The following is a 461,373-nucleotide window of genomic DNA, read 5'->3' as shown; positions in this document are numbered from 1 at the left end:
CGAGAGCCAGTAGAGCCAGATGATGCGCTGTTCGAAGTCGGCGAAGCGAATCTGCAACAGACGCAGAACGCCGTAATCAAACAGCAGGGTGACGCAGGCGAAGCCGATATGGGTGAACAGCCCTTCGACGCCAAACAGAGCGTCGAGTCCGGCGCCCATGGCCACTCCTGGCAGGTAGGCGGCGAACATCACCGGACCGTAGGGGAAGGAGAGCGCATCGCCCCCGGCGCTCAGATGGGCGCTCCAGGGATCCAACGTCGGGTGGCCCAACCAGCCCTGTAGAAAGGGCAGAAACCACGCCACCTGCGCCCACGGACGCGCCAGCGCAATGAGCAGAACGCGCGCCGCCAGTCCGCCGAGAAAAGCCGGATGCCGCCACAGCGCGGGCGGCGCTATTTCCATCGTTCGGGGTTCTTGGTGCACACCGCGTCCACGGTGATGCCGCGCTCGCCCAGCAGGGCGCGCATGTCATCGATCTCGCGGGTTTCGATGCGCCCCTGCAGCTCCGGCGACACCAGGCAGAGTTTGAACCCGGCGTCCTTCAACTGCATGGCGTCCTCATGCTCCAGCGGAAAACGGGTAAAGCAGTCCACCCACACCCAGTCGACCTTGCCGCCCAGCACCAGCGCAGTTTCGATGCTCTCATACTCGGAGACGCGCACCGCACAGCGGCTCTCGCCGCTACACACCGTCTTGATCAAAAACGGAAAGCTCTGGTCGAGGAAGAAGTAGTTGTCGATCTCACGCTCATCCATGATCTCGATCAGCCGCTCCTCCAGCCCCTCCTCCTTCACATTGAGGATGAGTCCAGCGTGGCGATACTGGTCGATCCACGACTCAAAGGCGGGGCCTTTGCGCCCGGCGTCGTGGTGGATGATGAGCTGATCGCCCCAGGTGCGGATATCCACCTCCACCCCATACTCCTGGGGGGTGACGCGCAGCTTTTCGATGTGGTTGACCCGATGTTGAAACAGAATCACGATGGTTCTCTCTTCACCATTGAAGACCTAACGCTTATGGCGTAAGGCGCGCCGCAGACGAAAGCTGAATTCCAAAGTGCGCAAAATGAACTTCTTCTTGCCGCGCCAATCGACGTTCCAGTGGGAAACGCCGTGGGCGCGCTCGCCAAAGAACACCGGAAACCGCTCCACCGCAAGCCCGCCGACCCGCGCCTGATGGTAGGCGTACAGATCCAGGGAGAAGTCGTGGGGCGGATCTTCCCACGTGGCGAAAAACGCTTTGGGAAACAGTGTAGGTTGTGCGTTGATATCCCACAACCGTTTGCCCAGCAACAATGACTCAAAAAAACTCATGCCCATGGTGAACAGCACATCCGCCGGGGGACGGCCAAAACGGCGCCCTTTGACAAACAACCGCTCGGGATCGGCGCTGTTCTCAAACGCCGCCAGCCCCACCAGCACATCCATGGGATCGGTCTGCATATCGGCGTGAGTCCAGCCCATAAAGCGCCCCTGCGCCTGCTGCAAGCCGTAAAGAATGCCGTAGCCGTAGCCCTGATTCACCTCCACCCGCACGCTGCGCAGGCCACGATGCTCGGCCACGCCCGCCGCCAGCACCGCCGGGGAGTCGTCGGTGGAGCCGTTGTCCACCAGCAGGAATTCGATCTCCTCACGCCCGGCGCACACCTCGGCGCAGCGGGCCATGAGCAGCGGTAGATTGGCGGCCTCGTTGTAGCAGGGAATCACCACCGTCAGCGTCGGCTCGGTCGGCATGGCGCCCTCTTCTCTCACCCGCGCGGCGCGGGAATCTGCGGCGCAGTGGCGGCAAAGCGCTGCGCCAGCTCCTGCACGGCGCTCGGGGCGATGCGCCCATCGCGCTCCAACTGGTATGGGTGGCCGGGCCATTTGTGGAAACAGCCCTGCCAATACTCAAAACTTTGCAGATCGCCCGGCGTGCCCCAGCACAGGTAGTGGTCCACTTCGAACAGTTTGACCCGCAGCCCCATCTCCACCGCATCATTGATGAGCATATCCACGTAGTACTCACCGTTGACCCGCTTATCGCGGAACAGAGCGAACATATGCTCGGCGGCGTCGACGAAGCGCTGCGCCTTCTTGAAAGTGAACGTCCCCACAATGATGGGATCGCTGGCGGGATCCTCCAACGGCTGTTTGACCGCCACGCGGGACACATTGCCCGCCTCATCAGCGCCGATCCAGCCATACATCTGCGGATTGAGCCGCGCGCCGGGGTGACCGCGCATGCCCCATACGATGATGTCGATTGCGGGATCATCCAACAGGGTTTGCAAAGCGGCGTGGTCGTACAGCGCGCCATTATCGCAGGCGCCGATGGTGAGCGGCTGCTCCCAATCCACTTCGCTCACGCCATACATGCAGGTGCGCGCCTGACCGTCGGTGGGGCCCGCCAGACGCACATGCTTGACCGCGCCAAACGCGTCGCGCAGCGCCTGCTCCACCTGCGCCAAACCGGGCATGTCGGCGCGGTGGATGAACACCCGCTGCGGGGCGTCGGGCAGATCCTCAGTGGCCTGCACCGCCATGGGCTTGCCATTGACGGCGATGAGCGGCTTGGGGGTGGCGTAACCGGCCTCGGCAAAACGGCTGCCCAATCCGGCCATGGGCACCATCACCGCGCCATCGTGCTGCGCAACGGGCTGCGGCGGCGCCAGCAGATCGCGGAACATCGCCGACCAGCGCTGATACTCGGCCAGATCCTGGGGCGTGCCCCACTGCATGAAGTGCTGCAACGGATAGACGGCGATATTGCGGCCATCGGCAAACAGCGGCTTGTAGGTGAGGCTGACGTAGAACTCGCCGCCGATGGTCAGATCCTCGGCCACGCAGCGGTCGAACGCCTGTTTGAGCAGCGCGCCGGAGCGGAAATAGTAGGTTCCGCTGGAGGCGAACTCCTCAGTCGGCGTGTCGGTATAGGGCTGCTTCTCCTGGATATCCTCCCCCCACAGGGAGCCGGGCGGCGTTTTCACGTAGGCGTAGGAGGTGGAGCCCAGCATGTGCGGGTGGAAGCCGGTGTAGCAGGGAATCGCGCCATCGCAGCGGGACTCGGCCACAAAGCGCGCGAAGTGGTCAAAATCCCAGTAGCAGGTGAAATCGCAGTAGTTGACCACGCATTGCGCGGCGTCGTCGATCAGGTCAAACGCCTGCCGCACCGCATGCACCGGACCCAGCTTGTGCGGCGCGATGCCGAGGATGCGACCATCGGGCGCCAGATCTTGCAGGATCTCCCGCATGCGGTATTCCGGCGCATCCAGGTGGTCCTGGTTGCAGATAAACAGAAACTCGTGATCCCCCGGGAACAGGTCGACCACATGGGCGATGATGGGTTTGCCATCCACCTCGATGAGCGGTTTGGGAACCGAATACCCGGCGCGGCGGAAGCGCTCGCCAAAACCGGACATGGGGATGATGATCTGCATGAAACCTCCCGGCCTGCCGCCGGTTACGCGTCCAGGGATTGGCGAAACTTCTCGGCGTCCCAATCCAGCAGGTCGGCCACTTCGCGGTCATTGAGGGTGGCCAGTTCGGCGCGCGGCTCCAGACGATTGGCCAGCAGCGCCAGGGCGCGCAGCATCTCCTCGCCGCCGGGTTTGAGCTCCTCGCGCACCCAGGTTCCGCGCCCCTCCCAGATGATAAACGCCGGATCGACGCCATAGGTCACCTTGTAAGCGTCGCGCGCCGGGTGCCACCCCTGTTCGCCCATGGCCACACAGCAGCCCGGACCCAGATAGACCGCATGGTCCGGGTAGAGCACAGAATCATTCAGTTTCGGCAACAGCAGCGGGTCCATGGCCAGCGTCTGCGCCACAGCGTGTGTCGGCAGGCGGTAGTCGGCGTCCGGCGCGACCTCGGAGACATGGCTCAGGTCGCTCTCGTCATAGTGCTTGTACGGCTGATCCAGCCTGCGCTCCACCTCCGCCAGCAGCGCTTCGGCGGCGGCGCAATCGGCGCCGCCCACCACCAGACCGTGATTGGCCAGAATCAGCACATCCGGCGACTCGCCCATGGCCGCGCGCACCGCTTGGGTAAGCGGCGCGCCGGGGCGGCGATAGGGAATCCACGCCCAGCGCAAGCCGTCGAGCCGCTCGGCCACGCGCTCGGGGCCGTCGGCGCGCACCGCCCAGGCCAGCGTGCGAATGGAGTGCATATGCAACACCACCGCATGCGGCATCAACGCATGCAGCGTGGTCTCAATGGAGGGGCGCAACGGCGCATCGGGGTCAAACAGACCCGCCATGGGGTCATCGGCATCGCTGTCGATGGCGGCGCGCGCGGCGTTCAGATCCACGGCGGTAAAGATCGGCTTCTCCTGGGCGCGCGACAGCCATGTGCCTGAGCCTTTCACCCACAACCGACCGTCGGGGGCCTTGCAGGAGGTATTGCCGCCGCCGCCCTGCACCAGCATGGGATCGGCGCCAATTTGCGCGGAGAGTCGGGTCAAAGCATCGAGCATCAGCGGGCGCCCAAGAGGGAGTGTCGACAACAGACGTCGCGCCAGTATGCGCCATCTGGAATACCCCTTGCAACGCATTCCGCCACCCCCCTCAGAACGCCCGTTTCCGCTCTGAGAAGGGGTCAAATGTGCCCAACCGCACACTCTGGCGCGGCAAAAGTCGCCGTCAGTCACGCGCCGAGCCGCTGCTTTGCGCCGCCGCATAAGGCCGCGTTTCAGACAAGGATCGCTCCATGCAAGACTCCCCCAACCTCTTAATTCTTTATGGACACCACCACGGCGTCACCGCCAGCCACATCGCCTCGGCGCTGGGCTCCATGGCGTCGGTGATGTGCGCTGGACCCGGCATGGCGGAGGATGAGACCCACATGCCGTGCGACGTCTCCGAATCCGTGTTGACCATTTTGCGCGCCCTGCGCGGACGCTTTTCGCCAGACGCGGTGCTGGTGATCGAATCGGGCGAAAAGTTCTTCCCCATGGATCTGGAGAAGCTGGAGATCCCCTGCTTCTACTACTCCATCGACGCCCATTTCAACCTGACCTGGCAGAGCGAGTACGCCAAGCTGTTCGACGCCCTGTTCGTCACCTTCCGCCAGTACGCCGCCACCTTCCGCAACACCGGCCATCCGGCGGTCTACTGGCTGCCCCACGGCTATAACGACGCCCATTATCACGACTTCAACGCCCCCGAGCGCGATATCGACATCGCCTTTGTGGGCGATATGGATCCCAACCGCCGCCCCGAGCGCATGGCCATGCTGCAAGCGTTGCAGGATGCGGGACTCAAGACCGTGTTCACCCGCGGCATCTGGAACGAAGAGGTGGGCAAGGTCTATTCGCGCGCCAAGCTGGCGTTCAACGATAACGACCACAAAGTGCTTAATCCGCGTAATTTTGAAGCCGCCGCCTGCGGCGCGGTGGTGCTGAGTAACGACGCCGAGTCGCTGAGTGAATTCTTCGTCGACGGACAGAACATTCTGCTGCATCAAAACGCCCCGCAGATGCTGGACCACGCCCAAACGCTGTTGGCCGACCCCGATCGCTGGCGTCAGCTCTCCGAAGCTGGCAAAGCCAACGCCGGACTGCACACCTGGAAGCACCGCAGCATCGTGCTGCTGGACCTGATCGCGCCGTTCCTGCGCCAGAAGCGCCGCCACTTTCCGCACCAGGAGATCATCAAGGCCAGCGCCTTTGTGTATCAGAATCGCGGCCTGCCCGGCCGCGCGGTGCAGATGCTCAACGAGCTGCAGAAGCAGTATCCCCATGACGTTGAGTTGACCTTGCAAAAGGCTCTGGTCTATCTGTCGAACAATTTCCATCAACAGGCGGCGGAGGTGTTGATGGAGCTGTTTGAACTGAACCCGCCGCCGCCCGGCCCCTTCTTCCAGCAGATCGCCAGCGCGCTGATCAACGCTTTCCACTTGGCCAACCACGCCGAAGGGGCGGTGCGCGCGGCCATGGCGATCCCCAATCTGAGCGCCGAGCAGCGCGCCATACTGGCGCAGACCGCCGCGCGCCATACGGGCGAGATTCCCGATGCGGCGCGGGCCAAGCTCTGTCTGCCCCCGGCGGCCAAGCAGCAGGCGCGCTAAACTTGTATTATCGAGGGCGCGCGCCTGCGCGCCCTCGACTCTCTCTCAGCAACGCCCCCCGCAGCCCTTTTCCCGCCTGTTTTTGCAGTTGGGGTCGCCATGGCCAACTGTTATGGCGTACTCTGGCCCCGTTACTCTGCGTTGCCGCGCGGCGCCGTCGCGCCCCAACCCAGGAGCGGACTGACCATGCCTGAGCAATCGTCTCTGTTGGCGCGCGCCGCCCGCGCGCTCCTGCGACCAACCCTCAAGCCCCTGCCCGGCGTCAGCGCCGACTCCCTCGATCTGACCCACGGGGTGCTGGCCTGCAATCACGCCACCCCATGGGACGCCGCGTTGATTCTGTGGGCGCTGCCTGCGGCCCCCACCACCATTGTTCATGCGCCGGAGCGCCCGCCCTCAGCGCGGCTGAAACAGCTGTGTCACCCGACGCGCTGGAGCGCCTTGGAGGACGCGGCGCCGGAGTCGGCGCGCGCGCCGCTGGCGCAAGCGCTGAACGCAGGCGAACGCATCATCTGGCTCACCAGCAACCAACCCCAGCCCGACAACGCCCTCACCGACCTGCCCGGCTGGCTCCCCGCGCTCCTTGCCGCCTGCGATGCGCCGCTCATCCCGCTGTATCTGCGTGGGGCGCGCCTGCATCGCATGGTGTCGCCCTGGGGGCTGACGGGCGCCACGCTGCGCGCCCCCATTGAACTGCTGGCGGACACACCCATTACGTCGTCGCAGTGGGCGCCAAACGCGCCTGACGCTCCCATCGATCCGGCGCTGCGCCTGTTGCAGCGCCTGGCGGCGCGTCGGTTGCAGGGGGAGCTGGCGGGACGCGCCGACCTGTGGACGGAGATCTGCCTGGCCGCGCGCCGCTTTGGCCGCAATCGCATTGCGGTGGAGGACGCCACCGGCGCCCAGGCCAGCTATGGTCAGTTGATTTTGCGCGCGCTGGTGCTGGAGCAGCTGTTGCGACCACATGCCAGAAAGGGCGACGCCGTGGGGGTGCTGCTGCCCGGTTCGGTGGGATGCGTCACGGTGCTGCTGGCGCTGCAAGCGGGCGCGCGGGTTCCGGCCATGCTCAACTTCTCCGCCGGGCCCCACGCCATGGCCGCCGCCTGCCGCACGGCGGATATCGGCCTAATCCTCACCTCACGCCTGTTTCTCGCCAAGGCGGGATTGCAGGAGGCCGCCACGCAACTGACCGAGAACGCCCGCGTCCTCTACCTGGAGGATCTGCGCCCCGCCGCCACCCTGGCGGTGAAGCTCAACGGTCTGCGCCGGGCGCGCCGCCCGCTGGCCGCCGGGGCCAAACCCGACCCCCACCAACCGGCGCTGATTCTGTTCACCTCCGGCTCCGAGGGCGCCTCCAAAGGGGTGATGCTCTCGCATCAGAACCTGCTGGCCAATATCGCGCAGATGCGCGTGGCCACCGACGTGGGTTTTGGCGACCGCTACCTGAACGCCCTGCCGCTGTTCCACTCCTTTGGTCTGACCGTGGGAACTCTCAAACCGCTGCTCTCCGGCCTGCGGCTGTTCCTCTGCCCCAATCCGTTGGAGTATCGCCGCATCAGCGAGATCGCGCGCCACTGGCGACCCACGGTAATGGCGGGGGCCGACACCTTCCTGTTCGGCTACGCCCGCGCCGCGCGCACGGGGGATTTCCACACCGTGCGCTACCTGTTCGCTGGCGCCGAGCCGCTGCGCGAGGCCACGCGACTGTTGTGGTTTGAGAAGTTTGGCGTGCGCGTGCTGCAGGGGTATGGCGCCACCGAGGCGGCTCCGGCGGTGGCGGTCAATCTGCCCCACGCCGACCGTCCGGCCAGCGTGGGACGCCCACTGCCGGGGATTGAGACCCGCTTGGAGCCGGTGACCGGTTGGCCGCCGGAACAGGGCGGGCGCTTGTGGATTCGCGGGCCCAATGTGATGTTGGGCTATCTGCTGCCGCAGGAGTACAAACCAGGACAGGCGCCCCAGTGTCGCCCGCCCCAGGCGCCATGGGGCGCGGGTTGGTATGACACCGGCGATCTGGCGCACATCGACGATGCGGGCTTTGTCACCCTGCGCGGACGGCTCAAGCGCTTCGCCAAAATCGGCGGCGAGATGGTCTCCCTGGAGATCTCTGAGGCGGTGGCGCGCACGCTGTGGCCCGACCACGCCCACGGCGTCATTCGCGCCCCGGGCGATAAACGCGGCGAGCGTCTGATTCTGCTCACCACCCGGCCCGATGCTGACGCCGTCGCCCTGTTCGCCGCCTTGCGCGAAGCCGGACATGGCGAGATCTACGCCCCCAAGCGCATCATCCACATCGACGCCATGCCGCTGCTGGGCTCGGGAAAAGTCGACTACCCGGCGCTGGAGGAGATCGCCGCCAAAGCGCTCAGCGAAAGTTGAGCTATGGTGAGTCAAAACCAAAACGACACAGAGCGTCCAATGTTTGCGTGACGCAGGCCTAGCTTGCGCTAACTATTGGCCGTCGGCTGGCCGACGGCGGGGTCTGGGGCCTGCGCTCCCAGCGCCAATGGCGTGCAATCCAGGGCGGCGCCCACGATTTGGCAGGAACGCCAAATCGGACTCGCGCAGCGAGCCCGTAGGGTGAGGGACAGGGATGGCCCGAATCACGATTTGGCTGTTGATCTTGGGAGCTCGAGGGCAAAGCCCTCGATATCTTCCATTCTCAAAATCGCCAATGTCCAATTTTGAATTCGACTAAGTATACATCAGCGAAACACCTTACTCACCGCCTCGGCGTTGCGATAGCCGCGATTCTGTTTGATGGCGGGCAGATAGCGCGGCGCGCGCTCTTCACTCACATTCACGCTCCACCCCAACATGCCGTTGGCGTCATCGGAGGCGCTCCAGTACATCAAGGGGTTCCACGCCACCCAGGATTTACCATTGGCGTGGGGGTAGAGCGCCGCGCGCTCACGCCCCAGGGCCAGGTCATACCAGCGGATGGTCCCATCGCTCAGGGCAACCGCCACCCAGCGCGAATTGCCGCTGATATTGACCGCCTGCGCTTCCGCGGGCAGCGCCGTGCGCCAGATTTGCGCGCCATTGCTGCGGAACAGATAGAGGTGCACGTCGGTGGCCAAAGCCACAAACCGGCTGTCGGCGGAGAGCGCCACCGCCCGGCCTCGCTCAGAGCCATTGAGCGTGAGCGGAATCCGCCTGTTCACCTTGGGCTTGTCGCCATTTTGCCAACCGCTCACCTCGACCAAACGGGTTTGCGTCAGCGGATCGCGCAGCACCCTCCCGGCCAGTTCAGCGTCGCTCATGGGGTGCAGATCACGCATGGAAAAGGCGCTCATATCCCCGGCGCCCGCCGCGCTGCTGCGGCCAAACCGGGCCACTGCGCCGTCGGCGGAGAGACGCAGGGTCGCCCCGGGCGCGTGATAGTCGCGGCTGGGCGAATCATGCCGAAAATAGGCGATGCCGTAAGCGTCCAACGCGCCCATGGAGCCGCTCTCGGTCACATAGGCCAGCCCGCCGCCCGGCAGCGGCGTCAGATCGCTCACCAAGCCCGCTCCCAGGTGCAGATCAACCCACTGGCCATTGCGCTTCAGATCCCATTTGCGCGCCATGGCCGCGCGATTGGAGTCGCGCCGTCCGCCGCCTGCAAACAGGTAGCGTCCATCTTCAGACCACGCCACCAGCGGCATGCCGCCGTCAAAACGCGCACTGCTGGGCTGAAAGCTGATGCTCAAATCACGACTGTTGAGCGCCAGCGGCGCGCCCTCGGTCCGCCCCACAGCGAGATATCCGCCATCGGGGGAAAAGCGCGCGCTAAAGGGCGTCGCCCCCGCATGGCCCAGCATCTTCTCCCCCGCTTTGCGCAAATCCGCGTCATACAGGCGCAGGCGGCCATCGGCGCTGGCGCTAACCATGCGTCCATCCGGGGCGAAGTCGAGCCAGGTCACCGGTTTCCCATACTCGGCGTCGCCCCCCGCCAGCCGCCCGCTGGCCACATCAAACACACGCACCCCACCCGAGGCCAGCCCCGCCGCCAGATAGCGGCCATTGGCGGAGAAGGCCAGATGGTTGACCACATCCGGCAGTCCGCTCAACCGCTTAACCAGGGCGCTATTTTGCCAATTGAACAGATAGACGGAGACCTCGGGACGCCACTCCTTGCCAGTATAACCGGCCACGGCGATCAAACCGGTTTTGGGCTGCGCAGCCACCGCATAGAGTTTGCCATCGCCATCCAACCCCAACGGCGGGCGCAGCACGCGTTTGAGCACGCCGTCGCGCAGACGCCACACCCGCGCGCTGCGATCATCGGAGACCGTGACCCAGCGTTCGCCATCGGGCAGCAGCGCCGCGCGCCGAATGGGGCCACGGTGTAGCCAGGTCTCCACCAGCATGATGGGCGTTTGCGAAAACTCCGCCGCCCGCACCACAGTGGGCGCGATCAGCGCGAGCAGGGCCATGCTCAACGCCAAGCCGATCAGCACAGCGACCTGCGCGCCCTGCTGATGCGCCGCAAACGCCCGTCGCCACGCGCAATTCGCCATCTTCCCATACTCCCGCCAGGACATTTTATTTGACCCTTCCCCTGCGCCGTCCGACAATAGAACCATCCAATACAGTCTCACCACCCGCCTGCAGAGCAAAAAAAGCGGGGTCTTGCGGAGCCAAACCATGGCCAAACCAGACGTCAATTGGGATTTCACAGAGTTGGACCACGGCCAGCTGGAAAAGATCGCCTGGATCGCCGAACGCACCAAGTTTGCCCTGACCACTGGCATGAGCGCGCTGCAGCGCCTGAATCAGATCACCGATGACGCCACGCAATTGGACGCCATCTCGCCGGAGTTGGACGGCGCGCTCAACGCCTCGTTGCAGGAGATTCGCGCCATGCTGGGCGAGAATTCATCGACTGCCAACGCACTGGAGCCCGAGGCGCGGGCGCAGTTGGTGCGGGAAAAGCTGGGCCAGTTGATCCTGGCCTGGGATGATATTCAGCGCCGCGTCAATGCGCTGCTGCGCGAACGCGACCCGGAAGTCTCGCTCTGCGCGCAGGCCAAAGAGCTGCCCAATTGACCGCCACGCCCACGTAGATTACGCGTGGGAACAACGCATTGATCACGAATCCAGGAGCACCGCGTCCAATTGAGGATCCACCAACGCCAACGGCTGCATCGCCAGATAGATCTCGCGACTGATCCACGCATCGGTGGCCGCATAGCGGATCTGATACGCTTCGAGCACATCGTTGGCCCAGTTGGAACACTGCGCGCGTTTGGAGATGCGCACGCCAAAAAACGCCGCCGCCATACTGCGCAATCCTCTGCTGGCCACTTCGTTGCGCGCCGCCGCCTCGCCCACATCGACAAACCCGCCTGGGGTGAACGGCGCCACCTCCTGCAACTGCTTCACATCTTGAATCAGCCCCACCCCGGTTTTTAACACCGCAGCGTCGCTGAGCAGCGCCTGCAGCGGGCGAAGATCCTCAATCTGCGACAATTGAAACAGGTATACCGCATTGGCCCCGGCCAACTGAATCAGCGCTGGAGGGTAACTCACCCCTTTGCGGAATGCGGGCCGCGTCTCGGTATCAAACCCCAACACGGTTTCCCGACTCAGAACCTCCACCGCTTCGGCGGTTTCATCGCTATCGCGCGCCACATGGACATCGCCCATCCAGGCGCACACCGGCAGGTCATTGATCTCCTGCTTGGGCACCTTGCGGGCGTAATCATCCAGTAAACGAAGCGACGAAACAGGCATCAAGCATCCCAAATTCGGACCAGCGGGAGGGCAAGGGCGGCGTCATTGCGCCACGCCACAAAAAAAGAACCGACTTTTCCTAACATAAAACCCTCGGCAAGCCAAGCCGCCACGCCGCTTAGTGGGTCCAATGGGCGCTGGCGTCACCCACACGGCAAAAAACTTTCATACTTGACATTAAACACTGTAACGCCCTATATCTTCGAAGGAGTACGCACGGGATTTTTGCAGCAAATTGTGGCTGCGCCGATTGCGCTCCCCCTTGCGCCATATTGCCCACTGCGCAACAACGACTTCAAATCTTAAAGGATGCGCCCGCTCATGGCTGATGCTTCATCGCGCCCGCCACGACGTTATAAAATCGGCGACGTCGCCAAGATGTTGGGCGTGACGGCCCGAACCCTGCGGTTTTATCAAGAGCAGGGGTTGATCGAACCCCAGCGCAGCGCGGGGGGCATGCGACAATTCTCCGAGGCGGATCTTAAGCGCATTCGCATCATCCTGGAGTTCTCCAAACTGGGGGTCACCCTCAAGCAGATCGGCGAGTTGATCGACTCCCGCGCCAACGCCAAAACCGGCGAACAGGCCAGTGAACAGGTGTTTGACGCGCTCAACCGCCTCTACCAGGAACTCAGCAGCAAGCGTACGCTGCTTGACCAAATGAATGAACAGGTCAAATTGGCTATGGAGCAGATCTCCCTGTGCCACGGCTGTCAGGAACCTCCTGGCGAACGCGGCTGCAGCGTCTGCCCGCTTCTCAAAGAGCTGCCTGCGGAGTTTCGCTCCTATATCTTTGATCTGATCTGGGAATCCTGACGCCTGCACCCTGTTGCTGATCTGGGGGGAGCGCGTCATCCACGCGCTCCCCCTTTTTCATACTGGAATCAGCTTGGCGCCAATGAGCGCGCCAACGCGATCAACCCCGCGTCGTTGACCTCCCCCTGCCGCTCCGCCATCTGTTTGAAGTGATCAAACGCCCAGCGCCACTCGTCAGCGGAGGGAAAGTTGATCCCCAACGCCGCCATGCGCGCATGGAATGCATGGCGACCCGAGTGTTTGCCCAACGCCATCTGATGCGCTTCGCGCCCGACGCTCTGCGGCGTAAACGCCTCATACGTCCGCGCATCGCACATCACCCCGTGTTGATGGATGCCCGACTCATGGGCGAAGGCGTTGCCGCCCACCACCGCCTTGTTGGGCGGAATGGGCGCGCCAAACGCTGCGTAGGCGCGTTGGGAGAGCGTATAGATTCCCGCCATTTGCACACCATGCGTCACGCCAAAGCGCTCGGCGCGGGCGCTGATAGCCACCCCCACCTCCTCCAACGCCGCATTGCCGGCGCGCTCGCCAAAACCATTGATAGCCACCTCCACCTGCCGCGCGCCGCCGCGCACCCCCGCCAACGTGTTGGCCGTGGCCAAGCCCATGTCGTTGTGACAGTGGGTGGAGAAGCGCACATGCGAACCATGGGGAACCGTAGCGATGAGGGTTTCCATCATCGCCTGATACTCCCACGGCTCCGTGTAGCCCACGGTATCGGGGATATTGATGGTGGTCGCCCCCGCGTCGATGGCGGCGGCGCAGATCTGTTGTAAAAACGGCGTCTCCGCACGGGTGGCGTCTTCGGCGGAGAACTGCACATCGTCGCAGTGAGCCCGCGCCTGGGTGACGGCGGCCACCGCCCGTTGCATGACCTGTTCAGGCGTCATGCGCAATTTGGCCTGGCGATGGATGGGCGAAACGCCGATGAAAACATGAATCCGGCGCCGCTTGGCCCCCTGCGTCGCGGCGAGCGCCGCCGCCACATCACTCTCCACACAACGGGCCAAGGCGCAGATTGTCGCCCCCTCCACACTCCGCGACACCGCCTGTACGGCGGCGAACTCCGCAGGCGACGCGGCGGGGAAACCCGCCTCGATCACATCCACCCCCACCGCCGCCAAGTTGCGCGCGATCTCCACCTTCTGCTCGGCGCTCAACGCCACCCCGGGCATCTGCTCGCCATCGCGCAAAGTGGTGTCGAACATGATTACGCGGTCCGCTTCTGAATCGGACGCCACCTGTTGGTTCTCAAACATGATTCTCACTCCTCATAGGGGTCTTGCCGCTGACGCAAGGGCGCCGCGACGCGCGCGATGATCCTGGGGACCGACGCAACGCAGGCATTTTCTTCAATGCAACGCCAACAGGCGTGCGGAATTGCTCAAGGAAAGTCCGTCCACAAGGGGACGCGGGCCGGATGGCCGCAATGCGGGGCTTAGCCCGCTAGGAGGGATAGTTCTAGGCGGGCGGCGCGATAGGTGCGGGCAATAGCGGACCGCGGCTTAACCGGGATGGCGCATGGCCATGGTCTGTGATGTACGCAACACATAAGAGTGCTCCTAACGCTGTGCGCGCGCAAAGGCGGCGCAATTGGCGGGCTATCGCCACAAAGCAGCACGACACGAAGTCGCAATGCTAGCCAAAACTCAAACGGGAAAATCGCTCAAAAACATCTGGAGAGAACAGGAAACGAAAAGCTGGCCCGACGCGAAACGGCGTTCAGCGTAGGGGTAGTCGTAGCGCTTCGGGCAGGCGCCCAAAGGCCAGGGGAGAGGCGGAGAAGCGGGTCTCCGTATGGATCGAGTAGATGACCATAGTGGGATTAGATTAAAAGAGCGGCGCAAAATTGCAAGCAGAAAATTGCGCCGCTCAATCTCTTTCCGTCATGGGGCGGATCGAACGCAACCGCACAACGACGCTGGATCGATCAGCTCTCCAGACGACGCCCAGCCTGCAGCAGTTCGGTGAATTTCTCCGCAGGCAACGGCGCGCTGAACAGGAAGCCCTGCATCTCGTTGCAGTGCAGACCGCGCATGATGTTGAGCTGCTGCTCGGTCTCCAGCCCCTCCACAATCACTGATTGATTGAGGCTGTGGGCCATGGCGATGATGGCGCTGACGATGGCGGCGTCGCCGTCGTTGTTATCGATATCCAGCACGAAGGAGCGGTCGATCTTCAGCGTCTTGAAGGGGAACTGACGCAACTGGCTCAAAGAAGAGTAGCCGGTGCCGAAGTCGTCAATGGAGAGCTTGACGCCCAGCGCGCTGATGCGGTTGAGCATGGCCACGGCGCGATCCACATCGTCCATGATGGCGCTCTCGGTGATCTCCAGATCCAGCATGCTGGGGTCGATGGAGAACTCCTTGAGCAGCCCCTCCACCTGGGCGGCCAGATCCTGCCGCTTGAACTGCAGCGCCGAAAGGTTGACCCCCACGCGCACCGGTTTGAGGCCCATCTGGCCCCATTCGTAGATCTGCTTGCAGGCGGTGCGCAGCACCCACGAGCCCATGGGCACGATCAAGCCGGTCTCTTCGGCCACGGGGATAAAATCACCCGGCGGCACCAGACCGCGCTCCGGGTGCATCCAACGCACCAGCGCCTCGGCGCCGATCACCTCGCCGCTGTCCAGGTCCACCTGCGGCTGATAGAACAGGCGCAGCTCGCCGCGATCGATGCCCAGACGCAGACTGGTCTCCAGCTCAAAGCGCTTGCGCGCGGTCTCGGTCATCTCCGCCGAGAAGAATTCGTAATTGTTCCAACCGCGGGATTTGGCGTGGTTGAGGGCGGTCTCGGCGTTGATCAGCAGCTCAGAGGGTGTGCGCCCATCCTGCGGGAACAGAGTGATGCCCATGGCCGCCTTCAGTTCCACCGGCTGGCCATTGACGTCCAGCGGGTGCATCAGCGACTCATACACCTTGCGCGCCACCACGCTGGCGTTGCGCACCGCTTCGAGGGGATCTTTCAAGTCCGACAACAGCAGAGCGAAGCCCACTTCGGACAGACGCGCCACCGAGTCGGAGGTGCGCAGGCAGTTATCCAGACGCACCGCCACTTCGCGCAACATATCGTCCGCCGCCGTCTGTCCCAGGGAGTCCCGAATCAGCTTCAAGCGGTCGGCGTCCAGCTCCAGGAACATGGCGCCCACGCAGACATTATGCCGCGACGCCTGCGACAGCGACTGCTGCAAGCGGTCTTCAAACAGCAAGCGCAACGGCAGACCGGTTAGGGGATCGCGAGATTGGCTGCGATTGTTTTCGGCGTTTGCTTGCACCACCGCTTCCGGGCGCGCCTGCACCAGGTAGTTGCGCACCGCGCCGTCATGATGCGGCAGAATAGCGTTGATCTTCAGATCGACCTTGAACGCCGCGCCATGGGCCAGGATCCGGTTGATATTGCCCTGCCACAGGCCGCTCTGCCAAATCTCTTCGCCGATGGCCTCCAGCAGATCGTCATCGCCGGGTTGGTCCAACCAACGCAGCACATGATGCCCCACCAGATCGCTGCGACTGAGGCCGCTGAGATTCATAAACGCTTGGTTAACCTGACGTAAACAGCCCCGATGATCGATGAGCGCGATCCCCTCGTGACTGTTCTCCAGCAGCACCCGCACCAGATTGTCCGAAGCCGGCATAGCCTTGGCGCGCCCTTGCGCTTGAGAGGCTCCTGTCTGTGTGCTCATGCCCGACTGTCTCCAATGCCCTGGGTTGCGACGTGTGCTGGCGGTTGCGCTTGCGCGCTGCGCGCAGAATGCGACTCCATCGCGTCAATGGCGGCCAAGCGCGCATGCAACGGCGGATGTGAGTAACTCAGAATAACATATAACGGCGCCGGAGTCAGATGGGAAAGATTTTCCGTTGAGAGGCGCACTAAAGCCCGCGCCAGCGCGCCGGGATCTTCCACGCTCTGGGCGGCGAAACGATCGGCCTCGAACTCATGTTTGCGCGACAGCGCCGCAAACGCCGCCCCCACCGCCATCTCCAGCGGCGAGAACAGGATGGCGAAGAAGACCAATCCGGCGGAAACCGGCATGCTCTCCAGGCCAAACGCGGCGAACAGCGCCGGGCTCTGCAGCGCCAGCCCCAGCAGATAGAGCATCAATCCGGTATGGGCGATGCCGATGGCCACGCCCTTATGGATATGACGCCGCTTGTAGTGACCGATCTCATGGGCCAAAACCGCTTCCAGCTCCGCTTCATCATGCCCTTCAATGAGGGTGTCGAACAGGGCGATGCGGCGATTCTTGCCAAACCCGGTGAAGAAGGCGTTGGCTTTGCTGGAGCGCTTGGAGCCATCGATGACGAAGAGCCCGGCGATATCGAAGCCCACCCGCTGACACAACGCCTGCAGACGGCTTTTGAGGGGGCCGTCGGCCAGCGGTTCAAAGCGGTTGAACAGAGGCATAATCCAGGTGGGGGCGATATACTGCAGCGCCAACGAAAACGCAATGACCGCCGCCCAGGCGTAGAACCACGCCAGATCCCCCGCCCACAAGAAGAAAGCGAGCAGCGCCGACAGCAGCGGCGCCCCGAGCAGAACGCCCAGCAACGCGCCTTTGAGGCGGTCCGACACAAAGGTGCGCCAGTCGGAACGGTTGAAGCCGAAGCGCTGCTCGATCACAAACGTGCTGTAGAGGGAAAACGGCAGCCCCAGCAGCGCGTCCGCCGCCAGCAGCGCGCCGATAAACAGCAGACCGACCACAATCGGTCCGCTGCTCGCCGCCGCCACCCCGTGCAGCCAGACAAATCCCCCCAGCAGCCAAAACAGCAGCAGCGCCGCCAGATGCACAGCGCTTGAGATCGCCCCCAAGCGCTCGCGCGCCGCCAGATAGTCGCGTCCCTTGCGGTGGGTGGGCAGGTCCCGCGTCTGATCAAACGGCGGCGGCGGCGCGTCGGTCCAGGCGCGCAGATTGCGCCAGGCGGCAAGGCGCTCCAACGCGAACTGCGCCAGCAGCAGCGCCAGAATAATTCCCCCCAGCGGGGTTATGGAGATGATATCGCTCATAGCCGGATATTTGCAGGAGCCGACGGCGCGCGCAAGCCGCAACCGCGCCCCCTGCTGCGTTAGAAGCTCTGAATCACCAGGCCGTCGCGCAGCTTGGGCTCGAACCAGGTGGATTTGGGCGGCATCACCTCACCGGCGTCGGCCACCGCCATCAGGTCGGCCATGCTGGTGGGGTACATGGAGAACGCCACCGTCATCTCGCCGGAGTCCACCCGCCGAGAGAGCCCCGCCATGCCGCGAATACCGCCGACAAAGTCGATACGCTTGTCGCGGCGTGGATCGGTGATGCCCAGAATCGGCCCCAACAGGTGGTCACTGAGCAGGCTCACATCCAGCCGCTTGACCGGATCCTCCAGCGCCCCCACGCCCGGCTTGAGCCGCAACAGACGCCACTGGCCGTTGAGATACATGCCGAAACTCTGCGGCTGGCTGGGCGAAATCGCCTCGGATTGCGGCGCGCCCACCTCAAAATCCGTCTCCAGCGCCGTCACGAACGCCTCCGCGCTCAGACCATTGAGATCCGCCACCACGCGATTGTAGTCGAGAATGCGCATCTGATCGTCGGGGAACAGCACCGAGAGAAAACGGTTCACCGGCGCTTCGGCCTCTGGTTCGCCATGCTCATTGATCCAACGCTCACGACAGCGAGACGCCGCCGCCGAACGGTGGTGGCCGTCGGCCACATAGACATGGGGCAGCGCGTCAAAGGCGTCGGTGACCGCATCAATCAGCTCCGCATCGGACACCACCCACAGGGTGTGTTGCACGCCGTCAGCGGCGGTAAAGTCGTAGGTGGGCTCGCCACTGGCGCCGCGCTCCAGCAGCGCGCTCAACGCTGGCGTATTGCGGTAGGTCAGGAACACCGGCCCCGAGTGCGCCTTGAGCCGCCAGGCGAACTCGGTGCGATCGTTCTCTTTATCGGGCCGGGTGAACTCATGCTTTTTGATGCGATCGCCGTCATAGGCAATCACCGAGGCGGCGGCCACCAGCCCGGTCTGCGCGCGCCCATCCATGATCAGACGGTAGAAGTAGTAGCAGGGCGTCGGATCCTGCGCCAACGCGCCGTCGGCCTTCAAGCGCGCATAGTTCTCGGCGGCAGCCAGATAGACGCGCTCATCGGCGGTGGGAACCTCATCATCGAACGCCAAGTCCGCCCGTGAAACGTGCAGAAAGGAGCGCGCGTTCTGATGCGCCATCTGCGCCGCCTCGGCGCGATTCATCACGTCATAGGGCGGCGCGCTGATCTGTTCAACCTGGTCGCTGGGCGGACGCCAGCCGGGAAAGGGACGCACCAAAGCATGCTGGGACATGACGGATTCCAACCTAAGATTCAATGAAGTGGCGTCGCCGCGCGGAGCGGCGACAAAAAACGCGGTTAAGCGGATCTCTCATCGTCGAGCAGAGCGGATTGAATGCTGGCGCACATGGTCTCCAACGCAGACTCCAGCGCCGCAAACACGGGTTTGGAGCCGCCGAGCGCGCCATTGTTGGCCATCGCCTCCAACGCCAAAGCCAGTCGCCGCACCGGCGTCTGCCCAAAAGCGCCCGCCGCGCCCTTGAGCGCATGGGCGGCGTTGCGGGCTTGCTCCACATCGCCATCACGCAAGGCGTCACGCAGGGCGTTGAGCATGGCCGACGCATCATCCAGGAACATCTGCCCCACTTCGCGCGCCAAGGTCCAATCCTGCTCGACGGTCTGCAACAACTGCTGGATGTCGGCGATCTGCTCGCCAGGGCGGGGCTCCTGCAACGGCGCCTGATCGCTCTCCTGGGAACGGCGACTCTCCAACACGCGTTCGATTTCGGCAAACAGGCGCCCGGCGTCCACCGGTTTGGCGTGGAAGCCATCGACGCCGGCGATGCGCGCCTGCTCCTGGTGATCGCTATCAGTCAGCGCGGTGACCGCCACGATGGGCGTGTGCGGCAGCGCGCTCTCACGCTCATGACGGCGAATCTCCGTCGTGGCTTCCAGGCCATTCATATTGGGCATGCTCAGATCCATCAGGATCAGATCGTAGGCATGCTCCCCCAAGCGCTGCAAACAGGCCATGCCGTTGGGCGCCACATCCACATCGTGGCCGCGCAAACTCAGCAGACGACTGAGCATCTTACTGGTGAAGTCATTATCCTCCACCAACAGCACCCGCAACGGCGCAAGCGTTTCGGTCTGATCGCCCTGGGCCAGAAAGCCCACATCCACGCGTTGACCATCGCGTTTGAGCCCCAACACGCCAAACAGGGAGGCCACCAGATGGCGTTGACGATCATCCAGCGGGGTGGCTAACAGCTGCGTGAGCAGTTGCCGCGCTTGCTCGCTGACCAGGGGGGGAAGGGAATTCTCAACAGGATCCTGTTGATGCATTCGGAGCGCTCCTGTGAAACCAACGGCATAGACGTTGATCCAGAATATCTGCGCATGATGGCGTAAGAGGACGCCGGGAGCAACCCGGCTTGTGGCCAAACGCGGACGGGACAGGAGGTCCCGCCCGCGTTGCAGCGAATCAGAAGATCAGGTTCATCATGAAGATCATCACCACCAGGAACAGGATGGTCATGACCGAACCAGCGCGGATGAAGTCCGGCACGCGGTAGCCCGCAGGACCCATGATCAGCGCGTTCACCTGGTGGGTGGGGATCAGGAAGCTGTTGGAGGTGGCGATGGCCACGGTGAGCGCAAACACCGCCGGGTTGGCCCCGGCGGCGATGGCGATATTCACCGCCAACGGCACCAACAACACGGTGGCGCCCACATTGGACATCACCAGGGTGAAGAAGGTGGCCAGAATCGCCAACGCGGTCTGCAGCACCCACGCCGGGGGCGTGCCCAGCGCGGCCAGCACCTGCTGCGCAATCCACGCCGCCGCGCCGGAGTTCTCAACCGCCGCGCCCAGAGGGATCAGGCTGGCCAGCAGGAACACCGTCTTCCAGCTCACCGCCTCGTAGGCCTCTTCGATCTTGAGCACGCCGGAGAGCACCATGCCCATGGCGCCGGTGAGCAGCGCCACCGACAGACGCAGATCGGTGAACAACACCATGAACAGGGCGATGCCAAAGAAGGTCAGCGCCCAGGTCACCTTCTGCGGACGCAGCTCCTCATGGGGATACTCGGTGGTCACCACCACGAAGTTGCGGTCCTTCTCCAAACGCGACAGCACATCCCAAGCGGTGTGCACCACCAGGGTGTCGCCCGCCGCCAGCGGCATGGCGCGAATCCCCTCGCCTTCGCCCAGGGTTGCGCCCTGACGGTGCAGGCCCACCATGGAGACGCCGTAGGTCTTACGCATCCACACGTCGCGGGCGCTTTTGCCAATCAGGGTGGAGCCGGGGGGGATAACCAATTCGGCGATGCCCACTTTGGTCGGCGCCAGGGACTCGGTGAAGGTCTCCAGGTCCTTACGCACATTCAGATTATACTTCTCGGCAAAGTTGGAGAGCTTATCCTGGTTGGCCAGCACGCCGAGCACGAAACCGGCTTGAATCTGGGTGTCGCGATCCAGCGCGTTGGGGCCGATCAGCACCTCGTTGGCCGAACGGCTGGCGGCGATCACGCGCACGCCGTAGTCATGTTCGACTTCATCAAGAGTCTTGCCGATCACGCTGCTGCCCGAGGGCACCACCACTTCGTTAAGCACGTAGTCCAGGCCGTAGATGCGACGGAAGTAGTCCATCACATTGTCGGGCGCGCCGCCGCTGGTCTTGGTCACCGGCAGCACGAAGCGTCCGGCGATGATGAAGTAGAGGATGCCGACGCTGACCAGCACCAGACCCACCGGGGTCACCGAGAACAGCGACCAGGTTTTCATCTGCTGCTCGGGGGGCAACGCGGCGTTGGAGGTGAGCATCAGGTCGTTGAGCAGAATCAGCGGGCTGGAGCCGACCATGGTGACGGTGCCGCCAAGGATGGCGCAGAAGCCCATGGGCATGAGCAGACGCGACATGGGCAGACCGGTGCGCGCGGAGATGCGGCTGACCACCGGTAGGAACAGGGCGGCGGCGCCCACGTTCTGCATGAAGCTGGAGATGATGCCCACGGTGCCGGAGATGATGGGAATGATGCGCGTCTCGGTGGTTCCGCCCACTTTGAGGATGAAACCGGCCACCTTGCTCATCAAGCCAGTCTTGTCCAGACCCGCGCCGATGATCATCACCGCGATGATGGAGATCACCGCGTTACTGGAGAAGCCGACGAACAGCTTCTGAGTGTCCACCAACCCCGCTTTAAGGCCCATGATCGGGGCCAGCAACGAACTGAGGCCCAACAGCACCATCACTGTGACGGCGGCCACGTCCACATCCACCACCTCAAAGGCGAACAGGTAGATGGTGAAGAACAGGAAACCCATCACCCAGGCCACTTCCACGTTGGGGGTGACGGTCGCCATCAGCAGAGCGGCGATGAAGAAAATGACTCCGGCGATGGTTTTACTATTGATAAAACGGGATGGGGTCGACGACTCCAAAGCGGCCTCCTGTGGCGGTGAGGTTGGTAGAAGTTTGCGCGCATTCCGAAATTTCGTCAGGAAACGTCGGGTATTGGCAAAAACGCACAAACGCTAACAGCCAAAATCCACACAGGATAATCAGCTTTTCCTAATAGTCAAGCCATCTTGTTAACTTTAGCGTGCAGGGCGTTCGCTCCTGCGAACATCTCAGTGGGCGAGATTCTCTTTGCCCCAAAGGGTTTCCAGGCGTTGCGCGCGGCCACAGCGGAACTTGTAGTAATTGTAGCGAATGGGATTCTTTTGGTAGTAGTCCTGATGATACTCTTCCGCCGGATAGAACGGCCCGGCAGGGAGAATCTGGGTGACGATTTCGCCGGGGAACGGCTTGTCATCCTCCAGCGCCATGCGCGACTTCTTGGCCTCACGCTCCTGCTCGGGAGTGTGGGTGAAGATCACGCTGCGGTAGGTGGGGCCGTGGTCGCAGAACTGACCATTGGCTTGCAGCGGGTCGATATTGCGCCAGTAGTGGTTAAGCAGCGCATAGTAGGTAAGTTGGGTAGGGTCATAGCGCACCTGCACCACCTCCACATGGCCGGTGCCGCCTGCGGAGACCTGCTTGTATGAGGGGTCGGCCACATGCCCGCCCATGAACCCGGAAGCGGTGGAGAGCACCCCGGGCAGCTTGTCCATGGCCTGCTCCAGGCACCAGAAACAGCCGCCGCCAAAAGTGGCTGTCGCCTCTTTACCCGCCGCCTGCGCCGAACCACACCACAGCGCAACAAACAGCGCTCCCAACGCCAACCAGCGCACGCCTCGATCACTCTTCATGGCCCGACTCCCGCTCACCTGTACGCGTCACTGCGCACAGTTATGGGGTCAGACCGACGCCACAACCAAAGGTTGCGCAGCGCAGGAGATTCAGGCGATCTGCAAACGCCCCACACGAGCCTCGGCAAAGGCGACAAAAGCCTCTGGATCCAACGGCCTGGCCACCCCATACCCTTGCGCCCGATGGCACTTCAGATCGGCTAGAAAATCCATCTGCGCGTCGGTCTCCACCCCTTCGGCCACCACCCCCAGCCCCATGCCCAGAGCCATATTGACCACGGCGGTGACCATGGCGCGGTTCTGACTGTTCTCCGGCAGACCGGCCAGGAAGCTGCGGTCCAGCTTGAGCGCTTGAATCTGCAAGCGGTTCAGACGCGCCAATGACGAATACCCAGTGCCGAAGTCATCCAGCTCGATATCCACCCCCAGATTGCGCAGCGACTGCAGCAGATTGCCGCTGTTGGCGGGATCGGCCATGAGGCTGTTTTCGGTGATCTCCACCACCAGCCGCTTGGGCTCAATCCCCACCTCGCCGCAGACCACGCGCAGCATCTCCGCCAGACCGCCGCCCTCCAGATTGAACTGGCGCGCCGAGGCGTTGATGCTGATGGGCGGCGCGGTGAAGCCTGCATCGCTCCAGGCGCGAATCTGCGCGCTGGCCATGCGCGCCACCTCTTCGCCCAACGGTAGGATAAGACCGGTCTCCTCGGCCAGGGGGATAAAGCGGTCCGGCGGCACCACCGAGCCGTCGGCGCGACGCCAGCGCACCAGCGCCTCGGCCCCCACCAACGCGCCGCTGGCGATATCCACCTGCGGCTGATACTGCAAAAACAGCTCATGGTTCTCCAGCGCCAGACGCAGCCCGCGCTCCAGTTCGGCGCGCTCGCGAATGCGGCTGTTGAGGGATTCGGTGAAGAATTGCTTATTGTTGCGTCCGCTCTCTTTGGCTTGATAGAGGGCGGCGTCGGCGGCGCGCAGCAGCTCGTCGGCGTTGCGCGCATCGTCGGGATAGACAGCGATGCCGATACTGGTGGAGATGTTGGCCTGCCCCGCCTCCAGCTCGAAGGTGCGATCCAATGCGCTGATGGCGTTATCGGCGATGCGCGCCAACAGAGTCGAATCGTGCACGTTTTGCACAATGATGGTGAACTCGTCGCCGCCCAGACGCGACACGGTGTCGCTGTGGCGCACGCAACGCTCCAAACGCCGCGCGGTGAGCTGCAACAGCTCGTCGCCAGCCTGGTGGCCGAGGGTGTCATTGATCGGTTTGAAGCGGTCCAGGTCGAGGAAGAACAGCCCCACCTTGCCGTGATTGCGCTGCGACTGCTGCAGCGCCTGGGTCAGACGATCCTGGAACAGACGGCGATTGGGCAGTTCGGTGAGCTGGTCGAAGTTGGCGTGACGCCACACCGCCTCCTCCTGCTCCTTGCGCTCAGTCCAGTCGGTGAGCACGGCGATGATGTTCTGAATCGCGCCATCGGGCTGGCGCACCACTGACAGCGATAGCCACTCGGGGGCCAGATCGCCATTCTTGCGCCGCCCCTTCACCTCACCCTGCCAGTGATCGCGTTCGCGCAACTGCTTATTGACCCCTTCGAAGAAATCGCGGTCGTAGCTGGCCGAGAGCAGATGCTTCAGCTCCAAGCCGCGGGTTTCGCGCGGGGCGTAACCGGTGATGCGACAGAACGCCTGATTGACCTGCTCCACCGCGCCCAGATGGTTGAAGATCACCACCGATTCATTGGCGCCCTCAAACACCGCCGCCGCCAAGCGCACGCTCTCCTGGGCGCGGCGCTGGGTGGTGATGTCCTCGAACATGGCCACCGCACGCATTTTGTCGGCATCCATAAAGTGCGCCGGGCTGAACGCCACGCGGGTCCAGATCATCAAACCGGAGGCGCACACAAAGCGCGCCTCGCAGGTCACCTCGCCGCTGTCGCCCGCCAGCACCTGCTCGAGCAGCGCGCCGACCAGCTCCACATCGTCAGGGTGCGCCAGATCCGCCAACGTCAACACAGCCAACTCCTCCGCATCGCGCTCGAACATGCGGGTCATGGCGCCATTGACATCCTCCAACCGCCGATCCTCGCCGATGAGCGCCATCCCCAGCGCGGCGTTTTCAAACAGGGAGCGGAAACGGGTTTCGCTCTCTTTAAGCGCCTCTTCGGCGACTTTGCGGGCGCTGATATCGCGGAACGCGCCGATCAGGATACCCGTATCGCCGCCCTCCGAGCGGGTCATGGTGATCTCCATGGGGAAGCGCTGTCCGTCCGAACGCACGCCGACCCCCTCCACACACTCGCCCATGCCGGACATGTGCGCATTCTCAAAGCGGGCGATATCGTTGAGTGTGACCTCCCTCATGGCGTCGGCATCGTAGCCGAACATGCTCTCGGCCATCGGGTTGTGCGAGGTGACCCGCCAAGTGGCGGGATCAAAGGTGAGGATGGCGTCGGAGGCGGTGCGCACGATGGCGCGGGTCTTATAGATCGCCTCTTCCAGGGCGTCCATCACGCGGTTGTAGCGATGGGCGATGAGCCCCACTTCGCTAAACGGGTCCACTGGCGCGCGCAGGGCGGTATCGCCGCTCTGCTCCTGATTTTGCAAGTGGCCGATAAAGTCGCCCAGCTCGGTGCGCGCGCCATGCTCGGAGATATTCAGCCCCATGCGCTCATGCTCGGGCGGCACCCGCAGCGGCATGATTTTGTTGAGCAACCACAACAGGATCAGCGGACCGACAAAGGCGATAGCGAAGGCCGCGCCCACGCCGGTGAGTTGCGCTTTCATCTGTTCCAGGCGCGACAGACCCGTTCCCAGCGCCTCGGCGTTGCCCCACAGCGCCACCGCCAGCGTGCCCCACACGCCGCCACCCAGATGCACCGGCACCGCGCCGACGGCGTCATCAATGCGCAAACGCAGCAGCGCATGCTCCAAAAGCCAGGAGATCGGTCCGCCGATAGCCCCCACCAGCAGCGCGCTGGAGGCGTCAAATGCATGGGCTCCTGCGGTAACCGACACCAATCCGGCCAACGCGCCATTCACCACCCCCACAAAGGAGGCAGAGCCATCGAACATGCGCGCCCAGGCCAGTCCAGCCACGCCGCCGCCCGCCGCGCCCAAACAGGTATTCACCACAATGCCGGGAATACGCTCATCCAGCGCCAGGGTGGAGCCGCCATTAAAGCCGATCCAGCCGAACCAGAGGATCAACGCCCCTAGAGCCGTCAACGGCAGGTTGGAGCCGGTGACCGGGTTGATGGAGCCGTCTTCGTTGAAGCGATCGATGCGCGCCCCCACCACCAGCAGCAGCGCCAGGGAGAACCAGCCGCCCACCGAGTGCACCACGGTGGAGCCGGCCCAGTCCACAAATCCCAGTTTACCCAGCCAGCCGGTCAGCGCCTCGCCATCCAACCCGCCCCAGGCCCAGTGGCCGAACACCGGGTAGATGGTCATGGCGATGATGGCGCTGATCAGTACATAGGCTTTGAAGTCCAGGCGTTCCGCTACGGCCCCGGATACGATGGTCACCGCAGTGGAGCAGAACATGGCTTGGAACAGGAAGAAGATCAGTGTGCGCGGGGATTCGTCGCCGAGCCAGAAGAAGTGTACGGAGCTGAGCCAGCCGCTGGCGCTGGGTCCGAACATCAGGCCGTAGCCCACCGCGAGGAACGCCACCAATGAGACTGAGAAGTCCATGGCGTTCTTCATGGCGACGTTGATGCTGTTCTTTGAGCGTGTGAGGCCTGTCTCCAAACAGAGGAAACCGGCCTGCATCAGCAGCACCAAACTGGCGGACAGGGTAATCCAGAGGATGTCGAGCAAAGATTTTTGATCCATCGATATATCCCAAGGCGTCTGGTCTGTCCCCCCGACTGCGCAAGAGCAAGTCCCACACCAGCCGTGACAAACTGGATACAAAGCTGATTTTACATGGGAAAGCGCATTTGACACCACCCCCTGCGCCATAATGCAGAGCGGTTATATATTAATCTTTATGATCTATTTTTCATCATTTCATGGCGAATCAGGGCGTTTTTTGTGCGTTGGCGCGCCAACACAGAATCCAAAACAGGGTTTTGCCGCCGTCCCGTGCGCCCTAAGGATTGGATCGGCTATAGTGATTGGATGGACAAATCCTGACAATACGCTCCAAAAACGGGGCGTCAGCGCAAGGAGCAGCGGGTGAACGGCGATTTGACACAGAACGCGCGCATCGGAGTCATTGGCTTAGGCTATGTGGGTTTGCCGCTGGCGGTGGCGTTTGGGGAAAAATTCGACACCGTCGGCTTTGACGTCAAATCCGCGCGGGTGGCCGAGTTGCGCGCAGGCGCCGACAGCACCCGCGAGTGCTCCGCCGAGGAGCTGGCCAGCGCCACACGCTTGACCTACTCCGACACCATTGAAGAGCTGCGCGCGTGCAACATCTTTGTGGTCGCCGTGCCCACCCCCATCGATGACAATAAGCGCCCAGACCTGACGCCGCTGATCAAATCGTCAGAATCCGTCGCCAAAGTGTTGAGCCGCGGCGACATCGTCATCTATGAATCCACCGTCTATCCCGGCGCTACCGAAGAGGTGTGCGTGCCGATTCTGGAGCGCGATTCAGGGCTGACCTTCAATGTGGACTTCTTCGCCGGGTACTCCCCCGAGCGCATCAATCCCGGCGACAAGACCCACCGCCTGACTGATATCGTCAAAGTCACCTCGGGCTCCACCCCGGAGATTGCGCAGAAAGTGGATGCGTTGTATCGGTCCATCGTGCGCGCCGGGACGCATCTGGCCTCCAGCATTCGCGTGGCCGAGGCGGCCAAGGTGATTGAGAACACTCAGCGCGACGTCAACATTGCGCTGATCAACGAACTGGCGCTAATTTTCAACCGTCTGGGCATCGACACCGAAGAGGTGTTGTTGGCGGCGGGCACCAAGTGGAATTTCCTCCCCTACCGTCCCGGCCTGGTGGGCGGTCACTGCATCGGCGTGGACCCCTATTATCTGACCCACAAGGCGCAGGAGATCGGCTACCACCCGGAGATCATTTTGGCGGGACGGCGCATCAATGACGGCATGGGACTGTATGTCTCTGCGCAGGTGGTCAAGCTGATGTCGCTGAAGGGCTTCTGCGTTTCGGCCTCGCCGATTCTGGTGATGGGGCTCACCTTCAAGGAGAACTGCCCGGATCTGCGCAACACGCGGGTGGTGGACATCATCAGCGAGCTGAACGGTTACGGCGCGCAGGTGGATGTGTATGACCCGTGGGTGGACGCTGAAGAGGCGCAGGAGGAGTATGGGATTGCGCCGATCTCCGAGCCCAAGAAAGGCGTGTATGCGGCGATTATTCTGGCGGTGGCGCACAGCCAGTTCCGCGAGATGGGGGTGGAGGCGATTCGGGCGCTGGGCCGACCGGATGCGGTGGTGTATGACTTGAAATACCTGCTCAGCCCGGAGGAGTCCGACGCCAGACTGTGAGAAAAAGTGTTTGCGGGAAGGAGTCCGAGCCAGCGTTATCTAATTGGCCGCCGACCAGTCGGCGGCGGGGTCTGGGGGCCGCTGCCCCCAGCGGGTGTGGGCGGCGCCCACGGTTTGGCAGTGGCATTTGTCTTTAGCCGTTTCCCCATTGAACAAGCTCGGAGCCAGTAAAAAGCGCGGCAACAAGCTCTGCGCAAAAAGCCTGCAAGGAGGCCGTCGGGGAAACGGCAGTGAGCAGGCGCGCAGCGCCGTCGCCCGCAGGGCGGCGAATGCAGTCGGGCTTGAAACCCAGGAAAGCTTAAAAGCGTTTACAGGAAAGCTGTTTAATTAAGTGACTGTCCCCGGAATTCCCCCAGTCCCCGGAATTCCCCCAGGACACCGATTGGTTAGCTGCCTCCTCTGAGCAATGGGGTGTCCAGAGCTTCGCCATAGCGAGGGGCACTGCGCTCACTCGGAACTCATTGATATGCAGTGACTGAAGGTACTTTGCACGGAAGTAAGCACAGATCCAGGCTGTCAACAGATTCCACCGATCTGTGCCCACCCATACAGACTGATTTGAAATTGCACGACCCCAGATCGGTGAGGCGTTTGAATCACTATCACCTGTACCCCAAACTGATTGTGTTTACTCTGTGACCGGCAATTCAAGTTGACTCGACCCATGAGATAGAGATTGCATAACTGTTTCTGGTTTGCACAAGAGGTGCTGATTATTCTCTAGATATATCAGTTCTTTCGTGGATAGCGTTCTTACCTGAAGGCATGGACCACTATTCCCATCCGTAGTTTTAACTAACAGAATTGACCCGGCTTGAATGGCAACATTTGGAATATCCTTTGTTGCGGCTGTTAGCGCAGCGATGGCCTCTGCCTGCGCTTTGTCAACTTCAGATTGCGGCTTGTGCAACCCTTTTAACTCCAGCGCACGTTCTATCTTTTCCAACCTATCTGTAACTTCTGGCTGAGTAGCAACTTCTGTGGATTTTGCAAACCATTTCTTCCACCACGAGCCTTTCTCCGCAGGGAAATCATCGGAAAACTCGAATCCAAATGCACCTAGTAATTTATCAATGGCACTGGATACTTTACGAACATCTGCTTCATTATCATCTGAAAGGTATACGCGAACGGGTATGAACCGGTCAAGTTTTACACTGTTCAAAACATCGCCAAGATGTTGATAAATAAGATAGTTGTGCAACACTTTGTTGGTTGAATTCTGTCTTTCTTCAATTCTGTCAATGCTATCAGAAAGAGATAGCATTCTTTCCTTAGAAAGATCGTGTTGACGTCTGGCGTCATTTTGTGTTTCACCCACTCTTTGTTCTAGGTTGTGAACAAATTCCCGTAAGCCACTTCCCATTTTCCGTGAATCATACAGAAAATGTTCAAAGAATCTAAAAAAATCCTTTTCGTTGCGAAACTCTTCTCTGTCGCGAAAATACCGTCTAAACAAATAAAACATCTCTTCTGGATCATCATTAAATCCGATTCCATCTGACGCCACCAGAGCCATAACCAAAAGCTCAAGTCTCTTTAGTTTTCTATTTAGCTCTGAAATAGTTGGTTCTTTTGGTATGTTTACCATCGCTTTTTCCTGTTTGTTTTGGATCTAACAATGATTATGTGGTTTCTTCACAATGGCCTTCCCAGCGATGGCATGAGCACATCGCTCGCCAGCTGATATGTCTTTTTCTGAAAGCCAAGCTTCAACATACTGTAGAACCATTGGCAACCAACCACGCAATACAACACCAACGCCTTGCTGCGCTCACCGCTCCAACTGAGGAAAACTTTAAACGGAATTCCGGGTACGGAATTCCGGGGACACTCACTTAATTCCCGGGATTTTGTCTTGTCTCTATCCATTTGTGCCTTCTTTGGGTTTCGGGCCAGGCTTGGCGCGGGCCAGTTTGCGTCCCGTCAAGCGCTCCAGATGCGCCACAAACCCTGCATCGCCCAAAGGTCTTCCCGTCCGTTCATGCAGCCGTAACTTCTCCGCTGTCTCATCACTCACCCCCTCCGCCAAAAACCTCGCCCACTCGTCGATGCTAGCCACATCCTGAGTTATTGACAACATGGCATCGTCGCGCAAACCCAAATGCCCTGCGGCGCTGCTCCAGGGATAATCCCCCGCCCACTCAACCATTTTCGCGCGCATTGGGTTCAGCTCAACATATCGGATCGCTTGCAACGTGTGCGCTGCATCCATCGGCGTCGAGGCAAATCGCCCCTGCCACAAATGGCCCCGCCACTGCTGCTGAAAATTGATCCGCCGGAGGGAATTCCGGGGACAGTCACTTAATTGGGGGAATTCCGGCAATACGCACCTAATTAAACTCTTTCCTACAAACACTTTTTGACTTTCCCTGACATTAAGCCTCAAGACATTCGCCGCCCTACGGGCGACGGCCCTTCAGGCCTGCTCACTGCCGTTTCCCGTTTTCCCTCTGTGCTGGCTTTACGCTCTCCGCTTCTTTCCCAACTGCTTGCTGGCTCGACCTATCTGCTAGGGGAAACGGCAAAAGACTACAACCACGGCCACACCGTGGGCGCTGCCCACACCCGCTGGGGGCAGCGGCCCCCAGACCCCGACGCCGACCAGTCGGCGTCCACCTTTTCGTCCTTGCTGGCTCGGCTCTTCTACGTCAGCGGCTTGGCCGGCGGCGTGGTGATGTACGCATAGAGCAACTTCGCCAACGCCGCCAACGAATCCGCATGCACCCGCTCATGCCCGTGAGAAGCATCCAGTCCAAAACAGACCAGCGCCGTGCGAATGTCGTTGCCCGCCTCCAACGCCGCCGCCGCATCGGACCGGTAGTAGCGAAACACGTCGCGACTGTGCTCAATGGCGAACTCCCGGCACAACGTCGCCATATGCCGCGACAGGTGATAGTCGAACGGGCCGGATGAATCCATCATGGCGATGGTGACGCCAAACTCGCAGGTGTTCTGCCCCGGCGCCATGGTGCCGTTGTCCACGCTCACCAGCTCAGAAGCGTCGCCATGCAACACATGGCTGGCCCCCACCCCCACCTCTTCGGAGATGGTGAACAATAAATAGATGGTGGTGGGCGGCTTGCGCCCGCTCTGCGCCACCGCACGCGCCGCCGTCAACATCGCCGCCACCGCCGCCTTATCATCCAAGTGACGAGCGCAGATATAGCCGCTGTCGGTTATCTCCGGCGCGCTGTCCACCGCCACGTGATCGCCCACATGAATGCCCAACGCCATCAGGTCGCCCGGAGAGTGCACCCGCTCGTCCAAGCGCAGCTCCACATAGCCCCACCCCACCGGCATCTGGTCGATCTCTTCATTATAGACGTGCCCGGACGCCTTCAGCGGCACAATGGTCCCGCGATAGCTGCGCCCGGTGTCCGCCAACAACGTCACCCGCGCCCCCTCGGCAAATCGCGCCGACCAGAAGCCGATGGGCAGCAACTCAATGCGGCCATTCTCCTTGAGGGACTTGACGATGCAGCCCAGGGTGTCCAGATGCCCCACCACCGCCCGTTGAATCGTCTCATCACGTCCACGCAGCACCGCGCGAATGGCGCCGCGCCGGGTCAACTCCACCTCCAGACCCAGTTCATCCAACTGCGACTTCACATAGGTCACCACCTGATCGGTGTAGCCGCTGGGGGATGGAATGCGCAGCAGTTCCTGGAGCTGTTCCAATAGGTAATCGCGTTCAATGGGAGCGTCTTGAGCGTTCAGGGCTTCTCTCCGGCTTAATCGTGGCGTCAATATGCGGTTCCAACTCTTACAGTCTTCCATCATGCGGGAAACGGGCGCCTGTGACCAACGGTTTCTGACCCAGGATTTGGAAAATTCACCCAGTCGACTTGACCACAGACACAGACCTGTTAGAGTTGGAACCACTTTCTAATTGATATTCTTGTCTTGACGCCCCCACCACCCACTCTGAACAGATCGAGCCAACTCCATGTGCGGACTCTGCGGCATTGTCGACTTCTCCGGCGCGGCGCCGGATCTGGCCCCCATTGAGGCGATGAAAGCGCGTCTGGCCCCGCGCGGCCCCGACGCCGAAGGCAGCTACCAAAAGAACCACGTCGCCCTGGGGCACCGTCGCCTGCGCGTCATTGACCTGACCGACGCCGGCGCCCAACCCATGGTGGACGACGCCCTGGGCATGAGCCTGGTGTTCAACGGCTGCATCTATAATCACAAGGAGTTGCGCGCCGAGCTGGAAGAGCATGGTTACAGCTTCCGCTCCCACAGCGACACCGAGGTGATCCTCAAGAGCTATCACCGCTGGGGCTTGGCCTGCGTGGAGCGTTTCAACGGCATGTTCGCCTTCGCCATCCACGAACACGCCAGCGGACGGGTGATCCTGGGCCGCGATCGCCTCGGCATCAAGCCGCTCTACGTGGCGCGCCAGGGCAGCCAGCTGCGCTTCGCCTCCACCCTCCCCGCCCTGCTGGCGGCGGGCGGCGTGGATACCGAACTGGATCCCGAAGCGCTGCACCACTACATGACCTTCCACAGCGTAGTGCCTGCGCCGCTAACCCTGTTCAAAGGGGTGCGCAAACTGCCCCCCGCCACCCTGTGGGTGATCGACCGCGACGGCTCGCAGAGCGACACCACCTACTGGCGCTTGAGCTTCCCCGAGGATCCCGCCGACGCTGGACGCAGCTTCGCAGAGTGGCAGGAGATGACCCTGGACGTGCTGCGCCGGGCGGTCAAACGGCGTCTGGTGGCCGACGTGCCGGTGGGGCTGCTGCTCTCCGGCGGGTTGGATTCCAGCCTCATGGCCGGACTGCTGCGCGAAGCCGGGCAACAGGATCTGGCCACCTTCTCCATCGGCTTTGAGGATGCGGGCGGCGAATCGGGCAACGAGTTTGAGTACTCCGACATCGTCGCCCAACGCTTTGACACCCGCCACCACAAGATCACCGTGGATGGCCACAATCTGCTCAAATGGCTCGGCCCCACCATCGCCGCCCAGTCCGAACCCATGGTCAGTCATGACAACATCGGCTTCTATCTGCTCAGTCGCGAAGTGGCCAAGCAGATCAAGGTGGTGCAGAGCGGCCAGGGCGCCGACGAGGTATTCGGCGGCTACCACTGGTACCCGCCCATGTTGGGCAGTCAAAACCCGGTGGCCGACTACAGCCGCGCCTTCTTCGACCGCGACCATGATGAGTACAGCCGCATCATGCACCCGCGCCTGGTGGGCGACGACTACAGCACCCAGTTCGTCACCGCCCGCTTCGCCCAGGACCCCAAGGCCGACCCGGCCAACCGCGCGCTCAAAATCGACGCCACCGTGATGCTCACCGATGACCCGGTCAAACGGGTGGACAACATGACCATGGCGTGGGGCCTGGAGGCGCGGGTGCCGTTCCTGGACCACGAAGTGGTGGAGCTGGCCGCGCGCATTCCACCGCGCTTCAAAATCGACAACGGCGGCAAGTACGTGCTCAAGGAGGCGGCGCGGCGGGTGATTCCCCATGAGGTGATCGACCGTCCCAAAGGCTACTTCCCGGTGCCGATGCTGAAATATCTGCAAGGGGAGACTCTGGAGCGGGTGCGCGGCGTGCTGACCGACCAGACCGCGCGCCAGCGGGAGCTGTTCGACCCGGCCTACGTGGAGACGCTGTTGGCTGCGCCGCACGATCACATCACCCCGCTGCGCGGCTCCAAACTGTGGCAACTGGCGCTGCTGGAGTTCTGGCTGCGCGAGCAGGAAGCCGCCTGAGCCGGACACTCTCTCCATCCGGCCCAGCCGCAGCCCGACGCAAATCAGCCCCGTCCCCTCAAGGAGCGGCGTTATGAGCGAACCAAAGAACGAACAGGATCTGGTGATCCAAACCGAGATGACCTCGCTCAAAAGCTGGGGCGATCCGCTGGACGCCGACGCCTCGGTGATGAAGCCCAACGCCTTCATGGATTGCGGCTGGGGCAAGCTGGTGTTCGGCCAGACCTTCACCCGTCACGACGCACTGGCCGACTCCATGCGCTCGGAGGATCCGGGCGAGCGGCACATCGCGCTCTACCTGCGCAACCCCCATGTGGCGTTGTCCAAATTCCCCCAGGAGCTGTTCCTGGACCCCTCGCACACCTTCCGCCTGCCGCTGGAGTCGTTCGACACATCGGCCTCGCATCCGCACAATCTGGCGGTGCGTCCGGTGCGCGCGCGCGAAATGAAAGCGGTGCGCGATCTCTACATCGCCCGCCACATGGTGCCGCCGCGCTTGGGTTTTACGCCGTCGGAGAACCCGGTGGAGAGCCCGCTCTATCTGGTGGCCGAGGATCTCATCAGCCACCGTATCGTCGGTGTGGTGGTGGGGGTGGACCATCGCCACGCCTTCAACGACCCCGACAACGGCTCGTCCCTGTGGGCGCTGTGCGTGGATCTGAAAACCAGCATTCGCGGCGTGGGCGAAGCGCTCACCCGACGCTTGGCCGAACACTTCCGCCGCACCGGCCGCGCGTTCATGGATCTCTCTGTGCTGCACGACAACATCGCCGCCATCAAGCTCTATCAAAAGCTCGGCTTCCGCCAGATCCCGGTCTACTGCCTGAAGAATCGCAACCCCATCAACGAGCCGCTGTTCACCGGCCCGGACCCCGCCGCCAACCTCTCCATCTACTCGCGCATCATCATCGACGAGGCGCGCCGACGCGGCATCGCGGTGGAGGTGGTGGACGCCCACAAGGAGCTGTTTACCCTGCACTGGGGCGGACGCGAGGTGCTGTGCCGGGAGTCGCTGACCGAATTGACCAGCTCCCTGGCCATGACCGTGAGCGATGACAAGGCGCTGACCCAACGCCTGCTGCGCCAGACCGGCCTACGGGTTCCCACGCAGATAGAGTGCGGCGACGACGGCGCCAACCATCAATTCCTCGCCCAGCATCAACGGGTGGTGGTCAAGCCCGCACGCGGCGAACAGGGGCGCGGCATCAGCGTGGACGTGCGCGAAACCGCCGAGCTGGATGACGCCATCGAGCGCGCCCGCGCCGAGTGTGATCAGGTGATCCTGGAGCCCTACATTCCGGGCAAGGATCTGCGCATCATCGTCATCAACTATGAGGTGGTGGCGGCGGCGGTGCGCACCCCGCCCACCATTCGCGGCGACGGCTACAGCAGCATCGTCGATCTGATCGAAGCGCAGAGCCGCCGACGCGCCTCCGCCACCGCAGGCGAAAGCCGCATTCCCATCGACGGCGAGACCGAACGCTGTGTGATGCAGGCGGGATTCCAGATGGACAGCATTCCGCCCTCGGGGCAGGAGCTGACCGTGCGCAAAACCGCCAACCTGCACACCGGCGGCGAGATTCACGATGTGACGCCGCAGTTGCACCCGGTGCTGGCCGATGCCGCGGTGCGCGCCGCCATGACCCTGCGCATGCCGGTGGTGGGGCTGGACTTTCTGGTCCCCGACCCTGCCGAATCAGAGTATGTGATCATTGAAGCCAACGAGCGCCCGGGGCTGGCCAACCATGAGCCGCAACCCACCGCCGAACGCTTCATCGATCTGCTGTTTCCGCAGACCAAGGCGCAGCCCATGGAGCCGCGCCACGCGCCGTAATCTCAACTGGAAGCCACAGGCGCTTGCGCCGCCGCGCTGGCGTCCACAGGGTCGGAGGCCGGGGCGCAAGCAGGCTCCCGCCGCGTCAGCAAGCCGGCGCACAACGCCAATAGCAGCAGCGCAACGCCCGCCCCCAGCACACTGACCAGATCGTTCATCCATTTTACCGGGCCTGCGCCATAGGTCATGGTCACCTCATGCGCGCCTGGAGGAACCCGCACCGCCATAAAGGCGCCGTAGGCGATCCGCATCGGCGCCTCTTCGCCGCCGATGGTCGCGCGCCACCCCGGGAAGTAGGACTCCGCCGCCACCAGCCACACCGGCTCCGCCTCCTCCACGCGGATATTCAAGGTAAACGCGCCTCCGGTCGCCGCTGCCATATGAACGGAGCCCGTAACCGTTGCCTCTCCTGATGCGGCTTGCGCCTGCGTCAGCAGGGCTTGCGGGAGACTCTGCGCAGCGACTTCCCGCTGGCTTGGCGGCGCCTGCTCGGGATCCCCCAGCGGGACCACAGCGGCGGGATTGGCCACCGCGGCGGTCAACGCGATGGCCTGCGCCCGCGACGCGGTTTCAACTCCCTGCCGCACCAGCCGGAATTTGGATTCGCCGCAACCCAGCAGCGTTTTCGCCCCAGGACGGTCCAATGGAACATGGGTGGCGTACGCGCGGGCGTTTATCTGGCCGCCCAAGGCTTCCATCAGCACTTTGACGGCTTGGGGAAATTTCACCAGTTTCAGAATCGGCGCGCACAGATCGGTCTGCACAAAGTAAAGCTCATCATTATATTGCACCGCCGGGCCCTGCTTCTTGCCGACAATGCTCCAGATGCGCTGCGAGCGCTCATCCTTGCCCAGCGCCTCTTGACGCACCGCAGCAAATGCAGGCGGAGCGGCGGCGAGCAGCGAGAGGCTCTCTTGTGCGCCGCTCTCCACTCGAGGGCGCTCATAGGCGATGCTCGCCTGATAGCTCAACCCGTCCAGAATGGCGGCGACCAGCAACCAGAAGAACCCCCGCCGGGCCAGACGCTCAAACCGTCCTCGGGCCACCATTGTGATAAACAACAAGACCACGCCAAACCACAACACCAGCCGAAAACCAAACGGAACCAACAGCAGCGCCTCGAATGTGGCCGGATAGGGTTGATCCCAATGGGCGAACTTCGCGTAGGTCCCCACCGTGGCGGCGTCCCACAGCAGCAGGAAGAACAGCAGCGCCACCGGCGCCATGCCGAGCCCCAACCACTGTTTCGCCCGCTGCGCATCAGTCAGCCCATCGAGGATGCGCTTGATCCCATAAGCGGACAGCAACAGCAGCAGCGCAGAGATCATGGGCAACAGCAGCGCCAAATGGCGATAGACGCCGATGGGCGGCAACAGATGATAGGCCAGAAAGGCGGTCAAGCCGCTGAGGAACAGCGCGGCGATCACGCCAACAGCAAGAAACAGCGCGCGTTTGACCACGCTCCAGGGGCTAATCAGCAGCCCAGGAAGCAACGCCACGGCGGGCAACAAGCCAAAGTAGGCGGGATTGTCGATATTCACCGGAAAACCGCGCAGCATTTGCGCGATGTGATCCGTTCCCGGTTTCAAAGCGTTGAAGGTCATGAAGGCGTCCAGCGTCACGCGGCCGCTGCCCGGCTCGCGGTCATCGGTCATGAACGCCATCTCTGCGATGCCGTGTTGCGCCAACTTGAGAATCACCACGACGACGCCGACCAGCCCCAGCAAAGCCAGAGCGTCCCACAGAGTGAAGCGACGCAGCCGCGCCCATAGCCGCCGACCGCCCACAGGCAGCAGCGCCAGCCCCCAGACCAGGCTGCACACCGCCACCATCACATAGAGGTAGCCCCACGAGAGCACCGCGCTCAGAAACGTCAAACTGAACAGATAGAACCAGCGCAGTTGCCCCGAATCCGCCAGTCGCAGCAGAAAATAGAGCAGAATTGGCGTCAGATAGAGCAGAAAATAGGCGAAATTGATCTGCCAGTGCCACACCACCATGGACGCTGCATAGACGCCGACCAGAGTGGTGACGCGCACATCGTTCACCAGGCGGCGCGTCATTAACATCGCCCCCATGACGAACACGGCCTGCCCCAGGAACAGGGAGATTTTAAACATCAACAGCACATTGGCGACGCCCAACGCCGCTCCTACCCAAGCAGTGAGGATGGCGAACGGGTGCATCATCTGAATCAGTTTGACGCCATACACGCCATAGGGCATCCACAGCGGCCACTCGCCGTAATAGAGCAAATGGCTGTAGGTATAATGAAAATTAGCCAGCGCCAGTTGCGTATCATGGGCGGGGAAAAAATCCTGCGGGTAGAACAGCGCGTAAATCGCCGCCAACAGCAGCAAAGGAATCGCCGTTAACAACACAGATCTGATGCGCGACTCGCCTCCTGCCGAAGCGGCGGCCGCATAGGTCTCTACAGGCTCAGTCATCGTCATGGCAATCAGATAAAAATAGGTGGAGCGCGGCCAAACCACGCGCAAAGAGAGACCGCGCAACGTCCTCCCGGACTGAAAACAGAGACCTCAAACAGCGTAAACACGTCGCCGAAGTATCCCATAGCGGATTTCCTGCGTCCACTTCGCCCAGCGCCATAACGCCGATGCTTTGGCGGTTTCGCCAACCCTCCACAGAGTCGGATTGCGCGCATTCCGAAGCGCTTGCGCTTACCGCCGCCCCTTGCGTTCACAATGACGAGTGCGACATTCTTTGGAAAACCGCTCTCCCGGAATATCAATGAGGCCAAATGGCATGTTTGCGCACCCCCTGCCCCACCCGGAGTTCTGGCGCGGAAAACGGGTTTTTCTCACCGGCCACACCGGTTTTGTCGGCGGCTGGATGGCGCTGTGGCTGCACCATCTGGGCGCCCGCGTCGTCGGTTACGCCCTGGAGCCGGAGACCGAACCCAACCTCTACGACCTCACCGGTCTGGGCGAGCTCATCGAACGCTCCCACATCGCCGACATTACCGACGGCCCCGCTCTGATCAACGCCATGCGCGAAGCGGCGCCGGAAATCGCCATCCACATGGCCGCACAGCCGCTGGTGCGGCGCTCCTATCGCCAGCCGGTGGAGACCTTCGCCAGCAATGTGATGGGTACGGTGCACTTCATGGAGGCGCTGCGGCAAACCCCCAGCCTGGGCGCTGCGGTGATCATCACCTCAGATAAATGCTACGCCCCCTCCAGTGAGATTTGGGGCCATCGCGAAACCGACCCCATGGGCGGCCACGACCCCTATAGCGCGTCCAAGGGCTGCGCGGAACTGGTGGTCTCCTCCTGGCGCGACAGCTACGTCGACCAGAGCGCCGCCATCGCCTCGGCGCGGGCGGGCAACATCATCGGCGGCGGCGATTGGTCCGAGGACCGCCTGCTGCCGGACCTGATCCGCGCCGCTGTCGCAGGCGCGCAACTGGAGATCCGCAGCCCCAACGCCATCCGCCCCTGGCAGCATGTGCTGGACGCCAATCGCGGCTATCTGCTGCTGGCGGAGAAACTCTATAACGACCCCAACGGCGGCTGGGATTGCGGCTGGAACATGGGGCCTGGCCCGGAGCACGCCTGGACCGTGGAGAAAGTGATGGCCGAGGCGCGTCCCCACTGGGAGAGCCCCATCGACGTCGCCTTCTCCGCAGGGCCGCACCCCCATGAGAATCCGCGCCTGGGATTGGACAGCACCAAAGCGCAATCGCTGCTGCATTGGCGTCCGGCCTTCTCCATCCCCGAGTCCATTGAGGCCACCATGGCGTGGTATCGCGCCTGGGCCACCGACGAGGAGGCGGACATGCGCGCCTTCTCCTTGGAACAGATCGAACTCTACGCCCAACACTGTGCGCCCCATAGGGAGGATGGCGGTGAGGCGTAACCCCGCTTGCGCCCGACCGGCGCGCCGTTTACCCTGTGTTCATCCCTTCTCGCCACACAAGTGAGCCATGAGCGACTCTACCCCCACTCGACAGGATGTCTTGGCGGCCGCGCAAGCGTTTCACGCGGCGCAGCCCCGTGCGGAGTTTGTCCCCGGACAGACCTACGTGCCCGCCTCCGGCAAGGTGGTGGAGGGCGAGGATCTGGCGCAACTGGTGGACGCGTCGCTGGATCTGTGGCTCACCGCCGGACGCTTCGACGCTGAATTCAGTGAGAAACTGGCCGCCTTCTGTGGCCTGAAACGGGCGCGCACCACAGTGTCGGGCTCGGCGGCCAATCTATTGGCGCTGACCGCGCTCACCTCGACCAGCCTGGAGCGTCCGCTGCAAGCGGGCGACGAGGTGCTCACCGTGGCGGCGGGCTTCCCCACCACCGTGGCGCCGATCATTCAAAACGGCTGCGTGCCGGTGTTCGTGGATGTGGACCCGCACACCCACAATGTGGATGTGGCCAAACTGGCCGAGGCGGTCACCCCCAAAACCCGCGCCATCATGCTGGCCCACACCCTGGGCAATCCGTTCGACCTGGCGGCGGTCTCGGCCATCGCCAAGCAGCACGATCTCTATCTGATCGAAGATTGCTGCGACGCCCTGGGCGCGCGCTTCGATGACAAACCGGTGGGGACCTTCGGCGATCTGGCCACCTTGAGCTTCTACCCGGCGCACCACATCACCACCGGCGAAGGCGGCGCGGTATTGAGCGACTCAGCGCAGCTCATCAAGCTGGTGGAGTCGTTCCGCGACTGGGGCCGCGACTGCTGGTGCCCGCCCGGGCGCGACAACACCTGCAAAAAGCGCTTTGCGCAGAAGCTGGGCGATCTGCCTGAAGGCTACGACCACAAATACACCTATGCGCATTTGGGCTACAATCTGAAGATGACCGACATGCAGGCGGCCATCGGCATTTCGCAACTGGCCAAAGCGCCGCGCTTCATCAAAGCGCGCAACGCCAATTTCGACGCCCTGACCACAGCTTTCAAACAAGCGGGGCTGGATGAATATTTCCACCTGCCCCAGGCCACCCCGGGCTCCCAGCCCAGTTGGTTTGGCTACCTGCTCACCCGGCGCGAAAGCGCCCCTTTCAGCCGCGAGGATTTGACCACCTATCTGGAGCAGCGCCGGGTGGGCACGCGTCTGCTGTTTGCGGGCAACCTGGTGCGGCAACCGGCGTTTGCGGGGGTCAACTACCGCGTGCACGGTGATCTGACCAACGCCGATCGCGCCATGCGCGACAGTTTCTGGATCGGCGTCTGGCCCGGCATTGATGAACAACGCCGCGCCTACATGCTGGAAACCTTCGTCAACTTCATTCGGGAGCGCGTCTGATGAGAGCGGTGATTCTGGCCGGCGGTCTGGGCACGCGACTGTCCGAAGAGACCCATCTGATCCCCAAGCCCATGGTGCGCATCGGCGAGCGCCCCATGCTGTGGCACATCATGAAGCTCTACAGCGCCTTCGGCGTCAACGACTTCATCATCTGCCTGGGCTATAAGGGCTATGCGGTCAAAGACTTCTTCAAGAACTACCAACACCACGTTTCGGACATCACCTACGACTTCCGCACCAACGAAACCGTGGTGCATCAGGATCGTCAGGAGCCTTGGCGCGTCACATTAGTTGAGACCGGATTGAACACCCAGACCGGCGGACGCATCAAAGCCATAGGGGAGTACCTGGAGCCGGGCGAAACCTTCTGCATGACCTACGGCGACGGCCTGTGCAACGCCGACATCGCCGCTGAGATCGAATTCCACAAGGCCCACGGCAAGTTGGCCACGGTGTTGGCGGTCAACCCGCCGGGCCGCTTCGGCGTACTGGGGCTGCGCGAAGGCGATGGCGACGACGTGGTGGACCATCTGCAGGAGAAGCCCAAGCGCGGCGGCGCGTGGATCAACGGCGGCTTCTTCGTGCTCAACCAGAAGGTGGTGGAGTACATCGATGGTCCGGCCAACTCCTGGGAGGACGTGCCGCTTAACCGGTTGGCCAATGAGGGGCAGTTGATGGCCTATCGCCACGACGGCTACTGGCAGGCCATGGACACCCTGCGCGAAAAGCATCTGCTCGAACAGCTATGGGAGAGCGGTAACGCGCCCTGGAAATTGTGGAAATAAGCGCGTTACCGACGCAAACGCAATTCAACTCATCGCGGCCTGCGCCGCTTAAGACACTGGTGGAGCCAAACCATGCCCAACGCCATCCCGGAGACCATGTTCACCCTGGAGCTGGCCAACAACCACATGGGCGATATCGCCCACGGCATCCACGTGATCCAGCGCTTTGCCGAAGTGTGCAAGCCGTTCCCCTACCGCTTCTCCTTCAAAATGCAGTACCGCCAGCTCGACAGCTTCATCCACCCCGACTACCAGGGGCGGATGGACATCAAGTACATTAAGCGCTTCTCCGAAACGCGCCTGTCGCGGGAGAACACGCAACTGCTGGTGCGCGAGATCAGCAAGCAGGGGTTCATCCCCATGTGCACCCCGTTCGACCCCGAATCGGTTCCGCTGATCGTCGAGGACGGCTTTGAGATCCTCAAAATCGCCAGCTGCTCGTTCACCGACTGGCCGCTGCTGGAGGCCATCGCCAACACCGATCTGCCCATCATCGCCTCCACCGCCGGCGTGGCCACCGAGGATATCGACCGCGTGGTCAGCTTCATGCGCCATCGCGGCAAGGATTTCGCCTTGATGTCGTGCGTGGCCGAATACCCCACCCCAGACCCCAACATGCAGATGAACCAGATCGACTATCTGCAACAGCGCTATCCGGATGTGCGCATCGGCTTCTCCACCCACGAGAATCCCGCCTCCATCCTGCCGGTGGCCATGGCGGTGGCCAAAGGGGTGACCCTGTTCGAAAAGCACGTGGCCGTGGCCACCGAGAAGTACCCCATCAACGCCTACTCCTCTACGCCTGAGCAGATTCAGACCTGGTTGGAGACGGCGCAGAAGGCGTTTGAACTCTGTGGTCAGCCCGGCGATACGCGCATTGAGCCCACCCCCGGCGAGGCGGCGGCGCTGATCTCCCTGCGGCGCGGCGTGTTCGCCAACCGCGACATCGCGGTGGGCGAACGCATCACCGACGCCGACGTGTTCATGGCCATCCCCACCCAGGAGGGCAGCATCACCGGCAACGACTGGGGCAAGTACAACCACTATTACGCCACCGAAGCGATCCCCGCCAAAGGGGCGGTGCTGGCGACCAACACCCGCATGGAGGATACCCGCGGCGCAGTGCTGGACGTGGTCAAGCGCGTGCGCAAACTGGTGGCCGAGTCCGGCGTGGTGATCCCCGCCGGCGCGCAGTTGGAGATCTCCCACCACTACGGCATGGAGCGCTTCAACGAAGTGGGCATCTGCATGCTCACTGTGGTCAATCGCGCCTACTGCAAGAAGCTGATCATCGTCCTGCCCGGTCAGAACCACCCGGAGCAGTACCACAAGATGAAGGAGGAGACCTTCCATGTCCTCCACGGCACGCTCAATCTGGTCCTCGACGGCGAAGCCAGCGGGTGCGAACCCGGTTCGGTGATCACCGTGGAGCCCAAGGTCAAACACGCCTTCAGCAGCGACGACGGCGCCATCCTGGAGGAGATCTCCTCCACCCACTACAAGGATGACTCCTTCTATACCGACGAAGCCATCAGCCAGAATCCCAATCGCAAGACCTTCATCGATTTCTGGATGGAATAATCTGAATAAACGCAGAGCCGTTTTGGGGAAGATGAAAGATATTGGGGCTTCGCCCCAAACCCCATGAGGGCTCCGCCCTCAACCCGGCAGGGCGCCGCCCTGCACCCGCCAGGAGGCCCGCCTCCTGGACCTCGACAAATCGCCTCTGGCGATTTGTCACCTGTCGAGTTCTGCGCGGTCACGCGCTGCATACCTTTTTGGAGACTTTATGAGCGCGCCTTCCGTGCGAGTTGCCGACTACATCTTCTCCTTCATCGCCGCCCAAGGCGTCGATAGCGTGTTTCTGGTCCCCGGCGGCGGCGCCATGTATCTGGTGGACGCCTTGGGACAAAATCCCGACATCACAGCGATCCCCAACCACCACGAACAGGCCTCCTCCATCGCCGCCGAAGCCTATGCGCGCATCCATGGCCGTCTGGGCGCCTGCCTGGTCACCACCGGCCCCGGCGCCACCAACGCCATCACCGGCGTCACCGGCGCCTGGATCGAGTCGGTCCCCATGATCGTCATCTCCGGCCAAGTCAAACGCGCCGACCTCATCGGCGACACCGGCGTGCGCCAGATGGGTCCGCAGGAGGTGGATATCGTCTCCATGGTCAAACCGGTGACCAAATACGCCGTCACCGTGATGGACTCGCAACAGATCCGCATCCATCTCGAAGAAGCCCTGCACGCCGCCACTTCGGGCCGACGCGGCCCGGTGTGGATTGATGTGCCGCTGGACATCCAGGCCTCTAAGATCGACCCGGAGACACTGCCCGGCATGACCCCGCCCCCGGTCAGCGATGCGGGCGCCGACGACGCCATCATGGCCGCCGCCAAGCAGACCGCCGACCTCATTGCCCAGGCCGAGCGCCCCATCATCCTGGCCGGGCATGGCATCCGTCTCGCCGAAGCCGCCGAGAGCTTCGCTGCGCTCTATGAGCATCTCAATATTCCAGTGGTGTGCACCTGGAACGCCATGGACCTGATCCCCCACAGCCACCCGCTGAGCGTGGGCAAGCCGGGCACGGTGGCGGTGCGCGCGCCCAACTTCGCGGTGCAGAACAGCGATCTGCTCATCAGCATCGGCGCGCGGCTGGATAACGTGGTCACCGCCTTCAACCCCGCCGGATTTGGCCGCGAAGCCAAGAAGGTGGTGGTGGACGCGGACCCTAACGAATTGGCCAAGCATGCGTTCCCCATCGAAGTCTCCTTGTGCTCCGACGCCGCCGCCTTCATCACCGCGCTGCGCCATGAGACCCGCGAACAGCCGCCCAAGGATCGTTCGCCGTGGCTGCAACGCTGTCAGGAGTGGAAGGCGCGTTACGGCTCCTGTGACGGCCAGACATTCCCCCAAGCGGGCGAGATCAGCCACTACCACCTGATGGACGCCTTGAGCGACGCCATCCCCGAAGACACCCTCATCGTCACTGGCAGTTCCGGCCTCGGCGTGGAGGTGTTCTACGCCACCTTCCGCAACAAGCCGGGTCAGCGGGTGTTCCTCACCTCCGGCCTGGGGGCCATGGGCTACGGCCTGCCCGCCGCCATCGGCGCGGGCGCGGCGTTCAAGAAGCGCTACATCGCTATTGAGAGCGATGGCTCATTGCAGATGAACATTCAGGAGTTCCAGACCCTGGCGGCGCAGAAGCTGCCGGTCACCCTGTTCATCATCAACAACAACGGCTACGCCTCCATCCGCAACACCCAGCGCAACTACTTCGATGGCCGCTATGTGGGCACTGGCCCGGAAGCGGGTCTGTTCATCGCCGACATCCCCGGCATGGCGGAATCCATGGGCGTGCCCGCCATGCGCATCACCGATGCCAAGGACTTAAAGTCAGGCATCCAAGAGGCGCTGGCCCACCCGGGACCATTTGTGTGCAACGTGCGGGTGACGCCCAACGAAGCGCTGTGGCCCAAGTCCGCCGCCATTCCGCAGCCGGACGGCTCCATGATCTCCATGCCGCTGGAGGATATGTCGCCGTTGCTGCCGCGCGCCGAGCTGAAAGAGAACATGTTGATTCCGCTTGCAGAGGCATCGCTAAAGATCCAGGATTAACCTGTACGATGTAAAAATGTGTGCGGGAAAGCGTGCGATCTGGCGCTATCTATTGGCCTCCGGCTGGCCGGAGGCGGGGTCTGGGGCCTGCGGCCCCAGCGGGTGTGGGCGGCCCACGATTCGGCAGGATTGCCGAATCGGACTCGCGCAGCGAGCCCGAAGGGTGAAGGCCATGGATGGCCTGAATCACGGTTTGGCGGTTGGGGAGTTTGAGGGCGCTGCCCTCAATATCTTTCATCCTCCCCATCCGCTCCCCCACAGAGGGAGAACCAGCATGAGCGCCGAATCAGAAAACGGTCTGCTGCCGGAGGATTTCCGCCACGCGCTGGAGAGCCATCCGCTGTTCTCAGAGAACTTGGTCTCCCCCAGCGACCTCTACGCCATGTATAAGGAGGCGCAGCGGCATGCGCTGTTGCGACGCATGGAGAACGTGCGCGCAGCCGACATCATGACCCGCGACGTGATCACCTTCAGCGAAACCAACCGGTTAGTGGACGTGGCTCAGACTTTCCTCACCCGCCATGCACACAACTTCCCCGTCATCGACGCCGCCGGTTGCGTGGTGGGCGTCATCGCTGTGGCTGACCTGCTGCAAGTGTTCGGCGTGCCGCACCACCACCCGCGCGTCTCTTTGTGGGAGTCGCTGATTGCCCATTTTCGCTGGCAGCCGGGATCGGCGGATCTGCACGATCCGGTCAGCACGCTGATGTCGCGCAACGTGGTCTCCATCGGCGCCGATGCGCGCATTGGCGACGTGCTGGAGCGCATGCGCGAACGCGAAGTCAAACGCCTGCTGGTGGTGGATGAGCAGGAGCGCCTGCAAGGGGTGATCTCCCCCTCTGACATGATTCGCACCCTGTTGCAGGGGGCGCTGGCGCAGCATGAGCGCGCTGAATAACATGACTGGAATTTGGAAGCGGCCTCTTTAGATTTTTGGATATTGTAAGATATCGAGGGCGTTGCCCTCGAGCTCCCAAGATCAAAAGCCAGACCGTGGGGCGCCGCCCCACGCCCCGCTTAAGGGTCACAGACCCTTAAGAATCCCGACAAATTTTCTGCGAAAATTTGTCAAATAGTCAGCGCAAGCTCCACCAGCGTCACGCAAACAATAAACGCTCCGTACAATCTTGCCGAGAGACCATGAGCCACCTGCCCGTTCCGCAACAAGATATTGACCTGATCCTCGACGCCACCGAGCCTCTATTTAGGAATTTGCGCGGATCGCGCATATTTCTGACTGGCGCCACCGGCTACACCGGCGCCTGGATGTTCTCGGCGCTGGTGGCGGCCAATGCGCGTTGGAACCTGGATATCCGCATCGACGCCCTGTCGCGCACGCCGCAACGCTTCATCGACAAGTGCCCCGCCCTGGGCCACGCCCCCGGCGTCACCTGGCACGCGGGCGATGTGCGCTTCTTCAACTACCCCAAGGGGCAGGTGGATCGCACCATCCACATCGCCCTGGACGCCATCGACCAGGCCGCCATGGGAGTGAAGAAGATCCACGAAACCGTGGTGGGCGGTCTGGAGCGGGTGCTGGACTTCTGCGAATCGGCGCGGGTGGAGCGCATGCTCTATCTCAGTTCCGGCGCAGTCTACGGTCCGCAACCGGCGGGGATGGAGTTCATGCCCGAGAGCTATCCCGGCGCGCCCCACCCCGAAGTGCTGGGCTCCACCTACGCCCACGCCAAGCGCTATGCGGAGCATCTGTGCGCCCATGCGAGCCGCTCGGAATCGTTCGATGCGCCCATTGCGCGCTGCTTCTCCTTCGTCGGTCCGCTGCTGGCCATGCGCGAACACTTCGCCGTGGGCAACTTTATCGCCGACGCCCTCACCGAGGAGAGAATCCGCGTCAATGGCGACGGCTCGCCCATTCGCGCCTTTCAATACGCCGCCGACACCACCATCTGGTTCTTGACCATTTTGGAAAAGGGCGTGGGCGGACGCCCCTACAACATCGGCGGCGATGAGCCGGTCAGCATGGCGCAGCTGGCCGAACGCACCCGCGACATCCTCGCTCCGGGCAAACCCATCGAGATTCAGAAGCGCGACGGCGCGGGCGCGGGAGGCAACCGCTATGCGCCGGACCTGACCCGCGCCCGTGAGGAGTTGGGGCTGGTCAATCGGGTGAGCTTGGATGAGTCGATCCGCCGCACCGGGGCCTACTGCCGCGAACAGGGGCTGGAGCGCTGGCACACCCCCGCCACCCCCACTTATGCGGCGCCCAAGCGATTGGTGGTGGATATCGACGGCGTCATCGCCTCTTTGGTGCCGGATCTAGACTACGCCAAGGCCGAGCCGCTCACCGACACCATCGACGCCATCAACGCCCTGTATGACGCCGGAACAGAGATCGTGCTGTTCACCGCGCGCGGCTCAGCGTCGGGCATCGACTGGCGCCCGGTGACCGAAGCGCAGATGCAGCGTTGGGGGGTCAAGCACCACGAACTGCGCCTGGGCAAACCCCACGCCGATTACTACATTGATGACAAGTTGATCACCCCCACGCAGATGCAGAATATGGCGGCGGAAGCGCGCAAGGCCAAGGAGCGGGGAGCGATCTAGTCGAGAGCGAAACACGCGTTGGGCGCGCCGAGTCTGGCGCAATGCGGGGGAAGGCGCGTCAGGAGGCGGGATCGCCCTGTTTGGGCTGCTCTTCCTTGCCCACGCGGAAAGAGAAGTGCTTGTGACCCAGATAACTGGCGGCCACAGTGATGGCGATAACGATTCCCTGCGCCGCAATGGGGTGAAGTTCGGCGAAGTTCACCAGCACCCACAGCATCCACAGGCTGTTGGCGAAAGCTGCGGCATAGACCACATGAAAGCGCCAATATTCACTGACCCAGTGACCTGTGGATTTAAACACAAAGATCCGGTGCACCACATAGGCGTTGGTCACCGCCAGCAGATGGTTGACCACCGCCAATGGCAGATAGTGATCCTCGCCAAACGCCAGAATCAACGCCGCATAACAGCCCATGCCGAACAGCGTGTTATACGCGCCGCCGATAAGGTAGCGAATTTTGCGCGCATGTCGCTCAAGCTGGGAACGCCAATCTTGCATGAATATCCCGGGGCTTGTCTGAAGTAGGGGGAATAAAAAAAGCGGCCTTGACAGAGACGTCCAAGCCGCCGGGGATTGATCCTACTCTTGCGCAGCCCATGCGTCAATCACAGGATCTATCGCGCCCGCCCGCCTAGAAGTAGCCGCGATAGCCCGCCTGCACCGCCAGCAGATCATCCGGGCAGCCATCATGCCAGCGCCACTGGCCATCCTGCGGAGCATCCGCATCGAACGCCATGGTTGGATCGGGCTCGGAGGTAAGGCGACAACGTATCAACAGCGAGAGGAAATGGCCGCGCACATCGCGGTTGGGCGTCATCAACTGCTGGGTGAGAATGGGCTCGGCATCAAACGCCACCGTAGCGCCCAACTCCGCCATGGCGACTTTTTCGATGCGCTGCTCCATGTACTCCTTGAAGCGGATAATGCCGCCAGGGATATGCCACCCTCGGGGGTAGAACCCATCATCGCGCCATGTCAGCAACGTGTGCCCCGCTGGATTCTGAATCAGCAGATCCACATTGATCATGGGCGTTAAGCGGCTCACCAACAGGAACACATCCTCCGGCAGGCCGCTCTTGGCGTCATCCACCGCCGCATCAATGACCGCAATGGCCGCCTTGAGCGCTTCGGACATGCGTTACACCGACTCCAAACCATCCTCACGCAGGATGGCCACGGTCAGATTGGGGTCGTATTCGGCGCGCAGAATCCGCGCCACCTCGTCGGAGTAGCTGGCGCACATCACCAACACCGCATCCACGGGGTCTTCACGCAACTGGCTGGGCGCAAAGATCTCCAGGTGGCTGGCGGGGGTAAATCTACCCTGCTTGAACGGCGCCGAGTCCACCACGTAATCGCAGCGTTTGCCCAACCCCAGAAGACTCATCACCGCCAGCGCCTGATGCCCGGCGCCCCAGACCGCCACGCGGCCTCTGCCTGGAGCGGCGTCGAGCCACGCATGCACATCGGCATGGATCTTTTGTCGATAGGCGCCCAGTTCACTTAAATCCGTACGCTGACGTTTGCGTACATGGGCGGTGAGGATGTAGTCATGCCAAGTCTGCTCGCAGCGAATCACCTCAAAACCACACATGCCCAACATCTGCGTGAAGCTCTGTTCGGTGAAGTAGAGCAGATGATCGCCGATGAACTCCGAGAACAGCTTATCGCGTAGGATCATGTCGAAATTGGGGACTTCCAGCAGACCCACGCCGTCGTCGGTGAGGTTCAGGCAAGCGGCGCGCAGGGCTTTGACCGGATCGGGCATGTGTTCGATGAAGTTGAAGCTGAACACCGCCTGAAACGGCCCGGCGGCAAGCTGCTGATCGGGGCGTTGCAGATAGCCTTCGGAGGCCGTCAAACCCTCCTCGATACAGGCCGCTACGGAGCCCGGATTAAACTCCAGGCCATGGGGATTGAGACCGGCCTCTTTGAGCAGGCTGAGATATTCGCCGCGCCCGCAGCCAATCTCCAGCGCCGCAGCGTCTTGCAAACCATATTCGGCCACAAAAGCGGCGAATTGCTCGCGTCGATACACCGCCATCTCCGGCGAGTACGCCGCCGCCCGCACCACTTCGCGATAGTAGCGCACCGGCGGGTCGGAGAGCTGAATCGCGCCGCAGCCGGAACACTGACGCACGCGCAGATTGACGCCCATATCATCACCAACGGAGTCGGCATCGGGCATAAACTGCGCCGCCCCAGGCATATTCTCCAAGGTCAGCAGCGGTTCGGCGTAGAGCGCGCCGCCACACACGCGACAAGGGTAGGCGCTGATAGCAGTTGACATAGGGTACACATCGCTTTGCTGAAATGGTTCGTTGCCATTTAAAACAGGAATTCACGGCGCCAGTATAACCAGACTCCACGTAAAATGCGCCAAAGCAATGGCAAAACAGCCTGTTTTTGCCATGATCAACGACGAAATTCAATCTTTGTCGACATCCCGAATGGCCCGCGCCGGGCAGCCGACCGCCACTTTGCCGGGCGCCACATCGCCGATGACAGTCGCGCCCAAACCCACCAGAGCGCCGGTTCCAATCCGCACCCCCTCGCGCAGTTTGACGCCACTGCCGATGTAACTCCACGGCTCCACATGGCAGGCGCCGGAAATGGTCACATGGGAGCCCATCACCACCCCCTCGCCGATGTCGGCGTCGTGCGCCGCCACCGTTTGCGGCAGGATAATGCTATGCCGTGCAATGCGCGCCCCGGCGGTGAGCACCACACCGGCCTGAATCAGCACATTGTCGCCGATCATGCACTCTGGCCCCACCACCGCAGCGGGGTGAATCAGCGTTGCCCAGCGCTCTGATTTGAGATTCAGCGCCTCGATGATGGCGCGCCGTTTGTGGAAGTTATCCGGCCTTCCAGGAACCGCCAGCACCGCCGCGTCGGGGCGCTCGGCCAGCACCTCACGCCCGCCCAGCACCGGATAGCCGCCAAACGCCGAGCCCTTCTTGTCCGGGTCGTCATCGACGAACCCCAGCACGCTCCAGGTCTGGCGCTGGGCGTTGATCGCCTCCACCACTCCCACCGCTTCGCGGGCGTTGCCATTAAACGGAAACAGAATCAGCGGACGCATGGGCGATCCTTATGAGATTTGCGATGGAAACGGCGCGCCGCGCGCACGACTATGCGCCGGAGGATGAGCGGAGTCCGCCTCCACAAAATAACTGGGGCGTTTGCGCGACTCATCCAGCGTGCGCCACACATACTCGCCCAACAGCCCCAACATGATCATCTGCACCCCGCCCAGCACCAGCACGGTGGTCATCAGAGAGGGAAAGCCCGGCACCATCTCGCCGGTAATCAGCGTCACCGCGATCACCACGGCAGCATACAGCAGGCCCAGGGTCGCCATGCCCACGCCCACCCGGGTCATCATCTGCAATGGCAGACCGGAGAAGGCGAACACCCAATCCTTGGCCAGACGCACTTTGGCCTGGAAGCTCCACTTGGAGTGGCCCGAGGCGCGCAGTCGCCGATGATAGCTGATCGCCTCCTGGCGGAACCCCGCCCACGCCAACAGCCCGAACAGCGAGCTATTGCGCTCCGGGCAGGCATTGACGGCATCGGCCACACGGCGATCCATGAGAAAGAAGTCGGCTTTGGAGAGGTCTACGCCATCGGTGGGCGCGGCCCCGGCGGCAGTGAGCAGCAGATAGAACGCCCGCGCCATGGTTTTGTTGAGGAGGGCTTCGTCATTGCGGTCGGTGCGCAGCGCCCACACCACGTCGGCGCCGCCCTCCCAACGGGCGATCATCGCCTCAATGGCCTCAGGGTTATCCTGGCCATCGGCGGAGATGCACAGCACCGCATCGCCGCGCGCCTGCCGCAATCCAGCGCGCAAGGCGATATGGCTGCCGCTATTGCGGCTCAAGCGGATGGCGCGGACCTGGGGGTCGTTCAACGCGCGCACGGCATCAAAAGTGCCATCGCTGGAGTGGTCGTCCATTACCAGGATTTCGAATGTCGCGCCCAGACGGGTCAGATGACCGCTGATTTCACCGATGGTGGCGGCGATATTGTCGGCCTCGTTATAGGCGGGGATGACAACGCTCAGGCTCATATCCAACAACGACCCAAAAGAGTGGAGAGAATCCATTTTTCGACGCCGGTTTCCCAGCGTCCGCCGCAATACGCCAAATCACTTGAGCATAGCCGCCTGGATTTGTCCAGGCGAGGCGGCTTGACTTGGCTCCTATGGGGCGGGAAACTATCCGCTTTGCCTCTGCGTCGCCAGTTTGGAGCCTGCATGTCGTCAGCCCCCGCCATCGCCCTGTTTGCGCAGCGTCGCCGTCCGTGGGACTGGGCATTGGCGCTGCTGCTGCTGGCGTTTGCCTGGCTACAGGCGTTCCAGGCGCTGGATAACAACGGCAAACCGCGCAACTTCTTCAGCTACTACCATCCGCAGTTCTCCGCTGCGGTGATGGTGGGGTGCGGACGCGGCCTGCATGCGGTGGACCGCCACGTCAGCCCGGAGCTGGAACGCTTCCTCGCCTTCTCCGCCAGCCACCGCGCGCAGAGCTTTGACTGCGCCAACCTACCCGCCGACGCCGTCGCCGAGCCTCTCACCGGCTTCCAATCGGGCTACCGCAATCTGATGCTGATGCTGGGCTACATCTGGCAATGGAGCGGCGTCTCCTGGCCTGCGCTGTTTCCGTTTCTGGCGCTGTTCCATGGCGTCGCCGTAGTCCTGGCCTATGGCCTGTTCCGGTTGGTGAGCGCGCCGCTCATCGCCGCGCCCGCCGCCCTGTTTATCGCCATTGCGCCGCCGATTCTGTGGACTATCAAAACCTTCCGCGACTACTCGAAAATTCCGTTCTTCTTCGCCCTGTTCCTGATTTTGGGACTGCTGGCGCGGCGCGCGTTGAGTCCGTGGCGTCTGCGTGGATTGGCGCTGCTGGCGGGCGCCATCGCTGGGGTGGCGGTGGGCTTTCGCCCCGACGTGTATATCTTCCTGCCCGGCTTCATCCTCACCCTGGCGCTGTTTCTGCCGCCAATCCCCACGCCGCGCCCCTGGCTGCTCAAAGCGCAACTGATCGGCCTGCTGCTGCTGGGGTTCGTCCTGCTGGGACTGCCCACCCTCAAAGCCCACACCGGCGAGTCCGGCAGCGGCATCATGCCGGTGATGGGGCTGGGCAAAGGTTTCTCCCATCGGCTCAACGTCACCCACTCGGTGGCGGAGGTGAGCTACATCCACGCCGACCGCTACGCCCACGCCTTTGTGTTCGACTATCTGGAGCGCATCGACGGGCTGCATCTGACCTACGCGCCGGAGAATTCGGTGGATCTGCTCACCGCCGACTACTCCCGCGCCGGTCAGGCCTATTGGAACGCGCTGCTGGAGCTGATGCCCGGCGATCACATCACCCGCGCCATCGCCGCCGCGTGGCGGGTGCTGGAGATGGGGCCGCTGGGTCGCTACGGACCGCTGCTGTTCGCCCTGCTGCTGCTGCTGATCGCGCGCCGCTCGCCGCGACTGGCCATCTTCCTGGCCCTGGCCACGCTGTTCTTTGCCGGTTACAGCAGTCTGGTGTTCCTCGACCGCCATATCGGCCATCTGCTCATCATCCCCATGCTGTTCACCCTGTGGGCCCTGCAGGGGGGGCTCTCCTGGGCGCTGCAGCGACGCCCCGCGCTGGCCCAACAGGGTTGGATTGCGCCTCTGTGCATCCCCCCCGCCCTGGCCCCTGCGCCGCCATGGCGCGCGCAAATGCGCAATATGGCGCTCACGCTGATGGCCCTGGGCGCCCTCACCGCCGCGCCGCTGTGGGCCGCCCGCGCCTGGCAACAGCATGCTCTCTCGGGCTATATCCAGGAGATCTTAGACGCCCCGACTGAACCTATCGCCGCGCTGGAAACCCACTCCCTCACCGATGGCTGGGTGCGCCTGACCCACGAATCCCTCAGCCGTCCGCGCCGCACGCTGGACGCCACCGCCCAGGCCCACTATCTGCGCCTGCGCTGGAACGGCCCTGCCTGTGGGCTGACCGAGACGCCGCTGCGCATGCTCTACCGCGCCTCGCGGGAGGATTTCAGCCGCGCCACCGTGCTGCATCTGGGTGATCAACCGCTGACGCTGTTCTGGCCCATCTATCAGGCCGACTGGTCGCGCTTTGTGGGCATCGAACTGCCCGCCAAGGCGCGCAACTGTCTGGTCTCCGCCCAGCGTTTGCGCGATCCCCTGCCCTTTCCGGCGCTGCTGCTGCTGAGTCTGCCCGACGATTGGCGCGCCCGCCCGCTGTATCAGACCCTGGCGCCGCCGCAGTCGCCGGAACTGTTTGAACCTTCGCCTTTCTTTACCCATGACCGCGTGCGCGGCTTTAACGTGCCCGCCGGTGAAGGGTGATTGCTGGAGCCCTGGCCATGTTGAATATTCCCCTTCCGCCCCTGTTGGGCATCGCCGCGCAGAGCGGCGTGGGCAAAACCTCCCTGCTGGCCGGAGTGATTCCGCTGCTCAAAGCCGAAGGACTGCGCGTGGCGGTGGTCAAACACACCCACCACGACTTCGAGCTGGATCAGCCGGGCAAGGATAGCCACCGCCTGCGCCAAGCGGGCGCCGAACCGGTGATTCTGGCGGGAGATTCGCGCCTCTCCACCCCCGACGTGGCGGTGAGCGAGGAGGATGACCCGCTGCGCATCGCCTTGACGCAGTTGGCGCTGGACGCGCCGGACCTGATTCTGGTGGAGGGCTTTCGCGACCACCCCGATATCGCCGCCCGCCTGGAGGTGCATCGCGCCGCCGCAGGCAAGGCGCTGCGTTACCCCAATGACCCCAGCATCATCGCCATTGCCGCTGACCGGGAGCCCGACGGCGCGCCAATCCCGGTGCTGGAGTTGAACGACCCCGCCGCCGTCGCCGGTTTCATTCTGGAGTGGCGCAGCGCGCAGTGGAGCTTTCAGGATGACGGCCCGCTACTGGACCTGGACGCCGCGCGCGATCACATCCTGGAGCTGGTGCGTCCGGTCACCCGCGCCGAATCGCTGCCGTTGTGCGAAGCCCTCGGGCGCGTGCTGGCCGATGACGCCCGCTCCCCCATCGACGTGCCCACGGCGGACAACTCCGCCATGGACGGCTTCGCATTTCGTTTTGACGATCTGAATCCCGATGGCGGCGGCGTGTTGCAGGAGGTGGGAACCGCCGTTGCCGGGCATCCATTCACGGGCACCACGCCTGCTGGCGGCTGCGTGCGCATCATGACCGGCGCGGCCATGCCTGCCGATTGCGATAGCGTGGTCCCGGTGGAGAACACCCGCCGCGACGGCATGACCATCCACATCCAGCCCGGCCCGCGACGCGGCGGTCATGTGCGTCGCGCCGGCGAGGATATTGCCCAAGGCGCAGCCGCGCTTCACCAGGGCGAGCGCATCGGACCGGCGGGACTGGGCGTGCTGGCCTCCATGGGACTGGCGCGGATTTCGGTGTTGCGTCGCGTGCGGGTGGCGCTGTTCTCCACTGGCGACGAACTGCGCTCGGCCGGACAACCCATTGAGCCGGGTCTGATCTATGATAGCAATCGCTACGCCCTGATGGGTCTGCTGCAGCAGTTGGGCGCGGAAGTGGGCGATCTGGGGATTCTGCCCGATGATGAAGAGACCCTGCGGCTGGCCCTGCGCGGCGCCAGCGAAAACGCCGATGTGATCATCACCTCCGGCGGCGTCTCCATCGGCGATATGGATCTGGTGAAAACCGTACTCAAGGAGTTGGGCCAGCTGGATTTCTGGAAACTGGCCATCAAACCGGGCAAGCCGCTGGCGTTTGGCCGCCTGGGCGACGCCCTGCTGTTTGGCCTGCCGGGCAACCCGGTGGCGGCCATGGTGACCTTTCTGCAACTGGCGCGCCCGGCGCTCATGCGCATGGCGGGCGTCCCCAACTGGCGCGCGCCGCGCTACCGCATGCGCTGCCTGAGCGACATCGCCAAAAAGCCGGGCCGCGCCGAGTTCATTCGCGGCTACTATCAGCGCGACGCCATCGGCAACCTCACCGTCAGCAAAACCGGTCCCCAAGGCAGCGGCCTGCTCACCTCCATGGCCCGCGCCGACTGCCTCATCACACTACCGCGCGCCTCTGCGGGGGTGCGGGCGGGCGACTGGGTGGAGGTGGAGCCGCTGGGCGCGACGTAAACCCGACGCGGATTCCCGTCGCGCCGACGCACGGTTTAGCGGCTTGAAGCCTCCAGGAACAGCCCATCCAACTGCTGGAACAGCTGTTTGCGCTTCTCGTTAAGCGTCTGAATCCCCTGGCGCGCCTTGGATTCGTCGCCCTTGCCGCACGCCTCCTTCACCTGCCCGGTGAGCGCGTGGAGCTGTTGGTGCGCCTGCACCGCGCTCTGGAACTTGGGATTCTCGCCAAACAGGCTCTTGCCCTGGTTTTGCCACCAGTCGCCAAAGCCGCAGGCGACATCCTCGCCCATCTCCACCTCACGGCCGCGACTGACGTTCTCCATCTGATTCAGACAGCGCAGGTGCGACTCTTTGAGCTTGCGCACATCGAACAGTACGTTGGCCTGGTCGGCGGATTTACGCGTCGCCTGCAGACTGGTGACCGCTTGATGGATCTCCTCTGTGAGTACGCCGACATATTGAATGGAGCCGTCCAGATAGTGCACCCGACGCATGGTCTGCTGCATGCTGCCTTCAGTATTGCCCAACACCTTGGCTATCTCCTCGGAGGCTTGATCGGCCACCCGGGCGGATTGACTGGCGCTCTGCGCCTGTTGGGTGATGGCGCTGGCCATATCGGCGGCCTGGGAGGCGGCGTCGGCGATGCCCTCAATCCCCTCCACGGTGGTCTGCACCGAAGTGGAGACCTCATTGGCGGCGCTGGCCAGCTCATTGGCGTTGAGACTCACCGACTCCGCCGCAGTGGAGACCTGCCCCATGGTCTGGCTGATCTCCAGCACCGCGCGCTCCTGCTCATCGACGGTTTGAGAAATCTCCTTATTGGCTTCATACACCTTGAGCATCATCTCCGAGACCGACTTCGTCACCATCTCCGCCTGCCGACTCTCCTGCTGAATGGAGGTGGTGAGCTTGTCGATCAGCTTGGTCGCTTCGCCGGTTTGACTGGCCAACTCCTTAACCTCATTGGCCACCACGGCAAAGCCCTTGCCCGCCTCGCCAGCGCCCGCCGCTTCAATGGAGGCGTTGAGCGCCAGCATGTTGGTTTGCGAGGCGATGCTCTTGATGGCCTCAACCACTTTGGAAATCTCCAGGGTGGAGCCGATCAGGCGGTTCATCACCGTGGCGGTCTCCTGCGCCTGATTGTTGGCGTCGCCGCTGAGTTCATCGGCCAGACGGCAGCGATTGCGCACTTCGCCCAGAGAGGCGCTCATCTGCTCCATGGCCGCCGCCACTGTGCTCACGGATGTGGTGACCTCCCTGAGATTGGCGTTGACCGCGCTGATATTGCTGCTCATCTCTTCGGCGGCGCTGGCCATGGTGTTGGTGTCCTGGCGACTATGCTCCGTGGTTTGGGCGATGAGCCCCACCTGATCGGAGAGCGCTTTGACCTCGCGGCTGATGCTGTTCATGCTGTCATTGGCCGCATGGATGCTCTCTCTGAGCGCTTTGGCCTGCCCCAGCACCGCGCTGCTCTCTTTGGCCACCTGACTGGCCAGCGTGTGGGCCTTGTTGGAATCTTGATCCAACGGCGCTTTGAGCCGCACCAGTTCATTGCCGATGGCCGCCAGGCTCTCCGCCTGCAGGGTCACCTGATGATCCATGCGGGTGGCCTCCTGATGCGCTTGCGTGGCGCTGGTAATGGCCGCATGATTATTCCGGAACTGGTAGAAGAAGTACCAGGAGAGCCACAGCGCGGCGCCGGAGTTGAGCAGCACCAGCAGCACATGGTTGAGCAGATGCAGCCAGATATAGTCGGTGGTGGGCCAGATCGCCAGCGGATCGAAAATGGTCAGCAGCGTATGGTGGACGGCGGGGATCAGCGTGGCGATCAGCAGCGAGCGCCAGCAGAAGTAGATGGTCAGGATCACCACGGTGACGAAGTAGACCATGTGGCCTTCGAGGATGAAGCCGTCAGGCGAGCCGGTGGTTTGATGCACGAAAACCACCCATTGGTAGATCAAGGCCAGCGCAATTACATGCCGGGTCATCTGCCCGGTGGGACGCAGGTACCAAAAGATGGTGGTTGGCAGCGCGCCAACCAGCCCTGCAATCAGTCCAAAGGTAACGCGGCTGACGCCATCCACGGGGACCAGACCGCAGAAGCGGGTGACCACATTGGCGTAGTTGGCGTGGTTCTCCGCGCCATAGCCAATGAGCATAAACAGGGGAATGTAGGCCCACAGCACAATGATAAACGCCTTGCTGGCGTTTTGCCGCACCCGTTCCAGGGTGGGCGCAACCTCCCGCACATCCTCCCACACGGTTAATGTGCTGACCCAGGACTGCTTGGTTTGCGCCGTATTTTCCACAAGCCCGCCTCTCGTTACCCAACCGGTTAAGGGATCCTGACGATGTCGCCTGAACCCAACACAAAGCCTGTTCGTCTCAAAACGCTGATGATCACCATCAGCCTTGTTCTGCTGGGCTCGGTAGCGCTGATGGTCGGACTCAATCAGGCGCTGGAGCAGAACCGCCCGCCAGAGCAGGATCCTGCGCCCACATGGCTCCCCGTCTCGCCCGCCCGCGCCATTCAGCCCCTCGCCCTGGAAGGAGCCAGCGGCGTGGTCGACGCCACCGCCTTACAAGGAAAGTGGACGCTGTTGGCGGTGGGCTTTACCCACTGCGCCGATAGCTGCCCCATGGCGCTGCACACCATCTGGAGTCTGCTACAAGAGCAGAGGCTCCACCACCCCAGCAGCGCCCCGTTGCAAGTGTGGTTTGTCTCCATCGACCCCCAGCGGGACACCCTGGACCGCCTGAACGACTATGTGCAGGACTACGCCATTCCACCCCATGCGCCCGCCATCACACCGCTGCGCGGAGAGCTGCCCCAACTCCGCCGCCTCAGCGCGCTGTTGGGGGCGCAATTCAACTATCCGCAATGGCGCGACAAGGCGGAGTATCCGGTGTTGCACACGCCGGACATCTACCTGATCAACCCGGCTGGAGAGTTGACTGCGCGCTTCCCCATGCCGTTTTCCGTCGCGGCCTTGGTTGAAGGTCTCCAGGCCCATGGGTGGATGGCTTCCCCGCATCCGCACAAGGAAGACAATCCACATATGTCGCATACAATGGGTGACAAACATTGATAGCATGTCATCGCGCCGTCATGTTAGTGAAAATCCATTTAACCCCATCGCCACCCGACTGAATTCCCTAAACTGCGGAAAGTGCTGGGCAACGCCGTGCCAGCCGGATACCTTTGACGGAGCAATCCTGGTGGAAGACGCCGACTACATCCTGTGCAAGAGGCAAGGTCACTGCCCCCCAACGAGTGAGAACGCGCCATGATCACCCTTTTCAAGCGTCTACGACATCACCGAGTCACACTCCTGTGCGCATTGGCTCTGTGGGCGGCGCCCGCTCCCCAGGCAAGGGCGGAAACCTTGGAGATCGTCGGCACCGGCGACGGCATGATCGTGCTGCACGCCCTGGCCAAGGCGTTCTCCGTCAACCACCCCCAAGATGAGATTGTCGTGCCCGACAGCATCGGCTCGTCAGGGGGCTACAAAGCGGTGGGCAATGACAAGGCGTTGCTGGGCAGAGTGGCGCGCAAGATCAAACCCCGTGAGGAGCCTTACGGCTTAACCTATCTGCCCATCGCCAAGTTCCCGGTGGTCTTTTTTGTCAACAAAAGCGTCACGGTGAGCAACCTGAGCGCGGCGCAGATCAACGACATCTATCGTGGTAAAATCGTCAACTGGAGCGAGGTGGGCGGCGCAGAAGGGAAAATTCGCGTGGTGCGCCGTGAAGAGGGCGACAGCTCGCTCGGCAACCTGCGCGCAACCTTCCCCGGTTTTGATGAGGTGACCATCACCCCATACTCCAAAACCGCCACTCTGAATCAACATAACTTTGAAATCGTTACCCAGAAGGAAGGGACCATCGGCTTTGGCCCCTATGCCGATGCGCTCAAAGAGAACGTCACCATCCTCAACATCGATGGCTTGGCCCCAACGGATGAAAACTATCCCAGCTTTGGAACCCTGGCGCTGATATTCAAAGCCGCCAACCGCCAAGGTCTGGTTGAGGCATTCCTCAAATTCGTTGAGACCTCACCGGCCATGCAGGCCATTCGCAGCGCCCACGCGACGCCCTACAAATAACTCCCAGGCGCCGACCTATGATGAGCTTGCGCAAACGTCTGCTGCTGACCTTTCTGCCATTGGGGGTGATCCCCATTGCGCTGGTCAGCATGAGTCTATGGCTGGTGATGAGCGCCAATAGCGCCCAGCATATCCAGCAACTGTCTGAAGTGATCAACCAGCAGATCCGCAAGAGCAATCAGGAGGACTTCTTCCTGATGGATGAGCTATTCAGCGGACTGGTGCAGAAAATCGATCAGCACCTGACGTTTTTGAGCAATCGTGAGGACTTACAGACCTACCTGGAGAAGAGCCAGCCCGATCCCATCGCTACGGTGCTATTCGGCTTTGTGCAGAGTGCGGACTTGGATTTCGTCACCGTGTTCGACCTACAAGGAGACATCCTGGCCTCCAGCCCCCCCAACATCGACCACATCGAAGCGGCCAAGCGCTTTAAACACACGCTTCTGCATAACAAAATTCGACGGGAGATCGAACATCTGGACCGCAACCACCGCCATCTGCTCGGCGGATTCACTCAGATTGGCCCCGGTTATGCCGAACTGGCCGAGCAGGAGCCCTCTTCAGACCTCTCTTATGGCCCTGTGCTGGCAAAAGTTGTCGTCGACCCATTTGGCGACCCGCTTGGCTATGTGGTAGCGGGCATGCAGATCAACCATCTGCACCCTTCGTTAATGAAGATGGTGCGCTTAACCCGACTCTCGTTTGTCAGTTATATCGATGGCCGTCCGCATATGACGGCGGGCTTCAAAGCGCAACCCGGGCCGCTGCAACCCGCCGAACAACAGCGGATCATTCACACGGGCTCCGGCGCGCTCATGCAATCCCTCGACGGCGAAGAGCACCTGCTGGAGTGCCGCCCATTTGACGATTATTCTCACAACCTCATCGCCATCCACTGTGTGGGCATCGCCTTGACGCAGGCGCAGGAGACCATCGCCCAGATGCGGGACTCCGGTGACGATGCGCTGCACACCATGCAATTTGTTTTGGTCCTCATTGCCGTGATCTCCATGGCCGTGGTGGCGCTGGTCTCCGTGGTCCTTTCCCAGCGCATCGTACGCCCCATTCAGGCCATGACCTACGCGCTTGCGCGGTTGTCCGATGATGATCTGGATGCGCCGATCCCCCATACGCACAACACCCAGGAGATCAATCGATTGGCGGAGACCATGCGCGTTTTCAAAGCGCGCATGGTGGAGCGTAGAGAGGCGCTGGAGGAGAAAAACCAGGAGGTGACGCGGCGCATGGCGCTGGAGCAATCCCTGGCGCACACACGCAAGCTCGAAGCGCTTGGCACTCTGGCCGGCGGCGTCGCCCATGAGCTGAACAATCAGCTGCTGCCTATCATGAGCATGACCGAACTGGTGCGCGACGATCTGGCCCCGGACGATCCCAACCGCCGCCTGCTGCAACTGGTGTTCGACAGCTCCGTGGGGGCCAAGAGCACCGTGTCGAAAATTCTGGCGTTCTCGCGCTTTGATCAAGAGCATGTTGGCCAGTGTGATGTGGCGCAAGCGTGCCTGGTGACTGTGGAGTTCCTCCGCGCAGCCTGCCCAAACAACGTGCAAATGCAATTTGAAATTCCAGATTTCATCGGCTTTGCGCCGATGAATCAAGATGATCTGCAAGGCGTTCTGGCCAATCTGTTCTCCAACGCCCTTGACGCCATGCAGGAGACCTCTGGCCGGTTCCGCATCACGCTCTCCTCGCAAACAGTCAACCAAGCTATTGGCCCGGCGCAGTTGCAATCGGGCGAGTATGCGCTGATCCGCGTCAGCGATAACGGCTCGGGCATGGATGAGATCACTCGACAGCGTCTGTTCGACCCCTTCTACACCACCAAGGCGCCCGGCAAAGGCGTCGGCCTGGGCATGTCCATCGTCCACTCGGCCATCTCCCAGGCGGGAGGGACCATCAGCGTGGAATCAAAAATTGGCGAAGGGTCGACTTTCCGCATCTATCTGCCCATTGTAGAGCAGACGCGACAGACGACTGATAACGAGTAAGACGGACAGGTTACATGGCGCAGATATTGGTGATAGATGACGACATCGCAGTGCTGGAGTCCCTGCGGGTGATCCTGGAGAAAAAGGGCCATGCGGTGATAGCCGTCGACCGCGCGCACAAAGGTTTGGCGTTGATCGCCCAACAGAGCTTCGACTTGCTGATTCTGGATTTGATCATGCCCGAACAGGAGGGGCTGGAGACGCTAATGCAGCTGGGCCAGGACTACCCCGGGTTGCGCGTCATCGTCATCTCCGGCGGCGGGCGCATGCATGGCGGCGGCGTTCGTCCCGGGGCCATGCTGGAGATTGCGCAGGATCTGGGCGCCATGATGACGCTGGCGAAACCGTTTAGCGCAACCGAGTTGATTCAAGCCGTGGAGCGGGCGCTCCTGACGGAGAGCAACGGCTAACGCGTGGACTGCGCAGTGCGGGCCGCCGCTGCGCCACACACGGGACAGTCGGCGCGGCGCGGCAGTCGGAAGCTGTGAAACTCCAGATTCCAGGCATCCAGCAACAGGGTGCGACCGGCCAGGGTCTCGCCCCCGCCCAGCAAAATTTTTAACGCCTCATTGGCCATGATCGAGCCGATGATCCCCACCAGCGGGGTGAACACCCCCAGCGTGTTGCACGGCGTATCCGGCGCGCCATTATCGGGCTGAAAACAGCGATAACATCCCGCCTCCGGATGGCGTCTATCCACCACCCCCGCCTGCCCTTGCAACCGCTCCGCAGCGCCCCACACCAGCGGCGTGGCGCTCTGCACACAGACGCGATTGTGCTCGTGGCGCGCAGCGAAATTATCGCAGGCGTCCACCACCACATCGGCGCTGGCGCACGCGGCGCGCAACTCCGCGCCGCTCAACCGACAGGGAACCAGCTCCAGCGCCACATCGGGATTGATCGCCGTCAACGCATCACGGGCGGATTCGGTCTTGGCGCGCCCCACATCCGCCGTGCGGTGGAGAATCTGCCGTTGCAGATTGCTCAGGGAGACCACGTCATCATCCACCAGAGTCAGGCGTCCCACCCCTGCGCTGGCCAGATAGAGCGCCACCGGCGAGCCCAACCCGCCCAACCCCAGAATCAGCGCATGGGCGCCCAGCAGCCGCTCCTGCCCGGCGATATCCACCTGCGGCAGCAGGATCTGCCGCGCATAGCGCTGCAACTGGGCGTCATCCATGCTCGGCCTCTTCGCCGGGGATCAGCCCTTCGCTCTGCCGGGTGAGCGCCACCGCTTTGATCAGGGCGTGCACCTCTTCACCGATGTTCAGATCCAGCGCATCCCACGATTTGCGCGTGATGCGCGCCAGCAGAGAGGCGCCCGCCGCCCCTTCGGCGTCATCGCTCCCCTCCAGCGAGAGGAACAGGTTGACCTGATGGAACGAATAGGGCTCCACATGCTGAATCACCGCGCGCAGAGCGTTGAGGATGCTCGAGCCTGTGGGCGCGCGCTCGCGCGCCACCGCCACATCGGAGGCGGCGATGCGCACCCGCTTGCGCTGTCCCACCAGAGCGGCGTCACCGGGAACCAGCAGTGTTCCGCCCGGCACCGACACCTGCGCCAAACCATAATGGGCGTCGAACGCCGCCACCGGCCCCTCCAGCAGAGTGGCCGCTTCGGGCATCGCCGCCAACGGCAGCGCCGGATCAGCCAATAACGTCGACAACGGCCCGGCGGCCTGCACGCGACCGTTTTTCATCAACACCATGCGGTCGGCCAGCCGCTCCACTTCGGTGATGTCGTGGCTCACATAGAGCGCGGGGATATCCAGCGTCTCATGCAGCCGCTCCAGATAGGGTAGGATCTCATTCTTGCTGATGCGATCCAGCGCCGCCATGGGTTCGTCCATGAGCAGAATCTGCGGGTCGGTGAGCAGCGCCCGGGCGATGGCCACGCGCTGGCGCTCGCCGCCGGACAGACGCACCGGCGAGCGCTCCAACAGGTGTGTCAGTCCCAGCAGATTGGCCACCTCGTCGAAGTCCAGACGCGGCGTCTGGCCTTTGGGCGCGGCGCGCTTGCGTCCGAACAGCATATTCTCGCGCACCGACAGATGCGGGAACAGGCTGGCCTCCTGGAACACATAGCCGATGGGGCGTTTGTGGGTCGGCACAAAGCGTTTGCCATCCTGCCACACCTGCCCGCGCACGCTCAGTTTGCCTTCCAGACGGCGATTGAGCCCGGCCACACAGCGCAGCACGGTGGTTTTGCCGCAGCCGGAGGGGCCAAACAGCGCGGTCACGCCGCGCGCGGGCACGCTGAAGGCGGCGTCCAAGGAGAACTCGCCCTGACTGCCATAAAAGTGGGCTTCGATGGCGCTCATTTGAGGCGGCTCCGCAGACGTTTTTCGATGGTCATGGTGGCCAGAATCACCAGAAAGGAGAACGCCAGCATGCCCGCCGCCAACACATGGGCTTTATCCCACTCCAGGGTTTCAACATAGTCGTAGATGGCCACCGACAGCACTTTGGTCTCGCCAGGAATGTTGCCGCCGATCATCAGCACCACGCCGAACTCACCGACGGTATGGGCGAACCCCAATACCGCGCCAGTGAGCAGACCCGGACGCGCCAACGGCAGCGCCACCGAGAAGAAGCTATCCCACGGCGAGGCGCGCAGGGTGGCGGCCACCTCCAGCGGGCGGTCGCCCATGGCTTCGAAGGCGTTGCGCACCGGCTGCACCACAAACGGCAGAGAGTAGATCACCGAGCCCACCACCAACCCTTCGAAGGTGAACGGCAACGATTGGCCAAACAGATTCACCGCCAGTTTGCCAATGGGGCTATCAGGCCCCAGCGCCACCAGCAGATAGAACCCCAGCACGGTGGGCGGCAGCACCAGCGGCAACGACACCACGGCGCCCACGGCCTCTTTCCACACCGCGCGCGAACGCGCCAGCCACCAAGCCAGAGGCGAGCCGACAACAAGCAGAATAAGCGTGCTAATCGCAGCCAGTTTGAGCGTCAGAACGACCGGTTCCCACATGCGGACGGCTCCGGTTTTTTAGGAGGTAAACGACGAAACTGCGCGTGAGGGGGAATACGGCGCAGCAGGTCGAATCATAGCGCCCCTTCCCCACGCGCCACAAGGCGCGGCACAATGGCCCTCCATGCATCACGCCGTCACCGCACCGGAACAGACCGCCATGACCGCCGCCTCAGACCAATTACACAAACATGCGCCTTGGCTGCTCCTGGCCATCTTCGCCTACTGCGTGGTGGTGAGCGCGGTCTGCCGTCCAGCGGTTCCGTTCTATCTGGACGATGTGATGATGCGCGACACCAATCTGCTGCTCAGTTCGTTGCAGCCCACCATTGCCGACCTCAAACGCTTCTACTGGGGCATGCTCAGTTTTCGCTACGGCGCGCTCCCCTATGTGGCGCAGAACGTCTACTACGCCATTGTCGGCGAATTCCTGCCGCTCTCCGGGGCGAGCATATCCGCCTTCAATGGCGTATTGACCGGCTTGGCCGCCATCGCCGCATTTGGCGTCGGGCGACTGCTGGGCGGCGTGCGACTGGGGCTGATGATGGCGCTGGCGTTGGCGCTGTTTCCATGGATGGCGGCGGTTTCACGCGGCATGGCGTTCAACGGCACTTTGATGATTCTGCTACAGATCACCCTGCTCTACCTGGCGCTAAAACTCGCCCGCGAACCGCAGCGCGCAGTGTGGCCTGCGCTGCTCTCCTGCGTGTTGGGGCTCTACCTGTTCGTTGCGCTGGACGCCATCATCTTTCTCTTCTTTCTGTTTCTGATTCTGCTCTTCACGGGCGGCCTTAAGCGCGCCCTGTTCACGCCGTTTGTCCTCATTCCCCTCGGGGCTTTGGCGCTGTCGTTCTATTGGACGGCGTTTCAATATGGGCAAGGCGGATCGCTGAACATTCTGTTTCTGCCGCTGATCAAATTGGCGCCGGGCCTGTTTGGCGTCTCGCCATCCGACGCTGCGCCGCCGCCTTTTGCCGCAGAAAAAGTCGTGCGCTTTCTGAGTTGGTCGTTTGGTCCGCCGCTGCTGCTGATGGCCTATGGGGCCTACTCGGCGATGCGCGGCGGGCGCAATCTGCCCATCACTGCGCCGGACGGCCACGCGCTGCTCAAACGCGTGGCGCCCATCCTTCTGCTGTGGAGTCTACTGCTGCTGACCATGATGATTCTCAAGGCCGGACAGCGCCCCGACCACAAGGAGCTGCCGGTGGTTTACGCCTTCATCGGCGGCGCGCCGTTCGCGTTTATCGCCGCGCTGGGTTATGCGGCCCTGCCGCGTCGCGCTCTGATCGCCATTGCCGTACTGATGTCGGCTATGCAGTTTACCGTGCTGCAGACCGACCTCTACGCCAAGTTGTGGTGGCGGCAATCGCCGGATGATCAGCGGGTGTTCGCCATGGCGGCCTATCTCATCGAAAAGCGGCCTGACCTTCTCACGGAAGACAAAATTGCGTTTCTGCCGCGCAATCAACCGGCCAATGTGGGGGTGCATGCGCGCGGGCGTATGACGCGTATTGTGATGCCCGACTATCTGCCCGCCACCCATGAACTGGCTACGGCCAGTCGCGGCGATACGCTGGGATTTTTGCAGGCGGTGGAGCGGCGCGACGTGATTCCCGCCCACTGGCTGGTGTTTACTCCGGAGCTGTTTGGGAGCGAGGGCGGTGCGTTTTTCGCGCGACTGCGGGATGATCCGCGTGTGGTGTGGAAGGTGCGCCTGCGCGATCCTGCGGGGCGGGAGATCTGGTTGGCGGAGGTAGAGCCCGAGCGCACAGAAGCCGCGCCGATACCAGCCTATGCGGACGCCGAACCGTGGGCGACGTCCTATCGGGAGCGCTATAATCGGAAAGATTTCCTGGTGCGCAATCTGGACCTGAGCAAGACGTATTGAAGCCGCAAGAAAGTCAAAGTGTGTGCGTGACGCAGCCGGGGCCCACGCTGCCTAATGGGCCGCCGACTGGTCGGCGGCGGGGTCTGGGGGCCGCTGCCCCCAGCGGGTGTGGGCAGCGCCCACGGTGTGGCAGTGGCAGTGGATCTTGCCGTTTCCCGCAGCAAAAAACCTGAAGCCAGAAGAGGCTGCGAGAGAAGCTCAAAACGCAGAGCCCGTAGGAAGGGAAAACGGGAAACGGCAGTGAGCAGGCCCCAACGGGGCCGTCGTCCGCAGGACGGCAAATGCCGTAGGACTCGATGCCTGGGAAAGTCAGAAGGTGTTTTGGGGACAAAAGCTTAATTGAGTGCGCGTCCCCGGAATCCCGGAATTCACACCAGTTCGCACCACAAATTCAGTGACCGCCCCCGGAATTCCTCCCCGGAACTCGCACCAGTTCTTCTTTCAGTTATCGGATACTGACCATGGGTTAGCGGGATTTAACCCCCCGCCAGGGCCGTAGCTTTGCCCCCCACCCGGACCGTAGCTTTGCCCCCCACCCGGACCGTAGCTTTGCCCCCCACCAGGGCCGTAGCTTAGACTGCCGCCGGGGCCATACGGATTAGTTTCAATACCCCCGTAAGTATAACCCGCCTGGGGTTTTTCATAGACTTTCCAACCATGCTGATATCCTTGTGCATTGACTGTATTGCTTATTAGAAATGCACCTAAGGCTGACCCAATAAACACGATGAAAAAAGATTTTGGCATGGCGTTTTCTCCTGTGCGCTGGATAAATGATAACCTTGCACTGCGCATAAGTAGAACCTTGAACGTCATAAAGCTTACTCCAGTCATCCTTAAGATCGCAAGCAGAACTCCTGTCACACAAGACCCCTCATCGGCACAAACTTAACCCACTCGCCGCTGCATAGATACGGACTTAGGGGAAAGTCACTCAATTGATTCGCTATATTCTTCCCTGACAGGTTATGCGTAAACTACTATACACAAACAGTTTTTGGCTTTCTCTGGCGGTGGCTTCTACTGCATTCGCCGTCCTTCGGACGACGGCGCTGCGCGCCTGCTCACCGCCGTTTCCCCGACGGCCCCTTGCTGGCTCGTCGTTTCGCCCTCCTCTGACGCCCTGTGCTAGCTCGCCCTCTGTTCAATGGGGAAACGGCTGAAAGACGAAAGATATTGGGGCGCTGCCCCAAACCCCGGTCGGGCTCTGCCCGACACCCGGCAGGGCGCCGCCCTGCACCCGCTGGGGGCAGCGGCCCCCAGACCCCGCCGCCGACCAGTCGGCGGCCCATTAGACATCGTGAGCGCTGACTGTGTCACGCAGAGACTTGTTCGCTTTTGCTGGGCTCACTCCTGCGGCTTGATCGCATGCACGCCGAACGAGCCGCTGGTCTTCATCCGGTGCCAATGGGGCGCCGACACCCCCTGCCGCCGCGTCAACCACCAGTCATACGCGCTCTGCAACCGATAGGTGAACGGGCGCCAACTGTGCGGAACCCGCAACGCATGCCGCATCACCGCCGGAATAAAGCCCCACCCCGACCAGATATCGTCCAGCGCCAACCCCGCATGCTGACAGAGCTGATGCAACCCCTCCGGGGTGAAGTGGAAGCACGATCCCCCATGCCAGCTCTCCCAGAAACTCCCCGTGGCGATGATCCGCCCTCCCGGCTTGAGCACCCGCGACATCTCATAAAACGCCAGGAAGGGGTTCTGCAAATGCTCGATCACCGCCGTGGTCAAAATGGCGTCAAAACTGGCGTCGGCAAACGGCAGTCGGTGGGCATCCAGCAACAGATGCGCCCGCGCCGCCGGGTCGAAATCCCCCCGCAGCACATGGGTAAGGCCCTGCGCCGCCAAATAGTCCGCGTTGCCGCCGCCGCCGCAGCCCAGATCCAGAATCGGCGCATCTGACGGGAAATCCCGACGGAACTGCTCAATGTAGTAGAGGATCTCTTTGTGCAACTTGCTGGCGTAGACCTTGCGCAGCGCCCAGGTCTGCGGCGCATCGAATTCCGCCCGCGTGGCCCGACCCAGCGCTGCGATACGGGCGTTATCCAAAATATTCATCGGGTAGTGGAACGTCACCGCATGCGAACTGGGCTGCCCCAACGCGCGCAGATCGGCAATGGTTTGACCATCGCCATTGCTGGCCAGAGGGAACGCTTGAGCACACTGCGGGCAATGCAATGCCGCCACATCCGAGCCGCTCAACGCCTGCTCCGGGTGCAGTGGACAGCGCAATAGCGGAATCATCCAATCAGCCAACGTCGCTTCGCTCACGCGCTCACATCTCCGTGTAGTGGGGCCCGCTGCCCCCTTCGGGCGGCGTCCACACGATAGTGCCAGTGGGATCCTTGATGTCGCAACACTTGCAGTGCAGGCAGTTGGCCGCCTGAATGCGCAACTGCGCGTCACCCTCGCCCTCCTCCCACACATAGACGCCCGCCGGGCAGTAGCGCGTCTCCGCCCGGGCGAATGCAGCGCCATGGGTGGTCAGCGCCGCATCGCCATGGGGTCGGGTCAGATGGATCGGCTGGTCATCGCGGTGGGCCAGATTGGCCAGATAGACCGAGTCGGCGCGGCTGAATGTGAGCTTGCCATCGGGCTGGGGATAGTCGATAGGCGCACAGGACGCCGCCGGGCGCAGCGCGGCGCGGTCCTCCCCCGCCATGCGCAGAGTCCAGGGCGCGCGCCCGCGCAATACGCGATCCTCCAGCGCGGCGTTGAGCATCCCCGACCAGCGCCCCCAGCGGAATCCCGGGCGGATATTCCGCCCGCGCCACAACTCCGCCCACAGCGCGCTGTGACGGAGTTTCTGCGGATACCCCAACGCCTCTTCGCCCGGCTCTGGCGCCCCATCGCGCCACAGCTCCGCCACCGCCTCGGCGGCCATCTTGCCAGAGAGAATCGCGGCGTGAATCCCCTTTAGGCGCGCCGGGTTGAGGAAACCGGCGGCATCGCCAATCAGCGCCCCGCCCGGGAAGGTGAGTTTGGGCAACGCCACCGGACCGCCCTCCACCAACACCCGCGCGCCATAGCCGATGCGGGTCGCCCCCTTCAGCACGCCGGCTATGCGCGGATGGGTTTTCCAACGCTGCATCTCGGCGAAGGGGTCCAGATAGGGGTTGGCGTAGTCGAGCCCGCTCACCAGCCCCAGACTGACGCGGTCATCGCCCCAGTGATAGAGGAATCCGCCGCCATAAACGGCGCTATCCAGTGGCCACCCCAGGGAGTGCAGAATCTCCCCCGCCTGATGCCGCCCCGGCTCCACCCGCCACACCTCTTTGACGCCCAAGCAATAACTCTGCGGCGCGGAGTCGGCGCGCAGATCATAGCGGGCGATAATCCGCTCGCTCAAAGATCCGCGCGCCCCTTCCGCCAGCAACGTCTGTTTGGCGATTATCTCTGTGCCCGGCTCAAATCTTGGCCCGGGCGCGCCATCCTGCATGCGCCCCATGTCGCCGCTGACCACGCCCGCAACCACACCTTCGTGTTCATAGAGCTGATCTGCGTTCTCAACATCATAGAGCGGCTCTGCACCAACAAATCCGGGGAAGATATCCACCCCCAGCGCTTCGGCCTGCTGGGCCAGCCAACGGCATAACTGTCCTATAGAGAGGATAAAGCAGCCCGCATCGTCCAACGAACGGGGCTGAGCCAGGGAGAGATCGCCATCCGCACTGAGATAGCGCAATGCGCTGCTGCGCACCGGGGTCAAATTGGGCGGCGGCGCGTCTCGCCAATGCGGCAACAGCGCATCCAGCCCCGCTGGATCCATCACCGCGCCCGAGAGCAGGTGCGCGCCGATGTCGGCGCCCTTCTCCAGCACGCAGACGGCCAACTCCCGACCCGACTCCGTCCCTACCTGCGCCAAGCGGATCGCCGCCGCCAGCCCCGCTGGTCCGGCGCCAATAATGGCCACATCATAGGTCAAACTCTCGCGTTCCGATCCCGCCACAATCGTTTCCAACCCCTTTTACTCGCCAAAACTCAGAATGGGAGAATTCTCTGGATGATCAAAGAGGCTGGGGCTTCGCCCCAGCCCCCAGCAGGGCGCTGCCCTGCACCCGCGCGGGCTCTGCCCACGACCCGCCAGGAGGGACGCCCTCCTGGACCTCGGTGAGTTGACTTCTGCGCTCTCTTTTCGATATCCGCGCATGTTCAGTTTTCAGTTCAAATGACTATAGCGAGTCAAAACCAAAACGGCACAGAACAGCCAATGTTTGCGTGACGTAGATTGAGCTTGCGCTGACGATTGGCCTCCGACTGGTCGGCGGCGGAGTCTGGGGCTGCGCCCCCAGCGGCCACAGGCGAAGCCGTACCTCACAAATTGGGCAGCGCCCACGATTCGGCAGGATTGCCGAATCACGGTTTGGCTTTTGATCTTGGGAGCTCGAGGGCAAAGCCCTCGATATCTTCCATTCTTAAAATCGCCAATGTCCAACTTTGAATTCGACTAAGTATATATCTCACCGCTGCTGGCTATCTCTACGCCGCAACAGCACACTGCGCGCTCAACAAAAAACCCCCGGCCAGGGCCGGGGGTTCGTTGTCAGGCGCATTTTCCCATGCGCGTTTGGCTCCCTTTTGCAACGCTGTCCGCTTCTGCGTCGTTAGCCGCCGCGATTCTTAAAACGATGCGCAGCGCGCCCGTTTCATCCGTGACGTAATCTGCGCGCCCTGCGCGTACGTCGTTTTGCGTCAGTCCGGTCTCTTCGTCAGCAAGGAGAAGACCCGGAACCAGATGTTGCGTCCAGGCGTTCATTTTGGCCTCCTGTTGGCGTTGAGGCCGTTTCGGCGCCCCGATGGCGACCGACAACGGACCACGTGAGCGCAGTTGCGCCCATACCTCTTAGAGACCTAAATAGCACAGTTTGTTGCTGAGAAAAATAAAATAATTATACAGCATAAAAAAGACTAATCAAAAACCCCGTCCATAACTCACCAACCGGGCATAAAGTGGTTCATCAAGGTGCGCAGCCCTTCCGGCAGGTCGTCGTGCACCACCCGGAACATCCAACCCTGCTCATCACGGGCAAGATTGCCCACCACCCAGCCGAAGCTCTCCTCATCGCCCTGCGCGGTGATCTCATAGGTCAGAAGCGGTTCGGCGTAGTGGTTCACATCAAACAGTTTGACCTGCGCCTTTTTAATCCGCTGCATGGTCTTGTGAGGGATATCTTCATCGGGCACGGTCACCGAGAAGATCAGGTTCTCAATATCGGCAGGCACGGCGCTCAAACGCACCCGCATCACCTCTTCGGCGGCCTCGCCGTCATGCGCCTGATCATCGCCCAGATGCCGCACGCCGCCACAGGGAGAGGCTAGATTGTTGTAATAGATCAGTTGTTCATCCACACCCATCTTGCCGCGCGCGGTGAGCATCATGGCGGAAAGGTCCAGATCCAGATCCCCCCCTTCGGCGTCATCGCTCTCCCAAGAGAACCACAGATCGAACTCATCCGCGTTCGGGGCAATATCCTGCAAGAGCAACTCATCATGAAGTTTCGCCGCCACGCTCATCGCCAAACTCTCTCCTCTGCTGCACAACCTTGCCACGCCATATGTGGTGAGAATTATTCTGATCCCATTACCCGGCTCGATCAATACTTCTCTGGCGTCAGACAACAAAAAACCCGGTCGTATGACCGGGTTTTCAGCAGATTCCGCGCCACATAGCGGCGGCGCAGGAGCACTGAGCGCGATCAGCCGTTGAAGTTGTCGGCAACGAACGCCCAGTTGACCACATTCCAGAACGCCTCAACGTACTTGGGCCGCGCATTGCGGTAATCCACATAGTAGGCGTGCTCCCACACGTCACAGGTCAGCAGCGGCTTGGCGTCGCCGGTGAGCGGGCAACAGGCGTTGCTGGTGGAGAGCAGATCCAGCGTACCGTCTGGTTTTTTCACCAACCACGCCCAGCCGGAGCCAAAGGTGGTTACCGCACACTTGGTAAAAGCCTCTTTAAACGCGTCGAAAGAGCCCCATTTGGCGTTGATGGCGTCCGCCAGCGCGCCGCCCGGCGCGCCGCCGCCATGGGGACTCAAGCAGTTCCAGTAAAACGTGTGGTTCCACACTTGCGCTGCGTTATTGAATAATCCGCCTTGGGCGCTGTGAATGATCTCCTCCAGCGATTTGTCGGCATCGGGGCCGCCTTCGATCAGACCGTTGAGGTTGGTCACATAGGTTTGATGATGCTTGCCGTAGTGATACTCCAGCGTTTCCTTGGAGATATGCGGCTCCAGCGCATCTTTGGCATAGGGTAATGCCGGAAGTTCGAAAGCCATTGACCGCTCCTTTCAGATTTTGCCGTCAGGACACGCGCCGAAGCGCATGTCAGGGCTATCTGAAGATATAAGGCTGGGCCAGACGCCTGGCCCAGCTCTCAGTGTAGGAGACCATAGCGGCTGTGGCTTTGTTCCACCCCACGCCATCTGCCGCCGACCTCACAGGGGCGGCGCGCAGTTTCCGGCGCGTCTCTCTCCATCAACTTGCCCCGTTTACGCCGCTTCAAGAGCTTGGGGCCAAACATAAAAAAAACCGGCTCCCCTCGCGGAGAGCCGGCTTCCCATACCGTCGCGCAGAGCGCAAATTATTCAGCAACGTTCACTTCAACAGGGTCGCACTCCCACAGACCATGCTTGGTGCAGTAGGACAGAGCGGTCAGACGCAGGGTCCCCGCGCTGGGCACGACGTTGAAGGTGACTTCGGCCTGGCCCTTGGCGCCGGTTCCACCCAGCATGCCGGAGACGAAGTTGGCTTCGCCCAGCAGAGTGGTCCCGCTGTAGAGCTGGATCGACTTGATGTAGTGGTCGGTGTCGTCGGGGTGGGCGTACTCTTTACCCATGCGCACCGTCACCGGGAACTTCTCGCCCGCTTTGGCGGAATCGGCGCACTCGATGAACGGCGAGTGGCGATCGATGTAATCTTTCTTGGCTTCTTTCTCGACTTCCGAGATATCAACATACCGATTGATCTTAGGCATGAGAGCTCCTATAGGGTACTCAATATTGAAAGAGCGCTGCGCCGCCTCGGCGAGGCGGCGCGTACGCGATTCTTACAGCTCTTCCGAGTGTTCGGCCAAGTACTTGGCCACGCCTTCGGTGGAGGCGCCCATACCGGCTTTGCCTTTGTTCCAACCGGCGGGGCACACTTCGCCGTGCTCTTCGGTGAACTGCAGAGCGTCGACCATGCGGATCATCTCATCGATGTTGCGACCCAGGGGCAGGTTGTTGATCACCTGGTGCTGTACGATGCCGTCTTTGTCGATGAGGAAGGAGCCGCGCAGAGCGATGCCGGGGCCGGTGGAGACGTCATAGGCGTTGATGATGGACTTGTCCATATCGGCCACCAGCGGATACTGCACGTTGCCGATACCGCCGTTGTTGATCTCAGTGTTCTTCCAAGCCAGGTGGGTGAAGTGGCTGTCCATGGAGACGCCGATCACTTCCACGTTGCGCTCTTTGAACTCCTTCAAGCGGTGATCGAAGGCGATGATCTCAGAGGGGCACACAAAGGTGAAGTCCAGCGGATAGAAGAACAGCACCACGTATTTGCCCTTGAACTGGGACATGGTAAAGGCGTCGTTGAAGCTGTTATCGGGCATCACGGCAGTGGCTTTGAAATCGGGGGCGGGCTTGCCAACCAAAACGCTCATTCTTCCATCTCCTGAATATCGTGAATTTGACCTTGAAGAGTAATAGCGCAACCCAGCGCCGGTGCGTTACAGTAGACCCGTTTGGGCCACCCTTGCCGACTTGAGCGGGGCGCCGAACTGACTTCCAGAAGGCCGCCCCGTGCTGCGTGAGTGACAATATACGAACAAAAATGTTGGCGTGTCAACACAGAAATTTTCCCTTTCTCACTCTTTATTCTTGCCCCTTAAACAATACCCCCCTTGATCACAGAAGAAATACAAAATCCACATTTTTTCAGTACTCCTTCAGACCAGATGCTTACTTTTCACTTCAAAACATGACACGTCTATGACACCATGAATCTCTCCATTTGAACACGATCGCGGAATCTCCTGCTGCAACCGGCGTTTGTGCAAAGCGAGGCGCGTATGCTCACGCACTCCCACCACACAGTGCTGATCATCGATGACGATGAGAGCATCCATGTGCTCATCTCGCACAAACTACGGAAATTCGGCTATTCCGCCCATAGCGTCCTGAGCATCCAGGACGCCGAAAGTTATCTCCAAGAGTACAGCCCGGACCTGATCTTTCTGGATTATCACATGCCCGGCGGCAGCGGCCTGCTGTTTCTGGAGCATTTCCGCCTGCACGACAAATTCACCCCTGTGGTGATGATCACCGCCGACTCCTCCCGTGAACTGCCCATTCAGGGTCTGCGGGAAGGGCTGAACGATTTTCTGCGCAAACCGTTCGATACCGAAACGCTTTTGCTCACCGCTGAACGCGCCCTGGCGCAGGCGGCGGTCAATCGGCAACATGTGGCGCGGCTGGCCGCTGAGCGCTCCAATCAACTCAAAAGCATCTTCTTTGCCGCCTTCTCCCACGACATCCGCACGCCGCTGCAATCCATCATGGGCTTTGCCGACATGATCATGCGCGATGTAGGCAATACGCCCAAGGAGCATGCCCGCCGCATTCACGAAGCGGGCAAATCTCTGATCGAGATCGTCAATAACATCCTCGACTTCAGCAAGCTGGAGTCCGGTCGGCTGGACTATGAACCCGAAATGCAGCCGCTCATTGACACCCTGTTGATCGTGCAGGATCACCTGGAGCCCCTATTGCAGGAGAAGAATCTCCATTTTGAAATGAGCTGCTCCGACGCCATTGAAGCGGAGTATGACGACGGCGCCATCCGCCGGGTCATCGTCAACCTCCTGGGCAACGCCATCAAATTCTCCCCCAGCGGCGGAATAATCCAGATAGCTTGCCAGCAGACAGTCGAAGGGGTGCGGCTGGAGGTGCGTGACCAGGGCCCGGGCGTGGCTGAAGAGAATCACAAGCTGATTTTTGACCTCTACGGCCAGGTACAACAGAGCATTGCCGCAGGCGGCAATAGCAGCGGCCTGGGCTTGGCCATCTGTAAAAAGATTGTCGAGGATCACGGCGGCGCCATCTGGGTGAAAAATCGCGCCAATGGCCCTGGATCCATCTTCGCGTTGGAGATTCCCTATCGGTTTTCCCCGCCGGAGAATCATCCGTCGGAGTGGGGATTATGAGCGTCACAACAAAAAAATCGTTTTGCACACAGTAAAATTGTAGTGACTTCCTCACAAACTACATGTCACAATTTGTTTCAATCCTTCAAATCTGTAACATTTCATACTCTCAGCTCTCGTCATCGGATAGGAGATTGACCCATGGTCAACCAAAAGCAGATCAGTATGGATCGCGCTGCATTGATTGAGCGCGTTCGCGCCGCTCTGCCCGGCTCCATTCGGATTCTTTACGTGGATGACAACAGCGCGTACCAGAAGATCGTGGAGAACGAATTACTGGCCCCGTTGGGCGCCACGGTGAAAAAGCTATCAGACGGCCAAGCGGCCTTCTCCACCCTCAAGGCGCGCAATGATGCGTTTGATCTGCTGATTACGGACTTGGATATGCCCTTGATGGGCGGCATTGAGTTGGTCAACCGTCTACGCGAGATCAATATCGCCATTCCGGCCATCATTATGACCTCCTATGAGGGGTTGGCCATGGTCAAGACCACTGTGGAGCAACACAAAAACGTGTGGTCTTTGCACAAGAAGATATTCAACGCCGTACAAACCCATGGCAACACCGGCGGCGGACCCGAAAGCTGGAATGAGGAGCTGGAGATTTTCTGGAAGCCCATCGTTTCCGCTCTGTCGGCGGCGTGTAAAAAAGACATCAGCGGCGCCCTCACCGGCCAACAGAGCAACGCGACAGCGCTTGGCGGTGGACAAAAGAGCGCCGCCAAGCTCGCGGCGGATTGCGGCGGCATTAGCGAAAACATTCGCTGGAGCCCGGAGATCTACGGCCTGGATATCCCCGAAGTGGATGAGGATCACCGCAATATCGTGATGGCTGCCGCCAACCTACAGCGCCTCATCGCCGACCAGGCGTACAACCGCTTGAACATCGTCATCATGGCGCTGCTCAAGGTGACGCGGGACCACCTGGCGTGGGAGGAGGAGCTGCAGCGCATCAACGGCTACCCCGGACGCGAGGGGCACGCCAAGCTACACAAGCAACTACTGGCGCAACTGGATAACAAAACCGCCTCCTACAAGTACGCCAAATCCGACGACGAGATTAAGTGCTCGGCCAACCAACTCACCGAGTTCGTCTACAACTGGCTCAAGCAGCACATTCAGGGCGAGGACAGCGGCTACGCCAAGTTCCTGCACAAAAAGCCCGACGGCTACCTAGTGCCGGACAAAGCCGCTTTCAAGAGCTGATCACGCGTCCGCGAAAAATCAAACAAAAAGCCGCCCCAGGATTTGAGGCGGCTTTTTGTTTGATACAAAACCTGCGCGGCTGATGGCTGACTTCGGCCTCAGACTCTTACAGCGTCTGCTCTTTGGTCTTCAAAAATCGCACGTTGGGATAGTTCTCCTGCACTGTGTCCAAACGCCACTTGTTGCGCGCCAGAAACACCGGCGCGCCGTCGTGGTCTTCCGCCATGTCCGCCTGCTCGCGATCGGTGAAAGCTTTCAGTTGCCCGTGATCATCCGCCTCCACCCAGCGCGCGGTGTAGAGACTGGTGGCCTCAAAACGCACCGGGATATTGAACTCGGTGCGGATGCGGTCGGCCAACACCTCGAACTGCAGCGCGCCCAACACCCCCATGATCCATTCGCCGCCCAGATGCGCCTTGAACACCCGCGCGGCGCCCTCCTCGCCCAACTGCACCAGGGTGCGCCCCAGATGCTTGGCCTTCATGGGATCCTCCGGACGCACCTTGCGCAGCATCTCCGGGGCGAAGCTGGGCACGCCGGTGTAGTGCAGGGTTTCGCCTTCGGTCAGCGTATCGCCAATGCGCAGATTGCCGTGGTTGGGAATGCCAATGATATCGCCCGCAAACGCCTCTTCGGCCAGCTCGCGATCCTGCGCCAAAAACAGCACCGGATTGTGCAGGGCGATGGTTTTATCCGTGCGGGTGTGGCGCATCTTCAAGCCGCGTTTGAAGTGGCCGGAGCTGATGCGGAAAAAGGCGATGCGGTCGCGGTGTTTGGGATCCATATTCGCCTGAATCTTGAACACGAAGCCGCTGACCTTCTCCTCGTCGGGGGCCACGTCACGCTCGGCGGCCTTCTGCATGCGCGGCGAAGGCGCGTGTTGACCGATGCCGCCCAGCAGTTCGCGCACGCCAAAGTTGTTGATGGCGCTGCCGAAGAAGACCGGCGTGAGGGTGCCCTCACGATAGGCTTGCAGATCGAACGCCGGACACAGCTCCCGCGCCATGGCCACATCCTCACGCAGCTTGGCGGCGGCCTCGGCAGGCAGCAGTTCATCGATTTTGGGATCATCCAGACCGTTGCAGGAGATCCCCGCATCCCCCGCCGTCTGTCCCTTGCTGCGCTCCATGAACAGCAGTTGATCGTTGATCAGATCATAGCAGCCAAGGAAGTCGCGCCCCATGCCGATGGGCCAGGTGGCGGGGGTGACGTCCAGGGCCAGGGTCTGTTCCACCTCGTCGAGCAGGTCGAAGGGATCACGCGCCTCGCGGTCCATCTTGTTGACGAAGGTGATGATGGGCATATCGCGCAAACGGCACACCTCAAACAGCTTCAAAGTCTGCGCCTCGATGCCCTTGGCCGCGTCCAGCACCATCACCGCGCTGTCCACCGCGGTGAGGGTGCGGTAGGTGTCTTCGGAGAAGTCGGCGTGGCCCGGGGTATCGAGCAGATTGAAGATCTCGGCGCCATACTCGAAGGTCATCACCGAGGCGGTCACCGAGATGCCGCGCTCCTGCTCCACCTTCATCCAGTCCGAGTGGGCGCGTCGCGCATCGCCGCGCGCTTTCACCGCCCCGGCCATCTGAATGGCGCCGCCGAACAGCAGCAGCTTTTCGGTGAGGGTGGTCTTACCGGCGTCGGGGTGGGAGATGATGGCGAAGGTGCGGCGCTTGGCCACCGCTTCGGATAACGCGGATGGGGCGTGACTCACAAAAACTCTCCGGGGCAGTGCTGCGGGACAATCAAATCGTCATTTATACGATTTGGCGCGGCAAAAGGCAATATCCCGCCCCAGCCCCCCAGCGCGCCGGAAGAGCATCCGCTCTCCCAGCGCGCCAACGGGCGTTACTCCGCCTTATCGGCGTTGTAGGCCATCAACTCCTCCTGCACCGCATCACGGTCGACCCACCAGCCATCGTCGCCCACCATCAGCTCCAGCATGGTCATAATGGGCGGGATGAAGGTATCGGGGTCGTCCAGGCCATGCTCGGCGACCCACGCATTGAACGCCTCGGTGGTGTCGATGCCCGCCGCTTCGCCCGCCGCCTGCAGCATGAGCTGGGCGTGATGCTGCGCCAGCGGCAGCTCCGGGTCGCGCTCGTCGCGGTGCTGACACAGCAGATTGGCCAGCGAGGCCAGATTGCCGGAGAGTTCATGTTTGGCGCCCAGCAGCGCCTGCAGGGCGGTGAGCGCCAGGGTGACATCGCCGATGGGGGTGGCGCACTTGAGCGACAGCCACACCCGTTGCGCCATGGCCCGAGGCGCCTCGGGGTTGTTCTCGCGGGTGGAGAGATAGGTCAGCGCGTTCAGGCACTCCTCCCAGGCGCGCGCCTTGGAGTACTGCTTGACCGCATTGACGTTGATGGCCCAATCCTCTTCGGCGCTGCGCTCGGGGGCCTCGTCGCTGGTCTGACCGGTCTGCTGCGCGAACTCCTTGCCGCGCGCCACCTCGATATTGATCACTCCGGGTTTGTTCTGCGTGTCGCTCATGGACGCAATTCCTTTCAGCCGTCCGCTGCTGCGGCGGTGTGTGACGATGAAAGCGATTATCCGGCGATAGGCGCGCGCAATCGGCGCCTCGCCCTCCCCTTCAGGATGAAGAGTGTGATAGGGTGTTAACCCATGAAGTTCAATTCGCGCAACGGGCTACGCGCCAAAGAGTGCGAATTGCGCCCCATCAACGCACCTTTTGCGGACAGATTACGGCCAATATGAAAGAACGCCTGCAAAGCGCCTACCGACTCCTCTCCAAAGGCCGTTTGGCCCAAGCGGAGCAGATCCGCTTCAACCTGTTGGCGCCGCTGCTGGGCGAACTGGGCTGGGCGGTGGAGGATCCCGATCAGGTCGATCCCGCGTTTGCGCCCAATGGCCAACCCGCCGCCGCGCCGTTGTTGGCGCTCACGCCGCCCGGCGCTGAGCAACCCGCCATGCTGATTGAGGCGCGCGATCGCGGCGCCATCGGCAAGGAGGATCGTCCGCCGAGCCATTCGGGCACGCGCTTCGGCCTGCTCACCGATGGCCGCTACTGGCGCTTCTTTCACCACGCCGAGGGGCAGGCCGTGATGGCCCCGTTCAAGACCGCCGAGCTGAAGATGGAGAGCATCGGCGACATTGAGAATCTGCTATTGCAGTACGTCAGCCCCGATGCGCTGGCCTCGGGCAAGGCGGCTGAAAGGGTGCAGCGCAATCAGGGCGCCCAAGGGCAGAAGCGACTGCAGGCGCTGCGCAATCTAGTGCCGCGCGCCGAGCAGATCGCCGCCAAACCGCCGCACCCGTCGCTGGAGCAGGCGATGATCCACCTGATCAAGCGCTCGGGCATCACCGGCGTCACCCGCGCCGATCTGCAGGGAGTGCTGGATGAGGCGCAGAGCGCCGCAGCCGAGGAGATCGATCCGATCCTGGGCGAAGCCGTCAGCGAAGGCGGCGGCGCGCAAGCGGGCGAAGCCAAAACCTGGACCGAACCGGTCACCGGCATGGAGTTCGTGTGGATTCCGCCCGGAACCTATCTGCGCGGCAGCCCCGACAACGAAGCGGGACGCCAGAACAACGAGGGTCCCCAACATGAAGTCACCCTTAGCAAAGGCTTCTGGCTCTCCAAATGCCCGGTCACAGTGGGGCAGTGGGAGCGCGTCATGGACCCCTCCACCCGCCGCAACCACGCCGATGACGCCGAACCGTCGCCCTCCTCGCTCTATCCGGTGGATAAAGTGATGTGGGAGGAGACCCAGGAGTTTATTGAAAAGGTGGCGATGCAGGGCGGCGGCGCCTCGCGGTTGCGCCTGCCCACCGAGGCGGAGTGGGAGTACGCCTGCCGCGCCGGCACCCAGGGCAAATTCTTTTTTGATGAAAAAGACCGCAAGCAGCGGCTGGAGGATTACGCCTGGCTGATGACCAACGCCAAGGGCCACCTGCAACCAGTGGGCAAGCTCAAGCCCAACCCGTGGGGCTTGCACGACATGCTGGGCAATGTGTGGGAGTGGACCGAGGACGTCTACTCCCTCTACAGCGCCAACCCACAGGAGGATCCCATCGGCGCGGGCCAGAGCGATGTGCATATGCGCCGGGGCGGCAGCTTCCGCAGCAACGCCAAAGCATGCCGCATCGCGCGGCGTCAGAACGCCAAAGTGGATTCGCTGGAGCTGGAGAACAGCGGCGGGGTGGGCTTCCGTCTGGCCAAATCCGCCGACGACGCCGAATAAGCGGGGATAGAGCCCCTGCGATCTAACGTTGCAAGGGGGCGGATGCGGCGGTGGGGGGGCCGTGCGGCGTCAGATCAGACGCCCTGCTCCTTGGAGCGCATGCGGTCAAGGAAAGTCTCAAAGCGACCCAGCCCCAGGTGCACCCGGTCCACAGTGGCCAGATCCAGCCCCTCTTCCCAGTTCTCGCCAGAGCCCCCTTTGGAGCCGCCATCGCCATAACCGAGCTTCTCCACCGTCAAGCGCACGCGGTGGGAGAGGAACTGCGCCATCGCCTTGTACAGATTGCGCGCAAAGTAGACATCCATCTCCATGCGCTCGCGGATGTCATCGGTGGCCAACGCCAGCAGCCAGGCGTCGCGCTTGACCACCACGTTGACCGTCGGCGGCGTCGACTCGATGAACGACATCTCGCCCACCACTTCGCCCGCCTCCAGCTCCGCCACTTCAACGCCCTCCTCGGTCTGCACCGAGAGCGCGCCATCAAGCAGAATGTACATGTGCTCCATAATGCGGCCATGGCGAATCAACAACTCGCCGCTGCTGACATGAATCTGCCCGCCGTAATCGGCAATCCAGTCGATATCATCCTCATCGAGTTCGTTGAAAAGAAAGGCCACTTTGCGCATTGCTGCGAAACTCCCTGAATGATCCGACGCACAATTTTTGGCATGCCACCAAATAATCGCACAAACGCCAATGGAATGATTGTATCGTCTTCGCCGCGCAGGCGAAACCATCTGTGCCAATCAGACAGATTCCTCCTGCGCCAACTGCAGCGCATGCCGCAATCCCTGCATACGGATCGGATGGCGGTTGTGCAGAGGAATCATCTCCATCACCCCCCACTGCTCCAACGTTTGCGCCAACTGATTGCGCGCGCAGTCGCCGCCACAGATGAAGATGACGTGTTGGCCGTTGTCGCGACACTGGCGGATCATCTGTTTGAGCGCCATGGCGATGGAGCCGTCGATCATGGTGGCGTCATCCATATCCAGCGCCACCACTTTGGGTTCGCTGCCGATCCCGCCCAGACGCCGCACCATCTCCTTGGCCGAACCAAACGAGAATGGACCGGACAGATGCAGCAGGAGAATTTTCCCATTGGCCTGACGCAGGATATCCCGCCCCGCTTCGGGAATGGGGGAGTAGTCGGCGTCGCTGGCCACCAGATTCATATTGCGCAACTGCTCTTCGCTCATCTGCTGGGCGGAGATCAGCGACACCATCACCACCCCCACCCCCACGGCGGTGACCAGATCGGCGACCACAGTGAGCAGCAGCACGGTGAGCATCACCACCACATCGGCGCGCGGCGCGGTGTGGACCTGACGCAGATACTCCCAATCGATGATGTCCCAACCCACTTTGAGCAGAATACCCGCCAACGCCGCGTGGGGAATATGTTCCGCCAACGGGGCCAGCCCCAGCACCATGCCCAGCAGGATCAACGCATGCACGATGCCGCTGGCCGGGGTGCGCCCGCCAGCGCGGATGTTGACCACCGTGCGCATGGTGGCCCCCGCCCCCGGGATGGCGCCGAACAATCCGGCGATGGCGTTGCCGATGCCTTGACCAATCAACTCGCGATTGGCGCTGTGCTGGGTGCGGGTAAAGTTGTCCGCCACCAGGGAGGTAAGCAGGGAGTCGATGGAGCCCAGCAGCGCCAGCACCAGCGCCCACTGGATCATATTGGGCAGCTCGCCCCACTGGAATTGCGGCCACACCCAGGCGGGCAGCGCTTGCGGAATCTCCCCCACCACCGGCGCGCCCACCGCCCAGAAGGCCGCCAACGGCGCACAGACCACCAGCGCCAGCAGCGGCGGCGGAACCAGGCGTCGCAGCGCCCCCGGGGTAAACAGCATAATCGCCAGGGAGAGCGCGCCCAACGCGGCGGCGGAGCCCTGCATGCGGGTCGCCAGATCAGGCAGCCCGCTGAGTGCGCCCAGCACCCCTTTGCCCAAATTCTCGGTTCCCAGCAGAGGCGCCAGTTGCAGAAGAATGATGATCGCCCCCACCCCGCTCATGAAGCCGGAGATCACCGGGAACGGAATAAAGGTGATGTAGCGGCCAATGCGGCCCACGCCAAGGAGGATCTGGATCACGCCGCTCATGGCGACGATGGTGAAGGCCATGGCGGGCGCATCATGGTATTGCGTGAGCAGCGCCGCCATCACCACGGTCATGGGACCGGTGGGACCGGAGACCTGGGTTGGCGTGCCACCCAAAAATGCGGCGAAGAACCCGATAATGATGGCGCTGTACAGTCCGGCGGAAGCGCCCGCTCCGGAGGCCACGCCAAACGCCAGCGACAGCGGCAACGCCACCACCGCCGCCGTTACGCCGCCGTAGAGGTCGCCCTTCCAGTGCCGCGCGCTCCAACTCTGACTCCATGAAATGCCGCCGCCCATTCCCGTCTGATCCTTTCCGTCCAAAATTAGCGCGTCCCCACCAGCGCGTTTGGGACGCCCGCCGCCGTTCGTTATGACGACGCCCTGTTCGTTTTTCTGAAAACATTTAAAATGCCCCATTTCCCGGGCCTTGGCCAGACTTGATAAAAGGAGTGCTTGGCGTTGTCTGCGGAAGCTGATATGAAGAGAAGATGATAATGCTGGGAACTTTCATTCATACTTTTATTTTGCCGCGCCGTCATACCCGATTGAGCGCGCCGCTGAAGGGCGAAGCATGAGCGACGCGCCGCTGAACACCCCCTCTCGCGTTCTATTGGTGGATAGTCAGCCTTCGGTCTTTGAACTGCTGCACACGGAACTAAGCGAAGCCCACGATCTGGCTCTACACCACTGCCCCAGCGGCGCCAAGGCGCTGGAGATGGCCGAGTCGCTGCGCCCCTGCGCCATTCTGCTGGAAGCGGACCTGGCCGATATGAGCGGCATTGAGACGCTTAAACAGCTGCGCCGGGCGCGCGCCACCTGCGAAACCCCGGTGCTGATGCTCTCGCATCAGGACGACCCCCAGGTCAAAGCCGACGCCTTCGCTGAAGGCGCCAGCGACTATCTGATTAAAATGCCCAACCGGGTTGAGTTAACCGCCCGCCTGCGCAGCCGTATCCGCGCATTTCATCAGCAGACCCGCAACAGCGCCCCGACAACGCCGCTGCCGCAGTTGATGCCCACCTCGCCGCAGGATGCGCCGTTCAAATTCTCCGTCGACGTCAACACCAAGCGCATCCTCACCATCAGCCCGCAGATGCTGGAGCTGTTGGGGGTGAGCGATCCGCGCACCTATATCGGCGCGCTGCCCGACACCCTGGCGCGCACACCCAACCGGCGCGCCATCACCTCCGCCCTGGAGTGGCTGCCCAAACCCGACAAACGCCTCTACGAAACCAGCTTCTGTGACGCCAACGGCGAAGAGATCCCCTGCTGTTTCCGCGTGCTGCCAGTGGTAGGCGAAAATGGCGAACAAGCGCGCGTAGCGTGGTTTGTGGTCTCCCGCGCGCAGGATCTGGAGCAGGCCCAGGGCAGCCGCGAAAGCCAGGCGCGCATTGAAGCGGTGTCGGAGATGGCCCCCAGCCCCATGTGGCTGTGCGATGAGTATGGGCGACGCACCTATTTCAACCAGGCGTGGCGCCACTTCTGTGGTCGTGACAACGACGCCGAACTCAACGCCATCCAGTGGCCGTTGACGGTGCATCCAGAAGATCTGCCCGGCTATCGCACCGCCTTCATGCGCGCGTTGGAGGGTCGCGACCCATTCTCGGCCGAATACCGCCTGCGGCGCTTCGATGGCGAATTCCGCTGGATGCTGGAGTCGGCAAAACCGCGCTACACCCGCGGCGGCGCCTTCCTCGGCTTCTGCTCCAGCGCGCTGGATATCACCTTCCGTAAGCGCCATGAAGAGGAGATCGCGCAACTCAACGCACAGTTGGAGGAGCAGGTGCGCATCCGCACCAGCGAACTGGAGGCGGAGGTGCGCGAACGCCGCGCCGCCGAACAGGCGGCGCGTGAATCGGAGCGCGAAGCCAAATTGGCGCACCAGGCGCAAAAGCTCATCAGCCGCCTGCTCTCCATCGCCCTGAGCGATGATCCGCTGGATGTGCAGATGCGCAGCTCACTGCAAGCGGTTCTCTCCAGCGAGTGGCTGCCGCTCACCGGCGCCGGCTGCATCTATCTGCCGGTGTTCAATGAGGATGACGCCTACTTCCCCATCACCCGGGAGAAACAACAGGACGCCAATCTGCCGCGCCTGTCGCTGGATGAATTGCGCGCTGTATGGGACTTTGACCGCACTGCGTTGGCTTTCCTGCCGCCAACCGAGCAGGCGCGCCCCATGTGTGATTTAAACGACAACAGCAGCGCCCCCATCTGCGCCCTGGCCATTGGCGAAACCGACGCCCCACAAGCGCTGATGTTCCTCATGCTCGAAGACCGAGACGACGTGGTTTCCGACGAACTGCGCGCGCTGTTCACTGACATCTCCGCCACCCTGCATACGCTGATTGCGCGGCGCAAAACCCGGGAGCTGGAAGCGGCGCGGGTGCGCGCCGAGCAGGCCAATCAGGCCAAGAGCCAGTTCCTGGCCACCATGAGCCATGAGATCCGCACCCCGCTCAACGCCATCATGGGCGCGGCCGACCTGCTGCTGGATACTGCGCTGGATGACAATCAGTCGCGGGTGCTGGATATGTCGCTCAATGCGGGCAACACCCTGTTGGAGATTATCGACGACATTCTCGATCTGTCGCGCATTGAATCGGGACGCCTACAACTGCAGCGCGCGCCCATGAACCTGCATGAGTTGTCCCATAACACGCTGGACATCCTCTCCTTGCGCGCTAAAGAGCGCGGATTGACGCTGGATCTGGAGATCTCCCCGGAGATTCCACAACGTGTATTCGGCGACGCCCAGCGCTTGCGTCAGATTCTGTTCAATCTTCTGGGCAACGCTATCAAGTTCACCCATGCAGGCAGCGTCAAACTCAGCGTCGCCGCCCAAGAGGGCGTGCGCATCCTATTCGCTGTCAGCGACTCGGGCATCGGCATCCCGGAGAACCGTTTGGAGGCGATCTTCCACCCCTTTAGTCAAGTGGGCGAACAGACCTCCCACGACTATGGCGGCACCGGCCTGGGTCTCTCCATCTGTCGCGGCTTGGCGCGCGCCATGGGGGGTGAGATCAGCGTGGAGAGTCAATTGGGTCAGGGCTCCACATTTACGCTCACCCTGCCGCTGCCCGCCGCTCTTGAGCGAGAAGACGCTCCAGACTCCGCACAACCGGAAGAAGCGTCATCTGAACATCTCGAAAGCGACCCGTCATGCAACTGCCCATCCGGGGTGCGCGTGCTGGTGGTGGACGACTCGGAGGACAATCGATTTTTGGTCAAAGCATTTCTGGGGAGCTGCGGCTGCGACCTGACCATGGCGGTCAATGGGCGTGAAGCGGTCAGCCTGTACCAGCAGCAACATTTCGACCTGGTGCTGATGGATGTGCAGATGCCGGAGATGAACGGTCTGGACGCCACCCGCGCCATCCGCCGCTGGGAGCAAAAACAGGAGCGCGCCCCCACCCCGATTGTGGCGCTCACCGCCCATGCGCTCAAAGAAGAGGCGGCGCTCGCCCTGCAGGCTGGATGCACGGAACATGTGGCCAAGCCCATCCGCAAGAACCAGTTACGCGCATTGGTGGGACATTATTTCACCTCTATGTCATAATACGCCCTCTCCCATATCGTTTTTCCCAACGACTGACCCCTGAGTTCGTCTGATTATTTTTTGATCGCCTGATTAAAAAATAATCAGACGACACATCACAATTTCGGCGCCTCCGACAATCGTTCCCCCGCAACCCCTCTCAAAGCATTGATTAATCACAGAATGATAGTTTGGCATGTGGATTGTACTAAAGGCGACAAAGTCGAACTTCCGACAACGGCCTCACATTGAGGTGGAACCCAATCGCACATTGTGACGTCTGAGAATGAGACACACTCCTGCGACCGGAAATTCGCGCGCGCCCATCATCCATTGTCGGCGCCCCCTATAATAAAATGAGGCAACGTCACGCCATGACCCCTAATCCGGCCACGCCTATGAGCACCCTGTCGAACCAGATCATGCACATGACCCGTTCAGCGATGATCTCTTCCCAGCTGGACGCTCTCAACCAAGTCAGTCGCATTCTGGCTGAAGAACCGGACCTCAACACCGCATTGCACGGCGCCCTGCGCGCCATCAGCCACACCACCGGCATGGGCCGCGGCATGGTCTCCTTGATCGACCCCGCCACCGGCCGCCTGTCTGTGCAAGCCACCTATGAAGCCGATGACAAGGCGCCGCCATTCACCGATGGCGTCACCTATTTTCCCGGCGAAGGCGTGGTGGGCTCCATCGTCCTCTCCGGCGACACCTTCATCTGTGAACAGCCCAGCCAGGAGAGCCGCTTTGTTAATCGCATCGGCCTGCTGGATCCCACCCTACCCTTCATCGGCGCGCCCATTCCGTATGAAGAGGGGCGCTACATGGGCGTGCTGGCGGCGCAGCCCATGTTTGGCAACCGCGCCTTTCTTCAAGAACAGGCCAAGTTTCTCGAAACCCTGGCCAGCCTGATTTCACAAAAGGCGCGCTCCACCCTCTACTGCCCGCAGACCCAAGCCGCCATCGCCGAACGCAATGGGCAAGCGCCGGTGCGCCGCATTCCCGGCTCCGAAGATCTGGAGCCGCAAAAACTGATCATCAGCCAGTCGCGCCGCATGGACCCGGTCTATCAAGCCATCAAACAGGCGGCCAAATGGGACTGCACGGTGCTGGTGCACGGCGAGTCGGGCACCGGTAAAGAGTTGGTGGCCAACGCCATTCACTATAGCTCGCGCCGCTCTGGCGCGCCGTTTGTGAGCGTCAACTGCGCCGCATTGTCGGACAATCTGCTGGAGTCTGAACTGTTCGGCCACGAAAAGGGCGCCTTCACCGGCGCCGCCAATGCGCGCAAGGGCCGCTTTGAACTGGCCCACGGCGGCACCCTGTTCCTGGATGAGATTGGCGAGATCTCCCCAGCGTTCCAGAGCAAGCTACTGCGGGTGCTGCAAGAGGGTGAGTTTGAGCGCGTGGGCGGAACCCGCACCATGCGCGTGAATGTGCGCATCATCGCCGCCACCAACCGTGATCTGTATCAGCGCGTGCAGACCGGCGAGTTCCGCGCTGACCTGTTCTACCGCCTGTTCGTGATGCCCATTGCGCTGCCGCCGCTGCGTGAGCGCAAAGAGGATATTCCGCTATTGACGGAAAAGCTGCTGGCGCGCATCGCCCGCAAGCAGGGGCGCAATAAACTCACCCTCTCCGACGAAGCGCTGCGCCGTCTGTGCAACAACCCCTGGCCCGGCAACGTGCGGGAGTTGGAGAACTGCCTGGAGCGCGCCGCCGTGATGAGCGACGAAGGGCATATCGACGCCGCCCACGTCTTCTTCCCCGATCTGGCGGGCTGGAATGCGGGGACCATCTCCGCCCCCAGCGCCCCCTTGGCCCCGGCCCCCGCCGCGACCACGCCCAGCAGCGCCCCCAGCGGCTCCGGCGGCATCATGGATGAAGACCTCGACGAACGCGAACGGGTGCTCATGGCCCTGGAGCAAGCGGGCTGGGTACAGGCCAAGGCGGCGCGCCTGTTGGGCATGACGCCGCGCCAGGTGGCCTATCGCATCAAGATTCTCAATATCCCCATGCGCTCACTGTAACAATCGCCGCAAACCAACGAAAAACCCCGCTTCCAGCGGGGTTTTTTTATGCCCGCCATTGTCGCAAAAGCGACAGAACAAATTCGCCCTTGTTACAGAGGCGACAACCAAACACACAAACTATTTAACTTTATTTTCAGATGTTTATTGAATTTTTAAAATTGGCCCACGGCTTGCGCTAGATCTACCCAAGTCTCAGCGCCCCGTCACCCGGGGCCCCACGCCAGGAGGGATTCCATGAGCGCCTCGTGTTCTTCATCCGCTAATAGCCACGGCCCGTCCGTGGATACCCACCCTTGCTTCTCTAAAGAAGCCCATCACAAATACGCCCGCATGCATGTCGCCGTGGCGCCCGCCTGCAATATCCAATGCAACTACTGCAATCGAAAATACGATTGCGCCAATGAATCCCGTCCTGGCGTGGTATCCGAACTGCTCTCCCCGGAGCAGGCGGCGTTGAAGGTGAGCGCGGTCAAAGAGAAGATTCCGCAGATGACCGTGTTGGGCATCGCCGGTCCTGGCGACCCGCTGGCCAACCCGGCGCGCACGTTTGAAACCTGCCGCCAAGTGGCCGCCAGCCACCCGGATCTGCAACTCTGCCTCTCCACCAACGGGCTCAACCTGCCCGACGTGGTGGATGAGATCGCCGAACTCAAAGTGCACCACGTCACCATCACCATCAACGCCACCGACCCGGAAGTGGGCGCCAAGATCTATCCCTGGATCTACTGGAACAACCGCCGCATCACCGGCAAGAAGGCCGCCCAAATCCTCATCGAGCGCCAGTTCAAAGGGCTGGAGATGCTGGTGGAGCGCGGCATCCTGGTGAAGGTCAACTCGGTGATGATCCCCGGCGTGAACGACGAGCACCTGAAGGAAGTCAACAAGAAGGTCAGCGACATGGGCGCCTTCCTGCACAATATCATGCCGCTGCTCTCCGAGCCCGAGCATGGCACCTATTATGGCCTGATGGGCCAGCGCAACCCCACCGACGAAGAGCTGCGCGATCTGCGTGAATCGTGCGAAGGGGACGTTGAGCAGATGACCCACTGCCGCCAGTGCCGCGCCGATGCGGTGGGCATGCTGGGCGAAGATCGCGGCGAGGAGTTCACCCTGGACAAAATCCAGCCGCCCAATCCAGTGTTCAATGGCGGCGTCGGCAAGATCATCCCCATCGCCATGAGCGGAGCCCCGTCGGCGCCCGCCGCCAACGAAGAGGCCCCCAAGGCCGCTCCCGCCGTGCCCGCCGGTCCCAAGCGTCGTCTGGCGGTGACCAGCGAAGGCGGCATCCGCATCGACCAGCACTTCGGCCACGCCAAGCGCTTCTTGGTGTATGACGCCGACGCCCATGGCCTGACCCTGGTGGAAGAGCGCGCCATCGACAACTACTGCACCGGCGACAACGAGTGCGGCGACAAGGAGAGCGCGCTGGACTTCGCCCTCAAGTCGCTGGGCGACTGCGAAGCGGTGCTGTGTCAGCGCATCGGCTTCGCCCCCTGGGAGCGTCTGGAAGAGGCGGGCGTCAAGCCGGTCAACGCCCACGCCGGGGAGATCATCGAATTCGCTCTGCCCGCCTTCTGCCGCACGCAGAACGGCCTGGAGAGCGACGCCGAGGCGAGCCAACAGGCCGCAGGCTAACGCACAGGACACCGACCGGAGAGCCGTATCATGAGCTTGTCGATTACCGAAAAATGCGTCAACTGCTGGGCTTGCGAACTGGTCTGCCCCAGCGAGGCGATCATCGCCGCCGAGCCCTATTTCCGCATTGAGCCCAACCTCTGCACCGAGTGTGAAGGCGATTTCGCCGATCCTCAGTGCGCCTCCATCTGCCCGGTGGAAGAGGCGATCCTGAGCGCCGAAGGCGAGCCTATCAATCCCGTCGGCAGCCTCACCGGCGTGCCGCCGGAGGTGCGCTTGGCCTACGAGCAGAGTGAAGCGGCCCGCGCCGAATAATCCTTCGATCCGCCGCATTCCGCACACCCGCACAGGAGGGCGCACGACAGATGGCCACCGTGATCTTTTATGAGAAGCCGGGCTGCATCAACAACACGTTGCAGAAGAGCATGCTGGAGGCCTCCGGCCACACTGTGGACGCCCGCAGCCTGCTGACCGCAGCGTGGACCCCCGATGCGCTGCGCCCCTTCTTTGGCGAGTTGCCGGTGGATCAGTGGTTCAATCGCAGCGCGCCGCAGGTCAAATCCGGCGCGGTGATCCCTGAGCGCATGAGCGCCGCGCAGGCGTTGGACGCCATGTGCGCCGAACCGCTGCTGATTCGCCGTCCGTTGATGCAGGTGGACGCTGACAAACGCTGCGGCTTTCACCCGCTGGATGTGGACGCCTGGATTGGCCTCACCAAGACCGAGCAGACCAACGCCGATGTCGAAAGCTGCCCCAAAACCCACGATGCGGCCCCCTGCCCCACCCCTGCTGGAGCCTGACGCCATGTATGTTCACACCAGCGCTTCGGACTATCTGCACACGCCCCAATCCAGCGGCGCCCATGAACCGCTGGCCACGCGCCTGACGGTGTATCAGGCCGGTCTGCCCAACACCCGCTTCATCCATCAGATTCTGGCCAGCTCCTGGCATGGCGACAGCGCCATGTCCGAGCGCTTGGGGCTGTCCGAAGAGGCGTTTGAGAGCCTCATGGCCACGCACTTTCCCGGCATGCGCCTGCCGCCGCCCAGCGCGGTGCTGCCCGTCGCCGACGCCCAACGCGAAGAGGAGCGCGCCGAGCTGCTGGACCTGCTGATGCGCAATCGCAACGAGTCGGTGGCCGATAGCGACCTGATGGCGCAGATCGTCACTGACGGCTGCCTGGGGCCGGATCATCTGTGGAGCGATTTGGGTCTGCGCGCCCGCGCCGAGCTGTCGGCGCTGATCACCCTCAACTTCCCCGATCTGAGCGCCAAGAACCCCAATAGCCGCATGAAGTGGAAACGCTTCTTCTACAAACAACTGTGCGAGCAGGAGGGCATTTATGTGTGCCGCTCCCCCTCCTGTGAAGCCTGTCAGGACTATGCCAAGTGCTTTGGCCCCGATCAGTAACCGGAGAGCTCAAACACGCCTCGGCGCTGGAGCAGCGCGCGGTGGCCGCCTATTGGGGCATGGCCATCGGCGACGCCCTGGGCGCTACGGTGGAGTTTCTACTGCCCAATGAGATCCAAGCCAAACATGGCGTGCACGACAAGATCATTGGCGGCGGCTGGCTGCACCTGAAAAAGGGTGAAGTCACCGACGACACCACCATGGCCCTGGCCCTGGGCGACGCCATTCTCGAAGCGGGCGGCATTGAAGGCCACACCATCGGTCGCCACTTTGATAATTGGATGAAGGCCAAGCCGGTGGATATCGGCAACACCGTGCGTCACGGCATTCTGCGCTTCCGCAACAAAGGGGTGCTGGAAGCCGAACTCAACGAGTATGACGGCGGCAACGGCGCCTGCATGCGCACCCTGCCCCTGGCGCTGGCCACCTTTGGCGGCTCCAAGGAAGAGATGATCGCCGCCTCGCGGGTGCAAGGGCGTCTGACCCATAACAACCCGCAGTCGGACAGCGGAACCGAGTGCGTCAATGAGATGCTCTGGATCGCCCTGGATGGCGGGCGGCTGGACTGTCTGATCAAACCGGTGGAGGCGCTCATCGCCGCCGATGGCGACTTCCGCTATCGGCGCAAACGGCAACCGAGCAACCCGTCGGGCTACATCGTCGACACCCTGCGCGTGGTGTTCTGGAGTCTGTTCAATACCGATTCGTTTGAAGCCTGCCTGATCGACTGCGTCAATCGCGGCGGCGACGCCGACACCACCGGCGCCATTGTCGGCGCCATCGCCGGCGCCCTTTATGGTTTGGAAGGCATTCCCAGCAAGTGGCTGCGCGCGCTCAACTCCGATGTAAAAATCCAGTGCCGCGATCAAGCCCTGGCGCTGATTAACGCCGCGCCGCTGGGCCGCGTCGAACCGCGCGAAGCGGACGCTGACGCCGAAACCGAAGTCTCTGCATAAACACAGAAGCCCTGCTCAACGTCTTGCCAATCTTCGCTGCGGCCACGACGGCGAATCCCGTCGTGGCCGCACTCGATTACGCCGCCCGCAACGCCTCGGCGCAAGAGACAAATCCTGCCGCCTCCAGTATCTTGGCCTGCCCCTCCGTGGGCAGAGCCAGAAAACCATCCCAGCTCATGCCCGCATCGCGGCACAGGTTATAGGCCTCTTCATAGCCGATAATCAGCAGCGGCACGTCATATTCGCCGTCATAGTCGAAATCGTTGGCCAGAATGCGCGTCGCCGACAGCAGAGCCGGTTGATTGAGCGCATGCAGATCGCCATCCAGATTCAACGCCACCACCGGCCCGGCGCTCCACCCATTGGCCATGAGGGACTGCCGCGCCTGTTCAATCTCCTCATCGGTGGCGGACAACACGCAGGCGGATTGCAATTCGTCGTAGGCGATAGCGATGGATTCCATGGAGGCTCTTCCAGAGTAGGGCCACAGGGCGCGGCGTGAAAAATTGGGCACAGTGTGCGGGGGACAGAATACGCGATTCGGCTTGGCGGGGACAGGGCGGGGCTCAAAGCAGCGACGCCGCGTCGCTGTATGAACAGCGACGCGGCGCGCAACCTCAGGAGCAGTCAACGACCTGCGGCGTTACACCGGGCCGTAGCCCTCTTCCAATTCCACAGTCTCGCCTTTGAGGTCGTGGAACAGCACGGTCTCGTACTTGCTGACCTTCAAATCCTTGGCGCCGTCGTACATGGTGATCATCTTGTCGCCGCTGGATTGGCCTTTGAAGTCGGCCTTTTCCAGGTAGTACAGCTCCATCAGGTCGTTCCACACCATCGCTTTGTCGGCGCCCAGCAGAAGGTATTTCTTGCCTTCGAGCTCCACCACGCACTCTTTACGGATGTTCATCACGTAGAACACGGGGGTGCACTCTTCGGCCAGATACTCGCCATACTTTTTCACGAACAACGGCAGCAGTTCCAGTTCGCGCAAGCAGCCGCTCATCAGCTTGATCTTGCTGTCATCAGTCAGCATCACCGCTTGATACAACACGGCCTTGGCGGCGAGTTTTTTGCCGGACAGCTCATGGTACTCGCCCTCCTCCAGCACCAGATCGCCGCGAAAAGCCATCTGGTCGCCGTCGGAGGTCTTCGCCAGCACGTTGGTGTTGAACAGCAATTGATCTTCGTTAAAGGTGTCGAGCAGCATGGTATCTCCTTTGCCATCCGGATAAGTGGTGGTTACGCCTCGCTGCACTGCGCAAGCGCCGCGCCACCCTGAACGCACAGCATAAGCTTTTATTTTACATGGATAAACTGAGAATGCGAGCATTCTGAACCGATTGTGCGCAACCCGACAAGACGGCCCGATTGTCGCAACTGCGACAACATCAACAAATGGAGAGAGCCCATGGCTCCGCAACAACGCATTGCCCTGGATGTGGCGCGTATGGATGACGCCCACAACGCCCTGTTCGACCTGCTGGACTCCCTGCAGGGCGCCGACGACGCCCAACTGACGGCGCAGTTTGAAAGCATCCGCACCCACCTGGCCGAACACTTCGCCGATGAGGAGGCGCTGATGACCGAAGTGCGTTTTTCGGCGTTTGCCGAGCACCATGGCGAACATCAGCGCCTGCTCGGCGAAACCGCGATGCTGGCGCGCTTCGCCAAACGCGGCGGTCAGGGCGCTATCGGCGACTTTGTGCGCAATCGCCTGCCCGGGTGGTTGACCCTGCACATTCAAACCATGGATGCAGCCCTGGCGGCGCAGGCGCGCGCCTCATGAGCAGCGTCAGACCAACGGCTGTGGCGCGCATTCTGCCGGAGCACGACCCCAACTGGGAGAGCAAATGGCGACAGGCGCGCGAGCGCTATGACGAACTGATGCGCAAACCGCCGCCGTTCACCCAAGAGGAGAGTGATGAGCTGGTGGCCACCATGAAGCGCATGGAGGAGATGCAGAATCGGCGCTTTCGCACCACCGCAGACTATCGCGACCACCACTTTGCGCGGGCGCAGGAGGCGTTGGATCGCGTCGGCGTCTCCTTTGAGCTGCCGGAGCTGCCCGACCACGCCACCTTGGAGGAGATCGACTCCTGGCTCAATCGTGCCTGGCGCGCCATTGACGTGACCATGACAGAGAATTTTTAGCCCCGCTCGCCGCAGGTTGGCATCCGCAAGGTGAAGCGCAGGGCCCATGGGATCAGAGACTCTTTTCCGCCTCATCCCGCTCCTGGTCCACAAGCCACTGCTCCAAGTGGAGCACACCATCAGTGACTGCGCGCTCCAAGGAGTGGAAGTAGTCGGCGCCGCACATCTGGCGCGCGGCCAGGGTCTGCACATCCTGCGCTCGCGCCGCCGCCAGGGAGAGCCCCATGCTGCGACAGGCGCCCTCCAGACGTTGCACCTGCTGCGACAGCTCTTCCCAGTGGGCGCGTTGACACGCCTCGGCGCTGGAGTCGAGCAAAACATGGCTGTTGACGCGAAACATCTCCAGCAGTTCACGTCGCTGCTCACTATTAACGGGCGCCAGGGTTGCGCGCAAATACTCCAGATTCAATACGCCGGGCGCAGCGGCCTCAATCCGCGCCTCAGCGTCCGGCTCGTCACGGCGTTCAGGCGCGTCCGCCGACAAAGGCATGCGCGTGTTGTCCAAAGCCGTCAAAACCGCATTCAAACGGGGAATCTGAATCGGTTTGGTGAGCACCTCGTTCATGCCCGCCTGACGACACTGCTCCACGGTCTGTTTGAGCACATCCGCAGTCAACGCCACCACCGGAACAGAGGCGTTAAGCGGATCGCCCAGCGCGCGAATGCGCCGCGTGGCCTCCAGACCATCCATGTCGGGCATGCGCAGATCCATCAGGATCAGGTCGAACAGTTGCGCGCGCGCCGCCGCCACCGCCTCCGCGCCGTTGGCCGCCAGCGTCACATGGTGCCCGGCGTCGGCCAGCAACCCCTGTCCCACTTCGCTGTTGATGGGGTCATCCTCGGCCAGCAAGATGTTCAAACCGCCTTTGGGGCTACGGACCATCTCGCGGTCGGCTTGGCGCGCAGCGCCATCGGCTTCGCGCCAGATTGGCAAGGTCACGCGAAACGAGAATAGACTGCCCCCCTCCGGCAGCGGCTGCGCGGTCAAGCCGCCGCCCATCTGCTCGGCGATGCCTTTGCAGATGGCCAAACCCAAGCCGCTGCCGCCGAAGCGTCGCGTAATGGTCTCATCCATCTGCTGGAAGGGTTGGAACAGCTGCTCCATGCGCTGTGGATCGATGCCGATGCCGGTATCACGCACGCACAGAGTCAGCGTCGCCGCATCCGCCCCGACAGGTTGCGCGCTACACTCCACCACCACATAGCCGCGTTCGGTGAATTTAATGGCGTTGCTGACCAGATTGCTGATGATCTGCCGCAGGCGCGCCGGATCGCCTGTGAGCCCGCGCGGAGTGGAGTCGTCGATCAGCAAGCGCAGATCGATCCCCTTCTCCTCGGCGCGATTGCGGAACAGATCGCGCACCGAGCGCAACAGCTCGCGCATTTCAAACGGACGCGCCTCCAACTCCATCTGCCGCGCTTCAATTTTGGAGAAGTCCAGCACATCACTGATGATCTCCAGCAGCGCCGCCGAAGAGCCTGCGATCACCTCCACCATACGCCGCTCTTCCGCTTGCAGACTGCGCGCGCGCAGCCGCGCCACCATGCCGATCATGCCATTGAGCGGGGTGCGGATTTCGTGACTCATGGTGGCCAGAAACAGACTCTTGGCGCGATTGGCCTCCTGCGCGCGCTCCACCGCGCGGGAGAGTTTGGCCTCGGCCTGGGCGCGTTTGTCCACAAACAGCGCAAAGGCGCGCGACATCGCCGCAATCTCATCCTGACCCGCCATTGTCGATGGCGGGCCACCGCCGCGCGCCTGCCCTACAACGATCTGATAGAGCTGCTCGAAGCGCCCCAACAGGCGCTGCTTGAGAAAGCCGCCCAGCAGAATGACGATGAGAATCGCCGCCAGGGAGAGCGCGCGAATGGCCCACTCATTATCGGCGATCAGTTGTTGCTGCTCGCGCACCCCCGTCTCCCAGCGGCGCTGAGCGATCAGATGAAACTGATGCGCCAGCTCCGCCACCTGCATCACGCGACTATCGATACGACGCATCAGGCCGGTCACGCGGTTTTTTGCATGCTGCAATCTTGCCCGCACCCGATAGGGCGCCTCTTCACCGGCAAACAGCGCGCGCAGCTGTGTGGCGATCCGCACCGGCTCCGCCTGCGCATCCGCCGCCGCAATCCAAACAGACAGCTCCGCCAGCAAACGCTCCACTCGCGCCGCATTGCGCTTGAGCGCCCCCGGCCCCATGCCCGACTGCAACGCCGCCTGCCCGGCGCTTACCAGCGCCATAACTCGCAGAGAGGCCGCCTCCTCCACACCCTCAGCATGTTGGGTAAAACGCACCCCCTGCGCATTGAGTTGGCGCCCCAACAGTTCGGCGCGTTCACGCAACACCGCGCGCTCCGTAAGCGCCGCCATCATCACCCGCGCATCGCCATCGAGCAGATCGATCAGGCCAAAGATGCGCTCGATATAGATATCCTTATGCGCCTGCGGGCGCAAAGTAGCGCCCAGGTGACGCAGCATGCCCAGCTGGTCGGCCAGATGCGCGCTCTGACTCTGCACAACCTCCTTGTGATCCGCCAGACTCAACCGCGCCACCGCCGCACGCACGCTCTCGGTGCGCCGCACCATCTCACCGGCGCTGCGCACCGCATCCATCTCTTCCGAGAGGAAACGGTTAAAGCGTTCGTCGATCTGTTTCAAGGAGAGCAGCGTCAAGCCGCTCATGATCAGAGCGATGACAATCACCAGCGCCACGCCCGACAACAGACGCGGCATCAGACGCTTATCTGCGCGCGGGAAACGCCCGGAATCGTCTGGGGCGCGGGGTGAGGCGGGAGAGGACATCAGCGAAAGGCGATGGGATAGAGCAGACCGCCATCACGCCACAGAGCGTTGTGCCCTCGCGACAGCGCCAACGCGGATTCGCGCCCCAGGTGGCGTTCGAAGATCTCGCCATAGTTGCCCACAGCGGCAATCACCCGCGCCGCCCACTGCGGATGCAACCCCAACCCGGCGCCCACATCGCCCTCCAAGCCCAACAGACGCCGCTCCTCCCCCACCTGCGCCTGCTGCAGGCGCTCGGCGACATTGGATTTGGTCACCCCATACTCCTCGGCCAGCATCAGCGCATGCACCACCGCGCGCACCACCCGCGCCCACTGGGGGTCATCCTGGCGCACCATGGGCGAGAGCGGCTCACGGGAGAAGATGTTGTCGAAGATCACATACGCCCCCGACTGCGCCGACAGGGCGTTGAGGTTGCCCGCCAACGAGAAGCGGTCATCGGTGGTCAGATCACAGCGCCCCTCCATCAGCCCATTGAGGATGCTCTGCCGACGCAGGGTCACCACGTTGAAATGCAGACCGCGCACCCGCGCCCAATCCAGCAAATTCAGATGCGAGGTGGTGTTGGGGCCGACGCAGATCACCGCCCCTTCGGCCTGCTCCAACTTGCGCCACCCTTTGGCGGCGCGGGCGGCCGCAGCCTGTCCATCGTAGAGGTAGATGGCGGGAAAGTTGACGCCGTAGTCGCGCTCGCGCCCCAGCGTCCAGGTGACATTGCTCATCACCACATCCACGCCGCCTGACTGCAACAGCGAAAAACGGCTCACCCCATCCACTTCATGGAAGATCACCGCATTGGGATCACCCAGGGCGGCCGCCGCCAGCGCCCGACACATATCTACAAAAAAGCCGCGCCATTGACCATTGGCCTGTAACGCGGAAAAATGTGGCGCGCCCATGGTCACGCCACACAGCAGATCACCACGCTCAGGGGCGCGCATCGCGGTCAGCGTGGGCACAACGACCATGGGCTCCGAGGACGTTGATTGCGGGATCTGGGATAGCGAAGCGGACGCAGCGGCCTGCTCCCCGTTGATGGGTATGGGAGCATCGCCCAAGGAGTCGGCGGATACTGAAGGAGAAAGCGCCGCCAACAGCAGTCCAACCCCCAAAGCCATGCCACTCTTGCGCACTCCGCTCCCCATCGACGCCTCCTGTTGATGCCGCCCCACTGCGCGCCAAACGCAAAACCGTTCCGCGTTTAGCCCGTCACAGTGTACGGCGCCGCGCCGGATTTGTGAAACGCCCTCATGGTTTAGAGCCCCTTCACGTACTCCGCCACCGCCACACGCTGTTTCTCGGGGATATTGGGGAACGACGGCATGATGGCGCCGCCCTTGGCGATCTTCAGCGCAATCGCCTCTGCATCATCGTCATCACCGGCGATCTTCAACAAAAACCCCATCTTGCCCTGCCCCTTGTCGCCATGGCATCCGGCGCAGGTCTGCGCGAAGATCTCCTGCGCCGTGGCGCTCTGCGTTGGCGTAAAATCATTGGCGCCGCCACAAGCGGTGAGCAGAAACATGGCCGAACCCGCAGCCGCAACCCAAGTCAAACGAGACATATCCAGCTCCTCAAAGAAATTCAACCCCATCAAAACGCCTCAGCGCCCATACAGGGAACAGTCGCCCAGCGCCGCCTTGGCGGGCGGCGCCAAACTCAATGACGGCGCGCTGCCCGCACGCCAGATCAACAGCGCCGTAAGCGCCAACAAAACGCCCACTGTCCAGAGCATCACCCGTCGCCGACGGCGCGGCGCAGCCGGGTCAGTATGAGCGTGTGGGGATCGCGCCCCCTTTACCGATTCGACTGACATATTACAATCCCACTGCAGCCAAACGCGCGCCGCGCGCAACCAAAAGGAGCCGACCCATGCTCAACGCCCGCAGCATCATGATGGTGGCCGGGGACAAAGCCCGCCACCTGGAGAAGATCCCCCACCTGGCCGCCGACTGGGCCATGGTCAATCTGGAGGATGGCGTGGGCGACAAAGAGGCCGCGCGCCATCTGGTCGCCGAAAAACTCGCCGCCCTGGACCCCGCCGTGCTGGCCGAACGGGTGGTGATCCGCCTCAACCCCTGGGACGCCGGGGCGCTGGACGACCTGGCCATCCTCGGCCATCTGACCCCGCGCGCCTGGCGCCTGCCCAAGGTGGAGAGCGCCGAGACGCTGCGCGCCGCCCTGGCGAAACTTCCCGCCAGCAGCGAACTGCACTTTACCGTGGAGACCCGCGCCGCGCTGGCCGATCTGCGTCATCTGCGCGTGGACGGGCGTGTGACCACCGCCTATCTGGGCATGCTCGACCTGTTGGCCGACTTGGGGCTGCCGCAATCCCTGCTCACCCCGGACAACCCCACCATCAACTACCTGCTGGCGCAGTTCCTGGTGGAGTGCCGCATGAGCGGCCTCAACCCGGTGGGGTTCGTCTACCAGAACCACCGTGATATCGCCGGGCTGGAGCAGTGGGCAGACAAGCTCAAGCGGATGGGCTACACCGCCATGGGCTGCATCGCCCCGGCCCAGGCCGAAGCGCTCAACCGCGCCTTCGCACCCGATGCCGACGCGATTGCCCGCGCCCAGCGGATTCTCGAACTGTTCGAAACCAGTCAAGCCAACGGCGTTACCGGCTTTGACGACCCCGAATTCGGCTTCATCGACGAACCCATCGCCCGCGATGCGCGTCTGCTGCTCAGTCGCGCCAAGCAGTAAACATCACGACGGGAGACGCTGGGCGTCTCCCATCGCATAATCCCAGAACGCTCCTGCTCAAAGCATCAGGCGCAGGCTTTGCGGCAACGTCCCGCCCACACGCCATCGTCACCGGTCTCACGCAGACGCGGCAGTTGCCGGTCCAGGCTGAACAGGGTGAGGATGGTCTTCACCTGCAACCACGCCAGCGGCGCCAACAGCACGAAAAAGAGCGGCGAGAACGGCGTCACTACGCCATTTTTCACCAGCCCGGCGAACAGGAAGAACATGCCGAAGATGAACAGCGCCACCCCCGGGCACACCAGGGCGTAGTCGCTCACATGGCAGCGGCATTTGCGCTCGGCGAAGAAGCCGTTGCGCTGCATGGTGATCCAGCCGATCAGGCCGAACAGCAACTGCCCGGAGAGCAGCGTGGTGGTGAGCAGAAACAGCCCCGCCGGCGACATCGGCCCGCCCAGGTGGTGATGCACGCCGTGCAACACGCGGATGATGGTGATGCCCACCAGGGTCAGAATCGGGATCACGATCCACAGCGTCACGCTGGTATCCTTATCCACCCCCTTGGCCATCACCGCGCGGAAGCTGGTCATGAACTTCATCAGCGCAATGGCCACCGCCACGTTGAGGAAGAAGATCGCCCCCACCGCCGCCAGCATCGACACCCCTTTGACGTGGCTCATGGCGGCGGGCGCGGCGAACCCCACCGCCACCATGGCGAAAGCAAACGCAGGCATCAATTGGGCGAAGTTGTTGTTCTTTTCGCAGTCGATGCCGCCGCTGGTCAGGGCCCGCGACAGGTAGCCCACATAGCGATGCAGCCCCGCCGCGCCAATCAGAGCAAACGCTCCCATGGCGAAGGGGAACAGCGTCTCACGCATCTCCCACAGCCCCGGGACCAGCGCCGCCCCCGCCGCCAGAACGACATTCACCGACATCGCCAGAGTCAGCGGAATCACCATCAGCGACGCCTCGGCGTTGCCGCCGATGAGATTGGCGTAGGCTTCGGTGCGCTTGAAGCGACGATACTGGATCAGATTCCAGATCAGCCGTTGAAAGTGGCGCAGGGTGAACAGGATCAAGCCGGTCAAGGCGATGGCCAGCAGCGCGCGCACATCCCAACCGGAACGCTCCCACAACGCTTGGATGTGGGCCTGAGAGATGATGATGGAGCCCTTGTGCGGCGCCACGAAAGTGAGCCACACAAAAAAGGAGACGGCTAAGCCGCCATTGCCCAGCGCGCCCAGAAACATCAACGGCGCATAGGCCACACTATTTTGCTTGGTCGCATTCATCGGATCCTCCATTAGTGAATGCTAATATTTAACTAGACACTCAGAGTCGCCGATGCGCACATCCGTTCCCCCGCAGAGGAACCATTTCTTGTAAAATCCTTTCAACATGTTACGGATTTGTTATCTCTTCTCCCGCCAACTGCTCCAAGCCCAGAAGCCACTCCACATGGGTGAGCAGATAGATCACCTCCCGACTCAACTCCAGCATCCGGCCATAGGCTTCACGGGAGTTTTGAAAGCGACGATTGCGCAGCGCGTCCAGCGAACTGGCCGCCTGTTCATGGAAGGCGTGATGCACCGTTTGCAACTTCTGCATGGGCTCCAAGTCACCGTAATCCGGCAGCCCGACCCGCGCGATCCAGTCCCCCAACTCACAGGTGTTTTGAGATTGTGCAGACCCCGGCGCGGCATGCATGTGTAGCGCCATCTCCATCTCCTCCTGCACCCATAACAGATGCAGCAGGCGCGCATTGGAGAGATTCAATTGCAAGCGCGCATGCAAAGGGTCCTGACGCCCACTCTCCCGCCCGGCGGCAAAGAGCTGCTTGAGTATCTCCATGGGAGAAAATTTGGAGGCTTCGGGGATCAAGCTGCGTCGATACTCCAGCTCCAACAGGGTGATCAGATAGAGGATCTCACGGCTATGACGACGCAGTTGCGACCGCTGCACGGTAAAGATGGCGCCATCGCCATGCTGCGCCGCACGGTGGCAGGAGTCGGCCACGTTGTGGAAATCCGTGTGCAGCTCTTGAATACGGAGGATATCGGGAAAGTTCTGGTACTTGCGCAAACCGTCAGCTTGCAGCCACTGACCCAACGCGCACTGTCCGGCGCTGGGCCAGTCCGGCGCGCCCTGGGCGCTCTCCAGAGCGTTGTCCAGGCTCATCTCCCAGCCCAGGTGGAGCAGACGCGCATGACGCAGATCCAAGCCGTCACAATCGTCAATACGATGCGCAAAGGATCCGAATGTGGTCATGGCGCTCTCCTGGAACGACCGGGTGACACGACGCTATAACATTATATACTAATATATAACATCCCGTCACCCGGCGCAATTTCCCCATGTGCTGACGCAACTTGTGTCGAGGTTAGAAGACCCAGCCCAGGGTCATCCAGAGACTGCGTCCCGCCTCGTTCACTTGTGTCTGGGTCACGTCAAACGCGCTGCTGCGATTCATATGCTCAGCGTAGGTTTGATCCAGCAGATTGTCCACACCGAGTTTGAGCTTTAGGCCATTATCCCAACGATAGGAGCCATAGAGATCAAGCGTTTGGAATCCAGCCGTCTGCCCGCTATCGAGACCGGTCCCGGTGGCGGCGTCGTCATCCACGCGATTCTGCTGCGCCGCCAGACGGGCGCGGGCGCCCACGCTCCAGGCGCTGCGGGCGTAGTCCACGGTCAGCGCCGCCTCCAGCGGCGGAATCTGCGGCAGCGGACGATTATCGGTACGATCCTCGCCATACACGTAGCTCAGGTTGATCCCGCTGCGCAGTTGCGGATTCCAACGCCAGTTGAAGGCGGCTTCGCCACCGGTCAGAGAGGCGTTGATGTTGCGATAGATAGTGGCGTTGCCCGCGCCGCTGGCGCCGTGGTCTCGATCGCGCAGAATGAAGTCGCTGACGCGGTCATGATAGAGGCTCACGTCCAGATCCCACGGACCGCGCTGAATCTGTGCGCCAATCTCCACCTGATGGTGCTTCTCCGGCTCGATGGCGGGGTTGCCTACCCAGCGCGAGTCGGTGCTCATGTTGTTATTGGAGGCCATGTAGCGCTCATTGGCGTCGCCGGTGCGCACGGTGCGGCTGGCCACCGCATAGAACACGCCGTCACCGCCCAGAATGTCGTGCTCAAACCGGGCCAATCCACTGATATTGTTCTCTGAGAAAGAGGTCTCGGTGGTCCCATAGTAGATGGCGTAGAGACCGGCGGCGCTGAGCTTGGCCACGCCGCCCAGGGGATCGTTGGGGGTAAGATCCGCTTTGCCCGCGCTGGCGCTGACGTGGTCGTAACGCAGCCCCAACTTAAGCCGCCGCGCGCCATCAATAGCCCACTCATCCTCGCCATACAGGCCGATCTGCTCAATGCGCACGTCGGGCCATAGGTAGGATTGGGTGAACTCGGCGCTGGTGGTGGATTTGCGAAAACGCTCGGCGTCGCGATCATTGCGCAGGTAGTCCACCCCCACGCGCACCATGTGATCGCCCGCCGCCAGATCCACCCCCAACGCGGCGGTAAGGGTGTCGGAGTCCGACGGCGCGCGCATCAGCATCATGGCGCTGGGGTAGTCGCGCAGGGTGTAGTTGTCCATCAGGTGATCCACCGCGGCGTGGGAGAGTTTGAAATCCACCCCCTGCAGCCAGTCTGTGGCGAACTGATGCGACGCCTTCAAGCGCCAGGTATCCATATCGGTATAGGGCGTATCCATGCCGGCGCCGGCATAGGTCAAATCCCGCGCCCGCACCCCTTCAAAACCCGCTTCCAGATGGGTTTTGCCATCGGGACGCCAACCGAGAATCAGATTGCCGGTGCTCTCACGATACTGCGCGCGCACCGCATTGCCGTCGCCATCGTCGTAGTCGGAGCCGCGTCCGTGGGCGCCGATGACGCGCACATACGCCTTCTCGGAGCTGGCCGCCGCATCCAGATACCCCTCCACCGCATCGCTGTTGCCGCGATAACCGCCGCCCACACGCCCGCTCACGGGATGCTGGGCGTCCGCTTGCGGCGCATTGCGGGTGAACAGCACCGTACCGCCGCCGCCGCCGGGACCATATTGCAACGATTGCGCGCCCTTGATCACGCGCATGGCGTCATAGGTCTCCGAGGTGGCGTAGGCAGTGGGCGGATCCATGCGGTTGGGGCAACCGCCGAACAGATAGGCGCCGTCCACCAGCACGTTGATGCGATTTTGCGCCTGCCCGCGAATAGCCGGGTCCATGCCGTGGCCGCCCAAACGACTGCCCGCCACCCCCGGGGTGGTTTTGAGCAGCTCGCCGCCATCACTCACCGGTCCCTTGGCGCGCTCCTCCAGGGTCAACTCCGCCACACCGGGCTCGGAGAGACGGCTATCCTCCACCACGATGCCGGGGAGCTGCGCCACAGGCTCGGTCACTGACTGGGCAAACGCGCTCGCCGCCCCCAAATGCGCCCCGATCAGGGCGACAACACTCACTGTTCTTTTCATTTTCTCTCCGGGTTTCAGGCAGTGGTCAGAGCCCCCCCAAGCCCAGAAAAATCCCATTAAAAACATTTATTTTCAATATGTTATTTGACACATCTTAGCGCGTCAAACAGGTCATTTCACACACTGGACTCCGAGAATTAACAGGTTGCCCACTGCAGCATCATGGATCGCTATATAAGAAAATGGTAACGTGTACAGTGCGCGGAAGGTCTGCAACTTCCCCTTTCTTTTTGTAGGAATCTCCCCATGCGCGTGCGCCACCTGCTGATCATCATGATGCTGCTCACCTGGCCGCTGCCCACATGGGCGCAAGAGGCCGACGCCGAGCACTACTTTTTCATCTCTCACGCAGGCGTAACCGATCCCTTCTGGCGGGTCCCCTTCAAAGGCGCCGCCGACGCCGCCGCCATGCAGGGCGTCAAACTGACCATCCTGGCGCCGGAACGGGTGAATGATCATGTGCGCCAGATGGAGCTGTTTGAAAGCGCCTTGGGGCAACAGCCTGCGGGCGTTGCAATCACGGTGTCCGATCGCCATGACTTTAGCCGCTTGCTCAAGCAGGCGCGTAAACAAGGCGTCCCCGTCATTGCCGTCAACACCCGCCCTGCCGATGATGATCGCGCGCGCAACCCCTATCTGGCCTATGTCGGCATGGATGACCATGCCGCGGGACGCGCCATGGCAAAACGGATGCTTGAGCGCGGCAAACTCCATGGGCGCGTAGTGGTGGTCACCCAACAAGCGGGCCATGCAGGATTGGAATCGCGCTTTGCCGGCATCTCCGAAGTGCTGGGCGGAAGCGGCTGCATTGTTGAGCGCCTGAACCTGGCCATGGGCGAACAGACATTGGATGAACAGTTCGCCGCCTACTGGCGGATGCGCCCGGATCTGGCCGCCGTCATTTCGCTGGGGCCAGAGGCCACCCACCCCATCGGCCGCGTCATCAAACAGCGCGGCGCGCCCCTCTATTTCGCCAGTTTTGATCTCAGCCCATTCACCGCCGCCCTAATCCGGGATGGACTGCTGGATTTCACGGTCGATCAACAGCCCTACATGCAGGGTCGTTTCGCCGTGGAGCTTCTGGTGCTGGCGCATCGCTATAAGCTCTCGCCGCCCGATATCAACACCGGCATCGGCATCATCGACAACACGAATCTGGGCGCCGTTGAAAATCTGTCCAAACAGCATATTCGTTAACCCCGCTCGCCTTATGCGCTCTCTTCAACACAAACTGTTATTGGTCACGCTCTCCACCGTGTTCCTGGTGGCGCTGTTCGCCGGGGCCTCAGCGGTGTGGATCACCTATGTGGACCACCGCGACCGCGCGCGTGAAAAGCTCGACAGCGCTCTGGCCCTGTTGGTCAAAGAGTTAAGCGCCAGCGCGCGGGCGTTGGACACCACTCTGGAAGCGGAAGCCAGCACGCCAGAGGTCCGCCGCATGGTCACGGCGTTGCACAACCTGACCGCACAGGGAGAACAGGCCGCCACTCAGGAGTTGGCCTATACCCTACGCATTCGCCTGATTCAGCATCTGCGGCAAACATTGCAGACTCAACCGGGCGATCTGGCGGCGCTGTGGGAGGATGGCCGCCTCAGCGCGATTGGCAGACAGCATCAGATTCTGCTGCTCAAGGAGGAGGGTAACGGCCTCTCCGTCTTCACCCCACGTGATGACGCGGGATTGGTGCGCTTTTCCGATGAACTGTGGCGCAAAGCCCCCGCGGAACAGTCGCTGATGGCGGAGATGTCCTCGCCGCCACAGATCGGCGCCACCGCAGTACGCCGTGAACAGCAACTCTATCTGCAAGATGCGCAGCCCGTGCGCATCCAGGTGGAAGATCCGGATAACGCCTACCAGCTCAAAACCCTCCCCGGGGCCGTTATCCAATATCGCCGCCCCATCGATAACCAGCGCTTACATCGCTTTTTTGAACGCACCCATGTCGAAATTGAAATTCTGACCGAAGATGGCGTCGCGCTGGTTTCCAGCCATCCCCAGCACGCAGCCAGCCGCCAGGCCATATTCGCCGCCCTGAGTCGCCATAATCGCGCCGCCATGCAAAGCGTCACCCGCGCGGATGTCTCCTACCTGGCGCGGTTTAGCAGCTATTCTCTCATCGAAGGCGCGCCGCTGACGCTGGCCGCCTACATCCCCCATGCCCAGGTCATTGCCCAAACCGGCCACATTCTGTGGTTGCAAGGGGCGGGGCTTGGGATCGGTTTGCTCATCACCGTGTTGGTCACATTGTGGTTGGGGCGTTTCATCACCCAGCCCATCATCCGCATGACCGAGCGCATGCGCGCGGTGGCCAACACCCAAGACCTCTCCAAGCGCGTGGCCATTGAAAGCACCGACGAGATTGGAGAATTAGCCCGCTCATTCAATGAGATGACAGAACGATTGCAACAGGCGGACTTCGCCATGCGGTTGGCGGAGCAGAAGTATCGCAGCATCTTTGAAAATTCCGTGGAAGGGATCTTTCAGATCTCCTCCAGCGGCGTGCTGATCACCGCCAATCCGGCATTGGCGCAAATGCTCGGCTATGGCGCGCCGCGCAACCTCATCGCCAGCGAAGACTGGATGAAGCGGGTGTTCCCCCGGCAGTCCGAACGCAAACGCCTGATGCTCCGCTTGATGCGCAACCACGCCATCATCAACTACGACATCACTCTGCGCCGTCGCGACGGTTCTACGTTCGCGGCCATGGTCAACGCCTATCCGGTGGTCACCAGCGGCAAAGGCCGCCTCATTGAAGGCGCGGTGCAGGATATGACCGAACGCAGACAGCAGGAGCGCGCCGAGCAGGCGCGTCATGCCGCCGAGCAGGCCAACGCCGCCAAGACCCAGTTCCTGGCCGCCATGAGCCATGAAATCCGCACCCCCATGAACGTCATCATGGGCATCAGCGAACTGCTGCTTGAACAGGAGAGCGATGCGGCCAAACGAGATTATCTGGCCACCTCGGTGAGCGCGGGGGAAGGCCTGCTGAGCCTGATCAACGATATTCTGGATCTGTCTAAAATCGAAGCCGGTGAGATGACCCTGGGGCAAGAGCCGTTTGAGTTGAACGCGCTCATGGCCGATGTGACGCGGATTTTCCAGCAGAAGGCGACGCAAAAGGGGCTGGAGCTGAGCGCCGTGTGTGATGTTGGTCCCGCGCCGTGGCGCCTGGGCGACGCCTCTCGCCTGCGGCAGGTGCTGATCAATCTGGTGGGCAACGCCATTAAATTCACCCAAAAGGGTTCGGTGCGTCTGCGCGGCGCCCCGCTCTCCCCCACGCACTATGGCTTTGAAGTGGCCGACTCCGGCATTGGCGTCGCGCCCAAGCATCAGCAGTCCATTTTCCAGCCCTTCTCCCAAGCCGATAGCGGCATTTCCCGGCAGTACGGCGGCACAGGCCTGGGCTTGAGCATCTGCAAGCGCCTGATCGAGCGCATGGAGGGAGAGATTACGCTGGAGAGCGCGCCAGGGCGCGGCAGTCTGTTTCGTGTGGAGCTTCCTCTGCCCCCCACCAGCGCGCCAACCACAGCGGCTCACGAGGCGCAGACAGATGAGCAGACGCCCGCGGCAAACGGGCTGAAAATTCTGATTGCCGAGGACTCGGAAGACAACATCATGCTGCTCAAAGCCTATTTGAGCAAAACGCCGCACAGCCTCACGTTTGCCCGCAATGGCGAGGAGGCGGTCAAGCAGTATGCGCTACGACGATTTGACTTGGTGCTGATGGATGTGCAGATGCCGCGCATGGACGGCTATGCCGCAACCCGCCACATCCGCCAATGGGAACGCCGCAATGGCCGCGCGCGCGCGCCAATCTGGGCGCTCTCAGCCCACGCCTTTGACGACGCGCACCGCCACTCCGAAGAGGCTGGCTGCGATGGGCACCTGACCAAGCCCATCCGCAAAAAAGAGCTGCTGGCCTTCCTCGAGCGGTTCCACAGCGCCCAGCACGCCGCCGACGACGCCCCGGAGCCCCCCGCCTCGCAGCCTAGCGTCTTCCCATAGCGCAGACGACAAACGCGCCGCTTGTGGGGTCAATGGGGACCCCGTTTCACAAAGCGGATGCGTCGGGCGCTCCAGAAGCGTTCAACTCTTCACCGCGCCTTTTCCCAGGCTGAATCGCTCGCTGTTTTGCAACTCTTCGCGATCCCACTCCTGTTTGATCTGGGTCACCTCTTCCGTCAGGTCACAAAACAGGCGCGCCAACTCCGGGTCAAAATGTAAGCCTGAGCCCTCGCGAATCGCATCCATCGCCTTGTCGATGGGCCACGGCTCTTTATAGGGACGTTTCATGGTCAACGCATCGAACACATCCGCGATGGCGACGATGCGCGCCTCCAGCGGAATCGCCTCCCCCGCCAGCTTATCGGGATAGCCCGCCCCATCCCAGCGTTCGTGGTGATGCAGCGCCACGCTGGCCGCCAGCTTGAATAAGGGCGCATCGCTCTTGCTCAAAATACGCGCGCCGATCAGGGTGTGGGTTTTGATCACCTCAAACTCTTCTGCGGTTAATTTGCGCGGCGCTTTGAGAATCTCATCGCCAATGCCGATCTTGCCCATGTCGTGCATGGGCGCCGCCAGCTCCAGCAGCTTGGCCTCCTCCACGCTCATCCCCGCCGCCTGCGCCAGGGCGCGCGAATAGGAGGCCATGCGCCAGATGTGGGCGCCGGTATCAGTATCGTTGTAGTGACCGGCCTCTCCCAGCATGTCGATGGCGGCGCGATAGCTCACCTCCAACTCCTGCGTGCGCTGGCGCACCAACGCTTCACATGCGCGCTGCTGATCGGCCAACGCCATATGGGTGCGCACGCGCGCCTCCAGCAGAGCGGGCTGCACCGGTTTGGTGACATAGTCCACCGCGCCGGCCTCCAGCCCACGATGCTCATCCATCACATCGCTCATGGCGGTAACGAAGATCACCGGAATGCTCGCCGTGTGCGGATCGGATTTCAGGTGACGGCACACCTCATACCCGTCCATCCCCGGCATCATGATATCCAGCAGAATCAGGTCGGGGCGTTGAGTGGCGGAGATCTTCAGCGCCGTCACCCCGTTGGTGGCCACCTGCACGCGATAATCAGCCGACAGAAGCTCCTTGAACACATGGAGATTCTCCGGCGTGTCATCCACCGCCAACACGGTCCGGCGACGACTGTTCTGCTCGCTGTTGGGCGTCATCTCTGCGCTCATCCGGCCAACTCCACTAGCGTCATGTCATCCTGGAACGGCTCGCCCTGGCCGACAAAGCGTCGCAGGTCGTCAAACAGGCGCATCAATTGATGCCCCTCCTTGGCGATGTGCGACAGCTTTTCCACCAGGCGCGCCTGTCCATACGGCTCGTCGGCGGCGTTCTCCAGTTCGATCAACCCATCCGAGTAGAGATAGAGCCTGTCCTGCGGACTCCACTCCAGCAGATCGCCTTCAGGGAACGCCTCGCGGTCGTCAATGCCCAGCGGCGGGCGCACCGACTCCATGGTGGTCAACGCGCCCTGGGGGTCAAACCGCACCAGGGGCGGCAACCCCATGCTCCACACCCGCGCCTGGGTGCGATCGGCGGAGATCTCCACCGCGCCGCAGGCCATGAACACCTGCACCGGCAACTGTTCGATCAGCATCTGATCGATCTGCTCAAGGGCCTCCTGAAAGGGGCGCCCTTCCCGCGCGGAGCGATAGAAAATGTAGGTCACCAGAGGGCCGCCCACCGCCGCAGGCAATCCATGTCCGGTGAAGTCGCCCACCAACAACTGCTGTGAACCATCGGCGCGAAACGCCGACAGCACGATATCGCCATTGGTGGCCTCCACCGGCGCCACCTGATAGCGCAGATAACGGTCATCGAAATCCCGCGAACGCCGCATGCGTTTGACGATATTCTCCACCACCATACGCTCTTCGCGCAGCAGGTGGTACTGCCGCCGCACCGCCTGCTGCGCGCGTTTGAGAGCCATTTGGGTGTTGACCCGCGCCAGCAGAATCGGCGCGGAGACGGGCTTGATGATGTAGTCGACGGCGCCCAACTCCAACCCTTTGACCTCGTCTCTGACCTCGCCCATGGCGCTGACAAAGATGATGGGAATATCGCGGGTCAGCGGATTCTCCCGCAACTGTTTGCAGACCTGATAGCCATCCATGCCGGGCATCATGATATCCAGCAGCACCAGATCCGGCAGCGGCTCTTTTTGCGCCACTTTCAGCGCCACCTGACCATTGGTGGCGACTTTGACCAGATAGTGCTCCTGCAGAATATCCTTGATGATGGAGATATTTTGCGGCATGTCGTCGACCACAAGCACGACGCCTTGTCCCTCCGGGTGCGCTGTGCGATTCACCATCTCGCCGCCTCCCCTAAGGAGGGATGGATCGTGATCGCCAAACGGTTTGCAGCGTGGCGGACTACATTCCTCATCTGTCCTGATGTCATCATTCACTCACTTCCGGCGGCGGCTCGCGCCCCTCTTCGACAGACTCGCCATCCTCGTCGATCAAATCATCCAATACTGGCTTCAACTGCGCAATAGCCTGATCAAAATCGAATCGCCCAATCATCAGCCGCAACTCTTGATTCAACTCCTGGTAGCCACAGGTTGCAAACAACGGCTCCATGGTTTCAAACAGATCCACGGCATCGGAGTTGTACTCCTCAAGCATCGCCAGCAACGCCCGCCCATTGCGCGCCAACTCTTTGCTGGAGATCGCACGGACTTGAGGACGCCCCTGCGCGTGCAGTCCGGCGAAGGCCTGATCAATGCCTTGGCACACCTGGATGAGCAGTTGTTCGATGGGAGCGACCTGCGGCGCCGTCACCGACTCCGGCTCATGGCGCAATCCCATCTCCAGCGTAGCCGCCGCCTCCTGCAACTCGATGGCGCCGATATGACCCGCCGCGCCTTTTAGCCCATGGCTCAACTGGAGCGCTTGCTGGGTCCGACCTTGTGTCAGCGCCTCTTCTATCTGCACTGCGCTGTCGCGCTGCCGGTCTGCAAACAGGAGCAACAGACGTCTATAGGCGCGGGCGTTGCCGCCAAGGCGAGCCAAACCATCGTCCACATGGATCCCGGGAAGCTGTTGCGGAATCAGCGTTTCGTCCAGCTCATTCGGACTCTTGCGCTGCGCAAGAGGGCTTTCATAGAGCGTTTCCACAAGGGGGATCCATGCCCGCAGCTTCTCCCCCAACTCAATGACGTTGACGGGTTTGGAAATATAGTCCGACATCCCGGCCGCCAGATAACGCTCACGGTCGCCTGGCATGGCGTTGGCCGTCATCGCGATAATGGGCGGCGAACTCTCTTTGAGGCCGCTGCGGATCTGCTTGGTCGCTTCCAGCCCATCCATGATCGGCATCTGGATATCCATCAGAATACCATCGAATGGCGACGAAAACGCCTTCTCGACGCCGTCATGACCATCCTTGGCCAATGTCACTTCGGCCCCCGCCATAGTCAAAATCTCTTTGGCGACCTGCTGATTGACCAGGTTATCCTCCACCACCAACAGACGCACTCCCGTGAGAACGGGCAATCCGCTGGGCGCATGACGCTCCTCGGCAACCCCAGCGGATCGGGCAATCTCTCCGCTGCTAAACAGCGCCTGCACCGATTCGCTGAGCGAGAAGGCGGTCAACGGTTTGAGCGCCACGCCATCCACCTGCCTGCCATCCAGGTCGTTGAGATCACGCTCGGCGGTATCGGATGAGACGAAGATCACACGGGGTTTGTGCAATAGATGCTCATCGGCGCGCAGCCGCTTGACCAGCGCCTCGCCGCCCTGAGGCGGCGTGCGCCAATCGATAATCACCAAGTCAAACGGCTCTTCGTCCTGCTCTTTCCGGCTCAATCGCAACAGAGCGGCGTCGGCGTCGGCCACACACTCCACCCGCGCAAACAGCGGCGCGGCCATGCGCCCCAGAATTTCCCGCGCGCTCTCCGATCCATCGACGATCAAAGCGGCGCATTTTTTCAACAGTGGGTTGACTGGCTGCTCATCCGGCTGCTCAGGCAGACCGAACTCCGCCTCCAGCGTGAACACGCTGCCCTCGCCCACTTGACTGCGCACATGGATCTCCCCCCCCATCAGACGCGCCAACTGGCGACTGATGGCCAAGCCCAACCCCGTGCCGCCATAACGCCGGGTGGTGGAGACGTCCGCTTGGCTGAATGATTGGAATAGCTGCGCCACCTGAGCGGGCTCCATGCCGATTCCGGTATCGCTCACAGACAGATGCAGGCGCACATGGTCCTCTCCCGCCTCATCGACGCGCACGCACAGCGTCACCTCCCCCACTTCGGTGAATTTCACTGCGTTGTTGGCCAGATTGAGCAAAATCTGCTGCAGGCGCAATGCGTCCCCAGACAGCAACTGCGGCGCGTGTGAGGGGATATCCACCAACAGATCCAGCGCTTTTTCCCGCGCCGATTGCGCCACCAGGCCGGTCACCTGGTCAATCACTCCACGCAGCTCAAACGGCGCTTTTTCAATCCGCATACGGCCCGCCTCGATCTTGGAGAAATCGAGGATGTCGTTGATGATGCCCAGCAGATTATTCGCCGACGAATGAATTTTGCTCACATAGTCGTGCTGTTTGGGCGTGAGCTGGGTATGCAGCGCCAGGTGGCTCAAACCGATCACCGCGTTCATGGGGGTGCGAATCTCATGGCTCATATTGGCCAGAAAGGCGCTCTTGGCGCGCGCGGCGTCCTCGGCGGCGTCTTTCGCCTCCAGCAGCGCCCGCTCGCTCTCCTTGCGCGAGGAGATATCCTTGATGAAGGCGACCAGGATCTCCTGCTCTTCAAACCGCGCCAGGGTGGCGTTGACCTCCACGGGAATGCGCGCGCCGCTGGCGGCCACGAGTTCAGTCTCCAACTCCACGCCGCCTTCGGCCTGGAAACGCGCCATCCACATGTCCCAACTGGCGTCGTTGATTTCGGGATTCAGATCGCCCACCGCCAACTGCGCCAGCGCCTCAGCCGAATACCCCAGCATCTCCTGCATCGCCTTGTTGGCGTAGAGCACGGAACGCTCTTGCGGATGGATCCACAACACCCCTTCGGCGGCGTTGTCCACCGCGTACTGGGTCATCTGCAGCGCCTTTTCCGCGGCGCTGCGCGCCTCTTCGCTGCGCAGGGCCAAAATCGCGTGGGCGACGTTATCGGTCAAACGCTGCAGGGTATGGATATTCTCCGGTTCAAAACCATCCGGTTGGGCGGAGTAGACCATAATCACGCCAAACGCACGGTTCTGTCGCATCATCGGCAGCCCCAGCACCGAGCGGTATCCCCGTCCACGCGCCGCCTCACGCCACGGCGCAAAATTGGGGTCGGTCTCGGTGTCATGGGTCAGCACCCAACACCCGGAGCGGATGGTTTCCCCCGCCGGCCCATGGCCCTCTGCGCGGGCCGCGTCCCAGGAGAAGTCACTATGCTGCAAATAGCCCTCTTCGTAGCCCGCATGGGCCACCACATCGATGGACTTCCGCTCATCATCGCGCGCCAGGCCCGCCCACACCATCAGCTTGCCGTTGAACTCCACCAGAATGCGGCAGATGGTCTGCAACAGCTCCTCTTCCGTGCGCGCCTGCAACACCGCTTCGTTGGCGTTGCTCAGAGCGCCCAAATCGCGGTTGGACTGCATGATCGCTTGTTCAATCTGCTTGCGGCGCGTGATCTCCGCGCCAATACAGCAGATCAGCGGCGCGCGTTCGCCGCCCAGACTGACCGGGAACATCACAATATCGAAATAGCGCGTATGCCGTTCACCCTCCACCGCAATCTCCAGGTCCACCGGCGCGCCGCGCCGCCAGGCGGTCTGATTGGCGGTGGCCAGACGCGCGCCAACCAATCCGGGAAACAGGGTTTCATAGGTCTCGCCGAGCACCGTATCGAGATCGCGGGAAAGCAGGTCCGCAAACCGCGCATTGCAATACACCACCCCCTTTTCGTAGTGGTGCAACAGCACGATGTTCTGCATGTTGGTGAGGATGGCGTCCATCTGCGCCTGCAGGGCGTGCTGCTTCTCCTGCGCCAGCGCGCGCTCCTCCTGTGCGCGCACTTGCGCGGTAATGTCGCGGATGGCGCCCACCATGCGCTCGGGCCGACCATGTTTATCCCGGCTCACGATCACGCCGTTGGAGACAAACCACTTGAGATTGCCGCTGGGGGTAATGGCGCGGTAACGGATTTCGTAATCACTGCGCAGCCCCGCTTTGTATTCGGCGCCGATGCGCTCCACTTCCGACAGATCGTCCGGGTGGATGGTTTGATACCACGATTCACGGGTCAGCATATCGCCGTGGGCGAGTTCAAACATCTCCCGATAGCGGTCATCCACCAGCGTATCGCCGGTCATCAGATCCACGTCCCAATAACCGATATTGCCCGCTTTGAGCGCCAGGTCCAGGCGTTCGGAGCTCTCCATCAACGCCTTTTCCGAGGCCTTTTTCTCGGTGATGTCGCGCACCACGCCGGTGAAGTAGCGGCCATCGGCGCGGGCGCCTTCGGAGATCGACAAACCGATGGGGAAGCTCTCGCCATTCTTGCGCAGCCCCACCGACTCCATGCCTCCGGTCTCCAGAGCGCGCTTGCGGCCGGTGGTCAGATAGCGCGCCAGATAACCATCGTGCTGCGAGCGGAAAGGCTCAGCCATGAGCAGACTGACATTGCGACCAATCACCTCTTCGGCGGAGTAGCCGAAAATGCGCTCGGCGGCGGGGCTGAATCGCTCGACCATCCCCTTGTCATCGATCACGATGATGCCGTCCGGCACCGAGTTGATGACCCGTTGCAACGCTTCGGAGCCTTCGCGCATACGGGATTCCAACTCCTCACGGCGCTGTTGAAGCACCTTGTGCGCGCTCTGCGCCAACAACACCGCCGTCCACATCATCACCAGCGCCGAGAGCAGCGTAGCGCCCGCTACCAGGATCAGGTTGGATTGATGCACATAGTACTGCCCCAGCGCTTCATCACGATCGATCTTCGCCAGTAAGCCAAGCCCCCAGCGCTCGCTCCACATCCAGGCGCAGATCACCACACGCCCCCGATAGTCGCGCGCAGTCAGGAGATTAATCCGCGTTTCCTGCGGCTCGTCCTCCTTGAGAACAGCGGTCAAATCACGGCTCTGCGCGACAATCTGCTGCGCTGCCTCGGTCAACGGCCACTGCGCAAAGACACGCTCGGTTTTGCCTCCCGCGAGCAGATCCACGCCGGGATCGCGAAGCAGCTGGTTGATGCGTCCGACCAACACGCCATCAACAGAGCGCACGCCGGACAAGGATTGCACAAAGCGGCTTTGACTCAACATCACGCCATCGCCGCGCACCGCCAGACTCTCGCCGCTATCGCCCATGCGTCCAGGCTCCAGCAGGCGACTCAGATCAAGTGCTGGCGCCAGTCGGCGCGCAAGCAGAGCGATGACGCGTCCTTTTTCATCCCGAATCGGCGCCAGCAGAACAACGGCCCGCCAGCGCTCCAGCAGATGCTCCGCCTCGGCGCTCATGGAGGTGTTTGACGCGACTTTTTCATTCAGGAGACTGATCGCCAGCGGCAGACCGGAAAAGGCCTGTTTCACCGATTTGCTGTGCCGCATCAGACCCGGCAAGAGTTCACCCACCTCCAACTCTTTGCGCGAGGCCAGGATCACGCCCTGTCGATTGATGATGGCGAAATCCCGGCTCTGCAACACCTCTTCATGGCTATCGAACAGAATCCGTAGCCAGCCCTGCGCCGGAGAGGCGCGCAAATGCTTAGGCGAGAGATGGGAATGCAGACTCAATTCGGAGACCAATCCCGCCAGCGCGCTGTTTTCGCCAAACACCCGCATCAGGCGCAGGCGCTCCTGCACCCAGGTTTCCAAGCGGGTTAAATCGCCGCGTAGGACATGCGTGAGATTCTGGTGCGCCATATCCACCGCATGTTCACGGTGGCTAAAAGAGCTTTGCTGAATCATGGCCAACACCAGCGCCATGGCCGCCAGACTGCCCAACACCGCCGCGATGCGCATGCGGCGTCCGCCCAAATGGCGCACCACCCACTCTTCCGGCGCCAAACGGATCAGCAAAGGCGCGGCGCTAATGAGCAACAGCGCCACCGCCACCACCGCCACCGCCAATACGCCGCCGCGGTCGATAAAGTCGATCCAGACGTGAAACCATTGAAAGCTCGGGGGGCGAAAATCGACCAGGACATCATTGGTGATTTGCGCCATGGATGACGAAGAGAGAGGGGGAGCGTCAACAGAAGAGGAGAGCCCCGAGGAGAGCGTCGTTTCGCTCAAACTGAGCCCATGATCAGACGTGGCGGCGGGCGCACGCTCTGCGGACAAGGCGTGTGAGGAGTGGGCGTCGGCTTGCCGTAACGGTTGTTGCGTGTCGCGTTGCGCATGCGCCGTCGACGCACACGACAAACACAATAGACACAGAGCCAAAAACAGTCGCCGCATCGACTCCAACCTGACCATCACTTGGGAAAAAGGCGTTTTGCATGGAAGTTTATCGTGAAGATTCAAACTACCATGAGCGATACGGAAAGGTCATCAAGACTTACGCCGATGCACAGAGAAAAACTGCGTCCGCTTGCCATTGTGAAACAGGTCAGATTCAAGACTAACAACGATAAAAGAACTCTTGGGCGCTAATATACTCGCCCATTTTGCGCAGCGTCATCCGCGGGTTTTGCGCGCGGAACTGATTCAGTTGCCGCTGCAGGTTGGACTTCTGCTCCGGCTGCAATTGAAAGTGATACACAAACGGCGTCCCGTTCATTTTTGCAGGCGCGCCCTCAAAGCCCGCTTTGCGCCAGCTGAGGAAGTCATAGCGGGACTCAAAATCGCACTGCTCCACCCACTCCAGCGCATCGGTAAGGCGCACCCGCAGCGCCGCGCCAAAGCGGATCGCCTCGGCCAGTTGCTCCAACGCCTCGGCCGGGGCCGCGATGTGGCGCAACAGCGCCTGGCCAACCTCCTGCACCAATGCGTTAAACGGCTCAAATGCGTCCAACAGAATCCGCTGCGAGAAGGCGTAGTTGAGCTTGCCGTAATCGCCTCGGCGCAAGCGATCAAACGGCTCATCGGCGGTCCAGTACTCCGCCAACGCCTGCATGGTGGCGAAATTCTCCAGGTCATGATCGCGATTGAAGTCGGCCATCACGCCGCCCAGATCGCCCTCGGCGCCGCGCATGGCCGCGTCAATGGCCAGGATCGCGTCCAGCGGATGCACGCCATGCACTTGCAGCAGCTTCAGAACATCGAAGTAGTAGCGTTTGGACCACAGGAATTGGATCAAAAAGTGGGTAAAGCGGAACGCGCGCAGCGCCTCGCGGGACATGCTGGCGGTCTCCAGTACGATCTCCTGCCCCTCCACCACGCGCTGGCCGGCATACTCGCCATAGCCGCCATCCTGCAAGCGCCAGCCGGTCTGCTTGAAGTACTGCGCGCGCTGCTCGGGGCTCTCCATCTCGGTGCCTTCGAGCAGGTAGAGGTTGTAGTTGGTCACCTCCACCCCGGCGTCCATGAGGTCGCGAATGGCCGCCAGATGACTCTCTCGGGTCTCCTCGGGCAGACCCAGGATCAACTCGGAGAAGACGATGCTGGAGACCCCTTCCCGCTCCAGAGTCTTGACCACGTCGCCGATGGTCTCCAGGGAGAGATTCTTACGCTTGATGGCCGCCAGAGTTTTTTCGTTACTGCTCTGCAGGGTGGCGGTAATATCGGCCAGCCCCTTGAGCGCCTTGGCGGTTTCAATCACCCGCTGGGGCGCGCCCTTGTTCCACTGAATGCTGCAGAACCCCGGATAGCCGTGGGCGTCGTGGGCGGCGCGCAGACGCTCGGCGATCTGCGTATCGCGGGGCAGGATGCTGAAGTTGGCGTCGCCCAGGAACAGATTCATCGATTTGGGCCGGTGTGCGGCGATGTAGTCGATCTCGGCGAACACCCGCTCCAGACTGTACTGGGAGAGCTTGCCCGCGCCGATGCCCCAGGCGCAGAAGGTGCAGCGATAGGGGCAGGAGCGGTTGGTTTCGATAATGGGGGTCATGGTCTCGGCGAAGAAGTCGTCGAGCATGCCGGTCAAGTAGGGCGACGGAATCTCATCCAGATCCATAAACGCGGGCAGTCCGCCGCGCACATGCACCGCCTGACCATCGCCGGAGGCGTTGATCAGCGCGCCCTCCAGCGGATCGCGCCGCAGCGCGGCAAGATCACACCCCAGCCCCAGCCAACGCTCCAGCAGCGCGGCAAAGCCCGCCTCGCCCTGATTGAGGACGAACACGTCGCACGCCTGTTGCCTTTGGAAGAAACGTTTGGCGTGGGTTTCGTTGGCGTTGATATCGGTGAAGTTGGGGCCGCCGCCCACGGTGAGGCACTGGGGGTTGGCCGCTTTGGCGATCTGATACACCAGCTTGTCGAGCTGGGCGTTCCACACGTAGTGGGAGAGCCCCACCACATCCGGGCGTTCGGCTTGGATGGCGGCGATCATCAGCTCGGGGCGCTTGAACAGCCGCACCTCCACATCGTGGGGAAATTTTTTCAGCGCATAGGCGCCCACGTAGCCGATGTTGAGTGGAAACGTCCACTGCGCCACCTTGCCCCAGGTGTGGACAAGATCACCGAGAAAAATCTTCAATTTCCGTGTGTTCATTCGTTGCCACCCAGATCGCATGTCAGCACGCCGTTCGCGCTTGCTGAAACCTCCATGCAACCCTTATGACAATCCTGTCTCCACGAACGCACAAAAGCCCTTGTCGATCCGCTTCATAAAAGCCCTTGTCGATCCGCTTCATAATAGACAAATGGGGAGTGTTCTTGAAAATACGGGCGGGAAACCTTGTGGCTGAGGTATTCGTCATAATGCTTCACGCGCATACGGCGACAATCGGCGTCATCCAGCCCCAACGCAGAGATGGTTGTGAGCGCCAGTTGCAACACAGGCCTTAACAGCTGGGGGTTAGGATAGATCTCTCCAGTCATCAGGTTCAGGTGAAATGTCCCTGCCTGCATGGTGAATGGATCGAGAATGGTCCGCGCATTTTTCCGGCGATTGGGAGCAAGAGACGACAGGCGGTAGTTATCCCATTCATAAGCCAACCCGGCGCTCAGGGATTTCGGGATGAAATGATCTGTGGAGCTGGCTCCTGTCGCAAATTCAAAGTAGATTGCCAGATAGGCGCATGTACCTGAATAGGTGTCCCAAAGCACTCGATTCCATATCCCCTGCCAAGTCGCCTTGAACTTGTAATTCTTGGGCGGCGGCCCATTTGCAGGCACATTGTCTCTAACCAGTTGCGCCAACCCAGGCTGACGCACCTGTGCGTCAAACTCGGCAGGTTCCGGTTGCGCGACCACCGGAATCACTGCGGTTCGCCTTCTGCGCTCCGCGACGCGCCTTCGGCTCCAGTCACCCAGCCTTTTTTCTGCGCGATATAACGCCAACGCATCAAAAAGGCGTCTTTGGGGTCCAGCGCATTGATCAGGCGCTGAGACATTTCTTGAATCTGAGACGCATCGACATCGGGATTGCGTTCATCCACCAGCCAAGACGCTTCCGCCATCAGCGCCTCATACTCTGGCGCCCGGCTGCTTTTCTGGTCAAACGCCTCGCTGGTCAACCACCCTTCCGCATCGCCATGCTTGACAAACGCCATGCGACGCAACTGAGGCTTCCCATCCACCAAATCCAGATCGAACCAGCGATCTGTTTTCTCATGAAACTGCGGCTCTATGGAGGCCATGATCAACGGCGAATGGGTTGCCGCGATCAATTGCGTGCGCGCCTGTGGCGACAGCTTCTCCACCACATGGCGCAACGCCTGGACGATGCGCCGTTGCCATTTGGGGTGCAAGTGCGCCTCGATTTCATCGATCAGGAAAACAATGCGATCACTCTGCTGCTCGCCGCGCAAATCCGCAGCGATGCGGTGTTCTTGCCAAGCCCAGACCAACATATAGGCCAGAGCCAGAATACGACGGACCCCCGCAGAGGCGTAGAGCACCGGCGTCTCCACACCATCGGCCATTCGGATGCTTGGAATATCCCGCACATCGTCCAGACTGATCCGCTTGAGCCCCCCTGTTTGAAGAGTCTGCCCCTCAGGAGGTGAGAGCGACGCTAAAACAGTATTGAGCAACTTGAAAGATTCCCCACGCTCGCGGATCCAGCCAGACCAGTCCGCGATCAACCCATTACACAGAGTCTTTCCATCCGCGCTTTTCAACCCATCCCAGACCTGACCCGGAGTGAAAACATAACCGGGAACACGAGCGGAAGACGTTTCACCATCTTTCGTGTCCGTCCAATAGTTGCGCGCCGGATCCCACACGCAAAAGCCGCCATCGGCCATTGCGTACAACACTAACCCGGGAATCGAGGGACGCCCACGCTTGGCCGTCCAAATTTGCTCCTTGGGTTGAAACTCACTCGTGAACTGAATGCGCTTGGAACGCGCCTTCAGAGCGATTTCTATCTTGGGTTTTTGGGACCCCCCCCTGGCAACGCCATACCACCCGCCGTCAAACCTGGATTCAGCTCCTGAGGCCAACGCCGGGTCAACGCCCACCAAGCGATATCCAGCAAGAAACTCTTGCCCAACCCATTATCGCCTGTGAGGATATTCAACCCCTCACCAAAATCGGCTTCCGCAAAGGGGACGTGCCCAACGTTGGTCAAGCTCAGACTGGTCAACATGACGCATCCCTGTTTTCAGCGTTGTGGATTTTTCAAAATCCCACCGATTACCCGTGGGGAGCCCTGCTCGCACAAAACCGCGCCCAGTCATCCGGGGTATCCACATCCCATAGCGGCGCGGACTCCGCCCAGCTCCAGCCCAGCGCTTGAATCCGCGCGCGGGTCTGCGCCGCGACTTGATCCCCGCCCCACTCCATGTCGGTAAACAGCGCCGCCTCGGCGCGCTTGAGCCCTAGCAATGTATAACCGCCATCTTCGGCCGGAATCAGCGCCGCATCGCGCCGGGCGAGCATCTCCACGGCCCACGCCAACCACGAGGGGTCCACCGCCGGGGCGTCGGCGCCCAAAAGCAGCACCGCATCGGCCTCGGCCAACTCCTGGCGCGCCGCATGAGCCAAGCGCGCGCCCAGATCCCCTGCGCACTGAATCGCGCGAGATTGCTGATCGGTAAAGAGCTGCTGAAACAGCGGGTCGTCATCATTGGGCGCGCACCACAGCCGCACGCTGCGGCGCTCCGGGTCGCCCGCCATCCACTGGCGCGCGTTGTCGCACACCGCAGCCAGCAGCTCCGCTGCAGCGCGCGCCGCGCCCTCCGCGCCCAACGTGGGAATCAATCGAGTTTTGGCTTGGCCGGGCGTCGGCGCTTTGGCCAGTATCGCCAGTGCGGTGCGCATGACGACCTCAGCAGCAGCCCGAGCCGTGGCTGGATTTGGGCGCGCAACAAGAGCCGCCCGCCTCGGCGGCGCTCATGCTCGCGCCGCCGCCGCGATTGACCCCCGGCTCGCGCAGAGTCCCCGGCTCCAGCAGGAACGGCTCGTCATCAGGCCACGGCTCCGAGGGCTCCAGGCGAATGAAGTGTTCCGCATAGGGCGCTTCGCCCAGCCGCTCGTAGACTTCCCGCGCCACCGCCACGCGCTTGCCCACGCTGAACACATTGCCCAGCTCATCGGAAACATGCACGAACGGGCCTTTGTAAATCACCGCATGGCCGCCGTCGGTGAGGCTCTCCAGCGGCGCCTTGATGGCGGTGAGGGTCACCGAGCGGAACTCGATCCCCTCCACCACCCGCCACGGCTCCAGGTCCCATTTGTCATAGCCCACGGCGGCGAACCCGGCGTCCTGGAACGCCTCGACAAACGCGCTCTCTTCAAACGCGCCGGAGATGCAGCCGGACCACAGTTCGGGGTCGTCACGCATGTCGTCGGGGACTTCGATATCGCTGACGATGTCGGAGATGGCCACCCGCCCGCCCGGCTTGAGCACGCGATAGATCTCTTCGATCATCTGCTGCTTGTCGCGATCATCCACCAGATTGAGCACGCAGTTGGAGATCACCAGATCCACCGAGTCGTCGGGGATCAGCGGATTCTCATCGCGCATCTCCTCCTCCCACTGGCGGAACGCCTCGGCGCTCTCCAGATCCTTCACCGGGTTGGCCGCCAGATACTCGGCCACGTCGTCCAGCCCCAGAGTCAGATCCTGAATCCGCCCTTTGAGGAAGGTGACCCGGTGTCCGCCCAGCTTCTCCGCCATCTCATCCTGATGACGGCGCGCCAGATCCAGCATGGCGTCGTTCATATCCACGCCGATGACATGGCCATCCTCGCCCACCAGTTGCGCGGCCATATAGCAGATCTTGCCGCCGCCGGAGCCCAGATCCAGCACGATGTCATTCTCGCGCACATAGCGGGAGGGATCGCCGCAGCCGTAGTCGCGCTCGACGATCTCATCGGGCAGCAGCTTGAGCAGATCGGCGTCGTAATCCACCGGGCAGCACAGCTCCGCCTCCACCGCCTGCGCCCCCTGGGCGTACCGGGCTTTGACGTGGCTCTCCATGCTCATGGCCTTACTCCCCTTCGAATCGGTTCATCAATTTGAGCGCCCGCTTCATGAAGTCGGGCAGTTTGCGCAGCGCCGTCACTTGCGCCAAATTCTCACGGTGGGGAATCGCCCACCAGCCGGAGACGGTCTGTCCGGCGGGCACATCGTTGGCGATGCCGCTGCCCGCCGCCACCCGCGCCCCCTGGCCAAGCCGGGTGTGCGGCGCCATGCCCGCCTGACCGGCGAGTATGGCGTAGTCCTCCAGCACGCAGGAGCCGGCGACGCCCGCCTGACTGATGATCAGGCAGTGGCGTCCCACCTGCACGTTATGACCGATCTGCACCAGATTGTCGATGCGCGTTCCCGCGCCGATGCGGGTGGGGCCGAAGCGACCGCGATCGATGGTGGTCCCGGCGCCGATCTCCACATCGTCGGCGATCTCCACTGTGCCGAAGTGGGGGATGCGCAGATGCCGCCCGTCAACAAACTCATAGCCGAAGCCGTCGGCGCCGATCACCGCGTTGCTGTGGATGATGCAGTCGGCGCCGATCACCGTATCGGCGTGGATCACCGCCCCGGCGTGAATGACGGAATTATCGCCGATGACCACCCGCGCGCCGATCACCGCGCCGGGGCCCACGCGCACGTTGGCGCCCAGTTGCGCCGACGGGTCGATAGCGCCCGCCGGGGAGATGTCGGCGGGAGACTGAAACGGGACCATTCCCAGCAGTTCGCCAGCGCGCGCCAGATCCAACGCCGGAACCGGCGTAATCAGCGCGCTGCGCCCGGCCAGATGGGGTTTGAGCTTGTCGGGAATCGCCACCACGGCGTCGGCGGGCAACGGCGTAAGCCAGCGCTTCTCTTGGGCGAAGGTGAGCGCGTCCGGGGCGGGATCCTGCGCCGGGGTGATGCGCGTAATCTCGCGATCCTCCCCCTCCCACGCCAGCGACAGCGCCTCGGCGATGTGTGACAGCTTCATGCTCTCCCCTTCCCCGCGCCCATGGCGCTAGACGCCGCCCCCGCTCATGGGTTTGGCGTGGATATTAATATGCGCCAGAAGCCCCATGGCGATCATAATGGTCAACATGGAGCTGCCGCCGTAGCTGACCAGCGGCAATGGAATGCCCACCACCGGCAGCAATCCAATCACCATGCCGATATTGATCACCACCTGCAACCCCACCATGGCGGTTAAACCGGTGGCCGCCAGCATGCCGAAGCGATTGCGCGCATTCAAGGCGATATGCAGCCCACGCGCGATAATCAGACCATACAACCCCAGCAGCCCCAGCGCGCCGATAAAGCCCCACTCCTCGGCCAACACCGAGAAGATGAAGTCGGTATGACGCTCGGGTAGAAAGTCCAAGCGATTCTGACTCCCCGCCAGAAAACCCTTGCCCACAATGCCGCCAGAGCCCACGGCGATTTTGGATTGAATGATATGGTAGCCCGCCCCCAGCGGATCCTCCTCCGGCGAAAACAGGGTCATCACCCGGCGGCGCTGGTAGTCGTGCAGCCCCTGCCACAGCAGCGGCGCGGCGGCGGCGGCGGCCAGCGCGCCGCCAATGAGGATGCGCCACGGCAGTCCGGCAACAAAGATCACCACCCCGCCCGCCGCCGCCACCGCCAGCGCGGTGCCCAGGTCGGGCTGTTTGAGGATCAGCGCCATGGGCAGCGCCAGCATCAGCAGCGGCGGCCAGATTTCGCGCCAGCCGAAACGCTTGATGGCGCCGCGATCATGGAAGTAGCGCGCCAACGCCAGCACCAGCGCCACCTTCATCAACTCCGACGGCTGCAGGCGCACCACCCCCAGATCGAGCCAGCGCCGCGCGCCCATGCCGATCACCCCGGAGAGGAACACCACCACCAGCAGCACCACCACCAGCAGATAGAGGGTATAGGCGTGGCGGCGATAGAACTTCTCGCCGGAGAAGGCGATAAGCAGCATCAGGACAAACGCCACCGCCACCCGCACGCCCTGTTTGATCAACATCTGACTGCTCTCGCCGCCGCCCACCGCCGAATAGAGCACCAGCAGCCCGACGGCGACGATGAGCAGCAGCGTAATCAACAAGCCCCAGGGAAAGCGATAGAGGCGCTCCTGCAAGCTGCTGGTTGGCTCGGCCTGGGTCAAAGGCGCGCTGCGTTTACCGCTGTTTGCGCTCATACCCCGCCCCTCCCCAGCTGTTGCGCACAGGTCGTATTCATAACGCGCGCCGCTCCCACCACTGCTTGCGGCGGGCGAAGTGGCCATCCATCACCTGTTTCACCACCGGCGCCGCCACCGAGCCGCCGCCGCCGCCATGCTCCACCACCGCCGCGATGGCCAGCACCGGATCGTCCGCCGGGGCGTAAGAGACATACAGGGCGTGATCGCGCAGGGTCGGGTCGTCATCCTTGATGATCTTGCCTGAGGCCTCGCGCTTGTGCCGCACCACCTGAGAGGTGCCGGTCTTGCCGCCTGCGCGCACCAGCTCCGGGCGTCCGTTATGGGCGGTGCCGCGGGCGCCGTGCACCACCTCCTCCAAGGCCTCCTTGACGAACGCCAGATCCTCGGGCCGCAAGCGGGTGTGGCGCAGCACCTGCGGCTCGCGCCCACGCGCCGGACGCACCAGCGTCGGCTTGTAGAGCACGCCGCCATTGGCCACCGCCGCCATCATGTTGGCCAGTTGCAGCGGCGTGGCCAGATTATAGCCCTGACCAATGGCGCTGATCAGCGTTTCGCCGGGGAACCAGATCTTACCCAGATTGGCCTTTTTCCACTCCCGCGACGGGTTGATGCCGCGCCGCTCGCCGCCCAGCGCAATGCCGCTTTGGCGACCGAATCCCAGGCGGTCGGCCATATCGTGAATGGTGTCGATGCCAAGCTTTTCGGCCACCCGATAGAAGTAGACGTCACACGATTGCGCCATGGCCTGCTTGAGATTGACTGAACCATGGCCGCCGCGCCGCCAGCAGTGAAAACGGTGATCATGGCGCGTCAGATGGCCGCCGCAGAAGAGTTTCTCATGGGGCGAAATTTTGCCCGACTCCAGCGCCGCCAGCGCCACCACGATCTTGAAGGTGGAGCCAGGCGGGTAGCGCCCCTGCACCGCCTTGTTGGAGAGCGGGCGGAATGGGTCGGTGATCAGCTCGCGCCACTCGTCGCTGCGAAACCCTTCGATGAAGCGGTTGGGGTCGTACGAGGGCGAACTGGCCATGGCCAGCACCTCGCCATTGCGCGGGTCCAGCGCCACCACCGCGCCGGAGTTCTCCCCCAACGCCGCTTCGGCGTCTCGCTGCAGATCCAGATCGATGGTGAGGGTCAGATCGCGCCCCTGATCGGGCTCGCGCCGGGCCAGCTCGCGCACCCGCCGACCGATGGCGTTGACCTCCATTTCGCGCACCCCTTCGTGGCCGCGCAACTGGGTCTCAAATGCGCGCTCGATGCCGGTCTTGCCGATCAAATCGCCTGCGCGATAGCGAAAGTTGGGGAAGCGCTTGCGGTCGCGTTCGGTCACTTCGCCCAGGTAGCCCAGCACGTGGGCCAGCAGCGCGCCATGGGGATAGTGGCGCCGCGCTTGGGCCTGAATCTCCACTCCGGGCAATTCATGAATGCGGGTTTCAATGCGGCTGAGTTCGGACCATGACAGGTGGGATTTGATCTTCAGCGGCAGAAAGGCGCGTTGACGTTTGGCCTGTTTGAGGACCTGTTCGATCTGCTCGTCACTGAGTTCCGTGATCTGACGGATACGCCCCACCAGCTCGCTCACCGGCCCGCTGATTTCGGGAATCGCCACCAAGCGGTAGTTGGGGCTGTTCTCCACCAGCATGCGCTCAAAGCGATCGAATACGCGTCCGCGCGGGGCCGGCAGCGGCTGCAGGCTGATGCGGTTGTTCTCGGCCAGATCGCGATAGGCGCCGCCGCGCAACACCTGCAAATTGAACAGGCGTCCGATCAACACGGCGAACAAACCGGCGGCGCCGACCCCCAAGGTCAACACCCGGCGGCGCGCATCCACGCGGAAGCGTTCATGATCGTCTTCCAGCACCCGGCGTCTCCTCCAACCATGTGCGGTGCAGATGAATCAGCCCCGCCACCACCAGCGGCGCGCACAGCGCCGTGCTGATCACCCGACCGGCCACCAGATCCCAGCGCGCCCAGCCCTGTTGCAGCGGCAGCAGCGTGACCCACTGCACCAACTGCTCACCGGCGCCCAGCAGCGCCACCACCGGTAGCAAAAACAGAAAATCGGTGGCCCGCAGACGCGCGCCAAAGTAGCTGATGGGCAGAATGAACAGCGTCTTGCTGAACGCGTTGAGCCCCAGCGGCGCGCCGCTGACCATATCGATGAGCAGACCGATCAGAAACGCCAGCAGAGGACCGCACAGGTCGGGACGATAGAGCCGCCAGTAGAAGAGACACAACAGCGCCAGATCGGGCCGGAACACCGACCATGCGCGCCACGGCAGGGCAAGCTCCTGAATGGCCACCGCCAGAATCAGCGTCAACGCCGGGATCCAGCGGCTGAGAGAAGCCAGAATCACCGCCTCACCCCGGCCTACTGGGCCGCCAGGCGGTCATCAGGCAGCGTGGCGGGGGTGAGCAGACGCACCTCTTCCAGACGGTCGAAATCCGCAATGGGTTTGACCCAGGCGGTTTGGAACAGCCCCGCCTTGACGCTCTGCAGCGACACCACATGGCCCACCGCCAACTCCTTGGGAAACACGCCGCCGCTGCCGGAGGTGATGATCAGATCGCCCGCCTCCAGGTCCGCCTCGCGGGCGACGAACTCCAGCCGCAGCAGACGATCATTGGCCCCCGCGGCCATGGCCTTGATGCGCGAACGCTGCGCCATCACCGGCACCCGCGAGTTGACGTCCAGAATCGACAGCACCAGGCTGTGTTTCTCGCCCAACTGGATCACGCGCCCCACCAGGCCGCGCGCGCCCATCACCACGCTATCGAGAGCGGCGCCGCTGTCGCGACCGGCGTTGATCATCAGGGAGTGGGCGAAGGCCGAGGAGGAGTCGCCGATCACCCGCGCGGCCAGTTTGCCATACAGCGGGTCGGCTGGCATGCTCAGCAGCTCTTTGAGGCGCTGGTTCTCGCGCCGCAACTCCTCGGCGCGCAGCTGCAGCGGCGCCATGCGCGCCAGTTCGCGCTTGAGGCGGCGATTCTCGGCGTCCAGCGCCATCAGGTCATCGATGCGCTCGCCCGCCGCGCGGGTCGCCTCCACCGGCGACAGGATCAGCCGTTGCAGACCGCCCATAATATCCAAAACCAGGGATTGTGCGGAGTTCATGCCCTGCTGATCGCCCGGACGCACCGACAGCATCAGGAACAGCGCCACCAGCATCAGCACAAAGGCGGCGAGACCTTGGCGATACTCTTTGATGAGGGTGAGCAGGGGCAGCATGGTTCACTCCCCAACCGGGGGTGACGCAACATGTGGGGCGCCCATGAGCGGACGCTCCGTCAGCGGTCCATGAGGATATCGGACATGGCGTCCAACTCCTCCAGGGCGCGCCCGGAGCCCATCACCACGCAGGAGAGCGGGTCTTCGGCGATGATCACCGGCAGGCCGGTCTCCTCGGCCAACAACTTGTCCAGACCGCGCAACAGCGCGCCGCCGCCGGTGAGCACGATGCCGCGATCGACGATATCGGCGGCCAGTTCCGGCGGGGTGCGCTCCAGCGCCATGCGCACGCCCTCAACGATGGCGTTGATGGGCTCGGCCAAGGCGTCCATAATCTCCGGGTCGGAGATCACCTGATGCTTGGGCACGCCATTGACCAGATCGCGCCCCTTGACCTCCACTTCGATGCGCTCCTCCATGGGGAACGCCGAGCCGACGTTGATTTTGATCATCTCGGCGGTGCCTTCGCCGATGAGCAGGGAGTACTTGCGGCGCACGTGGGCCACGATGGCCTCGTCCATTTTGTCGCCGCCCACGCGGATGGAGCGCGAATAGACGATGCCGCCCAGGGAGATGATGGCCACCTCGGTGGTGCCGCCGCCCACGTCCACCACCATGCAGCCGGTGGCGTCGGTCACCGGCAGGCCCGCGCCGATGGCCGCCGCCATGGGCTCTTCGATCAGGAACACCTCGCGCGCGCCGGCGCGGTCCGCCGAATCGCGAATGGCGCGGCGCTCCACCGGCGTGGCCCCGTAGGGCACGCAGACGATGATGCGCGGCGAGGAGAGAAACTTGCGTTTGTGAACTTTATCAATAAAGTGCTTGAGCATCGCCTCGGTGACGACGAAGTCGGCGATCACGCCGTCGCGCATGGGGCGCGTGGCGACGATATTGCCGGGAGTGCGCCCCAACATGCGCTTGGCTTCGTTGCCCACCGCCAGCACTTTGCGCCCGTTGCGGGAACTATCGTGGATCGCAACAACCGAAGGCTCTGACAGCACCACGCCCTGGCCGCGCACATAGACCAGGGTGTTGGCCGTGCCCAGATCGACGGCCATATCAGAGGAGAACAACCCCAGAAGCTTGCTGAACATGCGTTATGACCCTTGGTCCAGGTAGTATCGATCACGCCGTTGCGGCCTGCAGGCCGCGTGCGATCCATTTGCTCACATTGGGGCATCCGTCACAGGTGGCGATCCGCCTCAAAAAAAGGCACTCTACACGCTGTTTGAGCCCCCATCAACCGTTGTCGCCACGCCCTTTGCGGCGGGCTTTCAGGAATCCGCTCCGTGCCCTTGACCCACACCGACCCCTGCGCTGAAGACATCGACGTGAGCGCCTTCGATCGCGCTCTGGAGCCCTACTTGGCCGATGCCGCCGCCGACCCGTTCACCGGGCCTGCGCGTCAAGAACTCGTCACGCTGTTCCAAACCGCGCTCACCGAAGGGCGCGAGGAGCTGCATCAACAGCATCTGGACGGAGCCAAAGGGCGCCATATCATCAAGAGCCACACCCTGTTGATGGACGCCGTGCTGCAGCGTCTGCACCGACTGCTCAACCACGCCGATGGCGCCGACCCGGACAAACCCGGCTTTGCGCTGATGGCCACCGGCGGCTACGGCCGCGCCGAGTTGGCCCCCTTCTCCGATGTCGACCTGCTGTTTCTGCTGGGGGAAACCGAGAGCGAATCCCTCAATAAACGGATTGAACGCGCCCTCTACTTCCTGTGGGACCTGGGGCTCGACCTGGGCCATGCGGTGCGCTCACTGGATGAATGCATGGAGCAGGCCAGCCGCGAGGTGGAGATCCGCACCTCCCTGCTTGAATCGCGGTTTCTGGCCGGGGATCAGTCTCTTTTCAAGACCTTCCTCGACCACTTCGCCGGCGCCGTGCTGGAGAACCCCGAGGTGTTCCTGGAGGATAAGATCACCGAACAGCGTCAACGTCATGAACGCTTCGGCAATTCGCTGTTCTATCTGGAGCCCAATATCAAGGAGAACCCCGGCGGCCTGCGCGACATCCACACCTTCTTCTGGATCGCCAAGTACCGCTACCGGGTGGAGTTGGTCAAGGAGCTGCTGCCGCGTGGATTGATCACCGAGGAGGAGTATCGCGCCTTCAACCGCTGCCGCGAGTTCTTCTGGCGCGTGCGCAACGCCCTGCACTACCGCGCCGGTCGCCGCGACGACCGCCTCACCTTCAACCATCAGGTGGAGATCGCCAAAGAGTTCGGCTACAAGGATCGCCCCGGCATGGCTGCGGTGGAGCAGTTCATGCGCCGCTACTATCAGGCCGCCAAGCAGGTGAGCAACCTCTCCCAGGTGTTCCTGCAGATCTACCAGGAGGAGCACGTCACCAACACCCTGGATGGCGATCCGGTGGAGGATTGCTTCGTCCTCAAGGGCGGCAAAATGACCATCACCCACCCCACCGCGTTCCTGGAGAAACCGGCGCGCCTGATGGGGCTGTTCGAGATCTCCCAACGCATGGAGAAGAGCGTCCACCCCGACGCCATGCGCCTGGTGACGCAGAACCTGGGGTTGGTGGACCAGAATTTCCGCCGCGACGCGGAGGTCGCCGCACTGTTTTTGCAACTGCTCAACGGCCACCACGCGGTGGCCTGGGTGCTGCGCAAAATGAACATCTGCGGTCTGTTGGGGCGCTACCTGCCGGAGTTCGGCCGCATCATCGGCCAGACTCAGCACGACCTGTTCCACGTCTACACCGTGGATGAACACACCATCCTGGCGGTGGAGGAGCTGCGCAACATCAAAGCGGGCAAGCTGGAGAATGAACTGCCCATCAGCACGGTGCTGATGACCGATCTGCGCCGCCCGGTGATCCTCTACCTGGGGGTGCTGTTCCACGATGTGGCCAAAGGGCGCGGCGGCCAGCATGAGATCAAGGGCGCCGCCATCGCCCGCGAGGTGTGCCCGCGCCTGGGACTGGATGCGCGCGACACCGAACAGGTGGCGTGGCTGGTGGAGAAGCATCTGATCTTTTCGCGCACCGCCTTCCAGCGCGACCTCAACGATCCGCAAACGGTGCTCAGCTTCGCCCGCGAGATGGGCAACATCCGCAATCTGGATCTGCTGCTGCTGCTCACCGTGGCCGATATCCGCGCGGTGGGGCCCAATGTGTGGAACGGCTGGAAGGCCAATCTGCTGCGCCGCCTCTACAACGTCGCCGCCAAGGTGATCAACCGCGGCCTGTTCACCCCCGAGGATATCGCCACCCTGGCCGAGGAGCAGCGCCAGACCGCCCTGGTCCTCTTCTCCAAACACGATGTCAGCGAAGAAGACGCGCGAGCCTACATGGCGCGCTTCTACAACGACTATTTCCTCGGCTTCGACGCCGAGGACATCCTGGAGCACTATCTGGCCCTGCGCGAGACTGCTGGCGAACCGCTCACGGTGAGCTTCCGCGACAATCCGGAAACCGGCGCCACCGATGTGCTGATCCACACCCAGGACCACCCGGGTCTGATTGAGCGCATCTCCGGCGGGCTGGCGGCGGCCTCGGCCAGCATTCTGTCGGTCAACGCCAACACCACCAAGGATGGCATGGCGCTGGACATCTTCATCATCCAGGACGCCATGGACCGCCCCATCAAGAACGAGGAGAAGCGCCAGAACATCAAGCGCACCCTCGAACGCATTCTCTTTGGCCATACCCTGCCTGAAGAGGAGATCGGCATTCCCAAGCACAAAGAGCCCAAAGCCGACAGCTTCGTGGTGCCCACCCACATTGAGTGGGACAACGACTACTCCGACCTCTACACGGTGCTGGAGATCGGCACGAAAAACCGTTTCGGCCTGCTCTACACCATCACCCATGAGTTGATGCTGCAGGGCGCGCAGATCAGCAGCGCCAAGTGCGCCACCTACGGCGAACGGGTGATCGACGTGTTCTATATCAAGGACATGTTCGGCTTGAAATTGGGGCATGAGAAACTGCGCCGTCTGCGCGCGGGCATTCTGGAGAGCATCGAGCGCCTGGAGCAGCAGGCCCATGATGAGGGCGGCGGCGCGCTGGGCGGGAGCCTGCCCCACGCGCCCCACGCGAAAACGCCGCAAGAGAACTGGAGCGATTGAGGGGGTAGCGAAAATCGCCCATTCCGGGCTATAATCCCCGGCTCAACGCAATTTGACCCACGCCCTGCGCGCAATCATCGCACGCCGGGACGTGTCAACTCGCCTCCCGCAGAGGCGCGCAATAAGGAAGTCCGCCGTGGCCGATTCCAAACCCTGGAGCCCCGACTCCTGGAAACAGCGCACCGCCCACCAGCAACCCGACTGGCCCGATCGCGGCGCGTTGGATCAAACCTTCCGCAATCTCAGCAGCTATCCGCCGCTGGTGTTTGCCGGCGAAGTGCGCGCGCTCTCCGACCATTTGGCCAAAGTGGCCCAGGGCAAGGCGTTCCTGCTGCAGGGCGGCGACTGCGCCGAATCCTTCAGCGACTTCCGCGCCGACGCCATCCGCGACAAACTCAAAGTGCTGCTGCAGATGGCGGTGATCCTCACCTATGGCGGCGGTCGTCCGGTGGTCAAAGTGGGCCGCATCGCCGGTCAGTTCGCCAAACCGCGCTCCAGCCCCACCGAGACGCAGAACGGCGAGACCCTGCCCAGCTTCCGCGGCGAAGCGGTCAACGACCCCTACTTCACCGAAGAGGCGCGCAAGCCCGATCCGGGCCGTTTGGAGCGGGTCTACTTCCAGTCCGCCAGCACCCTGAACTTGCTCCGCGCCTTCACCAGCGGCGGTTACGCCGACCTGCACCGGGTGCAGAGCTGGAACCAGGATTTCGTCGCCAACAGCCCCCAGGGCAAGCGCTACGCCGACATCGCCGACCGTTTGAGCCAAGCGCTGCGCTTCATGGAGACCATCGGCATCGACTCGGCCAACACCCCGGTGCTGCATGAAGTGGAGTACTTCACCAGCCACGAGGCGCTGATTCTGGAGTACGAACAGGCGCTGACCCGGCGCGACTCGCTGACCGGCGATTTCTACTGCTGCTCGGCGCACATGCTGTGGATCGGCGAGCGCACCCGCCAATTGGACGGCGCCCATGTGGAGTTCCTGCGCGGGGTGAAGAATCCCATCGGCTGCAAGGTTGGTCCCAAAGCCACCGTGGACGACGTGTTGGGTCTGTGCGATGCGCTCAACCCCGACAACGTTCCGGGCCGCCTGACCCTGATCACCCGCTTCGGCCACAATGCGGTGGCCGATCAGCTGCCCAAGTTTGTCGAAGCGCTCAAGCGCGAAGGGCGCTCGGTGATCTGGAGCTGCGACCCCATGCACGGCAACACTTTCAGCGCCAAGAGCGGTCACAAAACCCGCGATGTGGCGCACATTCTCGACGAGATCCGCAACTTCTTCGCCGTGCACAAGGCCCAGGGCACCTGCCCCGGCGGCGTGCATTTCGAACTCACCGGCGATGCGGTGACCGAGTGCGTGGGCGGCTCCCAGGGGCTCACCGAGGAGCATCTGCAGGAGCGCTACGACACCACCTGCGATCCGCGTTTGAACGCCAAGCAATCCCTGGATCTGGCCTTCCTCATCGCCGAGGCGATCCAGGAGCTGCAACAGAAGCCCTGAAGCGCATTCCCGGGGAGCGGCGTGCCGCTCCCCGGCTCCCCCCTGCTGTTCTTCGACTGACCAATGCTCGCTGACGATACGCTTGCGGAATGGGGCCATGCCCCGCTCCGCAGCCTCCCCTTGCCGCAATCCCAGCAGGAGTCCGCGCCATGTCTGTTTCGAAGATTCCCTACTCGTCCAAAGCCTTTGCGCTCACCGAACTGCTCAACGACGCCGAGCGCCGCGCCATCATCCGGCGCGGCGCTGCCGAGGGCTATCACAAAGCCCTGATGCAAACCGAGGATGGCGCAGTCTATGCGGAGGAGACCCGCAACAACGACCGCGTGATTTTCGTGGATGCGGATCTGGCGCAGACGCTGTATGCGCGCATTGAGCCCTTTCTTCCGTCGCTGATCGCCATCTACCGCCCGCTCTGTCTCAACGACCATTTTCGTCTGCTGCGCTATGCGCCGGGTCACTATTTCACGTGGCATGGCGATGGCCAGTTTCGCTATAGCGCCGCGCAGAGAAGTCTGCTCACCCTGCTGATCTATCTGAATGACGATTTTACTGGCGGTGAAACCGAGTTTGAACAGTTCTGAGTGCGCCCCCAGGCCGGTGCGGGGGTGATCTTCCAGCATGAGTTGCTACACCAGGGCAAGCGCGTGCTGGAGGGAGTCAAATACGCCCTGCGCACCGACATCATCTACGCCGCCAACCTGCACTTGAGTGGACAGAACGGTAAAATCCGATAAGATATCACGCACAAACATCTGAAGTGTTCGACGGGCGGCGCGCGCCGCCTGTCGGAACCCGCTCAACTCCGCCAATTGATTTGACTGAGAAGTCTTAACAGAGCAACGCCATGACCCCGGAAGTTATCCACGCCGAGAGCCAATCGTTCGCCCTGCGCAATCTGTTCAGCGCCGAGGAGTGTCGCCACATCATCGCGCGCGGCGACGCCGCAGGGTATGACAAGGCGCTGATCCAGACCGGCCGTGGCGAGGTCTACTCCGACGAGGTGCGCAACAACGATCGCGTCATCTTTGAGGATACCGAATTGGCGCAGACGCTGTATGCCCGCGTGCGGCCCTTCCTGCCGCCACAGATCTATATCTATCGACCCGTGGGTCTGAACGACCACTTCCGCCTGTTGCGCTATACCGGCGCGCAATATTTCAAGTGGCATCAGGACGGCCATTTCCGCAAGAGTCCGTCCGAGGTCAGCATGCTCACCCTGCTCATCTACCTCAATGACGACTTCGCAGGGGGCGAGACAGAGTTTGAAGACTTCCGTGTGGTCGCGGAAGCGGGCATGGGGGTGGTGTTCCGCCATGAGCTGCGCCACCAGGGGCGCACTCTGCGCCAAGGGACCAAGTACGCCCTGCGCACCGACGTGATGTACGCCTCGGATCTAAGCTTGATGAATCAAGAGATGTGAGTGTGGGCGCGGGGCGTCCGCTTAGACGGTGATGATCGCGGTTAATGACTCTTCATAGGCGCGCACAGAGGCCGCCACATCGCCCAGCGGCGAAGCCAGAAAATGCTGACGCAACGCCGCGCCACGCAGCCCGTCGGGGGCATTCAGCGCCGTCAGCAACGCCGCCCCCGTGCGCCCAGCGGGCGTCGCGCCGCTGCGCGTGATCACCGGAACGCCCATATAGAGCGCCTCACAAGTGGAGGTCCCGCCGTTCATGGGCAGGGTGTCCAGCAACGCATCCAAGCGCTGATGCGCCGCCAGGTGCGCCATCTGGTCGGTGGCGGGCAGAATGCGCACCCGCTCCGGCTCCACCCCCACGCTCTGCAACCCACTCAGCACCCGCTCGCCATTGGCCTCAGGGTTCAGATTCGGCCCTTTGATCAGCAGTCGTGCAGAAGGCTCGCGGCGCAACACCTCGCCCCACCACGCCAGAGTGGCGTCGCTGATCTTCTCGCCCCGGGTGAAGGCGCCATAGGTCAGATGACCATTGATTCCCCGTGGCGCCACCACAGAAGGCGGAGGCGTCCGCTCTGGCGGCGTATAGACAAACGGCGCAGGCAGCGTCACCACCCGTTCCGGCAGCGCCTGGATCTCTTCTCGGGTAAAAATACCGGGACCGCTGAAAATCAGATCATAGCAGTCCAGCCCCATGCCCACGCCATAGCCCCAACCGCTGGCTTGCCACGGCGCCGGACGCTGCGCAAACACCCCCAATCGATTGCCCGCCGAGTAACCCGACAGATCCACCAGCAGATCGATACGATCCTCTCGCACCCACTGCGCCACCGTGGCGTCGTCGCCCCCCAGGATCTCCCGCCATCCGCTGGCGGCGGCGCGAAAGCGCGCAGTCAGATCATCGCTCTGAGTCTGATTGGCGTAACCGACCCACTGCACCCGCTGCGGATCGTGATTCCACAGGATGGGGCCGAATAGCCACGCGGCGGAGTGGCGCCGAAAGTCCGCCGACACATAGCCGATGCGCAGCGGCCCAGCGGAATCGGAGACGCGCTTGGCGGGTGAGGTCCAGACGGGCTTCAGCGGCTCGACAAAACGCGCATTGAAGGCGCGCCGCTCCGCCAACAGCTCCGCAAAGGGGATTCCAGGGGATTGATCCAACGTAAAAATGAGGTTGGCGTGCAGTTCCAGATTATCCGGCTGCGCGGCCAGCGCCTCACGCAGCGCCGCCAACGCGCCCTCAAACCGCCCCTGGACGCGCAGCGCGCCAGCCAGATTGCCCAGCAGCGCCGGACGCCCGCCGCTGAGTTTCACCGCCATGCGCAGCGCCTGTTCGGCCACCTCCAGATTGCCGATGGCCTGCAGCGCCACACCCAGATTGTTCCACGTGTCCGGGTCGTCGGAGTTGCGCGCCAACGCCTGCTGATAGCCGCTGATGGCGCCGCCCCAATCGCCCAGCGTTTGACGGCACAGCGCCGCGCCATACCAGGAGGGCGCATGGGTGGGATCCGCTGCGCATGCTTGCTCAAACAGCATCAATGCGGCGTCGAATCGCCCCTGCGCATAGGCGGCGCGCCCCGCCGTCATCAGCGCGGAGAAGGAGTCACTCATCGTTGTGCGCCGCCTGTTTCAGCCGCCGCCACTCCAGTAATAGGCTGGTGGCGTGCCAGTCGGAGGCGCAACCGGGACGCCGCATGCGACACAGGCCGCCATCAGCGTTGACCTGTGATTCGATATAGGCGTCGTAGCGCCGCCACATGGGCAGCGGCGTGCGCATCCAGTTCAGGAACACCAACAGCTCTGTCAGCGCATCCAGGGCGCCGCGCTGCATCAGGAGAGGCGCCAGGTGCGCCAGATGCGCCTGCGCCCGCTGCCGCACCGCCTGAGGGGCGGCGCACAAATGCAGCGCCAATGTGGCGTGGGAGTCCAGATAGAACCCCTCCAGCGGATCCGCCGACGAGAAGCCGCCATGGAAATGCATCTTCTGGATCAACGCCTGCAGGAACCCTGGGTGCGCGCGCCCGGGTTTGCGTGGGTCAAATCCGCACTGGGCGTTGAGTTGATTGGCCAGCGTGAAGGGATCATCGGCTGGAGCGTGGGACACAACAGGGGGCGCGGCGGAGTCAGGGGGCGTTGTCATCACCCCGGCGTCAGCCAGAAAACCGCGCATCAGATCATAGTCGGCGCGGGCATCATCGCTGAGCAGCGCAAGATCGATGGCGCTCAGGAACACCGCCGCATCGGCCAAAGCCGCGTCCACCGCCGCGTCATCCCCGACGTGATACCCCCGTGTGAGGGGAAACAGCAGCGAAGCGGCGCGATTCCAATGGGGCGCGTCAGGATTGAGCGACTCGGCCAGCGCGGCGACCACCCAGTGGCGGGTGGCGTCGGTCTCGGCGGCGCTGGCGCATCGAGCCGCCAGCGTCAGCAGCGCCACAATCAGCGCCACGACCCCGAGAGATCGGGAGCTGTGGCGCACAACAGGCATTAGCCGATCACACGGTGGGACAGACAGGGGATCTGCTGGCGGCGCTTGAGCACGGCGGCGGGATCGATCTGAGTGAGGACGAATCCGGCGCCGTCGGGACAGCGCGCGGTCACCGTGCCCCACGGCTCCACCGTCAGCGAGTGACCATAGGTGCGGCGCCCGCCGGGATGTTTGCCCCACTGCCCCGGCGCGAGCACATAGCCGAAGTTCTCCACCGCGCGGGCGCGCAGCAGCAGCTCCCAGTGCGCCTGACCGGTCTCCTGGGTAAACGCCGAGGGCACGGTGAAGATGGTCGCGCCCATTTGGGCCAGACGGCGATACAGCTCCGGGAAGCGCAGGTCATAGCAGATGGTCAGCCCCACCACGCCAAACGGGGTGGCGACCACAACCGGGTCGACCCCGGCGCGAATGATGTCCGACTCGCGGTAGGCGCCGCTGCGCCCCAGATTGACATCAAACAGATGGATCTTGTCGTAGCGCGCCGCCACCTGCCCGGCGTCATCCACCACATAACAGGTGTTGCCCACACGGTCGGCTTCGCCCACGTCCACGGCGATGGAGCCGCCCACGATCCACACCCGATGCTTCTGTGCAAAACCGCGCAGCATCGCCAACGAAGGACCATTCTCCGGGTCTTCGCGGTGCGCCAGCTTGTCGGCTTCACTGGCGCCGAAGAAGGAGAAGTTCTCCGGCAACACCAGCAGCTCGGCGCCCGCGCGAACCGCCTCTGTCATCAGGCTCTCGGCCTTGTCCAGATTGGCCTGACGATCATCCTGGGCGTTCATCTGGATCACTGCCGCGGTGGTCGTCCGCGCCTGCTCCTGCTGCATCACGTCTCTCCCTTAGTCGGCCAACAGGCCGTCCAACTCGCCATCGAGCTCCAGTTCATACAGATCGTCACACCCGCCCACGTGCTTGTCGCCAATGAAGATCTGCGGCACGGTGCGCTTGCCGCCGCTCTTGCTCAGCATTTCGTCGCGGCGGCCCGGTTCCTTATCAAGGTTGACCTCTTCATAGGAGGCGCCCTTCTTCTGCAGCAGCATTTTGGCGCGCACGCAGTAGGGGCAGACGGTGGTGGTGTAGACAGTCACTTGCGGCATTCTCGCTCTCCTGGATTAACTTTCCCACAACATCATCACATTCACTTGCAGCACGACGCGCTATTTCTGCGTGCGCGCCATACACGCCACCGCCACCTGCGCCGCGCCGGCGCGTTTGAGAACCCGCGCGGCTTCAAAGGTGGTGGCGCCGGTGGTCATCACATCATCAATCAACAACACGCGACGCCCCATAAAGCGGTCATCACGCACCGCAAACGCACCGCGCACATTGCGCAATCGCGCCCGTCGCGACAGACCGGTCTGGGGCGGCGTGGCGCGCGCCCGGCGCAAGCCCCGGGTGTCCAATGGAACGCCCAGCCGTTTGGCCAGCACCCGCGCCAGCAGCGCCGACTGGTTATAGCCGCGCTTGAACAGCAGCCGACGCCAGTGCAACGGCATGGGCGTGATGCAGTCCGGCGCAAACGCCCGCACAGGGGCCTCCAACCGCGTTGCGGCCCAAGCCCCCAATAGATGCGCCCAGCGCGTGCGATCATGATACTTCAAACCGGTGGCCAGGGTGCGGATCGGCTCTTCATAAGGGAACGCGCGCCAGGTTGCATCCTGAATATCGACCTGATCGTGACACGCCCCGCACACATCCAGCGGCGCGCCGGTCTGGGCGCCGCAGCGCGCGCAACCGGGCGGCGGCATGGGCGGCAATTGCGCCAAACAGACAGCGCAGGCGCCGTCAGTTAACGGCGCGGCGTCCTCGCCGCAGAGCGCGCAACGCTCGGGCAGCGCCCAATTGAGCAACGTTCGGGCCAATGGCTTGCCAATCCCGCTCATGCATCGCACAATGCCTGTAGCCCGGCGTGCGCGCAAGGCTCTATTTTCCCCGCTAAACAGGCTATTGTCCATGTCCGAGCCCAACGCTCCCATGATCCCCATCGCGCCGCCGCCGTTCGATCGCGCCGCCCCCCGTCGCGCCTGGAGCCGCGCGGCGCGCGACTTCCCCTTCGACGACGGCCCACTGTATCAAACCGGCCTGCTGCTGGGCGACAAACTCGACGGCATCAAAATCGCGCCGCGCCGCATTCTCAACCTGGGCGACCGCACCAGCGCCACCGCCGCCGCCATCGCCCAACGCTGGCCCAAAGCGCAGGTGATCACCCTCAGCCTGTCGCAGACCGCCGCCCGGGCGCTGCGCCCGCGCCGCAAGCTGCTGCGCGCCGCGCCGCCGTTTGTGGCCGCCGACCTGCTGGCGCTACCCTTTGCCAGCAATAGTTTTGACCTGATTTTGGCCAATTTGTCCCTGCACTGGAGCGGCGATCTGCCTGCGGCGCTGGAGCAGTGCCGCCGCGTGCTGACTGGCGATGGCCTACTGCTCTTCTCCGTGCCCGGACGCGAGGCGTTTCACGAACTGGCCGCCTGCGCTCGCCAGATGGATCAAACCCATGGACATCCCCATCGCCCGCGCATTCCGCAATACCCGGACGTGCGCGAGTTGGGCGACGCCCTGGCCGCCGCAGGCTTCACCCTGCCGGTGGCCGACCGCGAGTTCGCCTGCGTGGAGGTCCCCACCCTGGCGGACCTGCTGGGCATGCTGCGCGACGGCGGCGCGGTCAGCCCCTATCGGGCCGCACAAAAGGGGCTGCTCGGGCGCGGCCATCTGCGCGCGCTGGAGGAGCTCTATCGCCAACGCTTTTGCGCCGCCGATGGCTCTTTGCTGGTGACGCTGGACTTCCTGTTCGGCCATGGGTGGAAAAATCCCGACCCTGGCGCGTAACCGTATTGCGCATCAACGCGCCTAAGATTTGCAGGGAAGATCCTGAAATTGTTAACCGCCGCACGGAAAGCGTGCGTTTTACCGTTTTTTTGTGGTATTTTTCCGAGCCCGCTGGGCGTTGAACCCAATGCACATTCAGATGTCACTGTATTTACGCAGGGACGATCGATAAAACAACCGGCGAGCAAACGCCTCACTCCGATCGCCGCATCAGAAGATTGATGAGACGGGAGCGTTAATGGAGCAGACCAAAACCCTCTCCACGCAAGAGTTTCTCAAGTCCCTGACGATCCTCTATGTAGAGGACAATGAAGAGATACGTCTGCAGTTGTCGCTGTTTTTGAAGCGTCGCGTGGGGGAATTGATTACCGCCGCCAACGGTCAGGAGGGGCTGACTCTGTTCGCCTCCCGCCAACCGGACATGGTGATCACCGACATCCTGATGCCGGTGATGGATGGCTTGGCCATGGCCCGCGCCATTCGCGAACAGAACGACGACGTTCCCATCATCGTCACCACCGCGTATAACGATGACGAGTACTTCATGCGGTCCATTGAGCTGAGCATCGACCGCTATGTGCTCAAGCCCACCGACCCCCACCAGTTGATCACTGCGTTAGAGAAGTGCGCGCGCCTGCTGTGGCGCCAACGCGAGCAGGCCGAGGCCAACCGCTACCTGCGCTTTGTGCTGGATATCCAGCCCAATCTGTTGATGGTGGTTAACGATCAACGCATTGAATATCTCAACCGCGCATTTCTCGACTATCTGGGCATTGAATCGGTCAAACAGTTTCACGACCGACTGGAAGATCTCCAGCTCAAGGTCTCGCTGGACGGCGCCGACTACGAACCCATCAATCAGAACAACTGGATCAGCCGACTGCTCAAAGAGCAGGAGAAGCCGCCCATCGTCTACCTGAAGCGCAACTGCCCCCACGGGGCTGGTGACCATGAAGGCGAAGTGCGCCCGTTTGCGGTGACGGTCAACGCCGCGCCGGAGTCGGGCAAGTACATCCTCACCCTGTCGGACATCACCTTCATCGAAAACCAGATGCGCAATCTGGAGGAGATCGCCTACACCGACGCGCTGACCGGAGCCTGCAACCGCGCGCGCCTGGAGGGGGTGATGCATGCGGAGATGCATCGCGCCATGCGCCACCGCAGCCCGCTCTCCATCGTCATGTTCGATATCGACCACTTCAAGAAGGTCAACGACACCTACGGCCACAACGCGGGCGACGATGTGCTGAAAAAGTTGATCGAACTGGTGAAGAACAATCTGCGCGCCTCCGATACCGTGGCGCGGTGGGGCGGCGAGGAGTTTGTGCTGATCACCCCGGAGAGCGGCAGTGAAGACGCGCGCCTGCTGGCCGAGAAGCTGCGCAAGCTGATCGAGCAGACAGAGATGCCGCAAGCCGGCGGCATCACCTGCAGTTTTGGGGTGGCGCAGTATCGCGCTCACGACTCCATCCGCATGCTGGTGGAGCGCGCCGACCAAGCCCTCTACGAAGCCAAGTCTAAAGGCCGCAACCAGGTCTGCGTGGATAGCTGACGCGCGCTACTGCGCCAACAGCGCCTCCAGCAGCGGCTCGTCCGCAGGCGGCCAGTCGAGTGCGCGTAGCTGATCCCGCTCGAACCACGCCACCGCATGCACGTCCAGCGCCTGCGGCTCTCCCGACGCGATGCGACAGGAAAACAGCGGCATCAGCAGGTGAAACGTTGCGTAGTCGTGCGACACGAAGCGCCAGGGTTTGAGATCGGCGATCTCGATTCCCACCTCTTCGCGCATCTCCCGCATCAACGCCGCCTCCGGGGTCTCCCCCGCCTCCACCTTGCCGCCAGGAAACTCCCAACACAGCGGCAGATGCGCACGGGGTTTGCGCTGGGTCAACAGCACCCGCCCGGCGGCGTCTTCAATCAGCGCCGCGCTCACCAGCAGCAGCGGCTTGCCCGCGCCGCCTGCGCTCACGCAAACACCTTCTTCCACCAAGTGCGTCCGGCGGCCTTCATAGCCTCCGCCTTGGCGGGCGTGGCGGGTTCGGCTTTGGGCTTCCACTCCGGCCAGGCGTGGGGCTCCACATTGACGAACACCCACCACGGCGCGATTTTGCTCTTGCCGCCGCCGCAGGAGCTGCCCGCCCGGCGCGGATGATACACCTTGATGATCTTCACATCGTCGATGCGCTGGGAGTAGACCATGGTGGACCACACCCCCTTCTCCTCGCGCAGAATCTCATCGGCCAGCGACAGCAGCAGACGCTGCGCCTGCTCGCCATCCATCTTTTCGACGATCTCCTCCTCGCCCAGCGGTTCGCATACCCACCAGGCGCTGAACGCCGCCATGCGCTCGCCCAGACTGTGAACGTCCTCAATGCGGATCATACCATCGAAACGGCCTTTGAGCCGTTCGGCGAATTCGTTGCCGTGCATCGCTGCTCCACCTACGTCAAACTGTTGTGATTTATCGCACAATGACCGATAATCGGCGCATTCTGAAGCGAATAGCGCGCGCCCTTCGCCGGTGGCGAAAATCCGCGTGCAAAGCGTTTACTATACCGCGCCGGGCATCCCAAAACGAGCCCGAAGCGCACCATCTGCGTGAGGAACCGCCATGGCCGTAGGCGCGCCGCCCGATCTGTCCCAACTGCCCGCCGTCGCCGGATTCGAAACCGCCGCGACCCACTGCGGCATCAAAAAGAATGGCGCGTTGGACCTGCTGCTGGCGCGCATGGCCGCCGATACCGCGGTGGCGGGCGTGTTCACCAACAACCGCGTGGTCGCCGCGCCGGTGACCCTGTGCCGCGACCATCTGGCCAATGAGCGCGCGGGCGCGCTGCTGGTCAACTCCGGCAACGCCAACGCCTGCACCGGCCCGCAAGGGATGCTCAACGCCCTCTCCAACGCCCGCGCCGTGGCCGACCTGCTGGAGATCCCCGATGGCGCGGTGTTCCTCTCCTCCACCGGCGTCATCGCCGAGCCCCTGCCCGCACAGAAGATCAATGACGCCCTACCGGGCCTGCGCGACGCTCTAGCCCCGGGCAAGTGGGAGGCCGCCGCCCGCGCCATCGCCACCACCGACACCTTCCCCAAGGGCGGCGCGCGCCATGTGGAGATCGACGGCGCGCCGGTGACTCTGGTGGGCATCGCCAAGGGCTCGGGCATGATCCACCCGGACATGGCCACCATGCTGGGCTACATCTTCACCGACGCCTTCATCGCCCCGCGCGCCTTGCAAACTCTGCTGGAGCGCGCCAATGGCGTCAGCTTCAACTGCATCAGCGTGGATGGCGACACCTCCACCAACGACACCTGCATGCTGTTCGCCTCGGGACAGGCCGAACACGCCCTGATCGAAGATCCCGACGACCCCCGCGCCGCCGCCTTCGCCCATGCGTTGGAGAGTCTGGCCAAGGAGTTGGCGCAGTGGATTGTGCGCGATGGCGAAGGGGCGAGCAAGTTCCTCACCCTGCGCGTCACCGGCGCGCCCGATGACGCTGGGGCCAAGCAGGTGGCCATGAGCGTGGCGCGCAGCTCTCTGGTGAAGACCGCCTGCGCTGGCTCCGACCCCAACTGGGGGCGCATCATCGCCGCCGTGGGGTATGCGGGCGTCCCCTTCGACCCCGATGCGACGACCATCCATCTGGGCGAGGCGCTCATCGTCGAGCGCGGCGGCCGCGCCGCCAGCTACACCGAAGAGATGGGACAAGCGGTGATGAAGCGCGATGAGATCGAGATCAGCATCGATCTGGGTTCAGGCGATGGGCGGGCGGAGGTGTGGAGCTGCGATTTGACCCACGAATACGTCTCCATCAACGCCGACTATCGCACCTAAGCCGAGCGGAGGAGCGCATATGCCGCTGATTGACTTCAACGACGTGCCCCGCATGGGGCTGGAATTTATGGACGCCGACCACGCCGAGTCGGTGGCGTTGGCCAACGCCATGATCGGCGCGTCGGAGGATCAATTCCCGGCGCTGTTCGACAAGTGGCTCACCCACATGCGCGAACACTTCGCCCGCGAAGAGGCGCTGATGGACAAAATCGCCTTTCCCCCGGCGCCGGTGCATCGGGGCGAGCACCTGCGCACCCTGGCCGGGTATGACGCCCTGCGCGAGCAGATGCGCCGCGGCCAACTGGCCCCGGCGCGGGACTACATTGAGAATGAATTCCCCCAGTGGCTGCTCAACCACGCCCACACCATGGACGCCGCCACCGCCGCCTATGCGCGCATGAAGGGTTTTGAGTCCGATTGACCCCGCCGAGGCTTCGACGCAAATCCGAAAACCATGAAAACCAGTCCTGGAGAGAACGTCCAATGTTTGCGTGATGCAGGTGGCGCTTGCGCTGACTATTGGCCGCCGACTGGTCGGCGGCGGGGTCTGGGGGCCGCGCCCCCAGCGGGTGTAATGGAATGGTCCGCTCCGCTACCCAAACGGCCTCGCAATGGGCCAAGATGGTGGTGTGTTTTTCCATCTAAACGGAGTCGGAGCGGACCATGAGCAATCATATCGAAAACGGACAGGTACGGGTACTGGGGATTGATCTGGGCAAGAGCGTGTTTCAGTTGCATGGCGTCGATGCGCGCGGCAAAAGCGTTCTCAAGAAGCGACTGAAACGAGACGAGCTCCTGGAGTACATGGCGCAACTGCCGCCGTGCCTGGTGGGGATGGAAGCCAGTAGCGGCGCCCACCATTGGGCGCGGAAATTTCAGGGATATGGGCATGATGTGCGTTTGATGGCGCCGCAATATGTGAAGCCCTACGTGAAGCGGCACAAGAACGACAGCGTGGATGCAGAGGCGATATGTGAAGCGGTACAGCGTCCGAATATGCGTTTTGTGGGGATCAAAAGCGTTGCCCAGCAAGAAATTCTAGCGTTGCATCGGGTGCGCAGTCTGGCGGTGAAGAACCGCACGGCGTTGGTGAACCAGATTCGCGGACTGCTTGCCGAGTATGGGATTGTCTTTCCCAAGAGCATCAAACAGGCGCGGCGGGCGATTGTGCTGATTTTGAGTGATGAGAGCTCGGAAATGAGCGCCAATTTTCGCGTAATTCTGGAGGATGAGCGCGATGAGCTGGCGCATTTGGATGAGCGCATCGGCAAATATGAGCGTGAGATTGAGGCGCTGGCCAAGGCGGAGCCGCAGTGTCGATTGCTGATGACGATCCCGGGAGTGGGTCCGATCACGGCGACGGCGCTGTTGGCGTCGGTGGGGGATGTGCGGGCGTTTAAGAATGGCCGGGAGCTGTCGGCATGGATAGGGTTGGTTCCGAATCAGCACTCCACAGGGGGCAAGGCGTGGCTGACGGGGATCAGCAAGCGGGGAAACGGTTATCTTCGCACCCTGTTGATTCATGGGGCGCGGGCGGCGTTGCGCGTGTGTGAAAACAAGCCGGATCGCCGCAGCCAGTGGGCAGTGTCGGTGTCGGAACGTCGCGGCGCAAATAGAGCAGTGGTGGCGCTGGCCAACCGCATGGCGCGCAGCGCGTGGGCGATGCTGGTGAAGCAGGAGGCCTATGGGGCCAGCGCCGCTGTGTAGAGAGAGCGCAATACAACTCTAAAAGAAAAACAGGCCGATAAGGAAAGAGAAAGAGATCCCACCAGCCAGGTTGCGAGAGAGAGTCGAGATTGATGGCGTGAAACGGCATAGCCCTGCGTGGTCAAGAACCTGTTTCGCCCAAGGGCCCATAGAGGCCGAGGGTGTGTTGAGGAGGGCCACGCGCAAATTCCATCAGGGCCAGAGGGCGACAAGCCCCTCATCAACAGGCCGGATACATGGGCGCGACTAAGCCTCACACATCAGTGGACATTTTCTCTTGCCGTGGCGGAGCGGACCATACATGGGCGGAGCCCACGGTTTGGTCTTCGGGAGCTCGAGGGCGGAGCCCTCGATATCTTCCATCTTCAAAATCGCCAATGTCCAATTTTGAATTCGACTGACACTATTCACACCAGACTCATCGCCTTCTGCTGCAGCTTGCGCACCACTTCGGCCTGACGCTGATAGACGTACTGGGAGATAAACACCTCGGCGTTGGTGTCGGGGGTGAGCGCTACACCGAGGAAATGCCCGCCGTTGTCCTGCGGCTTGACCGCCACCACCATGCCATTGAGGCTGAGTTTCTGCCCCTGTTCCAGACTGAGCGACACATCCACGCTCTGCCCGTTCTCCAACGGCGTGCTCTTCTTATCCACCATCACCCCCAGACCGTTGACCGACACGTCCAGCAGATCGGTCACCAGACGCCCGCTGGTAGTGGTCAGGGTCACCGGCGTGGGCTTGGGCGGCCGCACGCGAATATGGGTGCGTTCATCCATGCCCAACACGGCGAACTGGAAGTCGGTGAAGATCGCCTCATGCTTTTCGCGATTGAGGGTCACCAGCTCCGCGCGCACCGGCTCGGGCAGATCGGGGTGTTTGATGTAGGTAAAGCGATCGTCGGCCACGATGACCGACTGGAAGCGATGGATCTTCAGGCGCGCCTTGTTGGCGTCCGGGGTGACGTCGAGGATGGTGGCCTCGTAGCTGATGGGCACGTCCTGATACATATTGAACAGCAGCAACTCGGCCTTGGCCGACTGCATATCCACCAGACGCTCGATGATGCTGCGTTCGTCGCGAACCGCTTGCGCCTCCTCTTCGGCGCTGATGCCGCTCGCCTCCGCATCGCCCTGATGCTTGAAGGTATCCACCAGCGCTTCGGACTCATCAGCGCTGGCCCCGGCGTGGGTCAGCGCGGTCTCCAGAAACAGTTGGAACGCATGGCGGCGACGCTGCACATTGCGCTGCTGAAACGCCTCCAGATCCTTCTGCATCTCTTTGAGGACCAGCGAGATTAGCGTGGAGTCGCGCATAAACTTCTGATACGCCTGCTCCAGATTGGGCGTCAGATCGGGCAATCGCTTGAGCTCCATACCCGGATAGAAGTGGCGGTAATAGAGATACCCCACCGCCGGAGCCATCTCCTTGTTGACCGACGACTCGCCACGCAACATCTTGAGCTGATGGAAAAAATGGCGCACAAAGATCTTCACGTACTGCTTGAAGAAGGGTTTGAGCGCTTGCAGGGATTGCTCGGATTGATCCATGGCGTTCATACTGTTAAAGGGCGAAGAAGGGAGCGATTGTTACGCATCGTTTCACAACCGTCCATTTTTGACAATACCCGTTTACATGGAAAGGTTTGATTCCCATGCCCGCGCCCCTGCCCGCCCTCGCAGGCCCCGTAGCGTGGTCCGCCATCGATTGCGTGTTGCTGGACATGGACGGCACGCTGCTGGACCGCCACTTTGACGACCACTTCTTTCTCGACACCACCCCGCGCCAATACGCCAAACAGAACGGTCTCGACTTTGAAACCGCCAAGGCCGAGGTGCTGGCCATCTATGAAGAGGTGGCCGGATCGCTGCTGTGGTACGACCTGGACCACTGGAGCAAACGGCTGCAGATGGACATCCCGCTGCTGAAGCTGGAGATCGCCCACCTGATCCAGACCCGTCCCTATGTGATGCCGTTTCTGCAATGTCTGAAAGAGCGAGGACTGCCGACCCATCTGGTGACCAACGCCCACGCCCACTCGCTGAATCTAAAATTGGCGCGCACCCCCATCGGCCAGTTCATGGACTCGGTGCACAGCAGCCACGACTACGGCCTGGCCAAAGAGCAGCCAGCGTTCTGGACCCAACTGCGCGGACGCATCGATTTCAATCCGCAAACCACCCTGCTGATTGAAGACTCCGAGCCGGTGCTGCGCTCCGCCGAAGCGTTCGGTATCGGCCACCTGCTGCACATCGCCCAACCCAATCTGCAGTGGGAGCCCCAATACAGCCAGCGCTTCCCGTCGGTTCAGGGGTTCGAACAGCTGCTGCAGCCCGCCTCGCCCCCGCCTTCGGAAGCCGCCTGAGGCGGATGGGCATTGCCCTGACCATCGCACTCCAGCAGCTCGATGCCCGCATAACGGGCGATATCCTGCGAGCGCGGATCGGGATAAGCGCCGGCGTAGATCACCCGCGTAATGCCCACATTGGCCAGCGCCCCCATGCACGCCCCGCACGGCTGGGTGGTGACGTAGCAGGTCGCCCCCTCCAGCTTCACCCCGTGGCGCGCGGCGTTGGCGATGCCGTTGGCCTCGGCGTGGGCGCAGGCGCACAGCTCCAACTGCTGACCGCTGGGCACCCCCAGATCGCGCCGCTTGCAACTGGCCGGGTGTGGATAGCCGCACGGCACCCCATTAAAACCGGTGGCCAGCAGACGTTTATCGCGCACGAACACCGCGCCCACCTTGCGCCCGGAAGCGCAGGTGCTCATCTGCGCGGCCAGCGCCGCAGCCTCCATCCAGTGCTGATCCCATCCCGGCCGACTCATTCCGCTCTCCCCGCGCGCGCGCCGCGCTTTATCCGTCCCAAGAAAAATTCATCCGTTTGTACGCTAATATTCATTCATTTGAACACTATACATTCGGCGGCCAATTTGATTACGCTAACTCTATTGTTACCAAACCCATCCGCCTGAACAAGGATACCAACAATGAAACTCTTTACTGCAAAAATCGCCATGGGCGCGGCAGTGGCCTCGCTCGCGCTGGGCTTGGCCGCCCCCGCCTCCGCCGAACGCGGCGGTTTCATTACCATCGGCACTGGCGGCGTTACCGGGGTCTATTATCCCTCCGGCGGGGCCATCTGCCGCATGGTCAACCAGAACCGCAAATCCCACGGCCTGCGTTGCAGCGTGGAGTCCACCGGCGGCTCGGTCTACAACAGCAACGCCCTGGCCTCCGGCGAGCTGGACATCGGCGTGGTGCAATCCGACGTCGGCTACAAGGCGTGGAACGGTCAGGAGCCGTTCCAGGGCAAAGTGACCAAACTGCGCAGCCTGTTCTCCCTGCACCCGGAGTCGGTCACCCTGACCGCGCGTAAGGATGCGGGCATCAACGGCTTGAAGGATATCGTCGGCAAGCGCATCAACATCGGCAACCCCGGCTCCGGCCAGGCCCGCACCGCCGGTGAATTGCTGGAGGTGTGCGGCATCAGCGAAGACAAGCTGGCCCTAGCCGGCCGCTTGAAAGCCTCAGAGATGCCCGACGCCCTGCGCGACAATAAGCTGGACGCCTACTTCTACGTGGTGGGTCACCCCACCGCCAACATCAAGGATGTGGCCACCAGCGTGGATATCAACATCGTCCCGCTCACCGGCGGCTGTGTTGACAAACTGGTGAGCAAATACCCCTACTTCGTGAAGGCCAAAGTGCCGGCGGGCATCTATCGCGGCGTCGACTCTGACGTGCCCACCTACGGCGTGAAGGCCACCATCGTCACTACCTCGGATCTGTCCGACAAGGCCGCCTATGAAGTGGTCAAGGGCGTGTTCGAGAACCTGGACTCCTTCAAAGCGCTGCACCCGGCCTTCCGCATCCTCGAGCCCAAGGAGATGCTGCAAGGTCTGAGCGCGCCGATCCATCCGGGCGCCGAGAAGTACTATAAGGAAAAAGGGCTGCTGTAAGCCCACCGGCTATGCGCGGCGTCGAATAACGGCGCCGCGCGCGCCACCCCAAACCTTTTCATTTCTCTTTTTTTAAAGACATCCCATGAGCAAACACGCTGAACCCGGCATCGACTTTGAGAGCCAAGGCGCCGTTGAGGCGCAACACATGGCCGAGGACATCGAGGGCGGCGCGCGCCACCCGGCGGGTCTGGGCGGCTACATCATTATCGCCCTGGCGCTCTCCTGGTCGCTGTTCCAATTGTGGGTGGCGACCACGCCCATCAACGACACCCTGGTGCGCAGCATTCACTTGAGCTTCGCTCTGGCGCTGGGATTCCTCGCCTACCCGGCGTATAAAACCGCGCCGCGCCATCACTTCCCCTGGTACGACATCCTCTTGTGTCTGCTGGGCGCGGGCGGCGCATTCTACATCTTCGCCAACTACGACGCCATCGCCGAACGCCCCGGCCTGCCCCTCACTCAGGATATTGTGCTGGGGGTGATCACCCTGGTGCTTCTGTTGGAAGCGGCGCGGCGCACCCTGGGCCCGGCGCTGACCATCATCGGCTCGCTGTTTTTGGCCTACTGCTACTTCGGCCCCTACATGCCGGACCTGCTGGCCCATCGCGGCGCCTCGATCACCAAGATCGTCAACCACATGTACCTGACCACCGAGGGCATCTTCGGCGTGCCGCTGCGGGTCTCGGCCAGCTTTGTGTTTCTGTTCGTGCTATTCGGCGCGCTGCTGGAGCGCGCCGGGGCGGGACACTACTTCATCCAACTGGCCTACGCCGCCCTGGGACGCTTTCGCGGCGGCCCGGCCAAGGCGGCGGTGGCGGCCTCGGGCCTCACCGGCATGGTCAGCGGCTCCTCCATCGCCAATACCGTCACCACCGGCACCTTCACCATTCCGTTGATGAAAAAGGTCGGCTTCCCGGCGGAGAAAGCGGGCGCCGTAGAGGTGGCCGCCTCCACCAACGGACAGTTGATGCCGCCCATCATGGGCGCGGCGGCCTTCATCATCGCCGAATTCCTCGGCATCTCCTATCTGGAGGTGGTCACCGCCGCCTTCATTCCGGCGGTGGCCTCCTACATGGCGCTGTTCTACGTGGTGCATCTGGAGGCGTGCAAACTGGGGCTGGAGGGGATTCCCAAGAGCGAACTGCCGCCCATCTGGCGCACCTTTATCTCCGGCGTGCACTATCTGATCCCGGTGGCGATGCTCATCTACACCCTGGTGGTGCTGCGCCAGTCGCCCAGTCTGGCCGCTTTCAACGCCATTCTGCTGGTGATGGCCATCATCGTCATTCAGCGCCCGGTGATGGCGCTGGCGCACAAGGAGTCCGTCACCGGCGCCCTGCGCGACAGCTTCGCCGACCTCTATCACGGTCTGGTCAACGGCGCCCGCTATATGGTGCCCATCGGCGTGGCCACCGCCGCCGCCGGTCTGGTGGTGGGCACCATCACCCTCACCGGCCTGGGGCAACGCATCCTGGAGGTGATCGAGGTGATCTCCATGGGGCAGATCATACTGGTGCTGATTTTCACCGCCATCACCAGTCTGATTCTGGGCATGGGCCTTCCCACCACCGCCAACTACATCGTCATGGCCTCGCTCACCGCGCCCATCATCGTCGAGCTGGGCACGGCCAACGGCCTGGTGGTGCCCGCCATCGCCGCACACCTGTTCGTGTTCTACTTCGGCATTCTCGCCGACGATACGCCACCGGTGGGACTGGCCGCCTATGCGGCTTCCGCCATTGCCCGCTCCAACCCCATCAAGACCGGCCTGCAGGGCTTCACCTACGACATGCGCACGGCGATTCTGCCGTTCATGTTCATCTTCAACACCGACATCATCCTCATCTCCGGCATTCGCGAGGGGGCGTTCTTCCCCTCGGCGGCGGACTGGCTGTGGATCACCAACCCCTTCGCCATCGCTGGACTGTTCCTTCTGGCCTGCACCGCCATGTTCGCCTTCGCTTCGGCAGTGATGGGGTGGCACTTCGGACGCGCCCCCTGGTGGGAGCGGATTCTGTTGTTGCTGGTGGTGGTGGGTCTGTTCCGCCCGCAACTGCTGTCTGAGCAGTTCGGCATGGAGAAGAGCTACTGGTTCACCGCGCCGGCGTTTGCGCTCTATATCATTCTGGCGCTGTACAAGCGCGGCTGGCGTAAACCAACCGGGACGCAGAGTGTGACAACTTAGAAGGCGTTACTTGCGCGCTTCGATCAACAGATAGAGACCGAAGGGAACATGGCGGCTGATGGCGCGAATCAACCAGCGCGGCCAGATGCGTTTGGCGATGGAGAGCAGCGGTCCGCGATGGCGCTGCCCCACCGCCCCCTCCAGCAGATCGCCGAAGCCAAGCTGCACGCGCAGTTTCACCTGATCAAAGCGTGAGAACAGGCGTTCGCCTTCGTCCATGTTGTACGCTTTGGTGCCGGGGGACTCCAAATAGTCGGCGTAGATCTGGCTCATGGGGGTCAAGGGGCGCCCACGCAACAGACCATAGCGCGCCCACAGCATCAAACCAGTCGGCGACCAGGTATAGTAGACCATGATGCGCGCCACGCCGCGTGGTTTCAGCACTCGGTGCACCTCGGCGATGGCCTGCGGGGTGTTGGGCGAGTGGTGTAGCACGCCCCAGCTGTAGACGCGATCAAAAGTCTCATCGGCAAAACTGAGCGCCTCGGCATTGTCGGTCTTGAGCTCCGATTGCAGTCCCAATGCGGCGAACCGCTTGCCCGTATGCTCAATGGCGCGCTGGGTCAGGTCCACCCCCACCAGACGCGCAGGCCCCGCCTGGGCGATGCGGGAGTGGTCTGAGCCCATACCCACGCCGATCTCCAGCACGGTTTTGTCGGCATAGTCGTCAAACTGGGCGAACTCGGCGATATAGGGCTCCAGCGCATATCGGGCGGCGGTTTCACTGAGATAGAAATCCCGCTCGGACTGCCCTTGCGCATACACTTCGCCGCAGCTCTGCCGCTCCCAGAAAGATTGAACTTGTTGCAGGTCGCTCATTGGCGTCAGCCCAACGGCAGGTCGTCGAAATTCTTAATGTTGCGCAGCAACGAAATCACCCCGTCCTTCACCTCAGAGAGTTCCACCGCGCCGCGAATGTTGTGCAGATCGTCGACGATAACGCTCCAGGCGTCCAGGTGGTTGTAGTCGATGTGCGCGGCCACCGACGACAGCGCCTCCAGCGAGGTCAGTTGGCGCTCGGCGAACTGTTGAATGCGCTGCGCCGCGCCATCGCTGATGCTATCGGCGGTCATGCTCTCCAGATCCAGCACCGGCGGTTCGGCCACCGGCACTTCGCCTTCGCCGGTCAGATCCGGCGAGGTGATGGCGAACAGGCTGCGATCCACAAACGACCCCAGGTAGGTGCGCAGGGTGAACTTCTGGTTGTGGCGAGCATTGCGCGCCGAACGCCACTCATACACGGCGAACACCAGAACCAGAAAGCCCCCCTGCAGCGAAAAGCCGATCAACTCCGGCAGAATGCTGACGGAGAGGTCCGCCTCCCAGTAGAGGGTCATGGTCAGGATCGGCGTGGCGGCGAAGAACACCACCAGGAAGATCAAATAGAACAGCACCAACCGTTTCCAAAACGGCGTGCCGCCAGGCGCTTGGCGCGGATGTCTGCTCATACTGGTCAACTCCCATTGGGCCCGCTTGGCCTGTCCCTGTGACCAAACGAACGGATTCCGGCGCTTCAGGGATTAGGATACTCCCGCGCACAGGCGGGTTCAATGCACGCTTGGCGCCGTTTCAGTCTGCTCGGCTTCGGGGATGATCACCTGGGTGAGGCGCCGCCCCTCCCACACCAACAGACCGATGCGCACCGCTTGATCGTGGTCCAGATAGCGGAATTCGTATATCCTACGCATCCGCCAGCCCGCCTCACTGCGGAATGGACGCCAGGCGACCAGCGGCGCAGCGTCGTCCAGCAGCGCCACGTCCATCTCGTCGCACACCCGTCGAGCGGCGGCCAGGGCGCGTTCGCGCGCGCCCATCACCACGCTCCACAGGGCGATGGCGGCGCCGAGGGCCAGCAGTATGATCAACGGATCGTCCATGGCGCCGAGCATACGCCAAAGCGCGCGGGCGGGAAATGCGTCGCACATCCACTGCAACAGAATAAAAAGCCAAAATCGCCATGGGTTTGATCGACATCAGCAATCTCACCATCAGCTTCGGCGGCCCGAAGCTCCTCGACGAGGTGAATCTCACCATTGAGCCGGGCGAACGGGTCTGTCTCATCGGCCGCAACGGCGGCGGCAAAAGCACCCTGTTCAAGGCCATCGGCAAGGAGATCGTCCCCGATGGCGGCGAGGTGGCGTGGAAAAAGGGCCTCAAGCTGGCGCGCATGGTTCAGAACGTGCCCCACGGCAAGCAGGGAACGGTGTTCGACGTGGTCGCCGACGGCCTGGGCGAGAGCGGCCGTCTATTGGCGCAGTACCATGCGGCGCTGCAGGGCGACCCGGCGCAACTGGAGGCGCTGCACCAACAGATCGACCACGATCCGCAAGGCTGGAGCAGCCAACAGCGCATCGACTCGGCCATCGAGCGACTGAAACTGGACCCGGACGCCCTGTTCGACGCCCTCTCCGGCGGGCAGAAGCGCCGCGCGCTATTGGCGCGGGCGATTGTGGACAATCCCGATCTGCTGATGCTGGACGAGCCCACCAACCACCTGGACATCCCCGCCATCGAGTGGATGGAGGAGTTCCTGCTGGGCTACAAGGGCACGCTGCTGTTCATCACCCACGACCGCCGCTTCCTGCGCCGACTGGCCACCCGCATCATTGAGCTGGACCGGGGCAATCTGACCAGTTGGCCGGGCAATTTTGACACCTATCTGGAGCGCAAGCAGGCGGCGCTGGACGCCGAAGCCCAGGCCGACGCCAAGTTCGACAAGAAGCTGGCCCAGGAGGAGGCGTGGATTCGTCAGGGCATCAAGGCGCGGCGCACCCGCAACGAAGGGCGCGTGCGCGCCCTCATCGCCATGCGCCGGGAGCGCCAGAAGCGACGCGAACTGGCCGGTTCCGCCAAGATGCTGGTGCAGGAGGCGCAGAAGTCCGGCAAGCTGGTGGTGGAGACCGAAAGCGCCAGCTTCGCCTACGAGCAGACGCCCATTGTGCGCGATCTGACCACCGCCATTCTGCGTGGCGACAAGGTGGGCCTGCTGGGCCCCAACGGCTGCGGCAAGACCACTTTGATCAAGCTGCTGCTGGGCCAGTTGGCGCCGCAATCCGGCGAAGTCAAACTGGGAACCAAACTCCAGATCGCCTACTTCGACCAGCATCGCAGTCAGATCGACGCCGATCTGAGCGTGGCCGACAATGTCGCCGGCGGCCGCGACCGCATCGACTTCAACGGCGAGACGCGCCACATCATCGGCTACTTGCAGGATTTTCTGTTCGAGCCGGAGCGCGCCCGCTCCCCCGCCTCGGTGCTCTCCGGCGGCGAGCGCAACCGCCTGCTGCTGGCCAAACTGTTCGCCCAGCCCGCCAACATGCTGGTGCTGGACGAGCCCACCAACGATCTGGACGCCGAAACCCTGGAGTTGCTGGAGGAGAAGCTGGGTGAGTTCAACGGCACCGTGCTGCTGGTGAGCCACGACCGCGACTTCCTCAACAACGTCGTCACCAGCACCCTCGCCTTCGAGGGCGATGGGCGCTTCCGCGAATACCCTGGCGGCTATGACGACTGGCTGGATCAACGCCCGCAATCCGCGCCTGAGGAGAAGCCCGAACTCTCCACCCGCAAAAACAGCGCGCCCGCCCCGGCGCCCGCCAAGCCGACGCGCAAAAAACTCAGCTATAAAGACCAGCGCGCGTTGGAGATGCTGCCGGAGCAGATCGAAGCGTTGGAGGAGGAGAAGGCCGAGCTGGAGGAGAAGCTGGCCGACCCCGCCCTGCACACCCCCGACAACGCAGGCGCCGCGCAGCAAGCCGCCGCACGTCTGGAGGCAGTGGAGAGCGAACTGCTGGAGAAGTACGATCAATGGGAGCGCTTGGAAGAGGCCGCCTCTTGAGCTTAGACTTTATAACAGCCTGGAAGATGAAAGATATCGAGGGCTTTGCCCTCGAGCTCCCAAAGACCAAACCGTGGGGCGCCGCCCCACACCCCGCTGGGGTCGCGGACCCCAGACCCCCGAAAATCGGGCCATAAATGTCCCGATTTTCGACCTTTGCTATCGTGCTGAAAATGGATTCCCATGCCTGATTTGACTATTTCGCCGCGTCAGCTTGTCAGTTGGGCTCTGGGCAATCTGGCGCAAACGCTGTGGTTCCTCCCCCCCCTGGCCAAGCGGCTGCACATCTGGCGCGGGGTGAACATGGCCTCGCCCGGCAGCGTATTTCTCGGCCGCAACGTGCTGCTGGACAACCGCGCGCCAGCGTTGATCACCATCGGCGCCGACGTCTGGCTCACCACCGGTTGCGTGATTCTCACCCACGGCATGTGCAGCGCGCTGCAACGGGAGCGCTTCGGCATGACCGAGAGCAACGCGCCGGTGACGCTGGAGCGTGGCGTATTCCTGGGCTGCGGCACGATTATTTTGCCCGGCGTGACCATTGGCGAGGGGAGCTACATTGGCGCGGGTTCGGTGGTGTCGACGGATATTCCTCCCGGCGTGGTGGCGGCGGGCAATCCGGCCCGGGTGATCCGTCCGCTGGATAAGCAAGAACATTAAATTCGATCTTTCATTCACTCACAAGCAAGCCCACGGCCCACCGCCCAAACACAAATCGTCATGCATGCACAGAGCAAACTAACGAGGGTCCAGGGAAATCATTTCCCTGGCGGGTCACGGGCAGAGCCCGTGCGGGTCCAGGGCGGCGCCCTGGTCGGGGTCTGGGGCGAAGCCCCAGCCTCTTTCAGCTTCCCACCCCTCTTTCAAATAAGTTAACCGGCCAATGCATTTCGTCTGCTATACGGATTGGGCGCAACTGCCCGCCAGCGCCGATGCGCTGTTCGCCGCTGGCGAACGCCAGAGCCTGTTTCTGTCGCGCTTGTGGCTGGAGCAGCACGTCACGCGGCTGCTGGCCGATGCGCGGCAAGTGCGCCTGGCCTGCGTGCTCGACGGCGACACCGTGCGCGCCATCCTGCCGCTGGCGGAGGTGCAGAACAACGCCTGGGACGCCCTCACCAGCCTCTACTCCGGGCGCTATACGCTATTGCTGGCACCAGAGGACCAGGAAGCCGTGCTGAAGTGTCTGGCGCAGGGGTTGGCGGCGGCGAAACTGGTGGTGTTGACGCTGGACCTGCTGGATCGTCACGACCCCACCACCCAGGCGCTGCAAGCGGCCTTGGAGGCGGCGGGATTCCTCTGTCACCCGCGTTTTCAGCATGTGAACTGGATCCACCCGGTGGGCGGACAGAGCTTCAAACAGTACATGGCGGGGCGCCCGGGCCGGGTGCGCAGCACCATTGCGCGCAAAGGGCGCAAACTGGCGCGGGAACGGAAGCATCAAATCCGCCTTTATGGCAGCGAAGAGCTGCCGGAGTTCCTCACCCACTATCACGCCATCCACCGGGGCAGTTGGAAGAGCCGCGAGCCGCTGGACGACCATCTGGCGGATATGCTGGACGCCCTGGCCAGTCGCGGCTGGCTGCGCGCGGCGCTGCTCACCATCGACGGCCACGCCGCTGCGGCGCAGATCTGGTTCATCGCCCACGGCAGGGCCAGCATCTTCCGGCTGGTGTATGACGAAGCGTGGAGGGAGTACTCCCCCGGCACGCTGCTCACCGCCTACATGATGGAGCTGGCCATCGACCGCGAGGGGGTGATGGAGCTGGACTATCTATACGGCAACGATCCCTACAAGCAGGAGTGGATGAGCCAGCGCTGTGAGCGCTGGATTCTGGGCTGCGCCCTGGCGTCGAAACCACAGGGCGTGTGGGCGTGCCTGACCTCTGCGGCGTCAGGCTGGTTCTCAGACGTCTTCTCCTCGCGCTGAACGCCCTGTGTCTTGGGCCGCCAAACGGTGACCCGATGAGAAAGCTTTGGTTTAATTGATGCGGTAACCATAGGCGCTCACGGCGGGAGATTCACCATGTCTTTTTCCACTCTGTTGTCGCTGCTGATTGGCGCCCTGGTGTTTTGGCAATTCCTGACCTGGCGCAAGCGCGCCAGTTTGCAGGAGGATCTGGAGTTCATCCAGAAGTACAAATTCACCCCTGTGCTCAAACAAAAACTGGCCACCGTCTATCCCCATCTGGATGAACAGCAGCAGGAACAGGTCATCACCGGATTGCGGGACTTTTTCTGCCTCTGCCGCATGTCGAAAAAGCGCGCCATGGTCTTCATGCCCTCCCAAGCTGTCGACGTGGCGTGGCACGAATTCATCCTCTTCACCAGAACTTATGCGGATTTCTGCAAACGGGGATTCGGCTACTTTCTCCACCACACGCCTACCGAGGCCATGCGTTCGCCTGATCAGGCGCAAGATGGAATCAAACGCGCGTGGCGACTGGCGTGTTTGAAAGAGGGCATCGATTCCAAGAAGCCTGACAGACTGCCTCTTCTGTTCGCTTTGGATGGGGAGCTGGGGATTGCGGATGGCTTTGTCTACACCCTGGACTGTCGCCAGGATGAGACGCCGAACCGCTACTGCGCAACGCACATCGGCTGTGGCGGGAGCATTGGTTGCGCCAGTAGTTGGGGATGCAGCGGCGATGGCGGAGGCGCGGGCTGCGGCGGCGACGCGGGGGGCACTGGAGCCAGCTGTGGCGGCTCCAGTTGTGGTGGCGCGGGGTGTGGCGGCGGAAGCTGACGCGCAGCGCGCCCCTTGAGTCTTTGCTTAGGGCTCACTCCTCCCCATGCGCATGCACACAGTTGCGCCCGCCCTGCTTGGCGGCGTAGAGCGCGGCGTCGGCCGCCGCCACCAGTTTGGCCGGGGTGTTGAGTTCAGCGCTGGTGGAGGCCACGCCGATGGAGATGGTGATGGAGTCCAGCGCTTTGCCCTCCTCGCTGACGATCTTCTCCCCGGCCACCCCCTCACGCAGACGCTCGGCGATATTGATGGCGGTCTGCAAGGTGGTCTCGGGCAGCAGCACGGAGAACTCCTCACCGCCATAGCGCGCCGCCATGTCACCAGGACGCAGATGGTCCATCAACGACCGCGCCAAGGTGCGCAGGGCGCAGTCGCCGCCCAGGTGACCAAAGGTGTCGTTGAAGCGTTTGAAGTGATCCACATCCATCATCAGCAGACTCAGTGAGCCGCCGTCGCGACCCATGCGCTGAAACTGCCGCTCCAGGGAGTGGTCCAGCCAACGGCGGTTGTAGAGCCCGGTCAGGCCGTCCACCCGCACGCTGGTCTCCAGCGCGCGCTGCTTCTCCTCCCCCTCCATGATCACGCGGTTGTTAAAACGCATGCGCCGCGAGAGCAGATAGAGCAGATTACACGCCATATCGTGGGAGTTGTGAATCAGCGACCAAACCTTCTCATCCTCCACTTCGATGAGTCGGCACGGCGTCTCCGCCACCACATAGGCGGAGGCTTTATCGGCGTCGATCACCGACATCTCGCCCACGCAGCCACCCACCCCCACGGAGACCAGGGCGTTGGCGTCGGCCCGCCCCAAGCGCACCGACAGCTCCCCCTCCAGCACCAGATAGAGCAGCGTGTTGGGGGTCTCCGGCGTGATGATCACATCATCCGGAGCGAATTTGACCACCGGGCACTCCTCCAGAATGTGGGAGACCGCTTCGAACCCCACCCCCTGAAAGAGTTGAATGGAGTCAAAATTCTCGCCGTCGTACCAGGTTTCGTTCATGTCTCATTCCACTGGCGAAACAGGCGGATGCGCCCGAATGTAGGATCTGCGCCCGAAAGCGCCCATGTATTTCGTTAAAATGGGTGAACCATAGCTTTGCAGGAAAGACTATAATCGCAACCGCGCAAATTCGCATCCATTTTGACGAACCGCGCAATGCCGATGCGACTCTGATAGAGTACTTAGCCACTGTTTCACACCGCGCCATAGGGGGCCACGTGATGGATGCTTTCGACGAAACCGCATTCTTTCTGGAGCTGGGTCCCGACCAGATTCTCAACGCCGTGGAGGCCGCCGGCTTCCCTTGCACCGGACATCTGCTGGCCCTGAACAGCTACGAAAACCGCGTCTACCAGGTGGGCGTGGAAGAGCGCGGCATGCTGGTGGCCAAATTCTACCGCCCGGGCCGCTGGAGCGACGAGCAGATTCTGGAAGAGCATCTCTTCACCCAGCAGATGGCGGAGTTGGAGATCCCCGCCGTACCGCCCATGGCCGACGACGAGGGCCGCACGCTGCTCAAACATGGACCGTTCCGCTTTGCTCTCTACCCCCGCGTGGGCGGGCGCGCGCCGGATCTGGAGAGTCCCGACCACCTGCGCCGTCTGGGCGCCTTCCTGGGGCGGCTGCATCAATTGGGCGCCGCCGAGAAGTTCGCCCACCGCCCGGCGCTGACGCCGCAATCATTTGGCGTGGACTCGGCGCAGTTCCTCCTCGCCTCGGAACACATCCCCGACTCCCTGCGCAGCGTCTATCAGGGCCTCACCGAAGATCTGCTGGGGCGCATCGAGCGCCAATGGAAACTGGCCGAGGGGTTCAAGCCCATCCGCCTGCATGGCGACTTTCATGTGGGCAATATCCTATGGGATGAGTACGAAGGCCCCCGCGTGGTGGACTTCGACGACGCCCGCAGCGGCCCGGCGATTCAGGATATCTGGCTCTGCCTCTCCGGCGACCGCCAGACCCAAGCCGACCAGTTCTGCGATCTGCTGGAGGGCTACAGCCGCTTCCACGATCTGGACCCGCGCGAGATGCATCTGATCGAGGCGCTGCGCACCCTGCGTATGCTGCACCACATGGCGTGGATCGGCAAACGCTGGGCCGATCCCGCCTTCCCGCGCTGTTTCCCCTGGTTCGATGATCCGCTACAGTGGGAGACGCACATTCTAGGGCTGCGCGAACAGGCGGCCCTGATGGAGGAGCAGCCGCTGCCGTGGCCGCTGTAATTGTAATAAACAATCCGGGGGAAGAGAAAAGAGACTGGGGCTTCGCCCCAGACCCCACCAGGGCTTTGCCCTGGACCCACGAGGGCGCCGCCCTCGACTCGCCAGAAGGGACGCCCTCCTGGACCTCGGTAAGTTTTGCTGCGTGCGCGTCCGAACGTTTTGAGCGCGCGCAGATGTTCTATTTTGACTCGATTTCCGTTACTGCCAGCCTTTGAGAGTTTGCTCCATGAATCGTGACTTTGCCGACCGCCTGTGGAACCGCCGATTCAACCGCCGCGACTTCGTCTGGCTCTCCACCCTCTCCTCGGTGGGACTGGCCGCCTGCGGCAACAGCGTCAATCCGGTCACCGGCGAAGAGCAGTTTCTGCTGATGTCGGAGAGCCAGGAGATCAATATCGATAAGGAGCAGGCGCCGCATCAGTTCTCCGAGGACTACGGCCCGGTCAGCGACGCCCGCGTCAACGGCTACCTCACCCGCGTGGGCCAGGAGTTGGCGCAACGCTCCCACCGTCCGCAGATGCCCTATTCATTCCGCGCCCTGGAGGCCAATCGGGTCAACGCCTACACCTTCCCCGGCGGTAGCGTCGCCGCTACCCGCGGCATTCTGGCGGAGATGCAGGACGAATCCCAACTGGCCGGTCTGCTGGGGCATGAGCTGGGCCACGTCAACGCCCGTCACGCCGCTCAGCGCCAAACCAAAACAATCTTCGCGCAAGCGCTGCTGGCGGGGGTGGGCATGGTGGCCAACGCCAAAGCGCCCAATCAGGCGGGCTGGATCAATCAACTTGGCGGGCTGGGCGCAGGCGCGCTGCTCTCCAGCTACAGCCGCGATAACGAGCGCGAAGCCGACAGCCTGGGCATGACCTACATGAGCCGCACCGGCTATGACCCCGAGGGGATGGTGGGGCTGATGCAGATGCTCAACAGTCAGTCCGAGCACAAGCCCAACGCGCTGGAGCTGATGATGGCCACCCATCCGCTCAGCAGCGAACGCATCGCCAACGCCCAGGCCGCCATCGCCGAGAAGAGGGGCGAGGTGCGCCCCGGCGGCGCGGTGAATCGCGAACGCTACATGGACAACACCGCCTCCATCCGCGCCCTCAAACCGGTCATTGATGAACTCCAGAAGGGGGAAGACGCCTTCTCCGGCAAGCAGTACGCCCAAGCCGACAGGCACATCCGCAGCGCCATCAAACAGGCGCCGCAGGACTACCCGGCGCTGGTGCTGATGGCCAAGACGCAACTGGCGCTCAACCACCCCAACGACGCCCTGCGCTACGCCGAGGACGCCAAACGGATCAAACCCAGCGAGGCCCAGGCGCAGCACATGACCGGCGTGGCGCAACTGGCGCTGCATCGCCCGGATGCGGCGCTGGCCAGCTTCCGCGCCTATGAGCAGCGCCTGCCGGGCAACCCGGATACGCTGTTCCTGCAGGGGATCGCCATGGAGCAGATGCGCGACGTGCGCGGCGCGGCGACGGCCTATAACAGCTATCTGCGACAGGTGCGCCAAGGCGCTCAGGCCAAATACGCCGCCACCCGCCTGCAGGCGTGGCGCGGTCGCTAAGGGAGTAACGACGCCATGACGACGCCATGCCTCTCCCCCACTCCGCCGCTTGAGGAGCCCAGCATGCTCACCACCCTGAGAATGCGCATCGCCGATTGGCGCGGACGCGGCGTCTATGAAGGCTCGCCCAACTGCTGCGAGTGCATTTTTATTCACATTCCCAAAGCCGCTGGCGTGAGCGTGGGACAGGCGCTGAACTATCAGTCCAACCACAAACCCTACTTTCTGTTTCAGCGCGCCAACCCGTCAAAATTCAAACGGTTTTTTAAATTCACCTTTGTCCGCCACCCCCATGATCGATTGCTGTCAGCCTACAGTTTTCTGAAAAAAGGCGGCATCAACCATCAGGACAAGGCGTTTTCCGAAACCCACCTGACCTCCATTGAGAGTTTTGAGCAGTTCGTCAAAGAGTGGATTTCGCCGCAGCGGCTGTGGAGCATCCCCCACCTGCATCCCCAGCACTACTTTGTGGCGGATAAGGCCGGACGCATTCAGGTGGATTTTGTCGGTAGACTGGAGAACATTGAGGCGGATTTTCACACCGTGGCGCAACGCCTGGGCATAGAGGCCACCCTGGCGCACAAAAACCGCTCCGATCACGCGCCGTATGAAACCGCCTATGATGCGGAAATGGCGCGCATCGCCACAGAGCTTTACGCCCAGGATTTCGCCCTGTTCGACTACACTCCCATCACTGGGCAAAGCTGAGTTGCGCCGCCTCCCGGCCTCTCACCACAGGACTCACTCCGCCGGACGCGGCGCCAAACGGCGCGCAACGCCGCTCAGCGCCCAGCGCAGCGCGGCAAAGCCCCCCTGCTCACGCAACAACCGCAGCCCGCGCTCTCTGCGCATGCGCTTTGCAACCCGCGCCTCCTGCCGGTCGATGCGTCGAATGGCTTCGTGTAAGTGAAGATCCAGCGTCTCTTTGCTCAAATTGCGCGAAAAGTGGTTATCCGGGCTTTGGTGGTTGAAGCGGGAGTAGTCCATTTTGTCATCGATCATGCCCCACGATTTGCACTGTTCGAACAGTTGTGAGCCCGGGTAGGGGGTGAACACGCTAAAACAGATGGAGGGCGAGTTCAGACGTGGAATGATGTCCAGCGTGCCGCGGATGCTCTTCTCATCCTCTTCCGGGAAGCCAAACATGAGGAACACATAGGGCGTGATATCATGTTTGCGGCAGCGCTCCACGGCGGCCACCGCCTGCTCGGTGGTGATGTTTTTCTTGATGCGCTTGAGCATCTCATCGTCGCCGGATTCAATACCCAAGGTCACCTGATGACAGCCTGCCGCGCGCATATTGCGGAGGTTCTCATCATCGGCCAACTGCACGGTGATCTCGCAGGACCAGCTCAACCCCGGACACTCCTGAGCGATCAGGGCGCAAAGTTCGCGAATATAGCTCTTCTTGACGCCAAAAGTGTCATCCTCAAAGTGCACATGGGTCGCCCCCCGCGCCAGCAGCGCTTTAATCTCCCCCACCACGTTTTGCGGCGAACGGAAACGCACCTTGCGCGTCCACATGCTCACCGAGCCGCAGAAGGTGCATTGATAGGGGCAGCCCCGGGTGGCGAAGATGCGCGCCAGGGCGTTGGCCGGGTAGACGTCAAAATCCTTGAGCACCTCTGGCAGCGCCTCAATGGGGTTGGGAAAGTCGTCCAGATTGTCATGATTGCCCCGCGCAGGAGTGCGCACAAGACCATCCGGTCCGCGATAGATGATCCCGGCGATGGCGCCAAACTCCGGCGTTTCGCTGTTGGAGAGCGTCTGCAGTATCTCCACCAGGGTATTCTCACCCTCCGCCAACACAGTCATATCCACCACCGGATCCTCCAGCGACTCCTCCCCCGCCATGGTGGGGTGCGGTCCGCCGAAGATGACAAAGCAATCCGGGTTCTGCTGTTTGGCCAGGCGCGCCACCTGCAGCGCCGAGTGGTAGTTCTGGGTTTTCACCGTCACCCCAAGCACATCGGGCCGATACTCCGCCAGAGTCTGGCGCACCTCATCCCACACCGGCGCATCCAGGTCCTTCAAGCAGCGTTGATAGCGCTCGAAGCCAGCGCTGAACAGATAGTCGTTAGAGACATTGACGTGATGCTCCAGGTCCGGGTTGAAATCGGCGTTGTAGACCATTACCGGACAATCCGTGCGCTGTTTGACCGAAGCGGAGAGGTAGCCCAGGGACAGGGGCGCGCGGAAGGCGCCGTTATTGTCGTGGTACAGACGGCCAAACGGGGGTTCCACCAGAAGCAGTCGGGGAGTCATGCGCGCCAATTCCTTTGTCGTCGAATGGAGGGCCTCAAACCATGCGCCTCATGCCAAGCGCCTAAGCCATGGCGTGAAGATGCAATATAGGGGCCTGCAACTGCCCGCCACGCTTGAAAATTGAGAGTCCCGCAGGGGCAGGCAAGTTCCTACAGCGACTTCTCCCAGAACAGCGCGCGCCCAGCCTCGGGGCGCAGTTCGTAGCCCGCAAAACCATATTTGCGGTAGGCGGACTGGGCGGCGTGATTGTTCTCCAGCACCTCCAGGGTCACTTTGCAGCACCCCCGCGCCCGCGCAATGGCTTCGATCTCCGCCAGCATAGCGCCCGCGACGCCTTGTCCACGGTATGCGGGCAACACGGCGATATCATGGATATTTAGCAGAGGTCGACAAGCGAAGGTGGAGAAGCCGGCGAAGCAGTTGGCCAGCCCCACCGCATGCTCATCCACGTAGGCCAGCAGAGTGAGCGCGCCGGGGATGCGCGCCAAAGCCGGAACCAGATCGCATTTGACTGAGTCGCTTAGAGGTTTGCCGCCGCCCATGGGGTCGCGGGCGTAGGCGTCCAGCAGGCGGACGATGGCCGCCCCGTGATCGGGGTTGGCGAAGTCCGCCTGCTGGATACGAAGAGACATGGCAAGGAGAGAAAGCGCGACGTCAGCCGCTGAAGTCGCCGCCGCGCCGCTTTTTATCGGCCATCAACTCCAGTTCATAGGCGCCGGAGTAGACGTAATGGGGGTCGGGCACGTAGCTCAAGTCGGGGTTGCGATCTTCATAGTTGATGGCGTTGAGCAGCACGCGCATGACGTTGACGCGCGCCTGCTGTTTATCGTCGGCGCGCACGATGGTCCACGGCGCTTCGCTGGTGTGAGTGCGCTTGAGCATCTCATATTTGCGCAGGGTGAAATCGTCCCAGCGATCCTGCGACATCAGATCCATCTCGGTGAGCTTCCAGCTATGCAGCGGGTCCACGCGGCGCTTCTCAAACCGGCGGGTCTGCACCTCGCGGCTCACGCTCAGGTAGATCTTCACCAGCTCCAGGCCGTTGAGCACCAGATCGTGCTCAAAACTCACCACCCCCTGCATGAAGTTCTGATACTGCTCTTCGGTGCAGAAGCCAAACACCGGCTCCACCATGGCGCGGTTGTACCAACTGCGGTCGAACAGCACCAACTCGCCGCCGTGGGGGCAGTGCTGCACAAAGCGCTGGAAATACCACTGGGTGCGCTGGTGTTCATTGGGTTTTCCCAGCGCCACCACACGGTAGTGTTTGGGGTTCATGTAGCGGGTGATGCGTCGGATCACGCCGCCTTTACCGGAGCCGTCGCGCCCCTCCACCAGCACGATCATGCCGCGTCCAGTGCGATCCAGGTGCTGCTGGAGTTTGTTCAGCTCCGCCGCATAGGGACGCAGCTCCATACGGTCGTGATACTTCTTCTCGGCGGCGGTGCGAATCTGCTCTTCGCCCGCATAACGCGCCTTGAGCTGCTCGTTCTCCTCCTGCAGGCGTTGATACTCCTCCAGCAGGGACTCCATGGTCACCACATCGGAGTCAACCTCGGAGAAGGCGGCGTCGATGATGGGGTCGCCCTCAGACTCCAGCGATGCCTCTTCCGTGAGCGGGGGGTGCGCTTTTCCCTTGTGATGCGAGCCCATGATGATCCTCAAGCAGAAAACGCGCCCGTTGCCAAGCGCGCGGTCGGTTCATAACCCAAGCGCCCCAGGGCGCTAAGAGTTGATCAAGAGTGTTGAGCATAACGCGAATGCGCCAGCGGAGAAAGGCCGCACAAGGGGCGCGTTCGCCTCATTGCGCTTCGGCGCAATCCTCGTCGAAGCAGACCCGATTGCGCCCCTGCTGCTTGGCTTGTTGCAGACGCAAGGCCACCTGCTCGCGCATCCATACCGAGGCGTCGCGATCCACCCGCTTCAATGAGACGCCGCCGATGCTGACGGTCAGATGGTTGGCCACGTCGGAGCCCGAGTGGGAGATATTCAACTCCGCCACACACTCGAGCAGTTTGGCGGCGATAATGCGTGCGCCGCGGGCGTCGGTATGGGGCAGAATGCACGAAAAACGCGCGCCATTGCAGCGCGCCACCAGATCCCCCGGCCGCGCCAACTTCTCCTGCAGCGCTTTGGCGATGCGCTTGATGGCGTCATCCCCGCTCAGATGGCCATAGGCTTCGTTAAAGGCGTGGAAGCGGTCCAGATCCAGCGTCAGCAGACTCAGCGGCTCGCCGGCGCGGGCGGCGCGTCGCGCCTCCTGATCCAAGCGCTCCTCAAAGCGCGGAAGATTTGCCACGCCGGTCAACCCATCCACCGCCGAACGCTCACGATAGAAGTCGCGCAACCGCTTGAGCTCCAACTGGTTGCGCACCCGCAGCCGCACCAACTCGGCATTGAATGGTTTGGTGATGTAGTCGATGGCGCCCATATCCAGGCCGACGCTCTCATGCTCCACCTGATCCATGGCGGTGAGGAAGATCACCGGGATCTGTCGGGTGAGCGGCTCCATTTTGAGTTTGGAGATCACCTGATACCCATCCAGCCCCGGCATCATCACATCCAGCAGGATCAGATCCGGTTGCTGGGCGATGCAGGCGGAGACCGCTTCGTGGCCATCATGCACGACGATAAAATCGCACATGCCATCCAGCGTGGAGCGCAATAATTGTATATTATCGCGGCAATCATCCACGATCAGAATGGTCGGATGCGTCAGTGGGGCGTCAGTGAGCATAAGCATGCGTGATCACAGTGTCCAAATTGAGCCAGTAAACAACTAAGCATCGGGGCAAAACGCCCCATTGGGAATAAACTTTCAATTAAATAGCAATGCACTCTCAAGCATACGCTATAATCATTTTCAGCTAAACAATTTTTATGGCCCGATCCCGCTGCGCATTCTCCACAATGACGCGGCGACGCGACATCAGGAGAGTCCCCCATGACCCTCGCCTTTCGCCATGGCGCTGCCGTACTATCTGCGCTCTTAGTTGTGGCTTTGAGCGCGCTTGCCCATGCGGCTGAAACCGCGCCGATCATCTCCCATCAACTGGATCTGCGCATCGACCCACAAACGGGCGAAATCGAGGCGCGCGACGCCATCAAACTGCCCAGCGACTGGCGCGAGCGCCCATTAAAACTGCGTCTGAATGCGGCCATGGGCCATGTTTCCGTGTTTGGCCGTCCCGTTCTCGACCAGCCGATGCCCGCGCCAGACGCAGCCTGGCGCGAGATCACCGTCGGCCCCGCCGCTTCCGGCGACACCCTGCAACTGAACTACAGCGGCGTCATCAACCAAGCGCCCAGCCATCGCCACGGCGCCTATCGCGGCGGCCATGCGCAGACCCGCGGCATGATCGGCGCCGACGGCGTGTTTCTGCCGCCAGAGGCGGGTTGGACAGCGGATTTCGGCGCAGGACGTCACATCTACACCCTCACCGTGCGGCTGCCGCGCGGCTGGCGCGCGCTCACCACCGGCAAACGACTGGCGCGCCGGGAGAGCAAAGAGGGCGCACGCAGCTTCTGGAGCCAGGAGCAGCCATTGGCGGGGATCCATCTAGCCGCCGCACGCTGGCATGAGTACAGCCGCGACGCCCAAACCGGCGCGGGCCACATCACCCTGCGCGCGCTGCTGCGCACGCCTGATGAAGCGCTGGCCAATCGCTATCTGGAGGCCGCCTCGCGCTACCTGGAGCTGTATCAAAACCTGCTCGGTCCCTACCCCTACCCCGCCTTCAGCGCCGCCGAGAACTTCTGGGAGACCGGCTACGGCATGCCCGGCTTCACCCTGCTGGGTCCGCGTGTGATCCGGCTGCCGTTTCTGCTCACCAGCAGCTACCCCCATGAGATTCTGCACAACTGGTGGGGCAACGGCGTGGATGTGGACGTGCGCCAGGGCAACTGGAGCGAAGGGCTCACCGCTTATCTGGCCGACCACCTCATGCAGGCTTTGGACGGCAAGGACAGCGCCTACCGCCGCGCTCTGCTGCAACGCTATGCGCAGACGGTCACGCCGCAAAACGACATCCCCATTGCGCAGTTCATCAGCCGCCACGACCGCGCCACCCAGGCGGTGGGCTATGGCAAGACGCTGATGATGTTCCACATGTTGCGCGGCGAATTGGGCGATGAAGGGTTCCTGCGCGGGCTGCGCACGCTGTATCGCGACAAGCTGTTCCAGGCCGCCGACATGGACGCCGTGCGCGCAGCATTCGAAAGCGCCAGCGGGCGCGACTCCCTGGAGCCCTTTTTCACCCAGTGGAGCGCGCGCATCGGCGCGCCCACACTGCATCTGGACGCCGCATCCACACACCCCACCGAGGCGGGGCATCTGCTCTCGATCACCCTGTCACAAACGCAGCCTGAGGCGCCCTATAATCTGACCATTCCCATCGCCATCACCACCGCCGACGGCGCCGTGCAGTGGGATCAACTCCATCTGACGCGCCGCACCCAGGTGTTTGAGCGCACATTGACCGCCGCGCCCACACGGGTGGATATCGACCCGGCGTTTGATCTGTTCCGCCGCCTGGACGCTGCGGAGATCCCTCCGGCGTTCAATGAACTGTTTGGCGCCGCCGATGGCGCCCTGATTCTCCCCGCCGCCCCCGCCGCAACCCGAGACGCCTGCGCGCAACTGGGGAAAAGCTGGGGAGTGACCATTCGAGACGATGCGCAACCGCTGGAGAAAGCCAGCGCCAACGCCGTATGGATTTGTGGGCGGGACAATCGCCACAAAGAGGTGATCCAGAAGCGTCTGGACAGCGTGGGCGCGCAGTGGCGGGAGGATGGGATGCACAGTGCGGGCGCATCTTGGCAGTGGAAGGAGCACGCCATCGCCGTGGCGCTGCGCACCGATGCGGGGGCGCCGCTGGGGTTCGTGCACCCGGCCCCGGGCAGCGTGGAGAAACTGGCGCGCAAACTGCCACACTACGGCAAATATGGCGTCACCGCGTTTGACGCCGCCAGCGGGGAGAATCGACTGAAGCGGGAGTGGAATATTGGCGCCTCGCCGCTCAGCGCCGCGTTTGACGCCAACGGCGCCCTGCGCGCGCCCGCCACTGGCGCGCCGCCAATCCGCACCCGCGCGCCGCTGGCGCTCTCCATCGCGGCGGCCAAACAGCCGCCGCCGCAACCACCCCGCGACGCCCAAGCCGAGCCGCAGCCGCAGGAGACGAAGAGCCCCTAACAGCGGGTCAGGATCAAACCCAACTCCACTTTATCCATGGGGTGGTGCACCTCCAGCGGCGGCTCCTGCTGCCAGCGCCAGCGCGCGCTGGGGAACAGACGGCGCATCTGCTCAATGGCGCAGTGATAAGGCGGACCGCCCTCGGCGTGGGTCTGCATGAACAGTGCATAGAGCCGCCCTTCCGGGCGCAGCCAATCGAACAGGCGATGTTCGTATTCACGCCACTGATCCGGCGCCAGGGCGCATAGACAGGTCTGCTCATAGATGGCGTCGAAGGTCCCCTCGCGCGCCTCCCAATGAAACAGATCCGCCTCCTGCACCACGCAGTGGGGGTGTTCCGCCAGCGCCTCACGCGCCGCCGCCACGGCGGAGGGGGCGAAATCCAGCGCCGTGATCTCATAGCCGCGCCGGGCCAACTCCGCCAGCTCATGGCCCCGCCCGCAACCGGGAATCAGCACCCGCCGCTCGCTGTCACTGGCGTGACGCAGCCACTTGGACAGCACCGGACTGGCGCCGCCCCGATCCCATCCGGTGCGCCCCGCCTGATAGCGCTCTTCCCACACCGCTTTTGCCATCTTCATCCTCGTTATGGAAAATCCGTTTGCAAAAAACTCCATGCCGCGCCGGGAACTTTCCGCTATGCTCACCGCCCAAAAGCGCAACCTGTAATCGCTTCATCCCACCTGTATTCAAGATTCGCACCGGGAACGACACCATGAACGACGCCGCATCCACCGAGGTGGAATCGATCCTCGATAAAGCCATGGCCACCGAGATGATCTCCGTGGAGCAGCTCAAGCGCATTGTGCGCGCTCTGCCCCACGCGCAGGTGGTGCTGCTGGACGTGCGCACCGGCGAGGAGCATGACGAGGGGGTGATCCCCGGCTCTACGCTCTACCCGTGTGATCACGATCTCATCGATCGCGAAAACACCGCCCCGTTTACCGCCGATTTCGATAACAAGTTCGACCCCACACAGTTCGACGCCGACACCCGCTACATTCTCATCTGTCGCACCGGCCCGCGCACCGAGATCGCCCTGGAGCGTTTTCTCGACGCCGAGTTGCAGGCGTGTGAGTTGATTGGCGGCGTCAACGCCTGGCGTGAACAGGGGCTCTGCCTGGCCCCGCCCTTCTCCGCCCAGCAGATGCTGGAGTCACCGGACTCGGTGGACCACTGCCTGAGCGCGTGAGCCTAGCGCTGCGCCTCCCCGCGCCAACGCACCATTTCCGTACGCGCGCACGCCGGGAGCGTGGGCTGATCGTTGCGCGCTGAGACCCAATAGCGCTCCGCCGCGCCCGAGGCCAACAGCGGGGCCAGCAGATCCCGCACCGCATCCTGCTCCCACGTCAATTCAGCGGCCAATTCGCTCAAACGCGCCTGCCCATGTTGCCGCAAAAACGCCTGCGCGCAAGCCAACGCCTTCTGCTGTTGCGCGGAGCCGCCGGTCATGCGCCTGGCCGCCACACGATGCCGCGATCAGCCAGCCACTGGGCGAACTGCTGCTCCTTGCGCATCGGATCGCACCCGGTGGAGCCGGGATTGTCATCCATCCAACGTCCATACGCCTCACGCAGCGCCAACTGCTCGCTCTCACCCAACTGACTCCAAGGGCGCACCGTGCGCTCCTCCACCTCAATCAACTCCTCGTCGGACTCCGCCTCCTCTTCGCGCTGTATGGCCGCCGCGACGGCGGCGTTGCGTTTGGCCAACATGTAGGCGGCGCTGCTCAAACCGACGATCCATCCCAGCGCGCCGAGCCAGTCGGTCCAGCGCAACTGCTCTTCGCGCTGCCGCCACTGATGACGCAGCGGCGCCAACTCATCGCTCACCGCCTGATTGATCAATAGGCGCAACTCATCGGGCGTCATCTCGCCCACGCTGCGCGCGTCGCTCTCCTCCTGGGCGTTGTCATCCACCAGACGCTCCAGGGTTGCGGTCGATGCGCGCGCCAGCGTCGGCGCCGCCATGAGCGCCACCAGCATCAGCGCGCCACCGCGCCCTATCCAGCCTCTGTTCGATTGCATCGATTCACTCCCCCGGCGGCTCATCCACCGCAATCCACAACGTGGTGACCCGCTCAAGCGGCCCTTGCACGCCGTTGGGCCCGGTCAACACGCCATGGGGCTGCCGCACTGACACCGCCCACCAGCCTGCGCGCGGCAGGGTCACGGCAAACACGCCATGGGCGTCGCTGCGCGCCTGTTGCGCCACCATCAACCCGCGCGCACTGAGCCAGGCGGCGTCTATGCGCAGGCCGGAAGCGGGCTCGCCATTGATTCGCGCCACACCGCGAAACAGCCCCCCCCGCCCACAGGCCATAGGGGCGCGTGAGCGGCTCGATGGAGAGCGGCGCGCCGCTGGGGGCGCGCCACCCATCCACGGAGACCCGCGCCGGCAGCGCCAACACTGCGGCGTGTTCTCGCCACATCCGGTCAGAGCGGCTCCACACCGGCGCCGCCTGCGCCACAAACAGATGGTCATCGGCCAGTTGCACCGGCGCGCGCACCCACCGGCGCTGCCCATCGGGCGCGCCTTCGGGCTCCAGCAGCGCCACGCGCCGCCCCGCCGAGACCAAACCAATACGCAGATCCAGCGGCAACAAAGCGCTGCTCGTCTCGGCGCTGTCGCCCGCCTGCTCCACCCAGCGCATCTCCAGCGGCGCCCAGTCGCGTTGGGCGGCGGCGCGCGGCGCCACATCCGGCAGCAGCGCCAGAACCTCCGCATCGAGCGGCTCCACGCCGCTCATCATCGCACCACCCGCCAACAGCGTCAGCATGATCCTTTTGCGCGCTTCGCTCCACTTGATCACGACTGACCGCTCCTCATTTGATTCCCCATGCCAACCTGCGCCGCCTGCGTCGCCCTACGCGCCTGACAGTGCGGCGCGCGCGCGCCGATACGCCCATGAAACGGCAGATCAATGGCGCCATTGCGCCAATCCACGCCAAATGTTGCGCCCAGCAGATTGAGCTGCGCGCCGCGCGACCAATCCACGCTGGCGCCGAGCAACCCCGCCAACGAATAGAGTTCGCCGCCGCCCAGCCCTTCGCCACGCCAGCTCCCGCCCAGCAGATAGTCCTTGCCGATGGCGGTGGCGGGCAGTTCGGTGCGCAGCTGCGGCGTGTGGCGAATCAGATAGGCGATAAACGTATTGCTGTTGGGCCCCGGCCAGATGTGATAGCGGTGCGCCTCCGGGTAGTTCTGCGCCAACTGCAGCAGATGCGGAATCGCCTGCTCGGCGTCGGGACCGCAGATCTGGTCGATCAGCTCCGGCGTATGACCAAACCACGAGCGATCCGGGGCCTCATCGGCGATGCGGGTGGCTTTGCGCCCGCTCCACACCCGCCAACCGATCACCTGCAATGTGGTGTAGTGATCGGCGTTGCGCGGTTTGAGCGCAATCCAGGTGTGCACCCCCAGCGTTCCACGCCAATTATAGGCGCGCGCCTGCCACACCTGCACCAGCGCCTGCGGGGCCTCGGCGGGCAGCGGGGCAATATCCATGCTGTGGCGCGGCGCGGTGCGCCAATGTACATCGGTGCGCACCTGACCACTGGCCCAGATCCACGCCGGTTGCGCCAGCACGATTCCAGCAACGATGAGAACGCGCCGCGCCGCCGGACTGGGCTTCAGCCAATGGCGCAGACGCCGCCAACCTCCAACAACCACGATCTCCACCTTCCGCTTCGACTCAATCCTTCAAGCGCCAACCCCGGCCGATGCGCCACACCGCCACCACGTAGAGCCCGGCCCACGCCAGCAGCGTCAGCGGACCGGAGCGCCACAGCACCGCCTCATCCAACCCCAGCAGCGCATAGCGGAACAGCTCCACCAGGTGGTACACCGGATTGACCAACGCCAGCGGCCGCCACGCGGCGTCGATCATCTCTACCGAGAAGAACACGCCGCCCAGATAGACCAATGGCGTGATGACAAAGTTGCTCACCAATGCGGTGTCGTCGAAACTCTTGGCCCACAAGCCGGAGAACAGCCCGATCAGACCGAACAGTCCCGCCAGCGCCAGAGAGGCGGCCAGCAGCCACAACGGATGCGCCACCCCAAACGGGGTGAACACCCGCGCCGCCAGCAGCACCGCCGCGCCCACCAGCAGCCCCCGCGCCATGGCCCCGCCCATCACCGCCAGCACCATCTGCGCCGGAGTCACCGGCAGCGCCGCCAGATCCATCTGGATCATGCCCGCATAGCGCATCTGAATCAGCGATGAGCTGGCGTTTTGATAGGCGTGCTGCATCACCCCCATGGCCGCCAATCCGGTGGCCAGGAAGGTGAGATAGCCCACCCCTTCAGTGGGGCCGATACGACTGCCCAGCGCCGCGCCGAACACGGCGAAGTAGAGCAGCGAGGTCACCAACGGCGCGCCCACAGTCTGGCCGAACACGCGCATGAAACGGCGCACCTCGCGGCGAAACAGCGACCACGCGCCATACCAGTTGCGATCATCCCGCATGGCGCGCCTCCTGCTGCTGCTTGCCTGCTGTGGCGGCGGCCCCGCTGGTCAGGTGCAGATAGACATCCTCCAGACGCGGCGGCTCCAGCCGCAGATCGGCGATCTGGCACGCCCGCTCCCCCGCCCAGCGCATCAATTCGCTCACCGCATCGGTGGCCAGCTCGCCATGCAGCCGACACGCCCCGGCGTCCCATTGCAAACCGACGGGGATGACGTCCGGCGCGGCGCCGTTTTCACCCTTCCACTGGATTTCAACGCGTCGCGCGGCGAAATCCGCCAGCAGATTTTCGGTACGATCACACGCCGCCAGCGCGCCTTGGTTGATAATCGCCACCCGTCCAGCCAGCTCCTGCGCCTCCTCCAGATAGTGGGTGGTGAGGATCACTGTGGAGCCTTGGGCGTGCAGCTCACGGATAAAGCTCCACAGGCCATGCCGCAGCGCGACATCCACCCCGGCGGTGGGTTCATCCAGAATCACCAACGGCGGCTGATGCACCAGCGATTTGGCCACGGTCAAACGCCGCTTCATACCGCCGGAGAGTTCGCGGGTGCGCTTATGGGCGTGCTTGGCCAGATCCAACCGCTGCAGCAGCTCATCCACCCACGGCCCGGGTTTGCGCACGCCGTAATAGCCCGCATGATTGATCAACAGTTCGCGCACAGTGAAAAACGGATCCAACGCGATCTCCTGCGGCGTCACCCCCACCAGTCGTTTGGCCAACTGCGGCTGGGCCTCGATATCCACCCCCATCACCGCCACCCGTCCGGCGCTCTTGGCGGTGACTTGAGCGACGATGTTGATCAAGGTGCTCTTGCCCGCGCCATTGGGGCCGAGAATGGCGAACACCTCGCCCGCCGCGATATTCAGATCCACCCCGCACAGCGCGGTCACGCCGTTGGCGTAGGTCTTCCGCAGCCCGTCGATGGCCAGCGCCGCGCCGCTCATGGCATGACTCCGTTGTTTGCGCGTTCGCGCGTCAGACCGGTCACTTTATACAGCTCCTGCGGCAAGCGTTTGCCTTTGATTTTCACCCGACTGCTGCCCTCCACCAATGCGCGCGCGCCCAGGGCGTCGATGACGCTTTGCGTCGCCAGCAGCGGATGACCCAACTCTTTGGTCATGGATTCGGCGCGCGCGGCCAGATTCACCGTATCACCAATGGCGGTAAAACGCTTATGTTGCGGGTGCCCCATATTGCCCAACACCACATTGCCAAAGTGAACCCCCACGCCGATGCGAAAACGCAGATTAAACGATTCGAACAGATAGTCGTTAAAACCGTCCAGCACCGCCTGCATGGTCAGGCCACACTGTACAGCGTCCACACACGCTTGATGCGCGGCGGCGCGGCTGGCCGCATCATCGGCGCCGCAAGGAATCTGCGCATTCAGCCCAAACAGCGCCATAATGCCGTCGCCCATGATTTTGTCGATGTAGCCGCCATTGGCCAGCACCGCTTCGCCCATGAGGTGATGGTAGCGATTGAGAATGTGCACGGTGTCATACGGCAGGTGGGATTCGGAAAAGGCGGTAAAGTCGCGGATGTCGGAGAACAGCACTGCGAGACGCCGCTCGCGGGGGGCGGCGCCGTCGCTCTGGGTCAGCAGCAGGTGATCCTCTTCGTCGCGCACGCCGCGCCGTACGCGCACATCGCCCAAAGGGCGACATTGACACGCCAACCGCACCTCCGGCCCCAGCCCTTGGGCGGCGGCCAGCGCGCGTTCGGCGTCAGTGGGCGGGGTTAAATTGTGCGCATTGTCCAGCACGGTGACGCGGCAGGTGGAGCAGCGCCCATTGCCGCCACAGATGTGGGCATGGGGCACGCCCGCCGCCAGCGACAGCTCCAGCAGGGTTCGGTCGCTGGCCAGGGGCGCGGCGACGCCATCTCCTGCGAAGCGGACCACGCCAGGGTGGACCAGGGAGTTGGCCATGGCAATTGCTCGCGTTGGCGGGGATTCCGTCTCGCCGCCACGGACGCACAATGGCGTCCGTGGCGGCGAAGCGATTACTCGGACAGTTCGTCGAGACGCTCGCGGCTGGCGCGCAGCTTCTCGCCTAAGCCGGTGTCTTGGGCCAGTTGGCGGCGCTTGGCCGAATAGTTGGGCGCCACCATGGGGTAGTCGCGCGGCAGATCGAACATGGCGCGATAGTCGGAGACGCTGATTTTGTGGGTGCGGGTCAGATGCCCTTTGAGCGCCTTGCACACCTTGCCGCAGATCAGGCAGGTGATGCTGTCCTTGGAGAGGGACTCCTCCACCGCCACGGCGGGGGCGGGACGCTTCAGGCTGATGGGGGACGGACGCCGACCTTGGGCCAGATCCTGGGCCCAGGCGTCCAGCTCGCTGGTGTCCTCGTCGGCCGACTCCAGCAGACGCGGATCCAGTTGCGACAGCGAGGCGTAGACCTCCTGGATGAGTTGCGGCACATCGTCGGCGCCCAGCGGGTTGTTGCGGACGTACGACTCCACGATGCCGGCGGTCGCCTTCATCAAATCACTCGACATGGTTTTCACTCCCGATCGGATGGCTGTCGCCATGCTTATTATTCAATCTGAGGGCCCATGACGCGGGCCCTTTTTGGCTCCGTTTGACCTTTTTTGTCCGCGCTTGAGTGGTGTAACGCCCACCCCTTGCGAACAATACGGAGTCCTTCTTTATTATCAGGGCGTAAAAATACGCTACTTCGTCAGAAAAATGAAGTCTCTTTCGCATCATTGGCAAAAAAAAAGCGTCTGGATCGAACCCAGACGCTTGCTTCAAGGAAGTTTTGGCTGATTTACCGAGCTTGCGCCCAGCGCTGGTCAACCGGCCAGAAAACGTTCATAGGCGATGATGGCCCACACGGTTCCCGCCAGCCCGGCCGCCACGAACACCGCCGCCGAGCCCAGGTCCTTGGCGCGCTTGGCCAACGGATGCCAGTCGGGACTGACCAGATCCACCACCGCCTCCACCGCGGAGTTGAGCAGCTCCACCACCAGCACCAGCACCACCGCGCCGATCAGCAGAATGCGCTCCAGTCCGGTCTGCCCCAGCAGCATGGCCAACGGCAGCGCCACCGCGCACACCGCCGCTTCGATACGAAACGCAATCTCACCGCTCCAGGCGGCGCGCAGACCATCAACAGAGTAACCGTAAGCACGGACCAGGTGCTCGAAATGGGTTTCTTGAGCCGGATTCATGGACGATCCTCTCTTTGGCTGTTTTGAGGCATCAGCGGGCTGTGACGCCGCGCTGGATGTTTTTGTGACAGCATCATGACTTTTTTTCTTCATTTTGTCACGCATTTTTCCGCGCGGCGCGCAATCAAAGAGTTGCATGGGAGGTTGACGCAAAATCTGCGCCCAGCCCTGGTTTGCGACGCGCAATCGCCTATACTTTTTCAACGGACGGACACATTTATTTCACGCCAGCAGGATCAGCACAATGACCACAACGCCGCCGGATGCACAATTGGAAAACGCCCGCTGGGATCTCAGCGCCCTCTACGCCGACATCGACGACCCGCAACTGATTGAGGATATCGCCACGTTGGCAGAGCGCTATGGCGCGTTTGAAAGCCGCTACAAAGGTCGGCTAAGTAAAAACCTGGGCGAGGCGCTGGTGGCGTTCGAAGCCTTGGAGCGACTGACCAACGGCCTGTTCCTCTACCTCTATCTGCGCCACTACGCGGACTTGAACGATCAAGCGGTGATCTCCCGTCTGCGCGAGGCGCAATTGGCCATCGACGCCGCCCAAGGGGCCCACGGGGTGTTCTTTGAAGATGAGATCGCGCACATGGACGACGCCGACTATGCGCGCCTACTGGAAACTGACGCCCGCTGCACGCGGGTGCGCGCTTATCTGGACAAGGTGCGCCGCAGCCGCCCCTACATGCTCACCGCCGAGGTGGAGGGCGCGCTGGCCAAGCGTCGCGCCTATGGCGCGGACAGCTGGTCGCAATTCTATGATGAGGCCGAAGCCGATCTACGCTTCGACTTCGAAGGTCAACAGCGCACCCTCACCGAGATGCTGCACATCCTCTCGGTGGATGGCGACGGCGAGCGCCGCGCCGCCTGCCAGAGGGTGGTCAATGACGGCTTGGGCGGGCCGTTCGTCAAATTCTCCGCCCAGTGCCTGAACATGGTGGTGGGGGCCAAGCGCATCGAGGATAAGGAGCGCGGTTACGCCCACCCCATGGCGTTCCGCAACATCAACAATATGGTCTCCGATGGCGTGGTGGAGACCCTGCATCGGGTGGTGATCGACCATGTCGGCCCCCTGGCCCAGCGCTACTACCGCCTCAAGGCGCATCTGATGGGGCGCGAGACCCTGCGCTGGAGCGATCGCAACGCGCCGTTACCGTTTGATGACTCGGCGCAAATTCCCTACGCCACCGCGCTGCGCTGGGTCACCGAGGCGTTCGCCGGCTTCAGCCCCAAATTGGCCGACCTGGTGCAGAACCACGCCGCCGCCGGACGCATCGACGCCCCCGCCCGCAGCGGCAAGCGCAGCGGCGCATTCAACTACTCCTGCGTGGTGGGCGACGGTCAGCCCATGGCCTTCACCCACCTCAACTATCTGGGCTCGGCGCGGGACGTGATGACCCTGGCCCACGAACTGGGCCACGGCGTGCACGGCCTGTTGGCGGGCGAAGCCCAGGGCGCGCTACAGGCCTCGCCGCCCATGGCGCTGGCCGAAACCGCCTCCATCTTCGCCGAGATGACCGCCTTTAACCATCTCCGCAGCCAACCGGAGGCCAATGGCTCTCCGCAGCAGCGCATGGCGCTGCTGTGCGGCAAGATCGAGGATATGCTCAATACGGTGCTGCGGCAGATCGGCTTCTCGCTGTTCGAACAGCGCGTGCACAATGCAGGCAAGCGACTCGACGCCGCCACCCTCAACGGCTGGTGGCGCGAGTCGGTGATTGAACTCTATGGCCCCGAGGGCGAGACCTTCACCTACGCCGACATCGACTGCCTGTGGAGCTACGTCAGCCACTTCCACAATCCGTTCTACGTCTACGCCTACGCCCTGGGGGAGCTATTGACCCAGAGCCTGCATGCGAGGCGCGATGAGTATGGCGAAGCATTCGAACCGCTGTTGTTGGATCTTCTGCGCGCAGGCGGATCCAAGGACCTGGTGACGCTGCTGCAACCGTTTGCCGTGGACCCGGAGCGGCCGCAATTCTGGATCGATGGCGTACAGGCCAGCCTCGGCAAACTGATCCCCGAAGCGGAAGAGACCGCGCGATCACTCGGGTAAATACCCGATCTGTGCGCCGCCCCAGAGGTCAATCGCCCAATAAAGAATTGATGCAAAAGACTCTTCTCCATCAAAACAGAGAGCTCGCCAAGCAGTAATTGATATTGCGCCGTACTGCTACGCCCCGTATGATGGGAATGATAGGCGCTGTTTATACCAATCTTTAACCGCAGGCATAGGGTGGGCATGCTTTTTCGCCCCAAACGTCAGGAGTCGCACAGCAACATGACGCCGCCGACCGAAGCAACCCTGCCGCAGATCAAGCCCAAGGGCTGGGGTCTGCTGGTGCGCGATCAACAAGAGTTGATCGCATGGGCGGCGCATATCCTGCTCATGACCCTGTTCTGCGCCTTTTTGGTGGGATTCTTCTCCCAACAACAGTCCCAATGGATGACCGAACGGCGCACCGCCGCCGCCTCCGAGGCGCAACTGGCCCGGTTTATCATTGAGCAGTCATTGAACCGGGGCGATTACGCCAGCCTGCCGCCGTTGATTCAAGCGTGGGCGGTGCAACGCCCCGATATCGCCGAACTCACCGTCACCGCCTCCAATGGCGCGCGCTTGGCCAGCCATCACCGCGACGTGGGCGCGCATCCGCTGCTGACGGTGCGTCAGGAGGCGCACTACTCCTTCCGCGGCGCCGCCTCCATTACCCTGCGCCTGGATATCTCCCGCATCGATGAGCAGGCCAACGCCCTGCGCTGGCAACTGATCGCCGCCTTTGGCGTCATTCTGTTCGGCTCCACCACCCTGCTGCACCTGCTGTTGCAACGCCGCCGTCACGTACTCTCCCTGGCGGAACAGAGCCGACACCTCAACGAAACCAACCACTCCCTCTCTGAAGAGATCGCCCAGCGCGCCCGCGCCGAGCAGGAGCGCCAACGCGCCGACCGCAACTGGAAAGCGCTGTCGCGCTGCGGCGAAGCGATGATCCGCGCCACCAACGAAGAGGAGCTGCTCACCGAGGTGTGCCGCATCATCGTCGATGTGGCCAACTACCGCATGGCGTGGGTCGGCTACGGCGACGAGAGTGACGGCGAGCGCCGCATCCTCCCCAAAGCCAAATGGGGCCACGAGATGGGCTACCTGCGCGAAGTCACCGTAGGTTGGGGCGACAACGCCCTGGGCAATGGACCCGGCGGCACCGCCTATCGCGAAGGCCGCACCGTGGCGGTGCTGGATACGCAGAAGGACCCCGACTTCGCCCCCTGGCGCGCCGAGGCGCTCAAGCGCGGTTATCACGCCGTTCTGGGCCTGCCGCTTAAAGAGGCCGGACACACCTTCGGCGTGCTGATGATCAACTCCGCCCACCCCGCGCCGTTTGGGGTGGAGGAGCGGCAGTTGCTGGAGGATCTGGCCGGTGACCTGGCCTTTGGCATCGTGGCGCTGCGCGAATCCACTCGAGTGCGCGAGGCCGAACGCTCCCTGCTGCGTAGCAACGAGGAGTTGGAAGAGCGCGTGGCCAGCCGCACGCGCCAACTCAGCGACTCGCTGGAGCGCCTGCAGCGCACCCAGGCGCAACTGGTGGACGCCGAACGCATCGCCTCCCTGGGCAACCTGGTGGCGGGCGTGGCCCACGAGATCAACACGCCGCTGGGCGTGGGCGTGACGGCGCTGTCGCATTTGCAAAATCTCAATACCGAAGCCCGCGACGCCATGGCGCAAGGCAACCTGAAGAAGAGCCATCTCACGCGCTATTTTGAAGACGCGGATATGATGCTGCACTCGCTGGACAGATCGCTGCGACGCTCTTCGCAACTGGTGCGCAACTTCAAACTGGTCTCCACCGACACCGGTGAAACCGAGGCCAAAGAGATCAATCTGCACGACTTCCTCGCCGAATTCGCCGACACCGCGCGCCGCCAATGCAAAAAAACGGGCGTGGTCATCACCGTTGAGTGCCCTGAAGATCTGCTCATCACCAGCTTCCCCAACAGTCTGACCCATGTGTTGACCAACCTGCACATCAACGCCATGGAGCATGGGTTCGAAGGGCGCGAAAGCGGTGAAATCCTGCTGCGCGCCCACCGCGACAATCCCGAAGCGCCGTTGACGCTGCTGTTCCAGGATAATGGCCGCGGCATGTCCGAGGAGCAGGTGCGTCAGATTTTTGAGCCCTTCTACACCACCAAGCGCCACCTGGGCGGCACCGGCCTGGGCATGATGGCGGTCTACAACATCGTCACACACCTGTTGGGCGGCTCGATTCACTGCCACAGCGCGCCGGATCAAGGGGCGCAATTCCTCATCACGCTGACGCCCAAAGAGACCGTGCAGACGTGAGCGACGCCTCTGGCAAGCCACGGCCACAGGATGACGACGAACTCCTGTTTGCCGCAGAGGAGCTCCCCGCCGCCGAGCCGCAGGAGCCTGCCGACCCCTGGCTGGTGCTGGTGGTGGATGATGACACCGATGTGCATCACATCACCGACGCCATTCTCAAGAACGTCACCTTCCGCGACCGTCCCATTGAGATGATCCACCTCTACTCCGGCCAAGACGCCATCGCCCATATGAGCGAACGCGGCTCGGATGTGGCGATGATTCTGCTGGATGTGGTGATGGAGACCGATGACGCCGGTCTACTGGTGGTCAAGCATGTGCGCCAGGAGCTGGGCAATCGCTTTGTGCGCATCGCCCTGCGCACCGGCCAGCCGGGCCGCGCGCCTGAGGCGCGCATGATCGCCGAATATGACATCAACGACTATCGTGAAAAAACCGACTTAACCGCCACCAAGCTGGTGAGCGCCATCATCACCGGTCTGCGCGCCTACGACGATCTGCGCGCCATCGAACAGCTCTCCTTCTCCAAAGAGGCGCTGGAGCAGGAAGTGAGCAAGCGCACCGCCGCTCTGGGCGCCAGCGAAACCCGCTACCGCGCAGTCACCCGCACCGCCAACGACGCCATCATCACCATCGACCCGGAGCGTCTGATCACCTTCTGGAATCCCGCCGCCGAACGGATTTTTGGCTACTCCCTGGAGGAGGCGCTGGGGCGCGACCTGCGCGAAATCATTTTCGACCCCGTATTTGACGCCGCTTGCGACGGACTGGCGCATAGCCCCATCGATCCGCAGGATCCGGAGCATTGGGAGGGCGCCACTCTGGAGCTCTCCGCCATCCGCAAAGATGGCGCGCGCCTGCCGCTAGAGCTCTCCCTCTCCGCCTGCCTGGTGGCTGGCGCGCAGCAGTTCACCGCCATCGCCCGCGATATCAGCGAGCGCAAACACGCCGAACGCGAGCGCGAACGCGACTATCAGAATCGCGTGGTGATCAGCGCCCTGCTGGGCACCGCGTTGGAGTCGCTCTCTCTGGCCAATCAGTTAGAGCGCGCCATTACGCTGATCTTCAGCCTGCCGTGGCTGGCCAGCGGGCCCTGTAGCGGCGTGATCTTCCTGGTGAATGAGGACAAACGCGCGCTGAGTTCAGTCGCCCACTACACCTCGGGATTGGGCGCGCCGGATGTGTGCGACCCCGATAACGCCGAAGTGTGCCTGCGTGAAGAGGTCAGCGACCTGCTGAACCAAGAGCTCGCCCCCGGCGTGGATTTGCACAGCATTCGCTACGCCCAAACCGAGAACTTCAGCCGCTACTGCGTGCCCATCGCGTTCCAGGAGAAGCTGCTGGGCATGCTCACTCTGTGCCTGCCCATCGGTCGTCAGCGCGGCCATGATGAAGAGGACCTGTTGGCGGCCATCGCCAACACCCTGGCGGGCTTGATCGCGCGGCGGCGCGCCGAAGAGTCGTTGGTTTCGGCCACCCGCGCCTTGTGGGATACGCGCCTGGACATCATCCGTCGTCTGGGCATGGCGGCGGAGTATCGCGACAACGAAACCGGCATGCACGTTATCCGCATGTCCAAGTTCGCAGCCCGTTTGGGCTACGCTGCAGGGCTATCGGAGAAGGAGTGCGAAACCTTGCTGCTGGCCGCGCCCATGCACGACGTAGGTAAGATCGGCATTCCCGACAGCATTCTGCTCAAACCGGGTCGCCTGACCGACGATGAGTTCGCGGTGATGCGCAATCATGCGATCATCGGCGCACAGATGCTGCAAGGCCACAGCGACGAGCCGCTCAAGTCCTCGCACATCATCGCCCTGACCCACCATGAAAAGTGGGATGGCACCGGCTATCCGGTGGGCCTGAAAGGCGAAGAGATCCCCCTCATGGGCCGCATCTGCGCCTTGGCCGACGTGTTCGACGCCCTCACCTCCGAGCGCCCGTATAAAAAGGCGTGGCCGGTGGATGAGGCCATTGCCCACCTGCAACAGTGCGCCGGCACGCACTTCGATCCCCGCTTGACCGCGCTGTTTGTGGAGATTCTGCCAGAGCTGCTGGCCATCCGCGACGACTACCCGGACGAAGAGAGCGACGGCTTCGACTCGAACTTCTAACCCGGCATTGAGCAGCTCGGAGCCGCTACCCCCGTCAGATCCACCCGATATAGTCGCTAGCATTCAATAGTGAACATTTGGGCGCTGAAAGATATCGAGGGCTATGCCCTCGAGCTCCCAAGGTCAACATCCAAACCGTGGGCTCCGCCCACACCCGCTTAAGGGTCACAGACCCTATGACGATTTGGCAGGATTGCCAAATCGGACTCGCGCAGCGAGCCCGCAGGGTGAGGGCCATGGATGGCCCGAATCAATCCCGACAAATTTCCGTTGGATATTTGTCCCATAGTCAGCGCAAGTTCAGCCTGCGTCACGCAAACATTGAGCGCTTTGGATGTGTGTCATTCTGGATTCAAGCGACTATATTACGCCTCCACATCCACCAATCCGGCGCGGAACTGCCGCGTGGCGTCGGCGATGGTGAAACAGGCGGCGCGCTTGAGGCAGAGATCCTTCTCAATGGTGAGCGCCTGCGCCATGGCGCGGCCCAAATCCTCATGCATCGCCCCGGCGCCGCTGTCGCCCAACACAAAGCGCGGCGCATCCACCGGGAACGCCGCCACCGGTGCGCCGCTGGCCAGCGCTTCGATCATCACCCGGCCAAAGGTGTCGGTGCGCGACGGAAATACGAACAGATCCGCCGCCGCATAGAAGCGCGCCAACGCCTCGCCCCGCTTAAGCCCCACAAACAGCGCGCGCGGAAACTTCCGCCGCAATGTCGACAGCAGAGGCCCCTCGCCCACCACGCAGCGCTGTGCGTCGCTGTCGGCTTCGAGAAACGCTTCAATACTTTTTTCGCTGGCGACACGCCCTACATAGAGCGCCACCGGACCCGCCACGTTGCGCAACTCCTCCGGGCGCTCCTGCGGCTGCGGGCGGGGATGGAACAGGCTCTGGTCCACCCCCCGCGCCCACAGGCGCACCGGGCTGGTGAAGCCGTTGTCCGCCAACAGATCCGCCATGGCCGGAGTCGGCGCCATCACCTGCGCGGCGGCGTTGTGGAATGCGCGCACCAATGGGTAGAGCCAGCGCGCCGAAACCAACCCTTGGGAGCGCCGCTCGGCATACTCCGGCCACTGGGTGTGATAGGTGGTGGTAAAGGCCAAACCACGCTTACGACAGTGGCGCCATGCGGCAAAACCAATCGGCCCTTCGGTGGCGATATGCACATGATCCGGCGCGAATTGATCGATGAGACGAGCGGTCAAGCCGCCGTCGCGCACCAATTCCACGTTGTCCGCCTTGATGGTCCACCACTTGCCCGGAAACAGACGCGGATGGATCGCCTCCACCGTATCGCCCCAAGCGCGCAGTTGCGCGATGGTTTCGGCATAGGTCAACGCCACGCCATTGACCTGAGGCGGATCCCAGGCATCGGTGGCGATGAGAATGCGTCGCGGCGCAAAACCCTGCGGCGGCGCGTCAGCAGGAGGCGTGTGGGGGGACAAGAAGGGAGCTGCATCAACCATGTGAGGCCTCGGCCAGCAGGGGCTCCAACGCCGTTGCAGGGGCGTCGTCGCCGGTGGAGAGTGCGCCATTGGCGCCCACAATGGCGCGCACGGCGGCGTGATCGGAGCGATGTCCGTCGTGAATGATGCGGCTGGCCTGCGTATTCAAGGACAGGCCGCGGGTGAAGATGTGGTCAACGGATTTGCGATCCCACCAGAGCAGAAAAGTGGGCTCATCGGGACGGCCAACGGCGTCGTCAAACTGCGCCAGCGCCGGAATCTGTTTGCGCAGATAGGGGATGTCCTGGTTGAAATCCCCCATCACCACCACCGGTTGCTCCGGCGGCAGAGCAAGCAGGTTGTCATTGATGGTCTTGAGGGTGCGTCGGTACAGGCCCACCTTTTCGGTGGTGCACAGATGCAGGCAGAAGTAGATCACGCCGCTGTGTTGGCCGCGCGCCATGGTTGCGCCGCCGCCGCCGCCGATGCGCTTGCCCCACTTGAACGGGTGCGGCAACGGTATGGGTTCGCTGGGCTCCCGAGTGGCCAGCAGCACGCTCAGGTGATCCTTGACCCCTTTGGCCTTGTGCCCCAACCCCACATGCACCGAGGCGTAGCCCATCTGTATGAGGCGTTCGATGTACTCTTTATGCTGCGAGCGCAACACTTCGCTCAGGCCCAAAACGTCGGGCAGTTGCTGTTGAGCGCTGGCGAAGGCGCCGCACACGCTGGCCACGCTGAGTTGCGGATAGAGGCTGGCGCGACGCTCGCTTAAGCGCCGTTTGCGCCATTTGAATGGCATGCGCACGCCGATAATCGACTCCAGCAGCGCCTGAACCGGGCGTTTGTAGTGCAACGCATAGTGGAGCAGAAGGTGGTGGAAGAAGCGACGTCCATCGCCGCCGGACATGGTGTTCAAATAGAAACAGTCAAGCCGTCTCATCCTGAGCGCTCCGTCGCCCGCAGCCGCCGGATCAAAACGAATCCGGCACCCCTCTGCTTGCGATGCGCGCGCAAGATCGCAGATACGCGCATGCGCGCCATTGCGTTTGCGTAACAGTTTGCCGACGATGAGGTGGATTCTTCTCCACCCGGTGGGAAAAGTGGGGAAAAACCGCTTGGGTCGCGCGCGTATTGCGCCGATCAATACGGCAAGAGCGCCTTGTAAATGGCGCGCAATGGATTCAGGAGTGATGATGCAGCCAATGGAGTGGTTTGACGCCCTGCACGGTGCGTTGACACAGAGTCAGTGCCGAATTCAGGGAGAGCCTGCAGAGCTGGCCGCGGGATTGAATACGCTTGGTCAGTTGCTGGCGCAGACCCAGCGCGACGGCGCGTCGGTGTGGTGGGCGGGCAATGGCGGCAGCGCCGCGCTGTGCAGCCACCTGTCGCAGGATCTGTTGAACAAGCTGGGCATCCGTTCACAGACCATCAACGATCCCGCGCTGCTGACCTGCATGAGCAACGACTACGGCTACGAGCAGGTCTATGCGCGTCCCTTGAGCGTACTCGCGCGCCCAGGCGATCTGGCGCTGCTGATCTCCAGCTCCGGGGCCTCGGCCAACATTCTCAACGCCGCGCGCTGGGCGCGCGACAACGGCCTGAAGCTGGCGACGCTGTCGGCTTTCAAAGCGGACAACCCCCTGTTTGCGCTGCCCGCCGACGCCGCATTTTATCTGCCGTGCTCGCTCTATGGGCACGCTGAAGTGGGGCATGAGGCGCTGATCCACGCCGTCATTGAGTCCCTCTGGCTGCAACAAAAAACCCCATAAGGGGAACGGTTAATTCTTGCCAGCACGGCGGGAAAAAGCGAAACTGCGGAAATCGATGCACGCGTCCGGCGCAGTGCACGAAGAATAATTCTCACAATCCTTTTAGGAGCTTAGGCGCGGTGGAGCCCCCCAGCCCACGATCTTGCCAACCCCTTGCGACCCCAGCCGATGTTCGCCCTGGCCGCTCCCAGTGCGCCCAGTCCAACCATGCGCTGCAGCGTCGCAACCGACCAGTTTTACTCTTCACTGGCGACGCTCTGCGTGGCGGGCACATCCTCGCGCACCTTCTTTTTGAGCCAGCGCACCAACAGAAACACCTTGATGGGAATGATGATCGCCGATCCCCAGGCGATCCACAAAATCACGTCCATACTGCCGCTCATAATCGCCGCGTCCCTCACGATTGTTGGGTTGATGCGCTCTGTGTAGTCGCCAATACGCCTGCCGCAAGCCCTGTTGGCCATTGGCTCAGCCGCGCCATTATGCCGTTTGAACCGACATTTTGGGAACCCCGATGACATCACCGCTACTGCTTTGCACCGACCTGGATCGCACCCTCTTGCCCAACGGGCATATGCCGGAGTCGCCACGCGCCCGCGCGCTGTTTCGCGCTCTGGCCGCCCAGGAGGACGTCACCCTCGCCTATGTCTCCGGGCGCGACCTGCACCTGATCCAGAGCGCCATCGATGAGTACGAACTGCCGGTTCCTGATTTCGCTGTGGCCGACGTCGGCTCCACCATCTATCGACTCAACGGCGAGGCCCCGGAACTGGTTACGCAGTGGCAGGACGCTATCGGCGGCGACTGGAACGGATTCGACCGCCGCAGCATCGACGATATGCTGGACGACTTCACCGATTTGCAGCTGCAAGAACCAGAAAAACAGAACACCTACAAGCTCAGCTACTATACCCCGCCAGACATCGATGCCCAGAACCTGCGTCGCAAGATCGCCCACCGCTTGGGCAAAGCTGGCGTGCGCGCCAGCATCATCTGGAGCTATGACCAGGCGGATAATGAGGGACTGCTGGACATCCTCCCCGCTTCCGCCAATAAACTGGCCTCGGTGCGTTTTTTGATGGCGCTGTTGGGATTCAGTTCCCAGCAGACCCTGTTTGCCGGCGATTCGGGCAATGACATGGATGTGCTGGTGAGCGACACGCCCGCAGTGCTGGTGGCTAACGCCAGCAGCGATGTGCGCGAAGAAGCGGTGCGTCTGGCGCAACAAAACGGCATGGCCGCAACTCTGCACTTGGCCACCGGAGGGTTTGAAGGGATGAACGGCGCCTATGCGGCGGGAATTCTGGAAGGTGTGAATCACTTCTACCCCGAACGCATCGCCGCCCCTCTGGCTGAACAAATCACATAGATTTTCTATAAAAATCAAAACAACACAATTCCATTTTGATACATCTTGCTTAAAATGGCACTCGTTATCCGCGCACGCCCGTGTGACCTCTAGCAAGAGCAAACAGAATCCATGGCTTACGATCAATTCGTCATTCGCTTTCCCGATGGTCTGCGTGATCGCATCAAGCAAGCGGCCCGCGCCAACAACCGCTCCATGAATCAGGAGATTGTCGCCCGCCTGAGCCATAGTCTGGATAGCGGCGCCGAGGCCTTGCCCCTGGGCAACGACAGCGGACCAGGCGCGTCCATCGCACCGGACAACCTCCAGGAGTTGCTCGAAGAGGCCGCTGAACGCGCCGCGCGTAAAGTGCTGCTGATGCAACTGCGCGCCAATGATGAGCAGTGACCCCAACCTCTGAGCCTGCTGACTTCATGCCCGTCCTGTCGCATTTTGGACGCCTCTAATGTGTGGAATCGCAGGCTACACCGGTGAGAGGATCCCCGGTCTGACGGCGCGCATGAATCGCGTGCAGCGCCATCGCGGTCCCGATGGCGACGGCGTGTTTGAAGACCCACGCGCTCCCCTCAATCTTGGCCATGTGCGTCTCTCCATCCTCGACTTGACGCCCAGCGCCGCCCAGCCCATGCACAGCGCCGATGGGCGCTATGTGCTGAGTTATAACGGTGAAATCTACAACTTCCGCGAACTGCGCGCGCAGCTTGAAGCCAAAGGGCGCACATTCCGCTCCAGCGGCGACACCGAGGTCCTGCTGCAAGGGTTGGCTGAAGAGGGCGCAGCGTTTCTCCCCCGTTTGAACGGCATGTATGCGTTGGCGCTATGGGATCGCCTCACCGGCTCTCTGCTGCTGGCGCGCGACCCCATCGGCGTCAAACCCCTCTACTATGCGCAGATCGATCCGCGCACACTGGTGTTCGCCAGTGAGATCAAGACGCTGTGCGCCCACCCCAAACTGCTTCGGCGGCCCAACTTCGCCGCAATTCAACAACATTTGAGCTATATTTACGCCTCTGGAGAGCATACTGCGCTGCAAGACGTCATGCGCCTGCCAGCAGGCGCGACCCTGCAGTGGCGTCCCGAGGGCGTGGAGCCGCCGCGCATTGAGCGCTTCTTTGATTGGCGTCTGGGGCCCACAGATGCGCAGGGGATCAACGCTCCGCAAGCCTATGCGCAGGAGAGCGCTCATCTGCGTGACGCGCTGGCCACGGCGGTCAGTCGACAAATGGTGGCCGACACGCCGGTGGGCTCGCTCCTGAGCGGCGGCTTGGATAGCAGCCTGATCACCGCTCTGGCCAATCGGGATATCGGCGCGGCCCTACGCTGCTTCACCATCACCACCCCCACAGCGGAAAACCAGCTGGACCAAGCCGCCGATGACGCCCCCTATGCGCGGCAACTGGCCGCTGATCTACACCTGCCCCTGCATGAGATCGCCCTACGCCCCAAAGTGGCCGACCTCTGGCCACAACTGGTGTGGCACCTGGACGAACCGCTCTCTGACCCGGCGGCGATCTCCTGTTATCTGGTCAGCAAGCTGGCGCGAGATCAAGGCGTTCCGGTGCTGCTCTCCGGCCAGGGGGCCGATGAGCTGTTTTGCGGCTACCCGCGCTACTGGGCGATGCAACAAACCCGCGGACTGGACACCCTCCCCCAATCCGCGCGCCATCTGCTGGCGGGCGCAGCGCGTCTATTGCCCGGGGCGCGCCCCGGGCGGCTTGGCGCCCTGAGCCGTCGCGTGCGTCGCGTGCTCAGCGAAGCTGCGCTTCCCCCCCAGCAGCGCTTCCTCAACCTCTGCGCCAACACCCCGCAGAGCGCTATGGACGCCATCTACACGCGAGCATTTGCCGATCAACTTCATGGCGAACGCGGCATCGACGCCTGTTACGCCGCCATGACCGCACGCCCCGAATCGTTGGAGCAGGCGCAACGCTGGCGCGATTTGACCGTCTATCTGCCCAATCACAATCTCAACTATCTGGATAAGATGGGGATGGCGCAGAGCATCGAGGCGCGGGTGCCGCTGCTGGATCTGGAGATCACGGCGCGCGCTGCGCGCTATCCCGCCAACTGGTTGGTTCAAGGCCGAGTGATCAAACGGATTCTGCGCAGCGCCAGCCAGGGGATTGTGCCCGACGCCATCATCCATCGCCGCAAGGCGGGGTTTGGCGCGCCCTATCGCAAATGGCTGCGACATGATTTGGCGCCGATGTGGGAAGATGTGTCACAGGGCGAAACCGCCCGTACGCGGGGCTGGTTCGATCCCGCCGCCCTGGCGCAGGCCCGCACCCGCTCTCAAGAGGGCGTGGAGGATCTGTATATGCTGCAGTGGGGCGTGTTGACCACCGAGTTATGGGCGCGTGCGTTCTTGGATCGCAACCCGGCAACAGATTCGCCCTAATCCCATTGCGGGGTCACAACGCGCGCCATCAATTGCGGCGGTCAGATCACCCCATGGGCCGCACAGGATAGAGCGGAGACCGTGGCGGCGCATACGTCACAGGCTGCCGCCGTTGCGCCGCCCGCACACGGTCGAGCACGCCCATCAACAAACCGAGCACCGCCCAGTAGAAAATGAATGTCGACGACCCGGGAGCTGTCCACCAGGCTTCGAACACAGAGTGCGCCATCAATCCCACAGTAATGCCGACCAACAATCCAATCATCAGCTTGGCGTCCCGGTCCCGGCACCGTTGAAAAGTCCGCCACACCGTTGCCATCAAGACCACAAACATCAGGATGTAGAGCGCCAGACCCACCACGCCCAACTCCTCCATAATGGCCAGTTGGGAGTTTCCTTTCTCCCGATAGAATCCCATACTGAGCTGGCCCTGGAACTCATACCCTTTGAGTCCATAGGTGAGCCCATAACCAATTCCGACCAGCCCCCCCTTCTTGGCCATATCAAAAGACTCTTTCCACACGGACTCGCGCGACATGAGGATCGCATTACTGCCCTTGTAGACATAACGGTCGACAAAATAGTCGATCGTCAGTGACTGCGCCGACCACAGCATGGCCAACACCACCACGCCACCGAGAAAAATCTGGTAACGCTGCCGCATGCCCATTGCGAGCAATCCGCCCAGAAACACGAAGCTCAACGCCACCAGAGCGGCGCGCGCATTCGAGCTTAAACAGAAATAGATTGCGATAGCGCTCCCCGCCCCCCAAATCATCTGCTCGAACAATGTTCCCCGCAGTGAAAGATAAAACCGCCAAAGCGGCAGAATAGAGACCATGACGACAAGAATGCCAAATGCATTGGGGTTCAAGCCGGGAGCCAGAACATACACCTGCCCGACCTGTCCACCGAAATCGAGCAGATACCCCATCTGCTTCTGAATGCCAAGAAATCCTGCAAGGTAAATAAGCACAAACGCAGGCGCAAGCAGATCCAATAGATACCGCATCTGCTTTCGTCGAGCCCAATCCCAGCCAACGATCAGGGCAGACAGAGCGCACACGGCGGCGACGCCCCCCTTCATCAGACTGATCATATAGTTTTCTGACCAAATGGTGCTCGACACGCCCCAAAGCACATTGGCGAAAATGACCAGAAACAGACCCTGGTTAACGATCTTCTTCAGCGGCGCCTTAAACAACGCTAAAAGGACCAGAGGAATCAGGTAGATCCAGCGCAGATTCTGCCCGGTGAGATAGGGAACCAACCCCAGCGGATAGCACATGAACGCCATAAGCGCCAATGGCAGAAACCAATTTCGCCAATTGAGTAGGATTCGAATCACAAACTCTTCCCAGCTAAGGATGCGCTCTGAGGATCACAAGCGCGCAGCAACTGCGCGTAGAGTGACTCCAAACGCTCTGCATGGCGCGCCCAAGTAAATTCACTTAACACGCGCTCCTGGCCAGCCAAAGCGATCTGCTGTGCGGTCGACGGATGCGCCCGCAACTCTTGCAGATGCGCTGCGACAAGATCAGGCGAGGGCTCCTGCGCCAAAACGCCGCTCTGACCATGGACGATGAATGCGCTGGGACCTTCGCCCGCCACCCCCAACGCCAGACACCCAGCCGACATCGCTTCCAAATAGGCGATGCCGAACGCCTCTGGCTGTGACGGCAGACAGAACAGATGCGCCTGACCCAACCACACCGCCAACTGGTCATGTTTCAGGCGTCCGTGAAACCGCACCCGTTGCGCCAGACCCAGTGAATGACTCAACGCTTCCAAAGAGCGCCGCTGCGGCCCATCGCCAATGACATCATAACGCCAATCGCCTTGCCAGTCTGGAAGATTCCGCAACTGCGCCAGCGCGCGCAGAGTCACATCGATCCCCTTCCCCGGCTGCAGATTGCTCACACTCACCACGCGCCAAGGGTCGCTCCAGGGCGCCCGTGATACGGCGGCGGCGTCAACAGGACGGAATCCGTTGTGCACCGTGTGCGCGCCATCCGGGCGTTGCGCCAACGCTGGGTAGTGGCGTCGCAACGCATCCCCCACCACCACAGCCCTATCCACTCCGTGTTGAACGCGTCCGACAAACGCTTGCGCTTTGGACCTCTGCATCCGTGGATGGGTCTCCACCCCATGCCACGTCGCCACCACCGGCGCCTGCGCCGCCCGACCAGCCCGTATCGCCACCGCCGCCAACCGCTCGTTATGCCCATGCAGAAGATCCGCGCCAAACGTCTGCGCCATGTGCGCCACCTGCGGCGCCAACAGGCGTTCGCAAAACCACTGCGTCAGACCTCTGGCGACATAGCGCGGCGCGCTGGGATAACGAAGCGCGCGCCAGCAGACGCCAGCAGGCAACCAATCGGGCTTACGCCGCGCGCCGCCAAGCCGATAGGGCTCCGCCACAATCGCCAACACGCTATGGCCGCGTTGGGCGAGCGCTTGCGCCGAATCGAGGATGAATTTTCCCTGCTGCGCATCGGGAGTCTCGGGAAACCAGGGGGTCAACATTACGATTCGCGCCATGAACGCCCCTTTTCGCCCCGCACAGTGAACAAACTTGGCGCCCATGGACCCAAGCGCCAGGATGCGCCTATCATGAGATCAGGTTCGCCATAGATTAGATCCATCATCCTGCACAAGCGAGCGATTTGCCCATGGTTCCCATCACCGCCGTCATCGCTATCAAAAATGAAGCCAACAATCTGGAGCGCTGTTTGAGCGCACTGGATGGATGGATCACTGAGGCGGTGGTGGCCGACTCCCAAAGTACGGATGGCAGTCAGGAGATCGCACAGGCTCACGGCGCCACGCTGCTGCAGTTTCACTACCAAGGCGGCTGGCCGAAAAAACGCCAGTGGGTGCTCGACACCTACGCCATCCAAACCCCCTGGGTGCTGCTGCTGGATGCCGACGAGCGCGTGACTGAAGCGGTGAAAAGGGAGATTGAAACGGCGATTACGCAGCAGGAGTATGCGGGCTTTCGCATTAAGCTGGATAATATTTTCATGGGCGTCACGCTCACCCATGGGGACTTCAGCCCCTATAAAACCTGCCTGTTTCGCACCGGGCAGGGACGTTTTGAACAGCGTCTGCAGGAGCAAACGACTCACATGGCGGATATGGAGGTGCACGAACACGTGAAACTGGATGGCCCCTCACGCGCGCTCAAGCATGGCCTGGAACACCGCAACGTCAACACCCTGTCGCGCTACATCCTCAAGCACAATGAGTACTCTAACTGGGAAGCGCCCTTGATGCGGCAACTGAAACACGGCGCGCTTGAGCACGATGAATTGCCGCCGCGCTTATTTGGCGGCACGCAGGCCCAGCGCCGTCGCTGGCTCAAACACAAGCTGTTTTTCATGCCTGGATTCAGCCTGCTGATGTTTGTCTATCACTATCTGTTGCGCGGCGGCTGTCTCCATGGCGCGGCAGGGTTTTATTACGCCGCTTTTCAAGCCATTCAACGATTTCATATCAAGGCCAAGGTGCGCGAACTGGAACTGATCGCACAATACGGCTCGGCCAACCCGCCGCCCGAAGAGTTGAAGCGGCGCTGAGCCGCTCATCCATTACAAATCATTTTTGCGACAGCCGTAGATATCTTCAAAACGCACAATATCATCCTCTTGCAGATAGCTGCCGCTCTGCACCTCAATCACCTGCAAGGGAATTTTACCCGGGTTCTCCAGGCGATGTTTCACCCCAACGGGGATGTAGGTGGATTGGTCCTCCGTCAACAGAAAGCTCTCGCCGTCGCGGGTGACTTTGGCCGCGCCGGTCACCACCACCCAGTGCTCGGCGCGATGGTGGTGCATCTGCATGGAGAGTTTGGCCCCAGGATTGACCGTAATGCGTTTGACCTGAAAGCGCGAATGCACCGAAATGGTCTCAAACGCGCCCCAAGGTCGGTAGATTTTGGGGTGAAACACCGCTTCACGACGATTATCACGCTTGAGGCGCTCGACCAATTTTTTGACGTCCTGGGAGCGGCTCTTGTCGGCCACCAACACCGCGTCGGCGGTCTCCACCACCACCAAGCCCTCCACGCCGAGCAACGTCACCAGCCCCTCATCGGCCCGCACCAGACAGTCGCGGGCGTCTTCCAACACCACGTCGCCATGGGTCACATTGCCCTGCGCATCGCGCTGCTGCGCGCGCCACAGCGCCTCCCACGAGCCGATGTCGCTCCAGCCCGCATCCAGGGTGGTCACCACGCCCCGCGCGGTCCTCTCCATCACCGCATAGTCGATGGAGTCCGCCGGACAGGCCTCGAAGCTCTCCGGATCCAAACGAATAAAGTCCAGATCCAGCCGCGCCTTTTCCAGCGCCAATTGGCACTGTTCGACCATCAACGGCGCATGCTGACTCAACTCCTCCAGATAGCGCTCGGCGCGGAACAGAAACATGCCGCTGTTCCACAGATAGGCCCCGCTCTGCAAATAGGCTTGGGCGGTTTCAGCGTCGGGCTTCTCCACAAAACGGTCAATGGCGTAACAGGCGGGCCCCGATCCCGGCAGCGCCGCGCCGCGATGGATATAGCCATACCCGGTTTCAGCCCACTCCGGCTGCGCGCCGAATGTCACCAACGCGCCGCCTGCGCTGTGCTCCCTGGCCGCCAACAGGGCGTTATGCAGCGCTGTCACATCCGGGATCAAGTGATCGGCAGGCATGACCAGCAGTTGCGCCTGCGGGTCGATCTGCAACGCCTTGAGCGCCGCGCACGCCACCGCCGGCGCGGTGTTGCGGCCAACCGGCTCAAGCAGAATCCCCGCGCTCTCAATCCCGGCGTGGCGCAGCTTCTCGGCGGCCAGGAAACGGTGCTGATCGTTACACACCACCAGCGGCGCGCCCAGATCCGGCAATCCGCTGAGCCGCTCCAGGGTCTCAATAAACAGGGACTTGCCATCGAGCAGCGGCAGAAACTGTTTGGGGTGGATCTCCCGCGACAGGGGCCACAGACGCGAGCCGGAGCCGCCGGATAATAGAGTCGGAATGATCATAGCGCAGACTCCCAACAATCAGCGCGCGCTGCGCCAAGGGCCGAAACAGCATGTATTTTGCATAGAAACAATCAACCAGATAATCACACCGCGCAGCGCCGCTGCGACATCGCAAAATATTACCTGGAACGCATTGATATCGCCATGACAGTTACCGAACCCACGCCCTATGTCAACGCCGTGCGCCTGATGGCCGAACAAGGCGACCCGGACGCGCAACACACAATGGGCGCTCTGCTGCTGCAGGGTGAGGAGATCGCTCAGGATTTCGACGCCGCCGCCCAATGGCACCGCCTCGCGGCGGAGCAGGGGCATCCAGACGCACAACATGACCTGGGGGTGATGGCCTGGGAGGGACTGGGATGCGCGCCTGATGCAGAGGCGGCGCGCCAATGGTTCACCTTGGCGGCGCAGCAGGGCAATCCGGATGCGCGCAACAATCTGGGCGTGCTGTGGGCCACTGGAGAGGGCGGCGCACAGGATTTGGCGCAAGCGTGCTACTGGTTTGCGCTGGCGGCGCGCGATGGGCTGCCGGACGCGCAGGATAACCTGCAACAAGCGCGCAATGAAGCCAGCGAACAGGAGTGGCGCGCCGCGCAGGAGAGATTGGACGCACTAACCGCTCAAGCCACGGACGACGCGGACGACGCCCTCTAGCTTACAGACCAAACTCCGCCAAAGCTTCAAGCAATCTCTGTTTGCGCAGGGGTTTCTCCAGGTGTCGGGTGCAACCGGCCAGCCGGGTCTCCTCACGGTCGGAATCCAGCGCGTGCGCAGTCAACGCAATGACCGGAACCGCCGTCCACCCCTGTTCTGTTTCCCACTGGCGAATCTGACGCGTCGCTTCATAACCGTCCATGATCGGCATCTGTATATCCATCAGCACCAAATCCACCCCCCCCTGCAGATAGCGTTCAACCGCTTGCCGCCCATTCTCCGCCATCTCCACCTGATGCGCTGACGCTTTCAGGAAATGCTGCACCAACATACGGTTATCGCTGGAGTCATCCACCAGCAGGATCACCCGCTGAGCCGCCTCAGCACGGGGCTCGCCTGGCGCACGCGCGCTCTCAGGCTGCGGCGCGGTCAACTCCTCGACAGCGGATTGCGTGGTGGATTCCAACGGCAGGTGCACCGAGAACACGCTGCCCCGCCCCTTTTCACTGGTGACGGTAATCCCACCGCCCATCAAGTCGATCAAACGTTTACAGATGGTCAGCCCCAGGCCGGTGCCGCCAAACTCCCGCGTGGTGGAGGCGTCCGCTTGGGTGAACGGGTGAAAAATCCGCTCCAACTCGGCGGGACTGATGCCGATGCCGGTATCCTCCACCGCCAACTCCGCCCACCCCACATCGGAGATACTCAGCTTCAAGACCACTTTCCCCTCAGGGGTGAACTTCACCGCATTGCCCACCAGGTTGATCATCACCTGGCGTAGGCGCTCCTCATCGCCAATCACCCAGCGCGGCGTGTGCGGATCGATCTGACACGCCACCGCCAGAGGTTTATCGCCTTTGGCCACGCCCACCAGATCGGTGACGCCAGAGGCCAACGCCCACAGATCAAACGGACGCCGCTCCAGGTCCACGCGCCCGGCTTCAATTTTGGAGAGGTCGAGAATATCGTTGATCAGCGCCAGCAGCGTCTCTCCCGCTTTGTAGGAGACCTCCAAATAACGCATTCGCTGAGGGTTCGGCTCATTCTCCATGAGCAACTCGCCCATGCCCAGAATGGCGTTGAGCGGGGTGCGGATCTCGTGACTCATGGTGGCCAGAAAGGCGCTTTTGGCCTCATTGGCGGCTTCGGCGCTCTCTTTGGCGATGCGCAACGTCTCCGCCTGGATGGTGTCGCTAATATCCTGCATGATGCCGATTAACCGCCCCGCCTCAGAGCGTCCACCCGGCTCCCAACGCACCAAACTGCGCACATGACGGATCTCATCCTCCGGGGTGCGCACGCGGTACATGGCTGAGATCGGTTTGCCGCCTCGGCGCGCGTTTTCCAGCGCTTGCTCGAATTTTTCACGATCATCGGGCTCGATGCTCTCCAGCAGGAGATTCAGCCCAGCATTGCTCTTCTGCGAGTCGGGGCGTCGGCGCAAAATTCGATACAGCTCGCTCGAGCAGAACAGCGCTGCACTGCCCACATCCCATGCCCAACTGCCCAACTGCGCCAAATGCTGCGCCTCGGACAATCGCGCTTCGGATTGACGCAACGCCTCGGCGGCGGCCAATTTGCGCGTCACATCCCGTCCCACAGCGAAGAAACGGTCCTCCCGCGCAATGGCGGACCACTCCACCCACACCACCTGCCCATCATCCCGTCGCATGCGCAAAGGGAACTCCCGCACCATACCGGCGCCGCGCAGGGTGATCATCTGCTCTCGCACACGACCGATATCTTCATCTTGCGTCAAATTTTCAAACAGAGCTCCCGCCAACTCACCTGGCTCATGGCCGAGCACAATTTGGAACGCCGAGTTGGCGCGCACAATCCGCCCATCGCTGTCCAACACGCACAACAGGTCGGGGATCAGTTGAAAAAAACGCTCGCGCTCGGCTTCGGCTCCGCGCCGCTCCGCCGCCTCGCGCAGCAGCTGCTCATTGCTCAGCCGCAACGCCTCGGTGCGCTCTCGCACGCGCTCTTCCAGCGTGGCGTTAACCTCTTGCAGCGTCTCTTCAAAAGCCTTGCGTGTGGTGATGTCACGCACCTGCGCGGTAAACAGCCGCTGACCGCGCGAGACCCCAAAGGTGATGGAGATCTCCGCCGGAAAGCGTTCGCCATCGCGCCGCATGGCCTGAATCTCCAAACGCTGATCCAAAAACGGATGATTCAGGAGAGGGTCGAACGAAACCAGCGCCTCGCGCATGGCCTGCTGTTTCTCCTGCGGCGCCAGAATCGTAATGGCGTCGCCGCCGAGATCCTCCTGACTCAACCCGAACATGCGCTCGGCGGCGGGATTCAAGTCCATCAGCACGCCGCCATCATCGATGGTGATCATGGCGTCCAGGGCGGCGTCGTGAATGGCGCGGATTCGCGTGGCCTCCTCGCGCTGCTCCTGCACCGACTGCTGGTGGCGCAGCAGGGTTTGATAGCCACGGCCATGCAGCTTGAGCCGGGCCACCATTTCGGCGCGCTCGGGCAATTTGATCAGATAGTCGTTGGCGCCTTTGGAGAACGCTTCGGCCTTGGTTTCGGCGCGATCCTCCACCGACAGCATGATCACGGGCAGTTGTTGAGTGCGGCGATAGCCGCGCAATTCATCGAGCAGATCCATGCCGCCCACATCGGGCATGTTAATATCCAGCAGAATCAGCGTCGGATTGACGTCGAGGATATGGCGCAGAAGGTTGCGCCCACTGTCGCGGCAGGTGAGTTCAAACTGTGGCTCATCGCTGAGCATCGCTGCGAGCAGGCGATGCGTGAGAGACTGGTCGTCAATGAGAAGGATACGGATCGTCTCGTCAAACGCGTCCGAAGCGCCATCGTGGGATAGCTCGTTAATCATATCCACATAACAATCCATCACTTGTAGGCTGCACAACATGCGCGCACAGCCTTTCCCCACCCCAGCCAAAGAATACCTTTTTTTGCGCCGAATGCGCGGATAATTCACCCTGCAAATGGCTTTTGCCTCAAGATTGTATAAAAGAGTGTCGAAATAATTCCTTGGATACGTCAATATGACGTCTATTTTCCCAATAAAGCCATCTTGAACGAATCATTGCGCAGAGCTGGCGCCACAATCAGCCGGGGAGAGGACCTTGTCCATCAGTTTGCACAGCCTGACCATCAAATGGAAATTGCTGCTGTCGTTTGGCGTGATGGCGGCGGTTATGTTCGTGTTTGGTTTGAGTCAGCTGATTCTGTTCTCCTCGCTCTCCGACGAACGCGATGATCTGTATGCTCAGACCTATGCGGCCGGGCTAATATCCCAGAGCACGCATAAATTGATGGAGCTGCGCAGCCTGCTGGGCGCATCAATCTCCGGCGCCGCGCCGCAGGAGTTGCTCGAGCGCGCGCAGAGTTTGAGTCAAGCGCTCAAAGGGCAAGGCCACATCCTGCGCAACCAGATCACAGATACAGCCAGACGCGCGCAGATCCAGCGCTTTCTGGAGCGCCATGAGGAGGCTTCCAACCAACTCATCGCCGTCATCGAAATCCTCAGCGCCAACCCGGCTGCAGCAAGCGAAGAGTCCACGCGCCAGCAGGTGGCGTCGGCCATCACCGCCTTTGAGGAGGCTGCAGCGCCACTGCACGCCCTGCGCGCATCCGCGCACCAGGCGCAGCAGGACGCCCTGACCGACATGGCCGACTCGGTCTCCGGCAGCCAGATCTTCTCATTCCTGGCGCTCCTGCTCTGCCTTGGCCTGGCCACCATTCTGGCGCTGCTGATTGTGCGCGGCATTCTCAAACTGTTCGGCGCCGACCCCGATCAATTGGCGACCCTGGCCAAAGCGTTCTCCGAGGGCGACCTGACCGTGTTTGGCCGCGATGGCCGCGTCACCACCGGCATCGATCAAGCGTTGAACAAGATGGCCGCCAACATCTCCCAGGTGCTGGGGCACATCGCACAGATGGCGGAGATGATGGGCGGCGTCGCCGCCGAATTGGCGGAAACCTCCCATGATCTGAGCGTGCAGGCGCAGGAGCTGGCCAGCCAGTCGGAGATCTCCGCCACCTCCACCGCTTCGCTCTCCGAGGCCATGACCGCCATTGATGAGGCGGCGGAAGTGGCGGCGACCAATATGGACGCCATTTCACAATCGGCTAACGGCGCCAGTGAGAACATGAACAACATCGCCGCCGCCTCCGCTGAAGCCACCACCAACCTCACCACGGTGGCGGAGTTCTCCGATCACGCCAGTCACAGCATGAAGCGGGTGCACACCTCGGCGTCCAACTCCAGCAACAACATCAAGGATGTCGCCACCGCCGTGGTGCAGATGGCGCGTTCCGTGGAGGGGGTGCGCAGTCAGTGCGAAAACGCCAGCGCCGATTCGCGTTCGGCCAACCAGTTCGCCCAAGAAAACAGTCGCATGGTGGGCAAACTGGGCGCCGCCGCCGAAGAGATCGGCAAAGCCGTCGAACTGATTAACGAAATTGCTGACCAGACCAACATGCTGGCGCTCAACGCCTCCATCGAAGCCGCTGGCGCCGGCGATGCCGGCAAAGGGTTCGCCGTGGTGGCCAATGAGGTCAAGGAGTTGGCGGCGCAAACGGCGGAAGCCACCCGCATGATCGGTGGGCAGGTGGAAGATATTCAAGACGGCGCCAAGGGGGTCTCCACCTCCATTGCGCAGGTCACCGAGATCATCGCCAATATCGACTTGGCCAACACGGAGATCGCGCAGGCGGTGGATGAGCAGAACTTCACCATCACCGAGATCAACAGCTCCATGGAGTACGCCTCGCTGGAGACCAAGCAACTCTCCGAGAGCGTGGATCAAGCCTCCCAAGGCGTCTCTGACGTCACCGAGTGCATGCGCGACGTCTCCGACGGCATCGTGCAGGTAACCGACAACGTGCGCGCCGCCTCCAGCGTCATCAGCGACATGGCCCACAACGTCACCGGCGCCCTGGAGGGCGCGCGCAACATCTCCCACAACGTCGCCACCGCAGCGGACGCCTCCAAGAGCCTGGTCGACTCCACCGCGCGCATCAACGATGTGGCCGAATCGGTCAACGGTTTGAGCTCCAAGGTGGACGAACTTTCGCAGACGGTGGCCGCCGCCATGGAGGAGGTCAACTTCATCATCAGCATGTTTGAAATGGACGACGGCATCCACGAGGATTGAGCCGCCCCCTAAGTTGAGTCAGCGTGGCGTCATGCGCCGCGCCCGTGGCGCGCGCCGATTAGCCGGTTCGGTTTCTGATTCCGCCCGCGCCGCGCGCAGCCGCGCCAACTGCGCAAAATTGTCCAGCGAGATCATGTGCGCATGGATGCGCTTGAGCCAACCATTGGCCACCCAGCTTTTCAGCAGCGCCTCTGGCAGCCCCGCCAAGCGTTTCTCATCCACCCGGTACAGACCACGAATCACCTGCTCCTCACCGCCCTGGCCGTGGGCAGCGCGCAGTTCGAACGGCGCGATGATATTACGTTCGTCCAAAGCCTGGAGAAACGCCAGCGTGCGGCGCGAGGCGGCGCGCGACTCCTCCAGAAAACGATGCATCCGCTCCCAACTGGGAGTGGGATCACCATCATTATCGAACATCCGTTCGCCGTGGGGATCCAGCCCATCCTCGTCCACACAGACCAGGTTTTCCGCCTCCCCGGCCCGCGTCACCTCCACCAGAGTGAACGGATAGCAGCGCGCATAGGCGGGGATATAGCACCCTTCCCGCCATACGCCATCAGAGTCGACAAACAGATTTTCGCCCCCACTGAGCCCCGTCACCGCGACGGAAACCAAGCGCTTGCCGTCACCGCTACGAGCGAACACTACCGGGTAGTCGCGGCAGGCGGCGGGAAACTCCGGCAGGCTCAAACTGATCACATTGAGTGGGGCGGCAAAGCGAAACCCTTTGCCCACTCCCAGCAGCCTGTGCAGAACTCTGTCCAGAGGACACAATTCGCCATATCCGGGTGGTGAAGGCCAAGGAGTGGGCATGACGGCTCTACCTGACAGGGAGTGAGAACAAAAGTCCATTGCGAAAGCGCAATGCGACCGAGCGAATGCTGCGTCGCCCCTGCGGTCCGCCCGCTAAAGTATGTTACCCTGACGCCATAGACAACCCGACATTTCCGCTCACCGCCCCCACTTGAGGAGATCGCCATGTACGACGCCGAAGTGATCCAGGCTCAGCCACTCGACAGCGAAGAGGCGGCGTTCTTTTTCCACAGCATTGAGGAGTGGAATAGCAAACGGACGGAGCTGGAGGCTGAAGAGTATGAGATGAGCTACGTCTCCGGCCCCCACGAGGAGCTGTTCGACGCACTGTTCATCGACCATGAGACGATTCAGCTGTGGTATGAGAAGGTCCGGGAACTCAAGCAGATTCAGCGCGCGGCGCTCTATTATCTCTATGTTTTTCGAGCAATCCCATTAGCCAAGAGCTTGGAGGAGCTGGAGCAGCTCGCCATCCTAGGCGGCGCGGCGGGCGATGTGGCCGAGGAGATGTTGGAGGAGAGCGGCGTCATCGAGCGCATTCCCGATGAGGTGCGCGACTACATCGACTGGGAGCGTCTGGCCAGCGATTGGAGCATTGCTGGCAAGCTGATCTCCTTTGCCTACGAAGGCGTCAACTGGGTGGTTGTGAAATAGCCCCCATACACAGCCCCTATTCACCACCAGCTTTCGTGGTTTTTGTTCAATCCCCACTCTACATATGATATTTTGATCCTGTCATAAGCTCGTTGCACGGACAGGTAGTGTCATGAACATGCCCATTCTTCCCGCTTCGCTCACGCCCTACCAGCGCTATCACCAAGCGTTGCGTGGCGGCTCATTGCACGTTGACGAGGCGCAGCTCAACGCTCTGGACGCACTGGATCATCTGTCGGCGGCGCTCAACATCCCAGCGGAGAAGGTGATTCGTCGCGGCCTGACGGTATGGAAACCCCTCAGCGGCGCTCTGGCCCCGCGCGGTCTCTACCTGTTCGGCCCGGTGGGGCGCGGCAAGTCCATGCTGATGCAGATGCTGTTCGACAGCGTGCAATTCCGCGAAAAGCGCCGGGTGCACTTTCACCCCTTTATGGAGGAGTTGCATGGGCGCATGCACGACCTGAAACCGCCCAAGGGGGTGGACCGGGTGCGCTTCATGGCCTCGCAGATCGCCGAGGAGGCCCGCCTACTCTGCTTTGATGAGTTCTATGTCACCAATATCGGCGACGCCATTCTGCTGGGACGTTTGGTGGAGTCGTTGATGGCGTGCGGCGTGACGCTATGCGCCACCAGCAACTGGGCGCCCATGGATCTGTTTCAGGGCGGGGTCAATCGCAAGCAGTTTCTTCCCTTCATCCGCTTGATCGAACGCGAGCTGGTTCCGGTGGATCTGGACAGCGGCGCCGACTGGCGGCGCGCCCACCATGAACCCACAGCCCGCGCCGAAGGCGACCCGGAACAGCTCTTCACGCTCATCACCGGCCATGCGGCCGCTCCGGCCAACGTCACCTTGCGCAAGATGGGAACCTCCGCCCTTGGCGCCGTCGATGGCGTGTTCTGGTACGATCTGCACGACATCTGCGCCCGCGCTATTGGCCGCGCCGAGTACCTCTCTCTGTGTGAGCAGAGCCGCGCGGTGATCGTCAGCGGCGTCACCCGCATCGCCGCCGACGCGGCTGATCTGGCCATTCGCTTCATCACCCTGGTGGATCTGCTGTATGAGCATCGCATCCCCACGCGGATCTTCAGCGACATCGACCTGGAGAGCGTCTGCCCCGAGGGTGCGGCGGCGTTTGCCTTTGAGCGCAGCGTCTCGCGTCTGCATGAGCTGTCGCGTCTACCGTTGCCGGAGGCGGGGTGATATCCACACAATAGAGACGATAGAAAGTTTTGAGATATTGAGGGCGTTGCCCTCAAGCTCCCAAGATCAAGAGCCAAACCGTGGGGCGCCGCCCCACACCCTGCTGGGGGCGCGGCCCCCAGACCCCGCCGCCGACCAGTCGGCGGCCAGTAGTCAGCGCAAGCCGGGCCTGCGTCACGCAAACATTAGACGCTCTGTGCAGTTTTGGTTTCGCATGGCGAGATGGCGTCTCCTTTTACAAATTACAGAAACGTGCTCGACTATCATCCCCCACTCTATCGCCCGCCATCCGAAGGCCAGAATCTCATCATTCAGGCCACCATCGGCTGTAGTTTCAATCGCTGCCGCTTCTGCAGCATGTATCGCAGCAAGTCGTTCCGCCCCCGCCCCTGGCCGGAGCTCAAAGCGCATATGGACGCCGCCATCGCCGACTGGCCCGACGCCACCCGCGTGTTCCTGGCCGATGGCGACGCCTTGACCCTGCCCACCGACGAGTTGCTGCGGATTCTGGATTATCTGCAAACGCATCTGCCGGGGCTCACCCGCGTCTCCAGCTACGCCCTACCCGCCAATCTGCGCAAAAAATCCGTGACTGAATTGGAGCGGCTCAGCGCCGCGCGCCTCACCCTGCTTTACTACGGAATCGAAACCGGCGCCCCCGCCCTACTCAAGCGCATCACCAAGGGCGCCACGCCAGATGGGATGGTCGATGGTCTGAACAAAGCGGCGCAAGCAGGAATGAAAGTTTCAGCCACGGTGGTGCTGGGATTGGGCGGCGCCAATCACTGGCAAGAGCATATCGACGGCACAGTGGAACTGCTCCAGCGGGCGCCGTTGAGCTATCTCTCCACCCTACAGCTCTATCTGGAGGAGTCGGTGCGTGACGACTTCCTCGCCGCCTTCGACCCGCCCTTCATCGCTCAGGACGACATCGCCATTCTGCGCGAACAGCATCGCCTCATTGACGCTCTGACCGATCCGCCCCAGCGGCTCATCTTCCGCTCCAATCACGCCTCCAACGCCCTGGCGCTGGCGGGCAATCTTCCGCGGGATCGCGACAAGCTGTTGGCGCAGATCGACGCCGCGCTCTCTGGAGATGCGCCTTTACGACCAGCCTATTTGCGGGGATTGTGAGAGAGTTGCGCGTCTAGAACAAAAAACGTGGGAAAGATGGAAGATGTTGAGGGCTCCGCCCTCAAACTCCCGAACAGACAAACCGTGGGCGCCGCCCACACCCGCTTAAGGGGCGCAGCCCCTTAAGAATCCCGCCTGCGGCCAGCCGCAGGCCAATAGTCAGCGCAAGCTCACCGTTTCTCACGCAAACATTTTTACTTGGGAGTCAGACAGGAAAAAACAGAGGGGAAAATCAGAGATATTGAGGGCGCCGCCCTCAAACTCCCGAAGGACCAAACCGTGGGCGCCGCCCACACCCGCTGGGGCCACAGGCCCCAGACCCCGCCTGCGGCCAGCCGCAGGCCAATAGTCAGCGCAAGCTCCAACTGCCTCACGCAAACATTTTCACTGGGGCGCAGGACATTACGGCTCGAACGAAAGCGCATCGGCCTCTTTGGTGAGCACTTCCATGCCGAACAGCGTGTACAGGTCCGGCCCTGGATCCACGCCAAAATAACAGTGCAACTCCCAGCGCAGCCCTTTGGCCATCTCCGGGGTCAGCCGCACCGCCATGGCGCTGCCATGCTCATCCTCAAAAGCTTTGCGTTCAGCCTCAAGCTCTTTGAGATAGACGAAGTTTTTCAGTTTCATGGCAACACTCCCCACTCGCGGCCATACGCCGCACAAGGGGCCATCTTAGCCAAAACCGAAAAACCGCGCCAGCACTCCTCTCCGCTTAATCCGCCTGCGCCAGCACATTGGCCTCCTGTGCAGTGGGCGCAACCGGAACGCTCTTCTGAATGGAAAGCAGAGTGGCGGACTGATGGGGCGTCACGCTTCGATCCAGCCACGCCATGGTCGCAACCAATAACAGCAGCCCGGCGAAGATACCCATGATCCCTTTCATCGACCCCACTCCTCAGTAAAAGGCGCGGCAGCCCCGCGCGCATCTTCACTGTAGTCGGATCTTATGAAGGATCAGTCGAGTTTATGTGAACATAAAATGACGACGCGCGATTTTTGCCATCCCGCTGTCAAACGGACTCCAGCGCTTCCGCCAGAACCGTGATCACCCGACGCCGCTGCGCCTCGGTCAACTCCGCATAGATGGGGAGACTCACACCGTGTCGCGCCAGCGCTTCGGCATAGGGGAAGTCCCCCGCTTTATAGCCCAGATCCGCAAACGTCCCCAACTCATGGATAGCAAACGGGTAGTGAATCCCCGCGCCAATGCCCGCCTCATTGAGGAGTTTGAGCACCGCGTCGCGGTTGTCCACCTGGGTCACATAGAGATGATAGACCGAGCCTGCATTGTGGGTCAGCGGCGTCGCCCCTTTCAGCCCCGCCAGTTGCCCGTCATACCAGGCGGCATGTTCGCGGCGGGCGGCGTTCCAGGCATCCAGATGCGGCAACTTCACGCCCAGCACAGCGGCTTGCACGGTGTCCAGACGGCTATTACAGCCGTTGAGTTCATGCTTGTACTTCTGTGGCGAGCCCAGATTGCGCAGCTGCTCCAATCGTTCGGCAAGGGCGGCATCATTGGTGGTGACCATGCCGCCATCGCCGTAAGCGCCCAGGTTCTTGCCCGGGTAGAAGCTAAAGCAGGCCAGCGTCCCCATGCTGCCAGCGCGACGATCGCCCAACGTGGCGCCGTGGGCCTGGGCGGCGTCCTCCACCACGGGCAGATTGTGCGCAGCGGCGATTTTGAGAATCGCCTCCATATCGGCGCACTGGCCATACAGATGCACCGGCGCGATGGCTTTGACGGCGGGGGTGATGGCCGCTTCCAGCTTGCTGGGGTCAAGCAGGCCGGTGGCGGGGTCGATATCCACCAGAGTGACGTCGGCGCCGGTCTGGCGCACCGCCAGGGCGGTGGCGGCGAAGGTCATGGCCGGGACGATCACCCGATCCCCTGCGCCCAGCCCCAGGGCGGCGAAGGCCAGATAGAGGGCGTCGGTGCCGTTGCCGCAGCCCACGGCGTGTTGGGCGCCGCAGAAGTCGGCGAAGGCGGCTTCGAACTCCCGCACCGCTTGTCCCAGCACGAAGTCGCCGCGTTGCAGCACGGCGTCCATGGCGGCGCGGGCTTGTTCGCCCACTTGGGCGAACTGGGCTTTGAGATCAACCAGGGGGATGTTCTGACCGCTCATAAAGCTGCTCCATAAGAGTCTGTTTTTTCTTCCGCACCACAACAAAGCACATATTCCAAATCGTGCAAATTTGTTCACGTTTGCGCAGAAGCAAAACTAACGAGGGTCCAGGGAAATCATTTCCCTGGCGGCCATAGGCGGAGCCGTATAACAAATTGGCAGCGCCCGTGCGGGTCCAGGGCGGCTCCCTGGCCGGGTTTGGGCCTGAGGCCCAATATCTTACATCGTCCAAAACGAACCACGCCAAGAGTCCACTCCCGCGACTCTCCCACAACCCTTGAAACGGGTCAATCCCTGTGCAAGCGGTGTGGGCGCGCGTAGAATGCGGGACTTTCCCTCTCTTTTATCTAGCGGACCGGAATCCATGAGCGACGAATTCACCACGGTGAGCAAAGAGGAAGGCACAATTCGATTGAACAACGTGCGGGTGGGGCCGGACGTGGCCTACTTCAGTTTTGTGAACCTGTATGGCTGCACCATCGGCGCAGGCAGCAAGATCGGCGCGTTTGTAGAGATTCAGAAGAACGCAGTGGTGGGCAAACGCTGCAAAATCTCCTCGCATTCGTTCCTGTGCGAGGGGGTGACGCTGGGCGATGACGTCTTTGTCGGCCATGGGGTGATGTTCACCAACGACCGTTATCCCCGCGCCAGCTCCCCCACCGGCCAGCCGTTGCAGGATGGCGAGTGGAAGCTGGAGACCATCGAGGTGGGCGACGGCGCCGGCATCGGCTCCAACGTCACCATTCTGCCGGGGGTCAAGATCGGCAAAGGCGCCCTGGTGGGCGCAGGCGCGGTGGTCACCCGCGACGTGCCCGATGGCGCGGTGGTGCAAGGCGTGCCCGCCCGCGTGGTGGCCGACAAGGCGCCGGACCTGCCATAAACCCTGACGGGCGCAGCGCTTGCCCGTCGCGTATGGGTCGGGCATACTGAACGCACGTTGTGGACAAAAAGGATATTTCGCCCATGGACAAGATTCGCATCGCCCTGATCGGGTATGGCTACTGGGGCCCCAATCTGCTGCGCAACGCGCTGGGTCAACCGCGCTTCGATGTGCGCTGCGTGGCTGAACGCGACGCCGCCCGCCGCGACAAACTTGCCGCCGCCTACCCCGATATCGCTCTGGAGTCCGACGGTCTGACCGCCATCGCGCGGGATGACGTCGACGCGGTGATCATCGCCTCCCCCGCCGACACCCATTTCATGCTGGCCAAAGCCGCCCTGGAGCAGGGTAAGCATGTGCTGGCGGAGAAGCCCATGACCACCACGGTGGCCGATGGCGAGGCGCTGGCGGAGCTGGCCGAGGCGCGCGGCTGCGTGCTGATGACCGACCACACCTTCCTGTTCACGCCGTCGGTGCGCATGATCAAGTCGCTCTACGATGATGGCAAGCTCGGTCGCCTCTCCTATGTGGACTCCACCCGCATCAACCTGGGTCTGTTCAACATGGAAGCCAACGTGCTGTGGGATCTGGCGGTGCACGATCTGGCCATTCTCGACTTCATACTCAATGAAGAGCCGGTGCACATGACGGTGAGCAGCCACGCCCACCTGACCGAGGAGAGCCCCGACCTGGTGCATCTGACCACCTACTATCCCAGCGGGACCATGGCGCACTTCAATCTGAGCTGGCTATCGCCGGTGAAGCTGCGGCGCATGGTGTTCGGCGGCGACGAGCAGATGCTGATCTGGGACGATCTGAACAACGACGAGAAGATCAAAATCTACAACTCCGGCATCAAGCTGCGTGAGGAGTCCCAGCGTCACGTGGCTACCGCCGAGTATCGCATCGGCGACATCTCGGTGCCGCGCGTGCCCACCGGCGAGGCGCTGGCGGGGGTGGCGGCGCACTTTGCCGCCGTCATCGATGGCCGCGAGGAGTCCATCATGGATGGCCGCCGCGCGGTGCGCATCATCCGCATTCTCGAACGCGCCCAGGCGCTGCTGGATGAGAACCGGCGTCAGATCGCCGCCGCCAAGCAATAGTCACTCCGCCCCACTCGGTCGAACCCCAAGGAACGCGTTTAATGAGCAAACCCACTTTGGTGATCACCGGCGGCGCCGGTTTTATCGGCTCCCATCTGGCCCAGCGCATGCGCGACCGCTACAAGCTGGTGCTGTTCGACAATCTGCGCCGCGACTCGCTGCAGTATGTCCCCGAACTGCGCGATGACCCCGACATCAGCTTCATCCAGGGCGATATCCTCGACCGCGACGCCATGTTCCAAGCCATCGACGGCGCAGAGGCGGTAGTGCACATGGCCGCCATCGCCGGGGTCAGCGCTTATCACGACTATCCGCTCAAAACGCTGCACACCAATATCGAAGGCGGCTTCAACCTGCTTGACGCGGTGCGCGCGGCGGGCACGGTCAAACGGCTGATCGCCTTCTCCAGCAGCGAGGTCTATGGTCCCAAAGCGGAGAACGTCAACGAGTCCATGCCCATGGTCTCCGGCCCGCCGTCGGAGTCGCGCTGGGTCTATTCGGTGAGCAAATTGGCGCTGGAGCATGCGGTAATCAGCTTCGCCAAGGAGTGCCCCGAAGTCTCCTGCAGCAACATCCGCCCCTTCAACGTCTACGGGCCCCGCCAGACCGGCGAAGGCGCCATCAGCAACTTCTGTCGCAAACTCCTGGCGGGCGAGCCATTGCAGATCTACGGCGATGGCTCTGAAGTGCGCGCCTGGTGCTTCGTGGACGACCTGCTCGACGCCATGGAGGAGATGTGGGAGTGCCCCGAAGCTTCGGGCAAATCCTTCAATATCGGCTACCCCGAGACCGCCTGCACCACCAACGAACTGGCCGAAACACTGATTCGCGTGGCCGGGCGCGGCGAATTGAAACACATCCCCCGCGAGCACACCCCCCTGCCCCTGCGCAAGCCCGACATCACCCTGGCGCGCACCACCTTCGGCTTTGACCCCAAGGTCGGTTTGGAAGAGGGACTCAAACGCACTCTGCAATGGTTTGAGGAGACCGGTGCATGAAGATCGTCGTCGTTGGCGGCGGCAAAATGGGTCTGCCGCTGGGCTGCGCCTTCGCCATGCGTGGCGCGGAGGTGACCATCTGCGACATCAACCCCCAGATCGTCGCCGACATCAACACCGGGCGCTCGCCTCACGATGAACCAGGATTGCCCGAGGCGGTGGCGTCACTCCACGCCGCTGGACGCCTTTCAGCCAGTCAGAACACCACCGAAGCGACCCGCGAGGCCGAAGCGGTGGTGATTCTGGTCTCGGCGCTGTTGACCTCTGATCGCGACATCGACTTCGGCAATCTGGACGCCGCCACCGAGGCCGTCGCCGCCGGGCTGCAACCGGGAACCCTGGTCTGCTATGAGACCACCGTGCCGGTGGGCGCCTGCCGCACCCGTTTCGCCAACCGCCTGGCCATCGGCAGCGGTCTGAAATGCGGCGCTGAAGACGGCTTCCATCTGGCCTTCAGCCCGGAGCGGGTCAAATCGCGTCTGGTGTTTGAAAAGCTGCTCACCACGCCCAAAATTGTCGGCGGCTGGAACAGCGAAGCCGCCACCCGCGCCGCGCGCTTCTACGGCGCCTGGCTGGGGGCGCAGACCACCAATGTGGAGACGCTGGAGGCCGCTGAATTCGTCAAACTCAGCGGCATGATCTATCGCGACGCCAACATCGCCATCGCCAACGAGTTGGCCGCCTACGCTGAGGACCACGGGCTCGACTTCAACCTGATTCGCGAAGCCGCCAACACCGATAACGAAACCTTCCTGCTCCTGCACGGCATCGGCGTGGGCGGGCACTGCACCCCGGTCTACCCCTACTTCCTGATTCGCGCCTCTGAGCGCGCGGGCAAGCCGCAGCGCTTCGCCGCCCTGGCGCGGGAGATCAACGAGGCGCAGCCGCGTCGTCAATGCGAGCGGCTCGCCGCCGCCATTGGCGGACTTGAGGGCAAAAAGGCGCACATTCTGGGTCTGGCGTTTCGTCCGCAAATCGCCGAGAGCAGCCACAGCAGCGCGTTTGCCATCCACGATGCGTTGGTTTCGCTGGGCGCGGGCGTGACGTTGGATGACCCCTGCTTCTCCGACCGCGAGATCAAGGCTTATGGCTTTGAAGCCGCCTCCATGGCCGAGGCGAAGCCGGATGTGGTGATTCTCAACACCGCTCACCCGGAGTTTCTCAATCCGGATTTTGCCCAATGGCGCGAGGATGGCGTCTCCGCCGTGCTGGATGGACGCAACGTTTGGAGCCGCGCCGAGGCGCTCAAGGCTGGATTGCATTGGGTGGCGGTGGGCGAGCCGACGGGATCGCCGAAGAGGTAGAGTCAAAATGTTTGCGTGACCCAGGGCGAGCCTGCGCTGAATTCAGGTAGCCGCCGACTGGTCGGCGGCGGGGTCTGGGGGCCGCTGCCCCCAGCGGGGTGTGGGGCGGCGCCCCACGGTGTGGCAGTGTCAGTAGTCTTTGCCGTTTCCCCATTGAACAAAGCGGGCGTCAGCAAAGAGTAGAAGAAAGCGCGATACATGGCGTCTGCACGAAAGCTTTCGGGGAAACGGCAGTGAGCAGGCGCACAGCGCCGTCGCCCACAGGGCGGCGAATGCTCTAGAACTGCAAACCAGGGAAAGCCAAAAAGTGTGTGCGGGAAAGCCTTGTCGCACTTTTTTATAATGCACTGTCGAGCCAGGCCAGAACCGCCGCCTTCAACGCGCCTGGGAGCAAGACCAACACCGCCGCCTTCAACGCGCCTGGGAACCAGGCCAGAACCGCCGCCTTCAACGCGCCTGGGAGCAAGACCAACACCGCCGCCTTTGGCGGCATACTGGGGAGATCTCTCCCCAGACCCCTCTCTCAATTTGCCAGAGCAAATTGAGCAAGGAAGCGCCCCACAAAATTACTGCGCAATTTTGTCTAATAAAGGGGCGCGATTTAAAGAATTTCATATTAAGGCTCCGCCTTAATGATCCGCCAGGGCTCCGCCCTGGACCCGCTTAAGGGTCATAGACCCTTAAGAATCCCGACAAATTTCCTGCGGAAATTTGTCACCTTAAATAGCGCGAGATCAGACTCTTTCCCGCAAACACCTTTTCTTCGGCGCGAGACTTCCCATGACCGCTTCGCTTCCCGTCTTCAGCCGTCCCTCCCTCGGCCCCCTCGAGGCCGCCGCCGCCTCCGAAGCCGTACTCTCCGGCTGGGTCGCCGCCGGACCGCACCTGCAAGCCTTCGAAGAGGCCTTCGCAGCCCGCTGCGGCGCCCAATTCGGCATCGGCGTCTCCAGTTGGACCACCGGCGCCTTCCTGGTCCTCAAAGCCTGGGGCCTCGGCCATGGCGCGGAAGTCATCGTCCCCTCCCTCACCTTCATCGCCAGCGTCAACGTCATCCGCCACGTCGGCGCGCGCCCGGTGTTCGCCGATATTGACCCGCTCACCTTCAATATCGACCCCGCCGCCATCGAAGCCGCCATCACCCCCAAAACCCGCGCCATCATCGCCGTTGACCAGATCGGCCTGCCGTGCGATATGCACGCCATCCGCGCCATTGCGGAAAAACACAATCTGCTGCTGCTGGATGACGCCGCCTGCGCCGTGGGCAGTCTCAATCAAGGCCGCCCGGTGGGCTCCCTGGCCCCGGTGAGCGTGTTCAGCCTGCACGCGCGCAAAGTGATCACCACCGGCGAAGGCGGCATGATCCTCACCGATGACGCCGAACTGGCCGAGCGGGTCCGCCGTCTGCGCAATCAAGGCATGTCGCTGTCGGCGCTGGAGCGCCACAACGCCGGCCCCACCACCTTCGAGAGCTACCCGGAGATCGGCTACAACGCCCGCATGACCGATATCCAGGCCGCTGTGGGCAATGTACAACTGGCGCGGTTGGATGACCTCATCACCGCCCGCAGCGCCGTGGCCGACCGCTACAACGCCCGACTGGCGGGTCACCCGCTGCTCATGGCGCCCCATGCCCCGGAAGGAATGACGCCCAACTGGCAGAGCTATCAAGTTACGCTCAAACAGGGAGGATTGGCCCAACGCAACGCCCTGATGGAGCAGCTCCACGCGGCGGGCGTGGGCACGCGCCGGGGGGTGATGCCTAGCCATCGCGAAGGGCCCTATGCCGAGAGCGCCCCGCCCCTGCCCCACACCGAGTTCGCCGCCGACTGCTGCATACTCCTGCCCATGCACGCCGAGATGACGCCCGCACAGGCCGATGCGGTGATGGATGTGGTGGATAGGTGCGCTCCATGAACGCGCGCGCCCTCAGACTGGCAATCCTGACGCTACTGCTGACGGGGTGGAGTCACGTTGCGCAGGCCCGGCCGCTACCCAGTCGATGCTACATCCAGCCCGACCCCGGCCAGTGTCAGGCCTATATCCCGCGTTACTTCTACGATGAGGGCTCGGGCCAATGCGAAGAGTTCAGCTGGGGCGGCTGTGGCGGGCGCGTTCCGTTCACCTCTCTTTCCAGCTGCCGCAGTCAGTGTGAGGTGGAGCCCACCGCGCGCGAACGCTGGGAGCAGAATCAGGAGACCCCCGATTAATCGGCATCTGATCTATGTGATGGACCCGCTCTGCTCCTGGTGCTGGGGGTTTGCCCCCAGTATGCAGGCGGTGGTCGAGCGGTTTGGCGCGGCTCTGCCCATGGAGATCGTGGTGGGGGGCCTGCGCGCGGGCAACACCGTCCCCATGGACGCAACCTTGCGCAACTACGTACAGGGCCATTGGGAGAAGGTGTATGAGGCCTCCGGGCAGCGGTTCAATTTCGCCTTCAAAATGCCCGAAGGGTTCATCTACGACACCGAACCGCCCTGCCGCGCGTTGAAAGTGGCGCAGGAGATCGAGCCCAAGCACGTCCTAACGCTGAGTCACGCCATTCAGAAGGCGTTCTATGTGGACAATCGGGATGTGACGCAAGAGGCGGTGCTGGCCAAGGTGGCGCAGGAGGCGGGGTTGGATGGCGCTGTCTTCGCAGCGGCGCTGGGTGAGGAGCGATTCCGCGCGGCGGCGCAAGCGGACTTCCGCCGCGCGCGCGAAGAGCTGAACGTGTGCAGTTTCCCCACCCTGCTGGGTGAGAATGCGCGCGGCGTCTCAGTGGTCAGTCCGGGCTTCTGCCCGCCTGAACTCCTGATCCGCCGCGTGCAAACCTGGCTCGATCCTTACGCTTCCTGACCGATCCCCAGTTTTTTCAGCACAATCACCAGCGGGCAGAAGCCGGTGAAGCCGCTCTGGAACATATTCGCGCCGATGAACACCGTGAACCACATCCAGTTGGGATGCACAAAGTGGGTCAAAGCCACCGACAGCAGCACCATGAATCCGGCGACGATCATCACAATTTGGTTAATGCTCACAGCGTTCTCTCCTGGGCTGGGGGAAAATGGGGTATAGTCGCTCATCATAGACCTGTTGGCGTCAAACGCCAGAACTTTGCTCAGACACCCCGCATCCATGAATGTTCCTGACTCCCCCCCCGTGGGACGCCATTATTTTGGGCGGCGGCGCCTCGGGCCTGATGTGCGCCCTCACCGCCGCCGGGCGCGAACGGCGCGTGCTGGTTCTCGAAGGCGGCAAAAAGTGCGGCGAAAAGATCCGCATCTCCGGCGGCGGACGCTGCAACTTCACCAATCTGAACGCCGCGCCGGAGAACTACCTCTCCAGCAATCCCCGCTTCTGCATCTCCGCCCTTAAACGCTACACGCCATGGGATTTCATCGGCCTGCTGGAGAAGCACGGCGTCGACTGGCATGAGAAAGCCCAAGGACAACTGTTCTGCGACGACTCCGCCCAGCAGATTGTTGAACTGCTGCTGGACGAGTGCCGCGCGGCGGGAGCGCGCATCGAGCGCCAGCGCCCGGTAACGCGCGTTCAACGCTCTGAGAATGGCTTCTTGGTCCAAGCGGGCGGCGAAACCTATGCCGCCCGCGCCCTGGTGGTGGCCACAGGGGGCAAGTCGATCCCCAAAATGGGCGCCACCGGGCTGGCGTTTACGATCGCTAAACAGTTTGGCTTGAATGTGATTGAACCCCGCGCCGGACTGGTCCCCTTCACCTTTCATCCGGCGGACCTGGAACCACTCAAGCCTTTGGCGGGGATCTCGGTTGAAGCCGAGGCGCGCTGCGCATCGGCTCACTACGCCGACGCCCTGCTGTTCACCCATCGCGGCGTGAGCGGGCCGGTAATTCTTCAGCTCTCCAGCCACTGGACGCCCGGCGAGGCCATTGAGATCAATCTGTTGCCCGGGGTGGATCTGGCGGCGCAACTCATCGCCGCCAAACGCGACGCGCCCAAGCAGACCCTGGGCGGTTTCCTCACCCAACATCTGCCCAAACGGGTGGCGCGCCATCTGGCGGCGCCGTTTGGGGTCGACGCCCGGTTGGCCGATCAGCCGGATAAGCGGCTGCGCGAGCTGGCGCAGTCGATTCAGGCGTGGCGCATCGTTCCCAGCGGCACGGAGGGGTATCGCACCGCCGAAGTGACCGTGGGTGGGGTGGATGTGGACGCCATCGATTCACGCAGCATGATGTGCCGTGAGATTGACGGGCTCTATTTCATCGGCGAGGCGCTGGATGTGACCGGCGAGCTGGGCGGGTACAATTTTCAATGGGCGTGGGCCTCGGGCCACGCGGCGGGAATGGATCTATGACTCTGTTTTACAATATTTAAAATTAAGCTGAGCGCAACCATATTCCAATACCCCCAGAATCCAGGTGCGCGCACTGAGCAAACTCACGAGGGTCCAGGGAAATCATTTCCCTGGCGGGTCCAGGGCCGCGCCCTGGTCGGGGTCTGGGGCGAAGCCCCAGTCTCTTTCCCCTTCCCTCAATAATTTCAGAGAACCCCAATCAGCCATACAGGCACAGATAAGCGGTATCGCTGGCGATTTTCAGATCGAAGCTCTCGCCGGGCTGCACCACGAAGATCTCGCCCACGCGGAACACCTGCCAGTCGGGCTCGCCGGGCAGCTTCACCGTCATCGAGCCGCTGACCACCTGCATGGTCTCCTTCTCGCTGGCGGCGAAAGTGTACTCGCCGGGCGCCATCACGCCCACCGTGGCGCGCTGGCCATCGGCCTGAAACGCGAGGGATTTCACATGGTCTTCAAAGTAGGAGTTAACGGCAAACATGGGCGAATCCTCATAAACGGTTGAACAGATGCGGCGCGCACGCCTCAGTTCGTCTATACACTGCCCCTTTCACGCTGTCGAGTGCGCATCGCGCCATCGGCTGCGCCAGGAGTCAGAATGACCGCCTCACCGCCCCCTTCACCCACAGAACCGCCCCGCCCGGGTCTGACGCCGGAGAGTATCGGCGCCATTGTGATCTATCGCGATGACGACCTGATCGTCATCAACAAACCCAACCGCCTGCCGCTCTATCGCGGCCCCGGCGGCGGCGAGGTGCTGGCCGACTCAATCAGCGGCCTGCGTTTTGATCGCCCCGACGACCCGGCCCCGGCGCACCGCTTGGACGCCGCCACCAGCGGGCTGTTGATTCTCGGGCGGCACAAGTGGGCGCGACGGCGCATCAGCGATCTGTTCGTCAGCGGACGCGTGCGCAAAACCTACTGGGCCATCACCCAAGGGGAGCCCGCATCCGACGCAGGAGTGATGCAAGCGCCGCTACTGGACGTGGGCTGGCCGGGGCGACCGCGCATCCGCGCCCACTCCACCGGCAAGGCCGCCACTACGCGCTTCACCGTGCGACAGCGCCACGCCGGGCAGAGCTGGCTGGAGCTGACCCCGCTCACCGGCCGCACCCATCAACTGCGGGTGCACTGTCAGATTCTCGGTTGCCCCATCGTCGGCGACCCCCTGTATGGCGACGGCGACCGCTTTGGCCCGCCCATGCACCTGCACGCGCGCGCCCTAACGCTGTATGATGGCGCATCACAACTGAATTTTGTCGCCCCGCCACCGGCGCACTTTGCGCCCTGGCTGACGCGCGCACATCAATCCAACCCCACTTTGGAGACCTCTCATGGCTGACGCCTTCCGCGCTCTGGTTCTACGACAACAGGAGAAAAAGACCCTCAGCGCCTTTGAGCAACTGACCATCGATGACCTGCCCGCAGGCGAGGTGCTGGTGCGGGTGAGCCACTCCAGCCTCAACTACAAGGATGGGCTGGCCATCACCGGAACCGGCAAGATCGTGCGCAACTTCCCCCACGTGCCCGGCATCGATCTGGCCGGTGTGGTCGAGCATTCCGACTCCCCCGATTTCCAGCCAGGCGACGCCGTGCTGGTGACCGGGCAGGGCATGGGCGAACGCTTCTGGGGCGGCCATGCGCAGTATGCGCGCCTGCCCGCGCCCATCCTCACCCCCCTGCCCGACGGCCTCAGCGCCGCCCGCGCCATGGCCATTGGCACCGCCGGATTCACCGCCATGCTCTGCGTGTTGGCTATCGAAAAGCACGGTGTGACCCCTGCGGACGGGCCGGTGCTGGTCACCGGCGCGGCGGGCGGAGTGGGCAGCGTGGCGACGCTATTGTTGAGCAAAATGGGCTATGCGGTGAGCGCCGTCACCGGGCGCGTGGCCGAACAGGGTGATTTCCTGCGCAGACTGGGCGCAAGCGAGATTCTGCCGCGCGAAGAGTTGGCGCGGGAGTGCAAACCGTTGGAGTCGGAGAGGTGGGCGGCGGCGGTGGATGCGGTGGGCGGCCAGACCCTGGCCACGATCCTGGCGCAGAGTCGCTATGAAGGGATCGTCACCGCCGTGGGGCTGGCGGGGGGGATGGATCTGCCCACCACGGTGTTCCCGTTCATTCTGCGCGGGGTGACCCTGCGCGGCGTGGATTCGGTGATGTGCCCCGCCCCGTTGCGCAATCAGGCGTGGGCGCGGCTGGCGCAGGATCTGGACATGACGCAACTGGACGCCCTCACCCACACCATCGGGTTTGACCAACTGCCCGCCCAGGCCCAGGCGATCATCGCGGGCCAGACCCGCGGGCGCGTGGTGGTGGAGATCAACTGAGCTGCATTCCCACCCATTCACAGACGCCAAACTCAGACCTATCGCCATGCGAAACCAAAATTGCTCAGGCTGGCAAATGTTTGCGTGACGCAGCTTGAACTTGCGCTGACTATTGGCCGCCAACTGGTCGGCGGCGGGGTGATTCGGGCCATCCATGGCCCTCACCCTTCGGGCTCGCTTGCGCGAGTCCGATTCGGCAATCCTGCCGAATCGTCAGGGGGCCGCGCCCCGAGCGGGTGTAATGGAATGGTCCGCTCCGCTACCCAAACGGCCTCGCAATGGGCCAAGATGGTGGTGTGTTTTTCCATCTAAACGGAGTCGGAGCGGACCATGAGCAATCATATCGAAAACGGACAGGTACGGGTACTGGGTATTGATCTGGGCAAGAGCGTGTTTCAGTTGCATGGCGTGGATGCGCGCGGCAAAAGCGTTCTCAAGAAGCGACTGAAACGAGACGAGCTCCTGGAGTACATGGCGCAACTGCCGCCGTGCCTGGTGGGGATGGAAGCCAGTAGCGGCGCCCACCATTGGGCGCGGAAATTTCAGGGATATGGGCATGCTGTGCGTTTGATGGCGCCGCAATATGTGAAGCCCTACGTGAAGCGGCACAAGAACGACAGCGTGGACGCAGAGGCGATTTGCGAAGCGGTACAGCGTCCGAATATGCGTTTTGTGGGGATCAAAAGCGTTGCCCAGCAAGAAATTCTAGCGTTGCATCGGGTGCGCAGTCTGGCGGTGAAGAACCGCACGGCGTTGGTGAACCAGATTCGCGGACTGCTTGCCGAGTATGGGATTGTCTTTCCCAAGAGCATCAAACAGGCGCGGCGGGCGATTGTGCTGATTTTGAGTGATGAGAGCTCGGAAATGAGCGCCAATTTTCGCGTAATTCTGGAGGATGAGCGCGATGAGCTGGCGCATTTGGATGAGCGCATCGGCAAATATGAGCGTGAGATTGAGGCGCTGGCCAAGGCGGAGCCGCAGTGTCGATTGCTGATGACGATCCCGGGAGTGGGACCGATCACGGCGACGGCGCTGTTGGCGTCGGTGGGGGATGTGCGGGCGTTTAAGAATGGCCGGGAGCTGTCGGCATGGATAGGGTTGGTTCCGAATCAGCACTCCACAGGGGGCAAGGCGTGGCTGACGGGGATCAGCAAACGGGGAAATGGTTATCTTCGCACCCTGTTGATCCATGGGGCGCGGGCGGCGTTGCGCGTGTGTGAAAACAAGCCGGATCGCCGCAGCCAGTGGGCAGTGTCGGTGTCGGAACGTCGCGGCGCAAATAGAGCAGTGGTGGCGCTGGCCAACCGCATGGCGCGCAGCGCGTGGGCGATGCTGGTGAAGCAGGAGGCCTATGGGGCCAGCGCCGCTGTGTAGAGAGAGCGCAATACAACTCTAAAAGAAAAACAGGCCGATAAGGAAAGAGAAAGAGATCCCACCAGCCAGGTTGCGAGAGAGAGTCGAGATTGATGGCGTGAAACGGCATAGCCCTGCGTGGTCAAGAACCTGTTTCGCCCAAGGGCCCATAGAGGCCGAGGGTGTGTTGAGGAGGGCCACGCGCAAATTCCATCAGGGCCAGAGGGCGACAAGCCCCTCATCAACAGGCCGGATACATGGGCGCGACTAAGCCTCACACATCAGTGGACATTTTCTCTTGCCGTGGCGGAGCGGACCATACATGGGCGGAGCCCACGGTGTGGTTGTTGATCTTGGGAACTAGAGGGCAAAGCCCTCGATATCTTCCATCGCCAAAATCGTTCAGGTTCAATTTTGAATTCGACTGAGCATAAAAAAACGCCGCAAGGCCTGAGGCAGTGCGGCGTTTTGTTCCGACCCCGCGCAGAGCGCGGGGTCGGTATACTGCTTATCGCTTACTTGGCTTCGGCGGCGGGAGCCTTGGGAGCAGCCGGGGCGCCCCAAGGAGCCACGGGAGCGCCGTAAGGAGCCACGGGAGCGCCGTAGCCGTAACCGGGGTAGCCGTAGCCGTAACCGGGGTAGCCGTAACCATTGTAGCCGTTGTAACCGTTGTAACCGTTGCCGTAGCCGGCCACGTTGGAGTTGCCGGACATGCCGAAGTTCATGCCGAAGTTGCCGGAACCGTTGCCGTTGCCCCAACCGTTACCCAGACCATTGCCATTGCCCCAACCCGGGCCCCAACCGCCCCAGGCGTGAGCGTCTTCAGCGATGAGGGAGGTGGAAGCGACGGCGGCGAAAGCGGCCAGACCCAGGAACAGAGCTTTTTTGCTGGTCATGGTAAATCTCCTTGAAGTGAGTGTCGTTCGTTCAGCTTCTATTTTAGGCTCGCGACGTGGGCGATGCAGATGCCTGCCAATGTGGGTCTTGGCTGAGCGTCCGGCCCGTGCGAGCAATCTCGCGAACCGTTGTTGGAGGGCATCATGGCAGAATCCGTTTTCGAATAAAAGCGATTTCTAATATTCACGCCGCCTTTTCCGCCTATTTTTTGTAAAATTTCTGTATCATTCGATGTTATCCAACTGTTTTGCATAAAAAAACGCCCCATTTTGGGAATCATCCAAAATGGGGCGTTTCTCCACTATTGCGACTAGATTCTACGCAAAATAGATCAAATCCGCGCCTGCAAGGGGTCAAGATTGATCTCCATGGCCGCTGTTGGGAAGGAGAGATTGAAATTCTCCAACACCAGCGGATGGATCTCGCCAATATGGCCCAACACAACATCTTTTCCATCGATCTGCGTGGAGAGCCGCGCGCCGCGCCCTGGCAGGTAGAACGGCATATTGGCGGCCTCGTAGCGCAGCGTGATGCGATGCTCGCGGGCGAACGCCTCACACACCGCTTTGATCTGCGAGAAGTCCACCTTGGGACCAATCGCCGCCACCGCCAGACGCGAACGCTCGCGGGCGCCGGTGTCGCGCTTGGGATCGAGGAAGGAGACATTGCCCACTTCGAAGATCTGCTGCGGCAGCTCCTGGTCGGTATTGATGGAGAAGGTCTCCAGCAGCCCCGGCAGCAACGCGGTGCGGATCTGCGTCTGCTCCACGCTGATGGGGTTGTCGATGGTGACCCGCTCGGGATCCTCCGGCAGCCCCATGCGCTCATACTGGGCGTCCTCCGATGAGAGGATCAGGGTGATCGCCTCAAAGAAGCCCAAGCCGGTGAAAATCTGACGGCAGAGGTTGAAGTGGCGCTGCACCGGACGCTCTTTGGCCACAGTGACCGAAGTGACCGGGGCCGCTTCAATATTGTGGTAGCCGTAGGCGATGGCCACGTCCTCCACCAGATCCATAGGATGCAGGATGTCGTTGCGCCACGCCGGCACGGCGACATTGAACTGATGTCCGCCCAGGGACTCCACGCCGTAACCCATGCGCAGCAAACAATCCTTCATCGCCTCGTCATCCAGGTCCACGCCGATGAGCCGTTTGGCGGCCACGCCGTCAAAGCGCACCTCCTGCGGGGTCAGATCGGGGGTGACCACGCGGCGGTCGGCGTAGTGGACCTCCACCCCAAAGAGTTCGGCGCCCGGCAGCAGCTCGGCGATATTGGCGGCGAGAATGTTGAGGGTCTTCTCCACCGTGCGCGCTTCGGGGCCGGTGACGTCGATGAACAGATTCTTCGACTCGGGACGCACGCGGGTGGATTCACTGTTGATGATGGGCGGCATGGAGAGCACCTGTCCGCTCTCGTCGGAGAGCAGCGGGTAGGCGCTCAGTTGCTCCAGCAGATGCTTGTAGCCCACCCCCTTGGGGTGTTCGGCCAGAATGCGCCGCCCGCTCCAGACCTGACCGTCGGCGATGCCCAGGGGGCAGAAACCGGCGGCGTCGGGATCCAGCACGCCATAATGCAGATTGTCCGCCTTGAGGGTGTCCAGGTCATACACGCCGATGGAGGCGCGTTTGCGGTCGCGGCCCAGCGCCCAGTGCAGGTTCTCCTGCAGCTTCATGATGATGCGCAGGGTCTCATCATCCAGCGTCACGCCGCGCACCTCCACGCAGGCGATGTGGGGACGGAAGCTCTCAGGCTGCGCCACCGCCGCATCCACGGTGACGCGGCGCTGCGGCGGATTCAGATGGTACTGCGAGGGCAGCATCTGTTCGCCCTGATACTGACGCAAAGCGCGGCCCAGACCACCGGCGTCGAACATGTCCGGGCGCACCGCCAGCAGCTCCATGCGGATGCCCTCAGACTCGCCCAGTTGCGACAATTTATCCGGGTTGATCTTAAAGTCGGTTCCGCAGTGGTCGCAACGCACCGGCGGATGCGCCGCGTCGGTGGTCTCCAGCACCGCGTCGCACTGGGCGCAGCGGAAGCGGTGGACTGTGGCGTACTCCTCCACGTCGCAGCCCATCTGCTGCAGCGTCTCCACCAGCCCGTCGCGGGAGAGTCGGTTCTTCAGGCGGCCCTGCAGCCGCTCCACGGGGATGACGATTACGGGCACAGGCTCTCCTCCTCCAACCAGTTCAGACGCGCTTGATAGAGTTGACTGAGGTTGGACAGACCATAGGAGATCATGGCCAGACGCTCCAGTCCCAGGCCCCAGGCCAGCACCGGCGTCTGGCAGCCCATGGGTTCGGTCACCTCGGGGCGGAACATGCCCGCGCCGCCCAGCTCCACCCAATCCTGCTTGCCCTCCAGCCAGACGAAGATCTCCACGCTGGGCTCGGTGTAGGGGAAGTAGGCGGGGCGGAACTGCAATTTATCGAAGCCCATCTTGCCGTAGAACACCTTGAGGATGCCGAGCAACTGGGCGAACGAGGCCTCCTTGTCCACCACCACGCCCTCCACTTGGTGGAACATGGGCAGGTGCTTGTAGTCCACGGTCTCGCGGCGGAACACCGGGCCGACACAGAAGATCTTGCGCGGCGGATTGGGATTCTCGCCCAGGGCGCGAATGGTGGCGGCGGTGGTGTGGGTGCGCAGCACCGGGGTGGAGGCGACACGAGCGCTCCAGTCATAGCGCCAGCCGATGGAGCCGGTCTCGCCGCCGTTCTCATGGGTGGCGCGCACCGCCTCCACCTTGGGCCCCTCGGGCAGATCGCAGATGCCGGGGTTAGAGACATAGAAGGTGTCCTGCATCTCGCGGGCGGGGTGATCCTGCGGCTGGAACAGGGCGTCAAAGACCCAGAAGCTGGAGTCCACGTAGCCGCTTTCGATCTCCTCGAAACCCATCTCCAGGAACACCCGGCGGGTCTTCTCCATCATGCGAATGAGCGGATGCACCTTGCCCGGCGCAACTTTGAAGGAGTCCAGGGTGACGTCGTAGGGGCGAAACTGATAGTTGCGCCAGGAGCCATCGCGCAGCATGTCGGGGGTGAGCTGGTTGGCCAGCATCACCGGCTGCACGCCGTCCGCCATCATGGCGCGCCCGGCCTCGCTCAACCCCACGCGAATCGCCTTGCGCTCGCGCAGATCCACTACCCCGCCGCGCCCGTTGAGGGCTTTGAGCGCCGCATCCAAATCCACATCGGAGCCGGTCAGGGCGTCAGCGTCGAGCCAGCCGCCTTCGTCCCACAACACTTTAAACAGCTTCTCGTCGTCCAGCGCCTCAGGCCACGCTTCAAACGCCTTCTCACCCGCGTCGGTAATGGCCAGGGTCTTGCCCTTCTGCTCCATCCACCCCTTCTGCTTGAGCCAGCGCAGGGATTGCCCCACCTCTTTGGCGTCCAGACCGGAGACCTCGGCCACGGCGGGAATCTCCGCCTCGCGCCCCAGCTTCATCAGGGTCTTGAGAATGCGGCGCTCCGGCAGGATGCCGCCGTCGAAGCCTTTGGCCTTCTTGCCAACGCCATATTCGGTCCACACGCGCTCTTCGGTCACCAGCTCCCCGGCCTCGGCGCGCAGCTTGGTCACCGCCGCCACCTGGCTTTGGTCCAGTTGCAGCGCCGCCACGATCTGGTCCAGAGGGGTGAGCCCCTCCTGTTGGGAGAGGAAGTCGAGAATGCGAAAATCGAGTTCCGGGATCTGTTTCACGCGGAATTTCCCCAATCGACAGCGATTCAAAGCGAGTTGGCGTCAACCGCCGACAGCGGCGCGCCAGGAATGAAGAGCCTGACAGTATACAAATGCGCAGGCGCGCGGTCCACCGCATTCCGTTGTCTGGCGCGCAGCGTTACGCCGTCAGCGGCAGACGCCCAACATCCGCGACGGGGCGCGGCGGCGGCAGCGCCCCGGCGATGCGCCCTAACAGGGCCTGAGCGGTGGGCAGATAGCTGGTGAGTTTGCCGCCGATAAGAGAGACCACCCGGGGCGAATGGGGATCATCCACAATCAGCAGGGATTCCCGCGAGGCGCGGTTGGCGTCGCCTGCGGGCAGCGCGCGCACCCCGGCAAAGCGCACGCCTACGCTCAGATCAGCATGGGGAAAGAAGTGCGCGGCGGAGTCCAGCAGATAGCGCGCCTCATCATCGGTGCAGTGAGCGCTGGCCGGGTCGCCCGCAAACGGCGTCTCGGTGGTCCCCAGCAATGCGCCGCCGCGCCACGGCAGCACAAAGAAGACCCGGCCATCAATGGGGGATTGCAGCGTATAGGCCGCCGTCAGCGGCCACTGCGGCAACACCAGATGCGCCCCTTGGGTCAGCGACAGCGGCGGCAACGCCCCCACCCCATGGGCCACGCGCCCCAGCCACGGCCCCACCGCATTGATTACCGCCCTTGCGCGCAGATGAAAACCGCCGTGGGCGTCCACCCCCTCCAGTCGCACCCCCTGCCCGTGGCGATGAATCGCGTAAACGTGCGCCGGACAGCGCAGCGTCGCCCCCAGTGATTGCGCCGAGGCCATCACCGCGCGGGTCAGGGCGGCGTCATCGGTCTGGGCGTCGAAATATTGCAATAGATGGCGCAGACCGTGGCCGGTGAGACCGTCCGCTTGCGCCTGCGCCAGCGTCAGGGAGGACCAGCGCGCGCCGGGCGCCCCCGCCGCCAATGCGCCATACAGGGAGAGCCCCACGCGCAGCATCCACGCCGGACGTCGCGCACCCGCATACACCGGCAGATGAAACGGGATCAGGCGCACCAAGTCCGGCGCCACGCGTAGCAGCCGGGCGCGCTCGCGCAGACACTCGCGCACCACGCCGAATTGCCGATTCTCCAAATAGCGTAGACCGCCATGGATCAATTTGCTGGAGCGGCTGGAGGTTCCCGCCGCCACCCCTTCGCGCTCCAGCACCACACACGACCAGCCGCGCAAAGCGGCGACCTGCGCCGCCCCGGCGCCATGGATGCCCGCGCCAATGATGGCCACATCGTAGTCGTAGCCGCCAGCGCCGCTCACGCCGCCCCCGGCGTCGGCGCATCATCACACGCCGCCAGCATGGCGGTGATGGCGTTGCACTCGATCAACTCCGCCCCCCGCGCCAACCACTCCCGCGCGCGCTGGGGCGCGCTGGTCTCATACAGCGCCCAGCGCCACGGTCCCGGCCACAATGTCGCATCCGGCGGGATGGCGTCCATATCGCAGAACAGCCATTGCGGCTGCAACTGCTCGGCGATGCGGCGCTGCCGCGCGCCCCAAGTGGCGAACACCCACCCCAGCGGCCACGCGCCCAAGCGTCGAATCGCCTCCAACCCCGGAGCATGAAACGAGATCACCGTCACCTGCTGGCGCCAGGCGTCCAGCATGGGCGCAACCAGACGCGCCGCGCCGTCATCGCCATGGGCGCGAAACGCCGCCCGTTTGATCTCAACAAAGGCGTGGGCGTGGGGAAAGTTGGCCAGCAGCGCCAGCCCCTCCTCCAGCGTCAGCAGACGCGGGCGCGGCTGACCATTGCGGCGCGGTTTGGCGTTGGCGCGCTGAATGCGCGGCCAATCGGCGTGATGCGCCAGCCGGTTCAAACCCACTGCGCGGCGCAGATTGCCGTCGTGCATCAGGAAGGGGACGCCATCGGCGCTGATCTGCACATCGAACTCTATCCAGCGCGCCCCGGCTTGCAGCGCAGCCTGCAATGATTCCGCGCTGTTATCGGCATGGAGACTGCTCTCGCCCCGATGCGCAACCAACTGTTCGCTCCGCATGTCGCCCCGCCTCCTGTGTATGCGGTTTACATAACCGCTTACCCATTAACACGAAAAAGCGCTTTCGTAACATCTGGAAGTTTGAATTATCAGGCATGATCATTGTACGATTTTGATCAAGTATGAATCCAGAGAGGTTGCCCCGGTGGAAATCCCAGAGGCCAAAATGGACATTCAGGTCACCAACGATCACCAGCTCACGCAGATTGCGCTGCGCGGCGAATTCGTCTACAGCACCATGCCGAGCTTCGTGCACCTGATCAAAAAGCTCCACGGCTCGGAGCGCTACTGCGTGGATCTGGGCAAAGCCACCCGCATCGACAGTTCCGGCATGGGCGCGCTGCTGTTGCTACGGGACCTGGTCGGCGAAGACCACACCCGGGTGGTGCTGTGCAACATGCAACCTCGAGTGCGACAGACGCTCATCAAGGCCAACTTCCACCGCCTATTCACCCTCAGTGACGCCTGCAAGTCGGCCGCATAACCCGCACCACGCTCCAAGCAGGACGCACAACACGCTTAATGGCGCGCATAGACGCCCGTCACCCCGTCCCGATCAAACGTCACCACCGCATAGCGCTCCGCCGCCACGCCCGGCGTCTCCATCCCCGGCGAGCCCATGGGCATGCCGGGCGCCGCCAGACCGCGCACCGCAGGGCGCTCGCGCAGCAGGCGTTTCACATCGGCGGCGGGCACATGCCCTTCAATCAGGTAATCCCCCACCTGCGCCGTGTGGCAGGAGGCCGCCGCATCGGGCACACCCAGCCGCTGCTTGACCGCATCCATATCCGCCACCGGACGCTCTTCAACGGTGAAGCCGTTTTCGCGCATATGCTGCGCCCAGGCGCCGCAGCAACCACAGGTGGGCGACTTGTACACCATGATCTGGGCGGCGGCCTGCGCCTCTGGCGCCGGCGCGCCGAACATCCGCACACCCAGCGCCAACGCCGCTGTCACCGCCACCAACGCGATGGCGATGACGCTGCGACGCCAAGCGGGTCCCGCTGCTTTGTGTGACGATGCCGCCATCGGCGCAAGCCCCCTCTTTTAGAGGATTAATAGAAACGCTGTCCGCCTGGCGCGGCATGCGGCGCTTGCGGCTTCTGCGCCGGAGCGCCGCCCTGGGCGGATTTTGTCGCAGGCGTGTAGTCAGCAGGCAATGTGAACAGCTCGGCCGGTTGCGCCCCCTCTTTGATATCGCTCACCATCAGCGTCACCGCGCCATTGGCTTCCGCCTTCACCGGCATGCGCAGCTTCACGTCCACCCATTGGGTCATCTCGCGGGATTTGCCATTAAACGCCGTCACCAGACGCCACTTCTCGGTCTCGCGGCCATTGAGCTGTTCAACCCCTTCCAACACCCGCGTCATCAACGGCCCGTTGGGAATCTCGCGCTGAATCACCACGCTGCGCGACGGATCCACCCACAGACGCATGGTCTGCTTGGCGCCGCGATCCATCATGGAGATCTCCCAGCGTTCGGCCTGCACGCCGCCCACCGCCTCGGGCTTTTTGGCTTTCACGCAGGTCACACCCTTCTTCGCAGCTTCCGCGCCGCACAGCGGATGCTTGGGGTCCGACGGCATCATGGCGCGGTCCGGGCGTGGCGGCATGGGGCCGTAGATCCCCTCCTGATACAGCTTGCGGTCCGGCGCCAGGGTCCAGATCTTCTTATTGGCCGCATCCAGAATCACCGCGCGCTGTTCGCCGCCCACCACGCCTTGGGCGCGCAGCTTCTCGTCGCCCACAAAGATCTGCCCGCTGGCGCTCTGCTTGGGGTTTTTGGGGCTGCTCATGGTGATCACGGCGGAAAAACTGCCGCCATACCACGAGGCGTCATCGTTGGCGCGGGCAACGCCCGGCAGCAGCGCCGCAACCATGAGCGCAGCCGATGTGATCTTTACGAATTGCATGAAAACTCTCCCCGGTGAACAATAGCGTGCAAGGGCGCGCCGCCGCCCTGGCGTAGAGGGCGGGCGTCTGCTACCCTGCCCACCTTTTTTATGCAGCGGCCTGACGAAATTTGGGACGCGCGCGCAATACGGGGATACAATCGTCCCGCGCCGCGTCAAAACTTCCGCCACGGGCTCGCGCGCAGAGCGATATCCTACCCCAGCTTCGAGGAGTTTGAAAGATGGCCGTTGAGCGCACCCTCTCCATGATCAAGCCCGACGCCGTGGCGAAAAACGTCATTGGCGAAATCTACAGCCGTTTTGAAAAGGCCGGTCTGCGCATCGTCGCCTCCAAAATGGTGCAACTGAGCGCCGAAGACGCCGGCAAATTCTACGCCGTGCACAAAGAGCGCCCCTTCTATAAAGATCTGTGCGACTTCATGTGCTCCGGCCCCATCATGGCGCAGGTGCTTGAGGGTGAAAACGCCATCGCCAAAAACCGTGAAGTGATGGGCGCCACCAACCCCAAAGAGGCCGCCGCCGGCACCATCCGCGCCGACTTCGCCGACTCCATCGACGCCAACGCCGTGCACGGCTCTGACGCCGCCGAGACCGCTGCGCAGGAGATCGCCTTCTTCTTCAACGCTTTCGAACTGTGCGACCGTCCGTAAATATGTGAAATATTGGGATGCTGAAAGATATCGAGGGCTCCGCCCTCGAGCTCCCAAGATCAACAGCCACACCGTGATTCGGGCCATCCATGGCCCTCACCCTGCGGGCTCGCTTCGCGAGTCCGATTCGGCTATCCTGCCGAATCGTGAGGCGCCGCCCCACACCCCGCTTAAGGGTCATGGACCCTTAAGAATCCCGACAAATCGCCTCTGGCGATTTGTCACATAGTCAGCGCAAGCTCTGCCTGCGTCACGCAAACATCTTTACCTCTTAGTTAATCCATGACTTCCACCGCCCCCGTCAGCTTGCACGCTTTGACCCGCCAGGAGATGGCCGATCTGTTCGTCTCCTGGGGCGAAAAACCCTACCGCGCCAAACAGGTGTGGTCGTGGCTCTACGTGCGCCTGGCCGAGAGCGTGGAGGAGATGAGCGATCTGTCCAAAACCTTCCGCGCGCAACTGGAAGCCGTGGCCGAGCCCCTGCGCCCGGCGGTGAGCGAACATCGCGTCTCTCAGGACGGTACGGAAAAGTGGCTGCTGGCCCTGGCCGACGGGCAGCAGATCGAAACCGTCTACATCCCCGAAGAGGGGCGCGGCACCCTGTGCGTCTCCTCCCAGGTGGGCTGCACCCTCTCCTGCCCCTTCTGCCATACCGGCGCACAAGGGTTCGCCCGCAACCTGACCACGGCGGAGATCGTGCAACAGGCGGTGTTCGCCCGCGCCGAACTGGCCAAGCGCGACAAGAAGCTCACCAACATCGTCCTCATGGGCATGGGCGAGCCGCTGTATAACTACGATAACGTCACCCAGGCGTGCCGTATCATCACCGATGATGCCGGTCTGGGCATCGGCACCCGCAAGCTCACCCTCTCCACCGCCGGATTGGTTCCGAAAATGGTCCAGGCGGGTCACGATCTGGGGGTCAATATGGCGGTGTCGCTACACGCCGTGCGTGACGAGCTGCGCGATGAACTGGTGCCCATCAATCGCAAATACAATCTGGCCGCGCTGCGTCAGGGCGCATTAGACTACCCGCTCAAGTCAGGCCGTCGCATCACCTGGGAGTATGTGATACTGGATGGGGTCAACGACAGCGACGCCGACGCCCACCTCTTCGCCCACTTCCTGCGCGGCATCCCCTCCAAGATCAATCTGATCCCGTTCAATCCCTGGCCCGGCGTACCCTATGCGCCCTCACCGCGCGCGCGTATTCTGGCGTTCCAGCACATACTCCATGAAGCGGGTTTTGTCACCGTCATCCGCGACTCCCGTGGAGAGGATATCCTGGCCGCCTGCGGCCAGCTCAAAGGCAGCGTGGAAGGGGCGCGGCGACGACCGCCATCGGAATAAAAACGCTTCGTCATACGGAGACGAAACTCATGCAGATTGAGCGGCTGGACCATCTGGTGCTCACCGTGGCGGACATCGACGTCACCGTAGCGTTCTATGTCTCCGTGCTGGGCATGCAAGCGATCACCTTCGGCGCTGGACGTCGCGCACTGACGTTTGGGCAGCAGAAGATCAATCTGCACCAGCACAACGCGGAGTTCGAACCCAAAGCCCTGACGCCGACCCCCGGCTCAGCGGATCTCTGCTTTCTCACCACCACCCCATTGGAGGAGGTGATTGCGCATCTGATGGACTTGAACATCGCCATTGAGGAGGGCCCCATCGGGCGCACCGGCGCGTGTGGTCCGCTCCTCTCCGTCTATCTCCGTGACCCTGACGGCAACCTGATTGAAATCAGCAATCAGACTGCCCCGGCTTGAACGTCGCTCAATCAGCGTCGCCAATCCAGCGTTACTTCACAGTCACTGCAATCCAGAATTGTACAGAGCGCCTAAATGTGTGCGTGACGCAGGTGAAGCTTGCGTTGACTATGGGCCGCCGACTGGTCGGCGGCGGGGTGATTCGGGCCATCCATGGCCCTCACCCTCCAGGCTCGCTAGCGCGAGTCCGATTCGGCAATCCTGCCGAATCGTCTGGGGTCCGCGACCCCAGCGGGTGTAATGGAATGGTCCGCTCCGCTACCCAAACGGCCTCGCAATGGGCCAAGATGGTGATGTGTTTTTCCATCTAAACGGAGTCGGAGCGGACCATGAGCAATCATATCGAAAACGGACAGGTACGGGTACTGGGGATTGATCTGGGCAAGAGCGTGTTTCAGTTGCATGGCGTCGATGCGCGCGGCAAGAGCGTTCTGAAACAGCGCTTGAAACGAGATAAGTTACTGGAGTTCATGGCGCAACTGCCGCCGTGCCTGGTGGGGATGGAAGCCAGTAGCGGCGCGCATCACTGGGCGCGGAAATTTCAGGGATATGGGCATGAAGTGCGTTTGATGGCGCCGCAATATGTGAAGCCCTACGTGAAGCGGCACAAGAACGACAGCGTGGACGCTGAGGCGATATGTGAAGCGGTACAGCGTCCGAATATGCGTTTTGTGGGGATCAAAAGCGTTGCCCAGCAAGAAATTCTAGCGTTGCATCGGGTGCGCAGTCTGGCGGTGAAGAACCGCACGGCGTTGGTGAACCAGATTCGCGGACTGCTTGCCGAGTATGGGATTGTCTTTCCCAAGAGCATCAAGCAGGCGCGGCGGGCGATTGTGCTGATTTTGAGTGATGAGAGCTCGGAAATGAGCGCCAATTTTCGCGTAATTCTGGAGGATGAGCGCGATGAGCTGGCGCATTTGGATGAGCGCATCGGCAAATATGAGCGTGAGATTGAGGCGCTGGCCAAGGCGGAGCCGCAGTGTCGATTGCTGATGACGATCCCGGGAGTGGGACCGATCACGGCGACGGCGCTGTTGGCGTCGGTGGGGGATGTGCGGGCGTTTAAGAATGGCCGGGAGCTGTCGGCATGGATAGGGTTGGTTCCAAATCAGCACTCCACAGGGGGCAAGGCGTGGCTGACGGGGATCAGCAAGCGGGGAAACGGTTATCTTCGCACCCTGTTGATTCATGGGGCGCGGGCGGCTTTGCGCGTGTGTGAAAACAAGCCGGATCGCCGCAGCCAATGGGTGGTGTCGGTGTCGGAACGCCGCGGCGCGAATAAAGCGGTGGTGGCGCTGGCCAACCGCATGGCGCGCAGCGCGTGGGCGATGCTGGTGAAGCAGGAGGCCTATGGGGCCAGCGCCGCTGTGTAGAGAGAGCGCAATACAACTCTAAAAGAAAAACAGGCCGATAAGGAAAGAGAAAGAGATCCCACCAGCCAGGTTGCGAGAGAGAGTCGAGATTGATGGCGTGAAACGGCATAGCCCTGCGTGGTCAAGAACCTGTTTCGCCCAAGGGCCCATAGAGGCCGAGGGTGTGTTGAGGAGGGCCACGCGCAAATTCCATCAGGGCCAGAGGGCGACAAGCCCCTCATCAACAGGCCGGATACATGGGCGCGACTAAGCCTCACACATCAGTGGACATTTTCTCTTGCCGTGGCGGAGCGGACCATACATGGGCGGAGCCCACGGTTTGATTTTTTGGAGCTCGAGGGCAAAGCCCTCGATATCTTCCAAATCAAAAGTCAGATTTTGGCTTCCCATGTTGATTAAGCCCAACAAAAAAGGGCCAACCCACAGGTTGGCCCTCTTACACTCCAGTTGCAGCAGAACAGGCCCGCTGCAAGCGCAGATCAGGAGACGGTCAGGCTGGCCGACTCGCTCCACTCACCGCCCTTGTTGTCCTTCCAGGTCACTTTCACATCGCCGGTGGCGCTGGCCTTCATATCGAAGGAGAAGAACGGGTTTTTGGAGACGCCGCCGGTCCAATCCGCCGACAGAATCTTCTTCCCCAGATACTCCGCTTCAAACAGCACAATGTGGTGCGCCGGGATCAGATCACCGGTGGCGGAGTCCTTGCGCAGACCACTCTCCATGGGGTGTTTGATCATGGTTTTGATGGTGACGATGGAGTCTTTGGCCACCGGTTTGCGCGGACCGCGCACTTTGGGATTGCCGATATTCGCCATATTATTCGCTCCTTACCGCAGGCTCGCCGGACAGTGGCGTCGCCGCGTCATGTTCTTGGATCGCTTAACCGCGCAGATCAACCAGCGCAACCGCCAGCCGCCACTTCCACATGCTTGCTGGTCTGGATCAGCTTGCCGGTGTTGCTCTTGGCCACCACGCGCACCGGCGAGGGTTTGGCCATTTTGATGCGCAGCTCAAAGTTCACCGTACCGGTCTCCGGGGTGAAGCGGAACTTGGCCACCAACGGCTTGGGGTTGTTATCAACAAACACGCCCAGGGATTCAATGTAGTTGCCCGGCTCCATGGGGTGATCCACAGAGATGGGAATCCGCACCAGACCGCCATTTTCGGCTTTGTCGGGCGCGCCCAGGGCGATGCTGCCGGTCCCGGCGGGTCCCGTGCCCATCTCCTTGGCGACCAGATCGGCAATCGCATCGGCGCGGGCCGGAGAGGACGCGCCCAGCATGGCTGCGCCAACTCCCACGCTCCCCATCACCCCAAACAGGCTGCGACGGGTCAAACCGGATTTCATCGATTCAGACATAGCGCTCTCCATAAGCATCGCGCGTCGCTTCGACGCCCTCGTCGTTGCGCGCGGCGGGTCAATCATCTGGTGATGGCTAACAAACTAAAGAATGGCTCAACTCACTGCTCTTCCCGGGTAATGCCGGGAAAAATCGCGGGGCCTTGCGGCCCCGCGAAATCCAAATCTCAAAACAGCGGTTAGGCGAACGTATCGTTCATGATCGCCTGATACCAGCTCTCGGCATAGAGGGCTTCCTGATGACGGAAAGCGGGAGTCGCTTCCATCGGCGAAAGACCGCCCGACAGCTTGGTGATTTTGCCATCCTTGAGGGTGGAGACCAGAGCCACGGAGATGCCGTAGTTGGGCGCCAGGATGCTGTAGCAGGTGTTGACGTAGGTGGGCATGGGAGCCGGTTTGCCTTGCAGCGAAGCGATGATGGCCGCAGCGGCCACTTTGGCTTCGGAGTTGGCGGCGTAGCCGGACTTGGGCAGGCCCGCAGCGGCGGAGGAGTCGCCGATCACGTAAACATCTTTGGCCATGGTCGACTCAAAGGTCTTGAAGTCGATGGGGCACCAGCCCTTGTCATTGGCCACGCCCGCCAGGAAGGCCACTTTACCGGCCTTTTGCGGCGGAATCACGTTGACCACATCGGCCTTGAACTCATCCATCTCAGTGTAGACGGTGTTGGTTTTGGGGTCAACGCGGGTCACTTTGCCGCCTTCACCGGCGGGCACCCACTCCAGATATTTGCCTTTATAGCCCAGTTTCTCCCAGCCGCTCTGGAACAGGCCGAACTTGGAGAACTTGTCCTTGGGATCGAGCACGATCAGCTTGGACTTGGGCTTTTTGGTTTTGAAGTAGTGGGCGATGAGGCTGGCGCGCTCATAGGGCCCGGGAGGGCAACGGAACGGGTTGGGGGGAGCCACCAACACCATGGTGCCGCCATCTTTCATGGCGTCGATCTGATCACGCAGAATAGCGGTCTGAGGACCGGCTTTCCAGGCGTGGGTCATGGTTTTGGTGGCGGCTTCGTCATAGCCCTCAATGGCGTCATAATTGAAGGAGACGCCCGGGGAGAGCACCAGCTTGTCATAGGAGAACACGCCGCCAGCGGTGGTGACCTTCTTGGCGCCGGTATCCACGCCGGTCACGGTCTCATGCACCACGGTGATGCCGTGCTTCTTCAGACCTTCGTAGCCCCACTTCTGCACTTCCAGGTCACGCATGCCCACCAACACGGGGTTGGACAGCGGGCAGGAGTAGTAGTGCTTGTTCTGCTCAATGAGGATCACCGACACATTGGGGTCGGCTTTTTTAATGTATTTGGCCGCGGTCGCGCCGCCGTAGCCGCCGCCCACCACGATCACCTGGGCTTTGTTGCCCGCAATGCTGGGGCTCGCAGCGCCACAACCGGCCAGGCCCACCGCGGCGACGCCGCCAGCGGCTTTGACAAAACTCCGACGAGTCAATTTAGACATACTATTTGCCTCCTGATACGTATTCGAGTGTCGCTTGCAGCGCGATTACTTGTTCGCGGCCCAGAAGTGGGAGATGGCTTCCAGCTCTTTGGCGCTGGCTTTATCCATCCGCTTCTTCATCTTCTTGGGCTGGGGCATTTTCAGAGCCTCATCCTTGTAGTCTTCCATTTTGAACAGAAGATAGTCCAGATGCTGCCCAGCGACGCGAGGCATGTCGTCTTCGGTGCTCTTGCCACCATCTTCGTGGCACTTGGTGCACTTCATCTCTTTGGCCAGCTTCTCGCCTTCGGCGGCCAGAGCGGGCTTGACCATGGCGATGGTCTCGCCGGTCTTCATCGCAAGTTTGGGGTTCTCGGCGCCGCCGGTCCATTTCCAGCCCGCCACCGCTTTGGAGAGGGCTTCGATCTCGGCGTCGGAGTAGCCTTTGGCGATACGGCCCATGATGGTGCTGTAACGCTCGCCGGAACGGAACTCTTTCATCACCGGGATCAGGTAGTTGGCGGGTTGACCGGCGATGTTGGGCATGGCCGGGCCATTGGCCATGCCGTCGGTGCCGTGACAACCGGCGCAGGTGTTAGCCATAGCCAGACCCGAGGCCATGTCGGCCCGCGCCTCATCGGCGTTCATCGCCACCCCTCCAGCGATCATTGCGCCGGCCACAGCCAGCAGGGATTTCTTGTTCAGATGCATCTCTCCCTCCCAATAAGGAAAATTCTCAAAAGGTTTTGGCCTTGGCCAGCGCGGCCCATTTCCATCGCGCTCTCCGCAACCATAACTTGATCCGCTGTTGTCCACGCATGTTCGGATCAAGGCGCTACATACAATCAATTTTGGGCGCTCCCCAGCGCCCGGCGGCGAGATTAGAAATCGCCGCGCGCCGCGCCTTCCATCATCTCCCAAATGACGTTGCGCACGCGCAGAGCCTCCTTCTTGAGTTCCGGCGGCAGCGGCTTGCCGCCATGAATCATCATGTCCAGATTCATGGAGACCAGACGCAGCTTGCCGTCCTTGCCTTCTATCACGGCAATGCGGCACGGCATGAAGCCGGTGTAGGCGTCGCGATAGTCGGCCATCATGGCGCCCACGCGGGCGTCACAGAAGGAGAGGAAATTGACGTAACGGAAATCTTTATTGGTAACCGCTTTCACCTGCTTATAGAACGGCGCTTCGCCCACAAACAGGAAGTTGCGCGAAGAGGCCAGGCTCTTAAGCGACTCCACCACGTCGTCGGGAGAGAGGCCTTCGTCCACCTCTTTCACCCACATCATGGCCACGCCCGGATCGCCGGTCGACAGCAGACGGTCGGCAAAACCGGCGTACATATCCAGCGCGCCCTCTTCAAACTCAGCGAACTTGTCGGCGTGCTTCTCCAGGATCGGCGCGAACTTCTCCATCGCCGGACCGGCTTTGGCCATCAGCGGCGCCAGCTTCTCCATCTGCGGGGCCATCTGCTGGGCCACGCCGAACATGGCGCCATACTTTTGATACATATAACCGCCACAAATCACGGCGACCAAGCCGATGATCGCCAATAAATTCCGAATCAACCCCATTGAACCCTCTCTTGCGACAACGCCCGCGGGGGGCTTTTTTCGTCTCAGACCGCGCCGCAGCGCCGTCGACTCTGTATTAGAATCTCATAATATTAAACGAAAAATTCGGGTTATACTGCCCCATTGTTCCCATCTATTTCAAGCAGGAATTCTCTCCCCTCACACGCCGTCCGCCGCCCGTGTGACAGAATTGTAAAAATTAGAGGGAATAAGCCGCTGTATTCATTGATTCATGGGCCGATATGTTTTTTTTACAGCCAGGGCTGGTGAATCAGGCCCAAATGATCAACGGCGCCAGACTTTTGCAGCGCCCACAGTTGCAACAAATCCGCAGGGGTGGCGGGGTAGAACGCCGCGTCCGCCAGCGACTCGGCGTCCATCCACAACCACCCCAGGGCGCTGGTCTCCTGGGGGTTTAAATGCGGTTCAATTGGTCCCTGAGCCGTCACAGCAAAAACCATATGCAGCACATCGCGGCCATTGGCGTTGGTCTGCAGCGTCGCCAGCAGAGCGCCGACCTCCACGCGCAGGCCCAACTCTTCGAGAAACTCCCGCTCAAGACAGTCGCGGGCCTCCTCGCCAGCCTCCAGATTGCCGCCGGGCAGATTGAAACGCTCCTGACCGCCATACTCATAGCGCATGGCCAGAAGCCGCCCAGCCTCCACCAATACGCCACAGGGGCGAATAATCATGACTTGACCTCAAAAAAGGGGGATGACGCTCTGCGCCCTGGGATTGGCGGCTGGCCGGGCGGAGGGCGACGCCTCACACCCGGCCAGCGCTCTGAAAGACAGTTAGGCGTCGCCCTCCGACTCAGGCTGCTCCTGGTCGCCGAACAACGCGCCATTGAGCCACTGGAAGGCGAATTCCATCAGCGCCTCGTCGTTGTGCCGAATACGCGCCTCGGTATCGGGGTCCAACTGATAGCGCGACAGGAAGGAGGATTGAAACACAAACTTGCGGAACTCCGCTGGATTGGCGCCTGCGGTAAAGAACAGCTCCAGCAGACCTTGCAGCCCGCTCGACAGCTCCCCTTCCTGCCCACGGCGGCGCACGATGATATCCATCCAGCCCTGATTGCGCGCATCGTAGCCATCGGCGCCCTGGTCCTTGCGCCATTCGGCCACCGTCCACTGGCCCGGCTCTTGATGACCTTGGCAGAACGTCTCGTGAATCACCACCGACTCGGGTTTGGAATGGGCGTCATCTTTATGCGTCAGCGCCATACACACCGGATAGTTGCGGCAGGCCGCCGGTCGGTCGCTATAGACAGAGCAGCCGGCGTCGCTGTTGAACGGACAGCGCCCGCTCTCCGGATCCATGCGGATGATGACGATGGGCAGCTTGCCTTTGGGCAGGGTCATGGGGGTGGCGTAGTCGTGCAGAAAGGTCTCGGCGTCGACTTCCAATCGGTTGCGCAGTCGCACCATATCGTAAGGCGTGAGCACAATCTCGATATTCTTGCAGCATTCGTTGAAACAACTGACCCCGGGGTGGCAGCCAAACTGGAAGCGATCATCGGCGCCCAGCTTGGTGGGGTGCAGCAGCTCGAGCAACTCCGCGGGCATGGCGTGCAGCTCTTCATCCAGCATATTCAGACGCGCACGCTCATGGAGGTGGTCGGGATCCGGTTTGCTCTTGTCTGCATTGGACATGCTCGCCTCGCTTGTCACACTCGCCCCGCTCTGCGGAACAAGCATCAGGGTTGGGCTTTTGGGGCGCGTTCGGCGCGCCCACGATTGCGCGCGCCAGGATCACAGGCTCTTGGGAATCAGATCCTGGTGCGCCTTCTGGAAGCAGCGCCACTCGCCGGTCGTCGGATCGATCTTCGAGTTGACGAAGCACTTCCAGTTATGCTCATCGATGAAGTTGTGGTCCATATTATAATAGAAACCGGGGTATCGCGTCTCCTTGCGATAGAGCATATGGCGCGCATGGGCCTCACCCACCAGAATGCGATGGGTGGTCTCCCAGGCGCGCATCAGTTCATGCAGATCCTTGGCCCGCACCCGCCGCGCATCCTCTTTGAGGAGCTGTAGCTTGTCGATGGCGGTGCGCATCATCTGGTCATTGACGCAATATTGGGTGGAGACTCCGCCCACGTACTCATCCATGATCTTCTGCAGTCGCTTGAGCAGCATATCGGGGCGGATCCAGTGGGGATTGACCGCATCGCTGGTGGCGTAGCCCTTATTTTCCAGATAGACCCGCACGGGCGCGTAGACCGCATCGACGCACTGTGCGGGCGATTGCTGCGGCGTGGGGGTGAAATCGGCGTGGTCGAGGCAGTATTTGACCATCGCTTTACCGGCGATGCGCCCCTCGGCGTGGGAGCCGGAGGAGAATTTGTGCCCCGAGGCCCCCACCCCATCGCCGGCGCTGAACAGCCCCTCCACCGTGGTCATGGAGCGATAGCCCCATTGCCACTCCGGCGGCGCGATATCCGCCGGACCGGAGACCCACAGACCGCAGCAGCCCGCATGGGAGCCCAGTAGATAGGGTTCGGTGGGCATCAATTCAGAGGGGCTCTTCTCGGGCTCGATGTTCTCCCCGGCCCACACCCCGGCCTGGGGCGTGCACATGCCCAGAAAGTCCTCCCACGCATGGGCCTCCAACTCGGCGTTGAGCGCCTGCGCGCGCTGCTGGCCCACCTGCTCCTCATGCAGTCGGGCGCGCGCCTGCAGGGCGGTGTCGGTGCGAATGTAGATGGGACCGCGGCCATCGCGCATCTCATGCAGCATCAGATGGTTGCGCAGACAGGTGGCGGGAACCTCCGACTGCCCGTAGGGGGGATAGTCATCCAGCAGATGCTGGTTGGTGGTCATGTAGAGGTTGCCGCGGCAGTTGGTCGCCTTGGCCTGATAGTGCAGAAACCACGCCCCCACCGGCCCGTACCCATCCTTAAAGCGGGTAGGCACGAAGCGGTTCTCCATCATGGTCAACTCGGCGCCGACCTCCGCCGCCATGGCGTAGGTGGAGCCCGCGCTCCACGGCGGATACCAGGTGCGTCCGGTGCCTTCGCCCAGCGCACGCGGGCGGAAGATATTGGAAGCGCCGCCCGCCGCCAGCAGCACCGCTTTGGCGGTGTAGACGAACACCGTATGGGTGCGTGCGCTCAAGCCGATGGCGCCGCAGATGCGGTTGTCATGGTTGGCGTCCAGGAGCAGTTTGACGATCTGCACATGCTCCTGGATATTCTCCTCACCCAACGCTTTGCGCGCAGCCTCGGCGACGATGGGTTTGTAGGACTCGCCGTGAATCATGATCTGCCAACGGCCGGAGCGCACCGGCTGACCGCCTTCACGTAGAGATTTGCCCTCATCGCCGGGCTGCTTCCAGATCGGCAGCCCCCACTCCTCGAACAGGTGCACCGAGTCGTCCACATGACGCCCCAGGTCGTAGGTGAGGTCGTCGCGGGTGATGCCCATGAGGTCGTTGGCCACCATGCGCGCGTAGTCGGCGGGATCCTCATCGCCCAGATAGACGTTGATGGCGGAAAGCCCCATGGCCACCGCGCCGGAGCGCGCCAGCGCCGCCTTGTCCACCAGCAGAATGCGCATCCCCTCGGGGGCCCAGGCGCGCGCCTCGTAGGCGGCGCCGCATGCGGCCATACCGCCGCCGATGATGAGGATGTCGGTGTCGATTTGAACGATTTCAGGGTTGGCCAGATTGCCCATCTCTCACTCCCTTTGCCGCGCGATGGCGTCACACAGTCACAAGGCCGCGCCGCTCAGGGCGTGGGCAGCTTGCCGACGGTGGTAAAGAATCCGGCTTGGTCGATTTTGGACAGATCCGCCTGCGGTTTGCCCGCATAGGGGGCGATGGCGCCCTCGGCGATGGTGCGGGTGGGATAGGTGAACTGTTTATTCACGCCGTTGCGCAGCTGCACCGACCATGTAACGGAGTCCTCGTCACACTGTGGGAAAACGCGCCCGCCCAGCGGCACAACATCGGCGCAGGCGCTCACCTCCACCGCCTGCTGCGGACAGCTCTTCACACAGCTATAGCACTCCCAGCAGGCATCCGGCTCGCGATTGAAGGCGCGATTGTGTTCGGGGTCCAGCGTCATGATGTCGCTGGGGCAGATCTGCGCACAGACAGGTTCGCGCCCCTGGCAGCCGTCGCATCTGTCGCTCAGTACATAGCTGGGCATGACAACCTCCTTGGGACGTCATTTCCTGGACAGAAAAAATACAGCGGGCTGGGTGAGCTTAAAGATATTGGGGCTCCGCCCTCAACCCGCCAGGACGCCGCCCTGGACCCGCAAGGCCAATTGGGACAAATCCCGATTCCCCTTGACCCCCGTTAGTTTTGCTTCGTACTCGCAAGCAACTCTGTGCGTTTATTCAAACTCCGCGCACACGCTCTAAACAGCAAATGACGCTAGGCCAGCGGTGGCTTACCCCCGCCAATTTGACCGCCTCAACCAACGCCCGCAGCGCCCGTCCACGATGGCTCATGCCATCCTTCTCGGCGCCGCTCATCTGCGCAAAGGTGCGATCATACCCATCAGGGATGAATGCCGGGTCATAGCCAAAGCCATTCTCCCCGGCAGGCTCATCGGTGATGCGCCCCTCCACGGTTCCATCGAACAGACGCGACCGCCCCTCGGCGTCGCACAGCGCCAGCACGCAGCGAAAACGGGCGCGGCGCTGGCGCTCGTCAAAATCCTTAGCCTCGTCGATGAGCTTATTCAGATTGGCCTGATCGTCGGCCTCCTCCCCGGCATAGCGGGCGGAGTAGACCCCCGGCGCGCCATCCAGCCCATCCACCTCCAGGCCGGAGTCGTCGGAGAGCGCCAGGCAGCCAGCGTGACGGGCGATCTCACGCGCCTTCTTCAGCGCATTGGCGGCGAAGGTGTCGCCATCCTCCACCACCTCGGGGGCGTCGGGGTGGGCGTCCAACCCCTCCGGCTCCCAGCCGAACGGCGCCAACATGCGGCGCATCTCTTCAATCTTCTTGCGGTTGCGTGTCGCCAGAAGGACCTTCACGGGCAGCCTCGCCTATTGATTTGTCGAATAATTATCGAAATTCATGGGAACCATTCCGATAATGAGCGCCACCGCAGAAGGAGTCAAGAAAAGGCGCCTTTCAGGAGTATTCCGGGAGTGTGTGGCGATTTGATGGCAAGGGACGACGCGCGTGGTTAGGCGTCAGGCAGGGTTTTCAGACAGCAGCGCCCCAGCGGGCTGCTGGTTTCGCAGGAGCACTGCCCCTCTTGCGTCTGTTGGCGGATGAAGTCGCGGATGGTGGGATGATGCTCGAAATCGGCTCGTGAGACGCCAAAGCAGAAGCAGAACAGCGCGCGACCATCCCGCAGTTTCACCGCCATGTGGTCGCGCACTTGCTCAAGCCGAATCACGCTGTCGTCGGCGCCGAAGTAGACCCCTTCGCAGGCCCCATTATCGCAAAAATAGTAGCGATTATTGGACAGAGGAGCCCAATTCCACGCCGTCTTGATGTGATGACGGATGGTGCGGACTGAGACCGGGTGGCCATGGTCCCCACACAGGGGACAATGGCGCGGCTCCTGGCCTACTGCGTTCTTATTTGCAGACGAACAGCACTGTCCCATGTCAGGCTCTCATCAAGAGTGGCTCCGACGCCCCGAGATCACTCCCACTCGATGGTGCCGGGCGGCTTGGAGGTGATGTCATAGGTGACGCGATTGATCCCTTTGACCTCATTGATAATACGACTGGAGATATGCGCCAACAGTTCATACGGCATGGGGTACCAGGTGGCGGTCATGAAGTCCTTGGTCTCCACCGCGCGCAGGGCCACCACATAGTCGTAGCTGCGGCCATCGCCCATCACGCCGACGCTCTTGACCGGCAGGAACACCGCGAACGCCTGGGAGATGCGGTCGTAGTGGCCGGAGGCGTAGAGCTCCTCCAGATAGATATCGTCGGCCAGACGCAGCAGGTCGGCGTACTCTTTTTTCACTTCGCCGAGGATGCGCACCCCCAGACCGGGGCCGGGGAACGGGTGGCGCATGATCATTTTGCGCGGCAGCCCCAGCTCCAACCCCACTTGGCGCACTTCATCCTTGAACAGCTCGCGCAGAGGCTCCAGGAGTTTGAGATTCATCTCCTCGGGCAGGCCGCCGACGTTGTGGTGGGACTTGATATTGGTGGCGGTTTTGGTCTTGGCCCCAGCGGACTCGATCACATCGGGGTAGATGGTGCCTTGGGCGAGCCAGCGCGCGCCGTCGATTTTGTGCGCTTCGGCGTCGAAGATTTCGATGAAGGTGTGGCCGATGATTTTGCGCTTTTTCTCCGGGTCGGAGACCCCCGCCAGCTTGGACAGGAAGATCTCCTCGGCGTCCACGCGGATCACCTTCACGCCCATATTCTCGGCGAAGGTCTGCATCACCTGATCGCCTTCATTGAGGCGCAGCAGGCCGTTATCCACGAACACGCAGGTGAGCTGATCACCGATGGCGCGATGGGCCAGGGCCGCCACCACCGAGGAGTCGACGCCGCCGGAGAGGCCGAGGATCACACGATCCTGCCCCACCTGCTGGCGGATGCTCTCCACCGCGTAGTCGATGAAACCGCCGGAGGTCCACAGACCGTGGCAGCCGCAGATATCCAGCACGAAGTTGCGCACCAGGCGTTCGCCATTTTCGGTGTGGTTTACCTCGGGGTGGAACTGCACGCCGTAGTGACGACGCTCCAGATTGGAGAACGCCGCGACGGGAGCGTTGGGGGTGCTGGCGTTGATGATGAACCCGGCGGGGGGGATCTCCACGTGGTCGCCGTGGGACATCCACACGGTGGTTTCACCGGAATCGAGGAATCCTTCGAACAGCGGTGTGGGTTGCTCGGCCTGAATCTGCGCGCGACCGTATTCGCGACGGTCGGCGGGGGCGACGGTGCCGCCGTCGTGGCGACATAGCAGCTGCATACCGTAGCAGATGCCCAGCACGGGCGCGCCCAGTTGCATGGCGGTTTCGTTAAGCTCGGGGGCGTTATGATCGTAGACCGATTGGTGGCCGCCGGAGAGGATCACCCCTTTTGGCGCAAACGCCCGGATATCGGCGCTGGACATATCGTAGGGGTGGATTTCGCAATAGACGTTGGCTTCGCGCACGCGGCGGGCGATGAGCTGGGTGTATTGCGAGCCGTAGTCGAGGATGAGGATTTTTTCGGCGTGCAGCGAATCGGTCATGGCGGGTCCAGGTTAAAGGCGTCCAGTGTTTGCGTGACAAAGGTGGCGCTAGCGCTGAGTAAATTAGCCGTCGGCTGGCCGACGGCGGGGTCTGGGGGCCGCTGCCCCCAGCGGGTGTGGGCAGCGCCCACGGTGTGGCTTTTGCCCTTAGTCTTTAGTCTCTAGCCGTTTTCCCCGTGCAGAAACTCCGAGCCCGCAAGGGGGAGAATACGAAGCGCGAAACGCAACGTCCACTCGAAAGGAAAACGGGGAAACGGCAGTGAGCAGGCGCGTCAGCGCCGTCGCCTGCAGGGCGGCGAATGCAGTAGAACTCAAGCCCCGGGAAAACCAAAAAATGTTTGCGGGAAAGAGGCTCAACTTATTTAGCCCAAACCAATGAACGCACACACTTTTTCGCTTTCCCTAGCGCAAATTTCTACGGCATTCGCTCCTGTCGGCTGCGCCGACATATCGCTCACCGCCGTTTCCCGTTTTGCTTATCTACCAGCTCGACGCTTCGCGCTTCTCTCGCCACTGCATGCTGGCTCGTTTTTTCCTGCTCGGGAAACGGCCAAATCAAAAAACCAAACCTTGGGGCTCCGCCCCAAACCCCGCTGGGGGCGCGACCCCCAGACCCCGCCGCCGACCAGTCGGCGGCCAAATAGTCAGCGTGGGCTCGTTGGCTTTCCCGCACACGCTTTTATTGCGTGCCGAGACCAGATCAATCCAACCGATAGTTGGGCGTCTCCTTGGTGATCGTCACATCATGCACGTGGGACTCCTTCAACCCCGCGCTGGTGATCTGCACAAACTCCGCATTCTTGCGCAAGGACTCAATATCGCCACACCCCGTATAGCCCATGGCCGCACGCAAGCCCCCCACCATCTGGTGGATAATCACCGGCATCGGACCTTTATAGGGAACGCGACCCTCAACCCCTTCAGGAACCAACTTCTGCGCGTCAGTCACATTGCCCTGGAAGTAACGATCCTTGGAGCCCTTGGCCATGGCCCCCAACGAGCCCATGCCGCGATAGGTCTTGTAGCTGCGGCCCTGATAGATGAACACCTCGCCCGGCGCCTCATCGGTGCCCGCAAACATCGAGCCCAACATCACCGTGGAGGCGCCCGCCGCAATCGCCTTGCCCAACTCGCCGCTGTACTTGATGCCGCCATCGGCAATGATAGGAATGTCGTGCTTGTCGGCCTCTTCGGCGCAGTCGGCAATGGCGCTGATCTGCGGCACGCCCACCCCCGCCACCATGCGCGTGGTGCAGATGGAGCCCGGACCAATGCCAACTTTGACCGCATCAGCGCCCGCCTCGGCCAGCGCCTTCACCGCCCCCGGCGTGGCCACGTTGCCGGCAATGATCTGCAGATCCGGGTACTCCGCCTTGGCGAACGCCACCATGTCGATGACGCCCTGGGAGTGACCATGCGCAGTGTCGATCACCACCACGTCCACCTCGGCTTCCACCAGACCCGCCAGACGCTTTTTATTGTCCTTGCCCACACCCACCGCGGCGCCCGCCAGCAAACGGCCAGAATCGTCGCGACTGGCGATGGGATGCGCCTGAATCTGCTCGATGTCCTTGACCGTGATCAGACCCTTGAGGTGGTAGTTCTCATCCACCACCAGGAGCTTTTCAATGCGGTGTTGGTGCAGCAGCTTCTTGCACTCGGACATCTCCACGCCCTGGGGCGCGGTCACCAGCTTGTCGCCGCCGGTCATCAACTCCTCCACCGGCTGGTTCTTGTCGGAGGCGAAACGCACGTCGCGGTTGGTGAGGATGCCCACCAGTTTGCCCCCCGCCTCCACCACCGGCACGCCGGAGACATGGTTCTTCTTCATCAGGTCCAGCGCCTGTTTGAGCGGCATCTGCGGCTCAATGGTCCACGGCTCCACCACCATGCCGGAGATGTAGCGCTTGACCTGCCGCACATGGTCGGCCTGCTCTTTGGGGGTGAGATTCTTGTGGATGATGCCGATGCCGCCCTCTTGCGCCATGGCGATGGCCGCGCGCGCTTCGGTGACGGTGTCCATGGCCGCCGACAGCAGCGGCGTATTGAGGCGGATCTTGCGGGTCAGTCGCGAGGAGATGTCCACCTCGCCGGGCAGGACATTGCTGTGCGCGGGCAGCAGCAGCACATCGTCAAAGGTCAGCGCCTGTTTGATCACTCGCATGACACAATCTCCTCACTATGCGACAACTCGGGCGCTAGCGCGCCCCCTTAAAGTCAAGGCCCACCAGATACAGCTCGGGGCTGCGCGATCGGCTCGCCTCCGGTTTGACCGTTTTTACCTGGGTGAACTCCAGCCGCGCGCGTCTGACCAACTCGTCAAACCCCGGGCCCTGGAACATTTTAAAGCAGATGCCGCCGCCAATCACCAACGCCTCTTCGGCAAACTCAAACGCGCACTCCGCGAGCAGTTCGCCGCGCCCCTGGTCGGCGGACTTGTAGCCGGTCATGTTGGGCGCCATGTCGGAGAGCACCACATCCACCCGGCCAAAATCCGGCAGGCGCGCGCGAATTTCGTCAAGCACCGCCTGATCGAGAAAGTCCCCTTGCAGAATCTCCGCGCCGGGCACCGGGTCCATCTCCAGCAGATCCACCCCCAGCACGCGCCCTTCGGGTCCGGCCAGATTGACCGCCACCTGGGTCCAACCGCCGGGCGCCGCGCCCAGCTCCACCACATGGGCGCCGGGCTTGATCAGAGGTCGGACCTTGCCCGCCTTGTCATGCAGCATTCCCTGCAGCTCCAGCAGCTTATAGGCGGCGCGCGAACGGTACCCTTCGCGTTTGGCGCGCTGCACAAACGGGTCGTCCCGATGCTCCTTGAGCCAGCGTTGTGAGGAGGGGCGAAGTTTGGCCACGGTGGTCGCTCGCGTACCGGCTGCCGCTTAGAAGTCGACGCTCAGAATTTCGTAATGACGCACGCCGCCGGGGGCTTTCACCTCGGCCACGTCACCCTCCTCCTTGCCGATCATGGCCCGCGCCATGGGGCTGGAGATGGAGATCTTGCCCAGCTCCAGGTCCGCCTCGTCCACGCCGACGATGTGGTAGGTGACCTCTTCGCCAGTCTCCTCGACCTCAACGGTGACCTTGGCCCCGAACACCACCTTCTCGGATTGCAGCTTGCTGGTGTCGATGATCTCGGCGTGGGCCAGCTTGCCCTCGATCTCCTTGATCCGCCCTTCATTGAAGCCCTGCTGCTCCTTGGCGGCGTGATACTCGGCGTTCTCCGACAGATCGCCATGGGCGCGCGCCTCTTCAATGGCGGCGACAATGCGCTTGCGCTCGGGCCCTTTGCGACTCTTCAGCTCCTCTTTGAGCTGCTCGGCTCCCTCCAGGGTCATCGGGACTTTATCCATGTTCAACGCCTTCATTCCATTGGGGTGGCCAAAACCGCCGATTTGGGTATAAACCACGGCTTTGGATAATAAAAACAGCGACGCGCCCGGCATCCCGGGCGCGTCGCCAAGTTTCTCATCCTGTGCCCGGGGGCGGAAACGCCCTAGCAGTCCGGGAAATGGCGGATATTCTGCAATGAAACAGCCATTTCGTCAACCGCAATCCACCTTGCCGTCGCCAAGCGTTTGGCCCGCCAGTGTTATTTAAAACCACGCACAAAATGACGCCCGGCTCGCCCCAGCGGCGCTTTGGCGGCGCTGGGGCGTCGCGATGCATTCATTTTTGTTCGCGGTTCTTAGTAGTAATCCTGCAACGCCCGACAACGCGACGGATAGTTGCGTCGCGCGTCGATGGCGGAGACCGCCGCGCGCATCCCCGCCACCGTGGTGAAGTACGGGATTTTGCTCATCAAGGCGGTGCGACGGATGGGGAACGAGTCCTCCAACGCGCGCTTGTCCTGGGTGGTGTTGAACACCATCACCACTTCGCCGCTCTTCATGCGATCGACGATGTGCGGACGCCCCTCATTGACCTTATTGACCGTCTCCACCTCCAGCCCCTCTGAGCGCAGGAAGTCGGCGGTGCCACGGGTGGCGGTGAGGATGAAGCCCATCTCCTGCAAGCGCCGCATGGAGAGCAAAATCGCCTTCTTGTCCTCATCCTTGACCGACACAAACACCGACTTGCCGGACGACTGCTCCAGGGTGGGCAGATTGGAGCCCGCCCCCTCCTGCGCCTTGGCGAAAGCGACGCCGAAGTTGCTGCAGATGCCCATCACCTCGCCGGTGGATTTCATCTCCGGGCCCAGCACCGGGTCCACGTGGGAGAACTTCTCAAACGGGAACACCGCCTCTTTCACCGCCACATGGGTGATGCGCGGGGTGCTGGTGAACCCGATATCGGTCAGCTTCTCACCAGCCATGACGCGGGCGGCGATCTTGGCCAGCGGATGACCGGTGGCCTTGGAGACGAACGGCGCGGTGCGCGAGGCGCGCGGATTGACTTCGAGGATGTAGACCGCGCCGTTCTGAATCGCGAACTGCACGTTCATCAACCCCTTCACCTCCAGCGCTTCGGCCAGCAGGCGGGTTTGCCGCTCGATCTCGTTGATCAGGTCCAGCCCCACAGAATAGGGCGGCAGCGAACAGGCGGAGTCGCCCGAGTGCACTCCGGCCTCTTCGATGTGCTCCATCACCCCGCCCACCACGGCGATTTCGCCGTCGGCCACGCAATCCACGTCGATCTCGATGGCGTCCTGCAGGAAGTGGTCGATGAGCACCGGGTGGTCCGGCGACGCTTGCACTGCGGTGCGCATGTAGCGGTTCAGATCCACCGAGTCATACACGATCTCCATGGCGCGCCCGCCCAGCACATAGGAGGGGCGCACCACCACCGGGTAGCCCACGTTCTCGGCGATGCGCACCGCCTCATCTTCGGAGCGGGCCAGACCGTTGGGCGGCTGGCTCAGATTGATGCGCTGCAGCAGCTGCTGGAAGCGTTCGCGGTCCTCGGCCACATCGATGGCCTCCGGCGAGGTGCCGATGATGGGCGCGCCGGCGGCTTCCAGCGCCTTGGCCAGTTTTAGCGGGGTCTGCCCGCCGAACTGCACGATGATCCCCTCCGGCTTCTCCAGATCGACGATGGACATCACGTCTTCGAAGGTGAGCGGCTCGAAGTAGAGGCGGTCGGAGGTGTCGTAGTCGGTGGAGACCGTCTCCGGGTTGCAGTTGACCATGATGGTCTCAAACCCGGCGTCGCGCAGGGCAAAGGCGGCGTGCACGCAGCAGTAGTCGAACTCGATGCCCTGGCCGATGCGGTTGGGCCCGCCGCCCAGAATCATGATTTTGCGCCGACTGGTGGGTCGCGCTTCACACTCGCGCTCGTAGGTGGCGTAGAGATAGGCGGTCTGCGAGGCGAATTCGGCGGCGCAGGTGTCCACCCGCTTATAGACGGGCACCACGCCATCGGCGATGCGGCGTGAACGGATGCGTTCCGCGCTCTCGCCCAACAGCTTGCCCAAACGCTGGTCGGAGAAGCCCATCTCCTTGAGTTCGCGCAACCGCTCGGCGCTCATGCCGTCGAAGATCACCCGTTCGAGCGACTGTTCGGCTTCAATGACCTGCTGGATCTGGTCGAGGAACCACGGATCGATGCTGGTGACCCGGTGCAGCCACTCCAGGGTTTTGCCCTGACGAAAGGCGTCGGCCACATAGAGGATGCGGTCCGGCCCCGGGTTGTGCAGCTTCTCCTCCAACTCCGCTTCGCTGCCCGGATCATCCGGGTTGATGATGGGGTCGAAGCCGGTCAGACCGGTCTCCATGGAGCGCAACGCCTTCTGCATCGACTCCTTGAAGGTGCGGCCAATGGCCATGGCCTCGCCCACCGACTTCATCTGCGTGGACAGACGCGCCTGCGCTTGCGGGAACTTCTCAAAGGTGAAGCGCGGGATCTTGGTCACCACATAGTCGATGGTGGGCTCAAACGAAGCCGGGGTGACCCCGGTGATGTCGTTCATGATCTCCGGCAGGGTGTAGCCCACCGCCAGCTTGGCCGCCACCTTGGCGATGGGGAAGCCGGTGGCTTTGGAGGCCAGCGCCGAGGAGCGCGACACGCGCGGGTTCATCTCGATGATGATCAACCGGCCAGTCTCGGGATGGATGGCGAACTGCACGTTGGAGCCGCCGGTGTCCACGCCGATCTCGCGCAGCACCGCAATGGAGGCGTCGCGCAGGATCTGATACTCCTTGTCGGTGAGGGTCTGCGCCGGGGCCACGGTGATGGAGTCGCCGGTGTGCACCCCCATGGGGTCGAGGTTCTCGATGGAGCAGACGATGATGGCGTTGTCGAGATTGTCCCGCACCACCTCCATCTCATACTCTTTCCAGCCCAGCACCGACTCCTCCACCAGCACTTCGGTGGTGGGGGAGGCCGCCAGACCGCGACGAATGATCTCCTCGAACTCTTCCAGATTATAGGCGATGCCGCCGCCCGCGCCGCCCAGGGTGAAGCTGGGGCGGATGATGGTGGGGAAGCCGATCCCCTCCTGGATCTCCTGCGCCTCCTCCCAGGTGTGGGCGAAGCCGGATTGGGGCATATCCAGGCCGATGGCGTCCATGGCGTGCTTGAACTTCTCGCGATCCTCGGCCTTTTCGATGGCCTCGGCGGAGGCGCCGATGAGCTCCACGCCGTACTCTTTGAGCACGCCAGCCGCATCCAACGCCAGCGCAGCGTTGAGCGCGGTCTGGCCGCCCATGGTGGGCAGCAGGGCGTCGGGGCGTTCGGCTTCGATGATGCAGGTGAGCGACGGCGTGGTGATGGGCTCCACATAGGTGCGGTCGGCCATCTCCGGGTCGGTCATGATGGTGGCGGGGTTGGAGTTGACCAACACCACCTCATACCCCTCCTCGCGCAGCGCCTTGCAGGCTTGGGCGCCGGAGTAGTCGAACTCGCAGGCCTGGCCGATGACGATGGGGCCGGAGCCGATGAGAAGGATCTTTTTGATGTCTGTGCGTTTGGGCATATCAGTGCGCTCTTTTCGTGACGCTGGCTCGGATCGACGGACGGATTACCCCCGCATCAGATCGACGAACTGCTTGAACAGATAGTGGGCGTCATGGGGCCCCGGACTCGCCTCGGGGTGGTGCTGCACCGAGAACACCGGCGCGTGCTTGTGACGAATGCCCTCGATGGTGCCGTCGAACAGCGAACGGTGGGTCACCTCGATGGCTTCGGGCAGACTCTCTTCGCGCACCATGAAGCCGTGGTTCTGGGAGGTCACCTCCACCGAGCCGTTGGCCAGATTCTGCACCGGATGGTTGCCGCCGCGATGGCCGAACTTCATCTTTTCGGTCTGCGCGCCCAGCGCCAGGGAGAGCATCTGATGGCCCAGACAGATGCCAAACAGCGGCTTGCCGGACTCCACCAACTCGGCGATGGCGCGAATGGCGTGCTTCACCGCATCGGGGTCGCCGGGGCCGTTGGAGAGGAACACCCCGTCGGGACTGCGCGCCAGCACCTCTTCAGCGGTGGCCGACGCGGGCAGCACGGTCAGGTCGCAACCGGCCTGCACCAGCGAGCGCAGGATGTTGCGCTTGACGCCGTAGTCGATCACCACCACCTTTTTGCGCTCGCCGCCCGGGTCGATGTCGTGGTACCCCGACTCCAGCTTCCAGCGCCCCTGCTTCCACACATAGGAGCTGTCGCAGGTCACATCGCCGGTCAGGTCCATGCCCGCCAGCCCCGGCCACGCCTTGGCTTTGTGCACCAGCGTGTCGGTATCGAACTCCACATGGGAGATCACCCCGCGCATGGAGCCGTGTTCGCGCAGATGCGCCACCAACTTGCGGGTGTCGATGCCCTCAATGGCGGGAATCTTATGCCGTTTGAGGAAGGTGTCCAGATCCTCCTGGGCGCGCCAGTTGGAGAGGCGTCGCGCCGACTCCTTGACCACGAAGCCGCGAATCCACGGCTGCTTGGACTCCATGTCCTCGGGATTGATGCCGGTGTTGCCGATCTGGGTATACGTCATGGTGACGATCTGGCCAGCGTAGGAGGGATCGGACATGATCTCCTGATAGCCGGTCATGGAGGTGTTGAAGCAGACCTCGCCCACCTTCTCGCCGGGCGCGCCCAGGGCGCGACCATCGAAGCGTGAGCCGTCTTCCAGAACCAGGACCGCGCGGCCCTGTGCGTTGCTATGGCCTTCCAAGGATCTCTCCTGTTCGGAGTGTGGCGCGGCCTCCCCGTTTGGGGCCGCGCGCTGGCGGGCGTTGCGGCGCGCCGCACAATATGGGAAAAATACCCCATATTGTTGGAAGAATATCGCGCCGATTTCGCCTTTTTATCCATCTGCAATAAAGGGACGAGCCGCTTATACCGCTCTGGACGCATGGCGTCAATGGCGCGTTGGAGCCGCATTGACCATGGTTGCTAGACCATACAAAAAAATGCTTAAAATGGATAGAGGTTCCACAGAAAATCCTGCTCGCGCGCTGCGCCGGTTAGGGAGAGAGAGCATGAAGCGTCGCTTATCATTGATTGCGCTGTGCGCGCTGATGGGGTTATCGGCGACATCCGCCCTGGCGGGGGGCTGGCTGGGGGTCACCGTCACCCCGCCGCGCGGCGTGGCGGTGGCGGAGATCATTAAAGAGAGTCCAGCCGACCGCGCCGGGTTGCAGCGCGGCGACGTCATCCTCACCGTCGACGGCCATCAGGTGCAGAACGCCGGACACTTTGCCCACCTGATCAATAGCGGTCGCCCCGGCGACGCCGCCAAGCTGGAGGTGCAGCGCGACGGCAAGAAGCTGACCCTGGAGGCGCCGCTGGATGACAGCCGCGACCACGCTGTGATGAACGGCGGCGGCAACGGCGGCTGGGGCGAGATGATCAACCGCGCCACGCAGATGCTGCCGCGCCCGTCGATGAATAGCGCGCCCATGAACGGCTCGCTCTACGCCGCGCCGCAAACCGGCGGGTATGGCGCGCCCGAGGCCGACCCCCACTATGCGCCGCCGCCCAGCGCCTACGGCTATCCTGAGGTCACGCCGCAGCAGCAGCGCAGCGACTTCTCCGGCAGCGTGCGCCCGGGCGGGCGGCAGCACTTTTTTGGCATGAATCCCAACGCCGCGCCGCAATCCGGGTTGGCCCCTGCGCCCACCGCGCCGCCCGCCGCCGCCACGCCGACGCAGCCCGCCGAGCGGCCCGAAGCGGCGCTCGCCCCGAATCCGGCTGACGCGCCGTGGCTGGGTCTGGCCATGGCGCCGGACCCCAACGGCGTGCGCATCGCCGCCGTGGCCCCGCACAGTCCGGCGCAACGGGCCGGACTGCAAAAAGGCGACCTGCTCACCCGCTTCAATGGCGAAACAGTGGCCGACCCCGACCAGGTGGCGAAGACGGTGATGGCCATGCGTCCGGGCGAATTGGTCACCCTCTCGCTCACCCGCCAAGGGGATGCGCAGACCATTCAGATGGCGCTGGGCGCGCGCCCGGCGCGGTAAACGGCGTGGAGTACCCCACCCCGCTGCTGTCGGGCCGTCTGCGCAAACGCTATAAACGGTTCCTGGCCGATATCGTGCTGGATTCCGGCGAAGCCATCACCGCCCACTGCGCCAACTCCGGCTCCATGCGCGGCCTGATGGCGGACAACGCCCGCGTGCGCGTGAGCCACGAACCCGACCCCAAACGCAAGTTGGCCTGGAGTTGGCAACAGGTGGAGGCCGACGGGGCCTGGGTGGGCATCCACACCGGGCTGGCCAACCGCATCGCCGAAGAGGCGCTGCTGGCGGGTCAAATCACGGAACTGAATGGCTTTTCCAGCCTCAAAAGAGAGGCGCGCTATGGCGACTCGCGGCTGGATTTCCGCCTCGATGGCGAGAATGGTCCCCTTGGCTACATGGAGGTCAAGAGCGTGACGCTGCGCATCGGCGCGTGCGCCGCCTTTCCCGATGCGGTGACCACTCGCGGCCAGCGCCACTTGGAGGAGTTGCGCCGCGCCCGCGCCGAAGGACTCGACGCCAGCTTGCTGTTTTTAATTCAACGGGGCGACTGCGCGACACTGCGCGCCGCCCATGAGATCGACCCGGACTACGCCGCCGGACTGCGCCGCGCGCAAGACGATGGCGTGCGCATTTTGGCTTACGCTTGTGATGTCACGGCGCAAGGCGTGACAGTAAGAGGGCCGACGCCCCTGGAGATGGATCCCGCATGATCACCATGAAGAGCCCTGCTGAAATCGAACAGATGCGCCCCAGCTGCGTGCTGGCCGCCGAGACGTTGAAGATGATCGAAGAGCACGTCAAACCCGGCGTGACCACCGACCAGTTAAACGAAATCTGCCATCAATACATCATTGATCACAACGCCTACCCGTCGCCGCTCAACTACCGCGGCTTTCCCAAGTCCATCTGCACCTCGGTCAACCATCAGGTGTGCCACGGCATCCCCAGCGACCGCGAACTGCGCGACGGCGACATCATCAATGTGGACATCACCACCACGCTGGATGGCTGGTACGGCGACAACAGCAAGACCTTTTTCGTCGGCAAGCCCTCACCCAAAGCCGAGAAGATCGTGCGCATCGCCAAGGAGTGTCTGGATCTGGGGATTGGGCAGGTGCGCCCGGGCGGACACATCGGCGACATCGGCGCGGTGATCGAAGAGCATGCGCGCAAAAATCGTTGCACCGTGGTGCGGGAGTATTGCGGCCACGGCATTGGCCGCAAATTCCATGAGGAGCCCGCCGTGCTGCACTATGGCGTGCGCGGCGAAGGGGTGGAGATGAAGCCGGGCATGACCTTCACCATCGAACCCATGGTCAATCTGGGCAAACCGGCCATCAAGCACATGCCCGACAAGTGGACCGTGGTGACCCGCGACCACAGCCTCTCCAGCCAGTTCGAACACACTATTCTGGTCACCGACACCGGCTATGAAGTACTCACCGACATTGACGGCGAATATCCCATCACCTGATCCAGTCAGTCGAATTCAAAACAGAACATTGGCTATTTTGGAAATGAAAGATATCGAGGGCTTTGCCCTCGAGCTCCCAAGATCAAAATCCAAACCATGGGCTCCGCCCATACCCGCTTAAGGGTCACAGACCCTATGACGATTTGGCAGGATTGCCAAATCGGACTCGCGCAGCGAGCCCGAAGGGTGAGGGCCATGGATGGCCCGAATCAATCCCGACAAATTTCCGTTGGAAATTTGTCCCAGAGTCAACGCAAGCTGAACCGACGTCACGCAAACATTTGACATTCTGTACAGTTTTGGTTTCGCATAATTTTAGACCAGACCGCCTCCTACCGGTGCGTCAATCCCGACCCGGGGCGTCCAGCACCGCCGGGAACAGACGCTCCTCTTCGAACTGAATCCGCTCGCTGAGTTTTTTCAGGCAGTAGCGGGCGTCGGCCATAAAGCGCTCTGGCACGGCCTCAATAGCGGCGGCGTCGGGCCAACGGGCGAAGAACTCCCGCAAAGAGCGCGTGCGGCGACCTATATCCACAAATCCGCTCTCGGCCAGACGCCGCAACAGGGGATCGGCGTGGGCCATGGCCTTGGGGTAGATCAGGTAATCCTCCTGCTCCAGGTGCGCGCGCAAACGACTCTCCAGATTACGCGTGGCGTCGCGCAGCATCTGCGCCCGCAGCGTCGGCTCGTGCGCGCCCACATCCAGCAGCTCGGCCAACTGCGCCGCCGCCACCCGGATCTCTTCATGTTGCGTCATCAACAACCGCACGGCGATCTGCAGCATGCCGTCTGTCCTCTTCGTTGCGTGATTACTCGCCTGCATCCAGGCGCTCGGCAAAGCGCCGATTGACCCGATAGACGTAGGAGAGCACCTCCGCCACCGCTTTATACAGCACAGGCGGAATGCTCTCGCCCACCGGCACCTTATCCAGCAAATTGACCAGATCGGCGTCCTCCACCAGCGGCACCCCCGCCTCGGCGGCCTTGGCCAGAATCGTCTCCGCCACCCGCCCGCGCCCGGCGGCGCTCACCCGCGGCGCAGGTTCCGAGCCGCGCTTATAGCGCAACGCCACCGCTTTGCGCTGATGGTGGGTCTTGCGCGTGGAGCCGTCGCTCATGCCGAGGCCTCGAAACCGGCTGCACCGGTCCCCAACGCCTGCTCGCGCGCACCTTGCAATTCGCCCCAACTTAAGCGCCCCAGGTCCAGGCTTTGCAGAGGCAACCCGGCGTCGATCATGCCCTGGCGCAAGCTGGAAACGTCAGAGCGCAGCGCCGCCAAAGCGGCCTCCTCCTCAGCGCGCAGATTGACCGACAGCCAACCATCGGCCAGCGCCGCGCGCGCCTGCACCGCGCCCAGATTGAGCATATTCAGGGAGAGCAGCACCGAGGTCACCTCGCCGCCCTCCTGCGCCTGCTGACGCTTGCGTTCACGCTCGCGCCACACCATCGCCTCGCCCAGACCGCCCTCATCGAGCCAGAAGATGCGGTAACCCAACAGCGCGGTCTGCGCATCGGCCTGGGCGGTGCGCGGCAGCAGCTCCTGCATCGCCAGCAGATCGCCCATGCGATTGAGCGACGCGCGGGTCGCCGCCACATCGACATCGCTCACGCCGTCGCCGCGCAGTTGCGCCGCCGCCTGCTGCAGCGCGCGCACCGATTCGGCCACCTGCAGACGATTGCCGCTCTCAAACAGTTTGGCCAACGCGGCGGCGTCACCTTTGATTAGCGCATTCAAGGAGAGATTGGGCAGATTGTTCTTAAGAACCGACGCCAGGGATTGGCCCTGCAAAGTGGCGAAACGCCCCCCCGCTGCGCGCGAGGCGGAACCACCGCGGGCGCGCACGGCGGCGCTCTGGGTCTCGGCTTCGGCGGCTTGCAACAAGCTCTTGAACAGATCCGGCGCCCGCGCCAGGCTCTGTTCCAGGTTCTGCGCCAGCTTGGCGGCGGACCCGCTTTCACTATTGATCAGTTTCAGCGCCATCTCCGGCTGCAGCCGCATCACCTCCATGCGCACCTGCTCGCCGGGCCGCAATCCAGCGCCGCCGGTAAACGCCAGAGTGGCGCCATCGGCCATGCGCATCACCCCGGAGCCGTCAGCGTTGACGCTCTGCACCCGCGCGCCCAGCACCTGCCCCATCGCAAGGTTGGCTCCACTGGCGCCGGAACGCACGGCGCCGCCGGATTGCCCGGCGGCGGGTGTTTGAATAACGATCATGCGCCTCACGCTCCTCGCGCGGCGACCTGATGCGGTCAGTTGTTTCCCTCAACAGCCGGGAAGAGCGCGCGCCGATTACATCTCCATATCGCGCGATGACTCCTGATTGGAGAGCCGTTTGAGCAGGCTCACCTCCTCCACTGTGAGACCGGTTTCGCTGATCACCCGTTCCTCATCCACGCCATTGGCCAGCAGCAGTTTGGCCTCGCGGTAGGCGTCGGGCTTGGCCCCACCGGAGACAACTCCGCTCATGCCGCCGCCCATATGCCCGCCCATTGAGCCATGCTGCGGCGCATGTTGCGGCGATCCTTGGGAGCGTTCCAGATAGCGCAACTCCTGATGGATGGCCTCCAGATCCTGCCCCAACGCATCGGGCACGCTGGCCACAGCTTCGGTCAGGCGCGACTCCATGGCCGCCATCTCGCCCAGAATCACGCCGGTGTCGGCGCCGTCGCCCGCACCGCGCTCGCCAAACATCGGCTCATCCTGGGTCACCACCGCTTCGGCGGCGTCCTCACGGCGCAGCAACTCTTCACGCAGACCCTTGATCTGCATGAACACCAGCGCCAACCCCAGATAGAGCACCGCAAAGCAGATAATGACCAGCAGATTCCACAGCGTCATGGCTCCCCTCCTGAGGCCGCCTCGCCGCGCTGTATCACCCGTTTGATCCGCGCGCGCATGCGCAGCGCCGCTTTGCTGTGCAGCTGCGAGATGCGCGATTCGGTCAACTCCAGGACTTCGCCGATTTCACTCATGGTCAGCTCTTCAAAGTAGTAGAGAGTGACCACCAGTTTCTCTTTCTCCGGCAGGCTGTCAATGGCCTGCGCCAACGCCTCGCGCATCTCGCCCAGCCCGATGGTCTCCACCGGGTCGATCACCGTGGGGTCGGCCAGCACCTCCAGGATATCCCAATCGTCATCATCGGAGCTCATGGGCCGCAGGTCGTCGAAACCGACGATGGAGATGCTGCGCACCGTGGCCAACTGGGCGTAGAACTCATCCAAGGTGATGCCCATGGCCTCGGCCACATCCTTGTCGGCAGCCGGTTCGCCGTTCTCCCCCTCCAGTTGGTTGTAGGCCTCCTGGATCTGGGTGGCGGTCTGGCGCACCTGACGCGGCACCCAGTCCATGGCGCGCAACTCGTCGAGAATGGCGCCGCGAATGCGGAACTCGGCGTAGGTCTGGAATTTGATGCCGCGTTCGGGATCGAACTTCTCCACCGCGTCGATCAATCCCAGCACGCCGACTTGGCACAGATCATCCACATCCACCGACTGCGGCAGCTTCATGGAGATGCGCCCGGCCACGTATTTGACCATGGGCGCGTATTTGAGAATGATCTCCTCCCGGCTCATATCCTGCCAGGCGGGATCGGCTTTTTCCTGGGATTTGTCCAGGTTGGGCTTATGCATGGTCATGATGGACATGGCGATCAACCGCCCTCGGTGGTGGAGGTGTTATCATCAAGAATACGCCGCCAAAACAGCGTGGCGCGCCCGTCGTTGTCGCGCCCCTGTCGCCAGGCGCGCATCAGTGTTTCGGTCAGGGCGCCAAAAGCCTTGGAGGCCTCGGCGTCCGGGTAGAGTTCAGAGACCGGTTTCTGCTGGCGCACCGCCTGCACCAACTGGCCGTCGCTGGGGATGTGTCCGGCGTAGCCCAGCCCCAGATTGAGGAAGCGGTCGGCCACCTGATGCAGCGTGCGGTAGACCTCCTTGGCCTGACGCGCGCTCTCCACCTGGTTGACCACCAGGTCGAAGTTGTTCAGGCGGTGGTTGAGATTCATCACCTTCATCAGCGCATAGGCGTCGGTCACCGAGGCCGGGTCTGGGGTGGCCACCACCAGGATCTTCTCCACCGACAGCACAAAGTAGCGCACATTGGGCGAGATGCCCGCGCCGGTATCGACGATCACCACATCGAAGTCGGCGTTCCAGCGATCGATGTGGTCGAGCAGGGACATGCGCTGCTCATCATTCATGTCCGCCAGCTCCGCCACGCCGGAGGCGGCGGGCAGAATGGTGATCCCCGGCGGGCCAGGCAGGGCCACGTCGTCCAGCGACAGCCGCCCGGCGATGACGTCCTCAATGGTGTGTTCGGGCGATAGCCCCAACACCACGTCGATGTTGGCCAGCCCCAGGTCGGCGTCGATGATCAGCACTTTGAGCCCCTGGGCGGCGAAATGGATCGCCATATTCACCGAAACCAGGGTTTTGCCCACGCCGCCCTTGCCGCTGGTCACGGCGATGGTGTAGGGCACCTTGCGTTCGCTCACCCGCCCGGAGGGGGTCAGGGGCTGCGCCGGGACGATGTCGGGATTGAGCCCCAAACGGCGCTCCTTCTCCGCTTTGGCCGCCAGCTCCCGCAGTTTCGACGCCTGGTTGTCCAGATCTTCGATCATCTGTTCTCGCCTTCCTTGCTGACGCAATCGACGTGATTACGCCTCATCCTCGCTGGGCTCCCGGTCCTGCTGCTCGAACCAGGTCGCCAGCGTCTGCGGCTGCATCCAGCCCAGATTCTCCGGCACCCGCTGACCATCGGTGTAGAGGGTCAGCGGCAGGCGCGCGCGCACGCCGACGTTGATGATGCCGCCGAAGGTCACCGTCTCGTCCAATTTGGTAAAGATCAGGCCGGTGGGGTTGAGCGAGGAGAAGCGGCGGAACACCGCCTGCTGCTCGGTTTCGCGCACGTTGGCGGCCATACACAGCAGCACTTCGCGCTCTTCGCCCATCACCGGCAGCAGACTGCCGGTGGAGTTGACCTGACGCTTGTTGTAGGGGCTCGAGCCTACCGTATCCACCAGAATGTAGTCGCAGCGCGCCAGAGCGTGCATACCCGCCTTCACCTCGGCCAGGGAGCGCGCCACGATCAGACGCACTTGCAGCAGCTTGGCGTAAGTCTCCAGCTGCGCCACCGCGCCCACGCGGAAGGTGTCCAGGGTGATCATGCCCACGGTGCGGCGCCGATTGAGCAGCAGGTCGGCGGCGATCTTGGCCAGGGTGGTGGTCTTGCCCACGCCGGTGGGGCCCACCAGGGTGATCACCCGCGCCGGCCCCTCCAGGGGGTCGCGGAATTTGAGGTATTTACGCAGCGCCACGTGCAGGCCGCGCTCGCCTTCGCCGCGATCGGCCACCGCCAGTTTGCGCGCGATAGGCTCCTCCACCCCATGCATCAGCAGCCAGGAGTAGCGCTTCTTGCCTTCGCCGTCCAAGCCCTGAATATCGCTGTCCATAGGACCGGGCATGCCGGAGACCCGCGCCTCCAAATTGGCCAGCGAGGTGCGAATAGTGGAGAGGTCCGCCGCCAGATTGGCCCCGCCGCCGCTGCGCAGCGGACGCCGCGCCGCTTCGGCGCGAGGCTCAGAAGCCGGTTCGGCGCGCGGCGCGGGCTTCTCATTGGCCGTCATGCCGCCCAGATCCACGGGGTCATCCACCACCGCGGAGAATCCGCCGCGTCGGGAACGCGCCGCCGGCCGCGACTCATTCACCGCGATGGGGGCCTCCTCCTCGATGACGTCGGCGCCGACCGCAGCCGGACAGGCGGTGACTTCAATCATGGAGCCGCCGCCCTGTACGCGCACGCTCTTGGTGGAGAGAATCACCGCGTTCACACCCAGCCGCTCCTTCACCTCCTGAAGGGCTTCGCGCATATCCCGCGCCTGAAAGGTGCTCGTTTTCATCGACTCAATTCCTTATGAGAGACCCCAGAGCCGCTCCGATCAGGAGAGGCCCACCGTGCCCAGGGATTGCACCGGCGTATTGCCGGGCACTTCGTTTTGCGACAGCACCACCAGGTGCGGCAGCGCCGCCTCGGTGGCCTGTTTGACGAACGGCCGCACCCGCGGACCGGTCACCAGCACCGGCTGCACCACCACCGTGGCCACCCGCTCCACCTCGTCGCGCACCCGCGCAATCAACTGACTGGCCGAACGCGGCGACATGGAGAGATAGGAGCCATACTCGCCATCGACGATGGCCTCGGCCACCAGGTTCTCCGCATCGGCGCCCAACACCAGCGCCTGCAGGCGGCCATCATCATCCACATAGCGCCGCACGATGGAGCGCGACAGCGATTGGCGCACCAACTCCACCAACTGCTGGGGCTGTTTGATGATCTTGGCGTAGTCGGCGATGGTCTCCAGGATGGTGCCCATGTCGCGCACCGACACGCGTTCGCGCAGCAGCCCTTGCAGCACCTTCTGCACATCGCCCAGGGTGACGATGCCCGGGATCAGCTCCTCCACCAGCTTGGGCTGATTCTTCGACACCAGATCCAGAAGGTTCTGCACCTCCTGGCGGTTGAGCATCTCATGGGCGTGGTTGTGCACCAACTCGGTGATGTGGGTGGCCAGCACGGTGGAGGGATCCACCACGGTGTAGCCCATCATCTCGGCGCGCTCGCGGTCGTTGGGCGAGATCCAGATGGCGGGCAGGCCGAAGGCCGGTTCGGTGGTCTGCTGACCATCGATACGGCCTGTCACTTCGCCGCCCTCCATGGCCATGAAGCCGCCGGGCTTGAGTTCGCCGCGCCCCACTTCCACCCCTTTGACCAGGAAGCTGTATTCGCCGGGTTTGAGCTGCAGATTGTCCTTGATGTGGATGGGCGGCACCACAAAGCCCATGTCCATGGCGAACTGACGGCGAATGGAGCGGATCTTGTCGAGCAGATCGCCATGCTGCCCCTCGTCCACCAGGGAGATCAGCCCATAGCCCACATCCAGACGCAGCAGGTCCAGGGTGAGATAGGACTCGATGGGCTCTTCCACATGCTCTTCGGCTTCGGCGGCGGCCTCCATCTCGTGGGCCTGCACCTGCTCCACCTGCTCCTGTTTGCGGAACAGGAAGTAGGCGATCACGCCCAGCACCGCCGCCAGCGCGCCGAAAGCCAGGGTGGGCATGCCGGGCATGATGGCGAACAGACCCAGCACCGTGGCCGACAGCAGCATCACGCGGGGGTTGGCGCCGAGCTGGCCGCCCATGTGCTCGCCCATGGATTTGTCGGTGGAGGCGCGAGTCACCAGGAAACCGGCGGCCGCGGAGATCACCAACGCGGGGATCTGCGCCACCAGACCGTCGCCCACCGTCAAAATGGTGTAGATCTGCGCCGATTCGCCCGGGCTCAAGTCCTGCTGCGCCACGCCGATGATAAAGCCGCCGATGATGTTGATCAGGGTGATCAGAATACCGGCGATGGCGTCGCCGCGAACGAATTTGGACGCACCGTCCATGGCCCCGAAGAACTCCGACTCCTCCTCGATCTCCTTGCGCCGCGCCTTGGCTTCGCTCTCGGTGATCAGGCCGGAGTTGAGATCGGCGTCGATGGCCATCTGCTTACCGGGCATTTTGTCCAAGGTGAAGCGGGCCGCCACTTCGGCGATGCGCCCGGCGCCCTTGGTGATGACGATGAAGTTGATGATCACCAGAATCGAGAAAACGATCACGCCGACCACGTAGTTGCCGCCCACCACGAACTGGCCGAAGGAGCGAATCACCTCGCCGGCGGCCGCCTCGCCTTCGCCGCCGTGCAGCAGGATCAGACGGGTGGTGGCGATGTTCAGCGCCAGACGGAACATGGTGGTGAGCAGCAGCACGCTGGGGAATGCGGAAAACTCCAGCGGCTTATGGATATAGATGGTCGTCAACAGAATGACGACGCCTAACGAGATATTGACGGACAGAAACAGGTCCAGCAGCTCCGACGGCAACGGGATGATCATCACCATCAGCACGGTGATGACCCCCACCGCCATATAGACGTCGGAGAAGTGTTTCAGGCGTTGCCAATTCAACGCGGGCAATCCGATGGCGGCCAAGAGACCCTCCCGTTAAGCCGAACCGTGGGCTGCGCGGCGTGATGCCGTCGCCGCCCGAGATGAAGCGGTTTTGTCCGTCGCCGCGTGTTATCAGTGCGCCTTGTGGGCGGCGGACGCGGTTATCCCAAGGGAATTATCTGCAATTTGCCTGCCAATTATGTTGAGCGGGAAATGTCTGATTCCGGGCGCAAGATTGACTCACGGGGCAAAATCGGGTATGCAAGAATCTCCCTCACTTCCGGCAAATACTGGCGATCCCGCCGCCCGCCTGGGCCAGGGTCCGCTGGTGAATACAAGTCAGATGCAAAACGTCGCTTCACCAACCCGCCTTATGGCGCGAGACAGCAAAGCATGAGCCAGGCCCAGACACCCGCTCCCGGTTCCGCAGATTCCGACGCCCCCGCGCATCCCCCTCTCGGCCCGGACTCTGTTGGCTATGTGGAGACCCAGTACGTCACCCTGTTTACCGATGCGCCCCTGACCCTGGACTCCGGCGCCACCCTGGCGGATGTGACCATCGCCTATGAGACCTATGGCGAGCTGAGCCCCAATCGTGACAACGCCATTTTGGTCTGCCACGCCCTCTCCGGCACCGCCCATGCGGCGGGTTACCACTCCCCTGAGAGTCGCAAGCCGGGCTGGTGGGATCACTATATCGGGCCGGGCAAACCGTTTGACACCGACCGCTTTTTCGTCATCAGCAGCAACAATATCGGCGGCTGCAACGGAACCACCGGGCCATCCAGCATCAACCCCGAAACCGGGCGCCCGTGGGGGCTGAAGTTTCCCATGATCACCATCGGCGACATCGTGCGCGCGCAGCATGCGTTGGTGGAGTTTCTGGGGGTGAAAAAGCTGCTGTGCGTGGCCGGCGGCTCCATGGGCGGCATGCAGGCTGCGCAATGGGCGCTGGACTACCCCGAGCAGGTGGCCAGTTGCGTCTGCATCGCCGCAACCCCCCGCTTGTCGGCGCAGAACATCGCCTTCAACGCGGTGGCGCGTCAGGCCATCATGGCCGACCCGCACTTCAACGGCGGCGACTACTATGATCTGCCGGGCGACCCCGAGCCGCGCCAACGCCCCGCCAACGGGCTGGCCCTGGCGCGCATGATGGCGCATATCACCTATCTGTCGGAACAGGGGCTGCATGAGAAGTTTGGTCGCCGCCTGCAGGATCGCGAGTCCCTCTCCTACGGCTTCGAGACCGACTTCGCGGTGGAGAGCTACCTGATGTATCAGGGCTCCAAATTCGTGCATCAATTCGACGCCAACACCTATCTCTACATCACCAAGGCGATGGAGTACTTTGACCCCTTCCCACCCCCGAAGAGACCGCCCGACGCCTGGCCGCATGCAACGCCAAATTCCTGGTCATGAGCTTCGACTCCGACTGGCGCTTCGACACCAGCCGCTCCAAGGAGCTGGTGCGCATCCTCAATCGCTATGAGCGCGACGTCACTTTTCAGGAGTTCTCCTCACCCCACGGCCACGACGCCTTTCTGCTGCCCGCCGAGGATTATGAGCAGTCGCTGGCGCTGTTTTTGCGCCGCCGCCTGATCGAGGCGCGCGCCGCCGCCCCGGAGGCCGCCCATGAGTGAGGCCACCCTGCGCGTTGACCATGAGATCATCGCCGGCCTGGTCCCCCCTGGCAGCCGCGTGCTGGATCTGGGCTGCGGCGACGGCGAGCTGCTGGCGCATCTGATCGCCCATCGCAGCGGACGCGGTCTGGGGGTGGAGATCTCCGACGTCGGCGTGCGCGCCTGCATCCGCCGCGGCGTGCCGGTGTTCCACGGCGATATCGACCAGGGGCTCTCCGACCACCCGGACAACGCCTTTGACGTGGTGATCCTCTCCCACACCCTGCAGACCGTGCGCAACCCCAAGTTCGTGCTCGAAGAGATGCTGCGGGTGGGCAAGCAGGCCATCGTGTCGTTCCCCAATTTCGGCCACTGGAGCGTGCGCACCGCGCTGATGTTCGGCGGACGCATGCCCAAAACCGCCATGCTGCAGTATGAGTGGTACGACACCCCCAACATCCATATGTGCACCATCCGCGACTTCGAAGTCTTGTGCCGCGATATGAATGCGCGCATCCTCAAGCAATTGCCGCTGGCGTCCACCGGGCGCTATCCGGTCAACTCATTAAAACGCAAGCTGTCGAGCCTGTTGCCGCCTATGGCCATCGCCAATCTGGTGGCTCCCATGGCGGTGTTTGTACTCAGCAAGCAGGATTGATTTCATCTTCCCAGGAGAGCAGTCATGGCCCCCGATCCCAACCAGATCCCCGCTCCCATGATCACCGAGGAGCAGTTGCAGGAGCGCGTGGCGGTGATGGCGCGCCAGGTGGTGGACCTGGTCGGCCCGCAGCCGATTCTCGTCAGCCTGCTCAAAGGCGCGTTCATGTTCACCGCCGATCTGCTGCGCGAGCTGGGCCGCATCGGCGCCAAGCCCCATCTGGACTTCATGCGCGTCAGCTCCTACGGCTCCGGCACCGTCTCCAGCGGCCAGGTGGAGGTGCTGCTGGATATCAAAGAGGACATTCGCGGCAAGAGCGTGGTGGTGGTGGATGACATCCTCGACACCGGCAACACCCTCAAAGCGGTGAGCGACCTGCTCAAGAGCAAAGGCGCCAGCCAGGTGCGTTCGTGCATGCTGCTGGACAAACCGGCGCGCCGCACCGCCGATGTGACGCCCGACATCGTCGGCTTCGAGATCCCCGACGCCTTTGTGGTGGGCTACGGCATCGATTGGGACAACCGCTTCCGCGAACTGCCCTACGTGGGCGTGGTCAAGGAGTAGCGCCATGTTGCGCTTTAGCGACTGCCAAGGCGTGCTGTTCGACCTGGACGGCACCCTGGTTCACACTGCGCCGGACCTGTGCGGCGCGCTCAACCATGTGCTGAAATCACGCAAGTACGCCGTTGTCCCTGACGATCAAGTCACCCATCTGGTGGGTAACGGCGCGCGATTTCTGCTGGCCCGCGGCTTCTGGGGCGCGGACGCCGATCCGCCTGAGGGCGACCCGTTCTTTGAGTCGGCGGTGCAGGAGTTTCTCGACTACTACGGCAAGAATCTGGCGACCAACTCCACTCCCTACCCCGGGGCGTTGCACACCCTGAACAGGCTCAAACAGGCCGGGTTGCCGCTGGGGGTGGTGACCAATAAACCCGAGCACCTGGCCAAACAGCTGCTGGATCAACTGGACATGAGCCACTGGTTCGGCGCCATTCTGGGCGGCGACACCCTGGCCTCGCGCAAGCCCGACCCGGAACCGTTGCAGCAAGCGGCCAAACAGTTGGGCTTCGACATCGCCCAGGGGCTGATGGTGGGCGACTCCAAAACCGATGTGCAGGCGGCGCGCAACGCCGGTTGCCGCATTGTTGCGGTGACCTACGGCTACCATGGCGACACCCCGGTGGATACACTGCACGCCGACTGGGTGATCGATTCCCTTGAGGAGGTGCCGCTGCTGGTGGGCGCCGCATGAATCACACGCTGCGCAGCGCCGTGCTGGGGATGGTTTTGATCCTGGCCAGCGGCAATGCGGACGCAGCGGAGGATGCGCGCGAACTGGTGGCCATGCCGCCGATGATGCAGCAGCACATGCTGGGCAACATGCGCGACCATCTGGCGGCGCTGGATGAGATTCTGGCGGCGCTGGCGGCGGGCGACAATGGCCGCGCCGCCGAGATCGCCGAACACCGTCTGGGCATGTCCTCGCTCCAGGCCCACGGCGCCGCACATATGGCTCGCGTCATGCCCGAAGGGATGCGCGCCGCGGGCGAGTCGATGCACCACGCCGCCAGCCGCTTCGCCATCGCCGCGCAGAACGCCGAAATGGAGAGCGCCGAACGCGCCGCGCCGCTGCTGTTTGAGTCATTGCAGGCCATCACCGCCGCCTGCAATGCGTGCCATAGCAGCTATCGCATCCGTTAAGCGGTTGGCATCGACGCCCGATAGCGGGTATAAACGACGCCCCGAACCTTTGCACGATCACTCATAACCACAGGACGCCATCATGTCCCTGCTTACCGTCGGCCTGCCCAAAGGCAGCCTGGAGACCTCCACCCTGGAGCTGTTCGCCCAAGCCGGGTGGAACATCGCCACCCGCTCGCGCAACTACTTCCCCTCGGTGGATGACGCCGAGTTGACCCTCAAGCTGATCAAGCCCCAGGAGATGGCCCTCTATGTGGCCGACGGCTCCCTGGACCTGGGCTTCACCGGCTACGACTGGATCATGGAGCAGGACTGCCTGGACAAAGTCCACACGGTGTGTGAGCTGGAGTACTCCAAAAGCTCCAACCAACCCTGCCGCTGGGTGGTGGTGGTGCCTGAGGATTCGCCGATCCAGAGCATCAAAGACCTGCACGGCAAGCGCATCGCCACCGAACTGCTCAACACCACCCGCCGCATGCTGGGCGAACACGGGGTGGAGGCGGAGATTCTCTACTCCTGGGGCGCCACCGAAGCCAAGGCGGTGGAGGGGGTGGTGGATGCGGTGGTGGAGATCACCGAGACCGGCTCCACCATCCGCGCCAACAAACTGCGCATCGTGCATGAGCTGTTCACCACCAGCACGCAGATGATCGCCCACCCGGCGGCCATGCAGGACCCGGCCAAGAGCGCCAAAATCGAGCAGATTCGCCTGATGCTCAACGCGGCCCTGACCGCACGCCGCAAATCGATGCTCAAACTCAACGTCTCCCAGGCCAATCTGGACGCTGTTTCGCAACTGCTGCCCAGCCTGCACGCCCCCACCATCAACCCCCTGAGCGAGACCGGCTGGTTCGCGGTGGAGAGCGTGGTGGATAAAAAACAGGTGCGTGAACTGATCCCCAAACTGGCGGCGGCGGGGGCGGAAGGAATCCTGGAATACGATCTGCAAAAGGTGGTATAAACGATCTTTGGCTTCGACTCGCTCGAGGCCACTTTTTTCTGTGCTTTCGGCGCGCCACAACGGGCCTTTGAGCGAAGCAACGGAGCGAGGGAAAAATGGACGGAACGGTGCAGGAAGGCGTTAACCTGATGTTCCTGGGCATGGGCACGGTGTTTACCTTCCTGGCCCTGCTGGTGGTGGTGATCGGCTGGATGTCCAAGCTGGCGCAATCCATTGAGGCGCGCCAGCCGCAAGCGCCCGCCCCGGCCCCCAAACCCGCGCCCGTCGCGACGCCTACGCACAGCGGCGGCGACCATATCGCCGCCATCAGCGCCGCGGTGGCGCGCTATCGCCACACCCTCCGCCGCTGACAGTTTAGCTGCATCATCGAAATCTTGCCGCCCACGCGACGCAACCGCTAAAGCCAAGGATCTTCCCACATGAGCAAACTCGGCATCACCGAACTGGCCCTGCGCGACGCCCACCAATCCCTGCTGGCCACGCGCATGCGCATTGAGGATATGTTGCCCATCGCGCCGAAGATGGACGAGATCGGCTTCTGGTCCATCGAGGCTTGGGGCGGCGCCACCTTCGACAGCTGCATCCGCTTTCTCGGCGAAGATCCCTGGGAGCGCGCCCGCCTGCTCAAGAAGGCGATGCCGAAAACCCCGCTGCAGATGCTGTTCCGCGGGCAGAACATCCTCGGCTACCGCCACTACGCCGACGACGTGGTGGAAGCGTTCGTGGAGCGCGCCTACGCCAACGGCATCGAAGTGTTCCGCATCTTCGACGCCATGAACGACACCCGCAATCTGGAGACCGCCATCAAGGCGACTCTCAAGATCGGCGGAACCGCCCACGCCCAAGGCACCCTCTCCTACACCATCAGCGACGTGCACACCATCGACATGTGGGTGGACATGGCCAAAAAGCTGGAGGATATGGGCAGCCACTCCATCTGCATCAAGGATATGGCCGGTCTGCTCAAGCCCTATGTGGGCGAAGAGCTGGTGACCCGCTTGAAGGAAGCGGTGAGCGTGCCCATCGCCATGCAGTGTCACGCCACCACGGGTCTGTCCACCGCCACCATTGTCAAATGCGCCGAAGCGGGCATCGACATGGTGGACACCGCCACCGCGTCGATGTCCATGACCTACGGCCACTCCGCCACCGAATCGGTGGTGTCGATCCTGGAAGGCACCGAGCGCGACACCGGCCTGAACCTGCAAGCGCTGGAGGAGGTCTCCGCCTACTTCCGCAAAGTGCGCCCCAAATACAAGAAGTTCGAGGGCTCCTTGAAGGGCGTGGATTCGCGCATTCTCATCGCCCAGGTGCCCGGCGGCATGCTCACCAACATGGAGAACCAGCTCAAGCAGCAAGGCGCGGGCGACCGCATGGATGAGGTGCTGGAGGAGATCCCCCGGGTGCGCAAGGATCTGGGGACCATCGCCCTGGTGACCCCCACTTCGCAGATCGTCGGCACCCAGGCGGTGTTCAACGTCCTCATGGGCGAGCGCTACAAGACCATCACCAAAGAGACCCGCGGCATTCTGCGCGGCGAATACGGCGCCACCCCCGGCCCCATGAACAAGGAGCTGCAGGCGCGGGTGCTGGAAGAGGGCGAGAAGCCCATCACCTGTCGCCCCGCCGACCTGCTGCAGCCGGAGCTGGACAAGCTCACCGCCGAACTCAAAGGGTTGGCGGCTGAGAAGAACATCAAACTGGCCGAGGCGGAAATTGACGACGTGCTCACCTACGCCCTGTTCCCGCAGGTGGGTCTGAAGTTCCTGCAGAATCGCGACAACCCCGACGCCTTCGAACCGGCCCCGTGGCTGGAGGAGGAGCCGAAGCCCGCCGCCGCCCCGGCGGCGCCCGCTGCGGCCCCCGCCGCCAGCGGCGCGCCGGTCAACGCCCCGCTGGCGGGCAATGTGGTCAAGGTGAAGGTTGCGGTGGGCGAAACCGTCGCCTCCGGCGACGTTATCGTGGTGCTCGAAGCGATGAAGATGGAGACCGAAGTGCGCGCTCCGCGCGGCGGTTCGGTCACCGCCATTCACATCAGCGAGGGCAAAGCGGTCAACCTGGGCGATCCGCTGCTGGATCTGGCCTGATCCCGCCCACGCTGAGAGATCGGGGAATCCATGGCTTCCAATAATCTTATGGCCCTGTGGCACAGCACCGGCGTCGCCAATGTCGAGCCCGGTCAGGCGATCATGATCGTCATCGGCTGTCTGCTGCTCTATCTGGCCATTCGCAAGAACTTCGAACCGCTGCTGCTGGTGCCCATCGGCTTTGGAACCATCCTGGCCAACATCCCGGTGGCGGGCATCGCCCATGAGGGCGGCTTCCTCTACCACTTCTTCACCGTGGGGGTGAATAGCGGCGTGTTCCCGCTGCTGATCTTCATGGGGGTGGGCGCGCTCACCGATTTTGGTCCGCTCATCGCGCGCCCCAGCACCCTGTTCCTGGGCGCGGCGGCGCAGTTCGGCATCTTCATCACCCTCATCGGCGCGCTGGCCATGAACGCCATCCCCGGGGTGGAGTTCTCGCTCAAGGACGCCGCCGCCATCGGCATCATCGGCGGCGCCGATGGTCCGACGGCCATCTACCTCTCCTCCAAGCTGGCCCCGGATCTGATGGGCGCCATCGCGGTGGCCGCCTACAGCTACATGGCGCTGGTGCCGCTGATCCAGCCGCCCATCATGCGCGCCCTCACCACCGAGGCCGAGCGCAAAATCGAGATGACTCAGCTGCGTCCGGTGAGTCGTCTGGAGAAGATCCTCTTCCCGCTGGCGGTGCTGCTGCTGTGCGCGCTGTTCCTGCCCGACGCCGCGCCGCTTATCGGCATGCTCACCTTTGGCAATCTGCTCAAGGAGAGCGGCGTGGTGGAGCGTCTGTCCAAGACCGCGCAGAATGAACTGATCAACATCGTCACCATCCTGCTGGGGTTGGCGGTGGGCTCCAAACTGTCGGCGGAGAAGTTCCTCACCGCCGAGACCCTGGGCATCCTGCTGCTGGGCGTTGTGGCGTTTGGCATCGGCACCGCCGCCGGGGTGTTGATGGGGAAATTGATGTGCAAATTGACCGGTGGCGCCATCAATCCGCTCATCGGCGCCGCAGGGGTCTCTGCAGTGCCTATGGCGGCGCGGGTGGCAAATAAGGTAGGATTAGAGTCAAACCATCATAACTTCCTGCTCATGCACGCTATGGGGCCCAATGTAGCCGGCGTGATCGGCTCCGCCGCTGCTGCGGGAGTGTTGCTGGCCGTGCTGGGTGGATAACTGGAAACGACAAGCCGAAGGAGTATCAATATCGTGGACATCAAGCTGGAAGGTCGTCAGGTGGAGATTGGTGATGAGCTTAAGGAGCGCATCAACAAGCGGATGGACAACCTCAATTCGCGGTTCGGACCCATCACGCACGCCCGGGTGAGCATCGAGCGCAAGTCCCACAATAACGAGCAGCGCGCGGAGGTCAAAGGGGTGATCAACGTCCCTGGCGGCACTCTGACCGCCACCAAGGAGTCCGGCTCCGTGGTGCCCGCCGTTAACGACATGCTCGACGCCCTGGCCATGGAGATGCAAACCTGGGCCGAAAAGAATAAGAAGAACCACCGGTAAGCGGTACGCTGTGTCTACGAAAAGCCCTCCCATTTGGGAGGGCTTTTTTCATGCTCCTGGCAGGGGGGAGACGATGCGGATGAAAGATGTTCTGGTCATCATTCCGGCCCGTGGCGGCAGCAAACGGGTGCCGCGCAAGAATATCAAACCCATCTGTGGCCAACCGATGATCTACTGGCCGCTGATGGCGCTGTCCAAACTCTTCCGCGCCGAGCAGATTCTGCTCTCCACCGATGACGCGCAGATCGCCGCCGTGGTGCGTGAAAAAGGGGTCGCCACCCCCTACACCCGCCCCGACTCGCTGGCCGATGATTTCACCGGCACCATGGCGGTGGCGGCCCACGCCCTCAACTGGCATGAGCAGAACGTCGGCAAGGTCGACTCTGTGTTGATTGTCTATCCCACAGCGGTGTTATTGAATCCTCAGGATATCCAGGCCGCCTATGCCGCCTTAACCCAGGACGCCTCTTGCGACTTGATCATGGCGGCCACCACCTTCCCCTTTCCCATCCAACGCGCCGTATTCAAGAATTCCCACGGTTATGCGCAGATGTTTCAGCCCGAACACGCCATGACGCGCTCGCAGGATTTGACCGAGGCGCTGCATGACGCCGGGCAGTTCTATCTGTGCCGCGCCGAGGCGGTGCGGCGGGAGATGAACGTCACCAACGCCAATGTGGGCATGCAGATTCTCAATAGAAAAAATGTGGTGGATATCGACACCGTTGAGGATTTCGACGTTGCGGAAAGCAAGATGAAAACGCTGGGCTTGGACGCCTACGATGCAGAGTGGCGCTTTCACTGAGCGCCCGCCATGGGCTCAGATTCACAGATCCAGGGGACCTCATAATGCGATTGGAACTCCCACAACCGGAATTGGTTCAGCTGGTAAAGCGACAGCTCACCTCTCTGTTCATCTTTGATGAGAGTCGTGAAGAGGCTGTGCTCAACGCCGTCATGGGCCCCACCCTTGAGAAGACCGAACACTGTTTCAGCCAGATCGCCAACAAGTACTACAGCCGGGATGGGGAGGCCTATTTCAACCCCTTCCACGCTGGCCAGTATGCGATTTTTCTCTACTATCTGTGCCGCCAGGCATTCCTTGACGAAACGCCGCGCAGCACCCTGCCGGACCGGATCTACTACCTCAACAAGTGCCTGAACTCGGTGGATCTGTTTTATGAAATCGAGATGCCGAAGGTCTTCTTCCTGGACCATCCGGCCGGCAGCGTGCTGGGGCGCGCGACCTATGGCGAGCGCTTCGCCTTTTCCCAAGGCTGCACCGTAGGCAATAACAAGGGCGTGTTCCCGGTTTTTGGCGAAAACATCAAGATGATGTCGGACTCCAAGGTGCTGGGCAACTGCCATATCGGCAACAACGTCATCCTTGCAGCCAACACCTACATCAAGGACACCGACATTCCTGACAACTCGATTGTATTCGGCAGCTCGCCCAATCTGGTAATCAAGCCCAATAAGTACAAGAGCCTGGATTTTTTTCTGAGTCCGCTTCCCCTAGAAATTGTCGCTAGCATTCAAAACTGAACATCTGGGCGCTGAAAGATATCGAGGGCTGCGCCCTCGAGCTCCCAAGATCAAAATCCAAACCGTGGGCGCTGCCCACACCCGCTTAAGGGTCACAGACCCTTAAGAATCCCGCCAAATTTCCGTTGGAAATTTGTCCCATAGTCAGCGCAAGACCAACCAGTGTCACGCAAACATTGAGCGCTTTGGATTTGTGTCATTCTGGATTCAAGCGGTTATACTCGACTATTGCGCCCTTAAATCGCCACCGGTTGCAGATCCTCCAGCTCGCCGCCCTCTTCGGTGAGTTGATACACCAACATGCGCGATGCCTCCTCCGGGCTCTCCTGGCGCGCGTGAATCTGCTTGAGAATCAACTTGTCCCCCACCCGCCCGCAAATCTCGATCTTGCCCATGTCGTGGGCGATGATGAATTTGAAGCGCTTGGCGTAGCCATCCATGCGCTGACGCGCCGCATCCACCATATCCACCCCGGCCTTGAGCGGGGTCTGGAAGTGGTGTCGCACCCGCGCCACTGGCATGCATTGATACAGATAATACGGGTTCACGCCGATGCGCGTCAGACCGTTCATCAGCTCGGCCAGGGTGTCGGCGTCATCGTTGATCCCCTTGAGCAGCACCGCCTGATTATTCATGGTCACCCCGGCGCTACGGATGCGCTTCACCGCCTCGGTGGACTCGGGGGTGATCTCCGCCGGGTGGTTGAAGTGGGTGGGCATGTAGAGGGTCTTGGCCTCGTTGAACTCACGGAACAGTTCAATCACCTCATCCTCGAAGAAGCGCATGGGGAACACCACCGGCGTGCGGGTGCCGATGCGCACGTAGTTCAGATGCGGGATATCCTTGAGCGCATCCAGCATGCGGCGCAGATTCTCGGTGGGCAGCATCATGGGGTCGCCGCCGGAGATCACCACGTTGGTGATCTCATCATGTTCGGCGATGTACTTGGCCGCCTGCTCGAAATTTTCCACCGTCTTATCGTTGGGAAGCCCCACGAACACTTTGCGGAAGCAGTGGCGGCAGTACATGGTGCACGCCTCGGTGCTCACCACCAGCGCGGTGTAGCTGTATTTGTGCAGAATGCCGTTGCCCTTGCTATGTTTATCGTCGCCGTAAGGGTCGGTGGTGGTGTCGCCCATGGCGCCCGCCACCACCAACTCTTCGGTTTGCGGCACCGCCAGTTTGCGAATGGGATCGTGGGGATCGTTCGAGTCGATCAGATTCAGATAGTACCGGGGAATGTTCATCGGGTGCAGATCGACGACCCTCTCCAGCGCCGCTTTCTCCTCCCCCTGCAGCGGCAGTACCTGCTCCAGATCCGCCACTGTGCGCACGTTGTTGCGCAGTTCGGTTTTCCAGTCAAACGCCTGCCAATCACTCAGCGGCGGAAGGGCTTCCGGCTGGGCCAACATAGACAACTCCTGTAAAATTTGGACTTCCTGAATTGCGCGACGACAAGACATCGTTACGCAAGCGCAGAGCGCCGCAGGTGAGCCGCCAGGGTCACCCTGAAGCGAAGGGGAAGCAACAGATGGTTTGTTTTCGAACCTTTTTACTATAGCAGATGCTGCCATTAGTTACAATGCGAACCATTGCTAAAAATGGCTGTGCAGCGGGGCTTGTGCGACGATTCGCAGTGTTATACTGTAACACTCTCACCGAGCGAGGGTCGTATGCACACAAGCCAACACGTCCAGCCCGGCCAACGCGACAAGGCGGTCATCGCCCTGCTGCTGATCGGCTTTATCACCCTGTTCTTCACCCCACAGATCGCGTCGCTGTTCACGCCGGACCTCAACGATCGGCTGCTCAGTCCAGAAGCCAATCAGTCCAGCCGCTGGCGAGAGAACTTCTCCACCTACTTCATCAGCATCTGTCTGGAAGCCGGACCGTTCATGGCCCTGGGCGCATTGGCGGCGGCATTGATTGAAACCTTTGTGCCCGCCGGACTGCTGCCGCGCCTGGCCAATCGCTTGGGCGTGTGGGGCATCCCCGCCGTGGTTCTGGCCGCGCCGCTGTTCCCGGTGTGCGAATGCGGCGTCGTGCCGGTGGTGCGGCGGTTGCTGGGCAAGGGTCTGCCCCTGCCCCACGCCATCGCCTATCTGCTGGCCGCGCCCATCTTCAACCCGGTGGTGCTGACCGGGGTGTGGATCGCCTACTTCCGCGACCCCATCTACCCGTTCCTGCGCGGCCTGGGCGGGGTGATGGTGGCGCTGGCGGTGGCGTTTCTGTTTCTACGCATGGCCAAGAGCCGCGCGGTGAAGGCGCGGTTCCTCAGCGGTCACGATCACCCACACATTCCGATTCATACCGCTCCCCATGACCACTCCCATGACGCCAACTGCGGCTGCGGCCACGATCACGGCCCCAAAACCGGCCGCCTGAGCGCGTTGATGATCCATGTGCGCGAAGACTTCCTGGAGATGACCCCCTACTTCCTGTTCGGGGTGTTTCTGGCCGCCTGCATGAAGACCTTCATCGGTCAGACCACGCTGTTTGAGCTGGGCGAAGGCCCCATCATGGGTCCGGCGGTGATGATGGCGGCGGCGTTTATCATGTCGCTCTGCTCCGAGGCCGACGCCTTCGTCTCCGCCAGCTTTGTGGAGTTCGACGTGGGCGCACACATGGCCTTCCTGGTGCTGGGCCCCATGCTGGACATCAAGCTGCTGGCGATGTATCGCACGGTGTTCCATACGCGCTTTATCGTGCAGCTCTCCCTGACCATCATCGCCATGGTCAGCCTCTACGTTGTGTTTGTGAATCTGGTGGCCTGGAACTGGCTGGACACCCTGTTTGGGCTGGAGATGTGAGCATGAGCCTGCGCACTGTGATGGGACGCATCATGGCGTGGCGCGCCGAGTTGCAACTGGGCGGCTGGCTACTGTTCTTCTGGTGGATGCTGGCCAAGGGCTACGACGGGCTCTATCTGGCCAAGCTGCAGAGCCAGATTCTGTGGGCGGGCTGCATCACCCTCACCCTGGCGTGGCTGGCGGGTCTGCTGGCGCGGGAGAAGAGCGCCCCGGAGCCCTCCACCGCCCCCTGGCGCGATCTGCTGGCCACACTGGGCTACTTTGCGCCGATCCTGCTGTTCGCCATCGTCGGAACCACCACGCTCAATCTCACCGAGGACAATTACGGCTCCCTCAATGTGCGGGTGCAGACGCCCACGGCGCGCCCGTTCGAAGAGATGAATTTCGAATTTCCGCCTGAAAGCGGCTACTTCCCGGTCACCCTGGTGGATCTCTACACCCAGCAGACCATCAACGAACAGGTCCCCGTGGAAACCCTTGGACGCCTGCACCGCATCCCGCAAGAGGCGGCGCAACGACATATGCCCGGCTTCCAGGGCGAGATGCTGATGCTCTATCGCCACGCCATCTCCTGCTGCGCGGCGGACGCCACCCCAGTGGGGGTGATTCTGCAAGGGGATGAACAGACGCTGACGCAGTTGGAATCCGTAACGGAGGGGCAGTGGCTGACAATTCAGGGCCGGGTGCGCGAAAGCGACCACAATGGGCAGGTATTCTTGATGCAGATCGAAAAGTGGGCCCCCAGCGCAGCGCCGGAGGCCCCTTACTTGAGTTGGCTGACAGGGCTCAACGGTTAACGAGCGCCGCAGGCGAATCAGCCGTCGGCCAGCAACTGGCCCACCGCATCCAGCACCTCTTGGCGCGAGAACGGTTTGGCCAGGGTGGCGAAGGCGCCAAAATCCTTGGCCACCTTCAGGTTGAAAGCCGCGTCCAAGCCGCGTCCGCCGCCGGAGATGGCGATAATTTTGACCCCGGAGAACTTCTCGCGCAGCTCCATGATCACCTCCACGCCATCCTTCTCCGGCATCAGCATATCGGTGATGATGATGTCATGGGGCTCGTGGCTGAAGCGATCCACCCCTTCGCGCCCATTGCCCGCCTCGCTCACCCGGTGGCCTTCGTCCTCCAGGATCTGGCGCAACAGCGCGCGCACCGCCGCATCATCATCCACAATCATCACAGAAGCCATAACGCCTCCTTGAGATTTCGTTGGGTTTCGCGCCGTCTGTTGCCAGCGCGACACACAGACACCTGACGCCCACACTAGTCGCTTGAATGCAGAGTGACACAAATCCTAAGCGCTCAATGTTTGCGTGACGTTGGTTCAGCTTGCACTGACTAGGGGACAAATTTCCAACGGAAATTTGTCGGGATTCTTAAGGGTCTGTGACCCTTAAGCGGGTGTGGGCAGCGCCCACGGTTTGGATTTTGACCTTGGGAGCTCGAGGGCAAAGCCCTCGATATCCTCCATCGCCAAAATCGCCAATGTCCAATTTTGAATTCGACTGATTCTAGCGCAAGTCGCAACGTTCTCTATCAGGCGCTCTCCACCGTCGGCTTACCCCCTTGCAGCGGCGAGGGTTTGCCCTTGTCCATAAACATGATCACCGGGCTGGCCACAAAGATGGAGGAGTAGGTGCCCACCACCACGCCGAAGAACAGCGTCAAGGCGAAGTCGTGAATCACCGCGCCGCCCAACACCAGTAACGCCAACAGCACCAGAATGGTGGTCAGCGAGGTGACCAGGGTGCGCGACAGGGTGCGGTTGACCGCTTCGTTGATGACCGTGCCCAACGGCTGCTTCTTGAGCCGCTTCATCTCTTCGCGGATGCGGTCGTAGACCACGATGGTGTCGTTGAGGGAGTAGCCCACCACAGTCAGCAGCGCCGCCACCACCACCAGAGTGAACTCGTGGTGAATCAGCGAGAAGAAGCCCATGGTGAGGAACACGTCGTGGATCAACGCCGCCACCGCGCCCACAGCAAAACGCGCCTCAAAGCGGAACGCCACATAGATCAGGATCGCCCCCAGCGACAGCAGCATCGCCAGCAGGCCCTGTTCGGCCAGCTCATCTCCCACCTGCGGGCCGACGAACTCCACCCGGCGCTGCTCCACCTTGCCCTTGCCGACGATCCCCTCCAGCGCGCCCATGACGCCGCCGAGGAGTTCTTGCTGCTCTTTGTTGTCCTTGCCCTGCTTCTCAAAGCGGATCAGCGCCTCGCGGGGGTCGCCAAACTCCTGGATCGCCATGTCGCCCAGATCCAGCTTATCCAGCTCTTGGCGCATCTGCACGATGGGCGCGTTCTGCTCAAAGCGCACCTGCACCAGCGTGCCGCCGGTGAAGTCGATGCCGAAGTTGAGCCCCTGAGTGACCAGAGAGAGAAGACTCACCACGATCAGAGCGCCCGACAACATGAACGCCAGTTGGCGACGACCGGTGAAGTCGAAATCGGTCAGTTTGTTAAAAAAACGCATGCTGCGCTCCCCCGGATCAGATCGACAGTTTGTTGAGACGACGATTGCGCACAATCATCGCCAGCAACACACGGGTGACAAAGATGGCGGTGAACATGGAGGCCACCAGACCGATGCTCAAGGTCACCGCAAAGCCCCGCACCGGGCCGGTGCCGAACTGGAACAGCACGATGGCGGTGATCAGGGTGGTGATGTTGGCGTCCAGAATGGTGGAGAACGCCTTGCCGTAGCCGTGATCAATGGCCGCCAAGGGCGTTTTGCCGCTGCGCAGCTCCTCGCGGATGCGCTCGAAGATCAGCACGTTGGCGTCCACCGCCATCCCCAGCAGCAGCACTGTCCCGGCCAGACCCGGCAGGGTCAGGGTGGCCTGCATCCCCGCCAGCACCGCGATGAGGATGATGATATTCAACACCACCGCCACATTGGCCAGCATGCCGAAGCCCTTGTAGTAGAGGGCCATGAAGATCACCACCAGAATGCCGCCGATGACGATGGAGTTGATCCCCTGGTTGACCGAATCGCGGCCCAGGGTAGGGCCAACGGTGCGCTCTTCAAGGATCTTCAGCGGCGCCGGCAGCGCGCCGGCGCGCAGCACGATGGCCAGATCATGGGCGTCTTGCGGCGAGAACGAGCCGCTGATGGAGGCTTGACCGCCGACGATCTTCTCGCGGATCACCGGCGCCGAGAAGACCACGCCGTCCAACACGATGGCCATGCGATCATTGACATGCTCGCCGGTCAGGCGGGCGAAGATGCGTCCGCCCAGACGGTCGAACTTCACCGACACGTAGGGCATGTTGTACTGGTCGTAACTGGGGCGGGCGTCATCCAGATGCTTACCCGACAGCACGGTGCGCTTCTTCAGCAGAATTTTGCCCGGGGCGATGCCGTCGCCTTTGTCCTGAAAGCTGTAGAGCGCTGTGCCCGGCGGCGCGCGACCAGTGGCCAGCGCCTGCTCGTTGTTCTTGTCGTCAACGATCTTGAACTCCAGGCGCGCGGTGCGGCCAATCAGATTCTTGGCGCGTTCGGGCTCCTTGACGCCGGGCAGCTGGATGATGATGCGATCCTTGCCCTGCTTCTGGATGCTGGGTTCCGCCACGCCGAATTCGTCAATGCGGGCGCGCATGATCTGAATCGCCTGCTGCACGGCGAACTCTTCGGTGCTCTTGATCTTCTCCGGCGTGAACACCAGTTCGAAACCGTCGGCGCCCTTGGGCGTAATCACGACGTCAGCCACCTCTTTTTTCAGCGCCGCCTCGATCTTGGCCGCCTCACTCTCCGGCGACAGACGCAGCGTGACGCGATCGACGCCGCTGCGGGCCACGCTGCGATAGCGGAAGCGCGCATCGCGCATCACCGACTTGACGGTATCCACCAGGCTCTCGGCGTCCTGTTCGACGGCCTTCTCCACCTCCACTTCATACAGCAGATAGAGACCGCCTTGCAGGTCCAGCCCCTGATGGATCTTATCGCCTTTGAGCCAAGCGGGCGGCGTATCCTCATACAGGGTGGGCAGAGCGAAATAGAGGGCGAGCAGGGAAACCGCGATCACCAATATGGGTTTCCAGATGGGCAACTGACGCATGGGGACAATCCTTGACCGACGACTCAAACCAACATGTCAGAGTAGGGCGCGGCCTCCGTTTACGCAGAGGCCGCGCAGTCACAGGCGATTAGGAGACCGTGGGGGTGTCCTTCTCTTTGCTCTTATCCTCAGCGGGCTCTTCGGCAGCGGAGGCGCCGCCGACGTTCTTGGCCACCATGCCGCCCACCATGTCGCGACGCACGCGCACGCGCACCGGCGATTTATCTTTACCACCCAGATCCACCATGGCCACTTCCAACTGAATCTCGCTCTCTTCCACGCGATGAATCACGCCGATCAAGCCGCCTGTGGTCACCACGCGGTCGCCGCGGCTGAGGTTGGCCACCATCTCTTTATGCTGTTTCTGCTGCTTCTGCTGCGGGCGGATCATCAGGAAGTAGAGCACCGCGAACATCAGCGCCATCAACACCAGCCCCTCGATGCCGCCGCCAGCAGGCGCAGCGCCAGCGTCTTGAGCGTAGGCGGAGGAGATCAACAGATCAGTCATGGGTCATTCCTCAAAAAAGGGTCACAATTTGCTTTTGGAGCCAGACAGAGTACACCATCACATCGCCGGACGAAACAGGCGCAAAAATGGCACGTGGTTTGCGGAATCACAAGCGGCAAGCACATGTCTGAAACAGAAGGAAGTTGGCCTGACGCAGGATGCGTCGGCGGCGTTGTAAAACCCTTGCGTTACCGCCGCATCAGAGCCAACGACGGACCTCTGCTTACCCTAAAGCATTGCGCTCACTACCAATTTGGGCGCACAATAGGAAGAGTTTGTCGCGCCCCGGACAGCCGCATCGCCGGGATGTGGCGCCCAAACGTCATTATCGCCAGCGCGTTATTCCCCATATGAGATAGCGGTTGGCAATCTGTAAAAACGGTGTGTTATGCCCCCACTGCCAGCAAAACTGGTCAGATTGGTCGATAAGATGCCCGCCTTTCCCAAGAGCGTGCATCGGGTGTTGCAATTGACCTCCGATCTGAATTTCCAGCCCAAGGATTTGGTCAGCATTATTGACCACGACCCGGTCATGACGCTGAAAATTCTGCGCATGGTCAACGCCTCCTATTTCGGCCTGTCGCGTAAGATCACCTCCATCAACCACGCCGTGGTGTTTGTGGGGATCAACACCGTCAAGAACCTGGCGCTTTCCGTCGCCACCCGTGGCATGCTGCCGAAAATCAATCAGGGCGGCCTGGACACCAATCAATTCCTGCTGCACTCGGTGGGCTGCGGCGCCATCGCCAAACTGCTGGCCCGTCGCCTGGGCGTTTCCGAGAAGGACTCCACCGACTTTTTCGTCGCCGGTCTGCTGCATGATTTCGGCAAAGTGGTGTTCTCGCAATACATGCCCGAGGAGTTCCGCGAGGCGATGCGCATCGCCAAGGAGCGCGGCATTTCGCTGTGCGAAGCCGAGCGCATCACCCTGGACGCTGACCACACCTTGATCGGCGCCACGCTGGGCGAGCGCTGGCAACTGCCCGAGGAGTTGGTGCGCGCCATTCGCGAGCATCACGACCCTGGCCCAGAAGAGTGCCTGTTGCGCGATTGTGTCTTTGTGGCCAACCAGATGGCCAAGAAGCTGGAGATCGGCTTTGCCGGCGACGCGCTGGTGGCGGATATGCCTGAGCGACTGCGCGAACGTTTCGGTATGGACTATGATGGTCTGTGCGAGAATCTGGAAAATCTTTGGGGCGAGCTGGAGCGCGCCCGCCTCTTTATTCATGTGTGATCGCGCCAGCATGCGATCGTTACTGATTCAACCGGCGCGGAGATCGGTATGAAAATCCGCTTTTGGGGGGTGCGGGGCTCCATCCCCTCCCCTGGCCAGAACACTGTGCGCTACGGCGGCAACACCACCTGTATTGAGGTGCGTTCCGACGACGGCCATGTGATGATCATCGATGCGGGCACTGGCATTTTCCCGTTGGCGCAGACGCTGTTGGCGAGCATGCCGCTGAACGTGCATCTGTTCATCACCCACACCCACTGGGATCACATCCAGGGTCTGCCGTTTTTCATTCCGCAATTTGTGCCCGGCAACAAGATTCACATTCACGGCGCTTACGACCCCATCAATCATCGCGATATTCGCGAGGTGTTGTCGCGTCAGTTGGAGTACAGCTACTTCCCGGTGCGCGAGGCCGAGCTCAAGGCCACGTTGGACTACACCACGTTGCGCGAGCGTCAGAGCGTACAGGTGGGCGACGCCACGGTGACCTGCATTCTAATGAACCACCCGGTGCTGAATTTCGGCTATCGGGTGGATTGCAATGGCAAGTCGATGTTCTTCACCGGCGATCATGAGCCGCTGTACAACATCTACGACCCGGAGGATGAGGATTACGAGGAGTACAAGACCTTCATGGATCAGAAGAACGACGCCATTGCGGAGTTCATCCATGGGGTCGACTACCTGATTGCCGACACCAGCTACACCACGGACGAGTATCCGCAGCGCATGGGGTGGGGTCATGGCACGTACGACACCAGTGTGGCCATGGCGCGGGCGGCGGGGGTGAAGAATCTGATCTTCACCCATCACGAGCCCACGCGCGGTGATGATGAGTTAGACAAACTGTTCGACCAAGCCATGGCCAACTATGAGAAGAAGCCGGGTGATCCGGAGTTGCACATCTCCCACGAGGGGCTGGAGTTCGAGTGGTAAGCGCAAAGTAAAAGTGTTTGCGGGAAAGAGTCCGAGCGAGGATTGTCTAATGGGCCTGCGGCTGGCCGCAGGCGGGGTCTGGGGGCCGCTGCCCCCAGCGGGTGTGGGCGGAGCCCACGGTGTGGCCGTGTCAGTAGTCTTTGGCCGTTTCCCCATCGAAGGAAATCCGAGCCCACAACCAGCGCCATGAAAAGCGCGGAATGACGAGCCCGCACGAAGGCCGTCGGGGAAACGGCAGGTGAGCAGGCCCGCAGGGCCGTCGTCCGGAGGACGGCGAACTGCTCTAAAACCCGACACTGGGAAAGGTTAAAAAGTGTTTGCGGGAAATATTTAGCGTTAATTTAACAATGCTAACAATCCGTGGCATAACATTGCGGGACGGTAATGAACAACAAAATTCCTTTAGCTAACAAGTCCGCCCTTCAAGCTATAATGTTGGGCTACCCACACCGCGATTATTCTGATACATTTGCTTATTTTTTTGCTGGGTCTTTAACACTCGGAATATTGGCATTAGTCATTGAGTTTGCGGGGGGAGGAGCATTTCACCTCACAATATTCGGGAAAATATTTCATCCAACCTCGACACTCTTATAGGAGGGATTGGAGTCGCACATCGTTTAAAACATTCAAACCGCTCCAAGAAAAAAATTGGAAGCATTGACTCTGAACTACAGAATTTTAACTTAAAATCTTCAGGCCCTCAAACGGTTAACTTTCTTAATGAGTCCCCTGAACAGACACTGGACGTTTTTGAGAATGAGTCTTATAGATAAGCAAATTTAGGCGTTCTCGGGATAACTCAATCAAGCTCCTTCCCGCAAACACTTTTCAACTTTCCCCCACTTCGAGTTCTACTGCATTCGCCGCCCTGCGGGCGACGGCCCTTCGGGCCTGCTCACTGCCGTTTCCCCGTTTGCCTTCCTACTCGCTCCCCGCTCTGCACTTCTCTTGCTGCTCTCTGCTGACTCGACTTTCCTTCAATGGGGAAACGGCATAAGACTACTGCCACGGCCACACCGTGGGGCGCCGCCCCACACCCCGCTGGGGGCGCGGCCCCCAGACCCCGCCGCCGACCAGTCGGCGGCCACCTTAGTCAGCGCGCGCTCGAGCTTGGTCACGCACACACTTTTACTCAATCACAATCTCCACTTCACCCTCACTCACCTGACCCGTCATCCGATTCACCTCAACCGCCCGCAGCGTGTACGCCCCCGGCTCCGGATACGCCACATGCACAAACGTGCCGCGCACCTCACGCCCATTGCCCAACACCCACACCACATCCCCCACGCCGCTATCAGCATTCAGCGCAATCCGCTCGCCCACTTTGAATTTCCGCCCCGCCTTGGGCTGCAGAATCGTCAACGGCGTCACCGGCATTTTGGGATCGATCACATGGATCTCGCGCACCTCGCGCGGCCCCTTGCGCCCCAACTGTGCGCCGATGAAAAACACCCCCGGCTTGGCGAAGCGCACCGTAAAGCTCTTGCTATCAATGGCCACCCGCTCACGCGGCGCCGTGGCCGCATACCAGTGCGGCGACTTGTCCGCCGGGAACCAATCCAGCTCAAACGTCACCGACTCCCCCGGCTTGATGGTGACCATGCGGGTATCGGGCTTGAGAATGCGCAACCAACGCGGATCCACCTCCTCCTTCTTGTCTTCCCCCAGCAGCCCCTCCAACCCCCAAGAGGCCAACGAGGGCGCGGCAGACGCAGTGGATGCGCCAAACTGAACCATCAACGCCGCCAGCGCAGGAAGAATCCACCCGGTTACTGCTCTGTTCATTGCCATCATCAACCCCTTCACTGCACCTGAATCATCACTGTGGCGTCACGACGCTTGCCGCTGCCCGCTTCGATATCATACACCCGAATGCGATGTTGCCCGGCCTTGGTGAACACCGCCGTGCCCATGGCCCCACGCACCACCCGTCCATCGCCCAACTCCCACACCACATGGGGCTGCGCCCCTTTGGCGTGGAGGGGAATCGGCGCGCCCACCGCAAAACGATGCCCGCGTTGAGGCGACACAATGCTCAGTTCATCGGCTGGCTGCAACGCCTTATCCACTAGAATACGGCGGAAAATCTGCCGCTTGTGCGCATCGGTCACCACCACCACCCGCACCCCGGGGCGCACGAATTGGTGCGCGAATCGGCCGTCACTATTCAACGCATGGGGCCCCTTGTCATGCCCCAGCACCTTCCAACTCGCCTGGGTCAGCCCCTCCCCCTGCACCTCAAAGGTCACCGTCTGTCCCTGCTGTACGGTAATCTGCGGATCGGAGGGCGTCACCCAACGCAAAGCAGAAGCCTCTTTGGCGTGGGCGATGGAGACGCCCAGCCACATCACAACAATCGCCATCATGGCGCGAACCCACTTCATTCTGACTCTCCCGATTGACCCGCCGCGCTTTTGCGCGCAGCGGTGGATTTCCTGGTGGGCGCTCTCTTTGCGGGCGCCTTACCTGTTTTGGACTTCGCCGCAGCCCTGCCCGGTTTCTTGATGGGTGGGTCTGAGGCTGCAAGCCAACTCTCCAACGCCGCAATCACCCGTTTGAGCGGCGGCAGATCGCTGAACAGAAAACCGTGCTGCGCAAACCACGTCGACTGCTCCAACGCCCGCGCCACATCCTTCTCTTTGGCCAACGCGCGATCCACGCCGATGCACAGCGGCAATTGCGCATTCTCACCCAGATAGGCCAGCCGATGCAGCAATGGCCCACGGTGCCAACGGTGGAACATCTCCAATGGAATCGTGGTCCCGCTCTCATGGGCGAAAGCGAAATCCGCCGCCAACAACTCCTGCCGCCCCAAATCCAACAGCGGCGGCTCATCCAGCAGACGCCACGGGCCGCCCGCCTCGGTCAGCGCCGCCGCCAGCACGTCGAATGCGGGCGGACGGTAAGCGGTGGTCTGGCGGTAGTAGTTCTTTAGGCCGCTGCTCTCATCCAGCGCCAAATCCGCGCGCTGTTTGCCGCGCATCTGAATCTTCGCCTCAATGCGCCAGCGTTTCATCAGCAGCAACGCCGGGAAGAACAGCGCCAGTTGCAGGCCGTATTTGTTGGTGTTCATCAATACGCTGAGGGGACCATCCAGGGTCAATTGAATGGCGCCGTCGGCCTGTTTGCGCACCTCCGCCAGCAGTTGCTGGAATTTCAGATGGCGCAGCAGCAGTCGCACATGGCCGGGGTCGTCGTCGTGAATGGTGGCGGTCAACTGCTCGCAGCGCAGCAGCAACCCCTGCACCTGGGAGACGTTGTAGCGATTGAGCAGATCCCCCGGTTTGATGGGGCGAAATTTCACCAACGGCTGCCGGTTGGGCAGATCGGCGTAGAGGCGCTCGGCCAGGGCGTCGGGATGCTCGCCGAACGGCTCCGCCAACAGGCGGCGAAACTCGGTCAGGTCGCCCATATCCGCTTCACTGAGCAGCTCGGCGGAGCGCTGCAACACCTGCATGCGAAACTCGCTCAGACCCGCCTCCGGCTCGCGGAATTCGCAGCGGTTCTGCAACAGCTTGTCCAGCCCCTTGAGAATCTTGGGGCTGCGGTAGCCGCTGGCGATCACTGGCTGGGCCATCTCCGCCAGCCCCTCGCGGGACTCCCCTTCGCCCTGGGCGTAGAGGTCGATCAGATCCCCCGTGGCGCGCAGCAGCGCCTGGTTCTCCACATCCACAAAGCGTGGATGGATCTCCCCCTTGCGCTGGTTGAAGCGTAGATGTTCGCCGCCTAGCATTGGCCTCTGTCTCCGCTCGGCTTCGAGGCGCCGTCAAAACAGGGAAGATTTGAGATATTGAGGGCTCTGCCCTCAAACTCCCGAAGATCAACGACCACACCGTGGGGCGCCGCCCCATTGATTGTTGATACGGCTTCGCCTATGGCCGCTGGGGGCGCGGCCCCCAGACCCCGGAAAGTCCCGCCATAAATGTCGGGACTTTCCACCTTTTCGATCTTCGCGGAACATGTGCTACTCATCCTGACCGCCGTTCTCATCCAGAATGAGCTGGTCCTTCTGATACGCAGCATGCTGCCTGCGTCTCTCGCTGGTGAACTGCTCGGCGGTGTCCTCGCTCACCAACTCATACAGCACCGCCCGCTTACCCTCTCGCGGACGCAGAATCCGCCCCAACCGCTGCACATGCTCGCGCACCGAGCCGGTGCCGGAGACGATAATTCCCACCGCCACGTCGGGCACATCCACCCCCTCGTTGAGCACGCGGCTGGTGACCATGGACTTCACCTCCCCGGCGCGAAACGCCGCCAGCAGCGCCTTGCGCTCGGCCAGCTTGGTCTTATGGGTGATCACCGGCAGAAAGAAGGTTTCGCCAATGGCGTAGGCGGTGGCGTTGTCATCGGTGAACAGGATCGATTGCTCCGTGCGATGCCGCCGCAGCAATCCCCACACCGCGCGCAGTTTGGCCCGTGAGGCCCGCGCAATGCGCTTTTGCGTCTGATACGCCTTGAACGCGGCGCGCCCCTCGGCGGAGCGGGCGCAGAACATGATGAAGTTGTTCCAGCCGTTGGGCCCGCCCAGGCGGATGCCGTTGGCGGCGACAAAGCCTCGGTAATGGGCGTAGGCGGCGTCATACGCCTGCCGCTCGTCATCATCGAGGATCACCGGGATCTTCTCCAGATCATACGGGGCCAGATACTCCCCCTCCAGATGGGCGATCTCCACCCGGTGACACAGCGGACCCAGCAGTTCGTAGATCGCCTCTTCGCCGCCGTCGGTGCGCTCGGGGGTGGCGGTAAGCCCCAGCCGGAACGGCGCAATGCTCATCACCGCCGCCAAGCGGTTGGTGGGAGTGGGCAGATGGTGGCACTCGTCGCAGATCAGCAGGCCGAAACGGTCGCCGATGCGCTCCATGTGGATGGCGGCGGAGTCATAGGTGCAGACGGTGAGCGGCTGAATATCGAACTCGCCGCCGCCGATGACGCCGATGGGCATGTCAAACGCCGCGCCCATCTGCTCCGACCACTGGTGCAGCAGGTCGATGGTGGGCGCCAGCACGATGGCGTCGCGCTTGACCCGCTCAATGGCCATCCGCGCCACCAGCGATTTGCCCGAGCCGGTGGGCATCACCACCACGCCGTTGTGCTCCTGCTCGGCCCAGGCGCGCATGGCCTGCTGCTGGTGCGGACGCGGGGTCAGCCCTTCACGGGAGTGAAAATCGCGTTTCTCGAATCCGCGCGCCTCGTCATGGAACGCCTCCCCGGCCCGATGCAGCGCCAGGGCGATGGGACCATAGTGGCGCGCCTGCGCTCGGTAGGCGCTGATGCGCGCATCCCACGTCAGCCACTTCGCCGCCGGGGCCAGCCGCTCGGGGTCGCCGCTGATGCGCAGCGCGCCGCGATCGAAGGTGATGCGGATCACCGCACGCCGCCTATGCCGGAATTACTCGCCATCATCGCTTTCCGCAAACGCCGGACGATTGCGCTCATAGCCGTAGATCATCTTCAAACGCGCCTCATTGCGCGCCACATCGTGGCGGGAGAAGGCGGCAAACGAGCCATCCTCCACCTCCAAGGTGACAAAGCGCTGCGCCCTGTTCTCGCCGCTGCCGCCAGCAATGGGCTCAGGCCGCGCCAGTTGCGCGCGCAGATCCGCCAAGGTCTCGATGGGTTCGCCATTGGCGCTGAGGATCACATCGCCAACGCCCAGTTTGCGACTGCGGTGCACCGGCGAGTTGTCGAACACATGGGTGATCACCACCCGCGCCCGCCCCCGGTTTTCGCTCAAGCGATAGGGCGCCAGCCACTCCACCAACCCGCCGCCGCGATACTTGGTCAGATAGCTCAGGATCTTGACATTGAGTGGCTGGAACACCGCTCCGCCCCAGATCTCATAGTCGATGGGATCGCCCAGACGCAGATCGCCAATGGCCTGTTCGGGGTAGGGTTGCAGGGTCACATCGGTCTGCTGCAGCGCGCCGTCGCGATAGAAGCGCAGCGGCAGGGTTTGACCGTTGGCGTAGCGTCGCAGCAGCGGGGCCAGCCCCATCTGCCGCCCATTAGGCAATTGGCCAATGGCGCGAAAGTTGATTGGGGAGTCGCCCAACTGCGTGATCACGTCCAGGCGCCGCAACCCGGCGGCATCCGCCGCTCCGCCCGGCTCCACCCGGGTGAGAAGAATGCCCCTCTTCTCCGGCATGCCGAGAAACTCGGCGGTGTTGGCGTCCATGCCGCGCCAGCCGATGCCCAGCGCCGGGAATTGCGCCTGCCCCTCCCGCAGACCCGGCAACAGACTCTTGATGGCGTTGATGGGGATGATGAAGCCGATATTCTCGGATTTGCGCCGCACCTTGCTGTTGATGCCGATCACTCCGCCCTGGCCATCCAGCGACGGCCCGCCGCTATTGCCGGGATTGAGCGCGGAGTTGGTCTGGATGAACTGATAGACCCCCGAAGCGCTGCGGGTAAAGCCGCTGACAATACCCTCGGTGACGGTCAGATGTTCGGTGGGATAGCCTAGCGCCACGACCCCCTCGCCCGCCGCCAGTTGATCAGAGTCGGCCAGTTTGAGCACGGTGATTTTGCCCCCGTGCATCTTTAAAAACCGTTCACGTTCATACTCTTTGAGTTTGAGTAGGGCCACGTCGCCCTTCTCAAAAATCGCCACCAACTGCGCCTCAAAGCGATCAAAGCCCGAGCGCGGGGTGGTCAGCACAATGGAGGCGGGCTGACGGATAAACACCCCCTCCTTATTCACCTGCACCCCGCCCAGCACATGGGCGTTGGTCAGCAGATGCCCGGCGTCATCGATAAAGAACGCCGCCCCGCGCGTGGCGCCGGTGGGCTCGGGGCCAAGGAAGGGTTGCAGCACCGACTGACGGGTGGCGTGGGAGGTGACCCGCACCACGCCGTCACGATAGCGTGAGACGATTTCCGCCCAATCCAGCCCCGGAGCGGCTTGCGCCGTGGAGATCAGAGCAACAAACAGCGCCGCAAGCGGCGTGAGAACACGCAAAAACCACGATGTGGAGAGCATGGGGAGTCGCCCGACGGTTGGAGAAATAGCTGCAGCGGGCATTGTGGCGCAGAGCGCGCGCGGATGCAAACGGCGTATCAGTCGCGCAGTTCGTTGGGCAGACGCTCGGCCAACTCCAGGTCGGCGGTGAGGGTGTGGCGGATAAACCACAGTTGAAGGGCGTCGAACAGCGCGCCCAGATCCTCAATGCGGTCTTCGGGATCCGACAGCGCTGAGAGCGCGCCATCCAGGCTTTGCGAGAAGGAGTCGTGATCGGCCAAATGCACGGCGGCCAACTCCGGCGCATAGCGCTCCAGCAGCTCTTTTTCGTGTTCGAAGTGGGCTTGGAAGCGGGTCTGGATTTTGCGCACGAAGGGGCTGGGGTCGATGCCGTAAGCTTCGTGAATGGCGGCGCAGTAGAAGGCGTTGAGGGTGCGCGCCAACTCACCGTGTTCGCGATCCAGAGTGGGCGCGCCCAGACTCAACTCCTGCGACCAGTCGAGCATGTCGTCGGTCACGCCGCACACTTCATTGGGGCGGTGGTCGCAATAGATGCGCGCGTAGTCCAGATCTTCATGGCGAATGTGCCGCGCCAAGGCGTCTTTCAACTGCACCTTGAGCGCCAGCAGGCGAATGGGCGTGACGCTGCTTGAGAGCTCTCGGATCACCAGACCCATACGCCTGAGCAGACGCGCGTGGGCGTTGCGATGGGCTTGCAGACGGGGGTAGTGCTGATCAGTGAGAAACTTCTCTTCACTGAGGAAATGCGCTTGGGCGGAGTGAGCCATACGCTTGATCTGTTCGACCAGTTGCGCAGGTTCGGCGGTTGGCGGGGTCGTCAGGAAGTCGTTGAGCACGGCCAGACATTCGCCGTGCCCTCGATCGAAAGAAGGGCAGCCGCTGAGCATCGCCACATTGGGCGGCAGAGGGGCCAACTGCAAGCTGATCATATCCACTCCTGACGCAACACGCGCGGATCACATCCCGTGACTCCCGTGCGCGCCGCTAAGCGGAACCGGCGCCTTGCGGCGTCCTCGACGCCTCCCCCCCCGAAAGGACGCCATATTAGACGTTTATGATATTAACCAGAAACATCCCATCTGTAAATGTCAGAAATGTGAATAATGGACACAAAAACGCCCACCCCGCTTCACACAGCGGCGTGGGCGTTCAGCGGCGCAATCAGGGTCGCCAGGAGATAAAATTCTCCAGCAGCTTCAGCCCATTGTTCTGGCTCTTCTCCGGGTGAAACTGGGTCGCGAAGAGGTTGTCGCGCGCCACCGCGGCGGTGAACGGCGCGCCATACATGGCCGTGCCCGCCATATGGCCCAGATCATCAGGTCGTCCATGGAAAGAGTGCACAAAATAGAAGAACGACTTGTCGTCGATGCCGTTCCACAAAGGGTGCTTCTGCGCCTGTTTGACGCGGCTCCAGCCCATGTGCGGCACTTTGAGCAGACGGGTATCGTCCGCCGGGTCGGGCATATCGGTGGGAAAACCCACCACTGAACCGGGGATCAGCCCCAACCCCGGGTGCACGCCGAACTCATGCCCTTCGCTAAACAGCATCTGCATGCCCACGCAGATGCCGAAGAAGGGTTTGCCCGCTTCGATGTGCGCCAGCACCGGCTCGGTGAGCCCGGTCTCATCCAGATTGCGACGGCAATCGGCAAACGCGCCCACCCCCGGCAACACAATGTGCGAAGCCGCCGCCACATCCTCGGGCCGCGCGCTCACCGTCACATCGCCGCCCACCTTCTCCAGCGCTTTGGAGACCGAACGCAAATTGCCTGAACCGTAATCGACCACCGTGATCATCGCTGCTCCTCGTTCAACACAAATCCGGCTCTTGACTCCCCTGGCGCTCAGGCGCTCAGGGTCCCCTTGGTGCTGGGGGTTGCGCCGCCGCGCTGGGGGTCGATGGCGCACGCCGCGCGCAGCGCCCGCGCCAACGCCTTGAAACAGCACTCGGCGATGTGATGGCTATTGCTGCCGCGCAGCAGATCCACATGCATGCTCACCCCGGCGTTGATGGCGAAGGCGTAGAACCACTCGCGAAACAACTCGGCGTCGAAATCACCGATCTTCTGCGAGGGAAAATTCACCTCCCAATGCAGAAAGGGGCGATTGGAGATATCCACCACCACCCGCGCCAGCGCCTCATCCAGCGGCACATAGGCGTGGCCATAGCGCTGAATCCCGGCGCGATCGCCGATGGCCTGGCGAAACGCCTGGCCCATGGCGATGCCCACATCCTCCACCGTGTGGTGGGCGTCGATGTGCAGATCGCCGCGGGCGCGCACGCTCAGATCCATCAGCCCATGGCGGGCGATCTGGTCGAGCATGTGGTCGAAGAAGCCCACCCCGGTATCCAGTTGGCCGACGCCAGAGCCATCCAGATTCCACATAACGGTGATTTCGGTTTCAGCGGTCTTGCGCTGCTTTTCGGCGCTGCGTTGCATGATCGAACCTCGATTGCGCATTCGCGATTGACGCCTCCGCACAAGCCGGAACGCCACACGATATAAAGACAGGGAAACGCTCCATTCTAGCGCATTTTCTTCATCTGGTCACCTCGTTGCGCCGCCGCCGCGTCGACCTCGGCAAAAACAGGCCCTCCTTTTGCAGAAGCGGGCAAGAATCTCCGCACGCCCAGCGCGCCGAGCTACCGACAAACAGCGCAAAATCCCGCGCCAGGCCTCACTTTTCCTCGCTTTCGCCGCATGGCGCGCGGTTTGCTTGATGCGTCATATGGACGTCGCTGGGCCTCCCCCATCGACAGCGAACCAACGGCCTGATGGTCAGGCCGTCTCATTCACCATGGAGCCTTGTATCATGTACGGCGTTCCCCGCACCAAGAAGAAGAAGTCCGATCAGCCCCGCTTCAGCGGCGAGCCGGCCACCACCCTGCTGTATCGCGCCATGCTGCTCTATTCGGCCATGTTCGCGCTGCAGGCGCTGGTGTAACGACCCAGAGACATCGCCTCCTTTTCATCGGACGAACGAGGGGGCGATGGGCTCACCCACCCTCAGAGCCCTCCGCCCGCATTCACATCCTCGCGCCTCCTGCGTTCGAACAATTCCCCTGACGCTGGACTTTTTTGCCAATTTGCGGCACGATGCGCTTCCCGAATTCGGTTCATCTTGCCCTGCGCCGCGCGCGCCGCATCCAGCTATCCGAGGTTCCAGCGCCATGATCGTCATCCCCGCCATTGATCTCAAAGACGGCCTGTGCGTGCGCCTGTTTCAAGGCCTCATGGAGCGCGGCACAGTCTACTCCGACAACCCCGGCGCCACCGCCAAACGCTGGGCCCGCGAAGGCGCCGAGCGCATGCACGTGGTGGATCTCAACGGCGCGTTTGAGGGCAAACCAGTCAACGCCGAGGCGATCCGCGAAATCCGCAAGGCCATCGACATCCCCATGCAGTTGGGCGGCGGCATCCGCGACATGGCCACCATCCAGAGCTACTTCGACATGGGCGTGGATCGCGCCATCATCGGCTCGGCGGCGCTGCGCGATCCCGACTTTGTGAAAGCCGCGTGCCGCAAATTCCCCGACCGCATCAGCGTCGGCATCGACGCCCGCGATGGCCGCGTCGCCGTGGAGGGTTGGGCCGAAACCTCCAATGTCACCACCCTGGAGCTGGCGCAGAAGTTCGAAGACGCCGGCGTGGCGGAGATCATCTTCACCGACATCTCCCGCGACGGCGCCCTGTGCGGCCCCAACACAGAAGCCACCCGCCAATTGGCCGAGGCGATCACCATCCCCGTCATCGCCTCCGGCGGCGTCTCCCAGCTCATGGATATCCGCATGCTGCTGGCCAACGCCGGTCCCTACGCCAATGGCAACCGCATCAGCGGCGTGATCACCGGCAAGGCGATCTACGATGGCCGTTTGAGCTTCCCGGAAGCGGTGCGCCTGACCACCGACGCCCCCAACGGCGTCGGCTGAGCGGGCAAAACGGGATTGCTGGTGGACGCCGCCAGGCCAATTCCGGCATAATCTATCGCCATGTGAAACTCCCGAGTTGCTTGCGTGCACAACCATTTGCCCGCTCGCGAACCCGTCTGCAGGCTGCATGGCCAGGCAGACCTTGAGATAACGATACCAAGCACATGCTGGCAAAACGCATCATACCCTGTCTGGACGTCAAAGCGGGCCGCGTGGTCAAAGGGGTCAATTTCGTTGGCCTGCGCGACGCGGGCGATCCGGTGGAAGCGGCGATCCGCTACAACGAGGAGAGCGCCGACGAGCTCACCTTTCTGGACATCACCGCCAGCCACGAAGAGCGCGACATCATCGTCGACATCGTGCGCGCCACCGCCGAGCAGGTGTTCATTCCGCTGACCGTGGGCGGCGGCATCCGCGTCAATGACGACATCCGCAAAATGCTCATCGCCGGGGCCGACAAGGTCTCCATCAACACCTCGGCGGTCAAACGCCCGGAGTTCGTGCAGGAGGCGGCGCGTCAGTTCGGTTCGCAGTGCATCGTGGTGGCCATCGACGCCAAGTGCGTGGACACCGACGCCGAGGGACGCCCCATCCGCTGGGAGATCTTCACCCACGGCGGACGGGAGCCCACCGGCTTGGACGCCATTGAGTGGGCCAAGCGCATGGAGGCCTATGGCGCAGGCGAAATCCTGCTCACCTCCATGGATAAGGACGGCGCCAAGACCGGCTATGATCTGCGCCTGACCCGCGCCATCTCCGATGCGGTGACCATCCCGGTGATCGCCTCCGGCGGCGTGGGGCAGATGTCGCACATGCTCGACGGTCTGCGCGAAGGCGGCGCCAGCGCGGTGTTGGCGGCGTCGATCTTCCACTTCCGCCAGCACACCATCCCGGAAGTGAAAGCGTATCTGCGCGACAATGGCGTGGAAGTGCGCCTGTAATCATCGTCTTGCCAAGAAGTGAGAAAATGGATTCTCTGCCCGACCTGGAACAGCTCAAATACAACGCCGATGGATTGATTCCGGCCATCGCCCAGCAGCACGACACCGGCGAAGTTCTGATGATGGCGTGGATGAACCGCGAATCTCTCGCCGAGACCCTGCGCAGCGGTCGCGCGGTCTACTGGTCGCGCTCGCGCCGCAAGCTGTGGCGCAAGGGCGAATCCTCCGGCCAGAGCCAGATTATCAAGGCGGTGCGCACCGACTGTGACTGCGACACCCTGCTGCTGCTGGTGGAGCAACAAGGCGTGGCCTGCCACACCGGTCGCCGCAACTGCTTCTTCCTCGAAGCCTCCGCCGACGGCTGGCGTGAGATCAGCGCTCCGCAAGTGGACCCCAAGGAGTTGTACGGATCATGAGTTCGTCGTCCAAACAGCAGACCGCCGCCCCCAACGTCGACGCGCGCATTCTTGACGATCTGTTCTCCGTGCTCAAAGCGCGCAAACAGGCCGACCCCAGCTCCTCCTACGTGGCCAAGCTTTACCACAAAGGGGTGGACGCCATCCTCGCCAAGGTGGCTGAGGAGTCCGATGAAGTGGTGGATGCGGTCAAAAACAGCGACGACCACGAAGTGGTGCACGAAGTGGCCGACCTGCTGTTTCACACCTGGGTGGCCATGGCCCATCGCGACGTGGAGCCGCATCAGATCTACGGCGAACTGGCGCGTCGCTTCGGCCACTCCGGGCTGGATCGCGACAAGATGGATAAGGCGCTGGAGAGTTTCGGTGGGCGCCGTCAACATGAGCGCCGCGCCCACGTGAAAAGCATCACCCTGACCATGCGCGACGGCCAGGTTATTGAAGGCAATACCCGCGACGTGAGCCTGGAAGGGCTGCAACTGCAGACCAGCTATGAACCCAAGGACAACTTGCTGGGCGAGCGCGGCGTGTTTGAGATGATTGTTGAGGAGCAGTTGCGTTCTGCGGATACGGAGTCTGAACGCCCACTGGGACTGGAGATCCCCTCGGCGGCGGATGACCAGCTACACGTGGCCGAGACCGTCACCATCAACCGCTCCTATCGCTTCACCTGTGAGATCATGCGGGTGGCTGATGATTCCCTGGGACTGGCCATCGTCGAGGATAGCGGCGTGTTCGGTTACGCCCTGGCCAACGAAGTGTTCAAAGATCTGTTTTGACCTCCACCAAGAGTCTTGGAGCGCGCCATGTCCGATGATTGCCTGTTCTGCAAAATCGCCGCCGGTCAGATCCCCTGCAACAGGGTCTATGAAGATGACCAGGTGCTGGCGTTCCACGACATCAATCCTCAGGCCCCGGTGCACGTGCTGGTGATTCCCAAAGCGCACATCGCCACCCTCGACGACGTGGGCGAAGCACAGCGCGAGATCATGGGCGTGGTGATGGAGCGCGCAGCCCATGTGGCGCGGGAGTTGGGCGTGGCCGAAGCGGGCTACCGCACCATCATCAACACCCGCGAACATGGCGGCCAGGAGGTCTACCACATTCACGCGCATATTCTGGCGGGCAAACGCATCGGCCCCATGACCGTGCGCTGACGTCTGAGCGTTGCGATTCAGATCGACGCTTGCTGATCAAAACAACTGTTGCCATTTTCTTGAGCGGCCAAAATCCGCGCACACTGATGAGCAATAAGCTCTGACATGTTTTTTCGCACCACTTGTCAACGTCCTTAAGGGGGGACGGACTGCGCATGCGTCATCGCCCACACCCGCTTGCCGCTCTCTTTGCCGCTCTCTTTGTGTGCGGCGTCAGCCCTGTCGCGCGCGCCGACTCCGTCGGCCTGCTGGACGACCAAGCCGACGCGCTGCTGCAGATGCCGTTGGACGCGCTGCTGGATCTGCCCGTCAGCGTGGCCAGCAAATCAGCTCAAAGCGCGCGCCAGGCGCCGGCGCTGCTGTCGGTGTTCCCGCGTGCAAAGCTCGACATGCTGGGCGTCCACTCGCTGATGGACCTGCTGCCCTACATTCCGGGCTACCAGGTCACTTACGATCAGACCCTGGCCACCAACGTCCCCCTGATCAACGTGCGCGGCCAGCACGGCGCCAACCTCCTACTGCTCTACGATGGCGCGCCGCTCAACGACCACAGCAACAGCAACACGTTCATCTTCAACCGCTACATCAGCCTGGACAATATTGAACGGGTGGAGGTGATGCGCGGCCCCGGCTCGGCGCTCTATGGCAGCGCTGCGTTTGCCGGCATCATCAACCTGATTCCTCGCAGCGAGGTCAATCAACTGCGGGTTGAAGGCGGTCTTAACGGGCATCGCAAAGCGGGCCTGAATCTGGGCAAACGCACCAACGCCTGGGGCGTGGATTTCTATGCCCAGGCCGAAGGCGATGACGGCGAACGCTATGACGGCGTGTTCGATCAATTCAATCGCGACAGCGTCACCCGCGATCCGCGTCAATTCGCCGAATTCTCGTTCAAAGGACACTATGGGCCGTTCTCACTGACGGCGCGGCACACCCACAACCATCTGGAAGACTTCTACCAGTTCGGCGCCTTGGGTAACGACGCTAACAGCGATAAGAGCGAAATCACCCTATTGCGCGCCAGCTATGAGGGGACTCCCTGGGACGGCCCCATCGACGCCCGCATCAGCGCAGGGTGGCGGCAATACAAGATCGTCGAACTGGGCCTGGCGCTACCCGCCGGAACCGGTCCAGCGACGTCCGGCGACTTCCTGGTCGGCCCCTATTTCAAACAGTGGGTCTCCAGCGTCGACGGCCACTTTACCTGGGACGCTCCCGGCCCGCATGCGCTCTCCTGGGGCTTCTCCTATGAGCGCGCGCTCTCGCCCGACGCCTTTAGCTACGCCACCTATGACTACCTGAACGCCTTCGAATGGCTGGGCGACCCCACAGTGCTCGACTATCGTCAGCGCTTTGTGGAGAATGTGGGGCGTGAGGTCAATGGCCTCTATCTGCAAGATCAGATCAGCGGCTACGACTGGAGCCTGACGCTGGGCGCGCGCTACGACAATTACAGCGATTTTGGCGAAGCAATCAGCCCGCAGATCACCGGCTTGTATTGGCTCACCCCCAACACCCAGATCAAGGCGATCTACGGCGAGGCGTTCCAAGCGCCCAGCATGGGCGTGCTCTACGCCAACAGCGGCATGCTGGCGGGCAACCGCGACCTGCGCCCCGAGCGCATCCGCACCGCCTCACTATCGATCATGCGCCAGGAGTCCAACTACGCCATTGACGCCACCCTGTTCTGGAGCCGCACCCACGATATGATTGCGAACATCATTCTGCCCAGCAGTCAGCGGCAGCGCCAGAACGTAGGCGAGCATGAGACCATCGGCGTGGAGTTGGGGCTCACCGCGCCGCTGGGCGACGCCTGGAAGTTGGAGACCAATCTCACGCTGCTGCCGCACAACAGCTTCGAGTCTTCCGGCACACTGAGCGATACAGCGCCCAACGAGTTTGTCTCGCGGGTGCTGGCCTCCGCCAGCCTGAGTTACCAGGAGGGGCCATGGAAAGCCTCGCTCAGCGGCAATGGCTACAACCATATCCCGGCGCTGCCGCGCCAGGGCAGCGTTATCCTGCTTAACGCCGCCGTTGAGCGCCAATTCCAATCCGGCTGGGTAGGCTATATTCATGCGCGGAATTTGCTCAATCATGCGGTTTCGCACGCCTCCATCAGCTCCGCTCTGGGAACAGACGCCGTCAGCGGCGAGATTGAGCGCGCGGCGCCGGGCCGAGGATTCGGAATACTCCTCGGCGCGCGTTGGAATTTTTCCCTCTAACGCCTCCCATTTCTGCGCCAACTATGAATCAGATGTGGTATCATACGCGTCAAATTGGGCGGATTATTCGGGAACGCCCTGCGTGTCTTGGCGCCCCAAATTGTGAGTAGGCTCAGCCACCTCGAATTTTCGTGAGCGCTGTGCTTCGCCGTTCGCGCCAGGAAGCAGGTTAGCTTTTAAAACAGGCCAATATATTATTAGAGTGTTTTTCTTGTTTTCTGTAATGACGCCAAAACGCGCCCTTGCGCTCATTTTCCTGCTATCCCTGCTGTCGATGGCCCACTCTCCTGTCGCCGCCGCCCTGGCCCAGCCCCACTCCGCCAACGCTGTCAAAACCGCCTTTATTTTTAATATTCTCAAATTCGTTAGCTGGCCCACAACCACCCAGTCTAAAGAGTTGACCCTGTGCGCGCTGGGAGATGATCCATTGGATGGGCAGCTGTCATATCTGGTGAAACGGCGCGTGGGCAACCGCAAGATTCGTCTGATCAGCAACCCCCCTGCAGACGCGTTTAACCGCTGCGATGCGCTGTTCATCCCCCATGGCGCAGAGCAAGCTCTCTCCCAGTTGGGACATATCTCCGCCGCGCCGGTGCTCACCATCAGCGATTCAGCCACATTTATCGACCATGGCGGCATGATCGGCCTGCCGGTGCAGGCGGGGCGCGTGCGCTTGGAGGTGAATCGCAACACCATTCAAGAGGCCAACCTGCGCATCAGCTCCGAGCTGCTGCAGGTCGCCTCCAAGGTGGCGCCATGAGCGAACAGACGCCATCGGATGTTGTCATGGAGTCGGCCCCGCAAGCGGCTGAGCAGCCTCAGTTGCGCAGCGCGCCTGTGCGCGCCCGTCGCAGACGCTCACTGCGCTGGCGCCTCATCTTCATGGCGCTGATCTCCACCACCGTGGCCACCATCATCGCCTTCATGGCGATCTTCCATCAGCGCCAAAGCGCGCTGCACGATGACCTGCTGCGCAACATCACCGCCCAGGCCAAGGTGATCGCCGCCAACAGCGTCGGCGCCATGGCCTTCAACGACTCCCAGGCCGCCGCGCGACGCCTGGCGACGCTGGAGTCCGCCCCCGATGTGCAGAGCGCCGCGCTGATCACCCGCAAGGGCAGTCTATTCGCTCTGTATGCGCGCAAGGCCGGCCCCTTGCTGGAGATCTTCTCGCCCCTGGAGACCCAGGGGGTGCGCTTTGAAAATGACGCCCTGGGCGTGCGCCAACCGGTGATCTGGGAGGACGAAATCATCGGCGCGGTGGAGGTGATCGCCACCTTGGAGCCGCACCATCAACGCTTGGTCAGCGACGCCCGACACATGGCGGCGGCGCTGCTGGCGGCGGGTCTGGTGGCGTGGCTGTTGGCGTGGTATCTGATTCGCCAGATCACCGTGCCGTTGATGCGCCTAAGCCAGACCATGCGCGATGTCAGCCATCAAAACCGCTATGACCTGCGCGCGCCGGAGGATGGCGCCGACGAGTTGGCGGCGCTGGCCAAGGGCTTTAACGCCATGCTATCCAGCATTCAGGAGCGCGATCGCTCGCTGCTGGCGCACCGGGAGAATCTGCAAACCCTGGTGGCGGCGCGCACCCGCGCGCTGCGCAGCGCCTCCACCCGCTTCGAAACCGTACTCGACTCGGTGGACTCCCTGATTATCGCCATCGACCAAAAGGATGAGACCATCCTGTTCGCCAACCGCAGCGCGCGCCGCGTGTTTGGCCATGTGGAGGGGCTGCCGCTCAGTCAGGCGCTGCCGGTTTCACAAGAGGCGTTCTGTCTGCTGGAGGCCAGCACCGAAGCCGACACCGAAGAGAACGCCCCCGCGCAAAAAGAGAAGACCTGCCTGTTTGACGGACGCTGGCACGCCTGCCGCGAACAGTGGGTGCGCTGGACCGATGGCCAGCAGGCGCGCATCATCGTCGCCACCGACATCACCCACATCAAGCAGGCGCAAGAGGCGCTGGAGAGCGCCAAGGTGCGCGCGGAGCTGGCCAACCAGGCCAAGAGCGAATTCCTCGCCACCATGAGCCATGAGATCCGCACCCCCATGAACGGCATCATCGGCATGCTCTCGCGCCTGGAGAACAGCGATCTAAATCGCGAGCAGCGCACCATGGTGGAGACCTTGGAGCGCTCCTCCTACACCTTGATGGATATTCTCAACGACGTGCTGGATCTGTCCAAAATCGAGTCCGGCTCGTTACAGATGGAGAGCGCGCCGTTCGAGCCCCGCGTCATCGCCCGCGATATCGTCGAGGTGATGACCCCCCGCGCCCAGGACAAAGGGCTGCTGCTGTCGCTCAAGCTGATCACCGATCCGCCCAAGGTGGTGGTGGGCGACTCCGCGCGCTATCGGCAGATTCTGTTCAATTTGGTCAGTAACGCCATCAAGTTCACCGACAGCGGCGGCGTCACCGTCTCGCTGCGCGCCCTGCCGCCGGAGAAGGGCATGGTGGTATTGGAGACCAGCGTGCGCGATACCGGCATCGGCATCCCCGATGAGATGATTTCGCGTATTTTTGATCCCTTTACCCAGGCCGACGGCTCCATCAACCGCCGCTACGGCGGCACCGGCCTGGGACTCACCATCGTTAAGCGTCTCACAGAAGCGATGAACGGCTCCTTGCAAGTGAGGAGCGGAGCGGGCGACGGCAGCGAATTTCGCATCATCACCCGCTTTGGCGCCTCGGGGCTGAGCAGCGCGCCACGACTGGAGGAGCAGACCGATGGCGCGCCGCAGCGGGCGCTCAATATTCTGGTGGTGGAGGATGATGAGATCAATCAATCGGTGGCCAAGGGACTGCTGGAGGATGATGGACACCATGCGCAGATCGCCTCCAGCGGCGAGGCGGCCATCACCATTGTACAGAACCACCAGTTTGATCTGATCCTGATGGATCTGCGCATGCCTGGCATGGACGGCGTGGAGACCCTCAAGCGCATTCGCCAACTACCGGATGATCTCAACCGGCGCACCCCCATTGTCGCCCTGACCGGGGATGTGATGCGCGAAACTGTGGAGCGCTGCCAACACGCCGGGATGTCCGACGTTCTGAGCAAACCCATCAACCGCGCCAAACTGCGCCAGTTGATCAACAAATTGTCAGAGCATGACGCCACCACGGATCAGGTTGACCGCGCCGCCAACACGCCAGCAGAAGAAGAGGCCATCGACTGGCCCCATGTCAACACCCTGCGGCAGAGCATGCCGCCGACACAATTGAGCAATCTGCTCACCCGTTTGCAGGAGGAGTCACGCGCCCAATTGGCCCAAGCCCAAGAGGCGCTCTCCCTCAACGCGTTGGACAAAGCCATTGATACGCTACATCGGTTGGCTGGCTCCTGCGCCAGTCTGGGACTGAGCGGCATGGCGCAGCGTCTGCGGGATCTGGAACATCGCATTCAAGATGGCGATGGCGATGCGCGCACGTGGCGGGATGCGTTGGATCTGTGCGCCAAAGGGATTGCGCGGGATCTCCAGGCGCTGTCGGAAGCGCCGCCGACATGACCAGTTTGCGTGTGGGGTATGGCGCGACGCTGGGGCATTGCAAGTGGCAAGCAAGCAGCGGGCGGGTTACTCTTTCAGGCGACTCTTCAAACGCTGCACCAGCGGAGCCAGTTGCGTGGCCATCTCCTGGTTCATCTCCTCGCGGATGCGCTCGCGCAAGCGCCGCAGGAATAAGGCGTCAGGCAGTTCACCCTCCTCGCTCAGATCGCGTAACGGAGAGAAGTCCGCCGACATCAACAACTCCAACAGCTGCTGCGCCTCCTGGCGCCAGCGATTGCGATCCTCGCGGGTGTCGTCGAGCATCTGGCGCAACATGGCGATCTCGCGCTCCAGCGCTTCACACTGCGCCTGCAACCGCGCGCTGCGGCCCGCTTCCTCCATCACCACTCTCCTCAATTGGCGCTCTGACTCACGCCCCCGGCGCGTCAACGGCCTGGCTGACAATGCGTTTCACTGGCAGTCGTGTGCAAAGGGCGCACCAATATCGACGCTGCGCCCGCACGCGCTGAACCGAGCTCAACTGCCACCCACAATCGGCGCAACCGATGCTGGCGGGGCGATGGGCCCCGACATCGGCGCTGAACCCGACGCCGCAGCACCACCCTGCGCCAGCGCGCCCGACACAACCTCGCCGCCGTCCAAAGCGGCATTCTGTGGCGCCGCCTCGCCACTCTGCGGGGCCACATCCACCGACACCGAAAGCTGGTGCTGACGCCCGCCCACCACCACCCCTTTGACCGGTGGCGTATCGGCGTAATCACGCCCCACCGCCACAGTGATGTGGCGCGGACCGACGATCACCCCGTTGGTGGGATCGAAATCCACCCACCCCATCAGCGGATCAAACAGGCCAAACCAGGCGTGGGAGGCGTCGGCCCCCACCAAGCGCTCCTGCCCCGGCGGCGGGTCGGTCTCCAGGTAGCCGCTGACGTAGCGGGCGCACAGACCGATGCTGCGCAGCGCGCCAATCGCCACATGGGCGAAATCCTGACACACCCCGCGCCGCTTGGAGAGCGCATCGGCCAGCGGGGTGGTGACATCGGTGGCGTTGGGGTCGTATTCAAACTCCTCAAAAATCATGCGGGTCAGCGCCATGGCCGCCTCTGCCGCCGGTCGCCCAGGAGTGAAGCAGGCCAGCGCCAGATCACGCAGTTCATCGGAGGGCAAAATCATGGTGGAGGGCTGGCGATAGAGCACATTCATGCGCGCGCCGGCATCCTGTTCATCGTGCGGTTCACATTGGGCCAACTGCTCCCAGGGGGTCCCACTGGCCAAATTCGGCGCCTGCGCGTGGGCGATGCGTCGCACGTGGCTGCGGCTGGTCACCTCAAGCACTTCATGGGGCTCGTGGATCTCGAAATAGTGGCGCGCGTTGCCAAAGAAGTCCCCCTGCTCCTGAATGAACGAAGGCGTGGGCGAAATCTCCAGCTCAAAGCTCAAACAGCGTTGATCGGCGTCATCGCGCGGTTTGAGCATGGCGCGGTTGTGGCAGATGGTGACCGGGTCGCCATATTCGTAGCGCGTGATATGGGTGATCAGATAGTCCATGGCGCGGCTCAGTTGACGCTGAAGAGGTGGTGCGGCGCTTCGGCGTGGCGGAAGTAGCTGTTGGAGGCGGTGTCCGAGAACAGCGGCAGGAGCGCGCGCACCCGCGCGGTGAGCGCCATCAGCGCCTGCCTACGACCGCTCTCGTCGGCCAGCGCCAACTCCTGCGGCGCGGCCAGTCGCAACGCCGCCAAGGTCTCGAACGCCACCCGGCCCAGTTGCGTGCGATAGAGGGAGATCTCCGGCGGTCGCGGAATCTCACTGGCGTGGTGATCCATCAACGCCAGCTGGAACACCAGCGAGCGCGGATTGGCGTCATCCTGCAACAAGCGCTCGAGCACCTGCGCCGGCTCCAGTTGCGAACGCAAGTGCAGACGGAACGCCGAGTGGGCGTCATTGACGATGAGCAGCCGCTCCAGAATCGCTCCCTCCAGATGGGTGTCGGCGGTCTGGCCCAGGGTGGTCTCCAGCAGCTGCGCCAGGAACATCGCCCGCTCCAGCCGCCGCCCCATATCCAGGAAACGCCAGCCCAGATCGCGGCGCATGTTCTCCCAGGTCAGCCCCGAGAGCGCAGTCATGTCGGTGAGCAGCGGCGCGGTCTCCCACATCAGCTCGCCCAGACGAATCTGGTGGCGGCGCTGCAAACGACTGAGGGACTGCGACAGGTTGTCCACCAGGCGCCACGTCTCCGGCGACAGGCGGTCGCGCACCGAGATGGCGCAGCGCATCATGGATTGAATGGAGAAGGCCATGCTGCCGGAACGTTGATCATCCAGCAGCGCCGAGCGCAGCTCGTCGCCCGGATCAGCCAGACGCTCTTCGGCGCCCTCGCCCACGAAGCCGGGCAACGCTCCAGTGACCAGGGTGAACGCCTGCAGCAGGCGAGTTTTGCAATGCTCCCGCTGGGCGGCGGTCAGGCCGGTCTCTTCGGCGTTGATGAGCAGAAATTCGCGGAACAGACGGATGCTGCCCTCGGCGCGTTCGGCATAGCGCCCCAACCAGAACAGATTCTCCACCACTCGACTGGGCGCGCCCACCATGGGCGCAGGCTCCAGACTGCGGGTGACGCCGGAGACCCCTTCGATGGGATCGCGACGCGCATTGGCGTCGCTATCGACCACCCACACATCTTTGCTGGCGCCGCCGCCCTCGGGCGAGAAGCGCCAACTGGTAGCAGTGGCCGCCACCCGCGCCAAACCGCCGGGCATTACTTGGCGGGTCTGTCCATCATGGCTGAGGAACACGCGCAGAAGCGCCCGCTGCGGCGCCAGGGCGCCCTGCCGCACCCCAGGCGTGAGCGAGGGATTGAAAAACGCGCGGGCAATGTACTTATGCGGCGCCGCCAGCACCGTCTCACGCAGCTGTTCGGCGTCTTCGCGCTCGCCATTGGGCGGCGCGATGGGTTGGTCGCTGTTGGCCTGAATCGGCAGAATGCTCACCTGGTCCCACTGCGCCAGCGCTTCGGCGCGATGCTGTGGGTCGCCCAGCCACCAGGTTTGCGGCGAGGGCAGCATCAACTCCTGCCCCAACAGGAACTGCGCCAATTTCGGCAGGTAGGCGTGCAGTCCAAGGTTCTCCAACACGCCGGTTCCCAGCGCGTTGGCCAGCGCCACATGGCCCGAGCGCGCCGCCTGCGACAGCCCCACCACCCCCAGCATGGAGTCGCCGCGCAGATCCAGTGGATCGCACCACGCCTCATCCACCCGACGCAACAGCACGTCCACCGGGTTGAGCCCCTCCAGGGTCTTGAGCCAGACGCGGCCATCGCGGGTGATCAGATCGTCGCCCTGCACCAGGGTCAGCCCCAGAAAGTGCGACAGCATGGCGTGTTCAAAGTGGCTGGCGTTGGCCGAGCCGGGGGTGAGCAGCGCCACATGGGCGTCACTCTTGGAGTAGGGCGTGAGCGCCGCCAGATTGGAGCGCACCCCTTCAAAGAAGTTGAGCAGCAGGCGCACATTGCCCATCTGCTCGGCGCCCGCATACAGGCGTGTGGTGATGCGGCGGTTCTGCCATACATAGCCATGCCCGGAGGGCGCCTGACAACGATCCATCAAGGCGTAGAAACGACCAGACGGGTCGCGCGCCAACTCAGCGGCGTACAGCGGCAGCGGGGTGGAGCCGAAGTGGCCGTAGGCTTCCAGGGAGAGGCCGCCGGGGCCAAACGCCAACTCGGCGGGCAGCAGACCGTCGCGCAGGGTGCGCTGCGGCCCGTAGAGATCCTCATACAGGCGGGTAAACAGCAGATGGCGCTGCGCCAGCGCCTTCTCCAGCCACGCCCATTCGCCCGCCTGCATCAGCAGCGGAATGGGATCCATGGGCCAGGTCTGGCGGTGGTGACGCGCCTGCCCGTAGACGTTATAGGTGGCCCCCGCTTCGCGCAGCAGACGATCGGTCTCCTGGGCCAACTGCTGCAGCCCCGGCTCCCCGCCGCCATGCAGAAAATCGACCAGATTACGCCAGTGCGGGCGCGGCTCCAGACCCTCTGCAATGGCCTCGGAGTAGGCGCCCTGACGAGGGAGATTCTGGGCCTGCGCCATCAGGTTTTCAACAGGGGCGTCGAGGGCGGCGGAATTGTTGTCCATTTCGCTAATCACGTCTTGGCGATCCATCCAATCAGGGATATTGTGACAGCCGAATACTCGGCGCGGAATCGTCGCAAATGGACGGGCGCGAATCGGTAGCGCGCAAACAAACCGTACGCCGAAACAAACGGCTGAATTCGAACGTTTCGCGGGCGCGATTTCGTTAGGATAAAGTCCTGTGATTTAATCTCATTTCCGCCACCGGCGCAAGCCAATGCGCGCGCGCGCCGCGGCGTGGGGGATATCGCAATGACCTACTGCGTGGGCATCCTCTTGAAAGAGGGCATGGTTCTGGCCTCGGACTCGCGCACCAACGCGGGCGTGGATCAGGTGGGGATCTACCCCAAAATGCACCTGTTCGCCTGGGAGGGCGAGCGCCACTTTGCGGTGCTGGCGGCGGGCAATCTGGCCACCACCCAGGCGGTGGTGGCGCAACTGGCCAGCGACGGCGAGAACGAAGAGATCGAAACCAACCTGCGCACCGTGGCAAGCCTGACCGACGCCGCGGACTATCTGGGCGAGATCTCCCGCGCGGTGCAAAAGCGCTACGCCGGCGACGGCGACAAGAGCGTGTTCCAGGCCACCTTCATGCTGGCCGGACAGATCCAGGGCGAGCCCATGGGCATGCACCTGATCTACCCCGAGGGCAACCACATCGAACCCTCCCCCTATCAGCCCTATCTGCAGATCGGCGAGACCAAATACGGCAAGCCGATTCTCGACCGCATCGTCACCAGCAACATGTCGCTGGAGAACGCCGCGCGCACCGCGCTGGTCTCCCACGATTCCACCATGCGCTCCAATCTGTCGGTGGGCCCGCCCATTGATCTGCTGATCTACCGGCGCAATCAAATCGACGGCGGCAAACACATCCGCATGCAGCAGAACACCCCCTATCTGGCCTCCCTGCGCAAGCAGTGGCAGAAGGGCATGGAGCGCATTTTCCACCGCCTGCCGCTATTCGACTGGGAAAAGAACGCAAACGGTTAAGAAAAGCTGATAAAATCCCGATACGACGTCTACTGTCCAAATTGCGGGAGCTTGTGAACCATGTCCATTGATGTCGCCATTCGCCACAACACCTACTACGACTACGACCGGCGCATCACCCTTTCGCCGCACATTTTTCGCTTGCGTCCGGCGCCCCACTGCCGCACGCCGATCCTCTCCTACTCCCTCAACATCGGCCCCGAAGAGCACTTCCTGAACTGGCAGCAGGATCCCTTCGGCAACTATATGGCGCGGGTGGTGTTCCCGGAGAAGACCGCGCGCCTGTCGGTGGAGGTGGAGGTGATCGCCAAAATGATCACCATAAACCCGTTCGACTTCTTCCTCGACGAGTACGCCAAGGAGATCCCGTTCGAGTACGACAAGCAGCTCAATAAGGAGCTGGCCCCCTACCGCGTGGTGGATGAGGAGAGCCCGCTGCTGAAGAAGTGGCTCACCGGGTTGGATCAAAGCAAACGTCGCTCGGTGGACTTCCTGGTGGACATCAACACCCGGATGCAAGCCGACATCGGCTATAACATCCGCATGGAGCCGGGCATTCAGAGCTGCGAAACCACGCTGAAAAAGCAGACCGGCTCCTGCCGCGACACCGCCTGGCTGCTGGTGCAGGCGCTGCGTCGCCTGGGACTGGCGGCGCGCTTCGTCTCCGGCTATCTGGTGCAGCTCACCCCCGACGTCAAATCCCTGGACGGCCCCTCCGGCCCCAGCGAAGACTTCACCGATCTGCACGCCTGGACCGAGGTGTTCCTGCCCGGCGCCGGCTGGGTTGGTCTCGACCCCACCTCCGGCCTGTTCGCCGGCGAAGGGCATATCCCCCTGGCCTGCACCCCGGACCCGGTCTCCGCCGCGCCGGTGACCGGCTTCTCCGACAAGTGCGAGACCACCTTCACCTTCGATAACGGCGTCGAGCGCATCCATGAGGATCCCCGCGTCACCAAGCCATACAGCGATGAGCAGTGGCGCAATATCGACTCCCTGGGGCAGCGGGTGGATACGGTGCTGGCCGCCGAGGATGTGCGCCTGACCATGGGCGGCGAGCCCACCTTCGTCTCGGTGGACGACATGGAGGGCGCCGAGTGGACCACCGACGCCGATGGTCAACACAAACGCGAACGCGCCATGGATCTGCTGCTGCGCATGCGCGACCGCTTCGCCATCGGCGGCGCGCTGCAGTATGGCCAGGGCAAATGGTACCCCGGCGAGGAGCTGCCGCGCTGGCGCTACGCCTGCTTCTGGCGCCCCGATGGGGAGCCTGTGTGGCATGACCCCCAATGGATGGCCGACCCCTCCAAGGATTACGGCCATGGTCCGGCGCAGGCCGAGCGCTTCATGCAGCGTCTGGCGCAGGAGCTGGGCGGCTATGAGGCCAATGTCAGCCCCGCCTATGAGGATCCCGTGCGCCATGTGTGGCAGGAGAGCCTGCTGCCGGAGAACGTCAATCCGCTGGAGTACAATCTGAAGGACTCGCTGGATCGCCGCCGCCTGGCCAAGATCCTCACCCAGGGGCTCGACGAGCCGGTGGGCTACGTGCTGCCTCTGGACTGGTGCGGCGGCGACTATCCGTGGATCAGCGGCAAATGGAGCTTCCGTCGCGAGCGCCTCTATCTGATCCCCGGCGACAGCCCCATGGGCCTGCGTCTGCCGCTGGACGGCCTGCACTGGATTCCGCCCAATCAGCGCCCCCTGCGCCCCTATCTGGATCCCTTCGCGCCGCACCCGGAGCTGCCGCGTTTTGAAGCGGGCCCTGGCATGCTGGGCGCGCGCGGCGAGGATGCTGCTTCTAACGCCGAGCCGCGTCCGCAGAGTTCCACTGAACCCGGACCCAAGCCGCCGCCAACGCCGGAACAGTTCCTCTATCAGGCGCTGGGCGTGGAGCCGCGCAATGGCCGCCTGCACGTGTTCATGCCGCCTATCTCTCTGCTGGATGGCTATCTCACGCTGGTCAATATCGTCGAGCGCACCGCCGCCGCTTTGGCCATGCCGGTGGTGCTGGAGGGCTACCCGCCCCCCGAGGACTACCGCATCGCCAAATTCTACGTCACCCCCGACCCCGGCGTGATTGAGGTCAACGTCAAACCCTCGGCCAGTTGGGATGAGTTGCGCGACAGCACCGTCGCGCTGTATGAGGAGGCGCACAACGCCCGTCTGGGGACAGAAAAATTCCTGCTGGACGGTCGCCACACCGGCACCGGCGGCGGCAACCACGTCACCCTGGGCGGCGCCACCCCCATGGAGAGCCCGCTGCTGCGCCGTCCTGACCTCCTCGGCAGTCTGGTCACCTATTGGCAGCACCATCCGGGCCTGTCCTACCTCTTCTCCGGTCTGTTCATCGGCCCCACCAGCCAAGCCCCACGGGTGGATGAGGGGCGCTCGGAGAACCTCTACGAGCTGGAGATCGCCCTCTCCAATCTGCCTGTCGGCGGCACGGATCAGCTGTGGATCGGCGACCGCCTGATGCGCAACTTCCTGGTGGACATCACCGGCAACACCCACCGCGCCGAGTTCTGCATCGACAAGCTCTACTCCCCCGACTCCCCCACCGGGCGCCTGGGCATTCTGGAGCTGCGCGCCTTCGAGATGCCGCCCCATGCGCGCATGAGCCTGGTGCAGATGCTGCTGCTGCGCGCGCTAGTGGCGCGCTTCTGGCGCGAACCCTACCGCAAGCCGCTGGTGCGTTGGGGCACGTCGCTGCACGATAAATATCTGCTGCACCACTACGTCAAACGCGACGTGCAGGAGGTGTGTCAGGAGCTGCAGGCGGCGGGACTGCCGTTCCAGGCCGAGTGGCTGGATCCGTTCCTGGAGTTCCGCTTCCCCAAATATGGCGAGATCCGCGTGGGCGATATCCATCTGGAGATCCGTCAGGCCATCGAGCCGTGGCACGTGCTGGGCGAGGAGTCCACCAATACCGGCACCGCGCGCTACGTGGACTCCTCCAGCGAACGTCTGGAGGCGCGCCTGACCGGCCTGACCGACAGCCGCTACGTGCTGGCCTGCAACGGTCGCCGCATGCCGCTGCACAACACCGGCGTGGCGGGCGAGTACGTCGGCAGCGTGCGCTACAAGGCGTGGGCGCCGTTCTCGGCGCTGCACCCCACCCTGGGCATCGACTCGCCGCTCACCTTCGACATCGTCGATACCTGGAACAACCGCGCCATCGGCGGCTGCACCTACCATGTGGTGCATCCGGGCGGGCTCAGCTACGACAGCTTCCCGGTCAACGCCTATGAGGCCGAAGCGCGTCGCGTCAGCCGTTTCTGGGACTACGGCCACAGCCAGGGTCCAGCGCATCGCTTCACCGGTCCGGCCTCGGGCGGTCGCTTTGTGGGCGAAGGCAGCGGCGTGGGTCCCATGGACCCTCCTTCGTGGGAGAACGCCAGCGAATACCCCACCACCCTGGACCTGCGCCGCCGCCGCGACGCCTAACCTGCATTCACAGCAAACATGTGGGAATCACTCAAGATTCCCGCATTAGCGCCGATCTAATAAGGGCGTGAAGCGATCTTGCTTCGCGCCCTTATTGGTTGCACCGCGTTTGCTGGGACGGAGCATGGATTCGATTCTGCTGGTTAACGACAGCGCCACCTTCAACGCCATCCTCACGCAGAATCTGCGCGATCGGGTGCGCGGCGGCATCGGCACGGCGTTGGACCACGGCAGCGCGCTGGAGATGATCCAGAGCGGCGAGTGGTCGTTGGTCGCCGCCACCTTCAATCCCAAAAAACCTGACAACATCGCGCTGTTTGAAGCCCTCGACCAAGCCCACATCCCCGCCATCGCGCTGGTGGAGGAGTTGGATGACGGTCTCGACGCCACAGGACGCTATACCGAATCATTGGTGGACTTCTTCGTCTATGACGCCCCCGATGCGCTGGAGCGGCTGCAATCCCTCATTGAACGCATCCACTGGAGCGAGCAGACCCATGTGCTGGTGGCGGGCGCGGCCACGGCGCAGCGGGATCTGATCGGCGATCTGCTGCATGCGCGCCGCTTTGTGGTGAAACAGACCGGCGTGCTGGGCGGCGTGCTGGACGCGTTGCAGACCAACCCCAATATTCGTCTCCTCATCGTGGCCGGCATGCCCATGGAGGAGTGCGCCGCGCTGGTGCGCAGCGTGCGCAACTGCTGGAGCCGGGATGAGTTGGTGATTCTGGCGCTGCCGCCGATGGCGGCGGATATGGATGGGGTGCGCTTGCTGAAGAACGGCGTGGATGAGATCATCCGCCAGCCCATCTGCGCCTACTCCCTGCTGGCGCAGGTGGATCGCGGGCTGGAGCTGTTTGAGTTCCACCAGGGACTGAAGAAGGCGGCCACCACGGATCGCCTGACAGGACTGATCAATCGACGCGGCTTCCTGGAGCGCGCGCAGAGCCTACACGCCAGCGCCCAACGCCAGGTGATCGGCCTGACCACCGCCATCGTGCGCATTGTGGGCTTTGACGCCGCCCGCATGGTCAAAGGACCGCTGTTTACCGATCTGCTGCGCAAAGAGGCGGCGGAGGTGATTGGCCAGGCCTATCGCCGCAACGATGTGGTGGCGCAGTTGGCGCCCCATGAGTTCGGCATTCTGCTGGTGGATATGTCCCCCGAACAGTTACCGCGCTTCATCGACGAACTGACCAACAAGCTGCACCAACGCTCTGTCGTCTACAAAGGCAAATTGACCCGCTTGCGTGTGGCCATCGGCGTGAGCCTGGATCTACAGAAGAGCTTCCCGCAGATGTTGGATGTGGCCGAACGCCGCGCGCTGGCCATCGAAGAGGGGGAAGACCCCAACCAGATCACCAGCCCCGCCCTCGACGACGACGATCAGGATGGCGCCACCGGCGACGCACAGGAGTTGACGGCGACTCCCACTGAAGTCCCCACCGCGCGCGCGCCGATGCCGCGCAAACGCTGAGGCGGTCAACGCCCGCCTACGACGCCGACCGCCGCGCGATTACTCCTGATTGAAATAGCGCCCGTTAATGCGGTCGTGCAACTCGCCCAAGCGCACCTGCAACCCATCCAAAAATTCGTGCAGACCGGATTCGGTCAACCCGTGGATATCGGCTTCATACAGGACGCGCCCCATCTCATGCAGCGGGTCGTCCACATCCTGCACCCCGCCCAGCGCGGTGAGGCTGCGCTCCACCTGGGTCAAACAGAACTGGAACGCGCGCGGAAACTTGCGATCCTTGAGCAAAAACGCCAGCACGTCCTGGGCGCGCATGCGCGGACTGACATGGCGGCGATAGATCTGGTCACCCGACAGCGAGCGCAGCAGCATCAACCACACGCCGTTGCGCACCGGCTTGGGCGCATCCTCCATCCGCCCCACCATGGCCGAGCCCTGCACATCCATGATGCGGGTGAGCATATCGGCGCGCTCGATGAATTGGCCCAGGCGCAGCGCTTCGAGTTCGTCGTCATTACACAGCGTGCCGTTAAGCAGGCCGGTGAAGGCCAGATTCTCATGGGTCACCAGATCCAAAAACGCCTGCCGCTTCTCGCCGCTCAGACCGCCTTCGATCATCTCCTTGCTGCGCAGGTAAAGATTGTTGACCAACTCCCACGCCTCGCGGGGAAACACCTCGCGGGTGGTGCGCAGGTTCTCGCGCGCGGCCTTGATGGCGAAGGCGATGGAGCCGGGATTGCTCACATCGGCGGCCAGAAAGTCGATCACCTCGCGCTCACTGGCGGGGATGCCGCCCTTCTCGAACGCCTCGGCGTTGCCGGTGATGGCGATGAGCTGATCCCAGCCGCGCACCTGCTGTTTGACCACTGGGGCGATGTCCAGCATGGTGTTGGTGGTGGCGCTGATCAGACGCGCCAAACCATCGGCGCGCTCCATATAACGCGCCAGCCAATAAATATTCTCCGCAACCCGTGATAGCATCGCTCAACGCTCCTCTTGCGCCGGGGTGACCCAGGTATCCTTACTGCCGCCCCCTTGGGAGGAGTTGACCACCAACGAGCCCTCGCGCAGGGCCACCCGCGTCAAGCCGCCCGGGGTCACATAGCTGTTCTGCCCGTGCAGGATGAACGGACGCAGATCCACATGGCGTGGGGCCATAGCGCCGCTGGCGCTCAACGTCGGCACGGTGGAGGGCAGCAGCGTAGGCTGGGCGATATAGTTGCGCGGATCCTTTTGGATCAACCCGGCGAAGGTCTCGCGCTCGGCCTGGCTGGCGTAGGGGCCCATCAACATGCCGTAACCTCCCGACTCATTGGCGGGCTTGACCACCAGTTTATCCAGATTCGCCAACACATGCTTGCGCTCGGACTCCACATGGCAGCGGTAGGTGGGCACGTTGGGGATCTTGGCGTCTTCGTCCAGATAGTAGCGGATGATCTCCGGCATGTAGGAGTAGACCACCTTGTCGTCGGCCACGCCGGTGCCCGGGGCGTTGACGATGCCCACATGCCCCGCGCGCCAGGCGCGGATGATGCCGGGGATGCCCAGCACCGAATCGGGACGGAACGCTTCGGGGTCCATGAAGGCGTCGTCCACACGGCGATAGATCACATCCACCTGCTTGAGGCCGCGGGTGGTCTTCATGAACACGCGGTCGCCGTCGCCCACCACCAGATCGCGCGACTCCACCAGCTCCACCCCCATCTGTTGCGCCAGATAGGCGTGTTCAAAATAGGCGGAGTTGAAGATGCCCGGGGTGAGCACCACCACGGTGGGCTTCTCGCCTTGTCGCGGGCTCATGGAGGCGAGCAGATCATAAAGTTGGTTGGGGTAGTCATCCACCGGCAGAATCGCGTGGTCGCGGAACAGCTCCGGGAACACCCGCTTGGTCAACAAGCGGTTCTCCAACATGTAGGAGACCCCTGAGGGCACACGCAGATTATCCTCCAACACATAGGCCGTGCCATCCTTGTCGCGCAGCAGATCGCTGCCACAGATGTGCGCCCAGGCGCCGAACTTGGGGCGCATGCCCTGACAGGCGGCGCGGTAGCCGACGGAATTGGCCAAAATTTCGGCGGGAAAGACGCCATCCTTGACGATCTTGCGATCGTTATAGAGATCGTCGATAAACATGTTCAGCGCGTGAATGCGCTGTTTGAGCCCCTCCTCCAGACGCGCCCATTCGGCGCCGTCCTGGAAGCGCGGCAGGATGTCAAACGGCCAGGCGCGGTCGATATTCTCGCCTTCGGAGTAGATGGTGAAGGAGATGCCGAGGTTGCGAATGGCCAGTTCCGCGACATCCTGACGTCGTCGCAACTCCTCGATTCCCAAGGAGGAGATAAACTCCCACACTTGGCGCGCGCCGCGCCGCGCCGCACCGTCGCCAGTCACCATTTCATCGAAGAAACCCGACGCATCATACGCCACTGCGCCGTTCGCTCCAGAGTTTGACATCTTCCCCCGTCCTTCTAGCTGAAGAACGCCTCTTTTTTAGGCATTCAGAGAGTATTCCAACCTTTAGACACCAGCTAGTTGGCGATTATGCCATAATCGCCACCCTATTGCCGCCCAGATTGCATATTTTTGCTTCAACACACAATTTTTCACTGAACGCCTATCCTTAGCAAAACCTCTGCCGAGTACTAAAAAACGCAAAAAAAAGGCCCGCTTTTTCAAGCGGGCCTTTGCGTCTCACTTTGTCTTGCAAAAAGAGTTAGAACTGATAGCGCATATTGAACTGCAGCGAGTGCATCTCTTCGTTCTGACGCCCCACCTGAGTGGAGAGCGCGCCGCTGCCGGAGAGGTTGTCATTGGCGTTGAAGCGCACGCCAACAGTGCCCAGACCGCCCATGGTGTCTTTGTTGCTATTGTTGGAGCCGGTATCCAGATCGTTTTCCAGACGCACCGAGAGGTACGGCGTCATTTTCTCCATGGGATAGGCGATCTCGCCGGTCACATGGGCCTGAGTCAGGATCGCCTGCTCCGGATTGGTCTGCGCGCCGGTGCTGTCTTCGTAGTCGTCAAAGTTCTCAATCGAGTAGGTCAGGCCGGTGCTCAAGGTCACATCGATGCCCTTGTCTTCAGTGGCGGTGTCCACGCTGGTGAAGTAGGTCAGATTGCCCGCCACCATCAGACGCTTGGAGTCATAGCTGCCGGTGATGGTGGTCCCGGTGGAAGCGGTGGAGATGTCGTTCCAGTTGAACGCGCCGCCCAACTGGAAGTCGGCCATCAAATTGGGCTTGAGCAGTTTGGCGGCGTAGAGGGTCAGGCCCAGGCCGTCCACTTCGCTGGTCCCCACCAGGGTGGCCAGGTCCAGATCGCTGCGCTCGTAGTTGAGCACAAAACCCACCACCAGATCGTCGCTGACGGAGGCGTCGCCGCCCACCATCAGGGTCACGGTGTTGCCAGAGTACTTGTTGCTGGAGAGTTCGCTGTCGATGATGCTGCCATCCACTTCGCCCCACAGGGCCAAATTCTTCAGATTCTCGGTCAAACCGCCGCCGGCCAGACCCGTTTCCAGACGCCCCACATCCAGGTTGGCGCTGGCCAGGTGCTGAATGGAGTTCAGCGCCGCTTGCGCGCCGGTCGCCTTCTTGGCCGGGCGGAAGATGCCGCCGGAACTGACCAGGGTGGCCAGTCGGCTGGCCACGGCGCGGGTCACGGTGCGCACCACCACGCGCGCGCGATCCTCGGAGGTGGAGGCGATCACCGTCTCCACTTCAGAGGTGCTGCTGGTGGAGCCATTAAGCAGAGTGTCGATGAGGTTCTGCAGATACTGCAGATAGTCGGCAGTGGTGTTGTAGCCAGTCTCATTGGTGTCGAAGGCGTAGGACATGAAGTTACCGTCCATCACCAGAATCACTTCCCCTGCAGTGGCGTTGGAGAGGGTGCCAGCTTTCCAGATCGCCGCGGAGCCCCCTTCACCGCTTAGTTCGGTGATGAAGGAACCATTGCCCACGCTGCTCATCACCTGGGAAGCCGGATAGGTGATGGTTGACGATGAGATCCCGCTGGTGTAGCTGGAGTTGATCGTCTCGGCGCTGGTGGAGGTGCCGTAGCTGCTATTCAGGGTGATCGTGCCGCCGCCAAGCTGACTGATGGCGTCCACCAGAATCTGGTTGCGCCCACCGTTGTAGGAGGAGTTCTCACCCAGCCCCAGATACTTGCCGCCGGCGGCCAGATAAGCCACGTCGGTGGAAGACAAGGTGTTGGTGGAGTCTGTCACCCGGGTATCGATCACCAGATTATAGGTGCTCGAATAGCTCTCAGGGTAGCTGGTCACATGATTGACCGTATAGCCCTTGCCGGAGAGGTAAGAAGACAAGCTGCTGGTGGTGTTATAGAAGTAGGAGTTATCTGTGCTGGTCTGAGAAATCAAAAGAACGCTGCTGGCGTATGCTGCGCTTGCGCCCAAGCCTGCGAACACAGCGGCGGCGCCCAGGAGGGATTTGTATTTCAGTTTATTCATACGCATTTTATCTCTCCAAATCTTCACTTATACAGAGTTTTCAAAGTGTTTGGGAAAGCCTTCGGCAGACCCAGACGCCGCGTGTCGCCACTCCCCCTTAAGCAGCAATCACGCGCTCCTGTGGCGCAGCAAACCTCAGCATTGACCGCCTTGCCTCGACCATGAACCTTTTTTTGTAACCCCAGAGGCTTCCAGACCGACATCGTTCTACAAGCGGAAAACTTGCAAAACCGGCGGGCGATCAGGGTGCACAGTAGCGTTATCGATCAAACCGGGTCAATCCTTAATACGCTTTCTGAGCGCATGTTTCCGAAGAATTCCACTGAAATCGGAATCACTCGCAATCCAATACTGGACAAACCCTCTCCCCGATCAGCAAAATCCTCTGCACGCCAACGAACAACACCAGTCAATACGCTGATTTTGAATATATAGCCGCTTGAATCCAGAATGACACACATCCAAAGCGCTCAATGTTTGCGTGACACTGGTTGGTCTTGCGCTGACTATGGGACAAATTTCCAATGGAAATTTGGCGGGATTCTTAAGGGTCTGAGACCCTTAAGCGGGTGTGGGCAGCGCCCACGATTCGGCAGGATTGCCGAATCGGACTCGCGCAGCGAGCCCAAAGGGTGAGGGCCATGGATGGCCCGAATCACGGTGTGGTTGTTGATCTTGGGAGCTCGAGGGCGCAGCCCTCGATATCTTTCAGCGCCCATATGTGCACTTTTGAATGCTAGCGACTATATTATTCAAGTAAAGAAACCAATAAAAACGCCGTCAAAACAGGAGAATCCCTCCGCTTTGACGGCGTTTATCATTTCCGCGTCTTTAAGGCGTCAGCTCGAAGAACTTTGCATCGCCAAAGGCAGCCGCGCCAAAGCAGCGACTTATGGGATCAACGCCCCGGCAAATCGCCTGCATAAGAGATCGAGGCCGCAAACTTAAAACAGCGGAAAATCTTTACCATAGGACGCTCCCGTCGGCGTCACCGGCGCCGATGTGGCCAAATCCACGCCCCGCGCGCGCCCTTCATTGCGATACTTCCGCTCCAACGCCTTGGCCAGACGCGGCACATAGTAGCCGGTGAAGTTCTTCAACTCGCTGACCATGATGCGTCCATCGCGGGGCCAGCGGTCGGCGTGCTGCCCGCCCTTTTTGTCCTGTTTGAGACCAAACAACAGGGTGTAGGTGAACAATCCATGCCCCAGATCGCCGAACTCCGGCGCCAACTGGTCGGCGCGGGTGGCCGCCAGCACGTGCACCCCCGTATCTTGCGAAAGCCCCCGCAGCATGCGGCGCTGCTGCGCGGCGTGATTGAAATGGTCCACCACCGCGCCGGACTGGCAGGCGTCGATAATCAACACCACCTGCTGCGCGGGAATCGCCACCAGATGCGCGCCCAACGTCGACGCGGAGACCCCCACCTTGGTGATCTCATAATCGTTGCGCAAACTGGTGGCTTCATAAGGCAGAAAGTACCACTCGCCGCCGACCACTTTGCCGTGGCCGGAGAGGAACACCATGACCGTATCCGTCGGTTTGGTGGTCAGACGAAACTTCGCCAACTGCTCGGTGATGTGGCTGCGATCCGCCTGCTGATCCAAAAACAGCGTGCGCACGCTCTGCACCTGGCCGCCGCCCTTGGTATGTTTCAGATAGGCCTCGGTAAATGCCTGTGCATCGGCCACGGAGAAGTTCAGCGCCAACTCCGGCCCCTGATACTCATTGATGCCCACCCCGGCGATATAGAAATTCGCCGGCGCGCCGCCGCTGCTGGCGTCGATGATGCGCTCGTCGGACTGCCCCAACAGATCCTGCCATCCGGCCACCACGGCGCGCAGCGCATTGCGTCCCGGCGCGGCGGCAATGGCGGCGCGCCAACGCCAGGTGCGCAGCCCCTCATGCACCTCCTCGCCTTCGGCTTGCAGCAGGGAGTCAGCCACCCGTTTGCCATTGTGGAACAGGCGCGGCGTCTGCGCCTCACCCGGCTCGCCGCCCTGAATCTGCGCCACAATGCGCAGCTCTATGGGCGCGCCCGCCGCGATCTCGTCCTCGGCGTCAACCTCCAGTTTGACCACTGGCGGCAGATAGATGCCCGCCTCGGGGGCCTTCTCCGGTTGCGTGATCAGGGTGGATTTGCGCGCGGTTCCGGTCCACAGCCACTTGGCCGCCAGACCCGGTTCAAAGTAGCCCTTGGAGAAGCGGTCCAGCTCCAGCACCGTGCCGTCGGCGTCCCACGAGACATCCTGCAACGCCGCCTCTACGCCATCAAAACGGCCCTGACCATCCAGCGCCGCCCAGCCGGTTTTGGTGGAGTGGATGCTCACCAGACGCTCGCCGGTGAGGGCGTCCAGCGCCGCCACATGGCCTTTGCCCCCGGCCAGCAGAATGCGTCCGCCATTGGGGCTCATGGCCACTCCCGTGGCGCGCTCGATGGGGGTTTTGTCAATTTTCTGCGCGCCGCCATCCAGGCTGACCCGGTACAATACGCGCTCCGAATCCAGCACCGCCAACGCTTCTCCACCAAGGGCGCTCATGGCCGCAGGCGCGCTGGGAATCACCTGGTAGCGCCACTTCGCCTCACCGCCCGGGCGCATCAACGCCATATGGCCGGACTCGGTCAGCGCCACCGCCTGGGTCTCGTCCAGGGCCAGGAACTTCGGCGCCTCGCTCAACGTCCACTGCGCCACCGACTGGATATTCAGCCCGCCATCCAGACTCCAGATCTCCACTGAGCCATCATCCCGCGCCACCGCGAAGCGTTGACCATCGGGCGCCACCGCCAACGCGACCGCCGCCGCGCCCTCCCCCGCATCCTGCGTCACGCGCTTGAGCCCATCGCGGCTCCACACGGATACGCCGCCGCTCTGATCAGCCAAAATCAGCGCCGCGCCGCCGCGCCCGAAGCCCATGGCGGTCACCCGCCAACGCTGCGCCAGCGCATGCGCTTGGGGCGCGGCGGTCACCGCCGCCATATTCGCCTGCTCCGGCCACAACCGCAGCAGGGACGCTTCGCCATCGGCGTTGCGCAGCAGCACGTCGCGTCCATCCTGCGACACCCGCGCCGCTTGCGGCGGCGCGCCATCCACCGCATAGCGCACCACCTCGCGCCCTTGCGAGAGATCCCATATGCGCAGGGAGTCATCGCTGAGAGTCATGACCAGATTGCGGCCATCGGCGCTCAGATCCAGATGGCGCACCTGCTTGAGGGCGCCGCTCTTGATATAGAGTTTGGGTTTGATCGCTTCGCGCGCTTGAAAGGAGATGGCGCGGGTGAGATTGCGGGTGTGCTGCCGCATCATGGAGGGCGGGCCGAACGCCAGCGCATCAGAAGGCGCGAACACGCCGCTCCAAGCGCCCACCGTCAACGCCGTCGCCAGAGCCCAACGCATGGCGCGCCGGGAGTGAAGTGCGCTGTGTGCCTGTGTCATAATCCGCTCTCCTGATGAAAACCCTCACGGCTGCTGTTCGCCCTGCGCACGCGACTCATCTATTGGCGCGGCCGCCCTGTCGCCGCATTCAACGCGTCTTGCGGCCTGTGCGCTGTTTGCGTTGCAGACTCGGATGGCGGCGGTGAGGGGGCTTGTCGCACCGCATGTTGCGCCTGGCTGTTGACCGCGCGCGTCACTGTACGCGTCTGCTGCCCCAGATTGGTCGGCGCCATCGCCTCACGGGCTTGCGCCGCAGCAGGCGCGGCGCTCCCCAACGCCAGCAGTGACGCCGCGCCCAACGCCACGACCATGACAGAGATCCCTTGCACGCTGCGTTGCGTCCTTTTCATGTTCGCTCTCCTTGGCTGGAAATCTGGCGCTGCGCGCGCAAGCGCACACCACCTCACACCCTTTTGTGCGGAAAACGTCGCCCAGAGTTGCGATTTATCTCAGCTGGAGTCCCGACGCGCGCCAGGGCGCAGCGCAACGGGCCAAGCGCTCGCGCCCCCACGCCAGCAACTCCGGCCAGTAGGCGAGCCAGCCATTTTGATGATCCGCCTGTTCGGCGACGCGATCCATGACGCAGGCAAACGGGCCATACTCACGGATAAAGCGGCGCATTAGCGTTGACGGCGCCACCCGGTCCCGCGCCCCGGCAAAGTGCGCCTGCGGCAGTTGCGCCAGTTTGTGCGCTTGATCGTCAATGCGCAGCGACTGCTTGAGCGGGGTCACCCCGTGATGATCGGTCCACGCGCCATGATCCAATACCCCGGCGATGCTCACCACCGCGCGCACATCCTCACGTCGCTGGGCCAATAACAGCGCCATGGTCGCCCCACCCGAATGGCCCGCCAAAGCGATGCTCTGCGCGCCGGCGCGCTGCTTGAGCTGATCCACCGCGCGGCTCATGGCCGCCACCAAGGGCGCGGAAAAACGCCCTACGCTCCAATCCTGCGTCGTGCAGACCGCGCTCAGGTCAAATTGGCACGGACGCCCCAGCCACGCCACACGCGCAGCCGGGTCGCGGGCGGCCAACGCCAGGGCCAGGGAGTGTTGGGGGTGGGGTCGTCCGGCGGCCGCGTGCGCGCAGGCCAGGGCGCGCCATCGCCCTCAAGATAGATCCACAGATCGGCAATGGCGCTGGCGGGATCGGCGTTGACATCGCCAGGGGCCGACATCCGCAGCGCCGCGCGCAGTCGATACGGCGCAACGTCAATCCACAGCGGCGCAAACCCCTGCTCCCGCGCCTGCTCCAACCCCAGCGCCATGCGCGGAACCTCAGGCGTCCGCGCGCACCCCGTAACGAGAACAAGCAGCGCGGCCGCCGCCAGAGGCCATCGAAAATTTGGGCGCAACCGCATGATAGTGCGCGCCCGCATCACCTTGTCGCCCGCCGATTAGCGCGCCGTCGTGGCGAAGCGCCACTCCGCTTCCACCAGCTCCGCGCCGCCATTGCCGGTGGCGCCGGCGCCGCCCATCAGACGACGACTGAGGGTGCGCAACTGCTCGCCAGTGCCGGGGAACAGACTCAGCCCCTGCCCCGCCGGTTTGGTGGCGATATCCGCCAGCGGCTTTTCGCTGGCGAACACCAGGATGCGATCCTCGCCAAACGGCGGCGCCACCGTCAGACGAAACTCCTCATTGAGCATCATATCCGGCAGTTGGTGCACCAGACCGCCATCGAACAGATCCGACTTGCGCTGGGCGTTGGGCGCCAACTGCAACACCGCGCCATTGCTCAGAATGGTGAACACGCGGGCGTGAAAATCGCGATTCCCCTGCAGATTCACCACCACCTGCTCGCCTTGACGATAGCGCTTGCGCTCCGTCCACACCCGCACGCTCAGTGGACCGGCGGCGTTCTTCATGGAAGCTTCGCTCTGCTGCTGATCCAGCAGATAGCTCAATTCACCCTTGATCCAGACATGATAACGCCCATCCGCGCCCATACCGTGGTCGGTCACCTGCAGCACTTTGACTCCCGCAGCGCCCGGTTGGGGGAAGCGGTAGGGCGCCGAAGCTGCGCCGCCCTGGCCATCCAGGAACGCCTTGGCGCTCTCAAACGCTGCGGTTTTCGCCGCTTGCAACGCTTTCTGTTTCAGCGCGCCGCCGCTCACGCCCGGCTGCGCTTTGGCGTAGCCATCGGCTTCCCAGATCAATGAACGCTTCTGCTTATCGGCATCCGGCGCGATGCCGCGCGTGGCCATGCCCACACGGCTGGCCGGGGCGCCCATGTTGGATTCAAACGCCGGGGCGAACATCTCTTCGATGCTCACGCCCTCGTCATCGGCGCGCGCCGCGCCTACACTGAGAACCAGCGCTGCGCCCAGGCCCAGACGCAACACGGTCCGCCCCAATTTGTGGTGAGTGTTCATCGTTCGCTCCCTTCCAAAACCCGATAAACGGTCAGCAGATGGCGCTTGCCTTTGAGAGGGATCTCATCAAGGGTCTGCACCCGCACATCCTCCGCCAACCGCCGCTTGGTCTCTTCGCTGATGAGAATGCGGCACACCCGCTCCGGTCCGTCCAACGCCAAATCAATTTTTAAATGCTCCAGCCGTGAAGCCACGTTGACCGTATCGCCAATCACGGTGTAATCCATGCGCTGGCTGTGGCCAAGACTGCCGGTCACCAACTCGCCGGTGTGAATGCCCACGCGCATGTTGAGCGGCGGCAATCCCGACTCGCGCCACTGCGGCTGGAGTTGCTCGCTAAGTACGCGACGCATGGCCAACGCGCACTGCACCGCATTGCGCGCATCGCTGTTGATGGCCTCTTCGGTCTCGCTGGCCAACGGCGCTCCGAATACCGCCATTATAGCATCGCCGATGTATTTATCCACTACGCCGCCATGGTCCAGCACCTGCTGAGCCATGGCCTGCATGTATTGATTGAGCCAATCCATCAAGGTGGAGGGATCCATATCCTCGGAGGTGCTGGTGAAGCTCTCCAGATCGGTGAACAGCACGGTAGCCACCTGTTTGCGCGGCTGCAGACGCCCCCCCTCCAGGATGGCGTCGCGCTGACTCCACACCTCTTCGGCCACCTGCGGCGAGACCAGACGGTTGACCAGCGAAAACAGCGCCGCGCGCTGCTGTCGCTCCAACGCGCTGTTGACCCCCAGCACGCCGCCGCCCGCCAGCAGAAACATCAGCGTGGCCATGGCCGACGGCAGCCAGTAGCCGCCTGCGCCCGGCAGAATCAACACTGCGCTCACACTCACCGGAATCAGCGCCGCCAGCCCCCCCAACAGCGCCACCTGCGCCACCGAACGCTTGACGCCGCCAATCAACGCCCCCAGCAGCGCCCACACGCCAATCCACACCCACTCGCGCCATTGATGCACCGGGCGGACGATCCCCGTCCCCTCCTGCGCCATGCGCAGCAGTTGGTTGATGGCCTGGGCGTGAATCATGAAGCCGTACCGATAGGGTTCGTCGGCGTCGAAGCGAAACGGGGTGATGAATTGGTCTTTGACGCTGTCAGCGGCGGCGCCGATGAGCACAATGCGGTCTTTGAGCAGACTGGGCGGGACCTCGCCATCCACCACCGCGCTCAAAGTGAAGAAGCCTTTGGGGGTGTCCTGATAGTCCACCAGGTACTGATAACCGCGACTATCCATTCCCAGGTAGCCGCCGTCGTTGCTCTGCAGCGGCGCAATGGTGGTTTCGCCCAGCTTCATCCAGTGCGAATTCTGCTCGGATTTGGTGGGGCGAATTTTGTGCGCGCGCAGATAGTGCATGGCCATTTTCAGCGCCAACGCCGCCGAGTGCGTCTTGCCATCGCTCATGAACAGCAGACCCCGGCGCGCCACCCCATCGTCGTCGATGGTCATGTCGGCGAAGCCCACGCGATGGGCTTTCTCCAGAATCGGCGCGCCGCCCACCAGCTGCCCCTTGGCGTCGGCCACCCGCTTGACGCCATAAATATTGGGATACTTGGTCAGCGCCGCCACCAACTCCTCATGGCCGGGCGGGCGCGGCTGCTCGCGATAGAGGTCGATGCCCACCACCGCGGGCTCAGCCGCCTCGATGCGTTCGATTGCCTGCGCCAGCACGCCATCGGGCAGCGGCCAGTTGAAGCGGTTGATATCCTTCTCCACCGCGCCAATCAACACAATGCGGTCGTCAGCCTCTCCCGCCTGCGCCGCGCGCAGCTTCAGCAATCGGTCATACAGAATCAGCTCAAGGTTCTGGCTCCAGCCAAACAGAAACAGCGGCGCGGCCAGCACCCACACCGCCGCAGTCATGATCAGCACCGAACAGGGACGACTCTCCTGGCACTTGCGAGCAAGCTTCATTCCCCTCCCCCTGCTGCAACGAAACTCGCGCCTGCGCGCTAACGATCACGCTGTCGGCTCAAAGACTCACTGAGGCGGCGCAAGCGCGATTGCGCCCGCCCTGCTTGGCGCGATACAGAGCCGCATCCGCCGCGCTGAGCAGATCATCCGAGCCCACGCCCTGCTCACACTGGGCCACCCCCAGGCTGATGCTCTGCGGCGCGCCCAGGCCGAAGTCGTGCTGCTGGAAGCGCTGCCGCAGCTTCTCGGCCAGGCTCATGCACTCATTGAGCGCCGTGCCTGGACAGATAATCAGGAACTCCTCGCCGCCCCAACGCCCGATAATGTCGCTCTTGCGCAGACAATGGGTCAGCAGCGAGGCGGCGTCCTTGAGCACGCGGTCCCCCTCCATATGGCCAAATACGTCATTGACCTTTTTGAAGTAGTCGATATCCAGCAGCATCACGCTGTAGATATTGCCATAGCGGCTGAAGTGGTCGGCGTAGCGCCCCAGATCCTCGTCCAATTTGAGACGGTTATTCAGGCCGGTAAGCTTGTCGGTGATGGAGAGCGACTCCAGCTCCTTGCTCTTTTCCCGCACCTCGGCGTGGGCGGCGCGCAGCTTGCGCATGGCGCTGCGCTGGGTGAACAGGTGATACAGCAGCATCAATCCAATCGCCAGCGCCACCGCCATGATCTGCATGAACAAGCGGTAATCGAGCCCCTGCTGATAGCTGATGGAGAACCAGTGACTCTCGATATCGCGGCGCTCATCGGGGGTGATGGTCGCCACCACTTTGCTGAGAATGCCCAACAGAATCGGGTCGTCGTTGCGCACGCCGATGCCCAGCTCCCAGTTCTCGTCGAACTTGCCGGCGATCTTCAACTCGCCGATGTGACGCCGTTGAATCTGATAGCCCGCCGCGCCCAGCGAATCGATAAAGCCGAACAGCTCGCCATTGGCCACCATCTCCAAGCCATCGGCCAGGGTCTCCACCTCCACCAGATTGATGCCCGGATACTTGCGCTTGAGCAGCTCTACAAAGGCGTAGCCGCGCACGATGCCCAAAGGCCGGTCCATCACGCTCTCCAGCTCCAGAATAAACATGGTGTCCGAGCGCGTGGCGATCACCAGCGGATAGCGGATATAGGGCGGGGTGAAGTTCATGTAGACCTGTCGCTCCGGCGTCGGCATGGCCAGAGAGAACAGGTCGCAATGACGCTGTTTGGCGAAGGTGAGCGACTCGCTCCAACTGCGCGTGGGGGTGAGCTTTAAAGGAATATTGAGCTTCTGTTCGAAGAGTTTGAAAAACTCGGCGCTCATCCCTTTGTGCACGCCGTTTTCAATCTTTTCAAACGGCATCCAGTCGGGGTCGGCGCAGTAGGTGATGCTCTTGCGCTCGGCCAGATAGCGTCGCTCGCGCTCAGTGAGTTTGAGCTCCTGGCGCGGCTCCTGGAAGATGAACGATTCAAAGTTGAGCGGGGTGTCTGCGGGCACCCGGCCCAACTGCACCAGATCCCCAGCGATCATCTGCAGGCGCTGCTCGGTAAAGGAGCCGATGGGGTGCACCTTGGGCATCATGGCGCTGCGAATCTGCGCCGCTTCAAACAGCAGACTTTCGCGACTTTTATGCTGCGAATTGTATTTGTTCAGGATCAGTTCAATGATCTCGGACTCATTTTGCAGCGCGTACTCCCACCCGCGCAGACTGGCCTGACGGAAACGTTGCGCGCGGCTGAAGTGATGATCCAACTCTTTGCGGCTGGTGAACAGATTGACGTCGTAATACTCGGCGCCATACACAGACGGATTGAGCAGCGTATAACGCTTTCCAGCGCGGTCGAGGTCAAATATTTCATTGGAGGTGAACACCACCATGGCGTCCACATCGCCGCGCACAAACTCATCCACCCGATAGGTGGGAGGCACCAGTTGAATGGTGTCGAACGGCACGCCGAAGCGCTCCAGCATCATCGACAGCGCCAGGGTGGAGATGGTCTCGGCCACCCCCATGACCCGTTTGCCCACCAGATCCCGCGGCGAGCGGATCTGCGGCTGCGCCACGATGGCCACCGGCGAGCGCTTGAGAATATTGGCCAGCAGAACAACCGGCTTGCCCGAGAGGTAGTCATTCACCAGTGAGGAGTAGCCCACGGCGTAACGCCCCTCGGCGGCCAGCACTTCGCCGACCGTCTCCACGCCGCCATCGAATTCCAGGATATCGACGTCCAGACCCGCCTCGCGGTAGAACCCTTTTTCCTTGGCGGCGTAAAATCCAGCGAATTCGAACTGGTGCTTCCATTGCAGACGCAACTGCACCGTTTCCAGATCGGGTTCAGACGTCTGCGCAAAGATTGCGTCAGAATTTGCAAACCCAAGAAAAAACATGAAAATCGCAACAAAAATAGGCTTCACTTCAAACCTCTCCAAGGCCTCAACAAACCCTGTCCCTCTGAACCATCCACTGCAAAAATCATCTATTCAGAATGACACGCCCCCGCACACTCGTCAATCAGCTCAACAGTCGTGGCGATCACCTCTGTTGGCTTGCGCCGCTCGGGCTCCTGGTTTTCGTTGTCAACCTCGACAAGGCGCGGGATAATCAAAGAAACTCATGTGACAATACAGACTCACATCCGACTCACAGCGCTGTGGGAGCCGCCCTATTCTCATGCAAAAGCCCAGCATCAAAACCATTACTTTAAAAAAGCTCACGGGCTTGGCGTTCCTGTTCGTATTGGCGATGCTGATGCTGATCGCATTCAATTTCCGCTCCCTGATTATCGAGGCGATGAAAGACAAAGCGGTGACATTGGCGCAGTCGGTGGAAGTGGGCATCACCTCGCACATGCTGGAGAGCCACAAATCCAACCGCAAACAGATGATTGAGCGCATCAGCGCATTCAATCGCGTCACCGATCTGAACATCATCCGTTCACGCGTGGTCAACGAACAGTTTGGCCTGCTCGATCAGCGCATCGCCCTGGCCGATCCGGTTGTTCAGCGCGTTATGCAGGTGGGCATCCCCGTGTTCGAGGAACCCAGCGCCGTGCTCTCCCTGCTGCCCATTCCCGGCCAGCAGCGCACCATGCGCGTCTACTACCCCTACCGCGCACGCTCCACCGACGGCATCGACTGCCTGAGCTGCCATGAAGCCCAATCCGGTCAGGTGCTGGGCGTATTGGATTTCCAGGTGGATCTGGCCAACTATCTGGAGCTCTCCATCGGCTATCTGTGGATGCTCATGGGGCTGCTGTCGCTCTCCCTTCTGGTCATCACCTGGTTCCTGTTCCGCGTCATCGACAGCACCATCAAAGACCCTCTGCATTGGCTCATCCGACGCACCCACGCCAGCTATCAGAAACACATCCCCATCGACCTGTCGCAATTCGAGGCCATGGAGCTGGATTACTTTGCCGCCAAGGTTAATGAATTCAATGAACTGGTGCTGAAGCAAAACGCCGAGTTGATCGCCATGAACAAGGAGATCGAAGCGACGCAAAGAGAGATCATCCTCACCATGGGCTACGTCGGTGAGACGCGCAGCCTGGAGACCGCCCTGCATGTGACCCGCGTGGCGCAAATCGCCCATCTGCTGGCCTGCAAGAGCGGGCTCTCCACCCATGACTGCCAACTCATTCTCAACGCCACGCCCATGCACGACATCGGCAAGGTGGGCATCGCCGATGCGGTATTGAAAAAAGCGGGGCCGCTCACCGATGTAGAACGGCGCGCCATGCAGCAGCATGCCGAGTGGGGGAAAAAGATTTTCCAGAACTGCAAACAGCCGCTGATGCGCGCGGCGGGGATCATCGCCCATCAACACCATGAGCGCTGGGATGGACAGGGGTATCCGCGCGGACTGCACGGCGAGGAGATTCACATCTACGGTCGCATTGTCGCCATTGCCGACGTGTTCGACGCCCTGCTGTCACGACGCTGCTATAAAGAGCCTTGGCCGCTGCCCAAGGTGTTCGACTACTTCACCGGCGAATCCGGCAAGCAGTTCGACCCGCATCTGATCGTCACGCTGCTGGCGGCGCGAGTGGAGCTTGAAGCGCTGATCAACCAAGACGAGACGCCCTAACGCTCGCCAGACTCCTGTGTTTTAGAGCGACAGATCAAACGGCTCCGGCTGGCCATAGTGATAGCCTTGCAAGTAATCGATGCCCACCTCTTTGGCCATCGTCTCTTGCTCAGCGGTCTCCACATGCTTGGCCACCGTGTGCATGCCCAGCACACGGGAGATGCGATGCACCGAATCCACCACCGCGCGCGGAGTGTCCCGCCGCGCTGCTTGCTGAATCAGCGCGCCGTCGATTTTGAGGAAATCCAATTTGACCCCCTCAAAATGCGCGCAATTCCCCACTGATCCGCTGAAGTTGTCCAACGCGGTCATGGCGCCGGTGGCGTTGAGCGCCCCCAACAGGGTTGAGACCCGCGACAGATCATTCAGCAGGGTGGTCTCATCCACCTCAAAACAGAGCCGCTCCGCCACTTCAGGATTGCGACGCAGGAAACTCAGGATCTCCTCCACCGCCTCGCCATCCTCCAGCGTCTTGGACGCCAAATTGATGCTGAACGCCTCTTTCGCCTCGGGCTCCTGGCGAATAATCTGAACCACCTCATTGAGCACATAGCGATCCAACTGCGCGGTCAATCCATGGCGCTCAGCCACCGGCAGGAACGCCATGGGCGGAAAGAGCGCCTCGCCTTCGCGCAGCCGCATAAAGACCTCATAGAGCTGCGCGCCCACATCGCCGCTGGCGCGCGTTAACAGCATTGGCTGCATCACCAATTCGATACGCCCTTCGTTTAACGCGCTGTGCAGCCGCTCCAGCCAGGAGGCGCTCTCCTGCTCCTGTGCAGAGTCAGCCGGGTCATGCTCAATGGAGCCGGTGCGAATACACATGCGCCCGGCGTCCTTGGCCTGGAAACAGGCTTCGTCGGCGGCCTGGAAGCTGCGTTCAAAGTGCACCTCGGGATAGACCTCGCACACGCCGATGCTAAAGCCCAGCGTAAAGCTCTGCCCGCCCCACATGAAGCGGTAGGACTTGATCTGCTCCAGCAGCTTCTCGAGCACCCCCATCGCCTCGGCCTGGCGGCAGTTCTCCAGCAGGATGGTGAATTCATCGCCGCCGATGCGCGCAGCGATGTCATGACGACGGATGGCGCCTTGAATCATCTCGGCGATCTGCTTGAGGGCCGCATCCCCCGCTTTGTGGCCACAGGTGTCGTTGATCGCCTTGAAGCGGTCCAGGTCAATGATGCACAGACAGTGCACCTCATTGGGCGCCATGCGCTCGGTGGCGGCGCGGCAGCGCTCGCTGAAGGCGTGGCGATTGAACAGCCCGGTGAGTTGATCGTGGTGCGCCTGATACTGGATGCGCTCGCTCAAGCGGTGCTGTTCGGTGATGTCCTTAAGGGTGATCACCGAACCCAGCACTTCGTTGTCGTCGTTGCGCACCGGCGAGATGGTGGCGTCAAGAATCACCTGCTCGGCGCCCTGCCCCAGCAGCGCCAACGAACTGATGGGCGCGCAGTTGGCGCAGGCGAGCATCTCCTCCAGATGCGCCCGCAACGCCGGACCGTCGCCATCAAGCCCTTTGGTGATAAACGCTTCGCAAAAGGGTTTGCCCAGCAGGTCCATCGGCTGCGCCCCCACCAGGGCGGCGGCCACCTGATTGGCGTCGCGGATGACGCCGTATCGATCCGTAGTGAGCACGCCATCGGCGATGGAGATCAAGGTGATTTGCGCGCGCTCTTTTTCGAAGTGCAGGCGTTTTTCAATGCGCACCACCCGTTGAATGGCGATGTAGTTGACAAACAGCACCAGCAACAACGCCAGGATCAACACCAGGAGTTGCTGCACCAAATGCTTTCTATGGGCGGCGATGGTGTGGATGGTGCTTTCCGTGATGCGCTGCTCCAGCAGCCCCTGGAGCTGCATGAAGGAGTCGATCACCGCCCCTTGCCCGGGCAACACCTTATCGTAGATGAGCCGCATCGCCTCCTGGCGTTTGCTCTCATCCTCCTCCCACAGCGCCACATCCACCACATGGCGCAAAGAGACAATAATCGGCGCGATGATCTCCTGTTGCTTGTCGAGGATGCGACGCTCGGCGGGATCTAGCGGATAGCGGGTAAACTGGTCGCGCAGGGCGACAAAGCGGTTGGCCAACTGCCCCAGTTCGAGCATTTTTTCATCATTTTCGAAACTATCATACTCGACCAGCATGCTGCTGGTCAGGCGCGTGCGGGCGCGCACCACTTCCATCATCTCTGACACCAAGCGCATCTTCTGCACGGTGGTCAAACTGCTCTGCATCGCCTCGAACAGCTCTTCGGACGCATAATTATTGTGTTGCCACACCAGGGCATGGGACAGCAGAAAGATGGCGAACCCGCCCAGCAGCGGGAACAGCACCCGAGAACCCCGAAGCCTCATGGCTTCCTCCCCCCAAGAGGTTGCGCCTAGTCAAGCATGCTCAGCGGCGAACGTTTGCGCTGTCGCGCCCCCACGCCACAGCCTCGCCCCTTCGCATGCGGAACTCATTTTTTCTGAACGAATCACCCTATCATGATGTCAACGCCGATTCACTACTTCTTGGCTTTACAACGATTCACCCTGCAAAAGCCGCTCGCGACGCGCGCCAGCGGCGCCACCCATGGCGCGCCCACAACCCGCCTAACAGCAGCGTCATTGCCGCATTCAGCCAGAGCGGCGACAACGTCGGCGCTGCCCCCCCTGCGGATGCGACCAACGGCAGTTGCGCCACCGCATGCGGCGCCAGCCAGTCGGTCAGCACTCCCGCCGCCCAGGCGCAAGCGATCACCGCCCCCAGATAGGCCCCCATGATGCGCCAGCCCAGCTCCCGTTTGACCGCGCCCAGAGTGGCCAGGTTGGTGGCCGGTCCCGCAATCATAAACGCCAGCGCCATGCCGGGAGTGACGCCGCTGACGATCATCGCCGCTGCGATGGGGGTGGAAGCGGTGGCGCAAACATAGACCGGCACGCTGGCGATGATCATCAGCAGCATCGCCAATGGGCCGTAATCGCCCAGCCCCGCCCATGCGCCCGGCGGCGTCCAGGTCAAGATGATGGCGCTGATCAGCAAACCGCCAACCAACCATGGCGCCAGGTCATTCCAGATATCATCGAAAGCATAGACAACCCCTTGCCAGAGGCGCTGAAACAGCGGCGCAGAGAGATCCGGCGCGTTATTGGCGTTGCAGCCACAGGCTGAGTCGGAGCAGGAGGAGGCCGCCGCCGCCGTCGGCGCGACAGAGATGGGCAGAGACTTGGAGGCAATGGGGATGGCGCCGCCGACACGCACAAAGGCAATCGGCGGCGCAACTGACTGATCGCGCTTGGGAGGCGCCACGCGCACGGCGGATTCGCTCCACAGGACGGCCAAACCGGCGCAGATGGCGCTGACAATGGCCACAACAGGGCGCACAATCGTCAGAAACGGACCCAACAGCGCCCAGGAGATGGCCACCGAATCCGCCCCGGTTTCCGGCGTCGCCACCAGAAAAGCCACCGTAGCGGGCTTGGAAGCGCCTTGACGATGCAAACCCATGGCGACGGGAATCACGCTACAGGAACACAACGGCAACGGCGCGCCGATCACCGCCGCGCGACCGATGGAGCCCACACCGCGCCCCAGCCAACGCGCCACGCGTTTCTCCGGCGCCAGCGCCTTGACCACGCCTGCCGCCATCAGACCCACCACCATCCATGGCGCCACATCCTGAGTCAAATCCCACAGACGCCCCAGCAACTCCTGCATCCACATCATCGACGTCACTCCCGCCGCATTGTCGGCTTCACAACAACCTCGACCAACCGTGTCATAACGGCTTACACTTTATCATTCTTCCTCAAGAGTTCTGGCAATAGCCCGGAAACTCTTGCGTTTTGCACCGGCATGGCATAGTTAGTTGTGCACACGCATATGCAATTTCACACTTCCTATGGGACATCGGATGGAGATTTCCGAAGAGCAAGGCGCTCTACATATCTATCTGGACAAGCTCTCCATTACGGACTTTGGCCGCATCAAGTCGCAACTCAGCACTATACCCAGCCCAACCAGGTGGTGATTGATTTGAATCGCATGAGCTATCTGGACAGCATCGGCATCGGATCTTTGTTGATCATTAAAGAGTGCTTCCCAAACGCAAAGATGGAGATCAATTGCGCCAATCCGGCGTTTTTGGACATCCTGCAACTCTCGCGTTTGGACACCTTCTTCCAGATCACCGTTTCGCGCTGACATCTGCGTTTGCAGGCCTGCGTTGGCCACTCTTGTCTGTCCTCAGCGGACCGTGCAAATTCCCCGGACTTTTCTCTGTGCCCACAACGCCCGGCTCGCCGACAGCCGAAGATCGGCGCCCGCCCCTGAACGTAAGCGCATGGCGTCCTGCGGGACGCTATTTTACGCTGTTTTGGCCTGATCGCCATACCCGCGTGACACAGCGTGCGTTTTTTTTCACAAAAGCCTTGACCCACCGAAAAGGGCTCAGTATATTCGCGGGTCTGTAGCGGATCTCCTGTTCCCCAGTAGCTCAGTTGGTAGAGCAGGTGACTGTTAATCACCCTGTCCGTGGTTCGAGTCCGCGCTGGGGAGCCAATACAGAAAAAGGGTCAGCCTTTATGTGCTGACCCTTTTTTTATTGTCTGCGCCCAGACGCGCCTTGCAACGCGTTAAGGCGGCGCATGCGCGACGTTTACTTGCCCGCGTCCAGGAACAACTCGTCGAGCAGATCGAACAGTTCGTCTTTCACCCCGCGCAAACGATCGATGCTGCGAACCGCGCCGTCATGATCGCCCGCATCGGCCAACGCCCAGGTCTCGCGGCCCACCTCATGCACCCGTTGATGCACAGCGCCGAGTTTCTGGAACAGCGGCGAGTCGCCATACGCTTCACTGCCTGAACCATAGTACCAGCGCCCCAGATCGCACTTCTGGTGATCACTCAGCTGATTCAGATCCATGGCTTCAATTTCGCCATGAATCATCTGCTCCAGACGACGCAGCCAGCGCAGGTGCGCCTCCTTGAGTTCGCGAATGCTGAACGGCAGCGCCCCCACATCCAGGTTGGCGCTGGCGCTGTTGAGCTTGTCACCCGCAGTTGCGGTCGTCTCAATCAGCAGCCCCATATGACGAATGGAGCTGATCATCAGCAGATTGTTGTCGTAGATCTCGCGAATTTTCGCATCCGCGTCGCCCGTGGCGTCAGCGGCCTCACGCGCTGTGACAATGGTGGCGGCAAAGGTCTCTTTGAGCTCCTGATTGCGGCTGGCCACCCGCACCGCGCTCTTGGAGGCTTCGGTGCTCTTGTTGGCGATATTCGCGGTATAGGCGCTCGCCTGTTCCGCCGCCTCCACCACCTGGGATGAGGCGCCCGCCAACTGCTCCATACGCTCGCTGAGCAAGCCGCTGCCCGCCACCGAGGCGTCCATGGAGCGGGTCACCTGCGCCTGCAGTTCATTCTGCTCGGTCATCCCTTCATTAATCTCTTTATTGACTGTATTGAGCCCGGCGATCACCACGCCGGTCTGCTCGGTCGCCTGGGAAGCGTCCTGGGCGCCGCTGCGGATCTCCTCAACATACTTGGTGATCATCTTGGTGGCGTCGGCGGTTTGCGAAGCCAACTCCTTCACCTCATTGGCCACCACCGCAAATCCTTTGCCCGCCTCTCCCGCGCCAGCGGCTTCGATGGAGGCGTTGAGCGCCAGCATGCTGGTCTCCTCGGCGATGTGCTGAATCATCTTCACCACCTTGCCGATCTCCGCCGCCGAGCCGCTCAGACGCTGCATCACGGCATTGGTCTGCTCGGTCAACTCCCGCGCGCGGTCGGATTGATCGGAGGCGTCGCGGGAGAGTTCGCTCACCGCATCCTGCGCCGCCTGTAGACCACTGACCAGATCGCGCAGCTCGCGGGTGGCGTTGGCCACCTGCTCCACATCATGGGATACGCCCGACACCAGATTCTGAATCTGCTCGGCGGCCTGACTGGTGGTGGCCACCACGCCATTGACCTCCTCGGTGCTCTGGGTCACGCTCTGCACCGCATCGGAGAGCGACTCGGTCTCCTCGAAGATGGCGCGCACCTCCTGGTTGGCCGAATGCGTGGCGTCATTAATCCGCGTCATCCCCTCGCGCGCCAGCCGGTTGGCGTCCACTACCCGCTGGGTCAACTGGCTGTTCTCCTCGGACTCATGCAGCAGTTCGTTCTTGGCCTCCTGCAACTCGGAGATCGCCGCATCCAGCGAGGCGCTCTGCAGATGGATCAGGCGGATCATCTGCATCAATCGCGCGGCCATCTCATTGACGCCATGGATGATCATGGCCACTTCGTCACGGGTGGTCAGTTCATCCATACGGGTGGTCAGATGCCCTTCACTGATGGAAACCACCGCCCGCTTCAGATCGCTCAGCGGGGCCTTCAAATGGCGGCGCATCACCGACCACAGCAGCACGGTAAACAGCACAATGGCCAGCGTGGTCACCACCGCCACGATCATCCGCGCATTTCTCACGCGCGCATCCACATCATCCAAGCTGCGCGTCAGATAGAAGACGCCGCGCAACTCATCCTGAACGCCATGGCACTCTTCGCACTCGTTGCCGTTGTGAATGGGGATCAAGAAGCCCCAGTGGCGCTCTCCGGGGGTTTCCGATCGGTACTCCTGGCGCAGACCGGTGCTGAAAGCCAGTTGCATGGCCTCTTCAGCCTGGGGATTGAGCGAGACTTTATCGTGGCTGGCGCTGAAGGCTTCGCTGCCGTCGCGCCTGAGAATACGGTAGCCGCTATGGGATTTGAGCTGATCGATAAACCGATGGGTTTTGGCGCGCGCGCCATTGAGCATCAGATTTTCCAAGCCAATTTTGGCGCTAAACGCCATCTCCGAGAGCGCGTCGTAGTTCTGTTCAACCAGATCGCTCTCCATGCGGTTGAGCAGCGCCGCGCCCATGACCAACATGCACAATGTGCCAATAACGCCCACCAGGGCCATAATACGCACCGAGATGGATTGGTCTGACAACCACTGCATGTGCCGCCTCATTTTTATGCTGATCAGTTTTTGATAATATTCATGCCAAAACCAAGTCTGGCATTTAGTTTTACCATGATTTCCCACGCAATCGTTAGCAGCGATTACCCAGGCGGAGAAAATCCGACTAACTGACAGGGTTTTTTGCGCTCACATAGACTCCATGCATATGCAGCGCCACTTTCTCGCCCAATCCCCGTGCCCGCCGCTGTTCCGGCGCGTCCAAGGATGGGGAGTCATGAAACGGCCACGCCAAACCAATTATCTTCACGTACTCCATCAGCACCATTGCTGCGGTCGCTGAATGGCGCCACCACGCCTGTTCCGGAGGCAGTAGATTGCGATACGTTTTGTCATGGGTAACGCGTATGTCCACATCCCATGCCGCTAACGCCTGCGTCAACGCCAAGCGCGTACGGCGCGCATGGTAGGGATTGGTTACCACCAGCAGTCGTCGCGGTGGGCGGTTTTGAAAAAACGCACGCACCGCCTGAGCGTCCGAGCGCGTGTTGTGCGAGGGCAGAAACACCACCTGTTCGGGGGCGATGCGGCACTCTGCGCACAGGGATTGCACAACGGAGAAAAATGTTTCCGGCGGATCGCCCAGCACCAGGGCATTGTCCGCCCAGCCTTGCTGCAGCAACTCATCAAGCCGATGCCCCGCTCCCTGCCATAAAGCGCCGCCCATCAGCACCACCCACTGCGCCGAAACCGGCTCATCATCCACGGTCAACCACTGCGCGGGCCCGTGAGGATAGCGCAACACCACTGCAGCGAACGTCACAGCGCACAACGCAGGCAACGCCGCCCCAACCACCACGCCTTTGAAGAAATTGTTCATTGCAGCAACTCCCTGCTGGACCCTTCATTCCAATTCCCGTATCGTAAAGTAACAAAGTTTATCGTTTCAGATTGGTTTATTTTCACTGCTCGTTGCGCAGAATTGCGCTGTACGGCGGACCAGAAGAGAACTTCACGCTTATTTTACCCCATCGTGCTGCATTCGCGATGATCAACGTCCTTCTTCAAACAGGGAGAGGAGCCGTGGATCTTAAGCATCGCAAACGCGCCTCCAAGCGACAATTTCTTCTTTATGCTTTCGGCTGGTCAGCGATCTTGTCAGTTTCATTGGCCTGGAATCTCCACACCACCCGCACCCACGTCATCACCATGGCGATCAACACCGCGCGCGCCACTTTTGATAAGGATCTGGCGTTCCGCCGCTGGGCCACGCGCCATGGCGGCGTCTATGTGCCCGCCACCAAACAGACGCCGCCCAACCCCTACCTGTCCCATGTGCCGGACCGGGATATCGTCAAACCTGACGGAACCCAACTCACACTGATGAATCCCGCCTATATGCTGCGCCAGATGATGGAGCAATTTCCCGGCCTCTATGGAGCGCAGGGGCGCATCGTCAGCCTGAAGCCTCTCAACCCCAACAATGCGCCCGATTCCTGGGAGACGCGCGCGCTGCAAGCCTTTGAACAGGGTTCCCAGGAAGCCATGGAGTTGAGCAACTTTGATGGCGCGCCTCATCTGCGCCTGATTCGCCCCATGATCGCCAAGCCCGGCTGCCTGAAGTGCCACGCGTTTCAGGGTTATAAAGTGGGCGATGTACGCGGCGGCATCGGCGTGGCGGTGCCCATGGCGCCATTTTTTGCTGAAGAACGCTCCATCGACCATACCCTGATCGCCTCCCATGGGGCGTTCCTGGCGTTGGGCTTTGCCAGCCTGGTTTTTGGCTATCGCAGACGCTTACGCGGCCTGTCAGTTGAAGAAGCCATGCGCCAACGCGACCGCAAGCGCATGACGGCGCTGCGCAGCGCGCACCAGGAGGCGGAGGCCGCCAACCGCGCCAAAGATCAATTCCTTGCCGCCATGAGCCATGAAATTCGCACCCCCATTCACGTTATTACCGGCATGGGCGAACTGTTGGCGGAAAGCCATGACGGCATGAATCGCAAACGCTACCTGGAGACGCTCAATCACGCTTGCGATGGTCTACTCAGTTTGATTGACGATGTATTGGACATGAGCCGCATCGAATCGGGACAGATCGAGCTTTCTGCGCACCCCTTTCAATTGGAGTGTCTGGTGCGCAGCGTGGGGGGAATTTTTGAAATGCCCGCTCAAGAGCGTGGCATCGCATTAATTATTGATATTGATCCGCTCGCGCCGCAGTGGGTGCATGGCGACGACTCGCGCTTGCGTCAGTTGTTGATCAATTTGACCGGCAACGCGCTGAAATTCACCGCTGCGGGTGAGATCCGCATTGGCGTTGAGCGGGCTGACGAGGGCGTGCTGCGTTTCTGCGTCTGCGATACCGGCATTGGCATTGCGGCGGATAAACTCGACGCGATCTTTCAGCCTTTCACCCAAGCCGATAGCGCCATCACACGCCGCTTTGGCGGCGCAGGATTGGGACTCTCCATCTGTCGCAACATCATCGAACGCATGAACGGACGCATCTGGGTGGAGAGCGTTGTGGGCGCAGGCAGCAAGTTTTTCTTCGAAGCGCCGTTTCCCGTCGTGGATGCCAGCCGCTTGGAGGCGCCTGGACAAACTGCGCATCCGAACCAAGAGTTACACGCACAAAATGGCTTAAACATCCTGGTGGCTGAAGATACCGATGACAACATCACCTTGATGAACGCCTATCTGAGCAATACGCCGCATCGCGCCACATTTGCGCGCGATGGGCTGGAGGCGGTCAATGCGCTGCGCGCCGGCGCGTTTGACATCGTGCTGATGGATGTGCAGATGCCCAACATGGACGGCTATAGCGCCACGCGCGAGATTCGCTGTTGGGAGCAGGAGATGGGCCGCACGCCCACGCCCATCTATGCGCTCTCGGCCCATGCGTTGAGCGATTCAGAACAGCACAGCCTCGATGCAGGCTGCAATGGACACCTGACCAAGCCGATTAAAAAGCGCGACCTGCTGGCGTTTTTGGAGCAGTTGCCAGGCAGACGCGCAGCCGAGAGCTAAGCCGCCACGCAGGGCAGTTCGCTCCAGCGCGTGGTGTAGGCGGGCGAACGCCGCTCCTGACGCATGCGCCACTGCCCGCTCTGCGCCGCCACCCCTTCGGCGCCAAAGCGCACCGCGCCGCGCCCCATGCGCTGGTTCAGATGGTCGATCACGCCCATCAATTGCGCGCTGCCCGCCACTGGCGGCGACGCGAACAGACTGCGTTGGAACTGCCGCGCGCCAACCAGTCCCAGCAACATCACCCCGGCCTTTTGATAGCGAAAACCGTCACGCCAGATGGCGTCCAGCCCTTCCCTCGCCGCCGTCAGCACCGTATAGCTGTCATCACGCGCCTCGGGCAGAGTCACGGTGATGCTGCGGGCGTACTGGGCGTCCTGCGGCGTATGGCGATTGGTCTGGATAAACGCCAACACCGCCCCGGCCAGTAAATTCTGACGCCGCAGTTTCTCCGCCGCCCGCGCCGCAAAGGTGGCGACGGCTTCGCTCACGGCGGCGTATTCGGTCACCTTTTCACCGAATGTGCGGGTCACTGCGATGCTCTGGCGCGCCGCTGCCGCCTCCTCCAGAGCGATGACCGACTGACCGCCCAACTCACGCACGGTGCGCTCCAGCGTCACATTGAAATTTTGCCGAATCATTTTGGGGTGCGCATCGCGCAGTTGCGCGGCAGTGCGAATACCCATAGCTTCCAACCGCTTGTTCAGACGCCGCCCCACGCCCCACACCTCGCCCACCGGGAATTTGTGCAACGCCCGCTCGCGCCAACGCAGATCCTCCAGATCCAACACCCCCTCCAGCGCGGGCGTCTTCTTGGCGTAGTGGTTGGCCATTTTGGCCAGCGTCTTGGTGGGCGCCACGCCAATGGAGACGGGAATGCCGGTCCAGCGCCGCACCCGGGCGCGCAGTTCCTGGCCAAACGCCTCCCGACGCGCGCGATCCATGCCGCGCAGATCCAGAAACGCCTCGTCGATGGAGTAGACCTCCGCCGCAGGCGCCGCCTCGCTCAATATGCTCATCACCCGCGCCGACATATCGCCATACAGCGCGTAGTTGGACGACAGCACCGCCACATCGTGTCGCTTGACGATATCGCGAATCTGAAACAGCGGCGCGCCCATACCGATGCCCAGCGCTTTGGCTTCGTTGGAGCGCGCCACCGCACAGCCGTCGTTGTTGGACAGGACGATGACAGGCCGCCCCTCCAGCGCCGGATTGAACGCCCGTTCGCACGACACGTAGAAGTTGTTGCAATCCACCAACGCAAACATGACGCCGCTCCGAGCTGCTCGCCCTCTATAGCAAGTCAAACCGAGAATCGGACATGCTCGGTTTTTGGATAATGAAAGATATCGAGGGCTATGCCCTCGAGCTCCCAACGACCAAACCGTGGGGCTCTGCCCCACACCCCGCTGGGGTCGCGGACCCCAGACCCCGCCGCCGACCAGTCGGCGGCCAATAGTCAGCGCCAGCCCGGCCTGTATCACGCAAACATTTATCACTCTGTGCAGTGTTTGGTATTGACTCGCCATAGATGTCCGACTTTGCCACCTGCCGGGTTTTGCGCAGCCTTGCACAATCTACCGGAACGCCTATTCCATCCATTATCCGCCGTAACGGTGAATGCACGCCGTCACCACGCCCCACACCGCCGACTCCATGGACTCGGTGATCTCCAGCGGCGGGAACTCCGGATTCTCTGGCTCCAGCGTCACCCGCCCACTGCGCCGCCGCAGCCGCTTGACAGTCAATTCGCCATCCACCACGGCGATTACGATACGTCCATCAGCGGGCTCAACGGAACGATCCACCACCAGGATGTCGCCGGGCAGAATCCCCGCCTGACGCATGGACTCACCGGTGACGCGCACAAAGAAGGTGGCGGCGGGTCTGCGCACCAGCAGCTTGTGCAGATCCAGCCCCTCCTCCAGAAAGTCATCGGCTGGCGAAGGGAACCCCGCCGCCACCCGCGCGCCGACCAGGGGCGTTGCGCGGGGCGGCGACATCTCACGTAACGCAGAAGCTTGCGCAATCACCTGCGCCATGTGGAGATCCTCCGACGCAAAAGCGTCCAATATGTACGTGACGCAGCCCGGGCTTGCGCTGACTATTGGCCGCCGACTGGTCGGCGGCGGGGTGATTCGGGCCATCCATGGCCCTCACCCTTCGGGCTCGCTTGCGCGAGTCCGATTCGGCAATCCTGCCGAATCGTCAGGGGGCCGCGCCCCCAGCGGGTGTGGGCGGAGCCCACGGTTTGAGGGGAGTTTGAGGGCGCAGCCCTCAATATCTTTCAACATCCCCTCTTCCCAAGCGTCCAATGTGTGCATGACGCAGCCCGAGTTGGCGCTGTCTATTGGCCTCCGGCTGGCCGGAGGCGGGGTCTGGGGTCTATGACCCAGCGGGGTTTGGGGCAGCGCCCCAAGGTTTGGTCGTTGGGAGCTCGAGGGCAAAGCCCTCGATATCTTTCAACATCCCCAAGCCATCCCCCAAAAACTCAATGAGCCAGCGCACGCCAGCGCGCTTCGTTGGCGGCGCGGGCCGCAGGGGTATCCACCGGACGCCACCCCTCTTCGTCGCACCAGCCCATGGCGCCGCGCACCGGAAAGGCGCGATGCGCCGGGGCGACCCAAGCGCCGTCGCGAATCCCCTGCTGACGCCACAAGGGAGCCAACGCACGCTTTGCATTCAGCAACGTTTCGGCAAACAGCGCGGCGATCACCTCGGCGCGCGGCGGGGCCATGGCGATGATCTCCAACATGCCGCTGCGCGCATCATAGAGAATCACCGCCTCCAGCACCGGCGCGCGCTCGGCGCCGTTTCCGCTACTGCGATAGAGCGCCGCCTGCGTCACCCAATCCCCCTCTTCGCCCGCGCGCCGACCATACAGCTCCAGATAGGCGTCGCCATTCTCAAACAGACGTCCCACCCGTGATTCAAAACCCATCCGTCCCAATGCATTGGCTTCCACATCCACCCCTTGCGGCGCAGCGTAACCGCGCCAGAACTGGCCGTAGCGCGCCATCTCCATCAACAGCGTCTGTTCCGCTCTGCGGAACAGGGCCGGTTCGTTGAGATAGACCCACAGCGCGCGATCATGACGACTGCCCAGCGCGGCCAGACCCGCCGACTCCGGCAGCAGACTGGCGATGGCCTCCTGACCGCTGGCGCTGGCCATGTCGCACACCCGCTCGTAGCGCCCGCCGCCTTGCGCGCCGGTGAGCCGCGCCATCAGGCGCATCAGCCGTTTACGCGACATCTCGCCCAAAGGCCGCGCCATCAGAGCGTGCGCGCCCATTTCCTGATTCATTCCGTGTTCCGTGCAAATCCCTTGCAGTGCGTTGGACATTGTTCGCTCCCGTTGTATCGGCGTTATTTTCACGCGGTTTGTTCCGCTGTTATTTTTCCGCTGTTCATTTTTCCGGAACCCGTGGTACATTTGTTCCGCTTTCGGAACTCATGCTGGACGGATTGTTTCCGGCTGTCAAGCAGAAAATTTATCCGGAAACGGAACACGGAGAGAAAATCATGGCCACCCCCACAGGCGAGCGCGTCAAAGCCCTGCGCAAAGAGAAAGGGCTCACCCTGGAGCAACTGGCCACGGCGGCTGGCACCAGCAAGAGCCGCATATGGGAGTTGGAGAATCGCGACAATCAACGCCCCACCGCGCAGCGGTTGGCCAGCATCGCCGATGCGCTGGAGACCACGGTGGAGTTCCTCATGGGCATTGAGGAGCAGATGGATACCGAAGAGGTGGCGGACGTGGCGTTCTATCGTCAATACCGCAAGATGCCCGCGGAGACGCGGCGCAAGATTCGTGAGATGGTGAAGATCTGGGGCGACGAGCCGTGAGTCTGCCGAACACGCCTGAAGATTGGGCGCTGTTCGTCAATCTGGCGTTGGACCAGGCGTATGGCCGCGAACGTCACCCCATGAGCATCGCCGAGGCGGCGCAGGCGTTCTCCCACAGCCGTTTCCCCGCCGAGCCCATCGCCACGGTGCGCGGCGGGGATTTGGAAGGATTCGAGGGGGCGTTGATTCGCGATCCGTCGCGGCGCAAGGGGTGGGGCATCTTCTTTAACGCCGCCGAGCCCTCCAAGCGGCGTGCGCGCTTCACCATCGCCCATGAGTTTGGCCACTATCTGATGCACCGCTATTTTATTGCCGATGATCGCGATGGTTTCTACTGCCACACTGCGGAGGTTCCTGTGGACGCCACGCCCATGGAAAACCCCAAGCAGGAGCGTGAGGCGGATCGCTTTGCTGCGAATTTGCTGATGCCGCCGTATGACCTGGAGCGCCGCATCAGTCCGTTCGAGGCGACTGACTTGAATATGCTGTCGTGCTGCGCCGACCACTATGGCGTCTCCATGCTGGCGATTATTCAGCAGTGGCTGCGTCTGACCCGCTTGCGCGCGGTGTTGGTGGTGTCGCGTGATGATTTTGTGTTGTGGTCGGCGGCCAGTCGCAGCGCGCAGGGGCTGCGGCGCCGCGCGTTTGGTCCTCCAGATGGGGAACCGGTGGAGATTCCGGCGCAATCGTTGGCTGCGCAGCGGGAGTTGACCAGTTACCCCAAGGAGGGCGCGCCGATGGCGCCGGGAGTGTGGTTCCCGGATGAGGCGGCGTTGGAGATGGCGATATTCGCCGATCGCTATGATTTTATCGCCTCGCTGCTGCTGCTGGATTTTGAATAGCGGGTGCGTGAGCCAACCCGAGCTAGCGCTGTCTAGTGGGCCGCCGACTGGTCGGCGGACAATTTTTACTCCGCGCATGTCATACGCCTTTTCGCCTCACGCCGTTCTGTACAGACTCCCCCGCTTTCGCTATAGTAGCCGGGCTTTGCGCGCGCTGAACGCAAATCACTCACGTTGGCCCCCACGCCAACCGATCAAAAGCCCCAACGCGCGCCCACAAAGCCCTGCGACCGCCGCAAAGGACAGGAGCCCGCCATGGATCCCGCCGCCATCTCCATGGACTTCGACCCCAGAAACCTGGAACTGACCCTGCGCATCGCCATTCAGGTGGTGCTGCTGCTCATGTCCGGCCTCTTCTCCGGCTCCGAAACCGCGCTCTTCTCCCTCAGCCGCATGCATCTGCAAAAACTGCGGCAGTCGCGCCACCCCCGCTCCGACACCATCCATGAGATGCTCGACGAGCCGCGCAGATTGATCATCTCCATCCTCTGCGGCAATGAAATCATCAATATCGCCTCCGCCGCCAACATGGCGTCGATCCTGCTGCTCTTCTTCACCGAAGAGGAGGCCGGCTGGCTCAATATCGTGGTGATGGTGCCGCTGCTGCTGCTGGTGGGCGAAGTGACGCCGAAAACCTTCGCCGTCTCCTCGCCCGTCACCTTTTCCACCAAAGTCTCCGCCCGCCTGCTGCCGCGCTGGATGATCTTCATCACCCCGCTGCGCGAAGCGATCCGCTTTGTGGCCGACCGCCTCACCACCCTCATCGTCGGCGAAGCGGTGAAAGAGGAGAACATCCTCAAACGCGACGTGCTGCGCACCCTGGTGGATGAGTCCGCCGAATCCGGCGTCATCGAAGCTACCGAACGCATTCTTATCGATAATGTTCTGGAGGCGGCGGAGACCGAGATCTACGAGATCATGACCCCGCGCACCCGCCTGCGCACCCTCAACGCCGATGAACCGCTGCCGAAACTGATCAAGAAGTTCCGCAAGCACCGCCATCCGCGCATGCCGGTGGTGCGCGGCCACTCCGACAATATCCTCGGCATGCTCCACTCCGAGGACGTGCTGCGCCTGATCCGCACCGGCGCCAATCTCGAAGAGCTGCGCATCGAGGATCTGATCAAACCCGCCCACTTCGTGCCCACCACCAAAAAGGTGGACGAGATGTTCGACTACTTCCAGGCCCATCGCACCCGTGCGGCGATCATCCTGGGCGAGTTCGGCGGCGTGGCGGGCATCGTCACCATGAAGGATGTGCTCACCTTTATCTTTGGCGAATTGACCGGCGGCGGCGGCGACGCCTCACGCTATCGGCAAAAGGGGCGCAATGCGTTCAAAGTCCCTGGCGATATGCGTTTGAGCGAGTTCGACAATCTGACCAATTTCGGCATCGACGACCCCATCATGACCACCATCGGCGGAGTCGCCTTCCGCCACTTCGACCGCCTGCCCAAAGTGGGCGATTCGCTGGTCAACGAAGGCTATCGCTTTACCGTGCTGGAGATGGACGGGCTCCGCATCAAAACGCTGCAAGTGGCGCCTGCAGACAGCGACGATAGCGACGAAGAGGAGGAGAACGCCCCCATCGAAGCCTCGGTGCGTTCGGTGGAAGAGGCGCAAGAGGCCGCCATTGCCCAGCAACAAGCCGAAGAGGCTGCTGCGCTCCAGGAAGAGGTCGCCATCGCGCAAACCGCCGAACCAGAGCCGCTCCACATTGAGCCGCCCGTCGTGGAGACACAGACGCCAGTGGCGATGCAGGAGCCCACTGAAACGGTTGAAGCGGAACCTTCGCCCAACGCGGAGACGCCCGCCCAGGAGCAGGTCACAGAAGTGGGGGTCGTTGACCAAGCGCCTGCGGATGCTGCGCCCAGCACTACGCCGGAGAAATCCCCGCCCAGCACCAAGACGATAGAAAAGAGCGATAAAAGCGACGCCATCGCCAAGGTGTCCGACAACAAGCCCAAGAGCGCGGATAAGGGGCAGGACAAACAGGCCGGCGACGCTGCAGAGAAGCCTGCAAACAAAGATAACGACGCCAAAAACGAAGTGATCAGCGCACCCAAAAAGAGTGATAAAAAAACGGATTCCCCGAGCGACAAAGGCGCTGGAACCAAGAGCGGCGACAAAGGCGCTGGAACCAAGAGCGGCGACAAAGGCGCTGGGACCAAGAGCAGCAGCAAAGGCGGGCGCACCAAAAGCGGCGATGCCAAGCACAAGACCAAACACAAAAGCGTGGACAGCGTGACTTCGGACGGCTCCAACAAAGGCAAACAGAAGGAGGGTTGATCATGGACTGGTTCATCGAAATCTTCGTGATCTTCCTGTTCCTGGTCCTCAAGGGGTTCTTCTCGGGCTCCGAGATCGCCATGGTCAACTGCGATAAGATCAAAATGCGCCACTTGGCCAAGAAGGGCGATCGCGGGGCCAAGCTGGTGGTCAAGCTGTTCAACACCCCGGACCAGATCCTTGGCACCACCCTGGCGGGCACCAACATCGCCACTGTCACCGTCACCACCATCTCCACCCTGATGTTCATCGAGATCTTCGGCTCCATGGGCGACATCATCTCAGTGCTGGTGATGACGCCGATTCTACTGATTCTGGGCGAGATCGTGCCCAAGAGCGTCTATCAGCAGAAGGCCGACACCCTGGCGCCGCGCATCATCTTTGGTTTGCGCTTCTTCACCACCCTGTTCCATCCGCTGATCTTCGTGTTCAGCCGTGTGGCGCGCTTCGCCACCCGTCTGGCCGGCGGCAGCGGTCAGTCCGACGCCTTCATCACCCGCGATGAGTTCCGCATGCTGCTGGAGATGTCCGACTCCGCCTCCAATATGGATCGCGGCTTTGATCGCGACCGGATCCGCCGCATCGTGCGCTTTGCCGAAACCACCGTAGGCGAATCCATGGTGCCGGTGGCTGACGTGGTGGGCATCAGCGAAGACGCCTCCATGAGCGAGGCGATTCAGGTGATCTGGCGCAACGGCTTCAACCGTCTGCCGGTCTATCGCGGCAGTCTGGTCAATGTGGTGGGCGTGCTCACGCTCTCCTCGTGGGATCTGATGCAACCAGGCTTGGAGGACAAAAGCATCCGCGACACCATGCACCCGGCGCTGTTCATCTCGCCGACGCAGACGGTGGATCAAGTGCTGCCGCTGTTGCAGAAGCGCAGCCATGACCACTTTGCGGTGGTGGTGGACGAATTCGGCTCCACGGCGGGGATCCTGAGTATGGAGGATATCCTCGAAGAGGTGGTGGGCGAGATCGACGTGGGCTATGACTTTGATGAGTACCACCCGCGCCGCCGTTCGCTGCTGGAGAAGGTGGAAGAGGAGCACTACATCGCCAATGGCCGCGCGCCCATCTCCCTGATCAACGAGCAGCTGCATTTGAACCTGCCGGTGGGCGAGGCTCACACCCTGGCGGGACTGCTCATGAGCCGCTTGCGCGCCATTCCGCGCGAGGGCGATTCCATTGTCGCCGAAGATTTCCGCTTCACCGTCATCTCCGCTTCCGACCGCCACGCCAACCAAGTGCGCATCCAACGCGACAGCTGAATTCTATGCGCCCATTCAGGGCGCATATCCCCCCCATCACGCACAACATACCGTTTCAACAGTGATTTTTACCGTTTTGTCACACTTTTGAGGCCGCCAACCATTGTCGCTGAGGCAAACTCTGGTATCCTGTGGCGCGGTCGAACGCGCAATTCGCCGTGCGTTCGCGTCTTACACAGTGGAGTCCAACCATCATGACCAGAGCTTCCATGGAGTTGATCAGCGCACTCGTCGGCGCTGAGGTGGAAACGGAGACCAAGCCGGAAATCGTCCACTCTAACCGCCCTCCCCTGGTGGCGGTATCGCGCACCCTGGGAGCTGATGGCACGCGCATCTCCCAGATCCTGGCTGAAAAGCTCGGCGTTCCGTTCTACGACCAAGCTCTGATGGACGCCGTCATCGAAGAAGCCAGCCACGATGACCACCTGATGCGCCGTATTGACGAGCGCGCCACCGGCTTCATCAACGACCTGATCTACGGCATGCTCAACGATACCGCGCGCCCCAGCCCCAAAGACGCCTATTACAACGCGTTGATCAAAGTGCTGCTCAACATCAGCCGCGCTGGCGGCGTGGTGGTGGGCCGCGGTTCGCACATGCTGCTGCCGGTGGGTCGCACCTTCCGCGTGCGTTTTGAAGCCAGCATGGAGCACGCCAGCGCGCGCATCTCCGCAAGGGAGAACGTCTCCATCGAGGCGGCCAAGGCCATCGTCAATCGAGTCAACGCCGAGCGGGAGTCCTTCACCACCGCGCTGCCGCGTCGCTACCCCTCGCTGCGCAGCGCCTATGACATGACCATCAACACCGATCGTTTCACCAACCACGATGCGTTGGCGGAGCTGGTGATTCAGAGCATGACCATGGCAGGCTTCCCCACCCGCATGCCAGAGACCGTCGCCAGCGCCTCATAAACGCTGCTGCACTCGGTTATTTTTTGAATGCAATATCAACGCGCGCAAGGCTCTCCTTGCGCGCGTTTTGTATGGACGTCATACGCCAGAACATCGCATCATAGTACGCAGTTCACGCCCCCTTTCGCCCTGACCGAGGATGCTTTATGGACACGCCAAACATCAGCAAAAGCACACCGCTTTCCGCCGACCTAAGCGTGGAGCAGGCGTTTACCCAGATCGTGCGTCACAATTTCAAATATATCGTCGCCTGGGAGCCCATTGCCCACATCGGTGAAGATATCGAAGGCGTGCATCAGGTGCGTGTGGGATTCCGCCGCATGCGCAGCGCGCTATCTGTTTTTCGACCAGCGCTGCCACGCGAAGCCACGGCGGAGATGGCGGAGAAGATGCGGTGGGCGGCTTCGGAGTTGGGCTATGCGCGGGATATGGATGTGTTTCTGGACGAAGGGCTAGAGGAGATGGCGGGACGCATTCCGCCATTGGAGAGCGAGGAGGCGTTCGCATTGCTGTGTCGCCAGCGCCGTGACGAGGCGTACGAGCCGGTGCGCGCCCTGATTGAGAGTGACGACTACCGGCGCTTCAAACTCAGCATGGATGCGTGGCTGAAGGATCGAGGATGGCGCGCTGCGCTCTCAGACGAGGACAAGGCCGAGCTGGGCAAGCCGATTACGCCGCTGGCCGCCAAAGTGTTGGACAAACGCTGGAAAAAGGTGACCGCCACCGCCGACATCACGCAATTGGACGACGTCTCATTGCACGCCAAACGGATTGAATGCAAGAAGATGCGTTACGCCGCCGAGTTCTTCCTGCCACTGTTCGACGCCGAGAAGATGAGCGGATTTATCTCGGCGCTTAAAGGGTTACAAGACATTCTTGGGGTTCTGAATGACGTCGCGGTGCTGCCTGGGCTATTGGATCGCATATTGGACTCGCAGCGCGATCCACGATTGCTGCGCTATGCGGGCGCGACGTTGGGTTGGAGAGCCTCCGAGGCGCAGCATTTGCGGCGCGACCTCCCACAGCGCTGGGCAGCGTTGCAACAGGCCCCCACGCCATGGGCCAGCGCGCCGGACAAAGGGCGTAAGCGCAAGAAGTAGTCAATTTTCGCATCTGGCCCTGTTTGTGCTTTGAACAGCTGAACGGCGCGCGACCATGGGTCGCTGCGCGGACTCTGTTCTGGAGCAAGGACCATGGAATCTCTGCGTTACGACCAACAGGAGCTGCGTGAAGCGCAGCAGCGTTTTTTCCAATGCTACCCTGACATCGTCAGTGATCCGACGCTGTTGCGTCAGGCGGGCGCGCGGGTTTTGAGCGAATACCGCGACGATCCCCAGGCCAGCGCGTGGGAGGTGTGCACGCGGGCGGGGGATTTTGTGCGTGGGGATGTGATTGCGTTGGCGGTGGCCACGCCGTGGGCGAGATTGCGCGCCGAGGCGGAGCGACTGTGGGAGCTGTGGACGCTCTCCTGGAGTCCGTTGGACCCGCTGCAAGCATAAAGTGTGTGCAGGAAAGCCTGCGCGCCCACGTTATCTCTTGGCCGCCGACCAGTCGGCGGCGGGGTCTGGGGCCTGCGGCCCCAGCGGCCCGAGGCGAAGCCGTATCAACAAATCATTCGGGCGGCGCCCCAAGGTGTTGTCTGTGGCCGTTATTTTTCAGCCGTTTCCCCACTGAGCAGAGGCGGCTCCAGTACACTGTGCGCGAGAAGCGCAGAACCTCAATCCTGCTTGAAGGCTGTCGGGGAAGCGGCGGTGAGCAGGCGCGCAGCGCCGTCGTCCGCAGGACGGCGAATGCAGTAAAACTCTATGCACAGCGATTGGTAAGCGATAGCGCCATCCACCAGTAATGATAATAAGAATTTATACTGAACATACAACCTGTTTTCTTTGTTTTATTCCCATTATCACAAACCTATTTGCATTTTTCAGTTATAACCTATTGACTTTATTTTTTTTATGATAATATAAATAAAGAATCGAAGTATGGGGGTGTGGTGGAATTGGTATACACAGGGTCCTTGGTAAGCCGTTTTTGAAAGACGGCTTACCAAGGCCCCGTCTTAGGATATGAGGGTTCGAACCCCTCCACCCCCACCAAACCCGAATAAAAACTCCCCCCTCTTCAGTTTGCTCACCCTGCACATCAGCAACCAATAGAAATTTCTATTCTCCCCCTGCAACACCGCTGGAACATCCATCTGCTTTTCCAATAAGTTAAAATTCCCTACCCCAGAACGGGAACAAAGAATTGATATTTTGATCTATAGGCATAAGCGAATATTCTGCAACGCCACGGCGTTCAGAACATCCGCAAACACTGTTTCACCTTCCTCCAACGTGGGAGGATCGCCCGCGCGCAGCGCAGGCGTTTTGCATCAAAGGAGAGTCAATCATGCAACTGATTCCCGGTTTCCCCACCGACGGTGTGGTCACCATCAACCGGGTGATCATCAAACCGCAATACGATATCGACGACCTGCAGGAAAAAGTCGCCGAACTGTGCGAAAACGTGAAAACCTACCATAGCGACACCGGCTTCGTGGGCGGTTTCGTGGCCCTCAACAGCGGACAAATCTCCAATGAAGGCAGCCGCATCGGTCAGCCGGTGGAGAGTCCCAACAAAGGGCGCGAGGCGCTGATCATCACCTTCTGGGAGTCCTATGCGGAGCACGAGGCGTCGCATCGCAGCGACACCTTCCAACCCCTGTTCCAGAAGGTGTTGGATCTGTGCGAAAACGGTAATGAAGAGATCGCCTACGATATGTTGTGGTCCGGTCGCGCCTACAACGATGAAGAGGCCAAACAGGCCAAGGCGATGAAACAGCGGTATGAAGCGGCCTAACTCATCTGTGTTCTGAATCTCTGCCGGGGCCGCTCTTGCGGCCCCTTTTTTTTGGGTGGAAGCGTTTATTGGAGAGTATTGAAATTCAAGGCTTTCCCGCGCACATTTTCACTCTACGCTGGATGGCGGCTTCTATAGCCGCTTGAATCCAGAATGACACAAATCCAAAGCGCTCAATGTTTGCGTGACACTGGTTGGTCTTGCGCTGACTATGGGACAAATTTCCAATAGAAATTTGGCGGGATTCTTAAGGGTCTGAGACCCTTAAGCGGGTGTGGGCAGCGCCCACGGTTTGGATTTTGATGTTGGGAGCTCGAGGGCGGAGCCCTCGATATCTTTCAGCGCCCATATGTGCACTTTTGAATGCTAGCGACTATACTGCATTCGCCGTCCTGAGGACGACGGCGCTGCGCGCCTGCTCACAGCCGTTTCCCGTTTTGCCTCTGTGCGAATCTCTTGCTCCCAGCTTCTCTTGCGCCTTGTCCTTGCATCGCCGCCATCAGCCGGGAAACGGCTGAAGACCGTGGGGCTTTGCCCCACACCCCATAAGGGCTCCGCCCTTAACCCGGCAGGGCGCCGCCCTGCACCCGCATAAGGGGCGCAGCCCCTTAAGAATCCCGCCAAATTGCCTTTGGCAATTTGTCACCTTACTCACCTTGGGCTCAACCTCTTTCCCACACACACCTTTACTCCGCAGCTGGCTTCGGCAACCCCTTGAATGCCGCCAACGCCCGCTCTCGGCTCGCCTTCAAATCCACCATCGGCGGCGGATATCCCAACGGCTTCGGCCCCTCCCACGGATTGAACAGCCATCGCGTCGCCACCCCCGCCAACTCCGGAACCCAACGCCGCACATAATCCCCCGTCGCATCAAATCGCTGCCCCTGCGCCACCGGATTGAATACGCGGAAATACGGCGCCGCATCCACCCCACACCCCGCCACCCATTGCCAGCCGCCGCTATTGTTGGCCAAATCGAAATCCACCAAACACTCCTGAAACCAACGCGCCCCCGCACGCCAATCCAGCAGCAGATTTTTCACCAGGAAAGAGCCCACCACCATACGCGCCCGGTTGTGCATGTAGCCTGTCGCCCACAGCTCGCGCATCCCCGCATCAACCAGCGGAATTCCCGTCTCGCCCCGCCGCCAGCGCGCCAGCGCATCGGCGTCCTCGCGCCAGGGGAACTGTTCGAACTTGGGCTGCAACGCCCGCTGCGGCATCTGTGGATTGTGATACAGCAGATTGTGATGGAACTCGCGCCATGCCAATTGCCGCCGGAACGCCTCCCCCGCCCCAGTGGCATCGGCGCAATGCAGCGTCGCCCACCAAATCTGACGCGGCGAGAGCGCTCCATAACACAACGCAGCAGAGAGTTTGGAGGTGGCCGATTGCGCCAGTTGATCTCGCCCATCCGGATAACCACGCAGATTCTGATCGAGAAAATCAGCCAGTTGCTCCTGCGCCGCCGCCTCCCCCCAACGCCAATGGGAGGCCATTTTCCGATCCCAGCGGATCGCAGGCAGGAGGTTCAACGCAGCAAGAGGAAGAGAGTCAGCGGATAGGGGTGTAGATTGGAGCCGCTCCGGAGTCGGCAACGGCGCGACTGGGGCATGGGCGCGCTGCGCCGCGGTGCGGTAGAAGGCGGTAAATACGCGATACGGATCGCCATCGGGTTTGAGCAGACGCCACGGCTCCCACATCAGCGAACCATTGAAGCTGCGCGCCTCTACGCCACTGGCGCGCAAACGCTCCTTAAGCGCCGCATCCCGCGCCATGCGCCACGGCTCATAGCAGCGATTCCAATAGACGCCAACAGCGCCCATCTTCTCGACCAATTGCGGTAGCAGAACCAGCGGATCGCCGCGCAGCAGCATCAAACGCCCGTCCAAATCCGCGTTCAGCGCATCCAGGGCATGATGCAGCCCCCAACGGCTGGCCGCCCCCGGCGCCGCAGCGCCCGAGTTCACCTCATCGAGAATGTAGAGCGGCAGAATCGCGCCGCGCCGCGCCGCCTCAAACAGCGCCGGGTTGTCCGTCAGCCGCAAATCCTGCCGCAACCAGACAATGCGCAGCGTATCGCCAGCCATGGATCACCCCTCAGCAGAGGGTGCAGACGGCGCTTCAATAGCGTGCAGCTTCTCCAACGCCTGACGGAATCGATAGCGTTTCAGGTCCGCCAACGCCTCGCTCACCGGCTCATGCAGAGCATCCGGCAGCGCCATCTTCTCCAACTCCACCGCCGCCGCTTTGCTCTTCTTCGGATTACGGCTATCCAGCGCGGTCTTGAGCGCTTCCAAACGCTTACCGAATGCAACGGCGTCGAACACCTCCGCAGGCTCTGCCTCTTCAGATTCCCCTTGTTCGGCGCGCTCTGTTGCCAGGAATTCCCGGATGGAAGCCACCAACGGCGTCATCTCGCCTTGGGCTTGAGCAATTGTCCCCTCCAGCGCCTCCAGTGGATCGCCCTGGGCAATGCGCGCCTCCAACTGCGCGCACAACTCAAACAGGCGCCCATGGGAGATACCGCCGCAGATACCCTTGAGAGTGTGCGCCAGGCGCTCGGCCGCCACCCGCTCGCCATCGCGCAGGCGCTGGGTCAAATCGCTCAGATCCTGCGCATGATCATCGGCAAAGCGCGATAACACCGTGCGGTAGAGCCGCCCCTTGCCGCCCATGCCCGACAGCCCTTTGGCGATATCCACGCCATCGAACCCGGCGTCCAAGAGCGGATCGCGCGGGGCCTCACCCTGCGTCGTTGGCGCAGGCTTATTCGCTGTATCCGGCTCCAATTTCAGCGCGCGCGCAATGGCGGCATACAGGCGGCTCGGGTCGATGGGCTTGGAGACATGATCGTTCATGCCCACCTCCATGGAGCGTTCACGATCCCCCACCATGACGTTGGCGGTCATGGCCAGAATAGGCAGCTGCGCATACGCCGAATTGGCGCGAATGCGCCGCGTGGCCTCATAACCATCCATCACCGGCATCTGCACATCCATCAACACCACGTCAAATTCATGCGCCGCCACCGCGTCAACGCCCTCTTGGCCGTTATTGGCCAGCGTCACCACACACCCCACATCCTCCAACAACTCCTGGGCGATCTGCTGATTGACGGCGTTGTCCTCCACCAGCAATATGCGCTGCCCGCGCAGCGCCGAGCCGCTCGCATCCACCGGAGTCAGCGCGCCAGCGCCCCACTCGGGCGTCTGAGGAGCCCGTCGACCAAACGCATCCAGCGCCGCATCCAGCAGCGTCGAGGCGGTCACCGGCTTGGCCAGCATGGCGTCCACCTTCACCCCTTCCAGCGCGCTGCGCAGCTCGCTCAAATCCTCTGCGCTGACCATGATCACCGCGGGAGATTCGCGCAGAGTCATTGAGGCAATACGGCGCGCCACTTCCGCGCCATCCATCACCGGCATTTTCCAATCCACCAGCACCGCGCGGAACGGTTGCCCCGCCGCATCGCGCTGGGCGATCAACTTCAGCGCCGCATCGCCGCTCTCCACTTCGCTCACGCGGAACGACAGACTATCGGCAATGGCGTGCAGAATCTCCCGCGCAGTGGCGCTATCATCCACCACTAGCAGCTCCAACCCCGCCTCAATGCTGCGCCGCAGTCGGCGCGCCGGCGACTCCTGCTGCTCCAACAGACCAAACACCATGGTGAAGTGGAACGTGCTGCCCTCGCCCTCGACGCTCTCCACCCAGATATCGCCGCCCAGCATTTCGCACAACTGCTTGCTGATGGCCAGCCCCAAACCAGTGCCGCCGTAGTTGCGGGTGATGGAGGAGTCCGCTTGACTGAACGACTGGAACAGGCGCGCCATCTGCTCGGCGCTCATGCCGATGCCCGAATCGCGCACATCGAACTGCGCCACCAAGCGCTCGCTGTTCAGATCCACCGGGCGCAGACTCAGCACCACCTCCCCCTGCTGGGTGAATTTGATCGCATTGTTGATCAGATTCAGCAGCACCTGATTCAAACGCAGCGGATCGCCCACCATGGTCTCCGGCAACTCCGAGTCGCAGTCGATGAGGAACTCCAGCCCCTTCTCACGCGCTTTCAAGGTCACCAGCGCCGACAGATTCTCCAGCAGCTCATCCAGGCGGAACGGGATCATCTCGATATCCAGCTTGCCCGCCTCAATTTTGGAGAAGTCGAGGATATCGTTGATGATCTGCAACAGATGGTTGGCCGCGCCGTGGATTTTGTCCACATAGTCGCGCTGTTTGGCGGTCAACTCGGTTTTCTGCGCCAGGTGGCTCATGCCGATGATGGCGTTCATGGGGGTGCGGATCTCATGGCTCATATTGGCCAGAAATTCACTCTTGGCCTGGGTCGCCCACTCCGCCTCCTGCTTGGCCTTGAGCAACTCCTGCTCCTGCTCCTTGCGCCGCGTGATGTCGGAGAAGACCGCCACCGAACCGACGATCTTGCCGCGCTCGCGCAGCGGCGTGGAGACCACCGAAACCGGGAACAGACGTCCGGCGCGGTCTGTAAAGCTCTCATCTTCCGAGCGGAACGTGCGCCCTTGCAGAATGCTCTGCCGAATGGCGCAGGCTTCATAACTCAGCGGCTCTCCCACAGAGTCCTGATAGTGCGCCGCCTCATGCAGATTGCGCCCCTTCATCTCCAAAAAGCGCCAGCCCAACAGCCGCTCGGCGGTGGGGTTGAGGAAGGTGCAATCGCCCTCGGCGTCCAGCGCGTAGACCCCCTCGCCCATACTGCTGGTGATGGTGGCCAAAAAGTGGCTCTGCGAAGTCAGTTTATTCTCCGCCTCTTTGCGCCGTGTGATATCGGTGCGGATGGAGACGTATTGGAACGGTTTGCCATCGGCGCCCACAAACGGCACGATGGTGGAGGAGACCCAATAGTGACGCCCGCTTTTGCTGCGGTTCATGATCTCCCCATGCCACACCCGCCCGCTGCTGATGGTGGTCCACATGGCGGTGAAGAACTCGTCTGAATGGCGCTCCGATTTCACCACCCGATGGTTGCGGCCCAGCAGCTCCTCCAACGTGTATTCACTCACCTGGAGGAACTTCTCGTTGGCGTAGGTGATATTGCCATTGGCGTCGGCGATGCTGACGATGGCGTGTTCGTCCAGCGCGCGCTTTTGAAAATCGAGTTGCTGCATCGTCTCGCGATGCGCCTCGCGCGCAGCGCGCAGGCGCAGAGTGACCATCGCCACCAACATCAGCATCACCACCGCCGCCATCCAGGTGGCGCGATTGTAGATCTCCGCCGCTTGGCGCAACGCCTGGTAGCGCTTGCGGAACTGCGCCATGCAACCGTCCAGGGCATAGCCCATGGCGCCGTCAGTCAACTGCCGGAACAGCTTATCCACCGTTTGACCATGGGTCAGCAGCAATGTCACGTGTCGCCGCACCGGCTCCAGCGCCTTCACCGACGCCGGGCCGCCAGCATCGGCTTCCCGCTGTAGACGCACCAGCAGTTCACCGGCATCCAACCGGTTGGCCCCGATGGTGGTGGCGTCGTAGATCAGCAACTCCGCCATTAATTCGCGCAGCAGCGACTCCATCAGATCGTCATCGCCGCGATTGGCGAAATAATCCAGCGCTTCATCTACGATATCGGGGAAGTGCGCCCGTGAGTTGGCCACGATGGCGTTATGGGTTTTGAACGCCTCAACGCGCTGCAGTTGCCCCTGCAGGAGGGTGTCATACACCGTCCAAGCGCGGGTAAAACCCTCGCCCCAAGCGTCTTTATAGAGATCGGCGTAACGGCGACTGAAGCGCTCAAGATCAGCGCTGGCATCGGTCAACAGGTCGTAGTGCGCAGCCATGTGAAAGCGCGTTTTCAGCAGCGCTTCGTTCAACCGTCCGACCCGTTCCACCAACTGACTATGTCGACTGATAAAGCGGGCGTGTTCGGCATCGCTGACGCTGCGCGCATTGAGAAAAAACAGAATCAGCAGCACGAAAAGCAGCGCTATCATCGCCAAACCGCTGCGGAACCAGACGCGCGAAACTTGAGCGCTTTTGCCCGAGCCACCGCGCAACACGGAGCCGCCGCTCATGGCGTAGTCGCCTTCAACTCGGGATGTTTGCCGGTCAACGTATGCAGGAACGCCACAATGGCGTCGACGTTGTTGCGGGGAATCTCCACCCCCAGCTGATGCCGCCCCATCAGACGCACCATCTGTTCGAGGGTGTTGACGGCGCCATCGTGCAGATAGGGCGCAGTCAACGCCACATTGCGCAGGGAGGGCACTTTGAATAGATGCTTGTCCTGTTCGCGCGCAGTGACGTTATAGCGGCCAAAATCCTCGTGCTCCACGACGTGAGCCACGGCGAAAAAGGGCTCGGCCACGCCCAGCTTTTGATACAGATTGCCGCCCACCAAACGTCCCTGATGGCATGCGGCGCAACCATAGCGCTTGAACAGTCGATACCCTTCGCGCGCTTGATCGCTGATCGCATCTTGATCGCCTTGAAGATAGCGGTCAAAGGGGCTGTCGAGCGTGATCAGGGAGCGTTCAAAATCGGCGATGGCGCGACGCACGCGATCGGCGGTGGCGGGACCGCCAAACGCCTCTTCAAAACGGCGCTTCATCTGTGGGTCGCCATTGAGCTTGGCCACCACATTGGGCCAGGAGGAGCCCATCTCCACAGCGCGGGTGATCGGACCATTGATCTGCTCTTCCAGAGTCGCGGCGCGGCCATCCCAAAACTGACGAAAGTTCAGACTACTGTTGAAGACGGTGGGGGCGTTCATTTTGCCTTTGCGCCCATCTATGCCGCTGGAGACCGCCTGACCATCCACGCCGCCATTGGCCAGATCGTGACAGTGGGCGCAGGAGATGGAGTCATCCGCCGACAGACGCGGATCATGAAACAGCGCGCGCCCCAACGCGACGATATCCTCCTGCAGCCCGTGCGGCGGCTTGAGCGGTTGCAGCGGCTCCGCAGACAGATCCAACGCGTGTGCGGGCGCGCTGACGAGAGCCATCGCACTCACCATCCCCACGACGCCTATCCGCCCCCAACGTCGAAACCACGCAAATCGTTGGGCGATCACACACCTCACGATTCTACTCTCCCTGCCCGCCATCGGGGCGTCGTCAAAGCGATCTCCCGCAAATTCTCAGAAGAGAGTATCATGCGGGAATTGAGTGAAAAAAACAAACGCCACAGGCGCAAACGCAGGATCGTGACCACACCCGCACACCGCTGAATAGAAACCGGATGATCGACACCCACTGCCACTGGAACGCGAAGGAATTCGACGTTGATCGCGCCGCCGCCCTCGCCCGTGCGCGCGCCGCCCATGTGCGTCAGTGGCTGCTGCCGGGCACGCGGTTACAGGATATCCCCTCTCAGCGCGCTCTGCTGACCGAGCCTGGCATGCATCTGACGCTGGGTCTGCACCCCATGATGTGCGATGACCACCCCGCCGACGCCATTGAACAACTGGCTCAGGCTATCGAACGGGATAAGCCCTGCGCCATTGGCGAGATTGGACTGGATCTGCTGGCTGCGCCGGAGAGTTTCCCACGCCAACAGGCGCTGTTTGCGGCGCAATTGGCGCTGGCGCGACGCTATGATCTGCCGGTGATGCTGCATGTGCGCAAAGCCCATGGGCAGACGTTGGAGATGTTGCGCGCCGACCCGCCTCCGCGCGGCGGGGTGGTGCACGCCTTTGGCGGCAGCCTGGAGACGGCCCGAGAGTATCGTGCGTTGGGATTCTGTTTCGGCCTGGGCGGCATGGTCACACGGCCCCAGGCGCGAAAGATTCGCGCCATGGCCGCCGCTCTGCCGTTGGCGTGGATCGTGCTGGAGACCGATGCGCCGGACCTGCCCCCCCATGGCCGCAATGGGGAGCGCAACGAACCGGCCTATCTGCCGCAGATCGCCGCCGCCATCGCACAACTGCGCGGGTGCGATGCGGCGGCGTTGATCGACGCCGCCGACGCCAACGCCCGCACCCTGTTTGACCTGCCTGGAGAGCCTGCATGAAGCCGGAATATCGACAACGCACCGAGATCCTCATCGGCCCCGACGGGGTGGCCAAGCTGGAGGCGGCGCATGTGCTGTTGTGCGGATTGGGCGGCGTGGGCGGGTTCGCCGCTGAGGCGTTGGCGCGGGCCGGGGTGGGACGCCTGACCCTGATCGACTTCGACGTGGTGAGCGAATCCAACATCAATCGGCAGATTCACGCCAACAGCCAGACCATCGGCCAGAAGAAGGCGGATTTGATTCTTGAGCGGCTGCGCGCCATCAATCCCGAGGCGCGCATCGACGCCCGCGAACTGTTCCTGGATGGCGAGACCATCCCGCCGCTGCTGGATGAGCTGCAACCGGACTATGTGGCCGACGCCATCGACGCCCTGAGCAGCAAGATTCATCTGCTGTTTGAAGCGCGGGCGCGGGATCTGCCCACCATCACCAGCCTGGGCGCGGGGGGGCGCTTCGACCCCACCGCCGTGCGCGTGGATGATCTGATGCAGACCCACACCTGCCCCTTGGCGCGGGTGACGCGCAATCGCGCCAAGCGGCGCGGATTGGGCCCAGGCATTCTGGCGGTGTGGAGCGACGAGCAGCCGTTGCCGCCGCTGCCGCCGGAGGCCACGACGCGCGGGCGACCGCGCTCGGTCAACGGCACCATGAGCTATCTGCCCGCCCTGTTCGGCCTGACCATGGGGGGGACGATTATTCGTCAACTCATACAAAAATAATGTTCTGTCGCCATGCAATACTAAAACTTGCACAGAGTGATCAATCTTTGCGTGATTGAGATTGAGCTTGCGCTGACTATTGGCCGCCGACTGGTCGGCGGCGGGGTGATTCGGGCCATCCATGGCCCTCACCCTTCGGGCTCGCTGCGCGAGTCCGATTCGGCAATCCTGCCGAATCGTCTGGGGGCCGCGCCCCCAGCGGGTGTAATGGAATGGTCCGCTCCGCTACCCAAACGGCCTTGCAATGGGCCAAGATGGTGGTGTGTTTTTCCATCTAAACGGAGTCGGAGCGGACCATGAGCAATCATATCGAAAACGGACAGGTACGGGTACTGGGTATTGATCTGGGCAAGAGCGTGTTTCAGTTGCATGGCGTGGATGCGCGCGGCAAAAGCGTTCTCAAGAAGCGACTGAAACGAGACGAGCTCCTGGAGTACATGGCGCAACTGCCGCCGTGCCTGGTGGGGATGGAAGCCAGTAGCGGCGCCCACCATTGGGCGCGGAAATTTCAGGGATATGGGCATGATGTGCGTTTGATGGCGCCGCAATATGTGAAGCCCTACGTGAAGCGGCACAAGAACGACAGCGTGGACGCTGAGGCGATTTGCGAAGCGGTACAGCGGCCGAATATGCGTTTTGTGGGGATCAAAAGCGTTGCCCAGCAAGAAATTCTAGCGTTGCATCGGGTGCGCAGTCTGGCGGTGAAGAACCGCACGGCGTTGGTGAACCAGATTCGCGGACTGCTTGCCGAGTATGGGATTGTCTTTCCCAAGAGCATCAAACAGGCGCGGCGGGCGATTGTGCTGATTTTGAGTGATGAGAGTGTGGAAATGAGCGCCAATTTTCGCGTAATTCTGGAGGATGAGCGCGATGAGCTGGCGCATTTGGATGAGCGCATCGGCAAATATGAGCGTGAGATTGAGGCGCTGGCCAAGGCGGAGCCGCAGTGTCGATTGCTGATGACGATCCCGGGAGTGGGACCGATCACGGCGACGGCGCTGTTGGCGTCGGTGGGGGATGTGCGGGCGTTTAAGAATGGCCGGGAGCTGTCGGCATGGATAGGGTTGGTTCCGAATCAGCACTCCACAGGGGGCAAGGCGTGGCTGACGGGGATCAGCAAGCGGGGAAACGGTTATCTTCGCACCCTGTTGATTCATGGGGCGCGGGCGGCTTTGCGCGTGTGTGAAAACAAGCCGGATCGCCGCAGCCAGTGGGCAGTGTCGGTGTCGGAACGTCGCGGCGCAAATAGAGCAGTGGTGGCGCTGGCCAACCGCATGGCGCGCAGCGCGTGGGCGATGCTGGTGAAGCAGGAGGCCTATGGGGCCAGCGCCGCTGTGTAGAGAGAGCGCAATACAACTCTAAAAGAAAAACAGGCCGATAAGGAAAGAGAAAGAGATCCCACCAGCCAGGTTGCGAGAGAGAGTCGAGATTGATGGCGTGAAACGGCATAGCCCTGCGTGGTCAAGAACCTGTTTCGCCCAAGGGCCCATAGAGGCCGAGGGTGTGTTGAGGAGGGCCACGCGCAAATTCCATCAGGGCCAGAGGGCGACAAGCCCCTCATCAACAGGCCGGATACATGGGCGCGACTAAGCCTCACACATCAGTGGACATTTTCTCTTGCCGTGGCGGAGCGGACCATACATGGGCGGAGCCCACGGTGTAGCTGTTGATCTTGGGAGCTCGAGGGCAGCGCCCTCGATATCTTCCATTTACCCATTCATGCAATGTCCGGTTTTGGCTTCTCGCAACAATTATCCACCCTTGCTGCGTTGGTTCAGCCCCTCCCCTTACGGCTCACCATGGCCAGCCACGGCTGTTCATGACGCGGCAGCCCGGGCGGTCGGTAGTAGTGATGCTCCGGCTCCAAACCGGCGGCGCGCAGATGTTCGCAGAACGGTTCATATTCCAAATAGGTCCCGTAACGCTCGCCGCGCCACCCCTCCTCAGCCCCGCGCGGATTGGAGGAGAACAGAACCCCGCCCGGCTTGAGGGTCTGCTGCAGTTGGGTCAACACCCGGGTCAGATGGGCGCGGGGAATGTGGAATAGCGACGCATTGGCGAATACGCCATCAAAACGCTCAGGGGGCAGGTCGAGATTGAGGAAGTCCTGTCGCCACACCTCGGCGCCGGTGAGTTCATGGGCCATGCGGCAGAACGATGCGCAGCCGTCCAGCCCCACCACCCGGTGCCCCTGACTGGCGAACCACGCCACGTCGCGCCCCGGTCCGCAGCCAAATTCCAGAATATCGAGAACTTGTCCGCTGGGCAGAGCGTCCAACAGAGCGGCGCGGTTTTGACTCACATCGTGATCTTTGGTCCCCTCCCAGAAGTCGGCGGCCACGCGCTCATAGTGCCCAATGGTGCGTCCACTCAGGGCGGCCAGTTCGGGATCGTCAGGATGAATCGTCTCTGCAATCGACGTGTGGGAGTGGGTATCCGGCATGAAGCTGTCCATTCATCGGGAGATTACGGCCATTGATCCGGCGGCCTGGTCGGCGCTGCTCACAGACGATGCGCCCTTTATGGAATACCGTTTTCTGCGCGCGCTGGAAAGCTCCCGCAGCGTCGGCGCTGGTACGGGCTGGCTGCCCTACTATCTGACCGTTACCGATGAGGAAGGTTTGCTGGGCGCGCAGATTCTGTATGAGAAGGAGCACAGCTACGGCGAGTACATCTTCGATTGGCAGTGGGCGCAAGCCTACGCCCAACATGGCCGCCCCTACTATCCCAAACTGATCAGCGCGGTCCCCTTCACCCCCGCCACCACACGCAAACTGCTGATCCATCCCCGCGCCGAGCGTGCGCTGGTCGCGCAAACTCTCATCGGCGGCGCCGAGGCGCTGGCGCGGGAGCGGGATTGCCACTCAGTGCACCATCTGTTCTTGCATGGCGATGAACTAGGCGATTTCTCCCAGTCCGGCCCGCCCATTCGCCACAGTCTGCAGTTCCACTGGCGTAATAACGGTTATGGGAGCTTTGAGGATTTCCTGGCGGACCTGAAGAACCGCAAACGCAAGCAGATCCGCAAGGAGCGCGCGGCGGTGGCTGACTCCAACGTCGCCATTCACGCCTTTACCGGCGACGCCCTCACCCCGGAGTTGGGCGATGTGATGCGCCGCTTCTATCTGACCACCTGCGAGGAGAAGGGCGCCTACCCCTATCTGCGCGCGGGCTTCTTCCCCACCCTGTTCAATACCTTCGCCGATCACACCCTGCTGCTGCTGGCGCGGGAGAACGACGAATGGGTAGCCGGATCGCTGTTCTTTTATAATGATCACGCGCTGTATGGCCGCTACTGGGGCTGCGTGGCCGATCACGACTTCCTGCACTTTGAGATGTGCTACTACCAGGGCATCGACTGGGCCATCGCCCACGAATTGCCCCTGTTCGAGGCGGGCGCCCAGGGACCGCACAAACTCCCCCGCGGCTTTCTGCCCAGCCTCACCTACAGCGCCCACCACCTGTTTGACGCCGAGTTCCATGAAGCCATCGGGCGCTATATCGAGATGGAGAAGCAGGCCATTGCCGAGGAGCAGGCCGAGTGGATGACGCAATCGCCGTTTCGCAGTATTGACGAAGGAGCGTAAATCGAACTGACGGTTGTGGGGCGTTATTAGATATTGGGGCTTTGCCCCAAACCCCATGAGGGCTCCGCCCGGAGCCCGCCAGCAGGGACGCCCTCCTGGACCTCGGTTAGTTTTTCTCCGCGCTCTTGTCCGAACCCTTCCACATCTCATTCAGCCACGCCCGCATGCGTGCACACTCCTGCGCCACCTTATCGGCGTCGCCATACACATGCGCCAGCAGGCTCGCGCCCTGGGCGCGGATCATCAGATGCTCGGCGTGGGCGCGGGCCGTTTGCGCGTCAAAGCGCGTCGCGAACTGCTCGGCGAGCCAGTGGATGAACAGGTCGAACATCGCCCGCCCCTCGCTCTGCAGATGGGCGTCGCCTTTGCTCAACTCGCCGCTGAGGCTGCCCATGGGACACCCATGTTCGCGCAGCATCTCCGCCTGCCCCGCCACCATGTCGATAAAGCGCAGAATCCGCGCCTGCGGATCCGGCTCCGCACCGCTCCACTCGGTCAGCATGGCGCTGATCCGCTCACTGCGCGCGGCGACGATATCGCGCAGCAGATCGTCCTTGCTGCGGTAGTAGTAGTAGAAGTGCCCCTTGGTCATGCCCAAGGCGTCGGCCAGATCGGCAAAGGAGGTCTGTGCGAAGCCGCCGTGGTGGATCAGCTCGCTGCCCTTATCCAATATCCGCGCCCGACTGGCGTTGCCTTTACGACCCACGACATAACCTGCTGAGCTTGAGAAAATATGGCGACAATTTTCGGCTTTAGCGAGTCAAAACCAAAACTGCACAGAGTGACAAATGTTTGCGTGACTCAGACTGAGCTTGCGCTGACTATTGGCCGCCGACTGGTCGGCGGCGGGGTCTGGGGGCCGCGCCCCCAGCGGGTGTAATGGAATGGTCCGCTCCGCTACCCAAACGGCCTCGCAATGGGCCAAGATGGTGATGTGTTTTTCCATCTAAACGGAGTCGGAGCGGACCATGAGCAATCATATCGAAAACGGACAGGTACGGGTACTGGGTATTGATCTGGGCAAGAGCGTGTTTCAGTTGCATGGCGTCGATGCGAGCGGCAAGAGCGTTCTGAAACAGCGCTTGAAACGAGATAAGTTACTGGAGTTCATGGCGCAACTGCCGCCGTGCCTGGTGGGGATGGAAGCCAGTAGCGGCGCCCACCATTGGGCGCGGAAATTTCAGGGATATGGGCATGATGTGCGTTTGATGGCGCCGCAATATGTGAAGCCCTACGTGAAGCGGCACAAGAACGACAGCGTGGATGCAGAGGCGATTTGCGAAGCGGTACAGCGGCCGAATATGCGTTTTGTGGGGATCAAAAGCGTTGCCCAGCAAGAAATTCTAGCGTTGCATCGGGTGCGCAGTCTGGCGGTGAAGAACCGCACGGCGTTGGTGAACCAGATTCGCGGACTGCTTGCCGAGTATGGGATTGTCTTTCCCAAGAGCATCAAGCAGGCGCGGCGGGCGATTGTGCTGATTTTGAGTGATGAGAGCTCGGAAATGAGCGCCAATTTTCGCGTAATTCTGGAGGATGAGCGCGATGAGCTGGCGCATTTGGATGAGCGCATCGGCAAATATGAGCGTGAGATTGAGGCGCTGGCCAAGGCGGAGCCGCAGTGTCGATTGCTGATGACGATCCCGGGAGTGGGACCGATCACGGCGACGGCGCTGTTGGCGTCGGTGGGGGATGTGCGGGCGTTTAAGAATGGCCGGGAGCTGTCGGCATGGATAGGGTTGGTTCCGAATCAGCACTCCACAGGGGGCAAGGCGTGGCTGACGGGGATCAGCAAGCGGGGAAACGGTTATCTTCGCACCCTGTTGATTCATGGGGCGCGGGCGGCGTTGCGCGTGTGTGAAAACAAGCCGGATCGCCGCAGCCAGTGGGCAGTGTCGGTGTCGGAACGTCGCGGCGCAAATAGAGCAGTGGTGGCGCTGGCCAACCGCATGGCGCGCAGCGCGTGGGCGATGCTGGTGAAGCAGGAGGCCTATGGGGCCAGCGCCGCTGTGTAGAGAGAGCGCAATACAACTCTAAAAGAAAAACAGGCCGATAAGGAAAGAGAAAGAGATCCCACCAGCCAGGTTGCGAGAGAGAGTCGAGATTGATGGCGTGAAACGGCATAGCCCTGCGTGGTCAAGAACCTGTTTCGCCCAAGGGCCCATAGAGGCCGAGGGTGTGTTGAGGAGGGCCACGCGCAAATTCCATCAGGGCCAGAGGGCGACAAGCCCCTCATCAACAGGCCGGATACATGGGCGCGACTAAGCCTCACACATCAGTGGACATTTTCTCTTGCCGTGGCGGAGCGGACCATACATGGGCGGAGCCCACGGTTTAGTCTTTTGATCTTGGGAGCTCGAGGGCAAAGCCCTCGATATCTTATCGTTCCCCTTCACTTCCACCCAACAACTCAAACAGAGATTTATCTTACGGCAGCGCCGCGCGCATCGCCATAGGGCGTTTCTGCTGCTCGGCCATCTGCGCCATCTGGATATCGATGGCTTCGCGCCACCCATGCTGGGGCGCATACCCAAGCTGCTCATGGGCGCGGGCATTATCCACCGTCCGGTCCTCCAGCAAATGGATAATGCTGCGGGTGACCAGGGGATCCCACGGCGAAACGGCGTCGAACCGCTCCATCAGCCAGGCAAAGGCGTAAGCCATGGGGAATGGAACACTGAAGTGAGGACGCGGCAAACCGTGGCGCGCGTGCAGATGGTCGATGACCTCTCGCACGGTGGGAATCTGCGGGCCGACGATGTTGAAGGCTTGATATCCGCTCACCCCCTCCACGGTGGCCGCCAGCGCCATGGCCTGGCCGATGTCGCGCCCGTCGATCAGAGGCATGCGCGTGCGCCCACCCGCCACCCAGGGGACCAGATGGGTCTTCAGACGCGGCGTCAGAATGGGCAGCAGCCCCAACCCATACCCCTCCCCGGCGAACAGGCCCAGACGCAGGGTCACTGTGGTCAACTCCGGCGAAGCGATGTCGCGCAGTGCGTTCTCAATGGCCACCACACTGCCCAGATGGGGCCAGAAGCTCTTCGGCGCGCCTGCGCTGAAAGGGTCATACGCCTGTTCAGGCCCACTGGCCGCCGTGGTGCTGGGAAACACGATGCGTCCCACGCCCTCTTGTCGGCAGCAAGCCAGCAGCTCCAGCGTCGGCTGCAGAAACAGGGCGCGACTGTTTTCACAATTGCCCCACAGCGAGGTCCACGCCGCCGCGTGGATCACCGTATCCACCCCCGCCAACAGCGCAGGCAAGGCCTCCCCGTCGCGCAGATCCGCAATGCGCGTCTCGCCGCGCCAAAAGCTTGGAATTCGCTCCGGCGCTCGTGTCGCCGCGATCACGCGCACGCCGTCCATGGCCATCACTGCGCGCAACGCATGATGCCCCACAAAACCATTCGCCCCAGTCACCAGAATCGTCTGCATCGCCTCTCTCCATATTTAGGATGATCGTCTGAATTTATTATTAGGACGATCATCCTATACTGTCAACAGGGCACTTTCCCGTCCACAGGGCGTCAGAAGAGAGGCGTGCATTGAACCCAAGGCGATGCGAACGTTAGGATAAACACTCTTTGGACTCTTACCGTCTGAGAAACAGAGCAGGCGCAGCAGGCTGACAACGTGAAGAAACGCACCCGCAAACTCCCCGCCCGAGGCCCCGATACCCAGGAGGCGTCGCTCTTGGCGGACGGCGCCGGTCTGATTCCGCCGCCGCCTGCGCCAGAGCCCGAACCGGTGCATCGTCCGCCGCCGCCATTACAATTGATTCTGCTGCTGCCCCAGGCGCTCACGCCCAGCGCGGACGCCCTGCAAGCAGCGATGGCCGAGTCGCTGCCGCAGGACGCTTTCGGCTTGCTCCCGACGCCGGGCGCTGGCGGGAGCATGCTGCGATTGCGCTGCTTTGGACGGATCTATCAAATCGACATGGCGGGCGTTCCCGCCCCCGCGCCCACACTGGAAGAGGCGCTGGGGCAAGGACCGGAAGCGGCGGAGTTGCGCCACATGACGCAGGCGCATCAAGCCCACTGGCGCATCACCCAACTCAAAGGGGAAGATGCCATTGGCGTGGGCGAAGGGATCACCGCCGCCATGCGCATGATGCATCTGTGCGCAATTCTGTCCCATGGGCTGCCGGACTTTGCCCCCCTGGGCGCGCTGTGGGAAAACAGCGCCGCACTGTGCGATTGGCGCGCGTTTGAAGCCGGGGTGGAGGGCACTTACCGCGCCATCGAGCAGTTCAATCAAGGCGCAGAGAAGGCGGCGGATCACCTGCCAGCCAAACTCTGGGTCGGCCTGGAGGCGCGTGATCAGGACGCGGGCGGCTGGGCGCGCACGCGCGGTCTGGAACAGTTTGGCGGCTATGAGATGGAGATGACCATGGCGGGTTGGGATTACCAACAGAGCGCCGCCTATCTGATGATGGCGGTGCGCTATCTGCTGCGTGAAGGCAGTATCCAAGTGGGTGAGTTTATCGGACTGGGCGAAGGATTTCTGCCGGTCTACTTCCGCCTGCGTCCGCGTACAGCGCCGCTCACCGAGGCGCGCCTGTTCGCGTTGGAGCCCGCCCCGGCGGGCGGCGGCATGGGGCAACGCTGATGCGCCGCGCCACCGTACTCTCCACACTCTCCGCCGCTCTCCTGCTGCTGGCCGCCAACGCTAGCAGCGCCGCCGCCACCGACCCCATCGTCGATGCGCGTCTGGCCGCCGTTCTCGAACAAGCGGGGACATCCGGCTGTATCGTGGCGCTGCCGTTGGGAGAAACGCCGCGGGTCTCCAGCATGGACGCCTGCCAACAGCGTTGGATTCCCGCCTCCACCTTCAAGATTCCCAACACCCTCATCGCGTTGGAGACCGGCGCCGTCAACACCACGGAAGTTTTCAAATGGGATGGGTCGCCGCAAGCGTTTAAGCCCTGGGAGCGCGACATGACGCTGCAGCAGGCGCTCAAGGTCTCCGCCGTGCCGGTGTATCAACGCATCGCGCGCCGCATTGGACTGTCGCGCATGGCGACGTGGGTAAAGCGGCTGAACTTTGGCAGCGGAGATATTGGCGACACTGTGGATAATTTCTGGCTGCAGGGACCGCTGACGATCTCCCCCATTGAGCAGGCGCGCTTCATGCAGCGGGTCGCAACAAACGATCTGCCGCTTAGGCCAGAGACCCTCTCCACCCTGCATCAGATCATTCCGCAACAGGCGTGGGGCGGTGGCCAACTGCGCGGCAAAACCGGCTGGCTCACCCGCGTGGGAGCCAAGCGGGGTTGGTATGTGGGCTGGTTTACCCCCTCCAGCAGCTCCGCAGCCAAAAACAAAGGCGACCAAACGGTCGCCTTTGCGGTGAATATTCCCATGCCGGAGCTGAAACTGGCGCCGTTACGCATCGCCTTGGCCAAGCGCGCGCTGCAAGCAGGCGGCTGGGCGCAGCAAGAGGCGGATTAATCCTCGTAGCGCAGCGACGCCACGTAGACTTTATCCAGCGTCTCAAACATCGCACGCCGCGCTTTATGGAACTCCTGCAAGCTGCGCTCGGCCTCGGCGTTGCGGTTGTTCACCGCGTGATCCACAATCTCCTTGGCCAGGGTATGCACCTTCTCGTGCAACGTTCCCAGCTCAGTGAAGCCCGCAATATTTTGCAGTTTTTCGGCGCCTTCGCCATAGTACCACTTGCCAAAATCACATGTGCGCGCATCGGGGAAGTGGTCATCCTTGGCGACATCATGACTGCGCATCACAGCAATCAATTTGTTGATGATCGCCAAGTGGGCCTGTTTCACCGCTGTGAGATCAAATTGCGGCGAGCCCACCCGGAATTGCTGCTCCGCCTCGCCCAAACTCTGCCCGGTGCGATCGCTCAACTCCACCAACACGTTGGAGGACTGCACCATGCCGTCCACCTTGTCGGTCAGGGACATCGCCTTGAGCATGTTCTTCTGCACATTGGCCGAGGCGTGGAACACCTTCATGGCGAAATCCTTCACCTCCAACATTTTGGCTTTGACTGCGCGACTGCTATCGGCCACCTCGGAGGCCCCGCCCGCCATGGCGGAAGCGGAGGTGGCGATCTCCGCGGTGCCGGTGGCGGCTTCCTGCGCCGCCCGCGCCACTTCGGAGGAGGCCTCGCCCAGCTCCGAGGCGTTGCGCATCACCTCCTGGCTGGCCTCGTTCACCATGTTCATGGAGTCCATGATGTGCGTCATCGCCTCGCCCTGGCTGCCCATGGCGTTGGAGATATCCTCATTGATGGCGTTGAGCTGGGAGATCATATCGCCAATCTCCCGCGCCGCCTGACTGGCCTGGTTGGTCTTGCCGCGAATCTCCGAAGCGGTCTGGTCGATCTGTTTGGTGGCGTCGCCAGTCTGGTTGGCCAACTCCTTCACCTCGTTGGCCACAACCGCAAAGCCCTTGCCCGCCTCACCCGCGCCTGCGGCTTCAATAGAGGCGTTGAGCGCCAGCATATTGGTCTGGTCGGCGATATTCTTGATCAGCCCCACCACCTTGATGATCTCATGGGTGGATTGTGACAACCCCTCCATGATCTCCTGGGTCGATTCCGCACGCGTTGTGGCCTCCCGTGCCGTCTGATCCGCCCGCTCCACGCCGTTGCGCACATTGTCGGTAAGCGCCGACATCTCGTCGACGGACTCATTCACGCTGCTGATGGCGCTATCCACCGAACCCAGGCTCTGGTTCACCTGTTCAATATTGGAGGACATCTCCTCAGCGGCGCTGGCCATGGTGTTGACGTTCTGGCTGGCCTGCTCGGAGGCGGCGGCGATGGTGTTAACGTTCTCCGAAAGAGTGGTGGCGGCGTCGGAGAGCGTGTTGATGTCATCATCGGACTCATACAGCTTCTCAGAGAGGTGATGAATCTCCGCATCGATGGTGTCGTTCTCCTCCACCACATTGCGCGACATCTTCAAGTTCACCTGAGCACACTCAACCAGAGTATGGTTAACGTGGGTCTGTTCGGTGATCACCGCGCTCAACGTGCGCGACTGCACTGACACATTGCGTACGCTCTGTTGCAGATTGTCGCGCATCACCACCATCAGACGCGCCAGCTCGCCAACATCATCCTTCTGGTCGATGTGGATATGACCACCCAGGTCGCCGTCGCCCACCATTTTGGCAAAGCCCATAATCTGCTTGAGCGGGCCAGTGATCATCTTGGTCAGGATCAACGCCAGCGCCATACCGAGAATGATGGAGATGATGGCGGTGGTGATCATGACCGACACGGCGTGGTCCGACGAAGCTTCCAGCTTGGGCCCCAGCTCGTCCTGCTCCGCTTTGACGCTCAGCTTGACTTTTTCCAGCTCTTCGGAGACTTTCGGCCCGATCACTTCCAGACTGTCATCGATGATTTTGTTGCGGTCGACGATGATCTTATGGATTTGAATGAAAGCCTCTTCATAGGCTTGCTTGTCTGCAATGGTCTGCGCAAGAAGTTCGCGACGATGCGGGTTCTGCACCGAGGCGTCGAGGACGGTGAGACTTTCAGCCAGCGCCGCCATCTCCTTCTTCACGCGCTCAAAAGCGCTCTCTTCATTGGATTCCAGAAATTTGACCACATACAGACGCGCCAAAAGCAAGCGGCGGAGCGCTTTGCCGCTATTGAGCGCCGCCTCCATATCGTCATCTGCGGCGGCGGTTTCCATGATCTCATTGAGCGCATGCTCCATGGCGCCGCCCCGGGGCACCAAAATATCATTCAACAATTGATTCCGCGCGGCCCGCGCTTTCACCACTTTTTCGAACGAGGCGGAGTACTCACCCACCACAGCGGAGACCTCGTCAATCAACTTCTCCCGCTCAGCGCCTTTGATCACCTTGTGCGATTGCGCAAGAAACTTCTTTACGCTCTCAAAGTGGTGTCCATAATGCTCCACTTCCTTGGGATCCCCTGTCACCAGGAAGTCCGTTACATCCAATTGCACCATCAACATATTCGCCTGCAAACGACCAGATAGATTTGTTTGCTTAGCCAGAGCGCGATAGTCGTGCAGCCCGTGCGCTGCATTCTCTAATTCGAGAGTTCCCACCACTGACACAACAATCAGCAACAGTAGTACAATACCAAAACTGACAATGAGCTTTAAGCGGATGGAGAGGTCACGGATCGCGGCAAACATTACTTCCTCCAGATTAAACACGCGGCAAGCGCCAGCTAAGGCAGTCACGGGGAACGTCGGCAATGAAGTTTGCACAAACGACTTCCACCATACTGCAAAAATCGGATGGAGAGTATGTTTTTACAGCGAAATCGCAGAATTTTTGCCCACCCTATTCTACATGTCATTGCTGCGCTTTATAGACTCACCACTCAACAACCCAAGATCTTCCTGTTGCAACGAACCGGAAAGCGTGCGCAGAAATGCTGACAACGCGCGAACTTCCTGCTCGCTCAACTGTCGGTTGAGCTGCGCCAAGCCCATGATCCGCACCGCCTCCTCCAACTCCGTGACTGCGCCATTGTGAAAATAGGGCGCAGTGCGCGCTACATTGCGCAACGATGGCACGCGCCAGACGCCCTGACGCCCCATGGCGTTGCCCGCATCCTCAGTTAGCGCGTAGCGCGCGACGATGGCATGGCCGCCATAGCGCGGAAAAGGCCGATACGCGCCCACGGCGCCGATACGTCCCGCCGCGCTGAAGGTGGGGTCTTGATGACATTGACGGCATCCCACGGAGTGAAATAGCCGCATCCCCCGCCTCTCCAATGGAGTAAACTCCCCCTCCCCGCGCACGAAGCGATCATAGCGGGTCTGATTCTGAATCAACGTGCGCTCGAACGCCGCCAATGCGCGCGCCAGATTGGTCTGTGTGATCGACTCCTCTCCTGAGAACGCTTGCGCGAACAGAGAGGGGTATTCCGCATCCCGCCGCAACCGCGCCAGCACACGATTCAGATCCTCCACCCCCATCTCCACCGGATTGGCGATGGGCCCTAACGCCTGCTCCTCCAGGGAGGCGGCGCGCCCATCCCAGAACAGGCGAGAGAGGAATGCGGCGTTGTACACGCTGGGGGCGTTGCGCGCACCAACTTGGCCATCCACGCCAAGGGAGCGCGGGCGCCCATCCACCCCGGCGCGATCCAAAGCGTGGCAGTCGACGCAGGCTACGGAGCCATCCCGCGACAGACGGCGATCCAGAAACAGCTTCCGACCCAATGTCGCCTTGTCGACGGTTGTGGGGTTATCCAGCGGATCTGTCGCGCGCGCGGGCAGAGCGCGCCAGGAAACCGTTTCAAACCGCCCTGGCGATTTTGATGCAATAGGGTTGCGCCAATCCACGCTGTGCAAACGCGACGCAATGGGGGCAACAGGCCCGCGCGATTGCGCCAAAGCGTCCTCGATCCACCACACCGCCGCCACTTTGATGCTCAGAGCCACGAGCCCCACCCCCATCAATGCGCTGCCCACCACGCAGCGGCGCCGCCCCCGTGAACTCATGCGACACAGATCGCTCCACACCAGGAGCGAGGCGATCATGGCGACAATCAAAATTGCGCCCAATAATGGCAGGATGGCGATCATGACCACTCTCCTCATCAGACAAAGGTTGATCTCTTTAGTTATCAAACACTCTGCGAACCGGCCTCTTCGGGCCATTCCTCTCTCTTCAGGCGTCCGCCATAATGGCGTGAAGCCTCTCCTTGCTCAGAATCGTCACAGCCCCGCGCCCACTGCGGGTCACTCCATCGCGGGCAAATCGCGACAGATGGCGTCCCACCACCTCCCGCGCCGCGCCAATCTCATCGGCCATGGCCTGCTGCGTCATCGCCACCCGCCCCGATGCGTCGGCATAATTCAGCAGCAATCCGGCCAAGCGCTGCTCCACAGTGAGCGCGTGGCTCTGTTCTATCTGTCCCATCAGGCCGAACACCGCCCGCGCCAGCGCCGCCACCGTCATCTCCTGAATCACCGACTCATGGGCGAACAGTTGCCGATAAGCGGCGCCGGAGAGCACCCCCACCTGTGTCTCCGCCGCGGCGCGCACCCAGGCGGGATAGGGCAACTCCTGAAACAGACTGTTGATGGCCAGCACGCAGGTCTCCCCCGGGCGGATGCGGTAGAGCAGCGCCTCCTTGCCATTGGGGGTGATGGTGAAGACGCGCAGCTCCCCACGCAGCACGAAGTAGGCTCCGGAGACTTCATCGCCGCGATTGAGCGCCATACTCCCCATGGGCAGCAGATGCTTGACCATGCGCTGCCGGAATAGCGCGCGCCCGGAGTCACTCAACTGGTCGCTGATCTGTTGGGTTGCGTCGGCCATCGCTAAACTCTCAATCCTGTGGTCAGTGGATCTGCGTCACGCCGAGCTTCTCAGCCACGGCGCGGGTTTCGTTCAGATGATGCTGAAATCCCGGCAACACCTTCCGCACCAGCCCTTTGAACCGCGCATCCTCAATGGCGGGCAGCAGCACCGTATCGATGGCGTTGATCACCGCCGCATGGAAGCCGATCTCATGGCGCAGATAGGCGGCGTCAAATTCAGCGCCCTCCAGCTTGTCGAGCCGCTCCAGGGTTTGCGCCATCTGGCTCCAACTGGCGTCGCCTGCGGGCGGCGTCCCCAGCGCGTTCATCTGTTTGGCGATGTCGCGGCCCATCTGCTGCACCGCCGTATGATCGGTGATCACCATCTTGGCCAAACGCCGCACCTCGGGATTGCGACTCTTGGCCCAGGCCAGACGCCCGCTGGCGATATCGGCCATGTTGGCTTGATCGAAGATGGCGTAGATCGTCGCATCGCTCAAGTTGCTGGCCTGCGCCAGGGGCGCGCTCAGTATTCCCGTGGCCAGGGCGGCCAGGGATAACACGCGGCGGATTCGATTCATCTCTCTCTCCTCATGGATGGATTGCGGCGTTTGCCGCCAGTGAGGTCATGGTAATGAATCCCGCCTCGCGGCTCTGTGACCGATATCACACAACGACGATTTCACCATTTTTTCTCCCAACCATTTGGTATTGCGGCGAACTGTTTGGGGATTTTTCGATTTCGCATTACACTAACAGGATGCTGAAAAAGTCCATCCATGGCCTTTTCAGCGACGGTCAGCGAAAACGCGGTTTTCACTGACCTCACAAAATCAACAGGATAAAACCCTCTGTTGATTTTGGTGGGCCTTCCTGGCCCACGCGCAGGCTGCTGTTTCAGCAGCCTGCTAAGGATTCCGACCGCGCCACGAGCGCCCAGTTTTCACGCCTATGGGATGCGCCATGCCTCATCACCCCATGACTGTGACGGTGGACCTGGACCAGTTCGCCGCCAATATCCGCTTCATCAAACAGAGCGTCGCCCCCAGCAAAGTGTGCGTGGTGCTCAAGGCCGACGCCTATGGCCACGGCATCACAGCGTTGGCGCCAGTCGCCATCGCCGCTGGCGCCGACCGCCTGGGCGTCTGCACCAATGGCGAGATCGCCGCCATCCGCACCATTGATGCGCAGATCCCCATCATGCGCCTGCGCTCCGGCCTGCCCGAAGAGTTGGAGGAGGCGCTGCAGTGGAATGTGGAGGAGTTGGCCGCAGGCGAGCAGGCCAGCGTGTTTCTGGACCGGCTGGGGGTGCGGCGCGGCCTGCCGGTGCCGGTGCATGTGAAGATCGACTCCGGCATGGGGCGCGGCGGCTTTCTCTATCATGACGCCGAAGGGGTGCGGGAGATCCGCGAGTTGCCAGGTGTGAAAATCGTCGGCGTGATGACCCATCTGGCCAACGCCGATGCGCCGGATCTGAACCACGCCCGTGAACAGTTACGCCGTTTCGATACTCTAATTGAACAATCCCGTGACGCCCTGCCGCCTGATGCGCTGATTCACACCCATAACAGCGCCGGGACCTGGCGCATGCCGGAACGCCGTGGCGACATGGTGCGGGTGGGCGCCGCCTGCTATGGGGTGCGCACCTCCCAGGCGTTCGACAATCCGCCTGAACTGAAGCCCATCATGGCGCTGCGCACCGCCATCTCCGGGGTGGCGCGGGTTCCCGCCGGGCATGACGTGGGCTACGGCACGCGCTTCGTCACCGAGCGCGAGAGCGTTTTGGCCACTGTGCCGGTAGGATTCGGCGAAGGCTATCCCCGCGCCCTGTTCAACAAAGGCGAAGCGATTATCAGCGGGAAACTGTGCCGGGTGGCCGGGCGGGTCTCGCTCAACGTCACCACCTTCGACGTCACCGACCTGGATCCGCCGCCGCAGTGGGGCGACCCGGTGACGCTCATCGGCCAAGCCGATGGCCTGACAGTCACCTTTGAGGAGATGGCCGATCGCTATGAGAGCGTGCACACTGACATCAATCTCATGGCCGGACGCTATAATCCGATACAGTACATTGGCGGAGCATAAAACGACACAAGACGCCCCGATCCCCTAGCAGTCCCGGAAAAAAGGCTAAGATAATGGAACAAATTGTCGATGCACCTGAAGAGGGCCTGAACAATCCGACCGACGATACCGCGCCGGTCAACGACGACCATTCGCCGGAGCCCGAGGCGAAAGCGGAGCGTGTCATGGGGGAGACCGGCATCAGTCGCACCCAACAACTCAAAGAGCTGCTATCCGGTCGTGAGGGCGAGCGCCATGCGGTGATCGTGCAGGATTTTCCCGATCCCGACGCCATCTCCTGCGCGTTTGCCTACGTGATCCTGGCCGAAGCGTTCGGCATTGAGGCGCACATGCTCTATGGCGGGCGCATCAGCCATCAGGAGAACATCGCCCTGACCAATATGCTGGATATCGAGTTGGTGCGGGTGGAGAACCCGGAGCTGATCCCCGCCGATCGCTATTCGGCCACCATCTTCGTCGATAACCAGGGCACCACCTCGGCCCTCACCGAGCCATTCGAGCGACTCGGCGTGCCGGTGCTGGCGGTGATGGACCACCACGCCAACCAGCAGCGTCTGGAAGCCCCGTTGATGGATCTGCGTCCAGTGGGCGCCTGCGCCACCATCATGACCAGCTACTTCATGGACGGCATCATGCCGCTCAAAACCTCCAAGTCGGAGCATCGTCGGCTGGCCACCGCGCTGATGCACGGCATCATCTCCGACACCGGCTCCATGATCAACGCCAAGTCCCTGGACTTCTCCGCCGGCGCGTTCCTGCAACCTCTCTACGACGCCGACGTGTTGCAGGAGATCATGCACCAGCAGCGCAACCACCGCGTCATGGAGGTGATCCGCGCCGCGCTGGCCAATCGGGTGGTGCGCGAAGGCTTCAGCCTCTCGGGGGTGGGCGCCATCCGCGCCGAGGATCGCGACGCCATCCCCCAGGCGGCGGACTTTCTCCTCACCGAGGACTCGGTGCACACCGCCATCGTCTACGGCATCGTCAGTCACGAGGATGGCGCCGAATCCATTCAAGGCTCCATGCGCACCACCAAGCACTCGGTGGCCCCGGACGCTTTTCTTAAGGAAGCCTTGGGCAAATCGGCCAACGGACAGTATTATGGCGGCGGCAAAGCCAACGCGGGCGGGTTTGAGATCCCGCTGGGCTTCCTCTCCGGCATGGACAGTTTCGAGCTGTCGAAAATGAAGTGGGAGGCCTATAACGCCAAGGTGCGCGGCAAGTTCTTCGCCAAACTGGGTTTGGAAGAGACGCGCGCGCCGGTTTAATTGCGCGCTCTTAAGAGCAGATTGGAAGCGAAAAGATATTGAGGGCTGCGTCCTCAATCTCCCCCTAAGACCAATGGCTCAACAAGATCGGTCATGGTTACTATGGGGAGATGAAAGATATTGAGGGCTGCGCCCTCAAACTCCCCTAAGGTCAACAGCCACACCGTGGGCTCCGCCCACACCCGCTGGGGGCGCGGCCCCCAGACCCCGTCAAAGTCGGCCATAAATGTCCGACTTTGCCACCTGTCTGGCTGGGAGCACTCTTTCACTCCGCGTTTATAGCCTCCAACAGACAGAACCTATTCCTATGCCCCACCCTCTCGGCAACAAGCCGCGCTGGCTCAAAGTCAAACCGCCCACCTCCAAAGAGTACCTGCGTCTGCGCGCCCTCATGCGCGACAAACAGCTGCATAGCGTGTGCGAAGAGGCCACCTGCCCCAACATCGGCCAGTGCTGGCATGAGGGCTCGGCGGCGTTCATGATCCTGGGGCGCATCTGCACCCGCCGTTGCGCCTTCTGCGACGTGGAGACGGGCCGCCCCGCACCCATCGACCCAAACGAACCCGCCCACTTGGCCGAAGCCGCGCGGGCCCTGAATCTGAATCACGTGGTGATCACCTCAGTGGACCGCGATGACCTGGACGACGGCGGCGCCGCCCAGTTCGCCCGCTGCATCGAAGCGCTGCGCGCCGCAACGCCACAAGCCTCCGTAGAAGTCCTCACACCGGACTTCCGCAATAAAGAGGGAGCCCTGGAGCAGGTTATCGCCGCCCGCCCCGACGTGTTCAACCACAATGTGGAGACGGTCCCCCGCCTCTACGCCGATGTGCGCCCAGTCTCCAGCTATGCATTCTCCCTGGCCGTGCTCAAACGCGCAGGCGAGTTGGATCCCTCCATCAAAACCAAATCGGGCATCATGCTGGGCCTGGGCGAAGAGGAGTCCGAGGTGCTGGCGGTGTTCGATGATCTGCGCGCCGCCGGGGTGACCTATCTGACCGTGGGCCAATATCTGCGACCCAGCGAGTCGCATCATCCGGTGCTGCGCTACTGGGAGCCGGAGGCGTTCGAGCGCCTGGAGCGCGCAGCATTGGACCGGGGTTTTGAGAAAGTCGCCTGTCACCCCTTGGCGCGCTCCTCCTTCCACGCCCGCGAGCTGCATCGAGGCGACGCCTGATGGCGTGGTCCGACCGCCCCCACCGTTTCACTGTGCTGCGCCGCCCCGGCTGGGACTACCTGGCGGCGTGGGATGCGCAGAAACGCTGGGTGGATGAGATCATCGCCGGGCAGCGCGGCGACACAGTGATTCTCACCGATCACCCCCCGGTCTACACCGTGGGGCGCAACGGCTCGGAGACCGACGTATTGCGCCGCGTCCAAGAGGATGGAACGCGCATTCCCATCATCCCCACGGACCGGGGCGGACAGGTGACCTACCATGGCCCCGGTCAGTTGGTAGCCTATGTGCTGTGCAATCTAGCGCCCAACGGCTTTGAGGTGAAGGGGCATGTGGCGCGGCTGGAGCAGACATTGTTAACGCTGCTGGGCGATCTGGGTTTGACGCCGCGCCGGGATGAATATGGTCCGGGCATCTGGGTGGGGGACGCCAAGATTGGCGCGTTGGGGGTGCGCATCAAGCGCGGGGTGACTTACCACGGGCTATCGCTGAACCATGACCCGGCGCTGGCGCACTTTGCGGGCATTGTGCCGTGTGGGCAGATGGGCGGACAGGTGACGTCGTTGCGCAAAGAGGGCGTGGAGCTGGAACGAGCGGCGCTGGAGCGGCGTTTTCTGCAGGCGTTCAAGGAGGCGTTCCAGACGGACCTGGACGAGCCCGCTCCGGAGTAGAAGTGTGTGCGGGAAAGAGGTCGGCCAAGCGCTAAGTCAGGGGACAAATTGCCAAAGGCAATTTGGCGGGATTCTTAAGGGTCTGTGACCCTTAAGCGGGTCCAGGGCGGCGCCCTGGCGGGGTTTGGGGCGGAGCCCCAATATCTTTAAGCCGTAAGCCGTTTCCCATTGAACCAAGGTGGATCAGGCAAGAAGCCAAGAGCGCGCTTGGAGCAACGCGCCCGCGAGGAGGCCGTCGGGGAAACGGCGGTGAGCAATCTGTCGGCGCAGCCGACAGGAGCGAATGCCGTAGAGGCCGCCAACGGGGAGAGCCAACCCGTGTGTGCGGTACAAACCCCACACCCCAGTTACGACCTCTTCTTCACCTTCAGGCTCACGCCAAATTGCGGATCGAACAGCGCCAGAGCGCGCTCCATCAAGGCGCGGAACTGCGGCGCGGTTCCATCCAACTCCCGCCGCACCCAGAAGCCCATGCCGGTGACGCTGTCATAGGGATCCAACCCCGCCTCCTCCAACGGTCGCGAGAGCTCCAGCAGCGCCATATAGGGCGGATTGCCAAACGCGCCGGGCTCCAGGGCTCCTTCACGCATGGCGGCGATATAGTCGGCCTTGATCTGATTGATCTGCGGCAGCAGTTCCGTCGCATCCAGAATCGCCCGCGCCCCGGCGTAGGCGCGCGCAATGGGCTTGAGATGGGCGTCATAGTAGAGCTGCGCCACGGCGCGCAGGGCGACGTTTTCCGCCGCCACCTCCAACTGGGTGGCAAGACTCTGCACAAAAGCGGGATTGTAATAGCCGAAGCTCTCGGTGGCGTCGGCGATGATGCGCGGCGGCGGGTGGGGCCCGGCGCGATACATGGAGATGCCCAACAGCGCTTCCAGGTTCTCACGGGTGAGCTTCTGGTTAAGGAACAGACCGCGCAGCCCGCTATCCGTGAGCCAGGTAAACGGCTTATTCCCGTTCAGAATTGGCTCGTCGGCGGGCAGTTCGCCGCGCTCGGAGTCCTGCAGAAAGCCCATGAGCGCATCGGCTTCAATGCGATAATCGGGCGCATTCTCCCCGCTCACGTCCCACGGCTTGGGCGAAAGCCCGCGCATGCTGTCAAACGCCTCCTGGGAAACAGTCTCAGGCAGGGGCAGTCCACTCTCCTCGGCATGCTTCTCTGGATCCACTCTATCGAATGCATCGTCATACACCGGCGCCGCGCTCTGGCCGGACTCCTTCTCTAGCGCCGCCACCTCCTTGCGAGGATCCGGGTCCGGCTGGTCATCGGGCGTGACGGCGGCTTGCCGCTCCATCTGAGCCACCAGATCCTCCCCGCCATGATTGCCCCATTTCATCCAGCCATAGAAGCCAATCGCGCCCACTGCGGCAATGACCATGATCACCAAAGGCCCGCCGCCCGCAGTGACGGTGGGGCGTTTATTGGGAGATCCCTTGTGGTCAGACGGTGGCGACATGCTCATCTCCTTGGCTGTGACAACGGCGTTCAGAAAAGCGCGACTCCCGCAGGATGTCAATGCGACGGCGTTGCCCGGGCTTTCAGCGCAACTGGTTCATGGGTGGCGAACGCGGTATGTTGGTTGGCTTTCATCATGAAGAAACCGCGCAGGAGCCCGCCATGCCCAAGCCCGTGACCCCGCTCATCGCCGCTGACATCATCATCGAACTGGCCGACCGCCCCGACCGCCCCATCGTGCTAATCGAACGCAAAAACCCGCCCTATGGCTGGGCCATCCCCGGCGGCTTTGTGGATGAGGGGGAGAACTGCGAAAACGCCGCCATTCGCGAAGCCGAAGAGGAGACCTGCTGCCGCGTCACTCTCAAGGCGCTGCTGGGAATCTACTCGCACCCGGCGCGGGACAATCGCGGTTACACGGTCAGCGCAGTCTATGTGGCCGAAGCCCACGGCGAGCCCGAAGCCGCCGACGACGCCAAGAGCGTGGTCATCGTCGACCCGGACAACCCGCCCACGCCGCTGGCGTTCGACCATGCGCTGATTCTCGAACACTACCGCCAATGGCGCCGTGATGGCAGTATCACGCCGCTGGCCGCGCCCATTGATCAACGCAGCTAAGCCGCCAAATCCTGCGCAAGGAGCGCGCCTGTGACCCTTCGTCTACTCGGCTTCATCGCCGCCGTCACTCTGTGGTTCGCCACGCCCCTGCCCGCCCAGGCGGCTGACGACGCCAAAGCGTCCAACGCCCCTGCACCGGACATGACCGCGCCCAATCGCCCAGTGGCGATTCTGGTGGATGGCTACGGCGACTGCTGCGCCCATGAGATGCATGAGCTGATTGATGGTTTGAAAGCCGCCGGGGTCGAGTTCCCCGCCGTGGCCCTGCGCGGATTGAGCGGACGCGCCTACACCGACTACAGCGCGCCCTGGAACGCTCTGACCGCCCGCGATCAGGGCTTCAAAGTCACCCTCAACCCCAATGACTACATCGCCAAACCGCTGCAATCGGGCATGGACGCGTTCACCTCCCTGCTCAACATGCAGAATATCCAAGCCGTGCTCAACGGCGATATGAACGCGGTGATGGGGCAGATGCGCAAAGGCAGCGACGAGCGATTCTTGCGCGAGACGAGCCAATACCTGTTCAACCTGCCGCCGGAGCGCCGCGTCATCCTCATCGGCCACTCCTTTGGCGGCGACTCGGTGGCCAAGCTGCTCTCGCTCACCGGCCGCCCCATCCTCTTCGCCGCCGTGTTGGACCCGGTGGGCGGTGCGGGCCTGCGCAGCGCCATCACCGGGCGCGGCGTGCCAGGCAACGTGCGCTACTTCTATAATCGCTGGCAGACCCAGGAGGCGTTCCCGTTCGACTACGCCAGCGACGGCGCCTTCACCCCCTGCGGCGCGCAGCAGTGTGATCAACGCTCCGTAGGCGCCGTCCACCACGACGCCGTACCGCGCAATACGCAACAGGAGATGCTCGCCATCATCCGCGATCTGCTGGCCGGGCGGACGCCAAACGCAAAGGGCCAGAACGCCAAATCCGCCAAAGGGGGCAAGGATGGGCTGTTGCAGCGCGGCGTGGATCTGCTCAAGCTGTTCGGCCAATGAGCAGGCTTTCCGTACTCTTGGCGGCGCTGACTCTTTGCATTGTCGCGCCTGCCCAAGCGCAGACTCAGACGAGCGGCGTCGCGCCGCTCAGAGATGACCTCAATCGCCCCATCGCCCTTCCCGCCCCCGCCCAGCGGGTGGTGAGTCTGGCCCCACATCTGACCGAGATTCTGTTTGCCGCAGGCGCAGGCGAGCAGGTGGTGGGGGTGGTCAACTACAGCGACTATCCCCCCGCCGCCAAGAGACTCCCGCAAGTGGGCGGCTATCACAAGCCGGATATCGAACGCATCGCCGCATTGCGGCCAGACCTTGCGGTAATCTGGGCTGAGGGCAACCCGCAATCCCTGGTGCGGGCGTTGGAGTCCCTGTGCATCCCCTACTACGTGGCCAATCCCAAGCGCTTTGTCGATATCGCCCGCGCCCTGCGTCAACTGGGCGCGCTCACCGGCCATGCCCAGCAGAGCCAGCAGGCCGCCGACGCCTTTCTGGCCAAGTGGCGCGCGCTACGCGCACAATATCGCCAGGCCAAACCGCTGCGGGTATTCTATCAAGTGTGGAATCAGCCGCTGATCACCGTTAATGACGACCACCTGATTGGGCAGATCATCACCGATTGCGGCGGCAAGAATGTCTTTGGCGAGTTGGATGCGCTCACCCCGCGCATCGGCGTGGAGGCGGTGGTGGCCAGGGCGCCGGAGGTGATTTTGGCCAGCGGCATGGACGCCGCCCGCCCCGAGTGGCTGGACGACTGGAAGCGGTGGAAATCGCTGCCCGCCGTGCGTGACGGACACCTGATTCACATCCCGCCCGACCTCATTCAGCGCCACGGTCCGCGCGCGGTGGAGGGGATGGCGCTGATCTGCGCGGCGCTGGCGCAGGCGCGCCGCGCCATACAGCGCTAATCTCTTCGCCAAACCCGCTGCGCCAACGTCATCATCTTCCGCTCTAATACAGCCTGATCATCCGCAGAGGCGCCCTCATGGCGCGCCAGATAGAATGCATCGGCCATGCGCTCAAGCGCCTGGGCGGGACTCTTCTGCGCCAGCGCCTCAGCTTCTTGGGCGACCTGTTGAGAGTCGCCGCCCACCGCTGCGCTGATCGCCTGCGCCGCCGCTTGCGTCGGGCGCGTCTGTGCGGCGAAGGCGAACGCCTCATCCACCACCACCGCGCCATCGGCGGCGCGGACCACATGCACACGCAGATGCGTCGGCTCCGCCACCGCTGGCGGCTGCTGCCCCGGCGCCGACGGCGGCGCGGTAATGGGCCGCGCCAGGCGCGCGAAAACCCAGTAGTCGGCCGGGGCGCTCACAGTGAGCAGCGTCAGCGCGGCGGCGTCGGGCCAGGCGGGAATTGCCCCCGCCTGCTGCAACGCGCTGGTCACAAGCGTGGGGTCAATCAGCGTCACGCCCGTGGAGGGCGCAGCCAGCATCTGGCGCAACTGAGCAGCGATATCGGCGTCTGCGCCTTCCTGCCCCAGCAGCGCCACCGCCAGGGCGCGCCCGTTGCGCGCCGCCAACTCCGCCCACATCTTTTCAATCCACTGCGCGCCATCATCCACGCCCCGCGCCGCCAGCTTTTGCCGCGCGCGCAGGGCCAACCAGGCAGCGCCGGGCCGTTTGTCCTGCCGGGCGTCCTCAGCCATGCGCGCCAGCGCCAACAGCAACTGCCCCACCCGGGAGGTAAAACGCTGCGAAGGCGAAGCGTCCACCGCCCCCTGCAGCAGCAGCGCCGCCTGACCGACGCGCCCAGCCTTGAGCGCCTCCTCACCCGCTTCGGAGAGCTGGCCGCCAAGACGCTCACCCAGCTCCTCCAAGCGCCACGCCAGCCGCTCGCTGGGGGCATAGGCGCGTCCCAGCAGGGGGCGATAGGCGGCCAAAGCGTCTTCCGCGCGACCTTGATCCAGCAGATCAGACACCAGCCCCAAGCGCACGCTCATCTCCAGCGCGCGCTCGGCGCGGCTCAGAAGTTCACCCAGTTCCGCATCGTTTGGCGCCATGCCCACTGCCGCCTGAGCCTGAGACAACGCCTGCTCTTCACGTCCGCCGCGCAACGCCTGGGTAATCGACTTAAGCGCGCGCGCGCGCCACTTGGGCAGCACCTGCCGCGCCAACCCATTGAGGATGGGGTTATCGGGATCATCGGCCAGACAAGCGTTCAACTGGCTCTGCGCCGCTTCCAGCTTCTCGGCGTCAGCCAAGCCCGCCTCCGCCGCCGCGCGGCAGGCGCGCTGCCGCGCCAGCGCTGCTTCACGTTGGGTGGCGATGCTCTGCAAAGTCGGCTGCAACGCCGCTTGCTGCGGCGCCAGGGACTGCGCCTGCTCCAGCTTTTCCAACGCGCTGCGCAGTCGCGGCAGCAGCGGCTGGGCGGCGTCATCGGCCTGAGTTTGCGCCTGCTCAACCAGCGCGCCGCCCCATTGCAGACGGGTGAGATTCAGCGCCTGTTTGAGGGCGTCGTTGTCCGGCGACTCTTTAAGCGCCGCCTCTAAGCGGCTTTGCGCTGTGGCGTAATCGCCCGCCTCGCGCAACCCTTGAGACGCCTTGAGCGCCGGGTTGTCGCCCGCGCAGGCGCTCATCATCAGCGCCACAACCACGCCAGCGCCGAGGCGCCCTCTGCTCCGCCATCCCATGCCGTCATCCCGACCAAATGAGTCAAAAAAAGGAGCCCGCAACGCGGGCTCCTGTGCGCCTCACGCCAGAATTACAGAGCGCGCGCTTCCAGATAAGCCTTTTCGGAGACCTCATGCCACGCCGTAGCTTGGTCACGGAAGGCGCGGAAGGAGTCATAGATCTCCTGGGAGAGAGGATCCTCCTTGGCGATCTCTCCCACCACCTCGTCGGAGAGATCCTTCAGCTTTTTGAGCACATCATCGGGGAAGCGGCGCAACTGCACGCCGTGGGTCTTCACCAGGGCGTCCAGAGCGGTGTTGTTGCGCGCCACGTACTCCGAGAGCATGTCCAGATTGGCCACCTGACACGCCGCCTTGACGATGGCCTGGAGATCCCCGGGCAATTCGTTGAAGGCCTTTTCGTTGATCATGCACTCCAGCGTGGTGCCGGGCTCATGCCAACCGGGGTAGTAGTAGAATTTGGCCGCCTTGTACAGACCGAACGCCAGATCGTTATAAGGACCGACGAACTCGGTGGCGTCGATGGCGCCGGACTGCAGCGAGGGGAAGATCTCGCCGCCGGGCAGACTCACCGGCGCGCCGCCGGCGCGCTTGAGCACTTCGCCGCCCAGCCCGGGGATGCGCATTTTCAGACCTTTGAGGTCTTCAACGCTTTTGATCTCCTTGTTGAACCAGCCGCCCATCTGCACCCCGGTGTTGCCGATGGCGGTGGGGATCAGGCCAAACGGCTTGTAGACCTTTTGCCACAGTTCCAGACCGCCGCCGTGGTAGAGCCAGCCATTCATCTCCTGGGCGTTGAGGCCAAACGGCACCGCGGCGAAGAACTGCGTGGCCGGGTGCTTGCCCTTCCAGTAATAGGCGGCGCCGTGGCCCATCTGCGCAGTGCCGCGCGAGACCGCGTCGAACACCTCGAATGCGCCCACCAACTCCTTGGCGCCATACACCTTCACCTGCATGCGACCGCCGCTCATCTCATTGATGAGCTTGGCCAGATTATTGGCGCCAACCCCCAGTCCGGGGAAGTTCTTGGGCCATGTGGTGACCATTTTCCATTTGATCTTCTTGGCCGCGCTGGCGACGCCCGGCGCGCCCAGCGTCGCCGCCGCCGCACCTGCAACCGCGCCTTTGAGAACCTCACGACGCCCGCTGCGTTTGGCTTCCTGATCCATTTGGCTCATGCTCACCCCCTGGGGAAATTGGTTACGCGCGCGCCCTAAAAGCGCACACGAATGGAAAACCGACGCGCGCCGCGTTGGATGGATAACAGCACTTCGCGCTCGTTGCTCTGCATCGCCTGCTTCAACTGCTCAAAATCGTTCACCGGCCGTTTGTTGATGCTCAGGATCACATCCTTGGGCAGCAGTTGCAAACGCGCCGCCGCGCTGCGCGCAGTGAGTTTGGCCACGGTGATCAACATCTGGCCCTGCTCATTCTCGCGCAGCTCCAGCGTGGCGCCGCCCAGGCGCGGGTCGATATCGTCCCCTTTGGCGCTCTGATGCCGCGGCTCCGCCACCACCATGGAGAGCGTCTGCTTGACGCCTTTGCGCAGGATGGTCATGCGCACTCGCTCGCCCACCCGCAGCAGTCCGACCATATTGCGCAGATGCGCCGCATCACGCACGGGTTGATCGTCGATATGGGTCACCACGTCGCCCTGCCGCAATCCCGCCTTCTGCGCTGAAGAGCCCTTGCTCACCAGCGTCACCAGCGCCCCCTCGTGATCCATGGCCAGCCCGAATGCTTGCGCCAGCTCCGGGGTCAGATCCTGCGCCTTGACCCCCAGCAGACCTCGGCGCACTTCGCCATACTCGATGAGCTGCGCCAGAATGCGCTGCGCCATATCCATGGGGATGGCGAAGCCAATGCCCACATTGCCGCCCGCCTTGGCCAGAATGGCGGTGTTGATGCCGATCAGCTCGCCGCGCAGATTGACCAGCGCGCCGCCGGAGTTGCCCGGATTGATGGAGGCGTCGGTTTGGATGAAGTCCTCATAGCCTTTGATGCCCAACCCGGTGCGGCCCAGCGCGCTCACAATGCCGGAGGTGACCGTCTGTCCCAGGCCGAAGGGGTTGCCGATGGCCACCACGAAGTCGCCCACGCGCAGCTCGCCGGAACGACCGATGGGCACCTGATGCAGATGCTTGGGCTCCACCTGGATCACCCCCACATCGGTCTCCGGGTCCACCCCCACCAGTTTGGCCTTCATGCTGCGGCCATCACGCAGGGTGACGGTGATGGTGTCGGCTTTGTCGATGACGTGGTGGTTGGTGAGGATGTAGCCGCGCTTGGCGTCGATGATCACCCCGGAGCCCAGGCTGCGCTGGGTGCGCTCGCGCATCTGCAAGCGCGGCAGATCGAAGAATTGGCGGAAGAAGGGGTCGCTGAAGAAGGGCGATTGGCGCACCTGCACCTTGGCGCTGGTGGCGATATTGACCACCCCGGGGGTGACGTTCTCCAGCATGTCCGCCAGAGTGGGCAACGGCTGTCCATTGACCGCCACCGGCAGCCCCGCCCAGGCGGGCGTGGCCAACAACAACCCCAACAACACCGCCGCGCGCGGCGCCCAACGCTTATGCATACTCATCGTCGTTTGCCCTCCATCAGAATATCTGCGCCGGAGCATGAGGTGATTCACCATAGGATTCCGGCTCATTGAGGATGGTACAGCGGCCCGCCCGGCGTCGCAATCGCCTGCATGGGGTGATCATAGAGTTGCGAGAGCGTCTGCGCCGAGAGCGTGGCGGCGGCGTCGCCTGCGCGCCACTGCCCATCGCCAAACAACAGCAGAAAGCGATTGCACACCCGTAGGGCCAGATTCACATCGTGCAGCACCATGGCCAGGCCGCCGCTGCGGCTCTCATCCACACAGCCGGAGAGTTGCTCAAGGATGCGGATTTGATAGCGCAGGTCCAGGTGATTGGCCGGTTCGTCCAGCAGCAGCCAGGGCGGATTTTGCGTCAGCACAGCGGCGATCTCCAGCCGTCGGCGCTCGCCGCCGGAGAGGGTGCGCGCATCGCGCGACTCCATTGCCGCCAACCCCACCGCCTCCAGTGCGCGCCGGGCCAAGGCGTAGTCCTCTTGCCCCTCCCACGCCCACAGCCCCAGGTGCGGGTGACGTCCTGCCAGGGCGGTCTCCAGCACGGTGGCGGGAAACGCCGATTCGCTCTGCTGAAACAGCACTCCCAGCCGTTGCGCCAACAAGCGACGCGGCCAATTGGCGAGTTCGCGCCCCTGCAACGCTACGCTCCCTGCGTTGAGCGGCCTGAGTCCGGCCAGCGCGTGCAGCAGCGTGCTTTTGCCCACCCCATTGCGTCCCAGGATGGCCCAACGCTCGCCCGGCAGGACCTCCCAGGTGAGATTCTCACACACACAAACGTCGCCAATGCGCAAATCCGCCGCTGTCACCTTCAGGCCGCCGCTCATTGGCCGCCCTCGCGACGCATCAGAATCAGGAACAGCGGCACGCCGAGGAAGGCGGTGATCACCCCCACCGGCAACTGTTGCGGCGCAATCGCCACCCGCGCCAGCAGGTCGGCCAGCAGCAGCAGCGTGGCGCCGCCCAGGGCGCAGGCGGGCAGCAGCAGACGGTTATCACGCAGCCCGGCCAGACGCAGCAGATGCGGCGTCACCAGCCCGACGAAGCCGACTGAACCGGCCGTGGTGACCGCAGCAGCCGTGAGTAGTGATGCGATGAGATAGAGAAGAATGCGCAATGCGCCGGTGGAGACTCCCAGCGCGGCGGCGTGGTTGTCGCCCCGCGCCAGCAGATTGAGCGCCCGCGCCTGAGGCCAGATCAGCAGCAGGCCCAGCGCCAGCGCCGCCAACGCCCAACCGGGATGCTCGGCGTTGTCCAGGTCGCCCATGAGCCAGAACAGCATGCCCTTGAGATGGGCGTCGGGGCTGATCGCCAGCAGCAGGTTGATCAGCGCGCCCCATCCCGCCGCCATCACCACCCCGGTGAGCAGCAGCCGCGTCGGGCTCCAGGCGCCGCGCGCGCGCGCCAAGCCAAACACCAGCGTCATGGCCAGAAACGCGCCGCCCAGGGAGGCGATCTCCACCACCCACGCCGCCGCGCCCAGCAGCAGCGCCAGCAGCGCCGCGCTGGCGGCGCCGCCAGAGACGCCCAACACAAAGGGATCGGCCAATGGATTGCGCAGTAGAACCTGCAGCAGCGCCCCGGCCAGCGCCAGCAGGCCGCCCGCCGCCACGGCCGCCAAGGCGCGTGGCAGGCGCAGGCTCCAGATCAGCTCCTGATGCAGCGCATCGCCCTGTCCCAGGAGTGCGCGCCAACTCTCCCCGAGCGACATCGCCACGCTGCCATGGGCCAGCGACGCCAATAGCGCCGCGCACAGCATGAACGCCAACATGACGAGCAGCGGCCAACGCGCCAGAACGGGGGAAGGCGCGCTCATGCCGCGCAATGCCGGGGCATCCGGTGGCGCGCTGACGTCATGGATTGATTACGCCTGCTCTTCCAGCAGGGCGTTGGCCAACACCAGTTCAGCCTCTTTTTCACCCATCTGACGCTTGAGTTCGCCATGCGCAAAGGCCAGATCCCGCTGCAGATTGTAATACTTGATCGTCATCGCCACGCGATTGGTCAAGATCGCCCAATTGACCGGTTTGAGGATCACCTCCACAGCGCCGGAATGGAACGCCTGCTCCACAGCATCCTCGCTATCCATGCCGGTGACCATGATCACCGGCACATGGCGCTTTTGCGGGAGCGCAAGGATGCGCTCGGTCGCCTCATAACCATTGGTTCCGGGTAGGTTGGCGTCCATCAGCACCAAGTCCGGCGCATTGGCGGCGAACTTCTCCACGCCCTCCTCGCCACTGGCGGCAATGGTGGTCTCATACCCGGCGCTATTGAGCTTTTTGGCCGTCAGTATTGCGGTATCGGAATCATCCTCCACGATGAGAATGTGCGGTTGGGATCTGTTCATACCTCACGCTCCATTTGGAATTTCGCCAAAGGGGGGCAAAACGTTTCCGCCTGCCGACGTCGGCAATACGCTCAGAGCGCGCATCAGAACTCAATCCCCTTGGCGGCCTTGATCCCCTGCTCGTAGGCGTGCTTGAGCAGCCCCATCTCAGTGGCGGTGTCGGCCAGGTCAATCAATGATTGCGGCGCATTGCGACCGGTGAGCAGCAGATGGAGCCGCTCGGGTTTGCTCTGGCGCACGAACTCGGCGATCTCCTCCCCTGTGAGCCAGCCGTAGCCCACGCAGTAGATGATCTCATCCAGCAGCACCAGATCGTAGGCGTCGCTGGCGATCTTCTCCTGAGCAAACTCCCAGATCTGGCGCGTGGTGGCGCGATCCTGCTCCGGGTTCTGCGTATCCCAAGTGAAGCCGTCGCCCAGGGCGTGCCACTCCACATTGTCGAATTTGGCCGCCGCCCGCTCCTCGCCGGTCTTCCATTTGCCCTTGATGAACTGAATCACGCACACCCGCATGTTCCAGCCCGCCGCGCGGAACACCATGCCGATGGCGCTCGACGATTTGCCTTTGCCATCGCCGGTGTTGAGCAGCACCAGGCCACGACGTCTGTCTGCGGATTCTGCGTTCATGGGCGCATCTCGGATCTGGGGGATTCCATGTGAGTCTGAAAAGATTATAAGATCTTGGAGCGCCTTGCCAGAGATTGGCGTCAACGGCTGGGAAATGCTGGCTGGCGTGGCTGCGTTCTGTGGATGCAGAGAATACAGGCTTTCCCGCACACATTGGCTGGCTTTCCCTGGCCGCCGGCCCGACGGCATTCGCTCCTGACGGCTGCGCCGACAGATCACTCACCGCCGTTTCCCTGTCTGCCTCTATGCTGGTTCAGTCGTTGCGCTTCTCTTGCGGATTTTTGCTGGCTCTACTTTTGCTCAAGGGGAAACGGCCTACAGACTAAAGATATTGGGGCGCTGCCCCAAACCCCGCCAGGGCGCCGCCCTGGACCCGCTTAAGGGTCACAGACCCTTAAGAATCCCGCCTCCGGCCAGCCGGAGGCCAATAGTCAGCGCAAGATTGCCGCACCTCACGCACACACTTTTACTCTTCGCCGGACCGCTCCAGGATCTCCCTCACCGGCCTGAAGCTTCTGCGATGATGCTCCGTCACCCCATGCTCGGCCATCGCCTGCTTGTGCGCCGCCACCCCATACGCGCTGTTGCGGTCCCAACCATATATGGGGAACTCCGCATGCAGCGCCGTCATAATGCGATCCCGCGTCACCTTGGCGATGATCGACGCCGCCGCAATGGAGAGCGAACGCGCATCCCCCTTCACCACCGCCTGCGCCGGGCACGGTAGTTCCTTTGGCAGTCGGTTGCCATCAATGAGAAGAGAATCCGGGGCAAAGGGAAGAGCCGTCACCGCGCGATGCATGGCCAGCATGGCGGCGTGGAGGATGTTGATCTCGTCGATCTCCGCCACCGACGCCTCACCCACGCCAATGGCCAGGGCGCAGGCTTGAATCTGCTCGAACAGCGCCTCGCGCTGAATCGCCGTGAGTTTTTTGGAGTCGTTGAGTCCGGCGGGAAGGTCGTCAACCTGGGAGTCAGGCCCAATGGGAAGGATCACCGCAGCGGCCACCACGGGGCCGGCCAACGGTCCGCGCCCGGCCTCGTCCACACCGGCAATGCGCTGGACGCCGGACGCAAAAAGCGCGCGCTCCAGAGTGAGATCCGGGCGCGCGCTCTGCACTGCTTTGCGCGTCATAATCGCAGTACTCAGGCGAGCAAACGATTAGAAGTCGCGCTTCTCTTTAATACGGGACGCCTTACCGGTGCGGCCGCGCAAATAGTAGAGCTTGGCGCGACGAACATCGCCGCGACGCACCACTTCGATCTTCTCCAGACGGTTGGAGTGCAGCGGGAACACCCGCTCCACGCCTTCGCCGAAGGAGATCTTGCGCACGGTGAAGGTGGAGCGCAGACCGGCGTTCATGCGGCCGATGCACACGCCTTCGAAGATCTGCACCCGCTCGCGGGCGCCTTCGACCACTTTCACATGGACTTTCAGGGTATCGCCAGCGCCGAAAACGGGCGCTTCGCGCTGAATCTGTTTCTGTTCAAAAGCCTGGAGTTCATTCATCGTTCAATCCTCATTGCGCCGCATCCCGGCCTGCCCGGCATCAGGTTCGCGGTCAGTCTCCCACTCGTCCAGTGCAGCGGCCAGAGCTTTGATCAAGCGCGTCTCGTGTTTATCGAGTCGCGCTACGCCGATCAGCTCCGGGCGCCGGATCAAGGTGCGCAACAGCGCCTGACGTCTCCGCCACTGCGCCACAGCGCCGTGATCGCCCGACCGTAACACGTCGGGGACGGGGATGATGGCCTCCTCCCGTCCCGATTCGACGCCCTCCTCACTCAGCGGCGCCCAGTGGGCGGGGCGCGTGTAGTGAGGGTGATCGAGCAATCCTTCCACAAACGAATCCTCGGCAGCGCTCTGCGCATCGCCCAGGACTCCGGGAATCAATCGGGCCACCGCGTCAACCACCGCCATGGCCGGAATTTCCCCGCCGGTGAGCACAAAGTCTCCCAGCGACAACTCCTCATCCACCCGCTGCGCCACAAAGCGCTCATCGAGCCCTTCGTAGTGACCACACAGCAGGATCAGATGCTCTTCCCCAGCCAACCGCGTCGCAGTCGCCTGATCAAACTTCGGCCCCTGCGGCGACAGATAGATCACCCGCCCCTTACCCTGGGCGACCACCGCCGCATCCAGCGCCCGCTCCAGCACATCGGGCTTCATCACCATGCCCGGACCGCCGCCGAAGGGAGCGTCATCCACTCGCCGATGGCGATCGGTGGCGAAATCACGGATCTGAATCAGATTCAGCGCCAGTTTACCATCATCGCGCGCCCGTTTGAGAATGGAATGCTCCAGGGGAGCAAACATCTCCGGGAACAGCGTGAGAATGGTAAAAGCGCTCATCTCGCCCGGTCCCGCATTCACAAACAGACGGCATTCACAACCACGCTGACGCGCCGCCCGCCCGAATCACATCCCCGGCAGGGGACGCACGCGCACCGTGCGCGTCTCCATATCGGCTTCGATCACCACATCGGCGATGTACGGCAGCAGCCGCTCGCCATCCGGGCCATTGACCACGATCACGTCATTGGCCCCGGTGGACATCATATCCGCCACCACGCCGAGGTTTGCGCCGCTGTCGGCGTCCACCACCGCGCAGCCGATAAGATCCAGCCAGTAGACCTCATCTTCGTCGGGCGCGGGCAGATCGGCGCGCGCCACCTCCAAGCGCGCTCCGTAGAGCGCTTCGGCGGCGTTGCGATCGGTCACGCGCTCCAGCTGCAGCGCCAGACCGCGCCCATGCCGACGCCCGCCTGTGACGCGCGCCAGATAGGGTTTGCTGGACGCCGCGCCCTCAGGAGGAATCACCCACACCGCGTCAAACGCCAGCAGTGTGGTCATCTCTTCGGTCAGGGGCTTGACGCGCATTTCGCCGCGTACGCCAAGGGCGCCCATCACCTCGCCCACGGTCACCCGCTCGTCGTTCCCGCTCATGGGCTCGATTCCGCTGGATCGCAGGGTCAGCAGGATTAGGCCGCCGCCTGTTCCTGCGCTTTTTTCAGAATTTTGGCAACGGTTTCAGTGGGTTTGGCGCCCACGCTCAACCAATGCTCCACGCGCTCGGATTTCAGTTCAACCTGCTCGGCGAACTCTTCCTTGCGGGGGTCGAAGGTGCCCAATTTTTCCAGGAAACGACCGTCACGGGGCATGGTGGATTCGGCGGCGACGATGGCGTAGAAGGGACGCTTTTTGGAGCCGCGACGTTGCAAACGGATACGAACAGCCATGGGAATGTCCTCTGTTTTCTGGCTGCTCGCCCCGCGCACAGCGCGGATAGCCCTCAGAGCAGCGATGAGTCCCCGCCCAGCTCGCTCGCACACTCTGGCGCGCATAGCCGACGGTTCCGGGGGGCATCCGGGAAAATCAGGCAATAATAGGGATTATTCGGCCACAGTCAAGCCTGAAACAGGCCCGCCAACGAAAAAGCTACGCCAAGCGCCGACCCATGGGCTGATCCCAGTGATGAATGTGGTTGGCGAACCAGTCGTAGGCCAGCACTTTCAGGCGCAGATAGAGGTAAGCGGGATCGCGCACGCGAGTGACGATCTCCCGCCGCACATTGCTCAGATCGCGCCGGAAGGCGTCGTGGCGCGCCTTATGCTCATCCAGGCCGACATTACCGTTCTGACGCATCAGCAGCTCCTCGGCCAGGAAGCAGTCGTGTGCCATATCTTCAAACGTCCCGGTGGCGCCGAACAGGTCATCATGCTCGCTGGATCCCAGGAACAGCGCGCGCAGACGCTGGGCTTCGGCAAACAGCGCTTGATGCCGCGCATCGATCTCCGTCAGCCCAGTGGCCATCTCGTCGCGCCACCCGGCATCCCAATCCGCCGGCATCGCCTCGCGCCGCGCATCCATCGCCCGCTGACGGTAGATCTGCGCCACCGGATCTTCATCGCCGGAACACGCCAGACACGGCCCCAGCAGATTGAGCGCTTGCTGGTGGGCGCCCAGATGGTGCAACGCGATGGCGCGTTCCAGCAGAGGGCGCGTCTCATCTTTGAGCGCGCGCAACTCTGCGCTCTCATGATCATACACTTCATACACAAACGCGGGCATGCTGCGCCCTTTGGGCGCCACCACATCGACAAAGCGGATGCGCCGCGCTTCGGGTTTGCGCATGGCCAGCATGGCGTCATGGCTGATCAGCAGCGGCGCCTTGTAGAGCTTGGTCATCCCCTCCAGGCGCGCGGCCAGATTCACCGCATCGCCGATCACCGTGCCGTCCATGCGTTCGCGGTTGCCCACCGCGCCCAGCATCAACGTGCCGGTGTTGACGCCATAGCCGGTGCGCACTTCCGGCTCGCCGTTGCGCGCGCGGCGCGCATTGAAGCGCGACAGCGCCTTGATCATGCCCAGCGCCGCCGCCACCGCGTCATCGGCCTGCTGCGGAAACAGCGCCATAATGGCGTCGCCGATATACTTGTCCACCACCCCCCCTGTGCTGGTCACCTCCGGCTCCACCGCGTCCAGGTAGTCGTTGATGAACTCGAACACCTCCTGCGGCGAACGGGTCTCGGAGAAGGCGGTAAAATCGCGGATATCGGAGAACAGCACCGTCATTTCGCGCACCACGCCATCGCCGGGGCGCACATCGATGATATTGGTCTTGCCCAGCAGCGCCAGGAAAGCGTCGGGCACGTAGCGCGACATGGCGTCGCGCAGACGCTGTTCGGCGCGCTCAGCCTCGAAGCGGCGGGTGATGTCGTTGACCACCAGCGTGAGGAAACGGTTGTCCTGGTAGCGCACTTCGCTGGCCAGCAATTCGGTGAGAATGCGCACGCCATCTTTGCGCACCGCACTGCACACCAACCCCTCCCCCAGAGCCAGATGGTCGGGTTTGAGCGCGCGGAAATAGTCATCAAAATTGGTAAAGGGCGGCGACGGCAGCAGAAACTCCACAGACTGCCCCACCACCTCGTCAGCGGCGAAGCCAAAAATCCGCTGCGCGCCATTGTTATAGGCGCTCACCTGACCATCGGTTTCAATAATCAGAATGCCGTTGACGGTGCTGTCGACCACGGCGCGCAGCCGCTTCTCCTGCTCGATGAGCCGATGCTCCCGCGCCACCAGTTGCGCGGTGTTCATCTTCAGCCAGGAGGAGACGCGCCCCACCAGATTGCGTGAGATCAGCGGGAATTGATTGGTCACGCGGTGCAGCACATCCTGATCGATGCGCAGCAACTGCGCCGGGCGCTGGCATTTGACCGTGGCGTTGGGGGGCGTATCCAGCAGCGTGGAGAGCTCGCCCACGGTATCGCCGGGGCGGGCAAAGCGCGATGGCGGCTCATCGGGTCCATCAAAGTGGATCGCCACCTCCCCTTCCAGCACCACATACATATGGTGCGGCGAACGCATGCCCGGATGCAGCAGCGTCTGCCCAGGCTCCGCCTCTTCAATGGGGCAGTCGCCCAGCGCCTTGCACAGCGGCGCGGGTTTCACCCCATAGAAGATCTCCACCCGCCCGATGATCGACTCATCCATAGCGCTTCCGCCTAATCGCCAAGCATCTTAGAAAGGCAGGCCCGGCAGACCGCCGCCGCGCATAAAGCCCTTTTTGCCCAATTTGCCAAACCGCTTCATCATCTTCTGCGTCATGGCGAACTGCTTGAGCAGCTTGTTGACATCGGAGACCTGCACCCCGGCGCCGTTGGCGATGCGGCGTTTGCGCGAAGCGTTGAGAATCTGATGCTTGCGTCGCTCCTCTTTGGTCATGGAGAGAATGATCGCCTCCACCCGCTTGATCTGCCCGTCATCCAGATTGACGTCCTTGCCCTTCATCGCCTGCTTGACGCCGGGAATCATCTCCACCAGCTCGCTCATGGAGCCCATCTTCTTCACCTGCTGCATCTGGCTGAGGAAATCCTCCAGGGTGAAGCCTTTGCTCTTAAACAGCTTCTCTTGGAGTTTGGCGCTCTCTTCGAGATCCACCTTCTCCATGGCGGTCTCGACCAGGGTGAGCACATCGCCCATGCCGAGGATGCGCGAGGCCACGCGGTCCGGGTGGAACGGCTCGATGCCGTCGAGCTTTTCGGAGACGCCGAGGAATTTGATCGGCTTGCCGGTGACGTGGCGAATCGCCAGCGCGGCGCCGCCGCGGGCGTCGCCATCGGTCTTGGTCAGCACCACGCCGGTGACGTCGAGTCGCTCATTGAAGCTCTGCGCCACATTGACCGCATCCTGACCGGTCATGGAGTCGGCCACGAAGAGGATCTCGACGGGGTTGGCGATGGATTTGATCTCCACCAACTCATCCATCAAGGTCTCGTCGATGTGCAGACGCCCGGCGGTGTCCAGGAACAGCACGTCCGCGCCGCTCTTGCGCGCCGCCTCCAGCGCGCGCTGGGCGATGACCTGGGGCTTCTCATCGGGCGAGGCGTCCAAACACGCCACCCCAGCCTGCTCGGCGACGCTGCGCAACTGGTCCATGGCGGCGGGGCGATAGACGTCCAGCGACGCCACCAACACCCTCTTGCCTTCGCGCTCGGCCAGACGTTTGGCCAGTTTGCCGGTGGTGGTGGTCTTACCGCTGCCCTGCAGACCGGCCATCAGCACCACCGCTGGCGGCTGCGCGGCCAGATTGAGCGACTCGTTGACCGCGCCCATCAGCTCGACCAACTCGTCGTGCACCACCTTGATCATCTGCTGGCCGGGGGTGACCGACTTGGTCACCGACACCCCCACCGCCTTCTCCTTGACAGAGGCGATGAAGGATTTGACCACCGGCAGACTGACGTCGGCCTCCAGCAGCGCCACGCGCACGTCGCGCAGCGCCTCTTTGATGTTGTCCTCGGTCAGATGGCCGCGACCACGCAGTTTTTTGAATACGCCGTCAAGCCGGTCGGATAAGGAGTCGAACATGGAGCCAAAGCCTCGAAATCAGTAGTCGCGCCAAAGGGAGAACGTTACGCCGCCAGCCGCATCTTAGCGCGGCTCAGCGCCGCGCACGGTGGGCTGCCGACGCATGCCCCACTCGGCCATGGAGCCATCATAGAGTTTGACGTTGTCAAACCCCAGGTGGCGCAGCAGCAGCCACGTGTGCGCCGCGCGGTGGGCGGTGTGACAGTAGACCGTCACCGGCGTCGCCGTATCGCTCAGACCGATGGCGGCGAAACGCGCCTTGAGGGATTCGTCATCCTGGATGTACGGGTTCTGCGGGCCCTTGAGGTTGCTGATCCAATCCATATGCACCGCCCCAGCCACATGCCCCCGCACCGGGCCCAGGGTCTGGCCCAGGTATTCGTTGTCGCTGCGGGTGTCGATGAGGAACCCTTCGGCCTCACCGTCAGCAATGGCGCGCACATCCTCCATCTCGGCGTAGTAGCGTCCGGTGGGGCTGGAGGAGAACATGCCCGGGGCCTCTTTGGGGGCCTCGCCATCCATGGGGCGCTGCTCCTGATACCACGCGCCCAGACCGCCATCGAGGGTGACGAACTTCTCATGCCCCATACAGGCCAGGGTCCACAGAAAGCGCGCCGCATCCAGGCCGCCGGTGGCGTCATAGGCCACCACCAGAGTCTCCGGGGTAATGCCCAGACGGCTGAGGGTCGGGTGCAACATATCCGGCGACGGCAGCATGCCGGGCACCCCCTCCACACTGGCGACGATCTCCATATACATCACCAGATGCGCGCCGGGGATGTGCATGCGCGGATAGAAGTTCTCACCGCCCACCTGCACGATGCACAGGCCATCGGCGTCGAGGTTCTGTTGCAGCCAGTCGGGGCTGACGAAAAGACCGGTGGGAAGATCGCTCAGAGGTTGCGACATATGCGGCTCCAGCAAGCGTGCGGCTGCAGGGCGCCGCACGCGGTTCGGTTAAGGTTGGATCCTATTCAACGCGCAGATTCGCCGCATCCAACGGCGACACTCCGCACGCAATCAACAGTTGCGTCAAACGGATCAGCGGCAGTCCCAGCAGGGAGGTGGGGTCGCTCCCTTCCATGGCGGAGAAGAGCGTGATCCCCAGCCCCTCGGACTTAAAACTCCCCGCGCAGCCATAGGGCTGATCGCGGTCAACATAGTTGGCGATCTCCGCTTCGCTGAGGGAGCGGAACACCACGGCGAAATCCACCGCTTCCACCTGCGCCCGCCCATCGGGCGAGAGCAGACACAGGCCGGTGTGGAACGGCAGCCGCCGCCCCGAGGCTGCGCGCAACTGCGCCATGGCGCCGTCGCGATTCCCCGGTTTGCCGACGATAGCGCCGTCCAGCACCGCCACTTGGTCAGAGCCGATGATCCAGGCGCCGGGGAATTGCGGCGCCACCGCCCGCGCCTTGGCCTCGGAGAGACGCAACACCAGTGATAAAGCGGTCTCGCCCGGCTTGGCGCTCTCGTCCACATCCGGCGCGGCGGTCTCGAACGGCAGCCCCAGACGCGTCAGCAGCTCCTTGCGATAGGGCGAGGTGGAGGCCAGCGCCAAACGGGTCATCTCATCTCCTGCATGCCGGTGTTCGCGCGCGCATGGCCACCCCAAACAGAGGCGACAATACTGCTGTTCACACACACAGCAAACAGCACTTAAGACGCGGGATTGCGGCAACGTTACCACAAAATTGCGCCGCCGCCGAGGCAGAGCGTGCGAACCCGGAGGCGGCTTCCCATGCGCGGGCGCTAGAAGCGATGGCGTTCTCCGCCCAAAGAGCGAGCCGCAATCTGTATGCGAAGAAGAACGAAAACGCGCTTTGGCGGCCGTGAGGAGACAAAACAGCCGAGTAAAAACGGATGATATAGTCGCCGCAGAAGAGAATTAGACATTTGAAGCGAGAAGATATCGAGGGCTCTGCCCTCGAGCTCCCAAGATCAACAGCTACACCGTGGGCTCCGCCCATGTATGGTCCGCTCCGCCACAGCAAGAGAAAATATCCATTGATGTGTGAGGCTTAGTTGCGCCCATGTATCCGGCCTGTTGATGAGGGGCTTGTCGCCCTCTGGCCCTGATGGAATTTGCGCGTGGCCCTCCTCAACACACCCTCGACCTCTATGGGCCCTTGGGCAGAACAGGTTTTTGGCCACGCAGGGCTATGCCGTTTCACGCCATCAATCTCGACTCTCTCTCGCAACCTGGCTGGTGGGATCTCTTGTTCTTTCCTTATCGGCCTGTTTTTCTTTTAGAGTTGTATTGCACTCTCTCTACACAGTGGCTCTGACCTGATAGGCCTCCTGCTTCACCAGCATCGCCCATGCGCTGCGCGCCATGCGGTTGGCCAGCGCCACCACCGCTTTATTCGCGCCGCGGCGTTCCGACACCGACACCACCCACCGGCTGCGGCGGTCCGGCTTTTTCTCCGCTACACGCAACACCGCCCGCGCGCCATGAATCAACAAGGTGCGAAGATAACCATTGCCACGCTTGCTGATCCCCGTCAGCCACGCCTTGCCCCCTGTGGAGTGCTGATTGGGAACCAACCCTATCCACGCCGACAGCTCTCGGCCATTCTTAAACGCCCGCACATCCCCCACCGACGCCAACAGCGCCGTCGCCGTGATTGGCCCCACTCCCGGGATCGTCATCAGTAGCCGACACTGTGGATCCGCCTTGGCCAGCGCCTCAATCTCATTGTCATACATCGCTATGCGCTCATCCAGACGCGTCAACTCCTCACACTCCTCCTCCAGCAAGCGCAAAAACAGCGGACTCAATTCCAGACTCTCATCACTCAAAATCAGCACAATCGCTCGTCGCGCCTGCTTAATGCTCTTGGGAAATACGATCCCATACTCTGCCAGCAGTCCCCGAATCTGATTCACCAACGCCGTGCGGTTCTTCACCGCCAAACTGCGTATCCGATGCAGCGCCAATATCTCTTGCTGGGCAACGCTTTTGATCCCCACAAAGCGCATGTTGGGCCGCTGGACCGCTTCGCAAATCGCTTCGGCGTCCACGCTGTCGTTCTTGTGCCGCTTGACGTAGGGCTTCACATATTGCGGCGCCATCAGACGCGTCTCATGCCCATATCCCTGAAATTTCCGCGCCCAATGGTGGGCGCCGCTACTGGCTTCCATCCCCACCAGGCACGGCGGCAGTTGCGCCATGAACTCCAGTAACTTATCTCGTTTCAAGCGCTGTTTCAGAACGCTCTTGCCGCGCGCATCGACGCCATGCAACTGAAACACGCTCTTGCCCAGATCAATACCCAGTACCCGTACCTGTCCGTTTTCGATATGATTGCTCATGGTCCGCTCCGACTCCGTTGAGATGGAAAAACACACCACCATCTTGGCCCATTGCGAGGCCGTTTGGGTAGCGGAGCGGACCATTCCATTACACCCGCTTAAGGGTCACAGACTCTTAAGAATCCCGCCTCCGGCCAGCCGGAGGCCAATAGTCAGCGCAAGCTTTACCTGTGTCACACAAACATTGAGGAGCCTGTGCAATTCTGAATTGCGGTGACTATAGAGAGTGGGAAAGGTCACGATGAATGAACGATTTCGCGTAGCGGCGACTCACAACACAGAAGGTTGCGCCGCACGCGCAAAGCGACCGATCCTGCTGAGCGGGCCTCGGAGCAACACGCCAACGGCCCGACATTCACGCGCACCACTCAACCAGGAGAGACGCCCATGGAGCCCAGCGACAACACCGCAACCCAACGCTCCGCCGCCCAGGAGCACGCCATCGCCACACTCGATGAGATCCTCACCCTGCGCGATCGCATTGGCGAGCAGGCGGCCGACGCCTATGCGCTGGAGTACCTGGATGCGCTGATTCAAGGATTGCTGGCGCTCTCAGAGAACCCCCACCGCCTCTCCCTGGGATTGATGCGGATGAGCGGCGAGAGCCTGAACCGGGGCCTCTCGCTGCGCGGCGGCCAGATGGCGGCGCAACTGGCCATCGAGCGCGCGCGCCGCAATGTCGGCTCACAATCGTCCTGATCCGACGCAACCGGGGCGACTCTGACGCAAGCGGGGCGACGCTACGGCGTCGCCGCCTCCCGCCCGGCCAACGTGTAGGTCAGCACGCGGGCGCGCACCGCCCCTTTCCAGGCTGAAGGCAGATCCCGCGCATCCAAACCAAACACCCGCGACATCCCCGCCTCCAGCGGTTTGACCTGATCGCCGAACACCCCCCCAGCGATCACCAGAGGGTCCAGTTGCCTGCGCGCCAGAATGTGGCCGTTGCGGTCAAGGAAATCCAGCTCCACCCGTGCGCTCTCCAAGGTCTGCTCGGCCCAGTTGACCAGATCGCCCTGCAGCCGCCGATGCCCCAGCACACTGCCGCCCAAACGGAAATTCCCCACCGCCACCGGCCCGTTGGTCTCGACGGTGACCTGCACGGCGTTACCCTGATCATCCAACGCTTTGAGCGCCACCGACTGCGCTGGACGCTCCGCCCCAACACGGGGCTCTGCTGGCGGCTTGGGAGCCTCCTGCTGCTGTTTTTCCGCTTGTGGCGGCGGCGCGGGCGGCGCGGCCTTCTGCATGCGCGTGGCCCGCTCCATCTCCTGGGTGGAGACGTAACGCTCCGGCGCCGGGCGTTTGGGCGGATCCAGCGGCGCCCCCTCATCCCCACCAATAATGCCGCCCAACAACGAGCCTCCAGCGCTTTTCCCCACCTCACCACTGCCGCTGGCCTTGGCCGCCGCGGCGGCCTTCTGCCCGCTTTCGCCCTTGGCTTTCCACTCGGCGGCGGCGCGCTCGCGTTTGAACATGCTGCCAGACTCGAAGCCCTTCTCCCGCGCAATGAAGATCAGCCAGAACGCCACCGGCAAAATCAGCAGGACGCCAATGGTCACCCAGCGCTGCACGCGGCGCCCCTGCTCCTCCATCATGCGCGACCAGCGTTCCCGTCGCGATAACGGCCTGTCGCTATCCAACTCATCAAGATTCATGATTCCCATACTCCTTTTGCCCTGGCCCTGAGACCGCGTTCCCGGCATTCTCCCTGTTCGGGTCGACAGCGCGCACAGAGCAAACGTCAAAGACAAGCGACACACTGCGCCTGTTTTGACATCTGACCGTCATTTTTATTTGACCCTGCTCACGGCAACCGCACAGAACAGGGCGCACAATTCGCCAGGGTGCTGATTTTATTGCAACCCGTATGCCCATAAGCCATTTTCATTGCCGACAATCCGGGGAGTTTGTCATGCAGCTCTACACCTCGCCCACCTCGCCGTTTGGCCGCAAAGTCGTCATCACCCTGTTTGAGCGCGGCCTACTGGAACAGACCGAGGTGATCGTCATGAACGCCCTGGACAACCCGGCGGCGCTACTGCAATCCAATCCGCTGGGCAAAGTGCCGTGCCTGATCACCGACGATAATCAGGCGATCTACGACAGCCCGCTCATCTGCGCCTGGCTGGACAATTTCAGCGGTGATCGCGGACTGTGGGCCGGACACGGCAAGCCCCACTGGGAGCGCCACAAACGCCAATCCCTGGCTGACGGTCTGATGGAGGCGGCGTTCCTGCTGGTGATGGAGCGCAAGCGCCCCGACGCCGAGCAGTCGACGCTGTGGATGGCGCGCTGGTCCGACGCCATCGCCCGCGGCGTGGCGGTGCTGGAGCGCGACGCCGAAGCCATCGGCCAGGGCGGTCGCGTGGATCAGATCGCGGTGGGCTGCGCCCTGGGCTATCTGGACTTCCGCCTGCCCGATCTGAACTGGCGCAGCCACGCGCCGCGCCTGACGCCCTGGTTTGCCGAATACGCCCAGCGCCCGGCCATGCTGGCCACCCAACCCAGTTAGACTCCATCGTAGACCCAGGCGTTATGGCGCAGAGGCAAATTTCGCCCTGCGCCATTTTTTTTGCCCTCGCGGGGTTGCATTCCCCCAACAGCGACCCCACATAAGGGGTCGAACCAAACGCGCCGCGTTCAACCCGTCGGCGTCGCACTCCCACCATTTCAAATGGATGGATCATGAATCAAAGTTCTGAAAACCGCGAACCCGAGTCCGACGAGCAGCCCGAGCAGAGCTGCGAACTGCCCCCCGAAGAGGCCGCCGAAGCTGCCGAAGCCGCCGCCAAAGAGGAGTCGGCGCAGGGCGCGGAAGAGGATTTGGAGGCGCGCCTGCAAGAGGCCGAGCGCAAGGCCGAAGAGAGTCAGGCGTCGCTGCTGCGCGCCATGGCGGAGATGGAGAATCTGCGCAAACGCGCCGCCCGTGAAACTGAGCAAGCGCGCCAGTTCGCCATCGAAGGCTTCGCTCGCGACCTGCTGGGGGTGGCGGACAATCTGGACCGCGCCCTGGCGCACATGATCGAAGGTCAGGACAAGGATCTGGACCCCGCCATCCAGGCCATGGCCGACGGCGTCACCATGATCGGCCAGGAGTTGATCAAAGCCCTGGAGAAGCATGGGGTGAAAAAGGTCGAGTCCCTGGGACAGCCGTTCAACCCCAATTTCCATCAGGCGGTGATGCAGGTTCCCGACGCCGACGCCAAGCCCGACACTGTGGTGCAGGAGCTGGCCCCGGGCTATGTGCTCAACGACCGTCTGCTGCGCCCAGCCATGGTGGGCGTGGCCACCTGAGCCCGAAGAGGAAAATGCGCCCCACGGGGTTGACGCAGCGCGCTGCACACCCCATATGCGCTAACAGGAAACAGCAACGCGCCGCCGGATGACGCCGGAGGCGATGCACTCATAAAAAGAAAGACGCGCCGGCGTCATTCGCAACGCGAAGATTAAGAGGAAACGGCCATGAGCAAGGTGATCGGCATCGACTTGGGCACCACCAACTCCTGCGTCAGCGTGATGGAGGGGAAAGAGCCCAAGGTGATTGAAAACAGCGAGGGCGTGCGCACCACCCCCTCCATGGTGGCGTTCGCCAAAGATGGCGAGCGACTGGTGGGCCAGTCGGCCAAGCGTCAGGCGGTGACCAACCCCACCAACACCCTCTACGCCATCAAACGTCTGATCGGCCGCCGCTTCGACGATCCTTTGACCAAGAAGGATATGGAGCTGGTGCCCTACCAGATCGTCAAGGCCGACAACGGCGACGCCTGGGTGCAAGCGGGCGCAGACGAGAAGAAGATGAGTCCCTCCGAAATCTCGGCGATGATTCTGCAGAAGATGAAGCAGACCGCTGAAGATTACCTGGGCGAAAAGGTCACCGACGCCGTGGTCACCGTGCCGGCCTACTTCAACGACGCCCAGCGCCAAGCCACCAAGGACGCCGGCAAGATCGCCGGTCTGAACGTACTGCGCATCATCAACGAGCCCACTGCGGCTGCGCTGGCCTACGGTCTGGACAAGAAGACCGGCCAGACCATCGCCGTGTATGACCTGGGCGGCGGCACCTTCGACATCTCCATCCTGGAGATCGGCGACGGCGTGTTCGAGGTGAAGTCCACCAACGGCGACACCTTCCTCGGCGGCGAAGACTTCGACATGGCCATCATCGACTATCTGGCCGATGAGTTCCAAAAAGAGAACACCATCGACCTGCGCAAGGACAGCATGGCCCTGCAGCGCCTCAAAGAGGCCGCCGAGAAGGCCAAGATCGAGCTCTCTAACAGCGGCTCGACGGATGTGAACCTGCCCTTCATCACCGCCGACGCCAGCGGCCCCAAGCACCTCAACGTGAACCTCTCCCGCGCCAAGCTGGAGTCGCTGGTTGAGCATCTGGTGCAGCGCACCCTGGAGCCCTGCCGTCAGGCGATGAAGGACGCCGGCATGAGCGCGTCGGACATTCAGGAGGTGATCCTGGTGGGCGGCATGACCCGCATGCCCAAAGTGCAGCAGGTGGTGGGCGAGTTCTTCGGCAAAGAGCCCCACCGCGGCGTCAACCCCGACGAAGTGGTGGCCATCGGCGCGGCGGTGCAGGGCGGCGTGTTGCGCGGCGACGTGCAGGACGTGCTGCTGCTGGACGTCACCCCGCTCTCCCTGGGCATCGAGACCCTGGGCGGCGTGTTCACCAAGCTGATCGACAAGAACACCACCATCCCGTCGAAGAAGTCGCAGGTGTTCTCCACCGCCGCCGACAACCAGTCCGCGGTGACCATCCGCGTGGCCCAGGGCGAGCGCGAAATGTTCGGCAGCAACAAACTGCTGGGCCAGTTCGACCTGGTGGGCATCCCCCCGGCGCCGCGCGGCATGCCGCAGATCGAAGTAACCTTCGACATCGACGCCAACGGTCTGGTGCATGTGCACGCCAAGGACAAAGGCACCGGTAAAGAGCAGTCCATCAAGATCGAAGCCTCCGGCGGTCTGTCCGAGGAGGAGATCAACCAGATGGTCAACGACGCCGAGGCCCACGCCGAAGAGGACGCCAAGCAGCGCGCCTTGATCGACGCGCGCAACAACGCCGACTCGCTGGTCTACAGCACCGAGAAGTCGCTGACCGAGCACGAAGGCAAGATCGACGCCGAGCTCAAAGGTCAATTGGAAGCGGCGGTGTCTGAACTCAAGGGCGTGATGGGCGGTGAAGACGCCGAAGCCATCAGCGCCAAGACCGAAGCCTTGATGCAGCTCTCCATGAAGATGGGCGAGCAGATCTATAAAGAGGGCGCGCCCGAGGGCGGTCCTGACATGTCCGGCATGGGCGGCGGTTGCGGTCCCGACGGCTGTGGCGGCGGCGATGCCGGCGCCGACGCGGGCGGCGCCAAGGCCGACGACGTGGTGGACGCCGAGTTTGAGGAAGTGAAAGACGACAAGAAGTAATCGTCTGGGAACAGGCGCGCGCCCGGCCCATTGCGAATGGGCGCGCGCTCACGCATCGTAGGGCCGTCCGGCGCCTGCGCATGGGAGGCGGCGCTCAAATGGGGCGTCGCCTTTTCCCGGTTTTAGGGAACGCTTTACGGCACATCGGCTTTGGAGAGTTCGGGCATGAAGGATCTGTATGAAATTCTGGGTGTTGCGCGCAACGCCAGCGACGCGGAGATCAAAAGCGCCTATCGCAAGCTGGCGATGAAGCTGCACCCGGACCGCAACCCGGATGACAAAGAGGCCGAGGCGCAGTTCAAAGAGGTCAACGCCGCTTATGAAGTCCTCAAGGATGGCAAAAAGCGCGCGATCTATGATCAATATGGCCACGCCGGACTGAATCAAGGCGCGGGCGGCGGACACCCCGGCGGACCGGGTGCGGCGGGCTTCGGCGACATCTTCGAGGAGTTCTTCGGCGATATCTTCGGCGGCGGACGTCCGGGCGGGCGCGGCGGGCGCAGCGGCATGCGTCAGGGCGACGACTACCGCTACGACATGCCGGTCACCTTGGAAGAGGTGATGAGCGGCGCCGAGAAGACCATTCGCATCCCCTCCGAAGTCGCCTGCGACACCTGCCACGGTAGCGGCGCCAAACCAGGCACCACGCCGGAGACCTGCACCACTTGTGGCGGTTCCGGCCAGGTGCGCACCCAGCAGGGCTTCTTTGCAGTGGCGCGCACCTGCCCCACCTGTCGCGGCGAAGGCACCATGGTGCGCTCGCCTTGCGGGACCTGTAACGGCACGGGCAAAAAGCAGAAAGAGAAGACCCTGACGGTGAAGATTCCGCCGGGGGTGGACACCGGCACGCGCATTCGTCTTTCGGGCGAAGGCGGCGCGGGCTCCCGCGGCGGTCCTCCGGGCGATCTCTACATCATGATCGAGGTGCTCAACCACAATCTGTTTGAGCGCTACAATAACGACCTGCTGTGCATCGTGCCAGTGAGTTTCCCACAGGCGGCGTTGGGCGCCAAGCTGGAGGTCCCTACCCTGACTGGACGGGCGCGCATCACCATTCCGCCGGGGAGTCAGACCGGCAAGCGTCTGGCCATGCGCGGCAAGGGTTTGCCGCATCTGAATCGTCCGGGGCTGTTCGGCGATCTGGTGGTGGAGATCCGCGTAGAGACGCCGGTGAACCTGAACAAACGTCAGCGCGAACTCTTGGAAGAGTTTGAGAGCTGTTCGGACGGCACCTGCCAGCCGGAGTCCACTGGATTCATGGATCGGGTGAAGAGCTTCTGGGACAAGATGGCCAACTAAGCCACGCCTACGGATCGAACCTCTGATTGTCGGAATGTTGGAGGGCGTCACGCTATCAGGCTCAAGACGCCGCAGCGATATTGCGCCTGATAGCGTAAATAAGTTCTCTGTGGAGTGAGGTTACTCTCACGCCATGAAGCCAGTGTCCTGCAACGCCTGAAGATCGAATCCGCAGAAACTGGCCGGGGGTTCGTGGGGCTCTTGACTGATGTACTGGCTCGCCCTGAGTGGTATTTGAGTCGCCACTGGAAAGAAATTAACCCACGCCTCTCTCAACGCCCGGCAACAAGACCTTTCCGCCATGGCGCTGGTGAGCTGCACGTTGGGCAGATCTGGACCCATGCCGTCATTTGGCTGTGTACAGCACATGCCCGCACGAGGAAGACCAGCCCCTTGCATCGGAGCGCGTAATGGGGCATTCAGTCGTAATAGTGACTGTGCGGCCTGTGCATCAGGCCCCTGATTATCATGATAAGGCGCAAGAGAAAGGCCGCTTGAACCGACGTCGTCACTTTGTCGACAATCCGTGTTTGTCTCCGCAAACAAACACAGCGTAACATACTGGAAATGTACAATGTCCCCGTAGCTCAGCCGGATAGAGCAACGGATTCCTAATCCGTAGGCCGGAGGTTCGAATCCTCTCGGGGACGCCATTTTAATCAACGTCTTATTGCGCTTACACAGATTCCGTATTTTTTCCTGGGTGTGCATTGGGGTGTGAATCTGTCTTTGATTTGGGTTGGCCTGCCCGGCGAATAACGGGGAAACCACTCTGACCGCTGGGCGTCAGGTCAGGCAAAAGAAAACCCGGCACAGTGGCCGGGCTTGGTGCTGTCTGTCGTGTCCAGGCCATACCCTGACGTCATGCATCTTTGGCAGTGCTTGTTGGCGCCACTGTTTCGTTACCCTCTTGCTGTTGCCCTTCTTTGACCGCCTCTTTGAGCATCTGAACCATCTCAATAAATGTTCCCGCACGCCCACCGCGCGCAACATAGTTCACAGCCTTAGTGGTTTCACGAATATCTTCCCTCATGTGAAGATACATCTCCTCAATTCGCCCAAAATTACGTTCTGATTGCATTTTGTAATCACTGAAATCTTGAATGAATCCGCTGAGTAGTTCAACGCACCGCGCCAACATATAAATCACCCCGAAAAACCCAAAGACTAGCACCCAAGTCTCCCAACTGTCATTCATTGCAACCCCCTTGGCTTGTTTATTCTTGTCAAATGACAACTCTCTTTCTGTTCCAAACATACGACGCACGCCATCGAATTTCAGCTTGATTTTTCCCAACGCTCCCCCGCATTGTGAAGGCGACGCGGACAGAACCCGCGTTGCGGCTCTGACAGGCCGCCATCACTGGCGCTTCCAAACGCGCCGCGCTGTCCCTTGTGGATGGTGCGGCTTTTGCGTTGTGGTCTTATGGCCGGGTGCGTGATGTAGCCCTTCGGGGCTAGCTGCTTCCAGTGGGCGGTTCCTGTCAGACATCACGTTTCCCGGCCACCTGGCGCTTCTGACAGAGCAACGGGTGGCTCCATCAACACTGGAGAGCCAGACCATGACCTGTCAATGGCGCCCGAAAAATGCAGCACCATGGCGCCGCAATAATGCATCACTTGGGCATTGGTTGGGCGCGTAGCGCACAACGGGGTTTGCCGTTTTCCTTTGTCTTTAAAAAAACGAACAAAAACATCTTTTCAACACACTTGAGATTCAGAATGAGGGAGAGGCGGCAGACCTGTGGGAAACGTGTTTCGTTTTCCACAGGGATAGCGGAGCGTCCGCCTCTCCCGGAGCCGCAAGTGGGCAGGATCGCCAGTTTCAGGAAGGGTCGGTTTTGCTATTTGAGCAGGAAGCTTTTGTTTCTGCAGCGCGCTTTTGCCGTTTGCTTTGATTCAGTCGATAGCTTTCGCCGTTCATCTCCAGGATGTGGACATGATGGGTCAACCGATCCAGCAGGGCGCCGGTGAGGCGCTCGGAGCCGAAGACCTCCGTCCACTCCTCGAACGGCAGGTTGCTGGTCACCATCACTGAACCCTGCTCATAGCGCTGGCTGATCACCTCAAAGAGCAGCTCAGCCCCCGTTTTGGAGAGTGGGACGAAGCCCAATTCGTCGATGATCAACAGCTTGTGTTTACTCAACTGACTCTGGAAACGCTGCAGCCGCTTTTCGTCGCGCGCCTCCATCAACTGGTGTACCAGCGACGCAGCAGTGGTGAAGCCAACCGCCAACCCCTGCTGACAGGCGGCCAGGCCCAATCCCAACGCAATATGGGTTTTCCCGGTTCCGCTGTTGCCCAAGGCGATGATATTGGCTCGGCGCTGAATGTATTCGCAACGCGCCAGCTCCATCACCAGAACCTTGTTCAATGAGGGCATGGCCAGGAAATCAAAGGAGTCCAGGCTCTTGATGGTGGGAAACCGGGCTTGTTTGATACGTCGCTCCACCATGCGCCGCTCCCGCTCAATCAACTCCAGTTCGCTCAGTCGCAGCAGGTATCGGCTATGATCAACGCCTTCCGCCGCGCACTGTTTGGCGATCTTTTCATATTCTCGATAAAATGTGGGCAGTTTGAGCGCTTTGAGGTGGTGCGCCAGGAGGATCTGCGGAGAGTCGTTCATCGCTGCTCTCCTGACGTCAACGCGGCGTAATCCCTGGCGGATGTACGCGCCACATGCACTTCGGGCAAAAAGGGATATCGGGACAGATCCAAACGGAGCGGACGTTGTTCAATGTGCCGGATCAGCAGATGTTTGACCGCCTCAAAGCCAATGGCGCCCAACTTCAACGCCTGTTGCACGGCAAAATGGACCTGTTCAAAGGAGAACGTCTCCAATAGGCGCAGAACCTGAATATATTCCCGCTTGCCCTTTTTACCCAGGCGGGACTCCATCAGACGGCGCAAGGTGGCGAACTCATCTGGCAGTTCCCATCCTTGCAACGGGGCGGCTTGATCCAGCGCCCTGGGTTTCTCCTCCAGCAGCGCCAGATAGTGCAAGGGGTCATAGATGGCGTCCTCACGCGCATAGGAGCGTGGATGCCGGGCAATCACCTCAGCGCCACAGGCGATCACCACTTCGTGGATGTAGCCCCGCACCTGCACATCGTGAAAGCCATAACGCACCGGAACCGAATAGTCATTGGTTCGATAGCGCACCAGCGCCTGGGATGTGACCTTGGCGCTCACCTTCTCGCAAGCGTCGTAGGGAATTGGCGGCAGCGGCAGGAACGCCGCCTGGTCTGTGGAAAATCGTTCTCCGATACTCCGCTGACAGCCTCGCAATGTCTGTTGACGACGCTCCAGGCATTTCTGGCGCAGGTGAGCGTTGAGCGCATCAAACGATTCAAAGCGGGGAGCCGGGACCATGAAGTTGCGTCGGGCGTAGCCGACCAGCCCCTCGACCTTGCCTTTGTCGTTACCTCGCGCCGGGCGGCCAAAGCGGCTATCGAACAGGTAATGGGATTGCAGCCGGATCATCTCTTCGGTCAGATCTCGGCGACCATCCCGGTAAACTTTGACCACGGCGATGCTGGTGTTGTCGTACAGAATGCTTTGGGGAACGCCGCCGAAGTGATCACAGGCGGCGTTATGCCCCGCACAAAACGCTTCCGTGGTTTCCGCGGGGAAGCCCATAACGAAGCTGTCGTCGCTGTAGGGCAGACTCATACAGAAAAAGTGGATCTTGCGCTCCACGCCGCCGATCACGCCGTGCGTTTGCCCAAAGTCCACCTGGGCGTGTCCGGGCGCATGGCTGAGGGGAACAAACTTCTCTTTCAGATGCAGACGCTTGCCGCGCACATACTCCTTGACCGCGCCATATTTCCCGTCGTAGCCGTATTCATCGCACAGCCGTTCATATATCCGCTGCGCGGTGTGGCGCTCCTTCTTGATCTTCTCCAGATCGTTCTTGAGAATCTGATCTATGAACCCGGTGAACGGCCCCAGTTTGGGCAATCTGACCGGCTTGCTCCGCTGGTAGCCTGGCGGCTCAGGGTTCTCCATCATTTTGCGCACGGTGCGCGGATCCAGATCAAAAGTCTCCGCCGCCTTGCGCTTGCTCATCCCGCCTCTGGTTACCGCCAAACGCACTTCTCTGTACATGCTCACTGAATACATCCTCCCACCCCCTGACCCGGAAACTCTATGACTGAGTTTTCTGAGTTAGAGAGCTTTTTCTGGTGTGGGATTTTTGGACCGCCATTTTTGGACGATCCAAGCTGTTTCAGTGATGCATTTTTACGGCGCCATTCTCAGCCATTTTTGGACGATCCAAGCTGTTTCAGTGATGCATTTTTACGGTGCCATTCTCACACCGGCTCATCAAACCGCGTACGCCTCAGACCAACGGCATGGTCGAACGTTTCAATGGCCGCATTGCCGATATCCTGACCACCACACGCTTTGATTCACGCCAAGATCTGGCTGCAACACTGACTCGATATGCGTGGCTCTACAATCAGCAGATCCCGCAAAAAGCCTTGAATCACAAAACGCCAGTCGCCACTCTGAAAGCTTGGCAATTAACTCATCCGCACTTATTCCATAAACAGGTCAGGAATCATCCGGGACCCAACACTCAGCGAATTCAGGATCATTACTGATTTTGAAGTTCTTGAGGCGATGGGGCTTCAGACCAGCGGCGTCCCAAATCTGGCGGACTTGCCACGTGGTGATTCCAGCATAATCCGCCATGAGTCGCACGCTCCAATGCGTGGCTTCGTGGGGAACGCGATCCACCGTGGCCTGGAGCACCATTTGAACCTGTTGCTCTGTCAGTTTGCGGGGCTGCCCTGAACGAGGCGCATCACTCAGGCCATCAACGCCATGCTCTTGAAAGCGTCCTCGCCAACGGTAAACCGTCGGGCGGCTAACGCCTAACTCTTCCGCTATGTCCGCTGGTGAGAGACCCTCAGAGCTTCGTAGCACAATTCTGATGCGTTGAACCACGCTCTGTGGCGTCTTGGCGGCCCGCAACAGCGCATCTAAGTCAGAACGCTGCGCATCGGTGAGTGCAAATAATGGAGTGTGTTGAGTCATGAATAATCATAACATTTTAACGCTCCAAAGTAACGGAACTAACCGCACGGGACACTAGGGAGTACGGCGTCCCCCAGGCCTTGGGATCTCCACTGCTCTGCGGCGGCGCCCTTGCCACAAAGCTTTGACATGTTCGTTCGATTGGGCGCACTGTTCCAAGGGCTTGCGCACAGGATCGGTGTTTGCGCCTCTGGCGTTGTTGACATCCGATGCGACATGCGCGCGTCCGCGCTTGTACGCTCCGCTTTTTCAGCGAATTTCGTATGCGCAGGAGCGAAAATACGCATTGAGTTAACAGCGCAGCATTTTGCGCTGCGTGTTCTCTTTGCGTCTGTTGATCGATAGTTTACGGACAGGCGCCGTTTGCGCCATGGCCCACCACTACGCCAACCCGGGAATTCATTGCTTTTCCACGCGATGAAACGCCTTTGGCGGGCCATGGCGCATCCACGCTAGGTCAGCTTTCCCGTCTAGATATGGTAGTCTTGTGCTCCACCCAGGCCGCTGAGGACGCTGAACGCTGGCTCGGATCGAGCGGCGCCCTGGCGGACGCTACATTATCTCAGCCCCTGAACTGGCCAAACTCATGGGCGCGACTGCACTTTCTGGAGCGGCATAGCATGCGAGTGACGTTGTTGATCCTGACCTACAACGAAGTCGAGGGCATGCGCGTGATCATGCCGCAGATCGACCCCGCCTGGCATGATGAGCTGATCATCATGGATGGCGGATCCACGGACGGCACCCTGGAGTACGCCCGCGCGCAGGGCTATGCGATCCATGTGCAGCAGCAGCCGGGATTGGGCGCCGCCTATCTGGAGGGGTTGGCGCGCGCCACCGGCGACATCGTCATTCTGTTCAGCCCCGATGGCAACTCGGATCCGGCGCGGATCCCCGACCTGATCGAAAAGATGCGCCAAGGCTATGATCTGGCGATTGTCTCCCGCTATCTGGATTGGGCCAAAAGCACCGATGACGATCTGGTCACCGGGTTTGGTAACTGGTTGTTCACCAAACTCTATAATGTGTTGTTTCGGCAGAAGGTGACCGATCTGCTGGTGATCTATCGGGCGTTTCGTCGGGATCTGGTGCAGGAGTTGGGGGTGGACCACACCGCCATCTCCTGGACCACGCAGATGATGTGCAAGGCGGCCAAACAACGCAAACGCATTGGCGAAATTCCCGGTGATGAGCCGCCGCGCATCGGCGGCGTGCGCAAGATGAACCCTCTGCGCAACGGTTGGGCGGAGTTGAGCATGTTGCTGCGGGAGTTCGTCCGCCGCTAAGGCTGGCGAGGGCTGCGCGTATGACACATCAGGACTCCCCAGGCTGGCGCCATGGTAGGGCGCGCACTCCACGCGTGGCCATCGCCAGCGTCGCCCTGCTGTGGTTCGGCTCGCAGATTCTGCTGTTCCTCATAAAAGGCCCCAACTGGGTCCTGATTCCGCAGGATCTGGGCTATAACTATCTGTTCAACGGCGTGAATATTCTGCGGGGCGACGCTGCGGGCACGCTGATCCACCCCGCCATCACCACCATCTACTACTACGCCGGGCTCACCTGGCTGATTTATCAGCTCTTCGGCGCCGGCGAGTTGGCCGCCTGGGTCGTCGGCCATCTGGAATTTACATCACAGTGCATCAGCTATTTTACGGCGTTTTTGGGCATGCTCGCGTTCTATGTTGCGGGCGTCCTGGTGTGGCGCGGAACCGGCAGCGTGTGGCTGGCGCTGCTGCTGCTGGCGCAGGGGTTCATTCACCGGCCCGACTCCATGGTGCTCAACAGCTTTGGCGCGCCGGAGAGTTTTCTCTACCTGTTGGCCATGCTGCTGGCGGGGGTCAGCGCGCTGCGTTTGCGCGCGGAGTCGCAGCCGCCTCAGCCGGAGCGCGTCTACCTGCTGCTCTCCAGCCTGATCTGCGCCACCGCCCTGGCGACCAAATTCACGGCGGCGCCGTTTGTCCTGCTGCCTTTGCTGGCGCTGCGCGGGTGGCGTCACCGGCTCCAGTTCCTCGCCCTGTGCGCAGTGTGGGGGCTGTTCTACGCGTTGCCGATTCTGCTGGAGCCGCTCAACCGCGCGCAGTTCATTGAGGACCTTTTCAGCCTGGTCGCCACCACCCGCAATGAGCGGGCGGCGGCGGCGGCGCAGACCGATACGGGCGTTTCCATCCTGCACCTGTTTGACGACGTCGGATTGTGGGCGATGGCGCTCATCACGGCGGCCATGCTGGGAGCGCTGTTGGTTGCGCGGGGCAAACAGAGCGGGCGTCCCGCGCTGAACGCCGTGGCTGTGCGCATTGCGCTCGCCGCCATTGCCGCCACGCTGGCGGGCGTTCTGTTGATCCTGTTGCGTCCCAAGATCCACTATGTCATCGCCTACACCCCCTTCCTCGCCCTGGCGATGATCGCCTTTGTCCACGCCTATGCCCGCCAACAGAGGCCGCGCGTGACGACGCTGCCTGGCGGTCGCATCACCTTGGCGGTGTGCGCGGCGGGGTGTCTGTACGTCGCCTATCACAATCTTGTGGCCGGTGGGGAGATCCTCGCCATGATCCGGCATGATCGACTGGCGATTCAGGCGCGGCTGCCGCAGGATCCCACCGTTGAGCGCGCCGCCGTGATTGCGGCCATCCCCGCCACCAACCCGTATACCGCCATCGCTCACGCCAACAGCACGTCGCGATTCCGCCTGCTCTCGTTGACCCGGGGCGTCACCCCAGCCCACTATTATGATTTTCTGTTCGATGGCCGCTCGGTGCGGGATTCTGCGGGCGCAATCTGGACCCTGGCGGATCTGGCGCTGCGGTATGACCGGCTCTATTTCTGGGTGCGACCCTTTATGCAGGCGGGCAGGCAGGTTCCCTATGCGCCGGCGCTGGCGACTCTGCAACCGCTGATCCAGGGACAAATGGAACAGCTGTCTGTCATGCGGCATGTGGCGCTGCATACGCTGTATAATCCGCAATCCGCGCCAATGGAAGATGCCCTGTCGGCATGGACGAGCGGCGGGTGCGACGCCTCTACGGGGCCGTGTTTGACGCTGCGCACGCGCGGCGTAATGGGCGCGAATCTCACCCGCATTCGCCTGCGCGCAACCGATGCGCAGGCGGCGCGGGCCATGCCGCGGGCGTGGCGCGTGTTGGGCTCTCAGGAGGGCCAGGCGTGGCGCGTGTTGCATACGCAGTTGGATGGCCGCTCCTGGCGCGCGGGGGAAACCCGCGACATCCCCATTGCCCATGCGGGTCGCTTCCGCCAGTTTCGTTTGCTCGGGGTCGCGCCCACAAGCGAGCCCCATGGGCGGCGTTGGCCCAGCCAGGCGTTGTTGATGTCGCGCCCGCAAGACGTCGGGCTGAGGATCTATCCCGGCCACGGCGCGCGCCTGATGACGTTGGCGCAGTGGGATGCGGGCGCGCTATGGAGCCACACGCCGGTGTTGGAAGCCGTGGGCGCGTTCCCCATGACGGTGGCGCGGGACATGCAGAAGCCGCGTTACGTCGACCACTATCTGTTGGGCACAGGGCATGACGGGGTGGGCGCGCGCGACGCCATCGGCCGCATGCCCACCGCATGGACGTTGCAGGGCTCCAACGATGGCGAGCGCTGGCGGACGGTGGACCAGCGCGCGCAAGAGGCGGGCTGGCGGCCGGATGAACAGCGTCTGTATGCGCTCTCGCAACCCGGCGCGTTTCGCTGGTGGCGGCTACGGGTGACGCGCGGCGCGCAGCAAAACGTGTTGCGTCTGTATAAAGCGCGTCTGCTGAACATGCGCGACGCCCAGGTCCCTGAATTGCGTCGACAGGGCGGATTCCTCGAGAGCGCCACCGGTCTGCCGGTGGCCATCGCGTTGGACTTCGACGCCCCGGCGCGTCCGACCCGCTATCAGCTTGAGGCGGACATCTACGCCCCGGAGGCCATGGCGCGCGCGCCGTTCGCCTGGACTCTGTTGGGTTCGTCGGATGGTCGCCGGTGGCGCCGCCTGGATCAGCGTCGGCTCACCGCGCCCTGGCGCGCGGGCGAGCGCCGCGCGTTCGCCATCGCCGCGCCCCAATGGGTGCGCCATCTGCGCCTGGTGGTGACCGAAGTGGCCGACCACGGCGGGGTGATGCGCCTGCGCAACGCCCTGTTCTACTCGCTGGCGCAGGATGACGCGGCGTCGGCGCCGCCGTCGGAAGCCGATGGCGGCGCGCCGTCGCGGCGCGTTCAGACGGAGTCCGCAGGCTGCTGCGGGAGTTGAGCGCGATACCAATCGAGGGTCTTGCGAATGCCGCTCTCCAGGGATGTGGTCGGGCGCCATCCGTAGAGCTCCTCGGCGCGGCGGATGTCCAGAAAAACGCGGGTGTCGATGTTCGGCTTGTCCAGGTCGAAATCGATTGCGATGCGCTTGCCGGCGGCGGCGATGATCTTCTCCACCAACTCGCGGATGCTGATGGCCCGCCCATAGCCCACATTGACCAGGGTGTAGGGCGTCTGCTGGCGCGCCAGGGCGCGCTCGACGAACTCGGTCAGATCGTCCACATAGAGCAGATCGCGCGCCTCGCGCCCGGCCCCCCACACGGTGATGCGTCCGCTGACGTCCTGCATCACCTTGGCCACGGTGGCGCCGAACACGTGGGAGCGCTCCAGATCATATTTGTCGTAAGGGCCGTAGATGTTGGAGTGGCGAATCACGGTGAAGCGGGTACGTCCCAGCCGGGCGTAGAATTCGCACATGTTTTCGATGTAAACCTTGGTCAGGCCGACGCCGAAATATTTGGGGTGCGGCGGCGTGGCGGGATCGTAGTCGCTCTCTTTGAGGGCGTGGTCGGCGCTGGGGTACATCACGCTGCAACTGAAAAAAACAAACCGCCCCACATGGTGGTCATGGGCCGCGCGCAGCAGCAACGAGTTCATCACCGCGTTGTCGGTCACGTGGATATGCGGCTGGGTGACGATATCCTTGGCCCCGGAGGTGGTGGCGGCGGCCTGAATGATCACATCCATCCCCTGGACCACACGATTGACATCGTCGGCGCGGGTCAGGTCGGCCTGCACGAAGGTCACGCCGGGTTCGCGCCATGCCGGGCGGGCGCAGTGGACGGCGGTGATCTCCAGATCTTCGCGGCCCGCCAGACGTTGGACCAGATTGCGGCCAATGAAGCCAGTGGCGCCGCAGATCAACACCTTTGTCTTCATGCGTTCGTCTCCCTCTCCTGAACCAACCTCTCCACCGCCTGCATTGAGCTTTGTGCAAACACCGGGCAGAGCCGGGCGATCTTGTCATTGCGCGTGGGCGGGGGGCGATAGGTGAACGCGCCGAAGGGGCGCTGACGGCCAAAACGCTCGGCCAGCGCGCCCATGCTTACGGCGTCGCTGCGGTGGGCGTTAAACACGCCGTGGATATCCGGCTGCGTCAGCGCCAGGCGGATGAACGCCAGGATGTCGGCGTAGTGCGCGCAACGGAACTCGGAATCCGCCGTCAGCGACAGCGCGCCGGGCGCGCCGCACGCCAGCCGGGTCAGATTGTTGGGGCGCATGTGGGGTCCCAGCAGCAGGCCGGGACGCAGAATGAGGCTGTTGCGGGCGCACTGCGCCACGATGGACTCCGCCGCCAGTTTGCATAGGGCGTAAGGAGTGAGCGGGCCGTCCAGGGGGATTGGCGTGGTCTCATCCAGCCAGCGCCCCGCCTGCGCCTGCGGGTAGACATCCACGCTGGAGATGAGAATGAAGCGGCGGTGGGGCAGCGCCGTCATGGCTTGGGTCAAAAACAGCGTGTCCTGGAGGTATCCATACAAGGCGTCGCCCGCGTGCAGATCGCGCCGCATGTTGAAGGCGCAGTGGATGATCGCCGCAAACGGCTCGGCGGCGGGCGGCGGGGCGATGGGCGGCGACTGTCGCGTTAGCGCGACGCCGCCAAGTTGCTCGAACAGATATTTTCCCAGGCCGCCGCCCGCGCCGGTGATCAGGAGTTGGCCGCCAGCGCCCGGGCGGGGGGCGTGTTCACGCATCGTCTTGCAACAGTTTGCGCGGCAGGGAGATCTGCATCATCTGCTCGACGTGGCGGCGCGTTTTGACGCCGAATGTGTTCTCCAGCATGCGCAAGATTTCCGGCGAGCGGAAATAGTCGTTGAACAGCTCGTCGCGCAGCGCCAGCACCTGCGCCGGACTCAGATGCTTGGTCGGCGCCGGTTCGCAGGCGTCGCTATAGAGGCCGTAGGCGTCCCAGCTGGTCGGGGTGGAGATGACGCCGTCGCGCAGATAGGCGTCGTACATCGGCGTGCCGGGATAGGCAAACGCCGGGTAGACATTGACCCACTCGAATTGGTTTTTGAACAGAAAGTCGCGCGTTCTGCGCACGCTCTGAACGCTGTCCTCCCACAGCCCGACGATGACATCGGCGCAGATGTGAATGCCCGCCTCGCGGGTCATGTCGATGGTCTCCTGCGCCTGCGCCGAAACGCGTTTGTTGGTTGAAGCGACGATGGATTCATCGAAGGATTCGAAACCATAGGCGATCCAATTGACGCCGACGCGCTTCAGACGTTTGAGCATCTGCGGGGTCACCGAGTCAATGCGCGCAAAGCACCACATGTCCAGATCGTAGCCGCGCTCCTCCAGCAGGTCGCAGAACTGGTCGATGCGCGGGTGTTTGATGGCGAACAGTTCGTCGAGGATCTTGAGTCGGCGCACGCCATGGTTTTGCACCAGATCGTCAATCTCCGCCACCACGTTTTCCATGCTGCGGAAACGGAATTTGCGCTGGCCGAAGACGTTGTTGACCGAGCAGAAGTCGCACGGATAGGGGCAGCCCTGGTTGGTCCAGATGATGGCGTAGGGGGACCGTTGGTCAATCTCCTCGCCGAAGCAGTGCCAGTTATGCGCCCGGTAGCGCGCCGGATTCATTTTGTCCCAGTTGATGCGCGGCAGATCATCCAGCGCCGCCAGCGGCGGCGGCGCTTGTTGGACAAAGCGCGCGTTTTCAAAATAGGCGAGTCCGGGGATCTGGCGCTTGTCGCCGCCCTGCGTGCGCCAGGCGTAGAGCTGGGAGAGGGCGTCGAAGCCCTCGCCGAGGATGACGAAATCGGCGCCGGTCTCGCGCAGGGTGCGTTCGGGCAGCACCGTCGGATGGCCGCCCCACACGCAGGCGGCGCCCGCCGCCACGCCAACGCGCCGCATCTGCTCGAACAGGTCGATCACGCCAACCATGGTCATGGTGGAGGCCGACGGGTTGGCGCCGGTGGCCAGCACGCAGACCAGATCGGGTTGCGCCTGTTGCAGGCGATTGGCCAGCTCGGCGTTGCTCAGGCCCTCGGCTTCGGCGTCGATCATGACCGTGGGGACGCCCTGCGCGCTCATGTAGGCTTCCAGAATGCCCAACGGAATGTTGGGGGCGATGGCCGCCAGCGTGTTGGCGGTGCCTGCATAGAGCTTCTTTTTGGAATTGGCGGTGACAAGGTATAAGCCGTTCATGAAGCGGGCGTTCCTGAATACAAGCAATGACGCAGGATCAAGCGCGGACCTGGGCTTGGGGATAAAAGCGCAGCGGGCGGATCAAGCTTTGGATTTTCAAGCGCGTTCACAGCATATCCTCCACAAATGCGCGGTGCAATACCCATGCGACGCGCGCCCGCCGGGGAATACCCATGCGACGCGCGCCCGCCGGGGAATATTGCGCAGCGCGTCGCGCCCAGGCTATAATGGGGGCCGTGCGGGATGCGGATTTCGCCCTTCTGTTGTGACCATCGCAATCGCTCCAGCCAGAACCGAACGCGGCGCCGACCATGCGCGCACGCTCTGTTTGACGAACCCAGACCCCCCGTGACGCCGTGAAGCAGGAGCCCGCCGTGGTGGAGCCAGCGCGCCACACCCAGGAGCGCTACGGAATGCGCGCCCAGGCTGTGGATTACCCCATGATGCTGGTGCTTGCGCTGGTCTATCCGTGCAACGCCAAATGTCCGCACTGCCCCTACACGCAATCCAATATCCGCCAGAGTTACCGGGATGCGCCGTATATGCCGGCATCGCTGTTCCAGGCCATCGCCGATGAATCGGGCCCCCACGCCGCCTACCTGCGCATTTCGGGCGGCGGCGAGCCGCTGCTGCATCCACAGGCCATTGAGCTGCTGACCTACGCCAAGCAGGTCGGTTGCCGCGTGGGGCTGATCACCAACGGCTCGCTGCTGGATGAGGCCAACAGCCGCGCCCTGCTCGCCGCGGAGGTGGAGATGATCGAAGTCTCCGTCGACGCCGGCGACGCCGCCGCCTACGCCAAAGCGCGCGTCGGGCTCGACTGGGAGACGCTGGTGCGGAATCTCACGCGCCTGCTGCAGTTGCGCGACGCGCTGGGCGGGGTTTCTCGCATTGTGGTCTCCGGCGTGGCGCAACGGGGGGTGGACCTGGATGCGGCGGAACGCTTCTGGATGCAGCGGGTGGGGGTGGACCACTTCATCCGCCGCAAATTCCTCACCTGGGGCGACAACACCACCCTCGATCCCGACTGGTCGGCGGATGCGGAGCCTTATATCGACGCCGGCAACGTGCCCTGCCCGTTCCTGTTCGAACGTCTGAACATCGACACCCGCGGCAATGTGATGCTGTGTGGTTTTGACATCGCCGGGCGCACGCACATGGGGCGCGCGCCGGAGCAGAGCATTCGCGACATCTGGCTGGGCGAAGGGTTCGCCCGCTATCGCGCGCAACATCTGGCGGGCAACGGCGCGCGCATGCCGCTGTGCGCGGAGTGTCCCGATTGGCGCTACCGCTCGTGGGGCCATAACTACTGGAAGGCGACGGCATTGGCCGAACACGCGCGATTGAACCGCGCGCGCGACGACTCGAACGCGCAGTCGACAGGTCCGCAATGAGACGCGATCAAGGCCGCCTGGTCCGCCTGCGTCCGTTGCGTCAGGCGGACGCCGCCATCACCCAGAGCTGGCGCAACGATCCGGTGGTGCGTCACAACACATTGGGATTCCGGTTTCCCATCACCCAGGAGCGCGAAGAGGTCTGGTTTGAGCGGATTCTGCGCGATACGGGCCAGAACCGGGCCGACTTTGCCATTGAATGCGTCGCCGACGACGCCCTGGTGGGGATGACCCATCTGTGCGAAATCGACTGGATTGCGCGCCACGCGCGCCTGGGCGTCGTTATCGGCGAGGCCGCGCGGCAGGGTCAGGGCTACGCCGCCGAGGCCCTGGGGCTGTTGTTTGATTACGCGTTCAACATATTGAACCTGCGGCGTATTCACTTGCAGGTCGCAAGCTATAACAGGCGCGCCCTGGCGCTCTATGCGCGCCTGGGCTTCATCGAAGAGGGGCGTCTGCGTGAGCACGTCTATCTGGATGATGGCTATCACGATCTCATTCTCATGGGATTGATGCGCGCCGACTGCGCGCCGCCGTCGGCGACAGGCAGCGCATAGAGCGTTTGGCCTGTTGGCGCGCCTGGGGTGGCGGCGCGGCGATATTTTCTCAATGTCGTTTGCGTCCAAATCAGCCTAATATGCGCTCAATTCACGCAAGGGAGCGGTTTATGGGCAGAGTGGTCTTGGTCACCGGCGGCGCAGGTTTCATCGGCTCAAATTTTGTGCGTCACATGCTGCGGGAGCGCCCGGACGACCGCATTATCGTGCTGGACGCCCTCACCTACGCCGGCTCTCTGGACAATCTGCCCGACGCCTTCAAGCGTCCCGCCGCCGACAGCCGGGCGACGTTCCACTACGGCGACGTGTGCAACCCGCAACTGGTGGCGGAACTGGTGGCGCAGAGCGACCAGATTGTCCACTTCGCCGCTGAATCCCATGTCAGCCGCTCCATCGTCGACAACTGGAGCGGCGCGCAGACCAACTTTCTGGGCGCGCAGAACCTCATCAACGCGCTGCTCAAGAGTGCGCCCCGGGTCGAGCGCATGATCCACATCTCCAGCTCCGAGGTGTATGGCGACGCGCTCACCGAACGCATGGACGAAACGCACCCGCTCAACCCCAAGAGCCCCTACGCGGCGGCCAAATGCGGCGCCGATCGTCTGGTCTACGCCTACTGCGCCACCCATGATCTGCCCATCGTCACGCTGCGTCCGTTCAACGCCTATGGGCCGCGCCAACATGTGGAGAAGGCGATTCCCCGCTTTATCACCCATGCGCTGCGCGAACAGCCGCTGCCAATCCATGGCTCCGGGGAGGCGATGCGCGATTTTCTGCATGTGGCGGATCTGTGCCGCGCCATCGACCTGACGTTGCAGGCGCCGTTGGCGCAGACGCGCGGGCAAATCTACAACGTCGCCAGCGGCGCGGCGCGTTCGGTGGTCAGCATCGCGCAGGAGATTCTGCACGCCATGGGGGCGCCGGCGCAGGCCCTTGCCCACACCGTGGACCGGCCCGGCCAAGTGGCGCGCCACACCGGCGATTTCAGCAAGATTCACCGCGCTTTGGGGTGGTCTCCCACCATCGACTGGGAGAGCGGATTGCGCGAGACCATCGCCTGGTATCAGGCGCATGCCGAGTTGTGGCGCAAACAGTTGATCCTCAGCACCCAGCGCATCCCCCGGACAGACGGTCAGGCGGCGCTGCATTGAGCGCCGCGCCCGCGCGCAAGCGGCCCGCCTCTTTCTCCTGTGGAATCCCCCCAGCCATGAGGTTGTCGTGTGCGGCATTTGCGGCTCTGTGAACACCGGCGAGGAGACCCGCGCGCTGCCGCGCATGAGCCATGCGCTCCGGCATCGCGGCCCCGACGCCGACGGCGCGTGGGTCAACGGCCCCATCGCCCTGGCCACGCGCCGTCTGGCGCTGGTGGACCCAGAGCGCGGCGCGCAACCGCTGTTCAACGAGAGCGGCGAGGTGGCGGTGGCGTTCAATGGCGAGATCTACAACCATGGCCAGCTACGTCACCGCTTGCAGGCGCAGGGGCATCGGTTTCGCAGCCGCCACGCCGATGGCGAGGTCATCGCCCACCTGTACGAGACCATGGGGGCGGATTTCCCGCGCGCGCTTGCCGGCCAGTTCGCCATCGCCCTGTGGGATGCGCGCCAGCAAACCCTGTGGCTGATGCGCGATCACGCCGGGATCAAACCGCTCTATTACGCCGCCACCGCCAACGGCGGCTTGATCTTCGCCTCGGAGCCCAAGGCCCTGCTGACCCATCCGCAGGTCTCGCGGGGGTTGGATTGGCGCGCCCTGCACGGCTATTTCAGCTTTAAGAACATCCCCGCTCCGCAGTCGGCCTGGGCGCAGATCCGTCAATTGCGGCCGGGCCAGCGTTTGTGCTGGCGCGGGGGCCGGATCACGCTGGATTGCTGGACCCCGCCCCCGCCGACGGAGGACCCGACGATCACCCAACAGGAGGCCGCGCAGCGGATCCGCACGCTGCTGGAGCAGAGCGTGCGACAGCAGATGCAGGCCGATGCGCCGGTGGCCGCAGCGCTCTCCGGCGGGGTGGACAGCGCCGCAGTGGTCGCCCTCATGAGCCGCATGAGCGCCCAGCCGGTGGCGACCTTTACCCTGACCTATGATGAGGCGTTCCCCAACAAGCGCGCTGATCAGACGTTTGCCCGCCAGATCGCCGAGCGCGTCGGCGCCAATCATCACGAGGTGCGCATGGGCTGGCGCGACGTGGCCGACAGCCTGGAGGCGGTGGCCGAGGCGTTTGACGAACCCTTCTCGGGGGTGACCTCGGCGTATTTTCTGAATCGACGCATCGCCGACAGCGCCAAGGCGGTGCTGACCGGCGATGGCGCCGACGAGTTGTTCGGCAGTTATCGCCCGCACCGCCTGGCGCAGCCGCTGGCGCGGTTGGCGACGACGCCGGAATCCGCGCGCGACGTCGCCTTGTGGGCGGAGCTGGCGGAGCTGGACGCGACGCCGCCGGAGGCGCTGACGGCGCTGCTGCGGCGCGGCGGCGAGGCGGCGCGCCGCATGGGGATGTATCTGGCCGATGACGCCGGAATCCGCGCGCTCTACACCCCGCGCATGCAGGCGTTGACCGACGGCGCGTCGAACCAGGCGCTGGTGGCCGAGGCGCTCTCGGCCATCGCCTCTGAGGATCCGCTCAACCGCATGCTGCTGCTGGATCGAGGCGCCCTGTTGCCGGACCAGGTGCTGGCGTTTGTCGATCGCTTGTCCATGGCGCACGGTCTGGAGGCGCGCCCGCCGTTTCTGGACGCCGAGCTGATGCGCTACGCCGACACCCTCCCCGGAGCCTTGAAAATTCAGCGTGGGCGGGTCAAACATATTCTTAAGGAGGCGCTGCGGGATCTGTTGCCCGAGCCGCTGCTCAATCGCCCCAAGGAGGGATTCATTCTGCCCATCAACCACTGGCTGCGCGGCCCGCTGGCCCCCTTGGCGACGCAGACGCTGCGCCCAGAGCGGCTGGCGCGGCACGGTCTGTTGCGCGCCGAGCCGGTGGCGGCGCTGCTGCAAGCGCACCTGAGCGGGCGCGCCAACCACGGCGACCGCTTGTGGAACCTGCTCACTTTTCAACTGTGGTGGGAGCGCTGCGGCGAGGCCGCCGCATGACCACCCTGGCGGTTCTGCAGCCCGGTTACCTGCCCTGGTTGGGCTACTTCGACCAGATGCGCCGCGCCGACCTGTTCATCCACTACGATGACGTCGCCTTCGACAAACACGGCTGGCGCAATCGCAATCGCATCAAGTCGCCCCAGGGACCGCAGTGGCTGAGCGTGCCGGTGCGCCACAAGGGGCTGGGCGGCCAGCCCATTCATCGGGTGCGCATCGACGCCGCGCAGGGATGGCCGCGCAAGCATCTGCAGACCATGGCGCAGCTGTATGCGCGCGCCCCGCACACCGCCGCGTTCCTGCCGCACCTGCAAGCCATTCTGCAGCAGCCGTGGGAGTTCCTGGCGGATCTGGATATCGCCCTGGCCGAGCGCATGGCGGGCTGGCTGGGCATCGCCACCCCCACCCGGCGCGCCAGCGCGCTGGAGATCGGCGGCGCGCGCAGTGAGCGGCTGGTCAATCTGTGCCGCCACTTCGGCGCCGATCGCTATCTGACCGGCGACAGCGCGCGCAACTACCTCAACGTGGCGCTGTTCGAGCGCGCAGGCATTGAGGTGATCTGGCAGAATTACGCACATCCGGTCTATCCGCAGCGGTTCGAGCCCTTCGTCCCCTATCTGTCGGCGGTGGATCTGCTGTTCAACCTCGGCCCCGCCGCCGCCGATTGCTTCTGACGGACCTGGGTATGCAGACCGACTTCACCCGCTTGACGCCGCATCTGGACGACCCGCAACGCCGCGCGCAGCTGCGCCGCATCGAGGCGGATCTGCGCGAACATCCATTCCCGCCGCAACTGGTGGTGGAGAACACCTCGCATTGCAATCTGCGCTGTGCGCACTGCGCCCATAAAAGCCTGCAACGCCCCAAGCAACACATGGATGCGACGCTGTGGCGGCGCATCGTCGAGGAGGTGGGCCAGTGCGCGCCAGAGTGCGAACTGTGGCCCACCTTCTACGGCGAGGCGCTGCTGTTGCGCGAGGAGTTGTGGCAACGGTTGGACTACGCCCATCAGGTCGGCTGCCGCAATCTGGTGCTCAACACCAATGGCGCGTTGCTGGACCGTTGGGACGCCATCGACAGGATATTGGATTCCCCCCTCAAGCGGTTGATCGTCAGCCTCGACGGGCTGTCGCCGCAGAGTTTCGAAACCATTCGCGCGGGAGCCAAACATGCCGGCGTCTACGCCGCAGTGGAGACGCTGTGCCGCCGTCGGCAGGAGCGCGGACTGCGCTACCCGGCGATCATTGCGCAGTTCTCGGTGATGCGCGAAAACGCCCATGAGGCGCAGGCGTTTCAAGACTACTGGCGCGCGCGCAGGGCGGAGGTGAAGATCCGCCCCATGCTGGAGTGGGGCGGCGCGGTGCGCGCCGAGACCATCCGCCATGACGCCGATTTCCGCTGCGCCTGCCCGTGGGGCAACAACACCATGGCGATTCTCCAGGATGGCCGCGTGAGCGCCTGCGCAGTGGATTATGAGGGGCGTTTCAGCGTCGGGCGCATCGGCCAGATCACCCTGCAGGAGGCGTGGCGACGGCTGGGCGAGCGGCTGCGCGCGCCGCAACGGGCGCATCGATGGGACGCCCTGCCCGCCATTTGCCAGGGCTGCGGCGACTGGCAGACCGCCGGCGCGCAATACGATCCGCAGACCCTGGCCGGAACCCGCCCCTTCTGGAGCGACGCGGCGGGCGACGCGCCCCCCACTCAGGAGGCGCCGCATGCTTGATGAGATCACCCGGCGCGATATCGCCGAGCTGGGCAAATTCCCCGGCTCGGTCACCCTGCTGAGTTGGGTCTACAATGAAGAGGCGTTGATTGAAGCGCATCTGCAACGCTGTTTCGCTTTGATGTCGGCGTTGTGCGACGATTTTGAGGTGCTGGTGGTGGATGACGGCTCGCGCGACGCCACGCCGCGAATTCTGGCCGAGTTCGCCCGCGCGCATCCGCAGTTGCGCGTGGTCACCCACGCGCGCAACCGTAATGTCGGCGTGGCCGTGGACAGCGCGTTCAACGCCATGAGTAAAGAGTATTTTTTTGTGCAGACGGTGGATTGGTCCTACGATCTGCGCCACGCGCGCCGCTTTCTGGCGCTGCTGGCGCATTTTGATCTGGTCAAAGGCATGCGCCAGCGCCCGCCGGGGACGCGCAGCCGCTTGGCGCAACTGCTGTCGTCCCAGGGCAGTCGCGCGCGCTCGGACACGCGCTGGGCGGCGCTGGTGTCGTTGAGCAATTTCTATCTGATCCGTCTGCTGTTCGGCGCGCCCTTCGAGGATTACCAGAACATCGTGTTTGGCCGCCACGCCACGGCGCAGCGCTACCCCCGCGTCAGTCGCGGGGCCTTCGCCAACCCCGAACTGGTGATCCGCGCCTACAGCGACGGCTTGCGGATTCTGGAGGTTCCCATCGGCTTCACCCCGCGGCGTCAGGGCAAGGGCAAGGGCGCGCGCCCGCTGTTTGTGCTGCGCAGCGCGCTGGACGTGCTGCGCTGCTGGCTGTTGTGGGGCTGGCGGCTGCCGCGTCCGCGCGGGGCCGACCCGCTCTACCGCCTGAGCCAACCGCAGCGCCTGGATGCGGCCGCGCGCGCGCTGTGCGCGCCGCTGTTCGCCCAGCTCAATGCGCCGCTTACGCCGCCGCCGAGGTCAACAGCGGATAGAGCCGCGCGCGCGCCGCGTCAATGACCCACGCCTGCTCGGCCGCCGTCAATGCCGGGTACAGCGGCAGACTCAGCACGCCTTCGCCCCAGGCGTGGCTGACCGGGAACATCTCCGGGGTAAACCCATACTTTTCACGATAATAGGTCACCAGCGGCGCGGCGCGATAGTTGACCGTAACCGATACGCCGACCTCCTCCAGGGCGCGGATGGCCGCATCGCGCAAGTCGGCGGGCGCATGCACCGGGAACAGGTGGTGCGCGTGATCCCGCTGCGGCAGCCAATGCGGCATGCGCAGCGGCCCGTTGGCGAAGGCGTCGCGATAGCGCTGCGCCAGATGCTGACGCTGCGTGCGGGTGGTCTCGATGGCGGCGATCTGTGCGGGCAGCAGCGCCGCCAGGATATCCGACAGGTTGGATTTCAGTCCCAGCTCGGTCATGTCCCAGTGGTTGTAGCCGCCGCCGGAAAAGCGATCCTTGGCGCCCTGGGTCATGCCCTGGCTGCGGATGCGCCGCATGCGCTCGGCCAGCGCCGCATGACGGGTGACGATGGCCCCGCCCTCGCCGCAGGTGACGTTCTTGGTGGCGTAGAAGGAGAAGATCGCCACATCCGACAGCGCGCCGGGACGACGCCCCTGCAACGCGCCCTCAAAGCAGTGCGCGGCGTCTTCGATGAGGGCGACGTCGTCGCGGCCATCCAGCGCCTGGCGTATGCCCGGCAGATCGCACATCTGGCCATACAGGTGCACCGGAATCACCGCGCGGGTGCGCGGGGTGAGCGCCTGCGCCACCGCTTCGGGCGTCATCAGCAGGGTGTCGGCGTCCACATCCACGAACACCGGCCGCGCGCCCACCCACTCCACCACATTGGCGGTGGCGATGAAGGTCATGGCCGGCACGATCACCTCATCCCCCGGTCCCACGCCCAACGCGCGCAACGCCGTGACCGCGCCATTGGACCAGCTATTGGTCAACAACGCGTGGGGAATCTGCAAAAACTCGGCGATTTGACGCTCCACCCTCTCGCCAATCCGCCCATTGGTCAAAATGGGCGAGGCCAGCGCCTCAGTCAGCGCCGCCAGATCATCCGCGCCCAGCGGGTGACGGTAAAAATCCACCTTCATGCCTGCGATCCTCTCGTGAACGCCCCCATCCCGGGGCCAATCCGCCCCGGCGCAACTCCGCGCAAATTCTGCAACAGGATGTCGTCAATTGCAATTTCGCCGCGCCCGCATCGCTTTTGCCCCTCGCGGAAGTCTGCTATTTTGCCCTCTTGTATTCACATGTTCCGCCCGGCCTCGCCCAGGCGGTCTGGCCCGGGATCCCGCACTTGCCTGTTTCCGCCTCTCCCCAGCGCGCTCTGGCGCGCGATTTCGGCCTGCTGCTGGCCGCGTTGAGCATCGGTCTGGCGTGGAGCTGGCCGCTGCTCGACCCGCGCTATCTGCCGCTGCATGACTCGCTGTTTCTGGTGGAGAGCTTTCACTACTTCTACAGCCATCTGGCGCAGCACGGCGAGCTGCCGTATTGGATTCCGGCGCTGGATTACGGCGTCCCCGCCACCATCCAGTTCTTCTCCGCCATGGAGCCGTCGCGTGTGGCGGTGATGGCGCTGGGGCTCCTGCTGCGGATCGATGACGCGCTGCTGCTGGTGAAGATCGCCTTTCTGCTGGATCAGGCGATTCTCACCCTCGGCGTGTGGCTGCTGGCGCGCGAGCTGTTTCGCCAACCGGGGGCGGTGTTCCTCACCACCCTGGCGGCGGCGTTTGTCGGCCAGCCCTGGTTGTTGCTGGTGCAGTTCAATCTGGGCATCGTCTATCTGCTGCCCATGCAGCTGTTTCTGGTGGTGCGCGGGTGCCGTTTGCACAGTTCCGGCCATCTGTTCGCCGCTTTGGCGCTGGCGCCGTTCGCCTATTATTTCGTCGGCCTGCATCTGCTGATTCTGTTCATCGCGCTGCTGTTCGCGCGGCGCGCGCACCGCTGGCCGTGGCGGGAGATGCTGCGGCTGAACCGCGCGCGCGCGGCGGGTCTGGCGCTGCTGTGCGTGTGGGCGGCCATCTGCCTCGGGTTCTACTGGCACATCAGTCAGTCGACGGATTTTCTGCACGGGCAGGAGGGACGTGTCGGTCCATTTGTGCCATTGAGCGAATATCTGACCTACTCCGATCCGATGATTCGGCTGCCCCGCTTGCTGCACCTGCTGGGCGGGGCCATGGATTTCACCCGCGTGCGGGTCAGCGGCTATACCGGATGGTTGCCGCTGCTGGCGTTCGTCTACGCGCTGCTCGTGGTGCGCTCACGGCTGTTTCTGGGTTTTGCTCTGGCCACCCTGGCGGCGTGGGGGATCAGCGCGGGCGGGGTCATCGCCGCCCTGGCGTATCTGTTTCCCAGCATGCAGTTGCTGCGTCACCTGGGACATATCGGCGGCATTGTACAGGTGCTGTTGATCATTAGCGCGGGATTCGGACTGGAGCGCCTGTTCCGCGCCGCAGGTCGGGCGGGTCGGCGCGGCGCAGCCTGGAGCCTGTGGAAACGGCGGCCAACGCGCACCGAGTTGTTGCTGCTGGCCGGGTTGGCGCTGCTGATCGTGGATGGCGTGGGCGCCTACATCGTGCATACCGATGTGCTGCCGACGCGGGAGTTGGCGGGCGGAACGCGCTGGGAGTGGCTCATCGCCTATTTGACGCGCATCGTCGCTTATGTTGCGGCGGGAGTCTGGATGTGGCGCTGGGGCCGTCGCGCCGTCCCGCGCGGGGTCGGCGTTCTGGCGCTGGCGCTGGGGGCGGCGCTGATGCTGGATGTGGGCCTGTTCCATGGGCTCGAGCGCCACAACCACCCCCGCCTGGACGCCGAGGCCCGCGCGCGCATCACCCCGCTGTTCTCCCGCAGCCCGCTCGCCTACCAAGCGCAGCGCATCGCCCACAACCAAGCGATGGCCGACGCGCAGAAGTATTTCGGCGCGGCGATCCTCGATGGCGGCCCCCTGCGCGCCAGCGAGGATGTGCGCGACCCGATTCACCACGCCACGCTGGGTTGGGAGACCTGCCAGCACGCCTGGCCCGCCCTGGTGATCTCGCCGCAGGTCCGCGTGCTGCTGACGGCGTTGGGGGTGGGCGCGCAGGAGTTCCCCGACTACACCCGTTCGCTGGCGCAGGCGTCCGCCAAAACCCGCGCCATGCTTGGCTGCGAGCGCCCCAAATTGCGCCTGCTGCACGCCGCCCAGGGCGCGCGGGCGCACACCCCCGTCGAGGCGGTCAGCAGCGTCATCGCGCGCCCCGCGCCGACCCATGTGACGCTGCGTTCAGCGGCGGATTTCCGCGCTGCGCCGCTGCGCATTACCGATCCGCAACTCCAGGCATTGCTGCCGTCGCCGCCCGCCGATGCGCGCACGCGGCGGTTGCAAACCTATCGCGACGACGCCTTCTTTGAACGCCGCATCACGCTCCCATTCGCCCTGGATCTGCGTTTCCAGAGCCCTTTCCAGGTCCGCTCTTACGCCATGCGCAGCGGCCCCCACGGCGCCGACAGCCGCGATCGCATGCCACTGGCCTGGCGGCTGTGGGGCTCCAACGACGGCCAAACCTGGTCCCTTCTCAGCCAGGTGCGCAACGCGCCGCCGTGGCGGCAGCGGGAGACCCGGGAGTTCGCCATCGACGCCCCCGCCCGCTATACGCGCTACCGCCTGCAGATCGACGCCTTGGCCGCCGGGGAGATTCTGCGCCTGCACCAGTTCGTGTTGAGTCCTTTGCAACTGCGCGCCGACAGCGCAGCGGCGCCCGACGCCGCTGCGACTCCTCGCGCCGGCGAGCTGGAGCAACCGCTGCGCTATCACGCCAATCTGCTGAAAACCGCCGTGCGCGTCAGCGATCCGCAGGGGGCGTGGCTGGTCTACGCCGACGCCATCAACCCCTATTGGAAAGCGCGCCTGGATGGCCGTCGCGCCGAGTTGTGGGAGGCGGATCTGGGCTTCAAGGCGCTCTTCATTCCGCCGGGAGAGCATCTGGCGACGTTCTATTACGACGACCCTATCGCGCGCTGGCTGTTTCGCGCATTTTTGCTGTTTCCCATCGCGTTTGCGCTGGCGCTGGCGCGCTTGTGGCGGGGCCCGCGCGCCCTTGCCGCGCGGTTGGACAGGTGATCAGCGGGCCATGACCGGACCGCTTCGCCCAGATTTCACTCTTTCTGAGACTATGTGATTTTGGTTTCGACTCCGATCCCGCAAGAGGGCGCCGCGCCGCCGCGTCGTCAACGCCTGGCCCACGCGCTGCTGCTCACGCTGCTGCTACTGGGCGTCAGCCTCGCGTTGCGCGGTCTGCACCTGTGGCCGGATCAGTTTGACCAGCCCGGTTGGCGCTATCCGCTCTACCATCTGCTGCGCGTGATCCTGCTGCTGCTGCTGTTCCCCCTCCTCTACGGCGCCGGACGCCTGCTGCTGCCGCGGCCTGCGCGTCTGCTCAGCCCGCGGCTGGATCGCTTCAGCCATTTTCTCGCCTGCGCGACCACCGGCATGGCCGCCATCTCCCTGCTGTTCGCCGGTTTGGGCATGGCGTCGCTGTACTACCCGGCCACCTTCCTCACCGTGGGCGCGGGGTTGGCCGCGTGGAGCGGCTGGGTCGCCCATGAGATCGCCGCCCCTATGCGCCGCTGGTTGCAGGCGCAGTCGCCGCTGACCTGGGGACTGCTGGCGGTGAGCGTGGCGCTGCTGGTCGATTACGCGATGGCGGAGATGCTCGCCCTGCGTCTGGAAAACAATGATGTGCCCGGCAGCTATCTGCCGTTTCAGGATGAAGTTTTGCACCAAACCCATGGCTTCTGGCCGACCTTCCGCCTGCCGATGTTCGCGGTGATGCGGGGGGCTGGCTGGAGCTTCTTCGTGATGGGGTTGAGCGACCATCTCTCGGCCTCGCTGGCGGGGTTTGCCGCGCTGCTGCTGCTGTTGCTGCTGCTGGTGCGCCTCGGCGCGGGGCTGTGCGGCAGTCTGCGCATCGCCTGGCTGGGGGTGATTCTGCTGTGTCTGTGGCCGCAGGGGCCGCAGGCCGAATTGAATCTGTACAAGACCCACGTGATCATCGCCGCCTTTCTGGTTGCGGCCTGCTACTGGTTGATTTTGCTGCTCAACCACGCCGCCGCGCGGCAGTCGCTGCCCGTGCGCGGGGCGATGCTCACCCTCATGGCGATGGTGGTTCTCTACCCGGCCTATCTGCTTCTGCTGACGCCGCTGCTCGGCTGGACGTGGCTGCTGGCGCGCTGGCGCGGATGGACGGCGGCGCGGCGGGCGGCCATCCAGGGTCTGCTGTGGAGCGCGGCGGCGTGGGGCGCGGCCATCGCCTACAACAGCCTGACCCTGGGGCACCCGGATTTGACGTTTGAGCGCTTCGACGCGCTGGCCGATGTGGCGCGTTTTTCCGAACACAGCAGCCTCTTCATTTGGAAGCTGCAGCGGGTGTTGCAAGGCGATTTTCTGCTGCATGCGCCAACCTGGGAGAGCCTGGCGACGGGCGCGGGTCATGTGCTCGATGGGTCGCTGTGGCGTTGGCGGCCGCTGGCGATCCTCGCTCTGCTGGGGGCGGCGCTGCTGTGGAGCGCGCTGACGCCGCGCCGCGACGGTGCGGCGGAGATCGACCTGACCGCCTGGATCGTCCTGCCGGGCTTTCTCGGCAGCGCCGCATTGGCGCTTCTGCTGAACCATGCGGTGGTGTTTCGCGCCACCGGTTTCCGCTTCGCCTTCAGCCTGTTGGCTCTGCTGTGGTTGAGCGGATACGTGGCCGGGCGCGTATCCGACCGGGGCCAGCGCCGCCGCATGGCCGGCGCGATTCTGCTGCTGCTGGCGCTGCCGCAACCGCAGTGGCCCCCCCTGCGCGCGTGGGATTGGGACTTTGTGCGCGGGCGCGAAAGCTTTTTGTCGGTGATCGAGCGGCAGTGGCCGGGAACCCGCGAAGCGTGGCGACTGCAGCGGATGATCGACCCCGAGCGGCGAATCTTGATGCTCAATTGGCGACCGGGGGCGCTCATGCTGCCGGGCGGGGCCTATCAACGTCCGTGGCAGAACCCGGCGATGCCGGACCTGCCCTATCTGATGTTCGCCGAGCCCGCGCAGGGGCGCGCCGCGCTGTTGCGCGCGGGAATCGACGTGGCGTCGGTCGATCTGCGCGCGCCGCAGGTGTTCATTGCGTCCAGCCCCCTGTTTCATCCGGCGGCGCTGCGGGACAATTTCCGCCTGCTCGCGCCGCTGCCCGACGCCGACGCCGAGCGCGTTCTGCTCACGCTGCGCGCCGATGAGGGCGAAGCCCTGTCGGAGGCGTTTCTCGCCCGCTATGATCGCTTCTTTCATCAGGGCGGGGTCGCGTTGCGCGAGTTCGACCACCTCTACGCCTTGGGCCAGTGTCTGTGGCGCATGGCGCAGGAGCCGGGACAACCGGGCACGGATATCGGCGGCGCGCAGAATTTTCTCGCCTCGCCACAGCAACGGCAGGCGTGTCGCAGGCAACTCTCGCCGCCTTGACGACCGCCGCGTGATACGCGCGCGCCGCCACAGGGGCAACGGAAAAGGATTGCCCCCGCCCCGCCGGGTGGCGTAAAAAACGGGGGCTGTTCGCCTCGTTTCCACCTCGATTGATACAGACGCTTGTTTGGGAGCTTGCGGCGTATGCGGGTATTGATCACCGGCGCGCGCGCGCTGGCCGCATTGGGGCTGGCGCGCCGTTTTGCGCAACAGGGACATGCGGTCTACACCGCGGATTCGGTGCATCTGCCCGCCAGCCGATTCTCCAACGCGGTTGTGCGACACACGACCACGCCGAGCCCGCGCGCGGATCATCTGGGCTTCATTGAAGCCCTGGAGCGCATTATCCGTCGTGACAAGATCGACCTGCTGGCGCCAACCTGTGAAGAGATTTTTTACATCGCCGCGTTCTGCGAGCGGCTTTCCCGTCTATGCCGGGTCTTTTGCAATGATCTGGCCCTGTTGCGGCAATTTCATCACAAGGGGCGTTTGGCGTGCATCGCGCAGGGTTTGGGGGTGTCGATTCCGCACAGCGAGACCCTCTCCAGCGCGCAGGATCTGCAGCCCTATCTGGCGCGCAGCGCCGCATATGTCTTCAAACCCGCCTACTCGCGTTTCGCCGCGCAGACGCTGATTGGCCCCAGCGCGACCCAGTTGCGCCGAGTGCGCCCCTCGGAGCAGAGCCCGTGGGTGGCGCAACCCTATTTGACCGGCGACGAACAGTGCGCGTATGCGGTGGCCGTGGATGGCGCGCTGACCGCGTTCTCCTGTTATCGTCCGCTCTATCGCTGGGGGCGGGCCGCCGGGTTCTATCTACAACCGGTGGAAGCGCCCACGTTGCTGGCGTTTTGCCGCCGCTTTGCGCACCGGCATCGCGTCACCGGACAGTTCGGATTCGACCTGCTGCTGCGCGATGGCCGCTATCATCTGCTGGAGTGCAATCCGCGGGCGACCAGCGGGGTTCACCTGTTTGACGCCGCCACGCCCCTGTCCGCCGCGTTTGCCCACGGCCAACCCGCCGCCCCTGCGCTCACGCCCGCGCGCCACGCCCCGGTGATGATGGCCGACGTCATGCTCCTGTTTGGCCACAGCCGCGCCCGTCACCCCTGCGCGCAGACCTTCTGGCGGGATTTCCGCCGAGGTTCGGATATCCTCTACTCGGCGCAGGATCGCGGGCCTGTCATGGGCAAATGGTTGGGTGTCGGCGAATCCGTGGTCAGGGCGCTGAGTCGACGGATGACGTTTATTGAAGCCTCCAACCGCGACCTGGAGTGGAACGGCGAACCGCTGCAACAGGAGACCGCCGCATAGCGGCCATGCGCCCCGCTCAGGACGCGGCGTCGGGCGGCGCGGACCGCGTTTGCGCGGCGCGGTTGGCTCTGCCCAGCACCAGGCGCACCAGATGGCGCACCCCCACCCGATAGCGACGCAACGCGCCCTCAAACAGGATCAGCCCGAGGGTGACGCTCCACGACAGCAGCCAGGCCAGCGCGCGCTGTTTGGTCACCCAGATGTGAATGACATTCAGCGACATGGCGCGTTTGCGCACCCACAGCAGCTGGCGGTCGCTCATGTTGGAGAAGTTATAGGCGATGCGCCAGGACATGTCCCAGCGGTCGGCGATGTCATCGTAGAGCGTGTCCAGATTAATGCGCTGCCGATAGCGTTCAAAGATCATGGTGCCTGGAAACGGCTGCAGAATGGTCGGCAGGTAGATCAGATCGTTATCGCGGCAAAATTCCACCGAATCGCGCACCGACTCCACCGTTTCGCCGGGCAGACCGACAATGAAGTTGACCTGCGCGGTCATCCCCACCGTGCGCGCCGCGCGGATGCCCGCGGTGATGCGTGGAAGATCGGAGCTGCGATGGATGTTGCGGCAGATCTCCGGGGAGATGCTCTCGATGCCGTAATTGACGTAGTGGCAGCCGGAGCGCTTCATCCAGGTCAATTTCTCCTCCGTGGCCACCTCCGGGCGCGCCATCACCCACCAGGACATATCCAGCGGCGCCACCGCGCGGCACACATCCTCCACATGCTTGCGCGAGGCCATGAACTCCAGATCCGCCAGGAAGATGTTCTCAATGCCATAGCGCTCCTTGAGCAGCGTCCACTCCTCGGCCACCCGCCAGCCGGAGCGAGCGCGCACCCGCCCCGGCATTTTGGTTTCCACACGTCCGCCGGGCCAGGCGTTGAGGAAACCGGGGTTCTTCTCCACCGAGTTGGTGCAAAAATCACAACTGTAGGCGCAGCCGCGCAAACTCCAGCTCACCATGCTGCGCTTGTCGTCGGTGAAGAAGTCGTTCTCCACCATCAGATCCATGTCGAAGTGGTGGTAGGCCATCAGCGGCAAGGCGTCCAGATCTTCAATCACCGGGGCCAGCGGAGTTTGGATCAACGCGCCGTCGCGTTGACGGAAGGTCAGCGAGGGGACTTCATTGAAGGCGGCGCGCTCGGCGATGGCGTCCAGCAGCGGCAGCAGCATCGGTTCGCCCTCGCCGGTGGCGATGGCGTCGGCGCCGGTGTAATTCAGCGCCGTTTCCGGCAGGTAGGAGACCCCCAGGCCGCCCAGCACCACCGGCAGTTCGCGGCGGGTTTGGCGAATGCTCGCGATGGTTTCGCGCATGCCTTTGACCTGGGAGGCGAAACCGGACATCAGGCAGACGTCGAAATGCTCCTTTTTGAGGAAACCCTGGATCGCCTCCGGGGCCATGCCGTGGTTGTGCAGGTCGGCGCAGACCACCGTGTGTCCGGCCTGTTCGGCAAAGGCGATCAGCTGTCCCATGGCCAACGGCATGTAGATGGAGGTGCGATAGGCTTGCGACGGCGGGTGCGCGAACAGAATGTTCATGAAGCGGTTTCCTGATGACACAAAGGGGCGGGCGGGCGCAGGGGCGCGGCGGCGGGCGTGGGCGACCAGCAGTGCGCCACCGTCGCGGCGGTGGCGAGGGTGGCCTGCGCGCGCAGCGCGGCGATGACCTGCGCAAACAGCGCCAGCCGCGCAGACAGCGGATGTTTGCGGTCGCGCTGGGTGGCGCGGGTCAGGCGCGCCTCGGTGGGGTCGGCGTGCTCCATCAACTCAAAATCATGGAACTGATAGATCAGCGTCCGCTCGCGCGCGGCGATGGCGTGGAGCGTGCGCGTCATGCGCGCCGGTTGGCGGATGATGAAGGAGACCCACGGCGCGCCCAGACGCGGGGTGACGTTCAGCGGCAGCTCGGTGAGGGTCTCCTCGGCGGCGTTGCGCGCCAGGGTGAAGACGCCGCCGGCGGCGCGCCGCACCCCGGCGGGAAAGGCGGTGGGGGCGACGCCCAGGGCGCGGTCGGCCAGATGCGCGGCCCATTTGTAGGCCGGGAACAGACGTCCGGGCATGACGCTGGAGTCATAGCGATAACCGGCTTGCAGCAACATCTCCGCCAGCGCCGCGTCCATGGCGTAGCCTGGTCCGCGAAAGCCATACACCGGTTGGCCGGTCAGGTCCTGCAACAGTTTGCGGCTATCGTGCAGTTCGCGCCATTGCCGCGCGCGCGACAGATGGCGCAGCTCCAGGGGGTGGGTCAGCGAATGGCAGGCGACCTCGTGTCCGGCGTCCAGCAGACGCCGCAGGGTCGGTCGGCAGATCGGATGGCGGGCGAAATCGGCCACCAGAAAGAAGGTGCAGGGTGCGCGTTGGGCCTCTAGCAGGTCCAGAAAACGCGGCAGCCAACGGGTGTAGCTCAGGCCGATGTGCGCCTCATCCCGCTGCAGCAACCGCCGCCGCCGTCCCCACCCCTGCGCGTGGCCGTGCAGGCAATCCACATCCATGCTTAAGATCGCTTGCCGATCCACAACGGCGCTCCTCGTTGCCGCAACGCCCTGCCCTGTTGCGCGGTGGGCCAATCATAATAACGGCTTTCGGCCAATTCCGGTTCTGTGGGCGGCGGCGGCGCGCGCAGCGCATCCGCCAGCAACGCCGCCGCCTCGCCCAGCAAGCGGCTGCTGTAGTGATGAAACGACTCGCCCGGCGCCAGGGGCAGGGGGCGTTGCGCGATGATCCCGCCCGCGTCCACCCGGGCGACCATGCGATGCCAGGTCAGCACCGGCGTCGTCCCCTCCGCCAGCGCCCACATCGGGGTCATCGCCCCGCGATAACGCGGAATCCGACCGCCATGGAAATTCCACGCCGCATAGCGCGGATCGCGCACCACCGCCGCAGGCAGAATGCGCGGACATCCCATTGAAATCAAGCAGTCCGGCGCAAATTGCTCGATCAGCGCGGGTAGCGCGGCGTCATCCACCCGCGGCAGATGGCGACGCTCTGCGCCGTGGCGACGACACACGGCGTCCAATCCGCCGCCCGCGGGCGGAACCGCCGCGCGCCACGCCTGCAGCAGCAGCAGCGGCGCAAAATAGCGCGGAAAAGAGACCAATCGCCGCCACACAAAGCCCACCCCCGCCGCCAGCGGGGTAGTCGCCACCAGCACCGTGTCCGCGCCCGCGTTCAGGCGCAGGAATTCGGCGAAAAAGCGCGGCGCGTAGACGCGATCGGTGGAGGTGATAAACAGAATGCGCACGTTTCGGTCCCTGGCGCGGCGGCGCGATATGCCAACGCCCGCGCGCGGGCGACAAACTTCAGAGCCGCTATCATAGGCGATTCCGCTCGCGGCTCAATGGCAAACCGCCGATGGCGGGCCGGAGCAACGCGGGATTGATTGTTATGCAACGGATCTGCTAGAAATTAACTCTCACAGAAAACAGAGCGGTCAACGCGCCAGATCGTTCCCCGCTGCCCACGCCCGCCCCAGCCGCCAGCCCAAGATACGCCCATGTCGAGTCTCCGCATCACCTTCGTCTACAACGATTTTGAACATTTGGGCACGGCCTATCTCATCGCCAGCGCCAAACGCGCGGGCCATGCCGCAGCCTATGTGCACTATCAGCAGATGGACCAGTTCCAGTTCTCCAACCACGCCGAGAACGTGGACGCCATCGTTGAGCGCATCGCGCGCACCCGCCCCCAGGTGGTGGGATTCTCCTGCATCACCGCCAACTATCAGAGCCAGTTGGCCATCGCCCGCGCGATCAAGGCGCGCCTGCCCGGGGTGAAAACCCTGTTTGGCGGCATCCACGTGACCCTCACCGCCGAGCGCGTGTTGCGCAAACCCGAGGTGGATTGCGTGGTGCGCGGCGAAGGCGAAGAGGTGCTGGCGCTGCTGCTCGATGGCTGCGGCGACACGGCGGATTTCTGGCCCGCCGCCGCGCCGGCCGGGGCGACCTTCAAACGCGCCGACGGCGGCGTGGTCGGCGCCTTCGACATGGCCCCCAAGATCCGTGACCTGAACGCCCTGCCCGACCCCGACAAGGAGGAGATCTACGCCGCCGCGCCGCTGTTTGCGCAGGAGTATCAGATCATGGCCAGCCGCGGCTGCGCCTACACCTGCACCTACTGCTACGCTGGCTCCATCCCCATCACCCCGGGCGAGCCGCGCATTCTGCGGCGCGAACCGGAGGACGTCATCGCCGAGCTGGAGCGCGCGGTGCGTCGTTATGGCGCGGAGGCGGTGACCTTCCACGACGACATCTTCACCGCCAGCCGCCCGTGGCTGGAGCGTTTCCTGCCGCTGTACAAGGCGCGCGTGGGGCTGCCGTTCTGCTGCTCCACCTACCCGGCCTCCATGGACCCGCCCAAGGCGCGTGCGCTCAAGGACGCCGGCTGCATCTATATCGCCATCGGCGTGCAGTCCCTCTCCGAGGAGATCTGCCGCAACGTGCTCAACCGCCCCATCGACCCCGACCGCGTGCGCGACTGCATCAATGCGCTCAACGAGGTTGGCCTGATGAATCAGGTGGACCACATTCTGGACATCCCCGGCGACACCCAGGCCAACAGCGAAAAGGCGCTGCTGTTCTATAACGAAACGCGGCCCTCGCGGATTCAGGTGTTCCAGCTCAACTATCTGCCCAAAGCGCCCATCATCCAGCACGCCCTGGCGCATGACGCCATTGATCCCGACGAGATCGAGGCGGTGGAGGAGGGAACCAGCCGCGCCAACTTCTACGCCCTCTACCAGACCGCCTCGCGCGATACCCGCGCCACCGCGTTTCTGCTCAACTGGATGATGCTGCTGCCCAAACCGTTGGTGCGCTATCTGGTGCGCAGCGGTCTGTACAAGCGCATCTATCTCCCCGGCCCCTACGTCAACCTGATCATTCCGCGCGTGATCCTGGCGCTGATCAGCGCCAACGATCTGCGCGGCCGCCACCACTTGCGCCGCTTTGCCGCGCGCAAACTCGGCGGTCTGTTCAAATGGGCGCAACCGCTGTTCGCGCTGGCGGCGCGCAGGAATCAGAAAGCGACCTGAGAGCGCCTTGCAAAATGGCGCCCTGCGAGCCCACACGCAGCTCGCCATTGGCCAAGCGCTCTAAGCGGTCATCCACTGTTGATGCCAGAGGGCGAAAAACAGCAGGCTCCAGAGCGGATATGCCGCGTCAATTTCGCCGCGCAGATGGGCGTTGAGCAGCGCCGTCACCGCCTGCTCGTCCCACACCGCCATGGCGCGCAGTCGGGACGGGGCGAGCAGATCGCCGGTCATCTCGCGCAGATCCTCCCGCAACCACGTCCCCAACGGCATGCCGAAGCCCTCTTTGGGGCGCGTGAGAATCGGTTTTGGCAAGCGTCCGCGCATCACCTGCCGCAGAATCGTTTTGCCCTGTAGCGCAGGACTGAGCTTGAGCGCGGGCGGGGTGTGCGCGGCCAGCTCCGCCAGCCGGTGGTCGACAAACGGAACCCGCGCCTCCAGGCCGTGGGCCATGCTCATGCGATCCAGTTTGACCAGCATGTCGTTGGCCAGATAGAGGCGCTGATCCACGTAGAGCTGGCGGTTGAGCGGATGGGCGTCGTCGCACTGGGCGAAGCAGGCCGCGTAGGCGTCGCCAACGCTGACGCGGCGCGCCTCCCGGGCGTCGGCCGCCAACAGCGTTTGGCGCAGTTCGCGATTGCAGATGATGCGCCAGTGAGCATGGGCGCGTTCGGGCGGCATGGCCGCCGCATAGGCGAAGCGGGCCAGCTTTTCGCGCCACGGCAGTTTGCCCGCTGCGGGAGGGCCGGGCTGCGCCGCCCACTTTGCCAGCCGCCGCCGCGCGCTGTGCGGCAGGCGCGCATACAGCGGCAGCAGCCGGGCGGCCACATAGGTGGGGTAGCCGGCCAACAGTTCATCGGCGCCATCGCCGCACAACACCACGTCCACATCGCGTTTGGCGCGCTGGGCCAGGGCGTAGACGCCCACCATGGAGCCGTCGGCGGTGGGCTCTTCGGCGTGGTGGGCCAAGCGCGGCAGCAGCGTGGTCAACGGCTGCGCCAACTGGACTTCGCGCAGCGCCAGGCCCAGATCCCGCGCCACCAGACGGGCGTGGCGCGATTCGTCAAAACCGGACTGCATGGGACGAAAATGGTAGCTCTGAATGGGGTCAGCGCGGGTTTGCGCCATCCACCAGGCCACCGCGCTGGAGTCCAGGCCGCCGCTTAACAACAGCCCCACTGGTTTGTCGGCCAGTTGATGGTCCGCCATCACCTCGGCCAGGGTCTCCTGCCAGCGCGCGCGCCACTGTGCGGGCCGCAACCGGGGGCGCGACGCGAACGCAAGATCCCAATAGGCGCGCGTGGCGACGCGGCCATCGGCGGCCACGCTCATCTCATGGCCCGGCGGCAGTTGCCGGATATCGGCGAACAGCGTGCGTGGGGCGATGACGTAATTCAAACCCAGAAAGTGGCCCAGACTGGTCTGATCCAGCGCGCGCGGGACCTCGGGATGGGCCAACAGCGCTTTGATCTCCGAGCCAAACGCCAGCACGCCGTCGCCTTGATAGAGGAATAGCGGTTTCATCCCCATGCGGTCGCGCGCCAGCCACAGCCGCTGGCGCGTTTCGTCCCACAGGGCGAAGGCGAACATGCCGGTCAGTCGCGGCAAACAGGCGCGGCCCCATTGGGCGTAAGCGTGCAGAATCACCTCATTGTCGGAGCGCGAGACGAAACGCCGCCCCAGCGCTTCCAGCTCCCGCCGCAGCGCCGGGCTGTTATAGATTTCGCCGTTGCACACCAGCCACAGCCCCTGCCCGGCGTCGCCCATGGGCTGTGCCCCCGCCGCAGTTGGGTCCTGAATCGCCAGACGCGCATGGCCCAGGGCCATGGGCCCCCGCAGCGCACAGCCGCGTCCGTCGGGACCGCGATGGGCGATGGCGTCGACCATGGCCTCGACAACGCGCGCGTTGTCGATGGGTCGGTGTTGGAATTGCAGATATCCGGCGATGCCGCACACGGCGGGAGTCTCCCAGGTGAGGGGAGCCGCGCGCAAAAGCGGTGTTGGCGCGGCGCGCGGCTATGCTACCATAAGGACCGCCCCGTGTGCGCGCAATGCGGTTCCCGATTGCGCGCCTCTCCCACTGTTTTTCCGTCGGGTCGGCGTACACACTCTTTCTTATCGCAACAGGCGGTTTCGCCGTCGTTTCAGGAGCGGATGGCCGTGGCGCGGATCGCCTTCTGCCAGGACGTTTTGTCCGAATTCATCAGCTATATGTCGCTGTCGGCGGTGCTCAAGCAGGCTGGCCACGAGGTCGCCGTATTCGTCGACAGCGGCGGCCAATCGGAGCGTATGCAGGAGCAGCTGCGCGGTTTCGAACCGGACCTGATCGGCTTCTCCCTGATGACCGCCTCGGTGGCGTGGGCGCTGGAGCAGGCGGGGCGGATCAAACGCTGGTTTGACGGTCCCATCATCGTCGGCGGCGTGCATGCGCACATCGATCCCGAGTTCATCCGCCACCCGCAGATCGACATCCAGTGCATCGGCGAAGGCGAGTATGTGTTGCGCGACCTGGCCGACTGCCTGAGCCGCGGCGACGCCTATGACCATCTGCCCGGCTTGAGCGTCAAACGCAACGGTCAGGTCATCGTCAACCCCGCCGCCGCCGAGTTGATCGAGCTGGACCAACTGCCCTATCTGGATCAGGAGCTGTACGCCGAACTGCCCTATTTCCGCGAACGCCGCTCGCTGGTGTTCAAACTGGGGCGCGGCTGTCCGTTCCGCTGCGCCTTTTGCGCCAATGCGGTGGATCTGGATCTGTTTGGGCCGCGCTACGTGCGCAAAATGTCGCCCCAGCGCGCCATCGCCGAAATCGAACACGCGGTGGCGCGTCACCAGCCGCGCGAGGTGCGCCTGCACGACGAAAATCTGTGGAACAGCAACGCCTGGCTGCGGGAGTTTCTGCAACTCTACAAAGCGCGGGTCAACCTCCCCTATGCGGCGGCGTTCCGCTTTGGGCCCATCCAGGAGGCCGACGTGCGCCTGTTGGGCGAGGCGGGCAAGGCGTATCTGATTTTCGCCGTGGAGTGCGCCGACGAAGAGGAGCGCCGCAGCGTGCTCAACAAACAGGTGAGCAACGCCCACATTGTGCAGGCGGCCGAATGGTTGCGGCGCTATAACGTCACCTTCTGCGCCACCGCGCTGTTCGGTCTGCCCGGCGAAACCGTGGCCGCGCGGGTGCGGGATCTGGCGTTCTACCGGCGGTTGGGGGCCGGGTTCGTCTCCACCGCGTTTATCAGCTATCTGCCCGGCGCCGCGATCTCGACGCAACCGGCGGTGCGCGATGCGCTGCTGGACGGCGTGGGCTTTGGCAAATCGTTCCACCGCGAGATGTCGCTGGACCTGCCCGAACGGCTGCAATTGACCAATCTGAAGAAGGTCTACAACGTGATGGTGCGCTATCCGGCCATGCAACGGCCGCTGTTGTGGCTGACCCGTTTCCCCATCCCGGTGCTGTTCGATCTGATCTTTCTGGTCAACTACTACTTCGGTTTCGACTTGAACAAGGTCGGCGCGCGGCAGGCGCTCAAACTGTTGTGGCGCTACGGCCTCAGTGAGATGAGTTGGCTCAACTCGCGCGCAGCCAAATCCCGGCGCCGCGACGCGCTGGCGTCAGAGTCGTCGTCATGATCCCGCTGGAGCAGTGCACGGTGGTGATCCCCGCCCACAACGAGGCGCTGGCCATCGACCAGGTGTTGCAGGAGTTGACCACCCGTTACGGCCCCCGCTTGGCGCTGTTGGTGGTGGATGACGGCTCCGAGGATGACACCGCCGCGCGCGCGCAGCGCTATGCGGGGGTGCGCGTGGCGCGTCATCATCGTCGTTTTGGTTACGGCGCGTCGATCAAAACCGCGCTGAGCCTCGCCGCCACCCCCTACATCTGTCTGTTCGACGCCGATGGCCAGCATCAGGCGGCCGATGTGGCGCGTCTGCTGGAGGCCGCGCCCAACATGGATATGGTGATCGGCGCGCGCGCCTGGGGCGGGCTGGGGGTCTCCTGGCGCACGCCGGGCAAACTGGCGCTGATCGCCCTGGCGGCGATCTGCATGGGGCGGCTGTTCCCCGACCTGAACTCCGGCTTGCGGCTGGTGGATCGGGAGCTGCTGCTGCAGTATGTGCCGCTGCTGCCCGACGGCTTCTCCGCCAGCACCACCAGCACGCTGATCTTCTTCACCCGCGGCTACAGCGTGGCGCACACGCCGATCCAGGTGCGCCCGCGTCTGGGCCGCAGCCAGGTGCGCCCCCTGCGCGATGGCGCGCGCGCCACCGGAACCATTCTGCGCATGGTGACCCTGTTCAAGCCGATCCGCTTCTTCTCCCTGGTGGGCGCGCTGCTGCTGGCCATCGGCGTGATCTACGGCGCCAACCGGCTGATGCTCAACCCCCAGGTAGGGTTGTCGGTGGGCAGTCTGCTGATCATTCTCACCGGCGTGCTGGTGTTCCTGTTCGGCCTCATCGCCGACCAGATCGCCAATATCCGCCTGGAGCAGCTGGAGCGCCGTCACACCCTGGCGCGCCGCATCCGCGCCGAGACCGAGCCGGATCCATGAGGGTGCTGCTGATTCAGCCCGGATTCGCCGAGATTTATGGCTCCTTCCGGCATCTCTACAAGCGCGGCTTTCTCAATCCGCCGCTGTCGTTGGCCTATCTGGCGGCGGCGTTGGAGCAGGCCGGCCATCACGTCGACCTCATCGACGCCGAGGCCGAAGCCCTCACCCTGGCGCAGTTGGCCGCGCGCGCGCAGGCGTTTGCGCCGCAGCTGATCGGCTACACCGCCACCTCGGTGGATTACGCCCAGGCGGTGGCCGCCGCGCGGCGCCTCAAACAGACGCTGCCGCAGGTCCCCGCCATCATCGGCGGCGTGCACGCCAATCTGTTCGGCGCGCAGATCCTGGCCGAGGAGGCGCTGTTCGATTACGCCGCGCGCGGCGATGGCGAACCGCTGATCACCGCCCTGGCCGACGCCCTGACCGCTCCCGACGCCTCCCTGAGCGCGCGTCTGGCGGCGATCCCCGGCCTGATCTTCCGCAACGCCGATGGCGCGGTGACGGCCAATCCGCCCGGCCAGGCGACGCGCGACCTGGACGCCTATCCGCACCCGGCGCGCCGCCTGCTCAAGGACGCCCTCTACATCCGCGCGATTCCGCGTCAGGGCTATGTGGTCACCGCCTCCAGCATGACTTCGCGCGGCTGCCCCTACGGCTGCGTCTACTGCGCCATCGACGCCCTGCCCGAGGGCCGCTTGACCCGCTTTCGCTCCGCCGCCAACGTGCTGGAGGAGCTGGAGGAGATCGTCAACGGACGCGGCGTGACCCATGTGGCCTTCAACGACGACTGCCTGACCCTCAAGCCGGAGCGCATCTTTGAATTGTGCGAGGGGATCCACGCGCGCGGGCTGAAATTCACCTGGGAGGGGCTCAGTCGCGGCGATCTGGTGACGCCGGAGCTGCTGCGCGCCATGCGGCGGGCGGGCATGACGCGGCTATCATTCGGCATCGAGAGCGGCGACCCGCAGATTCTGGCCACCCTCAACAAGGGCGAGACCCTGGCGCATATCGAAGCGGGACTGCGCTGGGCCAAGGAGGCGGGCATCGTCACGCGCGGTTCGGTGATCATCGGCCTGCCCCACGAGACCCGCGCCTCGGTGCGGCGCACCTTCCGCTATATCACTGGGCTCAAGACCCTGGATCAGGTCAACATCAACATTCTGCAACCCTACCCCGGCACCGAGGTGGCGCGCATGACCCAACGCGGCGTGGGCGGCGCGCGGCTGATTGCGCCGGAGGTCGCCGACAATCCGCTGGCGGCGGGCGGCCAGTTGCGGCGCTTCGGCTCCGCCAGCGTGACGGTCAACGACCTCACCCCCAAGCGGTTGGCGCGCTTGCAAAAGCAGGGCTTTTTCCGCTTCTATCTGCGACCGCGCGCGATGTGGAACAATCTGAAAATCGCCGGTTGGCGCGTCTGCCTGCAGGATGGCGTCGGCCTGCTGCGCAGCCTGGTCGGGAGTTAAGCCGATGTCCGCCGCCGTCCCCCGCCCATCTTATTGGTGGAGGCCCCCTATCGCGCCGCATACGGCGGCGGCGGGCTGGCGGTGTCGTACTACTTTCCGCTGGGTCTGGGCTATCTGGCCGCCTATCTGGAAAAGCAGGGCCGCCGCGTGGAGCTGCTGGTGGAGAGCCCGCGCGTGGAGTTCTGGGCGGAACTCAACGCGCGCCTGCGCCAACACGCCTATCTGTGCGTGGGGATCTCCAGCATGACCAGCGCGTTTCCGCAGGCGCTGCGCATCGCCCGGTTGGTCAAGCAGCACGCGCCCGCCACCCCGGTGGTGGCGGGCGGGGCGCATGTGAGCGGGGTCGGCGCGGCGGCGCTGGAGGCCCATGCCGAGATCGACTTTCTGGTTTTGGGCGAAGGCGAAATCACCTTGTGGGAGCTGGCGCGCTGGCTCAACGCGGAGACCGACGCGGAGCCGACGCAGATCGCTGGGTTGGCGTGGCGCAACGCGGCGGGGACGGTGATGCGCAATGCGCCGCGCGGTTTTCACCCCACGCTGGACGATTTCCCGCCGCCGGCGCGGCATCTGACCCAATTTACCGACTTTGCCCTCCACGCCCACACCACCGGCGGCGGCGGGCGCGGCGCCACCATGCTCTCCAGTCGCGGCTGCCCGTTCGGCTGTCTGTTCTGCTCGGCGCACCTGACCGACGGCAAAAAATATCGCGTGCGCTCCATTGACGCCATTCTGGCCGAACTGCGTGAGTTGCGCGATCGCTACGAAGTGCGCTACGTGTTTTTTGAAGATGATGTGATCACGGTGATGCGCAAACGTCTCTTGGCGCTGTGTGCAGCCATCGTCGAGGCCGATCTGCAGATGACCTTCGGCTGTTTTTCGACCGTGGAGCACTTCGACGAGGAGCTGGCGCGGACCATGTCCCGAGCCGGTTTCCGCTTGGTGATCTTCGGCATGGAGTCCGGCGATGCGCAGATCCTGGCGCAACTGGGCAAGGGCAAGGGGGCCACTCTGGACGACGCCCGCGCCGCGGTGGCGCGCTGCCGCCGCTACGGCATGCGCTCCTTTGCCTCGTTTGTGGTGGGATTCCCCTTCGAGAGCGTGGCGCAGATTGAGCGCACCTTCGCCTTTGGCCGGGCGCTGCGCCCCTCCCTGCTCACCTTCAATCCGCTCACGCCGTTTCCCGGCACGCCGCTGTTTGACCCCCAGCGCCACACCCCCGCCCATGCCGACGGCTGGGCCGACTTCGTCACCACCCGCGCCTTGCCGTTCGACATGAACCCGGAACTCTCCGCTTCCCAGTTGATGCAGCGGGTGCAGCGCGCGCATCTGCGCTACTACCTGCATCCCCTGACCCTCTGGCGCATGCTGCGTGAAATCCGCTCATGGGGCGAGATTCAGGCGCTGTTGGTCGGTTTTCTGGGGTTGTTGGCGCGCCTGTTCGGCGCGCGCCGCGCCGCATGAACGCGCGCCACGCCATTGCCGCGTCGTTGCTGCTGGTCGGTCTGGGCCTGGGCGTCGCCGCCGGGTTGGCGGCGCTGCCGCTGTTTGCGGTGGGAGTGTTGAACGACACCGAACCGGTGATCATCGCCTTTTTCGCCGCTGGCGGCGTGTGCTGGCTGGGGCTGTTGTTGCGCCCTGCGCCCGCGCCGTTGGCCCATCCGCTGGCGCTGGCGCCGTTGGCGCTGGGGCTGTGGAGTCTGCTCACCGCGCCGTGGGCGCTGTTCCCGGTCACCACGATTCTGGGGCCGCCGCAGAGCGGCGAAGGGGCGCTGTGGTCCCTGTGCGCAGCGGGCGCCGCCGCCGCCGCCCTGGCGCTGCGCGACCACCCGCGCCTGTGGCGCGGGCTGCTGCTGTGGTGCGCCGTCATCGCCGCCGCGCAAGCGCTGTTGAGCATCGGCAACAACCCGCACCTGCGCCACCTGGGTCTGCCCATTGAAGCGGGCGCGCTGTACGGCTACAACGATTACCTGGCCTATTTCGTCCCCGCCCTGGCGGCGCTGGCGGCGAGTCACTCCTGCGCGCGGGGGTTGGCCGCAGGGTTGTGGGCCAGCGCCGCCGCTGCGCTGCTGATTGCGCAAAACGGCGCGGCCATCGGCTTCAGCCTGGTGCTGCTCCCCGCCGCGCTGCTGCTGGCGCGCCGAGCCCCCGCCGCCGCGCTGTCGCCCGGCGTCCACCGCCGCTGGAGACGCATGGCCGCCGCCGCCACGCTGCTGCCGCCGCTGGCCCTGTATGGGGCGATTCACCACAGCGAACTGCTGGCGGCGGTGGAGTCATTGCGTTCGCGGCAAGTGCTGCACGGGGTATTGACGGCGAGTCTGTGGGATGCGCCGTGGGCGTGGCTGCACGGGCATGGCTGGGGCCATTTCGCCGACTATCTGGCGCGCAACCTGGACGCCGCCGGGGTGCGCCTGGTGGACACCGATTGGCGCGATGTGGCCATCGACCAGTTTCACAGCCACCATCGTCTGCTGGAGGCGCTGTTCGCCGGCGGCCTTCCCGCCGCCGTTCTCAGCGCGCTGACGCTGCTGCTCATTCCGCTGTGCGCCGCGCCGCAGCGGTTGTGGAGCGCAACCGCCTTCGCCCTGTTCGTGGCGGCGCTGGATGGTCTGTGGTTCCAAACGCCTGGAACCGTCTTTGCCCTGGCGCTGGCCGGGATCGCCCTCACCCGCGCCGACTGCGCCCCCCCTCGCCACGCCCGGCTCTTCACGCGCCCCGCCGTCGCATCCGTCATCACGGCGGCGCTGGCCCTGACGCTGCTGGCGGGCGCCGGCGCCGCGTATGATTCCGCCCAGCGCATGGCGGCGCTGGCCCAACGCCTCGAAGCCCCGGATGCGCGCTTGACCGCGCCCCCGCCAACCCGCGCGGCGCCGGTCGCCCTGACCCGGCTGGTTGCGCGTCTGGCCGACGCCGCTACGCCGCCCAGCGCCGCTCAACGCGCCTGGCTGAGACAATTGGACGCGGGCGACTCCCTGCCGCTGCACATCGCCCTGATCAACGTCTATGCGCGCCTGGCGTTGCGTCCGGCGTCCCCCGCCGAGGCGCTCACCGAGGGCGAGGCCGCGCACTGGCGACGCCTGACGCTGGAGACTCTGGATCTGGCCCCTGCGCGACTGGATCTGGCGGCGATCCATCTGAACTGGCTGATCGCCCAACACGCCACACAGCAGATGACGCCGCTGCTGGCGCGCATGGCGGCGCGGGCGCCGCAGCATCCGGTAACGCTGTGGTTTGAGGGGATTCGCGGGCTGGATTCGCCGCTTGCGCAGACCCGGCAGCAGGCGCTGGCCGCTCTGCGGCAGAGTCTGGCGCGGGGGGTGGAGCGCTACATGGCGGTGGATGCGCAGCTCAAGCGTCTACTTGCGGATTGAGGGCGCATAGCGCGCCTGCGCCCGCTCCACCGCCTCCTGAAAGCGCGCTTGAAACAGCGGAGTGGCGAAGCGCGAGGCGTTCTCCCGACAGCGCTGCGCGCTGCTCTCGGAGAGCTGCGTGGTTTCGAACTGCGCCACCGCCTGACAAATCGCCTCGACGCTCTGTTCGGCGAAAAACCACGCCACCGGCTCGGCGTTCTCCGCGCCATTGGAGGCGGGGCGCAAGGTCTCCAACACACCGCCGCCGGCGTATGCGATTACCGGTTTGCCCGCCGCCTGGGCCTCTAGCGGCACGATGCCGAAATCCTCCTCGGCGGCGAACACAAACGCGCGGCAGCGCGCCAGATAGTCGCGCGCCTGCTCGTCATCCAAACGTCCCAACAGGGTAACATTGGGCGCACCGTTGGCCGCTTGGGCCACCCGCGCCCACTCCGGGCCGTCGCCGATCACCACCAAGCGTTTGTCCGGCATGCGCGCAAACGCCGCCGTGATCAGATCCACCCGCTTGTAGGGCACCAAGCGCGACAGCGTCAAATAGAACCCTTCGCTCTGCGCCGAGTGGGGAATCTGGTCACAGTAGACCGGCGGGTGCACCACATGGGCGCGCTTGCCGTAGCTGCGATGAATGCGTCCGGCCACAAACTCGGAGTTGGCCAGGTAGTAGTCCACCCGATCCGCCGTGCGTCGATCCCAGCGCCGCAGCGCCATCAGCAGCGCGCGCAACGGCGCGCGTCCCAATGGCCAGCGCAGACGCTGCAGGTAGAGCGTTTGCAGATCCCAGGCGTAGCGCATGGGGGTGTGGACGTAGCTCACATGCAGTTGACGCGGGCCGGTGCGCACCGATTTGACCACGCAGTGACTACTGGAGATCACCAGATCAAACGCGGAGAAGTCCCACTGCGCCACCGCCAGCGGCATCAATGGCAGATAGGCGCGAAAGCGACGCCGCGCCATCGGCAGATGTTGAATGAAACTGGTGATGGCGCGCCGTCCGCCGAGGAAATCGCGTTCGCTCTCGGGCAGAAAATCGACCAGCGCGTAGAGCGTCGCCTGTGGATAGAGCAACAGGATCTGCTCCAACACGCGTTCGGCTCCGCCGCGTTCGGCCAACCAGTCATGCACCACCGCCACGCGCATAGTCAGCGACTTCTCCGCGTCAGGCGCACAAGGCGGCGGCCACGCCGCGCCGCAGAGCGGCGTCTGCGCGCAGGCTGCGCCGCGTTGCCGCCATGCTGCTGTATGGTGTCGAGAGCGGCGCGCAACTCCGCATACCAGGATCCCGCCTGCGCCTCGTGCGTGCGGCTGTGCGCGCTCAACTCCGCCAGCGCGTGCGCCAGCTGGTCCAGCCGCTCCGACTCCCGCTGCTGGCGCTGGTGGGCTTCGCGGTGCTGTTCGGCGTGGTTCTTGAGCTGTTCAATCTGCGCCGTCACCGAGGCCTGGGTGCGCCCGCGCAGCAGATCCTGCGCCGCGGTGTGGTGGAAAATCTCATCAAACGGGCGGCTCCAGTCGATCTCCACCCCATGGCGCACGCCCAAATAACCGCCGCGATAACGAATGATGTTGAACGCCTCGCACGACGCCACCAGCTCCGGCGCGCTGCGCGTGGCCAGCAGATAGGGCGCGCTGCGTCCAACCAGCTCGGTCAGATCCCGCGCCGGGTTGCCCGGACGTTGCGCCGGGTCGGTTTTGGCCAACGCCTCCGTCAGGTGCGTATTGCGCCAATTGTCGATGCGCTCGAGCTGGAGCGGCCCCACCGTCAACGCCTGTTTGAGCCGCGCCAGGGTGCTCTCCTGCGGCAAGATGTCAAACGCGGCTTCGGGCAGTTGGCTCAGATCCAGACTCAGCTGCACCGGCAGCGCGTAGTAGCGCTGTTGATGCCACACCAGATTAAAGCCCAGGTAGTCGACCTCCATCAGCACCGGCGGATGCTCCGGCGGCGGCGCAAGTCGCAGCGGGCGTTGACGCCGCGCCTGCGCCTGGCTGGGCAGAGCGGGATAGCCCTCATCGGCCTTGGCGTACCCCAGTTGCGTCATGAAGTCCTGCGGCAGCGCTTCAAAACCCTGCAACTGTTGCGCATCCATCTCCGCGCGATAGGCCCCCAGCCGCCCCTGGCGGAAGGTTGGCGAAGCGGGATTGAATACACGTCGGGCGAACGCCTCTGGCGAACCGGGAACCTGAAGCTTGAGTTGCAGCGACCAGATCAGGGCAAGCTGGGTCTGTTGATCGCCGCCGCCCGCCGCGCCGATCAACTCCTCAAAGGAGAACGAAATAACGTTGGGAAAGTCGAGCCAAGGCAGAAATCCGCCCACACGTTGGCGAATGGAGCCCAACAACCACGGATCGTCAATCAAACGGTCGATGCGCTGGGCAAACGTCAATTGACTCAGATAACCGTGGAACGGGGTTTTCCCCGGCTGTGCGTAGTAGTGCGCTTCGGAGACCAGAATATCCAGCGGATTGCGATAGATGAACAGCCCCGGCGCGATGGGGAACGGATGCAGCCGATTGCCATACGGCGCGCGGCGCACCGAATCGACGAAAAAGTCCGCCGCGCGGGTGTGCGAGTTGGCGTGCTCCAGATAGTAGGCCGCGCCGCCCTGGGGGATTCCCGGCGTCTGGTAGTCCAGCCGATAGCCAAAGGCTTGCGCCAAGGATTTGAGCAGATGCGTGCCCGCCTTGGGGATGGAGATCAGCCACAGCGGCAGATTCTGCGAGTAGCGCTCGGTGATCGGTGCCAGAATCGTCACCCCCTGCGCCGCCACGAACGTCATCAGGGCGTCGGCCAGGGCCTCGCCCCGTTCATGGGTCAACACGATCAGATCCGCTTGCTCGCTGGGCGCGATGCGCGCGCCTTGCGGCAATGGCCCGGCGGCGTGCTCACCGATCAGGATCTCATGGACGATCCCCTCCTGACCCAGGGCCGCCATCAGGCGCATGGCGACCTCATCCAGGACGGCGAACCACAGCGCGCCGCCCTGCGCCGGCAGATGCGTGCGGATCGCCTGCACAAAAGCGGGCAGATTGGATGGAGCAAAGATCAGGTGATTGGCCAAAACCGCAATCCCAAGCATGGAGATGATCCCAGATGGATGCGCGCAACGTCCATCAGGCAGCCTGCACAATACAGAAGATGCAATTTATTGGCAATCAGCGCGCGCACTGGTCACGCACGCGACGTTGCTGCTAGAGTCGTCGCCACACTCCACATCGGTCTGCAGCAGGTGAGCGGGGATGATCAATTTTCAAGCCTGGGCCCGCCCCGTTGCGGCGCAGCTCACGCCCGCTGAACGGCCTGCGCCGAGCGCCCGGCAAGCGCGCGTCACCATCATCACCCCCACGCTGCAGCGCGCAGCCATGCTGCCGCAGGCGCTGGACAGCGTCGCCGCCTGCGCCCACGGCCTGCCGGTGGAGCATATCGTGGTGGATGGCGGCTCCAGCGACGGCTCGCAAGCGCTGGTTCGCGCGCGCGCAGGCGCCGTGCGCCTCATCGAAGGGCCGGACATCAACTCCCATGACGCCATGAACAAAGGCGTGGCGCAGGCGCGCGGCGAAATCATCGGCTTTTTGAACTCCGACGACGCCTATGCGCCATCCACTCTGCTGGCGGCCATGCGGCATTTCCACGACAATCCCGCCTGTCTGGCGCTGCGCGTTCCCTGTCTGTTGCGCGAGTCGGAGCGGATCGTCGGGCGCATTTTGACGCGTATCGACATGGGCCATGACGCCAACGCGGCGTGGGAGGAGTATCTGTATGGCGCGCCCGCTTTCAACGCCTACTTTTTTCGCCGCGCCCTGTTTGACCGGATCGGCCTGTTCAACGTCGCCTATGTCATCGCTGCGGATCGCGATTTTCTGCTGCGCATGCTGGCGGCCGGGATTCGACCGCACAGCCTGTGCGAGGGCGCGATGATCTACCAACGCCACGCCGGATCCGCCACCCTGGCGGAGGATGAGACCCGCATTATCGCTTTTCTGCGCGAACATCTGATGATTGCCCACAGGCTCGCCGCGGGGGTTGCGCCGGCGCAACAGACGCAACTGCGCCAGTGGCGCGCCCACGAAGCGCATCAGTTGGGCAAGCGGCTGCTGCGCCGGGGCGAGTTCGGCGCCGCCGCGCGCGCGGCGGCGCTGGGTTGGCGGGATGGGGTCGCCCTGGCGCGGGCGATGCGTCGGCGCGCGCATCTGACGCAGGCGTATCGACAACTGGCTCAGAGCGTGTCGGCTGGCGTCGCCGGAGAGAGGGAGCCCGCATGAATCGCGCCCCCGCCATCAGCGTCATTGTGCGCACCGCCGGCGCGCGTCCCGATCTGTTGTTGCGCGCTTTGGACTCCTTGGCGCAGCAGTCGTTTCGCGATTTTGAAATCATCCTCAGCGAAGCGCCAAACTGCGCGTTGGACACCGTGCTGGCGTCATGGCGCGCCGCCGGGGAGGCGCGCCCGGCGCTGCGTCGCGTCGTTCAACCGCACGGCGGGCGCTCGCAGGCGGGGAATTTGGGCGTGGCCGCCGCCCACGCGCCGTTGGTCTGTTTTTTGGACGATGACGACGTCTGTTTTCCCCACCATCTGCACACGCTGCATCACGGCATGCGGCAAGCGGGAGACGAGGTCAGCGCCGTCTACGCCAAGGCCATTGAGCGCCGCTGCGGGCGCTTTCCCCGCTGGGGGCGGGAGCGGGTGGTCGGCGAGGTCCCGTTTCTGCCCGTGCGCCTGTGGTTGGGCAATTTTCTGCCGATTCAGGCGGTGTTGATGCGCAAGTCGCGGTTTCAGGCCATCGGCGGATTCGATCCCGAGCTGGATGCGCTGGAGGATTGGGATCTGTGGCTGCGGTTGAGTCAAACCGGCGCTATGACGGGCTTGGACGCGGTCACCTCGCGGTTTGACATCCCCGCCAGTGGCCAGTGGCGACGGCGCAGACAGGCGGAGCATGCACAGGCCCGCCAGCGCATTGAGAGCAAACTCGCGCATCTGTCGGTCACCTTGCGCATGGAACAGGTGAGCGCGCAACGGAACGCTTGGCGCGAACAGTTCGTCCAACTGACGCCGGCGCGGGATCTGTTGCGCATATTGGCGCGTCGTCTGCGCCGCTGAGGCGTAAACCGTTGAACGCGGCGTAGACAATTGGTGGCGAAACTGATTTTTTTTGTGTTTTTTTCATCCCTCATATAGGATCGACGACGTTTGTATCGACAGTCTCGTTCAAAAGAGCGCACCAGTTCTCATCCAGTTACGTTATTTGGGGTCAGTATGTTGAAAATCTCCCTACACCGCTTTGCGCTGGGCGCTTTAATGGCTATCAGCGTCTACTGTGTTGCGCCGCAGGCCAACGCCGCCTACACCTATGGCGAAAAAGCCTCCTCCAACACCGTGGTCTCCGCCGCCAGCGTCAACCAGGCGGCCAAGCAGGCTGTGGAACAGGTGGCGCAGCGCATCGCCGCCGCCCTCAGCGGCGCGGCCTCCGCCGGTTTTGCGCCGGTGGGCAACTCCACAACCTCCCAGGTGATCGGCAACGGCTCTGGACGCGCGACGGGTAGCGCCATGAAGCCCCGCTATGGCATCTGGCTCGACGTCGCCAATAGCTGGCTCGAAAAAGACGATGTCGGCGCCACCGCCGACTTCGACGGCACGGTGTTCACGCTGACCACCGGCATGGACATCAAGTTGAATCGCAATCTGCTGATCGGCGTCTCCGCAGGTTATGAGGGGCAGAACATCTCCACCCCCTTCAACACCGGCGGCATTGACGGCGACGGCTATGCGCTGTCGCCCTATATGGGCTACATCATCAACGACTCCGACCGCATCGACATGATGATGGGCATCGAGACGTTGGACTACGATTTCAGCCGCTCCAGCGGTCTGATCACCGGCAGCACCGACGCCCTGCGTCTGTTTGGCGCCATCAACTATCACCACGACTGGCTCAATCGCGACGGCTACTATGTCGGCGCCACGCTGGGCTATCTGCGGGTGCAGGAGACCCAGGACTCCTATACCGACTCCAGCGGCTCGCAGGTCGACCAAGTGAACATCCGCCTGGGTCAGATCCGCGGCGCGATCAAAGGCAGCTACACCTACCCGACGGAGTTCGGCTCCATCGCCCCGTACGGCAGCGCGCGTCTGGAGTATGACCACGTGCACAACGGCGGCAACGTCATCAACACCGCCGGCGACCGCGCCTCCGCTGATCGCTTCGGCGTCACCTTCGGCGCGGGTCTGATGTGCCACATCGGCGACGACAGCATCATCACCCTGCAGGGCGAGACCTCGGAGTTCCGTGAGAACCTCACCAGCCACAAACTCAGCGGCACGGTGCGCATCAACTTCTGATCGCCGCGCGCTGAATCATCGCATCGAAATCGCCAAGGCTGCCGCGCAAACGGCAGCCTTGGTCGTTTTGAGCGTGATGTTGAGCGCCTGCGCCAGCGACGCCCTCACCCCGCGCCATCGCAAGCCCGATGTGCTAACCCGCGCCCAGGCCTGGAGTCTGCGCCCCATCGCCGCCGGGTCGTTTAGCCTGCGCGCCGCCTTGAGCCCCCCCGCCGCACATTCAGAGGGCGCTGTGCTCTCCCTCTATCTGGAGGGCGACGGAATGGCCTTTCTGGGACCGCGCGAAATCTCGCCCGACCCCACCCCCAGCGACCCCACAGCGCTGCGGCTGGCGCTGCAACACCCCGTCAACCAGGGCCCCGTGGCGTGGCTGGCGCGTCCCTGTCACTATCTCACCCCGACGCAGATGCAGCGCCAGTGTCACCCCCGTCTGTGGACCTCGCACCGCTTCGGCGAAGCGGCGGTGGCGGCCATGAACCAGGCGCTGGACCAGCTCAAAGCCGCCTATCCCGAGGTGCAATCCCTGCATCTGTATGGCTACTCCGGCGGCGCGGCCGTGGCGCTGCTGCTGGCGGCGCGCCGCGACGACGTCACCCGGGTGACCACCATTGCGGGCAATCTGGACCATCAGACCTGGAGCGAGGGCGAGCATCTGGCCCCGCTGCGCGGCTCCCTCAATCCGGTGGACTTCGTCGACCGCCTGCGCAGCATTCCCCAGTGGCACTGGGTCGGCGCGCGCGATGACGTCGTACCGCCCTATGTGGCGCGCCGCTACATGCGCGCGCTCAATAGCCCGCGCGCGCATCTGCGCATCATGTCGGCGTTCGACCACCACTGCTGCTGGGCCGAGCAGTGGCCGCGTCTGCTGGGCGAGCAGACCCAATCCGCCGCCGCCGCCCGATGAGACGTCCGTTGGCGCCCCCCACGCTGCGCCTGTGCGTGGACGCCGCCGCGCCCCACGCCCGCCACCCTCTGCCCGACGGGTCCGGGTGGCGGCGCGTGACCCTCATCGGGGCCAGCGTCGCGCATCCATTCTGGCCCACCCTGCAGTGGCGCGACGCACACGCCCGGGCGCAGACGCGCCGCCTGCCGTTTGTGGATCGCTCACCGGCGCAGGCGGCGATCCATCTGCCCGCCGACGCCCACCAGATCACCCTGCAGCTCACTCCCTGGCGCCTGCCGCTGGCCCATGCCGCACAGATCATCATACAGCCCCTGCCTGCGCCGCAGCGCCTGGCGCGACGACTGTGCGCGGCCCTCGCTCCGTTGGCGCGGCGCAGCGTCTGGCGCATGCTGCGCTCGGTGGCGGCGCAGGGAATCAATGCGCGCGGCGCGCTGCCGGCGGCGTGGCGCATCCTGCACCATGAGGGCGCCGCCGGACTCACCCGCCGCTTGACCAAACCCCTGGGGCGGACGGCGGCGGACGACGCCATCCCCGATTTCTGGTGGCTGCAGCGCTATCTGGCCGCGATCGACCCGACGCCCACGCCCGCCGCCGACGCCGCCCTGGCCGACTACCTCATTCTGCGCCGCGCCGGGGCTGAACTGACGCCCGACGCCCGCGCGCAGTTGGCGCACGGAGCGCGGGAGTCAGGGGCGGAGCTGATCTGCGGCGATCTGTTTGTGCGCAGCGGACCGAAATCCGGCCAACTGGCGCTGCGCGGGCGCTTCTGCCTGGAGCGTTTTCTCAGCGCGCCGGAGTTGGGCGGCGTGGTCGCGGTGCGGCGCGATATCGCCGCTCGCGCCGGTGTGGTCGCCACAACCGTCGCCGACGCCGAAACGCCGCTGACCCTGGCGGCGCTGCTGCGTCTGCTGCCGCTGTGTCAGCGCATCGCCCATGTGAGCGCGCTGCTGTGCCTCGCCCCGCCCGCGCCGCCGCCCAGCGCGGCGGAGTTACAGAGTTTGCGCGCGCTGCTGGCGACGCGCTGGCCCCAGGCCGCGCCGGAGCCCGACCGCCAGAGCGCGCCGCCCGGCATCGTCTGGCGCTGGCCCGCGCCGCAAGAGGCCCGCGTCGCCATCATCATCCCCACCCGCGACAATGTCGCGCATCTGCGCCGCTGCGTGGAGAGCATCGCCCGCAGCTGCGACCCCGCGCGCTATCGCCTCATCATTCTCGACCACGCCAGCCGCGCCCCCGCAACCCGCGCCTATCTGGCCGAGCTGGCCGCCCACCACAGCGTGCAACGCGTGACGGGGCCGTTCAACTTCGCCCGTTTCAACAATCTGGCCGCTGAACTGGCCGATCCCGCGTGCGACTTTCTGCTGTTCTTGAACGATGACGTGGAGGCGCTGAACGGCGACTGGTTGACGCGCCTGACCGGGCTGGCCGCCCGCGCCGACGTCGGCGCGGTGGGTCCGCTGTTGCAGTATCCCGATGGCCGCGCGCAGCATGCGGGGCTGGTTCTGGGGCTGTGGCGTCACTGCGACCATGTGGGCAAGTTTCAGCCAGTCAGAGGGCCCGACGGCGCGCGCAATCCCGGCCGCGACGGCCACCTCACCCACTGCGCCCAGGTCAGCGCGCTAACCGGCGCGTGCCTGCTAATGCGTCGCCGCGTGTTCGAGGAAGTGGGCGGCTTCGATGAGCAACTGGCGGTGGGCTATAACGACGTCGACCTCTGCCTGCGCGTGGGCGACGCCGGGTACGCCATCGTGTATGACGGCCACACTGTGATGACCCACCACGAATCGGCCACCCGGGGCAAATCGTTGGGCGACCCCCACCCCCAGGACACGCGCCATTTTCTGCACAAACATGGCGCGCGCTTGCGCCGCAATCCGCCCGACCTCTTCTTCAGCCCGTTGCTGAGCAGGGATCATCTCACCCCCACCCCGGAGCCGGAGCGCGCCGCGCCGCCCGCTGCAGCGCTTGTGCAGACTGCGCCGATCTGGCCCCATCCGCCACGGAGTCCACAGCCGTGAGCCCCCCTTGCGTCCGCGGGCGGCGGGCGGCTGGAGGCGTCTTGCGCCAAGCTCGGCGGACGCGCCGCGCCGCGCTTCAGCGACACTCCTCGCTCCCCGCTGAACAGCCCCAAATCGCGCGATCCCAGCACCCGCGGCGACGTCCTCTAAGGCGGCCCCGCAGCGCCGCACAATTGGTCGACTTGGGGCGTATGATCTGCTATCTTCCGAAGGACGTTTTATCGGCGTTGCAACGGACCCTCTCGCCGGGAATTATCCCGCCGCACAGTGACCTTGGGCGGATGCTCGCATCGTCGCGCCCACAGCGCCGCGCTCTGGAGTCGGCCCGCCGCCCGACCGCCTGGGCAGGGCGCGCAGTGAGCCCTGGGGCCCAACCCACATTTTTGGCTGATTACTCCATCTCTGTTGCTTTGGATCCGCCCGCACCACACGAACGTCGATGATGAAATTCCATAAACGCAGCCCCAGAAAACACGCCAAAGTCAGCCTCATCCTGCTGGATTGGAGCGTGCGCGAAAGTTTTCACCTGCTCCACTATCTGCGCCAGCAGACGGTCCCCCGCGACGACTTTGAAGTCATCATCATCGAGTACTACGCGCGCCGTTATGACGGCATCGACGCCTACGCCGATCAGGTGGATCTGTGGCTGCAACTGGATATGCCGCGGACTTGCTACTACCACAAGCACTTGATGTATAACGTCGGCATCACCCTGGCCAGCAGCCCGGTGGTGATGATCGGCGACTCCGACGCCATGGTGCGTCCCAACTTCATCGACACCATCATCCGCCACTTCGAGCGGGAGCCGGACTCGGTCTATCACATGGATCAGTTCCGCAATATGCGGCGCGATCTCTACCCGTTCCGCTTCCCCCCCTTCGAAGAGGTGTTGGGCCCCGGCTGCATCAACAATGTGGATGGCCGCACCGCCGGCGTGCTCAATGAGGAGGACCCGCTGCATACGCGCAACTACGGCGCCTGCATGTGCGCCCGCCGCGATCACCTCATCGCCATCGGCGGCGCCGACGAGCATATCGACTATCTGGGCCACATCTGCGGCCCCTACGACATGACCTTCCGCCTGCTCAACCACGGCCATCGCGAAGTGTGGGAGATGGATGAGTTCCTCTACCACACCTGGCACCCGGGACAGGCCGGCGCGGACAACTATCTGGGCCCCCACGACGGCCGCCACATGTCCTCCACTTCGCTGGAGGCGCTGGACACCGGGCGCATCGCGCCGCTGCTGGAGAACGCCGCCATCCGCATGCTGCGCACCGGCCAGGCGCACAGTTTCGACGACGTCGCCGCGCATCTGATCGACCCCAAATTCCAGCAGGAGTGGGATGTGGATTGGATCGCCGCCAACGGCGCGCTCAAACGCTGGAACGACTACAAGCGCCCTATGGGCAACCACCACGGCTTTCAACTGGTGGCTGAGGTGGACCGCGTCCTGGCCTACCCCTTGAGCGACAAGGAGGCCCTCAGCCGCGACGGCCAGGGGCTCGGCGCGCCGTTCGAAGGGCATGATATTGAAGAGACCAAGGCGCGCATCGACGCCGCCACGCCGCCCGCCTTGCGGCGGCTGATGACCCTGTTTGCACTGGCCGACCACCTCGCTTTTGACGTCCTCAGCAAGCTGGAGCGGCGCTTGAACAGAAGCGTGCACCTGCTGCCCCCGGCGCTGAAGATGAGCCTGTTCGCCGTGGGCGGGCTGGCCTACGCCATCGCCGCCGCAGCGCGCCTGCCCCGCGCTCTGCGCGCCGCTCTGGCCGCCAGTCGCGCCGAGCGCGAGCAACTGGTGAGCCTGGCCATGACCATCCACAATCTCACCCACTACGCCCCGCACCCCCTGCGCGGCGAGGAGCTGACTCTGCTGCTGGAGCGCGACAACCCCCGCCGTGCGCTGCAGTGGGCGCAGCGTCTGGGGCTAATCCCCGCCGCCCGCTTCGCCATCCTGCCGTCGGAGGAGGCGATGGCCATCGCCTCCCTGCTGGACGCCTTCGAAGCCGACGACAGCGCGCGCCACTTCATCGTCCCCACGGCGTTCTACCATCGCCACCACGCGCAGATCAGCGCCCATAACGCCATGAAGCGGATGATCCTGATCTGGGGCCTGACCGAACAACCCTCATGAGCGAACTGCACGACAGCCGCGCGCGCCTCACCTTCGCCGACGCTCCGGACCACCCCGTCGAGGCCCAGCGCGTGGCCTTCTCCGCGCAGCAGTGCTTCCGCCTCGACGGCGCCGCCGATGAGCGCGCCCTGTTGCAACGGCTCGGCGCGCATCTGCTGACCCAGCCGGGGTTGAGCTGGTATGGCGCAGGCCCTTTCGCCCAGGCGTTGCTGGCGGCTTGCCCGCAACTCAATGATCACATCCTCTGGCGGCTGGACCCGGCGCAACCGCTGGGCGCACAGTTGGCCGCGCCCCGCCCCGACGGCGCGCAGACCCTATTCGTGGCCCAGCGCGGCATGTTCAACCGCATGCAGGCGCGCTATGCCCTGCCCGATGGC

At 62.7% G+C, this 461,373-nt stretch carries 385 protein-coding genes, 3 tRNA genes and 2 pseudogenes (2 of these 390 cut by a window edge); 178 read left to right on the top strand and 212 right to left on the bottom strand.

Features of this window, described 5'->3' with window-relative positions; translation table 11 throughout:
• The 5 genes in view from MAIT1_RS17140 to MAIT1_RS17120 are tightly spaced (at most 27 nt apart) and all read right to left on the bottom strand, a layout consistent with a single transcriptional unit that may run on beyond the window.
• Positions 1–402, bottom strand: the 5' portion of a protein-coding gene (locus MAIT1_RS17140) for a hypothetical protein (protein WP_085444765.1). Its footprint begins 1,707 nt before the window's first position; only the first 402 of its 2,109 coding nucleotides appear in the window; it begins with the start codon at positions 400–402; its stop codon lies off the left edge, out of view.
• A complete protein-coding gene (locus tag MAIT1_RS17135) occupies positions 393–980 on the bottom strand; it encodes a PI-PLC domain-containing protein (protein WP_085444764.1) in 588 nt (195 codons plus the stop codon). Before MAIT1_RS17135 ends, MAIT1_RS17140 begins: the two co-directional genes overlap by 10 nt.
• Before the next feature lie 27 nt (positions 981–1,007).
• On the bottom strand, positions 1,008–1,733 hold the full coding sequence (locus tag MAIT1_RS17130; protein WP_085444763.1) for a glycosyltransferase family 2 protein: 726 nt from the start codon (positions 1,731–1,733) through the stop codon (positions 1,008–1,010).
• Between the two features lie 14 nt (positions 1,734–1,747).
• Positions 1,748–3,418 carry an NTP transferase domain-containing protein gene (locus MAIT1_RS17125; RefSeq protein ID WP_085444762.1) on the bottom strand — a complete coding sequence of 557 codons (1,671 nt, stop codon included), beginning with the start codon at positions 3,416–3,418 and terminating at the stop codon, positions 1,748–1,750.
• A 23-nt stretch (positions 3,419–3,441) separates the two neighbouring features.
• Positions 3,442–4,452, bottom strand: a complete 1,011-nt coding sequence (locus tag MAIT1_RS17120; RefSeq protein ID WP_158089581.1) for a class II aldolase/adducin family protein — start codon at positions 4,450–4,452, stop codon at positions 3,442–3,444.
• A gap of 233 nt (positions 4,453–4,685) precedes the next feature.
• Here MAIT1_RS17120 and MAIT1_RS17115 point away from each other — a divergent pair, with 233 nt between their 5' ends.
• Entirely contained in the window at positions 4,686–6,044 is a 1,359-nt protein-coding gene (locus MAIT1_RS17115; RefSeq protein WP_085444760.1) for a glycosyltransferase, read from the top strand.
• Positions 6,045–6,230: 186 nt separating this feature from the next.
• Entirely contained in the window at positions 6,231–8,423 is a 2,193-nt protein-coding gene (locus MAIT1_RS17110; RefSeq protein ID WP_158089580.1) for an AMP-binding protein, read from the top strand.
• A 326-nt stretch (positions 8,424–8,749) separates the two neighbouring features.
• On the opposite strand, the gene MAIT1_RS17105 is transcribed toward MAIT1_RS17110, so the two are convergent.
• A complete protein-coding gene (locus MAIT1_RS17105) occupies positions 8,750–10,546 on the bottom strand; it encodes a WD40 repeat domain-containing protein (RefSeq protein WP_085444758.1) in 1,797 nt (598 codons plus the stop codon).
• Positions 10,547–10,673: 127 nt separating this feature from the next.
• Here MAIT1_RS17105 and MAIT1_RS17100 point away from each other — a divergent pair, with 127 nt between their 5' ends.
• Positions 10,674–11,075, top strand: a complete 402-nt coding sequence (locus tag MAIT1_RS17100) for a hypothetical protein (RefSeq protein ID WP_085444757.1) — start codon at positions 10,674–10,676, stop codon at positions 11,073–11,075.
• A 42-nt stretch (positions 11,076–11,117) separates the two neighbouring features.
• Here MAIT1_RS17100 and MAIT1_RS17095 read toward each other — a convergent pair whose 3' ends face one another.
• Positions 11,118–11,762, bottom strand: coding sequence for a 3'-5' exonuclease (locus MAIT1_RS17095; protein WP_085444756.1), 645 nt, complete (start codon positions 11,760–11,762; stop codon positions 11,118–11,120).
• Between the two features lie 321 nt (positions 11,763–12,083).
• Here MAIT1_RS17095 and MAIT1_RS17090 point away from each other — a divergent pair, with 321 nt between their 5' ends.
• A complete protein-coding gene (locus MAIT1_RS17090) occupies positions 12,084–12,578 on the top strand; it encodes a MerR family transcriptional regulator (protein WP_158089579.1) in 495 nt (164 codons plus the stop codon).
• A gap of 68 nt (positions 12,579–12,646) precedes the next feature.
• Here MAIT1_RS17090 and MAIT1_RS17085 read toward each other — a convergent pair whose 3' ends face one another.
• The 8 genes from MAIT1_RS17085 to amt form a co-directional block, all read right to left on the bottom strand.
• Positions 12,647–13,840: a 2-isopropylmalate synthase gene (locus MAIT1_RS17085; protein WP_085444754.1), complete on the bottom strand. Its 1,194-nt coding sequence runs from the start codon at positions 13,838–13,840 to the stop codon at positions 12,647–12,649.
• A gap of 671 nt (positions 13,841–14,511) precedes the next feature.
• Positions 14,512–16,263, bottom strand: a complete 1,752-nt coding sequence (locus MAIT1_RS17080) for a putative bifunctional diguanylate cyclase/phosphodiesterase (protein ID WP_085444753.1) — start codon at positions 16,261–16,263, stop codon at positions 14,512–14,514.
• Positions 16,260–17,585: a M48 family metallopeptidase gene (locus tag MAIT1_RS17075; protein ID WP_085444752.1), complete on the bottom strand. Its 1,326-nt coding sequence runs from the start codon at positions 17,583–17,585 to the stop codon at positions 16,260–16,262. Before MAIT1_RS17075 ends, MAIT1_RS17080 begins: the two co-directional genes overlap by 4 nt.
• A 59-nt stretch (positions 17,586–17,644) precedes the next feature.
• Positions 17,645–18,895, bottom strand: coding sequence for a DUF1015 domain-containing protein (locus MAIT1_RS17070; RefSeq protein ID WP_085444751.1), 1,251 nt, complete (start codon positions 18,893–18,895; stop codon positions 17,645–17,647).
• A gap of 65 nt (positions 18,896–18,960) precedes the next feature.
• Positions 18,961–19,947, bottom strand: a complete 987-nt coding sequence (locus tag MAIT1_RS17065; RefSeq protein ID WP_085444750.1) for an Hpt domain-containing response regulator — start codon at positions 19,945–19,947, stop codon at positions 18,961–18,963.
• 139 nt (positions 19,948–20,086) lie between these two features.
• A complete protein-coding gene (locus MAIT1_RS17060; protein WP_085446201.1) occupies positions 20,087–21,967 on the bottom strand; it encodes an SLC13 family permease in 1,881 nt (626 codons plus the stop codon).
• A gap of 267 nt (positions 21,968–22,234) precedes the next feature.
• Entirely contained in the window at positions 22,235–22,855 is a 621-nt protein-coding gene (msrA, locus tag MAIT1_RS17055) for a peptide-methionine (S)-S-oxide reductase MsrA (RefSeq protein ID WP_085444749.1), read from the bottom strand.
• A 90-nt stretch (positions 22,856–22,945) separates the two neighbouring features.
• The gene (amt, locus tag MAIT1_RS17050; RefSeq protein ID WP_158089578.1) at positions 22,946–26,692 is read right to left on the bottom strand and encodes an ammonium transporter; all 3,747 of its coding nucleotides are present in this window, start codon (positions 26,690–26,692) and stop codon (positions 22,946–22,948) included.
• A 345-nt stretch (positions 26,693–27,037) separates the two neighbouring features.
• Here amt and tviB point away from each other — a divergent pair, with 345 nt between their 5' ends.
• Both tviB and MAIT1_RS21620 read left to right on the top strand, forming a co-directional pair.
• Positions 27,038–28,321 (top strand): Vi polysaccharide biosynthesis UDP-N-acetylglucosamine C-6 dehydrogenase TviB, encoded by a 1,284-nt coding sequence (tviB, locus tag MAIT1_RS17045; protein ID WP_241893498.1) that lies wholly within the window; start codon positions 27,038–27,040, stop codon positions 28,319–28,321.
• 127 nt (positions 28,322–28,448) lie between these two features.
• The gene (locus tag MAIT1_RS21620) at positions 28,449–28,652 is read left to right on the top strand and encodes a hypothetical protein (protein WP_143814899.1); all 204 of its coding nucleotides are present in this window, start codon (positions 28,449–28,451) and stop codon (positions 28,650–28,652) included.
• Between the two features lie 297 nt (positions 28,653–28,949).
• Here MAIT1_RS21620 and MAIT1_RS21615 read toward each other — a convergent pair whose 3' ends face one another.
• From MAIT1_RS21615 to MAIT1_RS17035, 3 genes are all read right to left on the bottom strand, one after another.
• Entirely contained in the window at positions 28,950–29,912 is a 963-nt protein-coding gene (locus MAIT1_RS21615) for a hypothetical protein (protein WP_143814898.1), read from the bottom strand.
• Between the two features lie 273 nt (positions 29,913–30,185).
• Complete coding sequence (locus MAIT1_RS17040; protein ID WP_143814897.1) at positions 30,186–30,536, bottom strand: hypothetical protein; 351 nt, start codon at positions 30,534–30,536, stop codon at positions 30,186–30,188.
• Between the two features lie 431 nt (positions 30,537–30,967).
• The gene (locus MAIT1_RS17035) at positions 30,968–32,002 is read right to left on the bottom strand and encodes an osmoprotectant NAGGN system M42 family peptidase (protein WP_241893497.1); all 1,035 of its coding nucleotides are present in this window, start codon (positions 32,000–32,002) and stop codon (positions 30,968–30,970) included.
• A 268-nt stretch (positions 32,003–32,270) separates the two neighbouring features.
• On the opposite strand from MAIT1_RS17035, the gene MAIT1_RS17030 reads away from it, so the two are divergent.
• Complete coding sequence (locus MAIT1_RS17030) at positions 32,271–34,046, top strand: N-acetylglutaminylglutamine amidotransferase (RefSeq protein ID WP_085444746.1); 1,776 nt, start codon at positions 32,271–32,273, stop codon at positions 34,044–34,046.
• A 73-nt stretch (positions 34,047–34,119) separates the two neighbouring features.
• Positions 34,120–35,880: an N-acetylglutaminylglutamine synthetase gene (gene ngg / locus MAIT1_RS17025; protein WP_085444745.1), complete on the top strand. Its 1,761-nt coding sequence runs from the start codon at positions 34,120–34,122 to the stop codon at positions 35,878–35,880.
• A gap of 2 nt (positions 35,881–35,882) precedes the next feature.
• Here the strand turns inward: ngg and MAIT1_RS17020 are convergent, their stop codons facing one another.
• Positions 35,883–38,327: a YfhO family protein gene (locus tag MAIT1_RS17020; RefSeq protein ID WP_143814896.1), complete on the bottom strand. Its 2,445-nt coding sequence runs from the start codon at positions 38,325–38,327 to the stop codon at positions 35,883–35,885.
• Positions 38,328–38,646: 319 nt separating this feature from the next.
• Between MAIT1_RS17020 and rfbG the strand changes: the two genes are divergently transcribed.
• The 7 genes from rfbG to MAIT1_RS16985 all read left to right on the top strand — a co-directional run bounded on the left by rfbG (position 38,647) and on the right by MAIT1_RS16985 (position 48,115).
• The gene (gene rfbG, locus MAIT1_RS17015; protein ID WP_085444743.1) at positions 38,647–39,759 is read left to right on the top strand and encodes a CDP-glucose 4,6-dehydratase; all 1,113 of its coding nucleotides are present in this window, start codon (positions 38,647–38,649) and stop codon (positions 39,757–39,759) included.
• Between the two features lie 67 nt (positions 39,760–39,826).
• A complete protein-coding gene (gene rfbH / locus MAIT1_RS17010; RefSeq protein ID WP_085444742.1) occupies positions 39,827–41,143 on the top strand; it encodes a lipopolysaccharide biosynthesis protein RfbH in 1,317 nt (438 codons plus the stop codon).
• Positions 41,143–41,928: a glucose-1-phosphate cytidylyltransferase gene (rfbF, locus tag MAIT1_RS17005; RefSeq protein WP_085444741.1), complete on the top strand. Its 786-nt coding sequence runs from the start codon at positions 41,143–41,145 to the stop codon at positions 41,926–41,928. The genes rfbH and rfbF overlap by 1 nt, the downstream gene beginning before the upstream one ends.
• A 72-nt stretch (positions 41,929–42,000) precedes the next feature.
• Positions 42,001–43,509, top strand: a complete 1,509-nt coding sequence (locus tag MAIT1_RS17000) for an N-acetylneuraminate synthase family protein (protein ID WP_085444740.1) — start codon at positions 42,001–42,003, stop codon at positions 43,507–43,509.
• A gap of 208 nt (positions 43,510–43,717) precedes the next feature.
• A complete protein-coding gene (locus MAIT1_RS16995) occupies positions 43,718–45,550 on the top strand; it encodes a thiamine pyrophosphate-binding protein (protein ID WP_085444739.1) in 1,833 nt (610 codons plus the stop codon).
• A 274-nt stretch (positions 45,551–45,824) separates the two neighbouring features.
• On the top strand, positions 45,825–46,448 hold the full coding sequence (locus MAIT1_RS16990) for a CBS domain-containing protein (protein ID WP_158089577.1): 624 nt from the start codon (positions 45,825–45,827) through the stop codon (positions 46,446–46,448).
• A 242-nt stretch (positions 46,449–46,690) separates the two neighbouring features.
• Positions 46,691–48,115 carry an NAD-dependent epimerase/dehydratase family protein gene (locus tag MAIT1_RS16985; RefSeq protein ID WP_085444737.1) on the top strand — a complete coding sequence of 475 codons (1,425 nt, stop codon included), beginning with the start codon at positions 46,691–46,693 and terminating at the stop codon, positions 48,113–48,115.
• A gap of 58 nt (positions 48,116–48,173) precedes the next feature.
• Here MAIT1_RS16985 and MAIT1_RS16980 read toward each other — a convergent pair whose 3' ends face one another.
• The 5 genes from MAIT1_RS16980 to MAIT1_RS16960 all read right to left on the bottom strand — a co-directional run bounded on the left by MAIT1_RS16980 (position 48,174) and on the right by MAIT1_RS16960 (position 52,224).
• Positions 48,174–48,614, bottom strand: coding sequence for a GtrA family protein (locus tag MAIT1_RS16980; RefSeq protein ID WP_085444736.1), 441 nt, complete (start codon positions 48,612–48,614; stop codon positions 48,174–48,176).
• Between the two features lie 133 nt (positions 48,615–48,747).
• Positions 48,748–49,251 carry an NUDIX hydrolase gene (locus tag MAIT1_RS16975; protein WP_085444735.1) on the bottom strand — a complete coding sequence of 168 codons (504 nt, stop codon included), beginning with the start codon at positions 49,249–49,251 and terminating at the stop codon, positions 48,748–48,750.
• 3 nt (positions 49,252–49,254) lie between these two features.
• Entirely contained in the window at positions 49,255–50,406 is a 1,152-nt protein-coding gene (locus MAIT1_RS16970; protein ID WP_085444734.1) for a class I SAM-dependent methyltransferase, read from the bottom strand.
• 138 nt (positions 50,407–50,544) lie between these two features.
• Entirely contained in the window at positions 50,545–51,201 is a 657-nt protein-coding gene (locus MAIT1_RS16965; RefSeq protein ID WP_085444733.1) for an LbetaH domain-containing protein, read from the bottom strand.
• A gap of 9 nt (positions 51,202–51,210) precedes the next feature.
• Entirely contained in the window at positions 51,211–52,224 is a 1,014-nt protein-coding gene (locus MAIT1_RS16960) for a glycosyltransferase family 2 protein (RefSeq protein WP_085444732.1), read from the bottom strand.
• A 150-nt stretch (positions 52,225–52,374) separates the two neighbouring features.
• Between MAIT1_RS16960 and MAIT1_RS16955 the strand changes: the two genes are divergently transcribed.
• Positions 52,375–54,471, top strand: coding sequence for a hypothetical protein (locus tag MAIT1_RS16955; protein ID WP_085444731.1), 2,097 nt, complete (start codon positions 52,375–52,377; stop codon positions 54,469–54,471).
• Between the two features lie 17 nt (positions 54,472–54,488).
• Complete coding sequence (locus MAIT1_RS16950) at positions 54,489–56,246, top strand: bifunctional molybdopterin-guanine dinucleotide biosynthesis adaptor protein MobB/molybdopterin molybdotransferase MoeA (protein WP_085444730.1); 1,758 nt, start codon at positions 54,489–54,491, stop codon at positions 56,244–56,246.
• A 35-nt stretch (positions 56,247–56,281) separates the two neighbouring features.
• On the opposite strand, the gene MAIT1_RS16945 is transcribed toward MAIT1_RS16950, so the two are convergent.
• On the bottom strand, positions 56,282–58,555 hold the full coding sequence (locus tag MAIT1_RS16945) for a methyl-accepting chemotaxis protein (protein WP_085444729.1): 2,274 nt from the start codon (positions 58,553–58,555) through the stop codon (positions 56,282–56,284).
• A 42-nt stretch (positions 58,556–58,597) separates the two neighbouring features.
• Between MAIT1_RS16945 and MAIT1_RS16940 the strand changes: the two genes are divergently transcribed.
• From MAIT1_RS16940 to MAIT1_RS16925, 4 genes are all read left to right on the top strand, one after another.
• Positions 58,598–59,335, top strand: coding sequence for an SCO family protein (locus MAIT1_RS16940; protein WP_085444728.1), 738 nt, complete (start codon positions 58,598–58,600; stop codon positions 59,333–59,335).
• 198 nt (positions 59,336–59,533) lie between these two features.
• Positions 59,534–60,352 (top strand): PstS family phosphate ABC transporter substrate-binding protein, encoded by an 819-nt coding sequence (locus tag MAIT1_RS16935; protein ID WP_085444727.1) that lies wholly within the window; start codon positions 59,534–59,536, stop codon positions 60,350–60,352.
• Positions 60,353–60,369: 17 nt separating this feature from the next.
• Complete coding sequence (locus MAIT1_RS16930) at positions 60,370–62,361, top strand: sensor histidine kinase (protein ID WP_085444726.1); 1,992 nt, start codon at positions 60,370–60,372, stop codon at positions 62,359–62,361.
• 14 nt (positions 62,362–62,375) lie between these two features.
• Positions 62,376–62,771 carry a response regulator gene (locus MAIT1_RS16925; protein WP_085444725.1) on the top strand — a complete coding sequence of 132 codons (396 nt, stop codon included), beginning with the start codon at positions 62,376–62,378 and terminating at the stop codon, positions 62,769–62,771.
• Here MAIT1_RS16925 and MAIT1_RS16920 read toward each other — a convergent pair.
• From MAIT1_RS16920 to modB, 3 genes are read right to left on the bottom strand one after another with little or no spacing between them, the layout of a single operon-like run.
• Complete coding sequence (locus MAIT1_RS16920; protein ID WP_085444724.1) at positions 62,768–63,541, bottom strand: HesA/MoeB/ThiF family protein; 774 nt, start codon at positions 63,539–63,541, stop codon at positions 62,768–62,770. The genes MAIT1_RS16925 and MAIT1_RS16920 overlap by 4 nt on opposite strands.
• Complete coding sequence (gene modC, locus MAIT1_RS16915) at positions 63,534–64,682, bottom strand: molybdenum ABC transporter ATP-binding protein (protein ID WP_085444723.1); 1,149 nt, start codon at positions 64,680–64,682, stop codon at positions 63,534–63,536. The genes MAIT1_RS16920 and modC overlap by 8 nt, the downstream gene beginning before the upstream one ends.
• The gene (gene modB, locus MAIT1_RS16910) at positions 64,679–65,344 is read right to left on the bottom strand and encodes a molybdate ABC transporter permease subunit (protein WP_085444722.1); all 666 of its coding nucleotides are present in this window, start codon (positions 65,342–65,344) and stop codon (positions 64,679–64,681) included. Before modB ends, modC begins: the two co-directional genes overlap by 4 nt.
• A gap of 124 nt (positions 65,345–65,468) precedes the next feature.
• Here modB and MAIT1_RS16905 point away from each other — a divergent pair, with 124 nt between their 5' ends.
• Positions 65,469–67,232: a hypothetical protein gene (locus MAIT1_RS16905; protein ID WP_085444721.1), complete on the top strand. Its 1,764-nt coding sequence runs from the start codon at positions 65,469–65,471 to the stop codon at positions 67,230–67,232.
• A 441-nt stretch (positions 67,233–67,673) separates the two neighbouring features.
• On the opposite strand, the gene MAIT1_RS21610 is transcribed toward MAIT1_RS16905, so the two are convergent.
• The 8 genes from MAIT1_RS21610 to MAIT1_RS16870 all read right to left on the bottom strand — a co-directional run bounded on the left by MAIT1_RS21610 (position 67,674) and on the right by MAIT1_RS16870 (position 74,892).
• Positions 67,674–68,048, bottom strand: a complete 375-nt coding sequence (locus tag MAIT1_RS21610; protein WP_143814895.1) for a hypothetical protein — start codon at positions 68,046–68,048, stop codon at positions 67,674–67,676.
• A gap of 531 nt (positions 68,049–68,579) precedes the next feature.
• Positions 68,580–69,515 carry a class I SAM-dependent methyltransferase gene (locus MAIT1_RS16900; protein ID WP_198947925.1) on the bottom strand — a complete coding sequence of 312 codons (936 nt, stop codon included), beginning with the start codon at positions 69,513–69,515 and terminating at the stop codon, positions 68,580–68,582.
• A gap of 4 nt (positions 69,516–69,519) precedes the next feature.
• The gene (locus MAIT1_RS16895) at positions 69,520–71,193 is read right to left on the bottom strand and encodes an electron transfer flavoprotein-ubiquinone oxidoreductase (protein WP_085444720.1); all 1,674 of its coding nucleotides are present in this window, start codon (positions 71,191–71,193) and stop codon (positions 69,520–69,522) included.
• Between the two features lie 594 nt (positions 71,194–71,787).
• A complete protein-coding gene (locus MAIT1_RS16890) occupies positions 71,788–72,000 on the bottom strand; it encodes a hypothetical protein (protein ID WP_085444719.1) in 213 nt (70 codons plus the stop codon).
• Between the two features lie 176 nt (positions 72,001–72,176).
• Complete coding sequence (locus MAIT1_RS16885) at positions 72,177–72,758, bottom strand: TerD family protein (protein ID WP_085444718.1); 582 nt, start codon at positions 72,756–72,758, stop codon at positions 72,177–72,179.
• Positions 72,759–72,940: 182 nt separating this feature from the next.
• Positions 72,941–73,522, bottom strand: a complete 582-nt coding sequence (locus tag MAIT1_RS16880; protein ID WP_085444717.1) for a superoxide dismutase — start codon at positions 73,520–73,522, stop codon at positions 72,941–72,943.
• A gap of 305 nt (positions 73,523–73,827) precedes the next feature.
• Positions 73,828–74,220: a class II SORL domain-containing protein gene (locus MAIT1_RS16875; RefSeq protein WP_085444716.1), complete on the bottom strand. Its 393-nt coding sequence runs from the start codon at positions 74,218–74,220 to the stop codon at positions 73,828–73,830.
• Between the two features lie 72 nt (positions 74,221–74,292).
• A complete protein-coding gene (locus MAIT1_RS16870) occupies positions 74,293–74,892 on the bottom strand; it encodes a peroxiredoxin (protein ID WP_085444715.1) in 600 nt (199 codons plus the stop codon).
• A gap of 408 nt (positions 74,893–75,300) precedes the next feature.
• Here MAIT1_RS16870 and MAIT1_RS16865 point away from each other — a divergent pair, with 408 nt between their 5' ends.
• A complete protein-coding gene (locus tag MAIT1_RS16865; RefSeq protein ID WP_085444714.1) occupies positions 75,301–76,434 on the top strand; it encodes a hybrid sensor histidine kinase/response regulator in 1,134 nt (377 codons plus the stop codon).
• A gap of 141 nt (positions 76,435–76,575) precedes the next feature.
• On the top strand, positions 76,576–77,640 hold the full coding sequence (locus MAIT1_RS16860; RefSeq protein ID WP_085444713.1) for a hemerythrin domain-containing protein: 1,065 nt from the start codon (positions 76,576–76,578) through the stop codon (positions 77,638–77,640).
• Positions 77,641–77,746: 106 nt separating this feature from the next.
• On the opposite strand, the gene MAIT1_RS16855 is transcribed toward MAIT1_RS16860, so the two are convergent.
• Positions 77,747–79,351 (bottom strand): peptide chain release factor 3, encoded by a 1,605-nt coding sequence (locus MAIT1_RS16855; protein WP_085444712.1) that lies wholly within the window; start codon positions 79,349–79,351, stop codon positions 77,747–77,749.
• Between the two features lie 134 nt (positions 79,352–79,485).
• Positions 79,486–80,130 (bottom strand): hypothetical protein, encoded by a 645-nt coding sequence (locus MAIT1_RS16850; protein WP_085444711.1) that lies wholly within the window; start codon positions 80,128–80,130, stop codon positions 79,486–79,488.
• Between the two features lie 221 nt (positions 80,131–80,351).
• On the opposite strand from MAIT1_RS16850, the gene MAIT1_RS16845 reads away from it, so the two are divergent.
• The gene (locus MAIT1_RS16845; RefSeq protein WP_085444710.1) at positions 80,352–81,839 is read left to right on the top strand and encodes an SUMF1/EgtB/PvdO family nonheme iron enzyme; all 1,488 of its coding nucleotides are present in this window, start codon (positions 80,352–80,354) and stop codon (positions 81,837–81,839) included.
• A gap of 74 nt (positions 81,840–81,913) precedes the next feature.
• Here MAIT1_RS16845 and MAIT1_RS16840 read toward each other — a convergent pair whose 3' ends face one another.
• A complete protein-coding gene (locus MAIT1_RS16840) occupies positions 81,914–82,465 on the bottom strand; it encodes a cyclic nucleotide-binding domain-containing protein (protein ID WP_158089576.1) in 552 nt (183 codons plus the stop codon).
• 120 nt (positions 82,466–82,585) lie between these two features.
• Positions 82,586–84,247, bottom strand: coding sequence for a SulP family inorganic anion transporter (locus MAIT1_RS16835; protein WP_158089575.1), 1,662 nt, complete (start codon positions 84,245–84,247; stop codon positions 82,586–82,588).
• A gap of 274 nt (positions 84,248–84,521) precedes the next feature.
• Here MAIT1_RS16835 and MAIT1_RS16830 point away from each other — a divergent pair, with 274 nt between their 5' ends.
• The 7 genes from MAIT1_RS16830 (at position 84,522) to draG (ending at position 93,522) form a co-directional block, all read left to right on the top strand.
• Complete coding sequence (locus MAIT1_RS16830; RefSeq protein WP_085444707.1) at positions 84,522–87,506, top strand: response regulator; 2,985 nt, start codon at positions 84,522–84,524, stop codon at positions 87,504–87,506.
• 377 nt (positions 87,507–87,883) lie between these two features.
• A complete protein-coding gene (nifA, locus tag MAIT1_RS16825; RefSeq protein WP_241893496.1) occupies positions 87,884–89,518 on the top strand; it encodes a nif-specific transcriptional activator NifA in 1,635 nt (544 codons plus the stop codon).
• A 237-nt stretch (positions 89,519–89,755) separates the two neighbouring features.
• The gene (gene nifB, locus MAIT1_RS16820; protein ID WP_085444705.1) at positions 89,756–91,156 is read left to right on the top strand and encodes a nitrogenase cofactor biosynthesis protein NifB; all 1,401 of its coding nucleotides are present in this window, start codon (positions 89,756–89,758) and stop codon (positions 91,154–91,156) included.
• A 30-nt stretch (positions 91,157–91,186) separates the two neighbouring features.
• On the top strand, positions 91,187–91,471 hold the full coding sequence (locus MAIT1_RS16815) for a 4Fe-4S binding protein (protein ID WP_085444704.1): 285 nt from the start codon (positions 91,187–91,189) through the stop codon (positions 91,469–91,471).
• A 50-nt stretch (positions 91,472–91,521) separates the two neighbouring features.
• Positions 91,522–91,956 (top strand): ArsC/Spx/MgsR family protein, encoded by a 435-nt coding sequence (locus tag MAIT1_RS16810; protein WP_085444703.1) that lies wholly within the window; start codon positions 91,522–91,524, stop codon positions 91,954–91,956.
• 4 nt (positions 91,957–91,960) lie between these two features.
• Positions 91,961–92,566, top strand: a complete 606-nt coding sequence (locus MAIT1_RS16805) for a nitrogen fixation protein NifQ (protein WP_085444702.1) — start codon at positions 91,961–91,963, stop codon at positions 92,564–92,566.
• Positions 92,545–93,522, top strand: coding sequence for an ADP-ribosyl-[dinitrogen reductase] hydrolase (gene draG, locus MAIT1_RS16800; protein ID WP_085444701.1), 978 nt, complete (start codon positions 92,545–92,547; stop codon positions 93,520–93,522). The genes MAIT1_RS16805 and draG overlap by 22 nt, the downstream gene beginning before the upstream one ends.
• A 76-nt stretch (positions 93,523–93,598) precedes the next feature.
• Here draG and MAIT1_RS16795 read toward each other — a convergent pair whose 3' ends face one another.
• Together MAIT1_RS16795 and MAIT1_RS16790 are read right to left on the bottom strand one after the other, a co-directional pair.
• A complete protein-coding gene (locus tag MAIT1_RS16795; protein ID WP_085444700.1) occupies positions 93,599–93,985 on the bottom strand; it encodes a hypothetical protein in 387 nt (128 codons plus the stop codon).
• Between the two features lie 180 nt (positions 93,986–94,165).
• Positions 94,166–94,729: a hypothetical protein gene (locus MAIT1_RS16790; protein WP_085444699.1), complete on the bottom strand. Its 564-nt coding sequence runs from the start codon at positions 94,727–94,729 to the stop codon at positions 94,166–94,168.
• A 201-nt stretch (positions 94,730–94,930) separates the two neighbouring features.
• On the opposite strand from MAIT1_RS16790, the gene MAIT1_RS16785 reads away from it, so the two are divergent.
• Both MAIT1_RS16785 and MAIT1_RS16780 read left to right on the top strand, forming a co-directional pair.
• Complete coding sequence (locus MAIT1_RS16785; RefSeq protein WP_085444698.1) at positions 94,931–95,308, top strand: bacteriohemerythrin; 378 nt, start codon at positions 94,931–94,933, stop codon at positions 95,306–95,308.
• A complete protein-coding gene (locus MAIT1_RS16780; protein WP_085444697.1) occupies positions 95,305–95,673 on the top strand; it encodes a hypothetical protein in 369 nt (122 codons plus the stop codon). The genes MAIT1_RS16785 and MAIT1_RS16780 overlap by 4 nt, the downstream gene beginning before the upstream one ends.
• A gap of 52 nt (positions 95,674–95,725) precedes the next feature.
• Here MAIT1_RS16780 and MAIT1_RS16775 read toward each other — a convergent pair whose 3' ends face one another.
• The 4 genes from MAIT1_RS16775 to MAIT1_RS22505 all read right to left on the bottom strand — a co-directional run bounded on the left by MAIT1_RS16775 (position 95,726) and on the right by MAIT1_RS22505 (position 100,211).
• Positions 95,726–98,407, bottom strand: coding sequence for an ATP-binding protein (locus MAIT1_RS16775; protein WP_158089574.1), 2,682 nt, complete (start codon positions 98,405–98,407; stop codon positions 95,726–95,728).
• 68 nt (positions 98,408–98,475) lie between these two features.
• Positions 98,476–99,621, bottom strand: a complete 1,146-nt coding sequence (locus MAIT1_RS16770; RefSeq protein WP_085444695.1) for a transporter substrate-binding domain-containing protein — start codon at positions 99,619–99,621, stop codon at positions 98,476–98,478.
• Positions 99,622–99,731: 110 nt separating this feature from the next.
• Entirely contained in the window at positions 99,732–100,040 is a 309-nt protein-coding gene (locus MAIT1_RS16765; protein ID WP_085446197.1) for a c-type cytochrome, read from the bottom strand.
• Positions 100,041–100,079: 39 nt separating this feature from the next.
• On the bottom strand, positions 100,080–100,211 hold the full coding sequence (locus MAIT1_RS22505; protein ID WP_275531643.1) for a hypothetical protein: 132 nt from the start codon (positions 100,209–100,211) through the stop codon (positions 100,080–100,082).
• A 137-nt stretch (positions 100,212–100,348) separates the two neighbouring features.
• Between MAIT1_RS22505 and MAIT1_RS16760 the strand changes: the two genes are divergently transcribed.
• Positions 100,349–101,185 carry an HpcH/HpaI aldolase/citrate lyase family protein gene (locus MAIT1_RS16760; RefSeq protein ID WP_085444694.1) on the top strand — a complete coding sequence of 279 codons (837 nt, stop codon included), beginning with the start codon at positions 100,349–100,351 and terminating at the stop codon, positions 101,183–101,185.
• A 65-nt stretch (positions 101,186–101,250) separates the two neighbouring features.
• On the opposite strand, the gene MAIT1_RS16755 is transcribed toward MAIT1_RS16760, so the two are convergent.
• The 3 genes from MAIT1_RS16755 to MAIT1_RS16745 form a co-directional block, all read right to left on the bottom strand.
• Positions 101,251–102,477, bottom strand: coding sequence for a TsoY family (seleno)protein (locus tag MAIT1_RS16755; protein ID WP_085444693.1), 1,227 nt, complete (start codon positions 102,475–102,477; stop codon positions 101,251–101,253).
• A 109-nt stretch (positions 102,478–102,586) separates the two neighbouring features.
• The gene (locus tag MAIT1_RS16750; protein ID WP_085444692.1) at positions 102,587–103,453 is read right to left on the bottom strand and encodes a CZB domain-containing protein; all 867 of its coding nucleotides are present in this window, start codon (positions 103,451–103,453) and stop codon (positions 102,587–102,589) included.
• 112 nt (positions 103,454–103,565) lie between these two features.
• On the bottom strand, positions 103,566–105,662 hold the full coding sequence (locus MAIT1_RS16745) for a TonB-dependent copper receptor (RefSeq protein WP_158089573.1): 2,097 nt from the start codon (positions 105,660–105,662) through the stop codon (positions 103,566–103,568).
• 246 nt (positions 105,663–105,908) lie between these two features.
• Here MAIT1_RS16745 and MAIT1_RS16740 point away from each other — a divergent pair, with 246 nt between their 5' ends.
• Both MAIT1_RS16740 and MAIT1_RS16735 read left to right on the top strand, forming a co-directional pair.
• Positions 105,909–106,859 carry a substrate-binding domain-containing protein gene (locus tag MAIT1_RS16740; RefSeq protein ID WP_085444690.1) on the top strand — a complete coding sequence of 317 codons (951 nt, stop codon included), beginning with the start codon at positions 105,909–105,911 and terminating at the stop codon, positions 106,857–106,859.
• Between the two features lie 13 nt (positions 106,860–106,872).
• Positions 106,873–109,668: a hybrid sensor histidine kinase/response regulator gene (locus MAIT1_RS16735; RefSeq protein ID WP_158089572.1), complete on the top strand. Its 2,796-nt coding sequence runs from the start codon at positions 106,873–106,875 to the stop codon at positions 109,666–109,668.
• Between the two features lie 81 nt (positions 109,669–109,749).
• On the opposite strand, the gene MAIT1_RS16730 is transcribed toward MAIT1_RS16735, so the two are convergent.
• The 15 genes from MAIT1_RS16730 to MAIT1_RS16665 form a co-directional block, all read right to left on the bottom strand.
• Complete coding sequence (locus MAIT1_RS16730) at positions 109,750–110,853, bottom strand: HD domain-containing phosphohydrolase (RefSeq protein WP_198947924.1); 1,104 nt, start codon at positions 110,851–110,853, stop codon at positions 109,750–109,752.
• Complete coding sequence (locus tag MAIT1_RS16725; protein WP_085444688.1) at positions 110,850–111,995, bottom strand: SpoIIE family protein phosphatase; 1,146 nt, start codon at positions 111,993–111,995, stop codon at positions 110,850–110,852. Before MAIT1_RS16725 ends, MAIT1_RS16730 begins: the two co-directional genes overlap by 4 nt.
• 88 nt (positions 111,996–112,083) lie before the next feature.
• Complete coding sequence (locus MAIT1_RS16720) at positions 112,084–117,930, bottom strand: PAS domain S-box protein (protein ID WP_158089571.1); 5,847 nt, start codon at positions 117,928–117,930, stop codon at positions 112,084–112,086.
• A 328-nt stretch (positions 117,931–118,258) separates the two neighbouring features.
• The gene (locus MAIT1_RS16715) at positions 118,259–120,289 is read right to left on the bottom strand and encodes a B12-binding domain-containing radical SAM protein (RefSeq protein WP_158089570.1); all 2,031 of its coding nucleotides are present in this window, start codon (positions 120,287–120,289) and stop codon (positions 118,259–118,261) included.
• Between the two features lie 113 nt (positions 120,290–120,402).
• Positions 120,403–121,002, bottom strand: a complete 600-nt coding sequence (locus tag MAIT1_RS16710; RefSeq protein ID WP_085444685.1) for an HNH endonuclease family protein — start codon at positions 121,000–121,002, stop codon at positions 120,403–120,405.
• Positions 120,999–122,204: an AAA family ATPase gene (locus MAIT1_RS16705; RefSeq protein WP_241893515.1), complete on the bottom strand. Its 1,206-nt coding sequence runs from the start codon at positions 122,202–122,204 to the stop codon at positions 120,999–121,001. Before MAIT1_RS16705 ends, MAIT1_RS16710 begins: the two co-directional genes overlap by 4 nt.
• On the bottom strand, positions 122,108–122,332 hold the full coding sequence (locus tag MAIT1_RS22685; RefSeq protein ID WP_198947922.1) for an AAA family ATPase: 225 nt from the start codon (positions 122,330–122,332) through the stop codon (positions 122,108–122,110). The genes MAIT1_RS16705 and MAIT1_RS22685 overlap by 97 nt, the downstream gene beginning before the upstream one ends.
• A gap of 47 nt (positions 122,333–122,379) precedes the next feature.
• Positions 122,380–123,006, bottom strand: a complete 627-nt coding sequence (locus MAIT1_RS16700; RefSeq protein WP_085444684.1) for a TIGR04282 family arsenosugar biosynthesis glycosyltransferase — start codon at positions 123,004–123,006, stop codon at positions 122,380–122,382.
• 7 nt (positions 123,007–123,013) lie between these two features.
• Entirely contained in the window at positions 123,014–124,174 is a 1,161-nt protein-coding gene (locus tag MAIT1_RS16695; protein WP_085444683.1) for a methyltransferase domain-containing protein, read from the bottom strand.
• A gap of 4 nt (positions 124,175–124,178) precedes the next feature.
• Positions 124,179–125,132 (bottom strand): UDP-3-O-(3-hydroxymyristoyl)glucosamine N-acyltransferase, encoded by a 954-nt coding sequence (gene lpxD / locus MAIT1_RS16690; protein ID WP_085444682.1) that lies wholly within the window; start codon positions 125,130–125,132, stop codon positions 124,179–124,181.
• 27 nt (positions 125,133–125,159) lie between these two features.
• On the bottom strand, positions 125,160–126,320 hold the full coding sequence (rodA, locus tag MAIT1_RS16685) for a rod shape-determining protein RodA (protein WP_085444681.1): 1,161 nt from the start codon (positions 126,318–126,320) through the stop codon (positions 125,160–125,162).
• A gap of 37 nt (positions 126,321–126,357) precedes the next feature.
• Positions 126,358–128,184 carry a penicillin-binding protein 2 gene (mrdA, locus tag MAIT1_RS16680; protein WP_158089569.1) on the bottom strand — a complete coding sequence of 609 codons (1,827 nt, stop codon included), beginning with the start codon at positions 128,182–128,184 and terminating at the stop codon, positions 126,358–126,360.
• Complete coding sequence (gene mreD / locus MAIT1_RS16675) at positions 128,165–128,680, bottom strand: rod shape-determining protein MreD (protein WP_085444679.1); 516 nt, start codon at positions 128,678–128,680, stop codon at positions 128,165–128,167. The genes mrdA and mreD overlap by 20 nt, the downstream gene beginning before the upstream one ends.
• 14 nt (positions 128,681–128,694) lie before the next feature.
• Complete coding sequence (gene mreC / locus MAIT1_RS16670; RefSeq protein WP_085444678.1) at positions 128,695–129,552, bottom strand: rod shape-determining protein MreC; 858 nt, start codon at positions 129,550–129,552, stop codon at positions 128,695–128,697.
• 59 nt (positions 129,553–129,611) lie between these two features.
• A complete protein-coding gene (locus tag MAIT1_RS16665) occupies positions 129,612–130,646 on the bottom strand; it encodes a rod shape-determining protein (RefSeq protein ID WP_085444677.1) in 1,035 nt (344 codons plus the stop codon).
• Between the two features lie 195 nt (positions 130,647–130,841).
• On the opposite strand from MAIT1_RS16665, the gene glnD reads away from it, so the two are divergent.
• From glnD to MAIT1_RS16645, 5 genes are all read left to right on the top strand, one after another.
• Positions 130,842–133,646 (top strand): [protein-PII] uridylyltransferase, encoded by a 2,805-nt coding sequence (gene glnD, locus MAIT1_RS16660; protein ID WP_158089568.1) that lies wholly within the window; start codon positions 130,842–130,844, stop codon positions 133,644–133,646.
• A gap of 136 nt (positions 133,647–133,782) precedes the next feature.
• Entirely contained in the window at positions 133,783–135,147 is a 1,365-nt protein-coding gene (locus tag MAIT1_RS16655; protein ID WP_085444675.1) for a class II 3-deoxy-7-phosphoheptulonate synthase, read from the top strand.
• Positions 135,148–135,296: 149 nt separating this feature from the next.
• Positions 135,297–135,728 carry a 2OG-Fe(II) oxygenase family protein gene (locus tag MAIT1_RS16650; protein WP_085444674.1) on the top strand — a complete coding sequence of 144 codons (432 nt, stop codon included), beginning with the start codon at positions 135,297–135,299 and terminating at the stop codon, positions 135,726–135,728.
• Positions 135,729–135,881: a hypothetical protein gene (locus MAIT1_RS21900; RefSeq protein ID WP_158089567.1), complete on the top strand. Its 153-nt coding sequence runs from the start codon at positions 135,729–135,731 to the stop codon at positions 135,879–135,881.
• Positions 135,882–135,991: 110 nt separating this feature from the next.
• Complete coding sequence (locus MAIT1_RS16645; RefSeq protein WP_085444673.1) at positions 135,992–136,567, top strand: 2OG-Fe(II) oxygenase; 576 nt, start codon at positions 135,992–135,994, stop codon at positions 136,565–136,567.
• Between the two features lie 21 nt (positions 136,568–136,588).
• Here the strand turns inward: MAIT1_RS16645 and MAIT1_RS16640 are convergent, their stop codons facing one another.
• The 5 genes from MAIT1_RS16640 to MAIT1_RS16620 are packed head-to-tail and all read right to left on the bottom strand — an operon-like array spanning position 136,589 to position 140,935.
• Positions 136,589–138,172 (bottom strand): O-linked N-acetylglucosamine transferase, SPINDLY family protein, encoded by a 1,584-nt coding sequence (locus MAIT1_RS16640; protein ID WP_085444672.1) that lies wholly within the window; start codon positions 138,170–138,172, stop codon positions 136,589–136,591.
• Complete coding sequence (locus MAIT1_RS16635; RefSeq protein WP_143814891.1) at positions 138,165–139,010, bottom strand: hypothetical protein; 846 nt, start codon at positions 139,008–139,010, stop codon at positions 138,165–138,167. The genes MAIT1_RS16640 and MAIT1_RS16635 overlap by 8 nt, the downstream gene beginning before the upstream one ends.
• 38 nt (positions 139,011–139,048) lie before the next feature.
• The gene (locus MAIT1_RS16630; protein ID WP_085444670.1) at positions 139,049–139,879 is read right to left on the bottom strand and encodes a carbon-nitrogen hydrolase family protein; all 831 of its coding nucleotides are present in this window, start codon (positions 139,877–139,879) and stop codon (positions 139,049–139,051) included.
• A 12-nt stretch (positions 139,880–139,891) separates the two neighbouring features.
• Positions 139,892–140,149: a glutaredoxin 3 gene (grxC, locus tag MAIT1_RS16625; protein ID WP_085444669.1), complete on the bottom strand. Its 258-nt coding sequence runs from the start codon at positions 140,147–140,149 to the stop codon at positions 139,892–139,894.
• A 60-nt stretch (positions 140,150–140,209) separates the two neighbouring features.
• Positions 140,210–140,935 (bottom strand): ComF family protein, encoded by a 726-nt coding sequence (locus MAIT1_RS16620; protein ID WP_158089566.1) that lies wholly within the window; start codon positions 140,933–140,935, stop codon positions 140,210–140,212.
• A gap of 70 nt (positions 140,936–141,005) precedes the next feature.
• On the opposite strand from MAIT1_RS16620, the gene MAIT1_RS16615 reads away from it, so the two are divergent.
• Both MAIT1_RS16615 and MAIT1_RS16610 read left to right on the top strand, forming a co-directional pair.
• Positions 141,006–141,875: a methyltransferase domain-containing protein gene (locus tag MAIT1_RS16615; RefSeq protein WP_158089565.1), complete on the top strand. Its 870-nt coding sequence runs from the start codon at positions 141,006–141,008 to the stop codon at positions 141,873–141,875.
• A gap of 238 nt (positions 141,876–142,113) precedes the next feature.
• On the top strand, positions 142,114–143,427 hold the full coding sequence (locus tag MAIT1_RS16610) for a GGDEF domain-containing response regulator (RefSeq protein ID WP_085444667.1): 1,314 nt from the start codon (positions 142,114–142,116) through the stop codon (positions 143,425–143,427).
• A 6-nt stretch (positions 143,428–143,433) separates the two neighbouring features.
• On the opposite strand, the gene MAIT1_RS16605 is transcribed toward MAIT1_RS16610, so the two are convergent.
• Complete coding sequence (locus MAIT1_RS16605; protein ID WP_085444666.1) at positions 143,434–143,844, bottom strand: (deoxy)nucleoside triphosphate pyrophosphohydrolase; 411 nt, start codon at positions 143,842–143,844, stop codon at positions 143,434–143,436.
• Entirely contained in the window at positions 143,841–144,305 is a 465-nt protein-coding gene (locus tag MAIT1_RS16600; protein WP_085444665.1) for a hypothetical protein, read from the bottom strand. The genes MAIT1_RS16605 and MAIT1_RS16600 overlap by 4 nt, the downstream gene beginning before the upstream one ends.
• Before the next feature lie 181 nt (positions 144,306–144,486).
• On the opposite strand from MAIT1_RS16600, the gene argJ reads away from it, so the two are divergent.
• The 3 genes from argJ (at position 144,487) to MAIT1_RS16585 (ending at position 147,414) form a co-directional block, all read left to right on the top strand.
• Complete coding sequence (gene argJ, locus MAIT1_RS16595; protein WP_085444664.1) at positions 144,487–145,707, top strand: bifunctional glutamate N-acetyltransferase/amino-acid acetyltransferase ArgJ; 1,221 nt, start codon at positions 144,487–144,489, stop codon at positions 145,705–145,707.
• Between the two features lie 19 nt (positions 145,708–145,726).
• A complete protein-coding gene (locus MAIT1_RS16590; RefSeq protein WP_085444663.1) occupies positions 145,727–146,128 on the top strand; it encodes a hemerythrin domain-containing protein in 402 nt (133 codons plus the stop codon).
• A gap of 242 nt (positions 146,129–146,370) precedes the next feature.
• Positions 146,371–147,414: an IS110 family RNA-guided transposase gene (locus MAIT1_RS16585; protein WP_085440579.1), complete on the top strand. Its 1,044-nt coding sequence runs from the start codon at positions 146,371–146,373 to the stop codon at positions 147,412–147,414.
• 407 nt (positions 147,415–147,821) lie between these two features.
• Here MAIT1_RS16585 and MAIT1_RS16580 read toward each other — a convergent pair whose 3' ends face one another.
• Positions 147,822–148,964 (bottom strand): PilZ domain-containing protein, encoded by a 1,143-nt coding sequence (locus MAIT1_RS16580; protein ID WP_158089564.1) that lies wholly within the window; start codon positions 148,962–148,964, stop codon positions 147,822–147,824.
• A 104-nt stretch (positions 148,965–149,068) separates the two neighbouring features.
• Here MAIT1_RS16580 and MAIT1_RS16575 point away from each other — a divergent pair, with 104 nt between their 5' ends.
• Positions 149,069–149,779, top strand: a complete 711-nt coding sequence (locus MAIT1_RS16575) for an HAD-IA family hydrolase (RefSeq protein WP_085444661.1) — start codon at positions 149,069–149,071, stop codon at positions 149,777–149,779.
• Here the strand turns inward: MAIT1_RS16575 and MAIT1_RS16570 are convergent.
• The gene (locus MAIT1_RS16570; protein ID WP_085444660.1) at positions 149,722–150,240 is read right to left on the bottom strand and encodes a deoxycytidylate deaminase; all 519 of its coding nucleotides are present in this window, start codon (positions 150,238–150,240) and stop codon (positions 149,722–149,724) included. The two genes, MAIT1_RS16575 and MAIT1_RS16570, sit on opposite strands and share 58 nt — an antisense overlap.
• Positions 150,241–150,402: 162 nt before the next feature.
• On the opposite strand from MAIT1_RS16570, the gene MAIT1_RS16565 reads away from it, so the two are divergent.
• Together MAIT1_RS16565 and MAIT1_RS16560 are read left to right on the top strand one after the other, a co-directional pair.
• Entirely contained in the window at positions 150,403–151,374 is a 972-nt protein-coding gene (locus MAIT1_RS16565; protein WP_085444659.1) for a TAXI family TRAP transporter solute-binding subunit, read from the top strand.
• 85 nt (positions 151,375–151,459) lie between these two features.
• Positions 151,460–153,562 carry a TRAP transporter permease gene (locus MAIT1_RS16560; RefSeq protein WP_085444658.1) on the top strand — a complete coding sequence of 701 codons (2,103 nt, stop codon included), beginning with the start codon at positions 151,460–151,462 and terminating at the stop codon, positions 153,560–153,562.
• Between the two features lie 6 nt (positions 153,563–153,568).
• Here the strand turns inward: MAIT1_RS16560 and MAIT1_RS16555 are convergent, their stop codons facing one another.
• From MAIT1_RS16555 to MAIT1_RS16545, 3 genes are all read right to left on the bottom strand, one after another.
• Complete coding sequence (locus MAIT1_RS16555) at positions 153,569–154,381, bottom strand: class I SAM-dependent methyltransferase (protein ID WP_085444657.1); 813 nt, start codon at positions 154,379–154,381, stop codon at positions 153,569–153,571.
• Positions 154,382–154,386: 5 nt separating this feature from the next.
• Positions 154,387–155,010 (bottom strand): hypothetical protein, encoded by a 624-nt coding sequence (locus MAIT1_RS16550; protein ID WP_085444656.1) that lies wholly within the window; start codon positions 155,008–155,010, stop codon positions 154,387–154,389.
• Between the two features lie 99 nt (positions 155,011–155,109).
• Entirely contained in the window at positions 155,110–155,439 is a 330-nt protein-coding gene (locus MAIT1_RS16545; RefSeq protein WP_158089563.1) for a DUF3301 domain-containing protein, read from the bottom strand.
• A gap of 80 nt (positions 155,440–155,519) precedes the next feature.
• Between MAIT1_RS16545 and MAIT1_RS16540 the strand changes: the two genes are divergently transcribed.
• The 4 genes from MAIT1_RS16540 to MAIT1_RS16525 all read left to right on the top strand — a co-directional run bounded on the left by MAIT1_RS16540 (position 155,520) and on the right by MAIT1_RS16525 (position 160,143).
• Positions 155,520–157,400, top strand: a complete 1,881-nt coding sequence (locus tag MAIT1_RS16540; RefSeq protein WP_085444654.1) for an ATP-binding cassette domain-containing protein — start codon at positions 155,520–155,522, stop codon at positions 157,398–157,400.
• 183 nt (positions 157,401–157,583) lie between these two features.
• Positions 157,584–158,060, top strand: coding sequence for an acyltransferase (locus tag MAIT1_RS16535; protein ID WP_085444653.1), 477 nt, complete (start codon positions 157,584–157,586; stop codon positions 158,058–158,060).
• 223 nt (positions 158,061–158,283) lie between these two features.
• On the top strand, positions 158,284–159,327 hold the full coding sequence (locus tag MAIT1_RS16530; protein ID WP_085444652.1) for a GNAT family N-acetyltransferase: 1,044 nt from the start codon (positions 158,284–158,286) through the stop codon (positions 159,325–159,327).
• Between the two features lie 96 nt (positions 159,328–159,423).
• Positions 159,424–160,143, top strand: coding sequence for a glycine-rich domain-containing protein (locus MAIT1_RS16525; RefSeq protein WP_085444651.1), 720 nt, complete (start codon positions 159,424–159,426; stop codon positions 160,141–160,143).
• A gap of 34 nt (positions 160,144–160,177) precedes the next feature.
• Here the strand turns inward: MAIT1_RS16525 and MAIT1_RS16520 are convergent, their stop codons facing one another.
• A complete protein-coding gene (locus tag MAIT1_RS16520) occupies positions 160,178–161,146 on the bottom strand; it encodes a GGDEF domain-containing protein (RefSeq protein WP_085444650.1) in 969 nt (322 codons plus the stop codon).
• Positions 161,147–161,367: 221 nt separating this feature from the next.
• Between MAIT1_RS16520 and MAIT1_RS16515 the strand changes: the two genes are divergently transcribed.
• The 3 genes from MAIT1_RS16515 (at position 161,368) to MAIT1_RS16500 (ending at position 164,644) form a co-directional block, all read left to right on the top strand.
• Positions 161,368–162,369 carry a serine/threonine protein kinase gene (locus tag MAIT1_RS16515; protein ID WP_085444649.1) on the top strand — a complete coding sequence of 334 codons (1,002 nt, stop codon included), beginning with the start codon at positions 161,368–161,370 and terminating at the stop codon, positions 162,367–162,369.
• Between the two features lie 226 nt (positions 162,370–162,595).
• Positions 162,596–163,936 (top strand): M48 family metalloprotease, encoded by a 1,341-nt coding sequence (locus MAIT1_RS16505; protein WP_085444647.1) that lies wholly within the window; start codon positions 162,596–162,598, stop codon positions 163,934–163,936.
• A gap of 15 nt (positions 163,937–163,951) precedes the next feature.
• Complete coding sequence (locus tag MAIT1_RS16500; RefSeq protein ID WP_085444646.1) at positions 163,952–164,644, top strand: sulfotransferase family 2 domain-containing protein; 693 nt, start codon at positions 163,952–163,954, stop codon at positions 164,642–164,644.
• A 33-nt stretch (positions 164,645–164,677) separates the two neighbouring features.
• Here the strand turns inward: MAIT1_RS16500 and MAIT1_RS16495 are convergent, their stop codons facing one another.
• The 4 genes from MAIT1_RS16495 to MAIT1_RS16480 all read right to left on the bottom strand — a co-directional run bounded on the left by MAIT1_RS16495 (position 164,678) and on the right by MAIT1_RS16480 (position 168,938).
• Positions 164,678–166,201, bottom strand: a complete 1,524-nt coding sequence (locus MAIT1_RS16495; protein WP_085444645.1) for a B12-binding domain-containing radical SAM protein — start codon at positions 166,199–166,201, stop codon at positions 164,678–164,680.
• A gap of 149 nt (positions 166,202–166,350) precedes the next feature.
• Positions 166,351–166,833 carry a GNAT family N-acetyltransferase gene (locus MAIT1_RS16490; protein ID WP_085444644.1) on the bottom strand — a complete coding sequence of 161 codons (483 nt, stop codon included), beginning with the start codon at positions 166,831–166,833 and terminating at the stop codon, positions 166,351–166,353.
• 22 nt (positions 166,834–166,855) lie between these two features.
• Positions 166,856–167,854 carry a polyphosphate kinase 2 gene (ppk2, locus tag MAIT1_RS16485; protein WP_085444643.1) on the bottom strand — a complete coding sequence of 333 codons (999 nt, stop codon included), beginning with the start codon at positions 167,852–167,854 and terminating at the stop codon, positions 166,856–166,858.
• 148 nt (positions 167,855–168,002) lie between these two features.
• A complete protein-coding gene (locus tag MAIT1_RS16480) occupies positions 168,003–168,938 on the bottom strand; it encodes a diguanylate cyclase domain-containing protein (protein WP_085444642.1) in 936 nt (311 codons plus the stop codon).
• A gap of 207 nt (positions 168,939–169,145) precedes the next feature.
• Between MAIT1_RS16480 and MAIT1_RS16475 the strand changes: the two genes are divergently transcribed.
• Positions 169,146–171,392: a M1 family metallopeptidase gene (locus MAIT1_RS16475; protein ID WP_085444641.1), complete on the top strand. Its 2,247-nt coding sequence runs from the start codon at positions 169,146–169,148 to the stop codon at positions 171,390–171,392.
• Here MAIT1_RS16475 and MAIT1_RS16470 read toward each other — a convergent pair.
• Positions 171,389–171,967: a methyltransferase domain-containing protein gene (locus MAIT1_RS16470; RefSeq protein WP_085446194.1), complete on the bottom strand. Its 579-nt coding sequence runs from the start codon at positions 171,965–171,967 to the stop codon at positions 171,389–171,391. The two genes, MAIT1_RS16475 and MAIT1_RS16470, sit on opposite strands and share 4 nt — an antisense overlap.
• Before the next feature lie 140 nt (positions 171,968–172,107).
• Between MAIT1_RS16470 and MAIT1_RS16465 the strand changes: the two genes are divergently transcribed.
• On the top strand, positions 172,108–172,584 hold the full coding sequence (locus tag MAIT1_RS16465; RefSeq protein WP_085444640.1) for a rhodanese-like domain-containing protein: 477 nt from the start codon (positions 172,108–172,110) through the stop codon (positions 172,582–172,584).
• A 2-nt stretch (positions 172,585–172,586) separates the two neighbouring features.
• Here the strand turns inward: MAIT1_RS16465 and MAIT1_RS16460 are convergent, their stop codons facing one another.
• From MAIT1_RS16460 to MAIT1_RS16420, 9 genes are all read right to left on the bottom strand, one after another.
• Positions 172,587–172,844, bottom strand: coding sequence for a FeoC-like transcriptional regulator (locus MAIT1_RS16460; RefSeq protein ID WP_085444639.1), 258 nt, complete (start codon positions 172,842–172,844; stop codon positions 172,587–172,589).
• Positions 172,841–173,419, bottom strand: a complete 579-nt coding sequence (locus tag MAIT1_RS16455) for a hypothetical protein (RefSeq protein WP_143814887.1) — start codon at positions 173,417–173,419, stop codon at positions 172,841–172,843. Before MAIT1_RS16455 ends, MAIT1_RS16460 begins: the two co-directional genes overlap by 4 nt.
• 4 nt (positions 173,420–173,423) lie before the next feature.
• Complete coding sequence (locus MAIT1_RS22680) at positions 173,424–173,714, bottom strand: DUF4198 domain-containing protein (RefSeq protein WP_414673644.1); 291 nt, start codon at positions 173,712–173,714, stop codon at positions 173,424–173,426.
• A gap of 486 nt (positions 173,715–174,200) precedes the next feature.
• On the bottom strand, positions 174,201–175,064 hold the full coding sequence (locus tag MAIT1_RS16445) for a DUF3750 domain-containing protein (RefSeq protein ID WP_143814886.1): 864 nt from the start codon (positions 175,062–175,064) through the stop codon (positions 174,201–174,203).
• A 22-nt stretch (positions 175,065–175,086) separates the two neighbouring features.
• Positions 175,087–175,863 carry an ABC transporter permease gene (locus MAIT1_RS16440; RefSeq protein ID WP_085444635.1) on the bottom strand — a complete coding sequence of 259 codons (777 nt, stop codon included), beginning with the start codon at positions 175,861–175,863 and terminating at the stop codon, positions 175,087–175,089.
• The gene (locus MAIT1_RS16435; RefSeq protein WP_085444634.1) at positions 175,853–176,809 is read right to left on the bottom strand and encodes an ABC transporter ATP-binding protein; all 957 of its coding nucleotides are present in this window, start codon (positions 176,807–176,809) and stop codon (positions 175,853–175,855) included. The genes MAIT1_RS16440 and MAIT1_RS16435 overlap by 11 nt, the downstream gene beginning before the upstream one ends.
• Positions 176,806–177,795 (bottom strand): adenylate/guanylate cyclase domain-containing protein, encoded by a 990-nt coding sequence (locus MAIT1_RS16430; protein ID WP_085444633.1) that lies wholly within the window; start codon positions 177,793–177,795, stop codon positions 176,806–176,808. The genes MAIT1_RS16435 and MAIT1_RS16430 overlap by 4 nt, the downstream gene beginning before the upstream one ends.
• Before the next feature lie 74 nt (positions 177,796–177,869).
• Positions 177,870–178,367, bottom strand: a complete 498-nt coding sequence (locus MAIT1_RS16425) for a Ros/MucR family transcriptional regulator (RefSeq protein WP_158089562.1) — start codon at positions 178,365–178,367, stop codon at positions 177,870–177,872.
• A gap of 297 nt (positions 178,368–178,664) precedes the next feature.
• Positions 178,665–179,042 carry a diacylglycerol kinase gene (locus tag MAIT1_RS16420; RefSeq protein WP_085444631.1) on the bottom strand — a complete coding sequence of 126 codons (378 nt, stop codon included), beginning with the start codon at positions 179,040–179,042 and terminating at the stop codon, positions 178,665–178,667.
• 244 nt (positions 179,043–179,286) lie between these two features.
• Here MAIT1_RS16420 and MAIT1_RS16415 point away from each other — a divergent pair, with 244 nt between their 5' ends.
• The 3 genes from MAIT1_RS16415 (at position 179,287) to MAIT1_RS16405 (ending at position 185,498) form a co-directional block, all read left to right on the top strand.
• Positions 179,287–181,104 carry a M3 family metallopeptidase gene (locus MAIT1_RS16415; protein ID WP_085444630.1) on the top strand — a complete coding sequence of 606 codons (1,818 nt, stop codon included), beginning with the start codon at positions 179,287–179,289 and terminating at the stop codon, positions 181,102–181,104.
• 186 nt (positions 181,105–181,290) lie between these two features.
• Positions 181,291–183,387: a GAF domain-containing sensor histidine kinase gene (locus MAIT1_RS16410; protein WP_085444629.1), complete on the top strand. Its 2,097-nt coding sequence runs from the start codon at positions 181,291–181,293 to the stop codon at positions 183,385–183,387.
• On the top strand, positions 183,384–185,498 hold the full coding sequence (locus tag MAIT1_RS16405) for an HD domain-containing phosphohydrolase (RefSeq protein ID WP_085444628.1): 2,115 nt from the start codon (positions 183,384–183,386) through the stop codon (positions 185,496–185,498). The genes MAIT1_RS16410 and MAIT1_RS16405 overlap by 4 nt, the downstream gene beginning before the upstream one ends.
• A gap of 365 nt (positions 185,499–185,863) precedes the next feature.
• Here MAIT1_RS16405 and MAIT1_RS16400 read toward each other — a convergent pair whose 3' ends face one another.
• Both MAIT1_RS16400 and MAIT1_RS16395 read right to left on the bottom strand, forming a co-directional pair.
• Entirely contained in the window at positions 185,864–186,967 is a 1,104-nt protein-coding gene (locus tag MAIT1_RS16400; RefSeq protein ID WP_085444627.1) for a glycosyltransferase family 4 protein, read from the bottom strand.
• Positions 186,960–187,889: an endonuclease/exonuclease/phosphatase family protein gene (locus MAIT1_RS16395; RefSeq protein WP_085444626.1), complete on the bottom strand. Its 930-nt coding sequence runs from the start codon at positions 187,887–187,889 to the stop codon at positions 186,960–186,962. The genes MAIT1_RS16400 and MAIT1_RS16395 overlap by 8 nt, the downstream gene beginning before the upstream one ends.
• Before the next feature lie 250 nt (positions 187,890–188,139).
• Between MAIT1_RS16395 and MAIT1_RS16390 the strand changes: the two genes are divergently transcribed.
• Positions 188,140–188,718 (top strand): SIS domain-containing protein, encoded by a 579-nt coding sequence (locus MAIT1_RS16390; RefSeq protein WP_158089561.1) that lies wholly within the window; start codon positions 188,140–188,142, stop codon positions 188,716–188,718.
• Between the two features lie 236 nt (positions 188,719–188,954).
• On the opposite strand, the gene MAIT1_RS22500 is transcribed toward MAIT1_RS16390, so the two are convergent.
• Positions 188,955–189,089, bottom strand: coding sequence for a hypothetical protein (locus tag MAIT1_RS22500; RefSeq protein ID WP_275531642.1), 135 nt, complete (start codon positions 189,087–189,089; stop codon positions 188,955–188,957).
• A 143-nt stretch (positions 189,090–189,232) separates the two neighbouring features.
• On the opposite strand from MAIT1_RS22500, the gene MAIT1_RS16385 reads away from it, so the two are divergent.
• From MAIT1_RS16385 to asnB (MAIT1_RS16375), 3 genes are all read left to right on the top strand, one after another.
• Positions 189,233–190,087, top strand: a complete 855-nt coding sequence (locus MAIT1_RS16385) for an HAD-IIB family hydrolase (protein WP_085444624.1) — start codon at positions 189,233–189,235, stop codon at positions 190,085–190,087.
• Positions 190,088–190,198: 111 nt separating this feature from the next.
• Entirely contained in the window at positions 190,199–190,474 is a 276-nt protein-coding gene (locus MAIT1_RS16380) for an Arc family DNA-binding protein (protein ID WP_085444623.1), read from the top strand.
• A 58-nt stretch (positions 190,475–190,532) separates the two neighbouring features.
• Positions 190,533–192,485, top strand: a complete 1,953-nt coding sequence (asnB, locus tag MAIT1_RS16375) for an asparagine synthase (glutamine-hydrolyzing) (RefSeq protein ID WP_085444622.1) — start codon at positions 190,533–190,535, stop codon at positions 192,483–192,485.
• A gap of 46 nt (positions 192,486–192,531) precedes the next feature.
• Here the strand turns inward: asnB (MAIT1_RS16375) and MAIT1_RS16370 are convergent, their stop codons facing one another.
• Both MAIT1_RS16370 and MAIT1_RS16365 read right to left on the bottom strand, forming a co-directional pair.
• A complete protein-coding gene (locus tag MAIT1_RS16370) occupies positions 192,532–193,773 on the bottom strand; it encodes an O-antigen ligase family protein (protein ID WP_158089560.1) in 1,242 nt (413 codons plus the stop codon).
• Positions 193,774–193,829: 56 nt separating this feature from the next.
• Entirely contained in the window at positions 193,830–195,026 is a 1,197-nt protein-coding gene (locus tag MAIT1_RS16365) for a glycosyltransferase family 4 protein (protein ID WP_158089559.1), read from the bottom strand.
• A gap of 131 nt (positions 195,027–195,157) precedes the next feature.
• Here MAIT1_RS16365 and MAIT1_RS16360 point away from each other — a divergent pair, with 131 nt between their 5' ends.
• Positions 195,158–196,063, top strand: a complete 906-nt coding sequence (locus MAIT1_RS16360; protein WP_085444619.1) for a glycosyltransferase family 2 protein — start codon at positions 195,158–195,160, stop codon at positions 196,061–196,063.
• A gap of 12 nt (positions 196,064–196,075) precedes the next feature.
• Here the strand turns inward: MAIT1_RS16360 and MAIT1_RS16355 are convergent, their stop codons facing one another.
• On the bottom strand, positions 196,076–197,506 hold the full coding sequence (locus MAIT1_RS16355) for a mannose-1-phosphate guanylyltransferase/mannose-6-phosphate isomerase (protein ID WP_085444618.1): 1,431 nt from the start codon (positions 197,504–197,506) through the stop codon (positions 196,076–196,078).
• A 144-nt stretch (positions 197,507–197,650) separates the two neighbouring features.
• Here MAIT1_RS16355 and MAIT1_RS16350 point away from each other — a divergent pair, with 144 nt between their 5' ends.
• Complete coding sequence (locus MAIT1_RS16350; RefSeq protein ID WP_085444617.1) at positions 197,651–198,163, top strand: tetratricopeptide repeat protein; 513 nt, start codon at positions 197,651–197,653, stop codon at positions 198,161–198,163.
• Position 198,164: 1 nt separating this feature from the next.
• Here the strand turns inward: MAIT1_RS16350 and MAIT1_RS16345 are convergent, their stop codons facing one another.
• Entirely contained in the window at positions 198,165–201,014 is a 2,850-nt protein-coding gene (locus tag MAIT1_RS16345) for a response regulator (RefSeq protein ID WP_241893513.1), read from the bottom strand.
• Positions 201,015–201,270: 256 nt separating this feature from the next.
• Here MAIT1_RS16345 and MAIT1_RS16340 point away from each other — a divergent pair, with 256 nt between their 5' ends.
• Positions 201,271–203,304, top strand: coding sequence for a methyl-accepting chemotaxis protein (locus MAIT1_RS16340; protein WP_085444615.1), 2,034 nt, complete (start codon positions 201,271–201,273; stop codon positions 203,302–203,304).
• Between the two features lie 18 nt (positions 203,305–203,322).
• Here the strand turns inward: MAIT1_RS16340 and MAIT1_RS16335 are convergent, their stop codons facing one another.
• Positions 203,323–204,117 (bottom strand): SapC family protein, encoded by a 795-nt coding sequence (locus tag MAIT1_RS16335; protein WP_275531641.1) that lies wholly within the window; start codon positions 204,115–204,117, stop codon positions 203,323–203,325.
• 165 nt (positions 204,118–204,282) lie between these two features.
• Here MAIT1_RS16335 and MAIT1_RS16330 point away from each other — a divergent pair, with 165 nt between their 5' ends.
• The 3 genes from MAIT1_RS16330 (at position 204,283) to MAIT1_RS16320 (ending at position 207,106) form a co-directional block, all read left to right on the top strand.
• Positions 204,283–204,771 carry an antirestriction protein ArdA gene (locus MAIT1_RS16330; RefSeq protein WP_085444613.1) on the top strand — a complete coding sequence of 163 codons (489 nt, stop codon included), beginning with the start codon at positions 204,283–204,285 and terminating at the stop codon, positions 204,769–204,771.
• 112 nt (positions 204,772–204,883) lie between these two features.
• The gene (gene zapE, locus MAIT1_RS16325) at positions 204,884–205,972 is read left to right on the top strand and encodes a cell division protein ZapE (RefSeq protein ID WP_085444612.1); all 1,089 of its coding nucleotides are present in this window, start codon (positions 204,884–204,886) and stop codon (positions 205,970–205,972) included.
• Positions 205,973–206,224: 252 nt separating this feature from the next.
• The gene (locus MAIT1_RS16320; protein WP_198947921.1) at positions 206,225–207,106 is read left to right on the top strand and encodes a radical SAM protein; all 882 of its coding nucleotides are present in this window, start codon (positions 206,225–206,227) and stop codon (positions 207,104–207,106) included.
• Between the two features lie 402 nt (positions 207,107–207,508).
• On the opposite strand, the gene MAIT1_RS16315 is transcribed toward MAIT1_RS16320, so the two are convergent.
• The 3 genes from MAIT1_RS16315 to MAIT1_RS16310 all read right to left on the bottom strand — a co-directional run bounded on the left by MAIT1_RS16315 (position 207,509) and on the right by MAIT1_RS16310 (position 209,232).
• On the bottom strand, positions 207,509–207,736 hold the full coding sequence (locus MAIT1_RS16315; protein WP_085444610.1) for a hypothetical protein: 228 nt from the start codon (positions 207,734–207,736) through the stop codon (positions 207,509–207,511).
• An 85-nt stretch (positions 207,737–207,821) separates the two neighbouring features.
• Positions 207,822–207,992, bottom strand: coding sequence for a hypothetical protein (locus tag MAIT1_RS21895; protein ID WP_158089556.1), 171 nt, complete (start codon positions 207,990–207,992; stop codon positions 207,822–207,824).
• A 127-nt stretch (positions 207,993–208,119) separates the two neighbouring features.
• On the bottom strand, positions 208,120–209,232 hold the full coding sequence (locus MAIT1_RS16310; protein WP_085444609.1) for a DegT/DnrJ/EryC1/StrS family aminotransferase: 1,113 nt from the start codon (positions 209,230–209,232) through the stop codon (positions 208,120–208,122).
• A gap of 364 nt (positions 209,233–209,596) precedes the next feature.
• Here MAIT1_RS16310 and MAIT1_RS22495 point away from each other — a divergent pair, with 364 nt between their 5' ends.
• The 7 genes from MAIT1_RS22495 (at position 209,597) to MAIT1_RS16275 (ending at position 216,352) form a co-directional block, all read left to right on the top strand.
• Positions 209,597–210,112, top strand: a complete 516-nt coding sequence (locus MAIT1_RS22495) for an acyltransferase (protein WP_085444608.1) — start codon at positions 209,597–209,599, stop codon at positions 210,110–210,112.
• A gap of 83 nt (positions 210,113–210,195) precedes the next feature.
• A complete protein-coding gene (locus MAIT1_RS16300; RefSeq protein ID WP_085444607.1) occupies positions 210,196–211,215 on the top strand; it encodes a Gfo/Idh/MocA family protein in 1,020 nt (339 codons plus the stop codon).
• A gap of 41 nt (positions 211,216–211,256) precedes the next feature.
• Positions 211,257–212,213: an NAD-dependent epimerase/dehydratase family protein gene (locus MAIT1_RS16295; RefSeq protein ID WP_085444606.1), complete on the top strand. Its 957-nt coding sequence runs from the start codon at positions 211,257–211,259 to the stop codon at positions 212,211–212,213.
• Positions 212,210–213,517 (top strand): nucleotide sugar dehydrogenase, encoded by a 1,308-nt coding sequence (locus tag MAIT1_RS16290; protein ID WP_085444605.1) that lies wholly within the window; start codon positions 212,210–212,212, stop codon positions 213,515–213,517. The genes MAIT1_RS16295 and MAIT1_RS16290 overlap by 4 nt, the downstream gene beginning before the upstream one ends.
• Before the next feature lie 780 nt (positions 213,518–214,297).
• Positions 214,298–215,431 carry a DegT/DnrJ/EryC1/StrS family aminotransferase gene (locus MAIT1_RS16285; protein ID WP_085444604.1) on the top strand — a complete coding sequence of 378 codons (1,134 nt, stop codon included), beginning with the start codon at positions 214,298–214,300 and terminating at the stop codon, positions 215,429–215,431.
• Positions 215,428–215,724, top strand: coding sequence for a BPTI/Kunitz domain-containing protein (locus MAIT1_RS16280; RefSeq protein ID WP_085444603.1), 297 nt, complete (start codon positions 215,428–215,430; stop codon positions 215,722–215,724). The genes MAIT1_RS16285 and MAIT1_RS16280 overlap by 4 nt, the downstream gene beginning before the upstream one ends.
• 19 nt (positions 215,725–215,743) lie before the next feature.
• Positions 215,744–216,352, top strand: coding sequence for a DsbA family protein (locus tag MAIT1_RS16275; RefSeq protein ID WP_085444602.1), 609 nt, complete (start codon positions 215,744–215,746; stop codon positions 216,350–216,352).
• Here the strand turns inward: MAIT1_RS16275 and MAIT1_RS16270 are convergent.
• The gene (locus MAIT1_RS16270; RefSeq protein ID WP_085446193.1) at positions 216,340–216,534 is read right to left on the bottom strand and encodes a YgaP family membrane protein; all 195 of its coding nucleotides are present in this window, start codon (positions 216,532–216,534) and stop codon (positions 216,340–216,342) included. The two genes, MAIT1_RS16275 and MAIT1_RS16270, sit on opposite strands and share 13 nt — an antisense overlap.
• Positions 216,535–216,635: 101 nt before the next feature.
• On the opposite strand from MAIT1_RS16270, the gene MAIT1_RS16265 reads away from it, so the two are divergent.
• Positions 216,636–217,826, top strand: coding sequence for a BaiN/RdsA family NAD(P)/FAD-dependent oxidoreductase (locus MAIT1_RS16265; protein ID WP_085444601.1), 1,191 nt, complete (start codon positions 216,636–216,638; stop codon positions 217,824–217,826).
• A 199-nt stretch (positions 217,827–218,025) separates the two neighbouring features.
• On the opposite strand, the gene ppnP is transcribed toward MAIT1_RS16265, so the two are convergent.
• Positions 218,026–218,307: a pyrimidine/purine nucleoside phosphorylase gene (gene ppnP, locus MAIT1_RS16260; protein ID WP_085444600.1), complete on the bottom strand. Its 282-nt coding sequence runs from the start codon at positions 218,305–218,307 to the stop codon at positions 218,026–218,028.
• Between the two features lie 117 nt (positions 218,308–218,424).
• On the opposite strand from ppnP, the gene MAIT1_RS16255 reads away from it, so the two are divergent.
• The 3 genes from MAIT1_RS16255 to MAIT1_RS16245 all read left to right on the top strand — a co-directional run bounded on the left by MAIT1_RS16255 (position 218,425) and on the right by MAIT1_RS16245 (position 221,527).
• Positions 218,425–219,168 (top strand): RluA family pseudouridine synthase, encoded by a 744-nt coding sequence (locus MAIT1_RS16255; protein ID WP_143814883.1) that lies wholly within the window; start codon positions 218,425–218,427, stop codon positions 219,166–219,168.
• Entirely contained in the window at positions 219,161–220,153 is a 993-nt protein-coding gene (gene acuI / locus MAIT1_RS16250) for an acrylyl-CoA reductase (NADPH) (RefSeq protein WP_085444599.1), read from the top strand. The genes MAIT1_RS16255 and acuI overlap by 8 nt, the downstream gene beginning before the upstream one ends.
• A 330-nt stretch (positions 220,154–220,483) precedes the next feature.
• Positions 220,484–221,527, top strand: a complete 1,044-nt coding sequence (locus tag MAIT1_RS16245; RefSeq protein ID WP_085444598.1) for an IS110 family RNA-guided transposase — start codon at positions 220,484–220,486, stop codon at positions 221,525–221,527.
• A gap of 494 nt (positions 221,528–222,021) precedes the next feature.
• Here MAIT1_RS16245 and MAIT1_RS16240 read toward each other — a convergent pair whose 3' ends face one another.
• From MAIT1_RS16240 to MAIT1_RS16220, 5 genes are all read right to left on the bottom strand, one after another.
• On the bottom strand, positions 222,022–222,402 hold the full coding sequence (locus MAIT1_RS16240) for a sulfur globule family protein (protein WP_085444597.1): 381 nt from the start codon (positions 222,400–222,402) through the stop codon (positions 222,022–222,024).
• A gap of 332 nt (positions 222,403–222,734) precedes the next feature.
• A complete protein-coding gene (gene pheT / locus MAIT1_RS16235) occupies positions 222,735–224,570 on the bottom strand; it encodes a phenylalanine--tRNA ligase subunit beta (RefSeq protein WP_085444596.1) in 1,836 nt (611 codons plus the stop codon).
• Complete coding sequence (pheS, locus tag MAIT1_RS16230) at positions 224,561–226,102, bottom strand: phenylalanine--tRNA ligase subunit alpha (protein ID WP_158089554.1); 1,542 nt, start codon at positions 226,100–226,102, stop codon at positions 224,561–224,563. The genes pheT and pheS overlap by 10 nt, the downstream gene beginning before the upstream one ends.
• A gap of 139 nt (positions 226,103–226,241) precedes the next feature.
• Complete coding sequence (locus tag MAIT1_RS16225) at positions 226,242–227,402, bottom strand: glycerol-3-phosphate dehydrogenase/oxidase (protein WP_085444594.1); 1,161 nt, start codon at positions 227,400–227,402, stop codon at positions 226,242–226,244.
• Positions 227,399–228,142 (bottom strand): glycerophosphodiester phosphodiesterase family protein, encoded by a 744-nt coding sequence (locus MAIT1_RS16220; RefSeq protein WP_085444593.1) that lies wholly within the window; start codon positions 228,140–228,142, stop codon positions 227,399–227,401. Before MAIT1_RS16220 ends, MAIT1_RS16225 begins: the two co-directional genes overlap by 4 nt.
• Before the next feature lie 145 nt (positions 228,143–228,287).
• Between MAIT1_RS16220 and MAIT1_RS16215 the strand changes: the two genes are divergently transcribed.
• Positions 228,288–228,626: an STAS domain-containing protein gene (locus MAIT1_RS16215; RefSeq protein ID WP_143814882.1), complete on the top strand. Its 339-nt coding sequence runs from the start codon at positions 228,288–228,290 to the stop codon at positions 228,624–228,626.
• 35 nt (positions 228,627–228,661) lie between these two features.
• Here the strand turns inward: MAIT1_RS16215 and MAIT1_RS16210 are convergent, their stop codons facing one another.
• Together MAIT1_RS16210 and MAIT1_RS16205 are read right to left on the bottom strand one after the other, a co-directional pair.
• Complete coding sequence (locus tag MAIT1_RS16210; protein ID WP_085444591.1) at positions 228,662–229,171, bottom strand: DUF411 domain-containing protein; 510 nt, start codon at positions 229,169–229,171, stop codon at positions 228,662–228,664.
• A gap of 26 nt (positions 229,172–229,197) precedes the next feature.
• On the bottom strand, positions 229,198–230,055 hold the full coding sequence (locus tag MAIT1_RS16205; RefSeq protein WP_085444590.1) for a hypothetical protein: 858 nt from the start codon (positions 230,053–230,055) through the stop codon (positions 229,198–229,200).
• 221 nt (positions 230,056–230,276) lie between these two features.
• Between MAIT1_RS16205 and ndk the strand changes: the two genes are divergently transcribed.
• The 4 genes from ndk to MAIT1_RS16185 all read left to right on the top strand — a co-directional run bounded on the left by ndk (position 230,277) and on the right by MAIT1_RS16185 (position 233,847).
• Positions 230,277–230,705, top strand: coding sequence for a nucleoside-diphosphate kinase (ndk, locus tag MAIT1_RS16200; RefSeq protein ID WP_085444589.1), 429 nt, complete (start codon positions 230,277–230,279; stop codon positions 230,703–230,705).
• Positions 230,706–230,987: 282 nt separating this feature from the next.
• Entirely contained in the window at positions 230,988–232,055 is a 1,068-nt protein-coding gene (gene rlmN / locus MAIT1_RS16195; protein ID WP_085444588.1) for a dual-specificity RNA methyltransferase RlmN, read from the top strand.
• Between the two features lie 29 nt (positions 232,056–232,084).
• The gene (locus tag MAIT1_RS16190) at positions 232,085–232,474 is read left to right on the top strand and encodes a VOC family protein (RefSeq protein WP_085444587.1); all 390 of its coding nucleotides are present in this window, start codon (positions 232,085–232,087) and stop codon (positions 232,472–232,474) included.
• Positions 232,475–232,803: 329 nt separating this feature from the next.
• Positions 232,804–233,847, top strand: coding sequence for an IS110 family RNA-guided transposase (locus tag MAIT1_RS16185; protein ID WP_085442222.1), 1,044 nt, complete (start codon positions 232,804–232,806; stop codon positions 233,845–233,847).
• 479 nt (positions 233,848–234,326) lie between these two features.
• On the opposite strand, the gene soxZ is transcribed toward MAIT1_RS16185, so the two are convergent.
• The 17 genes from soxZ to carA form a co-directional block, all read right to left on the bottom strand.
• Positions 234,327–234,662, bottom strand: coding sequence for a thiosulfate oxidation carrier complex protein SoxZ (soxZ, locus tag MAIT1_RS16180; protein WP_085444586.1), 336 nt, complete (start codon positions 234,660–234,662; stop codon positions 234,327–234,329).
• Positions 234,663–234,739: 77 nt separating this feature from the next.
• Positions 234,740–235,207 carry a thiosulfate oxidation carrier protein SoxY gene (locus tag MAIT1_RS16175; protein ID WP_158089553.1) on the bottom strand — a complete coding sequence of 156 codons (468 nt, stop codon included), beginning with the start codon at positions 235,205–235,207 and terminating at the stop codon, positions 234,740–234,742.
• A 179-nt stretch (positions 235,208–235,386) separates the two neighbouring features.
• Positions 235,387–236,667, bottom strand: a complete 1,281-nt coding sequence (locus tag MAIT1_RS16170) for an FCSD flavin-binding domain-containing protein (RefSeq protein ID WP_085444584.1) — start codon at positions 236,665–236,667, stop codon at positions 235,387–235,389.
• A gap of 45 nt (positions 236,668–236,712) precedes the next feature.
• Complete coding sequence (locus MAIT1_RS16165) at positions 236,713–237,357, bottom strand: c-type cytochrome (protein ID WP_085444583.1); 645 nt, start codon at positions 237,355–237,357, stop codon at positions 236,713–236,715.
• Positions 237,358–237,527: 170 nt separating this feature from the next.
• Complete coding sequence (locus MAIT1_RS16160) at positions 237,528–238,220, bottom strand: DUF302 domain-containing protein (protein ID WP_085444582.1); 693 nt, start codon at positions 238,218–238,220, stop codon at positions 237,528–237,530.
• A 251-nt stretch (positions 238,221–238,471) separates the two neighbouring features.
• Entirely contained in the window at positions 238,472–238,912 is a 441-nt protein-coding gene (locus tag MAIT1_RS16155) for an NUDIX domain-containing protein (protein WP_085444581.1), read from the bottom strand.
• 102 nt (positions 238,913–239,014) lie between these two features.
• The gene (locus MAIT1_RS16150) at positions 239,015–239,875 is read right to left on the bottom strand and encodes a YkgJ family cysteine cluster protein (RefSeq protein ID WP_158089552.1); all 861 of its coding nucleotides are present in this window, start codon (positions 239,873–239,875) and stop codon (positions 239,015–239,017) included.
• Positions 239,876–239,974: 99 nt separating this feature from the next.
• Positions 239,975–241,897 carry an adenylyl-sulfate reductase subunit alpha gene (gene aprA / locus MAIT1_RS16145; RefSeq protein WP_085444579.1) on the bottom strand — a complete coding sequence of 641 codons (1,923 nt, stop codon included), beginning with the start codon at positions 241,895–241,897 and terminating at the stop codon, positions 239,975–239,977.
• Between the two features lie 53 nt (positions 241,898–241,950).
• Positions 241,951–242,373 carry an adenylyl-sulfate reductase subunit beta gene (gene aprB, locus MAIT1_RS16140; protein ID WP_085444578.1) on the bottom strand — a complete coding sequence of 141 codons (423 nt, stop codon included), beginning with the start codon at positions 242,371–242,373 and terminating at the stop codon, positions 241,951–241,953.
• A gap of 193 nt (positions 242,374–242,566) precedes the next feature.
• Positions 242,567–243,211 carry an RdgB/HAM1 family non-canonical purine NTP pyrophosphatase gene (gene rdgB / locus MAIT1_RS16135; RefSeq protein WP_085444577.1) on the bottom strand — a complete coding sequence of 215 codons (645 nt, stop codon included), beginning with the start codon at positions 243,209–243,211 and terminating at the stop codon, positions 242,567–242,569.
• Positions 243,212–243,366: 155 nt separating this feature from the next.
• Entirely contained in the window at positions 243,367–243,795 is a 429-nt protein-coding gene (locus tag MAIT1_RS16130) for a putative iron-sulfur cluster-binding metallochaperone (RefSeq protein ID WP_085444576.1), read from the bottom strand.
• 38 nt (positions 243,796–243,833) lie between these two features.
• On the bottom strand, positions 243,834–245,393 hold the full coding sequence (gene guaA / locus MAIT1_RS16125; protein ID WP_085444575.1) for a glutamine-hydrolyzing GMP synthase: 1,560 nt from the start codon (positions 245,391–245,393) through the stop codon (positions 243,834–243,836).
• 700 nt (positions 245,394–246,093) lie between these two features.
• Positions 246,094–247,557 (bottom strand): IMP dehydrogenase, encoded by a 1,464-nt coding sequence (guaB, locus tag MAIT1_RS16120; protein ID WP_085444574.1) that lies wholly within the window; start codon positions 247,555–247,557, stop codon positions 246,094–246,096.
• A gap of 34 nt (positions 247,558–247,591) precedes the next feature.
• Entirely contained in the window at positions 247,592–248,248 is a 657-nt protein-coding gene (locus tag MAIT1_RS16115; RefSeq protein WP_085444573.1) for an RlmE family RNA methyltransferase, read from the bottom strand.
• 27 nt (positions 248,249–248,275) lie between these two features.
• Entirely contained in the window at positions 248,276–248,746 is a 471-nt protein-coding gene (greA, locus tag MAIT1_RS16110) for a transcription elongation factor GreA (RefSeq protein ID WP_085446191.1), read from the bottom strand.
• 335 nt (positions 248,747–249,081) lie between these two features.
• Positions 249,082–252,306 (bottom strand): carbamoyl-phosphate synthase large subunit, encoded by a 3,225-nt coding sequence (carB, locus tag MAIT1_RS16105; protein WP_085444572.1) that lies wholly within the window; start codon positions 252,304–252,306, stop codon positions 249,082–249,084.
• A gap of 45 nt (positions 252,307–252,351) precedes the next feature.
• Complete coding sequence (carA, locus tag MAIT1_RS16100; protein WP_085444571.1) at positions 252,352–253,494, bottom strand: glutamine-hydrolyzing carbamoyl-phosphate synthase small subunit; 1,143 nt, start codon at positions 253,492–253,494, stop codon at positions 252,352–252,354.
• A gap of 307 nt (positions 253,495–253,801) precedes the next feature.
• On the opposite strand from carA, the gene MAIT1_RS21605 reads away from it, so the two are divergent.
• From MAIT1_RS21605 to map, 3 genes are read left to right on the top strand one after another with little or no spacing between them, the layout of a single operon-like run.
• Positions 253,802–254,782: a PDZ domain-containing protein gene (locus tag MAIT1_RS21605; protein WP_158089551.1), complete on the top strand. Its 981-nt coding sequence runs from the start codon at positions 253,802–253,804 to the stop codon at positions 254,780–254,782.
• Positions 254,783–254,787: 5 nt separating this feature from the next.
• Positions 254,788–255,492 (top strand): DNA/RNA nuclease SfsA, encoded by a 705-nt coding sequence (sfsA, locus tag MAIT1_RS16085; protein WP_085444570.1) that lies wholly within the window; start codon positions 254,788–254,790, stop codon positions 255,490–255,492.
• Complete coding sequence (map, locus tag MAIT1_RS16080; protein ID WP_085444569.1) at positions 255,489–256,256, top strand: type I methionyl aminopeptidase; 768 nt, start codon at positions 255,489–255,491, stop codon at positions 256,254–256,256. The genes sfsA and map overlap by 4 nt, the downstream gene beginning before the upstream one ends.
• Positions 256,257–256,599: 343 nt before the next feature.
• Here the strand turns inward: map and MAIT1_RS16075 are convergent, their stop codons facing one another.
• From MAIT1_RS16075 to flhA, 8 genes are all read right to left on the bottom strand, one after another.
• Positions 256,600–257,040, bottom strand: coding sequence for a hemerythrin domain-containing protein (locus MAIT1_RS16075; protein ID WP_158089550.1), 441 nt, complete (start codon positions 257,038–257,040; stop codon positions 256,600–256,602).
• A 25-nt stretch (positions 257,041–257,065) separates the two neighbouring features.
• Positions 257,066–257,374, bottom strand: a complete 309-nt coding sequence (locus MAIT1_RS16070; RefSeq protein ID WP_085444567.1) for an EscU/YscU/HrcU family type III secretion system export apparatus switch protein — start codon at positions 257,372–257,374, stop codon at positions 257,066–257,068.
• Entirely contained in the window at positions 257,371–258,471 is a 1,101-nt protein-coding gene (locus MAIT1_RS16065) for a flagellar hook-length control protein FliK (protein WP_085444566.1), read from the bottom strand. The genes MAIT1_RS16070 and MAIT1_RS16065 overlap by 4 nt, the downstream gene beginning before the upstream one ends.
• A 75-nt stretch (positions 258,472–258,546) precedes the next feature.
• Positions 258,547–259,095 carry a hypothetical protein gene (locus MAIT1_RS16060; RefSeq protein WP_085444565.1) on the bottom strand — a complete coding sequence of 183 codons (549 nt, stop codon included), beginning with the start codon at positions 259,093–259,095 and terminating at the stop codon, positions 258,547–258,549.
• Positions 259,092–259,901 carry a FliA/WhiG family RNA polymerase sigma factor gene (locus MAIT1_RS16055; RefSeq protein ID WP_085444564.1) on the bottom strand — a complete coding sequence of 270 codons (810 nt, stop codon included), beginning with the start codon at positions 259,899–259,901 and terminating at the stop codon, positions 259,092–259,094. Before MAIT1_RS16055 ends, MAIT1_RS16060 begins: the two co-directional genes overlap by 4 nt.
• A gap of 5 nt (positions 259,902–259,906) precedes the next feature.
• Positions 259,907–260,872 (bottom strand): MinD/ParA family protein, encoded by a 966-nt coding sequence (locus MAIT1_RS16050; protein WP_085444563.1) that lies wholly within the window; start codon positions 260,870–260,872, stop codon positions 259,907–259,909.
• 36 nt (positions 260,873–260,908) lie between these two features.
• Positions 260,909–262,150 carry a flagellar biosynthesis GTPase FlhF gene (gene flhF / locus MAIT1_RS16045; RefSeq protein ID WP_085444562.1) on the bottom strand — a complete coding sequence of 414 codons (1,242 nt, stop codon included), beginning with the start codon at positions 262,148–262,150 and terminating at the stop codon, positions 260,909–260,911.
• Between the two features lie 39 nt (positions 262,151–262,189).
• Positions 262,190–264,283: a flagellar biosynthesis protein FlhA gene (gene flhA / locus MAIT1_RS16040; RefSeq protein WP_085444561.1), complete on the bottom strand. Its 2,094-nt coding sequence runs from the start codon at positions 264,281–264,283 to the stop codon at positions 262,190–262,192.
• A 351-nt stretch (positions 264,284–264,634) separates the two neighbouring features.
• On the opposite strand from flhA, the pseudogene metX reads away from it, so the two are divergent.
• The 12 genes and pseudogenes from metX to MAIT1_RS15980 all read left to right on the top strand — a co-directional run bounded on the left by metX (position 264,635) and on the right by MAIT1_RS15980 (position 274,321).
• Positions 264,635–265,881, top strand: a pseudogene (gene metX, locus MAIT1_RS16035) (homoserine O-acetyltransferase MetX).
• Positions 265,874–266,518 carry a methionine biosynthesis protein MetW gene (metW, locus tag MAIT1_RS16030; RefSeq protein WP_085444560.1) on the top strand — a complete coding sequence of 215 codons (645 nt, stop codon included), beginning with the start codon at positions 265,874–265,876 and terminating at the stop codon, positions 266,516–266,518. Before metX ends, metW begins: the two are co-directional and overlap by 8 nt.
• Before the next feature lie 24 nt (positions 266,519–266,542).
• A complete protein-coding gene (gene hpt, locus MAIT1_RS16025) occupies positions 266,543–267,082 on the top strand; it encodes a hypoxanthine phosphoribosyltransferase (RefSeq protein WP_085444559.1) in 540 nt (179 codons plus the stop codon).
• 4 nt (positions 267,083–267,086) lie between these two features.
• Positions 267,087–267,770: a phosphoglycolate phosphatase gene (locus MAIT1_RS16020; protein ID WP_085444558.1), complete on the top strand. Its 684-nt coding sequence runs from the start codon at positions 267,087–267,089 to the stop codon at positions 267,768–267,770.
• Positions 267,767–268,219, top strand: a complete 453-nt coding sequence (locus MAIT1_RS16015; protein ID WP_085444557.1) for a hypothetical protein — start codon at positions 267,767–267,769, stop codon at positions 268,217–268,219. The genes MAIT1_RS16020 and MAIT1_RS16015 overlap by 4 nt, the downstream gene beginning before the upstream one ends.
• A gap of 82 nt (positions 268,220–268,301) precedes the next feature.
• Positions 268,302–269,180 carry an ATP phosphoribosyltransferase gene (gene hisG, locus MAIT1_RS16010; RefSeq protein WP_085444556.1) on the top strand — a complete coding sequence of 293 codons (879 nt, stop codon included), beginning with the start codon at positions 268,302–268,304 and terminating at the stop codon, positions 269,178–269,180.
• Positions 269,181–269,275: 95 nt separating this feature from the next.
• Positions 269,276–269,530, top strand: coding sequence for an OadG family protein (locus MAIT1_RS16005; RefSeq protein ID WP_085444555.1), 255 nt, complete (start codon positions 269,276–269,278; stop codon positions 269,528–269,530).
• A 69-nt stretch (positions 269,531–269,599) separates the two neighbouring features.
• Entirely contained in the window at positions 269,600–271,267 is a 1,668-nt protein-coding gene (locus MAIT1_RS16000) for an oxaloacetate decarboxylase subunit alpha (RefSeq protein WP_085444554.1), read from the top strand.
• A gap of 30 nt (positions 271,268–271,297) precedes the next feature.
• Positions 271,298–272,437: a sodium ion-translocating decarboxylase subunit beta gene (locus MAIT1_RS15995; RefSeq protein ID WP_085444553.1), complete on the top strand. Its 1,140-nt coding sequence runs from the start codon at positions 271,298–271,300 to the stop codon at positions 272,435–272,437.
• A 33-nt stretch (positions 272,438–272,470) separates the two neighbouring features.
• Positions 272,471–272,776 (top strand): HPF/RaiA family ribosome-associated protein, encoded by a 306-nt coding sequence (locus MAIT1_RS15990; RefSeq protein ID WP_158089549.1) that lies wholly within the window; start codon positions 272,471–272,473, stop codon positions 272,774–272,776.
• A 79-nt stretch (positions 272,777–272,855) separates the two neighbouring features.
• Positions 272,856–273,581, top strand: a complete 726-nt coding sequence (gene pseF / locus MAIT1_RS15985; RefSeq protein WP_158089548.1) for a pseudaminic acid cytidylyltransferase — start codon at positions 272,856–272,858, stop codon at positions 273,579–273,581.
• A gap of 44 nt (positions 273,582–273,625) precedes the next feature.
• Positions 273,626–274,321 (top strand): LbetaH domain-containing protein, encoded by a 696-nt coding sequence (locus MAIT1_RS15980; RefSeq protein WP_085444550.1) that lies wholly within the window; start codon positions 273,626–273,628, stop codon positions 274,319–274,321.
• 236 nt (positions 274,322–274,557) lie between these two features.
• On the opposite strand, the gene MAIT1_RS15975 is transcribed toward MAIT1_RS15980, so the two are convergent.
• Complete coding sequence (locus MAIT1_RS15975) at positions 274,558–275,733, bottom strand: KamA family radical SAM protein (protein WP_085444549.1); 1,176 nt, start codon at positions 275,731–275,733, stop codon at positions 274,558–274,560.
• Between the two features lie 261 nt (positions 275,734–275,994).
• Here MAIT1_RS15975 and MAIT1_RS15970 point away from each other — a divergent pair, with 261 nt between their 5' ends.
• Together MAIT1_RS15970 and MAIT1_RS15965 are read left to right on the top strand one after the other, a co-directional pair.
• Complete coding sequence (locus MAIT1_RS15970) at positions 275,995–277,131, top strand: permease (protein WP_158089547.1); 1,137 nt, start codon at positions 275,995–275,997, stop codon at positions 277,129–277,131.
• Between the two features lie 2 nt (positions 277,132–277,133).
• On the top strand, positions 277,134–277,928 hold the full coding sequence (locus MAIT1_RS15965; protein WP_085444547.1) for a TIGR03943 family putative permease subunit: 795 nt from the start codon (positions 277,134–277,136) through the stop codon (positions 277,926–277,928).
• Positions 277,929–277,945: 17 nt separating this feature from the next.
• Here the strand turns inward: MAIT1_RS15965 and MAIT1_RS15960 are convergent, their stop codons facing one another.
• The 4 genes from MAIT1_RS15960 to yajC form a co-directional block, all read right to left on the bottom strand.
• Complete coding sequence (locus MAIT1_RS15960) at positions 277,946–278,320, bottom strand: response regulator (RefSeq protein ID WP_085444546.1); 375 nt, start codon at positions 278,318–278,320, stop codon at positions 277,946–277,948.
• Between the two features lie 347 nt (positions 278,321–278,667).
• Positions 278,668–279,606 (bottom strand): protein translocase subunit SecF, encoded by a 939-nt coding sequence (gene secF / locus MAIT1_RS15955; protein WP_085444545.1) that lies wholly within the window; start codon positions 279,604–279,606, stop codon positions 278,668–278,670.
• Between the two features lie 16 nt (positions 279,607–279,622).
• Positions 279,623–281,191 (bottom strand): protein translocase subunit SecD, encoded by a 1,569-nt coding sequence (gene secD, locus MAIT1_RS15950; RefSeq protein ID WP_085444544.1) that lies wholly within the window; start codon positions 281,189–281,191, stop codon positions 279,623–279,625.
• A gap of 88 nt (positions 281,192–281,279) precedes the next feature.
• A complete protein-coding gene (yajC, locus tag MAIT1_RS15945; protein WP_085444543.1) occupies positions 281,280–281,699 on the bottom strand; it encodes a preprotein translocase subunit YajC in 420 nt (139 codons plus the stop codon).
• Between the two features lie 430 nt (positions 281,700–282,129).
• On the opposite strand from yajC, the gene MAIT1_RS15940 reads away from it, so the two are divergent.
• Positions 282,130–282,933 carry an HDOD domain-containing protein gene (locus MAIT1_RS15940; protein WP_198947920.1) on the top strand — a complete coding sequence of 268 codons (804 nt, stop codon included), beginning with the start codon at positions 282,130–282,132 and terminating at the stop codon, positions 282,931–282,933.
• A 48-nt stretch (positions 282,934–282,981) separates the two neighbouring features.
• Positions 282,982–283,869, top strand: a complete 888-nt coding sequence (locus MAIT1_RS15935) for an MBL fold metallo-hydrolase (RefSeq protein ID WP_085444541.1) — start codon at positions 282,982–282,984, stop codon at positions 283,867–283,869.
• Between the two features lie 1,131 nt (positions 283,870–285,000).
• Here MAIT1_RS15935 and MAIT1_RS15930 read toward each other — a convergent pair.
• The 8 genes from MAIT1_RS15930 to hisB all read right to left on the bottom strand — a co-directional run bounded on the left by MAIT1_RS15930 (position 285,001) and on the right by hisB (position 293,301).
• Positions 285,001–285,660 carry a cupredoxin domain-containing protein gene (locus tag MAIT1_RS15930; protein ID WP_143814880.1) on the bottom strand — a complete coding sequence of 220 codons (660 nt, stop codon included), beginning with the start codon at positions 285,658–285,660 and terminating at the stop codon, positions 285,001–285,003.
• 17 nt (positions 285,661–285,677) lie between these two features.
• Complete coding sequence (locus tag MAIT1_RS15925; protein WP_085444539.1) at positions 285,678–286,259, bottom strand: hypothetical protein; 582 nt, start codon at positions 286,257–286,259, stop codon at positions 285,678–285,680.
• Positions 286,256–287,608, bottom strand: coding sequence for a DUF790 family protein (locus tag MAIT1_RS15920; protein WP_085444538.1), 1,353 nt, complete (start codon positions 287,606–287,608; stop codon positions 286,256–286,258). The genes MAIT1_RS15925 and MAIT1_RS15920 overlap by 4 nt, the downstream gene beginning before the upstream one ends.
• A 231-nt stretch (positions 287,609–287,839) precedes the next feature.
• Positions 287,840–289,246 (bottom strand): DEAD/DEAH box helicase, encoded by a 1,407-nt coding sequence (locus MAIT1_RS15915; RefSeq protein ID WP_085444537.1) that lies wholly within the window; start codon positions 289,244–289,246, stop codon positions 287,840–287,842.
• A gap of 21 nt (positions 289,247–289,267) precedes the next feature.
• Complete coding sequence (locus MAIT1_RS15910) at positions 289,268–290,860, bottom strand: trypsin-like peptidase domain-containing protein (protein WP_158089546.1); 1,593 nt, start codon at positions 290,858–290,860, stop codon at positions 289,268–289,270.
• 77 nt (positions 290,861–290,937) lie between these two features.
• On the bottom strand, positions 290,938–291,789 hold the full coding sequence (locus MAIT1_RS15905; protein ID WP_085444535.1) for a bacteriohemerythrin: 852 nt from the start codon (positions 291,787–291,789) through the stop codon (positions 290,938–290,940).
• A gap of 232 nt (positions 291,790–292,021) precedes the next feature.
• Entirely contained in the window at positions 292,022–292,657 is a 636-nt protein-coding gene (gene hisH, locus MAIT1_RS15900; protein ID WP_085444534.1) for an imidazole glycerol phosphate synthase subunit HisH, read from the bottom strand.
• Between the two features lie 47 nt (positions 292,658–292,704).
• Positions 292,705–293,301 carry an imidazoleglycerol-phosphate dehydratase HisB gene (hisB, locus tag MAIT1_RS15895; protein ID WP_143814879.1) on the bottom strand — a complete coding sequence of 199 codons (597 nt, stop codon included), beginning with the start codon at positions 293,299–293,301 and terminating at the stop codon, positions 292,705–292,707.
• 373 nt (positions 293,302–293,674) lie between these two features.
• Between hisB and MAIT1_RS22490 the strand changes: the two genes are divergently transcribed.
• The 9 genes from MAIT1_RS22490 to MAIT1_RS15855 all read left to right on the top strand — a co-directional run bounded on the left by MAIT1_RS22490 (position 293,675) and on the right by MAIT1_RS15855 (position 303,037).
• Entirely contained in the window at positions 293,675–293,806 is a 132-nt protein-coding gene (locus MAIT1_RS22490; RefSeq protein WP_275531639.1) for a hypothetical protein, read from the top strand.
• Between the two features lie 226 nt (positions 293,807–294,032).
• Positions 294,033–294,791, top strand: coding sequence for a 1-(5-phosphoribosyl)-5-[(5-phosphoribosylamino)methylideneamino]imidazole-4-carboxamide isomerase (hisA, locus tag MAIT1_RS15890; RefSeq protein ID WP_085444532.1), 759 nt, complete (start codon positions 294,033–294,035; stop codon positions 294,789–294,791).
• Positions 294,792–294,955: 164 nt separating this feature from the next.
• Complete coding sequence (hisF, locus tag MAIT1_RS15885) at positions 294,956–295,732, top strand: imidazole glycerol phosphate synthase subunit HisF (protein ID WP_085444531.1); 777 nt, start codon at positions 294,956–294,958, stop codon at positions 295,730–295,732.
• A 26-nt stretch (positions 295,733–295,758) separates the two neighbouring features.
• Positions 295,759–296,148 (top strand): phosphoribosyl-AMP cyclohydrolase, encoded by a 390-nt coding sequence (hisI, locus tag MAIT1_RS15880; RefSeq protein WP_085444530.1) that lies wholly within the window; start codon positions 295,759–295,761, stop codon positions 296,146–296,148.
• Positions 296,145–296,927 carry a phosphoribosyl-ATP diphosphatase gene (locus tag MAIT1_RS15875; RefSeq protein ID WP_085444529.1) on the top strand — a complete coding sequence of 261 codons (783 nt, stop codon included), beginning with the start codon at positions 296,145–296,147 and terminating at the stop codon, positions 296,925–296,927. The genes hisI and MAIT1_RS15875 overlap by 4 nt, the downstream gene beginning before the upstream one ends.
• Before the next feature lie 27 nt (positions 296,928–296,954).
• On the top strand, positions 296,955–297,305 hold the full coding sequence (locus tag MAIT1_RS15870) for a histidine triad nucleotide-binding protein (RefSeq protein WP_085444528.1): 351 nt from the start codon (positions 296,955–296,957) through the stop codon (positions 297,303–297,305).
• A 155-nt stretch (positions 297,306–297,460) separates the two neighbouring features.
• Positions 297,461–299,527, top strand: a complete 2,067-nt coding sequence (locus tag MAIT1_RS15865) for a TonB-dependent receptor plug domain-containing protein (RefSeq protein ID WP_085444527.1) — start codon at positions 297,461–297,463, stop codon at positions 299,525–299,527.
• 223 nt (positions 299,528–299,750) lie between these two features.
• Positions 299,751–300,287, top strand: coding sequence for a YfiR family protein (locus MAIT1_RS15860; RefSeq protein WP_085444526.1), 537 nt, complete (start codon positions 299,751–299,753; stop codon positions 300,285–300,287).
• Positions 300,284–303,037, top strand: a complete 2,754-nt coding sequence (locus MAIT1_RS15855) for an ATP-binding protein (protein WP_085444525.1) — start codon at positions 300,284–300,286, stop codon at positions 303,035–303,037. The genes MAIT1_RS15860 and MAIT1_RS15855 overlap by 4 nt, the downstream gene beginning before the upstream one ends.
• Before the next feature lie 66 nt (positions 303,038–303,103).
• On the opposite strand, the gene MAIT1_RS15850 is transcribed toward MAIT1_RS15855, so the two are convergent.
• The 3 genes from MAIT1_RS15850 to MAIT1_RS15840 form a co-directional block, all read right to left on the bottom strand.
• Entirely contained in the window at positions 303,104–303,418 is a 315-nt protein-coding gene (locus MAIT1_RS15850) for a hypothetical protein (protein WP_085444524.1), read from the bottom strand.
• A gap of 135 nt (positions 303,419–303,553) precedes the next feature.
• The gene (locus tag MAIT1_RS15845; protein WP_085444523.1) at positions 303,554–304,585 is read right to left on the bottom strand and encodes a transglutaminase family protein; all 1,032 of its coding nucleotides are present in this window, start codon (positions 304,583–304,585) and stop codon (positions 303,554–303,556) included.
• Between the two features lie 8 nt (positions 304,586–304,593).
• Entirely contained in the window at positions 304,594–307,164 is a 2,571-nt protein-coding gene (locus tag MAIT1_RS15840) for a circularly permuted type 2 ATP-grasp protein (protein WP_158089545.1), read from the bottom strand.
• Between the two features lie 249 nt (positions 307,165–307,413).
• On the opposite strand from MAIT1_RS15840, the gene MAIT1_RS15835 reads away from it, so the two are divergent.
• The 3 genes from MAIT1_RS15835 to MAIT1_RS15825 all read left to right on the top strand — a co-directional run bounded on the left by MAIT1_RS15835 (position 307,414) and on the right by MAIT1_RS15825 (position 313,072).
• A complete protein-coding gene (locus MAIT1_RS15835; protein ID WP_085444521.1) occupies positions 307,414–308,154 on the top strand; it encodes a proteasome-type protease in 741 nt (246 codons plus the stop codon).
• 60 nt (positions 308,155–308,214) lie between these two features.
• The gene (locus MAIT1_RS15830; protein WP_085444520.1) at positions 308,215–311,598 is read left to right on the top strand and encodes a transglutaminase family protein; all 3,384 of its coding nucleotides are present in this window, start codon (positions 308,215–308,217) and stop codon (positions 311,596–311,598) included.
• Between the two features lie 124 nt (positions 311,599–311,722).
• Positions 311,723–313,072: a GGDEF domain-containing protein gene (locus MAIT1_RS15825; RefSeq protein ID WP_085444519.1), complete on the top strand. Its 1,350-nt coding sequence runs from the start codon at positions 311,723–311,725 to the stop codon at positions 313,070–313,072.
• Positions 313,073–313,111: 39 nt separating this feature from the next.
• On the opposite strand, the gene MAIT1_RS15820 is transcribed toward MAIT1_RS15825, so the two are convergent.
• The 10 genes from MAIT1_RS15820 to MAIT1_RS15775 all read right to left on the bottom strand — a co-directional run bounded on the left by MAIT1_RS15820 (position 313,112) and on the right by MAIT1_RS15775 (position 327,639).
• A complete protein-coding gene (locus tag MAIT1_RS15820) occupies positions 313,112–314,050 on the bottom strand; it encodes an alpha-E domain-containing protein (RefSeq protein WP_085444518.1) in 939 nt (312 codons plus the stop codon).
• 3 nt (positions 314,051–314,053) lie between these two features.
• Entirely contained in the window at positions 314,054–315,523 is a 1,470-nt protein-coding gene (locus MAIT1_RS15815; RefSeq protein ID WP_085444517.1) for a circularly permuted type 2 ATP-grasp protein, read from the bottom strand.
• 259 nt (positions 315,524–315,782) lie between these two features.
• A complete protein-coding gene (locus MAIT1_RS15810; protein ID WP_085444516.1) occupies positions 315,783–317,543 on the bottom strand; it encodes an autotransporter outer membrane beta-barrel domain-containing protein in 1,761 nt (586 codons plus the stop codon).
• A 938-nt stretch (positions 317,544–318,481) separates the two neighbouring features.
• Positions 318,482–320,971 carry a caspase family protein gene (locus MAIT1_RS15805; protein WP_085444515.1) on the bottom strand — a complete coding sequence of 830 codons (2,490 nt, stop codon included), beginning with the start codon at positions 320,969–320,971 and terminating at the stop codon, positions 318,482–318,484.
• A 59-nt stretch (positions 320,972–321,030) separates the two neighbouring features.
• A complete protein-coding gene (locus MAIT1_RS15800) occupies positions 321,031–321,321 on the bottom strand; it encodes a hypothetical protein (protein ID WP_085444514.1) in 291 nt (96 codons plus the stop codon).
• Between the two features lie 94 nt (positions 321,322–321,415).
• On the bottom strand, positions 321,416–321,880 hold the full coding sequence (locus tag MAIT1_RS15795; RefSeq protein WP_085444513.1) for an alpha/beta hydrolase: 465 nt from the start codon (positions 321,878–321,880) through the stop codon (positions 321,416–321,418).
• Between the two features lie 62 nt (positions 321,881–321,942).
• The gene (locus tag MAIT1_RS15790) at positions 321,943–322,239 is read right to left on the bottom strand and encodes a hypothetical protein (protein WP_085444512.1); all 297 of its coding nucleotides are present in this window, start codon (positions 322,237–322,239) and stop codon (positions 321,943–321,945) included.
• A 129-nt stretch (positions 322,240–322,368) separates the two neighbouring features.
• Positions 322,369–323,346 carry a DUF4384 domain-containing protein gene (locus tag MAIT1_RS15785; RefSeq protein WP_085444511.1) on the bottom strand — a complete coding sequence of 326 codons (978 nt, stop codon included), beginning with the start codon at positions 323,344–323,346 and terminating at the stop codon, positions 322,369–322,371.
• Positions 323,343–325,271, bottom strand: a complete 1,929-nt coding sequence (locus tag MAIT1_RS15780; protein ID WP_085444510.1) for a CHASE2 domain-containing protein — start codon at positions 325,269–325,271, stop codon at positions 323,343–323,345. The genes MAIT1_RS15785 and MAIT1_RS15780 overlap by 4 nt, the downstream gene beginning before the upstream one ends.
• Positions 325,272–325,329: 58 nt before the next feature.
• Positions 325,330–327,639 carry a diguanylate cyclase gene (locus MAIT1_RS15775; protein ID WP_085444509.1) on the bottom strand — a complete coding sequence of 770 codons (2,310 nt, stop codon included), beginning with the start codon at positions 327,637–327,639 and terminating at the stop codon, positions 325,330–325,332.
• A gap of 283 nt (positions 327,640–327,922) precedes the next feature.
• Here MAIT1_RS15775 and MAIT1_RS15770 point away from each other — a divergent pair, with 283 nt between their 5' ends.
• Entirely contained in the window at positions 327,923–329,338 is a 1,416-nt protein-coding gene (locus tag MAIT1_RS15770) for an HD-GYP domain-containing protein (protein WP_085444508.1), read from the top strand.
• 21 nt (positions 329,339–329,359) lie between these two features.
• Here MAIT1_RS15770 and MAIT1_RS15765 read toward each other — a convergent pair whose 3' ends face one another.
• The gene (locus tag MAIT1_RS15765) at positions 329,360–331,699 is read right to left on the bottom strand and encodes an EAL domain-containing protein (protein ID WP_085444507.1); all 2,340 of its coding nucleotides are present in this window, start codon (positions 331,697–331,699) and stop codon (positions 329,360–329,362) included.
• Between the two features lie 175 nt (positions 331,700–331,874).
• On the bottom strand, positions 331,875–333,053 hold the full coding sequence (locus tag MAIT1_RS15760) for an SO_0444 family Cu/Zn efflux transporter (protein ID WP_085444506.1): 1,179 nt from the start codon (positions 333,051–333,053) through the stop codon (positions 331,875–331,877).
• Positions 333,054–333,209: 156 nt separating this feature from the next.
• Between MAIT1_RS15760 and MAIT1_RS15755 the strand changes: the two genes are divergently transcribed.
• Entirely contained in the window at positions 333,210–333,530 is a 321-nt protein-coding gene (locus MAIT1_RS15755; protein ID WP_085444505.1) for an STAS domain-containing protein, read from the top strand.
• Between the two features lie 281 nt (positions 333,531–333,811).
• A tRNA-Asn gene (locus MAIT1_RS15750) sits at positions 333,812–333,887 on the top strand.
• Between the two features lie 97 nt (positions 333,888–333,984).
• Here MAIT1_RS15750 and MAIT1_RS15745 read toward each other — a convergent pair.
• Together MAIT1_RS15745 and MAIT1_RS15740 are read right to left on the bottom strand one after the other, a co-directional pair.
• Positions 333,985–336,315 (bottom strand): methyl-accepting chemotaxis protein, encoded by a 2,331-nt coding sequence (locus MAIT1_RS15745; RefSeq protein WP_158089544.1) that lies wholly within the window; start codon positions 336,313–336,315, stop codon positions 333,985–333,987.
• A gap of 127 nt (positions 336,316–336,442) precedes the next feature.
• Positions 336,443–337,156 carry a YdcF family protein gene (locus tag MAIT1_RS15740; RefSeq protein ID WP_085444503.1) on the bottom strand — a complete coding sequence of 238 codons (714 nt, stop codon included), beginning with the start codon at positions 337,154–337,156 and terminating at the stop codon, positions 336,443–336,445.
• 203 nt (positions 337,157–337,359) lie between these two features.
• On the opposite strand from MAIT1_RS15740, the gene MAIT1_RS15735 reads away from it, so the two are divergent.
• Positions 337,360–339,306, top strand: coding sequence for an ATP-binding protein (locus MAIT1_RS15735; protein ID WP_158089543.1), 1,947 nt, complete (start codon positions 337,360–337,362; stop codon positions 339,304–339,306).
• Here MAIT1_RS15735 and umuC read toward each other — a convergent pair.
• From umuC to MAIT1_RS15720, 3 genes are all read right to left on the bottom strand, one after another.
• Entirely contained in the window at positions 339,303–340,574 is a 1,272-nt protein-coding gene (gene umuC, locus MAIT1_RS15730; RefSeq protein ID WP_085444501.1) for a translesion error-prone DNA polymerase V subunit UmuC, read from the bottom strand. The genes MAIT1_RS15735 and umuC overlap by 4 nt on opposite strands.
• Positions 340,575–340,907: 333 nt before the next feature.
• Complete coding sequence (locus MAIT1_RS15725) at positions 340,908–341,348, bottom strand: LexA family protein (RefSeq protein WP_241893491.1); 441 nt, start codon at positions 341,346–341,348, stop codon at positions 340,908–340,910.
• 449 nt (positions 341,349–341,797) lie between these two features.
• A complete protein-coding gene (locus tag MAIT1_RS15720; RefSeq protein WP_085444500.1) occupies positions 341,798–342,610 on the bottom strand; it encodes a hypothetical protein in 813 nt (270 codons plus the stop codon).
• A 218-nt stretch (positions 342,611–342,828) separates the two neighbouring features.
• Between MAIT1_RS15720 and MAIT1_RS15715 the strand changes: the two genes are divergently transcribed.
• The 9 genes from MAIT1_RS15715 (at position 342,829) to MAIT1_RS15680 (ending at position 351,303) form a co-directional block, all read left to right on the top strand.
• A complete protein-coding gene (locus tag MAIT1_RS15715) occupies positions 342,829–343,152 on the top strand; it encodes a helix-turn-helix domain-containing protein (RefSeq protein ID WP_085446106.1) in 324 nt (107 codons plus the stop codon).
• The gene (locus MAIT1_RS15710) at positions 343,149–343,994 is read left to right on the top strand and encodes an ImmA/IrrE family metallo-endopeptidase (protein WP_085444499.1); all 846 of its coding nucleotides are present in this window, start codon (positions 343,149–343,151) and stop codon (positions 343,992–343,994) included. The genes MAIT1_RS15715 and MAIT1_RS15710 overlap by 4 nt, the downstream gene beginning before the upstream one ends.
• Positions 343,995–344,249: 255 nt before the next feature.
• Entirely contained in the window at positions 344,250–346,283 is a 2,034-nt protein-coding gene (locus MAIT1_RS15705; protein ID WP_085444498.1) for a CNNM domain-containing protein, read from the top strand.
• A 2-nt stretch (positions 346,284–346,285) separates the two neighbouring features.
• Positions 346,286–347,551, top strand: coding sequence for a hemolysin family protein (locus MAIT1_RS15700; protein WP_085444497.1), 1,266 nt, complete (start codon positions 346,286–346,288; stop codon positions 347,549–347,551).
• A 194-nt stretch (positions 347,552–347,745) separates the two neighbouring features.
• Positions 347,746–348,462 carry a cytidylate kinase-like family protein gene (locus MAIT1_RS15695; protein ID WP_085444496.1) on the top strand — a complete coding sequence of 239 codons (717 nt, stop codon included), beginning with the start codon at positions 347,746–347,748 and terminating at the stop codon, positions 348,460–348,462.
• A 146-nt stretch (positions 348,463–348,608) separates the two neighbouring features.
• Entirely contained in the window at positions 348,609–349,562 is a 954-nt protein-coding gene (locus MAIT1_RS15690; protein ID WP_085444495.1) for a CHAD domain-containing protein, read from the top strand.
• Positions 349,563–349,655: 93 nt separating this feature from the next.
• Entirely contained in the window at positions 349,656–349,961 is a 306-nt protein-coding gene (locus MAIT1_RS15685) for a hypothetical protein (protein ID WP_085444494.1), read from the top strand.
• Positions 349,962–350,446: 485 nt separating this feature from the next.
• A tRNA-OTHER gene (locus MAIT1_RS21890) sits at positions 350,447–350,558 on the top strand.
• Positions 350,559–350,850: 292 nt separating this feature from the next.
• Positions 350,851–351,303, top strand: coding sequence for a ligand-binding protein SH3 (locus MAIT1_RS15680; RefSeq protein ID WP_085444493.1), 453 nt, complete (start codon positions 350,851–350,853; stop codon positions 351,301–351,303).
• Between the two features lie 686 nt (positions 351,304–351,989).
• Here MAIT1_RS15680 and MAIT1_RS15675 read toward each other — a convergent pair.
• From MAIT1_RS15675 to MAIT1_RS15665, 3 genes are read right to left on the bottom strand one after another with little or no spacing between them, the layout of a single operon-like run.
• The gene (locus tag MAIT1_RS15675; protein WP_085444492.1) at positions 351,990–353,393 is read right to left on the bottom strand and encodes a cryptochrome/photolyase family protein; all 1,404 of its coding nucleotides are present in this window, start codon (positions 353,391–353,393) and stop codon (positions 351,990–351,992) included.
• 3 nt (positions 353,394–353,396) lie between these two features.
• Complete coding sequence (locus tag MAIT1_RS15670; RefSeq protein ID WP_085444491.1) at positions 353,397–357,350, bottom strand: response regulator; 3,954 nt, start codon at positions 357,348–357,350, stop codon at positions 353,397–353,399.
• Positions 357,347–358,282 (bottom strand): cytochrome-c peroxidase, encoded by a 936-nt coding sequence (locus tag MAIT1_RS15665; protein ID WP_241893490.1) that lies wholly within the window; start codon positions 358,280–358,282, stop codon positions 357,347–357,349. The genes MAIT1_RS15670 and MAIT1_RS15665 overlap by 4 nt, the downstream gene beginning before the upstream one ends.
• 236 nt (positions 358,283–358,518) lie before the next feature.
• On the opposite strand from MAIT1_RS15665, the gene MAIT1_RS15660 reads away from it, so the two are divergent.
• The 3 genes from MAIT1_RS15660 (at position 358,519) to MAIT1_RS15650 (ending at position 361,348) form a co-directional block, all read left to right on the top strand.
• The gene (locus MAIT1_RS15660; RefSeq protein WP_085444489.1) at positions 358,519–359,289 is read left to right on the top strand and encodes a TatD family hydrolase; all 771 of its coding nucleotides are present in this window, start codon (positions 358,519–358,521) and stop codon (positions 359,287–359,289) included.
• Positions 359,286–360,008, top strand: coding sequence for a tRNA threonylcarbamoyladenosine dehydratase (locus MAIT1_RS15655; RefSeq protein WP_085444488.1), 723 nt, complete (start codon positions 359,286–359,288; stop codon positions 360,006–360,008). The genes MAIT1_RS15660 and MAIT1_RS15655 overlap by 4 nt, the downstream gene beginning before the upstream one ends.
• 296 nt (positions 360,009–360,304) lie before the next feature.
• Positions 360,305–361,348 (top strand): IS110 family RNA-guided transposase, encoded by a 1,044-nt coding sequence (locus MAIT1_RS15650; RefSeq protein WP_085444487.1) that lies wholly within the window; start codon positions 360,305–360,307, stop codon positions 361,346–361,348.
• Between the two features lie 434 nt (positions 361,349–361,782).
• On the opposite strand, the gene MAIT1_RS15645 is transcribed toward MAIT1_RS15650, so the two are convergent.
• On the bottom strand, positions 361,783–362,451 hold the full coding sequence (locus MAIT1_RS15645) for a class I SAM-dependent methyltransferase (protein WP_085444486.1): 669 nt from the start codon (positions 362,449–362,451) through the stop codon (positions 361,783–361,785).
• Here MAIT1_RS15645 and MAIT1_RS15640 point away from each other — a divergent pair.
• Positions 362,450–363,595: a GNAT family N-acetyltransferase gene (locus MAIT1_RS15640; RefSeq protein ID WP_085444485.1), complete on the top strand. Its 1,146-nt coding sequence runs from the start codon at positions 362,450–362,452 to the stop codon at positions 363,593–363,595. The two genes, MAIT1_RS15645 and MAIT1_RS15640, sit on opposite strands and share 2 nt — an antisense overlap.
• Positions 363,596–363,701: 106 nt before the next feature.
• Here the strand turns inward: MAIT1_RS15640 and MAIT1_RS15635 are convergent, their stop codons facing one another.
• Complete coding sequence (locus tag MAIT1_RS15635) at positions 363,702–364,301, bottom strand: TetR/AcrR family transcriptional regulator (RefSeq protein ID WP_158089542.1); 600 nt, start codon at positions 364,299–364,301, stop codon at positions 363,702–363,704.
• Positions 364,302–364,563: 262 nt separating this feature from the next.
• Between MAIT1_RS15635 and MAIT1_RS15630 the strand changes: the two genes are divergently transcribed.
• Positions 364,564–365,607: an IS110 family RNA-guided transposase gene (locus tag MAIT1_RS15630; protein ID WP_085444483.1), complete on the top strand. Its 1,044-nt coding sequence runs from the start codon at positions 364,564–364,566 to the stop codon at positions 365,605–365,607.
• Positions 365,608–366,019: 412 nt separating this feature from the next.
• On the opposite strand, the gene MAIT1_RS15625 is transcribed toward MAIT1_RS15630, so the two are convergent.
• Positions 366,020–367,027: an NAD-dependent epimerase/dehydratase family protein gene (locus tag MAIT1_RS15625; RefSeq protein WP_085444482.1), complete on the bottom strand. Its 1,008-nt coding sequence runs from the start codon at positions 367,025–367,027 to the stop codon at positions 366,020–366,022.
• A 198-nt stretch (positions 367,028–367,225) separates the two neighbouring features.
• Here MAIT1_RS15625 and MAIT1_RS15620 point away from each other — a divergent pair, with 198 nt between their 5' ends.
• Both MAIT1_RS15620 and MAIT1_RS15615 read left to right on the top strand, forming a co-directional pair.
• Entirely contained in the window at positions 367,226–368,200 is a 975-nt protein-coding gene (locus tag MAIT1_RS15620) for a hypothetical protein (RefSeq protein ID WP_085444481.1), read from the top strand.
• Complete coding sequence (locus tag MAIT1_RS15615; protein WP_085444480.1) at positions 368,200–369,042, top strand: penicillin-binding transpeptidase domain-containing protein; 843 nt, start codon at positions 368,200–368,202, stop codon at positions 369,040–369,042. The genes MAIT1_RS15620 and MAIT1_RS15615 overlap by 1 nt, the downstream gene beginning before the upstream one ends.
• Here MAIT1_RS15615 and MAIT1_RS15610 read toward each other — a convergent pair.
• From MAIT1_RS15610 to MAIT1_RS15595, 4 genes are all read right to left on the bottom strand, one after another.
• The gene (locus MAIT1_RS15610) at positions 369,039–371,735 is read right to left on the bottom strand and encodes a methyl-accepting chemotaxis protein (RefSeq protein ID WP_085444479.1); all 2,697 of its coding nucleotides are present in this window, start codon (positions 371,733–371,735) and stop codon (positions 369,039–369,041) included. The genes MAIT1_RS15615 and MAIT1_RS15610 overlap by 4 nt on opposite strands.
• Positions 371,736–371,891: 156 nt before the next feature.
• Positions 371,892–373,139 (bottom strand): cytochrome-c peroxidase, encoded by a 1,248-nt coding sequence (locus tag MAIT1_RS15605; RefSeq protein WP_158089541.1) that lies wholly within the window; start codon positions 373,137–373,139, stop codon positions 371,892–371,894.
• A gap of 85 nt (positions 373,140–373,224) precedes the next feature.
• Positions 373,225–373,878, bottom strand: coding sequence for a Crp/Fnr family transcriptional regulator (locus MAIT1_RS15600; protein WP_085444477.1), 654 nt, complete (start codon positions 373,876–373,878; stop codon positions 373,225–373,227).
• Between the two features lie 22 nt (positions 373,879–373,900).
• Positions 373,901–374,440, bottom strand: a complete 540-nt coding sequence (locus MAIT1_RS15595; protein ID WP_085444476.1) for a DUF4142 domain-containing protein — start codon at positions 374,438–374,440, stop codon at positions 373,901–373,903.
• 382 nt (positions 374,441–374,822) lie between these two features.
• On the opposite strand from MAIT1_RS15595, the gene alr reads away from it, so the two are divergent.
• The 4 genes from alr (at position 374,823) to lipB (ending at position 379,057) form a co-directional block, all read left to right on the top strand.
• Positions 374,823–375,944 carry an alanine racemase gene (alr, locus tag MAIT1_RS15590; RefSeq protein ID WP_158089540.1) on the top strand — a complete coding sequence of 374 codons (1,122 nt, stop codon included), beginning with the start codon at positions 374,823–374,825 and terminating at the stop codon, positions 375,942–375,944.
• 53 nt (positions 375,945–375,997) lie between these two features.
• On the top strand, positions 375,998–377,212 hold the full coding sequence (locus MAIT1_RS15585) for a DHH family phosphoesterase (RefSeq protein ID WP_085444474.1): 1,215 nt from the start codon (positions 375,998–376,000) through the stop codon (positions 377,210–377,212).
• A 307-nt stretch (positions 377,213–377,519) separates the two neighbouring features.
• Entirely contained in the window at positions 377,520–378,386 is an 867-nt protein-coding gene (gene lipA / locus MAIT1_RS15580; RefSeq protein ID WP_085444473.1) for a lipoyl synthase, read from the top strand.
• Positions 378,386–379,057, top strand: coding sequence for a lipoyl(octanoyl) transferase LipB (gene lipB / locus MAIT1_RS15575; protein WP_085444472.1), 672 nt, complete (start codon positions 378,386–378,388; stop codon positions 379,055–379,057). Before lipA ends, lipB begins: the two co-directional genes overlap by 1 nt.
• 347 nt (positions 379,058–379,404) lie before the next feature.
• Here lipB and MAIT1_RS15570 read toward each other — a convergent pair whose 3' ends face one another.
• Complete coding sequence (locus tag MAIT1_RS15570) at positions 379,405–380,517, bottom strand: hypothetical protein (protein WP_085444471.1); 1,113 nt, start codon at positions 380,515–380,517, stop codon at positions 379,405–379,407.
• A 161-nt stretch (positions 380,518–380,678) separates the two neighbouring features.
• Between MAIT1_RS15570 and MAIT1_RS15565 the strand changes: the two genes are divergently transcribed.
• Genes MAIT1_RS15565 through MAIT1_RS15555 form a run of 3 tightly spaced genes read left to right on the top strand, consistent with a single transcriptional unit; the run spans position 380,679 to position 383,026 of the window.
• Positions 380,679–381,134: an NUDIX domain-containing protein gene (locus MAIT1_RS15565; protein ID WP_085446062.1), complete on the top strand. Its 456-nt coding sequence runs from the start codon at positions 380,679–380,681 to the stop codon at positions 381,132–381,134.
• 30 nt (positions 381,135–381,164) lie between these two features.
• A complete protein-coding gene (locus MAIT1_RS15560; RefSeq protein WP_085444470.1) occupies positions 381,165–382,124 on the top strand; it encodes a hypothetical protein in 960 nt (319 codons plus the stop codon).
• A complete protein-coding gene (locus MAIT1_RS15555) occupies positions 382,121–383,026 on the top strand; it encodes a cobalamin-binding protein (protein WP_085444469.1) in 906 nt (301 codons plus the stop codon). Before MAIT1_RS15560 ends, MAIT1_RS15555 begins: the two co-directional genes overlap by 4 nt.
• On the opposite strand, the gene MAIT1_RS15550 is transcribed toward MAIT1_RS15555, so the two are convergent.
• From MAIT1_RS15550 to MAIT1_RS15470, 17 genes are all read right to left on the bottom strand, one after another.
• Positions 383,023–384,750 carry an ATP-binding protein gene (locus MAIT1_RS15550; RefSeq protein WP_143814878.1) on the bottom strand — a complete coding sequence of 576 codons (1,728 nt, stop codon included), beginning with the start codon at positions 384,748–384,750 and terminating at the stop codon, positions 383,023–383,025. The two genes, MAIT1_RS15555 and MAIT1_RS15550, sit on opposite strands and share 4 nt — an antisense overlap.
• Before the next feature lie 71 nt (positions 384,751–384,821).
• Positions 384,822–385,928, bottom strand: coding sequence for a TRAP transporter substrate-binding protein (locus tag MAIT1_RS15545; RefSeq protein ID WP_085444467.1), 1,107 nt, complete (start codon positions 385,926–385,928; stop codon positions 384,822–384,824).
• Between the two features lie 35 nt (positions 385,929–385,963).
• A complete protein-coding gene (locus MAIT1_RS15540; protein WP_198947917.1) occupies positions 385,964–387,334 on the bottom strand; it encodes a DegQ family serine endoprotease in 1,371 nt (456 codons plus the stop codon).
• Positions 387,335–387,399: 65 nt separating this feature from the next.
• On the bottom strand, positions 387,400–388,173 hold the full coding sequence (locus MAIT1_RS15535) for an ABC transporter ATP-binding protein (RefSeq protein ID WP_085444466.1): 774 nt from the start codon (positions 388,171–388,173) through the stop codon (positions 387,400–387,402).
• On the bottom strand, positions 388,170–389,162 hold the full coding sequence (locus MAIT1_RS15530) for a FecCD family ABC transporter permease (protein WP_085444465.1): 993 nt from the start codon (positions 389,160–389,162) through the stop codon (positions 388,170–388,172). Before MAIT1_RS15530 ends, MAIT1_RS15535 begins: the two co-directional genes overlap by 4 nt.
• A gap of 48 nt (positions 389,163–389,210) precedes the next feature.
• A complete protein-coding gene (locus MAIT1_RS15525) occupies positions 389,211–389,696 on the bottom strand; it encodes a response regulator (RefSeq protein ID WP_085444464.1) in 486 nt (161 codons plus the stop codon).
• An 83-nt stretch (positions 389,697–389,779) separates the two neighbouring features.
• Entirely contained in the window at positions 389,780–390,322 is a 543-nt protein-coding gene (cobO, locus tag MAIT1_RS15520; RefSeq protein ID WP_085444463.1) for a cob(I)yrinic acid a,c-diamide adenosyltransferase, read from the bottom strand.
• Between the two features lie 466 nt (positions 390,323–390,788).
• On the bottom strand, positions 390,789–391,457 hold the full coding sequence (locus MAIT1_RS15515) for a ribonuclease HII (RefSeq protein WP_085444462.1): 669 nt from the start codon (positions 391,455–391,457) through the stop codon (positions 390,789–390,791).
• 27 nt (positions 391,458–391,484) lie between these two features.
• Entirely contained in the window at positions 391,485–391,832 is a 348-nt protein-coding gene (rplS, locus tag MAIT1_RS15510) for a 50S ribosomal protein L19 (RefSeq protein ID WP_085444461.1), read from the bottom strand.
• 3 nt (positions 391,833–391,835) lie between these two features.
• Positions 391,836–392,672 (bottom strand): tRNA (guanosine(37)-N1)-methyltransferase TrmD, encoded by an 837-nt coding sequence (gene trmD, locus MAIT1_RS15505; protein ID WP_085444460.1) that lies wholly within the window; start codon positions 392,670–392,672, stop codon positions 391,836–391,838.
• Positions 392,673–392,738: 66 nt separating this feature from the next.
• Positions 392,739–393,266, bottom strand: a complete 528-nt coding sequence (rimM, locus tag MAIT1_RS15500) for a ribosome maturation factor RimM (protein WP_085444459.1) — start codon at positions 393,264–393,266, stop codon at positions 392,739–392,741.
• 35 nt (positions 393,267–393,301) lie between these two features.
• Positions 393,302–393,559: a 30S ribosomal protein S16 gene (gene rpsP / locus MAIT1_RS15495; RefSeq protein WP_085444458.1), complete on the bottom strand. Its 258-nt coding sequence runs from the start codon at positions 393,557–393,559 to the stop codon at positions 393,302–393,304.
• Between the two features lie 199 nt (positions 393,560–393,758).
• Positions 393,759–395,816 (bottom strand): PAS domain S-box protein, encoded by a 2,058-nt coding sequence (locus tag MAIT1_RS15490; RefSeq protein WP_085444457.1) that lies wholly within the window; start codon positions 395,814–395,816, stop codon positions 393,759–393,761.
• Between the two features lie 27 nt (positions 395,817–395,843).
• Entirely contained in the window at positions 395,844–397,193 is a 1,350-nt protein-coding gene (gene ffh / locus MAIT1_RS15485; protein ID WP_085444456.1) for a signal recognition particle protein, read from the bottom strand.
• 63 nt (positions 397,194–397,256) lie between these two features.
• Positions 397,257–398,102 (bottom strand): sulfurtransferase, encoded by an 846-nt coding sequence (locus MAIT1_RS15480; protein ID WP_085444455.1) that lies wholly within the window; start codon positions 398,100–398,102, stop codon positions 397,257–397,259.
• A 61-nt stretch (positions 398,103–398,163) separates the two neighbouring features.
• A complete protein-coding gene (locus MAIT1_RS15475; protein WP_085444454.1) occupies positions 398,164–398,763 on the bottom strand; it encodes a Maf family protein in 600 nt (199 codons plus the stop codon).
• Positions 398,764–399,464: 701 nt separating this feature from the next.
• On the bottom strand, positions 399,465–400,508 hold the full coding sequence (locus tag MAIT1_RS15470; protein WP_085444004.1) for an IS110 family RNA-guided transposase: 1,044 nt from the start codon (positions 400,506–400,508) through the stop codon (positions 399,465–399,467).
• 387 nt (positions 400,509–400,895) lie between these two features.
• Here MAIT1_RS15470 and MAIT1_RS15465 point away from each other — a divergent pair, with 387 nt between their 5' ends.
• Positions 400,896–401,207 (top strand): hypothetical protein, encoded by a 312-nt coding sequence (locus MAIT1_RS15465; RefSeq protein WP_085444453.1) that lies wholly within the window; start codon positions 400,896–400,898, stop codon positions 401,205–401,207.
• A 41-nt stretch (positions 401,208–401,248) separates the two neighbouring features.
• On the opposite strand, the gene MAIT1_RS15460 is transcribed toward MAIT1_RS15465, so the two are convergent.
• A complete protein-coding gene (locus MAIT1_RS15460) occupies positions 401,249–402,163 on the bottom strand; it encodes a hypothetical protein (protein ID WP_085444452.1) in 915 nt (304 codons plus the stop codon).
• Between the two features lie 257 nt (positions 402,164–402,420).
• Between MAIT1_RS15460 and MAIT1_RS15455 the strand changes: the two genes are divergently transcribed.
• The 5 genes from MAIT1_RS15455 (at position 402,421) to MAIT1_RS15435 (ending at position 407,884) form a co-directional block, all read left to right on the top strand.
• Positions 402,421–403,020 (top strand): glutathione S-transferase, encoded by a 600-nt coding sequence (locus tag MAIT1_RS15455; protein ID WP_158089539.1) that lies wholly within the window; start codon positions 402,421–402,423, stop codon positions 403,018–403,020.
• A gap of 173 nt (positions 403,021–403,193) precedes the next feature.
• Complete coding sequence (grpE, locus tag MAIT1_RS15450; protein WP_085444450.1) at positions 403,194–403,802, top strand: nucleotide exchange factor GrpE; 609 nt, start codon at positions 403,194–403,196, stop codon at positions 403,800–403,802.
• A 168-nt stretch (positions 403,803–403,970) separates the two neighbouring features.
• The gene (gene dnaK, locus MAIT1_RS15445; protein WP_085444449.1) at positions 403,971–405,932 is read left to right on the top strand and encodes a molecular chaperone DnaK; all 1,962 of its coding nucleotides are present in this window, start codon (positions 403,971–403,973) and stop codon (positions 405,930–405,932) included.
• Positions 405,933–406,097: 165 nt separating this feature from the next.
• On the top strand, positions 406,098–407,231 hold the full coding sequence (dnaJ, locus tag MAIT1_RS15440) for a molecular chaperone DnaJ (protein WP_085444448.1): 1,134 nt from the start codon (positions 406,098–406,100) through the stop codon (positions 407,229–407,231).
• A 576-nt stretch (positions 407,232–407,807) separates the two neighbouring features.
• Positions 407,808–407,884, top strand: a tRNA-Arg gene (locus tag MAIT1_RS15435).
• Positions 407,885–408,093: 209 nt separating this feature from the next.
• Here MAIT1_RS15435 and MAIT1_RS15430 read toward each other — a convergent pair.
• The 3 genes from MAIT1_RS15430 to istA all read right to left on the bottom strand — a co-directional run bounded on the left by MAIT1_RS15430 (position 408,094) and on the right by istA (position 411,353).
• Positions 408,094–408,528 (bottom strand): hypothetical protein, encoded by a 435-nt coding sequence (locus MAIT1_RS15430; RefSeq protein WP_143814877.1) that lies wholly within the window; start codon positions 408,526–408,528, stop codon positions 408,094–408,096.
• 528 nt (positions 408,529–409,056) lie between these two features.
• Positions 409,057–409,857, bottom strand: coding sequence for an IS21-like element helper ATPase IstB (gene istB / locus MAIT1_RS15425; protein ID WP_085439986.1), 801 nt, complete (start codon positions 409,855–409,857; stop codon positions 409,057–409,059).
• Entirely contained in the window at positions 409,854–411,353 is a 1,500-nt protein-coding gene (istA, locus tag MAIT1_RS15420; RefSeq protein ID WP_143814876.1) for an IS21 family transposase, read from the bottom strand. The genes istB and istA overlap by 4 nt, the downstream gene beginning before the upstream one ends.
• A gap of 194 nt (positions 411,354–411,547) precedes the next feature.
• On the opposite strand from istA, the pseudogene MAIT1_RS15415 reads away from it, so the two are divergent.
• Positions 411,548–411,838 (top strand): annotated as a pseudogene (locus MAIT1_RS15415) (integrase core domain-containing protein); the annotation flags it as partial.
• Here the strand turns inward: MAIT1_RS15415 and MAIT1_RS15410 are convergent.
• Positions 411,789–412,274: an IS630 family transposase gene (locus MAIT1_RS15410; RefSeq protein WP_414673643.1), complete on the bottom strand. Its 486-nt coding sequence runs from the start codon at positions 412,272–412,274 to the stop codon at positions 411,789–411,791. The pseudogene MAIT1_RS15415 and the gene MAIT1_RS15410 overlap by 50 nt on opposite strands.
• A 620-nt stretch (positions 412,275–412,894) precedes the next feature.
• Here MAIT1_RS15410 and MAIT1_RS15405 point away from each other — a divergent pair.
• Both MAIT1_RS15405 and MAIT1_RS15400 read left to right on the top strand, forming a co-directional pair.
• The gene (locus MAIT1_RS15405; protein WP_085444446.1) at positions 412,895–413,560 is read left to right on the top strand and encodes a glycosyltransferase family 2 protein; all 666 of its coding nucleotides are present in this window, start codon (positions 412,895–412,897) and stop codon (positions 413,558–413,560) included.
• 74 nt (positions 413,561–413,634) lie between these two features.
• The gene (locus MAIT1_RS15400; protein WP_085444445.1) at positions 413,635–416,505 is read left to right on the top strand and encodes a discoidin domain-containing protein; all 2,871 of its coding nucleotides are present in this window, start codon (positions 413,635–413,637) and stop codon (positions 416,503–416,505) included.
• Here the strand turns inward: MAIT1_RS15400 and MAIT1_RS15395 are convergent.
• The 3 genes from MAIT1_RS15395 to MAIT1_RS15385 are packed head-to-tail and all read right to left on the bottom strand — an operon-like array spanning position 416,472 to position 419,717.
• Complete coding sequence (locus MAIT1_RS15395; RefSeq protein WP_085444444.1) at positions 416,472–417,443, bottom strand: NAD-dependent epimerase/dehydratase family protein; 972 nt, start codon at positions 417,441–417,443, stop codon at positions 416,472–416,474. The two genes, MAIT1_RS15400 and MAIT1_RS15395, sit on opposite strands and share 34 nt — an antisense overlap.
• On the bottom strand, positions 417,440–418,255 hold the full coding sequence (locus MAIT1_RS15390) for an NAD-dependent epimerase/dehydratase family protein (RefSeq protein WP_085444443.1): 816 nt from the start codon (positions 418,253–418,255) through the stop codon (positions 417,440–417,442). The genes MAIT1_RS15395 and MAIT1_RS15390 overlap by 4 nt, the downstream gene beginning before the upstream one ends.
• Positions 418,248–419,717, bottom strand: coding sequence for a B12-binding domain-containing radical SAM protein (locus MAIT1_RS15385; protein ID WP_085444442.1), 1,470 nt, complete (start codon positions 419,715–419,717; stop codon positions 418,248–418,250). Before MAIT1_RS15385 ends, MAIT1_RS15390 begins: the two co-directional genes overlap by 8 nt.
• A gap of 374 nt (positions 419,718–420,091) precedes the next feature.
• Between MAIT1_RS15385 and MAIT1_RS15380 the strand changes: the two genes are divergently transcribed.
• The 7 genes from MAIT1_RS15380 (at position 420,092) to MAIT1_RS15350 (ending at position 427,430) form a co-directional block, all read left to right on the top strand.
• The gene (locus MAIT1_RS15380) at positions 420,092–421,111 is read left to right on the top strand and encodes a radical SAM/SPASM domain-containing protein (protein WP_198947916.1); all 1,020 of its coding nucleotides are present in this window, start codon (positions 420,092–420,094) and stop codon (positions 421,109–421,111) included.
• Positions 421,108–421,668 (top strand): GNAT family N-acetyltransferase, encoded by a 561-nt coding sequence (locus MAIT1_RS15375; RefSeq protein ID WP_085444441.1) that lies wholly within the window; start codon positions 421,108–421,110, stop codon positions 421,666–421,668. The genes MAIT1_RS15380 and MAIT1_RS15375 overlap by 4 nt, the downstream gene beginning before the upstream one ends.
• A gap of 110 nt (positions 421,669–421,778) precedes the next feature.
• Complete coding sequence (locus tag MAIT1_RS15370; protein ID WP_085444440.1) at positions 421,779–422,819, top strand: dTDP-glucose 4,6-dehydratase; 1,041 nt, start codon at positions 421,779–421,781, stop codon at positions 422,817–422,819.
• A gap of 67 nt (positions 422,820–422,886) precedes the next feature.
• The gene (gene asnB, locus MAIT1_RS15365) at positions 422,887–424,755 is read left to right on the top strand and encodes an asparagine synthase (glutamine-hydrolyzing) (RefSeq protein ID WP_158089538.1); all 1,869 of its coding nucleotides are present in this window, start codon (positions 422,887–422,889) and stop codon (positions 424,753–424,755) included.
• Entirely contained in the window at positions 424,752–425,429 is a 678-nt protein-coding gene (locus tag MAIT1_RS15360) for a WbqC family protein (protein ID WP_085444438.1), read from the top strand. Before asnB (MAIT1_RS15365) ends, MAIT1_RS15360 begins: the two co-directional genes overlap by 4 nt.
• Before the next feature lie 11 nt (positions 425,430–425,440).
• The gene (locus tag MAIT1_RS15355) at positions 425,441–426,478 is read left to right on the top strand and encodes a radical SAM/SPASM domain-containing protein (RefSeq protein ID WP_085444437.1); all 1,038 of its coding nucleotides are present in this window, start codon (positions 425,441–425,443) and stop codon (positions 426,476–426,478) included.
• Entirely contained in the window at positions 426,471–427,430 is a 960-nt protein-coding gene (locus MAIT1_RS15350) for a glycosyltransferase family 2 protein (RefSeq protein ID WP_085444436.1), read from the top strand. Before MAIT1_RS15355 ends, MAIT1_RS15350 begins: the two co-directional genes overlap by 8 nt.
• Here MAIT1_RS15350 and MAIT1_RS15345 read toward each other — a convergent pair.
• Entirely contained in the window at positions 427,375–428,526 is a 1,152-nt protein-coding gene (locus MAIT1_RS15345; protein WP_085444435.1) for a DegT/DnrJ/EryC1/StrS family aminotransferase, read from the bottom strand. The genes MAIT1_RS15350 and MAIT1_RS15345 overlap by 56 nt on opposite strands.
• Positions 428,527–428,732: 206 nt before the next feature.
• On the opposite strand from MAIT1_RS15345, the gene MAIT1_RS15340 reads away from it, so the two are divergent.
• The 3 genes from MAIT1_RS15340 to MAIT1_RS15330 all read left to right on the top strand — a co-directional run bounded on the left by MAIT1_RS15340 (position 428,733) and on the right by MAIT1_RS15330 (position 435,212).
• Positions 428,733–431,537, top strand: a complete 2,805-nt coding sequence (locus MAIT1_RS15340; protein ID WP_085444434.1) for a hypothetical protein — start codon at positions 428,733–428,735, stop codon at positions 431,535–431,537.
• Positions 431,538–431,591: 54 nt separating this feature from the next.
• Positions 431,592–433,901 carry a hypothetical protein gene (locus MAIT1_RS15335; protein WP_085444433.1) on the top strand — a complete coding sequence of 770 codons (2,310 nt, stop codon included), beginning with the start codon at positions 431,592–431,594 and terminating at the stop codon, positions 433,899–433,901.
• Between the two features lie 144 nt (positions 433,902–434,045).
• Positions 434,046–435,212 (top strand): ATP-grasp domain-containing protein, encoded by a 1,167-nt coding sequence (locus MAIT1_RS15330; RefSeq protein ID WP_085444432.1) that lies wholly within the window; start codon positions 434,046–434,048, stop codon positions 435,210–435,212.
• Positions 435,213–435,228: 16 nt separating this feature from the next.
• Here MAIT1_RS15330 and MAIT1_RS15325 read toward each other — a convergent pair whose 3' ends face one another.
• From MAIT1_RS15325 to MAIT1_RS15315, 3 genes are read right to left on the bottom strand one after another with little or no spacing between them, the layout of a single operon-like run.
• Positions 435,229–436,752, bottom strand: a complete 1,524-nt coding sequence (locus MAIT1_RS15325) for a B12-binding domain-containing radical SAM protein (protein WP_085444431.1) — start codon at positions 436,750–436,752, stop codon at positions 435,229–435,231.
• A complete protein-coding gene (locus MAIT1_RS15320; RefSeq protein ID WP_143814875.1) occupies positions 436,749–437,729 on the bottom strand; it encodes a polysaccharide deacetylase family protein in 981 nt (326 codons plus the stop codon). The genes MAIT1_RS15325 and MAIT1_RS15320 overlap by 4 nt, the downstream gene beginning before the upstream one ends.
• A complete protein-coding gene (locus tag MAIT1_RS15315) occupies positions 437,708–438,454 on the bottom strand; it encodes a formyltransferase family protein (protein ID WP_085444429.1) in 747 nt (248 codons plus the stop codon). The genes MAIT1_RS15320 and MAIT1_RS15315 overlap by 22 nt, the downstream gene beginning before the upstream one ends.
• Before the next feature lie 252 nt (positions 438,455–438,706).
• On the opposite strand from MAIT1_RS15315, the gene MAIT1_RS15310 reads away from it, so the two are divergent.
• Entirely contained in the window at positions 438,707–440,242 is a 1,536-nt protein-coding gene (locus MAIT1_RS15310) for a B12-binding domain-containing radical SAM protein (RefSeq protein ID WP_085444428.1), read from the top strand.
• 60 nt (positions 440,243–440,302) lie between these two features.
• On the opposite strand, the gene asnB (MAIT1_RS15305) is transcribed toward MAIT1_RS15310, so the two are convergent.
• Positions 440,303–442,195, bottom strand: coding sequence for an asparagine synthase (glutamine-hydrolyzing) (asnB, locus tag MAIT1_RS15305; RefSeq protein WP_158089537.1), 1,893 nt, complete (start codon positions 442,193–442,195; stop codon positions 440,303–440,305).
• 204 nt (positions 442,196–442,399) lie between these two features.
• Between asnB (MAIT1_RS15305) and MAIT1_RS15300 the strand changes: the two genes are divergently transcribed.
• Genes MAIT1_RS15300 through MAIT1_RS15280 form a run of 5 tightly spaced genes read left to right on the top strand, consistent with a single transcriptional unit; the run spans position 442,400 to position 449,614 of the window.
• A complete protein-coding gene (locus tag MAIT1_RS15300) occupies positions 442,400–443,866 on the top strand; it encodes a B12-binding domain-containing radical SAM protein (RefSeq protein ID WP_158089536.1) in 1,467 nt (488 codons plus the stop codon).
• Positions 443,863–444,786 carry a glycosyltransferase family 2 protein gene (locus MAIT1_RS15295; RefSeq protein ID WP_085444426.1) on the top strand — a complete coding sequence of 308 codons (924 nt, stop codon included), beginning with the start codon at positions 443,863–443,865 and terminating at the stop codon, positions 444,784–444,786. The genes MAIT1_RS15300 and MAIT1_RS15295 overlap by 4 nt, the downstream gene beginning before the upstream one ends.
• Positions 444,783–446,246, top strand: a complete 1,464-nt coding sequence (locus MAIT1_RS15290; protein WP_085444425.1) for a B12-binding domain-containing radical SAM protein — start codon at positions 444,783–444,785, stop codon at positions 446,244–446,246. The genes MAIT1_RS15295 and MAIT1_RS15290 overlap by 4 nt, the downstream gene beginning before the upstream one ends.
• 36 nt (positions 446,247–446,282) lie before the next feature.
• Positions 446,283–447,707, top strand: a complete 1,425-nt coding sequence (locus tag MAIT1_RS15285) for a B12-binding domain-containing radical SAM protein (RefSeq protein WP_143814872.1) — start codon at positions 446,283–446,285, stop codon at positions 447,705–447,707.
• Positions 447,704–449,614, top strand: coding sequence for a hypothetical protein (locus MAIT1_RS15280; protein ID WP_085444423.1), 1,911 nt, complete (start codon positions 447,704–447,706; stop codon positions 449,612–449,614). Before MAIT1_RS15285 ends, MAIT1_RS15280 begins: the two co-directional genes overlap by 4 nt.
• On the opposite strand, the gene MAIT1_RS15275 is transcribed toward MAIT1_RS15280, so the two are convergent.
• Together MAIT1_RS15275 and MAIT1_RS15270 are read right to left on the bottom strand one after the other, a co-directional pair.
• Positions 449,600–450,751 (bottom strand): glycosyltransferase, encoded by a 1,152-nt coding sequence (locus MAIT1_RS15275; RefSeq protein ID WP_085444422.1) that lies wholly within the window; start codon positions 450,749–450,751, stop codon positions 449,600–449,602. The genes MAIT1_RS15280 and MAIT1_RS15275 overlap by 15 nt on opposite strands.
• A gap of 2 nt (positions 450,752–450,753) precedes the next feature.
• Positions 450,754–452,685 carry a hypothetical protein gene (locus tag MAIT1_RS15270; RefSeq protein WP_085444421.1) on the bottom strand — a complete coding sequence of 644 codons (1,932 nt, stop codon included), beginning with the start codon at positions 452,683–452,685 and terminating at the stop codon, positions 450,754–450,756.
• Positions 452,686–452,845: 160 nt separating this feature from the next.
• On the opposite strand from MAIT1_RS15270, the gene MAIT1_RS15265 reads away from it, so the two are divergent.
• The 7 genes from MAIT1_RS15265 to MAIT1_RS15235 form a co-directional block, all read left to right on the top strand.
• Positions 452,846–453,868 carry a glycosyltransferase gene (locus MAIT1_RS15265; RefSeq protein ID WP_085444420.1) on the top strand — a complete coding sequence of 341 codons (1,023 nt, stop codon included), beginning with the start codon at positions 452,846–452,848 and terminating at the stop codon, positions 453,866–453,868.
• Positions 453,865–454,701, top strand: coding sequence for a glycosyltransferase family A protein (locus tag MAIT1_RS15260; protein WP_085444419.1), 837 nt, complete (start codon positions 453,865–453,867; stop codon positions 454,699–454,701). Before MAIT1_RS15265 ends, MAIT1_RS15260 begins: the two co-directional genes overlap by 4 nt.
• Positions 454,702–454,857: 156 nt before the next feature.
• On the top strand, positions 454,858–455,940 hold the full coding sequence (locus MAIT1_RS15255) for an autotransporter outer membrane beta-barrel domain-containing protein (protein ID WP_085444418.1): 1,083 nt from the start codon (positions 454,858–454,860) through the stop codon (positions 455,938–455,940).
• Positions 455,941–456,016: 76 nt separating this feature from the next.
• Positions 456,017–456,844 carry a hypothetical protein gene (locus MAIT1_RS15250; RefSeq protein ID WP_085444417.1) on the top strand — a complete coding sequence of 276 codons (828 nt, stop codon included), beginning with the start codon at positions 456,017–456,019 and terminating at the stop codon, positions 456,842–456,844.
• 8 nt (positions 456,845–456,852) lie between these two features.
• On the top strand, positions 456,853–458,859 hold the full coding sequence (locus MAIT1_RS15245) for a glycosyltransferase family 2 protein (RefSeq protein WP_158089535.1): 2,007 nt from the start codon (positions 456,853–456,855) through the stop codon (positions 458,857–458,859).
• A 439-nt stretch (positions 458,860–459,298) separates the two neighbouring features.
• Entirely contained in the window at positions 459,299–460,996 is a 1,698-nt protein-coding gene (locus tag MAIT1_RS15240) for a glycosyltransferase family 2 protein (RefSeq protein ID WP_085444415.1), read from the top strand.
• Positions 460,993–461,373: the 5' end (the start) of a B12-binding domain-containing radical SAM protein gene (locus MAIT1_RS15235; RefSeq protein WP_085444414.1), read on the top strand. Its footprint extends 2,727 nt past the window's final position; the window shows 381 of its 3,108 coding nt (coding positions 1–381); the start codon lies at positions 460,993–460,995; its stop codon lies beyond the right edge, outside the window. Before MAIT1_RS15240 ends, MAIT1_RS15235 begins: the two co-directional genes overlap by 4 nt.

The sequence above is a fragment of the Magnetofaba australis IT-1 genome, assembly GCF_002109495.1.
Lineage (GTDB): Bacteria > Pseudomonadota > Magnetococcia > Magnetococcales > Magnetococcaceae > Magnetofaba > Magnetofaba australis.
The sequence above is the reverse complement of the archived record's forward strand: the minus strand, read 5'-3'. Positions and strand labels throughout refer to the sequence as shown.

Bases quoted from the DNA above. Each gene is read 5' to 3' on its own strand.
- MAIT1_RS21605 (WP_158089551.1), top strand. From the start codon at position 253,802: ATGAAGCGTCGCTTATCATTGATTGCGCTGTGCGCGCTGATGGGGTTA.
- MAIT1_RS16410 (WP_085444629.1), top strand. From the start codon at position 181,291: ATGCTTTTTCGCCCCAAACGTCAGGAGTCGCACAGCAACATGACGCCG.
- MAIT1_RS16565 (WP_085444659.1), top strand. From the start codon at position 150,403: ATGAAACTCTTTACTGCAAAAATCGCCATGGGCGCGGCAGTGGCCTCG.
- MAIT1_RS16885 (WP_085444718.1), bottom strand. From the start codon at position 72,758: ATGAGCGTGGCGGCGAAACTTCATGATGAGTTGCTCTTGCAGGATATT.
- MAIT1_RS15960 (WP_085444546.1), bottom strand. From the start codon at position 278,320: ATGGCTTCTGTGATGATTGTGGATGATGATGCGGCGGTGCGCGCGCTG.
- MAIT1_RS15535 (WP_085444466.1), bottom strand. From the start codon at position 388,173: ATGAGCGGCGGCCTGAAGGTGACAGCGGCGGATTTGCGCATTGGCGAC.
- MAIT1_RS16415 (WP_085444630.1), top strand. From the start codon at position 179,287: ATGACCACAACGCCGCCGGATGCACAATTGGAAAACGCCCGCTGGGAT.
- MAIT1_RS17020 (WP_143814896.1), bottom strand. From the start codon at position 38,327: ATGACTGAGCCTGTAGAGACCTATGCGGCCGCCGCTTCGGCAGGAGGC.
- MAIT1_RS15760 (WP_085444506.1), bottom strand. From the start codon at position 333,053: ATGATGTGGATGCAGGAGTTGCTGGGGCGTCTGTGGGATTTGACTCAG.
- MAIT1_RS17075 (WP_085444752.1), bottom strand. From the start codon at position 17,585: ATGAGCGATATCATCTCCATAACCCCGCTGGGGGGAATTATTCTGGCG.
- MAIT1_RS17110 (WP_158089580.1), top strand. From the start codon at position 6,231: ATGCCTGAGCAATCGTCTCTGTTGGCGCGCGCCGCCCGCGCGCTCCTG.
- MAIT1_RS15865 (WP_085444527.1), top strand. From the start codon at position 297,461: ATGCGTCATCGCCCACACCCGCTTGCCGCTCTCTTTGCCGCTCTCTTT.
- MAIT1_RS16585 (WP_085440579.1), top strand. From the start codon at position 146,371: ATGAGCAATCATATCGAAAACGGACAGGTACGGGTACTGGGGATTGAT.
- MAIT1_RS15405 (WP_085444446.1), top strand. From the start codon at position 412,895: ATGCGAGTGACGTTGTTGATCCTGACCTACAACGAAGTCGAGGGCATG.
- MAIT1_RS16865 (WP_085444714.1), top strand. From the start codon at position 75,301: ATGCTCACGCACTCCCACCACACAGTGCTGATCATCGATGACGATGAG.
- MAIT1_RS16060 (WP_085444565.1), bottom strand. From the start codon at position 259,095: ATGACGCTGTGGAATCTGCTGGTCATTATCTGCTTTGCGGTGCTCTAT.
- MAIT1_RS16785 (WP_085444698.1), top strand. From the start codon at position 94,931: ATGGCTCCGCAACAACGCATTGCCCTGGATGTGGCGCGTATGGATGAC.
- MAIT1_RS15455 (WP_158089539.1), top strand. From the start codon at position 402,421: ATGCAGCTCTACACCTCGCCCACCTCGCCGTTTGGCCGCAAAGTCGTC.
- MAIT1_RS15705 (WP_085444498.1), top strand. From the start codon at position 344,250: ATGGATCCCGCCGCCATCTCCATGGACTTCGACCCCAGAAACCTGGAA.
- MAIT1_RS16370 (WP_158089560.1), bottom strand. From the start codon at position 193,773: ATGTGCTATCCGCTGGGGTTGGTTCCCTATCTCACCGGGCAGAATCTG.
- MAIT1_RS16755 (WP_085444693.1), bottom strand. From the start codon at position 102,477: ATGAATGCGACCAAGCAAAATAGTGTGGCCTATGCGCCGTTGATGTTT.
- MAIT1_RS16880 (WP_085444717.1), bottom strand. From the start codon at position 73,522: ATGGCTTTCGAACTTCCGGCATTACCCTATGCCAAAGATGCGCTGGAG.
- MAIT1_RS16345 (WP_241893513.1), bottom strand. From the start codon at position 201,014: ATGATTAACGAGCTATCCCACGATGGCGCTTCGGACGCGTTTGACGAG.
- hisF (WP_085444531.1), top strand. From the start codon at position 294,956: ATGCTGGCAAAACGCATCATACCCTGTCTGGACGTCAAAGCGGGCCGC.
- MAIT1_RS16075 (WP_158089550.1), bottom strand. From the start codon at position 257,040: ATGCTGCAGATCGCCGTGCGGTTGTTGATGACGCAACATGAAGAGATC.
- MAIT1_RS15540 (WP_198947917.1), bottom strand. From the start codon at position 387,334: ATGAGTATGCATAAGCGTTGGGCGCCGCGCGCGGCGGTGTTGTTGGGG.
- MAIT1_RS17090 (WP_158089579.1), top strand. From the start codon at position 12,084: ATGGCTGATGCTTCATCGCGCCCGCCACGACGTTATAAAATCGGCGAC.
- MAIT1_RS15595 (WP_085444476.1), bottom strand. From the start codon at position 374,440: ATGAATCGAATCCGCCGCGTGTTATCCCTGGCCGCCCTGGCCACGGGA.
- MAIT1_RS16925 (WP_085444725.1), top strand. From the start codon at position 62,376: ATGGCGCAGATATTGGTGATAGATGACGACATCGCAGTGCTGGAGTCC.
- MAIT1_RS16390 (WP_158089561.1), top strand. From the start codon at position 188,140: ATGATGCAGCCAATGGAGTGGTTTGACGCCCTGCACGGTGCGTTGACA.
- MAIT1_RS16765 (WP_085446197.1), bottom strand. From the start codon at position 100,040: ATGTCTCGTTTGACTTGGGTTGCGGCTGCGGGTTCGGCCATGTTTCTG.
- rplS (WP_085444461.1), bottom strand. From the start codon at position 391,832: ATGAATGAACTCCAGGCTTTTGAACAGAAACAGATTCAGCGCGAAGCG.
- MAIT1_RS16830 (WP_085444707.1), top strand. From the start codon at position 84,522: ATGAGCGACGCGCCGCTGAACACCCCCTCTCGCGTTCTATTGGTGGAT.
- MAIT1_RS15820 (WP_085444518.1), bottom strand. From the start codon at position 314,050: ATGCTATCACGGGTTGCGGAGAATATTTATTGGCTGGCGCGTTATATG.
- MAIT1_RS16475 (WP_085444641.1), top strand. From the start codon at position 169,146: ATGACCCTCGCCTTTCGCCATGGCGCTGCCGTACTATCTGCGCTCTTA.
- MAIT1_RS15395 (WP_085444444.1), bottom strand. From the start codon at position 417,443: ATGAAGACAAAGGTGTTGATCTGCGGCGCCACTGGCTTCATTGGCCGC.
- guaA (WP_085444575.1), bottom strand. From the start codon at position 245,393: ATGACCGATTCGCTGCACGCCGAAAAAATCCTCATCCTCGACTACGGC.
- MAIT1_RS16905 (WP_085444721.1), top strand. From the start codon at position 65,469: ATGCATCACGCCGTCACCGCACCGGAACAGACCGCCATGACCGCCGCC.
- MAIT1_RS16935 (WP_085444727.1), top strand. From the start codon at position 59,534: ATGATCACCCTTTTCAAGCGTCTACGACATCACCGAGTCACACTCCTG.
- MAIT1_RS15685 (WP_085444494.1), top strand. From the start codon at position 349,656: ATGGAATCTCTGCGTTACGACCAACAGGAGCTGCGTGAAGCGCAGCAG.
- MAIT1_RS16840 (WP_158089576.1), bottom strand. From the start codon at position 82,465: ATGCGCAAAGTGGCCTTTCTTTTCAACGAACTCGATGAGGATGATATC.
- MAIT1_RS17130 (WP_085444763.1), bottom strand. From the start codon at position 1,733: ATGCCGACCGAGCCGACGCTGACGGTGGTGATTCCCTGCTACAACGAG.
- MAIT1_RS16700 (WP_085444684.1), bottom strand. From the start codon at position 123,006: ATGCGCACCGCACTGGCGATACTGGCCAAAGCGCCGACGCCCGGCCAA.
- MAIT1_RS15605 (WP_158089541.1), bottom strand. From the start codon at position 373,139: ATGATCGCCATCCTGCCATTATTGGGCGCAATTTTGATTGTCGCCATG.
- MAIT1_RS22495 (WP_085444608.1), top strand. From the start codon at position 209,597: ATGAGCGACGAATTCACCACGGTGAGCAAAGAGGAAGGCACAATTCGA.
- asnB (WP_085444622.1), top strand. From the start codon at position 190,533: ATGTGTGGAATCGCAGGCTACACCGGTGAGAGGATCCCCGGTCTGACG.
- MAIT1_RS16600 (WP_085444665.1), bottom strand. From the start codon at position 144,305: ATGCACGGCAACGAATTCGCCGAACGGCTCAAAGGCCGTTTCGATGGT.
- MAIT1_RS15965 (WP_085444547.1), top strand. From the start codon at position 277,134: ATGAGCCTGCGCACTGTGATGGGACGCATCATGGCGTGGCGCGCCGAG.
- MAIT1_RS16740 (WP_085444690.1), top strand. From the start codon at position 105,909: ATGCGCGTGCGCCACCTGCTGATCATCATGATGCTGCTCACCTGGCCG.
- MAIT1_RS15840 (WP_158089545.1), bottom strand. From the start codon at position 307,164: ATGGACAACAATTCCGCCGCCCTCGACGCCCCTGTTGAAAACCTGATG.
- MAIT1_RS16990 (WP_158089577.1), top strand. From the start codon at position 45,825: ATGAGCGCCGAATCAGAAAACGGTCTGCTGCCGGAGGATTTCCGCCAC.
- MAIT1_RS15640 (WP_085444485.1), top strand. From the start codon at position 362,450: ATGAAGCTGTCCATTCATCGGGAGATTACGGCCATTGATCCGGCGGCC.
- dnaK (WP_085444449.1), top strand. From the start codon at position 403,971: ATGAGCAAGGTGATCGGCATCGACTTGGGCACCACCAACTCCTGCGTC.
- MAIT1_RS15240 (WP_085444415.1), top strand. From the start codon at position 459,299: ATGATGAAATTCCATAAACGCAGCCCCAGAAAACACGCCAAAGTCAGC.
- hisI (WP_085444530.1), top strand. From the start codon at position 295,759: ATGGATTCTCTGCCCGACCTGGAACAGCTCAAATACAACGCCGATGGA.
- rlmN (WP_085444588.1), top strand. From the start codon at position 230,988: ATGACTTCCACCGCCCCCGTCAGCTTGCACGCTTTGACCCGCCAGGAG.
- MAIT1_RS15655 (WP_085444488.1), top strand. From the start codon at position 359,286: ATGAAGCCGGAATATCGACAACGCACCGAGATCCTCATCGGCCCCGAC.
- MAIT1_RS15670 (WP_085444491.1), bottom strand. From the start codon at position 357,350: ATGAGCGGCGGCTCCGTGTTGCGCGGTGGCTCGGGCAAAAGCGCTCAA.
- MAIT1_RS17120 (WP_158089581.1), bottom strand. From the start codon at position 4,452: ATGCTCGATGCTTTGACCCGACTCTCCGCGCAAATTGGCGCCGATCCC.
- MAIT1_RS16300 (WP_085444607.1), top strand. From the start codon at position 210,196: ATGGACAAGATTCGCATCGCCCTGATCGGGTATGGCTACTGGGGCCCC.
- MAIT1_RS16650 (WP_085444674.1), top strand. From the start codon at position 135,297: ATGTCTGTTTCGAAGATTCCCTACTCGTCCAAAGCCTTTGCGCTCACC.
- istA (WP_143814876.1), bottom strand. From the start codon at position 411,353: ATGTATTCAGTGAGCATGTACAGAGAAGTGCGTTTGGCGGTAACCAGA.
- flhF (WP_085444562.1), bottom strand. From the start codon at position 262,150: ATGAAAACGAGCACCTTTCAGGCGCGGGATATGCGCGAAGCCCTTCAG.
- hisH (WP_085444534.1), bottom strand. From the start codon at position 292,657: ATGATCACGGTGGTCGATTACGGTTCAGGCAATTTGCGTTCGGTCTCC.
- MAIT1_RS15870 (WP_085444528.1), top strand. From the start codon at position 296,955: ATGTCCGATGATTGCCTGTTCTGCAAAATCGCCGCCGGTCAGATCCCC.
- MAIT1_RS16760 (WP_085444694.1), top strand. From the start codon at position 100,349: ATGCTCAACGCCCGCAGCATCATGATGGTGGCCGGGGACAAAGCCCGC.
- MAIT1_RS17080 (WP_085444753.1), bottom strand. From the start codon at position 16,263: ATGAGCACACAGACAGGAGCCTCTCAAGCGCAAGGGCGCGCCAAGGCT.
- MAIT1_RS16465 (WP_085444640.1), top strand. From the start codon at position 172,108: ATGAACGACGCCGCATCCACCGAGGTGGAATCGATCCTCGATAAAGCC.
- aprA (WP_085444579.1), bottom strand. From the start codon at position 241,897: ATGGGCAATCTGGCCAACCCTGAAATCGTTCAAATCGACACCGACATC.
- MAIT1_RS15625 (WP_085444482.1), bottom strand. From the start codon at position 367,027: ATGCAGACGATTCTGGTGACTGGGGCGAATGGTTTTGTGGGGCATCAT.
- secF (WP_085444545.1), bottom strand. From the start codon at position 279,606: ATGCGTTTTTTTAACAAACTGACCGATTTCGACTTCACCGGTCGTCGC.
- MAIT1_RS16735 (WP_158089572.1), top strand. From the start codon at position 106,873: ATGCGCTCTCTTCAACACAAACTGTTATTGGTCACGCTCTCCACCGTG.
- MAIT1_RS17095 (WP_085444756.1), bottom strand. From the start codon at position 11,762: ATGCCTGTTTCGTCGCTTCGTTTACTGGATGATTACGCCCGCAAGGTG.
- MAIT1_RS15650 (WP_085444487.1), top strand. From the start codon at position 360,305: ATGAGCAATCATATCGAAAACGGACAGGTACGGGTACTGGGTATTGAT.
- MAIT1_RS22685 (WP_198947922.1), bottom strand. From the start codon at position 122,332: ATGTTGACCAGTCTGAGCTTGACCAACGTTGGGCACGTCCCCTTTGCG.
- carB (WP_085444572.1), bottom strand. From the start codon at position 252,306: ATGCCCAAACGCACAGACATCAAAAAGATCCTTCTCATCGGCTCCGGC.
- MAIT1_RS16875 (WP_085444716.1), bottom strand. From the start codon at position 74,220: ATGCCTAAGATCAATCGGTATGTTGATATCTCGGAAGTCGAGAAAGAA.
- MAIT1_RS16130 (WP_085444576.1), bottom strand. From the start codon at position 243,795: ATGGGACAGTGCTGTTCGTCTGCAAATAAGAACGCAGTAGGCCAGGAG.
- MAIT1_RS16425 (WP_158089562.1), bottom strand. From the start codon at position 178,367: ATGTCGAGTGATTTGATGAAGGCGACCGCCGGCATCGTGGAGTCGTAC.
- hisB (WP_143814879.1), bottom strand. From the start codon at position 293,301: ATGCAACGCAGCGCCGAAAAGCAGCGCAAGACCGCTGAAACCGAAATC.
- MAIT1_RS15480 (WP_085444455.1), bottom strand. From the start codon at position 398,102: ATGTCGCAACCTCTGAGCGATCTTCCCACCGGTCTTTTCGTCAGCCCC.
- MAIT1_RS15785 (WP_085444511.1), bottom strand. From the start codon at position 323,346: ATGAACACTCACCACAAATTGGGGCGGACCGTGTTGCGTCTGGGCCTG.
- dnaJ (WP_085444448.1), top strand. From the start codon at position 406,098: ATGAAGGATCTGTATGAAATTCTGGGTGTTGCGCGCAACGCCAGCGAC.
- MAIT1_RS16795 (WP_085444700.1), bottom strand. From the start codon at position 93,985: ATGGAATCCATCGCTATCGCCTACGACGAATTGCAATCCGCCTGCGTG.
- MAIT1_RS16330 (WP_085444613.1), top strand. From the start codon at position 204,283: ATGTACGACGCCGAAGTGATCCAGGCTCAGCCACTCGACAGCGAAGAG.
- MAIT1_RS21610 (WP_143814895.1), bottom strand. From the start codon at position 68,048: ATGACGTTCAAGGTTCTACTTATGCGCAGTGCAAGGTTATCATTTATC.
- MAIT1_RS16150 (WP_158089552.1), bottom strand. From the start codon at position 239,875: ATGTCCAATGCAGACAAGAGCAAACCGGATCCCGACCACCTCCATGAG.
- MAIT1_RS21895 (WP_158089556.1), bottom strand. From the start codon at position 207,992: ATGAAAGGGATCATGGGTATCTTCGCCGGGCTGCTGTTATTGGTTGCG.
- lipB (WP_085444472.1), top strand. From the start codon at position 378,386: ATGGCGTGGTCCGACCGCCCCCACCGTTTCACTGTGCTGCGCCGCCCC.
- MAIT1_RS15925 (WP_085444539.1), bottom strand. From the start codon at position 286,259: ATGAAGTGGGTTCGCGCCATGATGGCGATTGTTGTGATGTGGCTGGGC.
- MAIT1_RS16975 (WP_085444735.1), bottom strand. From the start codon at position 49,251: ATGTCCGAAGCGCTCAAGGCGGCCATTGCGGTCATTGATGCGGCGGTG.
- MAIT1_RS16845 (WP_085444710.1), top strand. From the start codon at position 80,352: ATGAAAGAACGCCTGCAAAGCGCCTACCGACTCCTCTCCAAAGGCCGT.
- MAIT1_RS15645 (WP_085444486.1), bottom strand. From the start codon at position 362,451: ATGCCGGATACCCACTCCCACACGTCGATTGCAGAGACGATTCATCCT.
- msrA (WP_085444749.1), bottom strand. From the start codon at position 22,855: ATGAAGAGTGATCGAGGCGTGCGCTGGTTGGCGTTGGGAGCGCTGTTT.
- mreC (WP_085444678.1), bottom strand. From the start codon at position 129,552: ATGCTGCCCCTGCTCACCCTCATCAAAGAGTATCGCCAAGGTCTCGCC.
- map (WP_085444569.1), top strand. From the start codon at position 255,489: ATGATCACCATGAAGAGCCCTGCTGAAATCGAACAGATGCGCCCCAGC.
- MAIT1_RS16495 (WP_085444645.1), bottom strand. From the start codon at position 166,201: ATGACTCCCCGACTGCTTCTGGTGGAACCCCCGTTTGGCCGTCTGTAC.
- MAIT1_RS16420 (WP_085444631.1), bottom strand. From the start codon at position 179,042: ATGAATCCGGCTCAAGAAACCCATTTCGAGCACCTGGTCCGTGCTTAC.
- MAIT1_RS15975 (WP_085444549.1), bottom strand. From the start codon at position 275,733: ATGTTGGCCCAGCCGGAAGCCCTTCCGCCGCTGAGTGATTGGCAGGCG.
- MAIT1_RS17115 (WP_085444760.1), top strand. From the start codon at position 4,686: ATGCAAGACTCCCCCAACCTCTTAATTCTTTATGGACACCACCACGGC.
- MAIT1_RS16165 (WP_085444583.1), bottom strand. From the start codon at position 237,357: ATGCATCTGAACAAGAAATCCCTGCTGGCTGTGGCCGGCGCAATGATC.
- MAIT1_RS16545 (WP_158089563.1), bottom strand. From the start codon at position 155,439: ATGGACGATCCGTTGATCATACTGCTGGCCCTCGGCGCCGCCATCGCC.
- MAIT1_RS15555 (WP_085444469.1), top strand. From the start codon at position 382,121: ATGAGCAGGCTTTCCGTACTCTTGGCGGCGCTGACTCTTTGCATTGTC.
- MAIT1_RS15980 (WP_085444550.1), top strand. From the start codon at position 273,626: ATGCGATTGGAACTCCCACAACCGGAATTGGTTCAGCTGGTAAAGCGA.
- MAIT1_RS16490 (WP_085444644.1), bottom strand. From the start codon at position 166,833: ATGTCTCTTCGTATCCAGCAGGCGGACTTCGCCAACCCCGATCACGGG.
- MAIT1_RS22505 (WP_275531643.1), bottom strand. From the start codon at position 100,211: ATGCTCTGGACAGTGGGCGTTTTGTTGGCGCTTACGGCGCTGTTGATC.
- MAIT1_RS16805 (WP_085444702.1), top strand. From the start codon at position 91,961: ATGTATGTTCACACCAGCGCTTCGGACTATCTGCACACGCCCCAATCC.
- MAIT1_RS16050 (WP_085444563.1), bottom strand. From the start codon at position 260,872: ATGATCGAAGATCTGGACAACCAGGCGTCGAAACTGCGGGAGCTGGCG.
- MAIT1_RS15695 (WP_085444496.1), top strand. From the start codon at position 347,746: ATGACCAGAGCTTCCATGGAGTTGATCAGCGCACTCGTCGGCGCTGAG.
- MAIT1_RS16515 (WP_085444649.1), top strand. From the start codon at position 161,368: ATGGATGCTTTCGACGAAACCGCATTCTTTCTGGAGCTGGGTCCCGAC.
- MAIT1_RS15375 (WP_085444441.1), top strand. From the start codon at position 421,108: ATGAGACGCGATCAAGGCCGCCTGGTCCGCCTGCGTCCGTTGCGTCAG.
- MAIT1_RS15875 (WP_085444529.1), top strand. From the start codon at position 296,145: ATGAGTTCGTCGTCCAAACAGCAGACCGCCGCCCCCAACGTCGACGCG.
- MAIT1_RS17100 (WP_085444757.1), top strand. From the start codon at position 10,674: ATGGCCAAACCAGACGTCAATTGGGATTTCACAGAGTTGGACCACGGC.
- MAIT1_RS15475 (WP_085444454.1), bottom strand. From the start codon at position 398,763: ATGACCCGTTTGGCGCTGGCCTCCACCTCGCCCTATCGCAAGGAGCTG.
- MAIT1_RS16440 (WP_085444635.1), bottom strand. From the start codon at position 175,863: ATGCGGGATGATCGCAACTGGTATGGCGCGTGGTCGCTGTTTCGCCGC.
- MAIT1_RS15310 (WP_085444428.1), top strand. From the start codon at position 438,707: ATGTCGAGTCTCCGCATCACCTTCGTCTACAACGATTTTGAACATTTG.
- MAIT1_RS15600 (WP_085444477.1), bottom strand. From the start codon at position 373,878: ATGGCCGACGCAACCCAACAGATCAGCGACCAGTTGAGTGACTCCGGG.
- MAIT1_RS15295 (WP_085444426.1), top strand. From the start codon at position 443,863: ATGATCCCGCTGGAGCAGTGCACGGTGGTGATCCCCGCCCACAACGAG.
- MAIT1_RS16350 (WP_085444617.1), top strand. From the start codon at position 197,651: ATGACAGTTACCGAACCCACGCCCTATGTCAACGCCGTGCGCCTGATG.
- MAIT1_RS16590 (WP_085444663.1), top strand. From the start codon at position 145,727: ATGCCGCTGATTGACTTCAACGACGTGCCCCGCATGGGGCTGGAATTT.
- trmD (WP_085444460.1), bottom strand. From the start codon at position 392,672: ATGAGCGCTTTTACCATTCTCACGCTGTTCCCGGAGATGTTTGCTCCC.
- MAIT1_RS15545 (WP_085444467.1), bottom strand. From the start codon at position 385,928: ATGAGCCAAATGGATCAGGAAGCCAAACGCAGCGGGCGTCGTGAGGTT.
- MAIT1_RS16665 (WP_085444677.1), bottom strand. From the start codon at position 130,646: ATGTTCAGCAAGCTTCTGGGGTTGTTCTCCTCTGATATGGCCGTCGAT.
- MAIT1_RS16210 (WP_085444591.1), bottom strand. From the start codon at position 229,171: ATGGCGGCATCGTCACACAAAGCAGCGGGACCCGCTTGGCGTCGCAGC.
- MAIT1_RS15350 (WP_085444436.1), top strand. From the start codon at position 426,471: ATGCTTGATGAGATCACCCGGCGCGATATCGCCGAGCTGGGCAAATTC.
- MAIT1_RS15550 (WP_143814878.1), bottom strand. From the start codon at position 384,750: ATGGGATGGCGGAGCAGAGGGCGCCTCGGCGCTGGCGTGGTTGTGGCG.
- MAIT1_RS16205 (WP_085444590.1), bottom strand. From the start codon at position 230,055: ATGCAATTCGTAAAGATCACATCGGCTGCGCTCATGGTTGCGGCGCTG.
- MAIT1_RS15970 (WP_158089547.1), top strand. From the start codon at position 275,995: ATGCACACAAGCCAACACGTCCAGCCCGGCCAACGCGACAAGGCGGTC.
- MAIT1_RS15490 (WP_085444457.1), bottom strand. From the start codon at position 395,816: ATGGATGAGTCGATCATCGGGCGGGTGGAGATCTTCTATGGGGTGAAA.
- MAIT1_RS15465 (WP_085444453.1), top strand. From the start codon at position 400,896: ATGGAGCCCAGCGACAACACCGCAACCCAACGCTCCGCCGCCCAGGAG.
- MAIT1_RS16750 (WP_085444692.1), bottom strand. From the start codon at position 103,453: ATGACCACATTCGGATCCTTTGCGCATCGTATTGACGATTGTGACGGC.
- MAIT1_RS16870 (WP_085444715.1), bottom strand. From the start codon at position 74,892: ATGAGCGTTTTGGTTGGCAAGCCCGCCCCCGATTTCAAAGCCACTGCC.
- MAIT1_RS16500 (WP_085444646.1), top strand. From the start codon at position 163,952: ATGACGACGCCATGCCTCTCCCCCACTCCGCCGCTTGAGGAGCCCAGC.
- MAIT1_RS16790 (WP_085444699.1), bottom strand. From the start codon at position 94,729: ATGCTGCTCGACACCTTTAACGAAGATCAATTGCTGTTCAACACCAAC.
- secD (WP_085444544.1), bottom strand. From the start codon at position 281,191: ATGCGTCAGTTGCCCATCTGGAAACCCATATTGGTGATCGCGGTTTCC.
- MAIT1_RS16985 (WP_085444737.1), top strand. From the start codon at position 46,691: ATGAGCCACCTGCCCGTTCCGCAACAAGATATTGACCTGATCCTCGAC.
- MAIT1_RS16730 (WP_198947924.1), bottom strand. From the start codon at position 110,853: ATGAGCGCAGAGATGACGCCCAACAGCGAGCAGAACAGTCGTCGCCGG.
- MAIT1_RS16980 (WP_085444736.1), bottom strand. From the start codon at position 48,614: ATGCAAGATTGGCGTTCCCAGCTTGAGCGACATGCGCGCAAAATTCGC.
- grpE (WP_085444450.1), top strand. From the start codon at position 403,194: ATGAATCAAAGTTCTGAAAACCGCGAACCCGAGTCCGACGAGCAGCCC.
- MAIT1_RS15845 (WP_085444523.1), bottom strand. From the start codon at position 304,585: ATGGACTATCTGATCACCCATATCACGCGCTACGAATATGGCGACCCG.
- MAIT1_RS16955 (WP_085444731.1), top strand. From the start codon at position 52,375: ATGTCGTCAGCCCCCGCCATCGCCCTGTTTGCGCAGCGTCGCCGTCCG.
- MAIT1_RS16020 (WP_085444558.1), top strand. From the start codon at position 267,087: ATGTTGCGCTTTAGCGACTGCCAAGGCGTGCTGTTCGACCTGGACGGC.
- MAIT1_RS15410 (WP_414673643.1), bottom strand. From the start codon at position 412,274: ATGACTCAACACACTCCATTATTTGCACTCACCGATGCGCAGCGTTCT.
- MAIT1_RS15830 (WP_085444520.1), top strand. From the start codon at position 308,215: ATGTCCATTGATGTCGCCATTCGCCACAACACCTACTACGACTACGAC.
- MAIT1_RS16280 (WP_085444603.1), top strand. From the start codon at position 215,428: ATGAACGCGCGCGCCCTCAGACTGGCAATCCTGACGCTACTGCTGACG.
- MAIT1_RS15610 (WP_085444479.1), bottom strand. From the start codon at position 371,735: ATGTTTGCCGCGATCCGTGACCTCTCCATCCGCTTAAAGCTCATTGTC.
- MAIT1_RS16850 (WP_085444711.1), bottom strand. From the start codon at position 80,130: ATGAGCGACACGCAGAACAAACCCGGAGTGATCAATATCGAGGTGGCG.
- MAIT1_RS15765 (WP_085444507.1), bottom strand. From the start codon at position 331,699: ATGAGGCTTCGGGGTTCTCGGGTGCTGTTCCCGCTGCTGGGCGGGTTC.
- MAIT1_RS15265 (WP_085444420.1), top strand. From the start codon at position 452,846: ATGATCAATTTTCAAGCCTGGGCCCGCCCCGTTGCGGCGCAGCTCACG.
- MAIT1_RS16995 (WP_085444739.1), top strand. From the start codon at position 43,718: ATGAGCGCGCCTTCCGTGCGAGTTGCCGACTACATCTTCTCCTTCATC.
- MAIT1_RS17125 (WP_085444762.1), bottom strand. From the start codon at position 3,418: ATGCAGATCATCATCCCCATGTCCGGTTTTGGCGAGCGCTTCCGCCGC.
- MAIT1_RS16395 (WP_085444626.1), bottom strand. From the start codon at position 187,889: ATGAGACGGCTTGACTGTTTCTATTTGAACACCATGTCCGGCGGCGAT.
- MAIT1_RS16745 (WP_158089573.1), bottom strand. From the start codon at position 105,662: ATGAAAAGAACAGTGAGTGTTGTCGCCCTGATCGGGGCGCATTTGGGG.
- MAIT1_RS15270 (WP_085444421.1), bottom strand. From the start codon at position 452,685: ATGCTTGGGATTGCGGTTTTGGCCAATCACCTGATCTTTGCTCCATCC.
- MAIT1_RS15530 (WP_085444465.1), bottom strand. From the start codon at position 389,162: ATGAGCGCGCCTTCCCCCGTTCTGGCGCGTTGGCCGCTGCTCGTCATG.
- MAIT1_RS16615 (WP_158089565.1), top strand. From the start codon at position 141,006: ATGTCCGAGCCCAACGCTCCCATGATCCCCATCGCGCCGCCGCCGTTC.
- MAIT1_RS16055 (WP_085444564.1), bottom strand. From the start codon at position 259,901: ATGTCCATCATGACCATGCATAAGCCCAACCTGGACAAATCCCAGGAA.
- MAIT1_RS15795 (WP_085444513.1), bottom strand. From the start codon at position 321,880: ATGAGCCGCGCGGTGGATCAGCTCAAGCAGCGCGCCGGCGCGCAGAGC.
- MAIT1_RS15370 (WP_085444440.1), top strand. From the start codon at position 421,779: ATGGGCAGAGTGGTCTTGGTCACCGGCGGCGCAGGTTTCATCGGCTCA.
- MAIT1_RS16470 (WP_085446194.1), bottom strand. From the start codon at position 171,967: ATGGCAAAAGCGGTGTGGGAAGAGCGCTATCAGGCGGGGCGCACCGGA.
- rfbF (WP_085444741.1), top strand. From the start codon at position 41,143: ATGAGAGCGGTGATTCTGGCCGGCGGTCTGGGCACGCGACTGTCCGAA.
- MAIT1_RS16160 (WP_085444582.1), bottom strand. From the start codon at position 238,220: ATGGGGTTGATTCGGAATTTATTGGCGATCATCGGCTTGGTCGCCGTG.
- ffh (WP_085444456.1), bottom strand. From the start codon at position 397,193: ATGTTCGACTCCTTATCCGACCGGCTTGACGGCGTATTCAAAAAACTG.
- MAIT1_RS22490 (WP_275531639.1), top strand. From the start codon at position 293,675: ATGTACGGCGTTCCCCGCACCAAGAAGAAGAAGTCCGATCAGCCCCGC.
- MAIT1_RS16890 (WP_085444719.1), bottom strand. From the start codon at position 72,000: ATGAACGCCTGGACGCAACATCTGGTTCCGGGTCTTCTCCTTGCTGAC.
- MAIT1_RS16630 (WP_085444670.1), bottom strand. From the start codon at position 139,879: ATGCAGCAGGAGCAGGCGCGGACGACCACCGCGGCAGTGATCCAGATG.
- MAIT1_RS16005 (WP_085444555.1), top strand. From the start codon at position 269,276: ATGGACGGAACGGTGCAGGAAGGCGTTAACCTGATGTTCCTGGGCATG.
- ngg (WP_085444745.1), top strand. From the start codon at position 34,120: ATGAGCGAACCAAAGAACGAACAGGATCTGGTGATCCAAACCGAGATG.
- MAIT1_RS15740 (WP_085444503.1), bottom strand. From the start codon at position 337,156: ATGAACAATTTCTTCAAAGGCGTGGTGGTTGGGGCGGCGTTGCCTGCG.
- MAIT1_RS16560 (WP_085444658.1), top strand. From the start codon at position 151,460: ATGAGCAAACACGCTGAACCCGGCATCGACTTTGAGAGCCAAGGCGCC.
- MAIT1_RS15565 (WP_085446062.1), top strand. From the start codon at position 380,679: ATGCCCAAGCCCGTGACCCCGCTCATCGCCGCTGACATCATCATCGAA.
- MAIT1_RS16835 (WP_158089575.1), bottom strand. From the start codon at position 84,247: ATGGGCGGCGGCATTTCATGGAGTCAGAGTTGGAGCGCGCGGCACTGG.
- MAIT1_RS16290 (WP_085444605.1), top strand. From the start codon at position 212,210: ATGAAGATCGTCGTCGTTGGCGGCGGCAAAATGGGTCTGCCGCTGGGC.
- MAIT1_RS16555 (WP_085444657.1), bottom strand. From the start codon at position 154,381: ATGAGCGACCTGCAACAAGTTCAATCTTTCTGGGAGCGGCAGAGCTGC.
- rfbG (WP_085444743.1), top strand. From the start codon at position 38,647: ATGTTTGCGCACCCCCTGCCCCACCCGGAGTTCTGGCGCGGAAAACGG.
- MAIT1_RS15345 (WP_085444435.1), bottom strand. From the start codon at position 428,526: ATGAAGGTGGATTTTTACCGTCACCCGCTGGGCGCGGATGATCTGGCG.
- MAIT1_RS15275 (WP_085444422.1), bottom strand. From the start codon at position 450,751: ATGCGCGTGGCGGTGGTGCATGACTGGTTGGCCGAACGCGGCGGAGCC.
- zapE (WP_085444612.1), top strand. From the start codon at position 204,884: ATGAACATGCCCATTCTTCCCGCTTCGCTCACGCCCTACCAGCGCTAT.
- MAIT1_RS15615 (WP_085444480.1), top strand. From the start codon at position 368,200: ATGCGCCGCGCCACCGTACTCTCCACACTCTCCGCCGCTCTCCTGCTG.
- MAIT1_RS15910 (WP_158089546.1), bottom strand. From the start codon at position 290,860: ATGCTCTCCACATCGTGGTTTTTGCGTGTTCTCACGCCGCTTGCGGCG.
- MAIT1_RS16780 (WP_085444697.1), top strand. From the start codon at position 95,305: ATGAGCAGCGTCAGACCAACGGCTGTGGCGCGCATTCTGCCGGAGCAC.
- MAIT1_RS15725 (WP_241893491.1), bottom strand. From the start codon at position 341,348: ATGGCGCAGGTGATTGCGCAAGCTTCTGCGTTACGTGAGATGTCGCCG.
- hpt (WP_085444559.1), top strand. From the start codon at position 266,543: ATGGCCCCCGATCCCAACCAGATCCCCGCTCCCATGATCACCGAGGAG.
- MAIT1_RS16520 (WP_085444650.1), bottom strand. From the start codon at position 161,146: ATGAACGAAACCTGGTACGACGGCGAGAATTTTGACTCCATTCAACTC.
- MAIT1_RS17085 (WP_085444754.1), bottom strand. From the start codon at position 13,840: ATGTTTGAGAACCAACAGGTGGCGTCCGATTCAGAAGCGGACCGCGTA.
- MAIT1_RS15930 (WP_143814880.1), bottom strand. From the start codon at position 285,660: ATGAACAGAGCAGTAACCGGGTGGATTCTTCCTGCGCTGGCGGCGTTG.
- MAIT1_RS15390 (WP_085444443.1), bottom strand. From the start codon at position 418,255: ATGCGTGAACACGCCCCCCGCCCGGGCGCTGGCGGCCAACTCCTGATC.
- MAIT1_RS16190 (WP_085444587.1), top strand. From the start codon at position 232,085: ATGCAGATTGAGCGGCTGGACCATCTGGTGCTCACCGTGGCGGACATC.
- MAIT1_RS15790 (WP_085444512.1), bottom strand. From the start codon at position 322,239: ATGGCGCTGGGGTTGGAGCAGGCGCGGGAGCAGGGGTTTGCGCCGCTG.
- MAIT1_RS15665 (WP_241893490.1), bottom strand. From the start codon at position 358,282: ATGGCTCTCGTCAGCGCGCCCGCACACGCGTTGGATCTGTCTGCGGAG.
- MAIT1_RS16185 (WP_085442222.1), top strand. From the start codon at position 232,804: ATGAGCAATCATATCGAAAACGGACAGGTACGGGTACTGGGGATTGAT.
- MAIT1_RS15940 (WP_198947920.1), top strand. From the start codon at position 282,130: ATGCCCGCCTTTCCCAAGAGCGTGCATCGGGTGTTGCAATTGACCTCC.
- modB (WP_085444722.1), bottom strand. From the start codon at position 65,344: ATGTGGGAACCGGTCGTTCTGACGCTCAAACTGGCTGCGATTAGCACG.
- ppnP (WP_085444600.1), bottom strand. From the start codon at position 218,307: ATGTTTGCCGTTAACTCCTACTTTGAAGACCATGTGAAATCCCTCGCG.
- MAIT1_RS16580 (WP_158089564.1), bottom strand. From the start codon at position 148,964: ATGGATCAATCCGAGCAATCCCTGCAAGCGCTCAAACCCTTCTTCAAG.
- MAIT1_RS15905 (WP_085444535.1), bottom strand. From the start codon at position 291,789: ATGATCAGCTTGCAGTTGGCCCCTCTGCCGCCCAATGTGGCGATGCTC.
- MAIT1_RS21615 (WP_143814898.1), bottom strand. From the start codon at position 29,912: ATGGTAAACATACCAAAAGAACCAACTATTTCAGAGCTAAATAGAAAA.
- MAIT1_RS16015 (WP_085444557.1), top strand. From the start codon at position 267,767: ATGAATCACACGCTGCGCAGCGCCGTGCTGGGGATGGTTTTGATCCTG.
- hisG (WP_085444556.1), top strand. From the start codon at position 268,302: ATGTCCCTGCTTACCGTCGGCCTGCCCAAAGGCAGCCTGGAGACCTCC.
- greA (WP_085446191.1), bottom strand. From the start codon at position 248,746: ATGGATAAAGTCCCGATGACCCTGGAGGGAGCCGAGCAGCTCAAAGAG.
- MAIT1_RS16645 (WP_085444673.1), top strand. From the start codon at position 135,992: ATGACCCCGGAAGTTATCCACGCCGAGAGCCAATCGTTCGCCCTGCGC.
- lpxD (WP_085444682.1), bottom strand. From the start codon at position 125,132: ATGAAGCTGTCACACATCGCCGAGGCGCTGTCGCTGGCGTGGGAGGGG.
- MAIT1_RS16220 (WP_085444593.1), bottom strand. From the start codon at position 228,142: ATGCGGAGCGAACAGTTGGTTGCGCATCGGGGCGAGAGCAGTCTCCAT.
- MAIT1_RS15850 (WP_085444524.1), bottom strand. From the start codon at position 303,418: ATGGAGGAAGCGGGCCGCAGCGCGCGGTTGCAGGCGCAGTGTGAAGCG.
- ndk (WP_085444589.1), top strand. From the start codon at position 230,277: ATGGCCGTTGAGCGCACCCTCTCCATGATCAAGCCCGACGCCGTGGCG.
- MAIT1_RS16550 (WP_085444656.1), bottom strand. From the start codon at position 155,010: ATGAGCAGACATCCGCGCCAAGCGCCTGGCGGCACGCCGTTTTGGAAA.
- MAIT1_RS15770 (WP_085444508.1), top strand. From the start codon at position 327,923: ATGCAAAAGCCCAGCATCAAAACCATTACTTTAAAAAAGCTCACGGGC.
- MAIT1_RS15675 (WP_085444492.1), bottom strand. From the start codon at position 353,393: ATGGCTGGCGATACGCTGCGCATTGTCTGGTTGCGGCAGGATTTGCGG.
- MAIT1_RS16535 (WP_085444653.1), top strand. From the start codon at position 157,584: ATGCCTGATTTGACTATTTCGCCGCGTCAGCTTGTCAGTTGGGCTCTG.
- MAIT1_RS17060 (WP_085446201.1), bottom strand. From the start codon at position 21,967: ATGGCGACCGTCACCCCCAACGTGGAAGTGGCCTGGGTGATGGGTTTC.
- MAIT1_RS16505 (WP_085444647.1), top strand. From the start codon at position 162,596: ATGAATCGTGACTTTGCCGACCGCCTGTGGAACCGCCGATTCAACCGC.
- MAIT1_RS15515 (WP_085444462.1), bottom strand. From the start codon at position 391,457: ATGACGCGCAAAGCAGTGCAGAGCGCGCGCCCGGATCTCACTCTGGAG.
- MAIT1_RS16810 (WP_085444703.1), top strand. From the start codon at position 91,522: ATGGCCACCGTGATCTTTTATGAGAAGCCGGGCTGCATCAACAACACG.
- MAIT1_RS17065 (WP_085444750.1), bottom strand. From the start codon at position 19,947: ATGCATCAACAGGATCCTGTTGAGAATTCCCTTCCCCCCCTGGTCAGC.
- MAIT1_RS16610 (WP_085444667.1), top strand. From the start codon at position 142,114: ATGGAGCAGACCAAAACCCTCTCCACGCAAGAGTTTCTCAAGTCCCTG.
- aprB (WP_085444578.1), bottom strand. From the start codon at position 242,373: ATGCCCAGCTATGTACTGAGCGACAGATGCGACGGCTGCCAGGGGCGC.
- MAIT1_RS15585 (WP_085444474.1), top strand. From the start codon at position 375,998: ATGGAACAAATTGTCGATGCACCTGAAGAGGGCCTGAACAATCCGACC.
- MAIT1_RS15860 (WP_085444526.1), top strand. From the start codon at position 299,751: ATGACGCCAAAACGCGCCCTTGCGCTCATTTTCCTGCTATCCCTGCTG.
- MAIT1_RS16000 (WP_085444554.1), top strand. From the start codon at position 269,600: ATGAGCAAACTCGGCATCACCGAACTGGCCCTGCGCGACGCCCACCAA.
- MAIT1_RS15330 (WP_085444432.1), top strand. From the start codon at position 434,046: ATGCGGGTATTGATCACCGGCGCGCGCGCGCTGGCCGCATTGGGGCTG.
- MAIT1_RS16265 (WP_085444601.1), top strand. From the start codon at position 216,636: ATGTTCCTGACTCCCCCCCCGTGGGACGCCATTATTTTGGGCGGCGGC.
- MAIT1_RS15355 (WP_085444437.1), top strand. From the start codon at position 425,441: ATGCAGACCGACTTCACCCGCTTGACGCCGCATCTGGACGACCCGCAA.
- MAIT1_RS15995 (WP_085444553.1), top strand. From the start codon at position 271,298: ATGGCTTCCAATAATCTTATGGCCCTGTGGCACAGCACCGGCGTCGCC.
- MAIT1_RS16255 (WP_143814883.1), top strand. From the start codon at position 218,425: ATGACCGCCTCACCGCCCCCTTCACCCACAGAACCGCCCCGCCCGGGT.
- istB (WP_085439986.1), bottom strand. From the start codon at position 409,857: ATGAACGACTCTCCGCAGATCCTCCTGGCGCACCACCTCAAAGCGCTC.
- umuC (WP_085444501.1), bottom strand. From the start codon at position 340,574: ATGTTTGCGTTGGTGGATTGCAACAACTTCTACGTGTCGTGCGAACGG.
- hisA (WP_085444532.1), top strand. From the start codon at position 294,033: ATGATCGTCATCCCCGCCATTGATCTCAAAGACGGCCTGTGCGTGCGC.
- MAIT1_RS16620 (WP_158089566.1), bottom strand. From the start codon at position 140,935: ATGAGCGGGATTGGCAAGCCATTGGCCCGAACGTTGCTCAATTGGGCG.
- MAIT1_RS15920 (WP_085444538.1), bottom strand. From the start codon at position 287,608: ATGCTAGGCGGCGAACATCTACGCTTCAACCAGCGCAAGGGGGAGATC.
- MAIT1_RS16695 (WP_085444683.1), bottom strand. From the start codon at position 124,174: ATGAGCATGGAGAGCCACGTCAAAGCCCGGTACGCCCAGGGGGCGCAG.
- MAIT1_RS15525 (WP_085444464.1), bottom strand. From the start codon at position 389,696: ATGAACAGATCCCAACCGCACATTCTCATCGTGGAGGATGATTCCGAT.
- MAIT1_RS15720 (WP_085444500.1), bottom strand. From the start codon at position 342,610: ATGAATCAGGAAATGGGCGCGCACGCTCTGATGGCGCGGCCTTTGGGC.
- MAIT1_RS16365 (WP_158089559.1), bottom strand. From the start codon at position 195,026: ATGGCGCGAATCGTAATGTTGACCCCCTGGTTTCCCGAGACTCCCGAT.
- cobO (WP_085444463.1), bottom strand. From the start codon at position 390,322: ATGAACGCAGAATCCGCAGACAGACGTCGTGGCCTGGTGCTGCTCAAC.
- MAIT1_RS17070 (WP_085444751.1), bottom strand. From the start codon at position 18,895: ATGTCCCAGCATGCTTTGGTGCGTCCCTTTCCCGGCTGGCGTCCGCCC.
- MAIT1_RS15690 (WP_085444495.1), top strand. From the start codon at position 348,609: ATGGACACGCCAAACATCAGCAAAAGCACACCGCTTTCCGCCGACCTA.
- MAIT1_RS16940 (WP_085444728.1), top strand. From the start codon at position 58,598: ATGTCGCCTGAACCCAACACAAAGCCTGTTCGTCTCAAAACGCTGATG.
- lipA (WP_085444473.1), top strand. From the start codon at position 377,520: ATGCCCCACCCTCTCGGCAACAAGCCGCGCTGGCTCAAAGTCAAACCG.
- MAIT1_RS16815 (WP_085444704.1), top strand. From the start codon at position 91,187: ATGAGCTTGTCGATTACCGAAAAATGCGTCAACTGCTGGGCTTGCGAA.
- MAIT1_RS16540 (WP_085444654.1), top strand. From the start codon at position 155,520: ATGGGTTTGATCGACATCAGCAATCTCACCATCAGCTTCGGCGGCCCG.
- MAIT1_RS15470 (WP_085444004.1), bottom strand. From the start codon at position 400,508: ATGAGCAATCATATCGAAAACGGACAGGTACGGGTACTGGGTATTGAT.
- MAIT1_RS22500 (WP_275531642.1), bottom strand. From the start codon at position 189,089: ATGGACGTGATTTTGTGGATCGCCTGGGGATCGGCGATCATCATTCCC.
- rodA (WP_085444681.1), bottom strand. From the start codon at position 126,320: ATGAGCGCAAACAGCGGTAAACGCAGCGCGCCTTTGACCCAGGCCGAG.
- MAIT1_RS16430 (WP_085444633.1), bottom strand. From the start codon at position 177,795: ATGGCCAACTCCCTGGTCCACCCTGGCGTGGTCCGCTTCGCAGGAGAT.
- MAIT1_RS16530 (WP_085444652.1), top strand. From the start codon at position 158,284: ATGCATTTCGTCTGCTATACGGATTGGGCGCAACTGCCCGCCAGCGCC.
- MAIT1_RS16070 (WP_085444567.1), bottom strand. From the start codon at position 257,374: ATGAGCGACGGCTCCACGCGCAAGACCCACCATCAGCGCAAAGCGGTG.
- MAIT1_RS15935 (WP_085444541.1), top strand. From the start codon at position 282,982: ATGAAAATCCGCTTTTGGGGGGTGCGGGGCTCCATCCCCTCCCCTGGC.
- MAIT1_RS15260 (WP_085444419.1), top strand. From the start codon at position 453,865: ATGAATCGCGCCCCCGCCATCAGCGTCATTGTGCGCACCGCCGGCGCG.
- MAIT1_RS16315 (WP_085444610.1), bottom strand. From the start codon at position 207,736: ATGAAACTGAAAAACTTCGTCTATCTCAAAGAGCTTGAGGCTGAACGC.
- nifB (WP_085444705.1), top strand. From the start codon at position 89,756: ATGAGCGCCTCGTGTTCTTCATCCGCTAATAGCCACGGCCCGTCCGTG.
- MAIT1_RS16275 (WP_085444602.1), top strand. From the start codon at position 215,744: ATGGACCCGCTCTGCTCCTGGTGCTGGGGGTTTGCCCCCAGTATGCAG.
- MAIT1_RS16480 (WP_085444642.1), bottom strand. From the start codon at position 168,938: ATGCTCACTGACGCCCCACTGACGCATCCGACCATTCTGATCGTGGAT.
- MAIT1_RS16240 (WP_085444597.1), bottom strand. From the start codon at position 222,402: ATGACCAGCAAAAAAGCTCTGTTCCTGGGTCTGGCCGCTTTCGCCGCC.
- MAIT1_RS16155 (WP_085444581.1), bottom strand. From the start codon at position 238,912: ATGATTATTCGCCCCTGTGGCGTATTGGTGGAGGCTGGGCGGCTTCTG.
- MAIT1_RS15775 (WP_085444509.1), bottom strand. From the start codon at position 327,639: ATGTTTTTTCTTGGGTTTGCAAATTCTGACGCAATCTTTGCGCAGACG.
- MAIT1_RS17000 (WP_085444740.1), top strand. From the start codon at position 42,001: ATGCCCAACGCCATCCCGGAGACCATGTTCACCCTGGAGCTGGCCAAC.
- MAIT1_RS16310 (WP_085444609.1), bottom strand. From the start codon at position 209,232: ATGAGCGGTCAGAACATCCCCCTGGTTGATCTCAAAGCCCAGTTCGCC.
- MAIT1_RS15835 (WP_085444521.1), top strand. From the start codon at position 307,414: ATGACCTACTGCGTGGGCATCCTCTTGAAAGAGGGCATGGTTCTGGCC.
- MAIT1_RS16775 (WP_158089574.1), bottom strand. From the start codon at position 98,407: ATGCCGCGTCTGTTGTCGGGCGTGGCGCTGGTGATTGTCATCGCTCTG.
- MAIT1_RS15815 (WP_085444517.1), bottom strand. From the start codon at position 315,523: ATGTCAAACTCTGGAGCGAACGGCGCAGTGGCGTATGATGCGTCGGGT.
- MAIT1_RS16295 (WP_085444606.1), top strand. From the start codon at position 211,257: ATGAGCAAACCCACTTTGGTGATCACCGGCGGCGCCGGTTTTATCGGC.
- MAIT1_RS17030 (WP_085444746.1), top strand. From the start codon at position 32,271: ATGTGCGGACTCTGCGGCATTGTCGACTTCTCCGGCGCGGCGCCGGAT.
- MAIT1_RS16460 (WP_085444639.1), bottom strand. From the start codon at position 172,844: ATGACCGGCGGCTCCGCGCAACAGCAGAAGGCGTTGGCTTGCGCGCAG.
- MAIT1_RS15570 (WP_085444471.1), bottom strand. From the start codon at position 380,517: ATGTCGCCACCGTCTGACCACAAGGGATCTCCCAATAAACGCCCCACC.
- MAIT1_RS16400 (WP_085444627.1), bottom strand. From the start codon at position 186,967: ATGGTTGATGCAGCTCCCTTCTTGTCCCCCCACACGCCTCCTGCTGAC.
- MAIT1_RS15700 (WP_085444497.1), top strand. From the start codon at position 346,286: ATGGACTGGTTCATCGAAATCTTCGTGATCTTCCTGTTCCTGGTCCTC.
- guaB (WP_085444574.1), bottom strand. From the start codon at position 247,557: ATGCGAGTGATCAAACAGGCGCTGACCTTTGACGATGTGCTGCTGCTG.
- nifA (WP_241893496.1), top strand. From the start codon at position 87,884: ATGAGCACCCTGTCGAACCAGATCATGCACATGACCCGTTCAGCGATG.
- rfbH (WP_085444742.1), top strand. From the start codon at position 39,827: ATGAGCGACTCTACCCCCACTCGACAGGATGTCTTGGCGGCCGCGCAA.
- MAIT1_RS16065 (WP_085444566.1), bottom strand. From the start codon at position 258,471: ATGATCGTTATTCAAACACCCGCCGCCGGGCAATCCGGCGGCGCCGTG.
- modC (WP_085444723.1), bottom strand. From the start codon at position 64,682: ATGAGCGCCATCGAAGCCCACTTTTATGGCAGTCAGGGCGAGTTCTCC.
- MAIT1_RS16175 (WP_158089553.1), bottom strand. From the start codon at position 235,207: ATGTCTGAATCGATGAAATCCGGTTTGACCCGTCGCAGCCTGTTTGGG.
- MAIT1_RS15325 (WP_085444431.1), bottom strand. From the start codon at position 436,752: ATGAACATTCTGTTCGCGCACCCGCCGTCGCAAGCCTATCGCACCTCC.
- MAIT1_RS15255 (WP_085444418.1), top strand. From the start codon at position 454,858: ATGTTGAAAATCTCCCTACACCGCTTTGCGCTGGGCGCTTTAATGGCT.
- pseF (WP_158089548.1), top strand. From the start codon at position 272,856: ATGAAAGATGTTCTGGTCATCATTCCGGCCCGTGGCGGCAGCAAACGG.
- MAIT1_RS16930 (WP_085444726.1), top strand. From the start codon at position 60,370: ATGATGAGCTTGCGCAAACGTCTGCTGCTGACCTTTCTGCCATTGGGG.
- MAIT1_RS16965 (WP_085444733.1), bottom strand. From the start codon at position 51,201: ATGCGTCCGCTGATTCTGTTTCCGTTTAATGGCAACGCCCGCGAAGCG.
- MAIT1_RS15800 (WP_085444514.1), bottom strand. From the start codon at position 321,321: ATGAAAAGGACGCAACGCAGCGTGCAAGGGATCTCTGTCATGGTCGTG.
- MAIT1_RS16455 (WP_143814887.1), bottom strand. From the start codon at position 173,419: ATGCAATCGAACAGAGGCTGGATAGGGCGCGGTGGCGCGCTGATGCTG.
- MAIT1_RS16570 (WP_085444660.1), bottom strand. From the start codon at position 150,240: ATGAGTCGGCCGGGATGGGATCAGCACTGGATGGAGGCTGCGGCGCTG.
- MAIT1_RS15460 (WP_085444452.1), bottom strand. From the start codon at position 402,163: ATGAATCTTGATGAGTTGGATAGCGACAGGCCGTTATCGCGACGGGAA.
- MAIT1_RS15855 (WP_085444525.1), top strand. From the start codon at position 300,284: ATGAGCGAACAGACGCCATCGGATGTTGTCATGGAGTCGGCCCCGCAA.
- MAIT1_RS15660 (WP_085444489.1), top strand. From the start codon at position 358,519: ATGATCGACACCCACTGCCACTGGAACGCGAAGGAATTCGACGTTGAT.
- MAIT1_RS16575 (WP_085444661.1), top strand. From the start codon at position 149,069: ATGCCCGCGCCCCTGCCCGCCCTCGCAGGCCCCGTAGCGTGGTCCGCC.
- MAIT1_RS17040 (WP_143814897.1), bottom strand. From the start codon at position 30,536: ATGGATGCAGCGCACACGTTGCAAGCGATCCGATATGTTGAGCTGAAC.
- MAIT1_RS15825 (WP_085444519.1), top strand. From the start codon at position 311,723: ATGGATTCGATTCTGCTGGTTAACGACAGCGCCACCTTCAACGCCATC.
- MAIT1_RS15755 (WP_085444505.1), top strand. From the start codon at position 333,210: ATGCAATTTCACACTTCCTATGGGACATCGGATGGAGATTTCCGAAGA.
- MAIT1_RS16525 (WP_085444651.1), top strand. From the start codon at position 159,424: ATGTCTTTTTCCACTCTGTTGTCGCTGCTGATTGGCGCCCTGGTGTTT.
- amt (WP_158089578.1), bottom strand. From the start codon at position 26,692: ATGGATCAAAAATCTTTGCTCGACATCCTCTGGATTACCCTGTCCGCC.
- MAIT1_RS15385 (WP_085444442.1), bottom strand. From the start codon at position 419,717: ATGAACGGCTTATACCTTGTCACCGCCAATTCCAAAAAGAAGCTCTAT.
- MAIT1_RS17105 (WP_085444758.1), bottom strand. From the start codon at position 10,546: ATGGCGAATTGCGCGTGGCGACGGGCGTTTGCGGCGCATCAGCAGGGC.
- yajC (WP_085444543.1), bottom strand. From the start codon at position 281,699: ATGACTGATCTGTTGATCTCCTCCGCCTACGCTCAAGACGCTGGCGCT.
- MAIT1_RS15745 (WP_158089544.1), bottom strand. From the start codon at position 336,315: ATGCAGTGGTTGTCAGACCAATCCATCTCGGTGCGTATTATGGCCCTG.
- MAIT1_RS15715 (WP_085446106.1), top strand. From the start codon at position 342,829: ATGGCCACCCCCACAGGCGAGCGCGTCAAAGCCCTGCGCAAAGAGAAA.
- MAIT1_RS16920 (WP_085444724.1), bottom strand. From the start codon at position 63,541: ATGGATGACGCCCAGTTGCAGCGCTATGCGCGGCAGATCCTGCTGCCG.
- MAIT1_RS15290 (WP_085444425.1), top strand. From the start codon at position 444,783: ATGAGGGTGCTGCTGATTCAGCCCGGATTCGCCGAGATTTATGGCTCC.
- MAIT1_RS15780 (WP_085444510.1), bottom strand. From the start codon at position 325,271: ATGAAGCTTGCTCGCAAGTGCCAGGAGAGTCGTCCCTGTTCGGTGCTG.
- MAIT1_RS16380 (WP_085444623.1), top strand. From the start codon at position 190,199: ATGGCTTACGATCAATTCGTCATTCGCTTTCCCGATGGTCTGCGTGAT.
- MAIT1_RS16960 (WP_085444732.1), bottom strand. From the start codon at position 52,224: ATGGATTCTCTCCACTCTTTTGGGTCGTTGTTGGATATGAGCCTGAGC.
- alr (WP_158089540.1), top strand. From the start codon at position 374,823: ATGCCTCATCACCCCATGACTGTGACGGTGGACCTGGACCAGTTCGCC.
- MAIT1_RS15805 (WP_085444515.1), bottom strand. From the start codon at position 320,971: ATGACACAGGCACACAGCGCACTTCACTCCCGGCGCGCCATGCGTTGG.
- MAIT1_RS16170 (WP_085444584.1), bottom strand. From the start codon at position 236,667: ATGTCTAAATTGACTCGTCGGAGTTTTGTCAAAGCCGCTGGCGGCGTC.
- MAIT1_RS16435 (WP_085444634.1), bottom strand. From the start codon at position 176,809: ATGAGCGGCGCGGCGCTGGCCATCGACGGGCTGCGGAAGACCTACGCC.
- rimM (WP_085444459.1), bottom strand. From the start codon at position 393,266: ATGAGCGGGAACGACGAGCGGGTGACCGTGGGCGAGGTGATGGGCGCC.
- MAIT1_RS16970 (WP_085444734.1), bottom strand. From the start codon at position 50,406: ATGTCAACTGCTATCAGCGCCTACCCTTGTCGCGTGTGTGGCGGCGCG.
- grxC (WP_085444669.1), bottom strand. From the start codon at position 140,149: ATGCCGCAAGTGACTGTCTACACCACCACCGTCTGCCCCTACTGCGTG.
- MAIT1_RS16640 (WP_085444672.1), bottom strand. From the start codon at position 138,172: ATGAGTGACTCCTTCTCCGCGCTGATGACGGCGGGGCGCGCCGCCTAT.
- MAIT1_RS16335 (WP_275531641.1), bottom strand. From the start codon at position 204,117: ATGCCCACTCCTTGGCCTTCACCACCCGGATATGGCGAATTGTGTCCT.
- ppk2 (WP_085444643.1), bottom strand. From the start codon at position 167,854: ATGGGCTCGCATCACAAGGGAAAAGCGCACCCCCCGCTCACGGAAGAG.
- MAIT1_RS15630 (WP_085444483.1), top strand. From the start codon at position 364,564: ATGAGCAATCATATCGAAAACGGACAGGTACGGGTACTGGGTATTGAT.
- MAIT1_RS22680 (WP_414673644.1), bottom strand. From the start codon at position 173,714: ATGGCCTGTGGGCGGGGGGGGCTGTTTCGCGGTGTGGCGCGAATCAAT.
- MAIT1_RS16355 (WP_085444618.1), bottom strand. From the start codon at position 197,506: ATGATCATTCCGACTCTATTATCCGGCGGCTCCGGCTCGCGTCTGTGG.
- MAIT1_RS16285 (WP_085444604.1), top strand. From the start codon at position 214,298: ATGACCGCTTCGCTTCCCGTCTTCAGCCGTCCCTCCCTCGGCCCCCTC.
- rpsP (WP_085444458.1), bottom strand. From the start codon at position 393,559: ATGGCTGTTCGTATCCGTTTGCAACGTCGCGGCTCCAAAAAGCGTCCC.
- acuI (WP_085444599.1), top strand. From the start codon at position 219,161: ATGGCTGACGCCTTCCGCGCTCTGGTTCTACGACAACAGGAGAAAAAG.
- soxZ (WP_085444586.1), bottom strand. From the start codon at position 234,662: ATGGCGAATATCGGCAATCCCAAAGTGCGCGGTCCGCGCAAACCGGTG.
- MAIT1_RS16770 (WP_085444695.1), bottom strand. From the start codon at position 99,621: ATGGGGAGCGGAGTGCGCAAGAGTGGCATGGCTTTGGGGGTTGGACTG.
- MAIT1_RS16860 (WP_085444713.1), top strand. From the start codon at position 76,576: ATGGTCAACCAAAAGCAGATCAGTATGGATCGCGCTGCATTGATTGAG.
- MAIT1_RS16950 (WP_085444730.1), top strand. From the start codon at position 54,489: ATGTTGAATATTCCCCTTCCGCCCCTGTTGGGCATCGCCGCGCAGAGC.
- MAIT1_RS15360 (WP_085444438.1), top strand. From the start codon at position 424,752: ATGACCACCCTGGCGGTTCTGCAGCCCGGTTACCTGCCCTGGTTGGGC.
- argJ (WP_085444664.1), top strand. From the start codon at position 144,487: ATGGCCGTAGGCGCGCCGCCCGATCTGTCCCAACTGCCCGCCGTCGCC.
- MAIT1_RS15280 (WP_085444423.1), top strand. From the start codon at position 447,704: ATGAACGCGCGCCACGCCATTGCCGCGTCGTTGCTGCTGGTCGGTCTG.
- MAIT1_RS15810 (WP_085444516.1), bottom strand. From the start codon at position 317,543: ATGCGTATGAATAAACTGAAATACAAATCCCTCCTGGGCGCCGCCGCT.
- MAIT1_RS16360 (WP_085444619.1), top strand. From the start codon at position 195,158: ATGGTTCCCATCACCGCCGTCATCGCTATCAAAAATGAAGCCAACAAT.
- metW (WP_085444560.1), top strand. From the start codon at position 265,874: ATGAGTGAGGCCACCCTGCGCGTTGACCATGAGATCATCGCCGGCCTG.
- MAIT1_RS16725 (WP_085444688.1), bottom strand. From the start codon at position 111,995: ATGGTGAATCGCACAGCGCACCCGGAGGGACAAGGCGTCGTGCTTGTG.
- MAIT1_RS16385 (WP_085444624.1), top strand. From the start codon at position 189,233: ATGACATCACCGCTACTGCTTTGCACCGACCTGGATCGCACCCTCTTG.
- MAIT1_RS15250 (WP_085444417.1), top strand. From the start codon at position 456,017: ATGTTGAGCGCCTGCGCCAGCGACGCCCTCACCCCGCGCCATCGCAAG.
- MAIT1_RS16715 (WP_158089570.1), bottom strand. From the start codon at position 120,289: ATGAACACACGGAAATTGAAGATTTTTCTCGGTGATCTTGTCCACACC.
- MAIT1_RS16245 (WP_085444598.1), top strand. From the start codon at position 220,484: ATGAGCAATCATATCGAAAACGGACAGGTACGGGTACTGGGTATTGAT.